The following is a 412,357-nucleotide window of genomic DNA, read 5'->3' as shown; positions in this document are numbered from 1 at the left end:
GACGCCGCCGGCCTGCTGAACAAGACCTTCGGCACCGACGCCGTCAAGCGCGGCCTGCTCGTCGGCACCGCCACCATCACCGCACAGATCAAGTAACACCCCGCACCACCAAAGTCGGCCCGGACCACGCAGCAGCGCGGTCCGGGCCGACTTGCGTTGCGCGCCGTGCGTCGTGCGTCTGGTGGAACCGGGCGTACCTGGCAGAACCGGGCGTACCTGGCAGAACCGGGCGTACCTGGCAGAACCGGGCATACCTGGCAGAACCGGGCATACCTGGCAGAACCGGGCGTACCTGGCAGAACCGGGCGTACCTGGCAGAACCGGGCGTACTTGGCAGAACCGGGCGTACCTGGTGAGTTCTTTCGACCAGGTACGCCCGTTCTTGCGAACCAACGCGCGCGCGATGGGAAAGAACGGGCGCACAGGCGGACGGGAGGCCCGGTGCCAGCTGGCACCGGGCCTCCCGTCCGTCTCGTCACGCGCCGGGCCGGCGGGCGGCCGCCGTCGTCACGGGCTGGGCGACACCCCACGCGCTCGGGTTCGCGAGAACTGTCGCTCAGCGCGAAACACAGCCCAGCCCGCAGGCGGGGGCGGGCGCGGGCGCCGCTGCCGACACTCGGTCCCGCGGACACGTTGCGGGTACCGGGAGCCGCCGTCTGTCCGGCAGGGCGAGACTCGGTCGGCCGCGGCCACTCGGGCAACGAGCAACGCCCCGACCGGACCGGTCGGGGCGTTGCTCGTGGTGGTGCCGATCAGCGGATGATCGAGATGTTGTCCGCCTGCGGGCCCTTCTTGCCGGGCCCGATCTCGTACTGCACGTGGTCGTCCTGGGCGAGCGGCGGCGAGCCGGTCGCGGCGACGATGCTGGAGAAGTGCGCGAACAGGTCCTGGGACCCGTCGTCGGGGTGGATGAAGCCGAACCCCTTGCTGTGGTCGAACCACTTGACGGTGCCCGTCGGCATAGCGGTCAGCACGGCGTCAGTGGATGCGCAGCTGCGCGACCATGGGGCACGCGAAGGGGTCGCGGGCGGCGAGGCCGACGCGGTTGAGGTACCGGACGACGATGCCGTAGGAACGCAGCAGCGTGGTCTCGGTGTAGGGCACGTCCAGGGTGTCGCAGTGGTCACGGACGAGCAGGCGAGCCTGCTTCAGCGCCGGACGCGGCATCGACGGGAACAGGTGGTGCTCGACCTGGTAGTTCAGCCCACCCATCAGGAACGACACCCACCAGCCGCCACGGATGTTGCGCGAGGTGCGCACCTGACGGGAGAAGAAGTCGACCTTCGCATCGTGCGCGATCGTCGGCATGCCCTTGTGGTTCGGGGCGAACGAAGCACCCATCATCACGCCGAACACGGCCAGCTGCACCCCGAGGAACGCGCACGCCATCCCGAACGGCAGGAACCAGAACACGACCGTCAGGTAGATCGCGAACCGCGCCACGAGCAGGGCGCCCTCGATGAGGCGGTGCTTCTTGTCGGCCTTGGTGCCGTTGCCGGTGACGATCGACATCACGGCGTAGCGGTGCAGGTTCAGGCCCTCGAGCGTCAGGAGAGGGAAGAAGAGCCACCCCTGGAAGCGCATGAAGGTCTTCATCGCGCCGCCCTTGACGGCGGCGGCGTCCTCGGGCAGGAACCGGATGCCGTCGGGGGCGATGTCCGGGTCCTTGCCGACGGTGTTCGGGTTGCCGTGGTGACGCGTGTGCTTGTTCATCCACCACGAGTAGCTGAGGCCCACGAGGAACGTGCCGAGCCAGCGGCCCGCGCGGTCGTTCCACTTCTGGGACTCGAACACCTGACGGTGCGCAGCCTCGTGCGACAGGAACGCGAACTGCGTGAACAGCACGCCCAGCGCGCCGGCCACGATGAGCTGGAACCACGAGTCGCCGAGGAACGCGAACGCGACCCAGGTGAGGGCGAGGCTGCCGAGGAGCGCGCCGAACAGTGCCCAGTAGAAACCGGTACGACGGCGCAGGAGGCCGTTCTCCTTCACCTGCGCCAGGAGCGCGGAGTAGGTCGAGGTGCCCTTGCGGGCCCCCGTAGCGGGACGAGTGCGGGTGTAACCCGGAGCGAGCGGAGTGGTGGTCATGTGGACCGCCTTCCGGTACGGAGCGGTCCTTCAACCGATTCGAGGGAGTTCACGCGATTGCGCTTGCGGCGACCCTAGGGGCCGAACTTGCGTGTTCACCGTGGTGTCCAGAACACGTTGCGCAGTGCACGAACTCAGCCCGCGTGGCGCTCCGGACCGTCCGCGCACCGACCGGACGATGCACGCAACGTCTGCCCCGGGTACTCCCCGAACCGACGGAAGTACGTCCCCGAGAACCGCCCGAGGTGCCGGAAGCCCCAGGCCATCGCGGCCTCGCTGACACTGGTCTCGTGCCGGCTGCCGGACTCCAGCGCGGCGTGCACCCGGTCGAGCCGCATCCGCAGCAGGAACGTCATCGGCGAGACACCGTGCTCCCGCATGAACGCCGTCTGCAGGGTCCGCGGGCTCACGCCCACGGCGTCGCAGATGTCGGCCAGGCACAACGTCCGCTCGCAGTGCCCTTCGAGGTAGGCCTCGGCGAGCTCGACCGTCGACGGCGTCACCGCACGGCGGAGGACAGCGGCCGTCCGGACGCCGAAGGCTCCCAGCACGGCTTCGACCAGCGCGACCTGCGCGGCGTTCCGGGTGCCCGAGGTGAACCCGTCGCGCGTCGCGGTGACGGCCACCTGCTCGACGCACCGGCGCAGGTGTTCGAGGGCCGCGACGGCGGGCTCGGCACCCCGGGTCGGCAGTTCGGGCGCTGCGGATCCCAGCGACGAGCACACCTGGTCGAGGAGCGCCCGGTGGATGCTCACGAGCTGCAGCGTGCCCTTCGGGGCGCGCACCGAGAACTCCCCGGCCGTCGGCATCAGGACGGGCGTGCCCGGGCGGGTCTCGAGGACGACGCCGTCCTCGACGGCGATGTGGACACCGCCGGTGCTCGACCACCCGACGACGATGCGGTCGATGGGCTCGAAGACCCCGGAGAAGCCGGAGGTCGTCGACGCTGTGACGAGGCTCACGCAACCGTCGCGGCGGGTCCGGTAGCGGAACCGGAACGGCAGCCGGAAGGCGTCGTCCTCGACGTCGAACCGCACGTCACGGCCGTGCCCGGCCTGGGCGAGCACGCGTGCGGCGAAGGCCCGGTCGGTACCGGATCGTTCGGTGCGGCGTCGCTGCGCGTCGATCCTCGCGGTGACGGTCCGGGCGCCGTCGGTCCCGTGGACCGCGGTCAGCACGGTGCCTCGTCGACGTGCTGTCCGCAGCGGTGTTCGAACCAGGCGCGGGCGTCCTGCAGGCTCGCTCGCCGGTCGTGCTCGTGCAGCGCCGCCATGAGCGTGCAGTCGAAACCGTCCACCGTGCGCTCGATGAAGCCGAGGAGCATGTCCGGGTCCCCCCATGCAGCTGCGGCGTCGACGACCCGCCAACACCCGGCGTCGACCGGCTGGAAACGGATGTCCGTCGGGTCCGTCGCGGCGAGCGCCCGGATCCGATCGGTGTGGACGACCTGCTGCCAGACGGCGGCCTCGGTCATCACGGTCGTGGATCCCTGGCGGTGTCCCATCGCGCCTCCCTGTCGGTTCGATGTGGCGCACCGATTTCGACGGCGGTGCACGAGACACTTTCAGTATCGACAGGACGATTCCGGTCATGTCAGGGGTTGACTTCGTACCGCGCAAGGTGGACCATCCGCGGCCTCGATCGGAGCCCTGGGAGCGCGCCATCGGCGGGTCCCGTACGGTCGGCACATGAGCGACGGGAGCAGCGCGACCCAGGACGGCCCGCCCCGACTCTCGCGTGCGGTCCGGGATGCGATGCGGTTCGTCCACGAGCACGCGGCGACCCACATCACCGTCGCCGACGTCGCCGCGGCCGTGCAGCTGTCGCCGCGGAGCCTGCAGAAGCGGTTCCAGGCCGAGATCGGGCAGTCCCCGGGAACCTTCCTGCGCGCCGTGCGCCTCGAGGGGGTCCGTCGCGCTCTGCAGGCGGCGTCCGGTGCGCCGGACCGGCGGACCATCGCGGAGATCGCCGAGCGCTGGCAGTTCAGCAACGCGGGCCGGATGGCTGCGGCGTTCCGCGCGGCGTACGGCATCGCGCCGTCGTCGGCGCTGCGCTCCTTCGTGCCCGAGGACGACGACGGCGCACCGAGCCTGTCGGACCGGAGCCAGCGACGCTTCCGCCTGGTGCTCGACTGCGAGGTCGACGTCGACGACGCGAAGGCGGTGCTCGCCGGTGCCCTGCAACGCGCGGGGGCCGGGCCGTGGCGTGATTACCGACCGGACGGGGGCAGCGAGGACCTGATGGCGTTCCTGCTCGGCAACGCGGTGCGGACGGTGGTGCGTGAGACCCCGGGCGTGAGCCTCGTCGCCCTCGATGCGATGCTCCGGGTGCAGGACGAGCAGGGGTCGTACCCGCCCGCAGAGCTCCCTGCCTGGCGCGCCGGCCCACCGCCGAACGTGCCTGCGCCGTCCGGATCGTCCGACACCGCCCAGCGCGTAGGATCGAGAGACGGCAGGGAAGGCGCCCATGGATGACGCATTCGAGCGTGCACTCCGTGCGCTCCGGTCGGCGGAGATCGCCGACGACGAACTCAGTCGGCCGTTCGCGCTCGCGCTGCCGATGGGCGGTGTCTCGATCTCGACGTTCGGTGAACTGTGCCCGAGCGAGACCGTGTCCGCGACCGACGACGTCGCCACCCGCGTCGACGAGATCCAGTTCGACCTGTCCGAGGGGCCCTGCTGGACCGCGCTGGCGAACGATGCCCCGGTCCTGGAGACCGACGTCGTCCGTCGACCGAACGCCGCGTGGCCCGCCTTCAACGAAGCCGTGCGCAGCGAACCCGTCGGCGCGGTCTTCGCGTTCCCGGTCGCCTTCGGGCCGTTCCCGCTCGGCGCGGTCGACGTGTACGTCCCGCAGCCCGCGACCATCGAAGACGGCACCGTGCGCCAGGCCATGACCCTCGCCTCGGCCGTCAGCCGCCGGGTCCTGCGCCGGGCACTCCGCTCCATTGCGGACGAGGACGACGCCCTGCTCGACCGGAGCCCGTCGTCGCGGCGCGTGGTGCACCAGGCCACCGGGGTCGTGCTCGCGCAGCTCGACATCAGCCCCGAGGACGCCTACCTGCTGCTGCAGGGCCACGCCTTCGCCCGCCGGACGACGATGCGGCGGGTGGCGGAGGAGATCCTCGACGGCACGGTCCGGTTCGAGAAGCGCGGCGACCTGATCGAGGAGGTCCAGTGACGACGGCAGGCCGAGAAGCCCGGATCCTCGAGACGTTCACGTCGCTCGCCGACACCCTGGTGGACGCGTACGACGTCGTGGAACTGCTGCAGACCCTGGTCGAGACGTGCGCCGACGTGCTCGGCATCGACGCCGCGGGCATCCTGCTGGCGAACGACGACCAGGAGCTCGAGGTCGTGGCCTCCACCTCCGAGGCGACCCGTCTCGTCGAGGTGCTGCAGCTCGACGCCGAGGCCGGCCCCTGCATGACCTCGTTCGCGACCGGACGGGTCGTGACGTGCCCGGACATCGAGGTCGCACCGGCGGATTGGGCGATGTTCCGCACGGGTGCGCTCGCGCTCGGGTTCCGGTCCGTGCACGCCGTCCCGCTCCGGCTGGGGAGCAACGTCATCGGCACGCTCAACCTGTTCGGGGCCGGCGTCGGTGCCCTCGCGGAGTCGGACCTGCGCGTCGCCCGGGCCCTGGCGGACGTGGCGACGATCGGCATCCTGCACGAACGGTCCCTGCGCGAGCACGAGATCGTCCGCGCGCAGCTGCAGCGGACCATCGGGTCGCGCGAGGTGATCGAGCAGGCCAAGGGCGTCGTGTCGTACCTGCGCGGCGTCTCGATCGAGGACGCCTTCGCGGTGATCCGCGGGTACGCGCTCGAGCACCACGAGCCGCTCTCCGAGGTCGCCCGCGCGATCGTGCAGCGCCGACTCGTCCCCTGACGACCACGAGCGAGCACGGCCCGGCCGGTCCGACGCGTCCGGCAAGTCCCGCCCGCTACGGTGAGCGGATGGGCAAGGTCACGCTGCAGGACGTCGCCGCGCACGCCGGCGTCTCGATGAAGACCGTGTCCAACGTCGTCCGCGGCTACCAGCACGTCAGCGACCCGATGCGCAGCCGGGTGCAGGCCGCGATCGACGAGCTGGGCTACCGCCCCAACGTCTCGGGCCGGTCCCTGGCGACCGGACGCTCGAACATGCTCGCCTTCGCCTTCCCCGACCTGCGGCGTCCGTACTTCGCCGAACTCGCCCACGTGTTCTCGCGGGTGTGCGCCGACCGCGGCTACCAGCTCCTGCTCGAGGAGACCGGCGGCGACCCCGACGGTGAACGCTCAGCGGTGCGGGGACGCGAGGCCGGTGTGGTCGACGGGGTCGTGATCCACCCGCAGGTGCTCACACCCGAGGCCATCGACCGGATCCGGGGGGACACCGCCGTGGTGTTCCTCGGCGAGGACGTCCGGCCCCCGCACGCCGACCAGGTCGTGATCGACAACGCCGGGGCCGCCACCGAGGCCGTCGCGCACCTGGTGGCGCTCGGCTGCCGCCGCATCGGGTTCTTCGGGCACGAGACCGGCCCGTCGTCGCGCACGTCCGGACTGCGTCTGGACGGCTACCGTGCCGGACTCGTCGCCGCGGGCCTGCCGCTCGACGACGCGTTGCTGGTCCCCCGCGAGGTCGGCGACGCCGCCGGCGCCGAGGTCGCCTTCGGCGCCGCGCTCGACGCCGGACTCCGCGTCGACGGGCTGCTCTGCCGCGACGACCTGGCCGCGCTCGGGGCACTCCGGGCGATGCGCCTGCGCGGCCTGGACGCCCCGGGCGACGTCGCCGTCGTCGGGTGGGACGCGGTCGGACTCGGGTCGAGCCTGGTGCCGAGCCTCACCTCCGTCGCGCCCGACACCGTTGCCCTCGCCGACACCGCGCTCGACCTGCTGGTCGAGCGGATGGACGGCTCCGACGTGCCCGGCCGGCTGGTCACGGTCGGCCACCGCCTGCTCGTCGGCGAGAGCGCGCCGTACGCGGACGGCACGTCCGACCGGGCGGCGCACCAGGGCGAGTGAACGGCGGACGGGAGGCCCGTGGCGGTGCCGCCACGGGCCTCCCGTCCGCCTTTCCCCCCGTCGATTGCCGTCAGCGGCCTGCGGGAGCCGACTCCCCCGGGTGCACGCTGCCGAGCAGCTCGACGACGACGTCCCGCAGGGCGTCTGGCAGCCGGACGGTGCCGAGCTCGACGATGCGGTCCGCACGCGGCAGGTCCTTTGCCACGACCTCCCACGCCTCGAGCTTCTCCGGGTTGCCGGCCTGCGCGCCCTCGAGGACCCGCCGCGCGGCCTCCCGCGCGTCGACGCCGACGACCGGAGCGCCGACCAGCGTGACCGATCCGCCCGACGCCGAGTCGACGGACAGGTCGACCGAGAACCGGTCGGCCGCACGTGCCGACGTCGGCTGCCCGTCGGCCGGCGCGGCGAGGAACGTGATCCGCCAGTCGCGGTGGGCGGGAACGACGTCGAGGGCCCCGGTGGTGGCGTGCACCCGGAACTCGGCGTGCGCTGGGTCCCAGGTCAGGCGGGTCCTGGCGGTGCGGCTGCCCTCGCCCTCGGGGTCCTCGACCAGGGTGAACTCGCCGGGCGCACCCGGCGCGACGAGGACCTCGAACGCCGTCGGGTTGACGGTGGCGTCGAGCTGGTCGGCCGCCGCGAGCGGCAGGATCCCACCGGCGCGCAGCAGGACCGGCACCGTGTCGAGCGTGCGGTGCAGGTCCACGAACCGGTCGCCCGCGTACACCGTGCCGGTGAAGACGTCGGTCCAGGTGCCAGGCGGCAGCCAGGCCCGGGCGACCCCGTGCCGGCTGACCGGGTCGCACGGCGTCACGATCGGGGCGACGAGCAGCTCCGAACCGAACGCGTAGGTGTTCGGCACCCGGTACGCCTCGTCGCGGCGCGGCTCCAGGTGGTACATCGGCCGGACCAGCGCGGTGCCCTCGGCGGTGCCGTGGTTCATGGTGTGCAGGTACGGCACCAGGCGGTGACGGAAGCGGAGTGCCTCGCCCATCGCGGCGCGGGCCTCGGCGGGGAACACCCACGGCTCCTTGCGGATGAACGGGTTGTTCGCGGAGTGCAGGCGCATGATCGGTGAGAACACCCCGAACTGCACCCAGCGGGTGGCGAGCTCGTCGTCGCGGACGCCACGGGTGTGGCCGCCGATGTCGTGGCTCCACCAGGGGTAGCCGATGTTCGCGGCGGTGGCGGTGAACTCGGGCTGGAACGCCAGGGACGCCCACGACACGACGGCATCGCCGGAGAACCCGACGGCGTACCGGTGGCTGCCGGGGCCGGCGTAGCGCGAGAAGGTCATGCCGTCGACGGGAGCCGGGGCCGAGGCCGTGTCCGCGCCGTCGTCACCCCTTGCGTCGGAGTCCCCCGATGCCGCGTGCCGCGCCGAGTCGAGCAGGTGGAAGTGGTTGAGCAGCCACAGCGGGTCGACCCCGGGCAGCCCGGTCTCACGACCCTGCTGCCAGTCGATCCACCAGAAGTCGACCCCCTGCTCCTCGAGCGGGCGGTGCAGCTGTTCGAAGTAGGCCTGCAGGAACCGCCGGTCCGTCGGGTCGAACGCGATCGGCTGCTCGGTCTCCGGGTCGACGCCCACCGCCCGCGCCACCGCGGGGTAGGCGTCCTCGAACGCCCGGACGCCGTCGGCCGGGTGCAGGTTCAGCGTCGTGCGCATCCCCCGGCGGTGGAGCTCTGCGAGGAAGGCCCGCGGGTCCGGGAACAACGACGGCTCCCACGAGTACCCCGTCCAGCCGTTGCCGAAGCGCAGCGGGACGGAGTCCACCCGGTGCCAGTCCATGTCGATGACGGCGACCGAGAACGGCAGGTGTTCGTCGGCGAAGCGGTCCAGCAGCTCGAGGTACGAGGTGTCGCTGTACGGGTGGTACCGGCTCCACCAGTTGCCGAGTGCCCACCGCGGCATCCGCGACGGCGACCCGGAGACGGCATGGTAGGTGCGGAGCGCGGCGTCGTAGTCGCGGCCGTACGCGAAGACCGTGACGTCGCGGCGCCCGGGGACCCGCGTGCCGATCCAGCCGTCGTCGGCGAACAGGAACGACTCGCTGTCGTCGAGCACGGTGATGCCGTCGCGGGCCAGGATCCCCGGTTCGAGCGGCATCCGGCCGTCGACGTCGTCGAGGGTGCGGCCGGTGCCGCCGAGGTCGCGCGGCTCCTGCCCCCAGCGCCAGCGGTTGGCGTCCGGGCCGGTGGTCTCGACGACCAGGCCGCTCGGGCTGAAGGGCCGGCCGTCGTAGCGCAGGCGGGCGCGGTCCGTGGTGACGACGACGCCGGTGCCGGTGCCGTCGGCGACGGCCGTCCGCTCCACGGTGAACGCCGGCACAGGCAGGCGGCGGCGCATCGCGAAGGTCGATGCCCGGTCCTCGAACCCGCCGTCGTCGCTCCACTCGATGCGGAACGCCCCGGCGTCGAGCACCGTGATGCGCCAGTGGTCGCCGGTGACGACAGCTGCGGGGTCGGCGACCGGGTCCGAACCCGGGAACGGACGGATGGTGGGGAGGACGGCGCCGGTGGTGCCGGTCGTGCTGGTGCCGGTGGTGCTGCTGCTCACGTGGTGCCTCTCAGCTCTTGACCGCGCCCTGCGTCACGCCGCTGATGACCCAGCGCTGCGCGAACAGGTAGACGATGATCGTGGGCGCCATCGCCATCAGGTACGAGGCGAAGGCGACGTTGTAGTTGGTGCCGAACTGACTCTGGAAGATGTTCTGCACCACGGGCAGGGTCTGCAACCCCGGATCCGCCGTGATGAGCGACGGCATCATGAAGTCGTTCCACGATGCCAGGAACGCGAAGATGCCGACCGTCGCGTTCATCGGGCCGAGGAGCGGCAGGATGATCCGCCAGAAGATCTGCCACGTGGACGCCCCGTCGATGCGGGCGCTCTCCTCGAGTTCGACCGGGATCGACCGCAGGTACGCCGAGTAGAGCAGCACGCTGAACGACAGTTGGAACATGGCGTGCAGGATCCCGACGCCGATCGGGTTGTCGAGGCCGATCTCGGCGGTCAGCTTGATCTGCGGCAGCGCCACCACCGGGAACGGCAGGAACATCGCCGCGAGCAGGTAGACGAACGAGTACCGGAAGAACCGCTTGTGCCAGTTCCGGACGATCGCGTACGAGGCGAACGAACTGAGCAGCAGCGTCGCGACGACGGTGAGCGCCGCGACGCCCAGGGACACCGAGAAGGACACCGGGAACCGGGTCAGCTGCCAGGCCTCGGCGAAGGAGCCCGGGTTGAACGGGAACGGCAGCGAGAGGGCGTTGCCGTCGACGGACTGCTCGGTCGTCTTGAACGCCATCGAGAGCGTCACGTACAGCGGGATGAGCACAGTCAGCGACGCGAGGCCGAGGACCACGGTCAGCGTCCAGTTCGTGCCGCCCAGTCGTCGGCGGTGGCCGCGGCCGGACCGTCCGCTGCCGCCGGTGGTCACGGCGCGGGTGTCGGTCGGGGGTCGTGTGTCGATGGCGGTCATGCGAGTCGCAGGTTCCTTCCGCGGGTCGCCGCGAGCTGCAGCACGGAGATGAGGACGGTGATGATGAAGAACACGGTCGCGTTCGCCATCTGGTAGGCGTAGTCGCCGCCGGTGAAGCCGCCGAAGATGGTCATCGCGACGCTGCTCGTCGCGCTGCCGGGGCCGCCGTTGGTCAGACCGACGATCACGTCGTAGGCGCCGAGGTAGCCCTTCACGCCGAGCACGGTGTTGATGACGATGAAGCCGCCGAGCAGCGGGAGCGTGATCGAGCGGAGCTGCTTCCAGCCGGTCGCGCCGTCGAGCGCACTGGCCTCGTACAGCTCCTCGGGGATGGACGTCAGGCCCGCCGTGTAGATGAGGAGCGCGCCGGGGACGGTCTGCCAGGCGGACACGATCACGATCGCGAGCCAGGCGAGGTTCGGGTCGCCGAGGATGCTCTGCTCGAGCGGGCCGAAACCGACGCTCGTGGCCAGGGCCGGCACGGTGTTCGAGAACAGGAAGTTGAACACGTAGGCGACGATGATCCCCGAGATCACCATCGGGATGACGAACACCGACCGCAACCCGGCGGCGAACCGGATCCTCTTGGCCAGGGCGATCGCCAGGGACAGCGCGACGACCTGCGTGACGACGACGGTGACGGCCGCGAAGCCGAGCGTGAAGCCGTACGACGCCAGGATCGCCGGGTCAGAGACGAGCGCCCTGTAGTTCTCGACGCCGATGAAGTCCCACTGCCCGAACCCGAGGTAGTCGGTGAAGCTGTAGAAGACGCCGACGCAGGCGGGGGCGACGACGAACGCCGTGAAGAGCACGAGGGCCGGCACGAGGAACAGGTAGTACATGCCCTCCGTCCGGTGGAGGGAACCCACACGACGGTGCGTACGGGACGCCGCGGTCGCCGGTCCGGAGGTCTCCGGGTCGGTGTCGCGGGAGAGCGGGGTCTGCATGGTCATGGTGACTCCTGTGTCCTGGTCCGGCTCAGACCGTCGCGGAACGGCCGGCGAGCCGCCGCCAGTCCGAGTCGAGCCGCTGCAGCATCGAGGTGAAGTCCCCGCTCCGGATCGCCGACTGCAGGTAGTTGCCGAGCGGGATCGACGTGGGGATGAAGGTGCCGGCGCCCTGGTAGAACGCCGCGTCGTCGACGTACTGCTGCAGGCCGGCGAGGCGCTCGTCCTGCTGCGGCGGTGCGTCGATGCGGGGCGAGTACGCCAGGTTGTCGCGGTTGTAGGCGTCGATGACGTCGGGCTGCATGAGGAACTCGACGAGCTCCTTCGCCTGCTCCGGGTGCTCGGACGCCGTGGGGATCCAGAGCCCGAGGTCGATGTTGACCCGGGCCTTGCGGTCGGCCGGGTCGTTCGACACCGGCAGGGCGAAGGTGCCGACGGGCAGCTTGTCGTCGATCAGCGCGATCTGCCCGAGCGCCCACGGGCCCTGCAGGTACATCGCGGCCTCGCCCTTGCCGAACGCCAGGTTGCCGTCGGCGTAGGCCCGGGTGGCGTGGTCGCGGTTGAAGAACGACGAGATGGTCTTCGCGCGCTCCATCGGCACCGCGAAGTCCTTCTCGAACGACACCTCGGAGTCCGGGCCGACGTCGGCGCCGAGGGCCTTCATCTTCCGGAAGAACGAGCCGGTGTCGACGAGGCTGCCCACCGAGTAGTCGAACAGGCCCTGCCAGAGCGTCCAGGTGTCCCGGTCAGTGGCGTAGATCGGCGTGATCCCGGCCTTCTGCAGCGTCCGGCAGACCTCGACGAACTCGTCCCACGTCGTCGGGACCGGCAGGTCGTGCTCGGCGAAGATCCGCTTGTTGTAGATCACCCCGGCCGCCGCGAGCGAGTACGGCAGCACGCTCGTGCGGTCCTCGAACTTCGCGTACTGGTTCGTCAGGGTGTCGATGTCCGGTCGGACCCGCGCTGCCGACGGCAGGTCGCTGAGGTCGCTGAGCACACCGCGCGAGATGTACCGGGCGAGCTCGAGGTTGTCGTTGAAGCACCCGACGTCCGCCGGTTCACCGCGCACGAACTGCGGGGCGATGGCCGCCGTGCTGTCGTGCACGACCGACATGCCGGTGTGCTCCCCCTCGAACTCCCGCAGCAGCTTGTCGAAGTACGCGATGACCTCCTGCTTCTGCTCGTAGAAGCGGAGCGTCGTGCCACCACCGGCGGCACGCCCCGGGGTCGCGCACCCGGCGAGCGCCATCGTGCCGAGTGCGATGCCACCGGCCGCGCCCGCGAGGAACCCCCGCCGGCTCACCGCCGCCTGGAGTGTTGCGGTCCTGCTTCCCACCATCGGGTCTCTCCCTCGTTGCGCATCGTCGCGCAGGCTCCTGTTTACAGCGCTGTAAAGCGTACGTCAACGTTGTAATCGCATGTGGCAGTGGGCGGTGCGCCCCACGGACGGGAGGCACGGTGCCAGCCCGCCCCGCGCCTCCCGGCCGCCGCACCGCGCGACCACGGCCGCGAGCCGCCACCTGGTGCGAGGTTGCGCACTCCGTGCGGCGCCCGCAGCGCCGCACGGAGTGTGGAAGCTCGCACGGAGCGCACCGCGCCCTCGGGACGAGCACGGCCGCTCGGACGGACACGGCACGGAGCTGGCAGGATCGTCTGATGGCTGAGGACGAACGGGACATCGCACTCCGGGTGGGGCACGAGGAGCTCCGCATCCGCGGGGTCTACGAGACCATCAGCATCATCAACGACGTGATGGTCGCGCTCTGGTTCATCGTCGGCAGCGTCCTCTTCTTCTCCGAGAGCACCACGACGGCCGGCACCTGGCTGTTCCTGATCGGGAGCATCCAGCTGCTCATCCGTCCCGTCATCCGGCTGTCGCGGAGACTCCACCTCGGACGGGTCGGCCGGGGGAATCCCACGGAGTCTGCGCGCGATTTCTGAACCACGACACGCCTGGGCGAACACACAGGATCGCGAGCAGGCACCATGGACTGCATGGCAAGCACCACTCCTCCCCTGCCCGGACCCGTGACCACGACGCCGCAGTTGCGGCGGTGGGTGTTCTGGCCCGCCGCCGTCATCGTGCTGGGGTTCGTGGCCTTCACCCTGATCTCCCCCTCCACCGCCGAGGCACTGTTCCTCGGTCTGCAGGACGGCATCGTCAAGAACTTCAGCTGGTACTACGTCCTGATCGCCGCGTTCTTCGTCGGCTTCTCGCTGTTCGTCGGCTTCAGCCGCTTCGGTGACATCAAGCTCGGCAAGGACCAGGACGAGCCCGAGTTCTCGACCGGTTCGTGGTTCGCACTGCTCTTCGCCGCCGGCATGGGCATCGGCCTCGTCTTCTACGGCGTCTCCGAGCCCCTCAGCCACTTCGCCTCCCCGCGCCCCGGCGTCACCGGCACCGAGAAGGAGCTCGCGCAGCAGGCACTGACCCAGACGTTCCTGCACTGGGGCCTGCACGCGTGGGCGATCTACGTCGTCCTCGGCCTGGCCCTGGCGTACGCGATCCACCGCCGGGGACGCCCGGTGTCGATCCGCTGGGCCCTCGAACCGCTGCTCGGCAACCGCGTGCGCGGCGGCTGGGGCAACCTGATCGACGTGATCGCCCTGGTCGGCACGCTGTTCGGCGTCGCGACCTCGCTCGGCCTCGGGGTCATCCAGATCGGCGCGGGGCTCGAGAGCGCCGGCATCGCCGACAGCAGCATCGTCAGCCAGATCGCGATCATCGCGGTGATCACCGCCGTCACGATCGTGTCGCTCGTCACCGGCGTGACCAAGGGCATGAAGATCCTGTCGAACTTCAACCTGCTGCTCGCCGCCGCACTGCTGCTCTTCGTGCTCATCGTCGGCCCGACGCAGTTCCTGCTCCGTGACTTCGTGCAGTCGATCGGCTCCTACCTGCAGAACATCGTCGGCCTGTCGTTCAACGTCACCGCCCAGCAGGGTGCCGAGGGCGAGGCCTGGCAGGGCGCCTGGACCACCTTCTACTGGGGATGGTGGATGTCGTGGGCGCCGTTCGTCGGTGTCTTCATCGCCCGCATCTCCAAGGGCCGCACCGTCCGACAGTTCGTGTTCGGTGTGCTGCTCGTGCCGACCGCGCTCACGTTCCTGTGGTTCGCCGTCCTCGGCGGCACGGCGATCCACCGCCAGACCGACGGTTCGGGCGGCCTGATCGGCTCGGACGGCTCGGTCGACATCGAGGGGTCGCTGTTCGCGGTCCTCGGCGACCTGCCCGCCGGCATGGTCCTGACCTACGGCGCGATCCTGCTCATCGGCGTGTTCTTCGTGACCTCGTCGGACTCCGGGTCGCTCGTGATGGCGATGATCGCGTCGGGCGGTGACATCGAGCCGAAGAACTGGCTGCGGGTCTTCTTCGCCGGTGTCGCTGCACTGCTCGCCGTCGCCCTGCTGCTCAGCGGTGGACTGAACGCGCTGAAGACGGCGGCGATCACGACCGCGTTGCCGTTCAGCATCGTCCTGCTGCTCACCTGTTGGTCGACGATCATCGCCTTCACCCGCGAGCGCCGTGCCTACGACAAGGCCGAGCGCGAGGTCCTGCTCGAGCACGTCGGCGCCTACTACGGCCTCGAGGTCGAGGCGCCGACCGAGCGTCCGGCACGGTCCGGCCTCGGCCGTCCGTGGGCCGCGGTGAAGAACCGCGTGCGCGGTGGCCGCGGAACCGCCTCCCCGACGGTGGAGGCCGGCGCGCTCGACGACTTCCCGGTGCGGCCGTCGTCGGTCTCGGCCGACCCGGCGGTCGACCCGAGCCTCGACGCGCGTCCGACGTCGGACGACGGGCCCGCGACGGAGCAGCCCGAGCGCTGACACGGCGCGCGGCGCGGCGCCACGCGCCACGCGCCACCCGCGCCGTGTGGTGCGAGGTTCCGTTCTCGGTGCGACGAACGTGCCCTCGCACCGGAGACGGAACCGCGCACGGGCGGTCGACGCAACCACCTGACGGACGGGAGGCGCGGTGCCAGCTGGCACCGCGCCTCCCGTCCGTCAGTGCGTCAGGTGTCGGTCCGTGCCGACGCGACCTCGAGGGTCACGACGACCGCCACCACGGCGAGCGCCGTGACCGGCAGCGACACCGCCGGCACCGAGATCGACGCGAGGACCACGAGTACCAGGGCCACCACGACGGCGTTGGCCCGTGTCGACAGCGACGGCCGGATCGCGAGCGCCCAGATCGACAGCACGAACACCGCGACCGGCACCGCGACGGTCGCGGCGACCGAGGCGGACGACAGCTCGACGTGGCCGGCGTCGGCGCTGACCGCGACCTCGATGCCGGCCGGCAGGGCACCGGCGGCGGCGAAGACGAAGTAGTGGCCGTAGCCGAACACGAGCGCGGTGGGCAGCGAGCGGATGTGCGCGTGCTGCTCGCGGGAGAAGTAGATCCACCACATGCCGACGGTGATCACGAGCCCGCAACCCGCGAGCGCCAGCAGGGCTCCGAGGTGCTCGGTGTGCGCGACGGCGTCGATCACCGCGCCGGCCGAGGCCACCAGCCCCTCGCCGAGGACGATGAGGGTGAACAGGGAGAACCGCTCGGCCAGGTGCCGGGTGTGCCACGGGGCTGTCCCCGTCGAGGTCTGCGCCCAGATCGGCACGGACAGTTCGGCGAGCACGAGGAACGGTGCCGCGTAGGCCCAGACGTCGTCGGGCAGGGCCAGCGAGACCACCCAGAGCAGCTGCACGACCGTGATGCCGACGGCGTGCAGGGTGGCGGTCCGGCGGTGGCGGGTGGAGGACGCAGCGGCGCGGATCCACTGCCCGACCAGGGCCAGCCGCATGACGACGTAGCCGATGATGCCGATCGTGAAGTCGTTCTCGACCATGGCCGCGTGCACCCCGGCGGCGAGGACGAGCACCCCGGCCATCTGCACGAAGGTCATCACGCGGTAGAGCCAGTCGTCGGTGTCGAACGACGTGGCGAACCACGTGAAGTTCATCCAGGCCCACCAGATCGAGAAGAACACCAGCCCGTAGGCCAGGACGGCGGAGGTGACGTGTCCCTCGAGCTCGATCTCGTGCAGGTTCGTGGCGGCGAAGCCCACCGCGACGACGAACACCAGGTCGAACAGGAGCTCCAGGGGGCTCGCCGCCCGGTGTCGCTGGTCGGGGTCGCGCGGCACCATCCGGCGCAGTCCGATGGTCGGCATGGGGCCAACGGTAGGGCATCCCCAGAACGCGGACCACTGACGGCGGGACCGGCCCTGCCGATCTGTCCGTGTGCAGGCCCCGCACCACCAGACCAGCCCGTCTCGGCCGTGGACGTCGTGTCCGGCCGAACCCCTCCGACAGGAGTCCCGGTGACCTCACCGCGTCCCGCCGTCCGTCCCAGGTCGTTCCGCCGAGCGGCCGTCAGCGCCACCGCCGGCGCACTGACCGCCGCCACGCTGCTGGCGTTCGCCGTCACCCCGGCGCACGCCGCGACCTCGGACACCCCGCGCTCACCGGCCGATCCGACCGCTGCGGTGGCCGCACCACAGGAACAGCCTGGAGGCTCGTCCCGCGTCGGTCCGGCCGCGGACGGTGTGCAGGTGGGTTCCGGCTCCTACGCGCCGGCCCCGCCGGACGAGATCACGGACATCGCCGACGTGCGGAAGACGCTGGACCAGCGGCTGTACATCGACCCGTCGAAGGCCGGCGAGCCGGTGCCGACGAACCAGTGGTGGACGGACCTGCTGGTCAGCAAGTACTCCGGCGACATGTGGGCGTACCCGTTCGTCTCGTCGAACAGTGCCGCGGGCACGAAGCTCACGATCCCGACGCGGTGGAACAGCGACGGCACGGCGATGCGCCTGGAGTCCCCCGTGACGGTGGGCGGGACGGTGGAGCCGACCCCCGACGCGAGCGACCGCACCCTCGCCGACTTCGAGGACGGCCTGCCCGACGGCTGGACCGCGACCGGTGACGCCTTCACGGCCACCGCCACCGGGACGGCCAGCGGGCAGAGCGCGGTCTCCGGGTGGCTCGGCGGACGCCTCCTGAACTCGTTCAGCGACGAGGACGGCGACGGCGCGACCGGCACGCTCACCTCGCCGGCGTTCACGATCGACCGTTCGACCCTGGCGTTCCTGGTCGGCGGTGGCCGGCACCCCGACCACGAAGCCGTGCAGCTCCTGGTCGACGGCGACGTCGTGGCGAGCAGCACCGGGACGGACAGCGAACAGCTGCGCTGGGACAGCTGGGACGTCTCCGCACACCGGGGGCAGTCCGCGCAGCTGCGGATCGTCGACGACCTGCGGGCCGGGTGGGCACACGTGCTGGTCGACCAGGTCCTCCTCACCGACGCCCCGGACGGCCTCGCCGACCGCTTCGCGACCACGTTCCGGGCGAAGCAGGCCGATGCGCTCCGCTGGGGCGACTGGAACGTCAGCTGGCGGATGCCGCAGGACGGCCCGGGCGGACAGTACATGGACGTCACGAGCGTGCAGGGTTCGCCGTACGAGTGGTTCGAGTTCCACGGCATGACCCCGCGCCTCACCCTGCAGGACGGTGCCGAGATCACCGACGGAGACGGCGAACCGCTCGACCTGCCGGTGACGACGGACCGGTTCGAGATCCGCCAGGACGGCCACGTCTTCGGCGTGCACGCCCCCGACGGGACGACCTTCACCCGGGTCGGCAACGCGCTGGAGGCCTCGTCGGGCACGCCCTACCTGGTGCTCAGCGCGGTGCCCGAGCATGGCCTTTCTCTGGACGACCTGCACCGCACCGCCTTCGCGGTCCCCCGTGACACGACGATGACGTACTCGTACGACGCGGCGGCGGCGAACGTCCGCCAGCAGTGGTCGATCCGCACCGACACGCTGCAGGGCGACAACCACGACACCGTGCAGGGCTGGCTGCAGCACCAGTACGCCGACGCCACCACGAACCTGCGCTTCACCGGCGCCACTTACGAGACCCCGCGCGGCACCATGCGGACCACCGTCGGCCACGACGGCTGGACCCTGGACTACGCGTTCACGGGCATCACGCCGATCGGCGCCACGCCCGAGGCGGTCGGCGACGACCCGTACTCCGAGGAGGTCATGCGCGAGTACCTGCACGAGTACGCCGCGAAGACGACGTACGGCGGGGACACCTACTGGGGCGGCAAGGACGTCCTGCAGCTCGCCGAGTACATGACGATCGCGCGGCAGATCGGTGCCACCGAGGAGGCCCGGACGCTGCAGGACACCCTCGAACGCGCCCTGACCGACTGGTACACGTACACGGACGGCGAAGCGGAGCACTTCTTCGCGATGTACCCGACGTGGAAGGCCCTGATCGGGTTCGCCGACTCGTACGGGTCGGCCCAGTTCAACGACAACCACTTCCACTACGGGTACTTCGCCGTCGCGACCGCCATGCTCGGCCGGGTCGACCACGAGTGGGCCGCGAAGTACCAGGGCATGGCGACGCTCGTCGCGAAGCAGTACGCGAACTGGGACCGCGACGACGCCCGGTTCCCGCACATGCGCACGTTCGGCGTCTGGGAGGGCCGGTCGAACGCCGGTGGTGTGTCGTCACCCGGCGGCAACAACCAGGAGTCGTCGTCCGAGGCGATCCAGTCCGAGGCGGGGCTCTTCCTGCTCGGCTCGGTCCTCGGCGACGAGGAGATGCAGGCCGCCGGTGCGGTGCAGTACGTCACCGAGCGGGCCGCCGTCCGCGACTACTGGCAGAACGTCCGCGGCAACCCCGCCTCGGCGTCGTACGACGGCAACGGCGCGTTCCCGGACGAGTACAAGCACGGGCAGGCGGGGATCCTGTTCGACTCCGGCCAGGCCCACGCCACGTACTTCTCCGGCGACCCCGCCTGGATCTCCGGCATCCAGTGGATGCCGGTCGCCCCGTGGTTCGACTACTTCGGCTGGGACCCGGGCTTCTCAAAGGCCCTGATGCGCGAGATGATGGCCGCCCGCCCGGAGTCCATCGGGCAGGCCGGCGTCACCGACGGCAACGCGGCACGCATCCAGATGCTCACGAAGAAGTGGTGGGGCGTCGGCAGCTACGGCGACGTGAAGATCACCCGCGACCGCCCGGCCGCGATCGGTGAGCTGCAGGACGCGATCCGCGCGGTCGAGACGAACCACCCCGGGTACGTCACCCGGCGAACCGCGGCGAACCCCCTGTACGAACCGGCCACCGACACCCTGCTGGTGAGCGTGGACGACGACGGACGGGTGGTGTTCCCCGACCGGTACTGGACTCCGGACACCCTGCCCGCCGCACTGGTGCCCGCCGAGCTCGACGGTCCCACCGCCGACCGGAAGCCCCAGGACTGGCCGACGCCGTCCCCGCTGATGCCGTTCCTGGTGGACGACTTCCGCGCCGACACCGCGACCATCGACCAGCTGTACGGCGTCGACCTCACGGACCACACCCCGGGCGAGGACACCGAGCACGCCGCACGGGTGTTCAGCGGCATGGGTGACGCCCTCGGCAACGTCGTCCTCGGGTTCCTCGGGCAGTACGACCCGGACACCTACGCCGACGTCCACGCCGCACTGTGGGCCGCCGACGACCCGGCCGTGACCGGGCAGTCGATGGCCGGCCTCGTCTACCACCAGGCGATGTCGAACCGGACCGTCGGCACCGAGGTCACCGACCGGCACACCTCGGACCCGCTGAGCCAGGTGTTCCGCGCGCCCGACGGCACGATCAGCTACGTGCTCGACAACCCCGACACCGTGCAGCACACCTACGACGTCTACGAGGGCACCGAGGTGATCGGCCAGATCGCGGTCCCGGCGCAGACGCAGATCACGTCGCACCTGGACGCGCGGCTCACCGAGGTGGTCGTCAGCACCGAGGGCGCCCCGAAGACGATCGTCCCCGGTGCGACCACGACCTTCACCGCGACCGGCTACGACCAGTACGGCGCAACCGTCGCCCTGGACGACGTCACCTGGTCGACCGACACCGGCACGATCAGCGCCGACGGTCTCCACCGCGCATCGGAGCGCGCGGAGCGGGCGACGGTCACCGCCACGGTCGGCGGCGTGCACGGGTCGTACGCCTTCCGGGTCGCACCGGCACCGGTCCTGACCCGGTTCGACGTCACGCCCGGCTTCGACCGGCTCGTCGTCGGGACACCACAGCGGTTCCGTGCCGCCGGCCACGACCAGTACGGCGACCCCGCGGACCTGCCCGCCGACGTCACCTGGTCGTACACCGGCGCCGGGAGCGCCGGGACCGACGGCACCGTGACGACGACCGCCGCGGGCTCCGGGTACGTCGTCGCGACCGGTGGCGGTGTCGAGGGCTCGGCGGTCGTCGCCTCGGTGACGTCGATCCCCGACGCCGCAGCGGGTGCCGACGTCGACGCGAGCTCCTCGGACGGCGGGAACGTCGCCGGGAAGGCCGTCGACGGGGACCGCAGCACCCGGTGGGAGAGCGCGCACGGTGTGGACGAGGTCGACTACACGATCGACCTCGGGCGGCTGACCGACGTCGACACCGTGCGGGTGGACTGGGAGAACGCGGCCGCCGCACGGTACGTGCTGCAGGTCCGGGACACCGCCGACGACCCCTGGCGCGACGTGCGGACCGTCGACAAGACCACCGCCGACGCGGACACGGTGGCCGTGGGCGAGACCGCCCGGTTCGTGCGCCTGCACCTGACCGATCGCCTCACCGGGTACGGGTACTCCATCTGGGAGGTGCACGTGTCCGGCACCCCGGCGGCCTCGACCGTCGACGTCGAGGACGTGCTCGTCGCGCCGCGCACCGCGACCGTCCGCGCCGGTGACACGGTCCGGATGACGGCCTACGGGTTCGACCGCCACGGGTTCGGCGGGCGGCTCGCCGCGGACCGCCCGGAGTGGGCCGTCGACGGCGGCGGCAGTGTCGAACCGGACGGCGTCGTCACGGCAGCGACCGAGGGCGGTGTGACCGCGACGGTCACGGCCACCGTGTCGGGAGCATCCGGGACGGCCACCGTCACGACCCTCGACGAGGCGACCGACGGTGACGACGACGACGGAACCGCACCCGCCCGCGCTCGTGACGTGGCCGCCGGCAAGCCCGTCACCACCTCGTCGGACGAGCGCAGTGACCTGTCCGGTGGCAACGCGGTGGACGGCGACGCCCGGACCCGGTGGGCCAGCGCAGCACGCGACGGCGAGTGGTTGGCGGTCGACCTCGGGCAGGTCGTGCCGATCGACCAGGTGCAGCTCGACTGGGAGGCCGCGTGGGCCGAGGCCTACCGCGTCCAGGTCCGCGACGACGAAGACGCCCCCTGGCGGACCGTCGTGGAAGAAGCCCACGGGACCGGCGGCGAGGTGATCCACCGGTTGGAGGGCGACGACGTCACCGGCCGCTGGGTCCGGGTCGTCGCGGACCGCCGGCACACCGCGTTCGGTGTCTCCCTCTGGGACCTCCGCGTCACCTCGACGCAGGGCGAACCGACGCCGGACCTGGCACTACGGGCGACCGTGTCGTCATCGGCCGACGAGGGCGACGGCGTCCCCGCGCGGAACGCCGTCGACGGCGACCCGGGATCGCGCTGGGCGAGCGGGCACACCGACGACCAGTGGCTCGCCGTCGACCTCGGCGCACCGCACCGCCTGCACGGCGCGGTGCTCCGTTGGGAGGACGCCTTCGGACGCTCCTACCGGATCGAGGCGCGGAACGCGGGCGACGACGGGTGGACGACGCTCGCCACCGAGACCGACGGTGACGGCGGGACCGACCGGCACGCCCTGGACGGCTCGTGGCGGTACGTCCGCGTGCACGGTGTCGAACGGGCGACCCCGTACGGCTACTCGCTGTACGACCTCGAGATCCGGTAGCGCTGACGCCCCCGCTGCACGCACACTCGACCGAACAGCCGACAACCGACGGAGACACGATGTCGCAACCGCTCGAATCGCTCATGCACGCCAACCTGTTCGAGGTGTTCGGGGAACGGGACCCGGAGCGCCGCCGCGCCGCGATCGAGCGGACCTACGCCCCGGACGTCGTCTTCCTGGACCCTGACGAGGTCGTCACCGGCCACGAGGCCCTGCACGCCAAGGCGCAGCGCCTGCTCGACGACGCCCCCGGGTTCGTGTTCTCGCCGGCCGGCCCGGTCTACGAGAACCACGGGATGGGGTACCTCGCCTGGCACTTCGGCCCCGAGGGAGCACCGCCCGTCGTGTCCGGCATGGACATCTGCTTCATCGAGGGCGACGTCATCGCGAAGGTCTACACGATCCTGACCGACTGACCACCACCTCCCGCAGGTCGCTGACGGACTGGAGGCCCGGTGCCAGCTGGCACCGGGCCTCCTGCCCGGCGTGCGGCATGGTCGAGCCACCGGCTCCGTCGTGCTCGCGGTCTGCGTGTGGCAGATCATCCGGGCGGTCTGGTTTGGCCACGTGCCGAGGGACTGATGCCGCTCCGGGAATGTGCGGCGGAACGGCCGTGCGAGGATTCGTCAACCGCAATCCCGAGGGGAACGACCACCATGGCCACAGCTCGCACGCTCCACTGGATCAGCATCGTGCTCCTCGCCGTGGGGTTCCTCGGCGTCGGCGCCCTGATGTACGACGCGTCCTACGGCCCGGAGGGGGGCGGCGCGAACATCGGCCTCGGCCTCGGCCTCATCCCGTGTCTCGGATCAGGCGTCGTCGGGCTCGCGCTGGGGGCAGCGGCCTTGGTCGCGGCGTGGTGGGACGCCCGGGCCGAGCGCTCGCGTGCCGCGGTCCGGTGACACAGGTATCCGCCCCGTCCGCTCCGCGGCCGTGGACGCTGATCGCCGTCGCTGTGCTGGTGGGCTGGACGATCGTGACGGCGCTGCTGTTCCCGGTCGCCGGGGCCGACGAGCACGAGGGGCCCGGCAACCAGGTCTGGCGGACCTCGTCGAGTGCGCTCGGCGTGCCGCTCTCACCCGAGTGGGACGTCCTCGTCTGGCTCGCCGCGCTCGCGCTGGTGCCGGCCGTCGTCGTCGGTCTCGCGTTCCTGTTCCGCCGCCGACGACCGCACACCGCGCCCGTCAGTCCGTCGCCGGGTGGCCCTGCCCACTGAGGTGTGCGCGGAGCACGTCACGGACACTCGTCCACGACTGCACGCCGTAGCGGTCGTTGTCGACGTGGTGCAGCTGGGCCTGCCCGCTGAACATGCTCACGAAGTACTGCATCCCCTGCCATGCCGGGAACGTCTCGTCGGGGTCCTTCGACAGGCGCCGGCCGACGGCGCTCATCGCGGACAGGGTCCCGGTGGTGCCGGCCCACTGCAGCCGGAAGCGCTCCCCCGTCAGCTCGCTCATGGTGCGTGCGACGTCGCGGGCGGTGACCTGGTCGCCCGCCATCTCGATCACCCGCGGAGCATCGTCATCCAGGGCGGCGAGGGCCGTCACCCGGGCGACGTCGTCCTTCGTGGTGAAGTCGAGCACCTGGTCCGCCGACGACCAGAACAGCACGAGCCGACGGCCGGACAGGATCATCGGGGCCTCGCCGGTCAGCAGGTCGGTGAACATGCCGGTCAGGATCGAGGTCGCCTGCACCGGGGCCGCGTCGAGGTCGGAGGCGAACTCGCGCCGCAGCTCGAAGTTGCGGTTGGTGCCGGGTGCGATCCGCCGGTAGTCGGCCGAGTAGTCGGACGGGATGAACCGCCGGACGCCCGCCGCCACGGTCGCCGCGAGCAGCGCGCGCTGGGCGTCGACGATCACCGGACGTGTCCCGCTCACGGCGGAGACCACGACGTCGGCCCCGCTGACGGCCCGGGTCAGGGCGTCGTGGTCGCCGTACTCGGCGGCGACGACGTCGACACGGGCGTCGTCGCCGAAGCGCTGTGCGGCGGTCCTGCTGCCGGGCCGGGTGAGGACCCGGACCCTCACGTCGTGCTGGGTGAGCTCGCGGACGATGCGGTGCCCGAGGTCGCCGGTGGCGCCGGCGACGAGGATGGTGGTGGTCATGGGCGGGGCCTCACTGCAGTGGTGGTCGACGTGGTCGTCGCGGTGCGCCGTCGGGATCGCTCCGGGACGGCGAGGGGGTGTTGGAACGTGGGGTCCGCCTGGTCCGGTCCGGCGGTGCCGAGCCCGGCGGTGAGCGCGACGCGGGCCAGCAGCCGGCGCAGCGTCGTCTGCTCGTCGTCGTCGAGGTGCCGCATGAGCACGCCCTCGGCGCCGCGCAGGGCGGACCGTGTCCGGGCGAGCAGGGCACGGCCGGCGTCGGTGGGGTGGACCTGCCGCACCCGCCGGTCCGTCGGGGCGGGGCGACGTTCGACGAACCCGCCCGCCTCGAGCGCGTCGACGATGTAGGTCATCTGGGTCTTGTCGATCCCGAGGCGCTGCGCGAGTCCGAGTTGCGACGACGGTTCCTCGGTGGTGGTCGCGACGAGCACCTGGTAGCCACGGGGACCACCCGGCACGTCGACGACCGCCTCACTGCCCAGCCGCGTGAAGCCCTGGAGCGCCAGCGGCAGCGCCCACCCGAGTTCGGATTCGATGCCCTCGGCACCCCAGTCGATCTCGGGGAGTGCGTCGGTCGGCGTCGGATTGTCCATACCGGAGACCGTACCGGAACAAGATCGTCTTGTGCAAAGATCATCTGTGATCAAGACGGACAGCCGCCGAGACGCCGAGCACCGAGGACCCCATGTCGGACACCGCAGCCATCACCCCGTTCACCCTCGACGTCCCCCAGGCGGAGCTCGACGACCTGCGCCGCCGTCTGCTGGCCACCCGCTGGCCCGATGCCGAGACCGTCGAGGACACCTCGCAGGGACCCCGACTCGAGAAGGTCCGCGCCCTCGTCGAGCACTGGACGACGGAGTACGACTGGCGCCGGACCGAGGCACTGCTGAACACCTGGGGCCAGCACACGACCCGGATCGACGGGCTCGAGGTCCACTTCCTGCACGTCCGGTCCGCCGTCCCCGGTGCCCGCCCGCTCCTGCTCACCCACGGCTGGCCCGGTTCCGTCCTGGTGTTCCGCCACGCGATCGGCCCGCTCACCGACCCGGTGACGCACGGCGGCGACGCGGCGGACGCGTTCCACGTCGTGATCCCGAGCCTGCCCGGGTTCGGCTTCTCCGGGAAGCCGACGACCACCGGGTGGAACACCGCCCGGACCGCGAGAGCCTGGTCGGTGCTGATGTCCCGGCTCGGGTACACGGACTGGTTCGCCCAGGGCGGTGACCTCGGCGCCACCGTCACCGCGGAGCTCGCAGCCCTGCAGGCCGCCGGGGACATCGGACTCGCCGGGATCCACCTCAACATGGCGCTGTTCATGCCGACGGACGACGAGGCCCGGAACGCGTCCCCCGACGAACAGGTCATGCTGCAGGAGAGCGGCCACTACTGGCAGGAGCTGTCGGCCTACTCGCAGCAGATGTCGACCCGCCCGCAGACCATCGGGTACTCGTTGGCGGACTCCCCCGTCGGGCTGGCGTCGTGGATCTACGCGATGTTCCAGGACGTCGGCGGCTCGCACGACGAACACGGCGATGCCGAGCGGCTCTTCCCGCTCGACGAGATCCTCGACGACGTCATGCTGTACTGGCTGCCGAACACCGCCGCGTCCGCGGCGCGCATCTACTGGGAGGCGACCCGCACCGGCTGGGCCACCCCGGGCACGGTCGAGGATCCACTGACCCTGCCCGTCGGCCTGAGCATCATGCCGGGCGAGTACGTCCGCCGGTCGCGCCGCTGGGCAGCGCGCCGGTACACCGACCTGGTGTTCTTCAACGAGGTGGCGCGCGGCGGGCACTTCGCGATGCTCGAACAGCCGGAGCTGCTCGTCGACGACGTCCGTGCGACGTTCCGGAATCTGCACTGATGCCTTGTGGACCGAGAGTAGATACCACTAGTCTCCGATAGTGCGAATATCTGAACTTGCCCGAGCGGCGTCCACGCCGGTCACCGCCATCAAGTACTACCAACGCGAAGGCCTCCTGCCCCCCGGCGAGAAGTCGGCGCCGAACCAGACCGCCTACGACGACCGGCACGTCGAACGGGTCCGGCTCGTCCGGGCACTCCTGGAGACCGGCGGGCTCTCGGTCGCCGTGACGAAGCAGGTCCTGGCCGTGCTCGACGCCGAGACCGCACCGCTGGCCGAGGTCTTCGCCGTCGCCCAGTACGCCATGACCACCCCGCGCTCCCCCGAGTCCGAGGCGACCCCGGAGGCCCGCGCCCGGATCGAGGAACGGGTGTCGGCCGCCGGCTGGTGCGCGACGTCGGACAACCCGGGACTCGAGACCGCGGCCCGGGCGCTCGACGGGCTGCGCACCATCGGGTTCGACGCTCCGGACGACTACCTCGACGCCTACGTGTCGGCAGCGGCGAGCGCGGCACGGGCCGACGTCGCAGCACTGCAGCACCGCGACGGCCGGACCGCGATGGCGGAGCTGATGGTGATCGGGACCGTCCTCGGCGATCCGCTCTTCGCGGGACTCCGGCGCCTGGCGCAGCAGGACGCCACCCACGACCTGTTCCCCGTCGCCGACACGGACGAGGCCGGCGCATGACCGCTCCGCTGCACGTCGTCCTGGGCGGCAACGGTGTCGTCGGGCGCGAGACACTCCGTGCACTGCGCGAGCACGACGTCGCCGCCGTGTCCGTCGGCCGGCGCCCGTCGACAACAGCAACGGCAGGCAACAACGAGAGCGAGAGCGGCAACGCCCGCACCGACCACGTCATCGCCGACCTGCTCGACCCCACCGCCGTCCGCCGCGTGCTGCACGGCGCCGACGTCGCGTACCTCGTCGCCGGCCTGCCGTACTCGTCGGGGGTCTGGGCGGACCAGTGGCCGAGGATCGTCGACAACACCGTCGGAGCAGCACTGGCCGAGGGCACCCATCTGGTGTACCTCGACAACGTCTACGCCTACGGCCGCGTGTCCGGGCCGATGACCGAGGCGACCCCGATCAACCCCGCCGGTCGGAAGGGTGCGGTGCGCGCGGCGGCCCTCGAGCAGCTGCGGACCGCGGCCGACCGCGGACTGGCCGTCACCGTCGGGCGGAGCGCCGACTTCACCGGCCCCGGCGCGACGACGAGCGTGTTCAACGGTTTCGTCGTCGACCGGATCGCCGCCGGCAAGCGCCCGACCTGGCTGCTCGACGCCGACCAACCGCACTCCCTCACCGCCACGACCGACATCGGCGACGCACTCGTGACCCTCGGTACCGACGACCGTGCGACGGGCCGGACCTGGCACCTGCCGACCGCTCCAGCGCTGACCGGTCGGCAGTACGTCGAGCTCGCCGGGGTCCCCGCCGCCGACACCGCGGTGATGTCGTCGGCCACGCTGCGCGTCGGTGCGCTCTTCACCACGTCCGCCCGGGAGACGCTCGAGCTGCGCTACCAGTACACCGACCCCTACGTCTTCGACTCGTCGGCGTTCGAGCAGACGTTCGGCGTGCAACCGACCCCCACCGCCGACGTCGTGGCCGCCGCCCTGCTGCACGCCCGGAGCGTGGCCCGGTGATCGCCGCCGTCCGTCGAGCGGTCGCGTGGCACCCGGCACTCATGGCCGTCGCCGGCCTGATGGTCGTCTCCACTGCGGTCTGCCTCGTCGGACTCGTCGTGGATCCCCGGACCATCCTCGGGGCACCGGCGTGGATGAAGCCCCTGAAGTTCTCGCTGTCGATCCTGCTCTACGCCGTCACCTGGGCGTGGCTCATCGCCCACCTGCCGAAGTGGCGGACGCTCGCTCGCCGACTCGGCACCGTGGTGGCCGTGGCCCTGGTGGTCGAACAGGTGCTCATCGTGTGGGCCGCCGCGACCGGCACGACGAGTCACTTCAACGTGTCGAACAGCGTGCACGTGGTGGTGTGGGCGGTGATGGCGGTCGCGATCACGACGCTCTACCTCTGCACCTTCGTCACCTCGATCGCACTGTTCTTCCTGCGCCTGCCCACCCCGGCACTGACGGTCGCCGTCCGCGCCGGTGCCGTCATCGCGCTCCTCGGCATCGGGGTCGCGTTCCTGATGACCGGCCCGACCCCCACCCAGCTCACCGCCCCGGACGGGATCGTCGGCGCCCACACGGTGGGGATCGCGGACGGCGGACCCGGGGTGCCACTGCTCGGGTGGAGCACCGTCGGCGGTGACTACCGGGTCGCCCACTTCGTCGGCATGCACGCCCTGCAGGTGCTCCCGCTGGTGGCACTCCTCGTCGCCGCTGCGGGTCGGCACGTGCCGTGGCTGGCACACCCGACCACGCAGGTTCGGATCGTGGTCGTCGTCGCGGTCACGTGGGCGGCGGGCACCGTGCTCCTCACCGTGCAGGCCGCGGTCGGACAGTCGGTCGCCCACCCCGCCGGCACGGTGGCCGCGGTGGCGTGGTCACTCGTCGTCCTGGCTGCGGCCGCGAGCGTGGCCATCCTGCTCCGCGCCCACTCCACTCCGGTGGCGCGACCGCGCTGACGGATCAGCGGGCCCGGAGCCCTCGGGAGACCAGGCCGGCGGCAGCACGGGCTTCCACCGCCCACCCTGGGCGATCGATCCCGGCCCCGATGCCGTGCAGCAGCATGAGCACCGTCCCGGGGGCGACGTCGGACCGGATCGTCCCGTCACCTGCCGCGCGCACCATCAGCTCGGCGAGCGTCCGCTCCAGGTCGCCCCCACCCTCGGCCTGCGTGGTGGCGTCGACCACGGCGGCGAGGGTGCGCGCGAGCGCCGCATGGTCGACCACGTACTCCACGAACCCGCGCAGGAAGTCGTCGAGGCTCTCCGCCGCGGGCCGCGTCGATTCACGAGCACGGCGGCAGAGGACGTCGACCTCGCCCCGGTAGACCGCCGCCGCCAGCGCTTCACGTGTCGGGAAGTGTCGGTAGAGCGTGCCGACACCGACGCCGGCGCGTCCGGCGAAGTCGTCGAAGCGCAGCTGCTCGTCACGCTCGAACGCCGTCCGGGCAGCGGCCACGATCGCGTCGCGGTTCCGACGGGCGTCGGCGCGCATCGGCTTCGCGGCAGGCGGGGGTTCCTCGGCCGGCACAGAGACTCCTTGACAAGTGGAAACAATCTCCATATCTTCCAAGTGGAGATCGTCTCCAGACTAGCGGACAGGTGCCTGATGCGGATCCTCATGCTCGGACGAGGCGTCATCGCCACGATCTACGGCCAGGCCTTCCAGCACTCCGGGCACCAGGTCGACCACCTGGTGCGGCCCGGGCGCGCTGCCGAGTACGGCGACGGCGTGCAGACCGACGTCATCGACGGCCGCCGCGGACCCCTGGGTCGGCGGACCCGATCGACGTCGCCGACGCGACTGGTCGAGTCGGTCGACACGGACCACGCGTACGACCTCGTCGTCCTCAGCGTCGGCCACCACCGACTGCAGGAGGCCGTGGCCACCCTGGCGCCCCACATCGGCGACGCCACGGTGCTGGTCCTCGGCAACGTGTGGGACGAACCCCTCGCCGCGGTCGCACCGCTCGCCGCGGACCGGGTGCTGTTCGGGTTCCCGGGCGCCGGCGGCGGGTTCGACGCCGACGGGGTCCTGCACGGTGCCGTCCTCCGTTCGGTCCGGCTCGGGACGACGGGCGCGGCTCCAGATCGGCGGGAGCTGGTGCGGTCGGTGTTCCAGCGGGCGGGGTTCACCGTGCAGGACGAGGACGACATCCGCGGATGGCTGTGGCTGCACTTCGTGCTCGACGCCGGCATGTTCGCACGGGCACTGCAGAGCGGCGGCCTGGCGACGATGGTCGGGGATCGGCAGGCGCTCCGCGAGGCGTTCCTGATCGGTCGGGAACTGCTCCCGGTCCTGCAGGCACGGGGCGTCGACCTCTCCCGACACCGCTCCACGACGCTGCCCGTCCGACGCCCGGGGGTGACGGCCGCCGTGGTGGCCGCGGCCACGGCGCTCGTCCCGATCGCGCGTGCGAGCCTCGCCGCGCACGACGACCCGACCGCCGCGGAACCCCTGGCGGTCCTCGCTGACGTCCGGCGCACCGCCGCCGCCCTGGGCATCCCGACCCCGCGCCTCGACCGCGCGACGCGACGCGTCTGACGGCGGGTGCGGGCCGTGGACCGGACCGCCCACGGCCTGGAGGCGCGGTGCCAGCTGGCACCGTGCCTCCAGTCCGTCACGGCGAGCGTTCCGGACCCGCCCGTTACGCTGTCCCCGTGTCAGAGCCGCGCCGCAGTCCGGGGAACCAAGCTTCACTGCGTGAAGCCAACCGGGGTCGGGTCGTCAGCGCGGTGAAGCGGCACGGCGGGCTGACGCAGGTCGAGCTCGCCGGGGTGACCGGACTCTCCCCCGCGACCGTCTCGAACATCGTCAAGGAACTCGTCGCGACCGGCGCCCTGCACGCGACGCCGAGCACCTCGAGCGGCCGTCGGGCGCTCCGCGTGACCCTGCCGCACGGCCTCGGGCTGGTCGCCGGGGTGCACGTCTCGCCGCGGCACCTGCGGCTCGCGCTGTCGGACCTGAACGGCGCCGTCCTGGCCGAGCGGCACATGCCCCTGGCCCGTGACCACCGCGCCGACGCCGAGCTCGACAAGACCGCGCTGCTCGTGCTGGACATGGTGGAGTCGATCGAGTCGTCGATGGACGAGGTGCTCGCAGTCGGCCTCGCCGTGGCTGCCCCGATCGACGCCCGCACCGGGATGACGGCGCGCGGCGGGATCCTGCGGGGTTGGGACGGCGTGGCGCTCGGCCAGTCGCTCGCCCGGCGGATGGACAAGCCCGTGCAGGTCGACAACTCGGCCAACCTCGCCGCCCTGGCGGAACACCGGAGCGGGGCGGCCCGCGGCCGCGACACCGTGGTGACGCTCGACGTCGGCAACGGCATCGGCGCCGGACTCGTGCTGGGCGGGCACCTGTTCCGTGGGCACCACGGCATCGCCGGCGAGTTCGGGCACACCCCCGTCCTGCCGAACGGACCCCTGTGCCGGTGCGGCAACCGCGGGTGCCTCGAGGCGATCGCCGGCGCGCCCGCCGTGCTCGAGGGTGTCCGCGACGAGGTCGGCACCCTGAAGCTGGCGGACCTGATCCTGCGCGCGATGGGCGGCGACCAGGTCTGCATGCGCGCCGTGGCCGACGCCGGGCGGGCCATCGGTTCGGCGGCGGTGGGGCTCTGCAACGTCCTCGACCCGGAGCGGGTCGTGGTCACGGGTGAGTTCGCACGGGCCGGGGAACTCCTGCTCGGCCCGATGCGGCACGCCCTCGAGTCGTCGTTGATCGTCGACGTGGACGGCACGCCGGACGTGGTGCAGGGGCAGCTCGGCGAGAAGGCCTCGGTGACCGGCGCGCTGGCCCTGGCGATCGAGGCCGTGGACGTGACGCGCGCACGATAGGCGCGGGTGAGCCTGGGCGCCCCGCGCCCTCCGGATAACGTTTTCGTCACGGCGCGCGGTCCTTGCGTTCAACTCTTGCAGCCAAGAACGCTCACTGTCACACTCAGGGCACCGCCGATGGGGGCGGTCCACTGTTGGAGGACGTTTCAATGAAGAAATCCACCACACGAGCGATGCTGGGCGTCAGCGCCCTGCTGCTCGCGATCACCACCCTGGCGGGCTGTTCCAACGGCGCGGACGCCGGGACCGGTTCCGGCGGAGGCGGCGGGGACGCGTCGAAGGCCAAGATCGGCCTGCTCCTGCCCGACTCCGTCACCGCCCGCTACGCCAGCGCCGACCGGCCGCTCTTCACCGCCGAGGTGAAGAAGCAGTGCAGCGGCTGCTCGGTCATCTACGCGAACGCCGACGGCGACGCGTCGAAGCAGCTGCAGCAGGCCCAGTCGATGCTCACGCAGGGCGTCAAGGTCCTGGTCCTCGACCCGTTCGACGGCGAGGCCGCAGCATCCATCGTCCAGCAGGCGAAGGCCAAGAAGGTGCCGGTGATCTCCTACGACCGGCTCATCAACAGCCCCGACCTGAGCTACTACATCTCGTTCGACAACGAGAAGGTCGGTGAGCTGCAGGGCCAGGCCCTGGTCGACGCCCTCAAGGCGAAGAAGGTCCCGGAGGGCTCGGGCATCATCATGGTGAACGGCTCCCCCACCGACAACAACGCCTCGCAGTTCAAGAAGGGCGCGCACTCGGTCATCGACGACAGCGGCTACAAGGTGCTCGCCGAGTACGACACTCCCGGATGGGACCCCGCCAAGGCGCAGGACTGGGCAGCCGGTCAGATCAGCAAGCTCGGCAAGGACGAGATCACCGGCGTCTACGCGGCGAACGACGACACCGGCGGCGGCGTCATCGCGGCCCTGAAGTCGGCCGGTGTCACCGAGCTCCCGCCCGTCACCGGGCAGGACGCCTCGCTCGCGGGCATCCAGCGGATCCTCGCCGGTGAGCAGTACATGACCGTCTACAAGGCCTTCAAGCCCGAGGCGTCGAAGGCCGCCGACCTGGCGATCCAGTTCGCGAAGGGTGAGACGCCGAAGGGCGACACCACCGTCGACACCGCCGGAGGCGCCAGCGTCCAGTCGACGCTGCTCGACCCGGTCGCCGTCACCACGGACAACGTCCAGTCGACGGTCGTCAAGGACGGCCTGTACGAGGTGTCGAAGATCTGCACCGCGCAGTACAAGACAGCCTGCGACAGCGCCGGCATCAAGTAGGTCCGACCCCCTCTGCCCGCCCGGTCCGACTGCGGACCGGGCGGGCCTCACCGATCGAGGACGACACCCGTGAGCACGACACCCGTGAGCAACGCGTCACCAGCAGCACACCCCTCCGCCGACCCGGTGATGTCCCTGCGCGGGATCACCAAGCGGTTCGGCGCCGTCCAGGCCCTCAGCGACATCGACTTCGACGTCTACCCGGGCGAGGTGGTCGCCATCGTCGGCGACAACGGCGCCGGCAAGTCGACGTTCGTCAAGATCCTCGCCGGGGTCTACACGCCCGACGGCGGCACGATCACCTTCGGCGGCGACGAGGTCACCGTCCCGAACCCCGCCGCGGCCCAGACCCTCGGCATCGCCACGGTGTTCCAGGACCTCGCCCTCGCCGACAACCTCGACGTGGTCTCGAACCTGTTCCTCGGGCGCGAGATCGCCCACCCGTTCCTCGACGAGGAGGAGATGGAGCGCCGCTCGTGGGAGCTCCTCCAGCAGCTCGCCGCCCGGATCCCGTCGGTACGGATCCCGATCGCGTCGCTGTCCGGTGGGCAGCGGCAGACCGTGGCGATCGCCCGCTCGCTGATCGGCGACCCGCAGGTGGTCGTCCTCGACGAGCCCACCGCCGCACTCGGTGTCGCACAGACCGCCGAGGTCCTGAACCTCGTCGAACGCCTGCGCGAGCGCGGACTCGGCGTCGTCCTCATCAGCCACAACCTCGCGGACGTGCAGGCGGTCGCCGACCGGGTCGCGGTCCTGCGACTCGGCCGCAACAACGGCACGTTCCGCATCGACGACGTCTCCTACGAGGAGATCATCGCGGCCATCACCGGTGCCACCGACAACGCCGTCACCCGTCGCGCCGCCGCCCGCACCGAGCAGGAGACCTCCGCATGAGCAAGACCGACGAGACCCTCACCGCAGCGACCCCGACTCCTTCGGCCGCGGACCTGCAGGACGAGCGGCTCCTGCGCGACCAGGGGATCGGCGGCGCGGCGAAGGCGTTCGTCCGCCGGGTGCGCGGCGGCGACATCGGTTCGCTGCCGGTGGTCGTCGGGCTCATCGTCATCTGGGCGGTGTTCCAGGCGCTCTCCCCCGACTTCCTGTCCCCGGGCAACCTGGTCAACCTCGCCCTGCAGTGCGCCGCGGTCGGCACCATCGCGATCGGCATCGTCCTCGTGCTGCTGCTCGGCGAGATCGACCTGTCCGTCGGAAGCGTCAGCGGACTCTCCGCCGCGATCCTCGGCCAGGGCCTGACCACACTCGGCTGGCCGCTGTGGCTCGTGCTCACCGTCGCCCTGGCCGTCGGTGCCGCGGCCGGCCTGCTCTACGGCCTGCTGTTCACCCGCTTCGGGGTGCCGAGCTTCGTCATCACGCTCGCCGGTCTGCTCGGGTTCCTCGGGCTGCAGCTGCTCATCCTCGGACCGAACGGCTCGATCAACCTGCCGTACGACTCACCGATCGTGCAGTTCGCCTCGGCCTCGTACCTGCCGCCGTGGCTCGCGTACCTGCTGGCCGTCCTGGCCGCCGGCGGGCTCTTCTTCACCGAGGTCCGCCGTGCTGCCCGTCGCCGTCGTGCCGGACTGTCGACCGGAGCGATGTCCCTGACCGTCGTGAAGGCCGTCGCCCTGTTCCTCGGCCTCGCGCTGATGGTCTGGTACCTGTCGCGCGACTTCGGCACCGGCACCTCGTTCGTGTTCTTCGTCGTGCTGGTCGTGCTGATGAACTTCGTGCTGAAGCGCACCCGCTGGGGCCGCTCGGTCTTCGCGGTCGGCGGCAACGTCGAGGCAGCACGGCGCTCCGGCATCCGGGTGAACCGCATCTACATCTCGGTGTTCATGCTGACCTCGCTCTTCGCCACCGTCGGCGGCATCCTCGCCGCGGCCCGCCTGAACTCGGCGAGCCTGTCGTCCGGCGCCGGAGACACGAACCTCAACGCGATCGCCGCAGCCGTCATCGGCGGGACCAGCCTGTTCGGCGGCCGTGGCAGCGCCTGGTCGGCGCTGCTCGGCATCATCGTGATCCAGTCGATCTCGAACGGGCTCACCCTGCTGAGCCTCGACTCGTCGATCCGCTACATGATCACCGGCGCGGTCCTGCTGCTCGCCGTCATCATCGACTCGCTCTCGCGGCGCAGCCGCGCCAGTCACGGCGCGGCCTGAGCGGGGCCCGTGTCGCCTGGTGCGAGGTTGCACACGCTGTGCGACCTTCGATGCCTCGCACCAGGTGCGCGACCTCGCACCGAGCGGATGCCCGTCGACGCCGACGGACGGGAGGCCCGTTGCCAGCCGGTACCGGCGCATCGCGCCAGCGGGGCGACGGCCGAGCCTGGAGGGACGGTGCCAGCTGGCACCGTCCCTCCCGGCCGTCGTCCCTGACAGTTCACTGCCGGACTTGGCCGACTGGCCAAGTCCGGCAGTACGGTCGATCCATGACCCTCCACCAAGAGCACCGCAGCATCGAGGAACGGCGGCAGCAACTCGTCGACGCCGCGATCGCCGTCCTGCGCGACGGCGGGATCGCCGCGCTCACGACGCGCGCCGTCACCACGGCCGCCGGACTGCCGCACGGCGCGTTCCACTACTGCTTCACCTCGAAGTCGGCACTGTTCCGGGCGGTGCTCGAACGGCAGCTGCGCGGTGCCATGGCGGCCGCGTTCGCGACGCCGAGCACACGGCTCGACCCACAGGCGCGGATCGCCGCAGGCCTGGTGGCGCACCTCGGACGGACCCGGAGCGACCCGGCGACCGCGCTCGCCCTCGTCGAACTCGTCACGCACTCCCGTCGCGATGCCGACCTGGCAGAGCTCGCCGCGTGGGAACAAGGGGCATACCTCGAGGCCGTCCGCGCACACGTCGACGCCTGGTCGGGCGAGGACGGGATCACGTGGGTGGTACCCATCGACCAGGTCGCGCGCCTGCTCATCGCGACCGCCGACGGCGTCAGCGGGTCGTGGCTCGCCGACCGCGATGACACCGCCGCTTCCGAGACCGTCGCCACGGCGGCGCGGGCGATCGCCAGCCTCGTCGACGGAGGTGCCTCGTGAAGTGGCTCTTCCTCGGGATCGCGATCGTCGCCGAGGTCACGGGTGCCCTGTCGATGCAGGCAGCCGTCGAGCAACCAGCCTGGTACGCCGTCGTCGGCGTCGGGTACGTCACCGCCTTCGTCATGCTCATCCGGGTGCTCCGGAGCGGCATGGGCGTCGGCGTCGCCTACGGCATCTGGGGAGCTTCCGGGGTCGCCCTGACCGCGGTGCTCGCTGCCGTCCTGTTCGGGCAGACCCTGACCCTCACGATGATCGTCGGGATCGCGCTCATCGCGGTGGGCGTGCTCCTGGTCGAGGTCGGGTCCCAGCGGGCGCTCGCACGTCGCGAGCAGGAGGCCCGCTGATGGGGTGGGTCCTGCTCGCGATCGCGATCGTCACCGAGGTCGGCGCGACGATCAGTCTCAAGCTGGCGACGGACGGCAAACGCGTCTGGTACGGCGCCGTCGTGGCGGGCTACCTCATCGCGTTCAGCCTGCTCGCGGTGGCGTTGACGCTCGGCCTGCCGATCGGGGTCGCCTACGGCATCTGGGCCGCGACGGGCGTCGCCCTGACCGCGATCCTCGGACGCGTGCTCTTCCGCGAACCGCTCACGGCACTCATGCTCGGCGGGATCGCGCTGATCATCGTCGGCGTGCTCCTGGTCGAACTCGGGCACTGAGCGAGTCGCGGCCGCCGAGCACCGTCACTTGCTTTTCGAACCCGAGGTGCCCGGCAGGCTGAGGATGTTGTCGGTGCCCTGCGGCACGACGATGAGCGAGCCGTTGTCGCCGGCGCTCTTGAGCGCCTCGATCTCGCGCTGCTTGAGGGCGGCGTCGGAGAGCGGGTGCTCGTTGAGGACCTCGTTGGCGTCGGCCTGACCCTGTGCCTCGGCGACCTGCTGCTGCGCCTGCACCTTCTTGGCGTCCAGGAGCGCGCGCTCCTTCGTGACCTGGATCTGCGCCTGCTGCGCGGTGGCGTAGGCGTCGATGACCGACTTCGGCGGCGTGATCTCCTGCAGGGCGAAGTTGTCGACGTGCACGCCCGAGCCCTTCCACCGCTTCTCGAGCGCCTGGATCATCGCCTTCTCGACGGTGCCGCGCTTGGTGATGAGCTCGATGGTGGTGAAGTCGTTCGGCACCTGGCGCACGACGCTGCGCACCGAGTTGCCGATGAACTGCGTCTTGAAGTTCTCCTCGGTCTTGTACGACCGGTAGATGTCGGTGACCGACTTCGCGTCGATGCTGTACTGCAGGTTGAGGCTGACGTTCGACGAGACGCCGTCCTGGTCCTGCACCGTGACGTACGGGCCGGAGCGGACGTTGCCGTTGTTGTCCGAGTCGGAGCCGTTGACCGCGTTGATGTAGGTGACGGTCTGGTTGCGGATGTTGAACGTGTGCAGCGTGGCCCACGGCGCCTTGAAGTGGAACCCGGAGTCCGTGCTCTGCCCGACGATGTTGCCGGAGATGTCCACCTGCACCTTCGACTCACCCGTGTCCTGCGCGTACAGGGTGCTGCCGAGCGTGAGGCCGACGAACAGGACGCCGGCGGCGGCCGCGGTCCACGTCGCGATGAGGTTCGGGCGGCGGGTCGGGACGGCGGGGCGTGCCTCGCGACCGGGTGTGGCCGGTCGTGCGGGGGTGGAGTAGGTGCGTGTTCGGAAGAAGAGCGCGACGAGCGCGATGACGAGGAAGACGATGGCGGCGACGAACATGACGATCACTCCTGGATGCTTGTCCGTGCAGTCTGCCGTACCCGGAGGGGCGCGGGTGACGCGGGGGCGCGGGGTCGCCGGGGTCCGTGTCGTCTGGTGTCCGTGTCGTCTGGCGTCCGTATCGTCTGGTGTCCGTGTCCTCTGGTGCGAGGTTGCGCACCTGGTGCGACCCTCGATGCCTCGCACCAGGAGTGCAACTTCGCACCGAGCGTGCGTCCATCGAACCCGAGCCGCCCGCCCGGCCACGCGTCGGGGGTCAGACGTCAGTACTCGGCACGACGCGTTGCCTCGGCGAGGTCGCTCGGGTTCACCACCCCGGAACCTCGACCCGCACCGAACTGATCCGGCCGGCACGCGTCTGCGCCGTCACAGTCGGGTCGTAGCTGTCGGCGGTCGCCAGGTAGAGGGTGCGACCGTCCTCGCCACCGAGCGCACAGTCGATCGCGCAGTCCCCGGGTGCGTCGATGCGGTCCGTCACCTCGCCGCCCTCGACGACCCGCAGGAACTCCCCCGTGTCGACCGAGCAGACCCAGATCGCGCCGTCACGGTCGACGGTGCTGCCGTCCGGGGTCACGCCGCCGGGCAGGGCTGCCCACTCGCGCCGGCCGGTCAGCGAACCGTCGTCCTCGATGTCGAAGGCGGTGAGGCGGCCACCCCACGTCTCGCTGACCACCAGGGTCCGGGTGCCGGGCAGGATGTTGGCGCTGTTCGGGAACACCAGGCCCTCGGCGGCGAGGCGGACCGAGCCGTCAGGGTCGATCACGTAGAGCGGGCCGGGGCGCAGTTCCTCGCCCGCGTACAGGTCGTACCCGAAGGCACCGATGTAGGTCCGGCCGGTCTGGGCGTCGACGACCAGATCGTTCACGAGCGACGACTCGATCGTGGACAGGTCGGCGAACACCGAGGTGCTGCCGTCCGGGTCGACGGCGACGACCGTGCGGGACTCCATCGAGCTGACGATCAACCGCCCGTCGGCGAGCCACCCGAGCCCCGACGACTGCCCGTCGACCGTCGCCTCGAGCCGGGGGCCGTCGGTCGAGGACGGGTCGACCGAGAACACCTCGCCGGCGTGCATGTCCGAGTACCAGAGCCGCCCGTCGTGCCAGCGGTTGCCCTCTGGGAAACGGATGCCGGAGATGACGATGTCGGTCGCGGAGTCCAGGGTGATGTGCACGGATCCAGCCTGCCAGCGGGACCGGGATGCTGCCCGGACGGATGCCGTGACGGCGGCCTAGGGTCGTCCCATGCCGGGTCGTCACCTCATCCACCACCTGGGCGTCTTCGCCAGCGACTTCGCCGCGAGCGACGCGTTCTACACCGCCGCCCTCGCGCCCCTCGGCATCGGAGCGGGCTACCGCACGGACGCCGTCGCCGAGTTCTGGCAGCACGGGGACGACACCCCGAGTGTCTCGCTCGAGACCGCCCGGACCCCCGGAGCGACGACGCGCGGACTCCACCTGGCGTTCGAGGCCGGGTCACGGAGCGAGGTCGACGCCTTCCACCGCGAGGCCGTGGCTGCCGGCGGGGTGTCCCGGCACGAGCCGCGCTACTGGCCGGAGTACGGCGCGTACACGACGTTCGTGTCCGACCCGGACGGCAACAACGTCGAGGCCCTGGTCAAGGAGACCCGACCCTGACCCACAGGACCAAGGTCTCGGCGACGCACTGGGCACGACGGACCCGGCACCACGCATCTGGCACGATCGACCCATGCCCCTCGACGGAACTCCCCTGCACCGGCTCGGCTTCCTGACGATCGGGTCGTTCGACCCCGCACGACCGTCCGAGGGCCACGAGGACACCCTGCGCGTGATCGAGCGCGCCGAGGCCCTGGGCTTCGACAGCGCCTGGCTGCGCCACCGGCACCTGCAGCACGGCATCTCCTCCCCTGTCGCGCTGCTGGCCGCCGCCTCGCAGCGCACCTCGCGCATCGACCTGGGCACCGCCGTCACCCCGATCGGCGCGGAGAACCCGTTCCGCCTCGCGGAGGACCTCAGCACGGTCGACGTCCTGCTCGGCGGCCGCCTGAGCCCGGGGTTCTCGGTCGGCACCCCGATGAACTTCGACCTGTACCGCGACGCGATCTACCCCGACACCCTGGAGCACGAGGACCTCGGCAACGACCGGCTCCTGCGCTTCCGTGACCTGGTGCGCGGTGACCCGGTGACGGCCACCGAGACCGTCGAACGCCGCGGCATCGAGGAGTTCGCGAGCACCGTCCAGCCGCACAGCGACGGCCTGGCCGAACGGATCTGGTACGGCACCGGCAGCACGAAGTCGGCCGTGTGGGCGGGTGAGAACGGCTTCCACCTGCTCACCTCGAGCGTCACCCGCAGCGAGAACGGCACCGACTTCGCCACGAACCAGCGCGCCCAGATCGACGCCTACCTCGACGTCCACCCCGACCCCGCTGCCGCCCGCGTCTCGCAGGGTCTGGTCGTCATCCCGACCGACACCGCGACCGCCGAGCAAGAGGCCCGCTACCGCGCCTACGTCGACAGCCGCTCGGGTCGCGTCGGCGTGCCGCAGGGCCCCGCCGGGATGCTCTTCGCCGCCGACCTGGTGGGCACCTCGGCCGAGATCGCGGACCGGCTGCGTGCCGACGTCGGCTACCAGGCGGTCACCGAGGTCGCCTTCGCGCTCCCGTTCTCGTTCGAGCCGGACGACTACGCGCAGATCATCACGGACATCGCCGAGCGGCTGGGTCCGGAACTCGGCTGGGCGCCGGAGCGCGCGGTCTGAGAACGGCGCCAGAACGGCGAACGGGAGGCACAGTGCCAGCTGGCACCGTGCCTCCCGTCCGCCGTCGACTCGCGCCCAGGGCGCGCTCACGGCGCCGGATCAGTCCTGCTGGTCCGCCTCCACCGCGTCCCGCAGCCGGTCGAGCACGTCCGGCACCGCTGAGCGCACCCGACTCCAGCTCGGGATGAACGGCTTGTCGTTCGGCCGCGCCGTGAAGGCGCCGCCGGCGTCGAGGATCGCCTTGGTGAAGAGCTCCACCGCGGCTTCCTCGGCGTGCTGGTCGAACGCGAGCCCGCTCATCTCGGCTTCGTGCCGGTACACCTCGACGATGTCGAGCGCGTTCCGGTAGTACGTCGCCTTGAGCACGCGGAACGAGTCGGACGTGAGCGGGACGCCCATGGTCGCGAGCTTCCGGAGCAGTGACTGCACGATGTCGTTGCCCATCCGGGCGAGGCCGCCGGTGCCGTCGGCCTCGGCGAGGGGCTGGTGCTTGTGGTCGTACGCGTCGGCGATCTCCACCTGGCACACCTGCCGGGTCGCGTAGTCGCGGTACACCTCGGAGAGCATGCCGATCTCGAGTCCCCAGTCGCCGGGGATCTTCAGGCCGTTCAGCACGTGGGCACGCATCGCGAACTCGCCGGACAGCGGGTACCGGAAGCTGCTCAGGTACTCCAGGTATTCGGACTCCCCGTAGACCTGGCGGAGCGAGCGGAGCAGCGGCCCGACGAGCAGCCGCGCGGCGCGGCCGTTGATCCGACCGTCGGCGACGCGGGCGTAGTAGCCCTTCGAGAACTCGTAGTCGAACGCGGGGTTCGCGACCGGGTAGAACAGCCGCGCGAGCATACCCCGCTCGTAGGTGGTGATGTCGCAGTCGTGCAGGGCGATGCAGTCCGCCCGCTCCGACGCCAGGGCGTAGCCCGTGCAGTACCAGACGTTCCGGCCCTTGCCCGGCTCCCCCGGTGCCAGCCCCGCGCGCTCCAGTTCGGCGTCGAGCTCGCGCAGCCGCGGCCCGTCGTTCCACAGGATGCGGTGCCGCTGCGGCAGCCGCGAGAAGAACTCGCGGGCGTGCTCGAACTGCGAGCGGTCGGCCCGGTCGAGCCCGATCACGATCTCGCTGAGCCAGTCGGCCTCGGCCAGCTCGTCGACGATCCGCGACAGGGCCGGACGCTCGAGCTCGGAGTACAGCGCCGGCAGGATCAGGCTCATCGGGCGTTTCTCGGCGAAGCCCCGCAGGTCCTCCTCGAGGCTCGCGGTGCTGCGGCGACCGAGGTCGTGGAACGTCGTGATGACGCCGTTCTGGTGGAAGTCGCTCATCGGTGGCTCCTGACGGACGGGGTGGTGAACCGGGTGAGGCCCTCGGTCCAGCCCTGCGGGCCGGGGGCGGTCGTGCGGTGGACGCGCTCGGGGCGGTCGTCGGCGAGTGGTCCGGGTGCCGGGCCGTGCCCGCGGACCACGACGGCGAAGTCGACCGCGTCGAGCAACGCGGTGTCGTTCGGGCCGTCACCGAGTCCGATCGTGCGCGGGACCGTCCCCGTCCGACGCTCGTGGTCGGCGATCAGCGTCCGGACCGCCGCGCCCTTGTCGCGGCCCGCCGGCAGCACGTGCCAGAACCGGCCGCCCCGCACCAGGTCGAGGCCGACCGCGGCGAGCGCCGCGCGGAACGCGTCCGCCCGGTCGTCGTCCTCGGCGTGCCAGAGCAGCACCTCGGACGCCTCGCGCTGCTGCGCGCGTCCGGCCGCTTCGAGGTCGAGCCCGGTCCACGCGGCGACGACCGCATCGGTCACGCCGCCGAAGGTCTCGAACCGCAGATGCAGTGCCCGGCGGACGCGGGCGAGTTCGGCGTGCAGCCGCTCGAGGTCGCCGTCGACCGGTCCGACCAGCACCTCGCCCGCCGATCCCACCACGACCGCGCCGTTCTCCGCCACGAACGCGTGCCCGTCGAGCCCGGTGCGCGCCTGCAGCGCCGTGATCTCGGCACGCGTCTTGCTGCTGCAGAACACCACGGGGACGTCGTCCGCCCGCAGCTGTTCCAGCATCGGCAGGGCCGCGTCGAACGAGTAGTCGTGGTGGTCGAGGAACGTCCCGTCGAGGTCCGTGACGATCATCAGGTCGGGTGTTGGCATCGTGCTCCGCTGGCGGCTGGCTGGGCTGCGGGCGACGATGCCCCGGACCACCTTGCCACGCGCATGCGTCGGTTGGGTGAACAAGCCGGCGTCGGTCGCGCGACGCGACCAGCGGACGGACTGGAGGCACGGTGCCAGCTGGTACCGCGCCTCCAGTCCGTCGTCACGCACGCTCAGAGCCAGTGCCGCCGCTTGAACACCGCCCACAGCACGACCGCCAGCAGGACCATCGCGACGATCGCCGCCGGGTACCCCCACGCCCACCGCAGCTCGGGCATGTGCTCGAAGTTCATGCCGTAGATCGACGCCACCAACGTCGGGGCGAACAGGATCGCCGCCCACGACGAGATCTTCTTCACCTCTTCGCCCTGCTCCATCGACGCCCGAGCCAGCCGCCGGCTCTCCTCCCCCTGCGCCAGGCTCGCGCTGGTCATCCGGCGCATCGCGTCGTTCTGCTCCTGCGTCACCAGGGTCGAGTGCAGCGTGAGGGCGTTCTCGAGCAGCGTCCGGAACGTGTCCACCCGCTCGGTGACGCGGATCGCGTGGTCGAGGACGTTCCGCAGCTGGTTCTGCACCTCGGTGTCCGTGCCGTACTTCTCGGCACCGCGCAGCAACGCGTTGAGCATCCCGGGCAGCGGGCCGATGGCACGCTGGAACCCGATGACCTCGCTGAGCAGCTGGTAGATCCGCCGCGAGGACGCCGGGTCGACGTCGCCGTCGAACAGGTCGTCCTCGATGTCGTCGATGTCGTCCTGCAGCCCGGCGACGACGGGGGCGTAGCTGTCGATGACCTCGTCGAGGACCGCGCAGAGCACCGCCTCGGACCCGCGCCCCAGGGCGTCCGGGTCGGCTTCGAGTCGCTTCCGCACGTCGGCGAGGTTCGGTCGTTCCGCCTGCCGGACGGTGACGACGAAGTCGCGCCCGGTGAACAGGTGCACCTCCCCGAACTCGACCGTCTCCTCGTCCTCGTCGTACCAGGCGGGTCGCAGCACCACGAACAGGGTGTCGCCGTACCGCTCGAGCTTCGCCCGCTGGTGCCCCTTGTGCGCGTCCTCGACGGCGAGCGGGTGCAGCCCGAACTCGTCGGCGACGGAGGCCAGTTCGCTGGCGGTCGGTCGGAACAGCCCGATCCAGGCCATCGCGCCCCTCCCGGCGGCGTCGAGCGCTTCGTACGTGCGCCCGAGGTCCGCGGGCGAGTCCGTCCGCGTTCCGTTGACGTAGATGCCGTTGTCGATGAGGGCCACCGGTGTCCTCCTGGTTCCGTGGTGCATGCGGGCAACCTGCCGAGCATGCCGGACCGCCGACGGCGCGAGCGCTTCCCTGACGGAGCCCTCACGCTGCGCGCCGGATTCCTGTCGGAGTCCTGACACGCCCTGGGCGCGACCCAGGGACGGACTGGAGGCGCGGTGCCGGCTGGCACCGCGCCTCCAGTCCGTCAGCCGTTGCGTTCAGAACCGCCGGCAGCCGGATCCGCTCGTTGCGTTCAGGGGACGTCCTCGCCGAAGGCGAGCAGCGTCCACGGCTCCAGGTCGTGCATCCCGACGCTGGTCTCCCGCTCGGTACGATCCGGCCGGAACTCTCGCTTGACGTAGTCGACGAGATCATCGCCGTAGATGACCACGTCCGTCTGGTACACCGAGAAGACCGGCGCCCCGCTGCCGACCGGCGCGGCAGGCAGGTAGCGGTGCGAGTACAACGGCACCAGCTGCGGCCACTGCAGCAGGTGCCGCTCGGCCACCTCGAGACGCTGCGACTCATCGCTGGGTCGCTCGCCCCACGACCCGGGCCAGAAGGCGTCGTGACCGACGTCGAACAGGACGCCCTCGACCGGCCACCGGATCGCCCGTCGCAGCCGTTCGTCGTCCCGAGCGCGCCAGTCGAACCAGCCGTCCCCGCTCGGCACTGCGAGGGAGAGCAGGGCTCGGTGGTCCGCGCCGAACCGGACGCCGTACCGACGCTCGGCCCGGGCCAGTTCCCGTTCGGACAACCCGCGTTCGATCGCAACGCCGAACGTCCGGAGGAGTTCGACGGTCAGGGCTGCAGACACCCCCGCAGCCTAGGCGGACGGGCGCGAGCCCCACGAGCACGTGGCAGACGAGACGGCGTGGATCTGACGGAACCCTCGGCACGACAGCGAAGATGGCCAGGTGAATCGCACCGATCGGCTCTACGGCCTCGTGGAGGAGTTGCGCGCCGTCTCCCCGCAACCGCGGAGCGCGCGTCGTCTCGCGGAGCGGTTCGAGGTGTCGGTGCGGACCATCGAACGGGACATCTCCGCGCTGCAGCAGTCGGGTCTGCCCATCTGGGCGGAGCCCGGCCGGACCGGCGGGTACGTCATCGACGCGTCCGCGACGCTCGGCCCGGCGGGTTTCACACCGGACGAGGCCCTCGCGGTGCTGATCGGGCTCGGCTCGCTGGGGCGCAGTCCGTTCCGGCAGGCGGCGCAGACCGCGGCCAGGAAGACGCTCGCGGTGATGCCCGCCGGGGACGCCGCACGAGCCAGCGCACTGGCGTCCCGGGTGCACTTCCTGGAGGACGACGAGGACACGGTCGCCCCGGCCGGGTTCGCGGCGGCCCTGCGTGCCGATCGAGTCGTGCGGCTGCGGTACCGGGACGCCGACGGAGCGGAGTCCGTCCGGGACGTCGAACCGCTGGGGTCGATCGGGAAGGACGGTCAGTGGTACCTCATCGCCTGGTGCCGGAAGCGCGACGGGGTGCGGGCGTTCCGGGGCGACCGGATGCTGTCCGTCGAGGTCACCGACGAGCGGCCCGCGCAGCGCGTCCTGCGATCCGAGGACCTCGCGATCCAGTACGGACGACTCCGGCCAGTCCTCGACGAGTAGCTGCGCCGTCGGTTTCCGGAAACGCGGTCGGTTTCCGGAAACACCGACAGGACGGTGTCGCGGCAGTCGGTGAAGCTGGTCGCTCCGAGTCAGCAGCACCACCGTGAGGAACCCCATGTCGTTCGCATCCGTCCGCATCATCACCGACGACCTCGAAGGCATGGTCGCCTTCTACGAGCGGATCACCGGCCAGCCGGCCGAGCGCCCCGCACCGGTCTTCGCGCAGTTCAGCGGCCCGGGTGGGAACCTCGCGATCGCCAGCACCGCCACGGTCGCCATGCTCGGCGGCGCGCTGACGCCCGCGACGAACCGTTCCGTGCTCGTCGAGTTCGAGGTCGCCGACGTCGACGGCGACTTCGCCGGACTGCAGCTCAGCAGCGACGACGTCGTCCTCGAACCGACCACGATGCCGTGGGGCAACCGCTCCGCACTGGTCCGCGACCCGGACGGCAACGTCGTCAACCTGTTCAGCAGGCCCGCCGCCAGCTAGTCGGGGGTGCTCAGGCGGCGGCGGCGTTCGCCGACGAGCGGCACTCCTCCGGCGGCCGCCCCGCGACGGACTCCGCCGCGATGTCGCGGAGCCGCGCGAGGCGGTCGTGGGTGGCACCGAGGGCCTCGATCTGGCGTCGGATGCGATCGCTCTCCTCGTCGAAGTGGTCGAGCATCGTCCGCGTCGCGACCCCGGTGTCGAGGAAGGGCAGGATCTCGACGATCCGACGACTCGGCATGCCCGCCGCGTAGAGCATCTGCATGAAGCGCACCCGCGCGACATCGGGCTCGCGGTACTCCCGGTGTCCGCCCGTGGTCCGCTCGGACTCGAGGAGGCCCTGTTCCTCGTAGTACCGCAGCGACCGGACGCTGACGCCGGCCCGTTCTGCGAGTTCACCGATCCGCATCGTTCTGTCCCTCGGGCTTGATTCTCACGTTGACGTCAGGTTCTACCGTAGCGGCATGAACCTCTCTGGAGCCACCGCCCTCGTCACCGGCACGAACCGCGGTATCGGACGCCACCTCGCCGCGCAGCTGATCGGACGCGGGGCGAAGGTCTACGCCACCGCCCGAAGCCCTGAACTGATCGACCTCGAGGGCGTCGAGCGCCTCGCCCTCGACATCACCTCCCCCGCGTCGGTCGCAGCGGCCGCCGCGGTCGCGACCGACGTCGATCTCCTGGTCAACAACGCCGGGATCGCGACCACGGCGACCCTGCTGGGCGATCTGGACGCAGCGCACGCCGACATGGACACGAACGTCTGGGGCACCCTGTCCGTGATCCGCGCGTTCGCGCCGGTCCTGGCGGCGAACGGCGGTGGGGGCATCGTGAACATCGCCTCGGGTGCCTCGTGGCTCGCCATGCCCGGAGCCTCCGCCTACGCGGTGTCGAAGGCCGCCCTGTGGAACATGGGCAACGCGTTGCGTCACGAGCTGGCCGGCCAAGGGACCGCGGTGATGTCCGTGCACCTCGGAGTGGCCGACACCGACATGACCGCGGGGATCTCGATGGCCAAGACCGACCCGGCGGACGTGGCGCGCGCGACCCTGGACGGGGTCGAGCGCGACGACTACGAGGTCGTCGTCGACGAGCAGACCGCGTTGATCAAGCAGATGCTCGCCGGCCGCCCCGAGGAGCTGTACGCCGTGGTGGCGCAGATGCTCGCGTCGTAGGAGCCGGCTTCACGCAGCCTTCGGCACGGCCGCCAGCGTGCGGCCGTGTCGTGCTGCCTGCTCTTCAGCCCGGACCCGCAGCTCGTCGGCCAGCTCCGCGAACTGGTCGAGGGCGGGGTTCACCCCGACGAGCGTGAACTCACGCGTCACCATGTCGAGGTCGAGCTGCGACTACTGAGACGGCCCGGTCGTGAGTTCGGCCACCTCGACGACCGCATCGTCCGGCATCTCGGGGTAGTAGTTCTCACGGAGCTGCTGACCGAAGAGCTGCATGTCCGTCTCCGGCGGCTGATGCGCCTGTTCCGCCGTGAGGGTGTCGAGCCGGTACCGGTGCACGGCGGTGATCGTGCCGGCCACCGGTTCGGCGGTCGGGTGATCGTCGAACACGAACGTCGCCGCGCCGACCTGCACGGACTCGTTCCACCGCACGGTTGTGACCTTCTCGCCACGGATGATCGCTTCGTGGTGCTTCTGGTGGAAGTGGACGGTCCCTGGGACTGTGTCGGCCATTCCCCCAGCTTGCCGGACGTCACGCGCAGTGAGCGCGCCCGGTCCCGCGCTGAGGACTCAGCGATCGAGGAGGACCGGCAACTCGCGATCGGTCTCAGCGACCTGGGTGAGCTTCATGGCGACTGGTCGAAGCGGCCGTGACATCAACACCTTGTTCAGGAGCCCGCGGAGCGCGAGCGCGAGTCGGGACTGCGGGTACGCCAGAGCCTTGAGCCCACGAGGGAGGTCCTGCACATCATCGACCAGCGGGCGCATCCATGTCTCGTAAGCAGTCAGCGCTGCCGCCTGGTCCTTCGTCGCGTCTGCGAGCTCCGCGGCCAGGACGTACCCGGCGGTGAGCGCGAGCGAGGCGCCGCCGCCGCCCATCGGTGTGACGCACCATCCGGCGTCACCGGCCATCACGACGTGGCCGCGGTGCCAGGTCCGCATCCGGATCTGCTGGAGCTGGTCGATGTAGACGTCCGGGGACGTGTCGAGCGCGTCCAGGACCCGCGGCGCCTCCCACCCGACTCCGTCGTACCTGCGCCGCACCGCCGCGAGTGTCTGCTCACGAGTCAGGCCGATGACGTCGTCCCCGGGAGAGTAGGCGAGGATCGCGCGCGTGGTGCCGTACGGGTCGGGTCGCAGGTGGACCTGGCGTCCGCGGACGGCGTTGTGCCACCGCCACCGGTCGTCATCGCCGTCGGTCCGGGGGATGGTCCCGAAGACCATGGTGACGTCGAGGTCGCGCTGGTCGACGTCGTCCTCGTCGAAGACCGTCGCACGGGTGCGGGACCGCACACCCTCGGCTATGACGAACAGGTCCGCGCGCAGGCGCTGCCCCTTCTCGGTCGTCACGGTGACTCCCGCAGCGTCGTCGTCGACGTCCGACACGGTGTCCCCGTAGACGAAGGAGACGCCGGGCGGCAGGTTGTCGAGGATCGTCCGAGCGAGGTCGCCGCGCAGGATCTCGAGTTCCGCTGTCGCACCGCCAGCCCCGTCGGAGGGCAGTTCGGCGGTGACGGCCCCTCGCCCGTCGACGAGGACGGTGCCCGTCTCGGTGGTGTTCCGTGCCTTCACGGCGTCGAACAAGCCCATCTTGCGCAGCACGTCGCGCGCGACGCCTCGGACGTCGACGTTCTGTCCGCCGTCACGGAACACAGCGGCGCGTTCGATGACGGTCACGTCCCATCCGGTCCGTCGGAGCCAGTAGGCGGTCGAGAGGCCAGCGATACTGGCTCCTGAGATGACAGCGGTGCGGTTTGCCATGGTGTTCCTCCGTTGCGAGCTTTACAGTAAAGATACTACACAGTAAAGGAATCTGATGGACGACGTGTTCGAGATGGAGTGGGACGCACCCCAGGTCGAGGTGATGGAAGCGCTCCAGACGTGGGCGGTGGCGTTCGCCGAGCTCAACCAGCTGATGTCCTCGTGGCTCGACCTGCCGACCACGGACGCGAACGCCCTCGGACAGGTGCTCTGGGCCGACTCGTCCGGGGACCCGCTGTCGCCCGCACGGCTCGGGCAGCGGATCGGCATGACCTCCGGCTCCGTGACGGTGCTGCTGAACCGCTTGGAAGCGGCCGGTCTGCTCGCACGCAGCCGCGAGCACACCGACCGGCGCCGGGTGACGCTCCGTCCGACACCGGCTGCGCGGGAACGCGCGCGGGCGTTCACGGAGCGGTCGACCGCCGAGATCGCTGCCGCCCTGCAAGAGGTGCCTGCAGCGGAGCTCGAGCACCACGCCGCGTTCATCCGCCGCATGGTCGGTGCCGCGTCGGATGCCGCGGACCGGCTCCGCGGGTAGACGCCGTCGAGGTTTCCCGGTCGAGAACCGCACGGCATGGATGCGGCGGCCGGTAGCACCGTCCGGTCACCCCCAGGTCAAGGGCTGTTCACCCGCTGCCGCTACCTCTGCTTGTCGGACCGCCGCCCGAGGGTCCCGATACCGGAGGCCCCATGAACACCCGCACCGCACTGTCCTGCATCGCCGTCGCTGCCCTCGCCTCGCTGATGCTCGGAGCACCGGCGCACGCCGCCGAGGCCAGCTTCTACAGCAGCAAGCAGCCGTACATCGCCCCCAGCCAGTCGGACATCGACGCCTACTCGCCGGCACCGACGGGCTACGCAGCCGTCGCCACGGAGTCGGTCGCCCGCCACGGATCCCGGGGGCTCTCCGCGTACAAGTACGACGCGCTGCTGCACCGTCTCGCCGCGACCGCGCAGGCCGAGAACGGGTTCCTGACGCCGGAGATCGGGAAGGAGTTCTCCGCGAACCTCGATGCCATCACCGCGGCGAACGTCGCGAACGGCTACGGCATGCTCACCGGTCAGGGTGCCGCCCAGCACCAGGGCATCGGAGCGCGAGCCGCGCAGCGCAACAAGCAGCTGTTCGCAGCTGCGGCGAAGACGGGCGGGCGAGTGGTCGCCGAGACCTCGGGTGAGTCTCGCGCCACGGAGTCGGGCGAGAACTTCTTGCGGGGCTTCGGGGCCGCGGGCGTCAAGCTCGAACCGCGGCCTGATCTGCTCTACTTCCACGACGTCGAGAACCCGGACGGCACCGACAAGGCCGAGGGGTCGCCCGAGCGCGAGCGCGCCCAGGCGTACGAGGACTACGTCGCCGCACAGACCGGTGACGGCGGCACGATCGCGGCGGCCTTGCAGTACATCGAGGCGAAACCGCGATCGGTCGAGGCGGCGCAGGACCTGCTCTCCGGCATCTTCACGCCCGGGTTCATCGCCGCGATCGGCACGGACAAGGCACACGTCTGGTACAACACCGCCGACGGCTCCAAGGGCGGCCCGGTGGCGTGTGCGCCCGGCGCCGACACCAAGGCTGATCCCGATGCCTGCGGCGATCCGAAGAAGTCGATCAAGAGCACCGTCGATGCGGCGATGTCGCTCTACAACCTGTACATCATCGCGGCCGACATGCAACAGGAGAACGTCGCTCCGCACGCGTTCGACTTCGCCCAGTACTTCGCTGGCCGGCCGGCGGATGCCGAGTGGTTCGCGTACCTGCTCGACGCCGAGGACTTCTACGAGAAGGGCCCGAGCCTCGCCGGGCACGACGAGACCTACTCGATCGCCGAGCCCCTGCTCGACGACTTCTTCGCCACGATCGACGCCCGCGTCGCCGGCGGCGACGTGGTCGCGACCTTCCGCTTCGCGCACGCCGAGACGATCATCCCGTTCGCTGCGCTGCTGCGTCTGCCGGGATCCACCGTCGCCGCGCCCGACAACGCCGCTCCGGCCTCGGACGCCGACGTCTACGACGACGCCACCAACCCGTGGCGAGGCTCCCAGGTGACGCCGATGGCGGCGAACGTGCAGTGGGACGTCGTGTCGCGAGCAGGCATCGACCCCGCTACCGGAGCCGCTTACACGCCGCTCGTGCGCATGCTCTACAACGAGCGGGAGATCGCGTTCGCCTCCGGATGCCGTGCAGTCGCCGCAGGGTCGCACTGGGTCAAGGAGACCGAGCTCAAGCACTGCCTCACCGGCACGGCGATGACCGAGAGCCCGCTGATCGCTGCAGCCACGCCAGGACCGACCGCGACGCCCACCGCGGAGCCCGCGCCGACCCCGACCGTGACACCGGTGACCCAGGGGGCCGGCACACCGACGACCCCGGCGACGGCGACGGGCACGCTGGCCGCGACCGGAGCGAGGTCACCTGTCGGACCGGCGTTGCTCGCGACACTGCTCCTGATGGCCGGTGCCGGGACTCTGGTGCTGCGTCGGCGGCGTCGCCTGCGACCCACCGAGTGACACCGACGCGGATCCGAGGCTTCTCGAGATGACCAGCCGGTACCGGCGCACCGCGCCAGCGGGGTGACGGCCGGACTGGAGGCACGGTGCCAGCTGGCACCGGGCCTCCAGTCCGTCATCGGCTCGAGTCCACGGCCACGAATGACGCGACCACGGCGCTCACCAATGCGGCGGAAGCCGCGAAACGAGCCGACCCCCGGCTGCCCCTTCCTCGGGAGCCCTCCTGGTCGTATGGTTTACAGCGTTGTAAACGGGCCGCCGCAGGGACGGCCCGCAGGTCACGGCCGTTGCACGGCCCGATGGACGACGACGTCCACGAGGAGCACCCACTTGCGCCCCATCTCCTTCCGATCCCGAGGGCTGCGCCGTGCGCTGTCGTCGGGCATCGTCGCTGCGACCGCCCTCGGCATGCTCGGGATCGCCGCGATCCCGGCCGCCGCGGACCCCGCAGCCGACCGCACCGTCGTCTCGGGCCAGGCCCGGTTCGAGGTGCTCTCCCCCACCCTGATCCGCACCGAGTACGCGGGTGACTCGCAGTTCACCGACGGCAGCACCTTCAACGTCATCGGCCGCGACGACTTCGCACCCACGACGTTCACGAAGACCGAGCGGGACGGCTGGCTGACCCTCGACACGGGCGCGATGACCGTCCGGTACAAGGAGGGCTCGGGGGCCTTCACGCAGGACACTCTGCAGACCACCGTGACCACGGCCTCCGGGCAGCGGGTCACCGGCACGCCGTGGGTGTCGACGCCCACCCCCTCGTGCACGATCGGGTCGCTCTGCGAGGCCGAGGCGCTCGGGCTCACCGGCCTGTCCCTCGCGACGGACCACACGGGCTTCACCGGAGCCGGGTTCGCCGCGGGCTTCGAGTCCGTCGGCAACGCGATGACCTTCACGACCACGGCGGCACGTGCCGGCTCGTACGACCTCGCCCTGCGCTACGCGAACTCGCAGGGCGGCGACGGCCAGGTCGCCACCCGCACCCTCAGCGTGAGGGTCGACGGCGGTGCCGCGAAGACGATCCGGCTCGCACCCGGCGCGAACTGGGACGACTGGAAGCCCACCGCTGCCACGACGCTCGACCTGACGGCGGGAGAGCACAGCGTGCGCATCGAACGCACCGCGGACGACTCCGGCCGGGTGAACGTCGACAGCCTGGCCCTGGTCGGCACCGGCGCCGCCTACCCGGCACCGTCGACCACGGTCACCGGCGAGGACTGCGCGTTCGGCACCGTGTGCCAGGCCGAGGACTCGGCACGCACCGCTCCGGCGACGACCGCCACGAACCACAACGGCTTCGCCGGGGACGGCTTCGTCGCCGGGTTCGAGCGTGCCGGGGCGCAGCTGACGACCCACGTCACCGGAGTGCCGGCCGCGGGCGACTACGCCCTGCAGGTCCGCTACGCCAACGGCTCCGCCGCGACGCCGACGCTCACCGCGGCCCCGACCGGTCAGCAGGCCACCACTGCACCGCTCCCGAAGACGAGCGGCTGGGACTACTGGAACACCGCCACCGTGCCGGTGCACCTGGCCGCCGGCACGAACGACGTCGTGATCGGGTGCCCGACCGTGGCGAACAACTGCAACGTGAACTTCGACACCGTCGCCGTGGTCGACACCGCGTCGCCGGTCCTCGCCGCACATGCACCGCTCGGCGGGTACCGACGCGACCTCGACACCGCCAACGGATCGGTGAAGACGAACCCGGGTCTGCTCTACCAGGACGGCTGGTCACTCCTCGACGACAGCGCCTCGGCGCTGTACGACCAGGCGACCGACACCGTCACCCCCGCCGACGACCACGGCGGCGAGCGCTACCAGGACGGCTACGTCTTCGGGTACGGCAGCGACTACCGCCACGCCCTGCAGGAGCTCGCCGTCCTGACCGGTCCGACGAAGCTGCTCCCCCGCTGGGCGTACGGCGTCTGGTACTCCGAGTACTACGACCGATCACAGGCCGACTACCTTGCGATCGCGAAGCGGTTCGACGACGAGGACGTCCCCGTCGACGTCATGGCGATCGACACCGACTACAAGATCGGCAGCCCCACCAACCAGGGCGACAGCAAGTGGAACGGCTGGTCGGTCGACCCGTCCCGGATCCCGGACATGACCGGCCTGCTGGCCGACTGGCACGCCCAGGGCATCCACAACACCCTCAACATCCACCCGTCGATCTCGAGCCAGGACCCGCAGTTCGCGAAGGCCCAGGCCACCGCGAAGGGCAAGCTCACCAAGGGCGACGGTGACCGGTACCTGTTCGACTGGTCCGACCCCGACCAGCTCAAGGCCTACTTCGACCTGCACACCTCGCTGCAGCCGAAGGGCGTCGACATGTGGTGGCTCGACTGGTGCTGCAGCGAGAACTCGAAGTACTCCGCGAACGGCGTCACCCCCGACGCGTTCATCAACCAGCAGTACGCGGAGTACACGGACCAGGCGCTCGGCGGCCGCGGGCTCGCGTTCTCGCGGGCGTACGGCTCGCTGACGGCCGGTGGCTACGGCAACCCGCAGGCGGTCCCGACCGGCCCGTGGGCGGACAAGCGCACGACCGTGCACTTCACCGGCGACACCACGTCGTCGTGGGACATGCTGCTCGCCGAGGTCGGCTACACCCCCGGTGAGTCCGCCGCGACCGGCCTGGCCGCGGTCAGCCACGACATCGGTGGCCACAACGGTGCGCAGTACGGCATCGAGGGCGCCGAGGAGGGCACGACCCAGCTGCCCGAGGACCTCTACGCCCGCTGGGTGCAGCTCGGCACCTTCCAGCCGATCGACCGCCTGCACAGCAACCACAGCGACCGACTGCCGTGGCAGTACCCGGCCGCTGCCGAGGCGTCGGCGAAGCGGTTCCTGAACCTCCGCGAGGCCCTGGTCCCACTGACCTACACGCTCGCCGCCCGGGCCACCGAGACGGGCACCCCGATCCTGCAGCCGCTCTACCTGCAGTACCCCGAGGCGCAGGAGTCCTACGCCCAGGCCGGCTCGGAGTACCTGTACGGCCCGGACGTGCTCGTCGCCCCGGTCACCGCCGCGAACGACGACTCCGGCAAGGCGACCCGCTCCGTCTGGTTCCCGGCCGGCAGCTCGTGGACCGACTGGTTCACCGGTGAGACGTACGCCGGAGGCACCACCGCCGACGTGACGACCGACCTGAACAGCATGCCGGTGTTCGTGAAGAGCGGCGGCATCGTCCCCGCCCGCTCGGAGCAGGTCGGGAACGACGCAGCACCGCTCGACGCCGTCACCCTGACGGTGGCGACCGGAGCGAACGGTTCGTTCGACCTGCACGAAGACGCCGGTGAGGACGGCGCCGCGGACAGCGCCGCTGACGGCGCCGCGAAGTCGAGCGCGATGACCACGGCCGCCGCGTCCGCGAAGGCCACGGCGGGCAGCGCCTCCACAGCCGTCCGCTACACGCAGCAGGCGACCGGCGGCTCGCTCGCCATCGCCCCCGCCGACGGTTCCTTCGCCGGCCAGGTGCAGGACCGATCGTGGACGGCGACGTTCACGAACGCCGACCGCCCCCGCACCGTCACCATCGACGGCCGGGTGATCGCGGACACCGCCTGGACCTACGACGCCGACACCCGCACCATCAGCGTGCCGGTCGACGAACGGTCCGTGACGAAGCGAACCGTCGTCGCCTTCAGCAGCAAGGCGGCGGCGACCCCGGTCCTGCGGGTCGAGTCGCCTCGGGTGGACGCGGGCGACACGCAGACCGTGACCGGCGCCGGGTTCCCGGCGGACACCGACGTGGCTCTGGCAACCGCGCCACGCATCGGTGGTGCCACCGCGCACACCGACGCGAGTGGTGCGTTCTCGACCGACCTGCGGGTGCCGGGCACGGCGTCCGGTCGGGTGACGGTCACCGCATCGGTCGACGGTGTGGCCCTGGCTCGGGCCGCCTTCGCCGTGGTGGCTGCGGCTGCTCCGGCGCCGACCACCTCGCCGGGTGCTGGCACGCCGGGCAGCGGCGCTCCGACGCCGGGTGGCAACGGATCCGGTGCACCGGGGGCGGCAGCGCCGGGCAACGGCGGCGCGGACGCCGGCAGCGACCCGGGCGGCGCACTGGCCTGGACGGGCGCGAACCTGCTCCCCCTCGGGCTGCTGGCGGCGGCACTGCTCGCGGCCGGTGGACTCGTGTGGACGCTGCGGAGCCGGCGACGCCGCGCGCGGGTCTGAGCCCGCCTGAGCGGTTACCCGTCACGGGCGGATGACGGACGGACTGGAGGCCCGGTGCCAGCTGGCACCGGGCCTCCAGTCCATCCGTGGTCGCGCTGCGGGTCCCGATCACGCGTCCGCAGGACGGGCGCGACTACGACACGCTCCTAGGCAAAATCTCCGACGTCTGACATGTTAACGGCTGGTGACGTGCACCGTCCGAGGCGTGAGGAGAAGACGTGACGAAACAACAGATCACGGCGATCGCGGGCCTGCTGCTGCTGGCCATGCTGTTGACGGTCTTGATCGGGGTGTTCGACGCTCGCCGACGTGTCATCGCCTCGGAAGGCAATGACCTCCGCACGGGCCAGAGCGCGTGGGTGACCACGACGCTCGACGATCTCGAGCGTGCGCGGAGCGCGTTCGAACCGGGGACGAAGGTGTTCTTGGGTCTGGACGGTGACGTCCGCGCCGTCGTGGTCCTGTCCGGACAGTGGACAGACGTTCCGCTGCACGACGGGCACGCCCTGACCGGACGTCCCGGCGAGGCCCTCGTCGGCGCTGCCGTCGACGTCCGCGGCGAGGACATCACCGTCGATGGCATGACGTACGAGGTGGTGGGGCGACTCGGCGTTCGGGCCGACAGCCTGCTGTCCGACGATGTGGTCCTCGCTGATCCGTCGCGGTTCTCGGCGTCACCAGAGCGACTGCTCCTGGACGGCCCGAGCAGCGCCCGCCACTACAGCGCACAGTTCCCCGGCAGGAGCGTCGAGATCATCGACGACGGCACGAACCGCAGGACGAACGTCGACGCCGTGTCGCCCATCCTGGTCGCGCTCGGTTCCCTCGTCGTCGTGCTCATCGCCGTGGTCGCCGGGCTGCAAGCTGGACGATGGGAACTCCGCGCTGCCGCCGTCCGCTTCACCACGGGGATCCGACCGCTGACCACCCTTCGCAGCGCTGCCATCCGAGTCGGCGTGATCAGCACCGCCGCCTTTACGACCGCCCTCGCGGGCGCGGCGGTCGTCAGGCAGACCACCATCCTCGACCTCGACGTCACCGCCGCAGCCGTCGCGGTCGGAACCGTCGTGCTTGCCGTGTCCGTCGCTTCGTTCTTGCAAGGAAGCCGTCGATGGAACTGCTGAACGACCTCCGGTCCAACTGGGCGATCATCGTCGCCAAGATCGTCCTGCTCGTGCTGCTCGCACTCTGCTGGTACAACGTGGCGTCGTTCACCCAGTCCACATCGCAGGCCGTGGCCCAGGGCCTGTCCGCTGATGCCGATGTCGACCTCTACACGGTGGTCGACGATCTCGACCCGGATGCTTTCGAAGCGATCCGGCGAGACCAGCACGCACTCGACGACGTCGCCTCGTTCGTCGACCGCGTCGATGACGAGCCCGGATTCGACTTCATCTCCTCGTACGACCAGCCCGTCACAGTCCAGGACTTCCGCGGCGACGACCGCTTCGACGTCGGTTACGGCACCGAGTACACGCTCAACGGGAAGTACCAGGACGAGTCGGGACGAAGCGTCCAGGACATCAAGTCGATCCAGCTCAACGAGACCGCGTACGCGTTCGCGGGGCTCTCCGTGCAGGACGGCAAGCCGATCGAGTGGAGCGCTGTCGACTGGGGATCCGGCCGGATCCCGGTGCTGCTCGGCAACGAGTACCGCGGCGTGTACGAGCTCGGGGAGCGATTCACCGGAGCGGTCATCCTGCAGGAGCAGGAGCTCGAGGTCGTCGGATTCCTCGAACCGAACAGCGCCATGTACTTCCGCGGTGAAGCGAACCACTACCTCGATGACACCGTCATCGTGCCCTACCCACCGACAATCGCCGGACTCGACCGAGCAGCACTCGACCGGCTGGATCCCGAGCTGTTCGGACGCCTGGTGTTCCAGGTGCTGAACTCCGACCTCGCCGTCGATCACAGCCTCGATTTCGGAGGCGTTGTCGCGCGACTCGACGCACTCGGAGACGACACCGGCTTCCGGTCGTACACGTTGCTCGGAGTTCCGACCTACCTCGTGCAGCTCTCCCTCGTCCGCCAGCTCATCCAGGACAACCTGGTGCTCGTCACCGCGCTGCTCGTCGTCCTCACCGCGGGCATGGGCATCATCACGGCGTTCCTCAACCGGCTCCTGCATCACCGTCGAGCGCCAGTGGCACGGGTGCACCATCTCCTCGGGAGGAGCCCGGATGCCACGAACCGACTGTTCCGCGCCAGCCGCCTGACCGAGTACACCGCCGCGCTCGGGCTGTTCCTCGCGTCCAGCGCGCTGCTCCCCAACGACAGTGCGATGGCACGACTCGGAGCCGGCACCGCCCTGCTCCTCTGGTGCGTGGTGGACGGCGTACTCGGTCGACGAGCCGTTCGCATCGAACTGACCACCCAACGCCGAAGAGGTACCCCACGATGATCGTGCTGCGAGACGTCTCGAAGACCATCACCGAGCCCGACGGCTCGACCCGAGCACTGTTCGACCGACTCGACTTCGACCTCCGCGAAGACGATCGCTCAGTGGCGATCACCGGGCGCAGCGGATCCGGCAAGAGCACGCTGCTCCGGATCCTCGCCGGCCTCGACACCGACTTCGGCGGGACCTACGAGCACGACGGGCACGTGCTCGAGCGCACCGCACGCAGGATGGCGGCGCACCGACTCCGACACATCGGCATCGTCACCCAAGACCACAGCCTCCTCGGCGACCGCAGCGTGCTCGACAACGTCCGGCTCGGCGTTCCTGCTCGCGCTGACTCCGCCGACCGAGCACATGAGGCTCTCGAGGCGGTCGGCATCAGCCACCTCGCTGGCAAGCGCCCACGACGACTGTCAGGAGGAGAAGCGCAGCGCGTCGCGATCGCTCGAGCCATAGCGAAGCGCGCTACCGTCGTCCTCGCCGATGAGCCCACCGGCGCACTGGACGAGACGACCGAAGACGACGTGCTCGCCCTCTTCGACCGGCTACAGCAAGCGGGAACCAAGTTCGTGATCGTCACCCACAGTGAGCGGGTTGCACAGCGATGCGGACGGCAACTCCACCTCCACCACGGGCAGCTCCTCGCGCGCGGCACGTGACGGACTGGAGGCACGGTGCCAGCTGGCATCGGGCCTCCAGTCCGTCAGTGGTTGCGCTCCATATCCCCGATCACGCGTGCGCACGGTCACGGATGAAGAACTCGGCGAACATCTGCCGTTTCGCCGCGTGTGAATCGGGCTCGAGCTCGAGTCCCTCCATGTTGATGTCGGTCCCGAACAGTCGCAGGATTCCCGGGCCGTTCGGCCCCGCGGTCTCGAGGGACACCGAGAACAGTGTCGGCGACGTCTCTCCTACAGCGATCCGTCGGGCCTCTGCAAACGCCGCACGGTACGTCGCGTCGGTGACGCGGATCACACTGACCGACCAACTCGTGGCGTCCCAGTCGGGCGCGACCATCTCGCCGCTCGGTGCATGGAAGAAGTGCACGACGAACGTGTCGCGCTCGCCTTCGGTGCCGTAGTGCCGCTCGTCCACTTCTTCGATCTGCACGAACTCATCCTGTCAGCGTCAGCCGGGGCGTTCGAGGCCGCGGACCAGCCAAAGCATGCACCTTCGCCGGTACCATCTCGGCATGGCTGAAGCAGGTCTGCTCGCAGCGAGCATCGCAGTCCTGGTGGGTACGGTCGCGATCCTCGTGAATCGTGTGCGGACCCCGGCCTGGGTGCGAGACGCGCAGCTCACCTTGAACGCCAGCCCCGTGACCAGCCTGCTGCTACTCCTCTGCGGTGCGCTCCTGGTCGCCCTCGTCCTCGCTTTCGGGATCTTCTTGCTCGCCACCGGGCACAGCGTCGTCGGGTGGGCCATGGTCTGTCTCGCTGCGACCGGCATCGCTCACCTCGAGGTGACCGTGTGGATCCGGCGACAGCCGCTCTCGTGATCAGGTGCGGAGTCAGGCCGTGGTCACTGTGGATGTTTTGCGGGAGACCCCATGCCGTTCGCGATCTGCGAGGCTCGGGTCATGTCGTGGCCACAGGCTGATCCCCTGGATTCGGATCGTCTCGCCCTGGAACCGCTTGCCGTTGACCACGCAGCCGAGATGCTGACCGCCCTGGCTCCACCAGAGCTCTACCGGTTCACTGGCGGCGAGCCACCAACCCTGGACGAACTGGGCGCACGGTACCGCCGCCAATCCCAGGGCCAGTCCGAGGACGGGAGCGCGGGTTGGCTGAACTGGATCGTCCGTTTTGCCTGCGGCGGACCCGCGATCGGATTCGTGCAGGCCACCCTCGAGCGCAAGGAGGACGGCCTCGTGGCGGACCTCGCCTGGCTGGTCACGCCAGAGGAACAGGGTCGAGGGATCGCCGTCGAGGCAGCAGCAACCGTCGTGACGTGGTTGCGTTCGATCGACGTCCGACACATCAGGGCTTTCATCCATCCCGATCACACCGCCTCGATGCACGTGGCGCGACGGACCGGGCTTGCACCCACGAGCGCTCTGGTCGACGGCGAGCTCCTTTGGGAAGCCTTCTTGCCTACGGCCGCTGAGCACTGATGCTGTCCGGTAGCCGATCCGTCAGCGAGACAGGTTGCTATGCCAGCGATGACCGGAGTGCGGCTGCTTGGGCCGCGGCGAGACCTTGCTCGGCTAAGGCGAGAAGAGCGGTGTCGTGTCCGCGTCGGAGCTCGACCGCTTGACGGAAGTCCTCGATTGCTCGGTCCGCGCGGCCGGCGGCGAGCAACGCCTTCGCTCGGTGTTGCCGCATGACGGCCTCCCGGCCGGTTCCAGCGCACTCCGCAACGAAGCCGACCGCCTCTACCGGATCGCGATCGATCACCGCGACTGCAAATGCTGGAACCGGCCCGCAGTTCCTAGCAACCCCGCAACCCATCCGCGCGCCTCGGGCTGCGAGATGTGAGTGATCGGCGTCGCCCTACCGAGCCCTGCCCTGTGCGAGCGTTCATGGCTTCACGGACCGCTCATACGCTTTGCTTGGCGTGATCCGCCGTGAGGGACGTGGCGGAGCGAGGGGACTTCTGGTGCGTCTGAGCCGACTGTTTACGCCGACTCGTCTTGTGATCGTCGCCGCCACCGTTGTGGCGGCGCTGATGGGGGCTGTCCTCACCGCGCCAGGGGAGCTGGCCGCTGCGGACACTGCTCCGGGAGCTCAGTTCATCGCGTCAACGGGGCGGATCCTGGACACCCGGAACGGCACGGGGGGCTACAAGACCGCCATGCCGGCGAACACGTGGCGAACCGTGCAGGTGACCGGGAAGGCAGGAGTGCCGTCATCTTCTTCGGTAACTGCTGTGGCACTGAACCTGACCGAGGTCAGTCCGAGCGGCCTGGGGCAGGTTTCAGTGCGCCCGAACGCGAATACTGCCGCGACCCTGGTCGGCACTTTCGATGGCGGTGACCTGGGGACCACGTCAAACCAGGCGGATGTTGCCGTGAACAGTGACGGCACGATCCAGGTGGAGACCAACGCGTCCACCCAGCTCGTGGCCGATGTCGAGGGGTACTACTCCACCGAATCGTCGGCCGCCGGTGGGTACGTTCCGATTGCAGGGAAGCGGTACGTCGGCGATCAAGCCATCGCGGCGAACGGCAACTACACCGTGCAGATCACTGGCGTGAACGGCATTCCATCCAATGCCACTGCCGTGGTCGCGGACTTCGTGGTGAAGAACAAGGGGACGGATCAGGGTTACATCACCCCCGGTCCCGCGGGGTCAGGTGTCCCGACGACTTCACTGAGCTACCCGGGTGTGGCGAACGTGGCAACTGCGATCAGCGCACATGTGCAGTTGAGCGCTGACGGGAAGCTCGAGGTGTGGAACCGCAACGGGACCGCCATCGCGGTCAACATCGACATCGAGGGCTACTTCGTCCCGGGAACGTCAACTGCTGGGTCATTCACGCCGGGCTCCGGGCGCGCCTACGACACGCGGGTGAAGCCGCACGTTTCCGTCCCGAAGGGCAAGACGATCACCGTTTCTGTGGGTGGCACCCATGGGGTACCGAGCACGGCGGATGGTTTGTCGTCGGTTGTCGTCGACCTCATCGCTATCCACGGTTCGACCGACACTGCTGGCTTCGCCCGCGCCTGGGCTGACGGTACGGCGGAACCGAACATCTCGGACGTTGAGTACGCCCCGAACTCGATCCGCTCGAACACCAACACCGTCCCGGTCGGGCTGGACGGCGCAATCGAGATCCACAACCTCGGAACAGCTTCCGTTGATTTCGTCGTCGACATCGAGGGCTGGTATGGCGGGGGTGCTTCGACGATGTGCGCGAACGACACCGACTCGATCCTCGGGGAAGCAGCGGACACCACGACGCCGACCGTCGGTGCCTCCGAAGGCGACCCAGTTCTCTCAGCGGTGCTGACCAATTCGCTTGCCGGACGGGTGAACGGCCAGATCTTCGTAGTCGATTCAGCGGGGAAGGCTGTTGACGGCTCGCCCACCGCTACCGAGACAGTCGACAACGGGTCGACTATCACCTTCCACTTGCCTGCCGAGTACATCCAGTCCGGATCGAAGTACACGTGGTGGGTGCACGCGTACCAAGATGACACCTGCGCGGCGCAGGCCACGTCTGCCAAACACACATTCGTTGTCGGCACCCCTTCTCCGACGGCCGCGCCTGCGACGCAGACGATGACGGTCACCGGCGACACGCTGACCACGGCAACGGCACCCGACGGGCAGCAGGACTGCGAGGGAGCACCGTGCAACCTCACTACCGGCGCTATCGCGCTTGGTATGGACGGACAGAACGCCGACCACATCACCGCCCTGCATGCCGACCTTGGCGCACTCCCGACGGGCGCAACGATCACGTCGGCGTCCTTGAACCTCACTGCGAATGGGTGCTTCGGCGATTCCTGCTCGAGCGGAACGCTCTCCGTCGCGCAAGCGACACAGGATGTTGGCGCGGCGACAACCGGACTCGACATCGCTGCGACCCCGGCCGACAGCCCGTTGACGTTCCCTGAGTCGGCCTCGACCACGAGCTACGACATCACCACCATCGTCAACGACTGGTACGACAGCAATGGCGCCGGCAACTTCGGTGCGGTGCTCTCGGAGTCGAACACCGCAAGCGGCGCAACCGGTGAGAACTACTACGGGTCTGCATCGGCAGTGTCGCCGGCATCAATCTCCATCACGTACGTGCCTGCGTCTGTTCCAGGAGCGACGCGTGCACTGAAGGTGACAAGCGGTGACGGCGGAGTGATCGCAGCGTGGGCTCCTCCGACCAGCGCCGGTTGGTATGACACCACCGGCGCGACCGACGGTGTGAGCTCGTACACAGCGTCCGTCCTCAACTCCGCCGGAACACTTGTTTCCAAGAAGACCGTGTTCAAGCCTCGTGCCGTGTTCACCGGTCTGACGAACGGGAACGCCTACACGGTCAGCGTGGTCGCCAACAATCCCGCCGGTTCTGGGCAACCGACGGTCTCCGGCAGTGCCACGCCAGTCGCCGTCACCAACGGGCCCTCTGTATACGCCACCGCTGTCAAGAACCTCGTGGACGCCGAAAGCAAACTCGCCTCGGGCAGCGAGGCAAGCACGTCCGATGCGCTCAGCGGCGCATCAGCAGCATCTGTAGTGACCCCAGCGCTCGGCGTGCTCAGCACCGGATACCTCGACCAGTACGACACCGAGTCGGCGAATGATCAGCAGGACACGAACGACGTCACCAAACTCACCGATCTGCTCGCGGTCCCAACCGCTACCGGGGTGACATTGTTCGCAACCGCCACAGAGACGTACACGACCGTGGACACGAGCAGCGGCTCAGCGGAAAACGTGGACGGGCAATCGGACGACGACGGCGCCTACCTCTTCACGTTGGACGGCACGAACCCCACCCTGCGTGGATACGCCGACCAGGACGCCCTTGTGGAGCCGGTGACAACGAGCTCAGACGACAGTGCCGAAGACGCAGCCGGGTGGGCAGCCAGTGGGGATCCGGATCTCAGCTCCGTATCGACTACCGACTATCAAGGGCCAAAGGGCGGCAGCATCGTCGCTGGTGTTGCCAGAACTCGCACCATGGTGACTGCTGCACGCGGCGCGACTGGACCGACGGTGGACGTCGCCGGCGTCGCTGCATGGGCGTTGAAGTACTCGAAGGAGGATAAGTCCACCAACTGGTTCAGCCCGGACTGCACCAACTTCGTGTCTCGAGCACTGCACTGGGGCGGATTCGCCAACATGGTGAACAACGAGATGACCCAGCACATCTCTCACGACTCCAACCGGTGGTTCATCGACCGAGCATTCGGTCGGAATGCGTTCTACTCGATGTCCTGGGGCCACCAGCCGGAGAACTACAACTTCCAGCTTAGCCACGGGGCAGTGAGCGTCGGTAGGCGCAGCGTGAAGCCGGGATACATCGCATACGTAGCCTTCAAGGGTGGCGGTAAGAGCGGAATCGACCACGCCGCGATCGTGACGAAGGTCACAGCAGGCAATATCTATGTGTCGCAGCACTCGAAGAACAAGACCAATGAGCCGGTTTACGGCAGAGGCCAGACGTGGGCAGGACTTGACCCGCACATGAGTGGCCCTTACTGGGTGAACCCCTATGGGATTTAATATGAAAGCATCGATCAATTTGGTCCGAGCGGTGTCTCTTGCCGGGATCGCGATGTTCTCGCTCTCGGCGCTCGTCGGGTGCGCAGCATCCGACTCGCCGTCAGATGCGGGAGGGGAGCCATCCGACGCATCGCAGGTTAACGTGCGCGACGCGGTCATCGACGGACTCAAGAATGCTGATGAGAGTCAGTTCGTCACCGCTGTGAGCAAAGCAAACCGACCTGCAGCGGAGGTCGCCTGGTCAAACTGTAAATCGGTTATTGGGAAGCCAGCGAAAGTCACCTACGACGATGGGGTCGATCCGAGCATCATCGGTGTGATCTTGCACCCGAATGACCGCGCTCTCAAGCGATGCTGGGTGACACTCAGCTGGACGAAGGGCCAAGGCTGGGACGTCACGGCAGAGCTCACCCTCAAGGACGGATAGCCAACCTCACGTCCCTGGCCGACCGACGGCTCACGTTCGGCTGCCGCGGAACCGCGGTGGGAGGTTCCGGGCCCTGACGTGAGCTGACTGGGCCCGCTAGTGCTGCATCGACTGACCTCCAGCTCTGGAGCATGCTCGTCCCCGTGATTGTGGTCGTCCTCATCGCGGGGGTCACATCTGGGCTGTTCGCGCTCTCAACCAACCCGGTGGGAGACATCGCTGACGGCACGTGCATCGAGGTCGACATGAGTAGGCTACGGGCTTCAAGCCCACGCAGGCCGCGTCGGGCGGTGCCCTCTGACACCCCGTACCACCGCCGCACTTGATTCAATGGCAGCGCGAAACCGTCCTGCTGATCTAGCCCGATGAGCAGCATGAGCCTCTCCGACTGGTCCAACGACACGTCATAGCCGTCCGCCCAGTACGAGTAGGGCAGCTTGAAGTAGTTCCCGTCCGCAGCCTTCCGCGGCCGCGTATACGCGGCCTTGCTACCGGACTCTTTGAGGAGCAGGTACTGCATGCTGTTGCCGCGCGTTGACGCTCGATCAGGTCGAGCGAAGTGAGCTTCGAGACAACCTTGGACCGCCGTGACTTCGCCGCCGCTCCCGTTGCAGCGTCCTCCAAACGGAGGAGGTCCACCCAACGCAACCAGCATCAACATCCAGGGCCAGCAAACAAGGCGAGGACGGCGGTGCCGATGATGAGGAACGACAGCAGTCCAGACAGCAGATACTTCGTGGCCCGGGAGAACTGCACTACCTCGTTCACCTTTTCCGCCGCTGCGAGACGACCGCATACACGATGGCTGCGACGATCAGCGGGACGCCAACCCACGGCACCCAGGGGAGCACCCCAACACCCATCGTCATCCCTCCCGCCCGCCACGTCGGCAGTACCGAACTTCAATCAACCTCGCGAGTAACGCCGCGCGGTGCGGTGCGAGATGCTGCCCGTAAGCCGGTCCTTCCACGGACCTCGGTGTCCAACTCGGAACTGGACGATCCGCGAGCAGACTCGTGTCGCACATAGGTGGTCCGCTCATCGTCGCAATGACGGAGCCCTATGCGGACGACCCAACGACACCCGCCGGAACGACAGAAGCCCACCGAGATCATCGGTGGGCTTCTGTCGTCGTTTCCGACACGTTTCGGTCGGGCTGACAGGATTTGAACCTGCGACCCCTTGACCCCCAGTCAAGTGCGCTACCAAGCTGCGCCACAGCCCGCGAGTTCCGGAGAACTCAGGATCCCGGAGGATCCTCGCCCACGTCCGACCGGAGCGCGAGCGACCGGTCCAGCATAGCGGACGTCAGACCCCCTCCGTGCCACGGCGAGTCGGAGCAACGCGACCCGAACGACACGCTCAGCCCGGCCGCACCACCTCGCGCCGCGCCGCCAACCACGGCAACCCGAGCCCGACGAGCAACCCGCCGGACCCGTCCGCCGCCAGGTCCCCGATCGTGTCGTCGTACCCGACGAAGATCTTCGAGTCGACGAAGTTGTGCCCGAGCCACTCCCCCATCTCCCAGACCGCCCCGACCGCGAGTCCCGCACAGAGCGCGAGCACCGCGACGACCGCCCGGCGCTCGGCGTGCGGCGCCGGCACAGCACGCAGGTCGGCACCGATGACGTAGAGCACCGCCGCGAGCAGCCCCGTCAGCACGACGTGCATGAACTTGTCCCACAGGAACACGGTCGTGTACCACTCGAGCACGCTCGACCACCCGGCGAGGAGCACGAGCACGCACACCGCCACGTCGAAGGCCGGACGCAGCCCGAGCGTCCGCGGCACCACGACGCCGAGCAGCGCCAGCGCCATGACCGGGAACGCCGTTCCGCCCCACCCGACGCTCGCCACGACGACGCTCACGAGCGTCAGCGCCCGCACCACGTCGGCCACCAGGAACCGCGGCCGCAGGAACGTCGGTCCGAGCGTGGCGATCACGACGCCCACCGCACGACCGCGTGCACGGCGGCGTGGTCGGACGGCCACACGCCGCCCGGCCGCCGCACGTCGACCGCGACGCGGTCCACCTCCGCCTCGGAGGTCACGAGCACCCCGTCGATCCGCCGGCCACCGACGCGCGGACTCCCGTAGTGCGGGTACGTCCCGTAGGGCTCACCCACCTGCCTGGAGGCCCGCCCCCAGCTGTCCTCGACCCCCGCCTCCGCCAGGGCTCGCCATGGTGCGGAACCGGCGGGGCTGTTCCAGTCGGCCATGACCACGGCGGGCAGGCCGCGCTGCCGGACGATCCGGCCGAGCAGTTCGGCGGACCGCAGTCGGGCCCACGGCGAGGCGACGTCGAGGTGGGTGGCGATCGCCAGGAACCGGACGCCGGTCGCGCGGTCGTCGACGACGGCTCCGACGGCGTGCCGGGGGAAGGACGTGGCCCACGACCGCGAGCCGGGGCGGTGGGGTGTGCGGGAGAGTGCCCAGGTGCGGCGCTCGACGACGTCGAGGCGGGAGCGGTCGAGGAACAGGCCGACCTGTTCACCACCGCCGCCCGCTCCCCGCCCGGCCAGGACGGGCTCCCAACCCGACCCGAGGCCGGACGTCAGGTCGTCTGCCTGCGTGGGCAGGGCCTCCTGGACGGCGAGGACGGTGGGCGCTTCGGACGTGACGAGCGCGAGCACAGCGTCGCGGCGACGATCCCAGGCGTCCGGGTGTGTCGGCTGTCGCGGCACGCGGCGACGCACGTTGAGCGTCATGCAGTGCACCTCGGGCGACCGGACCGGTCCGATGAGCGGGCGGTCGTCGGGGTGGTGGGGCATGCCTCCCTTCTACGAGACGACACCCGTCGGATTCCCAGGGACCTCTCCGTCTGGCTCGTATGGTGGCTCGATGCGTTCTCGTTCCACCCCTCGTTTCCTGTTCGCGATCGCGGTCTCCGGGCTGCTGCTCGGAGCCGCCGGGTGCACGTCGAGCGGGCCGGACACGAGCCGCCCGACCCTGGCGAAGGCCTCGGCCGACACCGTCACGGTGGCCGACGCTGCGGACGCCGCAGCCCGGTCCGTCCGCGTCAGCAAGGCCCTGTTCGCGAGCGCTCCCGGAGCGGTCGTCGCCCGGGCCGGCGACGCCGACGGGATCCGTGGTGCGGCGAAGGCTGCGGCGAGCGCCCACGTCCCGGTGCTGCTGACGACCAAGGACACGAGCGCCGCCGTCGCCCGCGAGCTCGACCGGCTCGGTGCCGACTGGTACCAGGCTGAGGGCGACGTGTCGGTCGACACGGACGTCGAACAGCGGCAGGCGCCGGACGGCGGTGACGCGCCGGAGCCGACCCGGGCCTCCCGGCAGGCGACCGCGGTGGTGGCGGACGCGAGTGCGGACGCCGCCGCCGTGGCGACCGCGAAGGCCGCCGGTGCACGCGTCGTGACCATGCCGGAGGGCGTGACCGACCCGGCTGCCGCACCCGACGTGGTGACCGCGCTGCACGAGCGGGCGAAGCACCCGACCGTCCTGGTCGGCGCGGCGTTCGACGCCCTGCCGGATCCGGAGTGGACGGTCCGGGCTGCCGAGGGTGGGTTCCAGCTGCGGAACGGCGGTCAGCGGCCGTTCGACGGGCACCGGTACGTCGCGCTGTACGGGGCTCCCGGGGCGCCGGCGCTGGGCGTGCTCGGCGAGCAGGGGCCGAAGGAGACCGTGCAGCGCGCCGAGCAGGTCGCGAAGCCGTACCGGGCGGAGTCCGACGAGCGCGTGACGCCCGCGATGGAGGTCATCGCGACCGTCGCCGCCGGGGACGCCGGCGCCGACGGCGACTACTCGACCGAGCTGCCGGTGTCGACGCTCGAGCCCTACGTCGAGGCCGCGCACGACGCGGACATGCCGGTCATCATCGACCTGCAGCCGGGGCGGTCGGACTTCCTGTCGCAGGCCAAGAAGTACGAGTCGCTGCTGAAGAAGCCGGGCGTCTGGCTGGCGCTCGACCCGGAGTGGCGGCTGACGAAGGACCAGGTGCCCCTGCAGCAGATCGGCAGCGTGTCGGCGTCCGAAGTGAACGAGGTCTCCTCGTGGCTGGCTGCGCTCGTGAAGAAGGAGGGGCTGCCGCCGAAGGCCCTGGTGCTGCACCAGTTCCGGCTGTCGATGATCCAGGACCGCTCCGCACTGCAGACCCACCCGGAGCTCGACATGCTCGTGCACGTCGACGGGCAGGGCTCGCAGCCGGACAAGCAGGCGACGTGGAAGGCACTGCACCAGGGAGCGCCGGAGGGGCTGCACTGGGGCTGGAAGAACTTCTATGACGAGGACACGCCCATGCTGACGCCCGCGCAGACCATGCGGGACGTGCAGCCGACGCCGTCGTTGGTCACCTACCAGTAGGGCCCGGTTGGTCCGGTTGTCCACAGCCTGGAGGCGCGGGTCGGGTTTCGTCGGTTGCTCCTGACAGCATGGGGGCATGTCTTGTCTTGGTGTCGGGTCCACCGCGTCGTCTTCCGTGTCCCCCTCTGCGGACATCGCCGCCGAGGCGCAGCAGGCGCTCGCTGCGCTCACGGGGCGCCCCGACGCGGTGTTCCACCCCGGCCAGCTCGAGGCCATCTCGGCGCTGGTCGAGCACCGGCAGCGTGCCCTGGTCGTGCAGCGCACCGGGTGGGGCAAGTCCGCGGTGTACTTCCTCGCGACGCTGCTGCTGCGCCGACGCGGAGGCGGCCCGACCGTCCTGGTGTCGCCGCTGCTCGCCCTGATGCGCGACCAGGTCGCCGCCGCCGCGCGGGCCGGTGTCCGTGCGGTGTCGATCAACTCCGCGAACGCCCACGAGTGGGGCGAGACCCAGGCCGCCCTCGCCCGTGACGAGGTCGACGTGCTCCTCGTCTCCCCCGAGCGGCTGAACAACCCGAAGTTCCGCGACGAGCAGATGCCGACCCTGATCGCCCGGATGGGCATGCTCGTGGTCGACGAAGCGCACTGCATCTCGGACTGGGGCCACGACTTCCGGCCGGACTACCGCCGACTGGCCGAGCTCATCCGATCACTCCCCCACGGCGTCCCCGTCCTGGCGACCACCGCGACGGCGAACGAGCGCGTGGTCGAGGACGTCGCCGAACAGCTCACCGCCGGTCCGGCCGACCCGGTGTTCACCATCCGCGGGTCCCTGGCTCGCAAGTCCCTGCGCCTCGGCGTGCTGACACTGCCCGATGCCCGGCAGCGGCTCGGCTGGCTCCTCGCGCACCTCGGCGACCTGCCCGGCAGCGGCATCATCTACACGCTCACCGTCTCGGCAGCCGAGGACATCGCACGGCTGCTGCGCGACAACGGGTACGCCGTCCGTGCCTACACGGGGCGCACCGACACCGACGAGCGCGAACAGCTCGAGCAGCAGCTCAAGGGCAACGAGCTGAAGGCCCTGGTCGCCACGAGTGCGCTCGGCATGGGGTTCGACAAACCCGACCTCGGGTTCGTCGTGCACGCCGGGGCTCCCTCGTCGCCCGTCGCCTACTACCAGCAGATCGGTCGTGCGGGTCGTGCGACCGACAACGCCGACGTCCTGCTCCTGCCCGGGCGTGAGGACCGCGAGATCTGGCAGTACTTCGCCAGCGCCTCGATGCCGACCGAGGCCCGTGCCGCCGCCGTGCTCGGCGCCCTGTCCACCGACACCGCGATGTCGACCGTGGCGCTCGAGGGCCTGGTCGACATCAAGCGTTCCACCCTCGAACTCCTGCTCAAGGTGCTCGACGTCGACGGCGCCGTCCGACGCGTCACCGGCGGCTGGGTGTCGACCGGGCAGCCGTGGGAGTACGACGCACCCCGGTACGAGCGGGTCGCAGCGGCCCGCGCTGCCGAGGCAGCGTCGATGCTCGACTACGAGTCCACCTCGGCCTGCCGCATGCAGCTGCTGCAGCAGGACCTCGACGACCCCTCGGCCGAGCCCTGCGGCCGGTGCGACAACTGCGCCGGGGCGTGGTTCCCGACCACCGTGTCCGACACCGACTCGTCCGGGGCAGCGGCCGCGCTCGACAAGGTCGGCGTCGAGATCGCCCCGCGTGCCCAGTGGCCCTCGGGGATGTCGTCGCTCGGGGTCTCGGTGCGGGGCAAGATCGGCGCGGACGAGCTCGTGCAGCCCGGCCGTGCGGTGGCCCGTCTGACCGACCTCGGCTGGGGCGGTCCCCTGCGCGCACTCTTCTCGACGTCCACCCCCGATGCCCCGATCTCGCGCGAGCTCGTCGACGGCTGTGTCCGGGCGCTCAAGGACTGGCCGTGGGAGACCCGGCCGACCGGTGTCGTGGCGATGTCCTCGCGGTCACGGCCCGAGCTCGTGGGGTCCCTCGCCCAGGCGCTGTCCACGATCGGTCGGCTGCAGTTCCTCGGCACGCTCGGCCGCGCTGGCGGGACCCCTCGTGGCGACGGTGCGACGAACAGCGCCTACCGTCTGTCCGGCGTGTGGGACACCTTCGTGGTCGATCCGTCGCTCGCCGCCGCCCTGCAGGCGCACGAGGGCCCGGTGCTGCTCGTCGACGACCTGGTCGACAGCCGGTGGACGATGACCGTGGCCGGCCGGGAGCTCCGGCGCGCCGGGGCCTCCGCCGTGCTGCCGTTCGCCCTGGCCACGGTCGCGTAGCCCGGTCGCGCCGCCCCTGCACCTGTTTTGCGACAGTCCACGTGTCGATCGACGCGTGTTCTGTCGCGGTGCCGGCCCACCCGCGTGAGCGCCGACGCCGAACGACATCACCGACGTCGTACGACACCGACATCGTCGCTCCCGAGCGTGCGCAACAACCCGCGCCCGCAAGAAGCGACACCACCGACGTCGTACGACACCGACATCGTCGCTCGGCGTCGGTACCCGCCCGCCGGAGCCTCAGCGCCGCGCGGGCTTCGGGAACGTCGCCCGCATGTGGTCGCTCGTCAGCACGTCGCCGATGCCGACCATGAGCACCGAGAACAGGATCTGCTCGATGACCATCCAGAACGGGTAGAGCCCGGGGATCGCCGCGACGATCAGCGTCACGATCGGGAAGATCCGGCTGAACAACCGCAGCCGCTGGTACGCCCAGTAGTACCCGAGCTGCGCCCGCCAGGCGAACACGTAGAGCGTCAGGGTGATGAGCAGCACCACGGTGGACCGGAACCACACCGCCCACGACAGGGACTCCCCCGCGCGGGTCAGCAGCACGGCGACCACGATGGCGGTGAGCCCCACGACGGTCTCGGCGACGAGCAGCCACCGGATCCACCGGAACGAGCGGACGGTGTCCGGGTGTCCGAGCATGTACTCGCGGATCACGTACCCGGACTGCCGGCCTCCGGCCAACCGGTCGAGCCGCAGACGGCACCACACGCGGTCGGCGAGCACACCGAGTCCGTCGTTCTGCTGCGTCACCAGTACATCGTGCCCCATCCCGGCGGCGGCAGCGGACGCGGCACAGCCACGAGCATCGACGCGGAACGACACTGTCGACGTCGGACGACCACGACAGTGTCGTTCGGCGTCGGTTCAGCACGGCCCCAGCGCGCCGCGCTCAGTCCGACGGGACGAGTGCCGCGCCGCCCAGCACGGTGCCGGTGTCGGCGTCGAGCAGGACCAGGGAACGGACCTCGTCGGGCAGTGACCACGGATCGCTGAGCACGACGGTCAGTCCCTGTTCGACCCCGGCGGCCTGGAACAGGTCGTAGGACTCCCCGGCGGGTGTCCACACCGGCTTCGAACCACCGCGCACCGTCCCCGCGGACAGCACGACGTCGACGGGGCCGTCCCCGCCGGTCTCCAGGTGGTCGATCTCCACCGCGAGGGTCTCGTCACTCGTGTTCGCGGCGATCCGGACGTGCCCGGAGGCCGCAGCCCCGATGCCGACGATGTCACCGGACACCGGCGGGACGCGGCGCCACCACGGGTCGATGGGCGAGCCGTCGACCGGACGGACGGGTTCGGGCTCGATCGGTTCCTCGAGGGCGTTGGACGGCTGCAGTCCGGTGTCGGGCGACCGTGCCGGCTCGGGGGCCACGGAGTCGGCACGGGTGACCGTGTCGCCGTCGTCGGACGTGTGCGAGATCGTCCAGAGGGACACCGAACCCACGACGACCACACCGACGAGGACGCCCACCAGGGCGAGCCGACGTCGGTCCGCTGCCCACGGCCCGGTACCCACGCCCCCATGATGCCGCACCGGCGCGACGGACCGGCCCCGGGCCTCCAGGCCGAACACGGGGAGCCAGCCCACCGGAGCCCGGACGCAGAACGCGCCCCGACGGATCGGGGCGCGTTCTGCGTGACGGGTGGGACGGCTCAGCGCTTCCGGCGCTCGCGGACCCGCATGTTGACGTTGATCGGCGTGCCGGAGAAGCCCCAGACCTCGCGGAGGCGACGCGTGATGAAGCGTCGGTACTGCGGGTCGAGGAACGCCGACGTGAAGAGCACGAAGGTCGGCGGCTGGCTCGACGCCTGGGTCCCGAACAGGATGCGGGGCTGCTTGCCGCCGCGCACGGGGTGGGGGTGTTCCTGCACGAGCTCGGCGATGAAGGCGTTGACCTTACCGGTCGGGATGCGGGTGTCCCACGACTCGAGGGCGGTCTCGAGCGCCGGCACGAGCTTCTCGAGGTGGCGGCCGGTACGGGCCGAGATGTTCACGCGCGGAGCCCAGGCGACGTGCGCCAGGTCCTGCTCGATCTCGCGCTCCAGGTAGCGGCGGCGCTCGTCGTCGAGCAGGTCCCACTTGTTGTAGGCCAGCACGAGGGCACGGCCGGACTCGAGGACGAGGTCGATGATGCGGAGGTCCTGCACAGACACCGGCTCGGTGACGTCGAGGACGACGACGGCGACCTCGGCCTTCTCGAGCGCGGCGGTGGTGCGGAGCGAGGCGTAGAAGTCGGCGCCCTGCTGCATGTGGACGCGCTTGCGGATGCCGGCGGTGTCGACGAAGCGCCACACCTTGCCGCCGAGCTCGATCTGCTCGTCCACCGGGTCGCGGGTGGTGCCGGCGATGTCGTTCACGACGACCCGCTCTTCACCGGCGGCCTTGTTGAGCAGCGAGCTCTTGCCGACGTTCGGGCGGCCGAGGATGGCCACGCGGCGGGGGCCGCCGACCTCCTGCTTGGCGACGGCCGAGGTGTCGGGCAGCGTCTTGATGATCAGGTCGAGCAGGTCCGCGACGCCGCGGCCGTGCAGGGCCGACACCGGGTGCGGCTCGCCGAGCCCCAGGTTCCAGAGTTCGTAGGCGTCGAGTTCACGGCGCTCGTCGTCGGCCTTGTTCGCGACGACGATGACGGGGCGGTCGGTGCCGCGGAGCATCTTGACGACGTGCTCGTCGGTGGCGGTGATCCCGACCGTGACGTCCACGACGAACAGCACGGCGTCGGCGAGGTCGATCGCGACCTCGGCCTGCGCGGCGACCGAGGCGTTGATGCCCTCGGCGCCGGGCTCCCAGCCGCCGGTGTCGACGAGCGTGAAGCGCTTGTCGTTCCAGTCGGCCTTGTAGCTGACACGGTCGCGGGTGACGCCGGGGACGTCCTGCACGACGGCCTCACGACGACCGAGGATGCGGTTCACGAGCGCGGACTTGCCGACGTTCGGGCGGCCGACGATCGCGAGCACCGGGTAGGCGGGCAGGTAGTGGACGCCGTCCTCGCCGACCTGACCGGCCTCGAGCAGGGCGAGGTCTTCGTCCTCGAGGTCGTACTCCTCGAGTCCGGCGCGGAGCGCGGTCGCGCGCTGCTCGGCCTCGGCCTCGTCGAGTCCGGCGAGCCGCTCGCCGAGGGCGTCGTCGTACTGGGGGAAGTCGTCGTTGTCCGGGTTGTCCAGCTGAGCCATCTTGGGTTCCTCGCGAGCGGCCGGGGCCGCGGTGTCGGTGGCCGTTGCCGGCCGGGGCCGGGGGTCCGGCCGTGGTGGACCGTCCCGCCGAGGCGGTCCGGTCTGCGTCAGTGCGTGATCGGCCCGCCGAGGCGGTCCGGTCTGCGTCAGTGCGTGGCCGCGCGGGCCAGGTCGACGACCGCCTGCACGGTCTGGTCGAAGTCGAGGTCGGTGGAGTCGAGCGTCGTGACGCCGTCGGCGGCGTTCATGAAGTCGACGACCTTCGCGTCCGCCGCGTCGCGACGAGCGAGTGCTGCGGAGGTCTCGGCGGCCGACTGGGTCGTGACCTCTGCCGAGCGTCGGGCCATTCTAACGGACTCGTCGGCCGTCAGCAGGATCCGGACCTCGGCATCGGGTGCGACGACCGTGGTGATGTCCCGGCCCTCGGTGATGATGCCCGGGGCGTCGGTCTTCCGCATCACGTTCCGGAACAGCTGGACCAGGCGCTTCCGGACGTCCGGGAGCTTCGCGATGTGGGCGACCGCGCCGGTGACGTCGGGGGTGCGGATGGCCTCGGTGACGTCGGTCTCCCCCACCTTGACGTAGTAGTCGTCGGGGTCGGTGCCGATGGCGTAGTCGAAGGTGTCCCAGCTCGCGAGGATCGCCGCGGCGTCGTCGAGGTCGACCCGCTGCTGCAGGGCGTGCCACGCGAGTGCACGGTAGGCGGCGCCGGTGTCCTGGTAGCCGTAGCCCAGGGCGCGGGCTGCCGCCCGGGAGACGCTCGACTTGCCGCTGCCGGCGGGGCCGTCGACCGCGATGACGATCTTCGCCACGTAGGCGCCGTCGGCCAGGCCGGACGGCATCGGGGCGCTGGTCGAACCGGGCTCCCCGCCGGGTTCGCCGAGGCCGCCGGCCGGGCCACCGAGGGGGCCACCCTCAGCGCCACCGCGCGCCCCGTCACCAGGAGTCGGCGTCGGCGTCGGCAGGCCGGAGTCGGGTCCGTCGGTCCCACCGGCCGGAGCGCGTCCACTGATCACGCCGGAGTCGTTCGTGTCGTCGTTCAGGCCCATGCTGCTGCGATCCTCCATCCGCGCCCCTCGAGTTCCTCGACGAGTCGCTGTTCCTGCTCGGGCAGCACCGACACCTCGACGATGCCGATCTGTGCGCCCGGTGAGTGCTCGAGGCGCATGTCCTCGAGGTTGATGCCGATCTCCCCGATGAACGTCAGGAGTGCGGCGATCTGCCCGGGGGTGTCGTCGACCAGGACGACCACCTGGGCGAAGCGCTTGGTGGTGCCGTGCTTGCCGGGGAGCCGTTCGACCCCGCGGTTGCCGTCGGCGATCGTCTCGGCGATGGTGCGCGGCGATCCGGCACCGTCCGGGTCGCCGAGCGCGTCGATCACGCGGGACAGGTCGTCGCGCAGGTCGGTGAGCACCGGCCGGATGTGCCCGGCGTTCGCCCCGATGATCTGCACCCAGAGCCCGGGGTCGCTCGCGGCGATCCGGGTGACGTCGCGCACACCGCCGCCGGCCAGGCCGAGCGACCCGTCGGGGGCGTCCCGCAGGCGCGAGGCCATCAGCGTCGACACGAGCTGCGGCGCGTGCGAGACGTACGCGACGGCGAGGTCGTGCGACTCCGGGTCCATCGGCACGACGGTGGCGCCGACGTCGAGCGCGAGGTCCTCGACCACCGCGGCACGCTGGTACGTGATGCCGTCGTGCCCCGCGATCACCCACGGGCGACCGACGAACAGGTCGGCGCGGGCGGCGGTCGGACCACTGCGCTCGCGTCCGGCCATCGGGTGCGACCCGATGTAGCGGGAGACGTCGGCCCCGGCCGCCACCAGGGCGGCGAGCGGCCCGGACTTCACGCTGGCGACGTCCGTCACCACGGCGTCGGGGTGGGCGGCGAGCTCGCGCTCCACCACGGTCGCGACGACGTCCGGCGGTACCGCGACGACGACGAGCTCCGGTTGGTCGCCGGCAGCCGGTCGACGCCCGGCGCCGTAGTCCACGGCGAGCGCCAGCGCGGCGGGCGAGACGTCGTCGAGGACGACGTCCACACCCTTCTCGCGCAGGGCGAGACCGATCGAGGCGCCGAGCAACCCGGCACCGACGACCCGGACCGGGCCGCGCAGACGGCGGTCGATGTCGGTCGGGGTCACGTCGGTCACCGGGCAAGCCTACCGATCGACGCTCGGGCATCGGTCGATGCCCGAGCGTCGGGTTCGGTCAGTCCGCCGACTCGTCCTCGTACTCGTCGTCGTCCTGGTCGAGGGCGACGTCGCGGTCGTCACGAGCGGACGGCTTCGCGTCACGGACGGTGCTGAGCAGCTTGCCCACCTCGACCGTGCCGAGCTCGCGCATCTTGCCCGGCGGCAGGCTGCCCAGGTGCAGCGGTCCGAACGACCGGCGGACGAGTTCGAGGACCGGGTGGTCGACGGCCTCGAGCATGCGACGGACGATGCGGTTGCGGCCGGAGTGCAGCGTGATCTCGACGAGCGACTCACCCCGCGAGGACTCGAGCAACCGCACCTTGTCGGCCTTGATCGGACCGTCCTCGAGCTCGACGCCCTCGGTCAGGCGCTGCACCACGGCGGGGTTCACGTTGCCGTGGACCTTCGCGATGTACGTCTTCTGCACGCCGAACGACGGGTGCGCCAGCACGTGTGCCAGGTCGCCGTCGTTCGTCAGGACGAGCAGTCCGGAGGTCTCGGTGTCGAGACGGCCGACGTTGAACAGGCGCTCCTCGTAGCGGTCCACGAACTCGGTCAGGTCGCGGCGACCGCGCTCGTCCTGCAGGCTCGAGACGACACCGGTCGGCTTGTTCAGCACGATGTAGCGCCGCGACGAGTCGATCTGCACCGGCACGCCGTCGACGCTGATCGCGTCCTTCTCGGGGTCGACGCGACGCCCGAGGGCGTCCACGACCTCGCCGTTGACCGTCACGCGGCCCTCGACGATCAGGTTCTCCGCGACCCGGCGGGATGCCACGCCGGCAGCGGCGATCACCTTCTGCAGGCGCTCACCCTCTGCCTGGAGGCTCGGCTCGGCCCCGGCAGGAGCCGTTCCGTCCGCCGCGTCCCAGTCCTCGATGATGGGCCGTTCGGGCGTGCCCTCGGCCGGGTTGCCCCGGTCGTCGCGCTGCCCGCTCGGCTTCGGCGTGGTGCGGTCGCTGTTGCGGACACTCGTGGTGCCGCCGACGTAGCGGCGGCCGTTGTGCCAGACGCGGCTCTGCTGGCCGTCCGGGGTGCGGCGGTCATCACGCGGCGCGGCGCTGCCACGGTCGTCACGGCCGCGGTACCCACCACGGTCATCGCGCGGGGCCGAAGCACCACGGTCATCACGGCCGCGGTACCCACCACGGTCGTCACGCGGAGCCGAGCTGCGGTCGTCACGGCCGCGGTACCCACCACGCTCATCCCGCGGGGCGGAGCTGCGGTCGTCACGGCCGCGGTACCCACCACGGTCATCGCGCGGAGCGGAGTTGCCGCGGTAGCCACCACGGTCGCCGGCACCGGATCGGTCATCGCGACCCCGGTAGCCGCCACGGTCGTCGCGCGGAGCCGAAGCTCCACGGTCGTCACGGCCGCGGTACCCACCACGGTCGTCGCGCGGTGCGGAGCTCCCGCGGTCGTCGCGACCCCGGTACCCACCACGGTCGTCACGCGGAGCCGAGCCACGGTAGCCACCACGGTCGTCACGCGGAGCCGAAGCCCCACGGTCGTCGCGGCCGCGGTACCCACCGCGGTCGTCACGCGGAGCCGAGTTGCCGCGGTAGCCACCACGGTCACCGCCACCGGATCGGTCATCGCGACCGCGGTACCCACCACGGTCGTCACGCGGAGCCGAGTTGCCGCGGTAGCCACCACGGTCGCCACCGCGGTCGTCGCGCTGCGCGGAAGCCCCTCGGTCGTCACGGCCCCGGTAGCCACCACGGTCGTCACGCGGAGCGGAGGCACCCCGGTAGCCACCACGGTCTCCGCCACCGGAACGGTCGTCACGACCCCGGTAGCCACCACGGTCGTCACGCGGAGCCGAGGCCCCGCGGTACCCGCCGCGGTCGTCACGCGAGGGGTACCCGCCACGGCGGTCGTCGTCACGCGGCGGGCGCGCGCCCCCGCGGTCGTCGCGACCGTACCCGCCGGAGCGGCCGCCGGCACTGGAACCGGCCCCGCCGCGTCCGCCGGCCGGGCGGCCCGAGCGGTCCGGGCCTCCTGAGCGTCCGTTGCGGTCGTCTCGGTCTCGGGGCGCGCCGCGCCCCCGGTCGTCAAACCCTGCCATCGGGGATCCCTTCGTTCTGCTCGAAGCCGTCCGCACCGTCGTCCAGGAGGGGCGAGATGAGCGGCAGCTCGTCGAGCGAGTTGATGCCGAGCTGCTGCAGGAGCAGGTCGGACGTGACGTAGTTGATGGCGCCGGTCTCGGCGTCGGTGAACGACTCCTCGATGAGGCCGCGTGCCACCAGGGTTCGGACGACGCCGTCGACGTTGACGGCGCGGATCGCAGCGATCTGCGAGCGGGTGATCGGCTGCTTGTAGGCGACGACCGCCAGGGTCTCGAGTGCAGCCTGCGACAGCCGCGAGGGGCGCTCGGCCTCGACGAACTGCTCGACCACGGGGTCCAGGTCGGCGCGGACGTAGAAGCGCCAGCCGCCACCGACCTCGCGCAGTTCGAAGCCACGGCGGATCGTGCCGTCGACGCCGTCGAAGTCGGCGACCAGGCGGTCGATCGCCTGGCGGACGGCGGGGACGGGCGACCCGACGGCAGCGCCGAGGGCGACGAGCGACTGCGGCTGGTCGGCGATCATCAGGATGGCCTCGAGCTGACGGTCGATGGGGATGGTCGGGTGGGCCTGCGATGCGGTGCGCTCGTGGATCTCGTGCTCGATCGCGCGGGCGTCGGCCATCTCGTCGGCGCCGCCGGGTTCGGCGCTGGACGTGTCGTGCACGTCATCCGTCATAGTCGGCTCCCAGGTTCGCGAGGCTCTCGTCGGACCAGTCCTCGGCGGTCCACCGCAGTGTCAGCTCCCCGAGCGGCTCGAGCTGCTCGAACGAGATCGACGCGTTCCGGTACAGCTCGAGGATCGCGAGGAAGCGAGCCACCACGATACCCGTCTGGTCGACGCCCGCGACCAGTTCACGGAACGAGACGCCCTCACCATCACGGGTGCGGAGGATCGAGACGACGATCGCGGCCTGTTCGCGGATGCTGATGAGCGGGGCGTGCAGGTGGTCGAGGCCGACGGTCGGGATCTCCCGCGGGGCGAAGGCCAGCGCGGCCAGCGCGGCGAAGTCCTGCACCGACAGGGTCCAGACGAGCTCCGGCGTCCGCGCACGGAACCGCTCCTCGAGCCGGACGCTGCGGACGTGCCGGCGCGACTCGACGCCCCAGCGCTCCCCGAACCAGTCGGCGGCCTGCTTGAACGCCCGGTACTGCAGCAGTCGGGCGAACAGCAGGTCGCGGGCCTCGAGCAGGGCGACGTCCTCGGCGTCCACGAGCTCACCCTGGGGCAGCAGCCCGACGATCTTCAGGTCGAGCAGCGTCGCCGCGACGACCAGGAACTCGCTGGCCTCGTCGAGCTCGTCGGCGGACTCGGCCTGCCGGACGTACTGGATGAACTCCCCCGTCACGGCACCGAGCGACACCTCGGTGATGTCGAGCTCGTGCTTCGTGATGAGCGACAGCAGGAGGTCGAACGGTCCGTCGAAGTTGGCGAGCCGGACCCGGAACCCCGCGTCAGGCGACGGCGCCACGCTGGACGAGCTCTCGTGCGAGCTGCCGGTAGGCGTGGGCGGCAGGGTGGTCCGGCGCGGTCTGCGTGATCGGGCGTGCGGACACCGTGGCGTCCGGGAACTTCACGGTGCGGCCGATGACGGTGTCGAGCACGCGGTCGTCGAAGGTGTCGACGACCCGCTCCATGACCTCGCGGGAGTGCAGCGTGCGCGAGTCGTACATGGTCGCCAGGATGCCGTCGAGCTTGAGCGCCGGGTTGAGGCGGTCGCGCACCTTGTCGATCGTCTCGATGAGCAGGGCGACACCGCGGAGCGCGAAGAACTCGCACTCGAGCGGGATGAGCACGCCGTGCGCCGCGGTCAGGGCGTTCACGGTGAGCAGGCCGAGCGACGGCTGGCAGTCGACCAGGATCACGTCGTAGTCGTTGGCGACCTTGCGCAGCACGCTCGCCAGGATCTGCTCGCGGGCGACCTCGTTGACCAGGTGCACCTCGGCCGCGGACAGGTCGATGTTCGCCGGGATGACGTCGAGGCCGGGGGTGTTCGTCGGCTGGATGACCTGGTTCGGGTCCTTCACGGCACCCATCAGCAGGTCGTACACGGTGTGGATGTCGTGGGTCCGGACCCCGAGGCCGGCGGACAGCGCGCCCTGCGGGTCGAAGTCGACGGCCAGGACCTTGCGGCCGTACTCGGCGAGCGCGGCGCCCAGGTTGATGGCCGTCGTGGTCTTGCCCACGCCGCCCTTCTGGTTGCAGAGCGCGATGATGCGGGCGGGTCCGGTGCTGTCGAGCTCCTCGGGCACGGGGAAGTCCCGGACGGGACGCCCCGTCGGACCGTGGGTGGTCGCGCCGGTGGGGTTGGTCGTCGGGTTCGGGCTCACCCCGTCATCGTACCGGCGACCTCGGGCTGGGCCGGGTCGCACCGCCGCGGGACCGTTGCGCTGCTGACCGGCAGCCCGGCCGCGGGCGCTGCTGCTGCGCTGTTGCTGCTGCTGCGCTGTTGCTGTTGCTCGTCAGGCAGCGCGCAGGGCGACGCGCATGCTGTCGACCCGCTCGGCGATCACGGGGTCCGTCGACCACCGCTGCTGCAGCCGGCCGACGAGCTCGCCGACCTGCTCTCGGTCGAGCCCCGGGTGCAGTGCCAGGCCCACCGTCAGCTCCGGCCCGGCGAACCGGCCGACCGGGTCGCCCGGCGCGAGTTCGACACGGGCGACGCTGGACTCACCCTCGACCGAGGCGGCGAAGGCGCGGGCCACCTCGGGGTCCTCGAAGCACGGGGCCCACGGCAGGTCCTGCCCGAGCGCCCACACCGCCGGACGACGCAGCACGAACTCGGTCGGCGACTTCGGGTCGAGCACGACGAGCTGGGTGTCCTCGCTCGCAGCGGCCATCGCCACACGGCGGGACTCCACCGGCACCGGGCGCGCGTCCGGGTCCCACGCGTGCATGGCGTCGACCGAGGTGAACGCCGGCATCACGCTGCGACCGTCCGGACCGGCGACCGTCACGATCGAGAGTTCCTGGGTCTTGTCGACGAGCTTGCCCTCGTCGGTCTCCCCCACGTCGCCGGCCTCGGCGATGAGTGGGATGAGCAGACGGGCGGTGCGGAGCGACTCGACGATCGCCGCCTGGGAGGCACCCCCGGCGAGCGCACCGATCGCGGCGACCACCGCGGGGTCGGCGAGTCCGTCGTCGTCGGCGAACGCGGTGTCGTGGTGGTCGAACGTGCGGCCTTCCCACGAGAAGCCCGCCGAGTCCGCGGCCCCGCCGGGGGTGTGCGCGTCGTCGGCGTCGGGCCCCGTGCCACGGCCGTTCGAGATGCCCGCCACGGCGTTACTCGGAGGCGATGTCGAGTGCGGCCGGCAGCGTGAACGCCCCGGAGTACAGCGCCTTGCCGATGATCGCGCCCTCGAGCCCGTACGGCACGAGTTCGCGGAGCGCACGGAGGTCGTCGAGCGTGGAGATCCCGCCCGAGGCCACCACGGGCTGGTCGGTCCGGTCGCACACCTGGCGGAGCAGTTCGACGTTCGGCCCCTGCAGCGTGCCGTCCTTGGTGACGTCGGTCACCACGTAGCGGGCACACCCGGCGGCTTCCAGCCGGTCGAGCACCTCCCACAGGTCACCGGCGTCCTCGGTCCAGCCACGGCTCGAGAGCGTGGTGCCGCGGACGTCCAGCCCGACCGCGATCTGCTCGCCGTACTCACCGATCACACGGGCGGCCCAGTCGGGGTTCTCGAGCGCCGCGGTGCCGAGGTTCACGCGTGCCGCACCGGTCGCCAGTGCCGCTTCGAGCGAGGCGTCGTCGCGGATGCCACCGGACAGCTCGACGGAGACGCCCTCGACCTCGCGGACGGCGTGCGCGATCACCCGGCGGTTGTCGCCACGGCCGAAGGCCGCATCGAGGTCGACGAGGTGGATCCACTCGGCACCCTGGTCACGCCAGGTCCGGGCAGCGGCGACGGGGTCGCCGTAGCCGGTCTCGCTCCCCGCCTCGCCCTGGGTGAGTCGCACGGCCTGTCCGTCGACGACGTCGACCGCCGGCAGCAGGACGAGGGGCGGGGTGTCGGTGAGGTCGGTCATGGTCCTGTCGGTTTCGTTGCGGTGGAGAAGGGGCTGCGGACGGCCGGGAGGCCCGGTGCGCGTCCGGCACGGCCGTCGCGCCCGGCACCGGCCGGGTTCAGAGCGAACGCACCCAGTTGGAGAGCAGGCGGATGCCCGGCTCTCCGGACTTCTCGGGGTGGAACTGCGTGGCGGTGAGCGGCCCGTTCTCGACCGCGGCGATGAACGGCTGCCCGTGCTCGGCCCACGTCAGACGGGGCGCACGGAACGGCCCGTACGCCTCGAGCGGGAAGTCGGTCACCCCGTAGGAGTGCACGAAGTAGAAACGATCGTCGTGCAGCCCGTCGAACAGCACGGAGTCCTCGGGGGCCTGCACGGTGTTCCAGCCCATGTGCGGCAGCACCTCGGCCTGGATCTCCTGCACGGTGCCGGGCCACTGGCCGAGCCCTTCGACGTCGGCACCACGCTCGATGCCCCGCGAGAACAGGACCTGCATGCCGACGCAGATGCCGAGCACGGGTCGCCCGCCGGCCAGACGGTGGTCGACGATCTCACCACCCTGCACGCCCTCGAGCTGGTCGATCACGGCGGCGAACGCGCCGACGCCGGGGACGAGCAGGCCGTCGGCCTTGAGCGCCGCCTGCTTGTCCGAGGTCAGCGTGACCTCGGCCCCGGCGCGCTCGAGCGCCTTGGCGGCGGAGTGGACGTTGCCCGACCCGTAGTCGAGGACGACGACGTTCGGCTTGGCGGCGGTCACAGGGCGCCCTTCGTCGAGGGGATGCCGTCGACGCGCGGGTCCAGTTCGACCGCCTTGCGCATGGCTCGGGCGAACGCCTTGAACTCGGCTTCGGCGATGTGGTGGGGGTCGCGGCCCTCGAGCACGCGGACGTGCACGGTGATGCCGGCGTTGAACGTGATGGCCTCGAACACGTGGCGGACCATCGAGCCGGTGAAGTGGCCACCGATGCGGTGGAACTCGAAGCCCGCGGGCTCGCCGGAGTGCACGAGGAACGGACGCCCGGAGACGTCGACGACAGCCTGGGCCAGCGCCTCGTCGAGCGGGACGAGGGCGTCGCCGTACCGGCCGATGCCGGAGCGGTCCCCGAGGGCCTGCTTGATCGCCTGTCCGAGCACGATGCCGGTGTCCTCGACCGTGTGGTGCACGTCGATGTCGGTGTCGCCCGTGGAGCGCACGCGCAGGTCGATCAGGGAGTGCTTGCTGAACGCGGTCAGCATGTGGTCGAAGAACGGGACGGAGGTCGAGATCGACGAGGTCCCGGTGCCGTCCAGGTCGAGCTCGAGTTCGACACTCGATTCGCTCGTCGAACGGCTGATCGAGGCGGTGCGGGCGGTCATGCCTCAACCCTAACCGGCGGCTGCTCGGCGGCGACCTGCCGCATGGCGTCGAGGAACGCGGTCGTCTCGGCCTCGGTCCCCGCACTCACCCGCAGGTGGTTCGGGATCCCGAGGTCACGCACGATGACGTCACGCTCGAGCAGCGCCTCGAACGCGGCGTTCGGGTCGGCGACACCACCGAACAGGACGAAGTTCGACCAGGTCTCGTAGGTGCGGTACCCCATGGCCTGGAGCTCGGTGACCATGCGGTCGCGCTGCCCCTTGATGTCGTCGACCATCGCCAGCATCTCGGGGGCGTGCCGGAGTGCCGCGATCGCCGCGGCCTGGGTCAGCGCGGACAGGTGGTACGGCAGCCGGACCAGCCGGACGGCGTCGACGACGGCGGGGTGCGCGGCCATGTACCCGACCCGGGCACCGGCGAACGCGAACGCCTTGCTCATGGTGCGGGAGACCACGAGGCGCTCACGACCGGGCAGCAGCGTGAGCGCGCTCGGAGCGTCGGACGGCATGAACTCGGCGTACGCCTCGTCCACCATCACGATGCCGTCGGTCGCGTCGTAGGCGGCCGCGATCGTCTCGATGTCGAGCGGGGTGCCCGTCGGGTTGTTCGGCCCGCACAGGAACACGATGTCCGGCTGGTGCGCACGGATGGCCGCCACGACGGTCTCGGGCGAGATGCGGAACTCGTCGTCCCGCTGGGCCGGGATCCACGTGGTGCCAGTGCCCGACGCGAGGATCGAGTGCATCGAGTAGGTGGGCGGGAACCCGAGCACCGAGCGACCGGGGCCACCGAACGCCTGGAGGAGCTGCTGCAACACCTCGTTGGACCCGTTCGCCGCCCAGAGCTGCTCGGCGGTCAGGTCGTGCCCGAGGTAGTCGGCAAGTGACTGGCGGAGCTCGGTGAACTCGCGGTCCGGGTACCGGTTGACCGTCAGCAGGGCCTGCCGGATCGACTCGACGATGTCGGCAGCGACGTCGTCCGGAACGGGATGCGTGTTCTCGTTGACGTTGAGCTGCACACGAACGTGCTTCTGCGGGGCGCCGTAGGGGCTCTGCCCGCGCAGGTCGTCTCGGATCGGGAGGTCTTCGAGCGTGAATGCCACCGATCCATCGTAGGCCGCTGTCACCGTGCGACGACCAGCCGTCCGGACGGCGCTGCCCGAGTGACTACTCGCCGTCGGTGTACTTGGTGGGGATGGCGATCTCTTCGCCGGCCTGCAGCGCGGAGCCGTCGAGCGCGTTGAGGCTCACGACGTCCTGCACGAAGTCACGCGGGTCCGAGTTCGGCGCGGTCTGCTCGGCGAGCTGCCAGAGCGTCTCGCCCGGCTGGATCGTCACGGTCTCGAACTGAGTGCGGGCGCCGCCGGCCGTGGCGTCGCCGGCGGAGGCCTGTCCACCGTTCAGCACGCCGAGCGCGACGACGATGAGGAGCGGGAGCGCGGCGAGCGTCGTGAAGACGATGCGGCCGCGACGCGTCAGACGCAGGCGGGTACGCACGGCGGGCGCCGCGGTGCGCTGGATGTCAGCGATGGCGATGGTGCTCATGTCGTTCTTGCCTTCCCGTTCGGTGGAACCGAAGTCGTGTACCGAACATAGTTTCGAATCAGACGGCGCACAAGTCCTGGGAGGGGATTTCTGCGGGGTTTTCTTGCGACACGCTCGAACAGGTGTTTGTCCGACCCTGGCTGGTCGGATACTGTTTCGATCGACTGGGACAAGCCTGACGGGGACCACCGACATTCCCGCCGCGGCCGGACCGGCACCGACGAAAGCGAGACGACGTGGTGGACGAACTGCGGGGCCAGAAGCCGCTGACGCCGAAGCAGCAGGCGATCTTCGACGCGATCCGTGCGTCGATCGCCTCACGGGGCTACCCGCCGAGCATGCGCGAGATCGGCGACGCCGCCGGACTCTCCTCGCTCTCCAGCGTCTCCCACCAGCTCGGCCAGCTCGAGCTCGGGGGCTGGATCCGCCGCGACCCGAACCGTCCGCGTGCGCTCGAGGTCCTGGTCGACGAGCCGTCGTCCGACGTCGGCGGCCCGGACATCGACGCCACCACGCTCGTGCCGCTCGTCGGCCGGATCGCCGCCGGTGTCCCGATCACCGCCGAGCAGCACGTCGACGAGATCATCCCGCTCCCCCGACAGCTCGTCGGCACCGGCGAGCTGTTCATGCTCAAGGTCGTCGGTGAGTCGATGATCGACGCCGCGATCTGCGACGGCGACTGGGTCGTCGTCCGGTCGCAGCAGACCGCCGAGAACGGTGACATCGTCGCGGCCATGCTCGACGAAGAGGCGACGGTCAAGGTCTTCCGCCAGCGCGACGGTCACACGTGGCTGCTGCCGCGCAACTCCGCCTTCGAGCCGATCCTCGGCGACGCCGCCTCGGTCCTCGGCAAGGTCGTCGCGGTCCTCCGCTCCCTCTGACCGCGGCCCGCGCTACACCGGCGCGAGGCTCCGTCGTCAGTGCACGAAACCCCTCGTACGACGCCCCCTGCACGACGAAACGCCGCCGGATGCGGCGGCGTTTCGTGTGTTCCGGGGCGTCTCGGTGACGCGAGGGCGTCCGGCGGACCCGTGACGGGCCTCCAGGCCGCGCGGCAGCGCTGGCCAGCGCCCGCCGGGGCCGAGCGTCAGACGGTCGGGACCGGCGTGACCACGTAGGGCTCGAGCTCGGCGACCTGCCGCCGGAAGACGCGCACCCGCAGGCGTGTGCCGTCCTCGACGTAGTCGACGGACTCGACCGAGCCGGTGTCGTGCAGCGACGACACCAGGTCGCCGCGGTCGTACGGCACCACGATCGTCAGGTCGACGTCGGGCTCGGGCAGGCGGTCCTCGATGACGCTGAGGAGCTCCGGGATGCCCTCACCGGTGCGCGCCGACACGAACACCGCGTCCGGCACGAGTCCGATGAGCACCAGACGCTGCGCGTCGTCGATCAGGTCGGCCTTGTTGAAGACGACGATCTCCGGGATGTCACCCGCACCGACGTCGCCGATGACCTCGCGCACGGTGGACAGCTGCGCCCCGGGGTCGGGGTGCGAGCCGTCGACCACGTGCACGATGACGTCGGCGTCGCCGACCTCTTCGAGGGTGGAGCGGAAGGCCTCGACGAGCTGGTGCGGCAGGTTGCGCACGAAGCCGACCGTGTCGACGAACGTGAACTCCCGGCCCTTGGCGCTCTCGGTCCGACGGACGGTGGCGTCCAGCGTCGCGAACAGCTGGTTCTGCACGAGCACACCCGCGCTCGTGAGCCGGTTCAACAGCGACGACTTGCCGGCGTTGGTGTAGCCCGCAATCGCGACGCTCGGCACCTCGTTGCGGTTGCGCTCGGCACGCTTGGCCTCACGGGCCGGGGTGAACCCGGCGATCTGCCGGCGGAGCTTCGCCATCCGCGTGTGGATCTTGCGGCGGTCGAGCTCCATCTTCGTCTCGCCGGGGCCACGAGACCCCATGCCAGCACCGCCGGAGACCTGGCCACCGGCCTGCCGGGACATCGAGTCACCCCAACCGCGCAGTCGCGGCAGCAGGTACTGCAGCTGGGCGAGTTCGACCTGCGCCTTGCCCTCGCGGGTCTTCGCGTGCTGGCTGAAGATGTCGAGGATCACGGCCGTGCGGTCGATGACCTTCACCTTCACGACGTCCTCGAGCGCACGACGCTGCGAGGGTGCGAGTTCGGTGTCGGCGATGACCGTGTCGGCGCCGGTGGCCTTGACGACCATCGCGAGCTCCTGGGCTTTGCCCTTGCCCAGGTAGGTTGCCGGGTCCGGGTTCGGCCGACGCTGCAGGAGCCCGTCGAGCACCACGGCGCCCGCGGTCTCGGCGAGTGCCGCGAGCTCGCGGAGGGAGTTCTCGGCGTCCGAGGCGTCGCCCTGGGGGTACACGCCGATGAGGACGACCTGCTCGAGCCGCAGCTGGCGGTACTCGACCTCGGTGACGTCCTCGAGTTCGGTGGAGAGGCCGGCGACACGGCGCAGCGCCGCACGGTCCTCACGGTCGTACTGGTCGCCGTCGCCGGTCCAGCTGCGGTCGTCGACCGACTGCGTCTGGATGGCCTGAGCGGGTGCGAAGATGGACGATGCTGCGCGGTGGTCTGCGTTGCGCAACACCCTCTCGACGACACCGTCTGCGCTGTCGTCGTTGGTCTGGTGGTTCTGCTGATGGGTATCCGTCATCCTGTGCACAGGCTACCTCCGCAGGCCCTCCGACACACTCGGTTGCCGGTACGGTTCATCCATGGCGAACGACCACTACTTCTCGGCCACCCCCGAGAGCGAACTCCGGCCGCGCCAGGTGCACGTCACGCTCGCCGGTCAGCCCCTCACCCTGTCGACCGCGGCTGGGGTCTTCAGCCCCGACGGCATCGACCGCGGCACGAAGGTCCTGCTCGGTTCGGTGCCGGCACCGGCTGCCGACGGTGCCCTGCTCGACATCGGCTGCGGCTGGGGCCCGATCGCGATCACCATGGCCCTGCAGTCCCCCGACGCCCACGTGTGGGGCGTCGACGTCAACGAGCGCGTGCTCGGGCTCGCGCGCGCCAACGCGGCTGCTGCCGGGGCGTCGAACGTCACGATCGCCCTGCCCGACGACGTGCCGGCCGACCTGCGCTTCCGCACGATCTGGTCGAACCCGCCGATCCGTGTCGGCAAGGACGAGCTGCACCAGATCCTGCTGACGTGGCTGCCCCGGCTCGAGGTCGGGGGCGACGCCTGGCTCGTCGTGTCGAAGGACCTCGGGGGCGACTCGCTGCAGAAGTGGCTCGTCGGTGCGCTCGGCGAGGGGTTCGCGGTCACCCGCGAGTCGACGGCCAAGGGCTTCCGCGTCATGCGGGTGCGCCGCAGCGCGTAGCGCGCCGCAGCGCGTAGCGCGCCGCAGCGCGTAGCGCGCGAGCGCGCAGCGCGAGCGCGCACATCGTGAGCAGAAATGGTCGGGTCGCCGCTGGGCACCCGACCATTTCTGCTCACGAAGCGCAGCGGGGCGAAGCGCGCCGCGCCCCGGGGGCGAAACGGGGCGAAGCGCCCCGCGCCGCGCGCCCACGCCCGCGTCAGACCGTCAGGTCGCCCGAGAACACGAGTTCGGCGGGCCCGGACAGCGACACGTGCTCGCCGTCCTCGGTCGCCGTCATCCGCACCGTCAGCAGCCCGCCCGGCACTCGCACGCGCCAGGTGTCCGGTGCCCCCGCACCGACCCAGTACCGCGTGGCGAGGGCTGCCGCGACGGCCCCGGTGCCGCACGAGAGCGTCTCACCGCTCCCCCGCTCGTGCACCCGCATCGTGATCTCGCCGACGCCGTCCTTGATGAGGGGGTCGCCGGGCAGCACGAACTCGACGTTCGCACCGTGCTCCGGTGCCGGGTCGAGCACCGGCAGGAAGGTCAGGTCGAGGTCGGCCAGTTCGTCCTCGGTCTCGACGGCGACGACCACGTGCGGGTTGCCCACGTCGATGCCGATGCCGGGCCGCGCCCCGTCGAGGTTCTTGGCCCGCACGAGCACGTCGTCGGAACCACCGCCTTCGATGCCCAGGCCCCAGCGGCCGAGGTCGGCGGCGAACCCGTTCGTGGTGCGCTGGATGTCGACCAGCCCCTTGCGGCTGCCGACGGTGAGCGTCTCGCCGGGAGCGAGCTCGACCAGGCCGGATTCGGTCAGGTACCGGGCGAACACGCGGATGCCGTTGCCGCACATCTCCGCGACCGTGCCGTCGGCGTTGTGGTAGTCCATGAACCACGTGGCCTCGGGCTCGACGGCCACGAGCGCACGCCCCTCGGGGATGGCCTCGGACCGAACCGCCCGGATCACGCCGTCGCCGCCCACGCCGAAGCGTCGGTCCGCGATGGCGCGGATCCGCTCGGGGGTCAGGTCGACGGTGGCGTCGGGGTCGGCGAACAGGACGAAGTCGTTGCCGGTCCCCTGGCCCTTGGTGAAGTGCAGCTCGGTCACGGCACGATCCTACGGGCCAGTTCCGACAGGTCGCCGCGGTCCGCCCCTGTGACGTCGAGCGTCTCGGCCTCGGCGTACCGGCGGAACCACGACACCTGCCGCCGGGCGTACTTCCGGGTCGCGATGCCGGTCGCCTCGACCGCCTGCTCCCGGGTCGACGTGCCGGCGAGCACCTCGAGCGCCTGCGAGTACCCGATGGCGCCCCGCGCAGTCCTGCCCTGCTCGAGTCCCTGCTCGCGGAGCGCCGCGACCTCGTCGACGAGTCCGGCCTCGAACATCCGCGCGGCCCGCTCGTGCAGCGCCGACACGAGCTGCTCGCGGTCACGCCGCAGGTGCAGGATCCGAGATGGTCGCCAGGCGCGGGGCGCGGCCGGGAGGCTCGGGGTCACGACCTCGGATCGGCTCGCGATCTCGAGTGCACGGATCAACCGCCGTGGGTTGCGTGCGTCGATCGTCGCGGCGGCCGCCGGGTCGAGGGCGCGGAGTCGCTCGAGCAGGATGCCCGGGCCGAGCTCCTCGTGCTCGCGCTCGAGTTGCGCACGGAGCGCGGGGTCGGTACCCGGGAACGCCAGGTCGAACAGCACCGCGGAGACGTAGAGGCCGCTGCCGCCGACGAGGACGGCCACGCCGCCGTCGGCCTGGATCCGGTCGACGTCGGCCCGGGCGGCGACCTGGTACGCGGCGACGCTCGCCTCGTCGGTGACGTCGAGCACGTCGAGCTCGTGGTGCGGGATGCCGCGCCGTTCGGCCGGCGGGAGCTTCGCGGTACCGATGTCCATGCCCCGGTACAGCTGCATGGCGTCCGCGTTGATGATCTCCGCGGGGCGGCCGGCAGCACGTAGCCGCTCCGCGATCGCGATGCCGAGGTCGGACTTCCCGGTGCCCGTCGCCCCGACCACCGCGATCAGGTCGGCAGTGGCAGCCGCAGTGGCACCGGCACCGGCACCGGCGGGCGGCAGGTCAGCGTCCGACACGGAGCGTGGGCAGCCCGAGCGAGACCGGACGGGGCCCGTCGCCGGCGGCGGCAGCGGGCGTGGGCACGCCGCAGCTCTCGGCCTGCGCGCGGTCCCAGGCGTCACCGGCCCGGGTGCGTCGGATGCGCAGCGGAGCGTCGTCGTCGGCGAGCAGGAAGTGCGGTGCAGCGCGGGTGATGTCCACGGTGACCACGTCGCCAGGGCGCGGGACCTCGGACCCGGAGGGCACGGTGAAGTGCACGAGCCGGGAGTCCTCCGCGCGACCGGAGAGCCGGCGGGTGGCGTCGTCCTTGCGGCCCTCACCGGAGGCGACGAGCACCTCGACACTCCGGCCGACCTGCAGCGCGTTCTCTTCCGCGGTGATGCGTTCCTGCAGGGCGACGAGTCGCTCGTAGCGCTCCTGCACGATGTGCTTCGGCAGCTGGTCGTCCATCGTCGCCGCCGGCGTGCCCGGGCGGATCGAGTACTGGAACGTGAACGCCGAGGCGAACCGCGCCTGCTCGACGACGCGCAGGGTGTCCTCGAAGTCGGCGTCGGTCTCACCGGGGAACCCGACGATGATGTCGGTGGAGATCGCCGCGTTCGGGATCTTCGCGCGGACGCGGTCGAGGATGCCGAGGAACCGCTCGCTGCGGTAGCTCCGGCGCATCGCCTTGAGCACCCGGTCGGAACCGGACTGCAGCGGCATGTGCAGCTGGGGCATCACGTTCGGGGTCTCGGCCATCGCGTCGATGACGTCGTCGGTGAAGGCCGCCGGGTGCGGGCTCGTGAAGCGGACGCGCTCGAGCCCCTCGATGGTGCCGGTGGCCCGCAGCAGCTTGCCGAACGCCTGTCGGTCGCCGAACTCGACCCCGTAGGAGTTCACGTTCTGCCCGAGCAGCGTGACCTCGATCGCGCCGTCGTCGACGAGCGCCTGGATCTCGGCCAGGACATCACCGGGTCGGCGGTCCTTCTCCTTGCCGCGGAGCGAGGGGACGATGCAGAACGTGCAGGTGTTGTTGCAGCCGACCGAGATCGAGACCCACCCGCTGTGCGTCGAGTCGCGCTTGGTGGGCAGCGTCGACGGGAAGACGTCGAGTGCCTCGAGGATCTCGATCTGCGCCTCGTCGTTGTGCCGTGCGCGTTCGAGCAGGGTCGGCAGGGACCCCATGTTGTGCGTGCCGAAGACGACGTCGACCCACGGCGCCTTCTCGAGGATGACGTTCTTGTCCTTCTGGGCCAGACACCCACCGACGGCGATCTGCATGCCGGGGTGCTCGCGCTTGATCCCCGCGAGCTGCCCGAGGTTGCCGTAGAGACGGTTGTCCGCGTTCTCGCGCACCGCGCAGGTGTTGATGACGACGACGTCGGCCTGCGCACCGTCCGCCGCGGTGTAGCCCGCCGCCTGCAACGACCCGCTCAACCGCTCGGAGTCGTGCACGTTCATCTGGCACCCGTAGGTGCGGACTTCGTAGGTGCGGGGGCGCGCTTCGACGGTGGCCATGGTCGTTCCAGTGTAGGTCGGAGCGACTACTCGAACCGGACGGTCCCGCGGCCGGGTTGCGGTCGCTTCCCGCCGCCGTCGAGGGCACGTGCCACAGCGATCCGGACGACTCCGGAGCTGTAGCCCTTGCGCATCAGGAAGCCGGACAGCCGGCGTTCTGCCGTGGCCCGGTCGAGCCCGCGCATCTGCGGTGCCCGCTTGTCGGCGAGTTCCTGCGCACGGAGGAACTCGTCGTCCTCGTCGTCGGCGGCTTCGTCGAGCGCGGTGTCGATCGCCACCTGGTCGATGCCCCGGCGACGGAGCTCCGTCACGACACCCTGTCGACCGAGACCCTTGCGGGCGTGCAGTCGGTCCACCAGGTCGATGGCGAGGGCGACGTCGTCGAGGAGCCCGACACGGGTCAACCGTTCGATCTCGTGCTCGACCACGTCGGGGTCGAGGTCCTGCTGCAGCAGCAGGGTCCGCATCTCGGACTCGCTCACGCCCTTGCGGCCGAGCGCGCGCAGGCTGATCCGTTCGGCATCCGCCCGCTGTTCATCGAGCGGACGCGGTGCGTCGGCCGGGTCGATCTCCTCACCGCCGGCGATGGAGAACACCGACGCGGTGGTGGCATCAGCAGTCTCGGCGTCGTAGCCGTCCTGCTCCGCACGGATCGAGCGCCCGCTGCCGTCGCCGATCACGGGCGACACCCACGCTGCCGGCCCCCGGGCACCGTGCAGGGGCACCGGCGAATCGGCGTCGAACGATGCGGGGAACGCGTCCGCCCGGCCTTCGTCGGACTCGGGCAGGGCCCAGCCGTCGGAGTCGCGCGGTTCGTCCGGTGACACCGGAGGCTCGGGGATGGCGGGCATCACCGGCGTGACAGGAGCGCGACGACGCGACCTCGCACCGAACAGGTCGGTGACCGGTGCGAGGCCGTCGTCGTCGTGGTCGGTGCTCACGCGCCCTTGCGCTCCGCGAGCTTCGGCGCGATCGACTCGACCGGGGCATCTTCGGCCTTGGCGCCGCCGACGCCGAGCTTGGCGAGGATCTTGCCTTCGATGTCGGCAGCGATCTCGGGGTTCTGGATGAGGAAGGAACGCGAGTTCTCCTTGCCCTGCCCGAGCTGGTCGCCGTCGTAGGTGTACCAGGCACCCGACTTCTTGACGATGCCGTGGTCGACACCGAAGTCGAGCAGCGAGCCTTCGCGCGAGATGCCGACGCCGTACAGGATGTCGAACTCGGCCTGCTTGAAGGGCGGCGCCATCTTGTTCTTGACGACCTTGACGCGTGTGCGGTTGCCCACCGCGTCGGTGCCGCTCTTGAGCGTCTCGATGCGACGGATGTCGAGGCGGACGGACGCGTAGAACTTCAGCGCCTTACCACCCGAGGTGGTCTCGGGCGAACCGAAGAACACCCCGATCTTCTCGCGCAGCTGGTTGATGAAGATCATCGTGGTCTGCGTCTGGTTCAGGCCACCGGCGAGCTTTCGCAGGGCCTGGGACATGAGGCGGGCCTGCAGACCGACGTGCGAGTCGCCCATCTCGCCCTCGATCTCGGCACGGGGCACGAGGGCCGCGACGGAGTCGATGACGATGAGGTCGATGGAGCCGGAGCGGACCAGCATGTCCGCGATCTCGAGCGCCTGCTCGGCGGTGTCGGGCTGCGACACGAGCAGGGCGTCGATGTCGACACCGAGCTTCTTGGCGTACTCGGGGTCGAGCGCGTGCTCGGCGTCGATGAAGGCCGCGATGCCACCGGCGCGCTGGGCGTTGGCGATGGCGTGGATGGTGAGGGTCGTCTTACCCGACGACTCCGGGCCGTAGATCTCGACGATGCGGCCACGGGGCAGGCCACCGATGCCGAGCGCGACGTCCAGCGCCACCGACCCGGTCTGGATGACGTTGACGGGGGCGCGTTCGTCCGAACCGAGGCGCATGATCGCACCCTTGCCGAACTGCCTGTCGATCTGTGCGAGTGCGGTCTCGAGGGCCTTCTCGCGGTCTGCCGGTGATGGCATGGGGTGCTCCTTCGTGCTCGTGTTCGGCCGCCTGTAGGCTGTCGCGTCCACGCCGGCCGATGGTGCAAGGCCGATGGTTCTGCGACAAGGCTTCGGGCTGTTCCCGATGTCCATCAACCTATGGCGAGCCACCGACATCACTGCCGACGGTCACGCGATCTGTGGATGGAACACCCGGGCGACGCCGCTGTGGAGGAAGCTACCACCGATCGAACACGCGTTCGAGCAACACGCCGAACACAGTTTCGGATGATCGGCCCCGCGGAACCGGCTCAGTCCTGGGGTTCGGCCAGGCCCTTGCCGTGCCGACGGTCCATCGGGACGTCCTGCGAGTCACACAGCGCGTCCCACACCCGGCGGGCGTCGACACCGGCGGCGAGGGCGTCCACGGCGGAGCGACCGCCGAGCCCTTCGAGCACGACGTCACGGGTGACCACGGAACCGTAGGCCTCACCGAACACCTGGTCGACGGCTCGCCAGAACTCACTCACGCGCATCCGACCAGCCTAGGCGCGTGGTCGCGGGCCGGAACGCAGAACGCCCCCGCCGGGAAGGACCGGCGAGGGCGTTCGGTGCGATGCGCTCAGCGCACCGCGAGGTCGTTGTCGAACTCGGCGACGAGGTCGTCCGGGAGCGTGTCGGGGACGGGGGTCAGCCCCTCGACGATCGCGAGGCGGTCGCCCACTTCGCGCATGATGGTCGAGATGGGCGTGTCCAGAGCATCCGCGACGGACGCGAGGATCTCCGAGCTGGCTTCCTTCTGCCCGCGCTCGACCTCACTGAGGTACCCGAGCGCGACACTGGCCTTGGACGCGACCTGACGGAGGGTCCGGCCCTTCTGCAAGCGGAAGTCCCGGAGCACATCGCCGATTTCCTGACGAACGAGAACCATGAGAACTCCTCCTCTCTGTCGTCTCCGCGCCCGCTCGGTCCGGTGGATCGAGTTCGGGTTCAGCAACAATAGCGTTGCCGGTTGCAGCATGTTAGCCAGGCTGGCTGCCGTACTGCTGGAGATTTCGTGAGATGTAACCCAGTGGAAACGGGACCTATTCCCGGCCCCGGACCTCGGACGACATCCGTGCAAGGAGTTCGGAGACGGTGGCGTGCCGGATTGCTCCCCGGTCACCGTCGAGGTGCAGCTCGAAGGCCTCTGCCCCCGCGGCGGAGGCGATCCCCAGGTACACGGTGCCGACGGGCTCGCCGTCCTGCGGATCCGGGCCGGCGACGCCGGTCGTGCTGATCCCCCACGTCGCGGGTTCCCCGTCGACGGACAGCGCGATCCGGACACCGGCGGCCATCTGCCGGGCGACCTCGGGGTGCACGGCACCCTCGGCCTCGAGCAGTTCCGCCGAGACCCCGAGCACCGAGTGCTTCACGGGCGTCGCGTAGGCCACGACGCCACCGCGGACGACGGCGCTCGCGCCCGGCACGTCGACGAGGGTCGCGACCACGAGGCCGCCGGTCAGCGACTCCGCCACGGCGAGGGTCTCGCCCCGCGCCGTCAGTTCGGCGATGAGTCCCGGTGCGACCGGGACGGGAGGCGCGGCCTGCGTCGAGCGCTCGGGTCCGGTCATGCGGTGGTGCGGTTGTGCTTCCATGCCTGCCAGAGGTAGTCGATCCCGCTCAGGATCGTTGCCAGGAACGCGGCCGTCATCAGGATGCCGTTGACCCAGTGCGCCCAGTCGCCGACCAGGTTCCACCACGGGAACAGCGCCGCCGTCAGGGCGACGGCCTGCAGCACGGTCTTGATCTTGCCGCCGCGGCTCGCCGGGATCACCCGGTCGGAGAGCACCGCGAACCGGAAGACCGTGATGCCGATCTCGCGCACCATGATGAGCACGGTCACGTACCAGGGCAGCTCGGCCAGGATCGACAGCGCGACGAGCGCACCACCGATGAGCACCTTGTCGGCGATCGGGTCCACGAGCTTGCCGAAGTCCGTGACCAGGTTCTGCCGACGGGCGATGATGCCGTCGGCGCTGTCCGTGACGATCGCCACGACGAAGACGACCGCGGCCCAGATGCGCAGGGGTCCGTCGTTGCCGGCGTCGGCGAGCAGCAGGACGAAGAACAGCGGCGCCATCAGGATGCGCACCACCGTGATGATGTTCGCGACGTTCGCGGTCGACGCCGGGCCGGGGCCCTTGCGCAGCAGCCGCCCGCGCCACGGGAACCGTGCGCCGTGCGTGGTGTTCGTGCTGTCCGAGGCGGTCATCGCCGTCACTCCCTGCCCGTCAGTCCCCACGCGTCCTCATCGGGCTCGTCGTGGACTTCATCGTACCCGCGGGTCATGTCCCCGACGGGGTCTGCTCCGTAGCGGTCACTGTCGCCGGACGGCGTCGGGGCCGGCGCTGCCGGAGCGGCCGCGGCGGGCGGCTCCTCGCCGCGGAGCTTCGCGAGCACCGCGGGCAGCTGGTCGGCGGTCACCAGGACGTCGCGGGCCTTCGAACCCTCGGACGGCCCGACGATGTCGCGCGACTCCATCAGGTCCATCAGGCGACCGGCCTTGGCGAAGCCGACGCGGAGCTTCCGCTGCAGCATCGACGTCGAACCGAACTGGGTCGACACGACCTGCTCGACGGCCGCGAGCAGCAGTTCGAGGTCGTCGCCGATGTCGGCGTCGATCTCCTTGCGCTCGACCACGGCCTGGACGTCCTGGCGGTACTCGGGCTGCGCCTGCCGCGTGACGTGCTGGACGACCTCGGCGACCTCGCCCTCCTGCACCCAGGCACCCTGCACGCGGAGCGACTTGGACGAGCCCATCGGCAGGAAGAGCGCGTCGCCCTGACCGATGAGCTTGTCGGCGCCGGGCTGGTCGAGGATGACGCGGGAGTCCGTGACGCTCGTCACCGCGAAGGCGATGCGCGACGGCACGTTCGCCTTGATCAGGCCGGTGATGACGTCGACCGAGGGGCGCTGCGTCGCGAGCACCAGGTGGATGCCGGCGGCACGGGCGAGCTGGGTGATGCGGACGATCGACTCCTCGACGTCACGCGGCGCCACGAGCATGAGGTCAGCGAGCTCGTCGACGACGACGAGCAGGTACGGGTACGGCTTGAGCTTCCGCTCGCTGCCCGCCGGCAGGACGATCTCGTTGTTCTCGATCGCCTTGTTGAAGTCGTCGACGTGGCGGAACCCGAACGACGCCAGGTCGTCGTACCGCATGTCCATCTCCTTCACGACCCACTGCAGCGCTTCGGCCGCCTTCTTCGGGTTCGTGATGATGGGTGTGATGAGGTGCGGGACACCGGCGTAGATCGACAGTTCGACGCGCTTCGGGTCGACCAGGACCATGCGGACCTCGGAGGGCTTCGCACGCATCAGCAGCGACGTGATCATCGAGTTGATGAACACCGACTTGCCGGAACCGGTGGAGCCGGCGACGAGCAGGTGCGGCATCTTCGCCAGGTTCGCGACGACGAAGCCGCCCTCGACGTCCTTGCCGACGCCGATCGTCATTGGGTGCTTCGACTTGCGGGCGGCGTTCGAGCGCAGCACGTCACCGAGCGAGACGATCTCGCGGTCGGTGTTCGGGATCTCGACACCGATGGCACTCTTGCCCGGGATCGGCGACAGGATGCGGACCTCGTTCGAGGCGACCGCGTACGACAGGTTCTTCGACAGGGCCGTGACGCGCTCGACCTTGACGCCGGGGCCGAGCTCGATCTCGTACCGGGTCACCGTCGGCCCGCGGGAGAACCCGGTGACCTTCGCGTCGACCTTGAACTCGGTGAGCACCCCGGTGATGGCGGCGACGATGTCGTCGTTCGCCTGGCTCCGCGCCACCGAGGGGGTTCCGGAGCTCAGCGTCGTGGCGGCGGGCAGTCGGTAGGGCTTCGACGGATCGTCGTCGGAACCGGCGGCGGCCGCGCTCAGCTCGGCGGCGGCGTCGATGTCCTCGGGCTCGTCGACGATCTCGGGCTCGGACAGCACCTCGGGCACCGCGGGACGGATGTCGGCCGTCGGCTCCGGCCGCGCGGGGACGTCGGTGCCGAACGCGCGGAGCGCCTGCTCGGCGTCCTGCAGGTCCTGCTCGACGGAGTCGTTGAGGTTGACGGACGCGGGCTCGACCGGCGTGAGGTCGACGAGCCCGGCGGCGGCACCGGCGTTCGGGCTCACGGCGGGGGCAGCGGGCACGACGGGCGCAGCTGGTGCGACGGCAGCGGCAGCCGGGGCGACCCCGGTGGCCGGCGGCAGCACCGGACTGTCGTACGCCGGGTCCTCTTCGCGCCCGGACTTGTTCCGGCGCCACCACGGCACGTTGTCGCCACCGGCTTCGGCGTCGGCAGCGGCCTGCTCGTCACCGAACCCGAGGTCGTCGAACAGCTGGAAGTCGGCGTCGCCCTTCTTGCCGCGCTTCGACGTGCGGGCGCGGGCGGCGGGCTCCGCCGCAGCGGCGGCATCGACCTCGGGCTCGGCTGCGGGGGCCGGGGCGCCGAACAAGTAGGCGTAGAGCTCGTGCAGGCGTCGCCCGAGCTTGTTCGGCGGCGTCTTGGTGATGATGAAGAGCGAGAGCACGAGCAGCACGATCGCCACCGGGACCGCCACCCAGGCGGTCGCGATCGTGACGAGCCAGCCGATGACCACCCAGCCCAGCACCCCACCGGCGGCGGCCAGCGCGGGCATGCCGTCGGCCGCGCTCGGTCGGCCACCGAAGACGTGGCAGAGCGAGGCGATGGACACGATCAGGATGCCCAGGCCGATGCCGATCCGGGTGTTGTCGTGCACCGAGGCCGGGTGCCGGAACAGCCACCCGGCGAACACGATCATGATGACGGGCAGGGCGAACGCCAGGCGGCCGAACAGCCCACCGAACGTGTACGCATCGAGTGCGACGGAGACGCTGTTGGTCGGGTTGAGCCACTCGACGACCCCGCCGGCGATGGCCAGCAGGAACAGCAGGAACGGGAACCCGTCGCGCCGCTGGTCCTTCTCGAGGGTCTCCTTGCCGAGCAGCCGGAACATCGCGCCGACGCCGTGCGCCATCGCGAGCCAGAAGGTCACGAGCGGGTTCTGCTCGCGGAACACCGGCGTGGGCGCAGCCTGCGGCAGCTTCTTCGTCGTGGCCTGGGTGCGCGACGAACCGCGCGTCCCGTTGCCACGGGACGACGTGGACGCGCGCGAGCGCGTGGTCGACTTGGTGCCTCCGGCCATGGGCAGAACCCTAACGCCCGCTCAGGACAAACGCAGGAAGGCCCGCCGCAGCGTCCGTGACGGACGCTGGACGGGCCTCCAGAGCGGGGACGGACGCTACGCCTCGATGACCACCGGGACGATCATCGGACGACGACGGTGCTTCGTGTTCACCCAGCGACCGACCGTGCGACGGACGACCTGCGCGAAGGCGTGCGAGTCGCGCGTGCCGTTCGCAGCAGCCTCGGAGATCGCCTTGGCGATCTGCGGGCGGACGTCGTCGAACACCGAGTCGTCCTCGGCGAAGCCACGCGACTGGATCTCCGGGCCGATCACGCACTGCCCGGTGGTGAAGTCCACCGCGCAGAAGATCGAGATGAAGCCCTCTTCCGCCAGGACGCGGCGGTCCTTCAGGTCGGCGTCGGTGATCTCGCCGACGGTGGAGCCATCGACGTAGACGTAGCCGATGTCGAGCTGGCCGGCGACCGTCGCGACGCCGTCCTTCAGGTCGACGACGATGCCGTCCTGCCCGAGGATCACGTTGCGCGGCGGGACACCCGTCTGGATCGCCAGGTCGGCGTTCGCGTACAGGTGGCGGTGCTCGCCGTGGACGGGGAGCACGTTGCGCGGCCGCAGGATGTTGTAGCAGTAGAGCAGCTCGCCGGCGGAGGCGTGTCCGGAGACGTGCACCTTCGCGTTGCCCTTGTGCACGACCTTCGCACCGAGCTTGGTCAGCCCGTCGATGACGCGGTACACGGCGTTCTCGTTGCCCGGGATGAGCGACGACGCGAGGATGACGGTGTCGCCCTCGCCGATCTCGATCTGGTGCTCGAGGTTCGCCATGCGGGCCAGGACGGCCATCGGCTCACCCTGCGACCCGGTCGACATGTAGACGATCTGGTCGTCGGGGACGTTCTTCGCCTTCTTCGTGTCGATGAGCACGTTCTCCGGCACCCGCAGGTACCCGAGGTCTGCGGCGATCGTCATGTTGCGGATCATCGAGCGCCCCATGAACGCGACCTTGCGGTTCGCGGCCGCGGCGGCGTCGAGGACCTGCTGCACGCGGTGCACGTGCGACGAGAAGCTCGCCACGACGACCTTCTTGCGGGCGCGCATGATGATGTTCTCGAGCACCGGGCCGATGTCGCGCTCCGGAGCGGTGAAGCCCGGCACGTCGGCGTTCGTGGAGTCCGGCAGGAACAGGTCCACGCCGGCCTCGCCCAGACGGGCGAACGCACGGAGGTCGGTGATGCGGTCGTCCAGCGGGAGCTGGTCCATCTTGAAGTCACCCGTGTGCAGCACACGACCGGCGGGGGTCGTGATCGCGACGGCGAGGGCGTCCGGGATGGAGTGGTTCACGGCGACGAACTCGAGGTGGAACGGGCCGATCTGCTCGGTCTGGTCCTCGGCCACGACGAGCGTGTACGGCTTGATCCGGTGTTCCTTGAGCTTCGCCTCGACCAGCGCGAGGGTCAGCGTGGAGCCGATCAGCGGGATGTCGTCGCGGAGCTTGAGCAGGTACGGGACGGCGCCGATGTGGTCTTCGTGGCCGTGCGTGAGCACGACACCGAGGACGTCGTCGAGGCGGTCACGGATCGGCGAGAAGTCCGGCAGGATCAGGTCGACACCGGGCTGGTGCTCCTCGGGGAACAGCACGCCGGCGTCGACGATGAGCAGCTTGCCCTCGTACTCGTAGACGGTCATGTTGCGACCGATCTCGCCGAGGCCCCCGATGGGGACGACGCGGAGGGTGCCGGCTTCGAGCGGCTGCGGTTCGGAGATCTGTGTGGGCATTCGGTCCTACGGATTCGGGCGACGCGCGTGCTGCGCGCCGCGGTGTTCGCTAGCGGGTGGTGCCTGGCACCTTCGGTAGTGCACCGCCGGCCGCCGCGTTGCGGTCGGGGCGGAAGTTCGAGAAGTCGGCGCCGGGCACGTCGCGCACGGCTTCGAGGGAGGTCTCGATGGCGTACGCCTCGGAGTCCTCGGGGCCGACGAGCGGCAGTCGGACGCGCGGGCTGCCGATGCGGCCGAGCCCGTGCAGGATGTACTTCGCGGCCACGGTACCCGGAACGTGCGTCATCACGGCGCGGACGAGCGGCTCGAGTCGCTTGTGCTCGGCCGTCGCGGTGGCCAGGTCGCCCCGGTTCACGGCGTCGACGATGGTGCGGTACGGCGCGCTCGTGATGTTCGCGGTCACGCCGATCAGGCCGGTGGCGCCGATCGACAGGTGCGGGAGCACGTTCGTGTCGTCGCCGGAGAAGTACATGAGGTCGGTGTTGTTCAGCACCCGCGAGACCTCGGCGAAGTCGCCCTTGGCGTCCTTCACGGCGAGGATGTTCGGGTGCTTCGACGCACGCAGGATCGTGTCGTACGTGATCGGGATGCCGGTGCGGCCCGGGATGTCGTACAGGATCACCGGCAGGTCGGTGGCGTCCGCGATCATCCGGAAGTGGGTGAGGACACCCGATTGCGTCGGCTTGTTGTAGTACGGCGTGACGATCATCACGCCGTCCGCGCCGGCCTTCTCGCTCTGCTTGTACAGGTGGATCGCGTGCGCGGTCTCGTTCGAGCCACCGCCCGTGATGATCTTCGCGCGGCCGGCGGCGACGGACTTGCCGACCTCGACCAGACGGAGCTTCTCCGGGTCGGTCAGCGTCGACGTCTCGCCGGTCGTGCCGGTGACGACGATGCCGTCGGCGCCGGCGGTGATGCAGTCGTCGATGTGCTGCTCGACGCCGGGCCAGTCGACCTCGCCGTCGGCCGTGAACGGGGTCACGAGGGCGACGAGGACCTGACCGAAGGGATTCTCACGCGGGGACACGGGCACCAGCGTACCGGGGATGCGCGCGAGGACCGCCGTCCGTGTGGACGGTGGACCGCCTGCGGCGCGGCCGGGAGGCCCGGATCACGTCCGTCCCGCCGGTCACGCCCGCCGACACCGGGCACTCAGGCGCGGCGCTGCCACTCCAGGAACCGGTAGCGGGTGCCCGTGCGGGACTCCTGCCAGGGGCCCTCGTCGGCGAGCGTCCAGCCGGCAGCCTCGCCGAGCGTGGGTGCGACGGTGTCCCCCGCCACGTCGACGTCGATCAGGGTCTCGGAGACGTGGTCGGCCGCGTCGAGTGCGGCGTCGTACACCTGGCCGCCGCCGATGACCCAGACGGTCTCGTCGGTGTCGAGGGCGGCCTGCAGGTCGTGCACGACCTCGGCGCCGTCGGCCGTCCACGTCGCGTCACGCGTGAGCACGACGTTGCGGCGACCGGGCAGCGGCCGGAAGCGCTCGGGCAGGGACTCCCAGGTGCGTCGGCCCATCAGCACGGTCGCGTCGCCGGTGACCTGCTTGAAGTGCGCCAGGTCCTCGGGCACGTGCCAGGGCATGCCGCCGTCGGCACCGATGACACCGGTGGTCGAGCGGGCCCAGACCATGCCGATCATCAGACAGCGACCGCGGCCTTGATCGCCGGGTGGTGCTCGTAGCCGACGACGGTGAAGTCCTCGTACTCGTAGTCGTCGATCGAGTCGCGCGGTGCGAGTTCGAGCGTCGGCATCGGGTACGCCGTGCGGGACAGCTGCTCCTCGACCTGTTCGACGTGGTTGTCGTAGATGTGGCAGTCGCCGCCGGTCCAGACGAAGTCGCCGACCTCGAGCCCGGTCTGCGCCGCGATCATGTGGGTCAGCAGCGCGTACGAGGCGATGTTGAACGGGACGCCGAGGAACATGTCGGCGCTCCGCTGGTAGAGCTGGCACGAGAGCTTGCCGTCGTTCACGTAGAACTGGAAGAACGCGTGGCACGGGGCGAGCGCCATGTCCGGCACGTCGGCGACGTTCCACGCCGAGACGATGAGCCGGCGGCTGTCCGGGTTGGTCGTGATCTGCTCGATGACCTGGGCGATCTGGTCGACGTGCTCACCCGAGGGGGTGGGCCACGAGCGCCACTGCACGCCGTACACCGGGCCGAGGTCGCCGTCGGCGTCCGCCCACTCGTTCCAGATCCGGACACCGTGCTCCTGCAGCCAGGTCGCGTTGCCCTCGCCGCGCAGGAACCAGAGGAGCTCGTACGCGACCGACTTGAAGTGCACGCGCTTCGTGCTGACGAGGGGGAACCCCTTCGACAGGTCGTAGCGGAGCTGCGCGCCGAACAGGCTGCGGGTGCCGGTGCCGGTGCGGTCGCCCTTCGGCGAACCCTCGGTCAGGACCCGGCGGAGCAGGTCTTCGTAGGGGGTCGGGACGGAGGCGTCGGGCTGTACGGTCTCGCTGTCGGTCACACACAGAAGCCTACGTCGGTGTGAGTAGCGTTGCGGGCATGCCCGACACGACGGAACAACCGCTCTCGATCCTGGTGGCCGGCTCGTCCGGGTTCATCGGAACGCCCCTCGTCCGCGCCCTGCGCGAGGCGGGGCACCACGTCACCACGCTCGTCCGCCGCGAAGCGCGCACCGCGACCGAGTTCCGCTGGGCGCCGGGGCGGCGTCCGCTCGACCCGGCGATCCTCGACGGCGCCGACGTGGTGATCAACCTGGCCGGTGCGAACATCGGCAAGCTGCCGTGGACGGACGCCTACCGCAGGGAGATCCGCAGCTCGCGCATCGACGCCACCGACACCCTGGTCGAGGCGATGCGGCACGCCGCCACTCCCCCGGCCCTGTTCCTGTCGGGCTCGGCCTCGGGCGTGTACGGCGACCGCCCGGCCGACGTGCTGCAGGACGACGCCGCCCCGGGCACGGGCTTCCTCGCCGACGTCTGCACCGCGTGGGAAGCCGCCGCGAACGCCGCTCCCGCCGGGGTCCGCGTCGTCACGCTCCGTACCGGCATCGTCATCGGCAAGGGCGGCGGTGCACTCGCGCCGCTCGTCCCGCTGACCAAGCTCGGCGTCGGCAGCCGACTGGGCACCGGTGGCCAGCACTGGCCCTGGATCGCGCTCGAGGACGAGGTGGGCGCGATCGTGCACCTGGCGACCGCGGCCCCGGACGTCTCCGGCCCGGTGAACCTGGCGGGCCCCGAGCCCGTCGTCGCCGACCGCATCACGAAACACGTCGCCGAGGTCCTGCACCGCCCGTACCTGTTCCGGATCCCCGAGTTCGCCCTGCGCCTGGCGCTGCGGGACGCCGCCGACGACATGCTCCTGTCGAGCCAGCGGATGGTCCCGACGAAGCTGCTCGACTCCGGCTACACGTTCCGGTACACGCAGGCGGCGGACGCCATCGACGCCGTCTTCTGATCCGCCTCCGGCCCGGGGGTCAGCGATCGGCGGCGCGCGCCAGGGCGGTGCGCATCGCCGATCGTGCGCGCTTGCGGTCACCGGCGGCGTCGTAGACCACGCCGAGCCGGTACCAGGCACGCCAGTCGGCCGGGTCCCGCTCGACCGCGTCGCGGTACCGCGGGAACAGCTCGTCGGCGGCGTCGCGGATCGGCCGGCCCGACGGCCGCACCGGGACGACGTCGTCCGGGGTGCCGCCCTCGGCCTCGAGCCGTGCTCCGAGCCGGGTGATGCGGATGCCGAAGCGGAACTCGAGCACGAGCAGGAGCGCCCCGATCGCGGCGACGACGAACAGCGCCACGCCGATGCCGATGCCGATCGGGATCCCGGTGGCGATGAAGGCGACGGCGCGCTGCCCGACGAGCACGATGTACAGGGCGAGCAGCACCGCCATCAGCGCCGCACCCCAGAACGGCGAGCGGATCGTGCGTCCGGCCCGCTCCATCCGACCCACGGCGGTCAGCCGATGCCGAGGACGCTGCCGAGGCCCACGGTGAGGCCCCGCGCGGACACCACGTTCGCCAGCGCCGCACGGATGCCCGCGACGTAGGCGACGTCGTCGTTGGTGTCGTGCCGGATCGTCAGCGTCTCGCCCGGCCCGCTCAGCACGACGTCCTGCACGGCCTTCACCCCGGGGAGCCGGAGCGAGTGGATGGGCACGCTGGCGACCTGCTGGCCGCGGGCGCGCTGGTCGACGTGCGGGGCGTCCACGGGACCGACCTCGCGCCGCGCGTCGGCCATCAGCTCGGCGGTGCGCACCGCGGTGCCCGAGGGCGAGTCGATCTTGCCGGCGTGGTGGGTCTCGACGATCTCGGCGGCGGGGAACCACGGGGCCGCGATCGTCGCCAGGTGCGTGCCGAGCACGGAGCCGATCGAGAAGTTCGGGACCACGAGCACCCCCTGGTCCGGGCGTTCCTGCAGCCCGGTGCGGAGCTTGGCGAGCCGGTCGAGCGACCAGCCGGAGGTGCCGACGAGCACGTTCGCGCCGCTCGAGAGCGCGTTCTCCACGATCGCCGGGCTGAGCGACGGCACCGTCACGTCGACCACCAGGGCCGCGCCGCCGAAGACCGACGGCGGCGCCTCGTGCGCGCCGTCCTTCGACGACAGGCGGGCGACGAGCTCGAACTCCGGGAGTTCCTCGACGACGGACGCCACGAGGCCCCCGAGACGACCGGTGGCGCCGACGACGGCGACGGGAGTGACCATGCGGTCCATCCTAGGATCGACGCATGTCAGTCGAGGTCAGGACCGTGCCGGCCGATCTGCCCGAGGTCGACGCGCTGCTCGATGCGTACCTGGACGAGCGCGAGGCGACGTTCCCGAGCGCGCAGGGCACGTACTCGCGGAAGCGCACCCCCGCAGCCGAGTTCACGCCGCCGAACGGGGTGTTCGCCGTGGCGTACGACGACGGCGTCGCGGTCGGCTGTGGCGGCCTCCGTCGGATCGCGGACGGGGTCGACGCGACCGGTGCCGTCGACGTCCGGTTCGAGGTCAAGCACGTCTTCGTGGCGCCGGCCGGGCGCGGCACGGGCGTGGCGACGGCCGTGATGGACCTGCTCGAGCGGGCCGGGGCCGACCTCGGTGCGACGAGCATCGTCCTCGACACGAACGACTCGCTCGTGGCGGCGGGCGCGATGTACCGCGGCCGCGGGTACCAGCGGGTCGAGCCGTTCAACGACAACCCGAACGCCACCGCCTGGTACCGCAGGGCGGTGGAGCGCACCGAGACGGGCCGCGAGCCGATCGTCTGAGCCGCCACGGGCCTCCCGGCCGCGCCGCCGCGGACCGGACGGGCAGCCGCTAGACGGGCTGGTCGACCGGCAGACCCGTGCGCAGCTCCACCGGCAGGTGGGCCAGGTCGTTCAGCGTGACGACCTCGGCGGGCTTCGCCGACCGGATCCGGATGATCGTGAGCGCGGTGTGGGCGACGTTCGTGCCCATCCAGCGCCACTCGGGGGCCTGGAACGCCTCGCGCACGAACCAGCCGATCACGGCGTTGTGGGTGATCAGCAGGTCGTGCCGGTCCTCGCGCGCCGGGGTGAACCACTCCGACACGGCGTCGCCCATCTGGGCCTGCCCGGCGACGATCTCCTCTTCGGTGATGCCGCCGTACCAGCCCTGGTAGGCGTGCGGCATGTCCGGGGTCGGGCCCGAGGGGATGCAGTCGAACAGCAGTGTCGAGGGCTCGGGCTGGATCGACGGCAGGCGCTGCGACAGGAACGCGGCGGTCTCGCTCGGGGCCTCGAGCGGCGAGTGGTACACGCCGTCGAAGGGCACGCCGCCGAGGCGGTCGGCGATCAGGGTCGCCTGACGCTTGCCGCGTTCGGAGAGCTTGCCGTCCCGCAGGCCGTGTTCGGCGTCCTGGTGTTCGCCGTGCCGGACGAGGTACAGGTAGTGCGACATGTCCGTGCTCAGCTGCCGATCCCGATGGCCGCGGCGAGTTCGTCCTGCTGCACGGCACCGACGACCGAGGTGATCGTCGGCCGGGTCAGCAGGTCGCGCGCGAGTTCGAGCACGCCGTCGGTCGTGACACCGTCGACACGCTCGAGCGCCGTCGACAGGTCGGTGTACTCGCCGGTGCCGAGCTCGGAACGGCCGAGCCGGGTCATGCGGGCGTCGGAGTCCTCGAGCGAGAGCGTCAGCGCGCCCTCGATCTGGCCCTTGGCGCGTCGCAGCTCGTCGTCGGTGATGCCGTGGTCGACCATCCGGCGGAACTCGGCGTCGACGATGTCGATGACTCCGGCGACGTTGTCCGGCGCGCACCCGGCGTAGACACCGAAGGCGCCGTTGTCCAGGTACGCGGGGGCGAACGACGACACCGCGTAGGCCAGACCGCGGCGCTCGCGCACTTCCTGGAACAGGCGCGAGCTCATGCCACCACCGAGCACGGCGTTCAGGACGCTGAGCGAGGGACGGCGGTCGTCGCGCAGGTCGAGGCCCTGCGAGCCGCGGAGCATGCTGACCTGCTCGGTCGGGCGGTGCACCACGGACAGCTTCGCCTCGACCGGGTCGGCCACGGTCTCGGGCGTGCGGCGCGGCAGCGGCGCGGCGTCGGGGGCGTCGTGGAAGACACCGGCGACGAGTTCGCAGAACCGGTCGTGGTCGACGGCACCGGCAGCGGTCACGACGATGCCGTTCGGTGCGTAGTGCTCGCGGTAGTGAGCCAGCACCTCGTCGCGCTGGACTGCACGGATGCTGTCCGGGGTCCCGCCGATGGGACGGCCGAGGGGGTGTCCACCGAAGGCCGCGGCGAAGAACGCCTCGCCCGCGACGTCGGCCGGGTCGTCGGCGGCCATCGCGAGTTCCTCGAGGATGACCCCGCGCTCGACGGCGAAGGCGTCTGGTTCGAGCACCGAGCCGGTGACCATGTCACCGATGACGTTCACGGCCATCGGGACGTCGGTGTCCCGGACCCGTGCGTAGTAGCAGGTGTACTCCTTGGCGGTCGCAGCGTTGTGCTCACCGCCGACCGAGTCGAACGCGATGGCGATGTCGAGCGCCGATCGGGTCTCGGTGCCCTTGAAGAGCAGGTGTTCGAGGAAGTGGGTCGACCCGAACTGCCCGTCGCGCTCGTCACGCGAACCGACGCCGACCCAGAACCCGATGCTCGTCGACGCGGCACCCGGCACCGCCTCGGTCAGCACACGGACACCCGAGGGCAGCACGGTGCGACGGACGAAGGCCCCGCCGGACGTCAGGAACGACGTGTCCGGGGCCCCGAGCGGCAGTGGCACTGGCTGGTTCATCGCAGACGAGCCTACTGATCCGTCGATGCCTCCTGCCCAGTTTCCCGGTCTCGGTCGCGTGCCACTCGAAGTGGGGTACAGAAAATGTGGACAGACCGACTCGTCTGTCTGTCCTCCTTGTGCTACTGTTGGCCACGCCGGATCGAAAGCCCCCCTAAGTTCCGATCCGGCGGCTCGGGACATCAGTCCTGCGCGACCACCGAGTCCCCCCACTCCGGTCGCGGAGCCGATGAGTCCGAGGAGTACACGCTGTGACGGTCGATTCCCCCCAACCGGCCGTCCAGCGTCTCCCCGGCCCGAGCACGAACCTCGCGTCGCCGGACGGGTCGAGCGTCCCCCCGACTCCCCGCTCCGGCGGCGCGAAGGTCCGTGTCCTCGAGACCGCCACGCGACTCTTCTACGAAGAGGGCATCCACGGCGTCGGCGTCGACCGCCTCATCTCCGAGGCGAGCGTCACGAAAGCGACGTTCTACAAGCACTACGGGTCGAAGGACAACCTGATCCTCGCCTACATCCGCACCCAGCACGAGCGCGTGCAGGAGCGGATGGAGCAGCTGATCGCCGACGCCGGCTCCCCCGACCGGGCCGTCCGTGCGTGGGTCGCCGCACTGGTCGACGAGGTCAACGACCCGGCGTTCCGCGGCTGTGCGTTCCTGCACGCCGCCGCCGAGTACCACGACCCGCGCGACCCGGTCCGCCAGGTCGTCGCCGTGCACCGCGACTGGTACACCGAACGACTCGCGACCCTGCTGCAGGAGGCCGGACATCCCCTTCCCGGGGACGGTGCCGACGAGCTCATGCTCGCGCGCGACGGTGCGATGGCCGGCGCGTACGCCGGTGACGCGATCGCCGCCACCGCTGCGCTCAACCGCGTGGTCGACCGGGTGCTCGCGGGCTGACGCCCGACTGTCGCCGACGCTGTCGCTCCGGCGGGGCGGTCGAGGCGACCGCCATCGGACGGGAGGCCCGTGGCGGGCCCGCACCGTGCCTCCAGGCCGTCGCGTGCGAACTCCCACAGCCCCACGCGCGCACCGAGCGCAGCCCGAGCCGCCGGGTGTTGGCTTGGGGCATGGCCAACGACCCCAACTGGAACCTGCCCGACGTCCCGTCCTTCACCCTGACGAGCCCCGACTTCACCGACGGAGGCGAGCTGCCCACCTCGGCACGCGGCTCCGATGTCGGGGGTGAGGACCGCTCCCCCGCACTCGAGTGGTCGGACGCACCCGAGGGCACGAAGAGCTTCGTCCTGACCGTCTACGACCCCGATGCCCCGACCGGCTCCGGCTTCTGGCACTGGAGCCTGACCGACATCCCGGGCTCGGCGACCTCGCTCCCCGCCGGCGCCGGCGCCGGTACCGATGACGCCCTGCTGCCCGCCGAGGCGCTCCGTCGCCGCAACGAGTTCGGCACGGACACGTTCCTCGGGGCCGCTCCGCCCGCGGGTCACGGTGTGCACCGCTACTTCTTCACGCTGAGCGCCCTCGACGTCCCCGTGCTCGAGGTCCCGGCCGACGCGACCCCCGCGGTCGTGGGCTTCATGCTCCGCGGGCACCTGCTCGGGCGCGCGCAGCTCATGGGCACGCAGGAGACCCCCACGGCCTGACCGGCACGTGGCACGGCGCGGCGGTCTTTCGCGCACAGCGACAGTTCACGCGGCGCCGTGCCCGTGAGGTGTCGCTGACCGCGAAAGCACGCGCGGCCAACACGCACACACGCCCCGCAACGGCGAACGGCCGCCGCCCCGGAAGGGACGGCGGCCGTTCGTGAGTCAGGACGCGGAAGAGGATCAGCCCTCGGCCGGGTCCTCGGCGTGGGCGCGGACCGTCTCGGCCGAGGTGGAGTCACCCTCGGTCTCGTCGGCCACGACCGGCGCGAGCGACAGCTTGCCGCGGTCGTCCACCTTGGTGACCTCGACCAGGACCTTCTGGCCGACGCCCAGGACGTCCTCGACGTTCTCGACACGCTTGCCACCGGCGAGCTTGCGCACCTCGGAGACGTGGAGCAGACCGTCACGGCCCGGGAGCAGCGACACGAAGGCGCCGAAGGTGGCGATCTTCACGACGGTGCCGAGGAACTGGTCCCCGATCTCCGGGTTGGTCGGGTTGGCGATCGCGTTGACCTGGGCACGAGCGGCCTCGGCCGACGGACCGTCGACGGCGCCGATGTAGACGGTGCCGTTGTCCTCGATCGAGATGTCGGCCCCGGTGGTGTCCTGGATGCCGTTGATCGTCTTGCCCTTCGGGCCGATCAGCTCGCCGATCTTGTCGACGGGGATCTGCACCGAGATGACGCGAGGAGCGGTGTCCGCCATCTCGTCGGGGGCGTCGATGGCCTCGTTCAGCACACCGAGGATGGCCGAGCGGGCCTCCTTGGCCTGCTTGAGCGCCGCGTCGAGCACCGTCGACGGGATGCCGTCGAGCTTGGTGTCGAGCTGGATCGCGGTGACGAACTCCGAGGTACCGGCGACCTTGAAGTCCATGTCGCCGAGGGCGTCTTCCGCGCCGAGGATGTCGGTCAGGGCCGCGTAGCGGGTCTGGCCGTCGACGGTGTCGGAGACCAAGCCCATCGCGATGCCGGCGACCGGGGCCTTGAGGGGCACACCGGCGTTGAGCAGCGAGAGGGTCGAGGCGCAGACGGAACCCATCGAGGTCGAGCCGTTGGAGCTGAGCGCCTCGGAGACCTGACGGATGGCGTACGGGAACTCGTCGCGCGACGGCAGCACCGGCACGAGGGCGCGCTCGGCGAGGAAGCCGTGCCCGATCTCGCGACGCTTCGGCGAACCCACACGGCCGGTCTCACCGGTCGAGTAGGGCGGGAAGTTGTAGTGGTGCAGGTAGCGCTTCTTCGTGACGGGCGACAGCGAGTCGATCTGCTGCTCCATCTTGAGCATGTTCAGCGTGGTGACGCCGAGGATCTGCGTCTCGCCGCGCTGGAAGATCGCCGAACCGTGGACGCGCGGGATCACGGCGACCTCGGCGTCGAGCGGACGGATGTCGGCGAGGCCGCGGCCGTCCATGCGGATCTGCTCGGTCAGGATGCGGCCGCGGACGACCTTCTTCGTGACCGACTTGTAGGCGGCGCTGACCTGCGAGTTGGCGACCTCGGGCAGCGAGCCCGCGGTGACCTGCTCCGCGATGGCGGCCTTGACGCGCGACTTGAGCGCGTCGTCGGCGTCCTGACGCTCGGTCTTGGCGGCGATCTTGTAGACGTCACCGAGCTCGGAGAGCGCGAGTGCCTCGACAGCCGAGTAGACCTCGGGCGCGTAGGGCGGGAAGACCGGGAAGTCCTGGATCTCCTTGGCCGACTGCGCGGCGAGCTTGGCCTGCGCGTCGACGAGGGACTTGAGGAACGGCTTCGCCGCCTCGAGACCCTGGGCGACGATGGCCTCGTCGGGCTTGGTGGCCCCGCCCTGGATGAGGTCCCAGGCGTGCTCGGTGGCTTCGGCCTCGACCATCATGATCGCGACGTCCTCGTTGCCGGCCTCGTCCGTGACGACACGACCGGCGACGGTCAGGTCGAACACGGCGTCCGCGAGCTGCGAGGCCTTCGGGAACGCGACCCACTGGTCGCCGATGAGCGCGAGGCGCACACCGGCGATCGGGCCGGAGAACGGCAGACCGGAGATCTGCGTCGACGCGGACGCGGCGTTGATCGCCAGCGCGTCGTAGAACTCGTCCGGAGCGATGCTCAGGACGGTGATGACGATCTGCACCTCGTTGCGGAGGCCGTCGACGAACGACGGACGCAGCGGCCGGTCGATGAGACGGCAGACGAGGATGGCCTCGGTCGACGGACGGCCTTCGCGACGGAAGAACGAACCGGGGATCTTGCCGGCGGCGTAGGAACGCTCCTCGACGTCGACGGTCAGCGGGAAGAAGTCGAAGCCCTCACGCGGGTGCTTGCCGGCGCTGGTGGCCGAGAGGAGCATCGTTTCCTCGTCCAGGTACGCGGCGACCGCGCCCTGGGCCTGCTGTGCGAGCCGACCGGTCTCGAACCGGACGGTGCGCTTGCCGTACTTGCCGTTGTCGATGACGGCTTCGGCGAACTTGATCTCGGGACCCTCCAAAAGGGCGCCTCCTTGATGTGTTTCCGGCAGGCCGTGGCGACGGCACTCGATGGTGCGTGCGCGCCGATCGTTCCGGACGCATGTCTGGCCAGCAGTAGAAGCACTCGGGAAACCGTTCCGGCCCGCGAGCCACCACCGATGACCAGCTCCGTGCCCGGCCTGCGCAGTGTTGTGTGTGACGTCCGGGGAATGAGTCCTCGGACACGATGGACTTTACCAGTCCTCAGGCTGTCGGCGGCGCGGCTCGCTGGACTCCTGGTGAACATCGGTAGCCTGCCGACATGCGCTTCACCCCCTCGCGGGGCGTGCTCGTCGCGGCCGCCGTGGTCGTCGGCGCGCTCGTCGCCCCGGCCCTGACCGCTGCCCCCGCGAACGCCACCGAGTACCCCACGTGGCAGGACGTCCAGCGCGCCAAGGGCAACGAGACCGCGAAGCGCGCCGAGGTGCAGAAGGTGCAGGCCGCGCTGCAGTCGGCGCAGGACGAAGCAGCCGCGAAGTCACAGGCCGCCCTGGTGGCCTCGTCGAAGGCGGACGCGGCCGAGTCGGAGTTGGCGTCGGCCACCCAGGCCGCCACGAGCCTCCAGGCCCAGGCGCAGCACGCGAGCGAGACGGCGGACCGGGCCCAGCAGCGGGCCGGCCAGTTGGCCGCGAACCTGTACCGCGACGGCAGCACGAACCAGATGACCACCCGCATCGCGACCGCGAAGAACCCGGACCAGCTGCTCTACCAGCTCGGCGCGCTCGACCAGCTGTCGGAGACCTGGTCCGGTGTCATGGACGAGGCGTCCGTCGCGGCCGGCACGGCGTCCTCGCTGCACGAGCAGGCCGAGCGGGCCGAGACGGAACGCGCGACGCGCGCGCAGGCGGCCGAGGAGCGCTCGGCCGCGGCGAAGTCGGCGGAACAGGCGGCGGACGCCGCCGTCGAGTCGACGGAGCAGCACAGCGACGAGCTGTACGCGCAGCTCGCGTCGCTCAAGGACAGCACCGCGAAGCAGGAGGCCGGGTACGAGCTCGGCCAGCGGGTCGCCGCGCAGAAGGCGGAGCAGCAGCGCAAGCGGGCCGCAGCGGCGGCGGCCGAGGCGGCGGCGAACGCGAACGCCGCGAACGCCAGCAGCAGCGCTTCCAGCGGCGGCGCGACCAGCGGCGGCACCGGCTCGTCCTACCCGAGCACCGGGGGCGTCGCCGTGGACCCCGCGGCCGCACAGGCCTACGCACGGAGCGCGCTCGGGTCGTACGGGTGGGGCTCCGACCAGTTCTCGTGCCTGGTGTCGCTCTGGACGCAGGAGTCCGGGTGGCGGGCGAACGCCCTCAACTCCTCGAGCGGTGCCTACGGCATCCCGCAGTCGCTGCCGGCCGAGAAGATGGCGGTCGCCGGAGCCGACTGGCGCACCAACGCGAACACGCAGATCGACTGGGGACTCGCGTACATCAAGAGCGCCTACGGCTCACCCTGCGGGGCGTGGGGTCACGAGATGAGCGTCAACCCGCACTGGTACTGAGCGCTGGGCCGGCCGGGCGCTGGTCTCCGGCTGCTCACCGCTCCACCAGTCGGAGCGCCTGCAGGGGGCACATCGCGACGGCGTCGGCCGCAGCGGCCCGCTCGTGCGGACGGACCGGGACGTCGCGGGTGCCGGCACCGGGGGTGCCGGGGTCGCCCGGGTCGCCGGCCCGGGCACCGCGGTCGCCGGGGTCGCCGGCCCGGGCGATCGGGTAGCCCCACTCGTCGCGCTCGAGCTGTTCGGAGAACAGTTCCGTGCACAACCCCCGGCCCCGGCAGCGCGTCCAGTCGACGTGCAGCGCGACGTCGCCCGCACCCGCACCCGCAGCCATGCCGACGCCCGCGCTCACCGCGCACCCCCGCGCTCCAGCAGGCACCGGCCACCGAGGTGCGCCTGCACGTCGTCGTGGAACACGTCGAGCGCGCTCCGCACCATCCGCGCCACCCCGTCCGGGTGGTGACACGCCCCGCGACCGTCCACCAGCGCGGCGACCCGACGCACCTCGCCCGCCAGGTCACGGGCGGATCGCCCCGAGGCGACGCTCCCGACGCCGGCTCGCCCCGACGCCAGGTCCCCGACGACGTCGGCGATCCGCGGCAGCCCGTTCACGCAGGGTCCGCACCGTCCGGCCGACGCTCCGGCGAGCGCCGTCGCCAGCCGGGCCGTCACCGCGATCGGGCAGGTCCGGTCGTCGAGCACGGCGAGCACCCCGGCCCCGGGCGCGGCACCCCACCGAGCCAGTCCCTCGGGGTCGAAGGACGTGTCGAGGGCCGCGGCCGGCAGCCACGTCCCGCCCCATCCGCCGACCAGTACGGCGCGCGTTTGCGCCGGATCGGTCACGGGCAGCCGGGAGGCCCGCAGCAGTTCCCCGAGCGGCGCACCCCCGGCGGTCTCCAGCACCACCGCGGTGGTCGGGTCCGTCACGTCGCTCACCGTGACGAGCCGCGTGCCGGGGGCACTCGGGCTGCCGACACCCCGCGCCCACGCCGCCCCGAAGCGCACGACGAGTGCTGCCTGGGCGAGGGTCTCGACGTTCGACACCAGGGTCGGTCGCCCGCTCGGCCCGCGTTCGGCGAGCCGCACCACGCGGTCCTCGGGCACACCCCGGCCACCGGCGACGGCCGAGGCGAGGGCGCTGGCCTCGCCGGAGACGAAGGAGGCGTGGGGCAGGACCCGCAGGCTGATCGGCACGGGGTCGCCGCCGCGGTCGGTGCCGCGGTCGGCGCGTTCCGCGAGGGCCCGGCGGACCGGGCCGGCGAGTCGGTCACTCGTGGCGAGCACTGCCTCGGAGGCACCGATCGCGGCGGCCGCGACGGCGATGCCGTCGAGCACCAGGTGCGGTGCGCGCTCGAGCAGGACGACGTCCTTGCGGCTGGCGGGTTCCCCCTCGGCGGCGTTCGCGACCACGAGGGGCGCACCCCGTCCCCGACGGCGGCCGCGGGCGGTCACGGCGGCGAGCTTCCGGGCGAGCGGGAACCCGGCTCCGCCGCGGCCGTCGACGCCGGCGCGGCCGAGTTCGTCGATCGCCCACGGGCCGAGCTGCGGGAGCGGGCCGAAGGTGTCCTCGTGGTCGATGCGCGTCGGACCGGGTGCGGCCAGGAGCCGTCGGGTGCCGGTGGGCGGGACGACGGTGCGGGGGTGGGTCAGGGTCATCGGACGACCTCCAGCTTCGCGGAACGGAACTCGGTGACACGGGCGGTGCAGCGCCAGACGACGGCGACGACGACCGCCGCGGTGCAGACGCCGGCGAGTACGAGGAACCACACGGAGGTGCCGTCGGTCCCCGTGCCGACCGCGTGGGCCAGGGCGATCGGCCACATGGCGTAGGCCGCCCAGTGCACTGCGCGGAAGACCCGCGGGCCGATCGCGCGGCGGAGCAGTGCGGTGACGACGAGCACGACGAGCAGGTCGACGGCCAGGGTGCCGAGCCCCAGCCAGAACCACCGGTAGGCGCCGACGAACGGCACGACCGTGTCGAGGAGGCGCAGCTCGGCCTCGGTGTCGAGCAGCAGCGAACCCACGTGCACCGCGACGAACACGGTGGCGGCGAGGGCGACGTCCCGGTGCACGAGCTGCACGGCGAACCGGGGCAGTCCGGGCAGCGGTCGTCCGCCCCTGGTGACGATGCCGAGGAGCACCGTGAGGGTGAGGAGCAGGACGGCGGTGACCCCGGTCCCCCGGCCGATCACCCAGAGCGCGGTGTCCATCAGGCGACCGCCGATCGGTCGTCGGGCCAGCCGCCGAGCCGCACGACCGTGCCGTCGGCGGCGACGAGCCGGGCGGCGCGTCCGCACTGCCGGAGCCACTCGGCGGCGGCGCGACCACGCACCACGGCGGCGGTCGTCATCGTGTTGGCGGTGGTGCACGACGGGGCGACGACGGTCACCGTGCGCCAGACCGGCTCGGCGGGCAGACCCCACCGCGGGTCGAGGATGTGGTGCCGGGCGGCGCCGTCCTGCTCCCAGCGGCGCTTCTGCGTGCTCGAGGTGGCCACGGACCACCCCGAGGCGATCCGGACGTGGTCGACCGGGTCACCCTCGAGGTCCTCCACCCGCACCTGCCAGCCGCCGGACGGATCCGGGCCGGCGGTCGCGACGTCACCGCCGAGGGACACCAGCGCACCGATGCCGAGCCGTGCGGTGATGCTCGCCACGGCCATGTCGGCGGCAGCGGCCTTCGCCGTGGCACCGAGGTCGAGGGTGACGCCCTCGGGGATGCGCAGGAACGTGCCCGACAGCAGGATGCGCTGCCACGCCGGACGGTCGTCGAGTGCACGCGACAGGGCCTCGGGCGACGGGACCGGCCGGGCGTCGGCGAAGGCGGCGTCGTACCCGAGGGACACCATCCGGCGCCCGAGAGTGGGGTCGACGTCACCGTCGGAGAGCCGGGCTGCGTCGAGGGCCTGGTGCACCAGTGCGGCGAGGAGCGGCGACACCTCGGTGCCTCGCACCATGTCGTCGGCGCGTGCGGTGAGTTCGGAGTCGTCGCGGAAGCGGCTGCACGCGGCGTCGACGGCGGAGGTGACCTGCCGGACGCAGGACTCCGCGGCAGCGAGGTGCCGACGGTCCCGGTGGTCGAGGACGACCCGGGCGGTGGTGGTCCAGAGGTCCCACTCGGTGGCGGCGCGCACGGTCACGACCCCGTCGTCGTGGTGTCGGAGGTCCCGCCCGTGGTGCCCTGCGAGACGCCGGTGTCCGAGTCGCTCGTGCCGGAGTCGGTCGTGCCGGAGCCGATCGACGAGTCGGAGCCGCTCGTCGAGTCGGTCGCGGCGTCGGTCGGCTGGGTCGACGAGTCGCTCGTGTCGGCACTGCTGCTCGAACCGCTGCTGCTCGAGTCACTGCTGCTGGAGCTGCTCGTGCTCGTGTCGCTGCTCGTGCTCGCCTGCTCGTGCCCGAGCCAGAGCCCCGCACCGGTGACCATCGCCACCACGAGCCCGCCCACGCTGACGAGCGCACTCGTGATCCGTGCGGATCGCCTGCCGCTGCCTCTGGTGTCCATCGGTGCTCCTCGTCGTCATGACGAGGTTCCCGAGGGCACCGATGAGCCAGCCGCGCACCCGCCGCGCACCGACCGTACGAACCCTGTGGTCCGTCTAAGAGCACGTGCTCCCGGCGACGGCGGCGGGACCGTCGGTCAGTGGCCGAGGCCGCCGAGCAGGCTCGCGAAGTCCGGGGTCGCGGGGAGCGCGTCGGCTTCCTGCGGGGCCCGCCTGGAGGCCCGGATCGCCCAGGCCAGGTCGGCTCCGGCCCGGCGGATGCGACCGTCCAGGGCGGCCGCGTCACCGTCGGTCCCCCAGTCGTCGGTCGCAGCGAAGACCCCGGTGGGCACGATCGCCGCACGCAGGTACGCGAAGACGGGCCGCAGGGCGTGGTCGATCGCGAGCGAGTGCCGCGAGGTCCCGCCGGTGGCCCCGAGCAGGACGGGCATGTCGGCCATCGAGTCCTTGTCGAGCACGTCTAGGAACGACTTCGCCAGTCCGCTGACGCCCGCGGTGAAGATCGGGGTGACGAACACGACGGCGTCGGCCTCGATCACGGCGGCCATCGCCGCGGAGAGCGCCGGGGCGGCGAAGCCGGTGAGCATCGCGTCGGTGATCTCGTGCGCGAGCGGCCGGAGTTCGACGTGCACGACGTGTGCCGGGGTGCCCTCGGCGACGAGCGACGCCACGGCGGCCTCGCCCAGACGGTCGGCGAGCAGGCGGGTGGAGCTGGGCTCGGAGAGTCCGGCGGAGACGACGGCGATGGTGGTCATGATGCTTCCCGACTTTCGATGCGTTTGCATGAACATAGCATCCAACCGGGTCACCGCCACAACCATTCCCGCCGTCGAGCGGCGTGCCGATCGGTCACGACTCCCCGCGTGCTGACTGCGGAGCGGTCACGAAGTGTCGACTGGGACCGCGCTGGCCGACGAGTCGTGACCGCGGGACGAGCGCGGGCGACGTGTCGTGACCAGCCTCGCGACCGGCCTCGCGACCGACCTCGCGACCGACCGAGGCCGGAGCGCGGACTGAACCGGGCCCGCCGAGCGTCGAACGCCCCGGGAACGACGAACGCCCCGGTCCTCACGAAGAGGTCCGGGGCGTTCGGTCAAGCGTGTGTCGGTCGACTAGCGACGCAGGCCGAGACGCTCGATGAGCGTGCGGTAGCGGGCGATGTCGACGTCGGAGAGGTAGCCGAGGAGACGGCGACGCTGACCGACCATGAGGAGCAGGCCACGACGCGAGTGGTGGTCGTGCTTGTGCTCCTTGAGGTGCTCGTTCAGGTCGTTGATACGACGCGTCAGAACGGCGACCTGGACCTCGGGGGATCCGGTGTCGCCCGGGTGGGTCGCGTACTCTTCGATGATCTCCTGCTTGACCTGTGCGTCAAGTGCCATGGTGATCCCCTTCCTGTCCGTTGCGCGGTGCCCGTGCCTGATGCACGAGCGCTCTTTGTCCGCGGCCGTTCGACGGCAACCGCACAAGACTACCAGAGTCCTAGGCGGTCCTGGGGTGCAGACGGCGTCGGCGGCGACGCTCCGGCAGCAGACTGCGGACGAGTCCGACCAGCGTCGCGCCGAGCAGCCCGCCGAGGCCGTTCGACAGCACGTCGCGCGGGTCCGCGACGCGGTACGGCAGGTAGGTGGCCTGCGCGAACTCGATGCCCGTGGACAGCGCGACCGCGACGAGCGCGCCGAGGATCCACCAGCGCCGGGGCAGCCACAGCGCCGCGAGCACCCCCACCGGCACGAACATGGCGATGTTGGCGAGGAACTCGGTGCGCTCGTACGTGAACCACGCACCGTGCGGCAGCTGCTGCACCCAGGCGATCGCGTGCAGCACGAGCGAGTTCTGGGCCGAGGTGAAGACCTGCGGGGTCAGCGTCATCCGCCAGATCACCCAGGCGTAGCCCGCGGTCAGGGCGAGGAGGAGGAGTCGACGGAACATCCGGACAGTGTGCGGCACGGTCCTGGCCGGTCGCTGGAGCGCTCCTGTCAGGCGGCGGTACGACTCCTGGGGGATCGGGCTCGGCGCTGGTCAGGACTCCCCCGCACCTGCCAGCATGGGTCGGGGCGCGATCGGTGCCCACACCACCGACACCGCACGGGCAGATCAGGAGCACCGCAGCATGCCGGAGCACGAGGCACCCAGCACCCCACGCCGCAGCCGCACCGGCGGCCCGCGGCAGTGGGGGTGGATCGCCGTCGCCGCCGTCGTCGTCGCCGCGGTCGTCACGACGCTCGTGGTCGTCGGCCCGTGGAACGGCGGCCAGCCGGACGGCGACGGCACCCCGAGCGGGCGCACCGTCGCCGAGCGGAAGTCCGCCGCCGAGGCGTTCCCGGGCGGGCTCGCGCGCCAGCCGACCGCCGTGAACCAAGCCGGCATCCGCGAGCGACAGGCACGGGCCGCCGGCGACGCCGCGACCGCCGAGCAGATCGCCGTGATCGCCGACCAGCCGATCGCGACCTGGCTGACGAACACCTCGCGGGCCGAGACCCGCTCGACGATCCGGTCGGTCGTCAGCACGGCGAAGAAGCGTGGCGGCACCCCCGTGTTCGTCCTCTACAGCATCCCCGACCGCGACTGCGGCAGCTACTCGAAGGGCGGCACCGCGGACGACGCCTACCTGCCGTGGGTCCGGTCGGCCGTCCGTGCGATGGCCGGTTCGCACGCCGTCGTGCTCGTCGAACCCGACTCGATCGCCCAGATCCAGAACTGCGAGCGGCTGCGCGACGAACGCCTGCCCCTGCTGCGGAAGGCCGTCGACGCGCTGACCGGCCACGGGCTCACCGTGTACCTGGACGGCGGCAACGAGAACCGTGTGCCGACCGCCACCATGGCGGACTGGCTGCGGCAGGCCGGCGTCGACGAGGTGCAGGGGTTCTTCACGAACGTGTCGAACTTCTACCGCGTCGACCAGGAGCGCGCGTACGCCGACGAGCTCGCCGACGCGATCGGCGGCGACCCGCACTTCGTCATCGACGTCTCCCGGAACGGGCAGGGGTGGCGGGGAACCTGGTGCAACCCCGAGGGCGCCGGCCTCGGCCAGGAGCCGCACGTCACCGGCGGCAGCACCCGGCTCGATGCCCTGCTCTGGGTGAAGACGCCGGGGCTCAGCGACGGCACCTGCAACGGCGGCCCCGCGGCCGGCCAGTGGTGGGAGTCGTACGCGCTGGCCCTCGTCGAGCACCGCAAGCGCAACTGACCACGGCACGAGACAGCCCGCGCAGGGCCGTGTCGGTGCCCGGTGGTTGCATGTGCGTATGACCGCGACCGACCGCATCCGCTCCGTCGTCCCGCCCTATCTGCTCCGCGCCGTCGCCGACGCCGATGCGTTCCCACGGGCAGCCTCGGCGGCACGCACCGCACTGGCCTCGCTCGACGCCGTGCGGGCGCCGAAGCACGAGCACCTGGTCGCGCCGCGCGGCGTCAGCGGCACCGTCGACCGCTCCCCGCAGCGGACGATCACCGACGCGCACGGCACCACGACGCTGCCCGGCACCGTCGTCCGGCGCGAGGGCGACGCCGACTCCGGTGACGCCGCGGTCGACGAGGCGTACGCGGGCCTCGGCGCCACGCACACCTTCTGGCTCGAGGTGTTCGACCGGGTGTCGATCGACGGCGCCGGGCTCCCCCTCGACGCGACCGTGCACTATGGCAAGGACTACGACAACGCCTACTGGGACGGCAACCGGATGGTGTTCGGCGACGGCGACGACGAGGTGTTCCGCCGCTTCACCGTCGCGCTCGACGTCATCGGCCACGAGCTCGCGCACGGCGTCACGCAGTACACCGCCGACCTGACCTACCAGGGCCAGTCGGGCGCCCTCAACGAGTCGATCAGCGACGTCTTCGGCTCCCTGGTCGCCCAGTACGCGGCGGGGCAGACGGCGGAGCAGGCGAGTTGGCTCATCGGCGAGGGGCTGTTCACCGACGCCGTGCAGGGCGACGCGCTCCGGTCGATGCGAGCACCCGGCACCGCGTACGACGACCCGGTGCTCGGGAAGGACCCGCAACCGGCGACCATGGCCGGGTTCGTCGACACCACGGACGACGCCGGCGGGGTCCACACGAACTCCGGCATCCCGAACCACGCGTTCTTCCTGGCGGCCACGGCGATCGGCGGCCCCGCGTGGCTGGGCGCCGGTGCCGTCTGGTGGGACGCCCTGACGTCGCCCGAGGTGACCGCCTCGATCGACTTCGCGGGCTTCGCCACCGTCACCGTCGACGTCGCCGGGCGGCGGTTCGGGGACGGCTCCGCCGAGCAGACCGCGGTGCGTCAGGCCTGGCAGCGGGTGGGCGTGCTCGACTGACCACGCCACCCGGGCGTAGCGTCGAGGGTATGCGCATCGAGGTCCGCCGATCCGGGGGCTTCGCCGGCACCACACGGCGCTGGCGGGTCGACACCGACACGAGCAGCGACCCCACGGCGTGGTCCGAGGTCGTCGATGCGCTGCAGCGCACCCCGGCGCCGACGGCAGCGCCCGTCCCCGACGACTTCAGCTGGACGATCACCGTCGAGCGCACCACCGTGACGATCCCGGGTCGCCGCCTCGACGGTCCGTGGGCCGACCTGGTCGCGCGTGTGCGCTCCGAGGGCGACCCGACCTGAGCCGGGAGGCCCGTGGCGGGCCCGCACCGGGCCTCCCGTCCGCCCCGCTGTGACGCCACCACCCACCGATCGTGCGCAGGAACGGTCGCGTGGGACCGCCGGAGCCGACCGTTCCTGCTCACGAAGCGCGCGGGGACGCGCGCACCACCGTCAGTCGACGTCGATGACCGTCAGGCGACGGGTCGGACGCGTCATCGCGACGTACACCGCGGCCGCGGCACGGGCGGCGTCGGCGCCCACGCCGTCCGGGTCGACGAGCAGCACACCGTCGAACTCCAGGCCCTTGGCGTCCGCACCCGTCAGCACCGTGAGCGAGCCGGCGTTCGGCGAGGCGAGTCCCCGGACGTCCGCCTCGGTGCGGGCGAGCCGCTGCCGGATCGTGTCGACCTGGGACTCGGGGACGATCACGCCGATGGTGCCGGAGCCGATCCGGGCACGCTCGGCGTCGGCGACCGCCACGACGGTGTCGAGCAGGTCGGCCCGGGCGACGCGGACACGCTCGACCGGGTCGCCGTCGCGCACGGCCTCGTTGCGGGTGACGGTGAGGCCGGCGCTGTCCGCGAAGGCCCCGGCGGCCTCGACGATGGAGCGCGGGGTGCGGTAGTTCACCGTGAGCTGCTCGATGCGGTGGTCGAGCGGCACCTGCGGCGCACGGCCGCGTCGGCGACGCGCGAGCGCCCCGATGACGTCGTCCCAGGTGCGTGCGGCACCCGGCGAGGAACCCTGCGCCATGTCGCCGACGATCGTGAACGAGCGCAGCGGGTTGCGGCGGGCGAGCACGCGCCACTGCATCGGCGAGAGCTCCTGCGCCTCGTCGACGACGATGTGCCCGTAGGTCCACTCGCGGTCGTCGGCGGCGCGCTCGGCCGTGGAGCGGGGGTCGCCGCCCTCGGCGAACGAGCCGGCGACCTGCTCGGCGCTGACGATGCCCTCGACACCCATGTTCTCGATGGCCTGGCGGGCGTTCTCGATGTCGCGGTTCCGGCTGGCCTTCGCCGCGCGCTTGGCGGCGCCGCCGGTCGGGTCGAACGGGCCGAGCAGTTCGGCGGCCTCGTCGAGCAGGGGGACGTCCTCGACGGTCCAGGCTGCGCCTCGGGCGCGCTGCAGCAGGGCTCGGCGCTCCGGGGTCCAGTCGGGGGTGAGCGAGGCGAGCCAGTTCGGCCGGGCGTAGAGGTCCTCGAGGAACTTCTCCGGCGGCAGCGGCAGCCACGCGGTGTTGAGCAGCACGCGGGCGTCGTACGAACTCCGGATGTCCTCGCGCAGGACCTTCTCGTCGGCCTCGTCCACCGTGGTGCCGCGTTCCCGCAGCTGCTCGGCGAGCAGGCGGGTCATCGCGTCGAGGGCGGTCTTGTTGAACGTGACGCGGGCGGCGTTGTGCGGCTTGCCGCGGTCCTGCGCACGCTTCATGGCGTCGGCGACGAGCTGCGGCGGGACGACGAGCCGCTCGCCCTCGACGTCGAGCGTGACCGACTCGGTCGGCACGACCTGGCGCGAGCGCACGGCCCGCCGAAGGAGTGACGCCATCTGCGCTGCGCCCTTCACGGCGGCGACGTCGCGGGAGTCGTGCGTCGTCGCGTGCACGCCCGGGTAGAGCGAGCCGAGCGACGCCATCACGACACCGGTCTCGCCGAGCGACGGGAGCACCTGCTCGATGTACGTCAGGAACGCCGGGGACGGACCGACCATGAGCACGCCGGAGCCCCGCAGCCGCTCGCGGTACGAGTAGAGCAGGTAGGCGGCCCGGTGCAGCGCCACGGCGGTCTTGCCGGTGCCGGGGCCGCCCTGCACGATGAGCACGCCCTCGAGCGGGGAGCGGATGATGCGGTCCTGCTCGCCCTGGATCGTCGCGACGATGTCGGTCATCCGGCCGGTGCGTTCGGCCGTGACCGCGGCGAGCAGCGCCCCCTCGCCCTGCAGGTGGGTGCGCTCGTCGTCGTAGAGCGAGGCGTCGAACACCTCGTCCTCGACGCCGACCACGCGACGGCCCTGCAGGGACAGGTGCCGACGGGACCGCATGCCCATCGGGTGCGCGGCGGTGGCTTGGTAGAAGGCACTGGCACCAGGGACGCGCCAGTCGAGCAGCAGCGGCCGGTGCTCGGCGTCGCGCAGCCCCACCCGGCCGATGTAGCGGAAGGTGTCGTCGGGGTTGTCGGGCTCGGCGACCTCGAGCCGGCCGAAGACCAGACGGTCCCCCACCCGCTCGAGCGTCGCGACGGTGTCCTCGTAGAGCCGCGCGTACGCATCGCGCTCGCTGCGGCTCTGGTGGTTCCCGCCGACCGCCTGTCGGCGGGTCTCGGCGAGGCGCTGCTCGGCCTCGGCGGTCAGCTCGTCGAGACGACGGAAGAGGCCGTCGACGTAGCCGCGTTCACGGTCGATCTCGGTCGGTTCGGACACACGCAACCCTTCGGGAAGAGGGGGAACCAGTGTACTGCCCACCGGGAGCCCCGCTGTCCCCGAAGGGTCGCGTCGGAGTCACATCTCTTCGTGCGTGTCCGGGTCGCCGTCCCACAGACGACCGCGCTCGAGCGCGGAGATCGCCTGCACCTCATCGTCGGTCAGCTCGAAGCCGAAGACGTCGAGGTTCTCCTTCTGGCGGGCGGCGTCGCCCGACTTCGGCACCGGCACGGCACCGAGCTGGACGTGCCAGCGCAGCACGACCTGGCCGGGGGCCACACCGTGCGCCGCGGCGGCGTCCACGATCGGCTGCTCGGTGAGCAGTTCCGACCGCTTCGCGAGCGGGCTCCAGCTCTCGGTCACGATGCCGAGCTCCTGGTGCACCTTCCGCAGTTCCGCCTGGGGGAAGTACGGGTGCAGCTCCACCTGGTTGACGGCCGGGGCGACCCCGGTGGCGTCGACGATGCGGCGGAGGTGCTCCGGCGTGAAGTTCGAGACGCCGATCGAGCGGACCTTGCCGCTGTCGCGGAGGTCGACGAACGCCTTCCAGGTGTCGACGAACTTGTCCACCGACGGGTTCGGCCAGTGGATCAGGTACAGGTCGACGTGGTCGAGCCCCAGGTTGCCGAGGGTCTCGTCGATCGAGCGGTGCGCCTCGTCGTAGCCGTGGTGCCGACCGGGCAGCTTCGACGTGACCACGAGGTCCTCGCGCGCCACCTCGGACTCGCGGACGGCCTTGCCGACGGCGTCCTCGTTGCCGTAGTTCAGCGCCGTGTCGAGCAGCCGGTAGCCGCTCGCGATCGCGGTGCCGACCGCCGCAGCGCCCTCGTCGCCGTTCAGGCCGTAGGTGCCGAGGCCGAGCTCCGGGAACCGGTGGCCGTCGTTCAGCTCGATCGTCGGGGCACCGACCTGCATCAGCGGACCCCGAGCAGGTCGATCACGAAGATGAGGGTCTTGCCGGACAGGAAGTGGCCGCCACCGGCGGGGCCGTAGGCGAGCTCCGGCGGGACGACGAGCTTGCGGCGACCGCCGACCTTCATGCCGGGGATGCCCTCCTGCCAGCCGCGCACCAGGGCCGCGAGCGGGAAGTCGATGGGCTCGCCGCGGTTCCAGGAGCTGTCGAACTCCTCGCCGGTCTCGTACTCGACCCCGGCGTAGTGGACCTTGACGGTGGAGCCGGCGGACGCTTCCTCGCCGGAGCCCTCGACGATGTCGGTGATGACGAGCTCGGTGGGGGCGGGGCCCTCGGGGGCGTCGAACTCGGGCTTGCTGTTCAGGTCAGTCATGCCGATCAGTCAACCAGAGCGCGCACCGGGCACGCGCAACGAGCGTCCAGCCCGCAGAATGGTTCCACCGTGACACCATCGACTCCCGCACCGCCGCGCCGCCGCCTGCTCGCCGACCTCACCCCGCTCCGTCGCTCCCCCGCCTTCGCCCGGCTCTGGGCCGGCACCGCGATCGCCGGCATCGGCACCCAGATGACCACCGTCGCCGTCGGGCTCGAGGTCTACGAGATCACCCGATCGACCTTCGCCGTGGCCCTGGTGGGTGTCATCGCGCTCGTGCCGATGATCGTCGCCGGCCTGTACGGCGGCATGCTCGCGGACGCCTTCGACCGACGGCTCGTCGCGCTCGTGTCGTCGATCATCGCGTGGGTCGCCGTCGCCCTGATCGCCACGCACGCCTGGCTCGACCTGCACAGCGTCGCACTGCTTTACCTGCTCGCGACGGTCAACGCCGTGGCCGCCACCGTCAGCAACGCCTCCCGCTCGGCCATCGTCCCGCGGCTCGTCGGTACCGACCTGCTGCCCGCGGCGAGCGCCCTGGGCGGGATCGCGTCCGGGTTCCAGGTCACCGTGGGTCCGGCGATCGCCGGCGTGCTCATCGCGAGCGTCGGGTTCGCGCCGACCTACACGATCGACGTCGTGCTGTTCACGTTCGCGTTCCTCGGGGTGTTCACGCTGCCCCGGATGGCCGCCGACCACGACGCACTGCGGCCCGGGCTCGGCTCGCTCATCGAGGGCGCGAAGTTCCTGCGGCGGTCGCGCAACATCACGATGACGTTCGTGCTCGACATCATCGCGATGACCTTCGGGCAGCCGCGTGTGCTGTTCCCCGCGATCGGCGCGCTCGTCATCGGCGGTGGGTCGATCACCGTCGGTACCCTGACCGCCGCGTACGCGATCGGGGCGCTGCTGTCGAGCGTGTTCTCCGGGCCGCTCGGGCACGTCCGACGCCAGGGTGAGGCCGTCGGCTGGGCCATCACGGCGTACGGCGGGGCGATCGCGGCGTTCGGTGTGGTCATCGCGCTGGCGCACGTGCTCGGCGGCCGCTCGGGCGAGGCGTTCGGCGTCGAGATCCTGCCCGCCCTCGGGCTCGCGGCGCTGTTCCTGGCGATGGCCGGCGGCGCGGACAACGTCAGCTCGGTGTTCCGGAACACGATCCTGCAGGCGGCGTCGCCGGACGGCATGCGCGGTCGGCTGCAGGGCATCTTCATCGTCGTCGTCACAGGGGGCCCGCGGCTCGGCGACCTGTACGCCGGCCTGGTCGTCGCGGCCGGCATCGCGTACCCGCCGGTCATCGGCGGCGTGCTCATCATCGGCCTCGTCGCGCTGCTCCTCCGGATGGTCCCGTCGTTCCGCCGCTACGACGCCCTGCACCCCCACGCCAACTGACCGCGGGCGGCCGTCGGGGTCGGGGCTGCAAAACACCGGTGTTCGCGCGTGGAACACCCGCGTTCCGCGGTGCGGAGCGTGAACACCGGTGCCTTGCCGGCGCACCAGCGCGACCAACAGGCAGTCGGGAGGCCCGTGGCGGCGCCGCCACGGGCCTCCAGGACCGCACGTGTCGGGTACCGTACGACACATGCCGGACAGCGCATCGCGCGACCTCCAGCGGACCGGAGTCCGCGCCGTCGTCCGGCGCACCTACCACTCCGTCATCCGGCACCGAGTCGTCGACGCGGCCGCGTCGCTGACGTTCTTCGCGCTGCTGACGGTGTTCCCGACCGCGCTGGCGGTCGTGTCGGCGCTGTCCATCGTCGACCGCAAGGGCGACAGCCTGACCGACATCGTCGAGGTCCTCGGGTTCATCGTCCGGCCGGAGACCGCCGAGCACCTCGAGGGGCCGCTCCGGCAGCTGCTGACCCTGGACAACCCGTGGCTCGGGTTCACGATCGGCGTCGTGCTGACGCTCTGGTCACTGTCCGGCTACGCGACGGCGTTCGGGCGGGCGATGAACACCGCTTACGAGGTCGAGGAGGGCCGGCGGATCTGGAAGTTCCGCAGCATGATGCTCCTCGTCACGCTGCTCGTCATGGTCGGCGGTGCCGTCGCCATCGTCATCCTGCTCGGCACACCGACGATCTCCGAGGCCGTCATCCGACAGCTCGGGTGGGCGCCCTGGATCGACGACGTGTGGAACGTGGTCAAGTGGCCGGTGCTCGCGGCCGACCTCGTCGTGATGGTGGCGGTGCTCTACTACGCGACGCCGAACGTGAAGACCCCGCAGCTGCGGTGGGTGTCGGCCGGTGCCGCGTTCGCGATCGTGACCTGGGCCATCGCCACGGTGGGGTTCGCGCTCTACGTGGAGACCCTGGGCGGCGGCAACCGCGCCTACGGGTGGCTCGGTGGCGCGATCCTGCTGCTCGTGTACCTGTACATCTCGAACTTCGTGCTCGTGGTCGGCGGGGAGCTCGACTCCGAGGTGATCCGCATGCGGCAGCTGCTCGCCGGCATCGAGGCGGACGAGTCGATCCGGCTGCCGCTGCGGGACGTCACGCGGAACTTCACGCTCGCGCGCTGGCGGGACCAGGACATCGCGGCTGCGCAGCACGTGCGGGCCGAGGCAGCGCGGGTGGCCGAGGAAGAGGACGCCGAGCTGACCCCGGGCGAGGAGCACCTGCGGGCGATGGCGCAGCAGGTGCGGGTGGGCGAGCGGCCGCTGCCCTGACGGGTGCGTGCGGGCGCGCGCGCGCGGGCGCGCGCGCGGGCGTTCGTGCGCGGGCGTGCGTGCGTGCGTGCGCGCGTGCTTGTCGGCACGGACGCCCCGCGTCAGCGCTTGCGCGCCTCGGCGTCCAGCATCTCCTCGGTGATGATCGGGATCGCACCCGTCGCCAGCTCGATGCCCGACAGCCGTGCCGGGCTGAGCACCCGCATGACCTGGTCCTCCTCCATCAGCCCCGCGGCCACCACGAGCGTCGAGATCGGCGTCGAGGTGGTCAGCGCCGTGTGCGCGATCGACGCAGCCGCCGCGTACCCGATGTACGGCGTGAGCGCGGTGACGACGCCGACGTTCGTGTCGACCTGGGCCGCGAGCTTCGCCTCGTTCGCCTCGATGCCGACGACGCAGTGCTCGCGCAGGGTCGCGCAGCCGCGGGACATCCACTGCAGCGACTGCAGGATCGAGTGGGCGATGATCGGCTCGAAGGCGTTGAGCTGCAGCTGCCCGCTCTCCGCCGCCATCGTCACGGTGGTGTCGGCCCCGGCGACCGCGTAGGCGATCTGGTTCACGACCTCGGGGATCACCGGGTTGACCTTGCCCGGCATGATCGACGAGCCGGCCTGGCGAGCGGGCAACGTGATCTCGCCGAGGCCCGCCTGCGGACCGGACGACAGCAGCCGCAGGTCGTTGCAGATCTTCGAGAGCTTCGCGGCGCTGCGCTTCACGGTGCCGGACAGGGTCATGAACGCACCGGCGTCACTCGTCGCCTCGATGAGGTCGGGGGCGGTGACGACGTCGATGCCGCTCGCCTCCTGCAGCTGTCGACGGACTTCGTCGCGGTAGAGCGGGTCCGCGGTGATCCCGGTGCCGATCGCCGTGGCGCCGAGGTTCATCTCGGCGAGCAGCGGCATCACCTTGCGGAGCAGGTCCGCGTCCTCCTGGATCGTGTGCGAGAACCCGGTGAACTCCTGCCCGAGGGTCATCGGCACGGCGTCCTGCAGCTGCGTCCGGCCCACCTTCAGCACGTCGGCGAAGGCGCGGCCCCGTTCGGCGAACGCCGCCGACAGTTCTTCGAGCTGCACGATCAGACGACGGACCCCGAAGATCATCGCGATCTTGATGCTCGTCGGGTACGTGTCGTTCGTCGACTGGCTGCGGTTCACGTGGTCGATCGGGTGCAGGTAGGCGTAGTCGCCCCGCTCACGCCCGAGGAGTTCGAGGGCCCGGTTCGCGAGCACCTCGTTCGTGTTCATGTTCGTGCTCGTCCCGGCGCCGCCCTGCACGACGTCGACGACGAACTGCTCGCGGAGCGCCCCGTCGCGGACCTCCTGCGCCGCGCGGTCGATCGCATCGGCGCGCTCCTCGTCGAGGACACCGATCGCCCGGTTCGCCCGCGCCGCCGCCTGCTTCACGGTGACGAGCGCCTCGATGAGGTCCGGGTACACGGCGATCGGGACGGAGGTGATCGGGAAGTTCTCGAGCGCCCGCAACGTGTTGACGCCCCAGTACGCGTCGTTCGGGACCTCCCGTGATCCCAGCGAGTCGCTCTCGGTCCGCGTCGTCGTCGTCACAGGTGCCTCCTCGTTGCCGGTCACACGTCGAGGCTAGTCCCGTCCGTCCGGCCGGTCCGGGAACGCGCCGGGGCTGGTGGGACCGGCGCGTTCCGTGGCGAGCGGGCGAAATGCCGCGGTCGCCTCGGCAACGCACGCCGGCATTTCGCCCGCTCGCCAGCCGCCGGCCTGGAGGCGCGGTGCCCGGCCGCCACGGGCCTCCCGTCGCTTCGTGAGCAGAAGATGTCGGGTCCCAGACGGCGACCCGACATCTTCTGCTCACCAAGAACGCGCCGCCCGCGCGAGCGGGCGAAATGGCGTGGTCGCCTCGGCAACGCACGCCGGTATTCCGCCCGCTCGCCACGCGACGGCCCGGAGGCGCGGCGCCAGGCCGCCACGGGCCTCCCGTCCGACCCGCGGGCACGCCCGGACGCCCTCGCTCGCACTTCGTGAGCAGAAGGTGTCGGGTCCCAGACGGCGACCCGACATCTTCTGCTCACCAAGAACGCGCCGCCCGCGCGAGCGGGCGAAATGGCGTGGTCGCCTCGGCAACGCACGCCGGTATTCCGCCCGGTTTTCTCTGTCCACGCTCGCGCCCCGGACGCGAGCGGGCGAGATGGCGGGGTTCCTGCACGCGAAGACGCGGGCATTTCGCCCGCTCGCGCAGCGCACGCAGCGCACGCGGCGCACGCGGCGCACGCGCGACGAGGGAGCAGAAGACGCCGGGTCGCGAAGGGCGACCAGGCGTCTTCTGCTCGCTCGGTGAGCGGGCCCGTCAGTGGAACTGCGGGACGATGAGGTAGATGCCGTAGAGCACGACGGCGCCGCACACGACGAAGCACGCGATGGCCGCGGCACGGAGCGCACGTGCCGCTGCCGAGGCTCCGGCCGGGTTCGGGAAGCCGGCGGTGGCCGGGCCGATCGTGCCGTCGTCCTTCACGGTGAACTTGCCTTCGCGGGTGTCGGCGGCACTCCAGAGACGGAGGCCGACCGAGTACACGGCGACGACGAAGCACGACGAGACCACGGCGACGAGCGCCACGGTGAGGAATGCAAACCAGTCGATGCCCATCAGCGACGGCCTCCCTTGCGGGCCGCCATGCGACGGAGCGTGCGCTCGCGGCTCAGTTCGGCGCGACGCTGGGCGACCGCGTCGGCACGCTTCTTGCGCTGCATGTCACGCAGCTCCTTGCGCGTCAGGACCGCGTTCGCGGCGACGTCGACCTCGATCGCGGAGGCCTGCTCGTGCGGCTTGCGGAGCGACCAAAGGTACAGGCCGAGGATGACGACGGCACCGATCACGGCGTCGAGTACCAGCCCGATGACGCCGAGGCGGGCGATGCCCGAGGCGACCGCACCGACCGCGGCAGCCGCGGGCAGGGTGATGAACCAGGCGATGACGATCTTGCCGGCGGTCGACCACTGGATCTTCGAGCCACGACGGCCGAGACCGGCACCGATGATGGAGCCCGAGGACACCTGCGTGGTCGACAGCGCGAAGCCGAGGTGGCTGGAGGCGAGGATCGTCGCGGCGGTCGAGGCCTCGGCGGCGAAGCCCTGCGTCGCGCGGATCTCGGTGATGCCCGAGCCGAGGGTGCGGATGATGCGCCAACCGCCCGTGTAGGTACCGAGGGCGATCGCGAGGGCACAGGCGACGACGACCCAGAACTGCACGCCCTGGTTCGACGACTGCGCGCCCGAGGCGATGAGGGTCAGCGTGATGACGCCCATCGTTTTTTGCGCGTCGTTGGTGCCGTGTGCGAGGGACACCATCGAGCTGGTGAAGACCTGCCCGATGCGGAACCCGCCGCGCTCGTTCGGGAACACCGGACGCTTCGTGATCCGGTACGCGATGCGCGTCGACAGGAACGACACGAGCGCGGCGATCACGGGCGAGGCGAACGCCGGGATGATCACCACCGTCAGCAGCGCGACGTAGTTGACCGACTGGAACCCGGCACCGACGATCGCGGCACCGATGAGCCCGCCGAACAGTGCGTGCGACGACGACGACGGCAGCCCGCGGAGCCACGTGATCATGTTCCAGACGACTGCCCCGATCAGGCCCGCGAAGATCATCTCCGGGCTGATGGCGACGCCACCGGGCCCCTCGTTGATCAACCCGTGCGAGATCGACGTCGCCACGGCGGTGCTGAGGAACGCACCGACCAGGTTGAGCACCGCAGCGACGGTGACCGCCACCTTGGGCTTCATGGCGCCGGTCGCGATCGGGGTCGCCATCGCGTTGGCGGTGTCGTGAAAACCGTTTGTGAAGTCGAAGAAGAGGGCCAACGCGATGACCAGGACGACTATGAGTGTGATGTCCACCGCGGGCAAGTGTCCCAGGCGTCGGCCCTTCGAGCAAACCTGATCGGCAACCTGTTGTTCACCGCAGCTTCACACTCGTTCAGCTTCGGAACCATGCCGATGGGAGAATGCGTCCATGGACACCGCTGAGCTCCTCATCCTGCTGATCGGATCGCTCGCGGTGACCGGGTTCGCCCGGGCCAAGGGACTCCCCGCTCCGCTGCTCGTCACGGCGGTCGCCCTGGCCGCCTCGTTCCTGCCCGGGCTGCCGCCGATGGAGATCGACTCCGAGGTCATCCTCACGGTGATCCTGCCGCCGCTGCTCTACTCGGCGGCCCTCGACGTGTCGTGGCAGAGCTTCCGCGGCTCGATCAAGCAGATCCGACGGCTCGGCATCTTCCTGGTGATCGTCACCGCCCTGGTCGTCGGCGGGGTGGCGTACCTGCTCATCCCGGACATGACCCTGCCGGCGGCGATCCTGCTCGGCGCGATCGTCGCCCCGCCGGACGCGGTGTCCGCGGCCGCGATCGGCCGGAAGCTCGGACTCCCCCGCCGTGTCATGACCGTGCTGTCGGGCGAGAGCCTGATCAACGACGCGGCCTCGCTGACGCTGGTGCGGGTGTTCACGCTCATCATCGCGGGCACGTCGCTGACGATCTGGCAGGACCTCGGCATCTTCGGCCTGGCGATCGGCGTCGGTCTGGTCGTCGGCATCGTGCTCGGCGTCGTCGTGCACTGGATCCGGATGCGCATCAACGACCCCGTGGTCGAGACGATCATGAGCATCCTGCTGCCCTTCGTCGCCTACATCCTCGCCGAGGACCTGTCCGGCTCCGGGGTCATCGCGGTCGTGACGGCCGGCCTGTACATCGGCTACAACTCGCCGAAGGAGGGCTACGCCACCCGCCTGCAGGAGCGCCCGCTCTGGACGAGCATCGACGTCATCCTCGAGGGCTTCGTGTTCGCGCTCATCGGCCTGCAGCTCAACACCGTCGTGCAGGACCTGGTCGAGAGCGAGCGGAGCCTCGGGCAGACGCTCACCGCTGCGGCCGTCGTGCTCGCGGTGGTGATCCTGGTGCGGCCGCTGTTCGTGTTCGAGTCCTACGCGCGCAACCGGTTCAACGGGAAGTGGCTCCGGCCGCTCCGGATCAAGCTGTCCCGCGGGCACCCGTCGCTGCGCTGGATGCGTGGTTCCGCCGAGCCGAAGCTCAACTGGCGGGAACTCACCGTCATCTCGTGGACGGGCATGCGGGGCGTGGTGACCCTGGCCGCAGCGGTGTCGGTCGTCGCGAGCCCGACGCAGATCCCGGCGCAGGACACCATCTTCATCATCGCCTTCTTCGTCACCGTCGGCACCCTGCTGCTGCAGGGACTCACCCTGCCGTTCGTCATCCGCGCGCTCAAGGTGCAGGACCCGGCCGAGGGCGAGGAGGACGTGCGCAGTGAGATGCGGCTCAACCAGCGCACGACCGAGGCCGCGATCGAGCTGCTCGAGAAGCGGCGTCCGGCGTGGGCGAAGCAGTACGGCTCGGAGGCCGTCGACTCGGTGGTCAACCGGCTGAAGGCGCGACTCGAGCGTCAGGCCGAGACGTTCCGTCAGGACGCCGAGGAAGAAGAGGACGAGGGGCGGAACGTCGCACTGCGCCTCCGGGGTTCGCAGATCCAGGACATCCGGCGTGAGCTCCTCGACCGCCGCCGCGAGATCGTGCTCGAGGAGCGGGAGAAGGGGAACCTCGACGAGGAGGTCATGCGCCGCGTGCTCGTGACCCTCGACGCCGAGGAGCTCGCGATGGACTCGGCGCAGGCATCGCGCAGTCGCTCCTGAGCACCCCGGGCGTATCCTGGCGCTCCGATCGAGAGCAGGAGCAGAGCGCCGAGTGAGCACGCCGCGGAACGACGTCCCCAGGAACGACGACGGACCGGAGCGCCCCGGCGGTTCCCGTCCCACGCCGCCGAAGCCGCGCGGGACCCGGCCCTCCGCACGTGGGACCAAGCCGCGTCGTGGTGGCAAGGTCGCCGGGCACACGCGTTCGGGACCCCGGCGACAGGCTCCGGTACCCGCACCCCAGCAGCACGGCGCCTACCGCCGGTGGTACTCGACCCTGCACCCGTCGCTGCAGCTGATCGGCCTGCAGCTCTGGATGCCGCTGTTCTTCATCGTCGGGTTCTGCCTGTGCTACGTCTTCGCGTTCCACGCCCCGCACCCGCACGACGTCCCGATCGCCCTGATCGGCAGCGACCCGGCGTTCGTGCAGGCGGTGCAGCAGGCGTTGCCCGGCGAGTTCGTGTTCCACACGTACGACTCGCTCGCGCAGGCGAAGCGCGACGTGGTGGGTGGCTCGATGGCGGTCGCGTACGACCCCGCTGCGAACGAGTTCTTCAAGGCGAGCGCGCACCAGTTCCAGGTCGCGAGCCTCGTACCGGCCACCCTCACCGCGGTGCTGACCGGCCTGGGCGTGGCGACCCCGAAGGTCACCGAGCTCGCACCGCTGCCGGCGTGGGACGAGTACGGCACCGTCGCGATGTACGTCATGCTCGCGTGGTGCATCGGCGGCTACATGGTCGCGATGTTCATCGGCATCATGGGCGGCCCGCTCCGGCACCGCACCCGGATGACGGTCATCGTGGTCGGCGGTCTCGTCATCTCGCTCATCACGAACACGCTCGCCGGGCCCGTGCTCGGCGCCATCCACGGGCACTGGATCCAGCTCGTGCTCATCGCCTGGGGCTGGATCGTGGCGATCGGCCTGGCGGTGAACGGCCTGAGCTACTTCGTCGGCCGGTTCATCGCCGCACCCGCGATGATCTGCTTCGTCTTCCTGTCCATGCCGTCGTCCGGCGGCGCCTACCCGAAGTGGTTCATGCCCGAGCCCTTCGCCTGGCTGAACAACGTCGTCGTCGGCTCGAGCATGGTCGACATGATCAAGCACCAGGTCTACGGCGTCGGCCCCGGCCCGGCTCGCGGCCTGATCACGATGGCCTGCTACGCCACGGCCGGCCTGGTGCTGATGTACTTCGGCAAGAAGTGGTGGGAGCGCCGACGGATCCGGGCGATCGTCACCGGCCGGACCACGATGTTCCAGGACGCCAACACCGCCAACCGTGAGTTCCTCGGCGGGCAGCGCGACGCCGAGCTCGAGCGCCACGGCCTGACCTCCACCGAGACCGGCACACTGAGCGTGCTGCGGGACGACGACTGGGAGGACGACCGCACCGGCGGTGACGTCTTCACCGGCGGTCGCGACGGCCTGGAGCCCGGCGGGACGCCGACCGGTCGCATCACCGTGCAGCGCCCCGGGGACCGCACCGGGCCGGTGCAGCGGCCTGGGCCCACGCGGGCCGGTACCGGCGCGTCGCGGAGCCTGCGGAGCGACGTGACGGCCGAGCACGTGGGGGGAGGCGCGGGGACCGGACCGCGCATGCGTCCCGTCCCACGCTCCGAGGGCTCCAGGGCGCCGGCTCGGTCCGACACGTCGGACGAGCCGCCGCACGGCCGGCACGCGGACCGGTGAGGTGCCGCTGACGCGTATCCTGATCGGATGAACCCCCGCATCACCTGGCACCGCGTCCTCATCACCGTCGTCGTCGTGTTCCTCGTGCTGACGGTCGGCTTCTACGCCGCGAGCGTCCTGCTCGCGCCCGCCGACGGCCGCGGCACCGCCGGACTGTTCGTCGGGTGGGCGATGTTCTCGATGATCGGCGCGATCGTCGTCGGCATCATCGACTTCTTCGTGCGACCCCTGGGCGGCCGGAGCGGCGACGCCGACGTCATGGCCGCCGCCGAGGAAGCGCGCACCGGCAGCACCCGCACCCAGCAGCCGCGCTAGCCGCTGGCAGCGAGGCGCTAGTCGCCCACGCCCACGCCGACGCCCGTCCCGGTGAACCCGGCGACCGTCGCGTCGTCCTCGGCGAACGTGAACCGCGCGCGGACGCTGCCCCCGGCGAGCACCCCCGGCAGCCAGTAGCGGGCGTCGTCCCACATCGCGTCGTAGGGCACGGTGTCGACGGGGATCCACCGCGGCTCCAGTTCATCCGAGCCCGACGGGTCGCCCTGCCAGCGGCGGCAGACGAAGACGTCCGAGACCTGGGACCAGGACGGCCGGTACGGGAACCGGTAGTCCAACGTGCCACGGGCCTCCAGGTCGACCGTATCGAGCCGCAGGCCGACCTCCTCACGCACCTCGCGCACGGCGGTCTCGACCGCCGACTCGCCGGGCTCGCGCTTGCCGCCGGGGCCGACCAGACGGCCCGTGCCGAGGCCACGGCGCTTCTCCCCCAGCAGCACCTCGGGGCCTGCCTCGCCGTCGCGCAGCAGGTACACGACCACCACCCGGGGATGCTGGGACTTGCTCTCGTCGCGAAGGGTCACGCGTCCAGTGTGACCGATGGAGTGTCGTACGCTTTTCCCATGGCAGGCGTGCTGCGGGGGCACCATGGCTGAGCCCCGCAGGACCGGGCGCAGCCTCGAAGTGCTGCGCGCCGAGGCCGCCGAGGAGATCTCGATGCTCGTCGAGCACCGGAGCCGTCAGGGCGAGGACCCGTGGGAGTTCATGCCGACGCTCCCCACCGTCGACGAGCAGGTCGTGCTGATCCTGCGTGCGGACGCCGTCGACCTGGACGAGGCGATCGGCAAGCGGCACGCGCAGTGGTCGAGCCACCCGGCGTCCGGGCAGGGCACCAGGCTGGGCGAGGAGTACCACCGGCTGCGCCGGATCGCGCTGCAGCACCCCGAGCTGACGCCCGCCGTGTGGAAGCTGCTGGGCGCCCTGCCCGAAGCGGGCTGACGCACGCGTCGGCGCATGCACACCCCGGCCCCGCGCACGCACGCACCCGCGTGGGGTTGGATGGATGCATGACCGAAACCGTGCTCGCCGTCCTCAACCAGCCCTCCCGCGACGCCGCGCCGCACGACCCCGCGGCCGACGCCTTCACCTGGGCGAAGCCGCTCGAGGAGCACGTCCAGGTGCAGGACCTCGGCGTGACGCGCGGCGACGGCGTGTTCGAGACGATCACGGTGATCGACGGTCGGCCCCAGGCCCTCGAGGCGCACCTCGCCCGCTTCGGCCGCTCCGCCGCGATGCTCGACCTGCCCGCCCCGGACCCGGAGGCCTGGCGCCAGGCCATCGAAGCCGTCTGCGCCCGCCTCGACCCGGTGCGCGAGGCCTTCGCCAAGACCGTCCTGACCCGCGGCGTCGAGGGCACCGACCGCCCGACCGGGTGGGTCTACGCCGCGCCGTCGGGCGACTCCACGGCCGCACGCACCGAGGGCATCTCCGTCGTCGTCCTGGACCGGGGGTACCGGCACGACGTCGAGCGCACCTCGCCGTGGCTGCTGCAGGGCGCGAAGACGCTGTCGTACGGCGTCAACATGGCCGCCCTGCGCGAGGCCGTCCGCCGCGGCGCCGACGACGCCCTGTTCGTCTCGAGCGACGGCTACGTGCTCGAGGGCACGCGCGCCAACCTGATCATGAAGGTCGGCGACCGGCTCGTCACGCCCCGCACCGACATCGGGATCCTGGCCGGCACGACGCAGGCCGACGTGTTCCGCTTCGCTGAGCAGGAGGGCATCGAGACCGCCTACGAGCTCGTCACGCTCGCCGACCTGGCGGCGGCGGACGCGCTCTGGCTCGTGTCCAGCGTGCGGCAGGCTGCGCCGATCCGTTCGGTGAACGGCGACGCGCGGCCGATCGACGCCGAGCTCACGACGCGGATCAACGACTTCCTGCTGGCGCGCGAGGTCTGAGCACGCGGCGCCCCGGCGCGTGTGCCGCGAGCGTTTCGCGCTGAGCGACACGTCACGGGGCGGCGCGCGCGCGAGGTGTCGCGCACCGCGAAATGGGCGTGGGTCCACGACGGACTGGAGGCGCGGTGCCAGCTGGCACCGCGCCTCCAGTTCCGTGTCGTGCTCGCTACCAGCGCGGCGTGGTGACGCCGGCTCCGTCGGCCCACGTGAAGACGGACTTGCCGTCGATCCAGACGCGCGTCGCGCGGCTGGTCGCGTCGAGCGGGTCCCCGTCCCAGAGCACGAGGTCGGCGTCGTAGCCCTCGGCCAGGCGACCGACGCGGTCCCCGAACCCGAGGAACTCGGCCGGGTTGGTCGTGAGCGCCTCGAGTGCGGTCTGGGCGGGCAGGCCCTCCTTGACGGCGGCGGTCGCCTGGTCGACGAGCATGTTGATCGGCACGACCGGCGCGTCCGTCGTGATGGCGACCCGCACCCCGGCCGCCGCGATCGTGGCGAGGTTCGGGATGCCGCGGTCGCGGAGCTCGACCTTCGAGCGGCTGGTGAACAGCGGGCCGTAGATGACCGGGATGTCCTTGGCGGCCAGCACGTCGGCGATCTTGTGTGCCTCGGTGCCGTGGTTCACGACGAGCCGGTAGCCGAACTCCTCGGACAGGCGGATCGCGGTGGCGATGTCGTCGTGGCGGTGGGTGTGCTGGTCCCAGACGAGCTCGCCGTCGAGCACCCGGACGAGCGTCTCCTTCGTCAGGTCGCGGGCGAACGGCTCGTCCTTCGCGGCGGCGGCGTCACGGGCGGCCCGGTAGTTCTGCGCCTCGACGAAGGCGTCGCGGATGATCTTCGCGACGCCGAGCCGGGTCGAGGGTGTCTGGCCCTTGCCGCCGTAGACGCGCTTCGGGTTCTCGCCGAGGGCGCTCTTCACGCTCACCGAGTCGGAGATGAGCTGCTCGTCGATCGTGCGGCCGCCCCAGGTCTTGATGGCGACGCTCTGACCGCCGATCGGGTTGCCGGAGCCGGGCTTGACGACGATGCTCGTGATGCCGCCGGCGAGCGCATCCCGGAAGCCCTCGTCGTCGATGTCGATCGCGTCGATCGCCCGGACGCCGGCCATGTTCGGCGCGGTCATCTCGTTCGTGTCGTTGCCGGCCTCGCCGTTGGCCTCCTCGTGGATGCCGACGTGGCCGTGTGCCTCGACGAAGCCGGGGACGAGCCACGAACCCGCGGCGTCGATGACCGTCATCCCCTCGGGCGGGGAGACGTCCGGACCGATCGCGGTGATCCGGCCGTCCTCGACGACGACCGCGCCGCCGTCGAAGGCGGGGGCGGAGACGGGGACGACGTGGGCACCGGTGATCGCGAAGGAGTTGCTCATGGCACCAACGGTACGCGGGGGGCGGGGCGCGAGTGGGCGGGCGGGCGGCGGCGAGCGGGCGAAACACCGATTCCTGGCGTCGAGCGTCCGGGTGGTTCTACCGTCGCGGGATGGCACACCGGATCGACACCTGGCCCACGCACGAACGCAGCGAGCGACCGTGGCGGAGCACCGTCCGCGGGTGCCGCGACGACCGGCTGGTGACCACCGTGCAGGTGTCGCTGCCCCCGTCCATCGCGAGGGCTCGGTGGACGCCCGACGACGACACCGTCGCGCTGCTCGACCGGAGCACCACGGCCCTGCGCACCCTCGACGTCCACCACGGCTCGCGGCTCGCACCGCCCGGGTCGGTGCTCGGCCGGACCGACGCCCTGGCGTCGTCGCGGATCGAGGACGAGTCCGCGACGATCGACGACCTGGCGCGGGCACTCGTCGGCATCCGCGCGAACGCGGGTGCCACCGCGGTCGTCCGGGTCGGCGGAGCCGTCGAGCACCTGGTGTCCGGAGCGGATTCGGGAACCGTCACCGAGGCCTCCCTGCTCGAGGCACATCGCCTGCTGATGCGCGACGACCCGGTCGACGGACGGTACGCCGGCCGGTACCGCGACGTGCAGAACTGGATCGGCGGCGGCGCCACGCCCCGCGACGCCGTCCACGTGCCACCGCCGCCCGAGCTCGTGGCACCGCTGATGGCCGACCTGTTCGCGTTCGTGCACCGCGTGGACCTGCACCCGATCGCCCAGGCCGCGATCGCCCACGCGCAGTTCCAGTCGATCCACCCGTTCACCGACGGCAACGGTCGGATCGGGCGGGCGCTGATCGGGGCCGTGCTCCGGCGACGCGGGGTGACGACCACGGTCACGGCACCGGTGGCCACCGCGCTCGCGGCGGACCGGCTGCGGTACTTCCGGCACCTGGAGCAGTACCGCGACGGCCGGGTCACCGGGTTCGTGGTCGACCTGGCCCTGGCGATCGGGACGGTGTGCGACGAGGCGACGCTGAGCGCCCTGCTGCTCAAGGAGCACGACGCCGACCTGTCGGCAGGCCCCTGCGCCTCGGGTCCGCACGCCGTGGTCGGCCGTGCACTCGCCGACGACCCCGTCCTGACCGAAGCGCACCTGGACACCCTGCTCACCGCCGACGAGGTCGAGCGCGTCACGCACGACCTGGTGCTGGCGGGAGTGCTCCGTCCGGTCACCGGTCGTCGCCGTGACCGCGCGTGGGTCGCACCCGCCGTGGTCGCCGAGCTCGAGGCGTTCGAGCAGCGGGTGCACGCCGCTGTGGGCGGCCGCGAGCGCACGGCGGCCTGACCGGGGGTGCGGGCGAATAGGGTGGGACGGTGAGCAACGAGCACACCGCATCCACCCCGCCCAGCGCCGCCAAGCGGCCCGTGACACGGACCCACCACGGCATTGACTTCGTCGACGACTACGAGTGGCTGCGGGACAAGGAATCCCCCGACACCCTGGCGTACCTCGAAGCCGAGAACGCCCACACCGACGCCGCCACCGCGCACCTCGCGCCGCTGCGGGACCGCATCTTCGCCGAGGTGAAGAGCTGCGTGCAGGAGACCGACCTCTCGGTACCGGTCCGCATGGGCGACTGGTGGTACTTCACCCGCACCGCCGAGGGCAGCCAGTACGGCGTGCACTGCCGTGTGCCCGTCGCCGGCCCCGACGACTGGACGCCGCCCGCCGTCGTCGAGGGCGAGTCGACGCTCCCCGGCGAGCAGGTGGTCCTCGACGGCAACGCGCTGGCCGACGGTCACGAGTTCTTCTCCCTCGGCACCTACGACATCAGCGACGACGGCACCCGCCTGGTCTACGGCATCGACGTCGAGGGTGACGAGCGGTACACCCTGCACGTGCGCGACCTGGCCTCGGGGACCGACCTCGGCGACGCCATCCCGAACACCGGGGCCGGCGCCACGTTCGACCCGGCCGGGCGCTACGTGTTCTACCCCACGGTCGACGAGTCCTGGCGTCCGGACAAGATCTGGCGCCACACGGTCGGCACCGCGGCGTCCGAGGACGTCCTGGTGTTCGAGGAGCCCGACGACCGCTACTGGGTCGGTGTCGGTGTCACCCGCTCCTCGCAGTACATCGTCATCGAGCTCGGCTCGAAGATCACGTCCGAGGCGCACGTCCTCGACGCCACGGACCCGACCGGTGAGTTCCAGGTCGTCTGGCCCCGCCGCGAGGGCGTCGAGTACGAGATCGAGCACGCCATCGTCGGCGGCAGCGACCGGTTCCTGGTGCTGCACAACGACGGCGCCGAGAACTTCGAGCTCGTCGACGTCCCCGCCGACGACCCCACCTCCGAGCGGGACCGCCGCGTCGTCGTGGCGCACCACACCGAGCGCCGCATCGAGTCGGTCGACGCCTTCGCCGGACACCTCGCCCTGGAGTACCGGTCCGAGGCGCTCCCCCGCGTCGCGATCATCCCGATCGAGGGCGACGGCTACGGCGACGCGCACGAGGTCCCCTTCGACGAAGCACTGTTCTCGGCGGGGTTCGGCGGCAACCCGGAGTGGGAGCAGCCGACGCTCCGCATCGGGTACACGTCGTTCGTGACCCCTTCCGAGGTCAGCGACCTCGACCTGGCCACCGGCGAGGTCACCGTCCTGAAGCGCCAGCCCGTGCTCGGCGGCTACGACCCGGCCGACTACGTGCAGGAGCGCGACTGGGCGACCGCGTCGGACGGCACCCGCGTGCCGATCTCGCTCGTCTGGCGTCGGGACGCCGTCGAGGACGGTACCCCGGCACCGCTGCACCTCTACGGCTACGGCTCGTACGAGCACTCGATCGACCCCGGCTTCAGCGTCATGCGCCTGTCGATGCTCGACCGCGGTGTCGTCTTCGCCGTCGCGCACGTCCGTGGTGGCGGTGAGCTCGGCCGGCACTGGTACGAGAACGGCAAGACCCTGACGAAGAAGAACACGTTCACCGACTTCGTCGCGGTCGCCGAGCACCTGATCGAGTCCGGCCGGACGAGCGCCGACCGGCTCGTGGCCGAGGGCGGCAGCGCCGGCGGACTCTTGATGGGTGCGGTCGCCAACCTCGCCCCCGAGCGGTTCGCCGGCATCCTGGCCGCCGTGCCGTTCGTCGACGCGCTCACGAGCATCCTCGACCCGGACCTGCCCCTCACCGTCATCGAGTGGGACGAGTGGGGCGACCCGCTGCACGACGCCGAGGTCTACCGCTACATGAGCGAGTACACCCCGTACGAGAACGTCCGCGACGATGTGCAGTACCCGCAGATCCTCGCTGTGACCTCGATCAACGACACCCGTGTGCTCTACGTCGAGCCCGCGAAGTGGACCGCGAAGCTCCGCAAGGTCGGCGCTCCGGTGCTGCTGAAGACCGAGATGTCCGCCGGCCACGGTGGTGTCAGCGGTCGCTACGCGTCGTGGAAGGAGCGGGCGTTCGAACTCGCCTGGCTGCTCGACGTGCTCGGGCTCGCCGACGAGACGCCCGCCGCCGCGACCGCCAACCCGATCGCCGCGGGCTGACCCGCACCGCGCACTTCGTGAGCAGAAGAGGTCGGGTCCGAACGCGGGACCCGACCTCTTCTGCTCACCAAGCGAACAGCGGCGCACGCGGTGCACGCACCCCGCTCACACGCGGTTGAGCGCGTGCACCGCCTCGTCGTAGGACTCCTCGGCCAGGCGCACCCGGTCCCCCGCGAGCACCCCGTACCCGAACGTGCCCTCACCCCCGCGCTCCGCGATCGCCGCGTTCGCCCGCAGGATGTCGAGGGCGTGCAGGGACCGCACCCGTTCGGTCAGCACGTCGGCCGCGGTGCCGATCCGCTTCCACAGGGCGTGCGGGAACGCGTCGTCGCCGAGCACGTCCATCGCCATCCGGGCGCGCATCGTCTCCTGCCACGCGGCCTCGGTGGTGGTCCGGTCGGCGGCCTCGCGCTCGGCAGCGGTGTCCGAGGTGTCGTCGGCGACGGCCGCCCGGACGAGTTCGCGCACACGCGGCTTCACGTCGGCGCCGACGTCCTGCGCGACCTGCTTCGGTGCGCGGAGCGACCACGCCGTCGGCACCGGGCGCTCGGCAGTGTCGTCGAGGGCGTCGAGCAGCTCGAGGAACGGCTCGCCGTGCAGGAACGCGACGACGTCCCGCACCGCCTGGTCGCGACGTTCCCGGGTCGAGGCGAGGATGCGCTCACGGGTCATCGCGTCGACCAGGTCGTCCTGCGCCGGCGACGACGCCCGCGGCAACCGGTCGATCAGGTACTCGGCCAGCGCCGCACGCGCGGTGACGCCCGCGAGGCCGTCCGCCGCCTCGGCGGCGCGGTCGACGGCCTCGCCGTGGGGGAACGCCGGGCGGTAGGCGCCCAGGATCGCGGCGATCTCGAGGGTGGTGTCGGCCGCCTGCCGGAGGTCGGCCGTGTCGCCGGAGCGGAGCCGGGCCTCCTGGCCGAGCAGCGCGACGCGCAGCTTGCGCACCCGCTTCGCCAGGATGCGTGCGGTCGTGCCCTTGGCCGGCTTCTCCTCGGTCTGGAGGCGCGGTGCCGGTGCTCCTGCCAGCCCGCGTGCCAGCTTGGACGCGACGGCGGCGGGGCCGGCGCCGACGGCCGCGAAGCGCCCGTCGAGGGCCGCGAACAGCTCGTGGGCGATCTGCGGGTCGACGCCGTCGACGGTCTCGACCTCGACCTCGCGCCAGGTGCGCGGGGTCTCCGGAGCGTCGTCGTCGAGGCGCTGGGCGGTGACCTGGTCGTCGGCGAGTTCGGCGATCTGGTCGCCGTCCTCGTCGAGCAGTCGGGTGACGGTGCGGGTGGTGGTGATCCGGACGACGGGACGCAGCCCGCGACCGCGACGCTCCGTGAAGAGCGCGGCGAGGACCTCGTCGGGCACCGTGTCGGCGTCGTCGGTCAGGGGGAACTGCTGCTCGTGGCGGACCGTGTCCGACTCCGAGCGCTTGATGTGCCAGCCGGCGTCGGGGCCGCCCGTGCGGCGGCGCACGGTCACCCGCGCGGCCACCAGGTCGTACCGCTCGGTGTCCCAGTAGGTCGCGTCCAGTTCGAACGGCTCCTGGTGCTCGGTGCGGAGGATGCCGCCCGCGCCGACGAGGTCGGGGAGGGCACCGCCCTCGGGCAGGTCGTAGGTGCGCTCGATCTCGAGGTGCGTGTGGCTCACACGCTCTTGTCTACCAGGGCTTCGGCCTGCGGTTCGACCACGAGGCGTGGCTCTGTGGAGAACCGGCTCGCGACGTACCCGGCGATGACAGCACTCAGCGGAGGCAGCGTGACCGCGAAGGGGTTCCAGCGCAACGGGACCATCGAGAAGAGCACCCCGTTCCACTCGAGCACGAAGACCACGGCAGGGAGCAACAGGAGGAGCCAGGCGCCGCGTCGGACGCGGACGGCGACGAACCAGCCTGCAAGCGCGAGGATCAGCGGGAGCCCGCCCACGGGAAGGTCTGTCGGTGGCGTGAGCAGCGGCTGCAGGACTCCACCGACGGCCGCGGCGAGGACGATGCTCGCGCCGAGACGTCGGCGACCCGACGGAGCGCGCAGGACGAGGGCTGCGAGCGCGATCGCCGCACCGGGCACGAAGAACACCAGGGTCCAGGTACCGGCCGTGGCGAGCACGACGTCGGTCCGGCTGCTGTACCCGCCGTTCGGTTGCACGATGAGCCACGCACCGGACGCGATCAGGGAGACGACCGCGACGGCGACCAGGACCGGGACGGTCCGGACGGTGTGCGGCATGCGATCGAGCTGGGTGGGCGGTGCGGTCACGGTGTTCCCCCACGAGGTGCGGTGCGGCGCTCGTCGGTGGAACAGCGCGGTGGTCAGGGCACCGAGCGCGAGCGCGGTCGACGACAGGTCGAGCTGCTCGGCGTCGCGCACGTCGGCGAGCCACTGCTCGCGTCGGGCATCACGGTGGGCGGCTGGTGAGACCGCGACCGCGATGCCGACGAGCGCCTGGTCGAGCGCACTCACGAGGTCACCGGCCGGTTCGTCGGGCGGCTCGGGCTCGGACGGACCGGTGCTTCGGCCGGGCGCGCAGCGAGCAGGCCTCGGGCGGCGCGGACTCCGTCCGCGGTGAACTCGTAGAGCCGCCGGCGTGGCCCTGACCGCTCCGCGTCGTCGTCCCACGAGGAGGTGATCCACCCCTGCCGCTCGAGCCGTTCGAGGATGGGGTAGACGGTGCCCGCGGGGCGACCGGTGGCCTTGATGACGAGCAGCCCCCAGGTCGGCCCGTCGCTGGCGAGCAGTGCGTCGAGCACGTCGAGCGTGGAGGCGGTCACGCGCCGGATGGGTTCCATGCGCTCAAACTACCTATGTAGAACAAGCCGCACAAGCCCCCTCAGGAGAACGGGTTAGCCTGCAGGGATGAGCGACACGATCACCCGCGAGCAGTTCACGCCCGAAGCCGGCGGCGTCACGATGTTCACCACCACGTGGTGCGGCTACTGCGCCCGGCTGAAGAACCAGATGTCGAAGGCCGGGGTGCCCTTCACCGAGGTCGACATCGAGCAGACCCCGGGCACCGCCGAGCTCGTCGCTGAGGTCAACGGCGGCAACCAGACCGTGCCGACGCTCGTGTTCCCCGACGGCACGACGGCGACGAACCCGTCCCTGGCCGAGGTGCAGTCCCGAATCTGAGCGGCGGCCCTCCGCAAAACACCGGTGTTCACGCTCCGAACACGCGCATGACGCGGTTCAGAGTGCGAACACCGGTGTTTTGCTGTCAGGGCCGCGCGCGGGACGCGCCGCGCGCCGGCGCTAGCCGCCGAGCGCCTCGGTCAGCAGCGCAGCCATCGCGTCGAGCTGGATGTCACCGGAGTCGACGACCTCTTCGTCCGAACCGTCGAGCGCGCGGGCGGCCAGGGACGCCTTCGAGTCGATGAGCTCGGCGATCTTGGTGTCGATCGTCTGCGCGGCGATGATGCGCCACGCGGTGACGGGCTCTTCCTGTCCGATGCGGTGCACACGGTCGATCGCCTGGGTCTGCTCGGCGCTCGTCCACGACAGCTCGGCGAGCACGACGTTCGACGACACCTGCAGGTTCAGACCGACACCGGCCGCCGTCAGCGAGCAGACGATGACGGCGACGTCGGGGTCGTTCACGAACGAGTCGATCTCGGCCGTGCGCTGCGTCGGGCTCTGGTCGCCGCGGATCGTGGCGGTGCGCAGCCCGCGACGGGCGAACACCTCTTCGGCCTGGTCCATCACGTCGAGGTGCTTCGCGAAGAACACGACCTTGCCGACGTTCGAGGCGAGCTGTGCCGCGTAGTCGGCCGCGAGCTGGGCCTTGGCCCGGCCGATGCGACGGACCATCGAGAACACGTTCTCGCCGGTCGACGAGGCGTCCTGGTCCTCGAGCTCCCAGCGCGCGACCTGGCGGACCAGCTTGTGGTCGATGCCGACGACCGGGTCCTGCCCGGTGCGGGCGTCGATTGCCTGGTGGTAGCGACGGACGAGCTTCGCGGTGAGCTCGCGCTCGGCGTCGCGGATGGAGCGACCCTCGTCACCGTCGAGCTCGACGGGGATGTCGGCGATCCGGCGGGCGGGGATGTCCGCGGCGACGTCGACCTTGCGGCGTCGGACGATGCCCTGGTCGATGACGGCACGGCGGGCTTCGACGAAGAACCCGGGATCGGCCGGCGTCAGACCGATCTCCTCGAGCTCGTTCATGAGCTTCGCGCGCGGCTTCTTGTCGTCGATCCAGCCGAGGTACTCCCAGATGGTGCGGAAGTCCTCGACCGAGTTGATCAGCGGGGTACCGGTCAGCGCCATGAGCAGCGGCGCGGCGGTGCGCTGCCGGATGCGCTCGGCGATCTGCAGCACGAACCGGGCGCGCTGCGAGTCCTTGTTCTTGATGAAGTGCGCCTCGTCGACGACCATCCCCTTGAACCCGAAGTTGCCGAGCCACCCGGCGTGCCGGTCGAGGATCTCGTAGTTCACGATGACGATGTCGGCGAACCCGTCGAGGTCGTTGCCGTCCCCGTGGATCACCGTGGCGCGGTGGTTCGGCACCCAGCGCTCGGCTTCACGCGCCCAGTTCGTCTTGACGACGTTCGGCACGACGACGAGCAGCGGGAACGCGTTCGCGGCATCTGCGGCGAGCAGCGACTGTGCGGTCTTGCCGAGGCCGGGCTCGTCGGCGAGCAGGAACGTGCGGTGCCCCTGCGCGGCGGCGGCGACGAGTTCCGCCTGGTGCTTCATGAGCGTGGTGCCCGAGCGCGAGTGCAGCGTCGTGGGCTCCGGCAGCGGCATCGACGCCGCTCCCCCGCCCGCGCCGTACTCGAACGACTTGAACAGCGGTCCGAACAGTTCCCAGTTCGCCAGGCGACGCGGGTGTGCGACGGGCTGGTCGGCGAGGGCGAAGTCCGGCGGCATGAACGGGTTCGCGAGCTGGCGCTGCACGACCGCCTGCGGCACGACGGCCCGCACCGGGGTCTCGACAATCGCGGCGGGCTCGGACGCGATGACGAGGTCCTCCGGCTGCAGTTCCATGCCGCCCGCGATCATCATGTCGCGCTTGACCGCACGCGTCGCCTCGGAGACCTGGACCTCTTCGGCGAGGAGCTGGATGACGCTGGTGTCGCGCGCCGCCGTCTTCGCCAGGATCGTGGCCACGCCGTCGAGCCGCTTGAGCTGCTCGGCGCGCTGCGCGTCGGTGAGCTCCGTGTCGGCCTTCACCCGCGCGCGCTCTTCGCGCATGAGCAGGGCGACCGCCTGGAACTTCGTCCGGTTCGATGCCTTGAGCGGTCCGCGCTGTGCCGCGGCCTCGACCTCGCGCACAGCGCGGGCGAGGACGGGGATGACGCCGTCGTTGTCCAGCGGCCTGGTGCGACGTGACGCGGTCCGCGTCCCGCCGGCAGCACGCCGGGTGCCTGATCGAGCCAACGCTCCTCCTGTTCCGCCCACACGTCGGGGCGATCCGCCCGTGGGGCGGGAAGTCCTGCACCGGGGCCTGGCGCGGCTCCGGTTCGGCTGCGGGCCACCGTGGCCCACCGCATCGCCGGTCCCCGCATCGGGACGTCCGGTGGACTCCCGCGAGCCGTTCCACACGAGCACCTGCCGGGAGCAGGTTCGGACGGTCCGCGCCGGGATCCGGCGTCGTCACACGCACGTGATGCCCCCTCGGGGCGGTCACGGCCCGGTCCCCGCGTCGATCAAGTGATCGACGGCTGCGTCCGGAATCGACGCGGCACGCGGGAACGCGGTGCGTGCGCGCTCAGTTTACTCCCGGACCACCGACAGAGGCGACCGGCGCGTTGCCCGCGCGCGTCGCGACGGCGGACGGGAGGCCCGTGGCGGGCCCGACCCGCGCCTCCCGTCCGTTCCTCGGTCGCGTCTCAGACCTGCGGTGCGGACCGCGGGCGGGTCGAACCACCGGTCGGGAGGCTCGGGGCCGCGTCCGCCAGGGCGGCCTGCGTCGCGGCGAGGAGCTGCTGGGCGGTCTGGATCCCGTTGGCGGAGCCGGTGGTCGCCTGGCCGCCGGCGTGGGCGAGCAGCTGGGCGCCGATGGCCGGTCCGATGCGGTCCGCCTCGCGCGGGTTGCGCGCGACCCAGTCGCGGGCGATCGCGTCGGCGAGACGCTCGGCGGCGGCGCCGCGCTCGGCGTCCCCGCGGGACCGGTGCCAGAGCCCGGTGACCACGAGGTGGGCGACGACGGCGCCGACGTCACGGACGGGGAAGCCCCAGCCCGCGGTGTCGATGTCGAGCAGCCCGGAGATGCGCCACGGCTCGTCCTCGTCGACGAACACCTGCTCCAGGTGCAGGTCGCCGTGCACGACCTGCTTGGTCGAGCTCGACCAGCCGATGGAGCGGCGGCCGATGGCGTCGTACAGGCGGTCGATCTCCTCGGCGTCGCGCGGCAGGGCGGCGATGAGCGTGCGTCGGTGCCAGTCGGCGTGGTCCATCGCGTCGGCGCGCGCCTGCTGGGTCATCGGGACGGTGGCGACCCGGCCGCTCAGCGCGGCGAGCGACGCCACGAAGCGGGGGTCGTCGGAGATGTCGAGGATGCGGCTGCCGGCGGGCACGCCACGGATGCGCTCGAGCACGAGCAGGCCGTCGCCACGGCTGGACAGCACACGCGGCACGGGCAGACCGGCCGCGACGAACTGCTCGTGCGACTGCACGATCGGTGCGACCCGGTGCGGACGGACGATCTTCAGGAACAGGGTGCGCTCGGGGGCCTCGACGCGCACGACCGCGCGCTTACCGGGCCGGTACGCCGCCACGGTGAGCACCGGGTCGGTGACGGGCATGCCGAGCGTGGTCAGCAGCTCGGCGACGGCGTCGCGGTAGGTGACCTGCGGCAGCACCGGCAGGCCGGGGTCGTTCGGGTACGCCCACACCGACACCGGTTCGCCCGTCGCCGGATCGGTGACGATCGCGCTGTTCTGGTCGTGGGTGCCGCCGGTGTCGACGTAGGTCAGGACCGTGGCGCGCTGGCCGTTGCGGTCCACCGTGTCGACCTCGTAGCCGTACAGGTAGCCGTTGCCCGAGGGCTCGACGGAATGCGCCCGCGCGGCCACCACGGAGGTCCCGGAGCCGGCGAAGGCCTGCGGGATGACGCGCTCATGGTTGGGCCACACGACATCAGTCAACCGTGTCGCGCGGGTTTCGTCGCGTTCGTGCACGGCTCGGCGCGCGGCCGGTGGCTACCGTGGTCGGTGTGAACCCGGTCGCGCGCCTCCGCAGCTCCAGTCGCACGCCGTTCCTGCAGGTCGTGAAGACCGCCGTCGCGGTGGTCGCCGCCGTGCTCCTCTGCCGCCTGGTCATCCAGGGGCCGTTCCCCACCTTCGCGGCGATCGCTGCCCTGCTCGTGGTGCAGCCGAGCATCAACCAGTCGTTCGTGAAGGGGCTCGAGCGGAGCGCGGGCGTCGTGATCGGCGTCGTGCTGGCCACCGGGTTCCACCTGCTGCTCGGCGACGGCGTGTTCGTCGTGCTGCTCGTCATCGTGCTCGCGATCCTCATCGCCTGGGCGCTCCGGCTCACCCCGACGTCGGCCACCCAGGTCGGGATCAGCGGGATGCTCGTGCTCACCGCCGGGGTCGTGACGCCGAACTACTCCGCCGACCGGATCCTCGAGACCGTGATCGGTGCGATCGTGGCCCTGGTCGTGAACGCGCTCATCGTGCCGCCCGTGCTGCTCGAACCGGCACACCTCGCCGTCGCCCGGCTCGCCCGTGACACCGCGGTGGCGTTCGAGCGGATCGCGATCGGCCTGACCGAAGGGTGGGACCGCGAGCGATGGGACGAGGCGCTCGTCGCCGCCCGGGCACTGCGGCAGCAGCACGCCAAGGCCGAGGCGTCCCTGGGGTCGGCCCGCGAGTCCCTGACGATGAACCCGCGCGGCGGCCGGCACCGGACGATCCTCGACCGCGACGTGGTGACCACCGACCACCTGCGCGTCCTGGTGACCCGGGTCACCGGGATGACCCGGGCGATCCGCGACAACACCGCACCGGACCTGCGGGACGACCCGGTGGTGCACGGCATCGCGACCGAGGTGGCACGGATCGGTGCGGACGTCCGCGCGCTCAGTGCGCGGGTCGAATCGACACGGCTCGACCCGGTGGACGGGGTCGGCCGGACGGACGCCGCCGCCTTCGGACCGGACGTCGAGCCGTGGGCGGAGGCCTCGGAGCCGGCGCTCACCGCGCCGCTCGAGGTGGTGCGGCCGAACTCCCGGCACTGGGTGCTCATCGGGGCACTGCTCGAGGACATCCGACGGGTGCGTGGCGAGCTGCTCGGCGAGGACGACTAGTCGGTCCGCTTCAGCGCGCTGCGCAGGCAGCTCGGTCCGCTTCAGCGCGCAGCGCAGGCCGCTTCCGACGCCGTCCGGACGACGTCGGACCAGATCACCGCGGTCGGGACGACGTCGGTCGCGGTCGCACCCGGGATGCCGGCGTCGGCGTACCGGCTGATCTCCGCGACGACGGCCTCGGTGCCGACCTCGCGTGCAGCACGGCTCGCCACGTCCGGCACGGCCGTCCGCAGCTCCGCGACCACGCGGTCGCGCGGAGCGTCCTCCAGCTGCGCGAGCGCGCCGATGCCCTTCCACGCGGCGTCCAGTTCGGCGCGCAGGCGCACGATGGCCGGGTGGTCGATCGAGTCGTTCATGATCCCCCAGTGCGGGCGGCGCATCGGGTCGCGCTGTCCGCTGCCGGAGCCTAGCAACGAAGCAAGCGGCGCTCACGTCCCTAGAACGTGGGACAGACCGTTCTGCTCTGTCCTGTGACGAGATTCAGCGAGTCGGACTCGAAGAACGGCCCTCCGCGCCGGTTCGATGCCACGATGGGTCCGAGGAGGTCCACTATGCGGCTGTTGGTGGTCGAGGACGACGACGAGATGCGTGCCCTGATGGAACGCGGACTCGCGGCCGAGGGGTACCGGGTCACGGCCGTCGAGAACGGTGTCGAGGCGCTCATCGCCCTCGGCGAGCAGGCGTTCGACCTGGCGGTCGTGGACGTGATGATGCCCGGCATGTCCGGCTTCGAGCTCGCGCGGCGGATCCGTGAGCGCGAGGACCCTGTGCGGATCCTGCTCGTGACCGCGCGCGACGCCGTCGACGACCGTGTGTTCGGGCTCGACGCCGGCGCGGACGACTACCTCACCAAGCCCTTCGCCTTCGCCGAGCTCACCGCCCGGCTGCGTGCGCTCGGCCGTCGCGAGTCCGCCGGGGCTCCCCGCACGATCGAGGTCGGGGACGTGTCGATCGACTCCGAGGCCCGCCGCATCTCGATCAAGGGGCAGCGCGTCGCCGTGAGCCCCACCGAGTTCGCCCTGCTCCGACTGCTCGCCCGCTCCGCCGGCAGTGTCGTCGACCGCCCGAAGATCCTCGAAGAGGTCTGGGACGGTTCGCAGCACGTCGACCCGAACGTGGTCGAGCAGTACATCTCGTACCTCCGCAAGAAGCTCACCGCGCACGAGGCCACCGTCGCCATCGCCACGGTCCGCGGTCGCGGGTACCGCCTGGATCTGCTCGGGGCGTGAACGGGGCCGACGACGCCCCACGATCGGACCGCCGACGCGGCGGTCCGATCCGGCCGCTGCGTCTGCTGTCCCTGCGTGCCCGGATCACGATCGGCTCGACGGCGATCGCCGCGATCGTCATCCTGCTGCTCGTCCTCGTGATGCGGTTCCAGGTGGTGAGCGTCGTCGCGAGTGCGACGCGCACCCTGCTCGATGCCGACGCCGACCCCTACGTCGCCACGCTCGAGGTCGACAGCGACCCCGACCTGTCGCCGCCGGGCAACGCGCAGCTCGTCGCCGTCGTGTCCCCGTCCGGCGAGATCGTGCTGTCGACGATGCCCGACCGTGTCGAGCAGGCGCTCGGCAGTCTGCGGTCCACCCCTGCCGGTACCTCGATCATCACCGTCTCCGGCTCGGAGTACCGCGTCGTGGTGGAGCACCCCGTCAACGAGGCCGGCCGCTGGACCGTCGTGGCCGCCCGCAACTCGCAGGCCGAGGCCATCGTCGTCGACGACCTCACGACGACCCTGTCGTTGACCGGCCTGGCGATCCTGCTCGCCTTCGGCGTGGCGTCCTGGGTGCTCGCGACCACCGCGCTGCGCCCGGTGAACCGGATGCGCCGCGAGGCCGAACGGCTCTCCGTCGCCCCGGAGCGTGCCGAACTGCCGGTGGGCCCCGCACAGGACGAGCTGGCGTCCCTGGCGACCACGCTCAACGCCTTCCTCGCCCGGACTCGGCAGGCGACCGAGCGCGAACGCCAGATGGTGTCGGACGCCAGCCACGAGCTCCGGACACCCCTGGCGATCCTGACGACCCAGCTCGACCTCGCCTCGCTCGACGGGAACGACGCCGCCGCCCTCGCCGCCCACATCGAACGCGCCAAGCACAGCGTCGCGCGGTTGTCGCGGCTGGCGAACGACCTGCTCGCGCTGTCGCGGATCGAGGAGTCCGAGCGGCGTGAACAGGACGGCGACCGGCGACCCGAGACCGCGTGGTCGGACCTCGGCGACGAGGTGATGGCCGCGGTCGACCGTGTCCGGCTCATCGCCTCGGCGAAGGACGTCACGGTCGACTTCGACCTCGAGCCGCCCGTCGCCGTCGGCGGTTCCGGCCCGGGCATCGGCGGCGGCACCGTCGAACCGCGGTACCGGATCGACACCGGCGGGATGGCCCAGCTCGTCACGAACATCGCTGGCAACGCCGTGGCCGCACTCCCCCGTGGCGGCGGCATCTTCGTGTCCTGGCGGAGCACCGGCGGCGAAGGCGTCCTGCAGATCACCGACGACGGCCCCGGCGTGCCCGAGTCCTTCATCCCCGTGGCGTTCGACCGCTTCACGCGTCCGGACGAGGCCCGGACGTCCCGCCCGAACCCGGACCCGTCGACCGGTGTCGGTGCCCTGCCCGGCGGCTCCGGGCTGGGACTCGCGATCGTGCGTGCGGTGGCGGAACGGGCGGGAGGCACGGCGTCCCTCCGCAACGTGCCCGCCGGTGGACTCGAGGTCACGATCCGCCTGCCCGAGGTGCGCTGAGCACGACCGCTCACTGGAAGTCCCGCGAGCGGGTGCGGACGGACAGCGACAGGTGCTCGATGCGGTCCGCCACCAGGTTGACGACGCCGTCGGGTGAGCGCTCGAGGATGCCCCGGACGATCACCGCCGGGGACTCCCGCGCCACCCGGCGGAAGCGCCCCCAGACCCCGACACTGCAGATGATGTTGACCAGCCCGGTCTCGTCCTCGACGTTCAGGAAGGTGATGCCGGAGGCCGTCGCCGGACGCTGCCGGTGCGTCACGATCCCGCCGACCTCGACCCGTCGTCCGGTCTCGGCGGTCGCGGTGTCCTGCACGCTGAGCACCCGGCGGGCGGCGAGGCGGTCGCGCACGTGTCGGACGGGGTGGTCGTCAGTCGTCATGCCCGTCGACCACATGTCGGCGATGAGCACGTCCCCGCTCGTCATCTGCCCGAACAGCGGCGGCTGCACGAACACCTGCGTGTCCGGCAACTGGTCCGGGCGCTCGGCGGCCGCCTGGGCAGCCGACCACATCGCACCGCGGCGGTCGATGTCGAAGGGGGCGAAGGCATCGGCAGCGGCGAGTGCCTCGAGCTGCGGCGTGGTGAGCCCGACCCGTCGGGCCAGGTCCGACATGTCGCGGAAGGGGCCGTTCGCGTCCCGCTCCGCGACGATCTTCTCGGCGCTCTTCCGGCTGAGGGACGCGACCTCGGCGAGCCCGAGCCGGACGGCGAAGGCACCGTCGCGTCGGTGGCTCGCGGTGTCGTCGGGGAGCGCCTTGTCGAAGGGCAGCACCGGGGGCTGCTCGGTGGCCAGGCACGCGTCGTCACCGGCAGGGGCATCCCCGTCCGGCAGCGGTTCGAGCGTGGCGTCGACCCCGGACCGCAGGATGTCCGGTCGCAGCACGCGGACGCCGTGCCGTCGGGCGTCGGCGACCAGGGTCTGCGGTGAGTAGAACCCCATCGGCTGCGCCCGGAGCAGGGCCGCCAGGAACGCCCCCGGGTAGTGCAGTCGCATCCACGCGCTCGCGTAGACGATGAGGGCGAAGCTGATCGAGTGGCTCTCCGCGAAGCCGAAGTTCGCGAAGGCCTGGATCTTCGCGTAGATGGCGTCGGCGTCCGCACCGTGGATGCCGTTGTCCGCCATCCCCGTGTAGAGCTTGTCGCGCAGCCGGTCGATCTTCTCGTGCCCGCGCTTCGACCCCATCGCTCGTCGCAGCAGGTCGGCGTCGTCACCGGAGCAGTTGCCGACCGCGATCGCCATCTGCATGAGCTGTTCCTGGAACAGCGGGACCCCGAGGGTGCGTTCGAGCACGGGTTCGAGCGCCGGGTGCATGTAGGTGATCGGTTCCTCGCCCGTGCGCCGGCGGATGTAGGGGTGCACCGCGCCGCCCTGGATCGGCCCGGGTCGGACGAGTGCGACCTCGATCACCAGGTCGTAGAACCGCCGCGGGAGCAGTCGGGGCAGGGTGCCCATCTGCGCGCGGGACTCCACCTGGAACACCCCGATCGTGTCTGCGCGGCACAGCTGGTCGTACACCCCCTGTTCTTCCTTCGGGATGGAGTGCATCTCCCAGCGCTCCCCGCAGTGCTCTGCCGCCAGGTCGAACGAGTACTGCAGGGCCGCGAGCATGCCGAGCCCGAGCATGTCGAACTTCACGAGCCCCATGTAGGCGCAGTCGTCCTTGTCCCACTGCAGCACGGTGCGGCCGTCCATCCGGGCGTGCTCGATCGGCACGACCTCGCCCACCGGGCGGTCGGTCAGCACCATGCCGCCGGAGTGGATGCCGAGGTGCCGCGGGAACCCGAGGACGTCGCTCGCGAGCCCGACGACCGCCGGCGGGATGTCGTGGTCCTGGCTCTCGGTCACCGAACCCCACCGCTCGACCTGCTTCGACCAGGCGTCCTGCTGCCCGGGGCTGTGGCCGAGCGCCTTCGCCATGTCACGCACCGCACCCTTGGGCCGGTAGGTGATGACGTTCGCGACCTGGGCGGCGTTGTGCCGACCGTACTTGGCGTACACGTACTGGATCACCTCTTCGCGGCGGTCCGAGTCGAAGTCGACGTCGATGTCGGGTTCCTCGTCGCGCATCGCCGACAGGAACCGCTCGAACGGCAATCCGTACCGGATCGAGTCCACCGCGGTGATCTCGAGCAGGTAGCAGACCGCCGAGTTCGCCGCCGAGCCACGCCCCTGGCAGAGGATGCCCCGACCGCGGGCGTACTGCACCATGTCGCGCACGATCAGGAAGTACCCCGGGAAGTTCTTCTCCTCGATCACGGACAGCTCCCGCTCGATGCGCTCCCGCTTGCGGGGGTCGACACCGTCGGCGCTGCCGGGGTAGAACCGCCGGGCACCCGTCCATGTGAGCTCGCGGAGCCACGACATCGCGGTGTGTCCGTCCGGGACGTCGAGGTCGGGCAACCCGGGCTGCACGGTCTTCAGCCGGAACCCGAGCTCGTCGGCGAGTTCCACGGTCCGCTCGATCGCGCCGGGGTAGCGCCCGAACCGTCTGGCCATCTCGGCGCCGGAGCGCAGGTGGGCGGTGTCGGCTGCCGGGAGCCAGCCGTCGATCTCGTCGAGGCTGCGGCGGGCACGCACCGCCGCGAGCGCGGTCGCCACCGGGAACCGGTCGGGGGTGGCGTAGTGCACGTTGCCGGTGGCGACCAGGGGCAGCGCGTGCTTCGCGGCGAGGGCGGCCAGGGCGTCGTTGCGGGCGCTGTCGAGCGGGTCGCCGTGGTCGAGCAGCTCCACGACGACGTTGCGGCTGCCGAACCGGTCGAGCAGCACCCGGAGCGCGGTCTCGGCGGCGGACTCGCCACCCTGCTCGAGGGCCTGCCGCACGGAGCCCTTCCGGCACCCGGTGAGGACCCGCCAGTGCCCGTCCGCCCGCGCGGCGAGGTCGTCGAGGTCGTACTGCGGGCTGCCCTTCTCGGACCCGGCTGCCAGGTGTGCGCTCGTCACCGCGCCGGCGAGCCGGTGGTAGCCGTCCTGACCGTCGGCGAGCAGGAGCAGGTGCGAGCCCTCGGGGTCGGGCACACCGTTCTGCGGTTCGGTCAGCCCCAGGGACAGCTCGGTGCCGAACACGGTGCCGACCTGCGGGTACGACTCGGCGACCTCGGCCATCCGGGCGGCCCCGTAGAAGCCGTCGTGGTCGGTGAGCGCGAGGGCGTGCAGTCGGAGCCGAGCAGCTTCTTCGAACAGGTGCTCGGGCTGACTGGCGCCGTCGAGGAAGCTGAAGGCCGAGTGCGCGTGCAGTTCGGCGTACGGCACCACGGGCCCGCCGTCGGTGTCGAGCGGTGACGGGACGTACGGCTCGCGCTTCCGCGACCACGCGGGGCTGTCGCCGCCGTCGCCGTCGTGCGCCGTGCCCGGGCTCCGCTTGTCGGACAGCGCGCGCTCGAACTGCGACCACGGGATGGGTGGGTTGCTGTAGCCCATCAGGTCACGCTCCTGTCGGTGGTGGTGGTGGTGGTGGTCGGGGTCACGTCGCGATCGCCTCGGCCCACCAGCGGTGGTCCGCCAGCACCAGGTACCAGGCACGCCCCTCGGCGTCGACGAGCTGCAGCCGGTGCAGGCGTCGACCACCGGACTCCCACCACCGGACGACGAGCGGCCACGGGCCCGCCCAGGCCGTCACGGCCGAGAAGCCGCCGCCCCGGTCGCCCTCGGCACGGAACCGTTCGGGTGCGCCGGACAGCACGCCGCGCTCGTCGACGTCGACACTGGCACCACCGACGGCGACGACGTCGACCGGTCGGGGGCGCTCGAGCACGGTGGCGGGGGGCGGGCCGGGCAGCTTGCCGGGCCACGGACGGTCGCGCACGGTCGCCAGGGCTCGCTCACCGCCGGCGGGTGCGTCGCCCCACGGCACGAGCACCACGCGCTCGGACAGGGTGCGGCCTCCACCGATGCGCGGGCTCACCACACCGTCGTGGCCGACCATGCCCTGGATCCGGGCGAGGCCGTGGTGCACGCGCTCGTCCGGGCCGGAGCCCCACAGCCCGCGCTCGTGGTTCGCCATGTCGTCGACGGCGACCGGCTCGAGCACGACCGAGGTGACCGGCGCCTCGAGCCCGCTGGGGTCCACCCCGCCGGCGAGCTGCCACCGCACCCGGTCGACCACGTCGGCAGCGTCGAACCAGCGCGGGTGCGCCCAGGTCCGTTCGAGCAGGATGTCGCGCTCGTCGACGATCCCCACACGGATGGTCGTCGCCACGAGCCCCGCGGCCCGGAGTCGCTCGGCGAAGTCGTCGGCGGAACGCCGGAACGCGAACGCGATCTGGTCGGCGCGGTCCAGCGGGGGTTCGAACGACGCCTCGACCCGGAGTTCCGGCGGGATCTCCCGCGCCGCGATCTCGCGGGGGTCACGGCCCCCGGCCAACCGGTGCAGGAACGCCCCGGCCACGCCGAAGCGGTCCCGCACCTGTTCGTCGCCGAGTGCCGCGAAGTCGCCGAGCGTGGTGATGCCGAGCCGGTCGAGCACCGTCGTGAGGTCGGGGTCGCCGAGCACACCGAGCGGCAGGTGCGCGAGGAAGTCCGCCGATCCCCCGACGGGCACGAGCCGCACCCGTTCACCGGGACGCACCGGACGGGCCCGGGCGGCCTGGTCCGCCGCGAACGGGGTGTCGGCCACCCCGGCCCGCACCGCGGGGGCGCCGTGGTCGGCCGCGATGCCGGCAAGGGTCGCCGCCGCCGCGCGCTCACCGCCGTAGTACCGGGCCGGGCCGCGGGCGCGGAGCGCGAGGGTGCCCGGCCGCAGCACCTCGACCCCGGGGACCGCCGCCTCGACCGCACGGATGACGGGCTCGAAGGCGCGGTGGTCGAGGGCGTCGTCGTAGGGCTGCACGAGGAGCTCGGGGCACCGTGCCTGCGCCTCACGCACGCGGAGCCCCCGCACGACACCCTGCTCACGCGCGGACGCGGAGCTCGCGAACACGAGCCCCTTCGCGGTCAGGGCGAGGGGTTGCTCCGGCGGGGTGCCACCGGCCCGAGCCGCCGCGATGACCGGCCAGTCCGGGCACCAGAGCACGATCGTCCGGGTCGGGGGTGGTTCGGGCAGTGCCGCCCCACGCGTGATCGCGTCGGTCCGGACGCGCCCGGAGGCGATCACGACGCCACCGCCACGGGCCGCAGCACCCGGGTGTCCCCGGAGCCCACCGTCGGCACCGGTGTGGCGGCCCGGACCGCACCGTCGGCCGCGGGCAGGAGCAGCTCGGCGGTCGCCGGACGCACCGCGCCGGCTCGCCCGGTCGCGGTCACGGTGGCCCGGCGCTCCGTCAGGTGGCCGTGGCCCTGACCGATGCCGCTCCACGTCGAGGATGTGACCCGCAGCGTGACGTCCGCCCCGGGCCAGGAGCCGAGCGCGACGAGCGCGCCGCCGCGCTGTCGCAGCCGAGCCGACAGCCGTGCAACGTCGCCCGGCACGACCCGGCCGAGCGGTCGGGTGAGGACGATCTGGGCGACGTCGGCCATCGCCGCCGTCACGGCGAGCCACTGGTCACCGGGATCGGGGACGAGCACGAGTCGTTCGAGGTCGATCCCCGCGGCGGCGGCGGCTTCGATCCCGAAGGACGGCACCCCGACGACCGCACACCACGCCCCGGCCGCCGAGGCCGCCTGCAGCATCGTGATCGCGAGCAGCACCGACTCGGGGACGGCGTAGGTGCCACCGACCCGGATCGCGCCACCGGGCAGCAGGGGTTCGAGTGCCGGGGCCGTGGGGAGCCCGGCGGTGTCGACCCGCGTGGACTCCATGTCGGCCACCCGGGACCGCAGGGACGTGATGCGGTCGAGCGCGGCCCGGGCATCGCTCAGGTGGTCCGGCCCACGGCGCGCACCGCCACCGCCCGCACCGCTGCCACCGCGTGCAGCACCGCTCCGCCCGCCCCGGTCCGGGGTGGGCGACCGGAGTGCCGCCGCCGTCTGCATGCCCTCATATTCGAACATGTGTTCGATGATGTCAATCGCGTCCGACATCCGTGGACAGTCCTGATCGAACACGTGTTCGGATCAGGGCGTCAGCTCACCAGCTGGCGACCGACCCGACTCCGCCGAGCACCGACCGTGTCTTGGTCTCGACCTCGTCCGCCTCGTCCGCGGGCACCGACGACCAGGTCACCGCTCCCCCGGCTCCGAGGGTCCGGGAGCGCACCGCTCCCGACTCGTCGAGCACGGTCACGAGGCTACGGATCGCCACCGACAGGTCGACCGCCCCGCTCGCCGAGAAGTACCCGATCGCGCCCGAGTACACACCGCGCGGCGCCCCCTCGAGCCGGTCCGCGATCGCCGTGGCACTGCTCTTCGGCGCCCCGGTCATCGACCCCGGCGGGAACGCCGCGTGCACCACGTCGGCCCGCGACGTCCCCGGCGGCAGCACCGCCCCGATCGTCGAGACCAGCTGGTGCACGCTGGCGTACGTCTCGACGGCGCACAGCCGCTCGACGTGCACCGACCCCGGCACCGCGGTCCGCAGCAGGTCGTTCCGCAGCAGGTCGACGATCATCACGTTCTCGGCGCGGTCCTTCGGGCTCGCCGCCAGGTCATCCCGCGCGGCTGCGTCCGCCACCGCGTCGGCGAGCCGCCGCCGCGTGCCCTTGATCGGCTCCGCGAGCACCGCTCCGGCCGCGTCGATCCGCAGGAACCGCTCCGGTGACCGGCTCGCCACGCGCAGCGGGCCGAGCCGCAGGAACGCGCCGAACGGGACGGGGTCGGACGCCCGCATCCGCAGGTACTCGTCCAGGTGCGGGTCCGCACCGGGGCCGCCACGGGCCTCCTGTCCGACCGCGAAGGCGGTGGTGAGGCAGACCTGGAACGCGTTCCCCTCGCGGATCTCCGCGCGGCACACGTCGACCGCCCGCTCGTAGGCAGCACGCGTCACGCGTCCGGTCGCCGTGGACACCCCGGCCGGGAGGCCCGTGGCCGCGTCCACGACGCCGACCGACGTCGCGGGGGTGGGCATCTCTTCGAGCCACGCGCGGTTCCGCGCGCTGGCCACCGGTTCCGCGTCGGCGACGAGCGCGAGCGCCCAGCCGCCACCGGTGTGGTCGACGACGACGGCTCGGTCGACGAACCGCAGGTCGGCGTCGGCGTGCCCGTCGGCGGTGCGGTCCGGGCCGCCGGACTCGCGGCCGAGCTCGTAGCCGAGGAACCCGACCCAGCCCAGCGCGAACCCGCACCCGACGACCGGCTCGGGCAGGCTGGGCGTGCGTCGGAGCAGGTCAGCCAGCACCGCGAAGGCCGGACGCTCCTCGGATCGGGCGGGCCCGAACCACTCCTGGGCGGGCGGGGCGACCGTCAGGTGCGCGCGACGGTCCTGGTGCCGGAACCGGGCGGTGAACGGCCCGTCCGTCCACGCCAGCACGGACCACCGCGCCCGGGGTCGAGCCGTGGCGGGAGCACCGTCGGGCAGGCCGGAGTCGAGCCACACCAGGTCCCCGGCGACCTGCGCCGCCAGGGCCGCGAGGTCGGGGACCGGGTCGAGTCGGCGGACCTCGACGCGGACGCCGGGGTCGGGGGTGCTCAGATCGCGGCGATCGTCCATGCGGCGGCGTGCGAGGCACCGGGCGCGAGCACCACGAGGCCGCGGTCCTCGCCGTCGTTGAAGGCGTCCGGGGCGCACGTCATCGGCTCGACGGCGAGACCGGCGCGGTGGTACTCGGGGACCACGTGGTCGGCGGTGTGCACCTGGGCCCAGCCGCACTCCGGCCCGAAGGTCGCACGGACCCCGTGACCGTCCGCCGCCGTGACCGCGATGGTGGCGAGGCCGGCGGCGTCACGGTCGAAGCCGGTGAAGGCGTGGTCGATGAACCGGTCGCCGATCAGCGTGGGCGTGCGCAGTTCGAACTCGTCGTGCACGGGGACCAGGTCGGTCGGGACGAGCCGGTCCGGCGTCACCTCGAGCACCTGGGCGGCGGGGAGCGTCAGGGTCCAGCCGTCGACGGTGCCGGCACCCGCGACGAGGTAGGGGTGCGGGCCGGTCCCCCACGGCGCGTCCTCGGCGCCGGTGTTCGTCCCGGTGATCGTGGTGTGCAGCCCCTCGGCGTCGAGCCGGTACTCCACGGTGACCTCGACGCGGTACGGGTAGCCCTGCTGCGCCTGCACGGTCGTGGCGAGCACCACGCGGTCGTCCGCCTGCTCCTGCACGCGGAAGTCCGTCCACGCGACGAGTCCGTGCAGGGCGTGGTGCCGTGCGGGCTCGGTGAGGGCGAGCTCGTGGTCGACGCCGCCGAAGGAGTACTCGCCGTCGACGATCCGGTTCGGCCACGGGGCCAGGACGGCACCGCGGAAGACCGGGCGGACCTCGTCGGCGTCGAACGGGACGACCAGGTCTCGGCCCTCGTGCCGCAGGGTCCGCAGTGTCGCTCCGACGGTGGCGATGTCGGCCGTGTACCCGGCGGAGGCGATCGTCAGCGGGGACCCGGACAGCGGCGCGTCGTTGCTCATGCGCTCAGCGTATCGGGCCGCCGAGGCCTGACGGGCGCACGAAAAACCCCGCCGTTCCGAGGAACGACGGGGTTGAGGGTGGATCTGAGGGGACTCGAACCCCTGACCCCCTGCATGCCATGCAGGTGCGCTACCAGCTGCGCCACAGACCCAGATCGTGCTGCTTTCGTACCAACCGGTTCCCCGGAGGCACCATAGAAGCGTACACCATGCGAACGCCGGGCGACGAAATCGAAGCCGTCACCCGGGCGCGTCGCTGATCAGGCGGTGTGGTCCACCGGGAGCTCGAGCGGGATCGTCGGGCAGTCGGCCCAGAGACGCTCGAGCGAGTAGTACTGGCGGTCTTCGTCGTGGAAGACGTGCACGATGATCTCGCCGAAGTCGATGAGGACCCAGCGGCCCTCGGTACGGCCTTCGCGGCGGAGTGTCTTGGCACCGAGCTCGAGGAGGCGTTCTTCGACGGCATCGGCGATGGACTGCACGTTGCGCTCGTTCCGACCGGTTGCGAGCAGGAACACGTCCGTGAGCTGCAACGGCCCGGTCACGTCGAGAGCGACGAGGTCCTCGGCCTGCTTGGCGTCGGCCGCGAGTGCTGCGGCCTGCACGAGTTCCAGTGCGCGAGTGGAGGCGGTCACGGATTCCTTCCGGTCGTCGAACCGACGGACAGCCGGTTCGCTTGATGGGTCACGATCATAAGCCACCCCGCCGACAGCGGCCAGGCCAGGGTCGGCGGGGTGGTGGAGAACGGACGTCGGGGACGGCAGCGGTCAGCCGCCGAACGCGTGGGTGGTGAGCAGTGCGGTGATGATGACACCGGCCGCAGCCAGTCCGACCGCGCCGACCGTGACACCGAGGATCAGCGGCGTACGCGACTCCTTCGGCTTGGCGGCGGCGAGCACGACCTGGCGGGTCGAGGTGTGGCTGGACACCGCGCGGCTGGCCCGGACCGGGCTGGCGTCGGTGTCGGGCTGCTCGTCCTGCTGCTCGAGCAGGCGGTCGACCTCGGCGCCGTCGATCGGCCGGTGCGACCCCGTCGACGACAGCGATGCCGGCAGGTCGATCGACCCCGTCAGGATCACCTCGCCCGTCGCGTTCAGGGCGCCGGTGGGGTCGGCCAGGGCCGAGTTCGGCAGGATGATCGCGTTCGTGTTCGTCACCGCGACGCGACGGGTGCCGGTCTCGGCGTCGTGCACCTCGGAGTCGTTCGAGTCGTGCGCCTGCTGGGACCAGTGGCCGGCGGGCGGCGCGAAGGCGGTGGTCACCGGCTTCGGCTCGGTCGGACGCTGGAACGCGGCGGGGACCTTCGGAGCTTCGGTGGCGGGCTCGGGCAGCGGCACCTCGTTGGTGTCGTCGTCCTCGGCGTCGAGCGAGAGGGGGAACACCGCGGGGGTCGCTGCGGCGGTGTTCGTCGGGATCGGCACCGGCGTGACGGTGGGCTGCGACCCGGCAGCGGGAGCGGGAGCGTCCTCGGACGGCTCGTCCGCCGGGGCGACGTCGGTCGTCTCGTCCGCAGGGGCGTCGTTCACCGGCGCATCCGACTCGGGGACGTCGGTCGCCGGCGCGTCGGAGTCGGTGACGTCGGCGGGCGGCGACCACGTCGACCGGTGGCGGCGGGGCTCCTCGGCGTGCGCGGCGGCTTCGTCGAGGGGCTCGAGCGCGTCCGGGGAGCCGTCGGCCTCGGTGGCCTGGGCGACCGCGGCCTGGTCGAGGACCGTCGGGGCAGCGGGCTGCTCGTCGTGCGTGGCCTCGGCGTCCGGAGCACTCTGCGGCCCGGCGGTGGGGTCGATCGTGTCCACCGACCCGAGGACGTCCTCGACGGTGCGGTCGGACGACTGGGGCGTGGGGTCCTGCAGCGGGACCGGCTGCACCGCCTGGCGCTCGGCGGCGCGGAGCTGCCGGATCTGCCGACGGGTGAGCCCACCGCTGCCGGGGACGATCTCGGTCGCGGAAGCAGGCGGGAACGGCGGCACACCGGCTGCGGGTGACGACGCCGGGACGGACGAGGCAGACGCCGGAGCGGTCTGCGCCGATGCCGGCGCGGACGACTGGGCGGGGCCACCGGGGGCCGGGGCGACGTGCGACCCGGGGCGGCGGGACTCGGGGGTCTCGGCGGCGGGTGCGGCAACGGTCGGGGGCGGCGTCGCGGGCTGCGAACCGGCCGCGGCGGCACGCTCCCGCTCGCGCGCCTGGCGCCGCGACAGGGGCGGCTGCGCGTCGGACGAACTCATGCAACGCTCCGATACAGATGGTGCTTGGAGATGTACTGGACGACACCGTCGGGAACCAAGTACCAGACGGGGAACCCCCGTCGAACCCGGTCACGGCAATCCGTCGAGGATATGGCCAGTGCAGGGACTTCGAGCAAGCTTACGTCCCGCTCGGGCAATCCGGTGAGGCTCAAGGCGTGTCCCGGACGCGTCACGGCCACGAAGTGCGCGAGGTCCCAGAGACCATCATGGTCTTTCCAGTCGACGATCTGCTGAACGGCGTCTGCGCCCGAGATGAAGACGAGCTGGGCATCCGGTCGCTGTTCGTGCAGATCCCGCAGGGTGTCGACGGTGTACGTCGGCCCCGGGCGGTCGATGTCCACGCGGCTGACGGTGAACATCGGGTTCGACGCGGTGGCGATCACGGTCATCAGGTACCGGTGCTCGGCGTCGGTGACGTCGGACTTCATGTACGGCTGTCCGGTGGGGACGAAGACGACCTCGTCGAGGTCGAAGGCCCGCGCCACCTCGGACGCCGCGACCAGGTGCCCGTGGTGGATGGGGTCGAACGTGCCACCCATCACGCCGATGCGTGGCCGTCCGGTGGTCTCGAGCATCGAGTGGTCGGTCAGATCTTGGTGTGGCCGAACTCGTCGACACCCGTCTCGTGGTGGCGGGTGGCCTCGAACTTCTGGGAGTGGCGGTAGGCCACGTCGCGGAAGCTCCAGGTCACGAAGCCGAGGAAGATGAAGAAGAGGGCGCCGACCATGGGGAACACGAACGCGGGCGCCCCGGAGGCGTGCTCAGCAGCTTCTGCGAGGAGGGTCATCGTTCGTGCTCCGTTCGGTCGGGGAAAGACGCCGTTCAGTCTAGCCGCGGATCTGCCCGGAGCCGCGCACGATCCACTTCGTGCTCGTCAGCTCCGGCAGGCCCATCGGACCGCGCGCGTGCAGCTTCTGCGTCGAGATGCCGACCTCGGCCCCGAAACCGAACTCGCCGCCGTCGGTGAACCGGGTCGACGCGTTCACCATCACGACCGCCGAGTCGACGGTCGCCAGGAACCGTTCGGCGGTGTCGACGTCGTTCGTGACGATCGACTCCGTGTGGTGCGTCGACCACCGTGCGATGTGCGCCATCGCCGCGTCGACGTCGGGCACGACGCGGATCGACAGGTCGAGGTCCATCGACTCGGTCGCCCAGTCGTCGTCGGTGGCGCGGAGCACCCCGGGCACGATCGCCCGCGTGGCGTCGTCGCCGCGCAGCGTCACACCGGACGCCCGCAGCCGGTCGGCCAGCACCGGCAGGAGTCGTTCGGCGGCGGCCTCGTGCACCAGGAGGGTCTCGAGGGCGTTGCACACGCTCGGCCGCTGCACCTTGCTGTTCAGGACGATGTCGACCGCACGCTGCTCCGGCGCGGAGGCGTCGAGGAACACGTGCACGACGCCCGCACCGGTCTCGATGACGGGCACCTGCGACTCGGTGACGACGGTCTGGATGAGCGCGGCGCTCCCCCGCGGGATCAGCACGTCGACCAAGCCGCGTGCGCGCATGAGCTCGGTGGCACCGGAGCGGCCGAACTCGTCGATGGTCTGCACCAGGTCGCGGGGCAGGCCGACCGACTCGACCGCGTCCTGGATCCGGGCGACGAGCACGGCGTTCGTGTGCCGGGCCGCCGATCCGCCACGGAGCACGACGGCGTTGCCCGACTTGAGCGCGAGCGAGGCGATGTCGACGGTGACGTTCGGGCGTGCCTCGTAGATGGCCCCGACGACGCCGAACGGCACGCGCACCTGGGTGAGCTGGAGTCCGTTCGGCAGCTGCGACCCGCGCACGTGCTCCCCCACGGGGTCGGTCAGCCCGACGACGTGCTCGACCGCGGCGGCGAGGGCTTCGATCCGGCCGGGGTCGAGTCGCAGCCGGTCGAGCAGCCCGGACGAGAGTCCGCCGTCCTCGCCGGCGACGAGGTCGTCGTGGTTCGCGGCGACGATCTCGTCGGTCGCGGCACGCACCGCCGAGGCGATCGCGCCGAGGGCCGCGTCCTTGACGGCGGTCGTCGCGGTCGCGAGCGCCGACGAGGCGGCCCGAGCGGCCACGAGCTTGTCGGTCAGGGTCGGGGCGGGCGCGATCGACGACATGGACCGATTGTAGGTCCGCCCCTCGGTTCGTGACGGGCGTTCCGGACACTCGCCGTGCCTCCGGGCCCGGTCCGCCCGACCACCGGTCACGACGCGTCGTCCCCCTTCGCCGAGTGGTCACAGATCGTCGCTCCGCGACGCCCGCGCCGACGGTTCCCGACCACACGACCGCGTCCCGACGGGGAGTCGTGACCGCCTGGAGGCCCGCCACCGGCCCCCGGGACCCACACCGGGCCTCCAGGCGGTCGCGTCCACCCCGTCGGTCGGTCACGACACGTCGTCCCGCACCACGCGAACGGTCGCAGATCGTCGCTCCGCGCCGACCACACCGACGGTTCCCGACCACACGACCGCGCCCGACGGGGAGTCGTGACCGCTCCGGGCGCAACCCGTCTCAGCGACGCGGCGCGGCGTGGAACCAGGTGCCGAGGTGTTCGCCCGCCAACGCGCGGTCGACCAGCGCCGTGTCGGTCACGAGCACCGCGGTGCCCGCCTCGGCCGCGAGCCGCGCGGCGGCGACCTTGGTCCCCGCTCCCCCGGTGCCGACGCCGGCGGTGCCGATCGAGCCGAAGGTGACCCCGGCCAGCTCGTCGCCGAACGGCACCTCGTCGATGCGGGTCGCGCCGGGCTGCTCCGGGGGTGCCGTGTAGAGCGCCTCGACGTCGGAGAGCAGCACGAGGGCGTCGGCCCCGAGCAGCCGGGCCACCAGGGCCGCGAGCCGGTCGTTGTCGCCGAAACGGATCTCGTGCGTGGCGACGGTGTCGTTCTCGTTCACGATCGGGAGCACGCGCAGGGCGAGCAAGCGGTCGATGGCGCGCTGGGCGTTCACCCGGTGTGTGGGGTTCTGCAGGTCACCGGCGGTGAGCAGGATCTGCGCCGCGACGACGCCGTGCCGATCGAGTTCCTTCTGGTACCGGAACATCAGGACGTTCTGCCCGGTGGCCGCCGCAGCCTGCTGCGTGGCGAGGTCGTCCGGACGGCCCTCGAGTCCGAGGAACGGGAAACCGGTCGCGATTGCACCGGACGACACGAGCACGACCTCGGTCCCCCGACCGTAGGCGGCGGCCAGGGCGTCCACCAGGGGGCCGATCTGGCCGGCGGCGTCACCGCTGACCGAGGACGAGCCGACCTTGACCACGATCCGCCGCGCACGCGGGATGTCCTCGCGCCGGGTGACGGGTCCGAGGTCGGTGCGGGCGGTCGTGTCGGTCATGCCGTGGTCAGTCCTTCTGGTCGCTGGTCTCGACCTGCTCGCTGGTGCCGAGCTGGTCGCTGGTCACCACGTCGTCGTCCACCCAGAGCCCGGAGACGCGCTCCTGCTCGAGCTCGGCACGGGCGGCCGCCTTGGCGTCCATCCGCTCGAAGTACTCCTCGCGCCGCTCGTTGCGGGTCGGACGCGAGGTCGCACCGATGCGGGCGTCGGTGCCACGGGCGCTCGTGATGAGCTCCGCGGTCGACGTGAGCGTGGGCTCCCAGTCGAACACCATGCCGCCGTCGCCACCGATGACGACGGTCGAGCCGGCGACGGCTCCGGCCTTGAACAGGCCGTCCTCGACGCCGAGCTTCGCGAGCCGGTCGGCCAGGTAACCGATCGCCTCTTCGTTGGTGAAGTCGGTCTGCTGGACCCAGCGCTCCGGCTTGGCGCCGCGGACGCGGTAGAAGCGGTGCTCCTCGCCGCCCTCGGCGCGCACGGTGAACGGCTTCTCGTTGACCGAGCGGGGGCGGAGCACGATGCGCTCCGGCACGGGCTCGGCCGCACGGGCGGCGCGGGCCTGCTCGACGATGTCGGCCAGGGCGAAGGTCAGCTCACGGAGCCCCTTGCGGGACGCCGTGGAGATCGGGAAGACGCGGTAGCCGCGGCCCTCGAGCTCGGCGGTGACGAACTCGGCGAGCTCCTTCGCCTCGGGCACGTCGATCTTGTTCAGGGCGACGAGCTGCGGGCGCTCGAGCAGCGGCACCTGGCCTTCGGGGACCGGGTAGCGCTCGAGCTCGCCGAGGATGACGTCGAGGTCGCTGATCGGGTCGCGGCCCGGGTCGAGCGTGGCGCAGTCGATGACGTGGAGGAGCGCCTCGCACCGCTCGACGTGGCGCAGGAACTCGAGGCCCAGGCCCTTGCCCTCGGACGCGCCCTCGATCAAACCGGGGACGTCGGCGACGGTGAACCGGGTGTCACCGGACTCGACGACACCGAGGTTCGGGGTGAGGGTCGTGAACGGGTAGTCCGCGATCTTCGGCTTGGCGGCGGAGACTGCTGCGATGAGCGAGGACTTTCCGGCGCTCGGGAACCCGACGAGGGCCACGTCGGCGATGGTCTTCAGCTCGAGGCTGATGTCCCCTGCCCAGCCCTCGGTGCCGAGGAGCGCGAAGCCGGGGGCCTTGCGCTTCGTGGTGGAGAGCGCCGCGTTGCCGAGGCCGCCCTGTCCACCGGGGGCCACGACGACGCGCATGCCGGGCTCGGTGAGGTCCGCGATGACCTCGCCGGACTCGTCGTACACCACGGTGCCGACGGGCATCGGGAGTTCGAGGACCTCGCCGCTGACACCGCTGCGGTGGTCGCCCATGCCGGGCTGCCCGTTCTTCGACGAGCGGTGCGGGGAACGGTGGTAGCCGAGCAGCGTCGTCACCTGCGGGTCGGCGACGAGCACGATGTCACCGCCGTCACCGCCGTTGCCGCCGTCGGGCCCGGCGAGGGGCTTGAACTTCTCACGGCGGACCGACACGCAGCCGTTGCCGCCGTGCCCCGCGCTGAGGTGCAGGGTCACGCGGTCGACGAAGGTCGCCATGGGTCCACTCCTGGTGTTTCGTTGTGCCGACGGGATCGTCGGCGGGAAAAGCGAAGGAGGGGCGGGCACTCGGCCCGCCCCTCCAGCTGCAGTCGTTCGAACGACTACGCGTTGACGATGTTGATGACCTTGCGGCCACCCTTGGTGCCGAACTCGACCGAACCGGACGAGAGGGCGAACAGCGTGTCGTCGCCACCGCGGCCGACGTTGGCGCCCGGGTGGAAGTGGGTCCCACGCTGACGGACGATGATCTCGCCGGCGTTGACGACCTCGCCACCGAAGCGCTTCACGCCGAGGCGCTGTGCGTTCGAGTCACGACCGTTGCGAGTGGAACTCGCACCCTTCTTGTGTGCCATGAGTTGACTCCCTTACGCGATCTTGGTGATCTTGACGCGGGTCAGCTCAGCGCGGAAACCCTGGCGCTTCTTGTACCCGGTCTTGTTCTTGAACTTCTGGATGATGACCTTGGGACCACGGAGGTCGTCGAGCACCTCGGCGGTGACGGTCACGTTCGCGAGCTCGGAAGCCGCCGACGTGATCTTGTCACCGTCCACGAGGAGCACGGGGGCGAGGTCGATGTTGCCCTTGTCGTCCGCCTTGGCACGGTCGATGGTCAGGATGGTGCCGACCTCGACCTTCTCCTGACGGCCGCCGGCGCGCACTACTGCGTAAACCACGTGGAAATCCTTACGTAACTCTGCTTGAGGGAAGTCTCGGGTGCCCACTTCTGCACGAGCGGCTCCCGGGAAGGCCGGGCCCGATCGGCGACGCAGGCAGAACGGCCCGCTGACACCAGGGACCGAGAATACTCGATCACCCTGGGTCCGGTCAAACGGCGACACCCGTACGATTGCACGGTGACCGTGTTGATCGACCCACCGACGTGGCCCGCCCACGACACACTGTGGTCGCACCTCGTCAGTGATGAATCCTACGCGGAACTCCACGCGTTCGCTGCGCGGGCCGGTGTGCCGCGCCGTGCGTTCGACCACGACCACTACGACGTCCCGCTCTCGCGGTACGACGAACTGGTGGCCGCGGGCGCCTCGGCGGTGACCGGTCGCGAGCTCGTGCTGCGGTTGATCCGCAGTGGGCTGCGCGTGGCGCAGCGGGACAAGCGCAGCCGCTGACAGCGCGTCAGGGCGGCCGGGAGGCCCGGTTCGGGTCCGCCCCGCGCGGCACCTCCCACGGCGCGCCGCCGGCTCGCAGGGCCGCGCGCACGGTGCGAGGTTCCGTGCTCCGTGCGACGCGGAGACGGGCGCACCGAGTACGGAACCCCGCACGGGTCGGCGGAGGCCTGGCACCGTGCGAGGGGCCGCGGGCGGGCTCAGCGGGGCGCTGGACCGCCCCAGGGGTTCGCCGGGGGCTGCTGCTGGATCGTCGACGGCGGCACCGCGTCGGCGGGTCGGACGGTGCCCGGCATGCCCGGGGTCGTCGACGGGCCTCGTCCGCGGCGCGGTCGACCGAGCCAGAGCCAGGCCGCCGTTGCGGTCGCCAGGAGCATCACCGTGAACGGCAGACCGTTCTGCAGCGGCCGCGTGACCACGTCGATGACGAGCTGGGAGGCGCCTGCGGTGGTCGCTCCGAGCGACCCGGTGAAGACCCCCACGAGCATCAGGGCCACCGTCCCCGCGGCGCCGGCGAGCACCACGCGGAGCAGGAGCCTCGGCAGCGGACTGCGACGGTCGATCGGCGTCAGGAACGCCAGGGCCAGGAACGCGCCGACGTAGTACGGGAACGGCGCCACGAAGACCCCGGTCGTGAAGCTGCCGAGCAGGCTCGTGCCGGCGCCGTAGTGCCGGAACGGACTGACCACGAGCGAGGTGCCGAGCAGCCCGAAGAGCCCGGACACGAACTCGACGAGCACCAGCGCCACCACGGCGATGAGCGCGCCGGCCGTGTTCGTCACCGAGGCCCCGGGCGCGAAGGCCCGACGCGGGTCTGCCGGGGCACGGGGCGGCCGCGGCGGGGCGTACGGCGCACCGGCACCGGGCTGACGCCCGTACTGCGGCACACCGCCCTGCTGCGGCGGCACGTGGCCACCGGGCTGCTGGGCACCCGGGCCGGGCGGTGCGGGCTGGGACCAGCCCGCACCGTAGTACCCACGCTGCTGCTGCGGGTCGCCCGGGTTCGTCACGTCAGTTCCCCAGGATCACTGTGCCGTCGGAGCCGTCGGCGTCGTCGGTCGGCTCCTCCGTCGGCGTGGCCGGAGCGCTGATGCTCGGCGACGAGACCCGGCGGGAACGCGAGCGCCCCTGTCCGGGCTGCTTCGGCTCCGGGAGCGCCTGGAGCACCGAGTCGAGCAGGGACTCGGCGTCCGGGGCGACCGCGCGGGGCTCGCGCTTGGGCGCCGCGGCGATCGGGATGTCCAGGATCGCGACGGTGTTGTCGGTCGGGGTCACGGTGGCGCTCGAGCTCACGCGACGGCGGGCCGGGGCCTTCGCCTTCGGTGCGGCAGCGGGCTCCGTGACGGCCGGAGCAGCGGCCTTCGGCGCGCGCGCCTCGGGCTCGACGACCACGGCGGGCTCGGCGGTTGCCGAGGACTCCGGTGCGTCCGACTGCTCGGCGGCCTCGGTGGCCCCAGCCGGCACGGCAGCCTGCTGGTCGCCGGTCTGCTGCTCGCCGTTCTGCTGGTCTCCCCCGCGGCTTCCACGGCCACGACGACGACGCTTCGAACCGGTCGGCTGTTCGCCACCCGTGCTGTCCGTGCCGGTCGACGCGTCGGCCGACGACGGTGCCGTGGCCTCCGTCGCGGTCACGGCGGCAGCCGCTGCCTCTTGCTCGTCGTGCGACAGGGTCGAGGCGGCGATCCGGGACAGCGCGTTCTTCACGTCGTCGGTGATCTGGTGCGCCTGGCTGGACGCGCCGTGCGACGGCCCCGACGACCCCGACGAACCGGAGTTCCCGTTGCCGTTGCCGCCGTTCCCGCCGTTGCCGGACCGGCCGTTCTCGTTGCCGTTCCCGCCACGGCCCTTGCGGCGACCCTTGCTCGGGCCCGGGTCGGCGTTGTTGTCGTTGATCTTGGCGTTGACCTCGTCGAGGGACTCGCGCAGACCGACACCGATCTTCTTGCGGGTCATCTGCACGAGGCCGAGCGAGGTGATCTCGGCGACCTGGTGCTTCGTGCGGTCACGGCTCAGGCACTCCACCAGGCGGCGGAGCACGAGGTCGCGGTTCTCCTCGAGCACCATGTCGATGAAGTCGACGACGATGATGCCGCCGATGTCCCGCAGGCGGAGCTGCCGGACGATCTCCTCGGCTGCCTCGAGGTTGTTCTTCGTGACCGTCTCCTCGAGGTTGCCGCCGGAGCCGACGAACTTGCCCGTGTTGACGTCGACGACCGTCATGGCCTCGGTCCGGTCGATGACGAGCGACCCACCGGAGGGCAGCCAGACCTTGCGGTCGAGCGCCTTGTCGATCTGCTCGTTGAGGCGGAACTCCTCGAAGGAGTCGGGGCCCTCGTACCGGACGACGCGGTCCTTGAGGTCCGGGGCGACGGCCGACAGGTACTCGTCGATGGTGCCGCCGGCGGCCTCGCCGTCGATGATCAGCTTCGTGAAGTCCTCGTTGAAGACGTCGCGGACGATCTTGATGAGCAGGTCGGGCTCGGAGTGCAGCATCACCGGGGCGTGGCCACCGGCGACCTTCTTCTGGATGGCCTCCCACTGGCTGGTCAGGCGCTGCACGTCGCGGGTGAGCTGCTCCTCGGTCGCACCCTCGGCAGCGGTGCGCACGATGACGCCCGCGTGCTCCGGCAGGACCTCCTTCAGGATCTTCTTCAGTCGGGCACGCTCGGTGTCCGGCAGCTTGCGCGAGATCCCGTTCATCGAGCCGTTCGGCACGTAGACCAGGTAGCGACCCGGCAGCGAGATCTGGCTGGTGAGGCGCGCACCCTTGTGGCCGACCGGGTCCTTCGTGACCTGCACGAGGACCTTGTCGCCCGGCTTGAGCGCTGCTTCGATGCGGCGACCGTGGTTGCCGGTCTCGACGGAGTTCCAGTCGACCTCACCGGCGTAGAGCACGGCGTTCCGGCCACGACCGATGTCGACGAACGCCGCCTCCATCGAGGGCAGGACGTTCTGCACCTTGCCGAGGTAGACGTTGCCGATGAGCGACACGTTCTCGGACTTGGTGATGTAGTGCTCGGCGAGGATGCCGTCCTCGAGCACGCCGATCTCGATCGTCGACGAGCTGGAGCGGACGATCATCTGGCGGTCGACGCTCTCGCGGCGGGCGAGGAACTCGTCCTCGCTGACCACCTGACGGCGGCGTCCGGCATCGCGGCCGTCACGACGGCGCTGCTTCTTCGCCTCGAGCCGGGTCGAACCCTTGATGCGCTGCGGCTCGGTGATGAGCTCCGGCTCGCGGCGGCGCGGCTCCTGGTGGTCGCGCGGCTCGCGGGCCTCGCGGTCGGCGCTCGAACCACGGCGACGCGAGCGACGGCGCGAGCCGCCCTGGTCGTCGCGGTCGTCACGGTCGCGATCGCGGTCGAACCGGTCCTCGCGGTCGTAGCGGTCGTCCTCGTCACGGTCGCGGTCACGGTCACGATCGCGGTCGCGCTCGAACCGGGGCGCGCGCTGCGGCAGCTCCGGCAGCACCGGCGCGTGGAAGATCAGGCTGAGCGTGCTCGTGGCCTTCGGCACGAACGGCTCGTCAGCGGGTGCTGCGTCGTCGCTCGCCTCGGCCGTCGGTGCGGCATCGGCCGGACGGGAGGCGCGGTCCGCGTCCGCCCCGTCGGTCGCGGTCGCCGACTGGTCGCCCGTCACGACCGGCAGGTCACCGGTCAGCGTGCTCACGTCGTGCGGCTCGGCACCACTGTCGGCGACGGCCTCGACCGCGACGGAGACCGCCCCGGTGTCGGTCGGCTCGACGGGCGACGCCGGCGAGGCCGGGGAGTCGGGCGAGTCCGGCGAATCGGGAGAGTCCGGCGAACCGGCCGACGCGACGCTGGCCGCGGGACGGGCGTCAGCGCCGCCCGTCAGCGCGAGGGTCTCGTCGGCGTGGGGTGCCTGCTCGGCGCTCCCACGGGCCTCCTGGCCGGACGACCGGGCGCGGCGACCGCCGAACAGGCGGCTCCGGCGCTTCGGCGCGTTCTCGTCGTTGGTCGTGTTGTCGTTGTTCTGCTCCACCATGGACTGGTGCACTCCTCGGCCCCACTCGCACCCTTTCGGGTGGCGGGAATTCTGTGTCGTGGCGGGCGGCGTCGACGCCCCCGCGCTCGCTGTCTCGTGATCGGTCCGCGTCAACTTCTCGTTGCGTCCGCGCCCGTTCCGGTCCGGGCACCCGGCCCGGTCCGGCTCGGCGTCGGAGTGACGCTGCCCGACCACAGTGCGCTCTCACCGCACCTGATCGTCCGGGTTCGGCCCGGTGGGGCGTCACTCGGAAAGCTCTCTTCGGTGTGCGGTTGGCCGCACGACCTCCAGGCATTATCGCATGCCGCACCCGGAAAGCACCGGAACCCGCATGCGATGATGACCGCGTGACCGCGTCTGCCCCTGCCCCCCGTCGTCCGATCGCGATGGCGGTCTTCCTGCTCGTCACCGGGATCGTCGGCCTGTTCGGCTCCTTCCGGCTCGTCCTCGACGAGTTCACGAAGTACCAGAACCCGAAGGCCGTCCTGAGCTGTGACGTGAACCCCTTCATCAACTGCTCCGACGTGATGGCCAGCTGGCAGGGGCACCTGTTCGGGTTCCCGAACCCGCTGCTCGGCGTCATGGGGTTCGTCGCCCCGATCGCTGTCGCGGTGCTGCTGCTCGCCGGGTTCCGGAACGGTTCGCGCTGGTTCTGGATCGTCTTCAACGCCGGGGTCTTCCTGGCATGGGTCTTCGTGACCTGGCTGTTCATGCAGACCGTCTTCGTCATCGGCGCGCTGTGCCCGTGGTGCATGCTCGTCTGGTCGATGACGATCCCGATGTTCTGGGTGTTCACGATCTGGAACACGGCGCAGGGTCGCTTCGGCGCCGGGGCGCAGCGCGTCGGGCGGTCGCTCCTGCCCTTCAGCTGGGCGTTCGCGCTGGCGAACTACCTGGTCATCATCGTCACGATCATCATCAAGTTCCCCGCGGTGCTCACCAGCTTCTGAGCCGTCCCCGCTGCCCCTACGCTCGGGATCGATGAGCGAGAACGAGAGCGGCAGGGCGCGCCGGGACGCCGCACGTGACCGCGCGCGAGCGGCACTGGCGGCGGAGCAGTCGCGCCGACGCCGCCGCCGCACACTCGGCATCAGCGGGATCGTCGTCGGGAGCCTCGCGGTGGTCGCGGTCGTCGCCCTGGTGATCGCGAACTCCGTGCAGCCCGCCGGGCCGGGTCCGCGGAACGCGGCGAGCGACGGTGTCCTGCTCACCGGGGCGAACGGCAGGATCGTGCCGGTCGAGACGCGGGCGGTGCCCGACGGCGGGACCCCGACACCGAACGAACAGGACGGCACGAAGACCGCGATCACGATCTACGCGGACTACATGTGCCCGTACTGCAACCAGTTCGAGACGGCCCAGATGCCCCGGATCCGACAGTGGGTCGAGGACGGCACCGCGACCCTCGAGCTGCATCCGCTCGGGCTGCTCGACCGCGTGTCGCTCGGATCGCGGTACTCCACCCGGTCGGCTGCGGCTGCCGCCTGTGTGGCGGACCACGACCCGGACGCGTTCCTGGCGTTCAACAGCTCGCTCTACGAACACCAGCCCTCGGAGAGCACGCGCGGACTCACGAACGACGAGCTGGCGTCCCTCGCGCGCCAGGCCGGGGCGACGGATCCGGCCGTGGCGCCGTGCATCACCCGGCAGGACTTCGCCGGGTGGGTCGCCGACGCCACGAACCGGGCGATGAACGACCCGGTGCCGAACTCGTCGCTCGACGGGATCACGAGCACGCCGACGATCATCGTCGACGGTGAGCAGTACAACGCGGACGGCGCGGCGTCCCTCGCCGACGTCGACGCGTTCACGGCCTTCGTCCGGAAGCACGGCGGAGCGTCCTAGCCTTCCCCGCTCACGACGAACGGCCCCCGATCCCAGATGGGAGCGAGGGCCGTCGGTCGTTCGGGGAGTGCTACTTCGCCGCGGCGTCGATCGCGGTGATGACGGTGCTCAGGTCGTCCAGGCGCTTGCCGTCGACGACGATCGTCGGCGTGCCGAAGCCCTGCGTGCCCGCGAGCGCCTCGTTCGTGGTGACGGCCTGCGTGGACTTCGTCACCCAGCCCTTGAACTGCTCGGACGACAGGCACTCGGACAGGTCCGAACCGCTCGCGCCGCCCGCCTTGACGAGCTTCGCGATCTCGGAGTTGGTCAAGCCCTTGGTGCCCTCGGCCGGCTGGTTCTCGAAGAACTGCGTCTGCACGTCGAGGAACTTGTCCGGCGCGTAGTTCGCCACGCACATGGCGGCGTTCGCGGCACGGCTGGCGTAGCGGGAGCCCGCGTAGCTGCGGTCGAGGATCGACACCGGCTGGATCGCCAGGGTCGCGTCGCCCGACTTCACCTTGTCGAGGATCTGGTCGGAGTAGGCCGCCTCGAACTGCTTGCAGACCGGGCAGGCCCAGTCGACGTACTCGGTGACCGTCACGGCGCCGTCGCTGTTCGCCGTCGGGACCGGCGAGGCCGAGCCCGTCGCGGAGACGGCCGGCGTGGTCACCGGGGTGACCTTGCCGTCCTGGCCGGTGAACTGGATCGCGCCCGTGGCCATGTTCTTCGGCCCCGCTGCGGACACCACGGGGGCGTTGTTCACGTTCACCACGACGATCGCGATGATCGCGGCGATCGCCACGATGCCCAGGCCGATGCCGCCCTGCAGGAACCACTTGTTGCGGCGCTTGCGGCGCTTCTCGGCGTCGGCGCGCTGGCGTGCGACCTCTCGGGCGTGCTGACGGCGCTCGTTCTTGGTGGGTCGGTCGTTGTTCGTCACGTCGTCCCCGTCGCTCAGGCGAACCAGAGCGCGAGCTCGCGCGCGGCCGACTCGGGGCTGTCCGAACCGTGGACCAGGTTCTGCTGCACCTTGAGGCCCCAGTCGCGGCCCAGGTCACCACGGATGGTGCCGGGCGCGGCGGAGGTCGGGTCGGTGGTGCCGGCGAGCGAGCGGAATCCCGCGATCGCACCGTTGCCGGCGACGCGCACGGCGACGACCGGACCGGACTGCATGAACTCGACGAGCGGCTCGAAGAACGGCTTGCCCTGGTGCTCCTCGTAGTGCGCGTCGAGCAGGTCGCGCGGTGCGGTGAGCATCTTCAGGTCGACGAGCTCGTAGCCCTTCGCCTCGATCCGGCGGAGGATCTCACCGGTCAGCTGGCGGGCGACGCCGTCGGGCTTGACGAGGACGAGGGTCTCTTCGAAGTCGGACACGCAGTACTCCCTGTGTTCGGGGTCGAATGTGGTGGTCAGTCCTCGCCCATGGCCGCTCGGCGCGCGGCGTTCTGACGGTCCAGTTGACCGCCCTTGACGAAGCAGAAGACCCACAGCGCCAGGAACACCACGGCGACCGCGAACATGAACGGTTCGATGAACCCGGTGGCGAGGATGGCCGCCTGCAGCAGCCACCCGAACCATACACCGGCCCGGTTGCCCGTCAGACGTGAGGCAGCTGCGAGGACGATGATCGCGCCGATGCCGCCACCGAAGGCCGCGGCGGGCGGCAGCGTGCCCTTGCCGAAGACGACGAGCATGGGGAAGAAGAACATGATCGCCTCGAGCACCAGCGTGATCGAGAGCAGGCTCTCCTGCGCCCCGCGCTCGCGGCGCGGCTTCCGGGTGCGCGGTGCGCGGCCCGGCCGGGAGGCCCGTGGTGCGTCCGTCACTTCGACTCGCCTTCGCGGTGCACGAGGTCCATGACCGCGCCCACCATCACGATGGAGCCCGCGACGAGCACGAGGGCGTCCTCGGCGTCCGCCTCGTCGGCCAGGCTGCGCGCTTCCTGCAGTGCGGATGCCAGGGACGGCTCGACGACGACGCGGTCCTCGCCGACCTCGTCGACGACGACCCGGGCGAACTCGTCCGCGTCGAGCGCACGTTCCCCCGGCGGCTGTGTCACGACGAACGTCGCGACGGTGTCCTTGAGCGCGCGGACGAACCCACGGGCGTCCTTGTCTCCGAGGATCCCGACGACGCCGACGACGTGCTCGGACGGGAACGCGATCGGCAGCGCCTCGGCCAGGGCCTTCGCACCGTGCGGGTTGTGCGCGGCGTCGACGACGACGGTCGGGTCGGTCGCGATGGGCTGCAGGCGACCGGGGCTGGTCGTGCCGGCGATGCCCTCCGACAGGACGTCCTCGTCGAGGGCCTGGGCCCCGCGGCCGAGGAACGACTCGACCGCCGCGATCGCCACGGCGGCGTTCTCGGCCTGGTGCCGGCCGAACAGCGGCAGGAACAGGTCGTCGTAGCGGCCGGCGATGCCCTGCACGGTGATGAGCTGTCCGCCCACGGCCGGGGTGACGTCGACGACACTGAAGCCGGTGCCCTCGACGGCCAGGGTGGACTCGGTGAGCTCGGCGGCGCGCTCGAGTTCGGCGAGGGCCTCGGGGACCTGCCGGCTCGACACCACGGCGGACGACGGCTTGACGATGCCCGACTTGGTGCGGGCGATCTCGGCCACGGTGGCACCGAGCTGCTTCGCGTGGTCGATGGCGATCGGCGTGAACACCGACACCTGGCTCTGCACGACGTTGGTGGAGTCCCACTCGCCGCCCATCCCGACCTCGATCACGGCGACGTCCACCGGCGCCTCGGCGAAGCACGCCAGGGCGAGCACGGTGAGCGCCTCGAAGAAGGTCAGCGGGAGTTCGCCCTTGTCGGCGAGCTCGCGGTCGGTGATCTCGAGCACCGGGGCGATGTCGTCCCAGTTCTCGACGAAGCGGTCCGCCGCGATCGGCTGGCCGTCGACCACGATGCGTTCCCGGATCGACACCAGGTGCGGGCTCGTCATCAGACCGGTGCGCAGACCGTGTGCCCGGACGATGCTCTCGATGGTGCGCGCGGTCGACGTCTTGCCGTTCGTGCCCGTCACGTGGATCACCGGGTACGCCAGGTGCGGGTCGCCGAGCAGCTCGACGGCGCGGCGGGTGGCCGTCAGCCGGCGCTCGGGGGCCTGTTCACCGATGCGGGCGTACAGGGCGGCCTCGACGCGGCGGACCTCGTCGTCGTCGCCGCCGTAGGGCACGGCGTCGGCTGGAGCGTCTCCGGAGGGGCCGACCGGGATCCGGATGCCGTCCTCGTCGCGACCGTCGAACTCGTCGTGTCCGACGAACTCCTCGTTCGCCTCGTGGCCGTCGTACTGGTCGTCGTCACTCATGCGCGTGCTACCTCCACGGATACCTTCGCACCGTCACCGACGTCGGTGGTGGTGTCGTCCGCCCCGAGGGGCTCGATCTCGACGCTCGTCGCCAGGGTCTCCCCCGCGATGAGCTCCTGGTGCGTGCGGACCGCGCCGTCGGCCGTGTCGTCCACCCGCAGGGTCAGGGCGATGCGGTCGCTGACGTCGAGGTCGGCGTCGCGGCGGGCCTGCTGGACGGCACGGACGACGTCACGGGCGAGCCCCTCGGCCTCGAGCTCGGGCGTGGTCACGGTGTCGAGCACGACGAAGCCACCCTCGTCGAGGAACGCCACGGCCACCGAGGCGTCGGCCACCGTGAGGTCGAGCGAGTACTCGCCCTCGATCAGGTCGACGCCGCCGACGGTCACGCCGGAGTCGGTCGCGGTCCAGTCGCCCTTCTTGGCGGCCGGGATCACCTGCTGCACCTGCTTGCCGATGCGGGGGCCGGCGACGCGGGCGTTCACGGTGAGCTTCCGCTCGATGCCGTACTGCGCCAGCGACTCCTCGGCCTGGGCCTCGAGCACCACGCGCTTGACGTTGAGCTCGTCGCGCAGGATGTCGGCGAACGGTTCGACCGCGGCCGGGTCCGGCACCACCAGGGTCAGGGTGGCGAGGGGCAGGCGGACGCGCTTGCCGGTGGCCTTGCGGAGCGCCAGGCCCTTCGAGGCGACGTCGCGCACACGGTCCATCGCGTCGACGAGGGCGTCGTCGGCGGGGAACTCGTCGGGGTCCGGGAAGTCCGTCAGGTGGACGCTGCGCCCGCCGGTCAGGCCCTTCCAGATCTCCTCGGTGACGAGCGGCGCGAGCGGGGCGGCGACCCGGGTCAGGGTCTCGAGCACGGTGTACAGCGTGTCGAACGCCGCACGGGTCTCGGCTCCGGCGTCCGCGTCGGCCCCGGTCCAGAACTTGTCGCGCGAGCGGCGGACGTACCAGTTCGTCAGCACGTCGGCGAAGTCGCGGACGGCCTGGGCCGCGAGCGGGGTGTCGAGCGCGTCGAGGTGCGTCCGGACGTCGCTGACGAGGACCCGGGTCTTCGCGAGCAGGTACCGGTCGAGCACGTCGGTCGAGTCGGTCCGGCGCTGGGCCCGGTAGCCGTCGGGACCCGAGGCGTTCGCGTACAGGGTGAAGAAGTAGTACGTCGACCACAGCGGCAGCATGAACTCGCGGACGCCCTGGCGGATGCCTTCTTCGGTGACGACGAGGTTGCCGCCGCGGATCACCGACGAGGACATCAGGAACCAGCGCATGGCGTCGGCGCCGTCGCGGTCGAAGACCTCGGAGACGTCCGGGTAGTTCCGGAGCGACTTCGACATCTTCTGGCCGTCCGAGCCGAGGACGATGCCGTGGCTGATGACGTTCTGGAACGCCGGCCGGTCGAACAGCGCGGTGGAGAGCACGTGCATGACGTAGAACCAGCCGCGCGTCTGCCCGATGTACTCGACGATGAAGTCGGCCGGGCTGTGCGACTCGAACCACGCAGCGTTCTCGAACGGGTAGTGCACCTGGGCGTACGGCATCGACCCGGAGTCGAACCACACGTCGAACACGTCGGTGATCCGGCGCATCGTCGAGTTACCCGTGGGGTCGTCGGGGTTCGGCCGCGTCAGGTCGTCGATGAACGGCCGGTGCAGGTCCACTTCACCCTCGGCGTTCACCGGCAGGCGACCGAAGTCGCGCTCGATGTCGGCGAGCGAGCCGTACACGTCGGTGCGCGGGTACTCGGGGTCGTCGGACTGCCACACCGGGATCGGCGTGCCGAAGTAGCGGTTGCGCGAGACCGACCAGTCGATGGCGTTCCCCACCCACTTGCCGAACTGGCCGTCCTTGACGTTGTCCGGCACCCAGTTGATGTCCTGGTTGAGCTGACCCATGCGGTCACGGAGCTCGGTGACGCGGACGAACCACGACGAGACGGCCTTGTAGATGAGGGGCTTCCGGCAGCGCCAGCAATGCGGGTAGCTGTGCTCGTAGGACGCCTGGCGGAGCAGTCGCCCGGCGTCGCGGACGGCCTTCGTCAGCGGCTTGTTCGCGTCCGACCAGAGCATGCCGGCGACCTCGCCGAACTGCGACGTGAAGACGCCGCCCTCGTCGAGGGACAGCACCACGGGGATGCCGGCGGCGGCGCAGACCTCTTGGTCGTCGGCACCGTAGGCCGGGGCCTGGTGCACGATGCCGGTGCCCTCACCGGTCTCGACGTACTCGGCGACCAGGATGCGCCAGGCGTGCTCGTAGCCCTCGGCGTCGGCCAGGAAGTCGAACAGACGCTCGTACTCGACGCCGTCGAGCTCGGCGCCCGTCAGGGTGCGCGCGACGGCGGCGAGCGCCTCGTCACCCGAGGCGTAGCCGAGCTCCTTCGCGTGCGCGGCCACGGTGTCCGAAGCCAGCAGGTAGGAGACGGAACCGGCGTCGGCACCGTCAGCCGCGCCTCCAGGCCCTGCCGGGACGACCGCGTACGCGATGTCCGGACCGACGGCCAGGGCGGCGTTCGTCGGGAGGGTCCAGGGGGTCGTCGTCCAGGCGAGTGCCCGCACGTCGGAGAGCTCGAGCGCGTCCGCGCGCGAGCCGTGCAGCGGGAACGAGACGGTGACGGACTGGTCCTGGCGCATCTTGTAGACGTCGTCGTCCATGCGCAGCTCGTGGTTGGACAGCGGCGTCTGGTCGTTCCAGCAGTACGGCAGGACCCGGAAGCCCTCGTACGCCAGACCCTTGTCCCAGAGCTGCTTCCACGCCCAGAGCACGCTCTCCATGAAGGTGACGTCGAGGGTCTTGTAGTCGTCCTCGAAGTCGACCCAGCGCGCCTGGCGGGTGACGTACTCCTGCCACTCGTCGGTGTACTGCAGCACGGACTTCTTGGCGGCGGCGTTGAAGACGTCGATGCCCATGGCGTCGATCTCGTGCTTCTCGGTGATGCCGAGCTGCCGCATCGCCTCGAGCTCGGCGGGCAGGCCGTGGGTGTCCCAGCCGAAGCGGCGGTGAACCTGCTTGCCGCGCATGGTCTGGTAGCGCGGGAAGACGTCCTTGGCGTACCCGGTCAGCAGGTGCCCGTAGTGCGGCAGGCCGTTGGCGAACGGCGGGCCGTCGTAGAAGGTCCACTCCGGGCAGCCCTGTCGCGCGTCGATGGACGCCTGGAACGTGTCGTCGCGCTTCCAGAAGGCGAGGATGCCCCGCTCGACGGCGGGGAAGCTCGGCGAGGGGACGACACCATCGGCATCGGCGTTCAACGGGTACGGCACCGGGACTCCTTGTGGGTTCGCTCGATCTCCACGAGGACGAAAGCAGGTTCCGCGGTACCACCTCGTTTGCCGCCCAACGTGCGCTGTGCGACCACTCTGTGTCGGGGGTGGTGACGGTCCCGAACCCGCCCGGTTCTACTGACGGAGGCGCTGGTGCGCTCCGCGTTCTTCCGGAAGCTCCCCGGTGATGGCCGGATCGACGCTCTTGGAACACGACTTTACCGGACGGGAGCATGCTTGAGTGATGCCCGCAGAAGAACGCCCCGAGTCACTCGTCACCGTCCTGATCGCGTTCGGGGCGAACCTGCTCGTCGCGATCGCGAAGACGATCGCCTCGCTCGTCTCGGGTTCGGCCTCGATGGTGGCCGAGGCGGCGCACTCCTGGGCGGACACCGGCAACGAGGTGTTCCTGCTCGTCGCGGAACGACGGGGCGGCAAGAAGCGGGACACCGCGCACCCGCTCGGGTACGGACGCGAGACGTACATCTGGTCGATGTTCGCCGCGTTCGGCCTGTTCACGGCCGGTGCGATCGTGTCGATCTACCACGGCATCTCGGAGTTCGGGGACACCGGGCCGGCCGAGGACGTGGTGCTCAACTACGTCGTGCTCGGGGTCGCGTTCCTGCTCGAGGGCACGAGCTTCCTGCAGGCGTACCGGCAGGCGCACGGTGCCGCGACCAAGCGCAAGGTCCCGGTGCTGCGGCACGTGCTGCAGTCGTCGAACCCGACGCTCCGTGCGGTGTTCGCCGAGGACGCGGCGGCGCTGATCGGCCTGGTCGTGGCGTTCCTCGGGGTGTTCCTGCACCAGGTCACCGGGCTGGCGGTCTTCGACGCACTCGGCTCCATCGCGATCGGTGTGCTGCTCGGGATCGTCGCGATCGTCCTGATCGACCGCAACCGCCGGTTCCTGCTCGGCCAGAGCACGTCCCCCGAGCTCGAGAACGCGGTGCTCGTCGAGCTGTTGGGCCGGTCGCAGGTCGAGCGGGTCACCTACCTGCACCTGGAGTTCGTGGGGCCGTCGCGGGTGTACCTCGTCGCGGCCGTCGACCTGACGGGCAACGAGACCGAGGAGCACGTGGCGGTGCGGTTGCGCGACGTGGAGAAGTCGCTCGAGGACAGCCCGTACATCGAGGAGGCCGTCCTCACCCTGAGCTACCCCGGCGACGAGTCGTTGGTACCGACCGACGGCGACGTGCCCGAGGTCGTGCGGGACGGCACGGCTCCGGACGTCGCGTCCGGTGGGGCGGGGACCCTGCGCACGGAGTGAGCGTCGACTGGGTGGGTGGCCGGCGGCGGAGTTCGTGTCGCAAGACGCCGGTGTGTCAGCAAGACGCCGCCATGTGCTCGAGACGCCGCAGGATTCAACGGCGTCTCGCCGTCGAGGCGGCGTCAGGTGAAGACGCCGGCGTGTTCCGTGGGCGACCGAACGTCGGACGGGAGGCGCGGTGCCAGGCCGCCACGGGCCTCCCGTCCGCCGCCCGTCACGTCCACCGCCCCGCGCGCGGCCCGTGGGACGCCGGCGTGTCAGCAAGACGCCGCCATGTGCTCGAGACGCCGCAGGATTCAACGGCGCCTCGCCGTCGAGGCGGCGTCGCGCGAAGACGCCGGCGTGTCAGCGGGCGTCGAGGCCCGCGACCACCGGGGTGAGCGCCGCCGCGACGTACTCGACGAGCGCACGGCGGCCGACCCCGTCGGTGACCCACACCCCGAACGCGGCGGCGGCGGCACCGAGCATCGCGCCGGACACCGTCTGCGGCCAGAGCGAGCGCGGCTGCTCCCCCGTGCGGCCCGCGACGAAGGCGGCGACGGCCTCGTGCTGCGCCGTCACCCGGACCGCGACGCCCGCCACCAGTTCGGGCCCGATGCCCATCACCTCGGCCTGCGCGACGGCCCACGGCACCCGCTCGGGGTCGTGGGCACGGGCTGCGGCGAGGAGCGCCTGCTCGACGGCCCGGACGACGCTCGGCTCCGTCGACGCGGCGAGGTACCCGGGCAGCCCGGCGACGGCGGCGTCGAGTTCGAGCCACATCACGTCGGCCTTCGCCGGGAAGTAGTTGAAGAACGTCGCGCGGCTGACCCCGGCGCGGGCGGCGATCTGGTCGACCGTGGTGCGTCCGTACCCCTGCTCGAGGAAGAGCTCGGCGGCGGCGTCCGCGAGCACCTCGGCGCTCGAGCGTCGGGGGCGGCCACCGCGGCGGATCGGTTCGTCCATGGGCCCCAGTAAACCGCTAGACTCGGTCAGCCATGATCTTGGACTCAGTACAGAAAACCCTCACCGCCGTCGCGGGCGCCTCGGCGGTCCTGCTCGTCCTGGCTGCCTGCAGCGGACCGGGCACGAGCACCGGGAGCAGCACCCCGGTCGCGGGCGGCACGCTCACCTACGCCTCCGGCGACGCCGAACCGACCTGCCTCGACCCGCACGTCGGCGGCAACTACCCGCAGGCGCTCCTGGCGACGCAGTACATCGAGGAGCTCGTCGGGCTCGAGGACGGCAAGCCCACGCCGGAACTCGCGACGAAGTGGACGACGAGCGACGACGGGAAGACCCTGGCGTTCACCCTGCGCGACGACGTCTCCTTCACCGACGGCACCCCGTTCGACGCCGCCGCGGTCGTGGCGAACATCGAGCACGTGCAGGACCCGGCCACCGCCTCGAGCACCGGCTACCTGGCGCTGCAGTCCATCACGAAGGCGACCGCCACCGACGAGCACACCGTCACGCTGACGCTGAGCCGCCCGGACAGCGCGCTGCTCGAGTCCTTCTCGCAGCCCTGGGTGGGCATGGAGTCCCCGAAGGCACTCGAGCGGGAGCAGGCGACGAACTGCGAGTCCCCCGTCGGCACCGGCCCGTTCCGGGTCACCGGATGGAAGCACGGCGACCGCGTCACCCTGACGAAGAACACCGACTACTGGGGCGCGACGAAGCCGCGCCTGTCCGGCATCACGTGGCGGTTCCTGCCGGACTCGACCTCGCGCTACGCCGCGCTGCAGTCCGGCCAGGTCGACGTGATCGACAACGCCCAGCCCGACCAGCTCAAGGCCGCGTCGGCGAAGGGCGCGATCCGCGACCTCGACGCCCCGCGCCCTGGTGCCTCGAACCGGCTCGAGCTGAACTCCGGTCACGGGGTGTTCCGCGACGAGGCGGTGCGCCAGGCCTTCATCGCCGGAGCGGAAATCGACCCCGGCCTGCAGTCGCTGTTCCTCGGCACCGCGAAGCGCTCGTACTCGGTGCTCTCGAGCGCCGAGCCGCTCGCGTACTCGGAGAAGAGCCGGTTCGACTACTCCCCCACCAAGGCGAAGCAGCTCCTCGACGACGCCGGGTGGAAGGTCGGGTCGGACGGCATCCGCGAGAAGGACGGCCAGCAGCTCACCGTGACGTTCCCCGTCTCGACGAACCAGTCGGTGCCGGCCGAGCGCAGCCTGTTCCAGCAGATCCAGGCGTCCGAGAAGGCCGTCGGGTTCAAGGTCGTCCTCGACGAACTCGACCTGTCCAGCTGGTACGCCGCCCTCGCCGCGAACGAGTACGACGTCGTCAGCGCCCCGTACACGAAGGTCGGCCCCGACGTCCTGCGCATCCTGTACGACAGCGCGAGCATCGAACCGGCACCGTCCGGCTACTTCGCGAACCTCGCCCAGCTCGACGACCCGGCGCTCGACCGGCTGCTCGAGCGGGCCGCCCGCACCTCGGACGCCGACGAGCGCGCCGACCTGTACGAGCAGGCCCAGAAGGCGATCCTGGCGAGCGACACGGTGCTCCCGCTGTACGACCAGCAGAACCACTTCCTGGTGCGCTCGGCCGTGCACGGCATCCGGACCACCCCGGTCTCGACGCCCTGGTTCGGCACCGCCTGGATCGACCGCTGACCCGGATGCGATGGGTCTGGTGGGCCGTCCGGCGGCTCGCCGGGGGCATCGGCGTGCTCTGGGCCGTCGCGACGATCGTCTTCGTCGCGATCCGGCTCATCCCCGGTGACCCGGCGCTCGCGATCCTCGGCGGACCGGGCTCGCAGGCCTCGGCCGAGGCCGTCGCCCAGGTCCGCCACGAGTACGGCCTCGACCAGCCGGTCCTGGTGCAGTACGCGGTGTTCCTCGGACGTCTGGCGACCGGCCAGCTCGGGGACTCGTACGCCTTCCGCACCCCGGTCGCGACGCTCCTCGCCCAGCAGCTGCCCGTCACGCTGACGCTCGCGGTCGCCGGTCTCGTCGTCGCCTGGGTGCTGGCGATCATCGCCGCCTGGGCCTCGACGCAGCGCGGCCGGATCGCCGCCGGGCTCACCAGCGCCCTGAGCGTCACCGCGAGCGTGATGCCGCACTTCTGGCTCGGCAGCGTGCTCATCGTGGTGTTCGCCACCTCGCTGGGATGGGTGCCGGCGGTCAGTGACGGCACCGCGCGCGGGTGGGTGCTCCCGGTGCTGACCGTGGCCGTGCCGGTCGCCGGGTACCTGGCCGAGACCGTGCGCGACGGCGTGGTCGACGCGCAGCGTTCGGCCTTCGCACTCGCCGCCCGGGGCCGGGGCGAGACCCGCCTCGGACTGTTCGGACGGCACCTGCTCCGGCACGCCGCCCTGCCCGGGATCGCGCTGTCCGCGTGGGCCTTCGGGTCGCTCGTCTCCGGAGCCGTGGTCGTCGAGTCCGTGTTCGCCCTGCCCGGCATCGGCCGAGCCCTGGTCACCGCCGTCACCCAGCGGGACATGCCGCTCGTCGCCGGCATCGCGATGGTGTCGGCCGCCGCGTACGTCGTCGTGCTCGCCGTGGCCGACCTGGTCGAACGTGCCGTCGACCCGCGCAGCACCGCACGGAACGCGACCTCCCGCCCAGTCGACGCCCGACGCCGTGGACCCGGCCGACCGGCGGGCGCGCGGTGAGCGGGATCGCCGACCCGGGCCTCCAGACCGGAGCGCCCGGCCACCAGACCGCCGCCGGCACCGAGCGCGTCCGTGGGGGGACGCTCGGCGCCGGCGGCATCGCCGCCGGGGTTGTCGTCCTGGTCGCCGTCGTGGCGGCGGCGTGGCCCGCCCTGCTCGGCGGCGGGGACCCGCTCGCGGTGCACCCCGCAGACGCCCTGGCTGCGCCCAGCGGCGCGCACCCGTTCGGCACCGACGAGTCCGGACGCGACGTCCTGGCACGGGTGGTCGCGGGGACCCGGGCATCGCTCGTCGTCGGCGTCGCCGCGACCCTGATCGGCGGCGGCGTGGGCGTCCTGCTCGGCGTCGTCGCCGGACTCGGTGCCGGGGCCGGACGACCCGGACGCCTGCTCGACGCCGTCATCGGCCGCGTCACCGAGGTCGCGTTCGCCCTGCCGCTGCTGCTCGTCGCCCTGGTCGTCATCGCCGTGACCGGTCCGGGTCCGGTGCCGGCGGTGCTCGCGGTCGGGTTCGCGACCGCTCCCGGTTACGCCCGGATCGTGCGCGGCCTGGTCCGGGCCGCCCGGAGTTCGCAGGTGGTCGAGACGGCGGTGCTGCTCGGCCGCTCCCCCGCCCGCACCGTGGTCCGGCACGTGCTGCCGACGGCTCTCTGGCCCGTCGTCGCCGTCGCCACGCTCGGGGTCGGGCAGGCGGTCGTGTGGGCCTCGGCGCTGAGCTACCTCGGGGTCGGCACGCCCCCGCCCGCGCCGGAGTGGGGCGCGATGCTCGCCGACGGTCGCACGTACCTGCAGACCGCGCCGTGGATGAGCACCTTCCCCGGACTCGCGATCGTGGTGCTCGCGACCGCCGTCACCGTGCTCGGCCGCGCGATCCGACGGACCGGGGCCGCGCGGTGAGCGCCGTCCTCGACGTCCGCGGGCTCACCGTCGCCATCGGCGGCACCCCGATCGTCAATGGTGTCGACCTGCGCGTCGACGCCGGCGAGTGCGTCGCCCTGGTCGGGGCGTCCGGGTCTGGCAAGACCGTCACCGCCCGAGCCGTGCTCGGCCTGTCCGCGCCCGGCGCCGCCGTGCACGCCGACGTGTTCGCGGTCGACGGCGTCGACGTCGGCGGGTACACGGAGCGGCGGTGGCGCCGGCTGCGGGGATCGCGGGTCGGCTACGTCGGCCAGGAGGCCCTGGGCGCGTTGGACCCGCTGCGCCCCGTCGGGCGCGAGGTCGCCGACAGCCTCCGCCTGCACACCGAGATGCGTGCGGCCGAGCGCGTGGACGCCGTGCGCGAGGCCCTGGCCGCGGTGGGCCTCGACCCGGACATCGCGACCGACGGCCGGCTCGCCGGAACGCTGTCGGGTGGGATGCGTCAGCGGGCCCTCATAGCCGCGGCGACCGTCGGGTCCCCCGCGCTGCTGGTCGCCGACGAACCGACGACGGCGCTCGACGCCGGGGTCGCCGTCACCGTGATGGAGCAGCTGCGGGCGGCGCAGACCCGGGGTGCCGGACTGCTCGTCATCACGCACGACCTGGGGCTCGTCGCGGGGTGGGCCGACCGGGTCGCCGTCGTGCACGAGGGCCGGATCGTCGAGCACGGCGCGGTCGCCGAGGTCTTCGCGGCCCCGACGCACCCCGCGACCTGGGCGCTGGTGCGCGCGGCCGGTGCTGCCGCGGCGCCCGGCGCTGCGTCGCCCGCTGCCGCGGCGCCCGCCGCTGCGTCGCCCGCTGCCGTTCGGTGCGAGGTTCCGGATGCCGTGCGAGGCGTCGAGGCTCCCACGGGAGCCGGATCCTCGCACGGTTCGGAACCGACCTCGCACGGTGCGAGGGGGGTGCTCGCGGCGCAGGGGCTCTCGCGTGAGTACGACGGGGTGCTCGCGGTGGACGACGTGTCGTTCGGGCTCGTGCGCGGGCGGGTGCTCGGGGTGATCGGCGCCTCGGGCTCGGGCAAGACGACGCTCGCGCGGACGCTCCTCGGGCTCGAGACGCCCGACGCCGGCACGGTCACGCTCGACGACGACCCCTGGGTCCCGCTGCCCGAGCGCGAGCGACGCCCCCGACGGCACCGGGTCGCGGCCGTCGTACAGGACCCCGGCGCGACGTTCGACGAACGGTGGAGCGTGGAGCGGGTCCTCGCCGACGCGTTCTCGCGCGGTGACGAACGGCGGGCACGCGGTGCGCTCGGCGAACGGGTCGACGCGGCACTGCGGCAGGTCGACCTCGACCCCGTGCTGCGGTCCCGCTCCCCCCGCACCCTGTCCGGCGGGCAACGACAGCGGCTCGCGATCGCCCGTGCGCTGGCGACCGAGCCCGAGGTGATCGTGCTCGACGAGCCGGTGACCGCCCTCGACGCCACCGTGCAGGACGCCGTGCTGCGGCTGCTCGAACGGCTCCGCGACGAGACCGGGGTGGCGATGGTGTTCGTGTCGCACGACCTGCGGGCGGTCCGGCGGATGGCCGACGACGTGCTCGTGGTGCACCGCGGCGCGGTCGTCGAGCACGGCCCCGCCCCCGAGGTCTTCGCGCGCCCGGCGCACCCGGTGACCGCGCGGCTGCTGCACGCCGCGGAGCGGCTGGCAGCGGGCCCCGCCGCGGGGACCGCAGCCGGCCTCGCGGGCTGAGCGACACTCCACGCGCGCTCGCACCCGTGGACTGTCGCTGTGCGCGTGACGTCACCGACGGCACTGGAACGGCCAGGAGGCCCGGGGCGCGTTCCGAGACGGAACGTGCACCGGGCCTCCTGGCCGGGTTGCCGCGGGGCGGCCCCGAGGTCAGGAACCGGAGGGTTCCTTCTGCGCTGCGTCGGCCGAGATGATCGGGATCTCGCTCGTCGAGAAGTCCTTCGCCCAGTCGGACTGCGCGAGCTCCGACGTCGGGTCGTTGTAGTCCTCGATGACGCCGGCGACCTCGTCCTCGGAGCCGACCGTCGGGCCGGAGCCCATGAGCGGGCTCGCGGCGGTCTCCTTGGTGAAGTACACCGCGACCAGGCCGATCACGGCGGCGAGCATCAGGTAGAACGCGGGGATGTCCTCGGCCCAGCCGTACCCGGCGTCCTTCGCGGCGTTGATGAGCGCGGCGGTCGCGAGCGGGGTGGTCCCGCCGAAGAGCGACACCGACACGTTGAACGCGATCGCCAGGGCGCCGTAGCGGATGATCGTCGGGAACAGCGCGGGCAGCGTCGACGGCATGGTCGAGGTGAACGTGACCAGCACGACGCCGAGGATCAGCAGGCCGGCGAAGACGCCGACGCCGGTGCCGGTCTGGACCAGCTTGAGGGCCGGCCAGGACAGCAGGATGAAGCCGATGCAGCCGGCGGCGAGCACCGGACGGCGCCCGAACCTGTCGGACAGTCGACCGCCGAAGGTGATGACGACCATCATGAGCAGCATCACGATGACGATGAGGATCAGGCCGAACGTGGCGTTCTGGCCGAGGTTCTGCTCGAGGTAGGTCGGCATGTACGACAGCAGCATGTAGTCGGTCACGTTGAAGACCAGGACCAGGCCGATGCAGATGATGAGCGAGCGCCAGTTCTCGGCGAAGAGCTTGAGGAACGGGGTCTTCTGGCCCTCGCGCTCGGCGGCCTGCTCCTGCTGCTTCTGGAACGCCGGGGTCTCCTCGAGCTTGAGGCGCAGGTAGAGGCCGATCAGCCCGAGGGGGCCCGCGACGATGAACGGGATGCGCCAGCCCCAGCTGAGCAGGGCGTCCTCGGACAGGCCGAACTGCAGGCCGGTGACGATCGAGGCGCCGAGCACGTAGCCGGCGAGGGTGCCGAACTCGAGCCACGAGCCCATGAACCCGCGGCGCTTGTCGGGCGAGTACTCGGCGATGAAGGTCGCGGCACCGCCGTACTCACCACCGGTCGAGAAGCCCTGCACGAAGCGGGCGACGAGCAGCAGGACCGGGGCCCAGAAGCCGATCGTGTCGTACGACGGGATCAGGCCGATCATGAGCGTGCCGGCGGCCATCAGGATCATCGTCAGCGCGAGGACCTTCTGGCGGCCGATCTTGTCGCCGATCGGGCCGAACACGGCACCACCGATCGGGCGCACGATGAACGCGGCGGCGAAGAAGCCGAACGTGGCGACGATGTTCGCGGCCGGGTCACCCTGCGGCAGGAACACCTGCGAGATGGTGACCGTCAGGTACGCGAAGATGCCGAAGTCGAACCACTCCATGGCGTTGCCGAGCGCGGCAGCCGCGACGGCACGCTTGAGCAGCGACTCCTCGACGACGGTGACGTCGTCCTTCGTCAGATCGCGACGAGCGCGCTTCGCGGCGCCCTTCGTGCGCAACGGCCGATCGCCGTGCGGGTGGGGTGCGTTGTTCGGTGCCAAGTCGTTCCTCCGGGGTGCGGTGCTTCCTTCGGGCGTCCGGCGGACGGCGACGTTGCAGCTCCTGCGAACCCTGCGCTCGCCGGACAAACCCAGGAAGACTAGCAGGATCCGGGCGTGTCCGACAGTTCGGTGTGCTAGTCGCTGCTCGGTGATGGCCGCGTCCGACCGGTCGTCCGGCTGCATGCGCGTGCGCGGCCGCTACGATTGGGGCACCGCGCGTCAGGCGCGGAACACTCAGGCACCTCATCACGGACTCGGTGCCGCACACACGTACGGAAGGCACACCCATGACCAAGCCCATGCCCGAGAAGCCGAGCGTCGACGGACTGGAGCAGGTCTGGGGGCCCGTCTGGGAACAGGACGGCACCTACCGCTTCGACCGCGACGCCGCCGGTCACCGCGACGCCGTCTGGTCGATCGACACCCCGCCGCCCACCGCCTCCGGCTCGCTGCACATCGGGCACGTGTTCTCGTACACGCACACCGACCTCAAGGCCCGGTTCGAGCGCATGCGCGGCAAGCACGTGTTCTACCCGATGGGCTGGGACGACAACGGTCTGCCCACCGAGCGCCGTGTGCAGAACTACTACGGCGTCCGCTGCGACCCGACCCTGCCGTACGACCCCGAGTTCACGCCGCCGTTCGAGGGCGGGGACGGCAAGTCCTCGAAGGCCGCCGACCAGCTGCCGGTGTCGCGCCGCAACTTCATCGAGCTGTGCGAGCGCCTGACGGTGCAGGACGAGCAGCAGTTCGAGGAGCTCTTCCGCACGCTCGGCCTGTCGGTCGACTGGACCCAGTCGTACCGCACCATCGACGACACCTCGCGGGCCAGCGCCCAGCGTGCGTTCCTGCGCAACCTCGAGCGCGGCGAGGCCTACCAGGCCGACGCCCCGACCCTGTGGGACGTCACGTTCCGCACCGCGGTCGCGCAGGCCGAGCTCGAGGACAAGGAGATGCCCGGCGCGTACCACGGCATCGCCTTCCACCGCACGGACGGCGGCGACGACGTCGTCATCCAGACCACCCGCCCCGAGCTCCTGCCCGCCTGCGTCGCCCTGGTGGCCCACCCGGACGACGAGCGGTTCCAGGACCTCTTCGGCACCACGGTCCGCTCCCCCCTGTTCGACGTCGAGGTCCCGGTGCTCGCACACCACCTGGCGCAGAAGGACAAGGGCGCCGGCATCGCGATGGTCTGCACCTTCGGTGACACCACCGACGTCGTGTGGTGGCGCGAGCTGCAGCTGCCGAACCGCGCGATCATCGGCTTCGACGGCCGCGTGCGTTCCGACGAGCCCGCCTGGATCGAGTCGGCGACGGGCCGGGAGCTCTACGCCGAGATGGCCGGCAAGACCGTGTTCTCGGCGAAGAAGGTCGTCGTCGACGCCCTGACCGAGTCCGGCGAGCTGATCGGTGACGTCAAGACCATCCAGCACCCGGTGAAGTTCTTCGAGAAGGGCGACAAGCCCCTCGAGATCGTGTCGACCCGCCAGTGGTACATCGTCAACGGTGCGCGCGACGAGCAGCTGAAGAGCACGCTCCGCCAGCGCGGCGAGGAGATCGCGTTCCACCCGGACTTCATGCGCGTCCGCTACGACAACTGGGTCGGTGGCCTGTCCGGTGACTGGCTCATCTCGCGCCAGCGCTTCTTCGGCGTGCCGCTGCCCGTCTGGTACCCGCTCGACGCCGACGGCAACCCGCTGTTCGACCAGCCGATCGTGCCGACCGAGGCGCAGCTGCCCGTCGATCCGGCCTCCGAGCCCGCCCCCGGCTTCACCGAGGACCAGCGCGGCGTGCCCGGCGGGTTCCAGGGCGAACTCGACGTCATGGACACCTGGGCCACCTCGTCGCTGACCCCGCAGCTCGCGGGCAAGTGGGAGACCGACCCGGCGCTCTACGACCTGGTGTACCCGTACGACGTCCGCCCGCAGGCGCAGGACATCATCCGCACCTGGCTGTTCACGACCGTGCTCCGCAGCCAGCTCGAAGCCGACGTGGTGCCGTGGAAGCACGCCTCCATCTCCGGCTTCATCGTCGATCCCGACCGCAAGAAGATGTCGAAGTCGAAGGGCAACGTCGTCACGCCGCTGTCGATCCTCGAGCAGCACGGCGCCGACGCGGTCCGCTACTGGGCGGCCTCGTCCAAGCTCGGTACCGACGCGGCGTTCGACCCGCAGAACCCGAAGCAGATCAAGGTCGGCCGTCGTCTGGCGATCAAGGTGCTCAACGCGGCGAAGTTCGTCTACGGCTTCCCGCTGCCCGAAGGCGCCACGAGCGTCACCGAGGCCCTCGACGTCGACATGCTCGCCGAGCTCGGTGCCGTCGTCGAGCAGGCCACCGCGGCGTTCGACGGGTTCGACCACGCCCGTGCCCTCGAGATCACCGAGCGCTTCTTCTGGACGTTCTGCGACGACTACCTCGAGCTCGTGAAGGAGCGTGCGTACGGCACCGCGTCCGACGCGACGCACGAGACGCAGGCGAGCGCGGTCCTGGCGCTGCGCGGCGCGATCGACGTGCTGCTCCGACTGCTGGCACCGTTCCTCCCGTACGCGACGGAAGAAGTGTGGGCCTGGACCCACGACACCAGCGTGCACCGGGCCTCCTGGCCAACCGCGGCCGACCTGCCGACCGACGCGGCCCCCACCGGGCTGCTCGCGGCCGTCGGGCAGGCGCTCATCGGGATCCGCGGGGCGAAGACGGCGGCGAAGGCCTCGCAGAAGACGCCCGTGACGCGCGCCGTCGTCGCGGCGCCCGCCGAGACGCGGGTGCTCATCGAGCGCGCGGCGGTCGACCTGGCGGCCGTCGGCCGCATCGAGAACCTGTCGTTCGTCGACGGCGACGAGCTCGCCGTCACCGAGATCGAGCTCGCGGAGCAGCAGGCGTAACGTCGGCTCTCCGGGCCGGGTCGCGTCGGCGACCCGGCCCGTCAACCACCGGATCGGAGGCACGGATGCAGTTGGGCACACGCTGGAACGTGGGCGGGGAGCCGCCTGCGCGACTGCCCGAGACGATGGTCGTCGCCGTGCGCGGGGTCGAGGACGAGCTCGCGGCGGAGTCCGTCGACACGGCGACGTGGGGCTGGACCCTGACCTTCCTGGAGGGCAAGCCGATCGTCGAGCTCGACGACGGCACCTCGATCCACCTCGACGCGCTCGGGCACGCCCAGGTGACGAACCCCGACGACGCGGGCGAAGAGGACTAGCGCGCGGCGCGGCGCGCTGCGTGGCCCGCTTCGCTTGGAGTGCAGGAATGGTCGGGTCCCCGGTGGGGACCCGACCATTCCTACTCACGATGCGGGCGCCCCCGCCGGGGAGCGCCCGCGTGATCGCCGAGGGATCAGGACTCGGCGAGCCAGGTGCCGAGGACCTCGTTCACCTCGGCGGTGTGCGTGGTGAGCAGGCCGTGCGGGGCGCCCTCGATCTCGACGTACTTCGCCGCGGGCAGCGCCTGGGTGAAGCGTCGGCCGGTGGCGTCGATGGGCAGGATGTTGTCCGACGTGCCGTGCACGATCAGGGCGGGGACGGTGACCTTCGGGATGTCCTGGCGGAAGTCGGTCGGCCAGGTCAGGGGTGCGGCCGCGGACGCGATGGAGCCGGAGCCGGCCGCGATGTTCCAGGCGTTGCGGACCTGCTCCTCGGAGATGCGGGTGCCGAGGTTCTCCGACAGGTTGAAGAAGTCCTGGTAGAAGTTCGTGAAGTACGCGTAGCGGTCCTTCGCCACGTCGGCGGCGATGCCCTCGAAGAACGACATCGGGCCGGCGCCGTCGGGGTTGTCGTCGGTGATGGCGAGGAACGGCTCGAGCGAGGCGAGGAACGCGACCTTCGCGATCCGGTCCTCACCGTGGCGGCCGATGTAGCGGGCGATCTCGCCGGTGCCCATCGAGAAGCCGACGAGGATCACGTCGCGCAGGTCGAGGGTCTCGAGGACCGTGTGCAGGTCGTCGGCGAAGGTGTCGTAGTCGTAGCCGGTGGACGGCTGCGAGGACTGGCCGAAGCCGCGTCGGTCGTAGGTGATGACGCGGTAGCCGGCCTCGAGGAGCATCGGGACCTGCCCCTCCCACGAGTTGCCGTCGAGGGGGAAGCCGTGGATCAGCACGATCGGCTGCCCCTGGCCCTTGTCCTCGTAGTGGAGTTCGATGTCGACGCTGTTCTCGGTTCCGACGGTGATGGCACCCATGATCGTTCCTTCCCTGAGCATCGCGGAGAACGATCGTTCTCCGCCGATGTGGACTACAGTAGAGAACGCCCGTTCCCGGCGCAAGTCGAGAACGGTGAACACTCAGGGAACGGGGTACACACATGGCCACCAGCACCGTCGAGCCGGACGTCCGAGCACACATCGTCGAGGTCGCGGACCAGCTGTTCTACACGCGCGGGATCCAGTCCGTGGGGATGGACGAGATCCGGACGGGCGCAGGGGTCTCCCTCAAGAAGCTGTACGCGGCGTTCCCCGGCAAGGAGCAGCTCATCGCCGCGGTGCTCGCCGGCCGCCACGACATGTGGGAGCAGGGTGTGCACGGCGCGGTCGAGGCTGCGGCCAGCCCGCGCGACAAGCTCCTGGCGGTCTACGACTTCCTCGAGTCGTGGTTCGGCGACGACACGTTCCGCGGCTGCGGGTTCATCAACGCGTTCGGCGAGCTCGGCGCGACCTCGCCCGCGGTCGCCGAGATCGCGCGCGAGCACAAGGACTCGTTCCAGCAGTTCGTGCAGCGGCTCACCGCCGAGGTCGTCGCCGACCCCGAGCACGCCGAGGAACTCGCCGCGCAGCTCGCACTGCTCGCCGAGGGCGCGCAGACCACCGCGGCCATCGCCGGCACCACGGCTCCCGCCGCGCACGCGCGCCGTGCCGCGGTGACCCTGATCGACGCCGCGATGCGCTGACACGCAACGCGGGGCGGACGGGAGACCCGTGGCGGCGGCGCCACGGGCCTCCCGTCCGTCCGCTGGTCGCGCCGGGCGCGGGTGCGCTCGCCGGGCCGTTCCGGGCGTACCTGGTCGTTCCGGGCGTACCGGGTCGGTTCTTTCGACCAGGTACGCCCGATTCCGCTTCCCAGTCCGGGTGTCATGGGAAGGAACGGACTCCAGCACCCGTGCATAGGGTGGGCAGATGGCAACCCCGTTCGACGTCCCGAGCACCCTCCCCTCCGCCCTGCCGCCCTTCGGCGACGTGCGACTCGAGCACTACCGACCGGCGTTCGAGGCCGGCATGGCCGAGCAGCGCGCCGAGGTCGAGGCCATCGCCACCGACCCGCACGCCCCGACGGTCGAGAACACCCTGGTCGCACTCGAGCGATCCGGTCAGCTGCTGACCCGCGTCAGCCACGTGTTCTTCACGCTGTCGTCGGCCGACTCGACCCCGGAGCTGCACGACCTCGAGGCCGAAGTCTCCCCGCTCCTCGCCGCCCACCGCGACGCGATCACGCTCGACTCTCGCCTGTACGCCCGCGTGCAGGAGGTGCGGGGCGGTGCCGAGGCCGCCGGGCTGACCGGTGAGGCGCTGCGCCTGGTCGAGCGGACCCACGCCGAGATGACCCTGGCGGGCGCAGGCCTCGACGACGCGGGCAAGGAGCGCCTGACCGCGATCAACCAGGAGCTCTCGACCCTCACGACGACCTTCGAGCGGAACCTGCTCGAGGACACCAACGACTCCGCCGTGCACGTGACGAACGAGGACGAGCTCGAGGGGCTCGACGACGGGGCGAAGTCCGCCGCGGCCGCCGCTGCTGCCGACCGGGGCCTCGACGGCTGGCTCATCACGCTGCCGCTCTACACCGGACACCCGTGGCTGTCGTCACTGGCGAACCGTGGCCTGCGCGAGCGCATCATGCGCGCCTCGCTCGCCCGCGGTCGTCGCGGCAACGAGTACGACAACCGCGACGTGCTCCTCCGCATCGTCCGGCTCCGCGCCGAGCGCGCCGAGCTGCTCGGGTTCCCGAACCACGCCGCCGTGGTCACCGCCGACGAGACGGCGAAGACCCCCGAGGCCGTGGACGGGCTGCTGTCCTCGCTCGTCGGCGCCGCGGCACGGAACGCCGACGACGAGCGCGCGGTCCGGTCGCGCACGGTCGGGTTCGACATCGAGTCGTGGGACTGGGCGTACGCCACCGAGATCCTCCGAGGCGAGCAGTTCGCCGCGGACAGCACCGCGCTCCGCCCGTACTTCGAGGCCGACCGGGTCCTGCACGACGGGGTCTTCCACGCCGCCGGCGCCCTGTACGGTCTGACCTTCACCGAGCGCCCGGACCTGCACGGCTACAACGACGAGGTCCGGGTCTTCGAGGTCACCGGCGACGACGGCGAGCCGGTGGGGCTGTACCTGCTCGACCTCTACACGCGTGACGGCAAGCGTGGCGGTGCGTGGATGAACCCGGTCGTCGAGCAGTCCGAGCTGCTCGGCACCCTGCCCGTCGTGGTCAACAACCTCAACGTCGCGAAGCCGTCCCCCGGATCCCCCACCCTGCTCATCCAGGACGAGGTCGAGACGCTCTTCCACGAGTTCGGCCACGCCCTGCACGGTCTCATCGCCCACACCACCTACCCGCGGTTCTCCGGCACGAACGTCGAGCGGGACTTCGTCGAGTTCCCGAGCCAGGTGAACGAGATGTGGCTGTCGTGGCCGTCCGTGCTGGCGAACTACGCGAAGCACCACGAGACCGGAGCACCCCTGCCGCCCGAGCTCGTCCTGGGGCTCAGCGAGTCCGAGGGGTTCAACGAGGGCTTCGGCACGACCGAGTACCTCGCCGCCGCACTGCTCGACCAGGCGTGGCACCGGCTCTCGGCAGCCGAAGCCGCAGCGGTGACGTCCGTCGAGGACTTCGAGCGTTCGGCGTTGGAGTCCGCCGGCATCGCCGTCGAGGCCGTGCCGCCGCGCTACTCGTCGACGTACTTCGCGCACACGTTCTCGGGCGGGTACGACGCCGGGTACTACGGGTACATCTGGTCCGAGGTGCTCGACGCCGACACCGTGGAGTGGTTCCGCGACAACGGCGGGCTGGACCGTGCAGCTGGTCGACGCTTCGCGGAACGCCTGCTCGGGGTCGGCGGGGCGAAGGACCCGCTCGAGGCGTACCGGGACTTCCGCGGCCGCGACGCCGAGGTCGGCCCGCTGCTGCGGCGCCGCGGGCTGGAGTAGGCGCGGCGGCGCGGGCACCGTACGCACAACCAAAGTCACCCCGAACCGCGCAACCGCGTTGTTCGGGGTGACTTTGGTTGTGCGCAGCGCTCCCGCGCCGGACGGCACGGCACGGCACGGCACGAACGACGAAGGCCCGCACCGATCACGGTGCGGGCCTTCGTGCTGAAGACGACGAAGCGGACTACGCCGACTTCTCGACGCGCTTGGCCCGGGGCCGCGGCACGATCGTCGGCGCCGCGTTCTCGAGCACGGACTCGCGGGTGATCACCACGCGGGCGACGTCGTCGTCGGACGGGACGTCGAACATCACCGGGCCGAGGACCTCTTCGAGGATCGCCCGGAGCCCGCGGGCGCCCGTCTGGCGCAGCACCGCGAGGTCTGCGATGGCCTCGAGCGTACCCTGGTCGAACTCGAGCTCGACGCCGTCGATCTGGAACATCCGCTGGTACTGCTTCACCAGCGCGTTCTTCGGCTCGGTCAGGATCTGCATGAGCGCTGCCTGGTCGAGCTGCGACACCGTGGTGACGACGGGCAGACGACCGATGAACTCGGGGATCAGACCGAACTTGTGCAGGTCTTCCGGCAGCACCTCGGAGTACAGGTCCTGGTGGTCGGTCGCGCTGTGCAGGGGTGCCCCGAAGCCGATCCCGCGCTTGCCGACGCGCGAGGACACGATGTCCTCGAGCCCGGCGAACGCACCCGCCACGATGAACAGCACGTTCGTCGTGTCGATCTGGATGAACTCCTGGTGCGGGTGCTTGCGGCCGCCCTGCGGCGGGACCGAGGCGACCGTGCCCTCGAGGATCTTGAGCAGCGCCTGCTGCACGCCTTCGCCCGAGACGTCGCGCGTGATCGACGGGTTCTCGGCCTTGCGGGCGATCTTGTCGACCTCGTCGATGTAGATGATGCCGGTCTCGGCGCGCTTCACGTCGTAGTCGGCGGCCTGGATGAGCTTGAGGAGGATGTTCTCGACGTCCTCGCCGACGTAGCCGGCCTCGGTCAGGGCGGTGGCGTCCGCGACGGCGAACGGCACGTTGAGACGCTTGGCCAGCGTCTGCGCCAGGTACGTCTTGCCGCAGCCGGTCGGGCCGATGAGCAGGATGTTCGACTTGGCGATCTCGATGTCGTCGCGGTCTTCGGCGGCGGTGATCTGCCCCTGCGCCCGGATGCGCTTGTAGTGGTTGTAGACGGCCACGGCGAGGGCGCGCTTCGCCGGGTCCTGCCCGATGACGTACTCCTGCAGGAAGTCGAAGATCTCCCGCGGCTTGGGCAGTTCGAAGTCCCCGCTCGAGGTGTCCTCGCCGGCTTCGGCCAGACGTTCCTCGATGATCTCGTTGCAGAGCTCGACGCACTCGTCGCAGATGTAGACGCCCGGTCCGGCGATGAGCTGCTGGACCTGCTTCTGGCTCTTGCCGCAGAACGAGCACTTGAGGAGATCGCCGCTCTCTCCGATGCGTGCCATTCCCGTGCCTCCCTGATTGGACATGCCGGCCGCGCTGTCGCACCACCGCTGGTGCACCGCTGCTGGTGGGCACCTCGTCGTGGACACGAGCCTAACCGCAACCGGTGACACCGACCGCGATGCCCCTCCGGAATCCGCCCGCGCGTTCGCCCAGGGCGTGCGAGCCTGCTACGGTGATCCGGACTTCTCTACATCTTGTAGAACAGCAGGTGCAGAACCACCCCGGAAGGAACCCCATGCAGAAGCGTCTCGCCGCCGGCGGCGCCGTCACCCTCGGTGTCGCAGCCGTCATCGTCCTCGGCAGCGCCACGGCGGCCAGCGCACACGTGTCCGCCACGGCCACGTCGACCGCAGCGAACTCGTACACCACGGCGACCTTCTCGGTCCCGCACGGCTGCGACGGCTCGCCCACGACGAAGATCCAGTTCCAGGTGCCGGAGTCCGTCATCGAGGTCACGCCCACCGTGAACCCGAACTGGACGATCACGAAGGCGACCGAGCCCTACACCGACCCGTCGGCCTCGGCATCGGCCGAGGACCACGCCGAGACGGCCGCCGAACGCGTCACCAGCGTCACGTACACCGCGAAGACCCCCCTGCCCGCCGACGAGCGCGACACCTTCGCGCTCTCGTTCTCGCTGCCGGACGGCAAGGCCGGTGACCTCGTCGAGTTCCCCGCGATCCAGACCTGCGAGAAGGGCAGCGTCGAGTGGAACCAGGAGCAGAAGGCCGGCGAAGCCGAGCCCGAGCACCCGGCCCCCTCGATCACGCTGACCGCCGCCGAGGCGACGGACGACGACGGTGACCCGATCGCCGCGACACCGTCGGCCGTGGCCGCCGGCACGACCGCCTCGAGCGACCCCGACCTGGTCGGTCGCTTCCTCGGCCTCGGCGGCCTGGTGCTCGGCGCCGTCGCCCTGGTCGTCGCCGTCGCCGGCACGCGTCGTCGGAGCTCCGCCAAGTGACACAGCGCGGCTCGCGTCGGCCCCGGCCCCGGTCCTCTGCCTGGAGGCTCGTGGCCGGGACCGCCGCGGCCGTCGCGATCGCCGGTGGCGCGGTCCTCGGGCTCGCCGGTCCGGCCAGCGCGCACAACTACCTGATCTCGTCCGACCCGGAGGTCGGCGGCACCCTGACCGAGCTGCCGAAGACGTTCGACATCACGACGAACGACAGGCTGCTCGACATCGGCGACTCGGGGTCGGGCTTCGCGTTCCGCATCGTCGGCCCCGACGGCCGGTACTACGAGGACGGGTGCGTCGACGTCGAGGGGCCGTCGATGACCACGACCGCCGCACTCGGCGCATCCGGCAAGTACACCGTCGAGTGGCAGATCGTCTCCGCCGACGGGCACACCGTGTCCGACGAGTACCCCTTCACCTGGAAGGCGCCGTCGGGCTTCACCCCGGCCTCGGGTGCGGCGAAGCCCCCGACCTGCGCCACCGCTGCTGACGACGACGCCGGCTCGGACACCACCACCGGCACCGCCTCGGGGTCGAGCGACTCGGCGGCGTCCGACGCGATCTGGATCGGCGCCGGTGGCGTCGTGCTGGTCGGGGTGGTCGTCGCGGTGCTGCTGCTCCTGCGCCGCAAGCCGGCCCCGGAATCCGACGACACCGAGGACTGACCACCGCGCAACGACGAAGGCCCCGCACCGTTCGGTGCGGGGCCTTCGTCGTTCCTGCTGGTGCTACTTGACGAGCGCCGGCAGGTTCTTGCGGCTGGTGAGGACCTGGTCGATCAGGCCGTACTCCACGGCTTCCTGCGCGGACATGATCTTGTCGCGCTCGATGTCGTGGTTGATCTCCTCCGGCGTCTTGTTGGAGTGCTTCGACAGCGTCTCCTCGAGCCAGGTGCGCATGCGGAGGATCTCCGCCGCCTGGATCTCGATGTCGGACGCCTGACCGCCACCCTGCTGGGTCGCGGGCTGGTGGATCAGCACACGGGCGTTCGGCAGCGCGAGGCGCTTGCCGGGGGTGCCACCGGCGAGCAGCACCGACGCGGCCGAGGCAGCCTGGCCGAGGCAGACCGTCTGGATCTGCGGACGGATGTACTGCATCGTGTCGTAGATCGCCGTCATCGCGGTGAACGAGCCACCGGGCGAGTTGATGTACATCACGATGTCGCGATCGGGGTCCATCGACTCGAGCACGAGCAGCTGGGCCATGACGTCGTCAGCCGACGCATCGTCGACCTGCACGCCGAGGAACACGATGCGGTCCTCGAACAGCTTGGCGTACGGGTCCTGGCGCTTGTAGCCGTAGGCCGTGCGCTCTTCGAAGCTCGGCAGGATGTACCGATTGGACGGAGCCGGGACGTTCTGCGCGCCACCGAGCATGGGGAGATGCATTCTCGTTTCCTTTTCTTCGGTGGTGATCAGGACTGGGCGTCGGGCTCGGCTGCGCTGGTGGGCGTCTCGCCGTCGCCGACGGTCCCACCACCGCCGATGACCTCGGCGCTCGAGGCGCGGAGGTGGTCGACGAAGCCGTACTCGAGTGCTTCCTGCGCCGTGAACCAGTTGTCGCGGTCGTTGTCCTTGAGGATCTGCTCGACCGACTTGCCGGTCTGCTCGGCCGTGAGCTCCGCCATGCGCTGCTTCATGTCGAGGATGACCTTGGCCTGCGTCTGGATGTCGGCAGCGGTGCCGCCGAAGCCACCGGACGGCTGGTGGAGCAGCACGCGCGCGTTCGGCGTGATGTAGCGCTTGCCGGGCGTGCCGGAGGACAGCAGGAACTGTCCCATCGACGCGGCGAGGCCGATGCCCACGGTGACGATGTCGTTCGGGACGAACTGCATCGTGTCGTAGATCGCCATGCCGGCGGTGATCGAACCACCGGGCGAGTTGATGTAGAGGTAGATGTCCTTCTCAGGGTCCTCGGCGGCGAGCAGCAGCAGCTTGGCTGCGATCTCGTTCGAGTTGTCGTCGCGGACCTCGGAGCCGAGCCACACGATCCGGTCTCTCAGAAGGCGGTCAAAAACACTGGGGTTCAGTGTTGCTTCGGCCATGGAAAAGCTCCCGTTCAGTTGTCGCTTGTTGTCGAACTTATCGGGTGCAACGCACCAGTTCTCGTCTGTTCGCCGACAGCAATGCGGTGGTGCGGAAAACACGAGACGGGAGGCACGGTGCCAGCTGGCACCGTGCCTCCCGTCTTGCATGCTGGTGGCGTCGAGATCGTTACTCGGCGTCCCCTGCCGGCTCCTGCGCGACGCCCGCCGTGAAGGCGGACAGGTCGACTGCGTCGCCGTTGGTGTCCTTGACGGTCACCTTGGACAGGACGGTCGCGACCGCCTTCGAACGGGCGACCTCGCCGACCATGCCGGGGATCTGGCCGTTCTGGTCGATGACCTTGATGAACTCGGCCGGCTCCATGCCGTACTGCGCGGCGGCCTGGATGAGGTACTGGGTCAGTTCCTCCTGCGAGACCTGGATCTCTTCCTTCTCGGCGATCGCGTCGAGGAGGATCTGCGAGCGGAAGGCGGTCTCGCTGGACTCGGAGACCTCCTTGCGGTGCTCCTCGTCCTCGAGGCGGTTCTCCTGCTCGAGGTGACGGTGCACCTCGTCGGCGATGAGCTGCTCCGAGATCGGGATGTTGACGTCCTCGGTGAGCTTCTCGACGAGCTTGTCGCGAGCCGCGGCGCCCTGACCGAAGGTCTTGGACTTCGCGATCTGCTCCTTGAGGTCAGCCTTGAGCTCGTCGATGGTGTCGAACTGGCTGGCGATCTGGGCGAACTCGTCGTCGGCCTCGGGGAGCTCGCGCTCCTTGACGGCGGTGACGGTGACGGCGATCTGGGCGGTCTCGCCCTCGCGGTCGCCACCGACGAGCTTCGACTCGAAGGTCGTCGACTCACCGGCGGTCAGGGACTCGAGCGCCTCGTCGATGCCCTCGAGCAGGTCGCCGGAGCCGATCTCGTAGGAGACGCCGGTGGCCGAGTCGACCTCGTCGTCGCCGATGCTGGCGGTGAGGTCGATCTGCGCGAAGTCGCCGGTCTTCGCCGGACGGTCGACCGTCACGAGCGTGCCGAAGCGGGTGCGGAGGTTCTGCAGCTCCTCTTCGATCTCGTCGTCCGAGACCTCGACGGCGTCGACGGTGAGCTCGTAGGAGGAGTAGTCCGGCAGGTCGAACTCGGGGCGGACGTCGACCTCGAAGGTGAGGACGAGGTCGCCGGTGAAGTCCGCGACGTTCGGCAGTTCGGCGACGTCGGCCTCGGCACGGCCGAGGATGCGCAGCTCCTGCTCTTCGACCGCCTGGCGGTAGAAGTTGTCGATGGCGTCACCGACGGCGTGGTTCAGGACCTCGCCGCGGCCGACGCGCTGGTCGACGATCGCCGGCGGGACCTTGCCCTTGCGGAAGCCGGGGATGTTGATCTGCTCGGCGATGTGCTTGTAGGCGTGGTCGATGCTCGGCTTGAGATCGTCCGGCGTCACGTTCACGGTGAGCTTGACGCGGGTGTCGCTCACCTTGTCGACGGTGCTGGTGGCCAAGGGATGTTCTCCTGTTGGTTGACGTTCGTGTGGTCGGTGGTGCTCGGAGGACCTGGTCGGGGCGACAGGATTTGAACCTGCGACCTCCCGCTCCCAAAGCGGGCGCTCTACCAAGCTGAGCTACGCCCCGTTGCTTCGTGCCAGGGATCAGCCGCGCACGCTGAGGGGCGCATGCGACCCCGGTGAGTCTAGCGGTCCGACGGCGCGCTGTTCCCGGGGGTTGCTCAGTCGTCCTCCGCGGCGCGTCGCAGACCCCGCCGCCACCGGATCCCGACGGCCACCTGGACCCCGAGGGCGGCCACCGCGAGCAACAGTCCGACGACGATCCGCCAGACGTGCAGCAGTGCGTGCGCGGGCTGCGACTGCGGGTCGCCGAACAGGTCGGGGCGCAGGGACAGGACCGCGGCGGCGAGGACCACCAGCGCGTAAGAGACCACCCGCGACCAGCGGATGGTGCGCTCCGCACCGGCGTCCGGCTTCGGGATGACGCGCGTCGGCATGTCGGTGCTCGTTCGTCCGCTACCATGGTCGGGCTGCGCCTGGTGCGCAGGCGCGGGGATGTAGCTCAATGGTAGAGCCCCAGTCTTCCAAACTGGCTACGCGGGTTCGATTCCCGTCATCCCCTCTCTCCTTCGCCTGTCTAGCTGGCGCCCGGTTTCACGCTCAATACGGGGTTGTTCCGGCGCACCGAGCGATCAGCCCCGCCGCCAGCGGACACGCACGCGTAGTCCTTGTTCAGAGACCGCCGAGCTACAACCTGATCTGCGGGGCGTCCAGGTTCGTAGGCTCGTGGCCCGCTGGAGAGATACGAGGCACCCGAAGCCCTTCGGAAGAGACGGGGTCATCTGAGTCACAGAGCGTATCTGCCACGCGGCGGGACTCACTCCCCAACAGCAAGAGAGTGTCGGCGTGAGGCCGGGGAGGACCTCGGCGTCCGACGGCACGGCGGAGAAAAAGGACGGAGAGAGGCCGCGCTGATCGAGCGTCCGTAGCCGTCAGCCCGCAGCCTCGCGACAAGCCGTTCGGCCATCATTCGCAAGCACGCACACTATCGAGACCTCAGACGAAGAGCATATCCAGGACGGTGGCCACCTCCTCACTATCCGCCCGGCGGCCGCGCAAGAATGCCCGAGCGCTCGCAGATAGCGGCGCACTTTCCAGCAAGGCATTACGCAAGGTCAGCATCGCGGGATCGAAATCACTTACTGATTTCGGGGAACCAGCCTGGAATTCCGACAGATTGCGGGCGGCTTGCTTCAAAGCTCGCCCAAGTTCACCATTGAGCTTCTTTCGTTGCTCCGTAATACCCTGGTGGTTAAGGTGAAGCAACTGAATACTGGAGGCCGCGCGCTCTTCCGCAATAGAACCAACCGGAGCAGCACGAGGATGCGGGACAACCTTTCCCAAGCTATCGAAATAGAGTAATCCGGAGTCGCCAGGTGCCGCTGGGTCAAGAAGAATCGGCGCCTCCTCCTCGACGTCACCATTAGGGGCATGTACGCGATCCGCTTCCTCCACGAGAGGAAAGTGCGTGCCCTTGCCCCCAGAACTATTTCGTTGACGGTCTATTCTCCGACTGTTGCAGAATGTACAGCTCAACCTATAATTCGTCCAGTCGTAGGCCAGCCACCAATATCCTGGGTGCCCCTGGCTTTCAAACACTGCGTTCTTGGGTCGGAAATGATCAACCGGCATATCTGATCGCGATTGGTAGGATTCGCAGTACCAGCACTTGGAATGACTCACGACACGCAGCGCTTCCGCTACAGACGACCAGATAGGTCCTTTCTGCGCCATCACCGCCCGAGCTGCATCAATACCAGACTCGCCGTAGGCCGCTGCTACCTCACCGAGTGCAACGCTGGCTCGCGCATCCCAACCCTCTGGCAAGCGAATGGAGGAGACGTCAATGTAACGCATTTGGCGTTCCTTGCGTGTCTGGGTCATCAAGTAGCTGACTCAACACTTCTCCTGCCGTCTCTCGCCGAGCCGCAACCTGGTCCGGCAGGAGCACCTGACGGGAAGAGTCACTGCGCTGCGCCATGGCACGCTCGAACTCGGTGTAAAGCGGATCCCGCGTGGTGAAGGCGAAATCGAGAAGCTCGAGATCCGCGGTAAGCTTGCGGAGCTCGGCGCGTTCAACACCATCCAAATCTTCCCAATCCGCAGAGGCCAACCACCGACGCCGTTGTACTTTGGCGAAAGTTATTGGATCCAGATCAGAAGCTAGGCCATAGATTTCGCTTGTCAGCAATCCGGCGACACCCATGCCGCGCGGGTCATTCTCAGGCGTTTGTGCCACAACGTGACCGGAGTCGTCGTCTCGGCGAAGCATAACCACCTGCGCCGCCACAAGACCGGCGACCACCAACGGATCGTGCGAAGCCATCAGGATTTGACCAGAATCCAGACCATTTCCTGAATGCTCGAGCAGCATTTCGGTATAGTATATACTCCAAGCCGGATTCAGATGTGTATCTGGTTCGTCAAGGAGAAAGAGCGATTCGCTTTCTTTAGTGAATCTCAAGAGGCCCAGGACAACAAGCAGCTGCTGTTCTCCTTCACTCAACTCTCGAAAAGTAAGAGAGCCGTCCATCCCTCGAGCACGAACTCGCACCCGTAGGTCGGCCAGCAGCTCAGCGGCCAAAATGCTTTCGAAAGCGGCAAATAGCTCTTGGGGGCTGCCGTTATATGCCTCGGAAAGCCCACGAAGGCTCTCGAGGCTAGGCAGATACAGGTACACCTGCTCACGACTACGGCGAGAGCCGTCACCGCCGGAAGACGGAACGTTCAAGCGTAACTCTGCTAGCGACAAATCGAGAAGTCGTTCGAGTAGCGAAGCGACAGCGCCGCGCGCATTCCAGAATCGCTCATCTCCACCCTTGGCCTTCCACTCCGGCTGTCCAATAGCGAAGATAGCCGAATCGAAGCCCTCGATACGCAGGGTGTCCCTCAAGAATCTGGCCGCCAATTCCTGGTCCGCGGCCAGGAAGAATGCTAGCAGGACAAACTGACTATGCTCGGGCTTCGCATAGAACAACCTACGCAACGGTAGCTCTTCCCCATCCCGGAGAGAACGGTTGAACGCGGCCTGATGTCGGTCAAAATGGCGCTTCAGCCTATTGGTGGGCCCTGAATAATAACCGAATACAAAGTCAGGTAATCTGCGAATTCCGCCGACGTCATCGTGTAGCTTGGATAGAGAACTTCGCTCACCATTCACTCTCACCTGTCTCGCCTGCCGACGTTCGGGTCGATTTTCAACTTCGACGACATCGCCTCGAATATGAAAGCGAATGTCGTACGCAAACGCTGTCGCCGTCATTGCATCAAGATCTCTGAAGATGATTGCGATTGCCTCGATCAAATTTGACTTCCCAGCCCCATTCCGACCCACGATCGTCGTTATGGCATGGCTTGCGTCGAAATCGACCGTGAATTCCCGCAGGTTCTTGAAACGTTCGATCCAAACGCGCTCGACTCTCACGACTCGATCCTTATATACGTTTTCCCGTTCTTCTTCTCCAGAACAGCATCTTCTTGAGCAAGTTTATAACGAACCCAGTCGAAAAAACTGTCGACTGAGTCGTCCAGGTCCTCGGAATCCGATTGACTTCGGAACTGATCGAAAGCCACTTCAATTGAAACAAATCCATCCGGCACTTCATCCAACCTCTGCGGAGCCTTCCCTAGAATCGTCTCGTTAGTGGGTCGGAGATTCAGGTCCCGAATGCGATCAAGCCATACCCGGACTTGGGCCTCTGCTTCTTCCAAATTCGATCGTTCCCCCGCCTCGGACGCGTCGTTATAGTGCCGCCGAAGAAGCCCTCGCCAAGCGTCTTCAATTGCGGTCTCAGCATCTTTGCAGAGACTCGCCATTTCGGCGACCTGCTCTAGGAAACGATTACATCGCTCTACGATATGAGCTTGCTGAGGCAGGCTCGGTACCATTATGCTGAGCCCATTCAACGAGCGTTGATTCAGTTTAGGCTGAGCACTACCGGTAAGTAGCGGACTCAGATCCTGCGCGTCAATCGCAAGCGCGACGTAGGCTGCTGACACCTTCGTGATGTCGGGGTCCAGCACGTGTACATGGTTATTTGCCCAAAACTCCCCATCCGCCACAAATGCAATTGGAAGGCGCCTGGTGCGGAGGTTATTACCGTCTTCAGATACGAGCACATGCTCACCGCGATGCGTATGCCCGCTTACCCTGTCAATGACCCCGGACGCGCCATAGTATGGGGTTCCGCCCGGTCGATCTCGGCGAGTCGCTGCGTTGAGCGCGACGCGATCCCTATCGCGATTTCTTGTGATTTCGGAGAGCGGCATCACTTCGACGTTCGTGCTTTGAAGTTGCGCCCAAATGGGATGCGACGCAATGCGGATCTCGGAAACCCTTGCTGACGCCGCAGCAACCGATTCCTTCGCGCGCTGCACAAGCAAGTATCCATCGTGTGCTTCCTGACCGATCCTCCGCTGTATCTCCAAAGAGGGAACGGGAACCATCATCGTCGATAGTCGCTCAACGCTCAGATTCGAAATAGGAGAGCCGACTATCCGCTCGCGAATCTGGTGATTCCCCGCATCGGACTTCAGCCAATACGCAAAGAAGCGTGGATCGACGGAGGTGGAAAGCCGTACTCGTATCACGTACGAGGCGAATGTCGTCGGAAGAGGTGGATCGGTCACCAACGCCGAATTGCCCACGGACCCGTCTCCCGACCGGGCGATCAACACGTCCCCGTCTCGCAACGCTAGGTCGTCTTCCGTCGCACCGGCTGCCGCGGTCAAACCAACGTTTGGCCACTCTATGACGTTGCGAAGGTCCCCCACGCGCACCATTGGCATGACACCGTCTGTATGCACCGTGGCCTGCAGGCCCAATCGCATCTCAGCGATGTCTCCGAGCTTTTGTGTCTCAACCATGACCGATCTTTCGAAGTTCCCGGACCGCTCGTAGCGCGCCTTTCAATCCGTCTTCCACCGCTACGAGCGAGGCCTCTAGGTCACCCGAGTAGGCGATTTCCGGCCCCGCGATCGAACGTTCTAATTTAAACGAACGTTCATGCAGTTCCTTTGATGTGTGCCGCACCCAACGGCCGTTGCTCGAAGTTCGTTCGGTGCGAAGCGCTCCACCGTCGGGATCGTGGCCGAAACAGTCAACAAACTCAGCTAAGTCAGATTCGTTGATCGGTGAACGTCCGGTGGGCTGCCTCAGGTTTGCCCTTGCATCGTAAATCCATGTCTCATCCGTCCCAGATTCCTCGGAATTCAGAAAGACGACGTTCGTCATGACGCTTGCTGCATACGGTGCAAACGTGCCTTTAGGCAATCGCAGAATAGTATGTACGCGATTGCGGGCAAAGATTCGCTCCCAGAGTTGCACGCTGGACCGGTCGCCGGAAAAGCAGTTATCGGGCAGGATGATGGCTGCGCGTCCCCCTGGGCGAAGACTCAGACTTATATGCTGAACAAAGTTAATCTGCTTGTTACCCGTATGCACCCAGAAATCGCTTCTTGAGGGCCGAAGGCCACTGCGAGAACCAAACGGCGGATTCGCCAACACCACGTCGTAGGCTTGAGTTGATTCTTCGTCCGACAGGGCATCTCGAAGTTCAACGCTTGGATGCGGAACCCCGTGAAGAATAAGGTTCATCAACGCCATACGCCGCACTCGCGGTACGATCTCGTTGCCGACGACATCGAATTGTTCGTCCGTGGTTCCCGACCTGAAACCAGAGAAACGGACGGCTTCGACAAGAAATCCGCCGGTTCCTGATGCGGGGTCCGCGATCACCTTATCAGTCGGCTTCGCACCAGGCCTGAGGCATGCAACGACAGCTTTTACGAGAGGCCGAGGCGTGAAGTACTGCCCTGCCCCTTGTTTGCCTTCGGTGGCCGTCCGCTCGAGGAGGTACTCAAACGCCTCGCCCTGTACGTCGCGGTCTAAGTCGCTCCAATGCGTGCTGTCAAGTATTTTAAGCACCGCTTGAAGGCCATCGGGTGACCTGAAGCGGCTGCGGGCACCATGGAAAATCTCACCCACAATCCCCTTCTCTGCGGCAAATCGAGCCAGCAGACTCTCGTACGCCGCTAAGAGGTGGTCGCTCTCTACCGCGATCAGGTCCTTCCAGGTGGGTACTCCCGTCGGCTTCTTGCTAACTTCAGAATTCATCTTAATAAATAGCAACAATGAAAGCTGGTCGACGTATTCGTCGTAAGCGACGCCTTCGTGGCGAAGTACGTGACAGCCCTGCCAGAGCATCCGTCCTACTTCTGTCAAGTGCTGTTCCTCCGCGTGTGCCGCATGTGTACCGCTCATCGAGCCAGACCGGTCAGTCGTGTAAATCTACCCTGAGGGCACTCGAGCGCGCTCCGTTCGTTAAGGTCCGGCGATACTTCGCCGCTCTCGATCTGTGCTGGACACCGATCCATTCGCTCAGCGGGATGGACGCGCCCCGCGCCTCCAGGCCTGAGCCAGAAGGCACGGCGCGCTAGCCGCGGCCGGGACGCGACGTCAGCGGAACGACACGACCTGCCCTACAAGACGTTCGCGAAGGACGAGACGTAGGCGGACTGGTCGCCTCCTGGCAGGTTGCACATCATGAGGACGCCGGCGACCGCCAGCTCGCTGCAGACGATCCGCTCCCCCGCGGGTCCTACGGGCCGGCGAACTCGAGGGTGAGGGTCGGGCTGTCACCGAGCTCCACCCCGGCACGACGTCGTTCGGCGGCCCGGAGCGGCACGAGATACCCGCCGTCCTTCGGGAAGAGCGAGGTCGTCCACGTCACGTTGCCGATCGTCACTCGGGCCGGGATCACTCCCCAGCCGTAGGTGAGGAACGGGGCGAGTTCGTGGATGACCTCGGTGGCGTCGGCCGGCACGACGGCATAGAAGTACGGCGCCGGCCCGCGCCATTCGATTACCTCGCCGTCGAACTCGACCTCCACGCCGCGATCGTACGGCGCGGCCACCAGTGCGGGCCGGTCAGACGGCTCCGATCGGCTCCTCTTCGACCTCTTGGCGCAGCATCCGGTACTGCCGCTCCCAACCGGGCGTCCCCCGACCCGCAGCGTGCAGAGCCGTTCGCACCGCACCGCACCGCACCGCACCGAGGGCACGGTCGAGCGCCCCGAACTCGTCGTCGGCGACGACACCGATCGAGAAGGTCAGCGTTCGGGTCTGCAGATCGACAGCCAGGTCTTGGTCGTGCGCGTCGTCGAGATCGAAGAGTGCATCCGCGACGGCGTCGAAGTCGGCGGCGATGTCGCCCGGTTCGTCGAGCGCAGCCGTGCACTCCAGTCGTACTAGGTACTTCGTGGCGTTCTCCTGTCCCAGTAACTCAAGCGCTTCCATCGACACTTCAGATGCGCAATATTACAGGCGGTCGAAGGCGTCATGTGGACGGTGTGCAGGTGTTCCTCGCACGGGCAGTACGCCTTGTAGTACTTCCTTCCCTTCACGAAACGCATCCGCGCGCTTCGGCGGTGCGCATGACCTGTTCGATCTCCTTCTGCGGATGTCGTGGTTCGTTCGACCATTGCCACCTCCCCTCCACCCGTTCGACGGTAGGGAGGAGCGACGCCGTGGTCGGGTGCGTCCCGCAGCGTTGTGGAGACCCGTGACCGAGCCGCCCCTGTTCAGGAGCGGGGGGCGACCGGCGGGACGGAAGCGCCCGCGCTTCCAGGCTTGAGCCAGGTCACGCGGGGCGCGAGTCGCCGCTGGGAGGTGACGTCAGCGGTACGACGCGGCCTGTCCGTACAGCACCTTGGTGAAGGAGGAGACGTAGGCGGACTCGTCGCCTCCCGGCAGGTTGTACGTCATGAAGACGCCGTACCCGTCGGCCTTCGTGCGCTGTGCGAGCGACACCGCGGTGGCCTGCGGGGTGTTCTGGATGTCGACCGCGGCGGCGGACAGCTTCGACTTCGGCAGGCCCGGGGTCGTCGGCGCCGTGTAGGTGCCGTAGTACGGGTTCCAGGCGTAGTCGAGCTTCCCGCCGATCGACGGGCTCGCGGTCTTCAGGGCGTCGGACGACGGGCCGATGTCGTAGAACGAGATGATCTTGCCCGGCATGTCCGCACGCAGGGCACTGATGAGCCAGCCGATGGACTGCTGGTTCGGCTGCGGGGTACCGTTCACGCCGTAGTCCGAGTACTCGTCGTCCAGGTCCACCCCGTCGAGTCCGTACTTCTTCACCGTCGCGGAGACCTGCGCCGCGAAGTCCCGCGCTGCGGCCTTCGTCGGGAAGTTCGCGAGGCCGGCGCCCTGGTGGTTGCCGAGCACCGAGAGCGTGACCTTGATGCCCTTGGCCTGCAGCGGGCGGATCTGCGTGGCGGCCTGGTCGAGGGTCCGCTGCACGTTCTCGTTGTTGTAGAGGACCGCCTTGCCGTCCTCGTAGTTGATGTTCGCGGCGAAGATGATCGCCACGTCGAACGCGTTCGCGCCGTTCGCCAACGTGTACCGACCGACGTTGGCGAGCTCGTCGTTGTTCACCTCGACGTAGGCGATGCTCGTCGGCCCCGACTTGGCGGGCGCAGCGTGGTGACCGTGACCCTGCCCACCACCGTGGGACGCACCGTGCCCGTGCCCGTGGCTGGATCCGGACGAGGAGGGCGCCGCAGATGCTGCGGCGGGCACCAGTGGTGCCGCGAGCATGGCGACCAGTGCGGTCGCGATGCTGAACTTCGTGGACTGCTTCATGTGGTTCCTCCTTGGGTGGGACGGTCGGTCGGTCAGTCGGTCAGGCGCGCGGGAACCGGAAGGTGCGGACCTCGTAGGCGTCGACGGCGAACGAGGACGCGGCGGCGGACGACGCCCCGGCGACACCGAGCGGTTCCTCGAGCAGGGTCACCTCGACGGCAGCGCCGAAGGTCGCCTCGTCGGCCGAGACCGCGATGCCCCCGGTCCCCCGCTGCCCGGACGGCTCGTAGACGCGCACGACCAGGTCGCCCGACCGGTCGTCGGCGAGCTTGACACTCGACAGCACGACGTCGCCGGACACCTGCACCAGCGGCTCGAAACCGTGCGCGCCCGTGATGGTCCGCGCGCCCGCGTTCATCCGCACGCCGGCCGACGTGGCTCCGAGCTGGTCGGTGCCGATGACGATGCCGTACCGGTGCGTCTGCACGCCCTGGTCGGTCTCGGGGTCCGGGAACCGCGGTGCCCGCAGCAGCGACAGCCGCACGGTGGTGGTGACGTGCCCGTCGACGGCGTCGCGCGTGGTGTCGAAGCCGTGGATCGAGTCGTTCACGAGCGCGACACCGAAGCCCGGCTCGGACACCAGCACGTAGCGGTGCATCGAGGTCTCGAACTTCGCGGCCTCCCACGAGGTGTTGGTGTGCGTCACCCGCTTCTGCGCGCCGAACTGCGTCTCGGCGACGGTGTGCTCGGCGCGGACGTCGAGCGGGAACGCCACCTTGAGGAACTTCTCGGTCTCGTGCCAGTCGGTCACCTGGTCGAACTCCAGGGTGCGGGACCCCGGCGCCAGGACGATCTCCTGCGTCACCGTCGAATCACCGAACGCCCGGGACACGACGACCCGTGCGACCCCGGGCTCGTCGACCGAAGCGGTCAGCCCGGCGGTCGACACGAGGTCCTCGACGCGGTTGCGGTAGTACCGGTCGACGTCCCACGCGTCCCACATGTTCGGGAAGTCCTGGTGCAGCTGCAGCAGGTTCGCCGCCTGGCCTGCCGCGATCGCCTCGCGCCCGCTCGCCAGGTCGACGGCGCTCGTCACGAGCCCCTGCGCGTCGACGACGACCCGCACCAGGTCGTTCGCCAGCACGTACCCGCTGTCCCGCTCGGTCAGGGACACGGCGGTCACCGCCGCCACGTCGGTCGCCACGACGGCGCCCTGCGCGGGTGCACCGGCCTGGAGGAACGGGGCCGGGTTCACGACGACGGCCGCGTCCCCGGTGCCGGCGAGCGCCGAGAGCGCCTGGTCGATGATCGTGGTCAGCGCTGCGGCCGTCTCGGCGTACCGCTCGACCGCTTCGCGGTGCACCCACGCGATCGAGGTGCCCGGCAGGATGTCGTGGAACTGCTGGAGCAGGACCTGCTGCCACAGGGCGTCGAGCTCGTCGTAGGGGTAGGCGAAGTCGGTGCGGGCGGCGGCGGTCGCGGCCCAGAGCTCGGCCTCGATGAGCAGCTGCTCGCACCGGCGGTTGCCCTGCTTCGTGCCGTGCTGCGACGTGAGCGTGGCCCGGTGCAGCTCGAGGTACAGCTCCCCCACCCACACGGGCGGATCGGTCAGTTCGGACTTCGCCCGGTCGAAGAACGTGTCCGGGTGCTCCCAGCGGACCTTCGCACTGCCCTCGAGGTCCGCCAACCGTGCTGCGGTGCCGGTCATCTCGCGGGTGGTGCCACCGCCGCCGTCGCCCCAGCCGACCGGGGCGATCGAGCCGGTCGCGAGTCGGTTCTCGCGGAACTGGCGGGAGGCCTTCGCGACCTCGCTGCCGGACAACCGCGAGTTGTAGGTGTCCATCGACGGGAAGTGCGAGAACACCCGCGACCCGTCGATGCCCTCCCACAGGAACGTGTGGTGCGGGAACTTGTTGACCTGGTTCCACGAGATCTTCTGCGTGAAGAACCACTCGAAGCCCGCACGGCGCATGAGCTGCGGCAGCGACGGCGAGTACCCGAAGCTGTCCGGCAGCCAGACGCCCTTGGGCCGGATGCCGAACTCGCGCTCGAAGAACCGCTGGCCCTGCGAGAACTGCCGGACGATGCTCTCGCCGGTCGGCATCACGGTGTCGGACTCGACCCACATGCCGCCGATCGGCAGGAACCGGCCGGCCGCGACCGCGGCCTTGACCCGGGCGTAGACCTCGGGGCGGTGCTCCTTGATCCACGCGTACTGCTGCGCGCTCGACATGCCGTACAGGAAGTCGTCGGTCTGGTCGATGAGCTCGGTCATGGTCGATGTGGTGCGGGCGACCTTGCGGATGGTCTCGCGCACGGGCCAGAGCCAGGCGGAGTCGATGTGGGCGTGCCCGACGGCCGAGATCGTGTGCGCCGAGGCCTCGGCAGGAGCGGCCAGCACCTCGGCGAGCGCCGCACGGGCGTCTCCGGCGGTCTCCGGGATGTGCTGCAGGTCGAGTGCGTCGAGGGCGTCGTCGAGGGCCTGCAGGATCCGCATGCGTCGGGGGCCGGCGGGCAGCTCGGCCTGCAGTTCGAGCAGGACGTCGATGTCGAGGGCGAGTTCGTGCACCTCGGACTCGAAGACGGCGAGCTCCATCCGGCGGGTGGCGTAGAGGCGCTTCGAGGACGAGGTCTGCACGTCGCCCTCCTGCGTCGGCAGGAAGGGGTGGTAGTCGAGCAGGACGGGGTTCGACGCGGCCTCGACGAACAGTTCGACGGTCTCGCCGCCTTCGGCCCGCTCGGTGACCAGGACCCACTGGTTGCGCGGGTTGATCGACTTCACGGGGGTGCCGTCAGCCAGGTACACGAGTCCCTCGCACTGGAACCCGGGCATGTTCTTGTCGAAGCCGAGGTCGATCACGGCCTCCACCCGGCGTCCGGACCACTCGGTCGGCACGGTCCCGGTCAACCGGAACCACGTCGTGCCCCAGGCCGCACCCCACGGAGTGCCGACCTCGTAGGGCTCGAACGTGAGCGCGAGCCCCTCGGTCGGCGGGACCGGCTCCCCCGGCAGCTCGTGCCACGCGGCCTGGAGGGCCGTCGTGGTCGCGTGCACCGCGGGGGTGATCCGCTCGTCGAGCACCCGTCGGGCGCGTCCGGTGGTGAGGGGGATGTCGTCGTGCATGGGGCCTTCCGGGGTCAGGGCGTGGTCGCCGGGTGGGCGACGCGGACGGTGGTGGTGTCGAGGTCGGAGGGCACGTCGACGCAGCGGTCGATGCCGCGGGCGGCCAGCAGCGCGGTGTCCGACAGCCGGGAGCGCAGGACGACCTGCGGGCCGCGGCCGTCCGGTGCGGCCTCGGCCAGGGCGAGCCAGGCGGCGGCGAACCGACCGCCGGGGGCGCAGTCGGCGCGGGTGCCGTGCCGGTCGGTGCCGTCGGACAGCACGTCGTCGAGGACGAGCGCCGTGGCCGACGGTGCGGCGCGGGCGTCGCGGGTGTGCTCGGCGCGGGCGAGGGCGGCGAACGCCTCGCCGGCGGGCTTCAGCCGTCCGTCGTTCGTGAACAGCCCGAGGTCGTACTCGAGCTCCGGGAAGTCCGCGAGCGACCGGGCGACGTCGTGGGAGCACCACCACGTCACGCCGAGCACCTGCTGCGCGTCGAGGACGTGCCGGATGGTCTGCTCGGTGAACGCGGCGGCGTCGGCGGGGTCGACGACGTTGGTGGGGGCGCCGACCTCCTGCAGCCAGTTCGGCCGGGCGGCGTCGCGGTTCCAGGCCGCGGCGAGCTGGAGCAGGTACTCCCCGTGCCGCACCGACCCGGCTCCGAGGGCGCCGTGCAGGGCCGCCGAGCCGTTGAACACCCACGAGTGCGTGACCGTGGCGTCGCCGTGGTCCGCCGCGTGCTCGGGGCCGAAGGGCTGGGCGTCGTCGTACCAGGCCGCGTCGTACTGCGCGACGGTGACCAGTGGCCCGGGGCGCGACCCGGTGGCGGGCGGGACCGTCGAGGCGGGGTCGAGCCGCGCCTCCAGGCCGACCGACACGGACGACGCGGCCGACGCCGACGACCCGTCCGACAGCCCCGCCCGCGCCGCCGCGACCATCGCCGCCGCCCACGCGTGCCCCTGCTCCGCCGTGATCGCGTGCGGTGCGGGGTGCGGCGCGTGTGCGAACTGGTTGACCTCGTTGCCGATGGTGATGCCGAGCAGGTTGGGCTTGTCGGCGACCGCTCCGGCGAGCGCCCGGACGTACGCGGCGGTCGACGCGACCACGTCCGGGTCGGTGAACATGTTGCGGCGGTGCCAGCTGTCCAGCCAGGACGGCACGAAGTCGAAGCTCGACAGGTGCCCCTGCAGGGCGTCCACGTTGACGTCGAGCCCGAACGAGCCGGCGAGGTCGACGACAGTCGCGACGTCGTCGAGGGCCTGCTGCCGGATGAGCGTCCGGTTCGGCTGGACGACCGGCCAGAGCGGGAAGATCCGCACGTGGTCGGCGCCGATCGACGCGATGGCCTCGAGGTCCCTGGCGGTGTCCGACCGCGAGAAGTCGAGCCACGAGTGGAACCAGCCGACCGAGGGCGTGTAGTTGACCCCGAAGCGCATCAGCCCTTCACACCGCCCTCTTCGACGCCCTTGAAGAAGAAGCACTGCAGGACGGCGAAGATCACGGCGATCGGGATGAAGGCGATCATGGTGCCGGCCGCGATCATCCGCTGGTCGGTGGCGAACGTGCCCTGCAGGTACTGCAACCCGACGGTCAGGGTGAGGTTCTCGGGCGACTGCAGCACGATGAGCGGCCAGAGGAAGTCGTCCCACGCACCGATGAACGAGAAGATCGCGATGACCGCGATGGTCCCCTGCACGGCGGGCAGCGAGATGTAGCGCAGGCGTTGCAGCGCGTTCGCACCGTCCATCACCGCTGCCTGGTCGATCTCCTCGGGGATCTGCCGGAACGCGTTGAACATCAGCAGGACGTTGAGCGCCGCGATCATGCCGGGCAGGGCGACGCCGACCAGGTTGTCGGCGAGGCCGAGGTCCTTCACGGTGACGAACTGCGAGATGATCGTCGCCTCGCCGGGCAGCACGAGGGTGCCGAGGAACAGGCCGAGCACGAGCTTCCGGTGCCGCCACTGCAGACGGGCGAGGGCGAAGCCGGCCAGGGTCGCGAACACGATGTTGCCGAGCACGTCGATCGCGGCGACGAGCAGCGAGTTGCCGATGTACCGCCACACCGGGATCGCCGCGGCGACCTTCAGGTAGTTCTCGATGGTCGGTTCGGACGGGATGAACGACGGGTTCGCCGTGTAGATGTCCTCACCGGCGCCCTTGAGCGACGTGGACAGCTGCCACAGGAACGGGCCGATCGTGATGAAGAGCACCACGATGAGCAGGACGTAGCGGACGACCTTCTCGCGGGTGGACATGACGCCCCAGACCGCGCGGCGCCGCTTGCGTCCGTCGCGTCCGTTCTGCCTGGAGGCCCGTCCCGCGCCCGTCGCGCCGGTCACGTCCGGCGTCGGGCTGGCTGCGCCCTGCGCGCCGCCGATGACGGGTTCGGTCGTGCTGGTCGTGTTCGTCACTTGTCCGCCTTGCTGTTCATCCGGGCGAGGGCGAGCATCGGCACGAGCGTCACGACGAAGAGCAGGAGGCTCAGGGCGGACGCGTAACCGAGGTTGCCGGTGAAGCCGCGGGCGTACTGCTGGATGAGCATGACGAGCGAGTTGTCCTGCCCGCCGGGCCCGCCGGTGCCGTTCGTGAGGATGTAGAGCTCGCTGAACACCCGGAGCGCGGAGACGCACACCAGGATCCCGACGAGCGTCATGGTGCCGCGGACCCCGGGCATCGTGACCGACCAGAAGCGCCGGACCGCGCCGGCGCCGTCGAGCGCGGCGGCCTCGTGCAGGTCCTTGCCGACGTTCCCGAGGGCGGCCAGGAAGATGATCATGTAGTAGCCGAGCCCCTTCCACACCGTCAGGCTGATGGCGCTGAGGAGCAGCAGCCACCGGTCGGTCAGGAACGGGACGCTGCCCTGCACGACACCGAGGGCCTGCGCCATCTCGTTGATGACGCCGCGGTCGTCGAGGATCCACGTCCAGATGAGCCCGACGACCACCGCGGACGCGATGACCGGCGTGTAGAACGCGGTGCGGAAGAACGCGATCCCGGGCAGCTTCTGCTGCACGAGCACGGCGATGAGGAGCGGGAGGACCGTCAGCAGCGGCAGGCACACCGCCATGTAGATGACGCTGTTGAGCAGCGCCTCCCACACCTGCGGATCAGCGAGCAGGGTCTCGAAGTTCTGCACCCCGACCCACTGGCTGACGCCGCCGAGCGGGCTGGCGTTCGTGAACGACAACCGGACCGTGTTGATCGAGGGCCACAGGCTGAACGCGACGAGCCAGATCAGTGCCGGCAGGACGAGCAACCAGGGCGTGTACCAGCGGTTCGCACGCATGACGATCCTCCCTCTTCCTTCTCCGGGGCCGGATCAGCCGTTGGCCAGCAGGCTGTTCATCTTGGTCTGGGCGGTCTGCAGCGCCTTCTCGGGCGCCACCTGGCCCTTCATCGCGAGGGCGATCTGCTGGTCGAGGAAGTCCGTCATCGCGGAGTTCGCCTCGACCGGGTTGATGACCTTCGCCGTCTTCAGGGCCTCGTTCGCCAGGACCCGGGCCTCGCCGTTCACGGTGCCGTCGTCCTTCGAGAAGTACGGGTCGGACTGCGACGACGTGGTGGACGGGAAGATGTTGACCTTGTGGGCGAACGCCTCCTGGTTCTTCGCGTTCGTCATGAACTTCGCAAAAGCCTCGGCGGTGGCGAGGTGCTTCGACTTGCTCGAGACCGACAGGCCCTGCACGTAGAGCGGCGGGGTGTCGAGTGCGGGGCTGACGGTGACCTTGCCCTTGAGCGACGGGTTGTTCTTCTCGAAGTCGGCGAGCGAGGTGGCCCCACCGGTGGTCCAGGCGACCTTGGCCTGCGTGAAGAGGGTGGAGTTGCCGAGGTAGTCGCTGTTCAGCACGTTGGAGGGCATGTAGCCGTCCTGGTACGCGTCCTTGTAGCGGTCGATCAGGTCGGCGGCCTTCGACGAGTCGGCGAAGGTGAACTTCGTGCCGTCGGCGTTGAGCACCCTGACGCCGGCGAGGGTGAAGTCACCGAGGCCGGGCTTCCGGCTCATCAGGTAGTCGGTCGGGCAGTTGTCGTGCATGGTCTTCGCCTGCGTGAACAGCTCGTCGGTGGTCTTCGGCGGGTTCTTCGCGTCGAGGCCGCACTTGGCGAACATCGTCGAGTTCCAGTAGTTCACGTCGGTGTTGAGGTACCAGGGGTACCCGAACGTGCCGTCCACTCCCTTGTACTTGTACGAGTCCAACGCGCCGGCGACGTACGTGCTGGCGAGCTTCGAGTCGTCCTTCGCGACGTCCTGCAGGAACCCGCGCTTCGCGAGCGGCAGGGCGATGTCCGGCGGCAGGTTGATCACGTCGGGCAGGCTGTTCGACGAGGCCTGGCTGAGCACCTTGTCGGCGTACCCGTCGCCGGGCTGGTCCTGCAGCTTGACCTTCGCGTCCGGGTGGGCCTGCTCGAAGTCCTTGATGACTCCGTTGAGGTAGCCCGTGTAGGTCGGCGTGAGCGCCCAGGTCTGCAGGGTGATGGTGCCGCTGATCTCGCCGTCGCCGTTGTCGGCCGCGTTCCCGCCGCTCGAGCAGCCGGTCAGGACGAGCGCCGTGGCGGCGGCCGTCGCGAGCAGCGCGGTGGCGCGGCCCCTCGTCATGCGTGTGGTGGTCCTCATGGCGTCTGACTCCCTCGTCATAGCTGAACCGGTTCAGCAGCAGTCACCGAACCCGTGTGTGGCAGCCACTGTGGATGACTAAAGCGCTATAGTCAACCCCGTGGCCACCAAGCGTCGAACGACGATCGCCGACATCGCCGCGCGGGCCGGTGTGTCCATCAGCGCGGTGTCCTTCGCGTTGAACGACCGCCCCGGTGTCTCCGACGAGACCCGTCGCCGCGTGCGCGAGATCGCCCGCGAGCTCGACTGGCAGCCACACACCGCGGCCCGGGCACTCGGCGGCGCGAAGGCCGGTTCCATCGGGTTCGTGCTGAACCGCCCGGCCCGGACCCTGGGGACGGAGTCGTTCTTCGGCGACCTGATCTCCGGCATCCAGCTCGGGCTCGCCGGCACCCACGTCGGCATGAACCTGCTCGTCGCGCGTGATGCCGAGGAAGAACTCGAGACCTACCGGGACTGGTGGCGCGGACACCGTGTCGACGGCGTGATCGTGATCGACCCCCGTCGCGACGACGCCCGGCTCGCCCTGCTCGCCGACCTCGGCATGCCGACCGTCGTCGTCGGCTCGCACCCCTCACCCGAAGGCGCCGCCCCCACGGTCTGGATCGACGACTCGGACGCCACCGACACCGTTCTGCGGTACCTGCACGCCCTCGGGCACCGCCGCATCGCGCACGTCGCCGGACGGCCCGAGTTCGAGCACACCGCCATGCGCATGGACCGGCTCCGGGCGTTCGCTGCCGACGAGGGACTCGACGACGCGGTCTCGGTGCCGACGGACTACTCGGCCGAGGCCGGCGCGCGCGCCACCCGCACCCTGCTGTCTCGGAGCGTCCGACCGACCGCGATCATCTACGACAACGACGTGCTCGCCGTCGCAGGGCTGGGCGTGGCGAGCGAGATGGGCGTCGCGGTGCCCGGCGACGTCTCGATCGTGTCCTTCGACGACTCGGCGATGATCCGGCTCGTCCGGCCGGCGATCACCTCGCTCACCCGCGACACGGTCGAGCTCGGACAGCGTGCGGCGACCCTGTTGCGCGCGCAGATCGACGCGAGCGCCCCGCTCCCCTCACGCCCGGGCCCCTCGCTCACCCTGAGCGTCCGGGAGTCCACCGGCCGCACCCCCGCCTGACCCGCTCCGGAGGTCGGCCCCGACGACTCGCTCCCGCTCCCGCTGCCGCTGCCGCTTCCGAAGCGCGGCGCGGCTGCCTGTATCTGGCGCGCACACACCGGTCGGCGGCGGGACGACGTGGTCTTCTCCGCGCCGTGACGGTTTTGGTTCACGAAACCCGAGGATCGTGAACCGGAACCGTCATCGATGCGAAGCGGAACCTCCTTCCCCCGCCCTCGACGGTCAGCGGCGGTTCGTCGGGGGTCGGACCCGCTCGAGGGCCCGTCGCATGGACGACGTCGTGCTGAAGCCGAAGCGGGTCGCGACGTCGGACGGGCGGTCTCCACGGCTGAGCGCGCTCCGGACGGCGAGACTGCGGTACCAGCGGCCGAGCTGCGCGGGCGAGCATCCCGTCGCTGCGACGCACCGGCGCTCGAGGGTGCGCTCCGACATGTCGATGCCGACGAGGAGGTCCCGCACGGATGGTCGACCGGCGGGATCGAACAGGCGGTCGAGGACCCGCGCGAGACTGTTGTCGCCGAGCATCGGGGGCGGGTTGTCGCGGAGCACCGTCGTGACGACGAGTCCGGCGAGGGCCTGCTGCTGCGCGCCGTGCCACCTCCCGCCGTCGAGATGCCCGACGTGGCGCAGCGCGAGGCCGACGTCGGGCGAGGGCGCACCGGGTGGGCCGGTGCTCGCGAGGGGTGGGAGTGCGAGGACCTCGTCGGCGAGGGGGCCGAGCGTTGCGGTGCCCACGAGGACACCGGTGAGCGCGAAGAGTGCCTCGTGCGGGAACGCGTACGTCTCCGCGACGTGGGGTGCCCCGGAGCGCTCCGGGCCCGTGCTGATCGTCATCGGCACGTGCCCTTGGACGAGGGCGGCGGTGCCGGCGTCGACGATCGCGATGTCGTCTCCGCGCCGGATCCACACGGAGCGGGACCGCGTCGCCACCCAGGCGTGGGTGCCCGTCGGTTCGACGTCGAGCGTCCACGCCTCGTCGTCGGATCGGACCTCGGTGCCCGGCCCGACCTGGAGCCCGACGGCGTCGATCAGTGCTCGGAGCGCATCACCCATCCGAGGAGCGTGATCCACGGGCGGGACGCGTGGGCGTGGGTCGGGCGACCTGTGGAAGAGGGGGGATAACCCCACCCGGGGTGGGGAGAGGGCAGGATGGGGGAACGGCTCCGCGATCGCGAGGCTGGATGCATGACCGACACCGACCGCCTCGACCAGGCGCGAACCGTCCCGCTGGACGACGTCACGCCTTCGCCCGACCAGGCCCAGACCGTCCCGCTGGGCGACTCCGTGCCCCCTGGAGCCACCAAGCCGATGCCCCAGTACCCGCGCCAGCACCACCAGGACCCCCAGGACGCCCCGCAGTCCCCGCCGGCGTCGTGGAGCGCCACCCCGCGGGTCGGGTCCGGCCCGGTCGGTGGTTCCGGTCGCGGGTCCGGCATGACCGCCGGGCAGTTCTACCGCGACGCCTGGAAGCGCCTGCCGCGGGACTTCGGCTACATGGCGCTCACCGCCGTGCTGCTCTGCACGCTGTACTTCGCGTTCCCGACGGCGATCTTCGGTGGCGGGTTCCGGGACCTGTTCAACCCCTTCGTCCTGCTCATGTTCTTCATCGCGCTGTTCGTGGCGCGGTGGCTCGGACAGTTCGAGAAGCTCCGCATGAGCTGGGCTGACCGACGCCCGATCCGCCCGGTGGACTGGACGCCTCGCTGGCAGCAGAACTGGTGGACCCGCACGGGGTCGGCCGTCGCCAACCCGCACTACTGGCTCTACCTGCTGCACGCCGCGGTCGTGTACCCGCTCGTCGCGGTCTTCACCGTGGGTGCCGGAGCCCTGCTGTTCGTCGGCTTCCTCTGGCCCGTCGGGCTCGCGGTGGTGGCGTTCGCCAACGGCCTGAGCGCGCAGTACTTCGGCTGGGACACGACGGCCGTCGTCGGGTTCGGCGCCCTCGGGCTGCTGTCGATGGCCGCCTCGATCGTGCTCTTCCCGCTCTGGGCCCGCGGGTCCGTCCTGGCGCACTACTGGGTCGACTTCGGCCTGCTGGGCGGCTTCCGGGCCGAGCAACTCGAGCAGCGCGTCGCCGGCCTGCAGGCCTCCCGTGCCGGTGCCGTCACCGCCGAGGGGCAGGCACTCCGCCAGATCGAGCGCGACCTGCACGACGGCCCGCAACAGCGGCTGGTGCGACTCCGCATGGACCTGTCCGCCGCCGAGCGCGCCTTCGAGAAGGACCCCGAGAAGGCCAAGCAGCTCATCGGTGAGGCATCCGAGCACGCCCAGGACGCCCTCGACGAACTGCGCGCACTGTCACGCGGCTTCGCACCGCCGATCCTGCTCGACCGCGGACTCGTCGCGGCGCTCGAGGCACTGGTCGCCCGCACCCCGATCCCGGTGGGCCTGGACGTCCGGCTGCCCGAGGGCCTGGAGCTCGCCACGGAGATCCAGCGCAACGTGTACTTCACGGTGAGCGAGCTCCTGACGAACACCATGAAGCACGCCGGCGCCACCACCGCCGGGGTGTACCTCGGCCTGGTCGTCGATGCCTCGGGCCTCTGGTACCTGACCGTCAGCGTCACCGACGACGGTCGGGGTGGTGCCCGACCGCAGCAGGGCCACGGGATCGAGGGCCTGATCGGCCGGATGCGGGCCCTCGACGGCGACCTGGTCGTCTCGAGCCCCGAGGGCGGCCCGACCGAGGCCACCGCCCGGATCCCCCTCGGCGCCCTGAACGGCGTCCCGACGGCGGCGAACCAGCGGTCGTGACCCCACGGGAGCGTCCGCGCTCCCACTAGGCTGGTCGGCATGACAGACGGCCCGGATGCAGCACGCATCCGGGCCGTCGTCGTCGACGACGCCGTCCTGCTGCGCGAGGGCCTGGCCCGCGTGCTCGACGAGGCCGGCATCGACGTCATCGGGCAGTACTCCGACGCCCGGGCCTTCCTGGCGACCCTGCCCGAGGGCGCACCCGACGTCGTGGTGATGGACGTGCGGATGCCGCCGACCTTCACCGACGAAGGCGTCCGCGCCGCCGTCGAGACCCGCCGGATCGCCCCACGGACGGGCGTGCTCCTGCTCTCCCAGTACGTCGAGGCCACCTACGCCGAGGACGTCCTGGCCGCCGGCGCGACCGGCATCGGCTACCTGCTCAAGGACCGCGTCACCCGGCTCGAGGAGATCGACGACGCCGTCCGCCGCATCGCCGCCGGCGGCACCGTGCTCGACCCCGAGGTCGTCACGCAGCTGATGAGCCGCCGCCGCGACCCGCTCGCAGCCCTGACCCCGCGCGAGCGTGACGTGCTCGGGCTGATGGCCGAGGGTCGCACGAACGCCGCGATCGCCCGCGCCCTGGTGATCGGCACCGGTGCCGTCGAGAAGCACGTGTCGAGCATCTTCGGCAAGCTCGCACTCGAGGACACCGGAGAGGACCACCGCCGTGTCCTCGCCGTCCTCGCCTACCTCGGATGAGCCGAGCCCGAGGATGAACCGGGTCCCCGCGCCCCTGCTGGCCCTCACCGCGATGGTGTCCGTCCAGCTCGGCGCCGCGATCGCGAAGACCCACTTCGACGACGTCGGCGCGGTCGAGGCCGCCACGCTGCGGCTCGTCATCGGCGCCGTCGTGCTCGCCCTGGTGGTCCGTCCCCGCGTCCGGCACTGGACGCGGGCGCAGTGGCTCGGTGCGGTCGGGCTCGGCCTGGCGCTCGGCGGCATGAACGTCTTCATCTACCTGTCGTTCGCGAGCATCCCGATCGGGGTCGCCGTGACGATCGAATTCCTCGGGCCGCTCGCCCTGTCGCTCGTGCACACCCGGCGCTGGCGCGACGCACTGTGGGCCGTGCTGGCGCTCGCCGGGGTCGTGCTGCTCGGCGTCGGCCCGACCGCGGTGACCGAGGTGGGCGGTGTCGTCTGGGCGGTCCTGGCCGCCGGGTGCTGGGCGGGCTACATCGTGATGAACCGGCACGTCGGCGCCGCGATCCCCGGTGTCGACGGGCTCGTCGTGTCGATGGTGGTCGCGATGCTCGTGTCGTTGCCGTTCGGGCTCCGGTCCGCGGTCGACGGCGTCCTGCGCGAACCGACGCTCCTGATCGTCTTCGGTGCGGTCGCCGTGCTGTCCAGCGTGCTGCCGTACGCGCTCGAGATGCTCGCGCTCCGCCGGATGCCGACGCGGGTGTTCGGCGTGCTGCAGAGCCTCGGCCCGGCGATCGCTGCCCTGGCCGGCCTGGTGGTGCTGGCCGAGGGGCTGTCGGTGCTCGAGACGGTCGCCCTGGCGTGCGTCACCGCGGCGAGCGTCGGCGTGACGCTGTCGGCGCGTCGCCGACGCGGCGGACCGGTGGGGTGAACGAAGAGGAGGCCCGGATCACGTCCGCCGGGAGCGGTGCGTGATCCGGGCCTCCGGAGAAGACCGTCTACTCGTCGCGCAGGAAGTCTGCGTACGTGGGTTCCGACTGCTCGCCCGACAGCAGGGCCGGATCGTTGATCCGACGCTCGACGTAGGCGCTGATGACCTCGGGCGGGGTGAGCACGTGGGCGACCCAGGACGGCACCGCTGCGTTCTTCATGGTGCCTCCTTCTGGGACAGGGGTCCGGACCGAATGCCTCGATCAGTGAGTTACTTGCTGACCCCGTGTTCGCTAAACCATCCTCGGGGTGCGGGCGGAAGTCAACGCAGTGCGTTCTGCGGACTCCGGTTCGCGCTGTCCCGGTCGGCACGGAGCGTGCGGTGCTTCACCGCGGAGCGCCACACCCACGCCTCGGCCTGCTGCCCGAACTGCGCCCACTCGACCAGCACGGCATCGCGGGTCCAGCTCTTCGCAAAGGCCTTCACCCGGACGTGGAAGGTCGGGAACTGGATCCACGCCCAGACCGGTTTCGGGGTGACGGCGTGGCAGACGTCGCCGCCGCGGGCGTCCTCGGACAGGGAGTACGCGCGCGGACGCTCGACCTCCGGGTGTTCCGGGGGCTGCCACCGGTTCTCGCGACGCCGTCCCACGACGGTATTCGAACGTGTGTTCGAACGACAGTCAAGTCGACCGCGTCGTCTGGACGAGCACCCGGGGCCGGACGGGCGTGTCGTCGGGGGCGCCGAACGGTGGGGAGCGTGTTCCGCTGGCGGGGTCCCGGGGCATAGGGTGCGGGCATGCAGAGCAGCACGGGGGTACGGGTGGTGTCGGCGGCCGCGGTCGTGGCGGCGCTGGTGTTCGGAGCGGCCGGACTGGTCGGGACGGTCTGGTTGGCGCCCTGGGACCTGCCCCGCGGGTTGCTCCTCGGCGCCACGGTCGTCGCCGGCATCGCCGCAGTCGTCGTGCTCGCCGCCGCGGTGCGCGCTCGGGACCGCCGGGCGCTCACGTTCGCGGTGTCCGTGCTCGCCTTCGCGCTCGTGTCACTGGTTCCCGGACTGTTGATCGACGTGTTCCTCGTCGTCGCGCAGGCGGCGCTCGTTGCCTTCGGTGTCGTCACCGTCCGGAGTGAGCCGGGAGTGCAGCGGGCCTTCGGCTGGATCGTCACGGTGGCGGCCGCGGCGTGGTTCGTCACCGCACTGCTGTCGGAGACCGAGCTCCTCACGGCGCTCCCGCAGGCGTCGCTCGGCGTGGCCATCGCGGTCCCGGGGCTGCTGCAGACCGTCGCGTACCTGGCAGCGGCGGTGCTCGTCGCGGTGCCGCTGCTGCGCCCGGTGGGCCGCGGTGTCGGCGTGCTGTGGGCCTCGGCCGAGGTGCACTGACCCGGACTCCCGCCCGCCTCAGCCTGCGCGGGCCGCCAGTCGCTCGGAGCGTCGGCGTGCCTGCTCCCCGGGGTCCGGCACCGGGGCGGCCTGGATGAGTCGTCGTGTGTACGGGTCCTGGGGCGAGCGCAGGATGGCGTCGCGCGTCCCGTGTTCGGCGACCCGGCCGCCGTGCAGCACGACGACCCGGTCGCACAGGGTGTCGACCACGGCGAGGTCGTGCGTGACGAACAGGCACGCGAACCCGAGGCGCTCCTGCAGCTCGCGGAACACGTCGAGCACGCGGGCCTGCACCGACACGTCGAGCGCACTCGTCGGCTCGTCGGCGATCAGGAGCGCGGGGTCGAGGGCCACCGCGCGGGCGATCGCGACGCGTTGCCGTTGGCCACCGGAGAGTTCGTGCGGGTAGCGCTCGGCGTACCCGCCGTCGAGGCCGACGTCGGCGAGGAGCCGCTCGACACGCTCCTCGACCTGCGCCGCCGGCAGCCGGAGGATCTGGCGGAGCGGCTCGGCGACGGTCTGCCCGACCGTGTACCGGGGGTTGAGCGACCGGAGCGGGTTCTGGAACACCACGCCGACGTGCTGGCGCATCTGCCGGCGAGCGGCTCGTCGTGCGCCGGCAACGTCGGTGCCGTCGACGACCACCGAGCCCGAGGTGATCGGCGCGAGGCCGACCGCGGCCCGGCCGATGGTGGTCTTGCCGCTGCCGGACTCCCCCACCAGGCCGACGATCTCGCCCCGGCCGACGGTGAACGACACGTCGTCGACGGCACGGAAGCGCCCGCGCAGGGCGCCGCCGTACTCGACCACGAGGTGCCGGACGTCCAGCACGGCGGCCGGTGGCTCCGTGGCGGAGCCGAGCCGGGCCTCCTGGCCGGACCCGGTGCCCATCCGCGGGACCGCAGCGAGGAGTTCCCGCGTGTAGTCGGCGGACGGTGCGGCGAAGACCGTCGCGGCGGTGCCGGTCTCGACGACGCGTCCGCGGCGCATCACGACCACGCGGTCGGCGAGGTCCGCGACGACGCCCATGTCGTGGGTGATGAGCAGGATCGCGGTGCCGGTGCGCTCGCGCAGCGCGCGGAGGACGTCGAGCACCTCGGCCTGCACGGTGACGTCGAGGGCGGTCGTCGGCTCGTCCGCGATGAGCAGGTCCGGGTCGGCGGCGAGCGCCATCGCGATCATCACGCGCTGGGCCTGCCCGCCGGAGAGTTCGTGCGGGTACTGGCCCAGGCGGCGTTCGGGTTCGGGGACCTCCACGGCGCGGAGCAGCTCGAGCGAGCGCTCCCGGACGGCGGCGCGGTCGTGCGGGCCGTCGGTGCGTCGGACGGCCTCGGCGAGCTGGAACCCGATGGTGAACACCGGGTTCAGCGCCGCGGACGGGTCCTGGAAGATCATCGACACGCTGCGGCCCCGGACCGACCGGAGGGTGCGCTCGTCGGTGCCGATGACCTCGAGGTCGCCGAGCCGGACGCTCCCCGAGGCGCGCGCACCGTCGGGGGCGATGCCCATCGCGGTCATCGCGGTCATGCTCTTGCCGGAGCCGGACTCCCCCACGACCGCGACGACCTCGCCCCGGGCGACGGTGAACGAGGCGTCGTCGACGGCGCGGACGACCTCGCCGTCGACGTCGAAGGTGACGGTGAGGTGCTCGACGGTCAGGACGTCGGTGGTGCCGCTCATGGGGTCTCCGGGGGGTCGGTGTCGTCGCGGGCGGCCTTGAAGGCCTCCCACTCCTCGAGCATCTTGCGGTGGTAGCCCTGTAGCCACTGCATGTAGTCGCGGCCGTTGAGCAGGCGCTCGCGGACCTCGGCGTCCACGTCGCCCGTGCCGGTGCGGCCGGCACCCTCGACGACGGCGAGCCCGCGGCCGATGATGTCGCGCTGCCGGTCGAGGTACTTCCGTTCGCTGGCGAGCCAGGAACCCCAGACGTCGGCCTCGGCGCGGAAGTAGTGACTGCGCTCGCCGGGGACGATGTGGCGCTTCACGAACCCGGAGTCGACGAGCCGCCGGGTTGCCATCGACACCGACCCCGAGCTGGCACCGAGCGCTGCCTGCAGGTCGGACGACGACGAGTGCGGTGCGCGGGTCATCATCAGGTAGCCGAGCACCCGGGCGTCGGTGAGGGGCATGCCCGCGCCGTCGTTGAGCATCAGGGCGAACTCCTCGACGAACGCCTGGCGCTCCGGTCCGAGCAGCCGGTCGTCGGTCACGAGGCCAGCCCGGCGGCCACCTCGGGTCGCTCGTCCGGGATCGACCACGGCTCCTGCGACATGCCGCCACCGCCGCGGATCGCCCGCACGGCGCCGTCCTCGTCGCGCGTGTAGGTGATGTCCTCGTCGACCGAGCCGAAGCGGTTGCCGTGGGTCATCCGCAGGGTGTCGGCGTCGACCACCTCGAGCCGCGTGGGGGTGTCCATCGGTTCGGGGCCGGACGGGTCGACCTCGACGAGCCGGTCACCGATCCGGGCGACGTCGGTGACGCCCCACGGGTTGGCGAAGCGTCCGGTGAACGTGGCGGTGTCGACGTCGTCGGGCACCGGGGTCCCCGGGGCGTCGGCGTCGGCCGCTGCGTCGAGCATGGCGATGACCGCCGTGGCGATGAGCGTGGCGGGTCCGGCGGCGGCACTCGTGAGCACGGACACGACGAGCCCGGACGCCGGGTCGAACATCGACTGGGTGATGTGGCCGGGGAACCCGCCCGAGTGGCCGCGGATCTCCCGTCCGCCGATCCGGTCGACGATGAACCCGGCGCCGTAGCCGCGGGCGGCGGGGTCGTCGGTGGCGCTCCAGGCCTTCCGCTGCGCGAGGCGCTTGGAGTGGTCGTCGAGCAGGGTGCCCTGCCCGATCACGTGCTGCGAGAAGTAGCGGACCAGGTCGGACGCGGTGCCGTGGAACCCGGTGGCGGCGGCCATCGCGCGGGTGTCGACGTGGTCGATGCGCTGCCGGTGCCTGGCGGTGTGGAAGCCGGTGTACCCGACCACGAAGTCGTCGGCGCGTGCGGGGTCCCAGTCGGGGCCGGTGTTCCGCAAGCCCAGGGGTCCGGTGATCGACTCCCGTACGAAGTCGTTGTACGACTGCCCGGACACCGCGGCGATGACCAGGCCGAGCAGGGAGTAGCCGAGGTTCGAGTAGTTGAACGACGAGCCGGTCGGCACCTTCTGGCCCCGGTCGAGCACGAGCGCCAGGAGTTCCTGCTCGTCGGGGAACGGGCGGAGCAGGGACCAGTAGTCGCCGTCGTGCCCGTCGCGGATGACGCCGGCACCCATCTCCATGAGCTCGCGCAGGGTGGCGTCGGCGAGTGGGGAGCCGCCGTCGACCAGTGCCGGGACGTACGTGCCGACGGTGTCGTCGAGCCGGAGCGACCCGCGCTCGGCGAGCTGCAGCAGGGCCGTCGCGGTGAAGGTCTTCGAGTGCGAGGCGATGCGGAACAGGTCGGTGGTGGTCAGGCGGCGCCCGGCCTCGACGTCGGCGTAGCCCCAGGCCTCGTCGAACAGGACCTCGCCGCCGTACCCGACGGCGACCTGCACGCCGGGCACCCGCAGCTGCCACACCTTGTACGACACCCACTCACGGATGTAGGGCAGGGTCTTCCGGTACGCGGAGAGGGTGTCGGTCACGATGGTCCTTTCGAAGGGCGGTGGTTCGAGTCTGGCGCGTCGGTCGCGACGGTGCCCGCCGCGACGCGGCGTGTGCCGTGCCGGTCAGCGCCGACGTGGGTCGAGCGCGGCGCGCAGCGTGTCGCCGAGCGCGATGACGGCGAGCACCGTCACGGCGAGGAACGCCGCCGGGGCGATGAGCATGTGCGGGGCCCGGAGGAACTGCGACGTCGCCGCGGACAGCTGCAGCCCCCACGAGATCGCCGGACGCTCCAGCCCGATGCCGAGGTAGGTCAGCGACGACTCGGACACGATGACCCCGCCGACGGTGATGGTGGCGAGCACGAGCAGCGGCGAGATCGACGACGGCAACACGTACCGGGTGGTGATCCGCCACGTCGACAGCCCCATCGTCCGGGCGGCGAGCACGAACTCGGCGCCCCGGACGCTGCGGACGCTCGACCGCACGAGCCGGGCCATCGTCGGCCACCCGAACAGGGCGAGCACGAGCGACACGGTGAGCACCGACCGCTCCCCCACGCTGTTCAGCACGACGACGGCGCCGAGCAGGAACGGGAACCCGAGGAACACGTCGGTGAGCCGGGCGAGGACGGCGTCCACCCACCCGCCGACCATGCCCGCGACGGTCCCGACGACGACCGCGACCATGCCGGCGAGCAGGGTCGTGAGCACCGCGACGGCGATCGACGACCGGGTGCCCCAGACGACGTTCGCGTAGACGTCGCAGCCCTGCAGGTCGAAGCCGAACGGGTGCCCGGCGGTCGCTGACGCCCCGCTCCGGCCGAGGTCGCACACCCGCGGGTCACCGTGGCCGAACAGGCCGGCGAACAGCTGCGGGAACGCCGCGATGAGCAGGACCACCACGAGCACCGACGCGGGCACCCAGAACCCCGGCGTCCGTGCGGCGGCGAGCAGTGGCCGGCGCCGGACCCCGACGACGGGTTCGACGGTGGCGCCGAGGGCTTCGGTGGTCATCGGGAGGCTCCTGTCCGGACGCGCGGGTCGAGGGCGGCGTGCAGCAGGTCGACGAGCACGCTCGTGACGAGGAACACCAGGATGAGGGCGGTCGAGATGCCGACGACGACGGCACCCTCGTGCGAGCGGATGCCCTGGAACAGCAGGTTCCCGACGCCCGGCAGGTTGAAGATGCCCTCGATGATGACGGTGCCGCCCATCAGGTAGCCGAGGTCGGTCGCCAGGTAGGTGGCGGTGGGGATGAGCGAGTTCCGCAGCACGTGCACACCCACGATCCGGCCCGGGGCGAGCCCCTTGGCGCGGGCCGTCCGCACGTAGTCGGCGTCGAGTGTCTCGATCATCGACGTCCGGGTGAGCCGGGACACCGCGGCCAGGCCGAACAGGGCGATCACGAACGCCGGCAGGACGTACGCGGTCGGCCACCCGGCGGTGACGCCCGCGACCGGGAACCAGTGCAGCCGCACCGAGAACACCAGCTGCAGGGCCACACCGAGCACGAACACGGGGACCGCGCCGACGACGATGGTGCCGACGAGCACCGTCTTGTCGAGGACAGTGCCGCGCCTGAGTGCCGAGACCACGCCGAGCCCGATGCCGAGGACGATCTCGAGCGCCCAGGCGCTCAGCGCCAGCGTGATCGTCACGGGCCACCGCGAGGCCATCTGCTCGCCCACGGACTGCCCGTTGAAGTCGGTGCCGAAGTCACCCCGGAACAGGCCGCCCAGGTACTGCACGTACTGCAGCCACAGCGGCTGGTCCAGGTGGTACTCGGCCCGCAGCGCCCGCACGACCGAGTCGGTGAGGGGGCGCTCGCCGCCGAGCGCCTTGATCGGGTCGCCGGGCAGCGCGAACGTCATCGCGTAGATCAGGAAGGTCACCCCGAGGAACACGATGACCAGGCCGCCGAGTCGGCGACCGACGGCGAGCGTCGGACGCATCACGCGCCTCCCGACACGGCCGCCGACACCGGACGGGAGGCGCGGGTCGGGTCCGCCACGTGCGCCGCGCAGGCGAGGATCGCCCCGTACTGCACGCCCACGAGCTTCCCCACCGGGATCGGCTGCGCACCCGTCGACGCGTCCGCCTGCCAGTGCGCGTACCGCTCGGCCAGGCGGTCACGGAGCCGCCGGAGCGGCGCGGACGCCGTGCCGGCGGCCGTCTCCGCCTCGACGGCGCGCAGGAGCATGCCGCCGTAGCGCAGGCGGAAGCAGCGGACGAGGTCCTCGCAGCCGAAGCGCTCCGCGACGGTGGCCGTGCGGTCGGCCGGTTCCCGCTCGGCCCGGCGGCGGTCGGTGTCCGAGATCCCGGCGAGCATCGGGACGAACGCCCGGGAGGCCTCGACGAACGGGGACGGGATCGAGAGCATCGGCGACGCCTCGTCGAGGAACGCCTGCAGTTCCGCACCCGAGGCACCGAGCTCGTCCGCGCACCGGCGGAGCAGATCGGCGTACGACTCGTCGGTCGGGGTCGGGGTCGGGTCGTCGGCGTCGGGGTGGCTCCAGTACGGCAGCTCGGCCACCATGCAGAGAGCGCCGTGGCGCATCGCCCACGCCGCGCTCGACCCGCCGTGGATGTGCTCGCCGGGGTCGACGCCGAGCTCCTCGAGGTAGGCGTACGCCGTCTCTATGCCGTCCATCGCGAACACCGCCGGGGCGAGCTCCCGCAGGTACGGGGACTCCGGCTCCCCGGTGTCGAGCGGCAGCCCGAGTGCGGCCGGCACCGCGTGCAGGGTGTCGACGACGTCGGGCAGATCCTCGGACAGGTAGTAGTAGACGCCGCCCATCTCGCCGTTGTGCAGGCTCACGAGCAGGTCCGGCTCGGTGTCGTCGATGAGCCGCATGAACGCGAGCGTCTCGGGCAGCACCTGGTCGAAGTACACCGACTTGTAGCTGTTCGGGAACGTCCACTCGACCTGGCTGTCCGGCGCGGGCCGGTAGAAGTGCCGCGAGTAGAAGACCCGGTCGTGCGGGTCGTGGAACCACGCCTCGTTGAGCCGCATGCCGTCCGGATCGATCGTCGGGACGATGTGCCAGGTGACGTCGAGCCCGGCCACCCGCTCGTCGCCGAGGGCCGTCTCGGCGAGGTGCAGCGCCGTCCACGAACCGATCGGCTCGTTCGGGTGCACCCCGCCGACCACGACGGCCGCGTGCGACCCGGTGCCGATGCGGTAGCTGTGCAGGGGTTCGCCGAGGCGGCTCGTGCCGATCCGGGTGACGGTGACCCGGTCCGGGTGCGCCGCGGCGAGCGCGGCGAACCGGGTGTGCAGGTCGTCGACGAGCGGGAAGCCGTCGCGGTCGGGGACGTCGCGGACCAGGTCGAGGACGGTGTGCTGCTCCATGCCCGCCCTACTTCACGGCGATCTGCGCGATCACGGGGCTGCCCGCCACCGCCGGCAGCTTCGCGATCTTGTCACTCGTGACGTACGAGTACTTGTCGAAGAAGGTCGGGACGATCGGGAAGTCCTGCAGGACCGCCTCCTGCGTCTTCGTGTAGTACCCGTTCGCCTCGTCCTGCGACCCCGCGGAGTCGGCCTTCGCGAGCAGCGAGTCGACGTCGTCGGACTGGTAGTAGCCGGTGCACGGGGAGCAGCCGCCGGCCGTGGTGAACAGCGCGCGGAGCGTGTTCTGCTGGCTGATGTACAGCGCGCCCCAGTGGCCGAAGTGCGGGCCGGCGACGGTCTTGTCCGTGAGCTCCGAGTAGTAGGACGCCCAGTCGGTGGTGGCCTTCGCCTCGGCGTCGACGCCCAGGTTCTGCCGGATCTGGTTGGCGTACGCCTCGTACAGGGAGTCGAGGCCGGTGCCGCCCGGGTAGACGAGCGTCATGGTGCCGTCGAACCCGCCGGCGCTGGCGAGGAGCTTCTTCGCCGCTGCCGGGTCGAACTCGCAGGCGTCGCCGCAGATGCCCTCCTCGGTGCCGGACATCGACGGTGGGGTCAGCGCGGTGGCCGGGTCGTACAGGCCGCCGTAGATCGCGTCGTTGACCTCGTCACGGTCGATCGACATCGAGATCGCGCGGCGCACGTCGGGGTCGGAGTACCGGTCGTCCCACAGCGGGAACCCGAGGTAGTCGATGCCGGGGGCGTCGAAGGAGTGCAGGCGGTCGCCGAAGTCGGCCTTCGCGCTCGTCATCTTGTCGGTCGGCAGGAACAGCACGTCGGCGTTGCCGGCCAGGACGTCGGTGTACGCGGTGTTCATGTCGGAGTAGCTGCGGAAGGTCACCTCGTCGGTGGCGGGCTTCGTGCCCTCGTAGTCCTTCCAGGCCGTGACGGTGAACTCCTGGTCCGCCTTCCACGCCTTCGTCATCTCGTACGGGCCGTTGCCGATCGGCTTCTTGTCGTACGCCTTCAGGTCGTCGTAGGCGGCCTCGGGCATCGGGTAGAACGCCGTCTGGGCCTGGCTGAGCTGCAGGGGGAACTGGCTGTCCGCGTGGGTGAGCGTGACCGTGAAGGTGTCCTTGCCGGTGACCTTGAGTCCCGACATCTCCTTGGTCTTCGGGGTGCCCTTCGCCGGGTTGAGGTCGGTGTACCCGACGATCCCGGCGAGCTGACCGCTGTTCTCCCACGCGTTCGGGCCGTATGCGACGTGGTTCCACGCCTTCACGTAGCTCTGCGGCGTGACGGCCTCGCCGTTCTGGAACGTCCAGCCGTCCCGCAGCGTGATCGTCCACGTGGTGGCGTCGTCGCTCTCGACGCTCTTCGCCGCCACGTACCGCAGGTCACCGTCGGCATCGGTCTGGGTGAGCGGCGCGAAGACGCTCATCACCTGGTCGAAGGCCACGGTCTGCCGACCCGGGGTCAGGTGGTCGGGCTCGCCGGTCGCGTAGACCAGGCTCGAGGGAGCGTCGTCGTCGGCCGCGCCGCCCGCCGAACAGCCGGTCGCCACCAGTGCCAAGGTTGCCGCCGCGGCCAGCGCGGCGATCGTCCTGCGTCGCATGATCTCTCCTCGATCGGGTGCGGCCGGATCCCTGCCCGGTCGTCGTGGTGGGAAAGCTAGGACGGTTCGAATCCCGACCACAAGACTTCTTTCAATGCGCTCTGAGAGTTTTACCGCGCAGAAACACTGACGAAACGACACCCGTCGCGCGACCGAGCCCGTTGTGCCACGCTCGGAACATGCGCCACACACCGCACTTCCTGATGACCGACGTCGACGAGGTCCGACGCCTCATCACCGGGAACCCGTGGGCGACGATCGTGTCGCACACCGCGGCCGGGCTGGTCGCCTCGCACTACCCGGTGCTGCTCGAGACCCCCGGCCCCGACGACGACCCGGACGCACTCGTCCTGGTGTCCCACGTCGGCCGCCCCGACGAGGTCGCGCACGAACTCGGACAGCACGAGGTGCTCGTCGTGTTCCAGGGTCCCCACGGCTACGTCTCCCCCGCCTGGTACCCGCCGGAGCAGTTCGTGCCCACCTGGAACCACGTCACCGCCCACGTCTGGGGCACCCCCGAGATCCTGTCCGACGACGAGAACTTCCGGGTGCTCGGCGAACTCGTCGACCACTTCGAGCACGTCATGCCCTCGCCGGTGTCGTTGCAGATCGACGAGGAGACCGCCCGCCGGATCGCGAAGGGCACCGTCGGCATCCGGATCCGCGTCACCCGGTTCGACGCCCGCGCCAAGCTCTCGCAGAACAAGGCTCCCGAGGTGATCGACCGCATCGTCGACGGGCTGCGGGGCGACGGCCCCTACGCGTCGCCGGCGCTCGCCGACGAAATGGAGCGAGCGCACGCTGCGCGTGTCGACGACCTGGAGGAACGGTGAGCGAGATCCTGCTGCGCACCGTCCGGCGGGTGGGCACCTCCGGGGCCCCTGCCGACGTGCGCGTCGTCGACGGCCGGGTCACCGAGATCGCGCCGACCGGCACGCTCGACCCCACGAGCGTCGACACCGACGTGGTCGAGGCCGTCGGCGCCTGGCTCGGCCCGGGGCTCCGCGACCACCACACGCACTTCGACCAGTGGGCGCTCGTCCGCCGCCGTGTCGACGTCACCGGCTGCGACTCCGCCGAGGCGACCGCCGACCTGCTCGCCGCCGTCGCGCGGACGGGCGTGGCGGACCGCGTCCTGGTCGGACACGGCTACCGCGACGGGATGTGGCCGCGCCCGGCACGACGCGAGCTGCTCGACCGTGCCGCACCGGGCCTCCCGGTCGTCGTGATCAGCGCGGACCTGCACGCGGTGTGGTGCAACGCGCTCGCGCTCGCGCACTTCTCGGCTGCTGTCGGCCGCCCGCTCGAGGCGGGCGAGGACGGGGTCTTGCGCGAGCAGGACGCGTTCGACGTGACCGGTGCGCTGTCGCAGGTGCCGGACGACCTGCTCGACGCCTACGTGGCGGACGCTGCCGAGGCCGCGGCGGCCCGTGGGGTGACGGGCGTGGTCGACCTCGAGATGCGCTTCGGGCTCGACCGCTGGCGCCGCCGGATCCACGCCGGTACCGACGCGATCCGGGTCGCGTCCGGGGTGTACCCGGCCGAGCTCGACGAGGCCGTCACCCGGGGTCTGCGCACCGGCGACGTGGTCGACGGCACGCGGGGCCTGCTCACGATGGGGCCGTTCAAGGTGGTCACCGACGGGTCGCTCGGCACCCGGACCGCCGCCATGACCGACGGCTCCGGCGTGCTCGCCTGGCCGTTCGAGGAGCTCGTCGCGATCATCCGCCGTGCCGTCGACGCCGGACTCGTCCCTGCGATCCACGCGATCGGCGACCGTGCGAACACCCTGGCGCTCGACGTCTTCGAGACCGTCGGGGTCCGCGGCACGATCGAGCACGCGCAGTTGCTCGTCGACACCGACGTCGACCGGTTCGCCCGGCTCGGGGTCGCCGCGTCCGTGCAGCCCGAACACGCCATGGACGACCGGGACATCGCCGACCGGCACTGGGCCGGGCACACCGACCGGGCCTTCGCCTTCGCCTCGCTCGCCCGGGCCGGAGCGCGCCTGCTGCTCGGGTCCGACGCTCCGGTGGCGCCGCTCGACCCGTGGGTGTCGATGGCGGCGGCCGTCGGACGGGACCGCGACGGGCGGGACCCGTGGCACCCGGCCGAACGGCTCTCGGCGCTCGTCGCCTGGCAGGGGTCGACCGACGGGCGGGTCGGGGTGTCCGTCGGCGACGTGGCGGACCTGGTGCTCGTCGAGTCCGATCCGCTGGCGGCGCCGTCCGCCGCACTGCGCGGCATGCGGGTGCTCGGGACGGCCGTGGCCGGGCGGTTCACGTACCGGGAGCTGTGACCAGGAGGGCGGGCGGCTGCGTCTGTGCCCCGTGGGCTACTTCTGGTCCTTCGGGCACCAGTAGAGCTTCCGGCCGGCCATGTCGGCCATCCGGATCTCGGTGCCGCACACCCGGCACGGCTCGCCCTGCCGGTGGTAGACCCAGTGCCGGTCCTTGCGGGAGCGCAGGGCCTTCTTGTGGTCGGCCTCGGACAGGTCGTCCATCGTCATCATCAGGCCGTCGCGGACGCCGTCGTGCAGCAGCTTCGACCAGTCGGCCCAGAGCGCCTTGGCCTGCTTGACGGTGATCTTCTTGCCCGGCTTGTACGGGTCGATGCGCTGCCGGAACAGCAGCTCGGCGCGGTAGATGTTGCCGATGCCGGCCACGACGGACTGGTCCATGAGCAGCTGCCCGATCGCGACGTTCCGACGGCGGACGTTGTCGACGAAGGTCTTCTCTGCCTCGGGCCCGTCGTCGTTCATCGGGTCGGGGCCGAGCTTGTCGAGCGCGCGCTGCACCTCGGCCGGGGTCTCCACCACGCACGCCGTCGGGCCGCGCAGGTCGGCGACGGTGTCCTCGGTGAGGATCCGCACCCGGACCTGGCCCACCGGGTCCGGCGGGAAGGACTCGATCGGGTCCTCCGCCTTCTCCTGCTCGGCCATCCGGTAGCGGGCGAGCCGCGGTGCGCCGATCGAGCTGAGCGACTCCTCGCGGTCGTCGTCGTCGGACAGCGCCTCGGCCGTGGAGATCACACCCGCGAAGTCCCACGCCCCGTACAGCCCGAGGTGGACGCGGAGGAACAGGTCGCCCTCGAACTCCAGGAACATCTGCTTCGCCACCGCACGCGCGGCGATCATGCGCCTGCCGTCGAGCTGTGCGGCCCCGGCGGCGAAGCGCCCCTGGGGGCTCGACACCTCGCAGCGCTTGCCGACGAAGTGCCGGGTGAACTGGTTGGCGATGCGGTGGACGGAGTGACCCTCGGGCATGACTACCGTTCTACCCGGTACCCCTGACGGGCCGGACTACGCATCGATCTGGCGGCCGGCGATCAGCCCGGTGGTCTCGTACTCGGCGAGCTGGGCGATGCGGCGGGCGTGACGCTCCTCGCCGGAGAACGGCTCGGCGATGAACAGGTCGACGAACCGGATCGCCTCGTCCTCGGTGTGCTGGCGTGCGCCGATGGAGATGACGTTGGCGTCGTTGTGCTGACGGGCGAGCAGCGCGGTCGATTCGTTCCAGACGAGCGCGGCACGGATGCCCTCGACCTTGTTGGCAGCGATCTGCTCACCGTTGCCGGAACCGCCGAAGACGACACCGAGCGCCTGGACACCGGCGCGCTGGTCCTGCACCACGGCGTGCGCGGCGTTGATGCAGAACGAGGGGTAGTCGTCGAGCGCGTCGTACTCGGTCGGGCCGTGGTCGACCACCTCGTGCCCGGCTTCGGTCAGGTGGGTTGCGAGGGTCTTGTTGAACTCGAGGCCGGCGTGGTCCGTTCCGAGGTGGATGCGCATGGAACCGATCATATTCCTGCGGCTCCGGGGCCCGGACCACCACGGACTACGGCGCGCGGACCACCACGACGAGGTACCGGGTGGGGTCCTCACCCGGGTTGCGGTAGACGACGTCGGCGGGGTCACCGAGCTCGATCCGGTCCCCCGCCGCCAGGCGCGTCGGCTCGCCGCCGACGACGACCTCGAGCACGCCGGCGACCACCCAGATGCAGTGCCGCAGGAAGGCGTAGGCGGACGCCGGGTAGGCCACCTCGCGGCCGGCCGGGAGGCGCACCTCGGTGACGTCGGCGGGGAACGTCGCGCTCGAGACCGGACGGCGGCGGTACCCGGTGTCGGGATCGGTCCAGGAATCGGCGGTCGCGCCGCGCTGGACCCCGCGCGCCTCGTCGGGATCCGTCACCCTGGGCACCTCGTGCTCCAGGGCATCGTCGAGGAGCTGCGAGATCGTCAGGCCGAAGGCACCGGACAGACGACCGAGGATCGTCGCGGTGGGGCTGGAGACCCCGCGCTCGACGCGGTTGATCATCGCGCGGGAGACGCCGGACTCCTCGGCGAGCTCGGTGAGGCTCCACTTCCGCTCGGTGCGGAGCCGCTGGAGGCGTTCACCGAGCGCCCGCTGCTCGGCGACCGAGGTGTCGTCGGCGCCGGTTGCGGGATCGGGGTGCTCGTCGTCTACGATGTGAGACATGACGACAGCATATGCGACGAACGGGGTCGTGATCCGCGACTGCGCCCCGACCGACCTCGACGTCGTGCACGCCCTGCACGTCGACGCCGTCCTGCACTCCACCGCCATCTGGCAGGACACCCCGCACCCGCGTGCGTACTTCGACGGGTGGCTCGCCGAGCGGCAGGGAGGCGGGTACCCGGTGGTCGTGGCCGAGGTCGACGGCACCGTGGCCGGGTACGCCACGTACTCCCAGTGGCGGCCGCACCAGGGGTACCGGCTGACCGTCGAGCACAGCGTCTACGTGGTCGAGACGTTCCGCGGCCGGGGCATCGCGACGACCTTGATGGCCGAGTTGGTCGCGCGCGCCACCGCCGAGGGGCGGCACGTCATGATGGCCGGGATCTGCAGCACCAACACCGGGTCGATCGCCCTGCACGAACGCCTGGGGTTCACCACGGTCGCGGTCGTCCCCGAGGTCGGACGCAAGTTCGACCGCTGGCTCGACCTGACGATGATGCGGCTGCCGCTCGTCTGACCGTCAACGGTCAGTCCGTGCCCGGCATCGGGACGTCCAGGGGCGGTGGCGACGGTCGGAACGGCGGCGCGGTGTCACCGTGCGCGATCGGACGGTGGTCGGCGAACCAGGAGTACGCGACCGCTTCGTCGGCTTCGGCCGGACTCTCGTCGAGGCAGTCGTTGCACCGCGCGTGCCAGCCGGCCTCGTCGTGCCAACGGTGTGGATGGCCCTTGGCGACCCAGTCCGGCGACCACTTCACGTCGAAGGCGTACACGATCTCAGCGGCGATCCCCCACGCGAGGTTCTTGAGTGCATCGTCGCCGATGCCCTTGTCCCACGAGAGCCAGCCGTTGCGGAGTTCCTCGAAGACGTTGTCCGCGAGCAGCTCGTGGTTCTTGTCGCCCCACTCGTCGCTCGAGGACCGCACGACGACCGCGGGCACGCTCGGGGTCGTCGCCGGCCCAGCATCGCTCGCCCGGTCGTCCCTGGCCTGGTCGGCGCTGTGGGTCCGCGCGTACCGCTCGCCGTCCGTCGTGTTCATCAGCCAGACCGAGTTCGCGAGGTCACCGTCGGACTCGCCGGCCTGGGGTGCGCTGACGTAGCGTTCCCGGACGGTCGCAATCCGGTCAGCGGCGCTCCGCTCGGGTTCGATGAACGCAAGCTCCGAACCGGCACGGACGAACATCCCGCTCGTCAGGAGACCCCGGCGGAGGCCGATCTCGACGGACCGAAGCGCCATCGCGCGGGCTCGGGTGCCGTCGGGTTCGCGGTCGGTCCGCGCCATGCGGTGCAGTGCACGGAGGTCGGTCGCGCACCCGTTCCGGTTGAACTCCGCAAGGTCGAGGAGCAGCTGCTCTTCCGGCGTCCGCGGCGCTGGCTCCGGGCTCGGCGCGAGGCCGACGTCGTGCCGGACACTGCGCCGCTGCACCCGGGGGTCCTCGGCCTCAGCGGGCGGGACGACGTCGATGTACGCCTCGTGGCCGGGCAGTGACTCCCGCATCGCTGCGATGGAGCCGTCCGGCATTGCGCGGACCTCCTCGGTGGGGAAGGGGACGTACTCGAGGCCGGCGTCAGACAACGATCTCGTCTCCGTGTTCTTCGATGACGTTGCCGTCCTCGTCCCAGATGCCGTCATCCCGTGCGAAGGGGTCCAGACCGGCGGCGATCCGTCGGGCACGCTCGGCTTCGAACAGGGCATCTCCCTTCGGCGTGTCCATGATGTAGCAATCCCAGAACGGGACCTCGACGTCGCCCGGCTCGAGCGTGTAGACAGCAGCTACTCGTTCGACGATCTCGTCAGGCGTGCCCTGCCACTCGTCCCAGCCGGCACGTCCGGGCCCGTCCGGCTCGTACGTGCCGACGGACAAGAGTCCCTCGGCGAGGAGACGGCGAAGGTTGTCGAGTACCCATTCGCGCGTCTCCTCGCGGGGACGATGTCGTTCGATCTCGAACGTCGATGCCCAGCCCCAGAGGTTCTCGCCCGTTCCGTTGTAGGTCGTCGCAAGGACGTAGTAGGTCAGTTCGTTCATTCGAATCCCTCTGGTTTTGCGTCATCGGGCAGTAGCAGGGCAGTGGCTCCTGCATCGCCGCGATGGAGCCGTCCGGGAGCGCACGGACTTCCTCAGCAAACAGGGCAACGTACTCAAGTCCGGCGTCAGACAACGATCTCATCGCCGTGTTCTTCGATCACGTTGCCGTCCTCGTCCCAGACCGAACGAAGTCGCGGGACAGTGTCCTCACCCGCGAGCTCGCGCCGCGATCGCTCTCGTTCGTACAGCTGCGCACCGGTGTCCGTCCGCATCAGGTAGCAGGCCCAGTGCTGCACCTCGTCAGGAGCGAGATCGACCATGTAGATCGACGCGACTCTGTCGACGACGGCTTCGACGCTCCCGGTCCACGTCTCCCAGCCGGCACGCCCACCACCGTTCTCCTGGTAGTCGCCGACACACACGAGATCACGCTCGAGCAAGCGGGCGAGTACGTCGAGGAGCCACTCGCGAGTCTCGTTCAAAGGCCGATGGCGTCGCTTCTCGATGTTGCCGGTCCACGCCCAGAGGTTCTCGCCGGTCCCGTCCTGAACGGACGCCAGGCAGAAGGAGGTGAACTCGTTCATCAACATCATCCTTCCGGCATCGCGTCGTCGGGCAGGTCAGGGCATGGAGCCGTGCGGCATTGCACGGACTTCCCCAGCAGGGAAGGGGACGTACTCGAGGCCAGTGTCAGAAAACGATCTCGTCCCCGTGCTCCTCGATCACGTTGCCGTCCGCGTCCCAGATCCCTCCGAAGTGGTCGTCGACATGCGCCCAAGGATCTTGCCCAGCGGCCTGTCGTCGCGCTTCCTCCGCCTCGAACATGGCCACCCCGTGTGGCGTTCCCGTCACCAAGAGGTTCCACACCGTGTCGGAGCGCCCGTATCGCGCCGCTGCCCGTTCAACGAGCTCAGCGACGTCACCGCTCCAGTTCGACCACACGCCTCTGCCCGCGGCGTCGGCTTCGATCGACCCGAGGCCGACCAAGTCCGCTTGGAGCAGGTCCCGGAGGTAACCGAGGACTCGACCCTGCACGATCTCCTCCGCCTCGTGCGTCCTCTCGGCGATACCGATGTGCCACCCGTACAGTTCCGAGCCGACCTCATCGGACACATCAGCGAGTAGTTGGTATGTCAGCTCGTTCAACGGTGTTCCTCCGGTAGGTCGTGTCGTGGAGATCCCTTGGGCAGGTGGATCTTGTACTTGCTCTTCCCACCGGCGTTGATCTCGATGGTGGGTCCGCCTGACTGACTGTCTGGACGCCACTGCACCCGAGAGCCGTCAGGGAGTTCAACCGAGGTCGAATCAGGAGCTCCGCCGTCCATGGGTCTGCCCCCACGGGTGAGCTCCTTCCAGATGTCGACGAGTTCCTCCGGGGTGTCAACCTCGCCTACAGGTTTCTTCTTCGGCACCCGGCCGTACTTCCGCGCGTGTTTGATGGCTTCCGCGCCGGTCATCGGCCCGACCACGTCGGTCATGATCCCGGCGCCACCCGCGACCTCGCGGGGCTTGCCCGTGAGCGGATCGTGCGTCCAGGCCCACGCGTCCTGGTCCGCCTGCGCCATACGCTGCCGCATGGCATCGGCCGGGGTCTGCTGCTTCGTGTCCCCGCTGAGGCCGAACAGGATGCCCAGCAGCCCGAGCGCCGACAGTCCGCCGACGGCGCTGCCGGTACCGGCAGCGGTCCCACCAGCAGCGCCGAGCCACGGCCACGGGAACTGGAAGGGTGCGGAGGGGAAGCCCGGAAGCGGCATCGGCGCCACGAGGCTCGCGGTGCGCACGTCGGTCTCATCCCCGGCGAGGCCGGCGGTCGAGTCACCGCCGGCGATGGCCCGGATCTGCGAAGCGAGTCGCCGCTGCCAGTCTCGCCACTGTTCGTTCCAGTCCGAGACCGCCGCCCGGAGCGTCGCGTCCTCGGCAGCGAGGCCGGGGACCTTGTCCCACGACGTGCTCGAGTCCGGCGGCTCGGGCAACGCGGCGTCGTGACGTTCGACCGCGGCGTGGAGCCCGCCGGCGAACGACGCGATCCGCTCGATCAGTGCGGCTCGTCGCGTCTGGAGCTCGGCGAAGTCGAAGGATGCCCGATCGACGATTTCGTGCAGGCGCTCGGCGCTCTCGGCGAGCTCGGTCGCGACGGCGGTGGACCGGTGGGTCATGGCGGGCATCGCGGCGGTGACGCCGGCCATCTCGAACACCGCCGGCATGGTGGACCAGGAGTGCTCCCCGTCCGATGCGGCGCTCCGCACATCGCCGGAGGCAGCGCGGAGGTCATCGGCGGCGGCCAGTACGGAACCCATGTCGAAACGTATCTCGTCGAGCGACGCCGCCGAGACCGCACCGCTCATCCCTGCACCGCGTGATCGGCGGTGCTCGCCATCTGGCCGTCCGCTTCGTCGACGGCAGCGAGCGCGATCGTCCCAACCGCGCTGACCGCCTGGAGGTGCGTGCCGATCCTCGACGCTGTCTCGGTGCGCCCCGACGCGAACGACCGCAGCGCCGCTGCGATCTCCGGCGATCCGCTCGCCGCTTCGGCGAGCGCGTCGAGCGCTCGCGTGACCTCGCCCGCACGTCGGCTCACGCCGGATGCCGCCGTGCGCACGTTCGCCACGGTCCTCGCGGACGCCGCGCGGTCGACGCGGTACGACTCCCCCATGTGGATCCCCATCCCCTGATACTTCACCGGCCGGAAGTGACCGTAGCAGGGACTGGAGGCGCGGTGCCAGCCCGCGCCGCGCCTCCAGTCCGTCAGTCCGTGGTGTCGAAGATCGGACCGACGGTGCGGGACCGCTTCAGCTCGAAGAAGGCGGGGACCTTCGCGACGGCGACGACGCCGTCCCACAGGTCGAGCGCCTCCTGGCCCTTGGGCGCCGGGGAGATGACCGGTCCGAAGAACGCGGTGCCCTCGACGGCGATGACCGGCGTGCCGACGTCCTGTCCGACGCGGTCGATGCCGTCCTGGTGGCTGGCGCGCACGGCGGCGTCGACCTCGTCGGTCCAGGCGTACTCGAGCAGGTCGGCGTCCAGGCCGAGCTCCGCGAGCACGGCGGGGACGACCTGCTCCGGGTCGGACTCCTGGCGGTGGTGGATGTGCTCGCCGAGGGCGTCGTACAGCGGCTTCACGACGTCCTGGCCGAGCCGGAGCTTCGCCGCCGTGACGATGCGCGGGTAGACCTGGCCGGCGTACAGGCGCTCCTTGTAGCTGTCCGGCACGTCCTGGTCCTCGTTGAGGACGAACAGGCTCATCACCTTCCACGTCACGTCGAGGTCGCGGTGCTCGGCGACCTCACCCACCCAGCGGCTCGTCATCCAGGCCCAGGGGCAGTTCGGGTCGAACCAGAACTCCACGGCGGTGCGCTCGGTGGTGGTGTCGGTCGGGTTGTCCACAGTCGTCTCGGTCACGATCCGAGCGTACGCGGCGTCGCTAGGCTGGAGCCCATCGTCCCGCCGGCGCACGACGCCGTCCGGGGCCCCGTACGCGGACACCGATCGTCCGCGTCCCCAGCGAAGATGGAGCGTTGCGTGCCCGGAGAGAACCTCACCCGAATCGAAGCCCAGGAGCGCGCGGCCGTCGTCGCCGTGCAGACGTACGACGTCGAGCTCGACCTGACCCGCGGTGCAGAGAGCTTCGGCAGCACCACGCGGGTGCGCTTCACCGCCACCGCCGGCGCATCGACCTTCATCGACGCCATCACGAAGACCGTGCACTCGATCACGCTGAACGGCACGGCGCTCGACGTCGCCGCGGTGAACGACGGCGTGCGCATCCAGCTCGACGACCTGCAGGAGCAGAACGAGCTCGTGGTCGTCAGCGACGCGCTGTACACGAACACCGGTGAAGGCCTGCACCGCTTCGTCGACCCGGTGGACGACGAGGTGTACCTGTACTCCCAGTTCGAGGTCCCCGACTCCCGCCGCATGTTCGCGGTGTTCGAGCAGCCCGACCTGAAGGCCGAGTTCTCCTTCACCGTGACGGCGCCGTCGCGGTGGCAGGTCGTCTCGAACTCCCCGACTCCGGAGCCGCACGTCGACGGCGACGTCGCGACCTGGGCCTTCCCGCCCACCGCGCGCATCTCGAGCTACATCACCGCGCTCGTCGCCGGCCCGTACGAGGTCGTGCGCGACGAGCTGACCAGCCGCGACGGCCGGACGATCCCGCTCGGTGTGTTCGCGCGCAAGTCGCTCGCCTCGTACCTCGACCCCGAGTACGTGTTCGACATCACGAAGAAGGGCTTCGCGTACTTCGAGGAGAAGTTCGACGTCGCCTACCCCTTCGACAAGTACGACCAGCTGTTCGTGCCGGAGTTCAACGCCGGTGCGATGGAGAACGCCGGCGCGGTCACCTTCACCGAGACCTACGTGTTCCGGTCGAAGGTCACCGACGCCATCAAGGAGCGCCGGGTCGTCACGATCCTGCACGAGCTCGCCCACATGTGGTTCGGCGACCTGGTCACCATGAAGTGGTGGAACGACCTGTGGCTCAACGAGTCCTTCGCCGAGTGGGCCTCCACGATCGCCACGGCCGAGGCCACCGAGTGGACCGAGGCCTGGACCACGTTCCAGGCGATGGAGAAGTCCTGGGCCTACCGCCAGGACCAGCTCCCCTCGACGCACCCGATCGTCGCGACGATCAACGACCTCGAAGACGTCCAGGTCAACTTCGACGGCATCACCTACGCGAAGGGCGGCTCGGTCCTCAAGCAGCTCGTCGCCTGGGTCGGCATCGACGCGTTCTTCGCGGGGGTCTCCGCCTACTTCAAGAAGCACCACCACTCGAACACCGAACTCCGCGACCTGCTCGTCGAGCTCGAGGCGACGAGCGGCCGTGAGCTGACCGAGTGGTCGAAGCTCTGGCTCGAGACCGCGGGCGTCAACACCCTGCGTCCCGAGATCGAGACCGACGAGTCGGGTGCCATCACGTCGTTCACCGTCCTGCAGGAAGCCCCCGCCGACTACCCGACGCTGCGCCCGCACCGTCTGGCGATCGGCGTGTACGCCTTCCGGAACGACGAGTCCGCGCCGTTCGGTGCTGACACGGCCTCGGCCGGCGGCAAGCTCGAGCGGGTCCATCGCGTCGAGATCGACGTCGACGGTGCCCGCACCGAGGTGCCCGAGCTCGTCGGCGTCCAGCGCGGCGACCTCGTGCTGCTGAACGACGACGACCTGGCCTACGCCAAGATCCGTCTCGACGAGCAGTCCCGGCGCACCGCGATCGAGCACCTCGCGTCGATCGCGAACCCGCTCGCCCGCTCGATCGTCTGGGGTTCCGTGTGGGACGCCACGCGCGACGCCGAATCCCCGGCCAGCGACTACGTCCGCCTCGTGCTGGGCAACATCGCGACCGAGACCGAGTCGACGACCATCCGCACGACGCTCTCGCAGCTGCTGCTCACCGCACGCAACTACGTGGCACCGGCCTCGGTCGAGGCCACGGTCCGCACCGTCGGCGACACGCTCTGGCAGCTCGCGTCCTCGGCCGAGGCCGGCTCGGACGCGCAGTTCCAGTTCGTGAAGTTCTTCGCGCAGATCCCGTCCACGCCCGAGCACGTCGCGACGCTGCAGGGTCTCCGCGACGGATCGGTCACGCTCCAGGGCCTCGAGATCGACACGGACCTGCGCTGGGAGCTGCTCGAGGGCCTCGTGCTCGCGGGTGCTGCGGACAACGCCGAGATCGACGCCGAGCTCGCCGCGGACAAGACCGCGTCGGGCGAGCAGGCCGCGGCCCGCGCCCGGGCGACGATCCCCACGGCCGAGGGCAAGCTGGCGGCGTTCTCGTCGCTGGTCGACTCGTCCGAGCTGCCGAACGCCATCGTGCGCCAGACCACGGTCGGGTTCCAGCACGTGAACAGCCCGGTGCTGCTCGAGGGCCTCGTGCCGAAGTACTTCGAGGTGCTCACGCGCATCTGGGCCGAGCGCAGCTACCACATGGCGGACACCATCGTCTCGGGCCTCTACCCGGCGCCGCTCGCGTCGGCCGAGCTCCGTGACGCCGCCGCCGCGTGGCTCGAGGAGCACCCGGAGACGCCGGCGCTGCGCCGCATCGTGTCCGAGAGCCTCGCGGGCACCGAGCGCGCGCTCCGGGTCCAGGCCGCCGACGCCTGACCCCTGCTCTGATCCGGCGGGGTCTTGGTGTTCCTCCAGGGACGCCGAGGCCCCGCCGCTTAGCATCGACCGGATATGAACTTGGCTGCAGACTCCACCGACGTCCCGAAGTGGGCCTCCAACACCTTCACTCAGTTCGTCGACGCGTGGCACATCCCGATCACGATCGTCATCACGATCCTCGCGGCGATCCTCGTGCGCGTGTTCCTGCGGCGCATGATCAAGCAGGTCGTCGACCGGGTCGTGAACGGCGTCAAGAAGCGCCAGGGCGCTGAGGACACGCAGGCGCTCATCGCCTCGCCCGTGCAGACCGCCCGGGTCGTGCAGCGGACCCGGACGCTGGGCAGTGTGCTCGAGAACCTGGCGACGGTCATCGTCGTCGTCATCGCGCTGGCGATCATCATCCCGGTCGCGATCCCGGACGCCGCGGTCGGCATCGTCGGTGGCGCGTCCCTCGTCGCCGCCGGTCTCGCCGTCGGCGCCCAGTCGATCGTCAAGGACCTGCTGTCCGGCGTCTTCATGATCCTCGAGGACCAGGCCGGCGTCGGTGACGTCGTCGACACCGGTCAGGCCACGGGCGTCGTCGAGAACGTCGGGCTGCGCGTCATGCAGATCCGCGACGTGAACGGGATCCTGTGGTTCGTGCCGAACGGCCAGATCCTGCGCGTCGGCAACCTGTCGCAGGGCTGGTCGCGCGTGCTCGTCGACATCACCGTGCCCTACGACACCGACATCGACGCCGTGCAGGACGCCCTGCTCAAGGCCGCCGTCACGATGTCGCAGGAGTCCCGCTGGCGGCAGCGGATCGTCGAGAAGCCCGAGATCTGGGGGCTGCAGTCGATCACCGACGCGGGCATGGTCTTCCGCCTGGTCGTGAAGACCCGCGCGTCCGAGCTCGACGTCGTCGGCCGGGAGCTCCGCACCCGCCTGAAGCACGCCGTCGACGAACTCGGCATCACCCTGCCCGCGATGGCGATGATCATGCCCGAGGGCTGGGAGAACGCCACCTCGATCAACGGCCTGCGCACCGTCCGGACCCAGCCGACCCCGGCACCCACCAAGCCCCGGCGGACCAAGCGCAACATCCTCGGGCAGCCGATCCGCACGGACGACCCCGACAGCGGGAAGGACCCCCGATGACCGACCCCACACCCCCGAGCGGCACGGGCGGGCCCGGAGCGCGCGGCTCGCTCGGCATGCCCGGCTCCCCCGGCGCGAACGGCTCCGTCGGTGTCCCGGCGCAGCCGATCACCCTGCGCGTCGGCGAGCACGGCGCTTCGGCCACAGGTTCGCTGTACGAGCGGATCGGCGGTGCCCCCACCTTCGACCGGCTCGTCCGGCGCTTCTACGAGGGCGTGCAGCAGGACGAGGTCATCTGGCCGATGTACCCGGCCGACGACCTCGAGGGTGCGATCTGGCGCCTCTCCGCCTTCCTGCAGCAGTACTGGGGCGGCCCGGGCACCTACAGCGAACAGCGCGGGCACCCCCGCCTGCGGATGCGGCACAACCCGTTCCGGATCACCTCCGAGGCCCGGGAACGCTGGCTCCACCACATGCACGAAGCGGTCGAGTCGCTCGAGCTCGCGCCCCTCGACGAAGCCGAGCTCTGGGGCTACCTCGACCGCGCCGCCCACGCGATGACGAACACCTTCGACTGACGCGCGCCCGGCGCGACGCCGGCGCGGTGGACACCGCCATGGCGGACGGGAGGCCCGTGGCGGCGCCGCCACGGGCCTCCCGTCCGCCGCTCCCCGCGTTCTCGTGCCCGCGGGACGTCGGCGTCTTCGGACAGCGCGTCTCAGCGCACGTACGAGCCGGAGATGAGGTCCTCGACCAGGGACGGCCGCGACGGACGCCAGCCGAAGGCCGACCGGGCGTGCGCGCCGGACGCCTCCTGGTGCAGCAGCAGGGCGTCGGCGTAGTCCCGCCCGAGCCGGTCCCGGCTCGCGTCGACGCTCTCGGCGACGACCGGTGCGCCGTGGGCCCCGGCTTCGGCGACCTGACGGACGGTCGGGTTGTCCCCGGTCGCGGCGACGATGTACCCGTCGGGCTCGCCGCGGTGCAGCGCGAGGACGTAGAGCTCGCCGAGGTCGTCGACGTGCACCGTCGTCCACCGCTGGGAGCCGTCGCCCACCAGCCGCACCGGCTGCTCGCCGTCGCTGACGAACATCGCCGGGATGCCGGCGCCGCGCCCGTACACGATGCCGGGGGCGACGATGGTGCTCCGCACGTCGCTCGCCCGCAGCAGGGCCTCGTTCGGTCCGCGCCAGGCGGTCAACGCCGGCGGGTCAAGCGGCGACTGCTCGGAGATGTCCGTCGAGTCGCCGAAGGTGAAGATCCCACCGGTGTGCACGAACGGCTTCGGGGTGCCGGCCAGGGCGCCGATCGCGGTGCCGATGAAGTCCGGGTCGACGCCGGGCGCCGATGCCGTGTGGACCACACCGTCGCTCTCGTGCAGCAGCCGTTCGACGACGTCGGTGTCGGTGACGTCGCCGACCAGAGCCCGACCACCGGCGTCACGGACGTGCTGGGCCTTCTCGTCGGTCCGGACGAGTGCGGTGACCTCGTCGCCGTGGGCCACGAGGGAGCGGAGGACGGAGGAGCCGATGTAGCCGGACGCGCCGGTGAGGAAGACGTGCATGCGGCCAGCCAACCACGGCGGCCGGGCGGCGTCGCCGACGTCGGCGTCGTCGCTAGGAGGTCAGGGTCCAGGCGCGGCGTTTCACGAGCACGTGGCCGCGCGAGGTCGTGAGTCGGCTCCACGGACCCGTCTCGAACAGGCGGACCGGGTCGTGCCCGAGGAACCCGAGGCTCTCGCCTGCGAAGCCCGCACCGGCGGGCAGGTGTTCGACGCCCGGGACCGGTCGGCCCCAGACCTCGGCACGGATCCGCCGGACGATGGCCTCACCCGAGTTGGACGGCACCGCGTCGGCGACCTCGGCGATGCCGTCGCGGGTGGCCCGGCGGAGGAGTTCCGGGGAGACGTCCGGCAGCGGCACCCAGCCACCGCGGGGCGGGGAGATGGCCGCCCACGTCACGGTGTGCACCTCGTGCGGCAGCTCGACCTCGATCGGGGTGGCCCGCGTCGGGTCGGCACCCTCGGCGTGTTCGGCGTCCTGCGCCTCGGCCAGCAGGCGGAGGCGCTCGAGGAGCGACTGCAGCGGGACCACGGTGTCGATCGACGCGGGCTCGGTGAGCGAGAACGTGCGGAGCCCGAGCACCGTCGGCAGTTCGTCGAGCAGCCCGAGCGGGTAGAGGATCGCCGTGTAGACGGCCAGGACGCCGGAGTCGGCGATGAGCCGGACCGAGCCGTCCTCGATCCGAGCGGCACGTCCGAGGTACGTGCGGAGGTCACCGAGTGAGGCGGCGTCGGGAAGCGTGAACGAGTTGCCCATGTCGTCCTCGATCCTACCGGCCATCGGCGCCGCGCAGCCTGGGCGCGACGACCTGCGACGGCGGCGGGCAGCCGTTCGTAGACTGCACAGCGTGAACGGCGAACCCGACTTCCTGCGGACCCTGCGACTCGAGGACACCGGTGCGAGCACGGGCGAGACGATCCTGACCGGTGCCAGCCACTGGTCCCCGGGCGGACGGGTGTTCGGCGGCCAGGTCCTGGCGCAGTGCATCGTCGCCGCGCAGCGGACGATCGAGGGACGCGACGTCCACTCGATGCACGGCTACTTCCTGCGGCCCGGCGACATCGACGTGCCGATCACCTTCGGCGTCGAGCGCATCCACGACGGCCGGTCGTTCGCGGCCCGTCGCGTGCAGGCCTACCAGCGGGGTGTCCCGATCTTCTCGATGATCGCGTCGTTCCAGGTGCCGGACACCGGCATCGAGCACCAGGACCCGTACCCGGTGGACACCCCGGACCCGGAGTCGCTACCGTCGGCCGCGTCGATCCTGTCCGCGATCGACCACCCGGTCGCACGTGCCTGGGCCGCGCGGTCCATCGACCTGCGACACGTCGAGGGCCCGGTGTTCGTCGACGTGCAGGGCGAGCACGTGCCGCACCAGGCGGTCTGGTTCCGGGTGCAGGGCGACCTGCCGGATGACCCGGCGCTCCACCGTGCGGTGCTCGGGTACGCGAGCGACCTGTCGATCCTCGAGCCGATCATGCGGCGGCACGGCGTCGCCTGGGGCACCCCGGGGGTCAAGAGCGCGAGCCTCGACCACGCCATGTGGTGGCACCGCGACGGTCGCGCCGACGAGTGGATCCTGTACACGCAGGAGTCCCCGAGCGCGCAGGGCGGACGGGGACTCGCGTTCGGCCGGATGTTCTCCCGTGACGGCAAGCTGCTGGCCACCGTCGCCCAGGAGGGCATGATGCGGGTGCCTACGGCCGGCTGAACTGCACCGGTTCCTCGAGGTAGCGCTCGCACGCGGCCCGCTCGGTGTCGGTCAGCCGACGCGGACGGTTCGTCGCCGCGTCGACCATCACGAGCGCCGTCGTCGCCCGGGTGTACAGGACGGCGGGGTGCTGCCCCGCCGGCGACCAGACCTCGTACGAGACGTCGATGCTCGCACCCCCGAGCCGCCCGATCCACATCTGGATGTCGAGCGGCTGACGGAGGTACGGGATCGACTCCAGGTACTCGAGGCGCTGGCCGGCGATCACCGTCATGGTGCCCGAACCGGGCCGACCGTCGATGATCGGCTCGGGCAGGTCGCCGTCCGGGTCCTCACCCGGGTCCGCACCCCAGAACCCCACGATGCGCGCCTCTTCGAGCAGGCGCAGCATCGCGGAGTTGTTGACGTGACCGTAGGCGTCGATGTCGCTCCACCGCATGCGGATGGGAGCGTGCAGTCTCGCCACGAGGGTCAGTCGCGGGTGAGCTTGCGGTAGGTCGCGCGCCCGGGCTTCGCGGCATCGGCGCCGAGGCGCTCGATCTTGTTCTCCTCGTAGGCCTCGAAGTTGCCCTCGAACCAGTACCAGTTCGGCGTGCCGTCCTCGTTGAGGCCCTCCCACGCCAGGATGTGCGTGGCGATGCGGTCGAGGAACCACCGGTCGTGGGTGATGACCACGGCGCAACCGGGGTACTCGAGCAGGGCGTTCTCGAGGCTGCCGAGCGTCTCGACGTCCAGGTCGTTGGTCGGCTCGTCGAGGAGCAGCAGGTTGCCGCCCTGCTTGAGCGTCAGCGCCAGGTTCAGACGGTTGCGCTCACCACCGGACAGGATGCCGGCGCGCTTCTGCTGGTCCGGGCCCTTGAACCCGAACTGCGACACGTAGGCGCGGGACGGGATCTCGGTCTTGCCGACCTGGATGTAGTCGAGTCCGTCGGACACGACCTCCCACAGGTTCTTGTTCGGGTCGATGCCGCCGCGGGTCTGGTCGACGTAGGAGATCTGGACGGTGTCGCCGATCTTCAGCGTGCCGCCGTCGAGGGGCTCGAGGCCGACGATCGTCTTGAAGAGCGTGGTCTTGCCGACGCCGTTCGGGCCGATGACGCCGACGATGCCGTTGCGCGGCAGCGTGAACGACAGGTCGCCGATGATGACACGCTCACCGAACTGCTTGCGCAGGTGCTCGGCGTCGATGACCTGCGAACCCAGACGCGGACCGACCGGGATGACGATCTCCTCGAAGTCGAGCTTGCGGGTGCGCTCGGCCTCGGTGACCATCTCCTCGTAGCGGGCGAGACGGGCCTTCGACTTCGCCTGACGGCCCTTGGTGTTGCTCCGGACCCAGTCGAGCTCCGAGGACAGGCGCTTCGCGAGTTTGGCGTCCTTCTTGCCCTGGACCTCGAGGCGAGCGCGCTTCTTCTCGAGGTAGGTCGAGTAGTTGCCCTCGTACGGGTACAGGCGGCCGCGGTCGACCTCGGCGATCCACTCGGCGACGTGGTCGAGGAAGTACCGGTCGTGGGTCACGGCGAGGACGGCACCGTGGTACTGCTGCAGGTGCTGCTCGAGCCAGAGCACGCTCTCGGCGTCGAGGTGGTTGGTGGGCTCGTCGAGGAGGAGCAGGTCGGGCTTCTGGAGCAGCAGCTTGCAGAGCGCGACGCGGCGCTTCTCACCACCGGACAGGTGCGTGACGAGTTCGTCCCCCGGGGGGCACTGCAGCGCGGCCATGGCCTGCTCGAGCTGGGAGTCGAGGTCCCACGCGTCAGCGGCGTCGATGTCTTCCTGCAGCGTGCCCATCTCGGCCAGGAGCGCGTCGAAGTCGGCGTCCGGCTCGGCCATGAGCGCCGAGATCTCGTTGAAGCGCGCGAGCTTGCCGTGGATCTCGCCCACGCCTTCCTGCACGTTCTCGAGCACGGTCTTGCTCTCGTCGAGCTCCGGCTCCTGCATGAGGATGCCGACGCTGAAGCCCGGCGTGAGCTTCGCCTCGCCGTTGGACGGCTGGTCGAGACCCGCCATGATCTTCAGGATCGTCGACTTGCCAGCACCGTTCGGTCCGACGACGCCGATCTTGGCGCCGGGGAGGAACGACATCGTGACGTCGTCGAGGATCAGCTTGTCGCCGACCGCCTTGCGGGCGCGGACCATCTGGTAGATGTACTCAGCCATATCTCGATGAGTCTACTGAACCCGGCCCGCTGCCGGAACGCGCACAAGGGGTGTTGCATCGGCACACTTCGACGTACGGTTGCCTCGCCTTCCACCAGAGGCCTCGTCGTCCACACGGAGATCAGGATCAGGGACATGCCCACAACACGAATCCGCCGGCTCGCACTCCCCCTCGTCGGAGCGGTCGCACTCGCGGTCGGTCTCGTCGCACCCACCGGCGCGACGGCATCGGCAGCCACCGTCGCCCCGCACGGCACTCCGCTGGTCGAGTACACCGCCAACATCACCGAGGGCGGGGCCGGCACCGGGTACTCCTCGTACATCAACGTGCACGACGCCTACAACAACGCGTTCTCCGTGGGGATCCAGTCCGACAAGGGGTCCACCGTGAGCAAGGGTGCGCCGCGGTTCATCTGGGAGCGCGTGCAGAACGGCAAGTTCACGTACGGCTACCTCGGCCCGGCGACCCACAACGTGACCCCGGTCGGACTCCGCTTCTACCCGAACAACGTCGGGACCTTCTTCGCGGACGGCCACACGATCGCGGCGGTCGGCCTGAACCTGAAGGGGCGCTTGTTCTTCAACGTCGAGGGGAACGGCCGCCTGAACGGCGACGTCGTCCACTCGTCGATGCGCAACGTGAAGATCACGGTGCGCAACAAGCCCGGCGTGAGCGGTCTGCAGGGCACGTGGAACACCAACTTCTCGTTCCACGGCCTGAAGGCACGCCAGGTCAACTCGCCGGCGGTCCAGGGAGCGACGTTCTGGGTGGACGGCCGTGTGAGCGGCCTGCCGAAGGGCGGCAACTGGGACACGACCGAAGTGGCGGGCATCGGCATGATCACCCAGCGCTGGTGACCGTCGGACACTGATCCGCGCGACGGGCATCACGCGGCCGTGCGTTCGTGCTCCTCGGGTGCGTCCAGGGCGCGCAGGCCGTCGACCTGACCGGCGTCGTCGAGATCGTGGTCGTGTTCGTCGTCCCGATCGACGTGGTCGGGCTCGACGTGATCGACCGACTCCTCGCCGTCCGCCCGGGCCTGGTCGTGCCCAGGAGCCGACCCGCGCTCGTCCGGGGTCGGGCCGCGCACCTCGCCGGTCCGGGGGTCGACGTCCGGGGTGACACCCGGCGTCACCGCCGAGTCCGAGGTGTGTCGAGGCACCTTGACCCAGTTGCTGATGCCCCACGCCAGATCGTGCCCGATGCCGTCGGCGTCGATCTCGACCGAGGTCCCACCGCGACCGTCGCGTTCCCACGTGCGGATGCGGACCCGGCCGGCGACGACGATCCGGTCGCCCTTCTTCAGGGACTTGAACACGTTCGATGCGAGCGACCGGAACGCGGTGACCGTGTACCAGTTGGTCGCGCCGTTGACCCAGGCGGCGGTTGCCCGGTCCCAACGGCGTGAGGGCGACGCGAGTCGGAGACTCGTGATGGCGATGCCGGTCTCGGTGACGAGGTGCCGGGGCTCGGTGGCGACGATTCCGCAGACGGTGATGATGTCGTTCATGCGTCGATCGTCACGGAGCCCGGGGCTGCGTCAGCGGCCCCGGGCTCGATCTGTGGCGTGTGGACCCGATCAGGCGACCTGTGGAGGACGAGTCCCCCGGGCCTCCTGTCCGGACCCGCTCAGTGGGCTCGGAACTCGGGCCGGGCGGCCAACGGTCCGAGCGCGGCGTGGACCGCACCCTTCGCGGACTCGAGGGACGGGTAGGGCCCGCCCGCCCGTCGGCGTCCGTAGAGCTCGACCTGGAAGCCGTCCGCCGCCCGGTGGATGCTGCCCACCGCGCCGGCCGGACCGATGGCGACCCAGGTTCCCGTGTTGTCCGTCATGTTCGAACCACCTCCTTGTGGCCCTGCCGTCCCGGGGTCAGGACGCCAGGATGTACTGACTGTAGGCCTTCCGGACCTTGTTCACCTTGGGCAGCGCCACTGCGAGGCAGTAACCCTGGCCCGGGTTCTTCGCGAAGAAGTCCTGGTGGTACTCCTCGGCGCGGTGGAACGCCGAGAGCGGCTCGATGGTGGTGACGATGCCGCCGTCCCAGATGTCGGAAGCCCGCTCGATCGCGTGCTCGAACAGCTCGCGCTGCGCGTCGTCGGCCGGGAACATCGCCGAGCGGTACTGCGTGCCCACGTCGCCGCCCTGACGGTTCAGCTGACGGGGGTCGTGCAGCGTGAAGAAGACGTCGAGGATCACGTCGACGGGGATCACCGACTCGTCGAACGTCACGGCGACCGCCTCAGCGTGCCCCGTCGTGCCGGTGCACACCAGTTCGTACGACGGCTCCTCGACGTGTCCGCCGACGTAGCCGGACACCACGTCCTGCACACCCTGGAGCGTGCGGTACACGGCGTCGAGACACCAGAAACATCCACCTGCGAGCACGAACGTGGTCATGGCCACTTCCTCTCTCCGGGCCGCCGATGCAGCCGCCTCATTCCTCCACAACAGTGTGCGCGGAGACCCTGTTCCCCAGATCTGATGGCACCCCTCGGCGTGTCGGTGGTCCGCCGTAGCGTCGGCACCACACCGACCAGGAGGCCAGCGATGCAGACCATCACCGAACCCGCACTGCGGATCCGCACCGTCCCGCTGGCCCGCGCCCGGGGCGACTACCGGATCCTCGACGTCCGCGACGACCTGAGCCGGGTCACCCGGGCCAACGGCGAGATCGTCGGGTACGTCGACCGCATCGACGTCGCCGGCGACACCGCGTACCGTGCCCGCCGGTACGTCGCGACCGAGCGCCGGTTCGTCGAGCTGCCGAGCGTGTGGTCGGCCGACGACGCCGTGGACACCCTGGGCTGGTCATGATGTTCCAGATTGGAATCATCTGCGGTGGGATGCGCGGAACGCCGTCCGGCCTCCCCGACGCCTGAACGTTCCGTGGGTATGGTGCGCGCATGGACTGGTGGAACGACCTGACCGACTGGACTTCGTCCGACACGGGTTGGCGGGTGCTCTCGGGCGCTGTGATCCCCTTCGTCGCCATCGTCGTGGCGGGCGTCATCGCGGCGCTCATCGGGCGCAGCGCGACGAAGCGGGTCGTGGCGCTGCAGGAGCGGGAATCGAAGAACGCGGCCGTGGCCGCGATCCTGACGGCTGCGCGCAAGGCAGCTGCGTGGGGATCGCTCGGACACGACGAGCGGGCCTACGCCGACCACCTCGCCGAGGACGCCGACATCCGGCTGCGCCTGCTCCCCGTGCAGGGTGCGCCACTGGCCGCCAACTGGGCACAGCACGAGATCGCCGACATCAAGAAGAACTCGTCGACGTTCAGCTTCCAGGCCGACCAGTCCCTCGCCGAGTTCCGAGACCGCCTGCTCGACTGGCAGGCGCGGCCGAGCCGTGCGCGCAAGCTCTTCAAGGCAGACCTCGAGCGCTGGAAGTTCGAGTCCCCGGACCCCGACGCCGACCTCATCAAGCGCCAGCAGGACTGGAACGCCGACCAGGCCGAACCCCCGCGCACGCAGGCGCAAGCGCAGGCGCAGGCGCAGGCAACGGCCCCGGCCGCTCCCGCCGAGCGTCCCACCCCGACGACGACCTCGCTGCGTCCGGCGCAGCGCCCCGCGTCCGCACCCTCGACTCCTCCGGCACCGGCCGCTGCCACCCCCGGTGCTGCTGCGCCCGGTGCTGCTGCACCAGGTGCTGCCGGCGGGACGACCCCGTCGTTCTCGGTGAACCGCGGTGCGGGCACGAACCCGAACCGCGGCACCACCGACCCGAACGCCACGCGTTCCTTCGGTGACAACACCACCCGCGTGTACGGCGACGACGAGGCTGCACCCCCGGTCCGTCCGACGCTGGGTACCCCGACCTCGCCCTCCCGCTCCCCCCAGGGACGCGGCACGGACGACACCGAGGTCGTGGACGACGCCAGCGCCACCCGCGCCTTCGGCGACACCGACCGCGCACCGCGGAACGACCGTCCGTCCTCGTCCGACCGCCCCGTCGCGACGCCCACCGCAGCCGACGCCCACGTCAACCGGGCACCCGCGAACGACGTCCCGCCCGCCTCGGCACCCCGGGTCGACACCCCCGGCGCGACGAACACCACGTCCGTCCCGACGCGGCTGAACCAGGCCCCCGCAGAGCCGGCCGACGCGAACGAGACGTCCGAGGCGCCGTACACGCAGCCGATCAGCGCCGCCGAGCTCCGACGCCGCGCCGCGGACGACGACGAGTAACAGCCACCACAACGAGCAGCAGCCAGCACGACGAGTAGTAGCCAGCTCGACGAGAACAGGGCCGCCATCCGGAGAGGATGGCGGCCCTGTTCGTCTTCGGCGCCCCCGGCAGGAATCGAACCCGCGGCACGGTGGGTAGAAACCACCTGCTCTATCCACTGAGCTACGGAGGCGAGCAGCGTCGATTGTAGCGGCGAGCGCCCCTCAGACGCTCGATGCACGCCCCGCCGCGTCGCCGCGACAGGGCTCGGCGGTCGCCCAACGGTCGGCCACCGTCTGCTCCCCGTTCCCCTCCACGACACCCGCGCTTCGTAGCGTCCGGAGCATGCGCACCACCGGTTCCGTCCTCGCCGTCGTGCCCGCCCGTGCCGGGTCGAAGGGGATCCCCGGCAAGAACCTCCGTACGGTCGCGGGGCGTTCGCTGGTCCGTCGAGCGGTCGAATCGGCACGACGTTCCGCGCGCATCGACGAGGTGGTCGTCACGACCGACGGCGACGCCATCGCTGCCGAGGCCGTCGCCGCCGGTGCCGCCGTGGTCCGCCGTCCGCCCGAGCTCGCCGGCGACGAGGCGTCCTCGGAGTCCGCGCTGCTGCACGTCCTCGACGCGATCAGCACGCCGCTGCCCGAGGTCCTCGTCTTCCTGCAGGCGACCTCGCCGTTCATCGACCCGGTCGACCTCGACGCCGCCGTCGCGCGCGTGGTCGACGGGCACGCCGACGCGGTGTTCGCCGCCGCTCCGTCACACGCGTTCCTGTGGCGGACCGCCCCGGACGGCACGGCGGTCGCGGTGAACCACGACGCTGCGACCAGGCCCCGTCGGCAGGACCGCGAGCCCGAGTACCGCGAGACCGGCGCCTTCTACGTGATGCGGACGGCGGGGTTCCTCGAGAACCGGCACCGGTTCCACGGCCGCGTCGAGCTGGCCGTCGTCGACGGTGCCGGCGCGATCGACATCGACGACGAGGCCGACCTGGCCCTCGCCGAAGCCCTCGCCGAAGCCCCGGCCCCTGCCCCGACCCCGACCCCGACAGCCACCACGACCCGAGACCCATCCCCGACGCGGGCCACCCCCGCACCGAACGGAGCACCATGACCGTCACCATCGGTACGTCCACGATCGGCGCGGGCCACCCCGCGTACCTCATCGGCGAGATCGGCCTCAACCACAACGGCGACGTCGACATCGCGAAGCAGCTCATCGACGTCGCTGCCGACGCGGGCCTGCAGGCCGTGAAGTTCCAGAAGCGCACCCCCGCGATCTCCACGCCGGAGCACATGAAGAACACCCCGCGCAGCACCCCGTGGGGCGACATGACCTACCTGGAGTACCGCTACCGCGTCGAGTTCGACCGCGACCAGTACATCGAGATCGGCGACCACGCGACCCTCCGGGGCCTCGACTGGTTCGCGTCGCCGTGGGACGAGCCGTCGGTCGACTTCCTCGAGGACCTCAACGTCGTCGCCTACAAGATCGCCTCGGCGTCCGTCACCGACCTCGGCATGCTCGCCGCCGTCGCCGCGACCGGCAAGCCCGTCATCCTGTCGACCGGCATGTCCACGCTCGAGCAGATCGACGCCGCCGTCGAGACCCTCGGCACCGACCGTCTCGTCCTCATGCACGCGACGTCGACCTACCCGCTGCCAGCCGAGGAGGCGAACCTCCGCATGATCGACACCCTCGCCCACCGGTACGCGGGCGTCCCCGTCGGGTACTCCGGCCACGAGCCCGGCCTGCAGATCTCCATCGCCGCGGTCGCCCTCGGCGCCACGGCCGTCGAGCGCCACATCACGCTCGACCGCACGATGTGGGGCTCCGACCACGCCGCGTCGCTCGAGCCGCACGGCCTGAAGACGCTCGCCCGCGACATCCGCATCATCGAGACCGCTCTCGGCGACGGCGTGAAGAGGATCTTCCCCGGCGAGCAGGCACCGCTCGCGAAGCTGCGTCGCGTCGGCGCGTGAGCGGAGCGCACGTGACCGGCCCGGTCGACGGGACCGGTGCCCTGGACGGGCCGGGTGACGGTGGTGCGCCGACAGACGGACGGGAGGCGCGCCTCCCGTCCGACGCGTTGCCACGCGTCCGACGCGTGGTCGGCCTGGTCGACACCGACTCGTTCGCGAAGTGGGGCGCCCACCTGCTGGCGAGCGCCCCGGCGGACTGGGACCTGGAGCTGCGCACCGTGGCGACCCCGCGGTCGGCGAGTCCGAAGCAGCTGCGGTCGGCGTTCCGCGGGCTCGACCGGCGACTCGCCCACCTGCACCGCGAACCACCCGCGCCCAAGGACGTCGACGCCGTCGTCGAGGAGCTCCGACAGGACCCGCCGGACGCCGTCCTGGTGTCGTTGATCGGACCGGTGGCCGAACTCGTGATCGACGAGGTGCACCGGCGGATCCCGCACCGTCCGGTGCTGGTGTCGGGGCTGCCGGGGATCTCGTTCCCGTCGAAGTGGAAGGGCATCTTCTTCCGCGCCCGAGCCGACCTGTTCGTGCTCCACAGCCACCGTGAGGTCCGCGCGTACGAGGAGATGGCGCGCGAGGGCGGCGTCGAGCCGCACTTCGCGCTCGCAACGCTGCCGTTCGCGCGGCGTGCCGGATCGACCGGCAGTGCCGGCGCGACCGATCCTGTCGGCGGTGTCGGTGGGACGGTTCGCGACTCCGTCGTCTTCGCGGCGCAGCCGAGTGTGCCGTCCGAACGGGCCGACCGGGCGCTCGTCGTGCGGTGGTTGGTCGAGACGGCGCGGGCGCACCCGGAGTGGCGCGTCGTCATCAAGACGCGCGCTGCGGCCGGCGAGCACCAGACGCACCGCGAGGAGCACCCCTACCCGGACCTGGTGCCCACGGACGCGCCGCCCAACCTCGTGGTGGAGAGCGGGCCGATGGCCGAACACCTCGACCGGGCGGTGGCACTCGTGACCATCAGCTCGACCGCGGTGCTCGAGGCGGCGGCACGGGGTGTCCCCGCGCTCACGCTGACCGACTTCGGCATCGGGCGGCACCTGATCAACGAGGTGTTCGTGGGGAGCGGCCTCGAGGGTGACGCCGTCGACCTGGTCGACGGACGGTTCGGGGTCGTCCGGCCGGAGTGGATGCGGGACAACTACTTCCACCCGGCCTCCGAGGACGACTGGCAGCACCGGCTCGTGGAGCTCATGGCCCGACGGGACGCCGGGGCCCTGGTGGACCGGGCGCCGGCGCGGCGGAGTCGCGGTGGGGTGCTGCGCCGTGCGTGGGAGCGGAAGAACGCCCTCGGCGGGGCAGATCGCAGCCCGCTCGGGCTGGTGGCGCTGGGCATCGGGGCGCCGATCCGGGGCGCGAAGCGTCTGGCGCGACGTGTTCGGGCGATGGTCGATCCGCCGGCACCCGTGGTGGTGGCGGCGCCGACGTCGCAGCGCGCGGGGGTCCGCGCCGCTGTGCCTGCGCCGGGGGCCGCGGCTGGCACGGCCGCGGCGCCTGCGGCTGCGGCTGCGGCGGCTGCGGCTCGTTCAGAGCGCCTTGGCCACCGCGAGCAGGAGCTGGTCACGGGTCGGGACGCCGGGTGAACGGAAGACCTCGGTGCCGTCGTCCTGCCGCACGATGATCGTGGGCGTGGACCGGATACCGAGGTCTTCCGCGTCGTCGGGGTGCGCCGCCACGTCGCGTTCGGTCACGGTGAGCCCGGGGACGAGCGCCGAGGCCTCGGCCGACACCCGGCGGGCGGCGGCGCACGGCGCACAGAAGGCGGACGTCCAGAGGTCGAGCTGCATGTGGTCCTGCAACGCGGCGGGTGGGGGTTCTACTCCCGGTCGAACTCGCCGCTGCGGTCGCCGCGGTCCTGCAGGTCGTCCACCGGGTCGGACTCCTCCGGCTCGTAGGTGAACTCGACCGAGATCTGGTCGAGGACCTGACGGGACTTGGTGGCGCGGTAGGTGAAGGCCGTCTGCAGGCCCTCGACGTCGGCGAACACCGTGACCTCGTCGTCCAGCGCGTCGCTCGTGGCGGTGCGGGTGTCGGTCGTGCCGTCGAAGGGGCCGCCGTGGAAGATCGCGGTGTACTCGTCGCCTTCGTGGATGGTGATGTCGCTCATGCCTCCCTTCTACCAGGCGGCGGCTGGTGCAGTCTGTTCGGGCCCGTCGTTGCTCGGCTGCACCGCCGTCGCGCTTCCGTTGCGCTTTGCATAGCACGGCTATATAGTTCAGCTATGGAAACACCGCGTGAGCAGACGATCGAGACCCTCCTCGTCTCCGTCAACCGCCTGATCCGCAGCGCCGTCCAGTCGACGGGCAACACCACGTCCGCCGCGGTCTGGCGCACGCTCGGCATCCTCGAGACCGACGAGCCCCTGCGACTCGGTGAACTGGCCACCGCCTCCCGTGTGGCGCAGCCCACGATGACCCGACTCGTCGCCGGCATGCTCGCAGATGGCCTGGTCAGCCGCAGTGTCGACCCGGACGACTCCCGCGGGCAGCTCATCGAACTCACCGAGGCCGGACGCGAACGACTCGCCTCCTGGCGCTCCACCCTCACCAGCACGGTCGGTCCGTTGTTCGCCGACCTGACCGACGACGACTGGGACGTCCTGCACCACGCGGCGAACCTGATCGCCCAGCGGACCCGGACAACCCCCAACGGAACGGAGATCCCCGCGTGAACGCCCACGCACCGGCCGGCCAGTCCGGCTCCATCCTCAAGCAGTCGTCCGCGGTCTGGGCGATCGCCTTCGCCTGCGTCGTCGCGTTCATGGGCATCGGCCTCGTCGACCCGATCCTCCCGGCGATCGCGGCGTCCCTCAAGGCGACCCCCGCGCAGACCGAACTGCTCTTCACGAGCTACCTCGCCGTCACCGGTGTCGCGATGTTCTTCACCAGCTGGGTCTCCAGCCGCATCGGCGCGAAGCGCACCCTGCTCATCGGACTCGCCCTGATCGTGGTGTTCTCGGTCCTGGCGGCGACGTCGAACAGCGTGTGGAGCATCATCGACTTCCGCGCCGGCTGGGGCCTCGGCAACGCGCTCTTCATCTCCACCGCGCTCGCGACCATCGTCGGGGCAGCGTCGGGCGGCACCGCCTCGGCGATCATCCTGTACGAGGCAGCGCTCGGCCTCGGCATCGCCGTCGGTCCCCTCGTCGGAGGTCTGCTCGGCTCGGTGAGCTGGCGCGGCCCGTTCTTCGGCGTCACGACCCTGATGGCCGTCGCGTTCATCGCCATCGTCGCCCTGCTGAAGACCGGCAGCCTCGAGAAGCCCACACCGACGAAGCTCTCCGCACCCTTCCGCGCCCTGACCCGTCCGGCGCTCGCAGCCCTCGCCGCGACCGCGCTGTTCTACAACATCGGCTTCTTCGTCCTGCTGGCGTACACCCCGTTCCCGCTCGGCTTCGGCGCGCTCGGCATCGGGTTCACGTTCTTCGGCTGGGGTGTCGGTCTCGCGATCACGTCGGTGTGGGTCGCCCCGATGCTCACCGCCCGTCTCCGGAGGACGACGGTGTTGAAGATCGCCCTGCCCCTGCTCGCGCTCGACCTGTTCGCCGCGGCCGTCGTCGTGCGTTCCCAGGTCGGCCTGATCATCTGCGTCGTCATCGGTGGCCTCGTGCTCGGCGTCCTGAACACCGTGCTCACCGAATGCGTCATGGAGGCCACCGACCTCCCCCGCTCGGTCGCCTCGAGCGCCTACTCCGCCGTCCGCTTCATCGGCGGCGCCATCGCCCCGCCCGTCGCGACCCTGCTCGCCGACGCGTACTCGCCCTCGGCGGCGTACGTCTTCGCGGGTGCGTCCGTCGCGGTCGCCTTCGTCGTGATCCTCTGCACCACGAGGGTCCTGCGTCGTGTCGACGACGGTGCCGAGCCGGAGCGTGTCGAGGCCGAGGCCATCACCGCCGGCGACATGGCTTAGCCGCCCGGGGGCCCGCGACTCGCATCCGCGCCCCACTTCCCCACTTCCCCACTTCCCCACGAACGGGCGAAATGCCGGAGTGTCCCCCTTGGGCATGCCGGCATTTCGCCCGTTCGTGCGTCCGCGCGCTCGCGCAGCCTCTCTCCCTTTCACCCCTCCCCCTCACCCGCGCGAGCGGGCGAAATGCCCGAGTCGCCCTGCGGACGAAGCCGGGCATTTCGCCCGCTCGCGCGGTCGGCTCACGGGCGGCCGGAGCGCTGCGGCAGGCGGGGCGGACGTGACTGCCTGGAGGCGCGGGGCGGCCTGACGGGGCAGCCACGGGCCTCCAGGCGGTCGCCTGTAGTGCCCGCGGCTCACCCCGCGAACGAGCGGGCGAAACATCCGGGTACGTCCAGAAGGCGACCGCGGCATTTCGCCCGCTCGGCTGGGCGCGGCCGTGCGAAGGCGCGACCGCGGCGCCGCCGTGGGCGAGCGGGCGGAATACCGCGGTCCGTCCGCGGGGCGGCCGCGGCATTTCGCCCGCTCGCGGTGACGACGCGGGGGCCGGCGGGAACGGTGCGGCAGGCGGGGTGGAAACGACCGCCTGGAGGCGCGGGACGGCCTGCCGGGGTCGCGGCGGGCCTCCAGGCGGTCGCCTGCACCGCGTGCGGCTCACGTGATCGACGAGCGGGCGGAACATCCGGGTGCGCCCGCAAGACGACCGCGGCATTTCGCCCGCTCGCGGATCGGACGCGCGGGACGGGTGACCGAGCACCGGCCACCGAGCACCGAGCCCGAGCACGCGCAGCCGCGAGCAGGCACGGGCGCGGCCGGGCGCAGCGGCACGTACGGGAGGCACGCAGGGCGGGAATAGGATCGAGGACATGGCAACCGCGAATGACCGCCTCGTCTGGATCGACTGCGAGATGACCGGCCTCGACCTCGAGGTCGACGAACTCGTCGAGGTGGCCGTGGTCATCACCGACTTCGACCTCGAGCCCGTGCACCCCGGCTTCGACATCGTCATCAAGCCGGACCAGTCCGCGCTCGACAACATGAACGAGTTCGTGACGAACATGCACGTCACCTCGGGGCTCCTCGAGGAGATCCCGAACGGCGTGAGCCTGGCGGACGCCGAGTACCAGGTGCTCGAGTACATCCTCCAGCACGTCCCCGCCGAGGGCTCCGCACCCCTGGCCGGCAACACGATCGGCACCGACCGCGCGTTCCTGTCGAAGTACATGCCGCGGGTCGACGGGCACCTGCACTACCGCAGCGTCGACGTGTCGAGCATCAAGGAACTCTGCCGTCGCTGGTTCCCCCGCGTGTACTTCAACGCACCGGAGAAGCACGGTGGTCACCGGGCCCTCGCGGACATCCTCGAGTCGATCCGCGAGCTCGAGTACTACCGCCGCGCCGGCTTCGTCGCCGAGCCCGGCCCGAGCACCGACGACGTGCGCGCCGTGCAGGCCGACGTCGTGGCGAAGTGGGAGTCACGGCTGGCGCAGCCCGCAGCCGAGTAGCGACACGGGTGGTCCGCACCCCGTCCCGCATGTACTACTATTGAGTGGTCGCGCCGGTCCGCCGGTTCGAACATGGTGGATATAGCTCAGTTGGTAGAGCGCCTGGTTGTGGTCTAGGAGGTCGCGGGTTCGAGACCCGTTATTCACCCAGTCGAGGGAGAGTCCTGTTGCGTGTGACGCAACCGGGGCTCTCCCTCAGTGTTTGTCTGGGCACCTCCGGCGCCGTGCGGCTTCGCCGCGAGGGTTCAACCGCAGGTGGTCAGCCGCGAGGGTTCAACCGCAGGTGGTCAGCCGCAGGTGCTCAGCCGCGAGTGGTCAGCGCGGTGTGGGACGATCCCTGCGTGATGGAGATGTCCGCCGACGCGTTCGAGCAACTCGTGACCGACGAACTCGACCTGCTGCCCGACGAGATGGTCGACGGGCTCGACAACGTGGTGTTCGTCGTCGAGGACGAGCCGGAGAACGGCGAAGAGCTGTTCGGCGTGTACGACGGCATCGCGGCCACCGAGCGCGGGCAGTACGGCTTCGGCGAACTCCCCGACCGCATCGTCGTGTTCCGGAAGCAGCACCTGGCCGAGTGCGACACCGTCGAGGAGCTCAAGGACGAGGTGCACACCACCCTCGTGCACGAGATCGGCCACTTCTACGGGATCGACGACGAGCGGCTGCACGAGCTCGGCTGGGCGTAGCGGTGAGCCGGAGCGCCGCGGCGCCCGGTGCCCGGGTTTCGGGCTCAGCGACATTCCTCGGGCCCACGGGCGCGAGAACTGTCGCTCACCGCGAAAACTCACGCCACCCCCGCCACACGCCGCCCGCCCCGGCCCCGCCCCGCGGCAGCCCGCGCCCCTCAGAACCGCGTCGGCCCCACCTCGTGGTACTTCTCCCACGCCCCCACCGGCCCCCGCCCGTGCAGCGCATACTCCCCCACCATCCGCTCCTTGTAGACCGCAGGGTTGTGCGACGCCACCACCCGGGCGTTCCGCCAGTGCCGGTCCAGCGCACGCGTCCGGTCGGCAGCGGACGCCCCGCCGACCTCGAACAGCTCGGACGCCGACTGCAGCACCCGCGGCCCGATCTCGACCTGCGCCTGGTACACGGCGTTCTCGGCCGCGTCGAGCACCACGCGGTCGACGCCGACCCCGGGCTCGTTCGTCGCGACGACCGCGTCGAGCAGCCCCGCGGCGGCGGCGACGAGTGACCGGGCGGTGAACGCCCCGGCCGACAGCCGCCCGAGCACCGCGAGCACCTGCGGGTCCTCCCCCGGCACGGCGGCGTTGGCGTGGATGTACGTGCGGGTCCGCGGTCGCACGAAGGCCACGGCGTCGTCGGACACGGCCTGACCGATCCCGGCGAGGACCGCCAGCAGGTACAGCTGGTAGAAGGCCTGGATGTGCGACAGCGGGGCGTCCCGGTACGCCGACACCGCCGAGGGGTCGACCGACACTCCGTCGAACACGGTCGTGCCGGACGCCGTCAACCGCTGCCCGAACCCGTCCCAGTCGTCGATGCTCCTGACGCCCGGCGCGGAGGCGTCGACGGCGAACGTCACGCGCTCCCCGTCACGGTCCGCCGCCAGGTAGATCCAGTCCGCGTAGAGCGTGCCGGTCGAGTAGAACTTCCGCCCGTCGAGGCGGAGGGAACCACCAGACGGCGTCACCGTCGTCGAGATGTCAGCCAGGGTCGTCCCGGTCCGCTCCGAGGTCGCGTTCCCGACGATCGCGCCGCCGACGATCCGGTCGAGCCACTGGTCCCGCGACGCCGAGTGCGGCCGCAGCAGCACCAGTTCGGTGTACCCGAAGTGTCCCCGCCACAGGTGCGCGATGTTCGAGTCCGCCGCCGCCAGGTCCGCCACCAGGTGCGCGAGTTCGACCAGCGTCACGCCGAAGCCGCCGCGGTCCTCCGGCACGCGCAACCGCCCGAACCCCGCGTCGGCGAGCGCCCGGACCTCGGCGTGCGGCAGCGGCCGGTCGCCGGGAGTGCCGGACGCGAGCTCACGCTCGACCGCGCCGTCGCGGATGGTCGCGAACACGGGCGCGAAGCGTTCGCGCAGGGTCGCCAGACGGTCGGCCGGGAGGCCCGTCACGGCTCCGTCGGTCGTCGTCGCGGCCGTCATGCGGGCACCTCCACCGCACGGGTCGCGTCGTCCGGGTGGGTCGCGTCGTCGGGGTGGGTCGCGGTCGCGCCGGCGCCGCCCGAGAACGCTCCGCGCCACCGCCTGGCGGGGTGCGAGTCCGGCAGCTGCGCGTGGCCGAAGAGCTTCTCGCGCAGGGTCCCCTCGCGGTACTCGGACTGCATCAGCCCGCGCTCCTGCAGGGTCGGCGCGATGTGGTCGACGAACTCCTCGTACGAGCCGGGCAGCGTCCAGTTGATGACGTTGACGCCGTCGACGCCCACCCGCTGCCAGTCGGCGAGCTCGTCGGCGATCTGCTCCGGCGTCCCGACGACCCGGGCGCGGAGCTTGGCGGACAGCCGGGCGAGGTCGGCGATGGTCGGTTCGCGGTCCCCGGCGGCCTCGCGGAGCCACTGCAGGTGCGACTGCCCGGCGTGGGTGCGGACCTCGGACAGCGGGGTGTCCGGGTCGAGGGGCTCCCCGGTGTCGGGGTCGAAGCCGAGGTTCGAGTGCACCAGGAACCCGTCGGCTGCCAGGTACTCGTCGATCTCCGCTTCCTTGGCCTTCGCCTCGGCCTCGGTGGAGCCGGTGACGAAGGTCAGGCCGAGGAAGAACGCGATGTCGTCCCGCTGTCGGCCGGCGGCCTCGGCCAGGTCGCGGGTCTCGCGGATGAGCTGTTCGGTGGCGTCCCGGTTCGAGGTCAGGATGAACTGCGCCTCGGCGTTCCGCGCGGCGAAGGCCCGGCCGGCGGGCGACGACCCGGCCTGGAACAGCACCGGGGTCCGCTGTGGTGACGGTGCCGACAGGTGCGGGCCCTGCACGTCGTAGCGCTTGCCGTGGTGGTCGATGCGGTGCACCCTGTCGGGGTCGGCGTAGCCACGGACGGGGTCCTTCAGCACGGCGCCGTCCTCCCACGAGCCCTCCCAGAGCTTCGCGCAGACCTCGAGGTACTCCTCGGCCCACACGTAGCGCTCGTCGTGCTCCTCGAGCCGGTCGGCCCCGAAGTTCCGGGCGGCGCTGTCGAGGGCGCTCGTGACGACGTTCCAGCCGATGCGGCCCCGGGTGATGTGGTCGAGCGTGGAGACCTTGCGGGCGAAGTCGAACGGGTGCGCCTGGATGACGCTCGAGGTGAACGCGAGCCCGAGGTGCTCGGTCGACACGGCGAGCGCGGAGAGCAGCACGGAGGGGTCGTTCGAGGGGATCTGCAGCCCCTCGCGCAGGTTGGTCGAGTAGTCGCCACGACCGGGGCCGTAGGTGCCCACGACGTCGGCGAAGAACATCGCGTCGAACCTGCCGCGCTCGAGGGTCCTCGCCAGGTCGGTCCACAGCGTCACGTCGTCGAAGTCCGCCTGCCGGGCGTCGGGGTGCCGCCACAGGCCGTGCTGGATGTGCGAGGTCGTGTTCATGACGAAGGCCGCGAAGCGCAGCGGACGGTTCGGTGCATCGCTCATGCGTCCCATCGTGGTCGGCGGGCACCGCCCGACGACAGCGACGTGACCTCCCGTTACGCGCGGTGTTCCCCGCGGCCCTGGACGCGACCATGCTCCTGAGGCATGCCGAGCCAGACCACCGTCACCGCGCCTCCAGGCCGTCCCGCCGCACCGTCGACCACCGCGACCCGTCGTCGGGTCGCCCTCGCGTCGTTCGTCGGGACGACCGTCGAGTACTACGACTTCTACCTCTACGCGACGGCCTCGGCGCTGGTGTTCGCACCGACGTTCTTCCCGTCCGTGACGCCGGCCGTCGGGGTCATCGCGTCGTTCGCGACCTACGGCGTCGGGTTCGTGGCGCGGCCGCTCGGCGGTGTGATCGCCGGCCACCTGGGTGACCGGATCGGGCGGAAGAAGCTGCTCGTCGCGTCGCTGGTGCTGATGGGCATCGCGTCCACGTTGATCGGGGTCATCCCGTCCGCCGCGACCATCGGGGTCGGTGCCGTCGTGGCCCTCGTGTTCCTTCGGCTGCTGCAGGGCGTCGCGGCCGGCGCGGAGTGGGGCGGCTCGGCACTGCTGTCCGTCGAGCACGCGCCGGAGCGGCACCGGGGGCTGTTCGGGGCGTTCACGCAGATGGGGTCGGCCGGTGGGATGCTCCTGGCGACCGGGGTCTTCACGCTCGTGCGGTCCCTGCTCGGCACCGAGGCGTTCCTGGCCTGGGGCTGGCGGCTGCCGTTCCTGTTCTCGGCGGTGATCGTGGCGGTCGGGCTCGTGATCCGGCTCGGTGTGCAGGACGCCCCGGTGTTCCAGGAGCTGCGCGCCTCAGGTGGGGTCGAACGGTTCCCGGTGTGGCAGGCGATCCGGCAGCACCCGCGGTCGATCCTGGTGACGGCGGGTCTGCGCCTCGTGCAGCCGGCGCTGTACTCGGTCCTGACGACGTACTCGCTGACCTACCTCGGCAACGTGCGCGGGCCATCGGGCTCGGACGCGGGGCTGCAAGCCGTGCTCGTGATCTCGGCGGTGTCGCTCGTGTCGACGCCGTTCTGGGGGTGGCTGTCGGACCGGGTCGGGCGGCGGGTGCTGACGATCTGGTCGGCGGTGGGCATCGCGGTGCTCATCTGGCCGTTCTTCGCGTTCCTCGACGCCGGGCCGCTCGTGCTGCTGCCGCTCGTGGCGCTGATCGGGATGTGCGTGTTCCACGACAGCATCTACGGGCCGCAGGCGGCCTGGTTCGCGGAGCAGTTCCCGACCGGCCGGCGGTACTCGGGGATGTCGCTCGGGTACCAGATCGGGTCGATCTTCTCGGTGGGGCTGACGCCGCTGCTGGCCGCGGTGTTCGTGCAGCTCGGGGGCGGGTCGCCGTGGATCCTGTGCGGGTACCTCGGGGTGTACGCGGTGCTGACGATCGTGGCGGCGGTGTTCGCGGTGGATCCGCGGGCGGTGGCGCGGCGGGAGGCGCGGGCGGGCGCGGGTGCGGCGGGCGCGGGTGCGGGCGCTGCGGGCTGACGTTTCGCGCTGGGCGACAGTTCTCGCCTTCCGGAGGCCGTGAGGTGTCGCTGAGCGCGAAACCTCGGTGCTCGCCGCAAGGCAACGCGGGCCGGCGCCCTACGTCCGCAGGACCACGTCGGCCAGGGCGGCCGGGTCCTCGGCGGCGATGAAGGCCTGTTCCTGCGCGGCCCAGCGGTCCCACTCGCGCGCGAAGACCTCGCCGTCGCGGCCGATCGCCCGGTCCCACCGCACGGCGTCGTCGGCCTCGAGCCACACCCGCAGGGACGCCAGCGGTGCCGACGCCCGGGACAACGCCCCGCACCCCTCGACCACGATCGGCAGGTCGGGGTCGACCGACGCCCAGTCCGTGGGCGCGTCGGCCGCCCAGTCCCAGCGTCGGAACCCGCTCGGCGCTCCGAGGACGTCCGTCACCACGGCATCGGCAGCCGCACGCAGGCCGTCCCACCCGGGGTACAGGTCGTCCAGGTGCACGAGCTGCGCACCGAGCTGCTCTGCGACCTGTGCTCCGAGGGTGGTCTTGCCCGTGCCGGACCGGCCGTCGATGAGCACGACGGCGCGCCGACCCGTGGCAGCGGCGACACCGGCGGCAGCAGCGGCCAGGCCGGGGGCGAGATCACCGGCGGTCGTACCCGTCGCGCGCTCGCCGTCCGTCGTGCCGGCGGCAGGCGTCGCGTCAGGCACGCCACGTCCCGACGCTCACCGCGACGGCGATCGACACCACGCCGATGCCGACCAGCACCGCCACTATCGCCCACTCCGGCCCGGCGAACCGTGCGACCCGCGCCCAGGTCCGCCGTCCGGGAGCACCGAACCCCCGTGACTCCATCGCCACCGCCAACGTCGTCGCCCGGCGCAACGCGAGCACGAGCAGCGCGAACGCCATGGTCGCTCCGCGGCGGAGCCGCCCGGAGTCGGCGAGTCCTCGGGCACGCCTGGCCATCGCGAGCTGTCGCCAGTCGTCGACGAGCAAGGTCATCATCCGGACGGCGGCGAGCGCTCCGAGCACGAACCGCGCGGGCAGCCGGAGCACCTGCGCGAGCCCGTCGGCCAGGTCGGTCGGGTCGACCCGTACGAAGAGCGCGATGGCCGGCACGCCCACCGCGAGGACCCGGAGTGCCGTCGCCAGCGCGAGCGTGAGCGACCCGTCGGTGACGTGCGCGAACCCGAGGTCGAACCACTCCCGACCCGAGGGCCTGCCGTACAGCGCGATGCTCACCGCCGTCAGCGGCACCGCGACGAGCACCGGTGCGAGTCGGAGCAGCAGGGTCCGGACCGGCAGGCGCAGGAGCGGCAGCAGAGCGAGTTCGAGCGCCAGGGCGACGGCGGCGGAGACGACGTCGAGGCTGAGCACCAGGCAGACGCCGAGGGCGAGCACACCGATCAGGGAGGCGACCGGCTGGACGCCGGGGATGCCGGTCGCGCGGGCCTGCAGCGGTCGTCGCGCCGGGTCCGTTTCGTCGGTTCCGTCCGCCGCGTCCGCCGCATCCGCCGCGTCCGCCGCGTCCGCCGCATCCGCCGCGTCCGCCGCGTCCGCCGCGTCCGCCGCGTCCGTCCGGTCGTCCGTGTCGGTCCGGTCTGGAGGCCCGGGGCAGCGTCCGGCTGTCGGTCCCGTCTCCGGGGCGGTCGCGACCGACGGCCCCCGGTCGCGCCCGACGGTCCGGGCGCCGTCCGGCCCGAGCACGACCTCGTCGGCGTCGAGTGCCCGGACGAGGTCGCGGTCGTGGGTGACCGCCACCACCGAGGTGCCATCGTCAGCCAGGGCCCCGAGCCGCCCGACGACGGCCTGCCACGTGGCTCGGTCCTGCCCGGAGGTCGGTTCGTCGAGCACGACGACCGGCGGCCGGGCGGCGATGACCGAGGCGATCGCGAGTCGTCGTTGTTCGCCCCCGGACAGGGTGAAGGGGTTGGCGTCGGCCAGGTGTGCCAGCCCGAACTCGTCGAGCAGCGCGGTGGCTCGTTCGGCGGCGTCAGGCGCATCGAGTGCTCGGGGGCCGGCCTCGATCTCCTCGCGGACGGAGCGGGCGACGAACTGGTGCTCGGGGTCCTGGAACACCGTGCCGATCCGGGCGGCGAGTTGGCGGCTCGTCCAGGTGTGCGGCGCTGCGCCGAGACCGTCGGCGAGCGTGTCGGTGGCGTCGAGCTCGCCGGCGGCCGGTGCCAGCAGGCCCGCGAGGGTGAGCCCGAGCGTCGACTTGCCGACGCCGTTCGGGCCGGTGACCGCGAGGACCTGCCCTGCCCGGAGCCCGAGGTCGATGCCGTTCCCGACCGCTTGCTTCCCCCGTGCCGTGCCGAGCCCCCGGGCTTCGAGCAGCACCGCCGCCGCGCCGCGCTCTCCCTCGCCGAGCGGGCGGAATGCCGCGGTCGCCCCGCTGGACGTCCCGGGCATTTCGCCCGCTCGTCCGCGCGCACGCCGCAGCTGCCGAGCCGAACCACGCGCCGGCTCGGCACCGGGCACCCAGACCCCGGCCGCCGTGAGCGCCTCGCCGTGGTCCGCCAGCACCCGGGCCGGCGGGCCGTCCGCGACCACGCCGCCGCCTGGTTCGAGCAGCACGAGCCGATCGACCAGGTCCAGCCAGGTGCCGATCCGGTGCTCCACCACGAGCAGCGTCGCCCCGGTCTCGTCGAGCAGTGCCCGGACGGCGTCGTGCACCTGCGCCACGCCGTCCGGGTCGAGGTTCGCGCAGGGTTCGTCGAGCACGAGCGCACCCGGCCGCATCGCGAGCACGCCCGCGAGCGCCAACCGCTGCCGCTGCCCACCGGACAGCTGCGCGGTGGAACGGTCGAGCGGCAGGTCGAGGCCGACGACGTCGAGCGCCGTCCGCACCCGGTCCCAGGTCTCGTCGCGGGGGACGCCGGCGTTCTCGCAGCCGAAGGCCACATCGTCGCCGACGCGGGACATCACGGTGTGTGCCTCGGGGTCCTGCATGACGAGACCGACACGCCCGCGGACCGCGCGGGGGTCGGCCTCGTCGACCAGGAGTGTCCCCTGCACCGAAGCAGCGGTGTCGTCGGTGGCGTCGGGCTCGTCGGGCAGCACGCCGGCCACCGCTCGCAGGAGCGTCGACTTGCCGGCACCGGACGGCCCGACGACGGCGACCCGCTCCCCCGGCTCGACGGTCAGGTGGACGTCACGGACGGCCCAGGCGTCTCGCTCCGGGTACCGCCAGCCCCAGCCACGGAACACGATCCGCGCCCCGCGGACGCCAGCACCTGCGCCGGCGTCGCCGCCGGTGGAAGGGGACGTCGCCGACGGAGCGCGCACGGTCACACCAGGGCGCGGGGCTCGCGGCGGCTGTGCTCACGGCCGGCCGCGAAGGACGACAGCACCCCGGTGCGGGCGAGAGCCCGGACGATCAGCCACGAGCCCGCCCCCGCGATCACGGCACCGGAGATGACCGCACAGATCACGTAGACGACCTTGAAGGCGACGTCGAGCCCCGGGTACCAGAGGACGGTGTCGTTGATGCCGAGCGCGAGTCCGGCCGCGGCACCGGCGAGCACGACGACCGGCAGGCGGTAGACGCGGTACAGGAACAGCGCGAGGACGATCTCGGCGCCGAGACCCTGGACGAGCCCGGCCTCGAGCGTGAGCCATCCCCACTGGGTGCCGAACAACGCCTCGACCGAGGCGGCGACCATCTCGCCGTAGAGCGCGGCGCCGGGCTTGCGGACGACGATCGCGACGATCGGTCCGGCGAGCAGCCAGACCCCGCCGAACAGGGCCTTCGTGCCGGGGAGCACGAGGTCCATGACGGCGCTGATGGGTTCGTAGCCGAACTCCCAGAGCCGGAAGACGACTCCGAGGGCCACCGCGAGGACACTCGCGACGACGATGTCGACGACCCGCCAACGCAGCGATCGCCGCGGAGCGGTGGTGACGGTTGTGGACGTGCCTGAAGGCATGCTGCTGACTCCTCCCTGCGCCGGCATGATCCGGATCAGGTTCGACGGTCGGAGCGCCGATCGCTCCCTCTCAGCCCGGCGGTCCCGGACTCCCGTGTGTGTGCCAGCAGTCTAGACGCGGTCGCGACCGCGTGACGGACGGGAGGCCCGTGGCGGCGTCGCCACGGGGCTCCCGTTGCGTCAGGTGCTCACTTCTTGAGCGCGCGCACCAGCTTGCGGAGGACACGCCCGGCCACCCACACGAAGGGGATGCCGACGACGATCAGCGAGATCGGGTTCGGCTCGAACACGAGGTCCTTGCCCGGGCGGCGGACGTAGGCGCCGACGGGGGCCGACAGGCCGCCGCCACCGCCGCCACCGTTCTCGTCGTCCCCGCCACCTCCGAAGCCGAACCAGCTGACGGACACGGGGATGAGGGTCTGGTCGCCGACCTCGACGGGTTCTCCGTAGTTCGTGGAGACCCCGAGCGGGCGGACCTGGTCTGCGATCTTCGAGACGATGTTGGCCATGCGCGCGACGCTACTCGTCCGTTCCTCCACAGGCCGCGGGGCGCCGTGGGCATCCACAGCTGGGGCTTGTCTGCGGACGCGGACGAGCGCCGCCGATATGTTGGCCGCACCCACACCTGGAGGACCGTTTGCACACCTGGCCCGGAAACCCGTACCCGCTCGGGGCGACCTACGACGGGAGCGGCACGAACTTCGCGCTGTTCTCCGAGGTCGCCGAGCGCGTCGAACTCTGTCTGTTCGATTCCGACGGCAACGAAGAATGCGTCCGCCTGCTCGAGGTGGACGCCTACGTCTGGCACGCGTACCTCCCCAACATCGGCCCCGGGCAGCAGTACGGCTTCCGCGTGCACGGCCCGTACGACCCGGACTCCGGCGCGCGCTGCAACCCGTCGAAGCTCCTGCTCGACCCGTACGCCAAGGCGACAAGCGGCGAGATCGACTGGGACCAGTCGCTCTTCTCGTACACGTTCGGCGACCCGGACTCGACCAACGACGAGGACTCCGCGTCGCACATGATGAAGGGCGTCGTGATCAACCCCTTCTTCGACTGGCAGGGGGACCGTCCGCCGCGCACGCCGTACGGCGAGACCGTCATCTACGAAGCACACGTCAAGGGACTCACCGAGACCCACCCCGACGTGCCGGAAGAGCAGCGCGGCACCTACGCCGGCGTCGCCCACCCGGCGGTCATCGATCACCTGCAGCGTCTCGGCGTCACCACGCTCGAGCTCATGCCGGTGCACCAGTTCGTGAACGACTCGACCCTGCAGGACAAGGGGCTGTCGAACTACTGGGGCTACAACACCATCGGCTTCTTCGCGCCGCACTCGGCGTACTCGTCGTCGGGCGACCAGGGCCAGCAGGTCCAGGAGTTCAAGACGATGGTGCGCGAGCTGCACCGCGCCGGCATCGAGGTCGTCCTCGACGTCGTCTACAACCACACCGCCGAGGGCAACCACCTCGGCCCGACGCTGTCGTTCCGCGGCATCGACAACGCGGCCTACTACCGCCTGGTCGACGACGACAAGAAGTTCTACATGGACTACACGGGCACCGGGAACTCGCTCAACGTCGGGCACCCGCACTCGCTGCAGCTCATCCTCGACTCGCTCCGCTACTGGGTGACCGAGATGCACGTCGACGGGTTCCGCTTCGACCTCGCCTCGGCGCTGGCTCGCGAGTTCTACGAGGTCGACCGGCTGTCGGCCTTCTTCGAACTGGTGCAGCAGGACCCGATCGTGTCGCAGGTCAAGCTGATCGCCGAGCCGTGGGACGTCGGCCCCGGTGGCTACCAGGTCGGCAACTTCCCGCCCCAGTGGTCCGAGTGGAACGGCAAGTACCGCGACACCGTCCGTGACTTCTGGCGCGGCGAGTCGTCGACGCTCGGCGAGTTCGCCTCGCGGATCTCCGGCTCGGCCGACCTGTACGAGCACGACGGCCGCACGCCCAAGGCGAGCATCAACTTCATCACCGCGCACGACGGCTTCACGCTGTACGACCTGGTGGCCTACAACGAGAAGCACAACGAGGCCAACGGCGAGGACAACAACGACGGCGAGAGCCACAACCGGTCGTGGAACTCCGGAGCCGAGGGCCCGACCGACGACGAGGCCGTGAACGCCCTGCGGCTGCAGCGTCGCCGGAACTTCCTGGCGACCCTGCTCCTGAGCCAGGGTGTGCCGATGATCGCGCACGGCGACGAGCTCGGCCGGTCGCAGTCCGGCAACAACAACGTCTACGCGCAGGACTCCGAGCTCAGCTGGATCGACTGGGACAGCGCGGACGAGGACCTCATCCAGTTCACCGCCGACGTGGTGAAGCTGCGGCACGACCACCCCACGTTCCGCCGGACCCGGTACTTCAACGGCCGCCCGGTCCGACGTGGCGAGGGAGAGCCGCTGCCCGACGTGGTGTGGCTGACCCCCTCGGGCGACGCGATGGACCCCGAGGACTGGGACTCCGGCTTCGGCAAGAGCGTCGGCATGTACCTGAACGGCGAGGGCATCCGCGGACGCGACGCCCGTGGTGAGCGCGTCACCGACGTCGGCTTCATCACGTACTTCAACGCCCACGACGACGTCGTGACCTTCACGCTCCCACCCGAGGAGTACTCCCCCGGCTGGACCGTCCGGATCGACACCGCCGACCCCGGCGCCCGCGACGAGGTGCTCGACGCGGGTACCCCGCTCGACGTCCCCGCCCGGTCGATGATCGTGCTGCGTGCCGAGCCCGACCACGAGGTCACCAGCACTCCGGTCGACGCCGAGCAGGACGGCGCCCCCGAACCGGACGCCCCGCAGGACGCCGTCACACCGGTGAACCCGGCCGGTTCCACCGCACCGAGCGGAACCGCCCGATGACCGCCGGAACGCCCGGCGCCGCGAACCGCGTCCCCGCGTCGACCTACCGGCTGCAGGTCTCGGCCGACTTCGACCTCGATGCCGCACGCGACCTGGTCGACTACGTGCACGACCTCGGCGCCGACTGGCTGTACCTGTCGCCGGTGCTGCAGGCCGAGTCCGGGTCGAACCACGGCTACGACGTGGTCGACCACACGCGGGTCGACACCGACCGTGGCGGCGACCAGGCGATGCGGGCGTTGGCCGAGGCCGCGCACGCCGTCGGCCTCGGGGTCATCGTCGACGTGGTGCCGAACCACGTCGGCGTCGCGACCCCCGAGTCGAACCCGTGGTGGTGGTCCCTGCTCGAACTCGGGCAGGGCTCCCCCGTGGCCTGGGCCTTCGACGTGGACTGGGAAGCCGGCGACGGCAAGCTCCGCGTCCCCGTGCTCGACGACCGGCTGCTCGAGGCGGTCACGCTCGACACGTCCGACGCCGAGCGTCCGGTGCTCCGCGTCGGCGAGACCGCGTACCCGACCGCCCCCGGAACGGTGCACGACGGCGACACCGTCGAGACCGTGCACGACCGCCAGCACTACGCGTTCGTGCACTGGAAGCGCGCCGACCACGACCTGAACTACCGCCGGTTCTTCGCGGTGAACACCCTCGCGGCGATCCGCGTCGAGGAGCCCGAGGTCTTCGCGGCCTCGCACGGGGTCATCGGCGGCTGGTTCCGCGACGGACTCGTCGACGGCCTGCGCATCGACCACCCGGACGGGCTGTACGACCCGGCGGGCTACCTGCAGGACCTGGCGGAGCTGACCGGCGGGGCCTACACCCTCGTCGAGAAGATCCTCGAGCCGGGCGAGCAGCTGCCGAGTTCGTGGCCGGTCGACGGCACCACCGGGTACGACGCCCTCGGGGTGCTCGACCGCGTGTTCGTCGACACCGCGGGCGAACAGGCGCTGACCGCGGCGTCGGGCGCCGAACCGACCGACTGGCAGCAGCTCACGCACGACACCCGACGGGGCATCGCGGACGGCATCCTCGGCAGCGAGGTCGAGCGGCTTGCACGCCTGCTCGCACCGAGCGCCGTGACGGAGACGATCACGCACGAGCGGATCGTCGACGCGGTCGCCGAGATCGTGGCCTCGTTCGACGTGTACCGCACGTACCTGCCCGAGGGCGCCCACCACCTCATCACCGCGCTCGAGCGTGCCGCCGAGGCCCGCCCGGACCTCGACGACGTCATCGACCGGATCGCACCGGCACTCGTCGACCCGACGAACGCGGCAGCGGTCCGACTGCAGCAGACCAGCGGCATGGTGATGGCGAAGGGCGTCGAGGACACGGCGTTCTACCGCACCTCGCGCCTGTCGTCCCTGAGCGAGGTCGGCGGCGACCCGAGCGTCTTCGCGGTCTCGGTCGCGGACTTCCACCGGGCCCAGCGCGAACGGCTCGGCAGCTGGCCGCACACCATGACGACGCTCACCACGCACGACACGAAGCGCAGCGAGGACACCCGCGCCCGCATCGCCGTGCTGGCCGAGCTCGGCGACGAGTGGGCCGCCACGCTCGAGCGTCTGCAGTCGCTCGTGCCGTTGCAGGACCGCGTGTTCGCCGACCTGCTCTGGCAGGCGATCGTCGGCGCCCGGCCCGCCAGCCGTGAGCGTCTGCACGCGTACGCCGAGAAGGCCTCCCGCGAAGCCGGCGACAGCACCACCTGGACCGAGCCCGACGAGGCGTTCGAGCAGCAGATGCACGCGATCGTCGACGCCGCGTTCGACGACCCGGACGTGGTCGCCGTGCTCGACGCCCTCGACGAGCAGATCGACGCCGCCGGGTGGTCGAACGGCCTCGCCCAGAAGCTCGTGCAGCTCACAGCCCCGGGTGTTCCCGACGTCTACCAGGGCACCGAGTTCTGGGACCGCTCGCTCGTCGACCCCGACAACCGTCGTCCGGTCGACTACGCCGAGCGGCGTCACGTGCTCGCCGAGCTCGACGGCCCGGACGACGACGGCCCCGAGGACCTGCCGGCCATCGGCATCGACGGTGCCGCGAAGCTCCTGGTCACGACCCGCGCACTGCGCATCCGTCGGGACCGCCCGGAGCTGTTCACCCGGTACCTGGAGCTCGAGGCCACCGGCAGCGCGGCCGACCACGTCATCGCGTTCGACCGCGGCGGTGCCGTGACGATCGCGACGCGTCTGCCGATCGGCCTCGACCGGGTCGGCGGTTGGGGCGACACGCTGGTGCACGCTGTCCCCGTCGAGCGCATCGACCTGCTCACCGGCCGACGCGTCCCCGCCGACCGCGGGATCGCGCTGGCCGACCTGCTCACCACCTACCCGGTCGCGCTGCTCGTGCCCGCCGACGCGGTCGGTGCAGCCGGCCACGCCGACGCGGTGACCGCCGTGTCCGACGCGAGCGGTGCCTCCCGGCCCGCCGCCGACCGCACGCCGGACGCCACCGAGACCGACGCGCAGGCCGAGATCGACATCCTGGAGGGTCACGCATGACCGCACCTGACCGTTACGCCGTCTGGGCGCCCGAGCCGGACCTGGTCCGGCTCGTCGTCGACGACGTCGAGTACCCGCTCACCAAGGGCGACGACGACTGGTGGTCCACCGACGCCGTGATGCCGGTCGTCGGCGCACGGTACGGGTTCCGCATCGGCGACGACGACGCGGTCCGACCGGACCCGCGCAGCCGCTACCAGCCCGAGGGCGTGCACGGCCCGTCCGAGGTCGTCGACCCCGCACGGTTCGCGTGGACCGACGAGTCGTGGACCGGACGCCCGGCCCGCGGCGCCGTGATCTACGAGATGCACGTCGGCACCTACACGCCCGAGGGCACGCTCGACGCCGCCGCCCAGAAGCTGGACCACCTGGTCGAGCTCGGGGTCGAGTTCGTCGAGCTGCTCCCCGTCAACGCCGTCAACGGCGAGTGGAACTGGGGCTACGACGGGGTCGGCTGGTTCTCCGTGCACGCCCCGTACGGCGGCCCGGACGCCTACGACCGATTCGTCGACACCGCGCACGCGCTGGGGCTCGGGGTCATCCAGGACGTCGTCTACAACCACCTCGGACCGAGCGGCAACTACCTGCCGCTGTACGGCCCGTACCTGCTGGCCGGGCTCGGCAACACCTGGGGTGACTCGGTGAACGTCGAGCACCCCGAGGTCCGCCGGTACGTGCTCGACAACGTGCGCATGTGGTTCCGCGACCACCACGTCGACGGGCTCCGGCTCGACGCCGTGCACGCGATCCGCGACACCACCCGCCCGCACGTGCTGGCCTCGATGGCCGACGAGACCGACGCCTACTCGTCCTTCATCGGGCGTCCGCTGTCGCTCATCGCGGAGTCCGACCTCAACGACCCGGTGATGTTCCGCCCGCGCGAGGCCGCCGGGTACGGCCTCGCCGGGCAGTGGTCGGACGACTTCCACCACGCCGTGCACGTGGCGCTCACCGGCGAGACGAACGGCTACTACGCCGACTTCGCTCCGCTGTCGGCGCTGGCGAAGGTGCTCGAGGACGGCTTCTTCCACGACGGCACCTGGTCGTCGTTCCGCGGCAAGCGGCACGGCCGGCCGATCGACCGCGGGACCTCCCCCGCGACGGCCCTGGTCGTCGCGAACCAGAACCACGACCAGATCGGCAACCGCGCCGCCGGCGACCGGCTCGCCGCGACGCTCGACGACGAGGGGCTCGTGATCGCCGCGGCCCTGACGCTGCTCGGGCCGTTCACGCCGATGCTGTTCATGGGCGAGGAGTTCGCGGCCTCGACACCGTGGCAGTTCTTCACCTCGCACCCGGAGCCCGAGCTCGGCAAGGCCACCGCCGAAGGGCGCATCGCCGAGTTCGCCGAGCACGGGTGGGACGAGTCAGCGGTGCCGGACCCGCAGGACCCGACGACGTTCACCAACTCCAAGCTCGACTGGGCCGACGTCAGCTCGGAGCGCGGTGCGGCGATCCTGCGTGCCTACCGGGTGCTCATCGCCCTGCGGCGCACCGACCAGGCGTTCGTCGACCACCGCTACGAGGCGAACGCCGTCCGCTTCAGCGAGGACCGGCGTTGGCTGGTGCTCACCCGCGGGCTGCTCGGCCCCGATGTGGCTCCGGTGCACGTCGTGGTGAACTTCGCCGACGACGCAGCCGAGGTCCCGGTGCCCGACGCCGTGGGCGAGGAGCTCTACGGCTTCGGCGCGACCGAGGTGGATGCCGGCGTCGTCCGGTTCCGCGGCCGCGGCGTGGTCGTGCTGCGCTAGCCAACCGCGTGCTGCGCTAGCCGACCGCGTGCTGCGCGAGCCAACCGCGAGCCGCAGCTCCGCACGCACGAACTCCGCACGCACGAACGGCGACGAACCCACCGGGTCCGTCGCCGTTCGTGCGTTCGTGTGTCCCCGGCCTCAGCCGGCGTGGTCGGAGACCGCGTGCGCGTTCTTCCGCACCGAGGGCAGCTTGCGGTGGTCCTTGAGCAGGGACCGGGTCTCGCGGATCCGGCGGTCGATGCCCCACTTCGTCACGAGCGCCAGGCTCTCGCGCACGATGTTGCCGCTCATCTTCGAGACGCCGAACTCCCGCTCGGTGAAGGTGATCGGCGTCTCCACGACCCGCAGACCCGCCTCGAGGGCACGCCAGCACAGGTCCACCTGGAAGCAGTACCCCTTCGACGCCACACCGGCGAGGTCGATCCGCTCGAACGCCCGCGACGTGAAGACCCGGAACCCGCCGGTGGCGTCGCGCACCGCGATGCCCAGGGCGAGACGCGTGTAGAGGTTGCCACCGCGCGAGAGCAGGAGGCGGTACCAGGGCCAGTTCTCGACCTTGCCGCCCTTGATCCACCGGGAGCCGAGCACCAGGTCGTTCGAGTCCGCGAGCTCGAGCATCCACGGCAGGTACTCGGGGTGGTGGGAGCCGTCGGCGTCCATCTCGACGAGCTTGGCGTAGCCGTGTTCCAGGCCCCACGCGAAGCCGGACAGGTACGCGCCCCCTAGGCCGTCCTTGACGGTGCGGTGCATGACGTGCACCCGATCGGTCTCGCGGGCGATGGCGTCCGCGATGTCGCCGGTGCCGTCCGGTGAGTTGTCGTCGACGACGAGCACGTGCACGGAGTCGTCGGTCGCGGCCAACGTGCGCTCGACGATCGGCCGGACGTTCTCGGCTTCGTCGTAGGTCGGGATGATGACCAGGGTCTCGCTCATGGTGCTCCTCGTGCTCGCAGTCGAATGTATCGCTGGCTTGGTGGGTCAATCCGACGAGAGGTCTGCGAACACGATCAGATTGTCCGTGTAGTGCCCGGTGGCGGTGTCGAACGTGCCGTCGCAGGTGATGAGTCGGAGTTGCGGAGTAGGGGTGGGGCCGTAGACGTCGCTCGTCGGGAACGCCGACTTGGCGGCGCGTTCGGAACGGTCCACGGTGAAGGTGCGGGTGCTGCCGTCGGACATCCGGACGTGGACCTCGTCGCCGGCGACCAGTTCGTCGAGTCGGAAGAACACCGCGGCGCTCGTGGGACTGTCGACGTGACCGGCGATGACGGCGGGGCCGACCTCGCCGGGGACGATCCCGTCGCTGAACCAGCCCGCGCTGTCCCAGTCGACGGGCGGGTCCAGTTCTCCGGCAGCGCCGCGGTGCAGGTCCTCGAGCGAGGACCGCACGCCGATGGCCGGGATCGACACGCTGACCGGTGTGGCCGTCGAGCGAGCCTCGGGTGCGGCCGGATCCTGGAACCCGTCGGTGCCGGAACCCGAGGACGAAGAAGACGACTGCGACGTGGACGGCTGCGACGGGGACGCTGACGCCGACGACGCGGCACGCTCCCCCGCGCCGCCGCCGACCGTCGACGCGACCGCCACCCCGGCCACGCCCCCGACCACCACGACGGCGGCGACCACGGCACCGATGACCACGCCTCGGCGCCGGACGGCCGAGACGCGCCCTGCGCTCCGACGGCCGCTCACGAGCCGGCTCCGACGTCGCTGGCACAGCCCCCGAGCACGTCGGAGGTCAGCATCGTCGAACCGATGGCCAGCCAGGCGTCTCCGTAGTAGGTCGGTGTGGTCGCCGCCGTCCGGGCGGCCCGCTCGAGGTCGTCGGCAGCCGCACGGGAGGAACCCGCGGCCTGCTCGGCAGCGGCCCGCGCGGTGTAGGCCAGCGCGTTCGTGTCCTGCGTCACCGGGGTGCCACCGAGGTCGAGCTGCGAGGCGAGCCGCGTCGTCCGTCCGAGCGTGGGCGCGAGGGCCGCCGCGAGCTCCCGGTCGGGCGCCGAACACGCCTCGGCGTACCGGAGCGGCGTCCGCATCGCGTCGTACCCGTAGAGCACGCGCCCGTCCCCACCGACGGGCGGCATCGGGTCCACCGATCCGTCGGCGTGGACCTGGGACCAGTCGCTGGGCAGGTCGGAGGCGTCCAGCACGGCGGCCGTCACGGCGCGCGAACCCCGGTTCAGCGCGTTCCAGCGGTCGTCGCCGGTGGCGTCCGCCAGCACCGAGAAGGCCACGGGTGACGCGTACGAGGCGTTGTACCGGTAGGGCTCCTGATCCGCCCACGGTCCGGGCAGCAGGATCGTGCCGAGGTCCGTCCGGGCCGTCTCGTGCTCGAGGATCGCCGCCGCGATGCGCTTCCCCGCAGCGGTGTACCGGTCGTCGTCCCAGGCCTTCCCCGCGAGCACGAGGGCCCGAGCGGCGTCGAGGTCGGCGTCGCTCGCGGACTGCTCGTCGGCGACGCCCTCGTCGGACGTCCACCGCCACGCCAGCAGGTCGTCGTCGGTGAGCAGGTGGTCCTTCGTCCACTCCCAGATCGCGTCGAAGCGCGCACGGTCGTCGTTCGCGTAGGCGATGAGCAGGCCGTACGCCTGCCCCTCGCTGACGGTGTCACCACCCTGGTCGGTGCGGACGACGCGACCGTCCTCGACGTAGCGGTCCAGGAACGCCGACCGCAGCTGCTGCGGCGAGCGCGCCGCGTCGGGCGCGGTGGTCGAGGTCGGGGTCGCCGTGCCGCGAGCGGCGGTCGTGGTGCTCGACGACCAGGGGCGGACCGCGACGATCGCGACCACGATGGCGACGATGACGGCCGCCGCGGCGGCGACCGGTATCCAGGTCCTGCGGGTCATGCTGGCCTGCCTCTCCGGGGATGGTGGGGGGGTCGAAGAGGAGGCGCGGATCACTTGGGCCGTGCAGCGCACGTGATCCGCGCCTCCAGTCCGGGGCGTCAGCGGAACAGCGAGCGGAGCATCGCGACGGCCGCGTGGACCGCCTCGGTCACCGGACGGTCAGCGGCTGTGCCGCCACCGCCGGTCTGCACCCCGCCGGACGGGGTGGCGGCGGTCGCGGCGGCGTCCGTCACGGGCACGACCGTCAGGTTGCCCTTGCTGTCGTCGAGGACGAACAGGGTCGAGACGGTGTTGCCGGCGAGGTCGACCTTCGCGGTGCCCCGCTGGCCGCCGCCGGAGACGTCGAGCGACCACTTGCCGGCGTCGACCGTTGCGTACTTGGTGGCGGTGCCGAAGGTGGCATCCTCGGCGATCGGGGTGCCGTCGGAGGTCTGCACGTCGACGCGCTTCGCGGTGGTGGCGGCCTGCACGAGCCGGAGCTTCGCCTTGCCGTCGCCGGGCTGCTGCAGGTCGTCGGTGAACGCGGTCGTCTTCAGCCCGTCGTTCTTGCCGTAGGCGACGACGGTGCTGGCGTCGCCCTTCTGCACGGTGACGTCGGTGGAGATGACCGGGGTGGAACCCGGGGCGTCGGCGGCGCGCATCGACAGGACGTAGGTGCCCACCGGCAGCTTCTCGTACGGGCTGACCTGGCCGTAGGTGACGTCGTCGAGTTCGAAGACGGTCTTCCCCCCGGCGAGGCTGGACAGTTCGACGTCGACGCCCTTCGTGTCCGGCGACAGGTGTCCGACGCGGAGCCAGCCCTGGTCGGCCGTCGCGGCGGAAGCGGTCTGGGGGGCGGCGAGCCCGACGGTCGCGGCGACGAGTGTGGCGGCGAGCGCTCCGATGACGACGGTGCGGCGGCGGTTCGTGATGTGTGCGGTCATGATGGTGCTCCTTCGGGTCGAGGTGCGGTGGGCGTGCGGTCGTCGTGTCGAGGTGTGGTTCGTGGGGTTGTCATCCGGGCCGCCGCGCGAGCGGGCGGAATGCCAGGGTGTGCGCCGGAGTCCCCCGGGCATTTCGCCCGCTCGTCCAGCGGGCGTTCCGCCCCGACGTGTTCGCGGGGAGCGGTTCCGCGGCCGATCCGTCGAGCGGGCGGAATGCCGGGGTGCGTGCCGGAGCCCTCCGGGCATTTCGCCCGCTCGCCCAGCAGCAGCTCCAGCTCCAGCCCCGGCGCGGCCGAGCGATCGGGGGTCACGAGGCGCTCGTCGCGGTCGTCGTCGGGTCGGCCGGGGTGTACGTCACCGTGAGCCGTGCTCCCTCGCGCTCGACCGAGTCCGGCCGGAACGCCTGGGACATGGCGTCGAAGGTCCGAGCGACCCGTGCTGCCGAGGCATCGTCGCTCGTGTGCAGGACGACGGTGCGGAACGGCTGGCCGGTCTCCCCGGTGCGCGGGGTGAACCGGCCGACCCGCACGTCCTGGTCGGCGAGCACCTGCCCGAGCGCGATCATCGCCCGCGAGTCGACCTGTCCGGCACGGAACTGCGACTTCGTGCCGTCGTCCGCACGCAGGGCCGGGTTCGACGCAAGCTCGGTTCCCAGGGTCTTCCGGACGTCGGTGGCCCGGGTGATCGCCGTCTCGGCGGCGCTGGCTCCCTCGGCATGGATCCGGCGGACCTCGACCTGCTGGTCACCGGTGCCGAAGGTCGCGACGGCCGTGGAGTTCTCGATCGCCTGGCGCACGTCGGTGGACGAGTTGCCGCCGGTGCGCATGGAGTCCGTCGTGATGACGTAGTCCGAGTCCTTCCAGCCGTTCGGGGACTGCCGTTCCACTGCTCCGTCGGTGTCGAGCTTGTAGTACCAGACGACGTTGTTCCGGGCGAAGCCGTCGTCCACGAGGTCGACCCACATGGCGTCGTCGACCAGCAGACGCGAGGACTTCGGCACGTTGTCCCCCACCCACTGCTCGGCCTGCTGCATGGGCAGGTCGAGGTTGCCCAGCAGGAAGCCCCGCAGCTGTGTCCCCCACAGCGGCACCGCGACGACGAGGGCCGCAGCCGCGACGACGGCCCAGGTGATGCCGAGGCCGCGCCGTGCCCTCGGGCCGAACCGGCCCCGGGTGTGGACCCGACCGGCGATCGTCAGGACGGCACGCTCGACGGTGTACGCGACGAGGAGCGCTGCGAACGGGATGAGCATGATGACGTAGGGCACCGGCAGGTACCCGTTCGGCCGGAACATCACCGCGAGCAGGAACACGAGCATCGCGGCGATCGGTCGGACCCGTCGCAGGAACAGCCCGACGACGGCCGCGAGCGAGCCGAGCACGATGAACACCGGGTCGAGTGCCCACCACTGCGCGGCGGCCTCGTTCGCCAGGCTGCCCCTGTCGAACACGGATCCGGACGCGGTCCGCGACCCGAGCTGGTAGGTGACGCCCTCCCACAGGCTGACTCGCCCGTTGCCCGGCACGAGTTCGCCCTTCACCGCGGCGAGCAGCAGGTACCCGCCGCCGATCAGCACGAGCACGGCCCCGGCGACGCTGAGCGTGTACCGGCGGGTGCTCTTGTCGGCACGACGCACGGCCATCCAGATCAGGAACGGCAGTGCGAGCAGGTAGGTCTCCTTGGACAGCACGGCGATGCCGAGGCAGGCAGCGGCACCGGCGAACCCGGCGAGCTGCTGGCGACGGCTCAGCACGAGGACGAACGCGGCGAGCAGCCAGGGCGTCGCGACGTTGTCGATGTACACGGTGCGGTGGTACTGCAGCGCGAGCGGTGACAGCGCGAAGACGAGTCCGGCCGCGGCCGCCGTGATCCGTCCGGCGCCGAGACGTCGGGCCAGGACGAACAGCAGGATGCTCGAGACGGCGGAGAAGAACACCATGGCCTCGCGCCCGGCCTCCACCGCGAAGGGGTACCGCGCGAACGCCCCGGTCAACCCGGTGTACCCGGCGATCTGGATCCATCCGAGCGGCGGGTGGTCGTACCAGTACGTGTAGTGGGTGAGCTCGCCGAGGTTCGTGATCGCCCACGCCTGTGCGGTGTAGGTCCCCTCGTCGTCGATGCGCTGCGGTGTGCCCGACATGTTCCAGGCCTGGACGAGCACGGTCACCGCGACGACGGGCAGCAACCACGTCAGGCTGGCCGCGTGCCGACGGAACCACGCCCCGATGCCGGATCGGTGCGTGGTTGCTCCACCACGGATCGGGATGCCCGTGGTGTCGGTGATGCTGGCGGTCATCGGGTGCCTCCCGTGGTGGTGCCGGCGAACGCACGATCGGACGACGCTGCATCCGCGGAGGACGCTGCGCCCGATCCGGCGCCTGCGGACGACGCTGCGCCCGACCCGTCCAGGTCCGAGGCGAAGCCGACCACCTGTCCGGTGCGGTGCTGGCCGGTGTGCTCGGTCTTCTCCCACCCGTTCTGGCCCTTGGCGTGCCGGACGACTGCCCGGACCGCCGCGGCGGCGAGGAACACCTGGTACGGCACCAGGCCGAGAACGAGCCGCACGTAGTCGCGGAGCCGGACCTTCTCGCCGTACAGACGGCCGAACTCGTTCAGCCCGACGATCTCGACGGCGAGCAGCATGAGCGTCGGCGCCACCGGCACGAACGACACGAGGGCGATCGCCGTCGGCACCTTGACGAACAGGATCATCAGGACGCTCAGCGGGATGAGCAGCCCGGTGGCCGCCTGGATGAACGGCATCGTGAGCATGTAGCGGGCGAAGAACCGCTGCCGGAAGGACGGCAGCTTCTTCCACTCCCCCTTGCCCAGCACCTGCAGGAAGCCCTGGTTCCACCGCGTGCGCTGTTTGAGCAGCGAGGCGAAGGTCGGCGGGGTCTCCTCGCGGGTGACGGCCTCGGGGCTGTAGGCGACGACGACCTTCGCGCCGTCGGCGGAGAGCCGCACGCCGAGTTCGCAGTCCTCAGCGAGGCAGTGGGCATCCCAGCCGTTCGACCACTCCAGGCGGGAGCGGGTCACGAAGACGGTGTTGCCCCCGAGGGGGATGAACTTGGACCCGGCGTGGAAGTGCAGGCGCGAGCGGAACCAGAAGTAGTACTCCAGGACGTTCCGGAGCGACCACCAGCTCGACGTGAAGTTCATCAGCTGGACGCCGCCCTGCACCACGTCGGCGTCGGTCTCCTGGAACCGCGAGTCGACGAGGGAGAGCAGCCGCGGGTAGACCTCGTCCTCGGCGTCGAACACCCCGACGATGTCACCCGTCGCGTGCTGGAGCGCCAGGTTCATCGCCTTCGGCTTGTTCTTCGGCAGGGTGTCGTCCACCACGACCTTGATCAGGGAGGGGTGCCGAGCCGCCGCAGCACGCACGACGGCGTCGGTCTCCGGGTCGTCCTCCCCGACGATCGCGATGATCTCGAAGTCGGGGTGGTCCTGGGTCGCGAGCATGTCGAGCGTCTGCCCCATCACGTCCTGCTCGTGCCGACCGGGCACCAGGAGCGTGAACCGGTGCGTCGCCGGACGCGGGGTCTGGCTGAAGCTGGTGGACTTCAGCGCGTCCCGGGAGCGCCAGGCGTGCAGCATCCACCAGAGGGTGGTCAACGCGATGATCGTGAGCAGCACGGAGAGGGCGATGAGGGTCGAGTAGCCGAGCCACTCGCCCAGCGACCAGGCGGCCTGTGGGAGCTGCCCCGAGCCTCCCGTCGGCACGTCCGTGGTTCCTCGGTTGGGGACGTCCCCCGTCGTCCCGGTGTCGTTGTCGGGCTGGAGCAGCGGCCCTGCGGCCGTCAGCAACACGGCTGAGATGGTCATTCGGGGAACCCCTTCGGACGTGTGTCGGTGGACCGGAAGACGAGGGCCTTGTACGCGGCGAACCGGAACGCGGTGCCGAGGACGAGGCCGACGCCGTTGCCGGCGACGTTGTCGGCGAGGGTGGACGTGAAGCCGAGGACGTAGTGCGAGACGAACAGGCAGGCAGCGGCGATGCCGAGGCCGACGAGGTTCGTGGCAGCGAAGAGCAACCCCTCGCGGACGGTCTCGCGGCGGCCGGTCTGGCGCTGGGCGCGGAAGGTGATGAAGCGGTTGCCGATCCACGCGATCGAGGTCGCCACGATGGCCGACACGATCTTCGCGGCGATGGGACCGTCCGACATGACGGTGGCGCGGAGCAGGTTGTAGACGCCCAGGTCGATGACGAAGCAGACGGCACCGATGGTGCCGAACGACGCGAGTTGCCTCGCGGTGGCGAGCAGGCGCGGGACCGTGCCAGGGCGCACGGTCCGCACCGCACCGGTGTCGGGTGACACCAGAACGGGGGTATGAGTTCGGGTCATGCCCCCGATTCGGGGGACGCGGACGGGTGGTTTGGGCGGGGTACGCGATTTGCCAGGCCCCTGCCAGATGCGCGACACATGCCGTTCATCTTGACGATCCGTCAGCTGCGGTGGTCACGGCGCGGGCACGACGGACGGGAGGCCCGGTGCCAGCTGGCACCGGGCCTCCCGTCCGTCGGTCGGTTGCGTCTACGCGGGGCGCGACGACGGGGACACGTTCTTGGACGCGTCCCGTTCCGGGATGTCGCCGAGTGCCTCGTCGATCGCCGCGAGGGCGTCCGCGTCGAGCTTGACGCCGGCGGCCTTGACGTTGTCGGTGACCTGCTGCGGACGCGAGGCGCCGACGATGGCACTCGCGACGTTCTCGTTCTGCAGGGTCCACGCGATCGCGAGCTGCGCCAGCGTGAGGCCGGCCTGATCGGCGACGGGCTGCAGGCGCTGCACGGCTTCGAGGACCTCGTCGCGCATGAACCGCTTGATCATGTCCGCGCCGCCCTTCTCGTCCGTGGCTCGCGACCCCTCGGGCAGGGGCTGCCCCGGCTTGTACTTGCCGGTCAGGACGCCCTGCGCGATGGGCGACCAGACGATCTGCGACAGGCCGAGCTGCTTCGAGGCGGGGACGACCTCGCCCTCGATGACGCGCCACAGCATCGAGTACTGCGGCTGGTTCGAGATGAGCTGGAAGCCGAGCTCCTTGGCGAGTGCGGCACCTGCGCGGATCTGCTCGGCGGACCACTCGCTGACGCCGATGTAGAGCGCCTTGCCCTGGCGGACGACGTCGGCGAAGGCCTGCATCGTCTCTTCGAGGGGGGTCTCGTAGTCGTAGCGGTGTGCCTGGTAGAGGTCGACGTAGTCGGTCTGCAGTCGCTCGAGCGAGCCGTTGATCGACTCCATGATGTGCTTGCGGCTGAGGCCGACGTCGTTGTGCCCCTTCGGGCCGGTCGGCCAGTAGACCTTCGTGAAGACCTCGAGGGACTGGCGCCGCTCGCCCTTGAGCGCCTCGCCGAGGACGGTCTCGGCGGCGGTGTTGGCGTACGTGTCCGCGGTGTCGAACGTGGTGATGCCGGCGTCGAGCGCTGCCCGCACGCACTGGGTGGCGACGTCGTTCTCGACCTGCGAGCCGTGCGTCAGCCAGTTGCCGTAGGTGATCTCGGAGATCTTGAGTCCGGAGTTGCCCAGGTACCTGAATTCCATGATCCCGACGCTACTGGAGTGAGCGCGCACGTGAGGGGTCCCGCGAGTGCCTGTCGGGGCCGGGGTGGGCGGGGGCGCGGGGCTGGGCGCGCGAGCGGGCGAAATGCCAGAGTGCCGCCGACGGCACACCCGGACATGTCGCCCGCTCGCCTGCTCGCCTCGGGCGACCCCGGCATCGGCTTCCGTGCAGCGGGTCCGGAACAGCGGGTCCAGAGCTGTCGGTGAGCGGGCCGCGCGAACGGGCGAAACACCGCCGTGCAGCCAGGCAGCCGGCACGGTGTTTCGCCCGCTGGCGGAAGCGACCATCCCTCCACATAGGTGATAGCGGGCCAGCCGTCCACAAAGGAGGCCCGACTCACGTCCGCAAGACCGGCTCGCCGTCACGCTGTGGAGATGACCGCAAGACGGCGACTCCCGATGGCACTCCGCGACGCTTCGTTCCGAGTACGCGATGCGCTGCACCGAGGCGTTTCGCGTGGCCGACTCGACGCTCGCGATCTCATCCGACCGTTCCACGGCATCCGATCAGCGTTCCCACCGGTGTCCGTGGATGAACGTGCGAGAGCGCTCGCTCCTCGGCTCCGCCCCGATCAGGTGTTCAGCCACGTCACCGCCGCAGCGATCATCGGCGTCCCGCTGCCCAGACGTCTCGAACGCGACCAGCGGTTGCACGTCACGACGATCGGGACCGATCAAGCGCTCCGGGTTCGCGGCACGGTCGGCCACCGGGCTCGGTACGGATCAGTCCGCGCGACGATCGCACGAGGAGTGCCACTGACCACTCCGGCCGACACGTTCGTCGCGCTGGGCTCGATGCTGACGCTCGACGAACTCATCGTCGCGGGCGATGCACTCGTGGGGTGGCTCGGCTGGACGACGCTCGATGAACTCGCGCAGGCCGTCCGACGACGACGTGGCATCCGCGGGATCGTGAAGCTCCGCCTCGCGCTCGATGAGATCCGGAGGGGATCTCGGTCCCCCGGAGAGACCCGGACACGGCTGGCACTCATCCGCCGCGGACTCCCGGAACCGGCGCTCAACCACGATGTCGTCGTCGACGGGCAGTGGATCGCATGTGTGGACCTCGCCTACCCCGATGCCAGGGTCGCGATCGAGTACGAGAGCGATCTGCACCGCACCGATCCAGCCAGCTTCCGAAAGGACCTCACGCGCGGCGAGCATCTGAAGGACGTCGACTGGTGGCTCGTCAGAGCAACAGCAGACGACCTCGGTCACGGTGTCGAGCGTTTCGTGCACCGCGTCAGGCGGCTGCTCGAGGTCGGTGCCAGAGGAGCTCACGACACGCGGTTTGCGACACTTGGGTGAACAATGGTTGACGCTTCAACCAAAACGGTGCACACTGTCGTAGTATCAACTCGATGCAGGCGCATGGAACGCGTCGCACCGCAGACTCTCGTTCGGAAGAAGGACCACCATGACGCTCACCGCTGACACCGTTCCCGGCTACAAGACCGGCACCTGGAAGATCGACCCCACCCACTCCGAGGTCACCTTCTCTGTCCGCCACCTCGCCATCAGCAAGGTCAAGGGCAAGTTCGAGACGTTCGACGCCACCGTCGTCACCGCCGAGAACCCGCTCGAGTCGACCGTCGAGGCCAACATCGACGTCGCGTCGATCAACACCGGCCAGGAGCAGCGCGACCAGCACCTCAAGACGAGCGACTTCTTCCTCACCGAAGAGCACCCGCAGCTGACCTTCCGTTCCACGAGCATCGAGGCGAAGGGCGACGACCTGCACATCGCGGGTGACCTGACCCTGCGCGGCGTCACCAAGCCGGTCGTCCTGAAGGCCGAGCTCGGCGGCTTCACCACGGACGGCTACGGCCAGGTCAAGTTCGGCGCCGAGGCGACCACGAAGATCGACCGCACCGAGTTCGGTGTGAACTGGAACGCGGCGCTCGAGGCCGGCGGCTTCACCCTGGGCAACGACGTCACGATCAACCTCGACGTCCAGTTCGTCCTCCAGGCGGCCTGAGCCACCTCTGACGCAACGCCCGACTGAGGGCACCGAGCGTCACTCCCCGAACCCGAGAAGAACGCCCCGACTCCGCACGGAGTCGGGGCGTTCTTCGTTGCCCGCTCGGGTCCCCCGACCACGAGCGGGCGAAATACCCCGGAGCTTCGTCCTGGCTCGTCGGGCATTCCACCCGCTCGCCGACGCCGGGGCCGAAGTCGAGGCCGATCCCCGCAATCACGCCCACATCCACGCCCACGCCAACGCCCACGTCCACGCCCACGCCCGCGCCAACGCCCACGAGCGGGCGAAACACCATGCCGACCCCCGTGGCGCGCCTGACATTTCGCCCGCTCGCGCAAGGACCCGAGCGCCGGGTGCGAGCGACCCCGGCGGAGATCGGAAGCGCGGCCGAACGGGCGGAATACCCGGGACACGGCGGGGACGAAGTGCGGCATTTCGCCCGCTCGCGCACAGGGGCTCGCGCACAGAGGCGCACGGCAGGGGGGCGCACGAAGGCGACGCAGACGCAGAGGCAGACGCAGAGGCAGAGCACCAGCGGGAACGAGCGGACGAGCGACGGCCGAGCGCCGCCCCCGCGTAACGTTGGCACGTACGACAACAGCGCGGGGAATCCATACTCCGGACCCCGAGTTGCACCAAGCGCACACGCCCGCACGACGAACAGGAGCACCACCATGGCCACCGACTGGATCGCGATGCAGGCCCTCGCGGCAGCCGAGTTCGGCCGCCGCGTCGCCGCCGTCACCGACTGGGACGCCCCGACCCCCGACTCCGAGTGGACCACCCGCGACCTCGTCGCCCACGTCGTCGACGAGCAGCGCTGGATCCCGAAGCTCCTGACCGGGTGCGACTACGCCCAGGCCCAGGCCGACCTCGAGCCGATCGGCGACGACCTGGTGGCCGAGTGGCACCGGTTCGCCACCGCGGCCACCGACGCCTGGCGGAACGCCCCGCAGGACACCCCCGTGCACCTCAGCACCGACGTCGTGCCCGCCGCGCAGTACCTCACCGAGCAGACGAGCGACATCACGATCCACACGTGGGACCTCGCCCGGGCGACCGGCACCGAGGAGTCCCTGCCCGACGAGCTCGTCCGCGCCGTGTGGGAGTACTTCGAGCCGCAGATCGAGGACCTCGCCGCGACCGGTCTGTACGCACCCCCGGTCGACGTCACCGAGGACTCCCCGCTCCAGGTCCGTCTGCTCGCGGTCACAGGCCGCGATGCCAGAGTGACGGCATGACCACCGACACGAAACGCCTCGGCAACTCGGGGCTCGAGATCAGCAGCGTCGTCCTCGGCATGATGTCGTACGGCGACCCGGACCGGGGCTCGCACGCCTGGAGCGTCGGCATCGACGAGGCCCGCCCGTTCGTCCGCCGCGCGTTCGAGGCCGGCATCACGACCTTCGACACCGCGAACGTCTACTCGGACGGCAGCAGCGAGGAGATCACCGGCACGCTCCTCGCCGAGCTGGCTCCGCGCGAGGACGTCCAGGTCTTCACGAAGGTCTTCAACCGGATGCGTCCCGGCCGGAACGGCGCCGGGCTGTCCCGCGCGGCGATCATGCACGAGATCGACGCCTCCCTGACCCGGCTCGGCACGGACTACGTCGACCTGTACCAGATCCACCGCTTCGACCCGGTGACGCCGATCGAGGAGACCATGGAGGCCCTCCACGACGTCGTGAAGGCCGGCAAGGCGCGCTACATCGGCGCGAGCAGCATGTGGACGTGGCAGTTCGCCGAGATGCAGCACACCGCGGAACGCCACGGCTGGACGAAGTTCGTGAGCATGCAGGACCAGTACAACCTGCTCGAACGCGAGGAGGAGCGCGAGATGCTCCCCTTCTGCGAGCACACCGGCGTCGGCGTGATCCCGTGGAGCCCCCTGGCCCGCGGCCGCGTCACCCGCCCCTGGGACGCCTCCGGTTCGGGCTCGCGCGCGCAGACCGACGAGTTCGGCAAGACCCTCTACAAGCAGGACGAGGACGCCAACCGCGCGATCGTCGACGCGGTCGAGGCCGTCGCCACGGAGCGCGGCGTCCCGATGGCACAGGTCGCCCTGGCCTGGGTCGCCGGCAAGCCCGCGGTCTCCGCGCCCATCGTCGGCGCGACGAAGGAACACCACATCGACGACGCGGTGGCCGCAGCGTCGCTGACGCTCACCGACGACGAGGTCACGCGACTCGAGTCCGCGTACACGCCCCGGGTGCCGTCGGGTTTCTGACGCCCCCACGAGCGGACGGGAGGCACGGTGCCAGCTGGCACCGTGCCTCCCGTCCGTCAGGTGGTCGCGGTGACGGCCGTGGTCAGGCGACCGCGCTGCCGTCAGTGCGCTGCAGGCGCGCGATGCGCCGCCGCGCGGCTCGTTCGGAACCGGTCTGGTCGTCGAGCACCGCACCGATCCCGTCGAGCACGAGCTTCGTGGTGCGGACCACCGGCAGCTCCACCGGGCCGACGATCGGCGCACGGAGGCCGAGGAGTGAGCGGTGCCGCGGGTCGAGCGTGGACACCGCTCCCTGGAAGACGGCGCGGTAGCCGGGTCGCAGCAGGCGGGACAGCGGCGGGTCCTTGATGAACCGGACGACGTCTCGGGTGCGCGAGTCCACCAGGAGTTCGCCGCGGTCGAGGTACCCGTTCATCTGGGCACGGAGCTCCGCCTCGGACTCGGGCGGGTCGACGATGCGCATGAGGCGCCCGGCCTCGGCCCACTCGCGCACGTAGGCGTCCGCGCCTCCGGGGATCGGGCCTCCCCAGCGCTGGGCGGCGCGGAGGAACGCATCGGTGAAGGCGAGGTGCACCCAGCGTGCCAGGTCCGGGTCGTTGGCCGCGTAGGGGCGGGTGGTGCCGTGCGCGTCGACGTACTGCCCACGGACCCGCTCGTGCAGCCGGAGCACCCAGTCGCTGCCGCTGCGAGCGGTCTGCCGGTCGCCGTACGTGACCGTCGCGATCCACCGGCTGGTGCCCGCCAGGCGACCGAACGGGTCCTCGCGGTACCGGGAGTGGTCGGCGACGCCGGCCAGCGCACCGGGGTGCAGCGCCTGGACGAGCAGTGCCCGCACGCCGGCGACGATGCCGTGGCTCCCGCCGTGCACCGCCCACGTGGCGGAGCCCGGACCGAAGAAGCCCGCGTCGGTGCCGTGTTCCAGGTCGTCCATCCAGGCTTCCGTGCCGGTCGAACCGCCCGTGAACGTCCGGTTGAGGCGGGACCGGAAGACGTCGGAGACAGTGGACATGTCGTCATGTTCCGTCCGTCACCTGGGCGTGGGGGTGCCATCGCGCAAAGTGGCCCTCCCAGCGTGCACGGGGGTCGCCCACTAGGTTGGGTCGGGTGAGCATCGACACGCCTCGTCCCTGGCTTGCCTCGTACGCCCCGGGGGTCCCGCACGACATCGAGGAACAGAGTGGTTCCCTGTACGACCTGGTCGAGCAGTCGGCCCGGAAGTTCCCCAGGCAGGTCGCCCTCGAGTTCTTCAAGCGCACCACGAGCTACGCCGACCTCGAGGAGCAGATCCTCCGCGCGGCGAACGGCCTGCGGAAGCTCGGCGTGGGAGCGGGTGACCGCGTCGCCATCGTCCTGCCGAACTGCCCGCAGCACATCGTCGCGTTCTACGCGGTGCTGCGACTCGGCGCGATCGTGGTCGAGCACAACCCGCTGTACACGCCGCGGGAACTCCGCCACCAGTTCGAGGACCACGGCGCCAAGGTCGCCATCGCGTGGGACAAGTCCGTCGCGACGCTGCAGGACTTCCCGGCCGACGTGCACCTCGACGCGATCGTCTCGGTCGACATCACCCGGGCCATGCCCCGGAGCACCCGGCTCGCCCTGGCGCTGCCGGTCGCGAAGGCCCGCGAGTCCCGCGCGAAGCTGACGGCGAAGGTGCGCGGCACGGTCAAGTGGGACGACCTCGCCGACACCCGGAAGCTGTCGAAGCGGCACCCGCGACCGGCGACCGACGACGTCGCGCTGATCCAGTACACGTCCGGCACCACCGGGACGCCGAAGGGCGCGGTGCTGAGCCACCGGAACCTGCTGGCGAACGCCGCGCAGGCCCGGGCGTGGGTGCCGCAGATCCGACGCGGCGACAACGTCGTGTACGCGGTGCTGCCGATGTTCCACGCCTACGGCCTGACGCTCTGCCTGACCTTCGCGATGAGCATGGCCTCGCGGCTCGTGCTCTTCCCCGCGTTCGATCCCGCCCTGGTCCTGACGGCGATCAAGCGCCACCCGCCGACGTTCCTGCCGGCCGTGCCGCCGATCTACGCCCGGCTGCAGCACGCGGCCGACTCGGCGAAGGTGTCGCTCAAGGGCATCGAGATCGGCATCTCCGGTGCCATGCCGCTGTCGCAGGACATCGTCGAACCGTGGGAGGCCCGGACCGACGGCTACCTGGTCGAGGGCTACGGCCTGTCCGAGTGCTCCCCGGTCCTGATGGCCAACCCGGTCTCCCCCGAACGTCGACTCGGATCGATCGGCCTGCCGCTGTCCTCCACCGAGGCGCGCGTGGTCGACCCCGACGACGACACGAAGGTGCTCGGCATCGACGAGCCCGGCGAACTGCAGGTCCGCGGCCCGCAGGTGTTCCGCGGCTACTGGGGCAAGGCCGAGGCCACCGACGAGGTCTTCACGCCCGACGGCTGGTTCCGCACCGGCGACATCGTGGCCATCGACGCCGACGGGTACGTCCGGATCGTCGACCGCCTCAAGGAACTCATCATCACCGGCGGCTTCAACGTGTCGCCGTCCGAGGTCGAGGACACCCTGCTGAAGCACCCCAGCGTCAAGGAGGTCGCGGTGGTCGGCATCACGCAGGGCGGCAACGAGCAGGTCGTCGCCGCGGTCGTGCCGAAGGACCCCTCGACGTTCGACGGGGCCGCGCTCCGGGCCTGGTCGCGCGAGCACCTGGCGGCGTACAAGGTGCCGCGCCGGGTCGTCGTGGTCGAGGACCTGCCGCGCTCGATGATCGGCAAGGTACTGCGGCGGAAGGTGCGGGACCAGATCCTGGACGGCTGACGGGCGTTCCCGGGTCGGCGCCGGTCCGACTGACGCGCGGGCGCCGCTGCTGGTCAGCGGGCCCGCCGCCGCTGGTCAGCGGGCCCGCCGCCCGGGCAGCGCCAGCACGGACAGCCCGGCCACCACCAGCACGATCCCGGCCCATCCGCCGGTCCCCAGGCGCTCCCCCACCACGAGCACCGCCAGCACCGCGGCCACGACGGGCTCGAGCAGGGACAGCAGCGTCGCGACCGACGCGGTCACCGTCCGGAGCCCGAGCGCGTACAGCGAGTGTCCGATGACCGTCGGCACCAGCGCCAGGTACAGGAACACCGGCCAGTTGTCGGCGTCGGTCAGGAACGGCCCGCCCGCCACCACGGCGAGCACGACGAGCGGCACCGCGGCCACCCCGAACACCGCGCCGACGAGCCCGCGTTCGTTCGGCCCGCGGGCGGCCCGTGCGGCCGCGACCCCGACGTCCCCGCCGACGCGCATGCTGTCGGACTCCGCGCGGACGACGGCGATCGGCATCCGGCTCGTCGCAGCGTGCATCCCCCGCGCCACCGCCCACGAGTACAGCGCGTACGTCAGACCGGCGACCAGGGCGCTGCCGACTCCGACCGCGAGTGACCGCCCGCCGCCGCCGTGCTCGGAGCGCGCGAGGGTGACGACGACCATGCCGACCACGCTCACCAGGGTGGCGAGGACCCACCGGCGGGTGACGCGTCTGCGGTCGGCGACCCACTCGACCAGGCCGGCGAAGACGGGCGACGACCCGATGGCCAGGGTGGTGCCGAGCGCGACCCCGGCGTCGGCGAGGGCCGCGTAGAACGCGACCGCGTAGACCACGAGCGATGCGGCCCCGAGCAGTGCCCAGCCGCGGGTCCGGCGCTGCGTGACGGCACGCAGCGTGCCCCGGCCCGCGGTCGCGGCGAGCACGAGGCCGCCGAGCCCGAAGGTCACCGCACCGAACACGAACGCCGGCACACCGGGCGCGAAGTGCGTCGCGGTCCCGGTGGTGCCCCAGACCGCCGCGGCGACCGCGATCGCCGCCAGGCCAGCGACGGGCCTGGAGGCACGCCCCGCGCCCGGTCCGTGACTCACGAGACGTGGACGCTGGGCCGTCGGTTGACCTCGGGTTCCGCTTCGCGCAGGACCTCGCGCGTGACGGGGGCGACGTCGCCGGCGCCGGTGAACACGAAGCGCAGGGCGTTGCGGATCGGGCTGCCCTCGTTCCACTCGAAGTAGATGCTCGGCACCACCCCGGCGAGGTCGCGGATGGCGAGGAGCGTCGACGCGATGGTGTTCGGGACGTTGCCGGAGCGGACCTTGAGCACGCGGAACCCGTGGATGACGTGGCCTTCGACCACCAGGTCCTCTTCGAAGTCGGAGGAGTCGGCGGGCAGGACCTCGAGGAACATCGTCGGCACGCGGGCCGGGATGCCGGAGTCGCGGCGTTCCTCGCGCCCCTTCGCCCGGTACGCCTCGGCCGTGCCGGCACCGGGCTCGTTCGCGATGATGCAGACCGAACTGAACTGGTCGGCGTCGGCCTCGACGAACTGCCGGGCGGTCGCGTCGAGCTCGATCGACGACGCCCGGAGCTCGAACGAACGCCGCACGCGCGAGATGAGCGACACCACGACGATCGCGATGATGAAGATCGCCGCGATCCGCACGCCGTCGGGCCGCTCGATGACGTTGGCGACCGTGGTGTAGACGAACACGACCGAGATGACACCGAACGCGATGGTGCGCTTGCGCTGCTGCTTGCGGCGCGCGGACAGCGTCACCGCGACCGCTGCGCTCGTGATGAGCACCAGCACGCCGGTGGCGTAGGCGCCACCCTGGGCGTCGACGTCGGCCTGGAAGATGATCGTGATGACGAACGCGATGAGCGTGAAGATGATCACGAGGGGACGCACCGCACGCGCCCACTGCGGTGCCATGCCGTAGCGGGGCAGGAACCGCGGCACCAGGTTGAGGAGCCCCGCCATCGCGCTCGCACCGGCGAACCACAGGATGGCGACGGTCGAGAAGTCGTAGATCGACCCGAACACCCCGCCCATGTACTCGTGCGCCAGGTACGCCAGGGCACGGCCGTTCGCACCGCCGCCCGGCTGGAACTCGCGCTGCGGGATGAGGAACGTCGTCACGATCGACGACGTGATGAGGAACGAGCTCATGATGAGCGCCGCGACGGTCAGCAGTCGCTTGGTCCCGCGGATCCGGCCCTCGGGTCGGTCGCTGGTGTCGTCGCTGGCATCGCCGCGGACCTGCGGCATCACCGCGACGCCGGTCTCGAAGCCGGAGAGCCCGAGCGCGAGCTTCGGGAACACGATCAGGGCGATGCCGACCATCACGAGCGGGTTGCTGTGCTGTGCCGTCAGCCCGGACCACCAGTCGCTCGCCACCATCGGGTTCTCGAACACGTGCCAGAGGGCGACGATGATGACGACGGCGTTCAGGGCGAGGAACACCGCGACGAGCCCGACCGCGATGCCGATGGCCTCCTTGAACCCGCGCAGGAACACGATGCCGAGCAGGAGCAGCAGCGCCAGGGTGAGCGGCACCGGGATCTCGGTGAACCAGTGCGGCGTGTACGGGTTCTCGGCGATGTGCGCCGTGGCGTCGGCCGCCGACAGGGTCATCGTGATCATGAAGTCCGTCACGGCGAACCCGAGCAGCACCAGCACGAGGAGCTTGCCCGCCCACCACGGCAGGAGCTTCTCGAGCATCATGATCGACCCGGCGCCCCGGAAGCTGTCGTGGGCGATCCGGCGGTAGACCGGCAGTGCCCCGAACAGCGTGACGAGCACGAGGACGATCGTCGCGATCGGCGACAGCAGACCCGCGGCGAGCGCGGCGATGGCGGGTTGGTACCCGAGGGTGGAGAAGTAGTCGACACCGGTCAGGCACATGACCCGCCACCACGGGTGGGTCTTCTCGACCTCGACCTGGTGCGGGCCCTGGTGCGAGGCGCCCTGGTCGGCCCCGTGCAGCATCCACCGGCGCAGGCGGGTGCTGCGGTCGAGGGGCTGCTCGGTGGCGTCGCGCTGGGCGGCCCGCTCGGCGTCTGTCGCGGTCACGTGGATGATGCTAAGCCGTCCGGGTGACCCCCGTGCACACCTGGACAGCCCGGTGCACGGAGCGGTCCGACTAGCGCCGTGTGCGGGACAGGGCCGCCACGATCCCCGCCACGACCAGCAGCACTCCGGCGGCGATGCAGGCGGCCAACAGCAGGGTCGTGGTGTCCACTGAGAACATCGGCAGCGCACTCACGGCCATCGCTCCGGCGAACACCAGGAGCAGCACGCCCCAGAGGATCGTGCCGAAGCGTGCACCACCGCGTCGGGGCCGGTAGGCGGGCCCGACCGGGGCGCCCGGGGAGGCCACCGGCGCAGTCGCCTCGTCGTTCGTCGAGCCGTCGTCCGTCGGGTTGTCGTTGGTCGTGCTGTCCGTCGTCATCGTCCCGTTCCTCACTCGCCGACCGTGATCGCCCGCGGCACCTCGACGCCACCGCCGAGGATCCACAGGTGCACCGTCGTCGTCTCGTCCGCGTCGGCCGTGCGTGCCGCACGGTTCTCGAGCGTGGTGGTCCGGAGCACCCCACCGGTGCCGTCGTCGTCGCCCCCGCCGGTGTCGATCCCGTAGCCGACACCGCTCACCTCGACCCGCACCGGCAGGTCGGTCGGCAGCAGCACCTCGGCTCCGCCGGCGCCCAGCCAGAGGCTCACGTCGCCCCCGACGGCCGACGGCTCGAGTCCGCGGAGGTCCAGGGTGGGACCGCCCGCCAGCATCGCGAAGTCCCGTTCGGTCCCCGATGCGGCGCGTTCGACCTGCCACGTGGTGCCGCCGATCAGCGAGACCTGGGTGCCGGCGGGCAGGACCCCGGTGACCACCAGGGCCACCGCGGCGACCGTCGAGAACAGTCCGAGCACGTCGTCGTCGCGACCGCGGATCCCGGCGACGATCGTGGCGATCGCCAGCACCGCGAGCGCCGCGGCGATCCCGAGGACCGGGACGGACCACCCGGCCTGCTGCGCCCAGAACGCGACCCCGGCTCCGGCGACGAGTGCGAGTCCGAGGGACACGGCGACGTACGCCGCCCCGGGGCGCCGCTCCACCCGCTCGGCCCGCCGTTCGGCCGCCCGCTCGCGTTCCGCGCGCATCCGCTCCTCGTGCTGCCGTCGCCGGTCCTCGGGGCTCAGCGGTGCACCCCACTGCCAGGAGGCCCGCCCCGCGTCCGTCGCGCCGGTCGCCTCCGCAGTCCACGCGTTCCGGGCCGGGTGCGGCTCCTCGGGGCTGGTCCAGAAGTCGCCCCGCGGTGCGGCGGTCGGGTCGGTGCCGGTGCCGGTGCCGGTGCCGGTGCCAGTGCCAGTGCTCGCTGACAGATCACCGTCCACCCCGCGTCGGGCCAGGACCACGATGAGCCACACGATCCCGCCGACGAGCACGATGCTCCACGCGGTGGCGAGGGTCGCCTCGAGCCAGCCGGGCATCCCCCAGGCGTCCGGGACCCCCTGCCACCAGAGACCCCGGGCCGCGGGCACGAAGGTCAGTGCCACGAGCGCGCCGATCGCGATGAGCGCCGGGTCGAGGACCCCGCGGATCATCCGCTCGACGTGGATGCGTCCGGCCGTGTCGGGCAGCAGCGCCCAGCCGACGGCGTAGGCGAGGAAGACCGGCCCGCCCAGCAGCGCGACGACGATCGTCACGCCGCGGACCACGAGCGGGTCGAGCCCGGTGCGGCGGGCGACGGCACCGCACACGCCGGCGAGCCAGCGGTCGTCGGTGCGCGCGATGCCGAGGCCGCGGACCCAGTCGAAGAACCGGGTCGTCGAGTCGGCGCTGCCGGCGGCGGTGCCGGGAGCGGAGTCGTGCTGGTGATCGGTCATGGCCACCAGCATCCCGGCAGTGCTGCGCTGACACCATCGGGGTTCCCCCTGACCGGTCCCTGATCCCGGCCCCGGACCCTGCTGCGACCGCCGTCCGGGTGCCAGGATTGCCCCATGGCCACCGCGACGATGACGCGCCCGACCCCCAGGGTCGTCGGCGGGGTCTGCAGCGGGTTCGCGGCGCACACCGGGCTGCCGGTCGGGGCCGTCCGGCTCGCCACCGCGGTCCTGGTGGTCTGCGGCGGCGCCGGGCTGCTGCTCTACGCCTGGCTCTGGGCGACCGTGCCGAGCGCAGCCGCCGGGGCAGCCGTCGGAAGCGCACCGCTCAAGTCCGTGCTGACCCCTGCCGCCGACGTCGACCAGGACGAGCCCACCGCGTCCGCCCGGCATGCCCCGGTCGTCGAGATCCTGCTCGGCGTCGCCCTGCTCGCCGCCGCCGGCGCGGTGGTCGCGGCGCGGATGGGCGCGACGGTCCCCCTCGAGGTCGTCGTGCCCGGCGTCGTGGTCGTCACCGGCGCCGCACTCGCCTGGCGGCAGTTCGACGCGCTCCGCAACGTCCGCACGGCCGGGTCCTCCGCCCTGGTCGTCCGGGCGCTCGGGGCCCTGGTGCTCGTCGTGCTCGGCATCCTGCTGTTCTTCACGACGAGCAGCCGCCCGAACGTCTGGACCGTCCTCACCGCCGCGGTCGCCGTCCTGGTCGGGGTCGCCGTCGTCGTCGCCCCGTGGGTGGTCCGACTCGTCCGCGACCTCGCCGAGGAACGCGCCGCCCGCGTCCGCGACCTCGAGCGGGCCGAGTTCGCGGCACACCTGCACGACTCGGTGCTGCAGACCCTCGCCCTCATCCAGCAGAAGGCCGAGCCGGGTTCGGACGCGGCGCGGTTGGCGCGGGCGCAGGAGCGCGAGCTGCGGTCCTGGCTCTTCACCGAGCAGGCGGAACCTGCGCGCGACCTCGGCACGCAGCTGCGGGACGCTGCCGTGGACATCGAGGCCGAGTACCCCGCCCGCATCGAGGTCATCGCGGTCGGACCCGCCCGCAGCGACCTGCCGGACGGGCTCGTCGCCGCCGCCCGCGAGGCGATGCTCAACGCCGCCCGGCACGCCGGTGGGACCGTGAGCGTGTACGCCGAGACCGCCGGTGAGCGGGTCGAGCTCAGCATCCGCGACCGCGGCCCGGGCTTCGACGTCGACTCCGTGCCCGCGGGCCGGTACGGCGTCCGCGAGTCGATCATCGGCCGGATGCAGCGCCTCGGCGGCCACGCGACCATCGCGCCGGGGCCGGGCCGCACCGGCACCGAGGTCCGGCTGACCCTGCCGCTCGCACCCGCCACCCACGACGAGGAGCACGCATGACCGGACCCGCCCCGTTGACGGTCGCGATCGTCGACGACCACTCCATCTTCCGAGCCGGCGTGCGCGCCGGGCTGCCACCGGGCCTCCAGGTCGTGGGTGAGGCGGCGACCGTCGACGAAGCCGTGACGCTCGTCGCGGCCACGCGCCCGCGCGTCGTCCTGCTCGACGTGCACCTGCCGGGCGGCGCCGGCGGCGGCGGTGCCGAGGTCATCACGCGGTCCGCACCGGGGAACCCGGACACCCGGTTCCTCGCGCTGAGCGTGTCGGACGCCGCCGACGACGTGGTGCGGGTCATCCGCGCCGGCGCCCGCGGGTACATCACGAAGAGCTCGTCGAGTGCCGAGGTCGCCGAGGCGGTGACCCGCGTGGCGGACGGTGACGCGGTGTTCTCGCCGCGCCTGGCCGGCTTCGTGCTCGACGCCTTCGGGGCGGTCAGCGGCGAGACGGCGCAGCACGACACCGAGCTGGACCGCCTGTCCGCCCGCGAGCAGGAGGTCATGCGGCTCATCGCGCGCGGGTACGCCTACAAGGAGGTCGCGACGGAGCTGTTCATCTCGGTGAAGACCGTCGAGACACACGTGTCGAAGGTCCTGCGGAAGCTCCAGCTGTCGAACCGGCACGAGCTGACCGCGTGGGCGCTACAGCGCAAGCTGCTCTGAGCGCCCACGCCGGCCGGACCGGCCTCACTTCGCGCTGATGCGGGTGTACTTGTTGACCGCCCACGGGACGAACACCACGAGCATCACGGCGATGCCGATCAGCACCGTCAGCACGGGGTGCTGCATCGTCCAGATGTCCGGCACCGGTGCGGACCCGACGTTGCCGAAGAGCTCCCGCGCGGCCTGCACGAGCGACGACACCGGGTTCCACTCCGCGAACACGCGCAGCACCAGCGGCAGGGTGTCGCTCGGCACGAACGCGTTCGAGATGAACGTCAGCGGGAACAGGATCATGAACGAGGCGTTGTTGATGACCTCGGGCGTCTTGACGCTCATGCCGAGCAGCGCCATGACCCAGCTGAACGCGTAGCTGAACAGCAGCAGCAGGGCGATGCCTGCCAGGAACTCGAGCGGCGACGAGTTCACCCGCCACCCGACCGCCAGGCCGGTGAGCATCATGATCGCCATCGAGATCGAGTTGAGGACGAGGTCGGAGTTGGTGCGCCCGACCAGTACCGCGGACGCCGACATCGGCAGCGTCCGGAACCGGTCGATCAGCCCTTCCTTCAGGTCCTGCGCCATCGCCGATCCGGAGAACGTCGCACCGAACACCACCGTCTGCGCGAAGATCCCCGCCATCAGGAACTGCGTGTAGTCGGTCCCCTGGACCTGGATGGCGCCGCCGTACACCTGGCTGAACAGCAGCACGAACATGATCGGCTGCAGCACGGCGAACACGAGCATGTCCGGCGACCGCTTGAGCTTGATGAGGTTCCGCTTGGTGACGGTCCAGCCGTCCTCGACCCAGACGGCGAGCGGCGAGGTGACGACGACGGGCAGCTGCCGGCCCGGTGCGAGGGACGTGGTGGTCATCGTGCCGTCTCCTTCTGCTTGGAGGCCGCGGGTTCGTCGGCGTCGTCGTCCGTCGCGGCGTGTCCGGTCAGGCGGAGGAAGACGTCGTCGAGGGTCGGGCGTCGCATGCCGGCGTCGTGGAGTTCGATGCCGGCCGCGCCCAGGTCGGCGAGCACGCGCTGCAGGGCTGCCGGTCCGGCCTCCACCGCGATGGCACGGGTGCGGCCGTCGCCCGAGGTCTCGACCTCGCCGACCCCGTAGCGGCGGAGCACCGTGGTCGCCGCGTCGCCGTCGGCCTCGTCGACCAGGGTGACGACCACCCGGTGCCCGCCGACCTGCGCCTTGAGCTGGTCCGCGGTGCCCTCGGCGATGACCGCCCCGTCGTCGATGACCGCGATGTCGTCGGCGAGCCGGTCGGCTTCCTCCAGGTACTGGGTGGTGAGGAGCACCGTCGCGCCCTCGGCCACGAGGTCTTCGATGATGCCCCAGAGCGCCAGCCGGCTGCGCGGGTCGAGGCCCGTCGTCGGCTCGTCGAGGAACAGCACGCGCGGGTTCATCACCAGCGCCCCGGCGAGGTCGATGCGTCGCCGCATGCCGCCGGAGAAGCCCTTCACCGGACGGTCGCCCGCCTCGGACAGGTCGAAGACGTCGATGAGCTCCCGGGCACGATCGCGCGCGGTCCTGCGGCCCAGGTGGTAGAGCCGCCCGATCATCTCGAGGTTCTCGAACCCGGTCAGGTTCTCGTCGACCGCCGCGTACTGCCCGGACACCCCGATGGACCGCCGGGTGGCCTGCGGGTCGGCGATCACGTCGATGCCGTCGATCGTCGCGGTGCCCGAGTCCGGCGTGATGAGGGTGGTGAGCACCTTCACCACCGTGGTCTTGCCCGCGCCGTTCGGCCCGAGCAGCGCCTTCACGGTGCCCTGCGGCACCGACAGGTCGAGTCCGGCCAGCGCGTGCACCGGCCCGGACTTCGACCTGTAGGTCTTGGTCAGCCCGGAGGCTTCGATGATGGCCATGTCGCTCCTTCGTCGGACACGGTGGGTACCCGGGGGTCCGGTGGAGCGACGGACGTCACTCAGACGTCGAAGTCACCACCACCGAAGTCGCTGAAGCCACCGCCGAAGTCGGATCCGCTGTCGCCCCAGCCCGCATTGTCGAAGCCGCCGCCGTCGGATGCGCCGCCGTCGGACGCCCCGGCATCGCCGGATTCAGCACCAGTGTCCTCCGAACCACCGTCACCCGCAGCGTCGGTACCGCCATCGAACGAACCGGGGTCGGGCAGGAACGCGCTCATGATCGCCGAACCGATGACGTAGCCGGCCACCGTCCCGAGGATCGAGGCGCCGATCATGCTGCCGAACGACGGGCCCCCGCGCTGGCCGCCGAAGCGTCCGCCGCCACCGCCGACGCCGCTGAGCGAGCGCTCCATGAAGCCCGGCTGGCGGATCTCGGAGCGGGTCGCCGACTGGGCGAGCGAGCGCGGGTCGTCGCCACGGGGCGCCTCACCGGGAGGCGCTGTCCGGGTGAACTCGTCGTAGACCATGCGGCGCTGCTCGTCGGTCAGCTTGGCGAAGGCCTCGGCGTGGACCTCCTCGATGCGCTCCGGCGGGGCCGTGCGGAGCAGGTAGCGGTAGCGCTCGACCGCACGTTCGTCGTCGGTCGTCGCGCCCTGCTGCTGCGTCGGTGCACCGCCCCACTGCGGGACGCCGTACTGGCCGCCCTGCGGTGCGGACGGTGCCGGCTGCTGGTAGGACTGCTGGCCGTACCGGTAGCCCTGCTGCTGCGGCGGCTGCCCCCACTGGTTCTGCTGTGCGTCCGCGGATCGGTCACGCTCCGGACGCCCGAGCAGGCGGTCGAGGAATCCCATGGTCGATGCTCCTTCGGGTGCACGGCGGATCCGGTCGGACCCGTCGTGGACTGCAACACTACGAACCCCCGGCGTCGGATGACTGAGCGCCCGCTCAGAGTCGGCCGGGAGGCGCGTGCCGGCCTGGCACCGCGCCTCCGGTCCGCACCGTGCGCCGCGGCTCACCCCGCGGCGAGCGCCGCCGTCCACACCGCGTGCAGCTCGTCCGCGGCCCCCGGGTGCGCCACGAGGAACGGCTCCCCCACGGGCGGGAAGCCCTCGACGGGGCCGGACGGCGTCAGCACGACGCCCCCGGCCTCGTGCACGAGCAGCACCGCGGCGCCGTGGTCGACCGGGTTGAACGCCGAGACGCAGCCGCCGATCCCCCGCCCCGCCGCGACCTGGGCGATCGTCAACGTGCCCGATCCCTGCACCCGGAGCGTGCACGACCGGTCGGCCAGGGCGTCGAGGAACGCCCCGAACCCCGGCCACGGGCGGTGTCCGTCGAGCTCGGTGCCGACGACGGCGCCGGCGAGCGGCCGGGGTGTGTCGTCGAGTCGGAGCTGGCGGTCGCGCAGGGTGGCGCCGCGGCCGCGTCGGGCCTCGAGCACCTCGCCGCGCCAGGGGTCCGCGACGACGCCGACGAGCGGACGCCCGCCACGGGTCAGGCAGAGCGACATCGAGGTCCAGGGCACGCCGTTCGCCAGGTTGGTGGTGCCGTCGACGGGGTCGAGGAACCAGCGGTGCCGGTCGCCGGGGGCCTCGCCGTACTCCTCGCCGGTGAACCCGTGCGTCGGGAACACCATCCGCACGCGGGAGCGGACGTGCTGCTCCACCAGGCGGTCGACGTCGGTGACCAGGTCGGCGGGGTTCGCCTTGGTGTGGACCTCGCTGACCGGGTGTTCGCGCGTGTACGCGATGACCTCGTGGGCGATGCGGTGGGCCAGGGCCTGGGCGCGCGAGGCGACCTCGGTCTCGGTGGGCTCGCGGTCGCGCTCGGGCCAGCCGTCGCGCTCGGCCGCCGACAGGGCTGCCCCGATGGACCCGACGTCGTTCGTGGTGATCGAGTCGACACCGAGCCGGGCTGCCCAGATGGCGGGCTCGACGTCGTCGATGGTCCAGACGGCGACGCGCAGCCCCAGGGCGTGCGCGACCTCGACGGTGCGCGGGGTGAGGAACGCGACGTCGAGGTTGAGCGTCGACGGCTCGAGCGCCTCGAGGTCCGCGGCGACGGGCGGATCGAGCGACTCCCACGCCAGCCAGACGTCGGCGTCGGGCAGCACGGAGCGGACGGCCGCCATCGCCGCCGGCGCCCCGCACCAGGCCACCGCGGTGGAGCCGGTGAAGCCCGCGACGGTGCGGGCGGCGACCAGGGCGTCCTCGGCGTCGGTCAGGTCGACGAGCAGGGTGGACCGGCAGCCGTCGAGCCGTTCGAGTGCACCGTCGAGCCGCGGGATCCGGTCGAGGCCGTTGCCGAGCCGGGCGACGTCGCACCAGTCGACGTCGGACACCCGCCGGGCGTCGCCCCACATCCGGCCGAGGGTCTCGTCGTGCAGCAGGACGGCGACGCCGTCGGCGGTGCGACGGACGTCGACCTCGATCACCTCGGCGCCGAGCGCCTCGGCGACCGCGATGGCGGGCAGGGTGTTCTCGCGCCGGACGCGCGGCGCACCGCGGTGGGCGACGAGGCGTGGCGGACGCACGCCGGGCCTGGCGTCCGCGCTGGTCGAGACCACACGGTCGACCGCAGGCGCAGGCGCAGCCGCAGCCGCAGCCGAAGCCGAAGCCGAAGCCGTGGACGTCGAAGCCCCCGCGCTCATCGGGCGACCTCGAGCAGCACGCCGTCGCGGTGGACGAGCACCTCGCCCAGGCGCACCCCGGTCTCGGTGCCGACCGCCGGCGGCGGCCCGGTGACGTAGGCGCGGAGCTCCGCGCCGTCGGTGCTGAGCACGACCTCGGCGAAGTGCCCGCGCATGAGCACCCGCGCGACCGTCGCACGGATCGGCGAGTCGTCGGTGAGCACGACCTGCTCGGGGCGGACCAGCACCGTGTCGGCCGCCGTCGGGCTGACCGAGGTGCCGGCGAGGAACCGGCCGGTGACGACGCTCGTCGACCCGATGAACGACGCGACGAAGCTCGTGGCGGGGCGGGCGTAGAGCTCGGTCGGTGTCGCGATCTGCTCGATGCGGCCGTCGTGCATGACGGCGATCCGGTCGGAGATGCTGAGCGCTTCGTCCTGGTCGTGCGTGACGATCACGGTCGTGATGCCGAGTCGCTGCTGGATGCGGCGGATCTCGTCGCGGACGCTCACGCGGAGCTTCGCATCGAGGTTCGACAGCGGCTCGTCGAGGAGCAGGACGTCCGGCTCCTGCACGATGGCGCGGGCCAGGGCGACGCGCTGCTGCTCGCCGCCCGAGATCGCGGTCGGCTTCGAGCCGGCGTGGTGGCTCAGGCCGACGAGCTCGAGCGCGTCGCGCACCCGCTCGGCGACCCGCTGCTTCGGCACCCGTCGGGTCCGCAGCGGGAACGCGACGTTCTGCGTCACCGTCATGTGCGGCCAGAGCGCGTAGTTCTGGAACACCATCGCGCTCGGCCGGCGTTCCGGGCCGAGCGACGTGACGTCGCGGTCCCCCATGGTCACGACGCCGCCGTCGGCGGGCAGGAACCCCGCCACCATGCGGAGCGTCGTGGTCTTGCCGCAGCCGGACGGGCCGAGGAGCGAGACGAGCTCGCCCTTCGCGACGTCGAGGTCGATGCCGGCGACGACGTCGCGTCCGCCGAGCGTCTTGCGCAGTCCGCGGATGGTGAGTCCGCCGGAGCGAGTCCGGTCCGCCGTGCTGCCGTCGGCCTGGAGGCCCGGTGCGCGTTCTGCGACGAGCGCCTTGTCCGTCATCTGGTCGCCTTTCGTACTGGTGTGGGTCATCGGATCTGGAAGCCGTCCGCCAGGCGGCCGCCCATGATGTGCTTCCGGGCGAGCAGCAGCAGGACCACGGATGGGATGCTCAGCGCGATCGCGAACACCGCCGAGACCTGGCGCGGGGAGTTCAGGACGAGCGAGTACATCGCCGTCGGCATCGTCATGTACGTCGGGGCGCCGACCAGGTACGTGCCCTGCGCCTCGTCGAAGGACGCCAGGAACGACATCACCATCGCGACGAGGATCCCGGGCCAGGCGATCGGGAACGTCACCTTCCAGAAGGTGCGCCAGCGGCTCGCCCCGGCATCGCGGGCGGCTTCCTCGAGGGACCGCGGCACGGCCGAGAAGGCTGCGGCGGGCAACCACGTCATGAACACGACGCAGCCCAGGACGTGGACGATCAGGATGCCGGTGACCGTGTTCATGAGGTTCAGCGCGGTGAACATCGCCGACATCGTGACGAAGAGGCCCATCTTCGGGAACGCGTTCGTGGCGAACAGTCCGACGAGCACGAGCCGCCGCCCCGGGAACTCGATGCGGCTGATCGCCCACGCGGCGGGCAGGCAGACCACCGCGGCGATGAGGACCGTGAGCGGGGCGAGGACGAGCGAGTTCTGCACCGCGACGGCCAGGCTGCGGTCCTCGAACACGGTGCCCCACCACTGCAGGGTCCAGCCGTCGGGCAGCAGGTTCGGGTAGGTCCACGTCGTGGCGAAGGCCCGGGCCGCCAGCCAGACGAGCGGCCCGAGGATGAACACGGCCAACACGATCGCGGTCGCCCAGACGAGGGCGTTGCCGGTCAGACGCTTGATCACTGCTGCTCCTGACGCTTCTTGTCGAGCTCGCCCGCGTTCGAGCGGACCGTCGAGCGGAGGTAGAAGACGCTCGCGGCCGCGGCGAACGCGAACACGATGAACGCCATCGCCGTCGACTGCTGCGGACGGTTGTAGGCCTGGAAGTACTTCGAGATGTCGACGCCGAGCATCGTCGGCGCGTTCGGACCGGTGAAGTACGGCACGGTGAACGAACCGAGGACCCCGATCACGGTGAACGTCGTCGCGATGACGAGCGGGGTCGCGGCCATCGGCAGGAGCACCTGCCAGACGACGCGCCAGGTGCTCGCCCCGGCGTCCTTCGCGGCCTCGACCAGGGCGTCCGGGGTGCCCTGCAGCGCCCCGGCGATCATGAGCACCGCGAACGGCAGGCTCGTCCAGACGCTGCCGAACACCACGGCGACGAGGGTGTAGCCCCACACCGGGACGTCGAGGCCGAACTGCGCACCGAGGCTCCGGAGGAACCCCTGCGCGTCGGTGAACGTCAGGATCGACCAGCTGGCGATGACCACCGGCACGAAGATCGGCACCACGGCCAGGACACTGAGGGTCTTGCCGAGGAAGCCTCCGCGGAGCCGCAGGATCACCGCGACGACGACCGCGAGCCCCACGGTCAGGCCGGTCGACAGTGCGGTGACGCCGAGCGTCGCGACCAGGTCCCGCAGGAACGTGGCGTTGCCGAGCAGGGTGGCGTAGACCGCGAACGAGAAACCGCGCACGGTGTCGCCGCCGATGTCGGCGAGCGCCTGGTTCAGACCGCCGGTGAACCCGAGGCTGAACAGGGCGGCGTTCACCACCGGGACGCCGACGAACAGGACGACGACCAGCACCGGGGCGGCGACGAGGGCGAGGCCCTGCCACCGCCGGCGGCGGGCCAGCCGCTCCTGCGCCGTGCGCCCGATGGCGGGGTGCGCCGGGCCCTGGGCGTGGGGCGGGACGGGCGGGAGGCCCGTGGCGGATTCGCCACGGGCCTCCCGGCCGGTTGCCGGGCCGTCCTGGACGGTCTGGGTCACTGCGGGACCTTCGCGTCCCACGCCGCGTTCATGTCGGCGGCGAAGTCGCTCTGGAACCCGAGGCGGAGCTGCGAGGGGTTCGCGTCGGCGAACTGCTCGGCGACCGACGCCGGCAGGCTGTCGAGCGGGATCACCGGGTAGCCGGAGACGGCGCTCGCGACGAGCTGCTGCCCCTTCGCGCTGAGCACGAAGTCGGCGAGCTTCTCCGCCGCCGCCTTCTTGGCCTTCGGCTCGGTCTTGGGGATGCCGAGGAAGCTCGCGCTGCCGGTGAACGACGGGTCGTCGATCTGCACGGCCTTGACGGTCTTCGGGATGATGCCGGTCTTCTGCGAGGTGATGAACTGGTCGCTCCAGACCGGGGCCATCGCGATCTGGCCACTGCCGAGCAGCTGCACGACCTGGTCGTTGCCGTTCGGGTAGACGCCCTTCTGGTACGTCGACGGGCCGAGGTCCTTCAGGGCCGCGAAGCCCTTGTCCCACTTCGACTCGAGCGACTTGTCGTACTTCGTCTGCATCGTCTCCTGTTCGGCGGGCGTCAGGTACTTCGCGAGCACCGTGGCCACGAACGAGCCACCCGAACCGCCGGACGACGGGGAGTTGTAGGCGAACTCGCCCGGGTTGGCCTTGATCCAGGCGAGCAGGTCGTCGAGGGTCTTCGGCGGGTCCGTGACCTTCTTCGCGTCGTACGCCAGCAGCACGCTCGAGGCGCGGTACGGGATGGCGCTGTCACCGCCCTGCTGCTTCGTGGCGTCCGGGACGTCCTTCAGGTTCGGGATCGTACTGTCGCCGACCTTCGCCATCAGCCCGGCCTTGCCTGCGGTGGTGACGAAACCGGCGTCGACGAGGTCGTACGCGACGGACTTGCCGGCCTTGACCGCGGTGGCGAGGTTCGCCTGGGTCTGGGCGTCGTGCTCGCCGTGCAGGTCGATGCTGGTGCTGACGTGGATCTTCGGGTTCGCCTTCTCGAAGGCGGGGATGAGCGACTTGTCCCAGAGGTCCTGGACGTTGGTGTCGCCGCTGATGAACACGGTGAGGTCGGTGGTGCCGTCGGTGTCGGAGGCGTTCGAGGCGTTGGCGCTCTGGACGCAGCCGGAGAGTGCGACGGTCGCGGCTGCCGCGATGGCGAGGCCGGCGAGGACTCGGGTCTTCACGTGGGTTCTCCCTGTTCCGTGGTGCGGTGGGGTCGTGCGGGGTGGGGGTGTGCGGGGTCGTGCGGGTGTGCGGGGTCGTGCGGGTGTGCGGGGTCGTGCGGGCGGGTCGTGTGGGAACGTTCCCGCGCCGGGGTCGAGTGTGGCGCTGCCGGGTGAACTCCGGGTGCCTCCGGCGTCGCCGCCGGGTGAACTCCGGGTGCGGGCGTGCGGGGGCGCGGGCGGCGGGCGCGGGCGCGGTGCTGCGCGTCGTATGCGGTGACGGCGCACGGTGCGAGTTCCGCCGACCCGTGCGAGGTTGACGGCTTCGTGCCCGGCTACAACCCTGCACCGAGCGGGCTGCTCGCCCCCGACCGGCGAACGATGCACGGTGCGCGGCCCGGTTCGCTGTCGACGACCCCGCACCGAGCAGCCAGGTCCGCGATGGGCGACGAACCGCGCACCGTGCGCACCGGCAAGAGGCCGAACAATCTCGCACGGTGCGCTACTGACACCCCTCAGCGCGACATACGGACTCCGGCCTGGCGGAGCTTCGCGCGGAGGACCCACTCGTTGCGCAGGTCCGACCAGGTGAGCCGCACCACGGTTCGCACCTCGGGGAACGCGCGGAGCCGGTCTTCCCGGACCTTCTCGTCGAACAGCGCTTCCTCCGGCGTCCGTCCCCGCAGGTACGCACTGTTCCGGTACTTCACGGCTCCGTCGAACTCGACCACGACACCGGCATCCGGGAACCAGAAGTCCACGACGATGTCCGGCTCGCCGAGCGCTCGGAAGCGGTGCTGGAGGACCGGCGGTCGTGTCCCGAACTGGTCGAACCGCGCTCGTGCGTACGACTCCCCCGGTGAGTCCGATGCGGCATCGGCGAACCCGATCGCCCGGAGAGCGCGACGTCGTCCTTTCTGCCCGCGCCGCTCGATCGCCGACCGGACGTCTTCGCGCTCGACCTCGCGACGGAGGAGCGCATCGAGGGACACGACCGCGTCGGTGAACGGCAGTGTGAGTGCGAGGTCGGTCGCCAGCCGATCGAGTCCGCACAACAGCAACCCGTCGGGCGTGGCGACCGGACGCTCGTTCCGTTCAGCATCGAGGTCGGCGTGCACGACGAAGGTCGCGTTCGTGGTGCGCCGGTCGGCACCGCGTGAGGTCACGTGGATCCGTGTCAGTGGTGGGGTGAGCAGGGGCACACCGAAGACGACGGCAGCGGAGACGTGTGAGATCAGGTCTCCGGGGCGGATCCGGTCAGCGAACGAGCGCAGCCGGACGTGGTGCTGCTCGCTGGGGCGGAGTGCGGCCCATCCCGCAGACTCCACGTACAGTCCGCGTGCTACCCGTGTGAGCTCCCCCGCAGCCGCCCGACGTCTGATGACATCGGACTCGTCGGGGCGCAGAGCGGACGTTCGGAACGTGAGGACTTCGGGGACCGGTGCGAGCTTGAGGTTCATCGACATACTGGTGATGCTCCGGATCCTCCGCCTACGGAGCACCACCGCGTGGGCGTGCTGTGGAGGGCCAGCCCCGCCGAACACCTTGTGGAGGAATGAGCGAGCAGTCGGGGGCCTGCGAGAATGAGCGGGTGAACGCACGCACCTGGGGTTGGCTCGCAGCCGTCATCGACGTCGTCCTCATCGTCGTCTTCGCACTCATCGGGCGCTCGTCGCACGGTGAGGCCAACACGGCGCTGGCGCTCTGGACCACCGCGTACCCGTTCCTGGCCGGTTGGGCGATCGGGTACGTGACGAGCGGGGCCTGGGCTCGACCGCTGCGCTTCTGGCCGACCGGCATCGTGGTCTGGATCCTCACGGTCTTCGTCGGTCTGGCCATCCGCGTCGCCACCGGCCAGGGTGACGTCGACGGCAACCCGCTGCCGATCTCGTTCGTCATCGTCGCGACGATCGTGCTCGGGGTGTTCCTGCTCGGCTGGCGCGCGATCGCCCGCGGCGTGCTCCGGTTCACCGCGTCGCGGTCGCGGCAGGACGCCGCAGCGTCCGACGCGTGAACGGCAGCCGCGGTTCCCAGCCGACGATCCTCGACGTCGCCGCACGTGCGGGGGTCTCGAAGTCGGCGGTGAGCCGCGTGCTCTCCGGGACCGGACGGTTCTCGGACGAGACCCGCGAACGCGTCGAACGAGCGGCAGCCGAGCTCGGGTACGTCGCGAACGCGATGGCTCGCGGACTGGTCAGCGGGCGCACGAACACGATCGGGATGCTCGTCCGGGACGCCTCGTCCATGGTCTACACCGCACTGCACGCCGTGATGGAGCGCCGCGCATCGGAGCTCGGCTACCGCGTCGTCACCACGACGGGTGTCGGTCGGGTCGAGGACGAGAAGTCCGCCCTCGCCGCACTCGTGTCGATGCGCGTCGACGGACTCGTCGTGTGCAGCGGCCTGATGCCGTCCGCCGACATCGCCGAGTTCGCGCCCCGCATCGCCACCGTCGTCGCGGGTCGGCCCGAGCTGCACCCGGCGCTCTCGAGCGTCTACTGCGACGAGGTCGACGGTGGGGCTTCCATCGCGGATGCCGTCGCCGATGCCGGCCACACCACGGCCGTGGTGTTCACCGTCCCGCTCGACAACGCGATCACGCAGCACGCGCGATCCTCGGCGATGCTCGAGCGGCTCCGAGCACGTGGCGTCCGGGTGATCGACATCGACGCGAGCTTCGTGCGGCCACCCGACGACCTCGCCGCCGACCTGGTGGACGCCGTGCAGGAGTCGGGCGTGACCGCGGTGATGTGCCCGACCGACCGGCTCATGCTCGACGTGTGCGAGGCGCTCGCCCGCCGCGGTGTCGAGGTCCCGCGTGACCTCTCCGTCACCGGGTTCGACGGCGTCTACCCGCTGGCGAGCGACTGGATCGGCTTCACGACACTCGAGCAACCGATCGAGCGCATCGGCCGCGAGGCCATCGACCTGGTCATCGGCCGCATCGATGACCCCACGCGCCCGGTCGAGCACCGCTCACTGCGCGGCACCGTGATCCCCGGCCGCACCTTGCTCCCCCGCTGACGCCGACCCGCCGACTCGCCGACCTCGCACGGTGCGCGTCGACTCAACCCGTGCAGGCTCCGGGCCTCGCGCACGGTGCGAGGTCGCTCAGACCGTGCACGATTCGTGATGCGGTGCGAGGCTCGAGAAACACGCACGGTGCGAGGTTCGTCAAGCGCTACCACCGCGATGGCTCGGTGCGGCGCTACAAGCGTGCACCGAGCGGACAACCTCGCACCGGCCGACACAAACAGCACGGTGCGGCTTCGACCCACGGCAGCCGCGCACCCGCGCACCGCACCCGCAGCCGCACCCGCACCCGCACCCGCAGCCGCGCGCGCCCACCCCCGCGCCTAGAACAACCCGCTGCGCGGGCCGTCCTCCGGCCCGTCGAACCCGCGGAACATGTCCGACACCAGCGCCTCGATCTGCGGCTCCACGAGCCGTTCGACGGCCTCGGCGATCCGCGGCCGGTGGTCGATGAGCGCCAGGCACACCGCGGTACCGGTCGACCGCGCACACTCGTCGGACAGCGCGATCTCGTGCCGGAGCGCAGCCTTCGCCTCGTCGGACAACGGCACGCGCGGCGTCTGCTCCCCCGCACCGGTGCCGGCGAGCTCGCCGAGCGTGAACAGGAACGGCGACCCCGGCGACGGCTCGGGGTCCACGTCCAGGCCCTGGAACTCCGGCGACAACCCCTCGGCCGGCTGGTACCCCGCGTGCCGCTTCCGGGCCGCCGCCCGCTCGAGTTCACGCTGCAGCAGCGGCAGGTTCTTCGCCGTGTAGTCGTCGACGGCGTCCTCGACGATCGTCGAGATCCGCCCGATCAGCGCGTGCTGGACGGCGTGCGGCACGTCGGGTCCGAACCCCGCGGCCGCGGCGATCGGGGACCCGGTGCACTTCCGGCAGATGCGTGTGCGTGGGCGGGCGGTACCGATCTGCCAACGCGGCAGCCAGCGCAGCCACAGGTCGACCGCGCCCCGCACGCGACCGTCGATGCCGTCCATCCCTCAACAGTAGGCCTGGAGGCGCGGATCACCCCCGGCACACCGCGCCGGTCGGGCAATCCACCGGTTCTCAGGCCTGTGGTTCCGTCACGAAGTCGATCAGCTCCTCGACACGGCCGAGCAGCTCCGGCTCCAGGTCGGCGAAGGTGCGCACCTGCCCGAGGATCCGCTGCCATGCCCGAGCGATGTCGGCCTGCTCGGCGTGGGGCCAGCCGAGCGCCTGGCAGATGCCCGCCTTCCACTCGATCGAGCGCGGGATCGTCGGCCACGCCCGCAGCCCGACCCGCGCCGGCTTGACCGACTGCCAGACGTCGACGAACGGGTGCCCGACGACGAGCACGTGCGCTCCCCACCTGCCACGCATCACGGCGTCGGCGAAGCGGGACTCCTTCGACCCGGGCACCAGGTGGTCGACCAGAACCCCGACCCGGCGCTCCCGCGTCGGCTGGAACTCGTCGAGCACGGCGGCCAGGTTGTCGACGCCGGAGAGCTCCTCGACCACGACGCCCTCGACGCGCAGGTCGGCGCCCCAGACCTTCTCGACGAGTTCCGCGTCGTGCTTGCCCTCGACCATGATGCGGCTGGGGAGCGCCACCCGAGCACGCTGCGACTCCACGGCGAACGATCCGGACGCGGTGCGGAGGCGACCGCCGTCGGACGCCTGCCGCACGGCGGGCGCGGCCCCGGGCCTCCAGTCCGAATGAACGGAACCCAGCGAACCCGGCGAGCCGGCAGCGGCTGCGGCAGACCGGCCGACCGGCGCCGACGGCCGCCCCAGCGTCACCAGTTCACCCTCGAGCAGGAACTGCCCGGTGAAGGGGAAGGAGCGCGTGCGGCCCTTCCAGTCCTCGAGCGCGATGTTGCCGGCCTCGAGCCCCACCACGGCACCGGCCCACCCGGAGTCCGGGTCCTCGAGCACCATGTCCCGTTCGAGCGGCACCTGCCGCACCTTCTTCACTCCGCGCGAGCGCCAGTCCCCCGAGAGCACATCGCCGCCGTACCGGTCGTCGTCCACCCGCATGAGGGTACTGTCGACGACGGCCCGGACGACGTCGACCGCGCCGGTTCCCCATCATCTCGACGGAAGGCCCGCCCGTGCGCGCAGCGATCATCCACGCCCCGAACGACATCCGCGTCGAGGAGCGCGACCGACCCGGGCTCCTGTCCGGCAAGGACGTCGTCGTCAGGGTCCTCGCGGCCTGTGTCTGCGGCTCGGACCTCTGGCCCTACCGCGGCGTCACCGAGACGAAGCAGCCGCGGCCGATCGGCCACGAGCTCGTCGGCGAGGTCGTCGCCGTCGGTGACGACGTCACCGGCCTGCACGAGGGCGACTTCGTCATCTCCCCCTTCACCATGAACGACGGCACCTGCCAGGCCTGCCGCAACGGCATGACCACCGGCTGCGACCACCTGTCCGGCTTCGGCAGCACGGACGCCTACGGCGACCCCGTCGGTGGCGCACAGGCCGAGTACGTGCGGATCCCGGACGCCGACGCCACGCTCGTCGTGGTTCCCGGCCCGGTCGACCCGGCCCTGGTGCCGTCGCTGCTCACCCTGTCCGACGTCTTCTCGACGGGGCACCACGCCGCCGTGTCGGCAGCGGTCGGCCCCGGCAAGACCGTCGTCGTGGTCGGCGACGGCGCGGTCGGCCTGTCCGCCGTGCTCGCCTCGAATCGTCTCGGCGCGGACCGCATCATCGCGATGAGCCGGCACGCGGACCGCCAGGCGCTCGCCCGCGAGTTCGGCGCGACCGACATCGTGGCCGCCCGTGGTGCCGAGGGCGTCGACGCCGTCCGGGAGCTCCTGGGCGGCGACCTGGCCGACTGCGCCGTCGAGGCCGTCGGCACCGAGGAGAGCATGGACCAGGCGCTGCACTCGGTGCGCCCCGGTGGCAACGTCGGCTTCGTCGGGGTCCCGCACGGGGTGCCGACGATCGGCACGCGCTACCTGTTCGACACGAACATCGCCATCGCGGGCGGCATGGCCCCGGCCCGGAAGTACATCCCCGAGCTGCTGCCCGACGTGCTGTCTGGCGCGATCGACCCCGGTCGCGTCTTCGACCTGGAGCTGCCGCTCGACGAGGCCGCCGAGGCCTACCGCGCGATGGACGAGCGCCGGGCCATCAAGGTGCTGCTGCGGCCGTAGCGGCGCACGGCGCGCGGGGCGCGTCGCGCGTCGCGCGGGGTTCGTCCCGCCGGGCCGCCGGCCGGTCGTTCGCGCTCAGCGACAGTTCACGCGCGGGCACGCCCGTGAACTGTCGCTGAGCCCGAAACGTGGCCCCGCGGCCCGCGGCCCGCGTCGGGCAGCCGCCGCCCGCTCACGCGTCGCGGATCGCCAGCACCCGGTGCGGCGCAGCCGCCTCGGCCCGCCACCCGCCGGGCAGCACGTCGCGGAGTTCGGGCACGGTGAAGCTCCGGCGGATCGACCGCAGGCCGTCGACCCGGATGAACGTCCCCGCCGCCACGAGCGGTGACGCCAGAGCGTAGGCACGGTAGGCCGCCGAGGACCGCCGGATGTCGGAGTGCAGGCTGCGCCCGCTCGCGAGCAGTTCGGAGTCGGCCAGGAACCCCCGCCGCTCCTCGTCACCCAGGTGGTGCAGCACGTGGTTCGACACGACGACGTCGAACCGCTCACCAGCCGCGACCAGGTCACCGCTCGACTGCTGCCGGAACGTCACACCGGTCGGGGACGACCGCCGTGCCGCCGCGATGGCGCGTTCGTCCGGGTCGACCCCGACGACCTCGAGATCGAACCCGTCGCTCGCCGCCCACCGCACCAGCGAGCGGGCCAGGTCGCCGCCACCGCACCCCAGGTCGAGCACCCGGCCACGGCCGCTGGCGGGCAGGGCCGGGACGACGTGCGAGCGCCAGGCCGCGCGCCAGCCACTCACGAGCGCGTTCACGACGGCGAAGCGCCGGAACGTGCGCGCGAGCGCACGCGGGTCGCAGTCCGGGTCGTCCATCAGTTCGGTCAGGCTGAGCGCGCGGGTGCGCAGGTCGACGGCCGGGAGGCCCCTGGTGCCGCCGCCCTGACGGCTCACGCCGCGCCCATGGTCGCGACGGGCACGCGGTCGGCTGCGACGGCGGGTTCCGCCGCGGGTTCTGCCGCGGGCAACGCCTCGGTCCGCACCGCGGTGAGCCGCGCACTCTCCACCGTGAGGCCCGGGCCGAAGGCGAGCGCGACGACGGCGCTGCCGTCCTCGAGGCCGGCGTCGACCGCGTCGCGCAGGACGAAGAGCACGGTGGCGCTCGACATGTTGCCGTGTTCGCGCAGCACCCGCCGACTCGACTCCATCGCACTGTCCGGCAGGCCGAGCGACTCCTGGGTGCGGTCGAGGATGGCTCGGCCGCCCGGGTGGACCGCCCACACCGGCACGTCCGAGGCGGGCCCGCCGTCGAGCAGCGGTTGCACGGCGCTCGGGACGTGCAGGCCGACGAGCTTCGGCACGGCGGTGGACAGGACCATCTCGAAGCCCTCGTCCCCGATGTTCCACGCCATCTCGGACGCTCCCTCGGGCACCACGGCCGTCGTGAAGTCGTCGAAGCGCAGACCGGCTCCGTCGCGGGCGACCACCGCGGCGGCCGCACCGTCGCCGAAGACGCTGTTCGCGACGATCTGGTCGGGGTCGTTCGAGGCGCGGACGTGCAGGGTGCAGAGTTCGCCGCAGACCACGAGCACGACGGCGTCCGGGTCCTGGTCGACGAACGCCGCGGCGATCCGCAGGGCGGGGAACGCGGCGCAGCACCCCATGAAGCCGATGTGGTGCCGGAAGACGCCACCGGGGAGCCCGAGCTGCTCGACGACGTCGATGTCGGGCCCGGGCTGCGTGAACCCGGTGCACGACACGGTCACCAGGTGCGTGACGGACTCCGGCGCGATGCCGGCACGTTCCACGGCGTCGCGGGCGGCGGCGACGAACAGCGGCGGTGCGAGTTCGCGGTACCGGTCGTTGCGTGAGCCGGTGGACGGCGAGCGCAGGGTGCCGTCGTCGTCACGGAACGCACCACCGGCACGTGCGGAGTCGAGTTCCTCGAGGACGGTGTGCCGCTGGTCGACCGCCGACCCGTCGAACGCGGCGGGGACGAGCCGTTGGCCGAGCCGCCCGAGGTCGGGTTGGGCGGAGAACAGGTCACGCACCCGGGGCTGGTCGAGGGTCGTCTCGGGGACGGCGGTTCCGATGGCGCGGATCGTTGCGGACACGACTCATCCTGTCACCCGATCGCTGACGTGTCCCCAGGATGCCCACGGCGACCGGGACGCACGCAAGGGCACGGCACCGACCGGTGCCGTGCCCTTGCGAGGTGGGACTGCCTACGACTGCTGTGCGCGCTCCAGCACGAGTTCCCGCACGCGGGCGGCGTCGGCCTGGCCCTTCATGGCCTTCATGACCGCACCGATGATCGCGCCGGCTGCCTGGACCTTGCCGTCCTGGATCTTCGCCAGCACGTCGGGCTGCGCCGCGAGTGCTTCGTCGACCGCGGCCGTCAGGGCGGAGTCATCCGAGACGACCTTGAGCCCGCGGGCCTCGACGACCTGCGCCGGCGAGCCCTCGCCCGCGATGACGCCCTCGAGCACCTGGCGTGCCAGACGGTCGGTCAGGTCGCCGGACTCGACGAGCGCGATGACCTCGGCGACGTGCTTCGGCGACACCAGGTCACCGGGGGCTGCGTCCTGCGCGTTGGCGACGCGGCTGATCTCACCGGTCCACCACTTGCGGGCGGCCTGGGGTGCGGCGCCGGCGGCGACGGTGCCCTCGACCTCGTCGAGCAGGCCACCGTTGACGACGTCCTGGAACTCCAGGTCGGCGAAGCCCCAGTCACCCTTCAGGCGACGGCGGCGTGCGACGGGGGCCTCGGGCAGCGAGGCACGGAGCTCCGCGATGACGGCGGGGTCCGGCACGACGGGCAGCAGGTCGGGTTCCGGGAAGTACCGGTAGTCGTCGGCGTCCGACTTGGGGCGACCTGCCGAGGTACGGCCGGTGTCCTCGTGCCAGTGGCGGGTCTCCTGCGTGATCGTGCCACCGGCGGCGAGGATCGCGGCCTGCCGCTGGATCTCGTAGCGGATCGCACGCTCGACGGCGCGGAACGAGTTGACGTTCTTGGTCTCGGTGCGGGTGCCGAGCTTCTCCTGCCCGCGGGGGCGCAGCGAGATGTTCGCGTCGCACCGCAGGTTGCCGCGCTCCATGCGGGCCTCGGAGACACCGAGCGCCCGGACGAGGTCACGGATGACCTGCACGTAGGCGGCTCCGAGCTCGGGGGCACGGTGCTCGGCGCCGAAGATCGGCTTCGTGACGATCTCGACCAGGGGCACGCCGGCACGGTTGTAGTCGACGAGCGAGTACTCGGCGCCCTGGATGCGGCCGGTGGCACCACCGACGTGCGTCAGCTTGCCGGCGTCCTCTTCCATGTGGGCGCGCTCGATCGGGATGTTGTAGATCGTGCCGTCGGCGAGCTCGACCTCGACCTCGCCCTCGTAGGCGATGGGCTCGTCGTACTGCGAGACCTGGTAGTTCTTCGGGTTGTCCGGGTAGAAGTAGTTCTTCCGGGCGAACCGCGAGGACTCGGCGATCGAGCAGCCGAGCGCGAGCCCGAGCTGGATCGAGTACCGCACGGCCTGTGCGTTGACGACCGGCAGCGACCCGGGCAGCCCGAGGTCGACCGGGGTGACGTTCGTGTTGGGCTCGCCGCCGAAGAAGTTCGGGGCGTCCGAGAACATCTTGGTCTTCGTCGCGAGTTCGACGTGGACCTCGAAGCCGAGCACCGGCTCGTAGCGCTCGAGCGCCTCGTCGAAGTCCATCAGCGCGTCCTTCTGCGCCATCAGATCACACCTTCCTGCGCAGCCGACTGCTGACTCTGGTCGAGGTCCGGGACGGACGCGATGAGCGGCGCGCCCCACTGCTGTTCGAGCAGACGCTCGAGGGCGGCACCGTAGCGGTACAGCCGGGCGTCCTCACGCTGGGGCGCCATCAGCTGCACGCCGACGGGCAGGCCGTCCTCGGGCGCGAGGCCGTTCGGGATGCTCATGCCGGGGACACCGGCGAGGTTCGCCGGGATCGTGGTGAGGTCGTTGAGGTACATCGCCAGCGGGTCGTCGATGCGCTCACCGATCGGGAACGCGGTCGTCGGCGCCGACGGGCTGACGAGCAGGTCGACCTGCTCGAAGGCGGCCTGGAAGTCCCGCTGCACGAGCGTGCGGACCTTCTGCGCCGAGCCGTAGTAGGCGTCGTAGTAGCCGGCGCTCAGGGCGTAGGTGCCGAGGATGATGCGCCGCTTGACCTCGGGTCCGAAGCCGGCTTCACGCGTGGCGGCCATGACGTCCTCGACGGTGGCACCGTTCTCGGGCGTGACCCGGAGGCCGAAGCGCACCGAGTCGAACTTGGCGAGGTTCGACGACGCCTCGGCCGGGAGGATCAGGTAGTACGCACTGATCGCGTACGCGAACGACGGGGCGTCGATCTCGACGACGACCGCACCGGCCGACTCGAGCAGCGCGACCGTCTCCTGGAAGCGCTGGGTGACACCGGCCTGGAACCCGTCGCCCCCGGCGAGTTCCTTCACCACGCCGACGCGCAGGCCGCGGAGCGTGTCCGCCTGCAACCCTTCGCGTGCGGCGGCGGCCATCGAGGGCCAGGCGTCCGGGATGGACGTGGAGTCCTTCGGGTCGTGCCCACCGATGACGTCGTGCAGGAGCGCGGCGTCGAGGACGGTGCGGGACACCGGGCCGATCTGGTCGAGGCTGGACGCCAGCGCGATGGCGCCGTAGCGGCTCACCCCGCCGTAGGTCGGCTTCACGCCGACCGTGCCCGTCACGGCACCGGGCTGGCGGATGGAGCCACCCGTGTCCGAACCGAGGGCGAAGGGTGCTTCGTGCGCCGCGACCGCGGCGGCCGAGCCACCGCCGGACCCGCCGGGGATCCGGTCGAGGTCCCACGGGTTGCGGGTCGGACCGTACGCCGAGAACTCGGTGGTCGAGCCCATCGCGAACTCGTCCATGTTGGTCTTGCCGAGCGGCACGAGGCCGGCGGCGCGGAGCTTCGCGACGGGGGTGGCGTCGTACGGCGGCACCCAGCCCTCGAGGATCCTGGACCCGGCGGTCGTGGGCATGTCCTGCGTGCACAGGACGTCCTTGACGGCGATCGGCACACCGGCGAGGGGCCCGAGGTCGTCACCGGCGGCACGGCGGGAGTCGATCGACTTCGCCACTGCCAGGGCGTTCTGGTTGACGTGCAGGAACGCGTGCACGTCGCCGTCGACGGCGGCGATCCGGTCGAGGTGGGCCTGGGTGGCCTCGACGCTCGAGACGTCGCGCGCCACGAGGGCGTCGGCGAGCGCCGCGGCGCTCAGCTTCGTGATGTCGTCAGTCACTGTTCTTCGCCCTACTGTTCTTCGCCGAGGATGGCGGTCACGCGGAACCGTTCGCCGTCGGAGTCGGGCGCCCCGGAGAGCGCCTGCTCCTGCGTCAGCGTCGTGCCGACCACGTCGGGTCGGGTGACGTTGCCGAGCGGCACGGGGTGGCTCGTCGCCGGGACGTCGTCGGTCGCGACCTCGGCGACCTTGGCGACGCTCTCGACGATGTGCGACAGCTCCCCGGTCAGCTTCTCGATCTCGTCGGGCGTGAGTGCGATACGTGCGAGGTTCGCCAGGTGCGCGACCTGCTCGCTCGTGATGTCAGGCATGGTGCTCCGTCGATCGGTTCGTGGAATGCCCCACAGTCTATTGGCTGCGTCGGGCGCGCAGGCGCGGCTGTGGACAACGCCCCTGGAGGCCCGGTGCCGGTCCGCCGGACCGGCACCGGGCCTCCAGGGGGCCAGCGGGTCACTTCCCGTTCTGGTCCCTCGCAGCCGGCGCCGCCGGGGCCACCGTCGCGGCGGGCGCCGGCGCAGCGGGTGCAGCGGGTGCAGCCGGAGCAGCGGGCGCAGCCCCCGGAGCAGCGGGCGCAGCCGTGGGCGTCGTCTGGTCGTCCTGCGCCGTCCCCTGCCCGGACGAGGACCCCGACGACGAAGACGACGAAGACGACTTGCTCGCCTGCCCGATCATCGCCTGGCTCGGCGCGGGCAGCGCTCCCCCGCCGACGGTCTGGTCCAGGTACGCCATCATCGACTTCCCGACCCCGAACTTCGCGCTGTACCCGGTGGTGCCCTGCAGGAACGGCCAGTTCGCCAGGCTCACGTTCCCCTGCACGTTGCCGACCCAGGTGGCGTTCGTGTACTTCGTCGACGACGCGACCAGCCAGTTCTGCACGTCACCGTCGGTGGTGCCGGTCTTCGCGAACTTCGCCACGCTGTCCCCGGGGTTCGCACTCGCGGCCGTCCCCGACCCGGACAGCACGCCCTGCAGCGCGTAGTCGACCGTGCCCGCGACGTCCGCCGAGACGCCCTGCGTGCAGGACGACGGCGTCGGGGTGATCTTCGTGCCGTCTGCCTCGGTCACCGAGTCGATCGCGGTGGGCGTGCACACGATGCCGCCGTTGGCGAAGCCCGCGTACGCCTCGGCCAGGTCGATCGGCGACAGCTCGTTCACGCCGAGGATCGAGGACGGCGTCTGCGTCAGGTCACCGCCGTCGGCGCGGTGGATGCCCATCGACTGCGCGAGCTGGGCGATCTTGCACAGGTCGAGCTGCTTGCCCATCTGGGCGTACGCGGTGTTGATCGACTCGACCGTCGCCGCCTCGACCGACATCGACGACGGCACCCTCTCGGCGTTGGCGACGTTCCAGGTGCCGCCCGCGACGTTCTGGCAGGTGTTGGTGAACTCGGCGTTCTCGAACTGGTGCTCCGAGGTGGTGACCGAGTCGGACAGGGTGTGCCCGCTGGCGAGCCACTCGGCCAGGGTGAACACCTTGTAGGTCGAGCCGGTCTGGAACCCGCCCGAGTTGCCGTACCCGGAGTCGGCGCTGTAGTTCACCGCCGTGGCACCGGCCCCGGCGTGGTCCCCCTGCGTGTAGGTGGTGTTCTGGACCATCGACATGATCCGGCCGGTGCCGGGCTCCACGGTGACGTTCGAGCCGCCGACGTCGACGCCGGCCATGGTGGCCGGCACGTAGGTGGACAGGGCGGACTGTGCCTGACCCTGCAGGTCGAGGTCGAGCGAGGTGTGGATCTGCAGGCCCTTGGTGTCGAGCGTGGCGATGCGTGCCGCCGCGGTCTTGCCGAACGCGGGGTCCTGCAGCACCTGGTCGCGGACGTAGTCGCAGAAGTAGCCGGCGTCGTGGTTCGTCGCGGCGGTCGAGCACCCGTTGGCGGTCTCGGTGATCTTCGGCGTGACCGGCGTCGCGATCGCCTTCGTCATCTGTGCCTTCGTGATCGACCCGTGCGCCTGCATCCGGCGGAGCACGTAGTCGCGGCGCTCCTTCGTCAGCTGGTACCCGTTGGCCTTGCCGTTGTCCTTGTCGCTCGGCACGTCGATGCGCAGGTTCGACGGGTTGTTGAGGATCGCGACGAGCGTGGCCGACTGCACGAGCGACAGGTCCTTCGCGTGCACGCCGAAGTAGTACTCGGCCCCGGCCTCGGCACCGTATACCCGCCCGCCGAGCCCGACGATGTTGAGGTACCCGGTCAGGATCTCGTCCTTCGAGTACTTCTTGTTCACCGCGATGGCGTACCGCATCTCCTGCAGCTTGCGCTGCGGCGTGACGCCGGCCGCGTCCTCGTAGCAGGCTTCGACCTTCTTCTCGGTGGCGGCCTGGTCCGTGCCGGTGAGCTCCTCGCACTGCTGCACCAGGACGTTCTTGACGTACTGCTGCGTGATGCTCGAGCCGCCCTGCACGTCGCCGCCGACGACGGTCGCGGCGACGCCGCGGAGCGTGCCGAGCACGTCGATGCCGCCCTCGTCGTAGTAGCGCGGGTCCTCGGTGTCGATCGCCGCCTGCTTGAGCGTGTCCGCCATCTGGTCGGCCGTGACGTTCGTGCGGTTCTCGGCGTAGAACGAGGCGATCTTGACCTGCTTCCCGCCCTGCTCCGCGTACATGGACGACACCTGCTGCGGGGTCTGCACGTCGAGGTAGGTCGGCAGGTCCTCGAAGAACGAGACCGCCCCGGAGGTCCCCTCTCCCGCGACGGCGACCGCCGGGGTCACCGCGACGGCGACGAGCATGCCGGCGAGCACGGACATCACCACGAACATCAGGAGAGCACCAGGCCATCGCACCACACGCATGACGGCACCGTAGGCAGCAGGGCTGTACTGGTTCTGCCCCGGAACGAGTGCAGGCTGCGGTCGCGTTCAGGTTGCCACCCAGCCCGTTCCGAGGACGGGTCGCGATCCGCGCGGGCGCACCGATCCGGCCGGGAGGCCCGCGACGGCTCCGGCACGTCGGCCGCCGGTCACGATCGGGTCACGCCCACCGCGTCGCCACGACCGGCGGGTCCGCCGGGTCGCTCAGGGGGCGGTCGGGCACGGCCGGTCAGTCACGGGGCTGCAGATCCTGCGGGCGCACGAGGTACATGTCCGGCGAGGCGCCGACGATGCCGTCGCCACCCGACTTCCCGCGTCGAACCTGCTCGCGCACCAGGTCGCCGCGTCCGATGCCGATCAGGGCGACGTCGTGCAGCGATGCCGTGCCCGGTTTGAGGTAGTCGTTGTGCCCCACGGGACGCCGGAACACGTCACCGGCCGACAGCGCGTCGGCGCCCCCGGCCAGGTCGAGCACGGTCGAGCCGAACGACGCCCCACCCGGGTCGGTGCCGAAGTACCCGGAGCCCGCGATGGGGTCGCTGTGCGCACCGCCGACGAAGACCTGCCCGGTGGCGACGGCGAGGTCGTCCGCCGTCCGGACGTCGCTGCCCGGCGACCCGAGCACGGTCAGGGTGTCGGCGGTCATGCGCCCCGACGCCAGCGCCGTCATCGCCGTGGTCGACCCGTACGAGTGCGCGACGATGTTCACCCGCGGTTGGTCGCCTGCGCGGATCACGCGCAGCCCTGCGACGGTCCGTTCGAGCCGCTCCGCCCCGGTCCGTGCGAGCCCGAGCGACAGGATGTTCGACAGGTCCGGAGTGCGGTACCCCATCCACGCGACGACGGCGACACCCGACCCGTTGCCGGTGGCGGCGAGCGGCGCCAGGGTGGCCTGCTCCCGGGACAGGTCGTTGGCGGTGTTCGTGAAGTCGGTCATCTGCCCGGTGACCGTGAAGAACATGCCCGGCACCACGACGGTGACGTCGGCCGCGGTGTCGAGGTCGCCGATGCTGATCGCCGCACGCCCGGAACCCCGGGTGTCGAGCGCCACCAGGAAGCGCCGCGGGTCGCCCGGCTCCTGCACCAGGGAGTCACGGACCTGCCCGAGCATCGCGGCCCGGGCTGCACCGAGGTCGGCGTCGGCGAGGCCGGCGGTCAGCGTCGCGCGGTTGGCCTGGTCGCGGACTGCGTACGGCACGCCCTCGAGGTTCCCCACCAGGGCGGGTGCGTGCACCCGGAGCCGGTCCTGCTCGTCGGCCGGCAGGTGCGACCACCACTGCGCGACGGTCTGCGCGGGCGGCGGGTCGTCCTGCACCGTCGCCACGACACGACGGTCGGTGGCTGCGCTTCGCAGGTCGGCGGCGCCGAGTGCACCGAGGTCCTCGACGAAGGCTCGTCCGTGCGCGGCGGCGAGGCCGTCGACCCCCACCCCCGTCGTCGATGTCGACGCCGCCGCCTCCGCTGCCGCCGGTGCCGCCGGGAGCGTGGCGACGGCGGGGTCCACGACCGGGACGATGCGGGTCGCGGCGGTGCTGGTGACCGTGACCTGGTGCGTCGGGGGCATGCGTGGGGCCTCGATCACTCCGAGCGAGTGCACCGAGGCGGTGAGCAGAGCCGCAGCGATGAGCAGCATTCGGGTCTCCCCCGGGAAGGCCGTCCCGACGTCCCCCTGCAGACGACGGGTGATGCTCGGTCGAGTCTATGGAGATGTCTGCCGATCATCCATGCGCGATGCAACTTGTCCCCCGAACTGGGCGCGTTGGACGGTGCGCCGCGCTCAGCGGATGCGACCGGGGCGTGCTGTGCATCCCGCTCGGACCTGCTGTCTCAGTCCTCGGTCGTCGACGCTTCCGGTTCGGCGAGCGCCGCCGGCCCCTCGGTCACGAGCAGGTGGAACTGCTCGGCGTCGATGATCCGGACGCCCAGCTGCTCGGCCTTCGTGAGCTTCGAACCGGCACCCGGACCGGCGGCCACGAAGTCGGTCTTCTTGCTCACGCTCGACGCCGCCTTGCCGCCGGCGGTGATGATCGCCTCCAGTGCACCTTCTCGCGTGTAGCCCTCGAGTGACCCGGTCGCGACGACGGTGACGCCGCTCAGCACGCCGCCCTCGACGTCGGCGCTGCCCGGGCCGGGGTGGCCCGGGGTGGTGAACTGCACGCCGGCCGCGGTCCAGCGGTCGATGATCTCGCGGTGCCAGTCGACGTCGAACCAGGCGAGCAGGGCGTCGGCGATGATGCCGCCCACCCCGTCGACGGCCGCGAGGTCCTCGCGCGAGGCCGACCGGATCGCGTCGAGGGAGCCGAAGTGGTTCGCCAGGGCTCGGGCGGCGACCGGTCCGACGTGGCGGATGCTCAGGCCGACCAGGATCCGCCACAGGGGCTTCGTCTTCGCGGCGTCGATGTTCGCGAGCATCTCGAACGCGTTCTTCGACGGGTAGCGGCTCGGCTCACCGGTGTAGTCGGCGCCCCGTGCCTCGGGGTCGAACGGCGGGTCGGTCTTCTTGCGCGCCCGGCTGAACGGTGTGACGCGCTTCGGGGTGCCGTCGTCGTCGACCTTCTCCATGCCGGTCTCGGCGTCGCGGACGATGACCTCGATCGGGACGATGTCCTGCATCGTCAGGTCGAACAGTCCGGCCTCGGTGACGAGCGGCGGGGTCTCCGGGCGGAGCGGCTGCGTGAGCGCCGCGGCCGCGACCTCGCCGAGCCCCTCGATGTCGAGCGACCCGCGCGAGGCGATGTGCTCGACCCGACCGCGCACCTGCGCCGGGCAGCTCTTCGCGTTCGGGCAGCGCAGGTCGATGTCGCCTTCCTTCGCGGGGGCGAGCTCGGTGCCGCACTCGGGGCAGTTCGTCGGCATCACGAACTCGCGCTCGGAGCCGTCACGGAGCTCGACCACCGGGCCGAGCACCTCGGGGATGACGTCGCCGGCCTTCCGCAGCACGACGGTGTCGCCGATCAGCACGCCCTTCGCCTTGACGACCTGCTGGTTGTGCAGCGTGGCCTGGCGGACGACGGACCCGGCGACCTCGGCCGGGGCCATCACCGCGAACGGGGTGGCGCGGCCGGTGCGGCCGACGCTGACCACGATGTCGGTGAGCGTGGTGTGCACTTCTTCGGGCGGGTACTTGTAGGCGATCGCCCACCGCGGCGCCCGTGACGTCGACCCGAGTTCCTCGTGCAGGGCGAGGTCGTCGACCTTCACGACGACGCCGTCGATCTGGTGCTCGACGGCCGACCGGCGTTCCCCCGTGGTCCGGACGAAGCCGTTGACCTCGTCGATGGTGTCGAACACCCGGTAGTGGCTGCTCGTCGGCAGGCCCCAGGTCTGCAGCAGCTCGTACACCTCGGACTGGCTGCGGACGTCGGTGCCCTGCTCGAGTTCGCGGACGGGCCACGCGCCGATGCCGTGCACGAGCATCCGCAGACGCCGCAGCCGGTCGACCATCAGGGCACGCTTCGCCTCGGACTTGCCCTCTTCCTTCTGGCGGAGGGACCCGGCGGCGGCGTTGCGCGGGTTGGCGAACACGCGCTCCCCCGCCTCGCGCTGGTTCGCGTTGAGCTCGTCGAACTCGGCGACCGGGAAGAAGATCTCGCCCCGGACCTCGACCAGGGGCGGGTGGCCGGTGCCCGAGAGGCGGTCCGGGATCGTGCCCATCGTGCGGACGTTGCCGGTGACGTCCTCGCCGACCACGCCGTCACCGCGGGTGGCGGCCGAGACGAGCCGACCGTGCTCGTACCGCAGGTTGATGGCCAGGCCGTCGATCTTCAGCTCGGTCAGGAACCGCACCCGCTCGGCGCCGGCGTCCCGCTGCACCTTGAGGGCCCACTCGGTGAGCTCGTCGGGGCTGAAGACGTTGTCGAGCGAGAGCATGCGCTCGGCGTGCTCGACCGGCGCGAACTGCGTGGTCTGCGCCTGCCCGCCCACGGTCTGCGTCGGGCTGTCGGGCGTCAGGAGTTCCGGGAACCGCTGTTCGATCACGTCGAGGCGGTGCACCAGGGCGTCGTAGTCGGCGTCCGACAGGGGCGAGGCGTTGCCCTCGTAGTAGTCGTGGCGCAGCTCGTTGACGCGGGCGCGCAACCGGTCGACCTCGCGCGCGGCCTGGGCGGCGTCGAGCCCGTCGGGGTCGATGGTCTCGAACGTCGCGTCGGTCTCGCTCATGGCATCAGTTCTACCGTGCACCACCGACGCGGCGTGCAGCGAGCGTGCGCCCCGGGAGCGGCGGGGTCAGGCGTCGACGGGGACGGCGCTGACCGTGGTGTCGATCGTGCACTGGCCGAGCACCCGCGTGCCGACGTAGACCACGGCGGTCTGCCCGGGAGCGACCCCGTGCAACGGCTCGTCGACGTCGATGACGAGCACGTCGTCCTGCACCCGGGCGGTCGCGGGCACCGGGTCGGCGTGCGCGCGGATCTGCACGTCGCAGGCGAACGGCGTCGCGGGGTCGGCCGGGGCCGTGCCCGCCCAGGTGAACCGCGAGCCGGACATCGAGGTGACGGCGAGGGCTTCCTTCGGGCCGACGACGACGGTGTTGTCCTTCGGGCGGATCTCGAGCACGAACCGGGGCTTGCCGTCCGGTGCCGGGCGGCCGAGGGCCAGGCCGCGGCGCTGTCCGACGGTGTAGCCGGTGGCACCCTCGTGCGAGCCGACGACCGTGCCGTCACGCTCGACGACGTCGCCGGGGGCGGTGCCGACGCGGTCCGCCAGCCAGCCGCGGGTGTCACCGTCCGGGATGAAACAGATGTCGTACGAGTCCGGCTTCTGGGCGACCGTCAGCCCGCGCTCGGCGGCCTCGGCCCGGACCTCGTCCTTCGACGGGGTGGCTCCGAGCGGGAACATCGCGTGCTGCAGCTGCTCGGCGGTCAGGACCCCGAGCACGTACGACTGGTCCTTCGCCCACGCGGCCGACCGGTGCAGTTCGCGGGAGCCGTCCGGACCGGTGACGATCGAGGCGTAGTGCCCGGTCGCGACGGCGTCGAACCCCAGGGCGAGTGCCTTCTCGAGCAGCGCCGCGAACTTGATCCGCTCGTTGCAGCGCATGCAGGGGTTCGGGGTGCGGCCGGCCTGGTACTCGGCCACGAAGTCGTCGACGACGTCCTCCTTGAACCGGGCCGAGAAGTCCCACACATAGTAGGGGATCCCGAGGGCCGACGCGGCGCGCTGGGCGTCCATCGAGTCCTCGATGGTGCAGCATCCGCGGCTGCCGGTGCGCAGGGTGCCGGGCATCCGGCTCAGGGCCAGGTGCACGCCCACCACGTCGTGGCCGGCGTCGACCGCCCGGGCCGCGGCCACCGCCGAGTCGACACCACCGCTCATCGCCGCAAGAACACGCATGCGTCCAGGGTAACCCGCCGACGAAGCGGTACCGCTGGCGTACCGTTGGTCGGGCGATGGCCACGACGGGGAACGACTCATTCGACTTCCGGTCCGTCCTGCTGTCCGGGTTCCTGCCCGCCGCGCTCTTCGCGATCGGCGAGGGCGCGATCATCCCGATCATCCCGATCGCCGCCGACTCCCTCGGCGCCAGCCTGGCGTTCGCGGGCTTCGTCGCCTCGCTCATCCTGGTCGGCGAGCTCATCGGCGACGTGCCGTCCGGCATCGTCGTCGCCCGCATCGGTGAGCGGAACGCGATGATCGGCGCCGCGCTCGTCTCGGTGGTCGGGCTCGTCGTCGCCACGACGGCCGCGAACGCCTGGGTCCTGGCGCTCGGGGTGTTCCTGGTCGGCGTCTCCACCGCGGTGTTCGCGCTCGCCCGGCACGCCTACATGACCACCGCGATCCCCCTGCGGATCCGGGCCCGGGCGCTGTCGAGCCTGGGCGGCGTCTTCCGCTTCGGCTACTTCGTCGGCCCCTTCATCGCCGCCGGCGTCATCCACCTGACCGGCACCACGAGCAGCGCCTTCTGGATCCACGTCGTCTGCTGCCTGGCGGCGGCGACCGTGCTCCTGGTGCTGCGCGACCCGGCGACGGGCACACGCGGCCTGCGGTTGCCGCCACGGGCCTCCCGGCGCTCGGCCGACCACGCGACCGACGCGAGCGACCACGCGACCGAACCGCCCGCCGACACCGGCGCGCAGTTCGTCCAGCAGGAGGCGCAGGGCCTCTTCCGCACCATCCGCGCGAACGGGGCGGTCCTGCTGCGGCTCGGCAGCGGTGCCGGCCTGATCGGCGCAATGCGCGCCGGACGACAGGTGATCCTGCCGCTCTGGGCGGTGAGCGTCGGCCTCGACGACTCGACCGCGGCCCTCGTGATCGGCATCGCCGGAGCCGTCGACTTCGCGCTGTTCTACACGAGCGGGCAGATCATGGACCGGTGGGGACGGCTCGCGAGCGCCCTGCCCTGCATGCTCGGCCTGAGCATCAGCTACTTCCTGCTCGCCTGGAGCGGCCACCTGGACGCCCGGGTCGGCTGGTTCGTCGCGATCGCGATGGGCATGTCCCTGGCCAACGGGGTCGGTTCCGGCATCCTCATGACGCTCGGCGCGGACCTCGCGCCGCGCGACGCCCCGGCACCGTTCCTGGGGGCCTGGCGGTTCACCGGCGACTTCGGGTCGGCGGCGGCACCGCTCCTCATCTCCGGCGTGACCGCCGTCGCGTCCATCGCGGTCGCCAGCGGGGTGATGGGCGTGCTCGGCCTGGTCGGCGCGGGCATCCTGCTCCGGTACGTCCCCCGGTACCTGCCGCGCCCGCTGCGCTGACGCGCTGACGTGCTGCCGCGCTGCCGTGCTGCCGCGCTGCCGCGCTGCCGCGCTGCCGTGCTGCCGCGCTGCCGCGCTGCCGCGCTGTCGTCCCGTGCGAGGTTCCGTACTCGGTGGCACTCGGCCCGCCCCGCACCACGTCCGGTTCCTCGCACCACGTCACGTCCCGCGCACGGTGCGTCCCACGGCCTGGAGGCCCGGCGCACGTCCGCCCCGCACGCCGCGCTCGGTAGACTGCCGCTGCTCGCGGGAGTGGTGGAATCGGTAGACACGCAGGATTTAGGTTCCTGTGCCCCAGGCGTGAGGGTTCGAGTCCCTCCTTCCGCACCGGGTCCCCCCAGGCGCACCGTTGCGGTCATCCGCACGCCTTGAGCAGGTCAACCCTGCGAGGGATGGCCCGGTCACTTCCGGGCGGTACCCTCATCCCGCGGGAGTCCTCCCCGTGACTCCCGCCTCCACGACCGGAAGAACCATGCACTCCGTCGCACTCGCCCTGATCCCGTGGCTCGATCCGCAGTACATCCTCGACCACTTCGGGGCCATCGCCGTGCTCGTGGTCTGCGCGATCGTCTTCGCCGAGACCGGTCTCCTCATCGGCTTCATCTTCCCGGGCGACAGCCTGCTGGTCATCACCGGCCTGTTCGCCTTCGACCGCGGTGGCGAGATCGGCGGCATCCCGATCTGGGTCGCGGCGCTGATGATCGGCGCCGCCGCGTTCCTCGGCGGTGAGCTCGGGTACTACATCGGCAAGAAGGCCGGGCCACCGATCTTCGAACGCAAGGACAGCGGGCTCTTCTCGAAGGCGAACGTCGAGCGCACCAACGCGTTCTTCCACCGTTTCGGCCCCCTCGCCGTGATCCTGGCGCGCTTCGTGCCGGTCGTCCGCACCTTCGCCCCGATCGCCGCGGGCGTCGGCCGGATGGACTACAAGAAGTACTCGCTCTACAACGCGATCGGCGCCGTGGTCTGGGGCGTCGGCGTGACGTTCCTCGGGTACTTCATCGGGCACATCCCCTTCGTGGCGCACATCGTCCGCGAGTACATCGACATCATCCTGCTCGCCGCGGTCGTCGTGACCGTCGTGCCGATGGCGCTGACGTACCTGCGCAACGCCCGCAAGGCGAAGCACACGAACGAGGCCGAGGCCACCACGGCCCCGACGGTCGACCCGACGCTCTAGCCGCAGGGCTGGCGCACCGCGCACCGGCGTACCGCGCACCGCGCACCGCGCACAACCGAAGTCGCCCCGAACCACGTGATCACGTGGTTCGGGGCGACTTCGGTCGTGCGGAACGGAAAGAGCGCGGGCGCTCAGACGCCGAAGTGCTCCCGCACGATCGGCGCGATGCCCCGGAACGCCTTGCTGCGGTGCGACAGGGCGTTCTTCTCGTCGCGGGTGAGCTCCGCCGACGAGCGGTCGGCGTCGTCCGGCCGGAACACCGGGTCGTAGCCGTGCCCGCCGTCACCGACGGGCTCGGTCAGCACCTCGCCGTTCCAGACCGCCTCGACGACGTGCTCCTGACCGTCGGGCGTCACGAAGGCCGCTGCGCACACGAACGCGGCGGTCCGCTCGACGACACCCTGCAGGTTCGTGAGCAGCAGCGCGATGTTGTCGGCGTCCGAGCGGGTGCCGGCGTAGCGGGCCGAGTGGATGCCCGGTGCGCCTCCGAGGGCGTCGACCGCGATCCCGGAGTCGTCGGCGAGCGCCGGCAACCCCGTGTGGGCGACCGCGGCACGCGCCTTGATCAGGGCGTTCGCCGCGTAGCTGTCGCCGTCCTCGACCGGCTCGGGACCGTCGTACCCGACGAGTTCGACACCCTCGCCGAGCGCCGACCCGAGGATCTCGCGCAGTTCGACGACCTTGCCCTGGTTGTGGGTGGCCAGCACCACCTCGCGGGACGTCACGCCAGACCCAGGACCGAACGCTGGATCGCCGCGAGCGACTGGTTGCCGGCGAGGCCGAGGTCGAGCAGGACGTTCAGCTCGTCCCGGTCGAACGGCGCGTGCTCGGCGGTGCCCTGCACCTCGATGAACTTGCCCGACCCCGTGGTGACGATGTTCATGTCGGTGTCCGCTGCGGAGTCCTCGGTGTAGGCCAGGTCGAGCATCGGCTCCCCCTTGACGATGCCGACCGAGATCGCCTGCACGCTGTCGGTGAGCGGGGTGGCCTTCTTCGCGATGAAGCCCTTGGCGCGGCCCCACTCGATCGCGTCGGCCATCGCCACGTACGCGCCCGTGATCGACGCCGTGCGGGTGCCGCCGTCGGCCTGCAGCACGTCGCAGTCGATGACGAGGGTGTTCTCGCCCAGGGCCTTCGTGTCGACGACCGCGCGGAGCGAACGCCCGATGAGGCGGGAGATCTCGTGCGTGCGGCCGCCGACCTTGCCCTTGATGGACTCGCGCTGCATGCGCTCGTTGGTCGACCGCGGCAGCATCGAGTACTCGGCGGTGACCCACCCGGTGCCCTTGCCGGCGAGCCAGCGGGGCACGCCGTTGGTGAACGACGCGGTGCAGAGCACCTTGGTGTTGCCGAAGGAGATGAGCGCGCTGCCCTCGGCCTGCGTGCTCCACCCCCGCTCGATGGTGACGGGACGGTGGTCGGTGGCGGTACGGCCGTCGACGCGGAGGTTGTCGGTCATGGGGTCCTTTCGGTGCGGGGCAGCGTGATGGCCCCCGTCTGGAGGTGGCCGACGCTCGAGACCTCGGGACCGAGGAAGCGCCGGGCGAGCCGGATGAAGCCGTTCTTGTCGTCGCCCGTCGCCTCGAACGAGTACGTCGGGGCGGTGGTCGCGGTGCGCTCGAGCCCGTGCTCCACGAGCCGGCGGTAGACGTCGTTCGCGGTCTCCTCGGCGCTGGAGACGAGCGTGACCTCCGGACCCATGACGAACTGGATCGCGGCGGACATGAGCGGGTAGTGGGTGCAGCCGAGCACGAGGGTGTCCACGTCGGCGGCACGGATCGGGTCGAGGTACCCGGCCGCGATCTCGCGCAGCGACGGCGACGAGGTGTCCCCCGCCTCGACGAACTCGACGAACCGGGGGCACGCGGCGGTGGTCAGCGTGACGTCGGCGGCGACCGCGAAGGCGTCCTCGTAGGCGCGCGACGCGATGGTGCCGACGGTGCCGATGACCCCGATGCGGCCCGTGCGGGTCTGCTTGACGGCGGCGCGGGCCGCGGGCTGGATGACCTCGACCACGGGGATGCCGTACGCCTGCTCGTACCGTTCGCGGGCGTCGCGGAGCACGGCGGACGAGGCGGTGTTGCACGCGATCACCAGGGCCTTCACGCCCTGCTCGACCAGATCGTCCATGACCTCGAGCGCGTAGCGGCGGACGTCGGCGATGGGCTTCGGGCCGTAGGGCGAGTGCACGGTGTCGCCGACGTACCGGATGCTCTCGCGCGGGAGCTGGTCGATGATGGCGCGGGCCACGGTGAGGCCGCCGACCCCGCTGTCGAAGACTCCGATCGGTGCATCCGTCACGGCACCAGCGTACCGATGCCCGTCCCAGACCCTCGCACCGTGCGAGGTCCGCCCACGCGCCGTGCGAGGTTCCGGACTCGGTGCGACCCTCGGCGGGTACCACCGAGTACGGAACCTCGCACGGACCGAACCGTGGCGCCGGGCGCCGGGGGTGATCCGGGCCTCCCGAGGGTCACGTCACTAGTGTCGGAGACGTGACCAGCGCGCTCCTCACCGACCAGTACGAGCTCACCATGGTGGACGCCGCCCTGAAGGACGGCACCGCCGACCGCCGATGCGTCTTCGAGGTGTTCGCCCGGCGGCTGCCGGACGGCCGCCGCTACGGTGTCGCCGCCGGACTCGGACGCTTCCTCACCGCCCTCGGCGACTTCCGCTTCGGCGACGAGGAGATCGGGTTCCTGCGCGACCGCGGCGTCATCGACGCCGGCACCGCCTCGTGGCTCGCCGACTACCGGTTCAGCGGCGACGTCCGCGCCTACCGGGAGGGCGAGGTCTACTTCCCGAACTCCCCCATCCTGCAGATCGAGGGCACCTTCGCCGAGGCCGTGGTGCTCGAGACCCTCGCCCTGAGCATCTTCAACGCGGACTCCGCGATCGCCTCGGCCGCCGCCCGCATGGTGTCCGCCGCCGACGGCCGCCCGCTCGCCGAGATGGGCTCCCGCCGCACCGGTGAGTGGAACGCCGTGGCCGCCGCCCGTGCCGCGTACATCGCCGGCTTCGGTGCGACGAGCAACCTCGAGGCCGGCCGCACCTGGGGCATCCCCACGATGGGCACCGCCGCGCACGCCTTCACGCTGCTGCACGACTCCGAGGAGCAGGCGTTCCGTTCGCAGCTCGACGCGCTCGGCAGCGGCACGACCCTGCTCGTCGACACCTACGACATCGAGGCCGCGGTCGAGACGGCCGTCCGGCTCACCGACGGCAAGCTCGGCGGCGTCCGGATCGACAGCGGCGACCTGCCGTCCGTCGTCGCCGCCGTGCGTGCGCAGCTCGACCGCCTCGGGGCGACGGGCACGAAGATCACGGTGACGAACGACCTCGACGAGTACACGATCGCCGCGCTCCGAGCCGCCCCGGTCGACTCGTACGGCGTCGGCACCTCGGTCGTCTCCGGCTCCGGGCACCCGGCCGCCGGCATGGTGTTCAAGCTCGTCGCGCACCGGGACGCGGACGGCGGCGACTGGGTCCCCGTCGCCAAGAAGTCGGCCGACAAGGCGTCGATCGGCGGCCGGAAGGAGGCGGGCCGACGACTCCGGAACGGCGTCGCGACCGCCGAGATCGTGCTCACGGGTGCGCAGGTCGGCCCGGACGAGCGGCCGCTGCTGGTCCCCGTCGTCACCGGCGGCGAGGTCGACCCGGCGTTCCTCGGCACGCAGGGCGTCGAGGCCGCACGCGCGCACCACAAGCGCGCGAAGGCGGAGCTGCCCGCCGACGCGTCCCGCATCGGGCGCGGCGACCCCGCCATCCCCACCCTGGTGATCTAGGGCCCGCACGCGCGCACGCACGCACCTCGCGCGTCGCGTTCGCGTTCGCGTCGCCGCTTCGTGAGCAGAAATGGTCGGGTGTCCGAGGGCGACCCGACCATTTCTGCTCACGATGTGCGGTCAGCTGACGCATACGACGGACGGGAGGCCCGTGGCGGCGTCGCCACGGGCCTCCCGTCCGTCTGCTGGTCGCGTCTACTCGGCCTTCATCTTCTCGTAGATGGCCTTGCAGTCCGGGCAGACCGGGAACTTCTCCGGGTCGCGACCCGGGATCCACTTCTTGCCGCACAGGGCCTTCACCGGCTTGCCGGACATGGCCGACTGCAGGATCTTGTCCTTCTTCACGTAGTGCGAGAACCGCTCGTGGTCACCGGGTTCGATCGCTTCGTCTTCGAGGAGCTTCTCGAGCTCCCGGTCCATCACGTCGAGGCCGCCGCCTGGTTCCGTCATGCTCATGCGACCAGGGTACGACGGTCCGCCCTCGGGCGCGCCGCTCGTTGCGCTGCGCCGCTCGTTGCGTTGCGCTGCACCGCTAGTTGCGCTGCGCCGCGGCGAGCAGGTCGGGGCCGCGGCGGTCGAACAGGCGTCCGCCCGCGGACACACCGATCACGAGCACGACGGCACCGACCCCGATGCCCACCAGGAGCGTCAGCACTGACCAGGGCTCCGGTCCCTGCACGGCGGCGAGCACCGCGAGGCCGACAGCGGGGACCGTGCAGAGCACGATGCCGATCACCATGGTCGCCTGCGCGACCGTGGCGGTGATGCCGGCGGCCTGCGGCTGCTGGAAGGGATGGTCGCCCGGGCGCACCGTCGGGTAGGGCATGAGCACGGACAGGACGCTCGACAACCCGAGCCCGGACAGCAGGGCGCTCGCGCTGACGCCGATGAGCAGCGGGAAGGCGGCCCAGTCGCCGAACAGCCACGCGGACAGCGCGGCCCCGGCGACGATCGCGGGCGCCCCCACGACCAGCACGGGAACGACACGACCGAGCCGGTCACTCCACCCGGGCGCACCGGACGCGACGTGCAGCCACACGGCGGTGTTGTCGTACGAGACGTCGTTGTGCGGCAGGAACCCGGCGATCAGGGCCATCAGCGGCAGCGGTACGAGGGCGGTCCACTGCCACGGCACCCCGGCGACGCCGAGCGGGATGACGACGATCGGCACGAGCAGGATGATCAGGTACGACGTGCGGTACCGCGGGTCGCGGACCCAGTAGGTGAGCGCCCGGGCAGCGACGGCCGACACCGGGGACGAGCCGAACCGGTCGAACCAGCCCAGGCCCTGGTAGCGGCGGGTGCGGGCGCGGTCGTCGACGGTCTCGAGCGCACGGCCGACGAGCGCCCACCATGCCCAGGCGAGGAGCGCGACGACGGCGACCGCGACGAGGAGCTTCGCGACACCGGTGCCGACGTGGCCGCTCGCGACCTCGGCGGGCACGGCCCACGCGGCACCCCAGGGGGTCCAGCCGGCGATGTCCGCGACGCGCTGCATCTCGGCGCCCTGCGGGTCGAGCCAGTCGACGCGGAGCAGCAGCGCCACCGTCGGGATCGAGAGCGCGATGATGACGAGGGCCCCCAGCCACCCGGCGTCGCGGGAGCGCTGCGGCCCGATCAGCCGGGAGCCGACGGTGCAGCAGACGCGGATCAGGAGCGCGCAGGTCGCGACGCCGAGCAGCCCGCCGAGGACCGCGAGCAGGCCGAGACCGGGATCGCGCGCCCAGGCGACGACCTGTCCGATCGCGACGACGACCACGCCGATCACCGGGATGCCGACGAGTCCGGCGACGACGAGTCCGATCGCCAGGCGACGGCGCTCGATGCCGAACACCGCGAAGCGCCGCGGGTCGAGCTGGTCGCTCCGGCCGACGACGAGCGGCACGACCGTGAACCCGAAGGTGATCAGGGTGCCGACGGGCACGATGACCGCACGGGCGATGTCCGGGTCGGCGTCACCGAGGGCGATGGTCCGCGACGCGACGAACACGGCACCGAGGAGTCCGACGAGGCTGGCGAGCACGACGGCGACGGACCGGCGGGCGGTGCCCCGGACCTCGCCCGCGAGCAGGTCCGCCCTCAGCCGGAGAAGCTGTGCAACCATTCCATGCTCTCCGCGACGACACGACCGCCGGCGAGTTCGACGAACTTGTCCTCGAGGCTCTTGCGCCCGCGGACCTGGGCCATGGTGCCGGACGCCAGGACCTTGCCGCCGACGATGATGGCGACCGAGTCACAGGTGCGCTGCACGAGCTCCATCGAGTGACTCGAGAGCACGACCGTGCCGCCGCCCCGGGTGTACCGGCGCAGGATGTCCGTGATCGTCGCCGCACTCACCGGGTCGACCGACTCGAAGGGCTCGTCGAGCACGAGCACCCGCGGCGAGTGGATCAGGGTCGCTGCCAGGGCGATCTTCTTCGCCATGCCGACCGAGTAGTCGGCGACCTGGCGGCCCAGCGCCTCGCCCAGCCCGAAGGCCTCGGCGAGGTCGGCGCTGCGCTTCCGTGCGGTGGCACCGTCGAGCCCGCGGAGCGTGGCCGAGTAGTAGAGGAGCTGCGCACCGGTCAGCCGGTCGAACAGCCGGAGCCGGTCCGGCAGGACCCCGAGACTGCGCTTCGCCGCCGTCGGGTCTGCCCAGACGTCGTGGTCGAGCACCGTCACCGAGCCGGCGTCGGGGCGCAGCAGTCCGGTGATCATGGACAGGGTCGTCGTCTTGCCGGCGCCGTTCGGGCCGACCACGCCGAAGATCGAGCCCTGCCGGATCTCGAGGTCGACCTCGTCGACGGCCAGGGTCTGCCCGTACCGCTTGACCAGGCCGCTCGCTGCGAGCACGACGGGCTGGAGCGTCTGCGGCTGCTTCGGTGCGGCGCTGCGCGGCGCACGCTTCTTCGTCGCGGGCGGGGTGGCGGTGGTCGCCCGGCCGGCGTCGTCCGTCACGTCGTCCGCGTCGGTCGGGACGGGAGGCTCGGCGTCGGTCCGCGGGGCGGCCTTCGTCGGGCGCTTGGTGCGCCCCTTGCCGTTGCCCGCATTCGCGGGGCGCGGCGCCGCGGCCGTCGTGTCGTCGGCGCGGGTGTCCGCCGTGGCGTCGTCGGTACGGGTGTCCGTCGTCGCGTCGGTACGGGTGTCCGTCGTCGCGTCGGTCATCGCGTCATCAGTGGCGGCGTCGTCCGCATCAGTGTCCCCCGTGTCGTCGTCGGCTGCGTCGCCCTCAGCAGCCGCGGCGGTGTCCGCTTCGTCGGCGTCCCCCGCCTCGGTCATCCAGGCAGCGTCGGCCGTGGCGTACACGTCCTCGTTCTCTGCTCGCGCTGGCATCGACCCACCGTACCAACGCTCTCCGACCGTCGGGAACCGTCGCGGCCCGGGTCACGAATTGAGTACGAAGCGCGCAGACCCGTACCCTGCGAGGGGGTGTTTCCGTATCATTCACCAGGGCACGAAGGAGTGTTCACCACTTGGAAACCTGCTCCAGCAGGCGATCCCGGCGGCCTCTTCGCAGCGACGACCACGTCGACACGAACGGTTCTCGGGCAACTCGGACGTTGGAAGCGCAGACTCGACGAGGCCCGCCCGTACCCCAGGGTGCGCGGGCGGACACCAGAAGGGACCAGCATGACCACGCAGATCGTGATCCTCGCAGCGGGGATGGGCAGCCGTCTCGGCCGCAGCCTGCCGAAGCCGCTCACGGAGCTCAGTGACGGCCGCACCATCATGCAGCAGCAGTTCGACAACATCCGCGCCGCGTTCGGTTCGAGCGCCCGCGTGACGATCGTCGTCGGCTACAAGTCGGAGCACATCGTCGAGGCGTTCCCCGAAGCGAACTTCGTCTACAACGAGTCGTACGACTCCACGAACACCTCGAAGAGCCTGCTGCGTGCCCTCAAGGCCACCGGCAAGAGCGGTGTCCTCTGGATGAACGGCGACGTGGTCTTCGACCCGATGGCGCTCGTCCGTGCGGCCGACATGATCGACGAGGGCCGTTCCTTCGTCAGCGTCAACACCGACAAGGTCTCCGACGAAGAGGTCAAGTACACCGTCGACGCCGAGGGCTTCATCCACAAGCTCTCCAAGCGGGTCGTCGGGGGTCTCGGCGAAGCCGTCGGGATCAACTACGTCTCCGCCGCCGACAAGCAGGCCCTCATCCGGCAGCTCGGTCGCGTCGACGACCAGGAGTACTTCGAGGGCGGCATCGAGGCTGCCATCGCCGAGGACGGGCTACGCTGGACGCCGATCGACATCTCCGACCTGTACGCGGTCGAGATCGACTTCGCCGAGGACCTCGAGCGCGCGAACAACCTGTTCGCCTGAACCACCGTCAGGACCCCTCGGCGGTTCCGCCCGAAGGGAAACCGTGACCACAGCGAGTGCGCCGACCGCGCCCGTGGCTCCCGCACCCGCGAAGGCCCGGAGCGCCGGTCGGCGCTATCGTCAGGCCCTCTGGTTGCTGACCGTCCGCGACCTGCGGGTCCGCTACTCGACGTCGGCGCTCGGTTACGTGTGGTCGATCCTCGACCCGCTCGTGATGTCGGGGATCTACTGGTTCGTCTTCACGCAGGTCTTCCACCGCGGCTCGGTCGGTGAAGATCCGTACATCGTGTTCCTGCTGTCCGCGCTGCTGCCGTGGATGTGGTTCACCGGTGGCGTCTCGGACTCCACCCGGGCGTTCATCAAGGAATCGAAGCTCATCCGCTCGACCACCATCCCCCGCACGATCTGGGTGGCACGGATCGACGCGTCGAAGGGCATCGAGTTCCTGCTGAGCCTGCCGGTCCTGGCCGTCTTCGCGATCGCAACGGGTGCCCACCTGCACTGGCAGGTCGTGTTCTTCCCGCTGGCGATCGTGCTGCAGTGCGCACTGGTCTACGGCCTGGGGCTCATCGTGGCCCCGCTCGTGGTCTTCTTCCGCGACCTCGAGCGCGCCACCAAGCTCGTGCTTCGGTTCCTGTTCTACGCGTCCCCGATCATCTACGGCACGCACGCGCTGCCTCCCGCCCTGCGGGACATCGCCGCGATCAACCCGCTCACCGGCATCTTCGGCATGTACCGTGCGGCGTTCTTCCCCGGCCAGCTCGACTGGCTCGAGGTCGGAGCCTCGGTGGTCGTGACCGGCATCGTCCTGGTGATCGGCTTCGCGGTGTTCCGCCGCAGCGAGCACCGCGTGCTGAAGGAGCTGTGATGACCGCGACCGACCAGACCCGACGCATCGAGACCGTCACCCCGGTCATCTCGGTGCGCGACGCCGGCATCTGCTTCAAACGGAACCGTCGCGCGAGCCGGAACTTCAAGGACCTGTTCGCCGGACGCGGGCGCCGCAAGCGTGCCGATGAGTTCTGGGCGCTCCGCAACGTGTCGTTCGACGTCCGCCCGGGCGAGGCGATCGGGGTCGTGGGGCGGAACGGACAGGGCAAGTCGACCCTGCTGAAGCTCGTGGCCCAGGTCATGCTGCCCGACGAGGGCCGCGTCGACGTGGGTGCCGGCGTCGCCCCGCTCATCGAGATCACGGGAGGTTTCGTCGGTGACCTCACCGTGCGCGACAACGTGTACCTGACGGCGGGCCTGCACGGCATGTCCCGGGCCGAGATCCGCGACGCCTTCGACGAGATCATCGACTTCGCCGAGATCGCCGACTTCGTGGACACCCCCTACAAGCACCTGTCGAGCGGCATGAAGGTCCGCATCGCGTTCGCGGTGATCTCGCGGCTCGACGAGCCGGTCATCCTGGTCGACGAGGTGCTGGCGGTGGGCGACAAGGCCTTCCGCGAGAAGTGCTACAAGCGGATCGAGCAGCTCCTGGCCGGCGGCCGGACGCTGTTCTTCGTCTCCCACAGCGACAAGGACCTGCGCCGCTTCTGCGACCGGGGGCTCTACCTCGACAAGGGTCGTCTGCAGCTCGACGGCACCATCGAGGCCGCGCTGGCCCGGTACGCGGCCGACTACGGCTCCTGACCGGCCGGGGTACTCCCCCTGCACCAACACGGGCGTCAGTGGCTCCCTCCACAGCCCGGGCCCTCGTGGCCGCCCCCGGGGTCCCGCCGTCGGACCCTCCCCCTAGCGTTCCCCCCATGCACCACCCACCAACCGCGTACGCCGTCCCGTTCGCCGTCGACCGATCGCACGCACCGCGTCGGTACGACCTCGTCAACACCGGCCCCGAGCCGGTCGACGGGCTCACGCTCACCCACCTGGGCAACGGGTACTGCCCGCCGCTCGCAGTGCGCCGCCTCGACCCCGGCCGATCGCTGTCCCTGGCGGTCTTCGGCGCCGACCCCGAGGACACGGGGGTCGTCATCGTCCGGTGGCGTCGGCCCGACCGGTCCGAGTACCTCTGGCGGATGTCACTCGTCGGGCCGGGGATGCAGCCGTGACGCCGCACCGGCCTCCGGCACGGAGCCCCGCGGGGTGACGATCGCCCGTCAGGCTCCGTCGCGTTCGGCGGCGACGGTCCGCCACCGCTCGAGCAACCACTCCACTGCCGCGTGGAACCGCCCCGTGGCCGCACCCGGGGTGGTGTCGCCGAAGTACCGGGCGACCCAGTGCTGCAGGCGCGCGAGCTCCTCGGCGTCGCTCGCGGCCGCGTCGACCCGGGCGAGCACCGACGGGGCGTCCGCCGCGGTCAGCCAGTTCGCGTCGCTCAGGTAGCCCCGCTCGTCGACGTCGGCCTCGGGCGACACCGGCCGCGTGACGATGAGCGGCTTGCCCACCGCCAGTCGGTCGTAGATCATCGCGCTGATGTCGGTGATCGCCACGTCCGCGTCCGCCAGCTGCCACCCGAGGTCACCGCCGTCGTCGTACAGGTGGTGCGCGGCCGGGTCGGCGGCGTTGGCCGCGCTGATCGCCGCGACGATCCGCTCGTGCGCCGCGCGGTAGGCGGGGTCGAGCACACCGCTGCGCGGGTGCGGGCGGTACACCAGACGGTGGCGGGGCGATGCGAGCACCTGCTCGGCGATGACCGTGCCGTGCGACGCGATCGACCCGTACGCCGCGGCCCCGCGGTCACCCTCCCACGTCGGGGCGTAGAGCACGACGGTCCGGTCGTCGTCGGGGTACGGGGCCGCTCCGGCGAAGTGGTCGGCCTGCGGGCGTCCGATGGCGATGGTCCGGGCGTCCAGGTCGTAGTCCCACAGCGCCTCGGCCAGACGGTCGCGTGCCGCGTCCCCCGCGATCAGGGCGTAGTCGTACGCCTTGAACTGGTTCGTCGTCATGTACATCTTGTCGCTCTCGCCGTGGTTGACGAAGACGTGCCACATCCGCCCGTACCGCATCATCTGGAAGTTGCGGGCGTTCTGGTTGACGTACAGCACCACCTTCGGCGCCTGCGTGTCGACGAAGTGTTCGAGGTCGACCACCTGCCGGGCGTAGACCGCGGGCACGGGCGACTCCTCGAGCAGGGTCAGCATGGTGCCCGGGCTCCGCGAGATGATCGCCACAGGGTGCGTCTTCGCGAGTTCGGCCAGCGGCGCGTACCACTGGCGCACCTGGTACATGTTGACCGGACCGTCGGCGAAGTATACGGCGATCTCGACCGAACCGGGCGCCGGCTTCGGCGCGGACGGCAGTCGCCGTGCGAGCTGCTGCCGGCTGCGGCGGGACGTCAGGAGTCGCTCGACGAGCCGCAGCGCGGTCCGCAGGTCGCTGATGATCGACATGGTCCTTCTCCGGGTCTGCTCTGGTGGGACGAGGCGTGCGGGTCAGACGACCGGCGGCCGCCCTGCGATGGTCATCCGTGCGACTGTGATCCAGCCCATCGGGCGGACCGGACCGCAGTCGGTCGTCCATCCTTCACGGATCCCACCGAACCAGGTGGCCAGTCGGCGGGGGTGACGCCACCAGCGCGTGATCTGGATCGCGGCCCACGACCCCACGTACACCGGGCGCAGCACCGCGGGCAGGTTGCGTCGAGCCAGCCACACCCGGTTCCGGGCGTTCAACCGGTAGTACTCGGTGTGCCGCGCCGGGTCGATCGCGGGGTGGTGCGCCACGAGGTCGCCGGCGTACCAGGTCCGACGGCCGGCATCCCACACGCGCCAGGCGAGCTCGATGCCCTCGTGGGCGTAGAAGTACTCGGCCCCCCAGCCGCCGACGGCACGGTAGACGTCCATCGGCAGCACGACGGCGCCTTCCCAGACCGAGAACACCGGCGACGAGTGGTCCGGCTCGCCCTTCCGGATCCGCGGCACCCATCGGCGGGGGTTCGCGGCACCGGTCGGGTCGACGACCCGGGGCTGCACGAGGCCGAGCGACGGATCGTGCTCGAACAGCGCGATCACGTCGCGCAGGAACGTCGGCGACGGCACCGACGCATCGTCGTCGAGGAAGAACACGTAGTCACCGTCGACGACCTCGGCCCCGGCGTTCCGACCGGCCGGGATCCCGACGTTCTCGGGCAGGGCCAGGGCTCGCACACCGTCCGGCAGGCCCGTGGGTACCCAGCCGTTGCCGACGCAGACGACGTCGAGCTCGACGTCCTGCTGGGCGAGCACGCTGTCGAGGCCGCGGCGCAGGTCCTCCGGCCGGGTGCCCTGCGACAGGCTCACCACGGCGACGCGCGGTCGTCCGCGGTGCACCACCGCGTGCCGGCGCAGGGTTCCGGGCACGGTCGTGTCCTCGGTCACGCCTTGACCCGCTTCGAGGCGATGATCGCCAGGAAGTGCCCGATCGTCGCGAGCACGGCGAGCGGCAACAGCGCGCCGACCAGGATCCGGCTGGCGAGCGGGTCACCGATCACCAGGGCGAGCAGCGCGAAGACGAACGCGAGCATGCTCAGCTCGACCGAGTGGTACAGGCGGTGGAACGGCAAGAACCGTGCCACGCGGCGGAGCGAGGCGAGCCTGCGGCCGGACGGGGCGGTGGACGCATCCCGTCGGTCGACCAGCTTGTCGAGCCCGGCGTTCGCGCGGGCCACGTGCACCATGTCGTTCAGGGCCTTGTTGAGCACGATGACCAGGCCGAGTGCGCACCCGATCGTGGTCCACATCCAGTCGGCGCCGTGGATGGGCCAGGTGGCCGCGCGGATGCCGAGCGCGACCGGGATCAGCCCCTCGGTCGTGTAGTGCCCCACCTTGTCCAGGAACACCCCGGCGGGCGACTTGGTGCCGCGCCACCGGGCGACCTCGCCGTCGGAGCAGTCGACGAGCATCTGCAGCTGGCCGAGGACCAGTGCCAGGGCGGCGCCCCAGATGCCGGGGATGAGCAGGGCGGCGGCGACGCTCCAGCCGACCAGGATCATCAGGCCGGTGACCTGGTTCGCGCTGACGCGGGTCTTCAGGAGTACCCAGGTCAGGTACGGCGAGACGTCGCGCAGGTACAGCGAGGCCGTCCAGTGCTCGGCGTTGGCGCGCGCACGGACCTCGTCCGGCTGGGCGACGGCCCGGAGTTCGGCGATCGAGGTCGGCCGTGCGGATCCGCGGCCGGTCGTGGGGTGGTCGGTCATTCGGTCACCGTCCCGTGTGGGTGGTCAGCTCGGACGTGCGGGTCAGGAACCCGATGATGAACCCGAGCCCCCAGCCCACGTGGATGCAGGGCAGCACGACGAGCAACCAGAGGAGCGTCGGCAGCCCGGAGCGGCGCGCCACCGCGATCGACCCCAGGACGACGAAGAGCAGGTAGACGACGGGCACGACGAACCCGAGCAGCGCCCAGGCGAGCGGGGTGCCGAGCGCCGCGCCGACGATGCCGACGAGTCCGGCGACGACGCCCAGCGCCATCGCCGCGACCATCGCCGGCGGCACGAAGTAGCGCAGGCCGTTGTTCGCCGGGAACCGACGCGCGAGCTCGCCGCGCCAGAGCCCGGTGGCGACGAACTGCCGCACCAGGCGCTTCAGGCTCGGCCGCGGGCGGTAGGTGACGACGAGTTCCGGCGTGAACCAGACGGTCCCGCCGGTCTGGCGCAGCCGACGGTTGAGTTCCCAGTCCTGGCCGCGCTTGATGCCCTCGTCGAAGAGGCCGACGTCGAACAGCCGCTCACGTCGGAACACGCCGAGGTAGGCGGTCTCGGCCGGGCCGGCTGTGCCGCCCACGTGGTGCGGCGTGCCGCCGAGGCCGACACGGCTGCCGTAGGCCAGGGCGACGGCCCGCTCGAAAGGGGTCCGGCCCTCGGCGCGCATGATGCCGCCGACGTTGTCCGCTCCGGATTCCAGGAGCGTGCGCACCGCGATGCGCGTGTAATCGGTGGGCAGGACCGAGTGCGCGTCGACGCGGATGACGACGGGGTGCACGGACGCACGGATCGCGACGTTCAGCCCGGCGGGCGTCGAGCCGACGGGGTTGTCGATCGCGCGGATCCGCGGGTCGGCAGCGCTCATCTCGGCGACGAGTTCGTTCGTGCCGTCGATCGACGGCCCGAGCGCGAGGATGACCTCGAACGGGCCCGCGTAGTCCTGGTCGAGCAGACTGCCGACGGCGGCCCGGACCTCCGTGACCTCGTTCAGCACGGGCATCACGTACGAGACGCCCGGCAGGGGCTGTCCGTCTGACTGCATGCGTACCTCGGGGTGCTGGCTTGGCGGCACGGGACGCACCGGGGCGGTGCCGCCCCGCAGAGCGACCATGAGCCTATCAAGAGGCCGAACCGCCCACCTGCGTCGGCGCGGGACGCGCCCCCGTGACGGACTGGAGGCCCGGCGCACGTCGTGCCCCGGGCCTCCTGTCCGTCGTGTGGTGGCGTCAGCCCTTGCTGTCGTACGTTCCGAGCTTCACGTCGGCCTGGCGGGTCTGGCCGTCGCGGACGTAGCTGATCGTCGTCGAGGCGCCACCCGCGAAGAAGCGCACCTGCGCGGTCAGGTCGGTGGCGTCGGAGACCGACGCCGAGCCGATCTTCGTGACGACGTCGCCCTTCTGCAGACCGGCCTTCGCCGCGGCACCGCCGTTGGACACCGACTTGATGAGGGCGCCGACCTGGGTGGCGCTGGCGTCCTCGGTGGCGTCGCCGACCGTTGCGCCGAGGAGCCCGTGGGTCGCCGAGCCGTTGTCCTTGATCTCGTTCGCGACCCGCTTGACCAGGTTGGCCGGGATCGAGAAGCCGACGCCGATGCTGCCGGCGGCCGACTCCGACGACGACGAGCTGCCAGCCGAGGCGATGGCCACGTTGATGCCGATCAGTCGGCCCTTCGAGTCGAGCAGCGCACCGCCGGAGTTGCCCGGGTTGATCGAGGCGTCGGTCTGGATGACCGGGAGCGAGACGGTGGTGTTCGCGGACGAGCTGCTGCCGTTGTCCCCGTTGCCCCAGAAGTCGAAGGGACCCGAGCCGCCGTTGCCGCCCTCGTTCGAGTCGCCACCCTCGCTGGGGGCGCTCGAGGTGACCTGGATGCTGCGGTTCAGGGTCGAGACGATGCCGTCGGTGACGGTGTTCGACAGGCCCAGCGGCGCACCGATCGCGACCGCGGTGTCCCCGACGTTGAGCTTGGACGAGTCCGCGAACTCCATCGGCTTGAGGTCGGTCGCATCGATCTTGATGACCGCGAGGTCGACCGTCGGGTCGGTGCCGATGAGCTTGCCCGCGTAGATCTTGCCGTTCGAGGTCGTCACCGTGATCCGGCCGTTCGAGCTGTCGCCGTCGAGGGTGACCACGTGGGTGTTCGTGACGATGTAGCCGTCCTTGCTCATCACGACACCGGAACCGGTGCCGGCCTCGTTGCTCGCCGACACGTTGATCGTGACCACGGACGGGGTCGCCTGTGCCGCGACGGCGGTGACGACGGTGGCGGAGTCGTAGTCGTTGACGGTCAGGTTGCCGCCCTGCGACGAACCGGAGGACACCACGCTGCCACCGTCGTTCGCCGCCGACGATGCGAGCCACCCAGCACCGCCACCCACGAGCCCGGCCACGACGAGACCGGCGATGATCGGCAGGAGCAGCTTGTTGCGGCCCGAGCGCTCCTTGGTCGTCGTGGTCGCCGCGGCACCCGAGACGTCGTCGCTGAAGTAGTGCCCGTTGCGCTGGTTCGCGCCGTCGACGTCGCCGAAGGCGCTCGTGGCGGACTGCGGGGCCTGCGCGGATGCGTTCGCGTACTCGGAGGACGAACTCGGAGCAGACGAGGACGTCGGCTGGGCGTACTCGCCGTAGCGGGGGCGTTCGGCGCCCGGCTGGCCGTACGGGTTTTGGGCCTGCTGGCCGTACTGCGACTGCTGGCCGTACGGGTTCTGGGCCTGCTGGCCGTACTGCGACTGCTGGCCGTACGGGTTCTGGGCCTGCGGCGCCTGCTGGCCGTACTGCGACTGCTGGCCGTACGGGTTCTGGGCCTGCGGCGCCTGCTGGCCGTACTGCGGCTGCTGGCCGTACGGGTTCTGGGACTGCGGTGCCTGCTGGCCGTACGGCGACGTCTGCTGGCCGTAGCCGCCCTGCTGCGCGCGCGAGGAGTCACCGGAGACGGCCGGGTACGGCGCGGTGTAGCGGTCGGTCGGGTGGTCCGTCGACGACGGGATCACGTCCGTGTGGTCCGGGGTCGTCTCGTCGTTCTGGTTCGGGCGAGAAGTCTCGTCCGGCTGGTCGGAGTCGTTCGGCATCGACGTGTTCCCTCTCGTGGCCGCTGCTGCGGCGTCCTCACTGGCGGCAGGCGGAGCCGCATCGTCCGGACGGCGGTCGTCGCCCTGCCCGTCGGGCGTGGTGTCGGTCATGCTGGACGTGCTCCTTTCAAGCTCGTGCAGTCTGTCGCAAGCACCTGAGCGGTCCTTCTGGCGAGGCTGCGAGCCACCCCTGGCGATCTTATGCGTGCGCTGTACACGGTGCCCCGGTCCGCCGCGGGACGGACAGCTAGGTTGGGGTCCGTTCAGCGCGACACGTCGTCGCCCGCACGGGAGGGAACCACATGCGCCAGGCAGGACCGTGGCTGCGAGCCGCCGACGGAGCGATGCTGCTCGGACCGGACGGAGTCCCCGCACCGACGGTGTTCGCCGAGATGAGCGCCCTCGCCGCCAACACCGGCGCGGTCAACCTGGGGCAGGGGTTCCCCGACGAGGACGGGCCGGCCGAGGTGCTCGAGGCCGCGGTGCAGGCGATCCGCGACGGCGCGAACCAGTACCCGCCGGGCCGGGGCACCCCCGACCTGCGGGCGGCGATCGCCGAGCACCAGCAGCGGTGGTACGGGCTCGAGGTGGACCCCGACCGCGAGGTCCTCGTCACCGCCGGTGCCACCGAGGCGCTGGCCGCGACGATCCTCGCGCTGGTCGAACCCGGTGACGAGGTGATCACCTTCGAGCCGTTCTACGACGCCTACGGGGCGCTCATCCGGCTGGCCGGCGGGGTGCACGTCACGGTCCCGCTCACCGCACCCGACTTCCTGCCGGACGAGCGCACGCTGCGTGCGGCCTTCACCGACCGCACCCGCGCCGTGCTCGTGAACACCCCGCACAACCCGACGGGCCGGGTCCTGCCCACCGAGGTGCTGCAGACGATCGTCGACCTGGCCACCGAGCGCGATGCGGTGATCATCACGGACGAGGTCTACGAGCACCTGACCTTCGACGTCCCGCACACGCCCATCGCGACCCTGCCGGGTGCCGCGGAACGGACGGTGTCGGTGTCGAGCGCCGGCAAGACCTTCAACACCACCGGGTGGAAGGTCGGCTGGCTCACCGCTCCCCCGGCGCTCGTCGACGCGATCACGACGGTCAAGCAGTACCTGACGTTCGTGAACGGTGCACCCTTCCAACCGGCCGTCGCCGTGGGACTCCGCCTGCCCGACGCGGTGTTCACCGGCATCGCCGCCGACCTGCGCGCGAAGCACGAACTGCTCGCGAACGGACTGACGGCTGCGGGTTTCGACGTGATGCGCCCCGACGGCGGCTACTTCGTGCTCGCCGACGCCGCGCCGCTCGGGTACGACGACGCCCGCGCGTTCTGCCTCGAACTGCCGGCTCTGGCCGGGGTCGCCGGGGTCCCGGTGTCGGCGTTCGTCCGCCCGGACCGTGTCTCCGGCTACCGGTCCCTGGTGCGCTTCGCGTTCTGCAAGCGCCGGAGCGTCCTGGAGGACGCCGCCGCACGCCTGGCGACCCTCGGAACGCGCCCCCGCGCCTGAGCCGCGACCGCGTCGGGGACGCGACGGACGCGTCAGCGCTGCCCCGGGCCTCCAGGCGGGGTGCGCAGTGCGACGTCGTACCGCCGCAGCGACAACGACGGGTTCACCCGACGGACTGCGTCCGTGACGGTGGTGTCGATCGTGGCGGTGAGCGTGCCCGGCGAGGCACCGGCCGAGGCCACAGCGACGCCGGACGGGTCGAGGACGACCGAGCCGCCGATCCCGATGGGCGGCGTCTGGCCGACCCCGACGACCCAGACGGTGTTCTCGATCGCGCGCGCCGTGAGGAGCGTGCGCCAGTGGTGCTCCTTGCCGGGCCCGCGCACCCACTCCGCCGGGAGGACGACGACGTCGGCCGCGCCGGTCTCGGGAGCGGCGAGCCGTCGGGTGACCTCGGGGAAGCGCAGGTCGTAGCAGGTCTCGAGCCCGACGCGGACTCCGCCGAACTCGAAGACCGGCAGCTGCTCCGGGTCGCCGGACTCGATGCGGTCCGACTCCCGCGAGCCGAAGGCGTCGTAGAGGTGGACCTTCCGGTACGTCGCCGCCACGTCCCCCGACGGGAGCACCGCGACCAGGGTGTTCCGGAAGCGCTCCGGCGTGTCCGCTGACTCGGCGACCCCGACGACCAGGGCGATGCCGGTCTCGCGAGCGACGTCGCGGAGGCCCGAGACGAACGGACCGTCCAGGGGCTGCGCCGCGGCGACGAACCGATCGTCGATGTCGGCGGTGAAGTACGAGGTGTACTCCGGCGTGACGAGGAGGTCCGCGCCCCGGGCGGCCGCGTCGACGGCGGCGGTGCGCACGGTGTCGAGGTTGGCGACGGGGTCGTCCACGGGGGCGAACTGCGCCGCCGCGATCGTGAGGGTGGCCATGCGGTGAGCGTACCCGGGGGTGTGCGGCGGGCGGGCCTGCGATCGGTCGTCCGGCGGGCGGGCCTGCGGCCGGTCGGCCTGCGGCCGGTCGTCCAGCAGGCGGGGACACGAAGAAGGCCCCGGTCCTGTTGGACCGGGGCCTTCATGTGACGCTTGGTTGCGGGGGCAGGATTTGAACCTACGACCTCTGGGTTATGAGCCCAGCGAGCTACCGAACTGCTCCACCCCGCGGCACGATTAGAAGCCTACACGGGGCCGTGGCGGGACACAAATCGAGTGCCCCGCCACGGTGTGTCACTTGCCGTTCTCGGCTGCCGTGGCGGCCTCGATCGCGTCCTGGAGGCGCTGGTCGGCTTCCGCCGCAGCGACCAGGTCGTTGTCCGCGTAGGCCTCCTGGCGGTCCTGCAGGGCTGCCTTGGCGTCGGCCAGGGCATTCTGCAGGGCGTCGTTGTCAGCCGAGCCGGAACCCGCCGAGCCGGTCGAGCCGGTCGACCCGGAGCCCGTGTCGGAGCCGGAACCCGTGTCCGAGCCAGACCCGCTGTCGGAACCGGAACCGGTACCGCTGCCGCTGTCGCCGCCGCTCGCGCCGGAGTCGCCGGCCGCCGCACCGGAGTCCCCGCCGAACAGCGAGTTCAGGGCCTCGTCGAGCGTGTCCTCGAACGCGATCTTGTCGCCGAAGGCCACGAGGACCTTCTGCAGCAGCGGGTACGAACCACTCGAGGTCGACTGGACATAGACGGGCTGCACGTAGAGGAACCCGCCGCCGACCGGGAGCGTGAGCAGGTTGCCCTGCTTCACGGTCGAGTTGCCGCGCTTCAGGATGTTGAGCTCCTGCGACACGGTCGAGTCACCGTTGAAGAGGCTCTGCACCTGTCCGGGGCCCGGGATGTTGTCGGTCTTCGGCATCGTCAACAGCGTGAGTTTGCCGTAGCCCGACGCCTTCTCGCCCTTGCCGGCACCACCCGCGTCGGAGTTCACCGCCAGGTAGCCGGTCAGCACGTTGCGGTTGTTCGCCCCGGCCGACTGCTGCGGGATGTAGGTCGTGTACAGCGAGTACGCGGTCCCCTGACCCGGCACCTTCATCGTCAGGTAGTACGGGTCCTGCAGGTTCGCCCTGTTGGCCGTCGTCGTCGTCTGCGCGCCGAGCGCGTTCGTCGACGTCGCCGCGGTGTCGGCGTCGCTGTCCGACGTCGCCGTGCTCGTCGGTTCCTGCGGGGTGTTCCACGCGTCGTCACCCGAGTAGAACGAGTTGGCGTTGGTCACGTGGTAGGTGCCCAGGATCGAGCGCTGCACCTTGAACAGGTCCGTCGGGTACCGCACGTGGTCGAGGAGTTCCGCGCTCATGCTCGACACCGGCTTCATCGACGTCGGGAAGATCTTCTGCCACGTCTTGAGGACCGGGTCCTTCGTGTCCCACGTGTACAGCGTCACCTTGCCCGTGTACGCGTCGACCGTGGCCTTCACCGAGTTCCGGATGTAGTTCACCTGGTCGGTGCGGTACGTCGAGGACTCGGCGCCGGCGATGCTGTCCGACAGGCTCTGGCTCTGCGAGTACGGGTACGCGTCGCTCGTGGTGTAGCCGTCCACCACCCACTGGATGCGGTGGTCGACGATCGCCGGGTACGCGTCGCTGTCGACGGTCAGGTACGGCGCGGCCTTCTGCACGCGGGTGATCGGATCGCGGTCGTAGAGGATCTGCGAGTCCTTGTTCACCGCGTTCGAGAGCAGGATCTGCTCCGACTGGAACTTCGCGGCGTAGACGAGCCGGTTGAAGAAGTTGCCGAGGCTCGGACCGCCGTCGCCGGCGTACGTGGTGGTCGCGTTGCCACCGTTGTCGTCGTCGGAGCCGGACGGGTAGTCGAGCTCGACGTCCTTCGTGCCCTTCGGGGCACCCACGATCGAGTAGGGCGGCGAGGTCTCACCGAAGTACACGCGCTGCTGGAAGTCCCCCAGGGCACCGTTCGACGGGATCCCGGACTCGAGGAACACCGGCTTGCCGTCGCTCGCGCGCTGGTTGCCGTAGGCCGCGGTGACGCCGTAGCCGTGTGTGTAGACGAACGCCCGGTTGTACTGCGTGTTCGCGGCCGAGCTGAGCCCGGCGAGGTCGATGTCGCGGACCGCGATCACGGTGTCCTCGGTCTCGCCCTTGACGTCGTAGCGGTCGACGTCCAGCTCCTTCGGGAACTGGTAGTACTGCCGGTACTGCTGCAGCTGGCTGAACGTGTCGGAGACGATCTTCGGGTCGATGAGACGGATGTTGGCCGTGGTCTGCGCGTCCTTCGCGAGCGCACCCGAGCTCGTCTCGGTCGTGGCGTCGTAGTTCTGCTCCTCGACGCCGGCGACACCGTAGGCGTCACGCGTGGCCTTGATGTTCCGCTCGATGTAGGCGGACTCGAACGTGCGCTCCGAGGGCTTCACCTGCAGACGCTGGACGACCCACGGGTAGATGCCCCCGACGACGATCGCGGCGACGAGCAGCAGGCCCGTCCCGACGATCGAGATGCGCCAGCGGCCGATGACCGCCGTGACGATGAAGAGCAACGCGACGATCGCCGCGATGCCGGCCATGATCTCGCGGCCCGGGATCACCGCGTTGACGTCGGTGTACTGGGCACCGGTGATGAGCGAGTTCGACTTCGTCAGGGCCGCGTACTGGTCGAGCCAGAGGCTGACGGCCTGCAGCGCGATGTAGAGCGCCGCCGTGACCGCGAGCTGGATGCGCGCGGCGCGGGAGATCCGGACCTCACGACCACCGAAGCGGAGCGCGCCGTAGAGGTAGCTCGCCGCGAGTGCGGCGAGACCGGCGATGAGGACGACGGCCGACGAGTAGGCCACGATCGAGCGCCAGAACGGCAGCTCGAACACGTAGAACCCGATGTCCAGTCCGAACTGCGGGTCGGTCTTGCCGAACGGCGTGCGGTTGAAGTACTCGAGGACCATGCTCCAGCGCCCCGCCGTCGAGAGCCCGGCGAAGATGCCGAGGACCACGGGGATGCCGATCATCACGGCGCGCCGCAGGGGCTCGATGACCTGCTGGTAGCGGTCGAGCTGCGAGTTGAGCTTCGCGTAGACCGGCCGGAACCGGAACGCGAGCGCGATGCTCACGAAGACCGGGACCGCCATGCCGAGGAAGCCCGCCAGGAACATCAGCGTCCCGGCGATCCACCGGGTCGTGAGGACCTGCTGGAACCCGAGCTGCGCGAACCACGCGTAGTCGGTGTACAGGCTGGCGAAGATGAAGAAGGCGATCACCAGTGCGGCCAGCACGATGATCGTGACCACGATGGGGACCCGCGGCGAACGCCGCCCCGAGGTGGACGAGGTTGTCGTCACTTGATGTGCTCCAGACGTGTCGGACCGGCGGGCCCGGCTCGCGGCGGGCCGTCAGTGACACTGATCCTATGGGACCCGACCGGACGTGAACCTGTACGGGGACTCAGGACCGGGTCAGGAACCGCAGCGGGCGAGCTTCGCGGTGCTCCCGCCGTCGGCGATCGTCTGCAGGTCGGTGACGGCCTGGTCGAGCGTGGAGACGCTGTAGACGTCGAGTCCGTCCGGCACGTGCCCGACGACCTCGTCGCAGTTGTCCGCGGGGGCGAGGAACACCGTGGCACCCGCGTCCGCCGCCCCGTAGAGCTTCTGGCGGATCCCACCGATGGGCCCGACCTCGCCGTCTGCCGTGATCGTGCCGGTGCCCGCGACGTGCTTGCCGCCGTTGAGCTTGCCCGGCGTGATCTCGTCGATGATCCCGAGCGCGAACATCATGCCGGCGGACGGACCGCCGACGTCCTGCAACCGGATCGACACCTTGAAGGGGAACTCGTAGCGCTCGGTGACACCGACCCCGAGCAGCGCCGTGCCCTGTTCACTGCGCGGCGTTATCCTGACGTCCTCGGTCGCGCCGTCCCGTTCGACGGTGACGGTCGCGGGGCGCGAGGTGCCGTGCTTCGCAACCAGCTCGCGGAGGCTCGAGGCGTCGGCGTTGGTCGTGAGCGACCTGCCGTCGAACGCCGTGATGACGTCGCCCTTCTCGATCGCGCCGTCGGCCGCCGAGCCCTCCTGCACGGCGCTGACCTCGAGTTCCGTCGGAAGGTCGTTCCCCTGTTGGATGAGCGCGGCGGCGACGGCCGACTGCTGCGATGCCTGCATGTCGGCGGAGTCCCGCTCGTTCACCTGCTCGGTCGTGGTGCCGCTCGGGTAGATCGCCTCGACCGGGATGACCGCCTGTGACCTGGTGAAGATCGCGCGGATGACGCTGGTCCAGGACGGACGGTTCGTGGCGTCGCCCTGGATCCCGACGGTGAGCATGTCGAGGGCACCGGCCGTCGGGTACGTCTCGTGGCCGGACACCTGGATGAGCTTGACGTCCTTCGCGTCCTTGCCCGTCCCCTGCTTCTGCGTGCCGATGGTGTTGTAGACCGGCCCGGGGACCTCGATGAGGTACGGGCTGGGCAGCAGGCTCGCCAACAGGCCCAGGACGACCGCGCCGATCAGGAACGCCCACCCGACGGTCCGGGCACGCGAGCGACGACGGGGCGCGGGGGCGAAGAGGGTCACGCGGGGTCCTTCCGAGGTGGGCACCCGCGCCTGGCGGCAGGGTGGTCGCCCACGTCTCGCGACGGGGCTGTTCGCCCTGGGCGCAGCGCTTCGGGCGTTCCCACGGGGGCATCCCAGGTGCGGCCCCGTGAGCAGCGATTAGCGTAGTCGGCATGCCTGATGAACCACAGCCGGGGCCGGACGACGACTTCCAGGAGATGCTGCGCAAGCTGCTCTCGGGCGAGGGCCAGATCGACCCGTCGCAGCTCGCCGGTGCCGCCGGCCTGCCGAACGACCCGGCCTCCGTGGCGAACCTGATGAGCCAGCTCCAGCGCGCCGCCCAGTCCGGCGGTGACGGCATCGACTTCTCGGCCACCGCCGAACGCGCCACCGCGATCGCTCGGGAGGGCGGCCACCCCGTCGACCCGGCCACCTCGCAGGCGGCCGACCAGGCGTTCCAGGTCGCCGCACTGTGGCTCGACGAGGTCACGACGGTCGCCGAACTGACCGCGACCCCGAGTCTCTACACGCGTGAGCAGTGGGCCAAGGCGACCGTCCCGGTGTGGACGCAGATCGCCGAGCCGGTGGCCTTCAGCATCGCCGATGCCCTGACCGAGGCGATCGACCAGCGTGCTCCCGAGCAGCTCAAGGCGATGCTCGGTGACGTCTCGAAGGCGATGCGCGGCATCGGCGGGGCGTTGTTCGCGATCCAGCTCGGTCAGGTCGTCGGGCAGCTCTCGAAGGAGGTCGTGTCCGGCGGCGACGTCGGCGTGCCACTCCTCGACGAGCAGGTCGCAGCGCTCCTGCCCCAGAACGTCGCCGAGTTCGCCGAGGGCCTCGACGTCTCCGAGGACGAGGTCCGCATCTACCTCGCGGTCCGCGAACTCGCGCACGCCCGGCTCTTCCGGTCGGCACGGTGGCTCCGGCTGCACATCATCTCGTCGATCACGGACTACGCACGGGGCATCCACATCCCCTTCGACCGCGTCGAGGAACTCGCGGCCGACATCGACCCGACCAACCAGGAGCAGCTGCGCGACGCACTCGCGTCGGGTGCCCTCATCCCGCCGCGCACCGCCGAGCAGGACGCCGCCCTCGCCCGGCTCGAGACGATGCTCGCGCTGGTCGAGGGCTGGGTGGACACGGTCACCGCTGCTGCCACCGTCCGTCTCCCCAAGGCCGGGGCGATCGCCGAGATGGTGCGCCGTCGCCGTGCCGCGGGTGGCCCCGCCGAGTCGGCGTTCGCCACACTCGTCGGCCTCGAGCTGCGGCCGCGCCGTCTGCGTGAGGCCGCGGCGATGTGGCAGCGGGTGACCGACGAGCTCGGTGCCGAGCAGCGCGACGCCCTCTGGTCGCACTTCGACCTCGTGCCGACCTCGGACGACGTCGACGCACCCGACGCCCTCGTCGCACGGCTGCGGAACCCGTCCCAGACCGACGAGGACGACGCGTTCGACAAGGCCCTCGAGGACCTGCTGAACGACTCGACCGGCGCGCGCCCGCACGAGGACGAGTCCGGCCGCGTGGCCGACGACCCCGAGGGTGGAGCGGGCGACGAGCCCGGGAACGACACGGGCGACCAGCCCCGCTGAGTTCTCCACAGATCCCTCTTGTGACCCCACGCGTGCCGCGCACTCCGGCACCGTGGGGTCATGGGCATCCGCATCGATCCGACGCTCGAGTTCGTCTGGCGTGACCCCGCCACGGTTCAGCTCGGGGTCGACCCCCCGCGCGCGGTCGTCGCGGTGCCCACCACGGGGGAAGAGCGGTTCCTCAACGGCCTCCGACGAGAGACCGGGCACGACGTGCTGTCCGGCCTCGCGGCCGCGTCGGGGTGTTCCCCGGAACGTGCTGCCGGGGTGCTCGGTGCCGCGTCGCCCGCGGTGGTCGAGGTCCTGCCCGAGCCGCTCGAACGCATCGAGGTGCACGGCGCCGGTGTCCTCGCCGACACCGTGGCGACGTTCCTGTCCGGCGAGGGCGTGACGGTCAGTCGTACCACCGCGCCCGCCGGGGGGCCGATCGTGCTGCCCGAGCCCGAACCACGCCTCGCCGTGGTGGTGGCCGACCACGTCGTCGACCCGGCGCTCCGCGCCGCGTGGACCCGACGGGGCGTGCCGCACCTGGCGGTCGTCGTCGGGGACGGACGCGTCCGTCTCGGTCCGTTCGTCGTGCCGGGAGCCGGGCCGTGCCTCCAGTGCGCTGAGTACGCACGCGTCGACGACGACCCGGCCTGGCCGGCCATCGCCGCCCAGGTGTGGGGCCGGCACCCGGCACCGCTCTCACCGTGGCGGGCAGCGGCGGTGGCCGCCGCCACGACACGGATGCTGCTGGAACGTCTCCCGCTCCGGACGCAACGGGCCGAGCCCGACCAGCTCGTCTTCGAGCGCGACGACCTGACGGTCAGCCGTTCGCCGGTCCGACCCCATCCGCGGTGCGCGTGCCGAGCGCTGCCAGGAACCGACTCGGAGCCCGGGCTCCCCCACGCGTGGAGCCCTGTTGCGACCACGTGATCGTGACGGATCGGCGGGCTCGGGTCAGCCCGACGTAGAACAGGCGTCGCTCCTCGTCCACCTCGGTGTCGGTCGACGCGTGCGAGATCGGCAGGAGACCCTCGGCGGCGCCGGCGATGACCACGTGCGGCCACTCCAGACCCTTCGACGAGTGCAGCGTCGCGAGCGTGACGGCGTCGACCTCGGGCTCGTGGTGCGTCGCCGCACGGTCCACCAGGTCCTGGGTGAACTGCTGCATCGTCGTGCCGGCGGGGGCGTCCTCGGCCAGACCCATGATCGCCTGCAGCGCTTCCCACTGCTCGCGCACTGCGCCGGTGCCCTCCGGCGGCGTCTCCGTCCAGCCGCTGACCTGCAGCACCAGCCGGACCCGTCGGGTCAGCTCGTCGTCGGTCTGCCGGATCGCCTCGCCGCGCATGTGGTGGACAGCGAGCTTGACCTCCGGGCGGTTGAAGAAGCGGGTGCCTCCCTGCACGCGGTACGGGATGCCGTTCCGGCCGAGCGCAGACTCGAGCGCTGCGGACTGCGCCCCGACGCGGAAGAGCACGGCGCATTCCCCGTAGGACGCTCCGGCTCCGACGAGCTCGGCGATGCGGCGGGCGATGGTCTGCGCCTCGTCGCCGTCGTGGACACAGGCCAGCACGACCGGTTCCGGGCCCGGTTCCTGGCTCTGGGCCACCAGGTCGAGTGCCCCGGGCTGGCCGCGCATCAGCGTGTTGGCCGCGGACACGACCTCGCGGGTGGAGCGGTAGTTCCGCTCGAGGCGCAGGACCGACCCGCGGGGGAACTCCGACCCGAACCCGAGCAGGTAGTCGCTCGAGGCGCCGGCGAACGAGTAGATGGTCTGACTGGCGTCGCCGACGACGCACAGGTCGTCACGGCCACCCAGCCAGGCCCGCAGCAGGTCGTGCTGCACCGGCGAGACGTCCTGGTACTCGTCGACCACGAAGAACCGGTACTGCTGCCGCACGTACGACGCCACGCGGGGCTCGGACTCGACCATGCCGAGGGTCGCCAGCAGGACGTCCTCGAAGTCGAGCTGCCGCCGGTCGTCCTTCAGCCGCTCGTACGCCTTCATCAGGTCGATGACCCGGCGCGGTGTGGTGTCCCGCGGCATCACCCGGTCCGCGGCGGCGGCCTCGTACTCGTCGAGCGAGAGCATCTGCACCTTGCGCCACTCGACCTCGGCGGCCAGGTCGCGGAGCACCGGGGTGTCGACGTGCATGCCGACGGTGTCCGCGGCGTGGGCGATCATCCGACCCTTGGACTCGACGATCTTGGGGGCGTGCCCGCCGACGGTGTCCGGCCAGAAGTAGCTGAGCTGCGCCATCGCGGCGGCGTGGAAGGTGCGCGCCTGGACCGTCCCGGCCCCGAGGGCCCGCAGGCGCGACCGCAGTTCGCCGGCGGCACGGGTCGTGAAGGTCAGTGCGAGGACGTGGTTCGGGGCGTAGGTCCCGGTGGCGACCCCGTAGGCGATCCGGTGCGTGATCGCACGGGTCTTGCCCGTCCCGGCACCGGCCAGCACCGCGACGGGACCGAGCAGGGTGCGGGCGACCGTCCGCTGCTCGGCGTCGAGCGCGGCGAGCAGTTCGTCGGGCGACGGCGGCCGGGGCTCGACTGCCCCTGCGCCCGTTGCGCCGCGCGGACCGGTGACGCTCACGGCAGGTCCAGCGGCCCGCCGTACCACTCCTCGATGATGGCGCGGGCGATCGAGGTGCGTCCCGGCAGCAGCAGGGTGTCGCCGGCGCGCTCGCGGATCTCGTCGCGCGAGAACCACCGGACGTCCAGGATCTCCACGCCGTCGGGGCGTGCGGTCGTCGGGTCGCCGCCGGCTGCACGAGCACGGAAGCCCACCATCAGCGACGCGGGGAACGGCCACGGCTGCGAGCCGAGGTACTCGGGCTCTTCGACGCGGACTCCGGACTCCTCCCAGACCTCGCGGCGGACGGCGTCCTCGAGCGACTCCCCCGGCTCGACGAACCCGGCCAGCAGCGAGTACCGGTCGGCGTCCCACGCGGCGTTGGAACCGAGCAGGATCCGGTCGTCGGCGTCGACGACCCCGACGATGATCGCCGCGTCCGTGCGCGGGAAGAGGTCGTGCCCCTCGGGGTCGCGGCGGACCCATCCGCCGCTCACGACGGCCGTGGGTGACCCGGTGCGCGGCGAGAAGCCGTGCACGGCGTGCCAGTTGGCCATCGCCACGGCTTCGACCGCCAGGCCCTGGTCGCGGGGCGAGAGCTCGGTGCCGAACATCCGGAGGCTCTGCCAGGCGGCGTCGTCGGGTTCGATGGTGGTGGCCGTCGCGCTGTCGATCAGGGCGGCGACGAAGCGGGTACCCGCCGGGGCGTCGGCTGCGTCCGACACCGCGCGGCCCAGGTACAGGGTCACGGTGTCGACCGGGATCTCCGTCGCGGCCACGAAGCGCAGGGTGCCGTCGGCGTTCCGGAGCATCTCAGCACCACGCACCGGTAGGTACCGGGTGTGCTCGTCCTCGCGCAGGACACGCTCGACGTCGTCGGTCGTGCGGAACTCGGCGTCGCGGTCGAGTTCGTTGCGGGAGAGCGGGAGCCGGGCGGCGAACTCGACGGTCACGGCGGGAGAGCTCCTCGGATCGGGTGCGGACGTGCAGGAGACGTGCGGTGGGCGTACGGGCCGCCGAACAGCGTGGCGTGCAGCCGTGCACGCGTCACGCGCCTACCCTGAGGGGCATGGCGGGATCCCAGTTCACTCTAGCCGCGTTGGCGACGACGGCCGTTCCAGGTCTCCTCGTCACGGGCACGCGCACGCTCGGCTCGGCCGCGGCCGGCGACTACGAGTCGGCGCTCCTCCGCGACGCCGACGGCACCGAGATCGTCATCCGCCGCCCCCGGAACCAGCGCGCCGAGGCCCGGCAGTCAGCCGACCTCGTCGCCATCCGTGCACTGAGCGCCGGCATCCGCACGCGGCTGCCGTTCGGCGTCGCCGAGTACCGCGGCCAGGCACCGATCGGGTCGACGCGCGCCATCGTCACGACCCGACTTGCCGGGACCCACCCGACCCTCGCGTCGCTCGTCGAGCGCCCCGACCTCGCCACCAGTGTCGGCCGTGCCGTCGCCTCGATCCACCAGCTGCCGACGAGCTTCGTCTCCGACGCCGGGCTGCCCTCGCTCACGCCGTTCGAGGTGCTCCGGTCCGCAGTCTCGGTGATGGACCGCGCCGTGGCGACCAAGCTCGTCCCCGCCGCGCTCGTCGAACGCTGGGAGGGTGCCGCTCGGGACCAGCAGCTCTGGCAGTTCACACCGACCGTCGTGCACGGGTCGCTCGGCACCGGCGCCCTGCTCGCCGACGGCGATGCGGTGACGGGGGTCCTCGACTGGGGCGAGCTGCGGCTCGGCGACCCGGCGAAGGACCTCGCATGGGTGCTCGCCGGCCGCCGCGACGCCTTCGACACCGTCCTCAGCGCCTACGAGGCGAACGGCGGCGGACGCGACCGCCAGCTCGCTCAGCGTGCGCGCGTGCACCACGAGCTCGAGACGGCGCACTGGCTGCTGCACGGCGTGCAGGCGAAGAGCACCGAGGTCGTCGACGATGCCGTCTCGATGATGCACCGCCTGGTCGACGCGGTGCACGCCCCGAGTGCGGAACCGCTGCAGTCCGTGTCACCCGAGACGATGGAGATCGGCGAGGTGGAGCAGCTGTTGTCCTCCACCGAACGCCGCCACGGCTGACGCCGCCTCGTTCCACACCGTCTCGTTCCACACCGCCTCGTTCCACACTTCTCGTGCACCGTCTCACGGTGGTCACGACTCCCCGCTCAGTTCCGCCGAGCGGTCACGACCTGTCGGTCGCAGCGCGGCCACCCGAAGGTCTGTGACCACTCGCTGTGCGTCCTGCGGGGTGTCGTGACCGGTCCCGGCCGCCGCCCGGGCACCTGACGCGACCGCCTGGAGGCCCGGTGCCGGCCCGGCGGACCGGCACCGGGCCTCCAGGGCGGAGCACGACACGGGCGCGGCGCGACACTGACGCGGCTCGACACGGGCTCAGCGCGACAGGGCGCAGGGCGCAGGGCGACGATCGAGGCGCGCCTCGCGCGCAGCGCGACACAGGCGGAGCACGACACGAGCGCGACGCGCCTTCCGCGGGACGTCAGCTGCCGATGGCCTCGGACCACGCACGCTCGAGTCCGGCGCGGTCGAGCAGCTCGGTCGGACGGACCTCGAGGTCGTCGGCGACGAAGTAGAACACCGCATCGACCTGGTCGAGCGGCCGCCCGGTGAACTCGGCGTAGGCGACGCGGTACAACGCGAGCTGCAGCGTGCGTCGGGCCAGGTCGTCCGCACCGGACGGTGCCTTGCCCGTCTTCCAGTCCACCACCTCGGCACGCCCGTCGATCTCGTACACGGCGTCGAGCTTGCAGACGACGCTGTGCCCGAGGAACGGGATGTGGATCTCGCGCTCGACCTCGATCGGCGTCAGCCCGGCCCAGCGGGAGCGGGCGAACGTCGCCTGGAAGTCCGCCAGTCGACGGGCGTCGTCGTCGGTGACCACGGCGTCCGGCGACGCATCGGCGAGGTCGTCGGCATCGAGGTCGAGCTCCCCGTCCCACACGTCGAGGGTCTCGAGCGCGCCACCGCTGCGCGCACGCTGCTCCACCCACTGGTGGAAGAGCGTGCCGAGCCGGGTCGCGCGGTACGGTCGCTCCGGCATCGGCCGGCGGAGCCGCTCGGCGACGGAGTCGGGTTCGGTCAGGTAGTCCTTGAAGCCCGACGCCGGCACCCGGTGCGGGACGGCGACCGCGTGCTTCGCGTTCCGGGTGGCGTGCCGCTCGGCGAGCAGCAGGTCGATGTCGGCGGCGAAGCGCCCCGCCGCTCCGGGGTTCGCGTTCCGCACCCGCTCCGCGGCGGCCAGGACCCGCGGCGCACGCTGCCCGAACGGCACGTGCGGCCAGGTCTGGGTCGCGCCGCTCTCCCCCATCGGGTTCTCGTCGTGCACCGTCGTCTCCGGGATCGCCGCACCGTCGATGACGCCGGCGTCCACCAGGTCGCGCAGGTAGCGGCTCGGCTCGGTGGGTCGGACCCCGCCGGCCCAGAACGAGCCGGACACCAGCAGGTCGTGCTTGGCACGGGTCAGGGCGACGTAGGTGAGCCGGCGTTCCTCGTCCTCGTTGCGGGCCTTCACCTGTTCCTTGAAGGCGTCGATCGCCGTCGTGACGTCCTTCTGGGTCTCCTGCCCGCGCCAGGCGAGTCGTGGCAGCTCGGCGGCGTCCCCGCGGAACTCGTACGGCAGCCGGCCGAACCCCAGCCAGCCGGACGAGCCCTCCTGCGGGCGTGCCGGCAGTCCGCCCTCGACCATCCGGGGCACCGCGACGGCATCCCACTCCAGTCCCTTGGACCCGTGGATCGTCAGGATCTGCACGGTACCGGCCTCGGGCTCCTCGGAACGCGGGCCCATGTCGTCACGCCGGGCTGCGGCGTCGATCCACCCGAGGAACGAACCGAGGTCGGCGCGGTCGTCGGTCGAGACGAAGCCGGCGAGTTCGTCGATGAAGGCGTCGAGGTAGGCGCCGCTCCCCTGTTCGTGGGCGGCGACCTCGATGTCGAGCCGCATCTCCTGCACGACGAGCGTCACGAAGTCGACCAGGTCGCTCCCCGCGCGTGACCGGAGCATCGCGAGCTGGCCGCCGAGCGCACGCATCCGGCTGCGACCCGCGGCGGTGATGCCCTCGAGCGCGCCGTGCTCGTCGGGCGCGGTCGCCACGAAGTCGAGCGCATCGACGATCGACCCGTGCTCCCCGGCGGCAACGGAGGCCCGGAACGCCGCGGTCAGGTCGTCATCGAGCCGCTGCTGAGTGTGGTCGCGCTGGAACAGCCACCGGGCGAGCTGGTGCAGGGCGACGATGTCCGCCGCACCGACCCGCCACCGTGCACCCGCGAGCAGCCGGATCAGGTCGTTGCCGGCCGCCGGGTCGTGCAGCACCCGCAGGCACGCCACCAGGTCGACGATCTCCGGGCGCTGGAGCAGTCCGCCGGTGCCGAGCACGTGGTACGGCACCCCGCGGGCACCGAGCGCCGCCGTGAACGCCGCGAGGTCCTTCCGCGCGCGCAGCAGCAGCGCCATCGAGCCCGTCGGGTCCTGACGGCGATGGTCCTGGAACCACGCCGCGACCTCGTCGGCCTCTTCCGGCAGGGTCTCGGGGAACACCACCCGCACGGTGCCGGCGTCCGCGCCCGGCCGGGGCGAGAGCCGTTCGACGTCGACCTCGGACGCCTCGGACAGCGGTGCCACGATCGCGTTCGCCCCCGCGAGCACGTCCACCGGGTTCCGCCAGCTGGTCGACAGCGCGAAGGTCACGGGTTCGGCCACGCCGGGTTCGTCGCCGCCGAAGTCGTGCGGGAACCGGGCGAGGTTCGCGGCACTCGCACCGCGGAACCCGTAGATCGACTGGTGCGGGTCGCCGACCGCCATCACCGAGTGCCCGCGGAACAGCCGGGCGAGGAACCGGGTCTGCACCACCGAGGTGTCCTGGTACTCGTCGAGGAGCACCACCCCGTACCGGCTCCGCAGGTCTGTGACGACGCGTGGGGCCGACTCGGCCGCGGCGAGCGCGAGGGCGATCTGGTCGGAGAACTCCACGAATCCGCGGTCGACCTTCTGCCGCCAGAACTCGGCGACCAGGTCGGCCAGGGGTTCGAGGGCGCCGATCGCGGCGACCGCGTCGGTGATCGCCTTGTACGGCTTGCCGCGGTTGCCGGGGAGTTCGAGCAGCTCCGAGAACTCGATCGCGAACCGGCGGAGGTCCTCCGGTTCGACGAGGTGTTCGGAGGTGGCACCGGCGAGCGCCACCACGGCTGCGGTCAGGGTGTCGACGTCGCGGTCGAGTCCCGCGAGCCGGTCGTCGCGGGCGGCCACCACGACCCGACGGGCGAGCTGCCAGGCCGAGGGTTCGGTCAGCACCTGGGACTCGCCGTCACGCCCGACGAGCAGGGCGTTCTCGCGGAAGACCGCGTTGGCGAAGGCGTTGTACGTCGAGACTGTGGGCGCTTCGAAGGCGTCCCCGGGAGTGATCAGTCCGACGTCCTCGAGCGCGCGGATGCGGTCGTTGATGCGGACCGAGAGTTCACCGGCGGCCTTGCGGGTGAAGGTCAGTCCGAGGACCTCGTCGGGTCGGACGAGTCCGTTGGCCAGCAGCCAGACGACGCGCGAGGCCATCGTCTCGGTCTTCCCGCTGCCGGCACCGGCGACGACCAGCGCCGGCACGAGCGGCGACTCGATGACGGCACGCTGCTGGGCGGTGGGACGGGGGCGACCGAGGGCGTCGGCGATGGCGTCGGCGCCGTGCCGGATGACGGGCGGAGCAGCAGGAGCCGTGTCGGCCGCAGTAGCCGTGCCGGTCGTGTCGGTCGTGTCCGCGGTGTCGCTCACCAGGTCACCTCCGCCACCACGTGGATCCGGCACTCGACCCCGGTCCGGGCCTTCTCGCAGTGGTCGTCCACGTTCGCCACGAACGTCCGGCCGGCCATGCCCCGCGCCACCCCGTGCAACCGCTCGCGGTAGGCCTCCCGTGCCTCGGCGTCGAACGCGTGCTGCGTCCGCTCGGAGTACGCCTGTCCGCCGCGGGGGTTCTGGACGAACACCAGCCGGGCGTCGGTCATCGGAGACCCCGCCGGCACGCCCTCGACCGCGCCGTCCTCGACCGCGAGTTGGTAGGCGCCGAGCTGCGGGTGTTCCGGCATGTCGTTCTTCTCGCTGGGCATCGAACGGCCCGTCTTCAGGTCGACGACGCTGACACGGCCCTCGGGGTCGACCTCGATGCGGTCGATGCTCCCCCGGATGCGGGCGGGGCCGGTCACGAGCGCGAACGAGGTCTCGGCGCCGAGCAGTCGACGGCCGGCACTGGCGAAGGTGCGGAGGTAGTCGCTCAGCCCTTCGATCATCCGCCGGGTCCGGGCGCGTTCGCGGTCGGCGACCCAGGGCGACTCGAAGGTGAGCTCGTCCCACCGCGCTTCGACCTGCTCCCACAGCGACTCGACGTCGATCTCGGTGGCGTGCTCCATCGCTTCGTGCACGATCGTGCCGATGCCCATCGCCGGGCTCGGGGCACCGCCGCCGAAGGTCTGCGCGAACCAGTGCACCGGGCACTCCTCGAAGGTGCCGATGCGCGACGGCGACACCGACACGGCCGGAGCGACGGGCTCGCCGCCCTCGACCCCGGGCGCGGGCTCGGGCTCGGCGTCGAGGTCGACCAGGGGGTCGTCCGTGGTCGGTTCGGCGAGCCCGTACCACTCGTCCGGAGCCGCACCGGGTACCTCGGCCTCGGCCAGGCGGGCCAGCGCGGACGCGGCCTCGTGATCGCCCGAGCCCACCACCCGGCGGCGCAGCGACCCGGCGAGCCCACGCAGGGACAGCGGGTGGACGGTCGGCTGACGGTCCGGCGGCACCGGGACGAGTCGGACGAAGGGTGACGGCGACTCGTCGTCGTTCGCGACCGTGCCGATGACGACCTGGGTGGTGGCGCGCGAGACGGCCCGGGCGAACAGCCGGAGTTCGTCGGCGACCACGGCGGCACGGTCGTCGATGGGCGAACGCTCGACCCCGGCAGCAGCGCGGACCAGTCCGTCCGGGTCGAGCAGACTGCCGCGCACCCGGGTGTTGGGCCAGACGCCGTCCTGCAGACCGAGCACCACGACCACGTCGCACTCGAGTCCGATCGTCGCCGACGGCGTCAGCACCCGCACCCGGCCGGCGGTCCGGTCGGGGCCGATCGAGTCCTCTGGCAGGTCGGCGCCGAGCAGGTCGTCGACGAAGACCCGAGCGGGGGCGTCCGGCGTGCGCTCGACAAAGCGCTTGGCGGCGGTGAACAGGCCGACGACGGCGTCCAGGTGCCGGTCGGCCTCCCCGGCGCCGACCCCACCGGCGGCGGACTGGGCACCCCACGACTTCGCGAGACCGCTGCGTTCCCAGAGGCCCCAGAGGATCTCCTCGATGCTCGATCCCGCCTGGGCGTCGGCACGCGCCTGCACCAGGCTCCGGGCCAGCCGGGTCGCTCGTCGCGCGAACCCGGCGTCCACCGTCGCCAGGCGCTCCGGTGCGCCCAGGGCATCGACCAGCAGTTCGTCGGCGGTGCGGCTGCCGTCGCCCGCGAGCTCCTCGCGCCGCAGGGCGAGCCGGAGCCGACGCATCGCCAGGGTGTCCAGGCCACCGAGGGGCCCCGTGGCGAACGCGGTGGCCAGGGCGGCGTCGAGCGGCAGGACGTCGAGCGCCACCGCAGCCGCGTCCAGCAGCGCCCGCGCCGCGGAGTCGTCGCGCGGACGGACGGGCGCGGCACCGGCGGTCGCCGGGACCTCGGCCACGGAGAGTGCCCGGACGAGTTCGGGGATGGCAGCACCGCTGCGGGTGACCACGGCCATCCGGTGCCACGGCACACCGTCGAGCAGGCGGTGTTCGCGCAGTCGACGGGCGATCGCCACGACGAGCGCGGACCGGCTGGCGGCCTCGAGGTGCACGACGGCGTCGGACCGCGCATCCTGGTCGCCCGCCGACGCGCTGCGCTGCCGTCCGGCCGCCGCGGTGCCGATGCGACCCGTGACGCCGGTGACCAGGGCGCGGATCGGGGCGGGGTGCCGGTGCACCGCGCCGAGGAACAGTTCGTCGACCCGGTCGACCCCGAGTCGCACGGCCAGTCGACCGAGCACGTCCGGTTCGGCGCCGCGGAACGCCGAGGCGGCGATGTCCGGGTCGCCGAAGGCCACCACCTGCACGCCGGAGCGCGCGAGCGCCCCGAGCAGGGCGATCTCGCCCTCCACCAGTTCCTGTGTGTCGTCGACCACGACCAGGCGCAGGGCGGCGATGCCGGCGGGGAGCTCGTGCCGCAGCACCGCGGCGGTGGCGTACGCCACGAGTTCACCGGAGTCGAGCCCGGTCGGCCGGAACGCGGTGACCGATGCCCGGTAGTCGTCCACGAAGTCGCCGACGGCCCGCCACTCGGGCCGTCCGAGCTCGTCGCCGAGTTCCCGCATGTCGTCGGGCTCGACGCCGGCGGCCACCGCACGCATCATGACGTCGCGCAGGGCGGTGCGGAACCCGGCTCGCTCCCGGACCACGGAGGTGATCGGGTCGGGCCAGGCCGGTCCGGCGCCGTCGAGTTCGTGCCCGGCGAGCAGGTCGGCGATGATCCGGTCCTGCTCCCCACCGGTCAGCAGCGTCGGGGGTTCCTGCCCCTGCACCGACGCCGCGTGGGTGACGATCTGGAACGCCAGTGAGTTCACGGTGCGTGCGAGGGCACCCGGCACGACCCGGTCGACCGCCCGTGCGAGCCGGTCACGCAGCGCCGTTGCAGCCGTCCGCGCCGAGGTCAGGGCGAGGACCGTCGCGTGCCCGTCGGGCGTGATCGCGTCGGGTCGGGCCAGCCGGTCGGCGACGAGCCGGGCGAGCGTGGTCGTCTTGCCGCTGCCCGGCGCACCGATCACCGCGGCGTGACGGCCGTCCGGCAGCGCGAGCACCGCGGCCTGCGAGGGGTCGTCGACCAGTGCGCGCGCGAATCCCGTGTCCTCGGGAGCGGGCATCAGCGTGGTCTGCGGCACGCTCGTACGGTACCCAGGACCGCCGACAGCACCGCTGCGGACGCGCGGGGCACCGGTCGTCGCGCCGTCGAGTGCGCCCGCGGCGAACGCCCGATACCGCACGGGACCGCTCGGATACGCTGTGCTCGTGGACATCAAGATCGGCATCATCAACAGCCCCCGCGAGATCGCCTTCGAGACCGCCCAGACCGCGGACCAGGTCGAGAAGGCCGTGTCCGAGGCGCTCACCGCGCAGTCGACGCACCTGTCGCTGCAGGACGACAAGGGCCGTCGCTTCATCGTCCCCGTCTCGGCTCTGGCGTACGTCGAGGTCGGCGCGGAAGAGGCACGGCGCATCGGCTTCGTCGCCTGACGACGTGGAACTGCTCTTCGCCGTCCTCGGCGGCGTCATCATCGGTGCGGTCGCGCACGTGATCCTGCCGTGGCGGTCGAACCGCGGCGTGCTCGTCGGCCCCGCGGTCGGCGGCATCGCCGCAGCCGTCCTCTGGGAGGCGCTGACCTGGGCCGGGTGGCGGTACGACGGCACCTGGATCTGGGTCGTGGCCCTCGTGGGGTCCGGCGTGGTCGTCCTCGTCGTCGAGTGGCTCCTCGGCACGCAGCGCGACAAGCGCGACGCCGAGTACTACGAGCAGCTCAAGACGCGCGGCGCCTGACCCTCGAGCAATCCTGACGCTCGAGCAGCCTGACCGCTCAGGCCGTCAGACCGAGCGCGTCCATCCGTCGGGTGTGCGCGGCGATGAGTTCGGTCCAGACCGGCTCGAGCCGCTCCTGGTCTTCACGGGCGTGCGACGCCAGCGCCGACCGGGCGACCAGCAGGGTGTCGCCCACCAGGCGCCGTCCCCACATCGCCAGGCGTGAACCGATCCGCGGGTCGTTCTCGATGTGGGCCGTCAGTTCTTCGACGACCGCTGCTTCCTCGCGCGCGTCGAACACCGAACGCAGCCGCTGCCGCACGTCCGTCGGCAGGGAGCGGAGCAGGTTGCCGAACAGGTCGTTCAGGATGCCGGCCGTCACGTAGCCGGTCAGCATCGACTCGTACCAGTCGGCACCGCTCGTCCGTTCGAGGAACAGGTCGATCGCCTCGCGGTGCGGGGCCATCAGCGCCGCCGGGTCTCCGCCGCTGCGTTCGATCTCGGCCACGATCGTGCGGTGCCGCTCGAGCGCCGTGGTCGCGAGGACCCCGGTGACCAGACGGCCGGAGAGCGTCGGTGCCGAAGCACCGGCTCGTCCCATCGTCTCGTAGACGGAGAGCTGCAGGTACGCGGCCTGCCCCAGGTAGACGTCGAGCTCCGGGGTGACGTCGTCGAGCGCGAGCCGCTTGACCTGCGCGGCTCCGCGCGGGTTCCGCGACGCGAGCCATGCTGCAGCGAGCTGCGCCGCGCGCTTCCGGTTCCACCACGAGACCACCCGACCAGCATAGAGGGCGCGTCCCGTGGCACCCGCCGGTCGCCCGCCCGGACGCCCCGACGCACCCCGGAGCGCCCCGGACCACGCGCCCGTCGGTAGACTGGCCGGGACTTCCACCAGAACTAAGGTGATTCTTTGACTTTCTCAGACCTCAACATCGACCAGGACATCGTCGATGCACTGGCCGGCAAGGGCATCATCGAGCCCTTCCCGATCCAGGAACAGACCATCCCGCTCGGCCTGACCGGCCAGGACATCATCGGCCAGGCCAAGACGGGTACCGGCAAGACGCTCGGCTTCGGCCTGCCGCTGATCCAGCGACTCGGTGCCGACCCGGCGCACGGGGTGAAGGCGCTCGTCGTCGTCCCGACCCGTGAACTCGCGGTCCAGGTCACCGAGGACCTCGAGCTCGCGGCCTCGAACCGCCCGACCACGGTCGTCTCGATCTACGGCGGCAAGGCCTACGAGGGCCAGGTGGAGCAGCTCAAGGCCGGTGCCCAGATCGTCGTCGGCACGCCCGGGCGGCTCATCGACCTGCAGCGGCAGCGTCTGCTCGACCTCTCCCACGTGCAAGAGGTCGTGCTCGACGAGGCCGACCGGATGCTCGACCTCGGGTTCCTGTCGGACATCGAGCGCATCTTCCAGGCCGTCCCCGAGGTGCGGCACACGATGCTGTTCTCGGCGACTATGCCCGCGCCGATCGTCGCCCTCGCCCGCCGGTTCATGAGCCGTCCGGTGCACATCCGGGCGACCGACCCGAACGAGGGCCTCATGCAGGCCAACATCAAGCACCTCATCTACCGTGCGCACTCCCTGGACAAGGACGAGGTCATCGCCCGCATCCTCCAGGCCGAGGGCCGCGGCAAGACCGTGATCTTCACCCGCACCAAGCGTGCCGCGGCGAAGCTCGTCGAGGAGCTGAAGGACCGCGGGTTCAACGCCGCAGCGGTGCACGGCGACCTCAACCAGGAGCAGCGCGAGCGCGCGATGGCGGCGTTCAAGGCCGGCAAGCGTGACGTGCTCATCGCCACCGACGTCGCTGCCCGCGGCATCGACGTGGACGACGTCACGCACGTGATCAACCACACGATCCCGGACGACCCGGACACGTACCTGCACCGTGCCGGCCGCACGGGCCGCGCCGGCAAGACCGGCATCGCGGTCACGTTCGTCGACTGGGACGACCTGCACAAGTGGACGCTGATCGACAAGGCCCTCGAGTTCGGCATCCCCGAGCCCGTCGAGACCTACTCGTCGTCGCCCCACCTGTTCGAGGAACTCGACATCCCCAAGGGCACCAAGGGCCGCCTGCCCGGCTCGTCGTCGCACGCCGCCTCGGCCGGCGCTCCCGTCGAGAAGCGCAGCAGCGACCGCCCGGCCTCGGGTTCGCGTGACGCGTCGCGTTCGCGGTCGCGCAGCCGCACCCGGTCAGGAGGCTCGGAGCAGTCCGCCCCGCAGGCTCCGGCCACCGAGTCGGTCGCCCCCACCGCCGCGGCGGGCACCGAGGACGGCTCGGCCGTCGAAGGTGGTTCCACCGACGGCGCCGCGAAGCGTCGCCGTCGTCGCCGCCGTCGCGGAGCCGGCACCGGCGATGCCTCGGCGACCGCCTCGGCACCGCAGGGTACGTCGGACGGCGAGTAGCGCCTCCAGACCGAAGGGCCCGTCGCTGACGCGACGGGCCCTTCGTCGTCTCCACCCGCGGACCGGCGTCACGCGCGCAGCGACAGTTCACGCGGACGCCGACGCGTGGACTGTCGGCCAGGCCGAAGACTCGGTGGCCAGCCGTTCGGTCGGCCGTCAGGCCAGACGCGAACCGGGGCCGACGACCGGGGCGCTGCCGGTGGCCTCGGACACGATCGCGTCGAACGAGACGCGTGCGGTGCGGTGCTCCCCCAGCCGGTTCGGCTTGCCGGTGCCGTGGTAGTCGCTCGAGCCGGTGACGAACAGGCCGTAGCGCGTCGCCCAGTCGAGCAGGGTGCGCTTGCCGTGTGCCAGGTTCTCGCGGTGGTCGACCTCGAGCCCGCCGAGCCCGGCGTCGACCAGGTCGCGGAGCATCGGCTCGTCGATGACGATCCCGCGCGAGGACGCCGCGGGGTGCGCGATGACGGGCACGCCGCCCGCCTGCCGGATGAGTTCGACGCCGCGCAGGGGCGACGGCGCCTCGTGGGGTTCGTAGTAGCCGGATGCCGGGTGCAGGATGCCGCGGAACGCCGCGGATCGGTCGGACTCGAGCCCGCGGGCGACCAGGGCGTCGGCGATGTGCGGACGGCCGATCGTGGCACCGGGGCTGGACTGGGCCAGGACGTCCGCCCAGGTGATCGGGTGGTCCTCGGCGATGCGGTCGACCATGCGGTGCGCGCGGGAGAGCCGGCCGTCGCGGATCCGGGTCGTCTCCTCGACCAGTCCGGGGTGCTCGGGGTCCACCAGGTAGCCGAGCACGTGCACGCTGCGGTAGCCGATCCGGGTGCTCAGCTCGAGGCCCGGCAGCAGGGTCAGGGGCAGCTCGTGCGCCGCGGCCGTGGCGTCCGCCCACCCCGCGGTCGTGTCGTGGTCGGTCAGCGCGACGGCGTCGAGTCCGGCGGCCGCGGCCGCTCGGACGAGCTCCGCGGGACGCTCGGTGCCGTCGGAGACACTGGAGTGCGCGTGCAGGTCGATGAACGGGTCTGGCACGTGGCCAATGCTATCCACAGGTGAGCGGCCGCACAGGCCGGGTGTCCCCGGGCGGTGCGATGATGGACGCATGGCCGACACGACTCCCCGCGCGACGAGCAACCGATCCACGACCCCCGGGTCCTCGACCTTCAAGGACTTCATCGGGTCGCAGTGGGCCGAGCGCTCGGAGGCGCAGCCCGAGCCCCGCGAGCAGGCCGCGTTCGCCGCCGAGCGTCGCGCGCGCATCTCCGAGCTGCACCCGGGCCGCACGATCGTGGTGCCGGCCGGGCAGGCCAAGGTCCGATCGAACGACTGCGACTACCCGTTCCGCCCGCACTCCACCTTCGCCCACCTGACCGGTTGGGGCACCGACACCGTCGTCGGCTCGGTGCTCGTGATGACGCCGAACGGCTCCGGGCACGACGCCACGCTGTACTTCCGCGCCACCGCAGGCCGCGACTCGGAAGAGTTCTACGCCAACCCCGAGATCGGGGAGTTCTGGGTCGGTCCGCGCCCCTCGCTCGACGCAGTCGCCGCCGACCTCGGGCTGGCCACCGCCGACCTCGGGGCGTTCACGGCCGTCGCCGATGGACTCGACGCGTCGGCGCTGCTCGTGCGTGAAGCCGACGACGACCTGACCCGTTCCCTCGACGCCCGCATCGGCGCGGCGATCGGTGGCGCGGACGAGACCGAGGGGTCGCCGGCCACCGACGACCTGCTCTCCCGCGACCTGTCCGAGCTGCGACTCGTCAAGGACGCGTACGAGGTCCGTGAGCTCCGCAAGGCCGTCGACGCCACGAAGCACGGGTTCGACGACGTCATCGGCGACTTCGACGCCGTGCTCGCGCACCCGCGCGGTGAGCGCATCGTCGAGGGCACGTTCAACCGCCGGGCGCGCGCGGACGGCAACACCGTGGGCTACGACACCATCGCCGCCTCGGGCCACCACGCCTGCATCCTGCACTGGACCCGCAACGACGGCGCCGTGCAGCCGGGCGACCTCATCCTCATCGACGCCGGGGTCGAGGTCGACTCGTTCTACACCGCCGACATCACCCGCACGCTCCCGGTGAGCGGCACGTTCTCGCCCGTGCAGCACATGGTCTACGAAGCCGTGCTCGAAGCCGCCGACGCCGCGTTCGCGATCGTCAAGCCGGGCATCACGTTCCGCCAGGTGCACGCCACCGCGATGGAGGTCATCGCGCGGAAGACCGCCGAGTGGGGCTTCCTGCCGGTCTCGGCCGCCGAGTCGCTCGAGCCGGACAACCAGTTCCACCGCCGCTACATGGTGCACGGCACGAGCCACCACCTCGGGCTCGACGTGCACGACTGCGCGAAGGCCCGCCGCGAGATGTACCTCGACGGCACCGTGCAGGCAGGCATGGTCTTCACGATCGAGCCCGGGCTGTACTTCCAGCAGGACGACCTGACCGTGCCGGAGGAGTTCCGCGGCATCGGTGTCCGCATCGAGGACGACATCCTGGTGACCGAGGACGGCGCCGAGAACCTGTCCGTCGGCATCCCCCGGACCCCCTCGGAAGTGGAGGGGTGGATCGCCCGCTCGGGCAGCTAGCCTGATCGGGTGACCATGCCCGAGGCCTCCCCGAACACCTTCGCGATCGAGGTCGAGCACTTCGACTCCCCCGACGCCCAGCGACTCCGAGCCGCCCAGCGACTGGAGATCGACCGGGCGCACGGCGGCGACACCGAGCCGGGTGAGAAGCCGACCGCCGAGTCGATCGCGGTGTTCTTCGTCGCGCGGGACGAGTCCGGTACTCCCCTGGGATGTGGTGGCCTGCGCATCGTCGATGACGGCATCGCGGAGATCAAGCGGATGTACGTCCGACCCGAATCCCGCGGGTCCGGCGTCGCGTCCGCGTTGCTGCGACGGCTGGAAGAGGCCGCGCTCGACCTCGGGTCACCGGCGCTCGTCCTCGAGACGGGCACAGCGCAGCAGCGTGCCGTCGGCTTCTACCAGCGCGAGGGGTTCCGGCGGATCGCGAACTTCGGGCCCTACGTCGGGGCGCCCCTGTCGGTCTGCTACTCGAAGGTCCTCTAGCCGGACCGAGCCTGCCCGGCGAGACCGGGCGGTGCTGTGGCGCGCGATGCCGTCCGGTGTGGTGCCGTCCGGTGTGGTGCCGGGCGACGCCGTGCCGCGCGTGCCGGGCGACGCCGAGCCACGCGTGCCGAGCGATGCCGCACGGCGCCGTGCCGTGCCGCCGCGCCCGGGGCCCGCACGGCTCCCGGTCACGACGTGCCGTCTGCCCGAGGCCGAGCGGTCACGAAGCGTCGTCTGGGCCGGCGCCGAACGACGATCTCTGACCGCTCGAGGCCGAGCGCGCGGGGTGTTGCGACCACTCGGACCGCCAGGACCGCCCCGGACTCCGCCGCTGCGGACGCCGCACCGCCGGGCGCGATGCTCGGCGGCGACACTTCGCGGGACCTCGGCGGACGTGAGCCGCGTGTCGAACAACCCGACGCCCGCCGGTCCACCGACCACGGGGCACGCCCGTCGGAGCCCGAGCGCAGCAGCCGGAGCGCGACTAGCGGCGGTCGCTGTCCCCGTCACGCTGGGCGTCCGGCGAGGACGAGGGCTCCGGCGGCGTGGCACCGGCGACCCGCTCGCCGTAGCGCGGCGGCTCCTCGGGTCGACGCTCCGGCACCGGCGGGGCCGCGGGGGCGGCGGCCGTCTCGGGGGTCTCCCCGTACCGGGGTCCGTCGTTCGTCCCGTAGCGCGGCGGGCCCGAAGGCGCACCGGTCTGCGTGCCGGGGGCCGACGTGCCGGGGTGTTGCGGGCCTCCCGGCTGCTCGTGCGGCGTGGCGTGCCCGCCGTACGGCGACTGCTGCTGTGGCGGGATCCCACCGGGACCCGGACGCCACTGCTGCTGCTGCTGCTGCTGCTGCTGCTGGGGAGCGTCGTTCCAGTGCGTGGACGGGGTCGCCCCGTGCTCGCCGAGGATCCGCTGCGCCTGCCCGGTCAGCTGCGGGTTGACGACGATCTGGTAGTTGGTGGCGAGCACCTGGTGCACGCTCGTGAAGTCACGCTGCCGCTTCGTGATCGCGAACGAGACGATGCCGTAGAGCATGCCGAACGCGGCACCGATGATCGCGGCCGCCAGGATCAGGCCGCCGGCGCTCGGTGAGAACAGCGTGAGCACGATGCCGAAGAAGATGCCGAGCCACAGGCCGGACAGCGCGCCGGCGATGGCGGCACGGCCGTAGGTCATCTTGCCGGTGACCCGTTCGACCGTCTTCAGGTCGTTGCCGACGATCGAGAGCTGGTTGACGGGGAAGTCGGCCTCGGCCAGCTTCGCCACCACGCGCTGCGCGTCGGGGTAGCTGTCGTACGTTCCCAGGACGTCGCCCTTGGGCAGCGTCGGGAACGCCTGGGCGGTCCTGCCGGCGAAGGGGCTCTGATTGCTCACACAGCCATCATTCACCGCACACCTTGCAATCGCACGTGCACTCTCAGGGAAGCCGCCGACCGGCGCGGGCGAACGCCCACACCCGAGCGACTACGCTGGGTCGGGTGAGCGCCACGAAGGTCTTCGTCGCCCGCCTCGCCGGGTGCTCCGTCTTCGACCCCGCGGGCGACCGCGTCGGCAGGGTCCGGGACGTCCTGGTCGTCTACCGCCGGGCCGATCCCCCGCACGTCGTCGGGCTCATCGTCGAGGTGCCCGGCAAGCGCCGCATCTTCGTGAGCATCGGCCGCATCACCTCCATCGGTGCCGGGCAGGTCATCACGACCGGCCTGGTGAACATGCGCCGCTTCGAGCAGCGTGGTGGCGAGGTCCGCGTCATCGCCGAGATGCTCGGCCGCAAGGTGCTCATCAAGAACCAGCGGATCCGCGCCACCATCGAGGACGTCGCGATCGAGGACCGCGGGCAGGGCGACTGGGAGGTCGCGCAGCTCTTCCTCCGCAAGCCGAAGACCACGCCGTCGCCGTTCGGCAAGGGTCCGACGACGTTCGCGACGTGGAACGAGGTCACCGAGGACGAGCTCCCCGGTGAGGCGCAGTCCGCCGAGCACGTCATCGCCGCCTACTCCGACCTGCTGCCCGCCGACCTCGCGTCGACGCTGCTCGACCTGCCCGCCGAGCGCCGGTTCGAAGTGGCCGAGGAACTTCCGGACGACCGCCTCGCCGACGTGCTCGAGGAGATGCCCGACCAGGAGCGCATCGAGATCCTCACCCGACTGGTCGACGCCCGTGCCGCCGACGTCCTCGACCAGATGCAGCCGGACGACGCGGCCGACGTCCTCGCCCAGTTCTCCGACGAGCGGAGCGAAGCCCTCCTGCAGCTCATGGAGCCGGAGGAGGCGCAGGACGTCCGCATGCTCCTGGAGTACGAGCCGGACACCGCCGGTGGTCTGATGACCACCGAACCCGTGATCGTCTCGGCCGACGCCACCGTGGCCGAGGGCCTCGCGCTGGTCCGCCGCCACGAGCTCGCGCCGGTGCTCGGCGCCGCCGTCTGCGTCACCCTGCCGCCGTACGAGCCGCCGACCGGTCGGTTCCTCGGGCTCGTGCACTTCCAGCGGATGCTCCGCTACCCGCCGAACGAGCGGCTCGGCACGCTCATCGACCAGCAGACCGAACCGGTCCGGGTCGACGCGAGCGCCGCCGAGGTCACCCGCATCATGGCGACCTACAACCTGCTGTCCGTACCCGTGGTCGACGACGCCCACCGTCTCGTCGGGGTGGTGACGATCGACGATGTCCTCGACCACGTCCTGCCGGACGACTGGCGAAGTCAGGGCGAGGGGGAACCCTCACCGCTTCCACGCCAACGCCCGCGCAGGACACCCGTGACGACGGGAAGGAGGACCACCCGTGGCCCGAACGGATGACAACCGTCGCGACCGTGACCGGCAAGAGGTCCGGCTCGACTCCCCGAAGGGCATGCGCACGCGCGTGCTCCCCAGCCGCCGCCGTGGTCGCGGGGACACCTTCGGTCGCGCGACCGAGGGCATCGCCCGCGGCATGGGCACGCCCTGGTTCCTCATCGGGCTCACGCTGTTCTGCGTGGTCTGGATGGGCTACAACACCCTGGCGCCGAAGCCGTGGCAGTTCGACTCGGCGGCCATCGGCTTCACGGCTCTGACGCTCGTGCTCTCGCTGCAGGCCTCGTACGCCGCCCCGCTGATCCTGCTCGCGCAGAACCGGCAGGACGACCGCGACCGCGTGCAGTTCGAGCAGGACCGCCAGCGCGCCGAACGCAACCTGGCCGACACCGAGTACCTGGCCCGCGAGGTCGTGGCCCTGCGCCTGGCGATGCGGGACATGGCGTCGAAGGACTTCATCCGCGCCGAGCTCCGTTCCCTGCTCGAGGAGCTCGACCGCCGCGACGCGGACGAGGCCGGCTACGCGGACGAACACGACAGCTCCACCCGTGGCTGACGCCGTCCCCACCGACGAACAGCTCGGCACGGCGGTCCTCGCCGCGCTCGGCCGCGTCATCGACCCCGAGATCCGCCGCCCCGTCACGGAGCTCGACATGATCCGCGGCGTGGACGTGCAGCCAGGAGGCGCGGTGCGCGTCGACCTGCAGCTCACGATCGTGGGATGCCCCGCCGCCGACACCATCGAGCGCGACGTCCGCGTCGCCGCCGGGTCCGTCCCGGGGGTCGCCGCAGTCGACGTCGACGTGTCCGTCATGGACCCGGCCACGCGCTCCGCGCTGACCGAACGGCTGCGAGCCGGCCGCCCCAAGGGCGTCCAGTTCACCGCGGACTCGCTCACGCGCGTCATCGCCGTCACGAGCGGCAAGGGCGGCGTCGGCAAGTCCACCGTCACCGTGAACCTCGCCGTCGCGCTCGCCCGGCGGGGCTTGCGGGTCGGGGTCGTCGACGTCGACGTGCACGGCTTCAGCGTCCCCGGCTTGATGGGCCTGACCGACGAGCACGGGGTCGCACCCCGCCCGACCCGGGTGGACAGCATGATCCTGCCGCCGGTGGCGCACGACGTGAAGGTCGTGTCGATCGGCATGTTCGTCGACGACGTCTCGACCGCGGTGTCGTGGCGCGGACCGATGCTGCACCGCACCGTGAACCAGTTCCTGACCGACGTGTTCTTCGGCGACCTCGACGTCCTGCTGCTCGACCTTCCCCCCGGCACCGGCGACGTCGCGATCTCGGTGGGGCAGCTGCTGCCGCACGCCGAGGTCCTCGTCGTCACGACCCCGCAGGCCGCCGCGGCCGACGTCGCCGAACGCAGCGGGATCGTCGCCCGACAGACCGGGCAGCGGGTCATCGGCGTGGTCGAGAACATGGCCGGGCTCGTGCAGCCCGACGGCTCGGTGCTGCACCTGTTCGGTGAGGGTGGTGGCGCCGAGACCGCGGCACGGCTCTCCCGCGGGCAGGACGCCCCCGTCCCGGTGCTCGGCAGCGTGCCGCTGTCCGTGCCGCTGCGCGAGGGCGGTGACGCGGGCGTCCCGGTGGTGCTCGGCGCCCCGGAGGACCCGTCCGCCGTGGCCCTGACGGCGATCGCCGACCGGATCACCACGATGGGACGCGGGCTCGCCGGCCGGAAGCTCGGGTTGTCGCTGTCCTAGGCTCGGGGTCATGAGCACCGATCACGTCGATGTCGACTGGGACCACGCACGCGCCACCAACCGCGCGAACTGGGACGACCGGGTGCCGATCCACGAGGGCGCGTACGGGATCGACGCCCTCGCCGACCCCGGACACCGCTCCGACGTCGTCCGTGACGACCTGCCGGCGCTGACGCCCTGGTTGCCGAAGGGCTCGCTCGCGGGCCTCGACGTCTGCCACCTGCAGTGCCACATCGGCACCGACACGGTGTCGCTCGCCCGCGAGGGTGCCCGGCTGACCGGCGTCGACTTCTCCCCCGCCGCCCTCGCCTCGGCCGCCGGGCTCGCATCGCGCCTCGGCCTCGACATCACCTGGGTCGAGACCGACGTCCTCGATGCCCGGGCCGCCGTCACCGGCGACTTCGACGTCGTGTACACGAGCATCGGCACGATCTGCTGGCTCCCCGACCTCGACCGCTGGGCTGCGCAGGTCGCCGGCCTGCTGCGCCCCGGCGGGGTGTTCTTCATCCGCGACGGCCACCCGGCGCTCTACGCCCTCGACGAGGACGCCGACGAGCTCGTCACCCGGTACCGGTACTTCCCGGACGGCACCGCGCAGCAGTGGGACGACGCCGGCACCTACGCCGGTGACGGCACGGTGGCGAACACCCGCACCTTCGAGTGGCCGCACCCGCTGTCCGAGATCGTGAACGCCCTGCTCGGTGCCGGGCTGCGACTCCGACGGCTCGACGAGGGCCGGACCCTGCCCTGGCGCTTCAGCTCCCGCATGGTCGAGACCGACACGGGTTCGTGGGCCTGGCCGGATCACGACCGTGACCGGATGCCGACCACCTACACGATCGTCGCGACCCGCGACTGACCTGACTCCCCTGGTCCGTTCGGCGCATCCTGTGCGTTCGTTCATGGACAGGGCGTTCTACCCCGGCGCATTATGCAAGGGCATTACACAATGCCCTTGCGGAATGTGACGTGAGGGCTCCACCCGCCGGACGACGACGTCCGACCGAGGACAGGAGAACCGTGTGAACCAGAACACCCGCGTGCGATCGGGCCTCGTGGCCACCATCGCCGCCGTCATCGTCGCAGGGGGCTCGCTCACAGCGGCGCCAGCCCTCGCTGCGACGACCTGCGCGACCGCCTGGAGCGCCGGCACCGCCTACAACGGCGGAGCCACCGTCAGCGAGAACGGTTCGAACTACACCGCGAACTGGTGGACCCAGGGCGACGAACCGGCGACCCACTCCGGTGCGACCGGCAGCGGCCAGCCGTGGACGTCGTCCGGCACCTGCACCGGCGGCGGCACCGGCGGCGGGACCACCACCCCTGGCGGCGGTGGGACCACCACGCCCGGCAACGGCAGCACCGGCACCGCGAGCGGTCTGGTCTTCAGCCCGTACAAGGACATCACCGTGAACCTCGACTGGAACACGAACGTCATGAACACCGCGGTCACCGGCACGCGGATCCCGGTCGTCGGGTCGAGCAACAGCCTCGTGTCGACGCGGGAGCCCGGCCTCAAGGCCATCACGCTCGCCTTCGCCACCGGTACCTGCGGCAGCGAGAACTGGGGCGGCGTGGCCGCCGACGCGTTCGCCAGCGCCAACATCGCGAAGCTCGACGCGGCCGGGGTGAACTACATCGTCAGCACCGGTGGCGCCGCAGGCTCGTTCAAGTGCTCCGGCACCGCGCTGCAGTCCTTCATCGCCCGCTACGCCTCGCCGCACATGATCGGCGTCGACTTCGACATCGAGAGCGGGCAGTCCGCCGCGGACGTGCAGAACCTGGTGAGCGCAGCGGCGCTGGCGCAGGCGAAGTACCCCGGCCTGCGCTTCTCGTTCACGCTCGCCACGCTGGCGGCGTCCGACGGTTCGTTCGGCGGGCTGAACAGCACCGGCGACGCCACCGTCAAGGCGATCAAGGCCTCGGCGCTCACGAACTACACGATCAACCTCATGACGATGGACTTCGGACGCGCGACCACGGCCAACTGCGTGATCGTCGGGTCGACGTGTCAGATGGGGCAGTCGACGATCCAGGCGGTCACGAACCTGCAGCACACCTACGGGATCGCCTCGTCGAAGATCGAGGTCACCCCGATGATCGGCGTCAACGACACCGCCGACGAGGTCTTCACCCTCGCGGACGCCGACACCGTCGCCGCGTACGCCAAGTCCCACGGGCTCGCGGGCGTGCACACCTGGTCGCTCGACCGCGACACCCCCTGCCCGACGGCGCAGAGCACCGCGTCACCCACCTGCAGCTCGGTGGCCGGCACCGCGGCCCTCGCCTGGACCGACCGCTTCCTGGCGGCGCTGAAGTAGGGAAGGACCGGGCGTCGCGACGCGACCCCGTGACGGACGGGAGGCCCGGTGCCAGCTGGCACCGGGCCTCCAGTCCGTCGTGTGGGGACGTGACGGGCGTCAGGTCGCCTCGGCGTCGAAGGGTGCCGGTTCACCGGCGGCCAGGGGCACGACGGGAGCCGTCGCGCGCACCTTCGAGGCCGTGACCTGCGCGGTCTGGACGGCTGCGGCACTCGTGCCGGAGTCGAGCAGGGCGTCGCGGATGATGCGGCGCGGGTCGTACTGACGCGGGTCGAGCTTCTGCCACTCGATGTCGTCGAACTCGGGGCCCATCTCGTCGCGCATCCGCTCCTTGGCGGTGTCGGCGAACCGACGGACGGCCTTGACGAACTCGGCCAGCTTCTGGGCGTACATCGGCAGGCGCTGCGGCCCGAGCAAGAGGACGCCGATGACCCCGATGATCAGGATCTTGTCGAGCGGGATGTCCACGCGAGCGAGCCTAACGCCTGCTGCTGCGTTGCACCTCTAGAGTTGTCTCCCGAACGGAGTGTGCGTGTCAGAGAAAGAGTCGAACTGGAAGTTCGCCGAGGACATCGTCTCGGAGACCGAGGCGATCGCCCGTGCTCGTGAGCACTCCCTGGAACTCGGGGTCGAAGCGATCTCGCCCGCGATCGGTGCGCAGATCGCGGTCATCGCCGCAGCCTCGCGTGCGACGAGCATCATCGAGATCGGCACCGGCCTCGGGGTCTCCGGCCTGTACCTGCTCGCCGGCGCTCCGAACGCTACCCTGACCACGATCGACGTCGAGGTGGACCACCAGCAGTTCGCCCGCGACGCCTACATCAGCGCCGGCACCGCTCCCGCACGGATCCGGCTCATCCCCGGTCGGGCGAACCAGGTGCTCCCCCGCATGAACGAGGCCTCGTACGACGTCGTGCTCGTCGATGCCGACCCCGAGCACGTGATCGAGTACGTCGAGCACGGCCTGCGGCTCGCCCGCCTGGGTGGCACCGTCCTGGTGCCGCACGCCCTCTGGCGCGGACGCGTGGCCGACCCGGTGAAGCGCGACCGTGCCACCACGGACTTCCGGCTGCTCCTGACCGAGGTGTCGACCTCGGGTGCAGTGCGCAGCGCGCTGTCGCCCGCCGGCGACGGACTGCTGCAGCTGACGAAGGTCACCAACTAGCGCTCGACCCGCCGGCGTTCGCGCAGGTCAGTCCAGGTGCCGCAGGTACCGCTCGGGCGACTCGAGGAACGCACGCTCGTTCCGCACCAGGTCGAGGTCGCGCCATCCGGTGCGCCGCAGGCCCCACTCGCCGACCTCGTGGATCTCGGCCCCGGGGAACGCGGCGAGCACGGGTGAGTGGGTCGAGAGCACGACCTGGCCGACACCCGTCTCGACGATGGACTGCAGGAGCCCGATCAGCGCCAGGCACCCCGAGAACGACAGGGCGGACTCCGGCTCGTCGAGGATCCAGAGCCCGGGCCACTGCGACCGGTGGATGACGAAGTCGAGGAACGACTCACCGTGGCTCCGCTCGTGGAACAGCGGCTCGGCTCCTCCGGGGTGCTGTTCGAGGTAGGTGAACACCCCGTGCATGGTCTCCGCGCGCAGGAAGAAGCCGGACCGCACCGCGCCGGGCTCCCGGTGCAGGGCGATGTGTTCCCAGAGCTGCGATTCGCTCGGGCGGGTGCTGTGCCCGGACTTCGTCGAACCGCCCTCGGGCCCCATGCCGAAGGCGAGCGCCATCGCCTCCACCAGGGTGGACTTGCCGGCACCGTTCTCACCGACCAGCACCGTCACCGGAGCGAGGTCGAGCCCGTCGTCGAGCAGCTGCCGCACGGGCGCGAGCGTCGCGGGCCAGACGTCGCGCGGCATCGGGTCGGGCGCGTACTCCTCGACGCGGCGGATCGGCAGTCTCGTCCTCGGCACGGCCCCATCCTGCCGGAGCCGACCGACAGCGCCGCGGATCCCCCAGCCGCGGGATCGGCAGCGCACAGACGGAAGGCCCGGAGCGTACACGCTCCGGGCCTTCCGTTCTGGTGCTTCGACGTACTAGGCCGAGACGACCTCAGCGAGTGCGTCGTGGAGTTCCTTGGCCTCGGCATCGTTGACCGAGACGACCAGGCGGCCTCCACCTTCGAGCGGAACCCGCACGATGATGAGTCGACCCTCCTTAACAGCCTCCATCGGCCCGTCACCGGTCCTCGGCTTCATGGCTGCCATCAGATGTCCCCTTTCGTGCAGTAAATGCAGCCCCATTATCCCGTATGGAGGGGGCAACTGCGAAACCGCCCAGGTTGGGGGTGTCGGATGTGCTGTCCGGATGCTCCGCAGAACGCGGAACCACGGGCCTCCGGAGCCCCGCATCGATCACGGCGGGGTCCAGTCGTAGCCGTCGATCCACCACGTGTAGTACAGCCAGACCCACTGCAGCCCGACGAACGCGACGACGACGGCCACGCGGTACCCCCGCGACCGCGGCAGCGCGACGATCCCGAGCAACGGCGCGATCGGCACGAGGATGCGCCAGGTGCTCGACTGCGGGAAGAACACCGCGAGCAGGTACACGAGGTACGCCACGCCCCAGAGTCGGAGCTCGATGCCGATCCGGCGTGCGGCGGGCATGCACACGAACGCCGCGAACCCGACGAGCACGACGACGAGCAGGACCGTGCCGGCCGGCTGCCCGAACCACCACCCGAACCCCTGCACCCACGGCGCGAACGGCACGAGCTCCTTCCACCCGATGTACGACGACCGCCAGGCGAGCTCGGTGTCGGTGTAGGCCTTCGGCACCCCGGTGACCGCCCACGCAATCGCCGGCCACGCCAGCCCGACCAGACCCGACACCGTGGCGACCACCGCGGGGGGCACGAGTCGGCGGAGGGTGAGCGGCTCCGACGAGCGCACCCACGCCGGCCGGATCGCCCACGCGGCCACGAAGAGCACCACCAGGAACGCGAAGGCGAGGCCCGTCGGCCGCGTCATGCCGAGCAGCAGCACGACGGGCAGCATCGCCCACCACCGTCGATCAACCATGAGCAGCAGCGCGACGAGCAACAGGAACAGGCCCATCGACTCCGCGTAGGCCACCTGGAACATCGCGGACACCGGTGCGACGCAGAACAACACCGTGGCGAACGTCGCCTGTGCGGGGTCGAGGAACCGCCCCATGAGCCGGCGGAACACCAGCGCGGCCCCGAGTCCGGCGAGCAACGACACCGAGACCGCGACGAACTCGAACGACGCTCCGGTGAGCAGCATGAGCCCGCGCACCAGGAACGGGTACGCGGGCATGAACGCCCACGCGTTCTCGGTCACGTGCCCGGCGGCGTCGACCGGCAGCGTCGACGGGTACCCGCCCGTGGCGATCACGCGGTACCAGGCGCCGTCCCAGATCGACGCGAACGACAGGTAGCCCGGGCTCTGCACGGTGAACGAGTTCGCCGCTTGCACACCCGCGAACGCGAGCATCATGGCACCGGTCACGAGCCGCGCCAGCACGTAGACGACCGTGATGCGCACCCACCAGGGGACGACCCGGTACCGGGCCCGCCAACGGTTCCGAGCAGGGGTCCTCCGGGTGGCCCCCGCCGTCGTCAGGCCGTCAGCCACCGACGCAGCCCGGCCTCGACCGCGGTGATCTGCGCGACCGGGACCTGCTCGTCGTCGTGGTGGGCGAAGACCGGCTCGCCGGGGCCGTAGTTGACCGCGGGGACCCCGAGCGCCGAGAAGCGTGCGACGTCGGTCCAGCCGTACTTCGGACGGGGCTCCGGTCCGCCGACGGCCGCGACGAAGTCCTGCGCGAGCGGGGCGTCGAGCCCGGGGCGGGCACCGGCGGCGAGGTCGACGATCGTGACCTCGTACCCGTCGAACAGCTCGCGGATGTGGGCGACGGCCTCGTCGGCCGAGCGCGAGGGGGCGAACCGGTAGTTCACGTGCACCATCGCCTCGTCCGGGATGATGTTGCCCGCGATGCCACCGCTGATGCCGACCGCGTTCAGGCCCTCGCGGTACTCGAGCCCGTCGACCGTGACCGTGCGGGGCTCGTACGCGGCCAGGGTGGCCAGGATCGGGGCGGTCTTGTGGATGGCGTTGTCGCCGATCCAGCTCCGGGCGCTGTGCGAGCGCTTGCCGAACGTGCGGATCTCGGCGCGGAGGTTGCCGTTGCACCCGCCCTCGATCTGCGCCCCGGACGGCTCGCCCAGGATCGCGAAGTCGGCGGCGAGGAGTTCGGGTCGCGTCCGGGCCAGGCGGCCGAGGCCGTTCAGGGCGTCGCTCACCTCTTCGTGGTCGTACCAGACCCACGTGACGTCGACCGAGGGGTCGACGAGGTCGTACGCGAGCTTGAGCTGCACCGCGCAGCCCGCCTTCATGTCGACGGTGCCACGGCCCCAGAGGATCTCGGTGCCGTCCTCGGCGGTCCGGAACTCGGTCGGCAGGTTGTCGTTGAGCGGCACGGTGTCGATGTGGCCGGCGATGACGACCCGGCGGTCGCGGCCCAGGTTCGTCCGCGCCACGATCGCGTCGCCGTCACGGATCACCTCGAGGTGCGGCAGCGGTGCGAGCACGGCCTCGATCGCGTCGGCGAGGGCCTGCTCGTTGCCGGACACCGACTCGATGTCGCAGATGGCACGGGTGATGTCGATGGACGAGGCGGTGAGGTCGAGGTGCTCCGGCATGCGGGCAGCCTACCGGCCGCCCCTCGCACCGCCCCGGTAGTCCGGACGGACGGTGACCCGACCGCCCCGGCAGTCCGGACGGACGGTGCCCGCCGACCGGCGCTCGGTACCCTGGAGCCGTGACCGACACGACTGCCACCGACCGCCCGACCCACGCCTGGGGCCACGGCCTCGCGACGATCGCCGCCGACGGCACGACGCTCGACACCTGGTACCCCGAGACGCACCTCGGCGCGCTGCCCGCCGACGCCGTGTTCCCCGCCGAGCTGCAGGCACACGTCGGTGACGACCCCCGCCGCGAGGTCCGGATCGAGGCCGTCACCACCGAGATCACGATCGACGCCGGCCCGACGAGCACCCCGGACGCGTACCTCCGCCTGCACCTGCTGAGCCACCTGCACGTCCGCCCGAACGAGGTCTCCCTCGACGGCGTCTTCGGCCACCTGCCGATCGTCGCGTGGACGAACGCCGGCCCGGTGCACCCCGACTCCCTGACGCGCGTGCGCCCGTCCCTGCAGCGCGCCGGCATCGCCGTGCACGCGATCGACAAGTTCCCGCGTCTGGTCGACTACGTCGTGCCGGACCGCGTGCGGATCGGCGACGCGAACCGGGTCCGTCTCGGCGCCCACCTGGCACCGGGTACGACCGTCATGCACGAGGGCTTCGTGAACTTCAACGCCGGCACCCTGGGCGACGCCATGATCGAGGGCCGCGTCTCGCAGGGCGTCGTCGTCGGCAACGGCACCGACATCGGCGGCGGCGCCTCGATCATGGGCACCCTGTCCGGCGGAGGCACGCACCGTGTCTCGCTCGGCGAACGCGCGCTGCTCGGCGCGAACGCGGGCCTCGGCATCTCGCTCGGCGACGACTCCGTCATCGAGGCCGGTCTCTACGTCACGGCCGGCACCAAGGTCGTGCTGGTCGGCGCGGCCCCGAACCCCGACGGCACCCCGAAGACCGTCAAGGCTGCCGAGCTCTCCGGCACCCCGAACATCCTGTTCCGCCGCAACAGCGTCAGCGGCGCCGTCGAGGCGCTGCAGCGCAAGGGCGAGGGCATCCAGCTGAACACCGCGCTGCACGCGTAGCGCTGCACGCCCCGCGAGTGGTCACGACACACCGTCCGCGGGTCGCCGAGGGCGCACAAACCGTCGGTTGGACACCCACCCAACGACAGTTAGCGACCACTCGGCGAAGGCGAGCGGCGCGCCCTGCCGCCCGCGCCCGACACGCCCGCACGGGAGGCCCGTAGCCGGTCCACGAGACCGCCACCGGGCCTCCAGGCCGTCACATCCAGTGCCCCACCCCGCCCCGCGAGTGGTCACAACACACCGTCCGCGGGGCGCCGAGGGTGCACGAACCGTCGGTTCGGCACCCGCCCAACGACAGTTCACGACCACTCGGCGGAGGTGAGCGGCGCGTCTTGCCGCCCCACCGCCCCGCGAGCGGGCGGAATGCCACGCGGCGCAGACGCACGAGCGCCCCGCGCCACGGAACCGTGGGGCGGGGCGCTCAGAGTCGGTCAGCGCGAGGGGACGTCCCGCTCGGGCGCACCCACGTAGAGCTGCTGCGGGCGACCGATCTTGTTGAGCGGGTCGTTGTTCAGCTCGCGCCACTGGGCGATCCAGCCCGGCAGACGACCGATCGCGAACAGGACGGTGAACATCCGCGGCGGGAAGCCCATCGCCTTGTAGATGATGCCGGTGTAGAAGTCGACGTTCGGGTAGAGCTTGCGGCTGACGAAGTACTCGTCCTCGAGCGCGATCTGCTCGAGTTCCATCGCGATGTCGAGCAGGTCGTCCTGCACACCGAGGGACTCGAGGACCTCGTGCGCGGACTCCTTGACGAGCTTCGCGCGCGGGTCGTAGTTCTTGTAGACGCGGTGTCCGAAGCCCATGAGCTTGACGCCCTGCTCCTTGTTCTTCACCCGCTCGACGAATCGCGTCACGGGCTCGCCCGAGTCCTTGATCTGCTGGAGCATCTCGAGCACGGCCTCGTTCGCGCCGCCGTGCAGCGGGCCGTACAGGGCGTTGATGCCGGCCGAGATCGAGGCGAACATGTTCGCCTTCGTCGAGCCGACCATGCGCACCGTCGAGGTCGAGGCGTTCTGCTCGTGGTCCTCGTGCAGGATGAGGAGCCGCTCGAGCGCCTTCGACAGCACCGGGTTGGGCTTGTAGGTCTCGGCCATGGTGCCGAAGTTCAGCCGCAGGAAGTTGTCGACGAACGACAGCGAGTTGTCCGGGTACAGGAACGCCTGCCCGATGGCCTTCTTGTGGGCGTAGGCCGCGATCACCGGGAGCTTGGCGAGGAGCCGGACGGTCTGCAGCTCGACCTTCTCGGGGTCGTCGACGTCCATGTCGTCCTCGTAGTACGTGGACAGGGCGCTCACGGCGCTCGAGAGCACGGACATCGGGTGCGCCGAGTGCGGCAGGGCGTCGAACAGACGGCGGAGGTCTTCGTGCAGCAGCGTGTGCCGACGGATGCGGGCGTCGAACTGCTCGAGCTCGGTGGGGGTCGGCAGCTCGCCGTAGATCAGGAGCCACGCGACCTCGAGGAAGGTGCAGTTGCCGGCGATCTGGTCGATCGGGTACCCGCGGTAGCGCAGGATGCCCTGGTCGCCGTCGATGTAGGTGATCGCGCTCTTCGTCGCACCGGTGTTCACGAACCCGTAGTCGAGCGTGTTCATCCCGGTCTGCTTCTTGAAGGTCGAGATGTCGATCGCGGACGCGCCGTCGACGCTCTGCAGGATCGGGAACTCCGCCGTGCCGCCCGGGAACGTCAGCGTCGCGGTCGCGCCCTGCTGTTCGGCGGCGGGACTCACGGGGACGGGCGTGGTGGGCGGTGTGGCCGTCTTCTGAGCGTCATTGGCAGTGTCAGTCACGAGGACAGCCTAATCGCGGCACCTGTCGGTCGTGCACACATCCCAGGTGACGATTTGGTGGTTCTCACGGATTGCGGGGCCCGCCCGGAGTACTCGTTTCCGTGCTACGCGGTACCGAGGCGACGGCTGCTCGCCAGTCGCTGCGCCGCTGCGGCGATGCGTTCGTCGGTCGCCGTCAGGGCCACGCGGACGTGCTCGCCCCCTGCTGCGCCGTAGAACGTGCCGGGTGCGACGAGGATCCCGCGGTCGGCGAGCCAGGCCACGGTGTCGAGTGCGGGTTCGCCACGGGTGGCCCAGAGGTAGAGCCCGGCCTCGCTGTGGTCGATCCGGAACCCGGCGTCCTCGAGTGCTCGCCGGAGCATGTTCCGGCGCGCTCGGTAGCGGGCTTTCTGCTGCTGCACGTGGGTCTCGTCCTGCAGCGCGACGACCATGGCCTGCTGGACGGGCAGCGGCGGCATGAGCCCGGCGTGCTTCCGGACGGCCAGGACGTCGGCCAGGATCGCGGCGTCACCGGCGACGAAGGCCGCACGGTAGCCGGCGAGGTTCGACTGCTTCGACAGCGAGTACACGCTCAGCACGCCGTCGAGCGAGTCGCCGACGACCCGCGGGTCGAGGATCGTGGGCGTCGGGGTGGTGGCGTGGTCCGGGTCCCATCCGAGCTCGGCGTAGCACTCGTCGCCGACGATGACGGCTCCGAGCTCGCGGGCGCGGACCACGGCGGCACGGAGTTCGTCGAGGGTCAGCACGCGGCCGTCGGGGTTGCCCGGGGAGTTCAGCCACACGAGCTTCGTGGTGGACGGCCACGCCGCGGGGTCGTCCGAGGCCAGGGCATCAGCGCGTACCAGTGCGGCTCCGAGCTCGTACGTCGGGTACGCGGCGGCCGGGAACACCACGGTGTCACCGGGGCCGATGCCGAGCCAGAGCGCGAGGCCCGCGATGAACTCCTTCGAGCCGATCGTCGGCAGCGCGTTCGCCTCGGTCAGGGCGACGCCGTGGCGACGGCCGTACCAGTCGGCGATGGCCTGCCGCAGCGCCGGGGTGCCGGCGACCTGCGGGTAGGCGTGCGCGTCGGTCGCGGTGGCCAGGGCGGTGCGGACGACCTCGGGCGTGGGGTCGACCGGCGATCCGACGCTGAGGTCGACGATGCCGCCCTCGTACGCCGCGGCGCGCTGCTTGAACGGGACGAGCTGGTCCCAGGGGAAGTCGGGGAGGTCGAGCGCCACGAGGGGGGTCCGGTCAGCCGCGGACGGGCTCGGCTGCGACGACGGGGTGGTCCTTGTGGATCACGCCGACCTTCGCGGCACCGCCGGGCGACCCGACCTCGTCGAAGAACTCGACGTTGGCCTTGTAGTAGTCGGCCCACTGGTCGGGCAGGTCGTCCTCGTAGTAGATGGCCTCGACGGGGCAGACCGGCTCACACGCACCACAGTCGACGCACTCGTCGGGGTGGATGTAGAGCGAGCGGTCACCCTCGTAGATGCAGTCGACCGGGCATTCGTCGATGCAGGCGCGGTCCTTGACGTCGACACAGGGCTGGGCGATCACGTAGGTCACGGTTCGGGTGCTCCCTTCGACGAGCGGGTTCGAGTCTACTCGCGGCCCGGAGCCGTCCGGGACCGCAGCCCCGACAGGTCCGGCCACGCGAGGACGAGGGCGGCGATGACCGCGGGGGCGAACGTCCACACGTACCCGGCCGCGTTGGCGAGGACGAGCGGCGAGCTCTCCCCGCCGACCGACACGAGCACCTGCGTCGCGACGAGGATCCCGATGCCGATCGCGGCGACCATCGCACGCGAGCGGTAGACGAGCCGCACGCCCACGGTCAGGCCGAGCACGATGAGGGTGGTGACGACGAGTCCGACGGGGAACCCGCCGATCGTCTGCTGGTGCGTGACCGTCCCGAGGCCGCCGGCGAGCAGCCCGAGCAGCAGCGAGACCACGACCGCCGCGGCCTTGCCCTGGCCGGACATCTCGGCGTAGGTCTGCGGAGCCGCCGGCTGCGGGGCCGCGTCGTGCCGGAACGCCTCGACCGCCGGGGCGTACTGCCGGACGCCGTGCGGCATCACCCACGACAGGGCCGCTGGGTCGGCGGGGTCCACGGGGTCGACGGCGACCTGGGAGCGGTACTGCTCGACCGCCGCACGCACCTTGGCCCGGACCGGCAGGACGTCGACCGTGACGTCGGCCTGACCGCTATCGGGGTCGGGGTCGACGATCATCGAGAACGGGACTTCCTCGGCTCGGGCCGCGTACTGCGCCGCGTGGTGCATCCGCACGTGGTCGGGGTGCCCGTAGCCGCCGTCGTCGGCGTAGCTGATCACGGCGTCGGCACCGGTGGAGCGGATCGCGGCGCGGACGTCGTCCACGACCTCGCCCAGGTCTGCCGCGGTCAGTGAGTCGGCCGGGGCGTCGTCCGCGGCGGTGGCCCGCCCGTCCGGGCCCCACTGCATGCCGGAGTCGACGTAGCGACGCTCCGGCAGGTCGGTCGGCCGGGCACCGCGCCCGCCGAGCCACAGGTGCTGCGGCCCGCCGAGGGCGGCGAGGGCCGCGGCGATCTCGGTCTCCCGGTGCCGTGCCACCCGCGCGGGGTCGCCCGCCAGCGGGGCCAACCGCTCCGTGAGCATCTCGCCGCGCTCGCCCCGGGTCGCGGTGAGCACGGTCACCTCGGCGCCGCGCTCGAGCAGGGTCGCGATGGTCCCGCCCGACGAGAGCGTCTCGTCGTCGGGGTGGGCGTGCACGATCAGGACGCGCTCGGGGCGCGTGGCAGGGGCCTTCGACATCGTCCCCAAGGGTACGGGACTAGCGGGGCGTGACGATGTAGGTCGCCGTGACGCCGCCGCTGTCCTTGCTCTCCGAGAAGGTCAGGACGACGCGGTAGGCGTCGCTCCGGAACATGCCGAACGCGCTCGACGAGTCCGCACGCTTCGCCGACTCGGTGTACCCGGCGTCGGTGAGCTGCTGCACGGCGGCCTGGAAGTCGTCGACCGAGGCCGCCCGGACCTGCGCGACCCACCCGGAGCCGTTCGGTCCGGCTCCCCCGCCGAGCACGGTGCCGTCGACGAGCGGGACGTCGGCGGACGGGAACCCGTCCGGCACCTTGCCGTCGGAGGTCACGTCCGCGCCCTTGAGCGCCGTGTCGAGCGCGCCGTCGATGCCCCCGGCCACCGAGGACATGCCGTCCTGGATCGCCTTGCCGTCGATGCCCGCGACCCCGTCGGCGACGTTCGACGCGACGGAGGACCCGAGGTCGGTGGCCTGCTGCACGGCCTGGGTCGAGCAGCCGGTGAGTCCGGCCAGGGCGATGCCGGCAGCGACGGCGGCGATCAGCGGGGTACGGAGGGAGCGCATGGCGCGACCGTAACGGACGAGCCGGGAGGCCCGGCGCGAGTTGGCTGTGAACGTGCCGTCCCCGGGGCGGTCACGTGCGCGGCGGGGCCGCCCCGGGCCTCCTTCCCGAAGAACGCGTCAGGCGACGTAGGCGCGCGTCGCCGCGACCAGGGCGTCGACGCCGACCGGGATCGCGGTCTCGGCCTGCGGCGCGTAGAACGGCGAGTGGTTGCTCGGGATCTCCTCGCCGCGACGGAAGCGCTCCGGGTCGGTGATGCCCGTGAACCAGTACACGAGCGGCGCTCCGGCTGCGGTGGCGAGCTGGCCGACGTCCTCCGACGCCATGGCGAGCCCGATCTCCAGGTCGCGGGCTCCCGGCACCTCGGCGCGGATGGCCTCGAGCACGGTGGCGGCGGCCTCGGCGTCGTTCACGGTGACCTCGGCGCCCGGTGCACGCACGATCGTCGGCTCGGACAGACCACCGGCCGTGCTCTCGGCACGGACGATGCGCTCGATCGAGGCGATGATGCGCTGGCGGGTCTCCTCGTTGCGGGCCCGGGTCGAGATCTCGATGACGGCCTCGTCGGGGATGATGTTCGCCCGCGTGCCGGCGTGGAAGCTGCCGACGGTGACGACCCCTGCGTCGCTCGGCGAGACCTCGCGGGCGACGACGGTCTGCAGCCGCACGACGGCCGAGGCCGCGGTGACGACCGGGTCGAGCGAGGCCTGCGGCGCCGAACCGTGCGCCCCACGACCGTTGAAGGTCACCGTCAGCCGGTCGCTCGACGCCATCACGGGGCCGGTGCCGACGGCGACGATGCCGACCGGTGCGGGCGCGGAGTGCTGCCCGAGCACGACGTCCGGCTTCGGGAACCGCTCGACCAGGCCGTCCTCGACCATCGCGCGGGCGCCGGAGATGACCTCTTCAGCAGGCTGGAAGACGGCGACGACCGTGCCGCGCCAGTCCCCCGTGGTCGCGACCAGGCGCTCGAGCGTGCCGAGCAGCCACGTGACGTGGATGTCGTGGCCGCAGGCGTGCATGGTCGGGACCTCGCGGCCCTCGTCGTCGGTGCCGACGTGCTCGCTGGCGTAGGACAGGCCGGTCCGCTCCTGCACGGGCAGGCCGTCCATGTCGGCACGGAGCCAGACCACGGGGCCCTCGCCGTTCGACACGACACCGACGACGCCGGTGCCGCCGACGCCCGTCGTCACCTCGATCCCACCGATCTCGGCGAGCTTCGCAGTGATGACACCGGCGGTGCGGTGCTCCTGGAAGCCGAGCTCCGGGTGGGCGTGCAGGTCCTGGTAGATCGAGAGCAGGTCGAGAGTCACGCTGACCACGGTACAACCGCAAACGGCCCGGCCACCTGTTGCAGGTGACCGGGCCGTCGGACGGAGGACGGGCCTCCGCGGGTGTTGCTGCTGGTGCTTACGCGTCCTGGCGCTTGAGACGCGCGTAGGAGCGCTGGCGAGCCGACGCGTCCAGCTCGACCTTGCGAATGCGCACGGCGGCGGGGGTGACCTCGACGCACTCGTCCTCACGGGCGAACTCGAGGCACTCCTCCAACGAGAGCTGACGCGACGGCGTCATCGACTCGAACGTGTCGGCGTTCGCCGAACGCATGTTGGTGAGCTTCTTCTCCTTGGTGATGTTCACGTCCATGTCGTCGGCGCGCGAGTTCTCGCCGATGACCATGCCCTCGTAGACCTCTTCGGTCGGGTTGACGAAGAACGACATCCGCTCCTGGAGGTTCGTGATGGCGAACGGCGTCACCACACCGGAGCGGTCGGAGACGATCGAGCCGTTGATGCGGGTCTGGATCGCGCCGGCCCACTCGTCGTAGCCGTGGAAGATCGCGTTGGCGATGCCGGTACCGCGGGTCTCGGTCAGGAACGACGTGCGGAAGCCGATCAGGCCGCGCGACGGGACGATGAACTCCATGCGCACCCAGCCGGTGCCGTGGTTGGTCATGTTCTCCATGCGGCCCTTGCGAGCGGCCATGAGCTGCGTGATCGCGCCGAGGTACTCCTCCGGCGTGTCGATCGTCATGTGCTCGTACGGCTCCTGCAGCTTGCCGTTCTCGTCACGCTTCGTGACCACCTGCGGCTTGCCGACGGTGAGCTCGAAGCCCTCGCGACGCATCTGCTCGACCAGGATGGCGAGTGCGAGCTCACCACGACCCTGGACCTCCCACGCGTCGGGGCGGCCGATGTCGAGGACCTTGAGCGAGACGTTGCCGACGAGCTCGCGGTCGAGGCGCTCCTTGACCATGCGGGCGGTCAGCTTGTGGCCCTTGACCTTGCCGACGAGCGGGCTGGTGTTCGTGCCGATCGTCATCGAGATCGCCGGGTCGTCGACCGTGATGGTCGGCAGCGGGCGGACGTCCTCGGGGTCGGTCAGGGTCTCGCCGATGGTGATCGTGTCGAAGCCGGCGACAGCGACGATGTCACCGGGGCCAGCCGACTCGGCCGGGTAGCGGTCGAGCGCCTTCGTGATGAGGAGCTCGGTGATGCGGGCGTTGACGACGGTGCCGTCGTGCTTGACCCACGCGACCGTCTGGCCCTTCTTCATGGTGCCGTGGAAGATGCGCAGGAGCGCGAGGCGACCGAGGAACGGGGAGGCGTCGAGGTTCGTGACGTGCGCCTGCAGCGGGTGCTCGTCGTCGTACTTCGGGGCCGGGACGTGCTGGAGGATCGCTTCGAACAGCGGCTCGAGGTCGTCGTTGTCGGGCAGCTCGCCGTCGTTCGGCTTGTTGCGCGACGCGGCGCCGTTGCGACCCGAGGCGTAGACCACCGGGACGTCGAGGATCGCGTCGAGGTCGAGGTCGTCGACCTCGTCCGACAGGTCCGAGGCCAGGCCGAGGAGCAGGTCCTGCGACTCGGAGACGACCTCGTCGATGCGGGAGTCGGGCCGGTCCGTCTTGTTGACGAGCAGGATCACCGGGAGCTTCGCGGCGAGCGCCTTGCGCAGCACGAAGCGGGTCTGGGGCAGGGGACCCTCGGAGGCGTCGACGAGCAGCACGACACCGTCGACCATGGAGAGGCCGCGCTCGACCTCACCACCGAAGTCGGCGTGGCCGGGCGTGTCGATCACGTTGATGGTGATGGGGCCGTCCGCGCCGAACTCGGTCGCGTGCTTGCCGTTGTAGAGCACCGACGTGTTCTTCGCGAGGATCGTGATGCCCTTCTCGCGCTCGAGGTCGTTCGAGTCCATCATGCGGTCTTCGCCCTCGAAGTGGGCGTCGAACGAGTTGGTCTGCGTGAGCATCGCGTCGACGAGGGTGGTCTTGCCGTGGTCGACGTGTGCCACGATGGCGACGTTGCGCAGGTCGGACCGGGTGGCGAGCGCCATACAGGACATCCTTCAATTTCTGGGAGAGTGTCGGGCCAGTGTTTTCACAGCACCGCACCCGTGGGCAGAACGCCCGACACGCCAGTCTACCGGTAGTTCGCAAGCGACAGGAGTACAGCGCATGAGCCGTCGGCGAACGTGGGTCGAGATCACCATCGTCCTGCTGCTCTCGCTCGGTGCCAGCGCCCTCTACTCGATCCTGCAGATCATCGACGACCTGTCGCAGACGACCCCGCTCGGCGAGCAGTCGACGGCCCTGAACACCTCGTCGACGACGGTGCAGTACGTCGACCTCGCCCGGCAGCTCCTCGGCATCGCGGTGGACCTGGCCCCGGTCGCGCTCGTCTGCTACCTGCTGTGGAGCACGTCGCGGCCGCACCTCGGGCGGCTCGGGATCGACCGGTTCCGGGCGAAGCCGGACCTGGGCGGCCCGGCGCTCATCGCGCTGTGCATCGGGATCCCGGGGCTCGCGCTGTACTTCGCGGGGCGGGCGCTCGGCATCACGGTCGCGGTCGACCCCGCCGCACTCAACTCCTACTGGTGGACAGTCCCGGTCCTGCTGCTGTCCGCGATCCGCTCGGGTCTGCAGGAGGAGGTGATCGTGATCGGGTACCTCTACGCCCGACTCGGCGACCTGGGCTGGGGCCGCTGGCAGATGATCCTGTCGACCGCCCTGCTGCGCGGCAGCTACCACCTGTACCAGGGGTTCGGAGCGTTCATCGGCAACGCGGTGATGGGCGTCGTGTTCGGCTGGATCTACACGAGGTGGGGCCGACTCCTGCCGCTCGTCATCACGCACGCGCTGCTCGACGCGGTGGTCTTCGTCGGGTACCCCTGGGTGGCGCACGCGTTCCCGCAGTTGTTCTCGTAGGCCGCGGAGCGCATCCACAGCCCCCGCACAGCGCGCCGAGGGGCAACCCCCGCCGGCTCGCCCTACCGTGAGACCCATGAGCATCCCCGCGATCGGCGAGTCCGCCCCGTCGTTCACCCTGCCGGGGATGGTCGTGCGCGGCGGCGTCCGCACCGACGACGAGTACGACCTGTCCGCCGAGATCGGCCGCACCGTGGTGCTGGCCTTCTACCCGGGCGACGCGACGGCGGTCTGCACGGCCCAGCTCTGCAGCTACCAGGCCGAACTCGACGAGTTCACCGACCTCGGCGCGACCGTGTGGGGCATCAGCCCGCAGGCGCTCGACTCGCACGAGGGGTTCGCCCGCGGGTCCTCGCTCGCGTTCCCGCTGCTCAGCGACACCGCGGGCTCGGTGATCCGCTCGTACGGGGTGCAGGCACCGGGCATCGGCCTGCGCCGATCGGTCTTCGTGATCGGCCCCGACGGCGTGATCCGGTGGCGGCACGTCGGCCTGGTCGGTCTGCGGTTCCCGAAGGCCGAGACCATCCGCGAACAGATCGAACTGCTCGTTTCGTAGTCCCCGGCGTGGGAGTCCGCTGAGTGCGCCGAGATGGGGTATTGACACCCCAACTGGGGGCGACGACCATGGACGGCACGAGGGTCCGTCCAGGATCTGCCTCCCCGGGGAATCGGGTCGTCCGGAGATACGCGCCGGTGTGTCACACCCGCTCCCCGGGCGTCTCCGGGGAGGCATCTCGTACCCTCGTCCGGTGCCCACCACCATCGTCGCCCCCGGCCTGCGCGCCCTCGCCGTCGTCCTCTGGATCGTGGCCGTCGCGCTCGTCCCACTGGCCCTGCTCGGCGGCGGCGCCCCCTGGCTCGTACCGATCCCGAGCATCGCCGTCGCGTTCGTCGCGTGGGCGGCGCTGTGGCGGCCCCGGATCGAGCTGACGCCGGAGCACCTGCGCATCGTGGACGTCCGGCGGACCAGCACGTACACCTGGTCACGCATCGGCGAGGTGCGCACGAAGTACGGCATCGAGGTGGTCACCAGCGAGGGCGTCCGTCGCGTCTGGATCGCGACCCGCCCGACGGCGCGTCTCGCCGCGCACACCGGTGACCGGCCGGGAGGTCCGGATCGCCTGGACGTCGACGCTGCGGCCGCGCGGATGCTGGCTCACGTGCCCGCCCCGGCCGTGCAGGACGGCCCGCCCCCGTCGAGCGTGACGGCTGCGCCGATCACGCACCGCACCCACGGCTGGGCGATCCTGGCGATGGTCGTCCTCGGGGTCGCGGCGTCGCTGGCGGCGGCTCGGTTCTAGCGGTCGCGCAGTCGTCGCGGCCGGTCAGGTCGGCCGGCAGCCCGACGCAGAACGACACCCCCGACGTCGTGCGACGTCGGGGGTGTCGTTCTTGTGCGGTGTCGTTCGTGAACGGTGTCGTTCGTGAACGCGGTGCCGACTACTTCGTGTAGCCCACGTCCTGCCACTTGACCGAGGACTGCTGGAACTGCGCCGGACCGTAGTTCACCAGGTCCTTGCGCACGCCCCAGGCGTACGGCTCGGCGAACAGCGGGATGGTGCCGGCGACCGCGACGATCTTCTTGTCGATGGCCTGCGCGTCCTTGATGCGGGCATCCGGGTCGAGCTCGCCGTTCGCCTTGTCCCACGCGGCACCGAGCGATTCGTCCGTCACGCCGGTGTAGTTCTGGCCGGCGTCGGCGGGGTAGTAGATCGACTTCAGCGACGAGATCGGGAACGGAGTGCCCTGCCACGCGAAGTACGTGGCGTCGAAGTCACGGGTCGTCGTGGTGATGTACTTCGTGAAGAAGTCGTCGGTGGGCACGGTGTCGATGGTCACCTTGAAGCCGGCGAGCTTGGTCTGCTGCTGCACGAGCTGCGCGACGTTCGCCGAGTTCGGGTTGTCCGACGGGATCACGAAGCGGACGTCGAGTTCCTTGCCGCCCTTGGTCGCGTAGCCGTCCGAGCCGATCTTCCAACCGGCGTCCTCGAGCTTCGACTTCGCCTTGTCGGTGCTGTAGCCGTAGACGCTCGACACGTCGTCCTTGTAGCCCTCCTGACCGGGCAGGTAGGTCAGGTTGTTGAGCACGTCACCCGGGCTCTTCACCGGCGACAGGATCGCCTGGGCGAGCACCTTGCGGTTGATCGCCTGCGCGAACGCCTGGCGCACGTCCTGGTCCTTGAAGACGTCCGAGGTGCCGTTCAGCGTGATCTGGCGCTGCGTGGTGCCGAGCGACCGCTCGATCTTCGAGTCGGAGCGCGAGTTCGCCGTCTTGAGGTTGTCGGCGCTGCCGTTCAGGTTGAAGGCGTCGAGCTCCTTGTTGCCGTACGCCTGGGCGACACCGTCACGGGACACCGTCTTGAAGACGATCGTGTCGAGCTTGCCCTCGTCGCCCCACCACTTGGGGTTCTTCTCGAAGGTCACGACGCCACCGTTGGCGTCGAAGGACTTCAGGATGTACGGGCCACCGGAGACGTAGGTCTTGCCGTCGGCCGCGTACGGACCCTTGGCCCAGGCCTTGTTGAAGTGGTCCGGGGTGTCGACGGCCCAGTACGGGTAGATCGCGCCGAGGACGCTCGCCCAGTCGGCGTTGGTCTTCGAGAACGTCATGATGACGTCACGCTCGTCGGAGCCCTGCTTGACCGAGTCCACGTCCTCCCACACGTTGGTGGCGAGGGGCGCGAAGGCCTTGTTCGTGCCGTTCAGCGCCTTCCAGTTCGCGATGACGTCCTTCGCGCTGATCGGGGTGCCGTCCGACCACACGGCCTTCGGGTTGATCTTGATCTCGACGGTCTGGGGCGAGTCCTTGGTCAGCTCGACGGAGGTCGCGTAGTCCTTGTTCGCCTCCCACTCGCCGTTCTCCTTGAACTGGATGAAGCCCGGCAGGTAGGTCTGCGAGATCGTCGTGTCGTCGACGGTCCCCGAGTCCAGGTTGGCCAGCTGCCAGTTCGCCGGAGCCGTGTCGATCGGCAGGGTGATCGACCCGCCGTCCTTGACGTCGGCGCGGTCCGCGACGGTCCAACCGGTCGACTTCAGCGACGACTCGGCGACCGCGGAGTTGTCGCCGCCCGCTTCTCCGCCGCCGGAGCAGCCGGCCAGCACGACGGCAGCTGCCGCAGCGGTGGCCAGGACGGCGATGCCCTTGATCCTCTTTCGCATGGCGAGGATTCCCTTTCGTTGTGGTTCGCGCAGATCGCGCTGGACCGCGGCGGCCCCCGCCGTCGCGCCTGTTGGTTGAGAACCCTAGCCACATCCGAAGGCGGCACAAGGGTCTGTGCGATGAATCGAAACACGCTCGTAACGAATGTTGCATAGCGTCACTTCCGTTGTCCCACCCAGTCGCTCGAACGGCTAGCCTGTCGCCACCGACAACGCCGTCCGGTCGGACGGCCGCACCCAGAGGTCACGAACCACATGCTCGCCTTCATCGCAAAGCGGATCGTCAACTACATCGTCCTGACGATCGTGGCGACCACGCTCGGGTACATCCTCGCCAGCACGACGCTCAACCCGGCCGCCCGGTTCCTGGGGCGCAACCCGGCCGTGCCGCCGGGCACCATCCAGGCGTCGCTCCGCAAGCTCGGCGCCGATCCGGACACCCCGCTCCTCGTCCGCACCTGGGACTGGTGGGTCGGTCTGGTGACGCACGGCTCGCTCGGCATGAGCACCCGCGGCACCGAGGTGACGGCCGACATCATCGCCCGCTCCGGCACGAGCCTGCGGCTGCTCGTGATCGGCACACTGCTCGGCGCGATCCTCGGGGTGCTGCTCGGCGTCTGGAACGCGGTCCGGCAGTACCGCACGTCCGACCAGGTGTCGACCTACCTGTCGTTCGCGGTGCTCGCCACCCCGACCTTCGTCATCGCGGTCGTGCTGATGATCCTCGCGACCACGCTCAACCAGGGCGTCGGGACGCAGGTGATCCGGTTCACCGGCGAGTACACGCCGGGGGTGACCGGGTTCTTCCCGGTGCTCGGCGACCGGCTCGGGCACCTGCTGTTACCGACGATCTCGCTCACCATCGGCGCCGTCGCCACGTACTCGCGCTACCAGCGCTCGGCGATGCTCGACGTGCTGTCGAACGACTTCATCCGCACCGCACGGTCGAAGGGCCGCACCCGCGGGTCGGCGATCATGCGCCACGGTGTGCGGGTCGCCCTCATCCCGATGTCGACCTTCTTCGCGTACTCGTTCGGACTCATCCTGACCGGCGCGAGCATCACCGAGCTGGTCTTCAGCTGGCACGGCATGGGCGAGTACTTCGTCCAGAGCATCAGCAACAACGACATCAACGCGGCGTCGGGCACGATCCTCTTCACGGCGATCCTCGTGCTCATCGCAGGAACCCTCGCGGACCTGCTGTACGCCGCGCTCGACCCGCGAGTGAGGGTGTGACCCGTGTCTGTTCTCGACCCCACGACCACGACCACCGCCGGTGACCCCGGCGACGGCAACGCCGGTACGCCGGCGCACGTCATCGAGGTGAAGGGCGGCCGCACCCCGCTCTGGCGCAAGGTGTTCGCCACCTGGCGCGCGCGCATCGGCGGCAGCGCCCTGCTCCTCATCATCCTCTGGGCGTTCCTCGGCCCGTACCTGTACCACTGGAACGCCGTCGACTCCGACGGACTGGCGTTCGGCATGCCGCCGAGCGCCGCGCACTGGTTCGGCACGAACGACATCGGCCAGGACATCTACGCGCAGACCCTGGTCGGCCTGCAGAAGTCGCTGCTCATCGGCCTGATCGCCGGTCCGGCAGCGACCCTGATCGCCGGCATCGTCGGCGCGATCGCCGGGTACTTCGGCGGCGTCACCGACCGGCTGCTCGTGTGGGTCATCGACCTGCTGCTCGTGATCCCGTCGTTCTACGCGCTCGTGCTGCTCAGCCCGGTGTTCAAGAACCTGACGTGGGTGGCCCTCATCGTCGGCCTCGCGGTGTTCAGCTGGATGGTGATGGCCCGGGTGATCCGCGGTCAGACGATGTCGCTGCGTGAACGCGACTACGTCAAGGCCGCCCGGTTCATGGGTGTCCCGGCGTTCACGATCATCCGGCGGCACATCCTGCCGAACGTGGCGTCGCTGCTCATCATCGACGCCACGCTCGGCGTCGGAGCCGCGATCCTGGCAGAGAGCTCGCTGAGCTTCTTCGGCTTCGGCATCCAGATCCCCGACGTCTCGCTCGGCACCCTGCTCGCCGCCGGCAGCCAGTCCGCCGTCACCCGCCCGTGGCTCTTCGTCCTGCCCGCCGCGACGCTCGTCGCGACCGTGCTCTCGACCAGCCTGCTCGGCGACGCCCTGCGCGACGCCATCGACCCCACCTCCGGAGCCAACCGTGACTGAGCCGCTGCTCACCGTGTCCGACCTGTCGGTCACGTTCAACCCGAAGACCAAGCCCGTCTACGCGGTCCGGGGTGTCGACTACTCGGTGGCTCCCGGCGAGTTCCTCGGCATCGTCGGCGAGTCGGGTTCCGGCAAGTCGGTGTCCTCGATGGCCGTGATGGGCCTGCTGCCGTCGTCCGCCCAGGTGCAGGGCAGCATCCGGTTCGACGGACAGGAGCTCGTCGGCAGGAACGACCGCGAGATGTCGGCGCTGCGCGGTCGTGACATCGCGATGGTGTTCCAGGACCCGCTGTCCGCCCTGACGCCGGTGTACACGATCGGCCAGCAGATCATCGAGGGCCTGCGCCTGCACGACCGCTCCCTCAGCCAGCACGCCGCACGCACCCGCGCCGAGGAACTCCTGCGCATCGTCGGCATCCCGAACCCGGCTCGACGACTCGACGCGTTCCCGCACGAGTTCTCCGGCGGCATGCGCCAGCGCGCGATGATCGCCATCGCCATCGCGAACGACCCGAAGCTGATCATCGCGGACGAGCCCACCACGGCGCTCGACGTGACGATCCAGGCGCAGATCCTCGACGTGCTGCAGACCGCCAAGGACATGACCGGTGCGGCCGTCGTGCTCATCACCCACGACCTCGGCGTCGTCGCCGGCAACGCCGACCGCGTCGCCGTGATGTACGCCGGCCGGATCGTCGAGACGGCGCCGGTGCTCCCCCTGTTCCGCGAGCCGGTGATGCCGTACACGATCGGGCTGCTCCGCTCGATGCCGAACATGACGTCCGCCCGCACCGAGCGGCTCGTCCCGCTCGACGGCCGCCCGCCCCTGCTCACGCAGAAGCCGACGGGCTGCCCGTTCGCCGACCGCTGCCCCGCCGTGATCGACGCCTGCCGCGACGGCGAGCCCGCCCTCGTGGCTCCGTCGGTGCCGCAGAGTGCCGACAACCCGGTCCTGACCGGCGCCGTCACGACGATCGGCAACGGCACCCTGCTCGACGACCACACCGCCGCGTGCATCCGTCGCGACGAGATCGCCGCGGGCACCCTCGAGCGCTCGGAGATCTTCCCCCGCCCCGAGGACGTCCCCGAGGCGGCCGTCGACCACGGCGACGACGTCGTGCTCGAGCTGCAGGACGTGGTCAAGACGTTCCCGCTCACCAAGGGTGCGCTGTTCCGCAGGCAGATCGGCGAGGTGCACGCCGTCGACGGCATCTCCCTGACGCTCAAGCGCGGGCAGGTGCTCGGCCTGGTCGGCGAGTCCGGCTGCGGCAAGACGACCACCATCATGGAGATCCTCGAGCTCGCCGGGGCCCAGCACGGCACCATCCGGGTGAACGGCGTCGACACCGCCTCGCTGTCCAAGAAGGACCGTCTGGCACTGCGCCGTGACATCCAGGTCGTGTTCCAGGACCCGATGGCGTCGATCGACCCCCGGCTCGACATCGGCTCGGTGATCGGTGAACCCCTCACCGTGCACGGCGTCGCGAAGGACGAGATCCGCCGGCGGGTGCGCGAGGTGCTCGAGCTGGTCGGGCTCGAGCCGAGCTACATAGACCGGTACCCGCACGAGTTCTCGGGCGGCCAGCGGCAGCGCATCGGCATCGCCCGTGCACTCATCGTCGAGCCGAAGATCCTGGTGCTCGACGAGCCGGTCTCCGCGCTCGACGTGTCGGTGCAGGCCGGTGTGATCAACCTGCTCGAGGACCTCAAGCACCGCCTCGGGCTGTCGTACCTGTTCGTGGCGCACGACCTGTCCGTTGTCCGGCACATCGCCGACGACGTCGCGGTCATGTACCTCGGCCGCATCGTCGAGTACGGCGACGGCGACGCGGTGTTCTCGGACCCCCAGCACCCGTACACCCGGGCCCTGCTGTCGGCCGTGCCGGTGCCGGACCCCCTGGCCGAGGCCGCCCGCGGGCGCATCCTGCTCGACGGCGACCTGCCCTCCCCCACGGAGCGCATCGACGGGTGCCGGTTCCGCACGCGCTGCCCGCTCTACCAGCTCCTCGACGAGGGCCGGCAGGAGCAGTGCCGCACGATCGACCCGGGTCTCGAGCCCGTGCACGGCCGCGGTGTCGCCTGCATCCAGACCGACCAGGAGCACCTGCTCACCGAGCGGGTCGGCGCGGTCGTCTGACGACGCTGGTCACGTCGTGGACGTGACCAGCAGACGGACGGGAGGCCCGGAGCACGTCGTGCGCCGGGCCTCCCGTCCGTCCTGTGGTCGCGATCGCGAGCCGCGTCAGGCTCCCAGCCACAGGCTGAGCAGCGAAGCGGCGAGCAGCGCCAGCGCGGCTGCGCCGACCGTCAGGGCCGGCAGGTCCCAGCCGCGAACGGCGTCGCCGGCGCCGGTGCCGTCGCGGTGCTCGGACCAGCGGTCGAGCAGCACGGTCATCTCGTCGGGCTGTCGCAGGACCGCCCGCTCACCCCGCCGTGCCGGCTTCGGCCGTGGCAGCGACGGGCCGCCCCAGCACTGGACCTTCCGGCCGGCGACCGTCTCGATCACGATCTGCCAGCGGAGCCGGACGTCGGCGACGGCCTGCCACGGCACCACGGTGCGGCGGAGCGGGTTGAGCACGGTGACCGCGCGCTCGTCGATGACGATGCACGGGCGGTAGGTCAGGACCCAGAGCGCCCAGACGAGCACGGCGATCGGGCCTGCGGCGCGGAGGACGACGTCCCAGCTCCCCCGGAACGCCGCATCGCCGAGCAGGAACAGCCCCAGGACGGCGACGAGGCCGGACGCCACCGCGCCCCCGCGACCAGCGCGGAGGACGACGGGGCGTCCGGCCTCGTTCGTGTCCAGGTGGATCAGCGTCCGAACTCGAACCCGGCGCCGGGGATGGCGGCCAGGAGGTCCTTCGTGTACTGCTCCTTCGGGGCGGCGAAGACCTCGTCGGTCGTCGCCTTCTCGACGATCTGCCCACGGCGCATGACGCAGACGTTGTCCGCGACGAGGCGGACGACCGCGAGGTCGTGCGTGATGAACAGGTACGTCAGGCCGAGCTCGGTCTGCAGCTCGGTGAGCAGGTCGAGGATCTGGCCCTGCACGAGCACGTCGAGCGCGGAGACGGCCTCGTCGAGGACGATGACCTCCGGCTTGAGCGCCAGCGCACGAGCGACGGCGATGCGCTGTCGCTGGCCGCCGGACAGCTCGTTCGGGTAGCGGTTCACCATCGACTTCGGCAGCGCGACCTGGTCGAGCAGCTCCAGCACCCGGGCGCGACGCGAGGCCTTGTCGCCCACCTTGTGCGTGGCGAGCGGCTCGGCGATCGTGTTCCCGACGTTGTACATCGGGTCCAGCGAGCCGTACGGGTCCTGGAACACCGGCTGCACGCGGCGGCGGAAGTCGAAGAGGTCCTTGCCCTTCAGCGCGCCGATGTCGGTGCCGTCGAACTGCACGGTGCCGCTCGTGATGCTCTCGAGCTGCAGGACGAGCTTCGCGACGGTCGACTTGCCCGAACCGGACTCGCCGACGAGGGCCGTGGTGGTGCCCTTCTGGATCGAGAACGACACGTCGTCGACGGCCTTGAGCTCGCGGGTGGCGAGGCTCTTGCCGCGCAGCTTGTAGACCTTCTCGAGGTTCTTCACCACGATGAGGTCCTCGGCCGGACGGTGCTCGCGTTCCTGGGCCCGGGCGATCAGCTCGGCGTCGTCGTTGCCGGCGTCGGAGATGTCGACCCGCTGGTGCTGCACCTTCGACTGGATGCGACGGCTGGCCAGCGACGGGGCCGCCGCGACGAGACGCTGCGTGTACGGGTGCTGCGGGTTGGCCAGGATCTCCTTCGAGGGACCGGCCTCGACGACCTGGCCCTTGTACATCACGACGAGCTTCTCGGCGCGCTCGGCGGCGAGCCCGAGGTCGTGCGTGATGAACAGCACCGAGGTGCCGAAGTCGCGGGTCAGGCTCTCGAGGTGGTCGAGGATGACGCGCTGGACGGTGACGTCGAGCGCACTCGTCGGCTCGTCGGCGATGAGCAGCTGCGGGCGGCTCGACAGACCGATGCCGATGAGCACGCGCTGGCGCATGCCGCCGGAGAACTCGTGCGGGTACTGCTTCAGGCGGGTCGACGCGTCGCCGAGACCGGCTTCCTGCAGGACCTCGACCGCACGGTCACGGACGGCCTTCTTGCCGGTCGCCATGCCGTTCGCGCGGATCGCCTCTTCGACCTGGAAGCCGATCGACCACAGCGGGTTGAGGTTCGACATCGGGTCCTGGGGGACGTAGCCGATCTCCTTCCCGCGGATCTCCGACATCTCCTTGTCGCTCAGCCCGACGAGCTCACGCCCGTTGAACTTGATCGAACCGCCGGTGACCTCACCGGTACCGGGGAGCAGCTTGATGATCGCCTGGGCGCTCGTCGACTTGCCCGAACCGGACTCGCCGACGATGGCCAGGCGCTCCCCCTGCTCGAGGGTGAGGTTGACTCCGCGGACGGCCTGCACGAGGCCGCTCTGGGTCTTGAAGCCGACCTGCAGGTCGGTGATCTCGAGCAGCGGCGCGCCGGAGCCACCGGTGCGGCTGCTGTTCGTCTGGGTCAGTGTCTCGCTCATCGGCGGGCCCTCGCCTTCGGGTCGAGCGCGTCGCGCACCACGTCACCGAGGAGCAGGAACGCGAGCACGGTGATGGACAGGGCAGCCGACGGCCAGAAGATCGTCGACGGGTTCGTGCGGATCGACGTCTGGGCGGTGCCGATGTCGAGGCCCCAGCTCAGGGCCGACGGCGGCAGACCGATGCCGAGGAACGACAGCGTGGCTTCGGCGACGATGAACGTGCCGAGCGACACGGTCGCGACCACGATGACCGGAGCCAGCGAGTTCGGGATGACGTGACGCAGGAGCGTCCGGAACCGGCTGACGCCCAGGGCCGCCGACGCCATGACGTAGTCGGCCTGCTTGGCGCTCAGCACGGCGCCACGCATGATGCGGGCGATCTGCGGCCACGCGAACGCCGCGAGGACGAGCGCGACCGTGATCGCGTTCCGCGCCGGGATGACCGACATGATCACGATCGCACCGAGGACGGTGGGGATCGAGAAGAAGATGTCACCGATGCGGGACACGATCGTGTCGAGCCAGCCGCCGTAGAAGCCGGCCAGGGAACCGATCACGATGCCGACGATCGACACCAGGATCGTCGCGACGATGCCGACGATGAGCGAGTTCTGGGCACCCCAGATCACGCGGGCGTAGACGTCCGAGCC

General features: G+C 71.0%; 370 protein-coding genes, 8 tRNA genes and 1 riboswitch (1 of these 379 only partly in view). Of the genes, 145 read left to right on the top strand and 233 right to left on the bottom strand.

What is annotated here, in order from left to right; genetic code table 11:
- Positions 1–752: 752 nt before the first annotated feature.
- From BR70_RS0102850 to BR70_RS23525, 4 genes are all read right to left on the bottom strand, one after another.
- On the bottom strand, positions 753–974 hold the full coding sequence (locus BR70_RS0102850; RefSeq protein WP_307858961.1) for a cold-shock protein: 222 nt from the start codon (positions 972–974) through the stop codon (positions 753–755).
- A gap of 4 nt (positions 975–978) precedes the next feature.
- On the bottom strand, positions 979–2,088 hold the full coding sequence (locus BR70_RS0102845) for a fatty acid desaturase family protein (RefSeq protein ID WP_027464839.1): 1,110 nt from the start codon (positions 2,086–2,088) through the stop codon (positions 979–981).
- A 134-nt stretch (positions 2,089–2,222) separates the two neighbouring features.
- Positions 2,223–3,266 (bottom strand): AraC family transcriptional regulator, encoded by a 1,044-nt coding sequence (locus BR70_RS22040; protein ID WP_051596547.1) that lies wholly within the window; start codon positions 3,264–3,266, stop codon positions 2,223–2,225.
- Entirely contained in the window at positions 3,260–3,592 is a 333-nt protein-coding gene (locus BR70_RS23525) for a hypothetical protein (protein WP_027464838.1), read from the bottom strand. Before BR70_RS23525 ends, BR70_RS22040 begins: the two co-directional genes overlap by 7 nt.
- Before the next feature lie 184 nt (positions 3,593–3,776).
- Between BR70_RS23525 and BR70_RS22035 the strand changes: the two genes are divergently transcribed.
- The 4 genes from BR70_RS22035 (at position 3,777) to BR70_RS19185 (ending at position 7,093) form a co-directional block, all read left to right on the top strand.
- Positions 3,777–4,562, top strand: coding sequence for a helix-turn-helix transcriptional regulator (locus BR70_RS22035; protein ID WP_051596546.1), 786 nt, complete (start codon positions 3,777–3,779; stop codon positions 4,560–4,562).
- A complete protein-coding gene (locus tag BR70_RS0102825; protein ID WP_027464837.1) occupies positions 4,555–5,268 on the top strand; it encodes a GAF and ANTAR domain-containing protein in 714 nt (237 codons plus the stop codon). The genes BR70_RS22035 and BR70_RS0102825 overlap by 8 nt, the downstream gene beginning before the upstream one ends.
- Entirely contained in the window at positions 5,265–5,978 is a 714-nt protein-coding gene (locus BR70_RS0102820; protein ID WP_027464836.1) for a GAF and ANTAR domain-containing protein, read from the top strand. The genes BR70_RS0102825 and BR70_RS0102820 overlap by 4 nt, the downstream gene beginning before the upstream one ends.
- A gap of 68 nt (positions 5,979–6,046) precedes the next feature.
- Complete coding sequence (locus BR70_RS19185) at positions 6,047–7,093, top strand: LacI family DNA-binding transcriptional regulator (protein WP_081827195.1); 1,047 nt, start codon at positions 6,047–6,049, stop codon at positions 7,091–7,093.
- A 70-nt stretch (positions 7,094–7,163) separates the two neighbouring features.
- Here BR70_RS19185 and BR70_RS0102810 read toward each other — a convergent pair whose 3' ends face one another.
- From BR70_RS0102810 to BR70_RS0102795, 4 genes are read right to left on the bottom strand one after another with little or no spacing between them, the layout of a single operon-like run.
- Positions 7,164–9,647 carry a glycoside hydrolase family 31 protein gene (locus BR70_RS0102810; RefSeq protein WP_027464835.1) on the bottom strand — a complete coding sequence of 828 codons (2,484 nt, stop codon included), beginning with the start codon at positions 9,645–9,647 and terminating at the stop codon, positions 7,164–7,166.
- A 10-nt stretch (positions 9,648–9,657) separates the two neighbouring features.
- On the bottom strand, positions 9,658–10,569 hold the full coding sequence (locus BR70_RS0102805) for a carbohydrate ABC transporter permease (protein WP_027464834.1): 912 nt from the start codon (positions 10,567–10,569) through the stop codon (positions 9,658–9,660).
- Complete coding sequence (locus tag BR70_RS0102800; protein WP_027464833.1) at positions 10,566–11,522, bottom strand: carbohydrate ABC transporter permease; 957 nt, start codon at positions 11,520–11,522, stop codon at positions 10,566–10,568. Before BR70_RS0102800 ends, BR70_RS0102805 begins: the two co-directional genes overlap by 4 nt.
- Positions 11,523–11,547: 25 nt before the next feature.
- Complete coding sequence (locus tag BR70_RS0102795; protein ID WP_027464832.1) at positions 11,548–12,819, bottom strand: ABC transporter substrate-binding protein; 1,272 nt, start codon at positions 12,817–12,819, stop codon at positions 11,548–11,550.
- A gap of 353 nt (positions 12,820–13,172) precedes the next feature.
- Here BR70_RS0102795 and BR70_RS0102790 point away from each other — a divergent pair, with 353 nt between their 5' ends.
- On the top strand, positions 13,173–13,457 hold the full coding sequence (locus tag BR70_RS0102790; RefSeq protein WP_027464831.1) for a YrhK family protein: 285 nt from the start codon (positions 13,173–13,175) through the stop codon (positions 13,455–13,457).
- Between the two features lie 54 nt (positions 13,458–13,511).
- Positions 13,512–15,341 carry a BCCT family transporter gene (locus BR70_RS0102785; RefSeq protein ID WP_231495619.1) on the top strand — a complete coding sequence of 610 codons (1,830 nt, stop codon included), beginning with the start codon at positions 13,512–13,514 and terminating at the stop codon, positions 15,339–15,341.
- 185 nt (positions 15,342–15,526) lie between these two features.
- On the opposite strand, the gene BR70_RS0102780 is transcribed toward BR70_RS0102785, so the two are convergent.
- Positions 15,527–16,681: a low temperature requirement protein A gene (locus tag BR70_RS0102780; RefSeq protein ID WP_027464829.1), complete on the bottom strand. Its 1,155-nt coding sequence runs from the start codon at positions 16,679–16,681 to the stop codon at positions 15,527–15,529.
- Between the two features lie 150 nt (positions 16,682–16,831).
- Between BR70_RS0102780 and BR70_RS0102775 the strand changes: the two genes are divergently transcribed.
- The 4 genes from BR70_RS0102775 to BR70_RS0102760 all read left to right on the top strand — a co-directional run bounded on the left by BR70_RS0102775 (position 16,832) and on the right by BR70_RS0102760 (position 23,519).
- Positions 16,832–22,303 carry a discoidin domain-containing protein gene (locus BR70_RS0102775; RefSeq protein ID WP_027464828.1) on the top strand — a complete coding sequence of 1,824 codons (5,472 nt, stop codon included), beginning with the start codon at positions 16,832–16,834 and terminating at the stop codon, positions 22,301–22,303.
- 59 nt (positions 22,304–22,362) lie between these two features.
- The gene (locus tag BR70_RS0102770; RefSeq protein ID WP_027464827.1) at positions 22,363–22,719 is read left to right on the top strand and encodes a nuclear transport factor 2 family protein; all 357 of its coding nucleotides are present in this window, start codon (positions 22,363–22,365) and stop codon (positions 22,717–22,719) included.
- A 240-nt stretch (positions 22,720–22,959) separates the two neighbouring features.
- Positions 22,960–23,205, top strand: a complete 246-nt coding sequence (locus BR70_RS0102765; protein ID WP_027464826.1) for a hypothetical protein — start codon at positions 22,960–22,962, stop codon at positions 23,203–23,205.
- A complete protein-coding gene (locus BR70_RS0102760; RefSeq protein WP_035807699.1) occupies positions 23,202–23,519 on the top strand; it encodes a hypothetical protein in 318 nt (105 codons plus the stop codon). Before BR70_RS0102765 ends, BR70_RS0102760 begins: the two co-directional genes overlap by 4 nt.
- On the opposite strand, the gene BR70_RS0102755 is transcribed toward BR70_RS0102760, so the two are convergent.
- Positions 23,488–24,408: an NmrA family NAD(P)-binding protein gene (locus BR70_RS0102755; protein WP_027464824.1), complete on the bottom strand. Its 921-nt coding sequence runs from the start codon at positions 24,406–24,408 to the stop codon at positions 23,488–23,490. The genes BR70_RS0102760 and BR70_RS0102755 overlap by 32 nt on opposite strands.
- Positions 24,405–24,998, bottom strand: coding sequence for a MarR family winged helix-turn-helix transcriptional regulator (locus BR70_RS0102750; protein ID WP_027464823.1), 594 nt, complete (start codon positions 24,996–24,998; stop codon positions 24,405–24,407). The genes BR70_RS0102755 and BR70_RS0102750 overlap by 4 nt, the downstream gene beginning before the upstream one ends.
- Before the next feature lie 92 nt (positions 24,999–25,090).
- Here BR70_RS0102750 and BR70_RS0102745 point away from each other — a divergent pair, with 92 nt between their 5' ends.
- The 4 genes from BR70_RS0102745 to BR70_RS0102730 are packed head-to-tail and all read left to right on the top strand — an operon-like array spanning position 25,091 to position 28,860.
- A complete protein-coding gene (locus tag BR70_RS0102745; RefSeq protein ID WP_027464822.1) occupies positions 25,091–26,272 on the top strand; it encodes an epoxide hydrolase family protein in 1,182 nt (393 codons plus the stop codon).
- 40 nt (positions 26,273–26,312) lie between these two features.
- Positions 26,313–26,960, top strand: coding sequence for a MerR family transcriptional regulator (locus BR70_RS0102740; protein ID WP_027464821.1), 648 nt, complete (start codon positions 26,313–26,315; stop codon positions 26,958–26,960).
- Complete coding sequence (locus BR70_RS19180; protein WP_051596544.1) at positions 26,957–27,919, top strand: NAD-dependent epimerase/dehydratase family protein; 963 nt, start codon at positions 26,957–26,959, stop codon at positions 27,917–27,919. Before BR70_RS0102740 ends, BR70_RS19180 begins: the two co-directional genes overlap by 4 nt.
- Positions 27,916–28,860: a hypothetical protein gene (locus tag BR70_RS0102730; RefSeq protein ID WP_027464820.1), complete on the top strand. Its 945-nt coding sequence runs from the start codon at positions 27,916–27,918 to the stop codon at positions 28,858–28,860. Before BR70_RS19180 ends, BR70_RS0102730 begins: the two co-directional genes overlap by 4 nt.
- 4 nt (positions 28,861–28,864) lie before the next feature.
- Here the strand turns inward: BR70_RS0102730 and BR70_RS0102725 are convergent, their stop codons facing one another.
- Positions 28,865–29,431 carry a TetR/AcrR family transcriptional regulator gene (locus tag BR70_RS0102725; protein WP_027464819.1) on the bottom strand — a complete coding sequence of 189 codons (567 nt, stop codon included), beginning with the start codon at positions 29,429–29,431 and terminating at the stop codon, positions 28,865–28,867.
- A 78-nt stretch (positions 29,432–29,509) separates the two neighbouring features.
- Here BR70_RS0102725 and BR70_RS0102720 point away from each other — a divergent pair, with 78 nt between their 5' ends.
- The 8 genes from BR70_RS0102720 (at position 29,510) to BR70_RS0102685 (ending at position 36,700) form a co-directional block, all read left to right on the top strand.
- Positions 29,510–30,445 carry a ketopantoate reductase family protein gene (locus BR70_RS0102720; protein ID WP_027464818.1) on the top strand — a complete coding sequence of 312 codons (936 nt, stop codon included), beginning with the start codon at positions 29,510–29,512 and terminating at the stop codon, positions 30,443–30,445.
- 116 nt (positions 30,446–30,561) lie between these two features.
- On the top strand, positions 30,562–31,734 hold the full coding sequence (locus tag BR70_RS0102715; protein WP_027464817.1) for an ROK family transcriptional regulator: 1,173 nt from the start codon (positions 30,562–30,564) through the stop codon (positions 31,732–31,734).
- A 149-nt stretch (positions 31,735–31,883) separates the two neighbouring features.
- Positions 31,884–32,999 carry a sugar ABC transporter substrate-binding protein gene (locus BR70_RS0102710; RefSeq protein WP_027464816.1) on the top strand — a complete coding sequence of 372 codons (1,116 nt, stop codon included), beginning with the start codon at positions 31,884–31,886 and terminating at the stop codon, positions 32,997–32,999.
- Positions 33,000–33,128: 129 nt separating this feature from the next.
- On the top strand, positions 33,129–33,893 hold the full coding sequence (locus BR70_RS0102705; protein WP_111038920.1) for an ATP-binding cassette domain-containing protein: 765 nt from the start codon (positions 33,129–33,131) through the stop codon (positions 33,891–33,893).
- Positions 33,890–35,158, top strand: a complete 1,269-nt coding sequence (locus BR70_RS0102700; protein WP_035807698.1) for a sugar ABC transporter permease — start codon at positions 33,890–33,892, stop codon at positions 35,156–35,158. The genes BR70_RS0102705 and BR70_RS0102700 overlap by 4 nt, the downstream gene beginning before the upstream one ends.
- 269 nt (positions 35,159–35,427) lie before the next feature.
- A complete protein-coding gene (locus BR70_RS0102695) occupies positions 35,428–36,042 on the top strand; it encodes a TetR/AcrR family transcriptional regulator (RefSeq protein ID WP_027464813.1) in 615 nt (204 codons plus the stop codon).
- Positions 36,039–36,386, top strand: a complete 348-nt coding sequence (locus tag BR70_RS0102690; RefSeq protein ID WP_027464812.1) for a DMT family transporter — start codon at positions 36,039–36,041, stop codon at positions 36,384–36,386. Before BR70_RS0102695 ends, BR70_RS0102690 begins: the two co-directional genes overlap by 4 nt.
- A complete protein-coding gene (locus tag BR70_RS0102685) occupies positions 36,386–36,700 on the top strand; it encodes a DMT family transporter (RefSeq protein WP_027464811.1) in 315 nt (104 codons plus the stop codon). The genes BR70_RS0102690 and BR70_RS0102685 overlap by 1 nt, the downstream gene beginning before the upstream one ends.
- A 24-nt stretch (positions 36,701–36,724) precedes the next feature.
- Here the strand turns inward: BR70_RS0102685 and BR70_RS0102680 are convergent, their stop codons facing one another.
- Positions 36,725–37,732 (bottom strand): SPFH domain-containing protein, encoded by a 1,008-nt coding sequence (locus tag BR70_RS0102680; protein WP_214523964.1) that lies wholly within the window; start codon positions 37,730–37,732, stop codon positions 36,725–36,727.
- 307 nt (positions 37,733–38,039) lie between these two features.
- The gene (locus BR70_RS0102675) at positions 38,040–38,906 is read right to left on the bottom strand and encodes an SMP-30/gluconolactonase/LRE family protein (RefSeq protein WP_027464809.1); all 867 of its coding nucleotides are present in this window, start codon (positions 38,904–38,906) and stop codon (positions 38,040–38,042) included.
- A 70-nt stretch (positions 38,907–38,976) separates the two neighbouring features.
- Between BR70_RS0102675 and BR70_RS0102670 the strand changes: the two genes are divergently transcribed.
- Complete coding sequence (locus BR70_RS0102670) at positions 38,977–39,369, top strand: VOC family protein (RefSeq protein WP_027464808.1); 393 nt, start codon at positions 38,977–38,979, stop codon at positions 39,367–39,369.
- 73 nt (positions 39,370–39,442) lie between these two features.
- The gene (locus tag BR70_RS0102665) at positions 39,443–40,474 is read left to right on the top strand and encodes an LLM class flavin-dependent oxidoreductase (protein WP_027464807.1); all 1,032 of its coding nucleotides are present in this window, start codon (positions 39,443–39,445) and stop codon (positions 40,472–40,474) included.
- Positions 40,475–40,573: 99 nt separating this feature from the next.
- On the opposite strand, the gene BR70_RS0102660 is transcribed toward BR70_RS0102665, so the two are convergent.
- From BR70_RS0102660 to BR70_RS19175, 4 genes are all read right to left on the bottom strand, one after another.
- Positions 40,574–41,788, bottom strand: a complete 1,215-nt coding sequence (locus BR70_RS0102660; RefSeq protein ID WP_027464806.1) for a glycosyltransferase family protein — start codon at positions 41,786–41,788, stop codon at positions 40,574–40,576.
- Positions 41,785–42,597, bottom strand: coding sequence for an HAD-IIB family hydrolase (locus BR70_RS0102655; RefSeq protein WP_027464805.1), 813 nt, complete (start codon positions 42,595–42,597; stop codon positions 41,785–41,787). The genes BR70_RS0102660 and BR70_RS0102655 overlap by 4 nt, the downstream gene beginning before the upstream one ends.
- 173 nt (positions 42,598–42,770) lie before the next feature.
- Complete coding sequence (locus tag BR70_RS0102650; protein WP_027464804.1) at positions 42,771–43,841, bottom strand: magnesium and cobalt transport protein CorA; 1,071 nt, start codon at positions 43,839–43,841, stop codon at positions 42,771–42,773.
- A gap of 239 nt (positions 43,842–44,080) precedes the next feature.
- Positions 44,081–44,644 (bottom strand): hypothetical protein, encoded by a 564-nt coding sequence (locus tag BR70_RS19175; protein ID WP_051596542.1) that lies wholly within the window; start codon positions 44,642–44,644, stop codon positions 44,081–44,083.
- Between the two features lie 100 nt (positions 44,645–44,744).
- On the opposite strand from BR70_RS19175, the gene BR70_RS0102640 reads away from it, so the two are divergent.
- A complete protein-coding gene (locus BR70_RS0102640) occupies positions 44,745–45,440 on the top strand; it encodes a helix-turn-helix transcriptional regulator (protein ID WP_027464803.1) in 696 nt (231 codons plus the stop codon).
- Between the two features lie 115 nt (positions 45,441–45,555).
- The gene (locus BR70_RS0102635) at positions 45,556–45,930 is read left to right on the top strand and encodes a VOC family protein (RefSeq protein ID WP_027464802.1); all 375 of its coding nucleotides are present in this window, start codon (positions 45,556–45,558) and stop codon (positions 45,928–45,930) included.
- 10 nt (positions 45,931–45,940) lie between these two features.
- On the opposite strand, the gene BR70_RS0102630 is transcribed toward BR70_RS0102635, so the two are convergent.
- Positions 45,941–46,336, bottom strand: coding sequence for a MerR family transcriptional regulator (locus BR70_RS0102630; RefSeq protein WP_027464801.1), 396 nt, complete (start codon positions 46,334–46,336; stop codon positions 45,941–45,943).
- Between the two features lie 55 nt (positions 46,337–46,391).
- Between BR70_RS0102630 and BR70_RS0102625 the strand changes: the two genes are divergently transcribed.
- Positions 46,392–47,102, top strand: a complete 711-nt coding sequence (locus tag BR70_RS0102625) for an SDR family oxidoreductase (RefSeq protein WP_027464800.1) — start codon at positions 46,392–46,394, stop codon at positions 47,100–47,102.
- Positions 47,103–47,111: 9 nt separating this feature from the next.
- Here the strand turns inward: BR70_RS0102625 and BR70_RS23075 are convergent, their stop codons facing one another.
- Genes BR70_RS23075 through BR70_RS0102610 form a run of 3 tightly spaced genes read right to left on the bottom strand, consistent with a single transcriptional unit; the run spans position 47,112 to position 48,860 of the window.
- The gene (locus tag BR70_RS23075; protein WP_155896741.1) at positions 47,112–47,255 is read right to left on the bottom strand and encodes a hypothetical protein; all 144 of its coding nucleotides are present in this window, start codon (positions 47,253–47,255) and stop codon (positions 47,112–47,114) included.
- Between the two features lie 18 nt (positions 47,256–47,273).
- Positions 47,274–47,612, bottom strand: coding sequence for an ASCH domain-containing protein (locus tag BR70_RS0102615; RefSeq protein WP_027464799.1), 339 nt, complete (start codon positions 47,610–47,612; stop codon positions 47,274–47,276).
- A gap of 57 nt (positions 47,613–47,669) precedes the next feature.
- Positions 47,670–48,860: an FAD-dependent monooxygenase gene (locus BR70_RS0102610; protein ID WP_027464798.1), complete on the bottom strand. Its 1,191-nt coding sequence runs from the start codon at positions 48,858–48,860 to the stop codon at positions 47,670–47,672.
- Positions 48,861–48,915: 55 nt separating this feature from the next.
- Between BR70_RS0102610 and BR70_RS0102605 the strand changes: the two genes are divergently transcribed.
- The 6 genes from BR70_RS0102605 to BR70_RS0102580 all read left to right on the top strand — a co-directional run bounded on the left by BR70_RS0102605 (position 48,916) and on the right by BR70_RS0102580 (position 58,613).
- On the top strand, positions 48,916–49,398 hold the full coding sequence (locus BR70_RS0102605) for a MarR family winged helix-turn-helix transcriptional regulator (RefSeq protein WP_027464797.1): 483 nt from the start codon (positions 48,916–48,918) through the stop codon (positions 49,396–49,398).
- 152 nt (positions 49,399–49,550) lie between these two features.
- Positions 49,551–51,362, top strand: a complete 1,812-nt coding sequence (locus BR70_RS0102600; protein ID WP_027464796.1) for a histidine-type phosphatase — start codon at positions 49,551–49,553, stop codon at positions 51,360–51,362.
- Between the two features lie 330 nt (positions 51,363–51,692).
- Positions 51,693–55,550, top strand: a complete 3,858-nt coding sequence (locus BR70_RS19170; RefSeq protein ID WP_197019604.1) for a TIM-barrel domain-containing protein — start codon at positions 51,693–51,695, stop codon at positions 55,548–55,550.
- Between the two features lie 218 nt (positions 55,551–55,768).
- A complete protein-coding gene (locus BR70_RS0102590; protein WP_027464795.1) occupies positions 55,769–56,674 on the top strand; it encodes a hypothetical protein in 906 nt (301 codons plus the stop codon).
- Positions 56,662–57,954, top strand: a complete 1,293-nt coding sequence (locus BR70_RS0102585) for a hypothetical protein (protein ID WP_027464794.1) — start codon at positions 56,662–56,664, stop codon at positions 57,952–57,954. The genes BR70_RS0102590 and BR70_RS0102585 overlap by 13 nt, the downstream gene beginning before the upstream one ends.
- The gene (locus BR70_RS0102580) at positions 57,951–58,613 is read left to right on the top strand and encodes an ABC transporter ATP-binding protein (protein ID WP_027464793.1); all 663 of its coding nucleotides are present in this window, start codon (positions 57,951–57,953) and stop codon (positions 58,611–58,613) included. Before BR70_RS0102585 ends, BR70_RS0102580 begins: the two co-directional genes overlap by 4 nt.
- Positions 58,614–58,683: 70 nt before the next feature.
- On the opposite strand, the gene BR70_RS0102575 is transcribed toward BR70_RS0102580, so the two are convergent.
- Positions 58,684–59,064, bottom strand: a complete 381-nt coding sequence (locus tag BR70_RS0102575; RefSeq protein ID WP_027464792.1) for a hypothetical protein — start codon at positions 59,062–59,064, stop codon at positions 58,684–58,686.
- Between the two features lie 82 nt (positions 59,065–59,146).
- Here BR70_RS0102575 and BR70_RS0102570 point away from each other — a divergent pair, with 82 nt between their 5' ends.
- From BR70_RS0102570 to BR70_RS23065, 5 genes are all read left to right on the top strand, one after another.
- Entirely contained in the window at positions 59,147–59,452 is a 306-nt protein-coding gene (locus tag BR70_RS0102570; RefSeq protein ID WP_155896740.1) for a hypothetical protein, read from the top strand.
- Positions 59,453–59,503: 51 nt separating this feature from the next.
- Positions 59,504–60,067: a GNAT family N-acetyltransferase gene (locus BR70_RS19165; protein WP_231495618.1), complete on the top strand. Its 564-nt coding sequence runs from the start codon at positions 59,504–59,506 to the stop codon at positions 60,065–60,067.
- Between the two features lie 115 nt (positions 60,068–60,182).
- Positions 60,183–60,431 carry a hypothetical protein gene (locus BR70_RS23070; RefSeq protein ID WP_155896739.1) on the top strand — a complete coding sequence of 83 codons (249 nt, stop codon included), beginning with the start codon at positions 60,183–60,185 and terminating at the stop codon, positions 60,429–60,431.
- A gap of 79 nt (positions 60,432–60,510) precedes the next feature.
- A complete protein-coding gene (locus tag BR70_RS0102560; protein WP_155896738.1) occupies positions 60,511–64,125 on the top strand; it encodes an amidase domain-containing protein in 3,615 nt (1,204 codons plus the stop codon).
- Between the two features lies 1 nt (position 64,126).
- Entirely contained in the window at positions 64,127–64,552 is a 426-nt protein-coding gene (locus BR70_RS23065) for a hypothetical protein (protein ID WP_155896737.1), read from the top strand.
- A gap of 1,151 nt (positions 64,553–65,703) precedes the next feature.
- Here the strand turns inward: BR70_RS23065 and BR70_RS0102550 are convergent.
- The 3 genes from BR70_RS0102550 to BR70_RS0102540 all read right to left on the bottom strand — a co-directional run bounded on the left by BR70_RS0102550 (position 65,704) and on the right by BR70_RS0102540 (position 67,323).
- Positions 65,704–65,777 (bottom strand) — tRNA-Pro (locus BR70_RS0102550).
- A 137-nt stretch (positions 65,778–65,914) separates the two neighbouring features.
- On the bottom strand, positions 65,915–66,496 hold the full coding sequence (locus BR70_RS19160; RefSeq protein WP_155896736.1) for a DUF2238 domain-containing protein: 582 nt from the start codon (positions 66,494–66,496) through the stop codon (positions 65,915–65,917).
- Positions 66,493–67,323 carry an endonuclease/exonuclease/phosphatase family protein gene (locus BR70_RS0102540; protein WP_027464788.1) on the bottom strand — a complete coding sequence of 277 codons (831 nt, stop codon included), beginning with the start codon at positions 67,321–67,323 and terminating at the stop codon, positions 66,493–66,495. The genes BR70_RS19160 and BR70_RS0102540 overlap by 4 nt, the downstream gene beginning before the upstream one ends.
- Positions 67,324–67,393: 70 nt before the next feature.
- On the opposite strand from BR70_RS0102540, the gene BR70_RS0102535 reads away from it, so the two are divergent.
- Together BR70_RS0102535 and BR70_RS0102530 are read left to right on the top strand one after the other, a co-directional pair.
- Entirely contained in the window at positions 67,394–68,869 is a 1,476-nt protein-coding gene (locus tag BR70_RS0102535) for a hypothetical protein (protein ID WP_027464787.1), read from the top strand.
- Between the two features lie 76 nt (positions 68,870–68,945).
- Positions 68,946–71,102 carry a RecQ family ATP-dependent DNA helicase gene (locus BR70_RS0102530; RefSeq protein WP_197019602.1) on the top strand — a complete coding sequence of 719 codons (2,157 nt, stop codon included), beginning with the start codon at positions 68,946–68,948 and terminating at the stop codon, positions 71,100–71,102.
- A gap of 240 nt (positions 71,103–71,342) precedes the next feature.
- Here BR70_RS0102530 and BR70_RS0102525 read toward each other — a convergent pair whose 3' ends face one another.
- From BR70_RS0102525 to BR70_RS0102455, 15 genes are all read right to left on the bottom strand, one after another.
- Entirely contained in the window at positions 71,343–71,864 is a 522-nt protein-coding gene (locus BR70_RS0102525; protein WP_051596540.1) for a hypothetical protein, read from the bottom strand.
- 139 nt (positions 71,865–72,003) lie between these two features.
- A complete protein-coding gene (locus BR70_RS0102520; protein ID WP_155896735.1) occupies positions 72,004–72,630 on the bottom strand; it encodes a hypothetical protein in 627 nt (208 codons plus the stop codon).
- 137 nt (positions 72,631–72,767) lie between these two features.
- On the bottom strand, positions 72,768–74,288 hold the full coding sequence (der, locus tag BR70_RS0102515; RefSeq protein WP_027464783.1) for a ribosome biogenesis GTPase Der: 1,521 nt from the start codon (positions 74,286–74,288) through the stop codon (positions 72,768–72,770).
- Positions 74,289–74,434: 146 nt separating this feature from the next.
- Entirely contained in the window at positions 74,435–75,130 is a 696-nt protein-coding gene (gene cmk, locus BR70_RS0102510; RefSeq protein WP_051596569.1) for a (d)CMP kinase, read from the bottom strand.
- A gap of 197 nt (positions 75,131–75,327) precedes the next feature.
- Entirely contained in the window at positions 75,328–76,440 is a 1,113-nt protein-coding gene (locus BR70_RS0102505; protein ID WP_051596539.1) for a prephenate dehydrogenase, read from the bottom strand.
- Between the two features lie 58 nt (positions 76,441–76,498).
- Positions 76,499–77,287 (bottom strand): pseudouridine synthase, encoded by a 789-nt coding sequence (locus BR70_RS23695; RefSeq protein ID WP_231495626.1) that lies wholly within the window; start codon positions 77,285–77,287, stop codon positions 76,499–76,501.
- Positions 77,288–78,536: 1,249 nt separating this feature from the next.
- Entirely contained in the window at positions 78,537–79,226 is a 690-nt protein-coding gene (gene scpB, locus BR70_RS0102495; RefSeq protein WP_027464780.1) for an SMC-Scp complex subunit ScpB, read from the bottom strand.
- Positions 79,216–80,019, bottom strand: coding sequence for a segregation and condensation protein A (locus BR70_RS0102490; RefSeq protein WP_171907825.1), 804 nt, complete (start codon positions 80,017–80,019; stop codon positions 79,216–79,218). The genes scpB and BR70_RS0102490 overlap by 11 nt, the downstream gene beginning before the upstream one ends.
- Complete coding sequence (locus tag BR70_RS0102485) at positions 80,003–80,878, bottom strand: ParA family protein (RefSeq protein WP_017885900.1); 876 nt, start codon at positions 80,876–80,878, stop codon at positions 80,003–80,005. The genes BR70_RS0102490 and BR70_RS0102485 overlap by 17 nt, the downstream gene beginning before the upstream one ends.
- 132 nt (positions 80,879–81,010) lie before the next feature.
- The gene (locus BR70_RS0102480) at positions 81,011–81,826 is read right to left on the bottom strand and encodes an SseB family protein (protein ID WP_027464778.1); all 816 of its coding nucleotides are present in this window, start codon (positions 81,824–81,826) and stop codon (positions 81,011–81,013) included.
- A gap of 4 nt (positions 81,827–81,830) precedes the next feature.
- A complete protein-coding gene (priA, locus tag BR70_RS0102475; RefSeq protein WP_017885902.1) occupies positions 81,831–82,577 on the bottom strand; it encodes a bifunctional 1-(5-phosphoribosyl)-5-((5-phosphoribosylamino)methylideneamino)imidazole-4-carboxamide isomerase/phosphoribosylanthranilate isomerase PriA in 747 nt (248 codons plus the stop codon).
- A 97-nt stretch (positions 82,578–82,674) separates the two neighbouring features.
- A complete protein-coding gene (gene hisH / locus BR70_RS0102470) occupies positions 82,675–83,313 on the bottom strand; it encodes an imidazole glycerol phosphate synthase subunit HisH (protein WP_027464777.1) in 639 nt (212 codons plus the stop codon).
- A complete protein-coding gene (gene hisB / locus BR70_RS0102465) occupies positions 83,310–83,912 on the bottom strand; it encodes an imidazoleglycerol-phosphate dehydratase HisB (RefSeq protein ID WP_027464776.1) in 603 nt (200 codons plus the stop codon). The genes hisH and hisB overlap by 4 nt, the downstream gene beginning before the upstream one ends.
- Positions 83,909–85,015 carry a histidinol-phosphate transaminase gene (locus tag BR70_RS0102460; RefSeq protein WP_027464775.1) on the bottom strand — a complete coding sequence of 369 codons (1,107 nt, stop codon included), beginning with the start codon at positions 85,013–85,015 and terminating at the stop codon, positions 83,909–83,911. The genes hisB and BR70_RS0102460 overlap by 4 nt, the downstream gene beginning before the upstream one ends.
- Positions 85,016–85,079: 64 nt before the next feature.
- Positions 85,080–85,457, bottom strand: coding sequence for a LysM peptidoglycan-binding domain-containing protein (locus tag BR70_RS0102455; protein WP_027464774.1), 378 nt, complete (start codon positions 85,455–85,457; stop codon positions 85,080–85,082).
- A gap of 236 nt (positions 85,458–85,693) precedes the next feature.
- Here BR70_RS0102455 and lexA point away from each other — a divergent pair, with 236 nt between their 5' ends.
- Positions 85,694–86,338, top strand: coding sequence for a transcriptional repressor LexA (lexA, locus tag BR70_RS0102450; RefSeq protein ID WP_027464773.1), 645 nt, complete (start codon positions 85,694–85,696; stop codon positions 86,336–86,338).
- 206 nt (positions 86,339–86,544) lie between these two features.
- Here lexA and hflX read toward each other — a convergent pair whose 3' ends face one another.
- The gene (hflX, locus tag BR70_RS0102445) at positions 86,545–88,086 is read right to left on the bottom strand and encodes a GTPase HflX (RefSeq protein ID WP_027464772.1); all 1,542 of its coding nucleotides are present in this window, start codon (positions 88,084–88,086) and stop codon (positions 86,545–86,547) included.
- Positions 88,087–88,147: 61 nt separating this feature from the next.
- Between hflX and BR70_RS0102440 the strand changes: the two genes are divergently transcribed.
- Positions 88,148–88,759 (top strand): class I SAM-dependent methyltransferase, encoded by a 612-nt coding sequence (locus BR70_RS0102440; protein ID WP_027464771.1) that lies wholly within the window; start codon positions 88,148–88,150, stop codon positions 88,757–88,759.
- Between the two features lie 196 nt (positions 88,760–88,955).
- Here the strand turns inward: BR70_RS0102440 and dapF are convergent, their stop codons facing one another.
- From dapF to BR70_RS0102370, 14 genes are all read right to left on the bottom strand, one after another.
- Complete coding sequence (dapF, locus tag BR70_RS0102435; protein WP_027464770.1) at positions 88,956–89,846, bottom strand: diaminopimelate epimerase; 891 nt, start codon at positions 89,844–89,846, stop codon at positions 88,956–88,958.
- Positions 89,843–90,820, bottom strand: coding sequence for a tRNA (adenosine(37)-N6)-dimethylallyltransferase MiaA (gene miaA, locus BR70_RS0102430; protein WP_027464769.1), 978 nt, complete (start codon positions 90,818–90,820; stop codon positions 89,843–89,845). Before miaA ends, dapF begins: the two co-directional genes overlap by 4 nt.
- On the bottom strand, positions 90,807–92,303 hold the full coding sequence (gene miaB, locus BR70_RS0102425) for a tRNA (N6-isopentenyl adenosine(37)-C2)-methylthiotransferase MiaB (RefSeq protein WP_027464768.1): 1,497 nt from the start codon (positions 92,301–92,303) through the stop codon (positions 90,807–90,809). Before miaB ends, miaA begins: the two co-directional genes overlap by 14 nt.
- A gap of 26 nt (positions 92,304–92,329) precedes the next feature.
- Positions 92,330–93,244, bottom strand: a complete 915-nt coding sequence (locus BR70_RS22030; protein ID WP_051596538.1) for a regulatory protein RecX — start codon at positions 93,242–93,244, stop codon at positions 92,330–92,332.
- The gene (gene recA, locus BR70_RS0102415; RefSeq protein WP_027464767.1) at positions 93,241–94,302 is read right to left on the bottom strand and encodes a recombinase RecA; all 1,062 of its coding nucleotides are present in this window, start codon (positions 94,300–94,302) and stop codon (positions 93,241–93,243) included. Before recA ends, BR70_RS22030 begins: the two co-directional genes overlap by 4 nt.
- 272 nt (positions 94,303–94,574) lie before the next feature.
- A complete protein-coding gene (locus tag BR70_RS0102410) occupies positions 94,575–94,799 on the bottom strand; it encodes a DUF3046 domain-containing protein (protein WP_027464766.1) in 225 nt (74 codons plus the stop codon).
- 86 nt (positions 94,800–94,885) lie between these two features.
- On the bottom strand, positions 94,886–95,194 hold the full coding sequence (locus tag BR70_RS0102405; protein WP_027464765.1) for a helix-turn-helix domain-containing protein: 309 nt from the start codon (positions 95,192–95,194) through the stop codon (positions 94,886–94,888).
- A 154-nt stretch (positions 95,195–95,348) separates the two neighbouring features.
- Positions 95,349–95,876 carry a CinA family protein gene (locus BR70_RS0102400; protein WP_027464764.1) on the bottom strand — a complete coding sequence of 176 codons (528 nt, stop codon included), beginning with the start codon at positions 95,874–95,876 and terminating at the stop codon, positions 95,349–95,351.
- Positions 95,873–96,517 carry a CDP-diacylglycerol--glycerol-3-phosphate 3-phosphatidyltransferase gene (gene pgsA, locus BR70_RS0102395; RefSeq protein ID WP_035807862.1) on the bottom strand — a complete coding sequence of 215 codons (645 nt, stop codon included), beginning with the start codon at positions 96,515–96,517 and terminating at the stop codon, positions 95,873–95,875. The genes BR70_RS0102400 and pgsA overlap by 4 nt, the downstream gene beginning before the upstream one ends.
- Before the next feature lie 5 nt (positions 96,518–96,522).
- Positions 96,523–99,456 carry an FtsK/SpoIIIE family DNA translocase gene (locus BR70_RS0102390; RefSeq protein ID WP_035807691.1) on the bottom strand — a complete coding sequence of 978 codons (2,934 nt, stop codon included), beginning with the start codon at positions 99,454–99,456 and terminating at the stop codon, positions 96,523–96,525.
- A gap of 96 nt (positions 99,457–99,552) precedes the next feature.
- Complete coding sequence (locus BR70_RS0102385; RefSeq protein ID WP_027464761.1) at positions 99,553–101,229, bottom strand: ribonuclease J; 1,677 nt, start codon at positions 101,227–101,229, stop codon at positions 99,553–99,555.
- 49 nt (positions 101,230–101,278) lie between these two features.
- Positions 101,279–102,256 carry a 4-hydroxy-tetrahydrodipicolinate synthase gene (gene dapA / locus BR70_RS0102380; protein WP_017885921.1) on the bottom strand — a complete coding sequence of 326 codons (978 nt, stop codon included), beginning with the start codon at positions 102,254–102,256 and terminating at the stop codon, positions 101,279–101,281.
- Positions 102,257–102,381: 125 nt separating this feature from the next.
- Positions 102,382–102,867, bottom strand: a complete 486-nt coding sequence (locus tag BR70_RS0102375; RefSeq protein ID WP_035807690.1) for a dihydrofolate reductase — start codon at positions 102,865–102,867, stop codon at positions 102,382–102,384.
- Positions 102,867–103,697, bottom strand: a complete 831-nt coding sequence (locus BR70_RS0102370) for a thymidylate synthase (protein WP_035807687.1) — start codon at positions 103,695–103,697, stop codon at positions 102,867–102,869. The genes BR70_RS0102375 and BR70_RS0102370 overlap by 1 nt, the downstream gene beginning before the upstream one ends.
- A gap of 38 nt (positions 103,698–103,735) precedes the next feature.
- On the opposite strand from BR70_RS0102370, the gene BR70_RS0102365 reads away from it, so the two are divergent.
- On the top strand, positions 103,736–104,650 hold the full coding sequence (locus BR70_RS0102365; RefSeq protein WP_027464759.1) for a TIGR01777 family oxidoreductase: 915 nt from the start codon (positions 103,736–103,738) through the stop codon (positions 104,648–104,650).
- 19 nt (positions 104,651–104,669) lie between these two features.
- Here BR70_RS0102365 and BR70_RS0102360 read toward each other — a convergent pair whose 3' ends face one another.
- Together BR70_RS0102360 and BR70_RS0102355 are read right to left on the bottom strand one after the other, a co-directional pair.
- Positions 104,670–105,134 (bottom strand): tetratricopeptide repeat protein, encoded by a 465-nt coding sequence (locus tag BR70_RS0102360; RefSeq protein ID WP_051596537.1) that lies wholly within the window; start codon positions 105,132–105,134, stop codon positions 104,670–104,672.
- A gap of 14 nt (positions 105,135–105,148) precedes the next feature.
- Positions 105,149–105,895 carry a 4-hydroxy-tetrahydrodipicolinate reductase gene (locus BR70_RS0102355; protein WP_027464757.1) on the bottom strand — a complete coding sequence of 249 codons (747 nt, stop codon included), beginning with the start codon at positions 105,893–105,895 and terminating at the stop codon, positions 105,149–105,151.
- 23 nt (positions 105,896–105,918) lie between these two features.
- Between BR70_RS0102355 and BR70_RS19145 the strand changes: the two genes are divergently transcribed.
- Complete coding sequence (locus tag BR70_RS19145) at positions 105,919–106,440, top strand: GNAT family N-acetyltransferase (RefSeq protein WP_051596536.1); 522 nt, start codon at positions 105,919–105,921, stop codon at positions 106,438–106,440.
- Positions 106,441–106,489: 49 nt separating this feature from the next.
- Here BR70_RS19145 and BR70_RS0102345 read toward each other — a convergent pair whose 3' ends face one another.
- Together BR70_RS0102345 and BR70_RS0102340 are read right to left on the bottom strand one after the other, a co-directional pair.
- Positions 106,490–107,092: a histidine phosphatase family protein gene (locus BR70_RS0102345; protein ID WP_027464756.1), complete on the bottom strand. Its 603-nt coding sequence runs from the start codon at positions 107,090–107,092 to the stop codon at positions 106,490–106,492.
- Positions 107,093–107,100: 8 nt separating this feature from the next.
- Positions 107,101–108,435, bottom strand: a complete 1,335-nt coding sequence (locus BR70_RS0102340) for a M16 family metallopeptidase (RefSeq protein WP_035807683.1) — start codon at positions 108,433–108,435, stop codon at positions 107,101–107,103.
- Positions 108,436–108,686: 251 nt separating this feature from the next.
- Here BR70_RS0102340 and BR70_RS0102335 point away from each other — a divergent pair, with 251 nt between their 5' ends.
- Both BR70_RS0102335 and BR70_RS0102330 read left to right on the top strand, forming a co-directional pair.
- Positions 108,687–109,334, top strand: a complete 648-nt coding sequence (locus BR70_RS0102335) for a TetR/AcrR family transcriptional regulator (RefSeq protein ID WP_027464754.1) — start codon at positions 108,687–108,689, stop codon at positions 109,332–109,334.
- A gap of 170 nt (positions 109,335–109,504) precedes the next feature.
- Positions 109,505–110,038 carry a YbhB/YbcL family Raf kinase inhibitor-like protein gene (locus tag BR70_RS0102330; protein WP_027464753.1) on the top strand — a complete coding sequence of 178 codons (534 nt, stop codon included), beginning with the start codon at positions 109,505–109,507 and terminating at the stop codon, positions 110,036–110,038.
- A 183-nt stretch (positions 110,039–110,221) separates the two neighbouring features.
- Here BR70_RS0102330 and BR70_RS0102325 read toward each other — a convergent pair whose 3' ends face one another.
- Positions 110,222–112,501, bottom strand: a complete 2,280-nt coding sequence (locus BR70_RS0102325; protein ID WP_017885932.1) for a polyribonucleotide nucleotidyltransferase — start codon at positions 112,499–112,501, stop codon at positions 110,222–110,224.
- A gap of 281 nt (positions 112,502–112,782) precedes the next feature.
- On the opposite strand from BR70_RS0102325, the gene BR70_RS0102320 reads away from it, so the two are divergent.
- Positions 112,783–114,000 carry a coiled-coil domain-containing protein gene (locus tag BR70_RS0102320; RefSeq protein WP_035807681.1) on the top strand — a complete coding sequence of 406 codons (1,218 nt, stop codon included), beginning with the start codon at positions 112,783–112,785 and terminating at the stop codon, positions 113,998–114,000.
- A gap of 34 nt (positions 114,001–114,034) precedes the next feature.
- Here the strand turns inward: BR70_RS0102320 and BR70_RS0102315 are convergent, their stop codons facing one another.
- The 8 genes from BR70_RS0102315 to BR70_RS0102280 form a co-directional block, all read right to left on the bottom strand.
- Entirely contained in the window at positions 114,035–114,349 is a 315-nt protein-coding gene (locus tag BR70_RS0102315) for a ferredoxin (RefSeq protein ID WP_231495617.1), read from the bottom strand.
- Positions 114,346–115,653, bottom strand: a complete 1,308-nt coding sequence (locus BR70_RS0102310; protein ID WP_027464750.1) for an NADH-ubiquinone oxidoreductase-F iron-sulfur binding region domain-containing protein — start codon at positions 115,651–115,653, stop codon at positions 114,346–114,348. The genes BR70_RS0102315 and BR70_RS0102310 overlap by 4 nt, the downstream gene beginning before the upstream one ends.
- Positions 115,650–116,207: a ferric reductase-like transmembrane domain-containing protein gene (locus BR70_RS0102305; RefSeq protein ID WP_035807679.1), complete on the bottom strand. Its 558-nt coding sequence runs from the start codon at positions 116,205–116,207 to the stop codon at positions 115,650–115,652. The genes BR70_RS0102310 and BR70_RS0102305 overlap by 4 nt, the downstream gene beginning before the upstream one ends.
- On the bottom strand, positions 116,207–117,136 hold the full coding sequence (locus BR70_RS0102300; RefSeq protein WP_027464748.1) for an FAD:protein FMN transferase: 930 nt from the start codon (positions 117,134–117,136) through the stop codon (positions 116,207–116,209). Before BR70_RS0102300 ends, BR70_RS0102305 begins: the two co-directional genes overlap by 1 nt.
- A complete protein-coding gene (locus BR70_RS0102295; RefSeq protein WP_155896734.1) occupies positions 117,133–117,498 on the bottom strand; it encodes a hypothetical protein in 366 nt (121 codons plus the stop codon). Before BR70_RS0102295 ends, BR70_RS0102300 begins: the two co-directional genes overlap by 4 nt.
- Positions 117,499–117,633: 135 nt before the next feature.
- Positions 117,634–118,251 (bottom strand): CE1759 family FMN reductase, encoded by a 618-nt coding sequence (locus BR70_RS19140; protein ID WP_035807675.1) that lies wholly within the window; start codon positions 118,249–118,251, stop codon positions 117,634–117,636.
- A 357-nt stretch (positions 118,252–118,608) separates the two neighbouring features.
- Positions 118,609–118,878 carry a 30S ribosomal protein S15 gene (gene rpsO / locus BR70_RS0102285; protein ID WP_017885935.1) on the bottom strand — a complete coding sequence of 90 codons (270 nt, stop codon included), beginning with the start codon at positions 118,876–118,878 and terminating at the stop codon, positions 118,609–118,611.
- Positions 118,879–118,978: 100 nt separating this feature from the next.
- Positions 118,979–119,428 (bottom strand): VanZ family protein, encoded by a 450-nt coding sequence (locus BR70_RS0102280; RefSeq protein WP_035807673.1) that lies wholly within the window; start codon positions 119,426–119,428, stop codon positions 118,979–118,981.
- 181 nt (positions 119,429–119,609) lie between these two features.
- Between BR70_RS0102280 and BR70_RS19135 the strand changes: the two genes are divergently transcribed.
- The 3 genes from BR70_RS19135 to BR70_RS19130 are packed head-to-tail and all read left to right on the top strand — an operon-like array spanning position 119,610 to position 122,093.
- Complete coding sequence (locus BR70_RS19135) at positions 119,610–120,686, top strand: glycoside hydrolase family 6 protein (RefSeq protein ID WP_197019601.1); 1,077 nt, start codon at positions 119,610–119,612, stop codon at positions 120,684–120,686.
- A gap of 58 nt (positions 120,687–120,744) precedes the next feature.
- Positions 120,745–121,794, top strand: coding sequence for a M4 family metallopeptidase (locus BR70_RS0102270; protein ID WP_027464745.1), 1,050 nt, complete (start codon positions 120,745–120,747; stop codon positions 121,792–121,794).
- A 29-nt stretch (positions 121,795–121,823) separates the two neighbouring features.
- Entirely contained in the window at positions 121,824–122,093 is a 270-nt protein-coding gene (locus BR70_RS19130) for a protealysin inhibitor emfourin (RefSeq protein WP_051596534.1), read from the top strand.
- A gap of 150 nt (positions 122,094–122,243) precedes the next feature.
- Here BR70_RS19130 and BR70_RS0102260 read toward each other — a convergent pair whose 3' ends face one another.
- The 3 genes from BR70_RS0102260 to BR70_RS0102250 form a co-directional block, all read right to left on the bottom strand.
- The gene (locus BR70_RS0102260; protein ID WP_231495616.1) at positions 122,244–124,487 is read right to left on the bottom strand and encodes a HelD family protein; all 2,244 of its coding nucleotides are present in this window, start codon (positions 124,485–124,487) and stop codon (positions 122,244–122,246) included.
- A 78-nt stretch (positions 124,488–124,565) separates the two neighbouring features.
- Complete coding sequence (locus BR70_RS0102255; RefSeq protein WP_027464743.1) at positions 124,566–125,402, bottom strand: aldo/keto reductase; 837 nt, start codon at positions 125,400–125,402, stop codon at positions 124,566–124,568.
- Positions 125,402–125,773 (bottom strand): FKBP-type peptidyl-prolyl cis-trans isomerase, encoded by a 372-nt coding sequence (locus BR70_RS0102250; protein ID WP_173035534.1) that lies wholly within the window; start codon positions 125,771–125,773, stop codon positions 125,402–125,404. The genes BR70_RS0102255 and BR70_RS0102250 overlap by 1 nt, the downstream gene beginning before the upstream one ends.
- A gap of 69 nt (positions 125,774–125,842) precedes the next feature.
- Between BR70_RS0102250 and BR70_RS0102245 the strand changes: the two genes are divergently transcribed.
- Entirely contained in the window at positions 125,843–127,162 is a 1,320-nt protein-coding gene (locus BR70_RS0102245; protein WP_027464741.1) for an MFS transporter, read from the top strand.
- 190 nt (positions 127,163–127,352) lie between these two features.
- Positions 127,353–128,438, top strand: a complete 1,086-nt coding sequence (locus BR70_RS19125) for a YihY/virulence factor BrkB family protein (RefSeq protein ID WP_051596533.1) — start codon at positions 127,353–127,355, stop codon at positions 128,436–128,438.
- Positions 128,439–128,539: 101 nt separating this feature from the next.
- Here the strand turns inward: BR70_RS19125 and BR70_RS0102235 are convergent, their stop codons facing one another.
- From BR70_RS0102235 to BR70_RS19120, 3 genes are all read right to left on the bottom strand, one after another.
- Entirely contained in the window at positions 128,540–130,000 is a 1,461-nt protein-coding gene (locus tag BR70_RS0102235; protein ID WP_035807851.1) for an aspartate ammonia-lyase, read from the bottom strand.
- A gap of 754 nt (positions 130,001–130,754) precedes the next feature.
- Positions 130,755–131,051, bottom strand: a complete 297-nt coding sequence (locus tag BR70_RS0102230; protein WP_027464739.1) for a hypothetical protein — start codon at positions 131,049–131,051, stop codon at positions 130,755–130,757.
- On the bottom strand, positions 131,051–132,307 hold the full coding sequence (locus BR70_RS19120; protein ID WP_035807670.1) for an inorganic phosphate transporter: 1,257 nt from the start codon (positions 132,305–132,307) through the stop codon (positions 131,051–131,053). Before BR70_RS19120 ends, BR70_RS0102230 begins: the two co-directional genes overlap by 1 nt.
- Before the next feature lie 115 nt (positions 132,308–132,422).
- Here BR70_RS19120 and BR70_RS0102220 point away from each other — a divergent pair, with 115 nt between their 5' ends.
- From BR70_RS0102220 to BR70_RS0102210, 3 genes are read left to right on the top strand one after another with little or no spacing between them, the layout of a single operon-like run.
- Complete coding sequence (locus tag BR70_RS0102220) at positions 132,423–134,111, top strand: cation:proton antiporter (protein WP_027464738.1); 1,689 nt, start codon at positions 132,423–132,425, stop codon at positions 134,109–134,111.
- Positions 134,112–134,163: 52 nt separating this feature from the next.
- Positions 134,164–135,798 (top strand): ABC transporter permease, encoded by a 1,635-nt coding sequence (locus tag BR70_RS22025; RefSeq protein WP_051596532.1) that lies wholly within the window; start codon positions 134,164–134,166, stop codon positions 135,796–135,798.
- 27 nt (positions 135,799–135,825) lie between these two features.
- A complete protein-coding gene (locus BR70_RS0102210) occupies positions 135,826–136,113 on the top strand; it encodes a hypothetical protein (RefSeq protein WP_027464737.1) in 288 nt (95 codons plus the stop codon).
- Positions 136,114–136,130: 17 nt separating this feature from the next.
- Here the strand turns inward: BR70_RS0102210 and BR70_RS19110 are convergent, their stop codons facing one another.
- Complete coding sequence (locus tag BR70_RS19110) at positions 136,131–136,655, bottom strand: 8-oxo-dGTP diphosphatase (RefSeq protein ID WP_197019600.1); 525 nt, start codon at positions 136,653–136,655, stop codon at positions 136,131–136,133.
- Between the two features lie 64 nt (positions 136,656–136,719).
- On the opposite strand from BR70_RS19110, the gene BR70_RS0102200 reads away from it, so the two are divergent.
- Positions 136,720–137,070, top strand: coding sequence for a tryptophan synthase subunit alpha (locus tag BR70_RS0102200; protein WP_027464736.1), 351 nt, complete (start codon positions 136,720–136,722; stop codon positions 137,068–137,070).
- Between the two features lie 68 nt (positions 137,071–137,138).
- Positions 137,139–138,029, top strand: a complete 891-nt coding sequence (locus BR70_RS0102195; protein WP_027464735.1) for an aminodeoxychorismate lyase — start codon at positions 137,139–137,141, stop codon at positions 138,027–138,029.
- 166 nt (positions 138,030–138,195) lie between these two features.
- Here BR70_RS0102195 and BR70_RS0102190 read toward each other — a convergent pair whose 3' ends face one another.
- Positions 138,196–139,395 carry an amidohydrolase gene (locus BR70_RS0102190; RefSeq protein WP_027464734.1) on the bottom strand — a complete coding sequence of 400 codons (1,200 nt, stop codon included), beginning with the start codon at positions 139,393–139,395 and terminating at the stop codon, positions 138,196–138,198.
- Between the two features lie 110 nt (positions 139,396–139,505).
- Here BR70_RS0102190 and BR70_RS19105 point away from each other — a divergent pair, with 110 nt between their 5' ends.
- Both BR70_RS19105 and BR70_RS0102180 read left to right on the top strand, forming a co-directional pair.
- Positions 139,506–140,705 (top strand): Fic family protein, encoded by a 1,200-nt coding sequence (locus tag BR70_RS19105; protein ID WP_035807669.1) that lies wholly within the window; start codon positions 139,506–139,508, stop codon positions 140,703–140,705.
- A gap of 29 nt (positions 140,706–140,734) precedes the next feature.
- The gene (locus tag BR70_RS0102180; protein WP_027464733.1) at positions 140,735–142,906 is read left to right on the top strand and encodes a S9 family peptidase; all 2,172 of its coding nucleotides are present in this window, start codon (positions 140,735–140,737) and stop codon (positions 142,904–142,906) included.
- A 105-nt stretch (positions 142,907–143,011) separates the two neighbouring features.
- Here the strand turns inward: BR70_RS0102180 and BR70_RS0102175 are convergent, their stop codons facing one another.
- The 3 genes from BR70_RS0102175 to BR70_RS19100 are packed head-to-tail and all read right to left on the bottom strand — an operon-like array spanning position 143,012 to position 145,676.
- Positions 143,012–144,541 (bottom strand): CYTH domain-containing protein, encoded by a 1,530-nt coding sequence (locus BR70_RS0102175; protein WP_027464732.1) that lies wholly within the window; start codon positions 144,539–144,541, stop codon positions 143,012–143,014.
- Positions 144,538–145,350, bottom strand: coding sequence for a hypothetical protein (locus tag BR70_RS23520; RefSeq protein WP_027464731.1), 813 nt, complete (start codon positions 145,348–145,350; stop codon positions 144,538–144,540). The genes BR70_RS0102175 and BR70_RS23520 overlap by 4 nt, the downstream gene beginning before the upstream one ends.
- The gene (locus tag BR70_RS19100; protein WP_035807666.1) at positions 145,347–145,676 is read right to left on the bottom strand and encodes a PadR family transcriptional regulator; all 330 of its coding nucleotides are present in this window, start codon (positions 145,674–145,676) and stop codon (positions 145,347–145,349) included. The genes BR70_RS23520 and BR70_RS19100 overlap by 4 nt, the downstream gene beginning before the upstream one ends.
- Before the next feature lie 67 nt (positions 145,677–145,743).
- Between BR70_RS19100 and BR70_RS0102160 the strand changes: the two genes are divergently transcribed.
- Positions 145,744–146,016, top strand: coding sequence for a mycoredoxin (locus BR70_RS0102160; protein WP_027464730.1), 273 nt, complete (start codon positions 145,744–145,746; stop codon positions 146,014–146,016).
- 120 nt (positions 146,017–146,136) lie between these two features.
- On the opposite strand, the gene BR70_RS0102155 is transcribed toward BR70_RS0102160, so the two are convergent.
- The gene (locus tag BR70_RS0102155) at positions 146,137–148,263 is read right to left on the bottom strand and encodes a DEAD/DEAH box helicase (RefSeq protein WP_027464729.1); all 2,127 of its coding nucleotides are present in this window, start codon (positions 148,261–148,263) and stop codon (positions 146,137–146,139) included.
- 452 nt (positions 148,264–148,715) lie between these two features.
- The gene (locus tag BR70_RS0102150; protein ID WP_027464728.1) at positions 148,716–149,960 is read right to left on the bottom strand and encodes a phosphotransferase enzyme family protein; all 1,245 of its coding nucleotides are present in this window, start codon (positions 149,958–149,960) and stop codon (positions 148,716–148,718) included.
- An 80-nt stretch (positions 149,961–150,040) separates the two neighbouring features.
- Between BR70_RS0102150 and BR70_RS0102145 the strand changes: the two genes are divergently transcribed.
- Complete coding sequence (locus BR70_RS0102145; protein WP_027464727.1) at positions 150,041–151,135, top strand: FUSC family protein; 1,095 nt, start codon at positions 150,041–150,043, stop codon at positions 151,133–151,135.
- A 41-nt stretch (positions 151,136–151,176) separates the two neighbouring features.
- Here the strand turns inward: BR70_RS0102145 and BR70_RS0102140 are convergent, their stop codons facing one another.
- Positions 151,177–151,491: a hypothetical protein gene (locus BR70_RS0102140; RefSeq protein ID WP_110864838.1), complete on the bottom strand. Its 315-nt coding sequence runs from the start codon at positions 151,489–151,491 to the stop codon at positions 151,177–151,179.
- Between the two features lie 195 nt (positions 151,492–151,686).
- Between BR70_RS0102140 and BR70_RS0102135 the strand changes: the two genes are divergently transcribed.
- Together BR70_RS0102135 and BR70_RS0102130 are read left to right on the top strand one after the other, a co-directional pair.
- Complete coding sequence (locus BR70_RS0102135) at positions 151,687–152,364, top strand: response regulator transcription factor (protein ID WP_017885962.1); 678 nt, start codon at positions 151,687–151,689, stop codon at positions 152,362–152,364.
- On the top strand, positions 152,361–153,872 hold the full coding sequence (locus BR70_RS0102130) for a sensor histidine kinase (RefSeq protein ID WP_051596530.1): 1,512 nt from the start codon (positions 152,361–152,363) through the stop codon (positions 153,870–153,872). The genes BR70_RS0102135 and BR70_RS0102130 overlap by 4 nt, the downstream gene beginning before the upstream one ends.
- Before the next feature lie 10 nt (positions 153,873–153,882).
- Here BR70_RS0102130 and BR70_RS0102125 read toward each other — a convergent pair whose 3' ends face one another.
- From BR70_RS0102125 to rplU, 15 genes are all read right to left on the bottom strand, one after another.
- On the bottom strand, positions 153,883–157,293 hold the full coding sequence (locus BR70_RS0102125) for an error-prone DNA polymerase (RefSeq protein WP_027464724.1): 3,411 nt from the start codon (positions 157,291–157,293) through the stop codon (positions 153,883–153,885).
- Positions 157,294–157,336: 43 nt separating this feature from the next.
- Entirely contained in the window at positions 157,337–158,965 is a 1,629-nt protein-coding gene (locus BR70_RS0102120; protein ID WP_081827190.1) for a DNA polymerase Y family protein, read from the bottom strand.
- Entirely contained in the window at positions 158,962–159,801 is an 840-nt protein-coding gene (locus tag BR70_RS19095; RefSeq protein WP_181435807.1) for a hypothetical protein, read from the bottom strand. Before BR70_RS19095 ends, BR70_RS0102120 begins: the two co-directional genes overlap by 4 nt.
- A 76-nt stretch (positions 159,802–159,877) precedes the next feature.
- Positions 159,878–161,395, bottom strand: a complete 1,518-nt coding sequence (locus BR70_RS19090) for an anthranilate synthase component I family protein (protein ID WP_051596528.1) — start codon at positions 161,393–161,395, stop codon at positions 159,878–159,880.
- Positions 161,374–162,297: an aldose 1-epimerase family protein gene (locus BR70_RS0102105; RefSeq protein ID WP_027464722.1), complete on the bottom strand. Its 924-nt coding sequence runs from the start codon at positions 162,295–162,297 to the stop codon at positions 161,374–161,376. The genes BR70_RS19090 and BR70_RS0102105 overlap by 22 nt, the downstream gene beginning before the upstream one ends.
- Before the next feature lie 79 nt (positions 162,298–162,376).
- Positions 162,377–162,449 (bottom strand) — tRNA-Ala (locus BR70_RS0102100).
- 108 nt (positions 162,450–162,557) lie between these two features.
- Positions 162,558–162,932 (bottom strand): ribosome silencing factor, encoded by a 375-nt coding sequence (rsfS, locus tag BR70_RS0102095; RefSeq protein ID WP_027464721.1) that lies wholly within the window; start codon positions 162,930–162,932, stop codon positions 162,558–162,560.
- A 132-nt stretch (positions 162,933–163,064) separates the two neighbouring features.
- Positions 163,065–164,525, bottom strand: coding sequence for a hypothetical protein (locus BR70_RS0102090; RefSeq protein ID WP_027464720.1), 1,461 nt, complete (start codon positions 164,523–164,525; stop codon positions 163,065–163,067).
- The gene (nadD, locus tag BR70_RS0102085; protein WP_027464719.1) at positions 164,522–165,121 is read right to left on the bottom strand and encodes a nicotinate-nucleotide adenylyltransferase; all 600 of its coding nucleotides are present in this window, start codon (positions 165,119–165,121) and stop codon (positions 164,522–164,524) included. Before nadD ends, BR70_RS0102090 begins: the two co-directional genes overlap by 4 nt.
- A gap of 11 nt (positions 165,122–165,132) precedes the next feature.
- A complete protein-coding gene (locus tag BR70_RS19085) occupies positions 165,133–165,333 on the bottom strand; it encodes a hypothetical protein (protein WP_035807661.1) in 201 nt (66 codons plus the stop codon).
- A 40-nt stretch (positions 165,334–165,373) separates the two neighbouring features.
- Positions 165,374–166,639: a glutamate-5-semialdehyde dehydrogenase gene (locus BR70_RS0102075; RefSeq protein ID WP_027464718.1), complete on the bottom strand. Its 1,266-nt coding sequence runs from the start codon at positions 166,637–166,639 to the stop codon at positions 165,374–165,376.
- A 394-nt stretch (positions 166,640–167,033) separates the two neighbouring features.
- On the bottom strand, positions 167,034–167,852 hold the full coding sequence (gene proB, locus BR70_RS0102070; RefSeq protein ID WP_081827189.1) for a glutamate 5-kinase: 819 nt from the start codon (positions 167,850–167,852) through the stop codon (positions 167,034–167,036).
- A gap of 7 nt (positions 167,853–167,859) precedes the next feature.
- Positions 167,860–169,422, bottom strand: a complete 1,563-nt coding sequence (gene obgE, locus BR70_RS0102065; protein ID WP_027464716.1) for a GTPase ObgE — start codon at positions 169,420–169,422, stop codon at positions 167,860–167,862.
- Positions 169,423–169,526: 104 nt separating this feature from the next.
- On the bottom strand, positions 169,527–169,778 hold the full coding sequence (rpmA, locus tag BR70_RS0102060) for a 50S ribosomal protein L27 (RefSeq protein ID WP_017885976.1): 252 nt from the start codon (positions 169,776–169,778) through the stop codon (positions 169,527–169,529).
- A 12-nt stretch (positions 169,779–169,790) separates the two neighbouring features.
- Positions 169,791–170,099 (bottom strand): 50S ribosomal protein L21, encoded by a 309-nt coding sequence (gene rplU, locus BR70_RS0102055; protein WP_027464715.1) that lies wholly within the window; start codon positions 170,097–170,099, stop codon positions 169,791–169,793.
- 180 nt (positions 170,100–170,279) lie between these two features.
- On the opposite strand from rplU, the gene BR70_RS0102050 reads away from it, so the two are divergent.
- Positions 170,280–170,552 carry a DUF4031 domain-containing protein gene (locus BR70_RS0102050; RefSeq protein WP_027464714.1) on the top strand — a complete coding sequence of 91 codons (273 nt, stop codon included), beginning with the start codon at positions 170,280–170,282 and terminating at the stop codon, positions 170,550–170,552.
- Positions 170,553–170,749: 197 nt separating this feature from the next.
- On the opposite strand, the gene BR70_RS22020 is transcribed toward BR70_RS0102050, so the two are convergent.
- Both BR70_RS22020 and BR70_RS0102040 read right to left on the bottom strand, forming a co-directional pair.
- A complete protein-coding gene (locus BR70_RS22020) occupies positions 170,750–171,559 on the bottom strand; it encodes a hypothetical protein (protein WP_027464713.1) in 810 nt (269 codons plus the stop codon).
- 1 nt (position 171,560) lies between these two features.
- Positions 171,561–174,554: an Rne/Rng family ribonuclease gene (locus tag BR70_RS0102040; RefSeq protein ID WP_027464712.1), complete on the bottom strand. Its 2,994-nt coding sequence runs from the start codon at positions 174,552–174,554 to the stop codon at positions 171,561–171,563.
- 347 nt (positions 174,555–174,901) lie between these two features.
- On the opposite strand from BR70_RS0102040, the gene BR70_RS0102035 reads away from it, so the two are divergent.
- A complete protein-coding gene (locus BR70_RS0102035; protein ID WP_027464711.1) occupies positions 174,902–175,504 on the top strand; it encodes a vitamin K epoxide reductase family protein in 603 nt (200 codons plus the stop codon).
- Between the two features lie 31 nt (positions 175,505–175,535).
- Positions 175,536–176,399, top strand: coding sequence for a DsbA family protein (locus tag BR70_RS19070; protein WP_051596527.1), 864 nt, complete (start codon positions 175,536–175,538; stop codon positions 176,397–176,399).
- 70 nt (positions 176,400–176,469) lie between these two features.
- On the opposite strand, the gene BR70_RS19065 is transcribed toward BR70_RS19070, so the two are convergent.
- The 5 genes from BR70_RS19065 to ileS are packed head-to-tail and all read right to left on the bottom strand — an operon-like array spanning position 176,470 to position 182,948.
- Positions 176,470–177,318 (bottom strand): DsbA family protein, encoded by an 849-nt coding sequence (locus BR70_RS19065; protein WP_051596526.1) that lies wholly within the window; start codon positions 177,316–177,318, stop codon positions 176,470–176,472.
- A gap of 14 nt (positions 177,319–177,332) precedes the next feature.
- A complete protein-coding gene (ndk, locus tag BR70_RS0102020) occupies positions 177,333–177,752 on the bottom strand; it encodes a nucleoside-diphosphate kinase (protein WP_017885984.1) in 420 nt (139 codons plus the stop codon).
- 35 nt (positions 177,753–177,787) lie between these two features.
- Positions 177,788–178,204 (bottom strand): DUF4233 domain-containing protein, encoded by a 417-nt coding sequence (locus tag BR70_RS19060; protein ID WP_051596525.1) that lies wholly within the window; start codon positions 178,202–178,204, stop codon positions 177,788–177,790.
- Positions 178,201–179,694 carry a bifunctional folylpolyglutamate synthase/dihydrofolate synthase gene (locus BR70_RS0102010; protein WP_027464710.1) on the bottom strand — a complete coding sequence of 498 codons (1,494 nt, stop codon included), beginning with the start codon at positions 179,692–179,694 and terminating at the stop codon, positions 178,201–178,203. The genes BR70_RS19060 and BR70_RS0102010 overlap by 4 nt, the downstream gene beginning before the upstream one ends.
- Positions 179,691–182,948 (bottom strand): isoleucine--tRNA ligase, encoded by a 3,258-nt coding sequence (gene ileS, locus BR70_RS0102005; protein WP_027464709.1) that lies wholly within the window; start codon positions 182,946–182,948, stop codon positions 179,691–179,693. The genes BR70_RS0102010 and ileS overlap by 4 nt, the downstream gene beginning before the upstream one ends.
- Positions 182,949–183,192: 244 nt before the next feature.
- Between ileS and BR70_RS0102000 the strand changes: the two genes are divergently transcribed.
- On the top strand, positions 183,193–184,215 hold the full coding sequence (locus tag BR70_RS0102000; RefSeq protein WP_027464708.1) for a cation diffusion facilitator family transporter: 1,023 nt from the start codon (positions 183,193–183,195) through the stop codon (positions 184,213–184,215).
- Between the two features lie 345 nt (positions 184,216–184,560).
- Here the strand turns inward: BR70_RS0102000 and BR70_RS0101995 are convergent, their stop codons facing one another.
- The gene (locus BR70_RS0101995; protein WP_027464707.1) at positions 184,561–185,160 is read right to left on the bottom strand and encodes an acyl-CoA-like ligand-binding transcription factor; all 600 of its coding nucleotides are present in this window, start codon (positions 185,158–185,160) and stop codon (positions 184,561–184,563) included.
- A gap of 32 nt (positions 185,161–185,192) precedes the next feature.
- On the opposite strand from BR70_RS0101995, the gene BR70_RS0101990 reads away from it, so the two are divergent.
- The 4 genes from BR70_RS0101990 to BR70_RS19055 are packed head-to-tail and all read left to right on the top strand — an operon-like array spanning position 185,193 to position 190,421.
- Positions 185,193–186,812, top strand: coding sequence for an ABC transporter substrate-binding protein (locus BR70_RS0101990; RefSeq protein ID WP_027464706.1), 1,620 nt, complete (start codon positions 185,193–185,195; stop codon positions 186,810–186,812).
- A 5-nt stretch (positions 186,813–186,817) separates the two neighbouring features.
- Positions 186,818–187,813 carry an ABC transporter permease gene (locus BR70_RS0101985; protein WP_027464705.1) on the top strand — a complete coding sequence of 332 codons (996 nt, stop codon included), beginning with the start codon at positions 186,818–186,820 and terminating at the stop codon, positions 187,811–187,813.
- The gene (locus tag BR70_RS0101980; protein WP_027464704.1) at positions 187,810–188,709 is read left to right on the top strand and encodes an ABC transporter permease; all 900 of its coding nucleotides are present in this window, start codon (positions 187,810–187,812) and stop codon (positions 188,707–188,709) included. The genes BR70_RS0101985 and BR70_RS0101980 overlap by 4 nt, the downstream gene beginning before the upstream one ends.
- Positions 188,706–190,421 (top strand): ABC transporter ATP-binding protein, encoded by a 1,716-nt coding sequence (locus BR70_RS19055; RefSeq protein ID WP_035807646.1) that lies wholly within the window; start codon positions 188,706–188,708, stop codon positions 190,419–190,421. Before BR70_RS0101980 ends, BR70_RS19055 begins: the two co-directional genes overlap by 4 nt.
- A gap of 150 nt (positions 190,422–190,571) precedes the next feature.
- Here the strand turns inward: BR70_RS19055 and proP are convergent, their stop codons facing one another.
- A complete protein-coding gene (gene proP / locus BR70_RS19050) occupies positions 190,572–192,137 on the bottom strand; it encodes a glycine betaine/L-proline transporter ProP (protein WP_231495615.1) in 1,566 nt (521 codons plus the stop codon).
- Positions 192,138–192,424: 287 nt separating this feature from the next.
- Here proP and valS point away from each other — a divergent pair, with 287 nt between their 5' ends.
- A complete protein-coding gene (valS, locus tag BR70_RS0101965; RefSeq protein ID WP_035807643.1) occupies positions 192,425–195,019 on the top strand; it encodes a valine--tRNA ligase in 2,595 nt (864 codons plus the stop codon).
- A gap of 65 nt (positions 195,020–195,084) precedes the next feature.
- The gene (locus tag BR70_RS0101960; protein ID WP_027464702.1) at positions 195,085–195,336 is read left to right on the top strand and encodes a hypothetical protein; all 252 of its coding nucleotides are present in this window, start codon (positions 195,085–195,087) and stop codon (positions 195,334–195,336) included.
- A gap of 134 nt (positions 195,337–195,470) precedes the next feature.
- Here BR70_RS0101960 and BR70_RS0101955 read toward each other — a convergent pair whose 3' ends face one another.
- Positions 195,471–196,310: an alpha/beta fold hydrolase gene (locus BR70_RS0101955; RefSeq protein WP_027464701.1), complete on the bottom strand. Its 840-nt coding sequence runs from the start codon at positions 196,308–196,310 to the stop codon at positions 195,471–195,473.
- A 122-nt stretch (positions 196,311–196,432) separates the two neighbouring features.
- Here BR70_RS0101955 and BR70_RS0101950 point away from each other — a divergent pair, with 122 nt between their 5' ends.
- On the top strand, positions 196,433–197,014 hold the full coding sequence (locus BR70_RS0101950) for a TetR/AcrR family transcriptional regulator (RefSeq protein WP_027464700.1): 582 nt from the start codon (positions 196,433–196,435) through the stop codon (positions 197,012–197,014).
- Positions 197,015–197,240: 226 nt separating this feature from the next.
- Complete coding sequence (locus BR70_RS0101945; RefSeq protein WP_027464699.1) at positions 197,241–199,265, top strand: M3 family metallopeptidase; 2,025 nt, start codon at positions 197,241–197,243, stop codon at positions 199,263–199,265.
- Positions 199,266–199,449: 184 nt separating this feature from the next.
- Here BR70_RS0101945 and clpX read toward each other — a convergent pair whose 3' ends face one another.
- Positions 199,450–200,730 carry an ATP-dependent Clp protease ATP-binding subunit ClpX gene (gene clpX / locus BR70_RS0101940; protein ID WP_027464698.1) on the bottom strand — a complete coding sequence of 427 codons (1,281 nt, stop codon included), beginning with the start codon at positions 200,728–200,730 and terminating at the stop codon, positions 199,450–199,452.
- 236 nt (positions 200,731–200,966) lie between these two features.
- Between clpX and BR70_RS0101935 the strand changes: the two genes are divergently transcribed.
- Both BR70_RS0101935 and BR70_RS19045 read left to right on the top strand, forming a co-directional pair.
- Entirely contained in the window at positions 200,967–201,695 is a 729-nt protein-coding gene (locus BR70_RS0101935) for a YcnI family copper-binding membrane protein (protein WP_027464697.1), read from the top strand.
- Between the two features lie 50 nt (positions 201,696–201,745).
- The gene (locus tag BR70_RS19045) at positions 201,746–202,354 is read left to right on the top strand and encodes a copper resistance CopC family protein (RefSeq protein ID WP_035807637.1); all 609 of its coding nucleotides are present in this window, start codon (positions 201,746–201,748) and stop codon (positions 202,352–202,354) included.
- A gap of 63 nt (positions 202,355–202,417) precedes the next feature.
- Here BR70_RS19045 and BR70_RS0101920 read toward each other — a convergent pair whose 3' ends face one another.
- From BR70_RS0101920 to BR70_RS0101895, 5 genes are all read right to left on the bottom strand, one after another.
- Positions 202,418–203,077, bottom strand: coding sequence for an ATP-dependent Clp protease proteolytic subunit (locus tag BR70_RS0101920; protein WP_027464696.1), 660 nt, complete (start codon positions 203,075–203,077; stop codon positions 202,418–202,420).
- A 26-nt stretch (positions 203,078–203,103) separates the two neighbouring features.
- Positions 203,104–203,733, bottom strand: coding sequence for an ATP-dependent Clp protease proteolytic subunit (locus BR70_RS19040; protein WP_035807635.1), 630 nt, complete (start codon positions 203,731–203,733; stop codon positions 203,104–203,106).
- 169 nt (positions 203,734–203,902) lie between these two features.
- Entirely contained in the window at positions 203,903–205,210 is a 1,308-nt protein-coding gene (gene tig, locus BR70_RS0101910) for a trigger factor (protein ID WP_027464695.1), read from the bottom strand.
- A 53-nt stretch (positions 205,211–205,263) separates the two neighbouring features.
- Positions 205,264–205,340: transfer RNA gene (locus BR70_RS0101905), tRNA-Pro, on the bottom strand.
- Between the two features lie 94 nt (positions 205,341–205,434).
- Positions 205,435–205,710, bottom strand: a complete 276-nt coding sequence (locus tag BR70_RS0101895; protein ID WP_027464694.1) for a hypothetical protein — start codon at positions 205,708–205,710, stop codon at positions 205,435–205,437.
- 54 nt (positions 205,711–205,764) lie between these two features.
- Between BR70_RS0101895 and BR70_RS0101890 the strand changes: the two genes are divergently transcribed.
- A tRNA-Gly gene (locus BR70_RS0101890) sits at positions 205,765–205,835 on the top strand.
- Positions 205,836–206,269: 434 nt separating this feature from the next.
- Here the strand turns inward: BR70_RS0101890 and BR70_RS23060 are convergent.
- The 12 genes from BR70_RS23060 to BR70_RS0101845 all read right to left on the bottom strand — a co-directional run bounded on the left by BR70_RS23060 (position 206,270) and on the right by BR70_RS0101845 (position 221,549).
- On the bottom strand, positions 206,270–207,130 hold the full coding sequence (locus BR70_RS23060; protein WP_155896732.1) for an HNH endonuclease family protein: 861 nt from the start codon (positions 207,128–207,130) through the stop codon (positions 206,270–206,272).
- Positions 207,117–208,697: an AAA family ATPase gene (locus BR70_RS22705; RefSeq protein WP_081827184.1), complete on the bottom strand. Its 1,581-nt coding sequence runs from the start codon at positions 208,695–208,697 to the stop codon at positions 207,117–207,119. Before BR70_RS22705 ends, BR70_RS23060 begins: the two co-directional genes overlap by 14 nt.
- Positions 208,694–210,139, bottom strand: coding sequence for a restriction endonuclease subunit S (locus tag BR70_RS22700; protein WP_081827183.1), 1,446 nt, complete (start codon positions 210,137–210,139; stop codon positions 208,694–208,696). The genes BR70_RS22705 and BR70_RS22700 overlap by 4 nt, the downstream gene beginning before the upstream one ends.
- Positions 210,132–211,496, bottom strand: a complete 1,365-nt coding sequence (locus tag BR70_RS22695) for an HsdM family class I SAM-dependent methyltransferase (protein ID WP_197019599.1) — start codon at positions 211,494–211,496, stop codon at positions 210,132–210,134. The genes BR70_RS22700 and BR70_RS22695 overlap by 8 nt, the downstream gene beginning before the upstream one ends.
- A gap of 376 nt (positions 211,497–211,872) precedes the next feature.
- Positions 211,873–212,163: a DUF1905 domain-containing protein gene (locus BR70_RS0101880; protein ID WP_027464693.1), complete on the bottom strand. Its 291-nt coding sequence runs from the start codon at positions 212,161–212,163 to the stop codon at positions 211,873–211,875.
- Between the two features lie 37 nt (positions 212,164–212,200).
- Positions 212,201–212,569 carry a hypothetical protein gene (locus tag BR70_RS23055; protein ID WP_155896731.1) on the bottom strand — a complete coding sequence of 123 codons (369 nt, stop codon included), beginning with the start codon at positions 212,567–212,569 and terminating at the stop codon, positions 212,201–212,203.
- Between the two features lie 378 nt (positions 212,570–212,947).
- Entirely contained in the window at positions 212,948–213,913 is a 966-nt protein-coding gene (locus BR70_RS0101870) for an endo-beta-N-acetylglucosaminidase H (RefSeq protein WP_027464691.1), read from the bottom strand.
- Between the two features lie 40 nt (positions 213,914–213,953).
- Complete coding sequence (locus tag BR70_RS0101865) at positions 213,954–216,977, bottom strand: alpha-mannosidase (RefSeq protein WP_027464690.1); 3,024 nt, start codon at positions 216,975–216,977, stop codon at positions 213,954–213,956.
- A 14-nt stretch (positions 216,978–216,991) separates the two neighbouring features.
- On the bottom strand, positions 216,992–218,389 hold the full coding sequence (locus tag BR70_RS0101860; RefSeq protein WP_027464689.1) for a glycoside hydrolase 5 family protein: 1,398 nt from the start codon (positions 218,387–218,389) through the stop codon (positions 216,992–216,994).
- Entirely contained in the window at positions 218,389–219,366 is a 978-nt protein-coding gene (locus tag BR70_RS0101855; protein WP_197019598.1) for a carbohydrate ABC transporter permease, read from the bottom strand. Before BR70_RS0101855 ends, BR70_RS0101860 begins: the two co-directional genes overlap by 1 nt.
- Positions 219,363–220,241, bottom strand: coding sequence for a carbohydrate ABC transporter permease (locus tag BR70_RS0101850; RefSeq protein WP_027464687.1), 879 nt, complete (start codon positions 220,239–220,241; stop codon positions 219,363–219,365). Before BR70_RS0101850 ends, BR70_RS0101855 begins: the two co-directional genes overlap by 4 nt.
- A 33-nt stretch (positions 220,242–220,274) precedes the next feature.
- Positions 220,275–221,549, bottom strand: a complete 1,275-nt coding sequence (locus BR70_RS0101845; RefSeq protein ID WP_027464686.1) for an ABC transporter substrate-binding protein — start codon at positions 221,547–221,549, stop codon at positions 220,275–220,277.
- Positions 221,550–221,667: 118 nt separating this feature from the next.
- Here BR70_RS0101845 and BR70_RS0101840 point away from each other — a divergent pair, with 118 nt between their 5' ends.
- Positions 221,668–222,699 carry a LacI family DNA-binding transcriptional regulator gene (locus BR70_RS0101840; protein WP_027464685.1) on the top strand — a complete coding sequence of 344 codons (1,032 nt, stop codon included), beginning with the start codon at positions 221,668–221,670 and terminating at the stop codon, positions 222,697–222,699.
- 222 nt (positions 222,700–222,921) lie between these two features.
- Here the strand turns inward: BR70_RS0101840 and BR70_RS0101835 are convergent, their stop codons facing one another.
- Positions 222,922–223,752, bottom strand: coding sequence for an AraC family transcriptional regulator (locus tag BR70_RS0101835; protein WP_027464684.1), 831 nt, complete (start codon positions 223,750–223,752; stop codon positions 222,922–222,924).
- Positions 223,753–223,884: 132 nt separating this feature from the next.
- On the opposite strand from BR70_RS0101835, the gene BR70_RS19020 reads away from it, so the two are divergent.
- The 3 genes from BR70_RS19020 to BR70_RS0101820 are packed head-to-tail and all read left to right on the top strand — an operon-like array spanning position 223,885 to position 227,026.
- Positions 223,885–225,453, top strand: coding sequence for a sensor histidine kinase (locus BR70_RS19020; RefSeq protein WP_027464683.1), 1,569 nt, complete (start codon positions 223,885–223,887; stop codon positions 225,451–225,453).
- A 39-nt stretch (positions 225,454–225,492) separates the two neighbouring features.
- A complete protein-coding gene (locus tag BR70_RS0101825; RefSeq protein WP_027464682.1) occupies positions 225,493–226,155 on the top strand; it encodes a response regulator transcription factor in 663 nt (220 codons plus the stop codon).
- A 13-nt stretch (positions 226,156–226,168) separates the two neighbouring features.
- Complete coding sequence (locus BR70_RS0101820; RefSeq protein WP_027464681.1) at positions 226,169–227,026, top strand: EamA family transporter; 858 nt, start codon at positions 226,169–226,171, stop codon at positions 227,024–227,026.
- 67 nt (positions 227,027–227,093) lie between these two features.
- Here BR70_RS0101820 and BR70_RS23050 read toward each other — a convergent pair whose 3' ends face one another.
- The gene (locus BR70_RS23050) at positions 227,094–227,246 is read right to left on the bottom strand and encodes a hypothetical protein (RefSeq protein ID WP_017886018.1); all 153 of its coding nucleotides are present in this window, start codon (positions 227,244–227,246) and stop codon (positions 227,094–227,096) included.
- A gap of 101 nt (positions 227,247–227,347) precedes the next feature.
- Entirely contained in the window at positions 227,348–227,677 is a 330-nt protein-coding gene (locus BR70_RS19015) for a hypothetical protein (RefSeq protein ID WP_035807629.1), read from the bottom strand.
- 147 nt (positions 227,678–227,824) lie between these two features.
- Here BR70_RS19015 and BR70_RS0101805 point away from each other — a divergent pair, with 147 nt between their 5' ends.
- Entirely contained in the window at positions 227,825–228,406 is a 582-nt protein-coding gene (locus tag BR70_RS0101805) for a hypothetical protein (protein WP_155896730.1), read from the top strand.
- An 18-nt stretch (positions 228,407–228,424) separates the two neighbouring features.
- Here BR70_RS0101805 and BR70_RS0101800 read toward each other — a convergent pair whose 3' ends face one another.
- From BR70_RS0101800 to BR70_RS0101770, 7 genes are all read right to left on the bottom strand, one after another.
- Positions 228,425–230,086, bottom strand: coding sequence for a dipeptide ABC transporter ATP-binding protein (locus BR70_RS0101800; RefSeq protein WP_027464679.1), 1,662 nt, complete (start codon positions 230,084–230,086; stop codon positions 228,425–228,427).
- A complete protein-coding gene (locus BR70_RS0101795) occupies positions 230,083–230,616 on the bottom strand; it encodes a GbsR/MarR family transcriptional regulator (RefSeq protein WP_231495614.1) in 534 nt (177 codons plus the stop codon). The genes BR70_RS0101800 and BR70_RS0101795 overlap by 4 nt, the downstream gene beginning before the upstream one ends.
- Positions 230,613–232,022: a serine hydrolase gene (locus tag BR70_RS0101790; RefSeq protein WP_051596524.1), complete on the bottom strand. Its 1,410-nt coding sequence runs from the start codon at positions 232,020–232,022 to the stop codon at positions 230,613–230,615. Before BR70_RS0101790 ends, BR70_RS0101795 begins: the two co-directional genes overlap by 4 nt.
- 84 nt (positions 232,023–232,106) lie before the next feature.
- Entirely contained in the window at positions 232,107–232,997 is an 891-nt protein-coding gene (locus BR70_RS0101785) for an ABC transporter permease (RefSeq protein WP_027464676.1), read from the bottom strand.
- Positions 232,994–233,935 (bottom strand): ABC transporter permease, encoded by a 942-nt coding sequence (locus BR70_RS0101780; RefSeq protein WP_027464675.1) that lies wholly within the window; start codon positions 233,933–233,935, stop codon positions 232,994–232,996. The genes BR70_RS0101785 and BR70_RS0101780 overlap by 4 nt, the downstream gene beginning before the upstream one ends.
- On the bottom strand, positions 233,935–235,335 hold the full coding sequence (locus BR70_RS0101775) for a M14 family zinc carboxypeptidase (protein ID WP_027464674.1): 1,401 nt from the start codon (positions 235,333–235,335) through the stop codon (positions 233,935–233,937). Before BR70_RS0101775 ends, BR70_RS0101780 begins: the two co-directional genes overlap by 1 nt.
- Before the next feature lie 7 nt (positions 235,336–235,342).
- Positions 235,343–236,929, bottom strand: coding sequence for a peptide ABC transporter substrate-binding protein (locus BR70_RS0101770; protein WP_027464673.1), 1,587 nt, complete (start codon positions 236,927–236,929; stop codon positions 235,343–235,345).
- 179 nt (positions 236,930–237,108) lie between these two features.
- Here BR70_RS0101770 and BR70_RS0101765 point away from each other — a divergent pair, with 179 nt between their 5' ends.
- Positions 237,109–237,762 carry an FMN-binding negative transcriptional regulator gene (locus BR70_RS0101765; RefSeq protein ID WP_027464672.1) on the top strand — a complete coding sequence of 218 codons (654 nt, stop codon included), beginning with the start codon at positions 237,109–237,111 and terminating at the stop codon, positions 237,760–237,762.
- Positions 237,759–239,228: an amidohydrolase gene (locus tag BR70_RS0101760; protein ID WP_027464671.1), complete on the top strand. Its 1,470-nt coding sequence runs from the start codon at positions 237,759–237,761 to the stop codon at positions 239,226–239,228. The genes BR70_RS0101765 and BR70_RS0101760 overlap by 4 nt, the downstream gene beginning before the upstream one ends.
- A gap of 36 nt (positions 239,229–239,264) precedes the next feature.
- Here BR70_RS0101760 and BR70_RS0101755 read toward each other — a convergent pair whose 3' ends face one another.
- The 3 genes from BR70_RS0101755 to BR70_RS19010 are packed head-to-tail and all read right to left on the bottom strand — an operon-like array spanning position 239,265 to position 241,407.
- Positions 239,265–240,194 carry an Fpg/Nei family DNA glycosylase gene (locus BR70_RS0101755; protein ID WP_027464670.1) on the bottom strand — a complete coding sequence of 310 codons (930 nt, stop codon included), beginning with the start codon at positions 240,192–240,194 and terminating at the stop codon, positions 239,265–239,267.
- Between the two features lie 36 nt (positions 240,195–240,230).
- On the bottom strand, positions 240,231–240,719 hold the full coding sequence (locus tag BR70_RS0101750) for a ribose-5-phosphate isomerase (RefSeq protein WP_027464669.1): 489 nt from the start codon (positions 240,717–240,719) through the stop codon (positions 240,231–240,233).
- 46 nt (positions 240,720–240,765) lie between these two features.
- A complete protein-coding gene (locus tag BR70_RS19010; protein ID WP_081827181.1) occupies positions 240,766–241,407 on the bottom strand; it encodes a helix-turn-helix domain-containing protein in 642 nt (213 codons plus the stop codon).
- Between BR70_RS19010 and BR70_RS0101740 the strand changes: the two genes are divergently transcribed.
- Positions 241,406–241,924 carry a GNAT family N-acetyltransferase gene (locus tag BR70_RS0101740; RefSeq protein ID WP_035807625.1) on the top strand — a complete coding sequence of 173 codons (519 nt, stop codon included), beginning with the start codon at positions 241,406–241,408 and terminating at the stop codon, positions 241,922–241,924. The two genes, BR70_RS19010 and BR70_RS0101740, sit on opposite strands and share 2 nt — an antisense overlap.
- A 10-nt stretch (positions 241,925–241,934) precedes the next feature.
- Here BR70_RS0101740 and BR70_RS0101735 read toward each other — a convergent pair whose 3' ends face one another.
- From BR70_RS0101735 to BR70_RS0101705, 7 genes are all read right to left on the bottom strand, one after another.
- A complete protein-coding gene (locus BR70_RS0101735) occupies positions 241,935–242,984 on the bottom strand; it encodes a hypothetical protein (RefSeq protein ID WP_155896729.1) in 1,050 nt (349 codons plus the stop codon).
- On the bottom strand, positions 242,977–243,435 hold the full coding sequence (locus BR70_RS0101730) for a hypothetical protein (protein WP_027464666.1): 459 nt from the start codon (positions 243,433–243,435) through the stop codon (positions 242,977–242,979). Before BR70_RS0101730 ends, BR70_RS0101735 begins: the two co-directional genes overlap by 8 nt.
- Before the next feature lie 125 nt (positions 243,436–243,560).
- Complete coding sequence (locus tag BR70_RS0101725) at positions 243,561–244,019, bottom strand: hypothetical protein (protein ID WP_035807622.1); 459 nt, start codon at positions 244,017–244,019, stop codon at positions 243,561–243,563.
- 106 nt (positions 244,020–244,125) lie between these two features.
- The gene (locus tag BR70_RS0101720) at positions 244,126–244,581 is read right to left on the bottom strand and encodes a hypothetical protein (RefSeq protein ID WP_155896728.1); all 456 of its coding nucleotides are present in this window, start codon (positions 244,579–244,581) and stop codon (positions 244,126–244,128) included.
- The gene (locus BR70_RS0101715; RefSeq protein ID WP_155896727.1) at positions 244,578–245,732 is read right to left on the bottom strand and encodes a hypothetical protein; all 1,155 of its coding nucleotides are present in this window, start codon (positions 245,730–245,732) and stop codon (positions 244,578–244,580) included. The genes BR70_RS0101720 and BR70_RS0101715 overlap by 4 nt, the downstream gene beginning before the upstream one ends.
- 44 nt (positions 245,733–245,776) lie before the next feature.
- Positions 245,777–246,100 carry a hypothetical protein gene (locus tag BR70_RS0101710; protein ID WP_027464662.1) on the bottom strand — a complete coding sequence of 108 codons (324 nt, stop codon included), beginning with the start codon at positions 246,098–246,100 and terminating at the stop codon, positions 245,777–245,779.
- Between the two features lie 80 nt (positions 246,101–246,180).
- Entirely contained in the window at positions 246,181–246,834 is a 654-nt protein-coding gene (locus BR70_RS0101705) for a mycothiol-dependent nitroreductase Rv2466c family protein (RefSeq protein ID WP_331279957.1), read from the bottom strand.
- 120 nt (positions 246,835–246,954) lie between these two features.
- Between BR70_RS0101705 and pepN the strand changes: the two genes are divergently transcribed.
- The 3 genes from pepN (at position 246,955) to BR70_RS0101690 (ending at position 251,192) form a co-directional block, all read left to right on the top strand.
- The gene (gene pepN / locus BR70_RS0101700) at positions 246,955–249,534 is read left to right on the top strand and encodes an aminopeptidase N (protein ID WP_027464660.1); all 2,580 of its coding nucleotides are present in this window, start codon (positions 246,955–246,957) and stop codon (positions 249,532–249,534) included.
- A gap of 75 nt (positions 249,535–249,609) precedes the next feature.
- Positions 249,610–250,674: a mechanosensitive ion channel family protein gene (locus BR70_RS0101695; RefSeq protein WP_027464659.1), complete on the top strand. Its 1,065-nt coding sequence runs from the start codon at positions 249,610–249,612 to the stop codon at positions 250,672–250,674.
- Between the two features lie 56 nt (positions 250,675–250,730).
- On the top strand, positions 250,731–251,192 hold the full coding sequence (locus BR70_RS0101690) for a globin (protein ID WP_231495624.1): 462 nt from the start codon (positions 250,731–250,733) through the stop codon (positions 251,190–251,192).
- A 140-nt stretch (positions 251,193–251,332) separates the two neighbouring features.
- On the opposite strand, the gene BR70_RS0101685 is transcribed toward BR70_RS0101690, so the two are convergent.
- Positions 251,333–252,175 (bottom strand): NAD-dependent epimerase/dehydratase family protein, encoded by an 843-nt coding sequence (locus tag BR70_RS0101685; RefSeq protein ID WP_027464657.1) that lies wholly within the window; start codon positions 252,173–252,175, stop codon positions 251,333–251,335.
- Between the two features lie 52 nt (positions 252,176–252,227).
- Entirely contained in the window at positions 252,228–252,953 is a 726-nt protein-coding gene (locus BR70_RS0101680) for a DUF8185 domain-containing protein (RefSeq protein ID WP_331279956.1), read from the bottom strand.
- A gap of 67 nt (positions 252,954–253,020) precedes the next feature.
- Here BR70_RS0101680 and BR70_RS0101675 point away from each other — a divergent pair, with 67 nt between their 5' ends.
- Positions 253,021–253,884: an acyl-CoA thioesterase gene (locus tag BR70_RS0101675; RefSeq protein ID WP_027464655.1), complete on the top strand. Its 864-nt coding sequence runs from the start codon at positions 253,021–253,023 to the stop codon at positions 253,882–253,884.
- Here the strand turns inward: BR70_RS0101675 and BR70_RS0101670 are convergent.
- Together BR70_RS0101670 and ettA are read right to left on the bottom strand one after the other, a co-directional pair.
- Complete coding sequence (locus BR70_RS0101670; protein ID WP_035807619.1) at positions 253,871–254,323, bottom strand: acyl-CoA thioesterase; 453 nt, start codon at positions 254,321–254,323, stop codon at positions 253,871–253,873. The two genes, BR70_RS0101675 and BR70_RS0101670, sit on opposite strands and share 14 nt — an antisense overlap.
- A gap of 32 nt (positions 254,324–254,355) precedes the next feature.
- Complete coding sequence (gene ettA / locus BR70_RS0101665) at positions 254,356–256,041, bottom strand: energy-dependent translational throttle protein EttA (RefSeq protein WP_027464653.1); 1,686 nt, start codon at positions 256,039–256,041, stop codon at positions 254,356–254,358.
- Positions 256,042–256,176: 135 nt separating this feature from the next.
- On the opposite strand from ettA, the gene BR70_RS0101660 reads away from it, so the two are divergent.
- Positions 256,177–256,899, top strand: a complete 723-nt coding sequence (locus tag BR70_RS0101660) for a hypothetical protein (protein WP_027464652.1) — start codon at positions 256,177–256,179, stop codon at positions 256,897–256,899.
- Positions 256,900–256,928: 29 nt separating this feature from the next.
- Here BR70_RS0101660 and BR70_RS22015 read toward each other — a convergent pair whose 3' ends face one another.
- The 3 genes from BR70_RS22015 to msrA form a co-directional block, all read right to left on the bottom strand.
- Positions 256,929–257,552, bottom strand: a complete 624-nt coding sequence (locus tag BR70_RS22015; protein ID WP_051596523.1) for a single-stranded DNA-binding protein — start codon at positions 257,550–257,552, stop codon at positions 256,929–256,931.
- Between the two features lie 119 nt (positions 257,553–257,671).
- A complete protein-coding gene (locus tag BR70_RS0101650) occupies positions 257,672–257,875 on the bottom strand; it encodes a hypothetical protein (RefSeq protein WP_027464651.1) in 204 nt (67 codons plus the stop codon).
- A gap of 37 nt (positions 257,876–257,912) precedes the next feature.
- Positions 257,913–258,440, bottom strand: coding sequence for a peptide-methionine (S)-S-oxide reductase MsrA (gene msrA, locus BR70_RS0101645; RefSeq protein WP_027464650.1), 528 nt, complete (start codon positions 258,438–258,440; stop codon positions 257,913–257,915).
- A 150-nt stretch (positions 258,441–258,590) separates the two neighbouring features.
- Between msrA and BR70_RS0101640 the strand changes: the two genes are divergently transcribed.
- Positions 258,591–258,857, top strand: coding sequence for a hypothetical protein (locus BR70_RS0101640; protein ID WP_051596522.1), 267 nt, complete (start codon positions 258,591–258,593; stop codon positions 258,855–258,857).
- Positions 258,858–258,946: 89 nt separating this feature from the next.
- Complete coding sequence (locus BR70_RS22010; protein ID WP_051596521.1) at positions 258,947–260,230, top strand: hypothetical protein; 1,284 nt, start codon at positions 258,947–258,949, stop codon at positions 260,228–260,230.
- A 100-nt stretch (positions 260,231–260,330) separates the two neighbouring features.
- On the opposite strand, the gene BR70_RS0101630 is transcribed toward BR70_RS22010, so the two are convergent.
- Positions 260,331–260,403 (bottom strand) — tRNA-Arg (locus BR70_RS0101630).
- A gap of 152 nt (positions 260,404–260,555) precedes the next feature.
- Here BR70_RS0101630 and BR70_RS18995 point away from each other — a divergent pair.
- From BR70_RS18995 to BR70_RS22005, 3 genes are read left to right on the top strand one after another with little or no spacing between them, the layout of a single operon-like run.
- A complete protein-coding gene (locus BR70_RS18995; RefSeq protein ID WP_051596520.1) occupies positions 260,556–261,323 on the top strand; it encodes an acylneuraminate cytidylyltransferase family protein in 768 nt (255 codons plus the stop codon).
- Entirely contained in the window at positions 261,320–262,192 is an 873-nt protein-coding gene (locus BR70_RS0101620) for an N-acetylneuraminate synthase family protein (protein WP_017886049.1), read from the top strand. The genes BR70_RS18995 and BR70_RS0101620 overlap by 4 nt, the downstream gene beginning before the upstream one ends.
- The gene (locus BR70_RS22005; protein WP_155896726.1) at positions 262,189–263,769 is read left to right on the top strand and encodes a DUF6716 putative glycosyltransferase; all 1,581 of its coding nucleotides are present in this window, start codon (positions 262,189–262,191) and stop codon (positions 263,767–263,769) included. Before BR70_RS0101620 ends, BR70_RS22005 begins: the two co-directional genes overlap by 4 nt.
- Here BR70_RS22005 and BR70_RS0101610 read toward each other — a convergent pair.
- A complete protein-coding gene (locus tag BR70_RS0101610; protein ID WP_027464648.1) occupies positions 263,713–263,973 on the bottom strand; it encodes a thioredoxin family protein in 261 nt (86 codons plus the stop codon). The two genes, BR70_RS22005 and BR70_RS0101610, sit on opposite strands and share 57 nt — an antisense overlap.
- A gap of 29 nt (positions 263,974–264,002) precedes the next feature.
- Entirely contained in the window at positions 264,003–264,293 is a 291-nt protein-coding gene (locus BR70_RS0101605) for a hypothetical protein (protein ID WP_027464647.1), read from the bottom strand.
- 114 nt (positions 264,294–264,407) lie between these two features.
- On the opposite strand from BR70_RS0101605, the gene BR70_RS0101600 reads away from it, so the two are divergent.
- The 5 genes from BR70_RS0101600 (at position 264,408) to BR70_RS0101580 (ending at position 268,286) form a co-directional block, all read left to right on the top strand.
- On the top strand, positions 264,408–264,857 hold the full coding sequence (locus tag BR70_RS0101600) for a MarR family winged helix-turn-helix transcriptional regulator (protein WP_027464646.1): 450 nt from the start codon (positions 264,408–264,410) through the stop codon (positions 264,855–264,857).
- Positions 264,854–266,095 carry an MFS transporter gene (locus BR70_RS0101595; RefSeq protein ID WP_027464645.1) on the top strand — a complete coding sequence of 414 codons (1,242 nt, stop codon included), beginning with the start codon at positions 264,854–264,856 and terminating at the stop codon, positions 266,093–266,095. Before BR70_RS0101600 ends, BR70_RS0101595 begins: the two co-directional genes overlap by 4 nt.
- A gap of 863 nt (positions 266,096–266,958) precedes the next feature.
- Positions 266,959–267,597, top strand: a complete 639-nt coding sequence (orn, locus tag BR70_RS0101590; RefSeq protein WP_027464644.1) for an oligoribonuclease — start codon at positions 266,959–266,961, stop codon at positions 267,595–267,597.
- Between the two features lie 75 nt (positions 267,598–267,672).
- Positions 267,673–267,745: transfer RNA gene (locus BR70_RS0101585), tRNA-His, on the top strand.
- Between the two features lie 196 nt (positions 267,746–267,941).
- Positions 267,942–268,286: a metallopeptidase family protein gene (locus BR70_RS0101580; RefSeq protein ID WP_035807616.1), complete on the top strand. Its 345-nt coding sequence runs from the start codon at positions 267,942–267,944 to the stop codon at positions 268,284–268,286.
- A 158-nt stretch (positions 268,287–268,444) separates the two neighbouring features.
- Here BR70_RS0101580 and BR70_RS0101575 read toward each other — a convergent pair whose 3' ends face one another.
- Positions 268,445–269,710, bottom strand: a complete 1,266-nt coding sequence (locus tag BR70_RS0101575; protein WP_027464642.1) for an acyl-CoA dehydrogenase family protein — start codon at positions 269,708–269,710, stop codon at positions 268,445–268,447.
- Positions 269,707–271,158, bottom strand: coding sequence for an LLM class flavin-dependent oxidoreductase (locus BR70_RS0101570; protein WP_027464641.1), 1,452 nt, complete (start codon positions 271,156–271,158; stop codon positions 269,707–269,709). The genes BR70_RS0101575 and BR70_RS0101570 overlap by 4 nt, the downstream gene beginning before the upstream one ends.
- 102 nt (positions 271,159–271,260) lie before the next feature.
- Between BR70_RS0101570 and BR70_RS0101565 the strand changes: the two genes are divergently transcribed.
- Positions 271,261–272,643, top strand: coding sequence for an MFS transporter (locus BR70_RS0101565; RefSeq protein WP_027464640.1), 1,383 nt, complete (start codon positions 271,261–271,263; stop codon positions 272,641–272,643).
- A 99-nt stretch (positions 272,644–272,742) separates the two neighbouring features.
- Here the strand turns inward: BR70_RS0101565 and BR70_RS0101560 are convergent, their stop codons facing one another.
- The 4 genes from BR70_RS0101560 to BR70_RS0101545 form a co-directional block, all read right to left on the bottom strand.
- Positions 272,743–273,327 (bottom strand): nucleoside/nucleotide kinase family protein, encoded by a 585-nt coding sequence (locus tag BR70_RS0101560; RefSeq protein WP_231495613.1) that lies wholly within the window; start codon positions 273,325–273,327, stop codon positions 272,743–272,745.
- Entirely contained in the window at positions 273,320–275,908 is a 2,589-nt protein-coding gene (locus BR70_RS0101555) for an ATP-binding cassette domain-containing protein (RefSeq protein WP_197019597.1), read from the bottom strand. Before BR70_RS0101555 ends, BR70_RS0101560 begins: the two co-directional genes overlap by 8 nt.
- A 2-nt stretch (positions 275,909–275,910) precedes the next feature.
- A complete protein-coding gene (locus BR70_RS0101550; protein WP_027464637.1) occupies positions 275,911–276,549 on the bottom strand; it encodes an ECF transporter S component in 639 nt (212 codons plus the stop codon).
- Positions 276,544–276,655: riboswitch (TPP riboswitch) on the bottom strand. It overlaps the preceding gene by 6 nt.
- Before the next feature lie 82 nt (positions 276,656–276,737).
- Complete coding sequence (locus BR70_RS0101545; RefSeq protein WP_027464636.1) at positions 276,738–277,058, bottom strand: hypothetical protein; 321 nt, start codon at positions 277,056–277,058, stop codon at positions 276,738–276,740.
- Positions 277,059–277,186: 128 nt separating this feature from the next.
- Here BR70_RS0101545 and glgX point away from each other — a divergent pair, with 128 nt between their 5' ends.
- From glgX to treZ, 3 genes are read left to right on the top strand one after another with little or no spacing between them, the layout of a single operon-like run.
- Positions 277,187–279,418 (top strand): glycogen debranching protein GlgX, encoded by a 2,232-nt coding sequence (glgX, locus tag BR70_RS0101540; protein ID WP_027464635.1) that lies wholly within the window; start codon positions 277,187–277,189, stop codon positions 279,416–279,418.
- Positions 279,415–281,916, top strand: coding sequence for a malto-oligosyltrehalose synthase (gene treY / locus BR70_RS0101535; protein WP_027464634.1), 2,502 nt, complete (start codon positions 279,415–279,417; stop codon positions 281,914–281,916). The genes glgX and treY overlap by 4 nt, the downstream gene beginning before the upstream one ends.
- Positions 281,913–283,667, top strand: a complete 1,755-nt coding sequence (gene treZ / locus BR70_RS0101530; RefSeq protein WP_027464633.1) for a malto-oligosyltrehalose trehalohydrolase — start codon at positions 281,913–281,915, stop codon at positions 283,665–283,667. Before treY ends, treZ begins: the two co-directional genes overlap by 4 nt.
- A gap of 141 nt (positions 283,668–283,808) precedes the next feature.
- Here treZ and BR70_RS18985 read toward each other — a convergent pair whose 3' ends face one another.
- The 8 genes from BR70_RS18985 to BR70_RS0101485 all read right to left on the bottom strand — a co-directional run bounded on the left by BR70_RS18985 (position 283,809) and on the right by BR70_RS0101485 (position 292,976).
- Complete coding sequence (locus BR70_RS18985) at positions 283,809–284,603, bottom strand: polyprenol monophosphomannose synthase (protein WP_035807608.1); 795 nt, start codon at positions 284,601–284,603, stop codon at positions 283,809–283,811.
- A 45-nt stretch (positions 284,604–284,648) separates the two neighbouring features.
- Complete coding sequence (locus BR70_RS0101520) at positions 284,649–285,359, bottom strand: class F sortase (protein ID WP_027464632.1); 711 nt, start codon at positions 285,357–285,359, stop codon at positions 284,649–284,651.
- Entirely contained in the window at positions 285,356–286,510 is a 1,155-nt protein-coding gene (locus BR70_RS18980; RefSeq protein WP_081827180.1) for a glycosyl hydrolase family 8, read from the bottom strand. Before BR70_RS18980 ends, BR70_RS0101520 begins: the two co-directional genes overlap by 4 nt.
- A 98-nt stretch (positions 286,511–286,608) precedes the next feature.
- The gene (locus BR70_RS18975) at positions 286,609–287,433 is read right to left on the bottom strand and encodes a DUF4397 domain-containing protein (protein WP_051596517.1); all 825 of its coding nucleotides are present in this window, start codon (positions 287,431–287,433) and stop codon (positions 286,609–286,611) included.
- A 307-nt stretch (positions 287,434–287,740) separates the two neighbouring features.
- Complete coding sequence (locus BR70_RS18970) at positions 287,741–289,729, bottom strand: ArnT family glycosyltransferase (protein ID WP_051596516.1); 1,989 nt, start codon at positions 289,727–289,729, stop codon at positions 287,741–287,743.
- Positions 289,726–291,261 carry a glycosyltransferase gene (locus BR70_RS18965; protein ID WP_081827178.1) on the bottom strand — a complete coding sequence of 512 codons (1,536 nt, stop codon included), beginning with the start codon at positions 291,259–291,261 and terminating at the stop codon, positions 289,726–289,728. Before BR70_RS18965 ends, BR70_RS18970 begins: the two co-directional genes overlap by 4 nt.
- On the bottom strand, positions 291,258–291,755 hold the full coding sequence (locus BR70_RS18960) for a GtrA family protein (protein WP_231495612.1): 498 nt from the start codon (positions 291,753–291,755) through the stop codon (positions 291,258–291,260). The genes BR70_RS18965 and BR70_RS18960 overlap by 4 nt, the downstream gene beginning before the upstream one ends.
- A 216-nt stretch (positions 291,756–291,971) precedes the next feature.
- Complete coding sequence (locus BR70_RS0101485; protein ID WP_027464631.1) at positions 291,972–292,976, bottom strand: aldo/keto reductase family protein; 1,005 nt, start codon at positions 292,974–292,976, stop codon at positions 291,972–291,974.
- Positions 292,977–293,744: 768 nt separating this feature from the next.
- Between BR70_RS0101485 and BR70_RS18955 the strand changes: the two genes are divergently transcribed.
- The 4 genes from BR70_RS18955 to BR70_RS0101465 all read left to right on the top strand — a co-directional run bounded on the left by BR70_RS18955 (position 293,745) and on the right by BR70_RS0101465 (position 297,202).
- On the top strand, positions 293,745–294,302 hold the full coding sequence (locus BR70_RS18955) for a hypothetical protein (RefSeq protein WP_111057055.1): 558 nt from the start codon (positions 293,745–293,747) through the stop codon (positions 294,300–294,302).
- 109 nt (positions 294,303–294,411) lie between these two features.
- Positions 294,412–294,972 carry a YceI family protein gene (locus tag BR70_RS0101475; protein ID WP_027464630.1) on the top strand — a complete coding sequence of 187 codons (561 nt, stop codon included), beginning with the start codon at positions 294,412–294,414 and terminating at the stop codon, positions 294,970–294,972.
- 677 nt (positions 294,973–295,649) lie between these two features.
- Entirely contained in the window at positions 295,650–296,216 is a 567-nt protein-coding gene (locus BR70_RS0101470) for a TIGR03086 family metal-binding protein (RefSeq protein WP_027464629.1), read from the top strand.
- Positions 296,213–297,202 (top strand): aldo/keto reductase, encoded by a 990-nt coding sequence (locus BR70_RS0101465; RefSeq protein WP_027464628.1) that lies wholly within the window; start codon positions 296,213–296,215, stop codon positions 297,200–297,202. Before BR70_RS0101470 ends, BR70_RS0101465 begins: the two co-directional genes overlap by 4 nt.
- Before the next feature lie 82 nt (positions 297,203–297,284).
- On the opposite strand, the gene BR70_RS0101460 is transcribed toward BR70_RS0101465, so the two are convergent.
- Entirely contained in the window at positions 297,285–298,211 is a 927-nt protein-coding gene (locus BR70_RS0101460) for an oxygenase MpaB family protein (RefSeq protein WP_027464627.1), read from the bottom strand.
- A 95-nt stretch (positions 298,212–298,306) separates the two neighbouring features.
- Between BR70_RS0101460 and BR70_RS0101455 the strand changes: the two genes are divergently transcribed.
- Positions 298,307–299,989 carry a long-chain-fatty-acid--CoA ligase gene (locus BR70_RS0101455; protein WP_027464626.1) on the top strand — a complete coding sequence of 561 codons (1,683 nt, stop codon included), beginning with the start codon at positions 298,307–298,309 and terminating at the stop codon, positions 299,987–299,989.
- Between the two features lie 75 nt (positions 299,990–300,064).
- Here the strand turns inward: BR70_RS0101455 and BR70_RS0101450 are convergent, their stop codons facing one another.
- The 4 genes from BR70_RS0101450 to BR70_RS0101435 all read right to left on the bottom strand — a co-directional run bounded on the left by BR70_RS0101450 (position 300,065) and on the right by BR70_RS0101435 (position 304,863).
- Positions 300,065–301,072, bottom strand: coding sequence for a DMT family transporter (locus tag BR70_RS0101450; protein WP_027464625.1), 1,008 nt, complete (start codon positions 301,070–301,072; stop codon positions 300,065–300,067).
- Entirely contained in the window at positions 301,069–302,970 is a 1,902-nt protein-coding gene (locus BR70_RS0101445; RefSeq protein WP_231495623.1) for an APC family permease, read from the bottom strand. Before BR70_RS0101445 ends, BR70_RS0101450 begins: the two co-directional genes overlap by 4 nt.
- Before the next feature lie 154 nt (positions 302,971–303,124).
- Positions 303,125–303,433 (bottom strand): hypothetical protein, encoded by a 309-nt coding sequence (locus BR70_RS23045; RefSeq protein ID WP_027464623.1) that lies wholly within the window; start codon positions 303,431–303,433, stop codon positions 303,125–303,127.
- An 11-nt stretch (positions 303,434–303,444) separates the two neighbouring features.
- Complete coding sequence (locus BR70_RS0101435) at positions 303,445–304,863, bottom strand: PspC domain-containing protein (protein WP_197019596.1); 1,419 nt, start codon at positions 304,861–304,863, stop codon at positions 303,445–303,447.
- Between the two features lie 114 nt (positions 304,864–304,977).
- Between BR70_RS0101435 and BR70_RS18950 the strand changes: the two genes are divergently transcribed.
- A complete protein-coding gene (locus tag BR70_RS18950; RefSeq protein WP_035807602.1) occupies positions 304,978–306,213 on the top strand; it encodes an ATP-binding protein in 1,236 nt (411 codons plus the stop codon).
- Positions 306,210–306,872 carry a LuxR C-terminal-related transcriptional regulator gene (locus tag BR70_RS0101425; protein WP_027464621.1) on the top strand — a complete coding sequence of 221 codons (663 nt, stop codon included), beginning with the start codon at positions 306,210–306,212 and terminating at the stop codon, positions 306,870–306,872. Before BR70_RS18950 ends, BR70_RS0101425 begins: the two co-directional genes overlap by 4 nt.
- A 24-nt stretch (positions 306,873–306,896) precedes the next feature.
- Here the strand turns inward: BR70_RS0101425 and BR70_RS0101420 are convergent, their stop codons facing one another.
- The 9 genes from BR70_RS0101420 to BR70_RS21995 all read right to left on the bottom strand — a co-directional run bounded on the left by BR70_RS0101420 (position 306,897) and on the right by BR70_RS21995 (position 316,794).
- A complete protein-coding gene (locus BR70_RS0101420; protein ID WP_051596514.1) occupies positions 306,897–307,745 on the bottom strand; it encodes an ABC transporter permease in 849 nt (282 codons plus the stop codon).
- Positions 307,742–308,743, bottom strand: a complete 1,002-nt coding sequence (locus tag BR70_RS18945; RefSeq protein ID WP_035807598.1) for a daunorubicin resistance protein DrrA family ABC transporter ATP-binding protein — start codon at positions 308,741–308,743, stop codon at positions 307,742–307,744. Before BR70_RS18945 ends, BR70_RS0101420 begins: the two co-directional genes overlap by 4 nt.
- Before the next feature lie 59 nt (positions 308,744–308,802).
- A complete protein-coding gene (locus BR70_RS0101410) occupies positions 308,803–309,594 on the bottom strand; it encodes a hypothetical protein (protein ID WP_027464619.1) in 792 nt (263 codons plus the stop codon).
- Between the two features lie 161 nt (positions 309,595–309,755).
- Positions 309,756–311,276 (bottom strand): inositol monophosphatase family protein, encoded by a 1,521-nt coding sequence (locus BR70_RS22000; RefSeq protein ID WP_051596513.1) that lies wholly within the window; start codon positions 311,274–311,276, stop codon positions 309,756–309,758.
- Between the two features lie 113 nt (positions 311,277–311,389).
- On the bottom strand, positions 311,390–312,466 hold the full coding sequence (locus tag BR70_RS0101400) for an ABC transporter ATP-binding protein (RefSeq protein WP_231495611.1): 1,077 nt from the start codon (positions 312,464–312,466) through the stop codon (positions 311,390–311,392).
- Between the two features lie 26 nt (positions 312,467–312,492).
- Positions 312,493–313,305: an ABC transporter permease gene (locus BR70_RS0101395; RefSeq protein WP_017886992.1), complete on the bottom strand. Its 813-nt coding sequence runs from the start codon at positions 313,303–313,305 to the stop codon at positions 312,493–312,495.
- Positions 313,302–314,336, bottom strand: coding sequence for an ABC transporter permease (locus BR70_RS0101390; RefSeq protein ID WP_027464616.1), 1,035 nt, complete (start codon positions 314,334–314,336; stop codon positions 313,302–313,304). The genes BR70_RS0101395 and BR70_RS0101390 overlap by 4 nt, the downstream gene beginning before the upstream one ends.
- Entirely contained in the window at positions 314,333–315,487 is a 1,155-nt protein-coding gene (locus tag BR70_RS0101385) for an extracellular solute-binding protein (RefSeq protein ID WP_027464615.1), read from the bottom strand. Before BR70_RS0101385 ends, BR70_RS0101390 begins: the two co-directional genes overlap by 4 nt.
- A 494-nt stretch (positions 315,488–315,981) precedes the next feature.
- Positions 315,982–316,794: a hypothetical protein gene (locus BR70_RS21995; protein ID WP_155896725.1), complete on the bottom strand. Its 813-nt coding sequence runs from the start codon at positions 316,792–316,794 to the stop codon at positions 315,982–315,984.
- 263 nt (positions 316,795–317,057) lie between these two features.
- Here BR70_RS21995 and BR70_RS0101375 point away from each other — a divergent pair, with 263 nt between their 5' ends.
- Together BR70_RS0101375 and BR70_RS0101370 are read left to right on the top strand one after the other, a co-directional pair.
- Entirely contained in the window at positions 317,058–317,480 is a 423-nt protein-coding gene (locus BR70_RS0101375) for a DUF3054 domain-containing protein (RefSeq protein WP_027464614.1), read from the top strand.
- Positions 317,477–318,490, top strand: coding sequence for a LacI family DNA-binding transcriptional regulator (locus BR70_RS0101370; RefSeq protein WP_027464613.1), 1,014 nt, complete (start codon positions 317,477–317,479; stop codon positions 318,488–318,490). The genes BR70_RS0101375 and BR70_RS0101370 overlap by 4 nt, the downstream gene beginning before the upstream one ends.
- A gap of 332 nt (positions 318,491–318,822) precedes the next feature.
- Here BR70_RS0101370 and BR70_RS0101365 read toward each other — a convergent pair whose 3' ends face one another.
- Both BR70_RS0101365 and BR70_RS0101360 read right to left on the bottom strand, forming a co-directional pair.
- Positions 318,823–319,476 (bottom strand): hypothetical protein, encoded by a 654-nt coding sequence (locus BR70_RS0101365; protein WP_027464612.1) that lies wholly within the window; start codon positions 319,474–319,476, stop codon positions 318,823–318,825.
- Between the two features lie 70 nt (positions 319,477–319,546).
- Positions 319,547–320,491 (bottom strand): DUF3097 domain-containing protein, encoded by a 945-nt coding sequence (locus tag BR70_RS0101360; RefSeq protein WP_027464611.1) that lies wholly within the window; start codon positions 320,489–320,491, stop codon positions 319,547–319,549.
- A gap of 80 nt (positions 320,492–320,571) precedes the next feature.
- Between BR70_RS0101360 and BR70_RS0101355 the strand changes: the two genes are divergently transcribed.
- Positions 320,572–321,621, top strand: a complete 1,050-nt coding sequence (locus BR70_RS0101355) for a zinc-dependent alcohol dehydrogenase family protein (RefSeq protein WP_027464610.1) — start codon at positions 320,572–320,574, stop codon at positions 321,619–321,621.
- A 172-nt stretch (positions 321,622–321,793) separates the two neighbouring features.
- On the opposite strand, the gene BR70_RS0101350 is transcribed toward BR70_RS0101355, so the two are convergent.
- The 9 genes from BR70_RS0101350 to mnmA all read right to left on the bottom strand — a co-directional run bounded on the left by BR70_RS0101350 (position 321,794) and on the right by mnmA (position 334,979).
- Complete coding sequence (locus BR70_RS0101350) at positions 321,794–322,516, bottom strand: methyltransferase domain-containing protein (RefSeq protein ID WP_027464609.1); 723 nt, start codon at positions 322,514–322,516, stop codon at positions 321,794–321,796.
- Complete coding sequence (locus BR70_RS0101345; protein WP_027464608.1) at positions 322,513–323,676, bottom strand: type III polyketide synthase; 1,164 nt, start codon at positions 323,674–323,676, stop codon at positions 322,513–322,515. Before BR70_RS0101345 ends, BR70_RS0101350 begins: the two co-directional genes overlap by 4 nt.
- Before the next feature lie 111 nt (positions 323,677–323,787).
- Entirely contained in the window at positions 323,788–325,293 is a 1,506-nt protein-coding gene (gatB, locus tag BR70_RS0101340; protein WP_035807593.1) for an Asp-tRNA(Asn)/Glu-tRNA(Gln) amidotransferase subunit GatB, read from the bottom strand.
- Complete coding sequence (gene gatA / locus BR70_RS0101335; RefSeq protein WP_027464607.1) at positions 325,293–326,840, bottom strand: Asp-tRNA(Asn)/Glu-tRNA(Gln) amidotransferase subunit GatA; 1,548 nt, start codon at positions 326,838–326,840, stop codon at positions 325,293–325,295. The genes gatB and gatA overlap by 1 nt, the downstream gene beginning before the upstream one ends.
- 11 nt (positions 326,841–326,851) lie before the next feature.
- On the bottom strand, positions 326,852–327,151 hold the full coding sequence (gatC, locus tag BR70_RS0101330; protein ID WP_017887005.1) for an Asp-tRNA(Asn)/Glu-tRNA(Gln) amidotransferase subunit GatC: 300 nt from the start codon (positions 327,149–327,151) through the stop codon (positions 326,852–326,854).
- 139 nt (positions 327,152–327,290) lie between these two features.
- Positions 327,291–329,630 (bottom strand): transglycosylase domain-containing protein, encoded by a 2,340-nt coding sequence (locus BR70_RS18930; protein WP_081827173.1) that lies wholly within the window; start codon positions 329,628–329,630, stop codon positions 327,291–327,293.
- Between the two features lie 247 nt (positions 329,631–329,877).
- On the bottom strand, positions 329,878–331,281 hold the full coding sequence (locus BR70_RS18925) for an alpha/beta hydrolase (protein WP_051596510.1): 1,404 nt from the start codon (positions 331,279–331,281) through the stop codon (positions 329,878–329,880).
- Positions 331,282–331,475: 194 nt separating this feature from the next.
- The gene (ligA, locus tag BR70_RS0101315) at positions 331,476–333,806 is read right to left on the bottom strand and encodes an NAD-dependent DNA ligase LigA (protein ID WP_027464606.1); all 2,331 of its coding nucleotides are present in this window, start codon (positions 333,804–333,806) and stop codon (positions 331,476–331,478) included.
- A gap of 66 nt (positions 333,807–333,872) precedes the next feature.
- A complete protein-coding gene (mnmA, locus tag BR70_RS0101310; protein ID WP_027464605.1) occupies positions 333,873–334,979 on the bottom strand; it encodes a tRNA 2-thiouridine(34) synthase MnmA in 1,107 nt (368 codons plus the stop codon).
- A 56-nt stretch (positions 334,980–335,035) separates the two neighbouring features.
- On the opposite strand from mnmA, the gene BR70_RS0101305 reads away from it, so the two are divergent.
- The 3 genes from BR70_RS0101305 to BR70_RS0101295 all read left to right on the top strand — a co-directional run bounded on the left by BR70_RS0101305 (position 335,036) and on the right by BR70_RS0101295 (position 337,523).
- Entirely contained in the window at positions 335,036–336,343 is a 1,308-nt protein-coding gene (locus BR70_RS0101305; RefSeq protein ID WP_027464604.1) for an MFS transporter, read from the top strand.
- 246 nt (positions 336,344–336,589) lie between these two features.
- A tRNA-Leu gene (locus BR70_RS0101300) sits at positions 336,590–336,670 on the top strand.
- Positions 336,671–336,815: 145 nt separating this feature from the next.
- The gene (locus BR70_RS0101295; protein WP_027464603.1) at positions 336,816–337,523 is read left to right on the top strand and encodes a DedA family protein; all 708 of its coding nucleotides are present in this window, start codon (positions 336,816–336,818) and stop codon (positions 337,521–337,523) included.
- A gap of 131 nt (positions 337,524–337,654) precedes the next feature.
- Here the strand turns inward: BR70_RS0101295 and rdgB are convergent, their stop codons facing one another.
- The 3 genes from rdgB to murI are packed head-to-tail and all read right to left on the bottom strand — an operon-like array spanning position 337,655 to position 339,824.
- Complete coding sequence (gene rdgB / locus BR70_RS0101290) at positions 337,655–338,248, bottom strand: RdgB/HAM1 family non-canonical purine NTP pyrophosphatase (protein ID WP_027464602.1); 594 nt, start codon at positions 338,246–338,248, stop codon at positions 337,655–337,657.
- Positions 338,245–338,982 carry a ribonuclease PH gene (gene rph / locus BR70_RS0101285; protein WP_027464601.1) on the bottom strand — a complete coding sequence of 246 codons (738 nt, stop codon included), beginning with the start codon at positions 338,980–338,982 and terminating at the stop codon, positions 338,245–338,247. Before rph ends, rdgB begins: the two co-directional genes overlap by 4 nt.
- On the bottom strand, positions 338,979–339,824 hold the full coding sequence (gene murI, locus BR70_RS0101280; protein ID WP_027464600.1) for a glutamate racemase: 846 nt from the start codon (positions 339,822–339,824) through the stop codon (positions 338,979–338,981). The genes rph and murI overlap by 4 nt, the downstream gene beginning before the upstream one ends.
- A 194-nt stretch (positions 339,825–340,018) precedes the next feature.
- Here murI and BR70_RS0101275 point away from each other — a divergent pair, with 194 nt between their 5' ends.
- Complete coding sequence (locus BR70_RS0101275) at positions 340,019–341,308, top strand: nicotinate phosphoribosyltransferase (RefSeq protein ID WP_027464599.1); 1,290 nt, start codon at positions 340,019–340,021, stop codon at positions 341,306–341,308.
- Positions 341,309–341,503: 195 nt separating this feature from the next.
- On the opposite strand, the gene BR70_RS0101270 is transcribed toward BR70_RS0101275, so the two are convergent.
- From BR70_RS0101270 to BR70_RS18920, 3 genes are all read right to left on the bottom strand, one after another.
- On the bottom strand, positions 341,504–341,764 hold the full coding sequence (locus BR70_RS0101270; protein ID WP_123313364.1) for a DUF3039 domain-containing protein: 261 nt from the start codon (positions 341,762–341,764) through the stop codon (positions 341,504–341,506).
- Positions 341,765–341,840: 76 nt separating this feature from the next.
- Positions 341,841–343,412, bottom strand: coding sequence for a hypothetical protein (locus tag BR70_RS0101265; RefSeq protein WP_027464597.1), 1,572 nt, complete (start codon positions 343,410–343,412; stop codon positions 341,841–341,843).
- Positions 343,388–344,620: an ABC transporter ATP-binding protein gene (locus tag BR70_RS18920; RefSeq protein WP_231495610.1), complete on the bottom strand. Its 1,233-nt coding sequence runs from the start codon at positions 344,618–344,620 to the stop codon at positions 343,388–343,390. Before BR70_RS18920 ends, BR70_RS0101265 begins: the two co-directional genes overlap by 25 nt.
- Positions 344,621–344,917: 297 nt before the next feature.
- Between BR70_RS18920 and BR70_RS0101255 the strand changes: the two genes are divergently transcribed.
- The 4 genes from BR70_RS0101255 (at position 344,918) to BR70_RS0101240 (ending at position 347,670) form a co-directional block, all read left to right on the top strand.
- A complete protein-coding gene (locus tag BR70_RS0101255) occupies positions 344,918–345,613 on the top strand; it encodes a phosphocholine cytidylyltransferase family protein (RefSeq protein WP_027464596.1) in 696 nt (231 codons plus the stop codon).
- Positions 345,614–345,656: 43 nt separating this feature from the next.
- Entirely contained in the window at positions 345,657–346,481 is an 825-nt protein-coding gene (locus BR70_RS0101250; protein ID WP_081827172.1) for an ABC transporter permease, read from the top strand.
- Positions 346,481–347,251: an ABC transporter ATP-binding protein gene (locus tag BR70_RS0101245; protein WP_051596509.1), complete on the top strand. Its 771-nt coding sequence runs from the start codon at positions 346,481–346,483 to the stop codon at positions 347,249–347,251. The genes BR70_RS0101250 and BR70_RS0101245 overlap by 1 nt, the downstream gene beginning before the upstream one ends.
- Positions 347,252–347,367: 116 nt before the next feature.
- The gene (locus tag BR70_RS0101240) at positions 347,368–347,670 is read left to right on the top strand and encodes a hypothetical protein (protein ID WP_027464593.1); all 303 of its coding nucleotides are present in this window, start codon (positions 347,368–347,370) and stop codon (positions 347,668–347,670) included.
- A gap of 48 nt (positions 347,671–347,718) precedes the next feature.
- On the opposite strand, the gene BR70_RS18915 is transcribed toward BR70_RS0101240, so the two are convergent.
- The 5 genes from BR70_RS18915 to BR70_RS18910 all read right to left on the bottom strand — a co-directional run bounded on the left by BR70_RS18915 (position 347,719) and on the right by BR70_RS18910 (position 353,917).
- Positions 347,719–348,951, bottom strand: coding sequence for a CDP-glycerol glycerophosphotransferase family protein (locus tag BR70_RS18915; RefSeq protein ID WP_035807582.1), 1,233 nt, complete (start codon positions 348,949–348,951; stop codon positions 347,719–347,721).
- 42 nt (positions 348,952–348,993) lie between these two features.
- The gene (locus BR70_RS0101230) at positions 348,994–349,869 is read right to left on the bottom strand and encodes a glycosyltransferase family 2 protein (RefSeq protein ID WP_035807786.1); all 876 of its coding nucleotides are present in this window, start codon (positions 349,867–349,869) and stop codon (positions 348,994–348,996) included.
- 44 nt (positions 349,870–349,913) lie between these two features.
- On the bottom strand, positions 349,914–350,735 hold the full coding sequence (locus BR70_RS0101225; RefSeq protein ID WP_027464591.1) for a CDP-alcohol phosphatidyltransferase family protein: 822 nt from the start codon (positions 350,733–350,735) through the stop codon (positions 349,914–349,916).
- Positions 350,736–350,739: 4 nt separating this feature from the next.
- Positions 350,740–351,783 (bottom strand): glycosyltransferase family 2 protein, encoded by a 1,044-nt coding sequence (locus BR70_RS0101220; protein WP_027464590.1) that lies wholly within the window; start codon positions 351,781–351,783, stop codon positions 350,740–350,742.
- A 184-nt stretch (positions 351,784–351,967) separates the two neighbouring features.
- Positions 351,968–353,917 carry a S1C family serine protease gene (locus BR70_RS18910; protein ID WP_231495609.1) on the bottom strand — a complete coding sequence of 650 codons (1,950 nt, stop codon included), beginning with the start codon at positions 353,915–353,917 and terminating at the stop codon, positions 351,968–351,970.
- A 191-nt stretch (positions 353,918–354,108) separates the two neighbouring features.
- On the opposite strand from BR70_RS18910, the gene BR70_RS0101210 reads away from it, so the two are divergent.
- Entirely contained in the window at positions 354,109–355,317 is a 1,209-nt protein-coding gene (locus BR70_RS0101210; RefSeq protein WP_027464589.1) for an aminotransferase class I/II-fold pyridoxal phosphate-dependent enzyme, read from the top strand.
- Between the two features lie 32 nt (positions 355,318–355,349).
- On the opposite strand, the gene BR70_RS0101205 is transcribed toward BR70_RS0101210, so the two are convergent.
- The 4 genes from BR70_RS0101205 to BR70_RS18905 all read right to left on the bottom strand — a co-directional run bounded on the left by BR70_RS0101205 (position 355,350) and on the right by BR70_RS18905 (position 360,746).
- Positions 355,350–356,189, bottom strand: a complete 840-nt coding sequence (locus BR70_RS0101205; protein WP_027464588.1) for a carbon-nitrogen hydrolase family protein — start codon at positions 356,187–356,189, stop codon at positions 355,350–355,352.
- A 154-nt stretch (positions 356,190–356,343) separates the two neighbouring features.
- A tRNA-Met gene (locus BR70_RS0101200) sits at positions 356,344–356,420 on the bottom strand.
- A 63-nt stretch (positions 356,421–356,483) separates the two neighbouring features.
- On the bottom strand, positions 356,484–359,471 hold the full coding sequence (locus BR70_RS0101195) for a UPF0182 family membrane protein (RefSeq protein WP_197019595.1): 2,988 nt from the start codon (positions 359,469–359,471) through the stop codon (positions 356,484–356,486).
- 165 nt (positions 359,472–359,636) lie between these two features.
- Positions 359,637–360,746, bottom strand: coding sequence for a YlbL family protein (locus BR70_RS18905; protein ID WP_035807577.1), 1,110 nt, complete (start codon positions 360,744–360,746; stop codon positions 359,637–359,639).
- Between the two features lie 152 nt (positions 360,747–360,898).
- Between BR70_RS18905 and BR70_RS0101185 the strand changes: the two genes are divergently transcribed.
- Complete coding sequence (locus BR70_RS0101185; protein ID WP_027464586.1) at positions 360,899–362,317, top strand: zinc-dependent metalloprotease; 1,419 nt, start codon at positions 360,899–360,901, stop codon at positions 362,315–362,317.
- A 60-nt stretch (positions 362,318–362,377) separates the two neighbouring features.
- Positions 362,378–363,235, top strand: a complete 858-nt coding sequence (locus tag BR70_RS21990) for a TOMM precursor leader peptide-binding protein (protein ID WP_051596508.1) — start codon at positions 362,378–362,380, stop codon at positions 363,233–363,235.
- On the opposite strand, the gene BR70_RS0101175 is transcribed toward BR70_RS21990, so the two are convergent.
- Positions 363,126–364,892: an ATP-dependent helicase gene (locus tag BR70_RS0101175; protein ID WP_181440123.1), complete on the bottom strand. Its 1,767-nt coding sequence runs from the start codon at positions 364,890–364,892 to the stop codon at positions 363,126–363,128. The genes BR70_RS21990 and BR70_RS0101175 overlap by 110 nt on opposite strands.
- Positions 364,889–365,824: an NAD(+) diphosphatase gene (nudC, locus tag BR70_RS0101170; protein WP_027464584.1), complete on the bottom strand. Its 936-nt coding sequence runs from the start codon at positions 365,822–365,824 to the stop codon at positions 364,889–364,891. Before nudC ends, BR70_RS0101175 begins: the two co-directional genes overlap by 4 nt.
- Positions 365,825–365,940: 116 nt before the next feature.
- On the opposite strand from nudC, the gene BR70_RS0101165 reads away from it, so the two are divergent.
- Entirely contained in the window at positions 365,941–366,939 is a 999-nt protein-coding gene (locus BR70_RS0101165; RefSeq protein ID WP_027464583.1) for a phosphotransferase, read from the top strand.
- A gap of 418 nt (positions 366,940–367,357) precedes the next feature.
- Here the strand turns inward: BR70_RS0101165 and BR70_RS0101160 are convergent, their stop codons facing one another.
- Both BR70_RS0101160 and BR70_RS18895 read right to left on the bottom strand, forming a co-directional pair.
- Positions 367,358–370,633: an ATP-dependent DNA helicase gene (locus tag BR70_RS0101160; protein WP_051596507.1), complete on the bottom strand. Its 3,276-nt coding sequence runs from the start codon at positions 370,631–370,633 to the stop codon at positions 367,358–367,360.
- Entirely contained in the window at positions 370,630–373,791 is a 3,162-nt protein-coding gene (locus BR70_RS18895) for a UrvD/REP family ATP-dependent DNA helicase (protein ID WP_197019594.1), read from the bottom strand. Before BR70_RS18895 ends, BR70_RS0101160 begins: the two co-directional genes overlap by 4 nt.
- A 127-nt stretch (positions 373,792–373,918) precedes the next feature.
- Between BR70_RS18895 and BR70_RS0101150 the strand changes: the two genes are divergently transcribed.
- Entirely contained in the window at positions 373,919–374,143 is a 225-nt protein-coding gene (locus tag BR70_RS0101150; RefSeq protein WP_027464581.1) for a DUF3107 domain-containing protein, read from the top strand.
- A gap of 4 nt (positions 374,144–374,147) precedes the next feature.
- Positions 374,148–374,444 carry a hypothetical protein gene (locus BR70_RS0101145; protein WP_027464580.1) on the top strand — a complete coding sequence of 99 codons (297 nt, stop codon included), beginning with the start codon at positions 374,148–374,150 and terminating at the stop codon, positions 374,442–374,444.
- Between the two features lie 37 nt (positions 374,445–374,481).
- Here the strand turns inward: BR70_RS0101145 and BR70_RS0101140 are convergent, their stop codons facing one another.
- On the bottom strand, positions 374,482–375,198 hold the full coding sequence (locus BR70_RS0101140) for a ferritin-like fold-containing protein (RefSeq protein WP_027464579.1): 717 nt from the start codon (positions 375,196–375,198) through the stop codon (positions 374,482–374,484).
- A gap of 135 nt (positions 375,199–375,333) precedes the next feature.
- Between BR70_RS0101140 and BR70_RS0101135 the strand changes: the two genes are divergently transcribed.
- On the top strand, positions 375,334–376,839 hold the full coding sequence (locus BR70_RS0101135; protein WP_027464578.1) for a DEAD/DEAH box helicase: 1,506 nt from the start codon (positions 375,334–375,336) through the stop codon (positions 376,837–376,839).
- A gap of 156 nt (positions 376,840–376,995) precedes the next feature.
- Here the strand turns inward: BR70_RS0101135 and BR70_RS0101130 are convergent, their stop codons facing one another.
- Positions 376,996–377,868, bottom strand: coding sequence for a PHP domain-containing protein (locus tag BR70_RS0101130; RefSeq protein ID WP_027464577.1), 873 nt, complete (start codon positions 377,866–377,868; stop codon positions 376,996–376,998).
- Positions 377,869–377,938: 70 nt separating this feature from the next.
- On the opposite strand from BR70_RS0101130, the gene BR70_RS0101125 reads away from it, so the two are divergent.
- Both BR70_RS0101125 and BR70_RS0101120 read left to right on the top strand, forming a co-directional pair.
- The gene (locus tag BR70_RS0101125) at positions 377,939–379,423 is read left to right on the top strand and encodes an aminopeptidase P family protein (RefSeq protein ID WP_027464576.1); all 1,485 of its coding nucleotides are present in this window, start codon (positions 377,939–377,941) and stop codon (positions 379,421–379,423) included.
- A 15-nt stretch (positions 379,424–379,438) separates the two neighbouring features.
- Positions 379,439–379,909: a GNAT family N-acetyltransferase gene (locus BR70_RS0101120; RefSeq protein WP_035807774.1), complete on the top strand. Its 471-nt coding sequence runs from the start codon at positions 379,439–379,441 to the stop codon at positions 379,907–379,909.
- Positions 379,910–380,393: 484 nt separating this feature from the next.
- Here BR70_RS0101120 and BR70_RS21985 read toward each other — a convergent pair whose 3' ends face one another.
- The gene (locus BR70_RS21985; RefSeq protein ID WP_051596505.1) at positions 380,394–381,275 is read right to left on the bottom strand and encodes a YflT domain-containing protein; all 882 of its coding nucleotides are present in this window, start codon (positions 381,273–381,275) and stop codon (positions 380,394–380,396) included.
- 104 nt (positions 381,276–381,379) lie between these two features.
- On the opposite strand from BR70_RS21985, the gene BR70_RS0101110 reads away from it, so the two are divergent.
- The 5 genes from BR70_RS0101110 to BR70_RS23830 all read left to right on the top strand — a co-directional run bounded on the left by BR70_RS0101110 (position 381,380) and on the right by BR70_RS23830 (position 386,723).
- Positions 381,380–382,699: a magnesium transporter MgtE N-terminal domain-containing protein gene (locus BR70_RS0101110; protein ID WP_027464574.1), complete on the top strand. Its 1,320-nt coding sequence runs from the start codon at positions 381,380–381,382 to the stop codon at positions 382,697–382,699.
- Positions 382,700–382,751: 52 nt separating this feature from the next.
- Positions 382,752–383,249: a DUF1003 domain-containing protein gene (locus BR70_RS0101105; RefSeq protein WP_042539423.1), complete on the top strand. Its 498-nt coding sequence runs from the start codon at positions 382,752–382,754 to the stop codon at positions 383,247–383,249.
- Positions 383,242–384,402, top strand: coding sequence for a P-loop NTPase (locus tag BR70_RS0101100; RefSeq protein WP_027464572.1), 1,161 nt, complete (start codon positions 383,242–383,244; stop codon positions 384,400–384,402). The genes BR70_RS0101105 and BR70_RS0101100 overlap by 8 nt, the downstream gene beginning before the upstream one ends.
- A 10-nt stretch (positions 384,403–384,412) precedes the next feature.
- Positions 384,413–385,261 carry a class I SAM-dependent methyltransferase gene (locus tag BR70_RS0101095; protein ID WP_027464571.1) on the top strand — a complete coding sequence of 283 codons (849 nt, stop codon included), beginning with the start codon at positions 384,413–384,415 and terminating at the stop codon, positions 385,259–385,261.
- 163 nt (positions 385,262–385,424) lie between these two features.
- Positions 385,425–386,723 (top strand): carbohydrate-binding protein, encoded by a 1,299-nt coding sequence (locus BR70_RS23830; RefSeq protein ID WP_035807574.1) that lies wholly within the window; start codon positions 385,425–385,427, stop codon positions 386,721–386,723.
- 99 nt (positions 386,724–386,822) lie between these two features.
- Here the strand turns inward: BR70_RS23830 and BR70_RS0101085 are convergent, their stop codons facing one another.
- Positions 386,823–387,191, bottom strand: a complete 369-nt coding sequence (locus BR70_RS0101085; protein ID WP_027464570.1) for a twin-arginine translocase TatA/TatE family subunit — start codon at positions 387,189–387,191, stop codon at positions 386,823–386,825.
- Between the two features lie 64 nt (positions 387,192–387,255).
- Here BR70_RS0101085 and BR70_RS0101080 point away from each other — a divergent pair, with 64 nt between their 5' ends.
- Positions 387,256–387,888, top strand: a complete 633-nt coding sequence (locus BR70_RS0101080) for an O-methyltransferase (RefSeq protein ID WP_027464569.1) — start codon at positions 387,256–387,258, stop codon at positions 387,886–387,888.
- Between the two features lie 27 nt (positions 387,889–387,915).
- On the opposite strand, the gene BR70_RS0101075 is transcribed toward BR70_RS0101080, so the two are convergent.
- The 4 genes from BR70_RS0101075 to dapE all read right to left on the bottom strand — a co-directional run bounded on the left by BR70_RS0101075 (position 387,916) and on the right by dapE (position 391,388).
- Positions 387,916–388,635, bottom strand: coding sequence for an AAA family ATPase (locus tag BR70_RS0101075; RefSeq protein WP_027464568.1), 720 nt, complete (start codon positions 388,633–388,635; stop codon positions 387,916–387,918).
- A gap of 123 nt (positions 388,636–388,758) precedes the next feature.
- Entirely contained in the window at positions 388,759–388,929 is a 171-nt protein-coding gene (locus BR70_RS22685; RefSeq protein WP_017887054.1) for a DUF3117 domain-containing protein, read from the bottom strand.
- A gap of 147 nt (positions 388,930–389,076) precedes the next feature.
- Positions 389,077–390,321 carry a membrane protein gene (locus tag BR70_RS0101065; protein WP_027464841.1) on the bottom strand — a complete coding sequence of 415 codons (1,245 nt, stop codon included), beginning with the start codon at positions 390,319–390,321 and terminating at the stop codon, positions 389,077–389,079.
- The gene (gene dapE, locus BR70_RS0101060) at positions 390,306–391,388 is read right to left on the bottom strand and encodes a succinyl-diaminopimelate desuccinylase (protein WP_027464567.1); all 1,083 of its coding nucleotides are present in this window, start codon (positions 391,386–391,388) and stop codon (positions 390,306–390,308) included. Before dapE ends, BR70_RS0101065 begins: the two co-directional genes overlap by 16 nt.
- Before the next feature lie 119 nt (positions 391,389–391,507).
- Between dapE and dapD the strand changes: the two genes are divergently transcribed.
- Positions 391,508–392,473: a 2,3,4,5-tetrahydropyridine-2,6-dicarboxylate N-succinyltransferase gene (gene dapD, locus BR70_RS0101055; RefSeq protein WP_027464566.1), complete on the top strand. Its 966-nt coding sequence runs from the start codon at positions 391,508–391,510 to the stop codon at positions 392,471–392,473.
- A 434-nt stretch (positions 392,474–392,907) separates the two neighbouring features.
- Here the strand turns inward: dapD and BR70_RS0101050 are convergent, their stop codons facing one another.
- From BR70_RS0101050 to typA, 7 genes are all read right to left on the bottom strand, one after another.
- Positions 392,908–394,206, bottom strand: coding sequence for a citrate synthase (locus BR70_RS0101050; RefSeq protein ID WP_081827170.1), 1,299 nt, complete (start codon positions 394,204–394,206; stop codon positions 392,908–392,910).
- A 164-nt stretch (positions 394,207–394,370) separates the two neighbouring features.
- Positions 394,371–395,489: a succinyldiaminopimelate transaminase gene (gene dapC, locus BR70_RS0101045; protein WP_027464564.1), complete on the bottom strand. Its 1,119-nt coding sequence runs from the start codon at positions 395,487–395,489 to the stop codon at positions 394,371–394,373.
- 13 nt (positions 395,490–395,502) lie between these two features.
- A complete protein-coding gene (gene fdxA, locus BR70_RS0101040) occupies positions 395,503–395,820 on the bottom strand; it encodes a ferredoxin (protein ID WP_017887060.1) in 318 nt (105 codons plus the stop codon).
- 35 nt (positions 395,821–395,855) lie between these two features.
- Positions 395,856–397,046, bottom strand: coding sequence for a PIG-L family deacetylase (locus tag BR70_RS18880; protein ID WP_051596504.1), 1,191 nt, complete (start codon positions 397,044–397,046; stop codon positions 395,856–395,858).
- 19 nt (positions 397,047–397,065) lie between these two features.
- Complete coding sequence (locus BR70_RS21980) at positions 397,066–397,614, bottom strand: hypothetical protein (RefSeq protein WP_051596503.1); 549 nt, start codon at positions 397,612–397,614, stop codon at positions 397,066–397,068.
- 117 nt (positions 397,615–397,731) lie between these two features.
- Positions 397,732–398,925, bottom strand: a complete 1,194-nt coding sequence (locus tag BR70_RS0101025) for an amidohydrolase (protein WP_027464563.1) — start codon at positions 398,923–398,925, stop codon at positions 397,732–397,734.
- A gap of 97 nt (positions 398,926–399,022) precedes the next feature.
- A complete protein-coding gene (typA, locus tag BR70_RS0101020) occupies positions 399,023–400,945 on the bottom strand; it encodes a translational GTPase TypA (protein WP_027464562.1) in 1,923 nt (640 codons plus the stop codon).
- 121 nt (positions 400,946–401,066) lie between these two features.
- On the opposite strand from typA, the gene BR70_RS18870 reads away from it, so the two are divergent.
- The 3 genes from BR70_RS18870 (at position 401,067) to BR70_RS0101005 (ending at position 403,117) form a co-directional block, all read left to right on the top strand.
- The gene (locus BR70_RS18870; protein ID WP_035807570.1) at positions 401,067–401,816 is read left to right on the top strand and encodes a CPBP family intramembrane glutamic endopeptidase; all 750 of its coding nucleotides are present in this window, start codon (positions 401,067–401,069) and stop codon (positions 401,814–401,816) included.
- A 76-nt stretch (positions 401,817–401,892) separates the two neighbouring features.
- A complete protein-coding gene (locus BR70_RS0101010) occupies positions 401,893–402,372 on the top strand; it encodes a peroxiredoxin (protein ID WP_027464561.1) in 480 nt (159 codons plus the stop codon).
- A 193-nt stretch (positions 402,373–402,565) separates the two neighbouring features.
- Positions 402,566–403,117, top strand: coding sequence for a PH domain-containing protein (locus tag BR70_RS0101005; RefSeq protein WP_027464560.1), 552 nt, complete (start codon positions 402,566–402,568; stop codon positions 403,115–403,117).
- 139 nt (positions 403,118–403,256) lie between these two features.
- Here BR70_RS0101005 and BR70_RS0101000 read toward each other — a convergent pair whose 3' ends face one another.
- Positions 403,257–404,975 carry an ABC transporter family substrate-binding protein gene (locus BR70_RS0101000; protein WP_027464559.1) on the bottom strand — a complete coding sequence of 573 codons (1,719 nt, stop codon included), beginning with the start codon at positions 404,973–404,975 and terminating at the stop codon, positions 403,257–403,259.
- A gap of 255 nt (positions 404,976–405,230) precedes the next feature.
- Here BR70_RS0101000 and BR70_RS0100995 point away from each other — a divergent pair, with 255 nt between their 5' ends.
- Genes BR70_RS0100995 through BR70_RS0100985 form a run of 3 tightly spaced genes read left to right on the top strand, consistent with a single transcriptional unit; the run spans position 405,231 to position 409,290 of the window.
- Positions 405,231–406,211: an ABC transporter permease gene (locus tag BR70_RS0100995; protein ID WP_027464558.1), complete on the top strand. Its 981-nt coding sequence runs from the start codon at positions 405,231–405,233 to the stop codon at positions 406,209–406,211.
- A gap of 3 nt (positions 406,212–406,214) precedes the next feature.
- A complete protein-coding gene (locus BR70_RS0100990; protein WP_027464557.1) occupies positions 406,215–407,153 on the top strand; it encodes an ABC transporter permease in 939 nt (312 codons plus the stop codon).
- Complete coding sequence (locus BR70_RS0100985; protein WP_027464556.1) at positions 407,146–409,290, top strand: dipeptide ABC transporter ATP-binding protein; 2,145 nt, start codon at positions 407,146–407,148, stop codon at positions 409,288–409,290. The genes BR70_RS0100990 and BR70_RS0100985 overlap by 8 nt, the downstream gene beginning before the upstream one ends.
- 105 nt (positions 409,291–409,395) lie before the next feature.
- Here BR70_RS0100985 and BR70_RS21975 read toward each other — a convergent pair whose 3' ends face one another.
- From BR70_RS21975 to BR70_RS0100970, 3 genes are all read right to left on the bottom strand, one after another.
- The gene (locus tag BR70_RS21975; protein WP_051596502.1) at positions 409,396–409,902 is read right to left on the bottom strand and encodes a PH domain-containing protein; all 507 of its coding nucleotides are present in this window, start codon (positions 409,900–409,902) and stop codon (positions 409,396–409,398) included.
- Positions 409,903–409,964: 62 nt separating this feature from the next.
- Positions 409,965–411,707, bottom strand: coding sequence for a dipeptide ABC transporter ATP-binding protein (locus BR70_RS0100975; protein WP_027464555.1), 1,743 nt, complete (start codon positions 411,705–411,707; stop codon positions 409,965–409,967).
- Positions 411,704–412,357, bottom strand: the 3' portion of a protein-coding gene (locus BR70_RS0100970) for an ABC transporter permease (protein ID WP_027464554.1). The gene runs 297 nt beyond the window's last position; the window shows 654 of its 951 coding nt (coding positions 298–951); the start codon falls outside the window, past its right edge; its stop codon occupies positions 411,704–411,706. Before BR70_RS0100970 ends, BR70_RS0100975 begins: the two co-directional genes overlap by 4 nt.

The sequence above is a fragment of the Curtobacterium sp. UNCCL17 genome, assembly GCF_000686685.1.
GTDB classification, from domain to species: domain Bacteria; phylum Actinomycetota; class Actinomycetes; order Actinomycetales; family Microbacteriaceae; genus Curtobacterium; species Curtobacterium flaccumfaciens.
Note: the sequence above shows the minus strand (reverse complement) of the source record. Positions and strands in the feature narration are given on the sequence as shown.

Excerpts from the sequence above, each read along its gene's own strand:
- BR70_RS0101580 (WP_035807616.1), top strand. The coding sequence starts at position 267,942 with ATGGAGATGTCCGCCGACGCGTTCGAGCAACTCGTGACCGACGAACTC.
- BR70_RS0101945 (WP_027464699.1), top strand. The coding sequence starts at position 197,241 with ATGGCAACCCCGTTCGACGTCCCGAGCACCCTCCCCTCCGCCCTGCCG.
- BR70_RS0101750 (WP_027464669.1), bottom strand. The coding sequence starts at position 240,719 with ATGCGCATCCACCTCGGAACGGACCACGCCGGCCTCGAGTTCAACAAG.
- BR70_RS0101165 (WP_027464583.1), top strand. The coding sequence starts at position 365,941 with ATGGCGGGATCCCAGTTCACTCTAGCCGCGTTGGCGACGACGGCCGTT.
- BR70_RS0102630 (WP_027464801.1), bottom strand. The coding sequence starts at position 46,336 with ATGCGGATCGGTGAACTCGCAGAACGGGCCGGCGTCAGCGTCCGGTCG.
- BR70_RS0102010 (WP_027464710.1), bottom strand. The coding sequence starts at position 179,694 with ATGAGTGACGACGACCAGTACGACGGCCACGAGGCGAACGAGGAGTTC.
- BR70_RS0101725 (WP_035807622.1), bottom strand. The coding sequence starts at position 244,019 with ATGAACGAGTTCACCTCCTTCTGCCTGGCGTCCGTTCAGGACGGGACC.
- BR70_RS0102615 (WP_027464799.1), bottom strand. The coding sequence starts at position 47,612 with ATGGCCGACACAGTCCCAGGGACCGTCCACTTCCACCAGAAGCACCAC.
- BR70_RS19135 (WP_197019601.1), top strand. The coding sequence starts at position 119,610 with ATGCCGGAGCACGAGGCACCCAGCACCCCACGCCGCAGCCGCACCGGC.
- BR70_RS22015 (WP_051596523.1), bottom strand. The coding sequence starts at position 257,552 with ATGAACGACATCATCACCGTCTGCGGAATCGTCGCCACCGAGCCCCGG.
- BR70_RS0101470 (WP_027464629.1), top strand. The coding sequence starts at position 295,650 with ATGGCCACCGACTGGATCGCGATGCAGGCCCTCGCGGCAGCCGAGTTC.
- BR70_RS19105 (WP_035807669.1), top strand. The coding sequence starts at position 139,506 with ATGGCACACCGGATCGACACCTGGCCCACGCACGAACGCAGCGAGCGA.
- BR70_RS0101805 (WP_155896730.1), top strand. The coding sequence starts at position 227,825 with ATGCAGAGCAGCACGGGGGTACGGGTGGTGTCGGCGGCCGCGGTCGTG.
- BR70_RS22700 (WP_081827183.1), bottom strand. The coding sequence starts at position 210,139 with ATGGTTGAGACACAAAAGCTCGGAGACATCGCTGAGATGCGATTGGGC.
- BR70_RS0101780 (WP_027464675.1), bottom strand. The coding sequence starts at position 233,935 with ATGCGTCCGACGCTCGCCGTCGGTCGCCGACTCGGCGGCCTGGTCATC.
- BR70_RS0102780 (WP_027464829.1), bottom strand. The coding sequence starts at position 16,681 with ATGCCGACCATCGGACTGCGCCGGATGGTGCCGCGCGACCCCGACCAG.
- typA (WP_027464562.1), bottom strand. The coding sequence starts at position 400,945 with ATGGCGCTCGCCACCCGGTCCGACCTGCGCAACGTCGCCATCGTGGCA.
- BR70_RS0101435 (WP_197019596.1), bottom strand. The coding sequence starts at position 304,863 with ATGACCGATCACCAGCACGACTCCGCTCCCGGCACCGCCGCCGGCAGC.
- BR70_RS0102075 (WP_027464718.1), bottom strand. The coding sequence starts at position 166,639 with ATGTCGTCGATCGCGCCCGCCCCGACCCTGACCGACAAGCTCGTGGCC.
- BR70_RS0101710 (WP_027464662.1), bottom strand. The coding sequence starts at position 246,100 with ATGGGGATCCACATGGGGGAGTCGTACCGCGTCGACCGCGCGGCGTCC.
- BR70_RS0102665 (WP_027464807.1), top strand. The coding sequence starts at position 39,443 with ATGCCCCTCGACGGAACTCCCCTGCACCGGCTCGGCTTCCTGACGATC.
- BR70_RS21980 (WP_051596503.1), bottom strand. The coding sequence starts at position 397,614 with ATGCGCTCCCTCCGTACCCCGCTGATCGCCGCCGTCGCTGCCGGCATC.
- BR70_RS0102295 (WP_155896734.1), bottom strand. The coding sequence starts at position 117,498 with ATGGACACCAGAGGCAGCGGCAGGCGATCCGCACGGATCACGAGTGCG.
- BR70_RS0101670 (WP_035807619.1), bottom strand. The coding sequence starts at position 254,323 with ATGCGGTGGAGCGACATCGACGCCTACGGTCACGTCAACAACTCCGCG.
- BR70_RS0102455 (WP_027464774.1), bottom strand. The coding sequence starts at position 85,457 with ATGAGCACCATCGCCATCGCTGACATCCAGCGCACCGCGGCGCCCGCC.
- BR70_RS0102600 (WP_027464796.1), top strand. The coding sequence starts at position 49,551 with ATGAACACCCGCACCGCACTGTCCTGCATCGCCGTCGCTGCCCTCGCC.
- BR70_RS0101125 (WP_027464576.1), top strand. The coding sequence starts at position 377,939 with ATGGCCGACACGACTCCCCGCGCGACGAGCAACCGATCCACGACCCCC.
- BR70_RS0102195 (WP_027464735.1), top strand. The coding sequence starts at position 137,139 with ATGACCGAAACCGTGCTCGCCGTCCTCAACCAGCCCTCCCGCGACGCC.
- ettA (WP_027464653.1), bottom strand. The coding sequence starts at position 256,041 with ATGGCTGAGTACATCTACCAGATGGTCCGCGCCCGCAAGGCGGTCGGC.
- BR70_RS0102385 (WP_027464761.1), bottom strand. The coding sequence starts at position 101,229 with ATGCCCACACAGATCTCCGAACCGCAGCCGCTCGAAGCCGGCACCCTC.
- BR70_RS0102605 (WP_027464797.1), top strand. The coding sequence starts at position 48,916 with ATGGACGACGTGTTCGAGATGGAGTGGGACGCACCCCAGGTCGAGGTG.
- BR70_RS0102280 (WP_035807673.1), bottom strand. The coding sequence starts at position 119,428 with ATGTTCCGTCGACTCCTCCTCCTCGCCCTGACCGCGGGCTACGCCTGG.
- rpmA (WP_017885976.1), bottom strand. The coding sequence starts at position 169,778 with ATGGCACACAAGAAGGGTGCGAGTTCCACTCGCAACGGTCGTGACTCG.
- BR70_RS19095 (WP_181435807.1), bottom strand. The coding sequence starts at position 159,801 with ATGTTCGAATATGAGGGCATGCAGACGGCGGCGGCACTCCGGTCGCCC.
- cmk (WP_051596569.1), bottom strand. The coding sequence starts at position 75,130 with ATGCCGTCCGGCCTGGCCGACGGCGCCTACGTGGCGAAGATCGTCATC.
- BR70_RS0102330 (WP_027464753.1), top strand. The coding sequence starts at position 109,505 with ATGGCCAACGACCCCAACTGGAACCTGCCCGACGTCCCGTCCTTCACC.
- dapE (WP_027464567.1), bottom strand. The coding sequence starts at position 391,388 with ATGCCGGAGCACCTCGACCTCACCGCCTCGTCCATCGACATCACCCGT.
- treY (WP_027464634.1), top strand. The coding sequence starts at position 279,415 with ATGACCGCCGGAACGCCCGGCGCCGCGAACCGCGTCCCCGCGTCGACC.
- BR70_RS0102320 (WP_035807681.1), top strand. The coding sequence starts at position 112,783 with ATGCGCTTCACCCCCTCGCGGGGCGTGCTCGTCGCGGCCGCCGTGGTC.
- BR70_RS0101990 (WP_027464706.1), top strand. The coding sequence starts at position 185,193 with ATGATCTTGGACTCAGTACAGAAAACCCTCACCGCCGTCGCGGGCGCC.
- BR70_RS18980 (WP_081827180.1), bottom strand. The coding sequence starts at position 286,510 with ATGACCCGCAGGACCTGGATACCGGTCGCCGCCGCGGCGGCCGTCATC.
- BR70_RS0101305 (WP_027464604.1), top strand. The coding sequence starts at position 335,036 with ATGGCCACGACGGGGAACGACTCATTCGACTTCCGGTCCGTCCTGCTG.
- BR70_RS0102355 (WP_027464757.1), bottom strand. The coding sequence starts at position 105,895 with ATGGTCACTCCCGTCGCCGTCGTCGGCGCCACCGGTCGTCTCGGGGGC.
- BR70_RS0101835 (WP_027464684.1), bottom strand. The coding sequence starts at position 223,752 with ATGGGTGATGCGCTCCGAGCACTGATCGACGCCGTCGGGCTCCAGGTC.
- BR70_RS0102720 (WP_027464818.1), top strand. The coding sequence starts at position 29,510 with ATGCGGATCCTCATGCTCGGACGAGGCGTCATCGCCACGATCTACGGC.
- BR70_RS0101690 (WP_231495624.1), top strand. The coding sequence starts at position 250,731 with ATGCCCGGCTCCCCCGGCGCGAACGGCTCCGTCGGTGTCCCGGCGCAG.
- orn (WP_027464644.1), top strand. The coding sequence starts at position 266,959 with ATGGCAACCGCGAATGACCGCCTCGTCTGGATCGACTGCGAGATGACC.
- BR70_RS0101485 (WP_027464631.1), bottom strand. The coding sequence starts at position 292,976 with ATGGAATTCAGGTACCTGGGCAACTCCGGACTCAAGATCTCCGAGATC.
- BR70_RS0101445 (WP_231495623.1), bottom strand. The coding sequence starts at position 302,970 with ATGCTGCACGGGGCCGACCAGGGCGCCTCGCACCAGGGCCCGCACCAG.
- BR70_RS0101270 (WP_123313364.1), bottom strand. The coding sequence starts at position 341,764 with ATGAGCATGACGGAACCAGGCGGCGGCCTCGACGTGATGGACCGGGAG.
- BR70_RS0101785 (WP_027464676.1), bottom strand. The coding sequence starts at position 232,997 with ATGACCACCGAAGCCCTCGGCGCCACCGTCGAACCCGTCGTCGGGGTC.
- BR70_RS0101800 (WP_027464679.1), bottom strand. The coding sequence starts at position 230,086 with ATGAGCGGCACCACCGACGTCCTGACCGTCGAGCACCTCACCGTCACC.
- BR70_RS0102680 (WP_214523964.1), bottom strand. The coding sequence starts at position 37,732 with ATGTTCGTCGCCGCCATCGTCTTCCTCGTCATCGCGCTCGTCGCGCTC.
- BR70_RS0101460 (WP_027464627.1), bottom strand. The coding sequence starts at position 298,211 with ATGTCCACTGTCTCCGACGTCTTCCGGTCCCGCCTCAACCGGACGTTC.
- BR70_RS0101600 (WP_027464646.1), top strand. The coding sequence starts at position 264,408 with ATGGAAACACCGCGTGAGCAGACGATCGAGACCCTCCTCGTCTCCGTC.
- BR70_RS0102805 (WP_027464834.1), bottom strand. The coding sequence starts at position 10,569 with ATGACCGCCATCGACACACGACCCCCGACCGACACCCGCGCCGTGACC.
- BR70_RS0101265 (WP_027464597.1), bottom strand. The coding sequence starts at position 343,412 with ATGGTTGCACAGCTTCTCCGGCTGAGGGCGGACCTGCTCGCGGGCGAG.
- BR70_RS0101995 (WP_027464707.1), bottom strand. The coding sequence starts at position 185,160 with ATGGACGAACCGATCCGCCGCGGTGGCCGCCCCCGACGCTCGAGCGCC.
- BR70_RS0101640 (WP_051596522.1), top strand. The coding sequence starts at position 258,591 with ATGCAGACCATCACCGAACCCGCACTGCGGATCCGCACCGTCCCGCTG.
- miaB (WP_027464768.1), bottom strand. The coding sequence starts at position 92,303 with ATGGCCACCGTCGAAGCGCGCCCCCGCACCTACGAAGTCCGCACCTAC.
- BR70_RS0101465 (WP_027464628.1), top strand. The coding sequence starts at position 296,213 with ATGACCACCGACACGAAACGCCTCGGCAACTCGGGGCTCGAGATCAGC.
- BR70_RS0102200 (WP_027464736.1), top strand. The coding sequence starts at position 136,720 with ATGGCTGAGCCCCGCAGGACCGGGCGCAGCCTCGAAGTGCTGCGCGCC.
- BR70_RS22685 (WP_017887054.1), bottom strand. The coding sequence starts at position 388,929 with ATGGCAGCCATGAAGCCGAGGACCGGTGACGGGCCGATGGAGGCTGTT.
- BR70_RS18970 (WP_051596516.1), bottom strand. The coding sequence starts at position 289,729 with ATGACCGCCAGCATCACCGACACCACGGGCATCCCGATCCGTGGTGGA.
- der (WP_027464783.1), bottom strand. The coding sequence starts at position 74,288 with ATGGCTCAGCTGGACAACCCGGACAACGACGACTTCCCCCAGTACGAC.
- BR70_RS19125 (WP_051596533.1), top strand. The coding sequence starts at position 127,353 with ATGCCGGACAGCGCATCGCGCGACCTCCAGCGGACCGGAGTCCGCGCC.
- BR70_RS18950 (WP_035807602.1), top strand. The coding sequence starts at position 304,978 with ATGGCCACCGCGACGATGACGCGCCCGACCCCCAGGGTCGTCGGCGGG.
- BR70_RS0102695 (WP_027464813.1), top strand. The coding sequence starts at position 35,428 with ATGACCCTCCACCAAGAGCACCGCAGCATCGAGGAACGGCGGCAGCAA.
- BR70_RS0101865 (WP_027464690.1), bottom strand. The coding sequence starts at position 216,977 with ATGCACGACGACATCCCCCTCACCACCGGACGCGCCCGACGGGTGCTC.
- recA (WP_027464767.1), bottom strand. The coding sequence starts at position 94,302 with ATGCCATCACCGGCAGACCGCGAGAAGGCCCTCGAGACCGCACTCGCA.
- BR70_RS0101205 (WP_027464588.1), bottom strand. The coding sequence starts at position 356,189 with ATGGCCACCCTCACGATCGCGGCGGCGCAGTTCGCCCCCGTGGACGAC.
- BR70_RS0102365 (WP_027464759.1), top strand. The coding sequence starts at position 103,736 with ATGCCCGACACGACGGAACAACCGCTCTCGATCCTGGTGGCCGGCTCG.
- BR70_RS0101255 (WP_027464596.1), top strand. The coding sequence starts at position 344,918 with ATGACCACGCAGATCGTGATCCTCGCAGCGGGGATGGGCAGCCGTCTC.
- BR70_RS0102390 (WP_035807691.1), bottom strand. The coding sequence starts at position 99,456 with ATGGCCGGAGGCACCAAGTCGACCACGCGCTCGCGCGCGTCCACGTCG.
- BR70_RS23060 (WP_155896732.1), bottom strand. The coding sequence starts at position 207,130 with ATGCGTTACATTGACGTCTCCTCCATTCGCTTGCCAGAGGGTTGGGAT.
- BR70_RS22035 (WP_051596546.1), top strand. The coding sequence starts at position 3,777 with ATGAGCGACGGGAGCAGCGCGACCCAGGACGGCCCGCCCCGACTCTCG.
- BR70_RS0101650 (WP_027464651.1), bottom strand. The coding sequence starts at position 257,875 with ATGACGGACAACACGGGAACCTGGGTCGCCATCGGTCCGGCCGGCGCG.
- BR70_RS0101820 (WP_027464681.1), top strand. The coding sequence starts at position 226,169 with ATGAACCGGGTCCCCGCGCCCCTGCTGGCCCTCACCGCGATGGTGTCC.
- BR70_RS0101860 (WP_027464689.1), bottom strand. The coding sequence starts at position 218,389 with ATGCGCTTCGGGGTCAACTACACGCCCTCGGTCGGCTGGTTCCACTCG.
- BR70_RS0101210 (WP_027464589.1), top strand. The coding sequence starts at position 354,109 with ATGCGCCAGGCAGGACCGTGGCTGCGAGCCGCCGACGGAGCGATGCTG.
- BR70_RS0101920 (WP_027464696.1), bottom strand. The coding sequence starts at position 203,077 with ATGCATCTCCCCATGCTCGGTGGCGCGCAGAACGTCCCGGCTCCGTCC.
- BR70_RS0102135 (WP_017885962.1), top strand. The coding sequence starts at position 151,687 with ATGCGGCTGTTGGTGGTCGAGGACGACGACGAGATGCGTGCCCTGATG.
- BR70_RS18975 (WP_051596517.1), bottom strand. The coding sequence starts at position 287,433 with ATGACCGCACACATCACGAACCGCCGCCGCACCGTCGTCATCGGAGCG.
- BR70_RS0102635 (WP_027464802.1), top strand. The coding sequence starts at position 45,556 with ATGTCGTTCGCATCCGTCCGCATCATCACCGACGACCTCGAAGGCATG.
- BR70_RS0101240 (WP_027464593.1), top strand. The coding sequence starts at position 347,368 with ATGCACCACCCACCAACCGCGTACGCCGTCCCGTTCGCCGTCGACCGA.
- gatC (WP_017887005.1), bottom strand. The coding sequence starts at position 327,151 with ATGCCTGACATCACGAGCGAGCAGGTCGCGCACCTGGCGAACCTCGCA.
- BR70_RS0101935 (WP_027464697.1), top strand. The coding sequence starts at position 200,967 with ATGCAGAAGCGTCTCGCCGCCGGCGGCGCCGTCACCCTCGGTGTCGCA.
- BR70_RS0101825 (WP_027464682.1), top strand. The coding sequence starts at position 225,493 with ATGACAGACGGCCCGGATGCAGCACGCATCCGGGCCGTCGTCGTCGAC.
- BR70_RS0102220 (WP_027464738.1), top strand. The coding sequence starts at position 132,423 with ATGGACACCGCTGAGCTCCTCATCCTGCTGATCGGATCGCTCGCGGTG.
- BR70_RS0102405 (WP_027464765.1), bottom strand. The coding sequence starts at position 95,194 with ATGGTTCTCGTTCGTCAGGAAATCGGCGATGTGCTCCGGGACTTCCGC.
- BR70_RS0101845 (WP_027464686.1), bottom strand. The coding sequence starts at position 221,549 with ATGACGAGGGGCCGCGCCACCGCGCTGCTCGCGACGGCCGCCGCCACG.
- BR70_RS0101400 (WP_231495611.1), bottom strand. The coding sequence starts at position 312,466 with ATGACGGACAAGGCGCTCGTCGCAGAACGCGCACCGGGCCTCCAGGCC.
- BR70_RS0101730 (WP_027464666.1), bottom strand. The coding sequence starts at position 243,435 with ATGAACGAACTGACCTACTACGTCCTTGCGACGACCTACAACGGAACG.
- BR70_RS0101955 (WP_027464701.1), bottom strand. The coding sequence starts at position 196,310 with ATGGGTGCCATCACCGTCGGAACCGAGAACAGCGTCGACATCGAACTC.
- BR70_RS0102785 (WP_231495619.1), top strand. The coding sequence starts at position 13,512 with ATGGCAAGCACCACTCCTCCCCTGCCCGGACCCGTGACCACGACGCCG.
- clpX (WP_027464698.1), bottom strand. The coding sequence starts at position 200,730 with ATGGCACGCATCGGAGAGAGCGGCGATCTCCTCAAGTGCTCGTTCTGC.
- BR70_RS0102410 (WP_027464766.1), bottom strand. The coding sequence starts at position 94,799 with ATGCGCGTGAGTGAGTTCTGGCGAGCCGTCGACCAGGTGTTCGGTGAG.
- BR70_RS0102000 (WP_027464708.1), top strand. The coding sequence starts at position 183,193 with ATGCCCGCAGAAGAACGCCCCGAGTCACTCGTCACCGTCCTGATCGCG.
- BR70_RS0101565 (WP_027464640.1), top strand. The coding sequence starts at position 271,261 with ATGCCGAGCCAGACCACCGTCACCGCGCCTCCAGGCCGTCCCGCCGCA.
- BR70_RS0102700 (WP_035807698.1), top strand. The coding sequence starts at position 33,890 with ATGAGCAAGACCGACGAGACCCTCACCGCAGCGACCCCGACTCCTTCG.
- BR70_RS0102790 (WP_027464831.1), top strand. The coding sequence starts at position 13,173 with ATGGCTGAGGACGAACGGGACATCGCACTCCGGGTGGGGCACGAGGAG.
- BR70_RS18945 (WP_035807598.1), bottom strand. The coding sequence starts at position 308,743 with ATGGCCATCATCGAAGCCTCCGGGCTGACCAAGACCTACAGGTCGAAG.
- hflX (WP_027464772.1), bottom strand. The coding sequence starts at position 88,086 with ATGACGGATACCCATCAGCAGAACCACCAGACCAACGACGACAGCGCA.
- BR70_RS0102570 (WP_155896740.1), top strand. The coding sequence starts at position 59,147 with ATGGCTGAAGCAGGTCTGCTCGCAGCGAGCATCGCAGTCCTGGTGGGT.
- BR70_RS0102710 (WP_027464816.1), top strand. The coding sequence starts at position 31,884 with ATGAAGAAATCCACCACACGAGCGATGCTGGGCGTCAGCGCCCTGCTG.
- BR70_RS0102610 (WP_027464798.1), bottom strand. The coding sequence starts at position 48,860 with ATGGCAAACCGCACCGCTGTCATCTCAGGAGCCAGTATCGCTGGCCTC.
- BR70_RS0102040 (WP_027464712.1), bottom strand. The coding sequence starts at position 174,554 with ATGGTGGAGCAGAACAACGACAACACGACCAACGACGAGAACGCGCCG.
- BR70_RS0101095 (WP_027464571.1), top strand. The coding sequence starts at position 384,413 with ATGAGCACCGATCACGTCGATGTCGACTGGGACCACGCACGCGCCACC.
- BR70_RS0101620 (WP_017886049.1), top strand. The coding sequence starts at position 261,320 with ATGACCGTCACCATCGGTACGTCCACGATCGGCGCGGGCCACCCCGCG.
- BR70_RS0101850 (WP_027464687.1), bottom strand. The coding sequence starts at position 220,241 with ATGCGTGCGAACCGCTGGTACACGCCCTGGTTGCTCGTCCTGCCGGCA.
- BR70_RS0102580 (WP_027464793.1), top strand. The coding sequence starts at position 57,951 with ATGATCGTGCTGCGAGACGTCTCGAAGACCATCACCGAGCCCGACGGC.
- BR70_RS19070 (WP_051596527.1), top strand. The coding sequence starts at position 175,536 with ATGAGCGAGAACGAGAGCGGCAGGGCGCGCCGGGACGCCGCACGTGAC.
- BR70_RS0102540 (WP_027464788.1), bottom strand. The coding sequence starts at position 67,323 with ATGCCCCACCACCCCGACGACCGCCCGCTCATCGGACCGGTCCGGTCG.
- BR70_RS0101715 (WP_155896727.1), bottom strand. The coding sequence starts at position 245,732 with ATGGGTTCCGTACTGGCCGCCGCCGATGACCTCCGCGCTGCCTCCGGC.
- gatB (WP_035807593.1), bottom strand. The coding sequence starts at position 325,293 with ATGGCGCAGAAGGACGCGCTGATGGACTTCGACGAGGCGCTCGAGCGC.
- BR70_RS0101960 (WP_027464702.1), top strand. The coding sequence starts at position 195,085 with ATGCAGTTGGGCACACGCTGGAACGTGGGCGGGGAGCCGCCTGCGCGA.
- BR70_RS0102125 (WP_027464724.1), bottom strand. The coding sequence starts at position 157,293 with ATGGGCTACAGCAACCCACCCATCCCGTGGTCGCAGTTCGAGCGCGCG.
- BR70_RS0102375 (WP_035807690.1), bottom strand. The coding sequence starts at position 102,867 with ATGATCGGCATGGTCTGGGCCCGCTCGACCACCGGTGTCATCGGTGCC.
- BR70_RS0101120 (WP_035807774.1), top strand. The coding sequence starts at position 379,439 with ATGCCCGAGGCCTCCCCGAACACCTTCGCGATCGAGGTCGAGCACTTC.
- BR70_RS0102090 (WP_027464720.1), bottom strand. The coding sequence starts at position 164,525 with ATGAGTTCGTCCGACGCGCAGCCGCCCCTGTCGCGGCGCCAGGCGCGC.
- hisB (WP_027464776.1), bottom strand. The coding sequence starts at position 83,912 with ATGACCGCCCGCACCGCCTCGATCAGCCGTTCGACGAGCGAATCGAGT.
- BR70_RS0102345 (WP_027464756.1), bottom strand. The coding sequence starts at position 107,092 with ATGTCGCACTACCTGTACCTCGTCCGGCACGGCGAACACCAGGACGCC.
- BR70_RS0101755 (WP_027464670.1), bottom strand. The coding sequence starts at position 240,194 with ATGCCCGAGGGTCACTCCGTCCACCGCATCGCCAACCAGTTCACCCGG.
- proB (WP_081827189.1), bottom strand. The coding sequence starts at position 167,852 with ATGACCGACACGACCGCCCGCACCGACCTCGGACCCGTCACCCGGCGC.
- BR70_RS0101550 (WP_027464637.1), bottom strand. The coding sequence starts at position 276,549 with ATGCCTTCAGGCACGTCCACAACCGTCACCACCGCTCCGCGGCGATCG.
- BR70_RS0102750 (WP_027464823.1), bottom strand. The coding sequence starts at position 24,998 with ATGGACAATCCGACGCCGACCGACGCACTCCCCGAGATCGACTGGGGT.
- BR70_RS18965 (WP_081827178.1), bottom strand. The coding sequence starts at position 291,261 with ATGACCATCTCAGCCGTGTTGCTGACGGCCGCAGGGCCGCTGCTCCAG.
- pgsA (WP_035807862.1), bottom strand. The coding sequence starts at position 96,517 with ATGACCGCCTCGGACAGCACGAACACCACGCACGGCGCACGGTTCCCG.
- BR70_RS18915 (WP_035807582.1), bottom strand. The coding sequence starts at position 348,951 with ATGTCGATCATCAGCGACCTGCGGACCGCGCTGCGGCTCGTCGAGCGA.
- BR70_RS0101105 (WP_042539423.1), top strand. The coding sequence starts at position 382,752 with ATGCGCACGCGCGTGCTCCCCAGCCGCCGCCGTGGTCGCGGGGACACC.
- BR70_RS0102800 (WP_027464833.1), bottom strand. The coding sequence starts at position 11,522 with ATGACCATGCAGACCCCGCTCTCCCGCGACACCGACCCGGAGACCTCC.
- BR70_RS0101245 (WP_051596509.1), top strand. The coding sequence starts at position 346,481 with ATGACCGCGACCGACCAGACCCGACGCATCGAGACCGTCACCCCGGTC.
- BR70_RS0101410 (WP_027464619.1), bottom strand. The coding sequence starts at position 309,594 with ATGGGATTCCTCGACCGCCTGCTCGGGCGTCCGGAGCGTGACCGATCC.
- BR70_RS0102140 (WP_110864838.1), bottom strand. The coding sequence starts at position 151,491 with ATGAACGACTCGATCGACCACCCGGCCATCGTGCGCCTGCGCGCCGAA.
- BR70_RS18985 (WP_035807608.1), bottom strand. The coding sequence starts at position 284,603 with ATGAGCGAGACCCTGGTCATCATCCCGACCTACGACGAAGCCGAGAAC.
- BR70_RS0102535 (WP_027464787.1), top strand. The coding sequence starts at position 67,394 with ATGCGTTCTCGTTCCACCCCTCGTTTCCTGTTCGCGATCGCGGTCTCC.
- BR70_RS0101225 (WP_027464591.1), bottom strand. The coding sequence starts at position 350,735 with ATGACCGACCACCCCACGACCGGCCGCGGATCCGCACGGCCGACCTCG.
- BR70_RS19185 (WP_081827195.1), top strand. The coding sequence starts at position 6,047 with ATGGGCAAGGTCACGCTGCAGGACGTCGCCGCGCACGCCGGCGTCTCG.
- BR70_RS23045 (WP_027464623.1), bottom strand. The coding sequence starts at position 303,433 with ATGACGACGGACAGCACGACCAACGACAACCCGACGGACGACGGCTCG.
- BR70_RS19145 (WP_051596536.1), top strand. The coding sequence starts at position 105,919 with ATGTCAGTCGAGGTCAGGACCGTGCCGGCCGATCTGCCCGAGGTCGAC.
- BR70_RS0100975 (WP_027464555.1), bottom strand. The coding sequence starts at position 411,707 with ATGAGCGAGACACTGACCCAGACGAACAGCAGCCGCACCGGTGGCTCC.
- msrA (WP_027464650.1), bottom strand. The coding sequence starts at position 258,440 with ATGACCACGTTCGTGCTCGCAGGTGGATGTTTCTGGTGTCTCGACGCC.
- ligA (WP_027464606.1), bottom strand. The coding sequence starts at position 333,806 with ATGAGCGAGACCGACGCGACGTTCGAGACCATCGACCCCGACGGGCTC.
- BR70_RS0102305 (WP_035807679.1), bottom strand. The coding sequence starts at position 116,207 with ATGGACACCGCGCTCTGGGTGATCGGCCGGGGGACCGGGGTCACCGCC.
- BR70_RS19010 (WP_081827181.1), bottom strand. The coding sequence starts at position 241,407 with ATGTCTCACATCGTAGACGACGAGCACCCCGATCCCGCAACCGGCGCC.
- BR70_RS19100 (WP_035807666.1), bottom strand. The coding sequence starts at position 145,676 with ATGGAACCCATCCGGCGCGTGACCGCCTCCACGCTCGACGTGCTCGAC.
- mnmA (WP_027464605.1), bottom strand. The coding sequence starts at position 334,979 with ATGCGTGTTCTTGCGGCGATGAGCGGTGGTGTCGACTCGGCGGTGGCC.
- BR70_RS0101895 (WP_027464694.1), bottom strand. The coding sequence starts at position 205,710 with ATGCCGACGCGCGTCATCCCGAAGCCGGACGCCGGTGCGGAGCGCACC.
- BR70_RS0101475 (WP_027464630.1), top strand. The coding sequence starts at position 294,412 with ATGACGCTCACCGCTGACACCGTTCCCGGCTACAAGACCGGCACCTGG.
- BR70_RS0101365 (WP_027464612.1), bottom strand. The coding sequence starts at position 319,476 with ATGGACGGCATCGACGGTCGCGTGCGGGGCGCGGTCGACCTGTGGCTG.
- BR70_RS0102340 (WP_035807683.1), bottom strand. The coding sequence starts at position 108,435 with ATGAACCAGCCAGTGCCACTGCCGCTCGGGGCCCCGGACACGTCGTTC.
- BR70_RS0101680 (WP_331279956.1), bottom strand. The coding sequence starts at position 252,953 with ATGGCCGGTAGGATCGAGGACGACATGGGCAACTCGTTCACGCTTCCC.
- BR70_RS23075 (WP_155896741.1), bottom strand. The coding sequence starts at position 47,255 with ATGGTGACGCGTGAGTTCACGCTCGTCGGGGTGAACCCCGCCCTCGAC.
- BR70_RS0101685 (WP_027464657.1), bottom strand. The coding sequence starts at position 252,175 with ATGCACGTCTTCCTCACCGGCGCGTCCGGCTACATCGGCTCCTCCGTC.
- BR70_RS0102160 (WP_027464730.1), top strand. The coding sequence starts at position 145,744 with ATGAGCGACACGATCACCCGCGAGCAGTTCACGCCCGAAGCCGGCGGC.
- BR70_RS23065 (WP_155896737.1), top strand. The coding sequence starts at position 64,127 with ATGAAAGCATCGATCAATTTGGTCCGAGCGGTGTCTCTTGCCGGGATC.
- BR70_RS19020 (WP_027464683.1), top strand. The coding sequence starts at position 223,885 with ATGACCGACACCGACCGCCTCGACCAGGCGCGAACCGTCCCGCTGGAC.
- BR70_RS0100995 (WP_027464558.1), top strand. The coding sequence starts at position 405,231 with ATGCTCGCCTTCATCGCAAAGCGGATCGTCAACTACATCGTCCTGACG.
- BR70_RS0102230 (WP_027464739.1), bottom strand. The coding sequence starts at position 131,051 with ATGGGCATCGACTGGTTTGCATTCCTCACCGTGGCGCTCGTCGCCGTG.
- BR70_RS0102530 (WP_197019602.1), top strand. The coding sequence starts at position 68,946 with ATGTCTTGTCTTGGTGTCGGGTCCACCGCGTCGTCTTCCGTGTCCCCC.
- priA (WP_017885902.1), bottom strand. The coding sequence starts at position 82,577 with ATGACCGACCTCACCGACACCCCGCCCCTCGTCCTGCTGCCGGCGGTC.
- BR70_RS0101570 (WP_027464641.1), bottom strand. The coding sequence starts at position 271,158 with ATGAGCGATGCACCGAACCGTCCGCTGCGCTTCGCGGCCTTCGTCATG.
- nadD (WP_027464719.1), bottom strand. The coding sequence starts at position 165,121 with ATGCTCGAGACCACCGGACGGCCACGCATCGGCGTGATGGGTGGCACG.
- BR70_RS0102190 (WP_027464734.1), bottom strand. The coding sequence starts at position 139,395 with ATGAGCAACTCCTTCGCGATCACCGGTGCCCACGTCGTCCCCGTCTCC.
- BR70_RS0102685 (WP_027464811.1), top strand. The coding sequence starts at position 36,386 with ATGGGGTGGGTCCTGCTCGCGATCGCGATCGTCACCGAGGTCGGCGCG.
- BR70_RS23055 (WP_155896731.1), bottom strand. The coding sequence starts at position 212,569 with ATGGAAGCGCTTGAGTTACTGGGACAGGAGAACGCCACGAAGTACCTA.
- BR70_RS0102660 (WP_027464806.1), bottom strand. The coding sequence starts at position 41,788 with ATGAGCGACTTCCACCAGAACGGCGTCATCACGACGTTCCACGACCTC.
- BR70_RS18920 (WP_231495610.1), bottom strand. The coding sequence starts at position 344,620 with ATGCCAGCGCGAGCAGAGAACGAGGACGTGTACGCCACGGCCGACGCT.
- BR70_RS0101545 (WP_027464636.1), bottom strand. The coding sequence starts at position 277,058 with ATGGCCAACATCGTCTCGAAGATCGCAGACCAGGTCCGCCCGCTCGGG.
- BR70_RS18925 (WP_051596510.1), bottom strand. The coding sequence starts at position 331,281 with ATGCTGCTCATCGCTGCGGCTCTGCTCACCGCCTCGGTGCACTCGCTC.
- BR70_RS0101220 (WP_027464590.1), bottom strand. The coding sequence starts at position 351,783 with ATGCAGTCAGACGGACAGCCCCTGCCGGGCGTCTCGTACGTGATGCCC.
- obgE (WP_027464716.1), bottom strand. The coding sequence starts at position 169,422 with ATGGCGACCTTCGTCGACCGCGTGACCCTGCACCTCAGCGCGGGGCAC.
- BR70_RS18995 (WP_051596520.1), top strand. The coding sequence starts at position 260,556 with ATGCGCACCACCGGTTCCGTCCTCGCCGTCGTGCCCGCCCGTGCCGGG.
- BR70_RS0102310 (WP_027464750.1), bottom strand. The coding sequence starts at position 115,653 with ATGACCCTGACCCACCCCCGCACCGTCGTCCCGCCCACCGGCACCCGA.
- BR70_RS18870 (WP_035807570.1), top strand. The coding sequence starts at position 401,067 with ATGAGCCGTCGGCGAACGTGGGTCGAGATCACCATCGTCCTGCTGCTC.
- BR70_RS18910 (WP_231495609.1), bottom strand. The coding sequence starts at position 353,917 with ATGACCGACACCACGCCCGACGGGCAGGGCGACGACCGCCGTCCGGAC.
- BR70_RS0102270 (WP_027464745.1), top strand. The coding sequence starts at position 120,745 with ATGACCGCGACCGACCGCATCCGCTCCGTCGTCCCGCCCTATCTGCTC.
- BR70_RS18880 (WP_051596504.1), bottom strand. The coding sequence starts at position 397,046 with ATGTCGAAGGCCCCTGCCACGCGCCCCGAGCGCGTCCTGATCGTGCAC.
- BR70_RS0102755 (WP_027464824.1), bottom strand. The coding sequence starts at position 24,408 with ATGACCACCACCATCCTCGTCGCCGGCGCCACCGGCGACCTCGGGCAC.
- BR70_RS22010 (WP_051596521.1), top strand. The coding sequence starts at position 258,947 with ATGGACTGGTGGAACGACCTGACCGACTGGACTTCGTCCGACACGGGT.
- BR70_RS19040 (WP_035807635.1), bottom strand. The coding sequence starts at position 203,733 with ATGGCCGAAGCAACACTGAACCCCAGTGTTTTTGACCGCCTTCTGAGA.
- BR70_RS0102360 (WP_051596537.1), bottom strand. The coding sequence starts at position 105,134 with ATGGAGCGGGCCGGACGCACGATCCGCTCGCCGTTCTGGGGTGCGGCG.
- BR70_RS19140 (WP_035807675.1), bottom strand. The coding sequence starts at position 118,251 with ATGACCACCATCGCCGTCGTCTCCGCCGGACTCTCCGAGCCCAGCTCC.
- BR70_RS0101605 (WP_027464647.1), bottom strand. The coding sequence starts at position 264,293 with ATGAGCGACATCACCATCCACGAAGGCGACGAGTACACCGCGATCTTC.
- BR70_RS0101420 (WP_051596514.1), bottom strand. The coding sequence starts at position 307,745 with ATGACCACCACGTCCCTCGCACCGGGCCGGCAGCTGCCCGTCGTCGTC.
- BR70_RS0101950 (WP_027464700.1), top strand. The coding sequence starts at position 196,433 with ATGGCCACCAGCACCGTCGAGCCGGACGTCCGAGCACACATCGTCGAG.
- BR70_RS0102255 (WP_027464743.1), bottom strand. The coding sequence starts at position 125,402 with ATGCAGGTCGGTGCCCCGACGATCGAGCTGAACGACGGCCACCGGTTC.
- BR70_RS21990 (WP_051596508.1), top strand. The coding sequence starts at position 362,378 with ATGGGCATCCGCATCGATCCGACGCTCGAGTTCGTCTGGCGTGACCCC.
- BR70_RS0101185 (WP_027464586.1), top strand. The coding sequence starts at position 360,899 with ATGCCTGATGAACCACAGCCGGGGCCGGACGACGACTTCCAGGAGATG.
- BR70_RS0101000 (WP_027464559.1), bottom strand. The coding sequence starts at position 404,975 with ATGCGAAAGAGGATCAAGGGCATCGCCGTCCTGGCCACCGCTGCGGCA.
- BR70_RS0101770 (WP_027464673.1), bottom strand. The coding sequence starts at position 236,929 with ATGCGACGCAGGACGATCGCCGCGCTGGCCGCGGCGGCAACCTTGGCA.
- BR70_RS0102705 (WP_111038920.1), top strand. The coding sequence starts at position 33,129 with ATGTCCCTGCGCGGGATCACCAAGCGGTTCGGCGCCGTCCAGGCCCTC.
- BR70_RS0101765 (WP_027464672.1), top strand. The coding sequence starts at position 237,109 with ATGCGCCACACACCGCACTTCCTGATGACCGACGTCGACGAGGTCCGA.
- BR70_RS19085 (WP_035807661.1), bottom strand. The coding sequence starts at position 165,333 with ATGACCCTCCTCGCAGAAGCTGCTGAGCACGCCTCCGGGGCGCCCGCG.
- BR70_RS0101610 (WP_027464648.1), bottom strand. The coding sequence starts at position 263,973 with ATGCAGCTCGACCTCTGGACGTCCGCCTTCTGTGCGCCGTGCGCCGCC.
- BR70_RS0102765 (WP_027464826.1), top strand. The coding sequence starts at position 22,960 with ATGGCCACAGCTCGCACGCTCCACTGGATCAGCATCGTGCTCCTCGCC.
- BR70_RS19130 (WP_051596534.1), top strand. The coding sequence starts at position 121,824 with ATGCGCATCGAGGTCCGCCGATCCGGGGGCTTCGCCGGCACCACACGG.
- BR70_RS23525 (WP_027464838.1), bottom strand. The coding sequence starts at position 3,592 with ATGGGACACCGCCAGGGATCCACGACCGTGATGACCGAGGCCGCCGTC.
- BR70_RS19090 (WP_051596528.1), bottom strand. The coding sequence starts at position 161,395 with ATGGACGATCGCCGCGATCTGAGCACCCCCGACCCCGGCGTCCGCGTC.
- BR70_RS0101870 (WP_027464691.1), bottom strand. The coding sequence starts at position 213,913 with ATGAAGCAGTCCACGAAGTTCAGCATCGCGACCGCACTGGTCGCCATG.
- BR70_RS18930 (WP_081827173.1), bottom strand. The coding sequence starts at position 329,630 with ATGCGTGTGGTGCGATGGCCTGGTGCTCTCCTGATGTTCGTGGTGATG.
- BR70_RS0101425 (WP_027464621.1), top strand. The coding sequence starts at position 306,210 with ATGACCGGACCCGCCCCGTTGACGGTCGCGATCGTCGACGACCACTCC.
- BR70_RS0101660 (WP_027464652.1), top strand. The coding sequence starts at position 256,177 with ATGCCCACAACACGAATCCGCCGGCTCGCACTCCCCCTCGTCGGAGCG.
- BR70_RS0102770 (WP_027464827.1), top strand. The coding sequence starts at position 22,363 with ATGTCGCAACCGCTCGAATCGCTCATGCACGCCAACCTGTTCGAGGTG.
- BR70_RS0101295 (WP_027464603.1), top strand. The coding sequence starts at position 336,816 with ATGCACTCCGTCGCACTCGCCCTGATCCCGTGGCTCGATCCGCAGTAC.
- BR70_RS0102745 (WP_027464822.1), top strand. The coding sequence starts at position 25,091 with ATGTCGGACACCGCAGCCATCACCCCGTTCACCCTCGACGTCCCCCAG.
- BR70_RS0101695 (WP_027464659.1), top strand. The coding sequence starts at position 249,610 with ATGAACTTGGCTGCAGACTCCACCGACGTCCCGAAGTGGGCCTCCAAC.
- BR70_RS23050 (WP_017886018.1), bottom strand. The coding sequence starts at position 227,246 with ATGAAGAACGCAGCGGTGCCGTCCTGGGTCGCCCACGTGCTCACCCCG.
- BR70_RS0102825 (WP_027464837.1), top strand. The coding sequence starts at position 4,555 with ATGGATGACGCATTCGAGCGTGCACTCCGTGCGCTCCGGTCGGCGGAG.
- BR70_RS0102585 (WP_027464794.1), top strand. The coding sequence starts at position 56,662 with ATGGAACTGCTGAACGACCTCCGGTCCAACTGGGCGATCATCGTCGCC.
- BR70_RS0101740 (WP_035807625.1), top strand. The coding sequence starts at position 241,406 with ATGACGACAGCATATGCGACGAACGGGGTCGTGATCCGCGACTGCGCC.
- BR70_RS0101010 (WP_027464561.1), top strand. The coding sequence starts at position 401,893 with ATGAGCATCCCCGCGATCGGCGAGTCCGCCCCGTCGTTCACCCTGCCG.
- BR70_RS0101985 (WP_027464705.1), top strand. The coding sequence starts at position 186,818 with ATGCGATGGGTCTGGTGGGCCGTCCGGCGGCTCGCCGGGGGCATCGGC.
- BR70_RS0102250 (WP_173035534.1), bottom strand. The coding sequence starts at position 125,773 with ATGACTGACCTGAACAGCAAGCCCGAGTTCGACGCCCCCGAGGGCCCC.
- scpB (WP_027464780.1), bottom strand. The coding sequence starts at position 79,226 with ATGACGGATGACGTGCACGACACGTCCAGCGCCGAACCCGGCGGCGCC.
- BR70_RS0102400 (WP_027464764.1), bottom strand. The coding sequence starts at position 95,876 with ATGACCGGACCCGAGCGCTCGACGCAGGCCGCGCCTCCCGTCCCGGTC.
- BR70_RS0102670 (WP_027464808.1), top strand. The coding sequence starts at position 38,977 with ATGCCGGGTCGTCACCTCATCCACCACCTGGGCGTCTTCGCCAGCGAC.
- BR70_RS19165 (WP_231495618.1), top strand. The coding sequence starts at position 59,504 with ATGCCGTTCGCGATCTGCGAGGCTCGGGTCATGTCGTGGCCACAGGCT.
- BR70_RS0102845 (WP_027464839.1), bottom strand. The coding sequence starts at position 2,088 with ATGACCACCACTCCGCTCGCTCCGGGTTACACCCGCACTCGTCCCGCT.
- valS (WP_035807643.1), top strand. The coding sequence starts at position 192,425 with ATGACCAAGCCCATGCCCGAGAAGCCGAGCGTCGACGGACTGGAGCAG.
- BR70_RS0101575 (WP_027464642.1), bottom strand. The coding sequence starts at position 269,710 with ATGACGGCCGCGACGACGACCGACGGAGCCGTGACGGGCCTCCCGGCC.
- BR70_RS0102210 (WP_027464737.1), top strand. The coding sequence starts at position 135,826 with ATGAACCCCCGCATCACCTGGCACCGCGTCCTCATCACCGTCGTCGTC.
- treZ (WP_027464633.1), top strand. The coding sequence starts at position 281,913 with ATGACCGCACCTGACCGTTACGCCGTCTGGGCGCCCGAGCCGGACCTG.
- BR70_RS0102655 (WP_027464805.1), bottom strand. The coding sequence starts at position 42,597 with ATGCCAACACCCGACCTGATGATCGTCACGGACCTCGACGGGACGTTC.
- rph (WP_027464601.1), bottom strand. The coding sequence starts at position 338,982 with ATGACCGACAACCTCCGCGTCGACGGCCGTACCGCCACCGACCACCGT.
- BR70_RS0101775 (WP_027464674.1), bottom strand. The coding sequence starts at position 235,335 with ATGGAGCAGCACACCGTCCTCGACCTGGTCCGCGACGTCCCCGACCGC.
- BR70_RS0102625 (WP_027464800.1), top strand. The coding sequence starts at position 46,392 with ATGAACCTCTCTGGAGCCACCGCCCTCGTCACCGGCACGAACCGCGGT.
- rpsO (WP_017885935.1), bottom strand. The coding sequence starts at position 118,878 with ATGGCACTTGACGCACAGGTCAAGCAGGAGATCATCGAAGAGTACGCG.
- BR70_RS19180 (WP_051596544.1), top strand. The coding sequence starts at position 26,957 with ATGACCGCTCCGCTGCACGTCGTCCTGGGCGGCAACGGTGTCGTCGGG.
- BR70_RS0102440 (WP_027464771.1), top strand. The coding sequence starts at position 88,148 with ATGGCGAACGACCACTACTTCTCGGCCACCCCCGAGAGCGAACTCCGG.
- BR70_RS0102105 (WP_027464722.1), bottom strand. The coding sequence starts at position 162,297 with ATGAGCAACGACGCGCCGCTGTCCGGGTCCCCGCTGACGATCGCCTCC.